The 439,285-nt window shown below is 70.2% G+C and carries 398 protein-coding genes, 8 tRNA genes, 9 pseudogenes and 1 riboswitch (1 of these 416 cut by a window edge); of the genes and pseudogenes, 219 read left to right on the top strand and 196 right to left on the bottom strand.

The window, feature by feature from the left end:
* Positions 1–12 precede the first annotated feature (12 nt).
* The 10 genes from GA0115234_RS31045 to GA0115234_RS31000 all read left to right on the top strand — a co-directional run bounded on the left by GA0115234_RS31045 (position 13) and on the right by GA0115234_RS31000 (position 8,757).
* Entirely contained in the window at positions 13–405 is a 393-nt protein-coding gene (locus tag GA0115234_RS31045) for a DUF3307 domain-containing protein (RefSeq protein ID WP_093548263.1), read from the top strand.
* 14 nt (positions 406–419) lie between these two features.
* Positions 420–989, top strand: a complete 570-nt coding sequence (traA, locus tag GA0115234_RS31040) for a plasmid transfer protein TraA (protein WP_093548261.1) — start codon at positions 420–422, stop codon at positions 987–989.
* Between the two features lie 62 nt (positions 990–1,051).
* Positions 1,052–3,049: a plasmid transfer protein TraB gene (gene traB / locus GA0115234_RS31035; RefSeq protein ID WP_093548375.1), complete on the top strand. Its 1,998-nt coding sequence runs from the start codon at positions 1,052–1,054 to the stop codon at positions 3,047–3,049.
* A 171-nt stretch (positions 3,050–3,220) separates the two neighbouring features.
* A complete protein-coding gene (locus GA0115234_RS31030) occupies positions 3,221–3,712 on the top strand; it encodes a hypothetical protein (RefSeq protein ID WP_093548259.1) in 492 nt (163 codons plus the stop codon).
* A gap of 120 nt (positions 3,713–3,832) precedes the next feature.
* Complete coding sequence (locus GA0115234_RS44500) at positions 3,833–4,303, top strand: hypothetical protein (protein ID WP_343335960.1); 471 nt, start codon at positions 3,833–3,835, stop codon at positions 4,301–4,303.
* Positions 4,304–4,386: 83 nt separating this feature from the next.
* Positions 4,387–5,283, top strand: a complete 897-nt coding sequence (locus GA0115234_RS31020; protein WP_093548257.1) for a bifunctional DNA primase/polymerase — start codon at positions 4,387–4,389, stop codon at positions 5,281–5,283.
* A 107-nt stretch (positions 5,284–5,390) separates the two neighbouring features.
* Entirely contained in the window at positions 5,391–5,603 is a 213-nt protein-coding gene (locus GA0115234_RS31015; RefSeq protein ID WP_237541841.1) for a hypothetical protein, read from the top strand.
* On the top strand, positions 5,600–7,009 hold the full coding sequence (locus tag GA0115234_RS31010) for a DNA primase family protein (protein ID WP_093548254.1): 1,410 nt from the start codon (positions 5,600–5,602) through the stop codon (positions 7,007–7,009). Before GA0115234_RS31015 ends, GA0115234_RS31010 begins: the two co-directional genes overlap by 4 nt.
* A gap of 113 nt (positions 7,010–7,122) precedes the next feature.
* Complete coding sequence (locus tag GA0115234_RS31005) at positions 7,123–7,311, top strand: helix-turn-helix transcriptional regulator (protein ID WP_093548252.1); 189 nt, start codon at positions 7,123–7,125, stop codon at positions 7,309–7,311.
* A gap of 60 nt (positions 7,312–7,371) precedes the next feature.
* A complete protein-coding gene (locus tag GA0115234_RS31000) occupies positions 7,372–8,757 on the top strand; it encodes a tyrosine-type recombinase/integrase (protein WP_093548250.1) in 1,386 nt (461 codons plus the stop codon).
* A gap of 144 nt (positions 8,758–8,901) precedes the next feature.
* On the opposite strand, the gene GA0115234_RS30995 is transcribed toward GA0115234_RS31000, so the two are convergent.
* A tRNA-Ser gene (locus GA0115234_RS30995) sits at positions 8,902–8,988 on the bottom strand.
* A 188-nt stretch (positions 8,989–9,176) separates the two neighbouring features.
* Positions 9,177–10,655, bottom strand: coding sequence for a S1C family serine protease (locus tag GA0115234_RS30990; protein ID WP_093548248.1), 1,479 nt, complete (start codon positions 10,653–10,655; stop codon positions 9,177–9,179).
* Between the two features lie 242 nt (positions 10,656–10,897).
* On the opposite strand from GA0115234_RS30990, the gene GA0115234_RS30985 reads away from it, so the two are divergent.
* The 3 genes from GA0115234_RS30985 to GA0115234_RS30975 all read left to right on the top strand — a co-directional run bounded on the left by GA0115234_RS30985 (position 10,898) and on the right by GA0115234_RS30975 (position 13,793).
* Positions 10,898–11,761 (top strand): glycerophosphodiester phosphodiesterase, encoded by an 864-nt coding sequence (locus GA0115234_RS30985; RefSeq protein ID WP_093548246.1) that lies wholly within the window; start codon positions 10,898–10,900, stop codon positions 11,759–11,761.
* 183 nt (positions 11,762–11,944) lie between these two features.
* Positions 11,945–12,496, top strand: a complete 552-nt coding sequence (locus GA0115234_RS30980) for an ATP-binding protein (protein WP_237541880.1) — start codon at positions 11,945–11,947, stop codon at positions 12,494–12,496.
* 331 nt (positions 12,497–12,827) lie between these two features.
* Positions 12,828–13,793 (top strand): DUF5926 family protein, encoded by a 966-nt coding sequence (locus GA0115234_RS30975; RefSeq protein WP_093548244.1) that lies wholly within the window; start codon positions 12,828–12,830, stop codon positions 13,791–13,793.
* 877 nt (positions 13,794–14,670) lie between these two features.
* On the opposite strand, the gene GA0115234_RS30970 is transcribed toward GA0115234_RS30975, so the two are convergent.
* Positions 14,671–15,393, bottom strand: a complete 723-nt coding sequence (locus tag GA0115234_RS30970) for a bifunctional DNA primase/polymerase (RefSeq protein ID WP_093548242.1) — start codon at positions 15,391–15,393, stop codon at positions 14,671–14,673.
* A gap of 632 nt (positions 15,394–16,025) precedes the next feature.
* On the opposite strand from GA0115234_RS30970, the gene GA0115234_RS30965 reads away from it, so the two are divergent.
* Together GA0115234_RS30965 and GA0115234_RS30960 are read left to right on the top strand one after the other, a co-directional pair.
* Positions 16,026–17,396 carry a PP2C family protein-serine/threonine phosphatase gene (locus GA0115234_RS30965; RefSeq protein ID WP_237541840.1) on the top strand — a complete coding sequence of 457 codons (1,371 nt, stop codon included), beginning with the start codon at positions 16,026–16,028 and terminating at the stop codon, positions 17,394–17,396.
* Between the two features lie 135 nt (positions 17,397–17,531).
* Positions 17,532–18,995 (top strand): aminopeptidase P family protein, encoded by a 1,464-nt coding sequence (locus tag GA0115234_RS30960; RefSeq protein WP_093548238.1) that lies wholly within the window; start codon positions 17,532–17,534, stop codon positions 18,993–18,995.
* A gap of 34 nt (positions 18,996–19,029) precedes the next feature.
* Here GA0115234_RS30960 and GA0115234_RS30955 read toward each other — a convergent pair whose 3' ends face one another.
* Positions 19,030–19,566 (bottom strand): ATP-binding protein, encoded by a 537-nt coding sequence (locus tag GA0115234_RS30955; RefSeq protein ID WP_093548236.1) that lies wholly within the window; start codon positions 19,564–19,566, stop codon positions 19,030–19,032.
* A 213-nt stretch (positions 19,567–19,779) separates the two neighbouring features.
* Between GA0115234_RS30955 and GA0115234_RS30950 the strand changes: the two genes are divergently transcribed.
* The 9 genes from GA0115234_RS30950 (at position 19,780) to GA0115234_RS30910 (ending at position 29,638) form a co-directional block, all read left to right on the top strand.
* Entirely contained in the window at positions 19,780–20,583 is an 804-nt protein-coding gene (locus tag GA0115234_RS30950) for a hypothetical protein (protein ID WP_176729312.1), read from the top strand.
* A gap of 155 nt (positions 20,584–20,738) precedes the next feature.
* A complete protein-coding gene (locus tag GA0115234_RS30945) occupies positions 20,739–21,416 on the top strand; it encodes a YcnI family copper-binding membrane protein (protein WP_093548235.1) in 678 nt (225 codons plus the stop codon).
* A gap of 45 nt (positions 21,417–21,461) precedes the next feature.
* Positions 21,462–22,115, top strand: a complete 654-nt coding sequence (locus GA0115234_RS30940; RefSeq protein WP_093548233.1) for an SCO family protein — start codon at positions 21,462–21,464, stop codon at positions 22,113–22,115.
* A complete protein-coding gene (locus tag GA0115234_RS30935; RefSeq protein ID WP_093548231.1) occupies positions 22,112–22,561 on the top strand; it encodes a copper chaperone PCu(A)C in 450 nt (149 codons plus the stop codon). Before GA0115234_RS30940 ends, GA0115234_RS30935 begins: the two co-directional genes overlap by 4 nt.
* A gap of 14 nt (positions 22,562–22,575) precedes the next feature.
* A complete protein-coding gene (locus tag GA0115234_RS30930; RefSeq protein ID WP_093548229.1) occupies positions 22,576–24,543 on the top strand; it encodes a copper resistance CopC/CopD family protein in 1,968 nt (655 codons plus the stop codon).
* 113 nt (positions 24,544–24,656) lie between these two features.
* Positions 24,657–25,901, top strand: coding sequence for an iron uptake transporter deferrochelatase/peroxidase subunit (gene efeB, locus GA0115234_RS30925; RefSeq protein ID WP_256088870.1), 1,245 nt, complete (start codon positions 24,657–24,659; stop codon positions 25,899–25,901).
* A gap of 31 nt (positions 25,902–25,932) precedes the next feature.
* Positions 25,933–26,868 (top strand): prephenate dehydratase, encoded by a 936-nt coding sequence (pheA, locus tag GA0115234_RS30920; protein WP_093548225.1) that lies wholly within the window; start codon positions 25,933–25,935, stop codon positions 26,866–26,868.
* A gap of 680 nt (positions 26,869–27,548) precedes the next feature.
* Entirely contained in the window at positions 27,549–28,838 is a 1,290-nt protein-coding gene (gene serS, locus GA0115234_RS30915; protein WP_093548223.1) for a serine--tRNA ligase, read from the top strand.
* Positions 28,835–29,638: an HAD family hydrolase gene (locus tag GA0115234_RS30910; RefSeq protein ID WP_093548221.1), complete on the top strand. Its 804-nt coding sequence runs from the start codon at positions 28,835–28,837 to the stop codon at positions 29,636–29,638. Before serS ends, GA0115234_RS30910 begins: the two co-directional genes overlap by 4 nt.
* Before the next feature lie 96 nt (positions 29,639–29,734).
* Here the strand turns inward: GA0115234_RS30910 and GA0115234_RS30905 are convergent.
* The 6 genes and pseudogenes from GA0115234_RS30905 to GA0115234_RS30880 form a co-directional block, all read right to left on the bottom strand.
* A tRNA-Ser gene (locus tag GA0115234_RS30905) sits at positions 29,735–29,821 on the bottom strand.
* Between the two features lie 83 nt (positions 29,822–29,904).
* A pseudogene (locus tag GA0115234_RS30900) lies at positions 29,905–30,602 on the bottom strand (hypothetical protein).
* A 356-nt stretch (positions 30,603–30,958) separates the two neighbouring features.
* Entirely contained in the window at positions 30,959–31,678 is a 720-nt protein-coding gene (locus GA0115234_RS30895; protein ID WP_093548219.1) for an ABC transporter permease, read from the bottom strand.
* Between the two features lie 30 nt (positions 31,679–31,708).
* Positions 31,709–32,620, bottom strand: coding sequence for an ABC transporter ATP-binding protein (locus GA0115234_RS30890; RefSeq protein WP_093548217.1), 912 nt, complete (start codon positions 32,618–32,620; stop codon positions 31,709–31,711).
* Positions 32,617–33,525 carry an ABC transporter permease gene (locus GA0115234_RS30885; RefSeq protein ID WP_093548216.1) on the bottom strand — a complete coding sequence of 303 codons (909 nt, stop codon included), beginning with the start codon at positions 33,523–33,525 and terminating at the stop codon, positions 32,617–32,619. Before GA0115234_RS30885 ends, GA0115234_RS30890 begins: the two co-directional genes overlap by 4 nt.
* A pseudogene (locus GA0115234_RS30880) lies at positions 33,515–34,505 on the bottom strand (ABC transporter ATP-binding protein). The gene GA0115234_RS30885 and the pseudogene GA0115234_RS30880 overlap by 11 nt, the downstream one beginning before the upstream one ends.
* 336 nt (positions 34,506–34,841) lie before the next feature.
* Between GA0115234_RS30880 and GA0115234_RS30875 the strand changes: the two are divergent.
* The 4 genes from GA0115234_RS30875 (at position 34,842) to GA0115234_RS30860 (ending at position 39,133) form a co-directional block, all read left to right on the top strand.
* Positions 34,842–35,693, top strand: a complete 852-nt coding sequence (locus tag GA0115234_RS30875; protein ID WP_093548214.1) for a M24 family metallopeptidase — start codon at positions 34,842–34,844, stop codon at positions 35,691–35,693.
* Positions 35,694–35,698: 5 nt separating this feature from the next.
* Positions 35,699–37,471, top strand: coding sequence for an SDR family oxidoreductase (locus GA0115234_RS30870; protein ID WP_370804616.1), 1,773 nt, complete (start codon positions 35,699–35,701; stop codon positions 37,469–37,471).
* A complete protein-coding gene (locus GA0115234_RS30865) occupies positions 37,468–38,442 on the top strand; it encodes a MerR family transcriptional regulator (protein ID WP_093548212.1) in 975 nt (324 codons plus the stop codon). Before GA0115234_RS30870 ends, GA0115234_RS30865 begins: the two co-directional genes overlap by 4 nt.
* A 148-nt stretch (positions 38,443–38,590) precedes the next feature.
* Positions 38,591–39,133, top strand: coding sequence for an RNA 2'-phosphotransferase (locus GA0115234_RS30860; protein WP_093548365.1), 543 nt, complete (start codon positions 38,591–38,593; stop codon positions 39,131–39,133).
* A gap of 69 nt (positions 39,134–39,202) precedes the next feature.
* Here the strand turns inward: GA0115234_RS30860 and GA0115234_RS30855 are convergent, their stop codons facing one another.
* Both GA0115234_RS30855 and GA0115234_RS30850 read right to left on the bottom strand, forming a co-directional pair.
* On the bottom strand, positions 39,203–40,381 hold the full coding sequence (locus tag GA0115234_RS30855; protein ID WP_237541839.1) for a hypothetical protein: 1,179 nt from the start codon (positions 40,379–40,381) through the stop codon (positions 39,203–39,205).
* Between the two features lie 43 nt (positions 40,382–40,424).
* Complete coding sequence (locus GA0115234_RS30850) at positions 40,425–40,739, bottom strand: calcium-binding protein (RefSeq protein ID WP_256088860.1); 315 nt, start codon at positions 40,737–40,739, stop codon at positions 40,425–40,427.
* A 93-nt stretch (positions 40,740–40,832) separates the two neighbouring features.
* Here GA0115234_RS30850 and GA0115234_RS30845 point away from each other — a divergent pair, with 93 nt between their 5' ends.
* A complete protein-coding gene (locus GA0115234_RS30845) occupies positions 40,833–41,735 on the top strand; it encodes an LLM class flavin-dependent oxidoreductase (protein WP_093548208.1) in 903 nt (300 codons plus the stop codon).
* 177 nt (positions 41,736–41,912) lie between these two features.
* Positions 41,913–42,779, top strand: a complete 867-nt coding sequence (locus tag GA0115234_RS30840; RefSeq protein ID WP_256088859.1) for a Cof-type HAD-IIB family hydrolase — start codon at positions 41,913–41,915, stop codon at positions 42,777–42,779.
* A gap of 36 nt (positions 42,780–42,815) precedes the next feature.
* Here the strand turns inward: GA0115234_RS30840 and GA0115234_RS30835 are convergent, their stop codons facing one another.
* From GA0115234_RS30835 to hisC, 5 genes are all read right to left on the bottom strand, one after another.
* Positions 42,816–44,522 (bottom strand): sensor histidine kinase, encoded by a 1,707-nt coding sequence (locus GA0115234_RS30835; RefSeq protein WP_093548204.1) that lies wholly within the window; start codon positions 44,520–44,522, stop codon positions 42,816–42,818.
* A 79-nt stretch (positions 44,523–44,601) separates the two neighbouring features.
* The gene (gene cydD, locus GA0115234_RS30830; protein WP_093548202.1) at positions 44,602–48,186 is read right to left on the bottom strand and encodes a thiol reductant ABC exporter subunit CydD; all 3,585 of its coding nucleotides are present in this window, start codon (positions 48,184–48,186) and stop codon (positions 44,602–44,604) included.
* A gap of 107 nt (positions 48,187–48,293) precedes the next feature.
* A complete protein-coding gene (cydB, locus tag GA0115234_RS30825; protein WP_093548200.1) occupies positions 48,294–49,295 on the bottom strand; it encodes a cytochrome d ubiquinol oxidase subunit II in 1,002 nt (333 codons plus the stop codon).
* 16 nt (positions 49,296–49,311) lie between these two features.
* Positions 49,312–50,820, bottom strand: coding sequence for a cytochrome ubiquinol oxidase subunit I (locus GA0115234_RS30820; RefSeq protein WP_093548198.1), 1,509 nt, complete (start codon positions 50,818–50,820; stop codon positions 49,312–49,314).
* 282 nt (positions 50,821–51,102) lie between these two features.
* Positions 51,103–52,182 (bottom strand): histidinol-phosphate transaminase, encoded by a 1,080-nt coding sequence (gene hisC, locus GA0115234_RS30815; protein WP_093548196.1) that lies wholly within the window; start codon positions 52,180–52,182, stop codon positions 51,103–51,105.
* A gap of 371 nt (positions 52,183–52,553) precedes the next feature.
* On the opposite strand from hisC, the gene GA0115234_RS30810 reads away from it, so the two are divergent.
* From GA0115234_RS30810 to GA0115234_RS30800, 3 genes are all read left to right on the top strand, one after another.
* Positions 52,554–53,666, top strand: coding sequence for a LacI family DNA-binding transcriptional regulator (locus GA0115234_RS30810; RefSeq protein ID WP_093548194.1), 1,113 nt, complete (start codon positions 52,554–52,556; stop codon positions 53,664–53,666).
* Between the two features lie 173 nt (positions 53,667–53,839).
* Positions 53,840–54,898 carry a metallophosphoesterase gene (locus GA0115234_RS30805; protein ID WP_093548361.1) on the top strand — a complete coding sequence of 353 codons (1,059 nt, stop codon included), beginning with the start codon at positions 53,840–53,842 and terminating at the stop codon, positions 54,896–54,898.
* A gap of 182 nt (positions 54,899–55,080) precedes the next feature.
* On the top strand, positions 55,081–55,905 hold the full coding sequence (locus GA0115234_RS30800) for a hypothetical protein (protein ID WP_093548192.1): 825 nt from the start codon (positions 55,081–55,083) through the stop codon (positions 55,903–55,905).
* Positions 55,906–56,005: 100 nt separating this feature from the next.
* On the opposite strand, the gene thiC is transcribed toward GA0115234_RS30800, so the two are convergent.
* Positions 56,006–57,781, bottom strand: coding sequence for a phosphomethylpyrimidine synthase ThiC (gene thiC, locus GA0115234_RS30795; protein ID WP_093548190.1), 1,776 nt, complete (start codon positions 57,779–57,781; stop codon positions 56,006–56,008).
* Positions 57,774–57,907, bottom strand: a riboswitch (TPP riboswitch). It overlaps the preceding gene by 8 nt.
* Positions 57,908–57,977: 70 nt before the next feature.
* On the opposite strand from thiC, the gene GA0115234_RS30790 reads away from it, so the two are divergent.
* Positions 57,978–59,312, top strand: coding sequence for a YibE/F family protein (locus tag GA0115234_RS30790; protein WP_370804610.1), 1,335 nt, complete (start codon positions 57,978–57,980; stop codon positions 59,310–59,312).
* 81 nt (positions 59,313–59,393) lie between these two features.
* On the opposite strand, the gene GA0115234_RS30785 is transcribed toward GA0115234_RS30790, so the two are convergent.
* The 4 genes from GA0115234_RS30785 to GA0115234_RS30770 form a co-directional block, all read right to left on the bottom strand.
* Complete coding sequence (locus GA0115234_RS30785; RefSeq protein WP_093548186.1) at positions 59,394–59,831, bottom strand: SsgA family sporulation/cell division regulator; 438 nt, start codon at positions 59,829–59,831, stop codon at positions 59,394–59,396.
* A gap of 101 nt (positions 59,832–59,932) precedes the next feature.
* Complete coding sequence (locus GA0115234_RS30780) at positions 59,933–60,703, bottom strand: IclR family transcriptional regulator (RefSeq protein WP_093548184.1); 771 nt, start codon at positions 60,701–60,703, stop codon at positions 59,933–59,935.
* A 243-nt stretch (positions 60,704–60,946) separates the two neighbouring features.
* A complete protein-coding gene (locus tag GA0115234_RS30775; RefSeq protein WP_093548182.1) occupies positions 60,947–61,162 on the bottom strand; it encodes a DUF5326 family protein in 216 nt (71 codons plus the stop codon).
* A gap of 167 nt (positions 61,163–61,329) precedes the next feature.
* Positions 61,330–61,647, bottom strand: a complete 318-nt coding sequence (locus GA0115234_RS30770; protein ID WP_093548181.1) for a cupin domain-containing protein — start codon at positions 61,645–61,647, stop codon at positions 61,330–61,332.
* A 68-nt stretch (positions 61,648–61,715) separates the two neighbouring features.
* Here GA0115234_RS30770 and GA0115234_RS30765 point away from each other — a divergent pair, with 68 nt between their 5' ends.
* From GA0115234_RS30765 to GA0115234_RS30740, 6 genes are all read left to right on the top strand, one after another.
* A complete protein-coding gene (locus tag GA0115234_RS30765; protein ID WP_093548179.1) occupies positions 61,716–62,093 on the top strand; it encodes a phage holin family protein in 378 nt (125 codons plus the stop codon).
* A 78-nt stretch (positions 62,094–62,171) separates the two neighbouring features.
* Positions 62,172–63,302: a cystathionine gamma-lyase gene (locus tag GA0115234_RS30760; protein WP_093548177.1), complete on the top strand. Its 1,131-nt coding sequence runs from the start codon at positions 62,172–62,174 to the stop codon at positions 63,300–63,302.
* 186 nt (positions 63,303–63,488) lie between these two features.
* Entirely contained in the window at positions 63,489–64,385 is an 897-nt protein-coding gene (locus GA0115234_RS30755) for a LysR family transcriptional regulator (RefSeq protein WP_093548176.1), read from the top strand.
* A 63-nt stretch (positions 64,386–64,448) separates the two neighbouring features.
* Positions 64,449–64,928, top strand: coding sequence for an NUDIX domain-containing protein (locus GA0115234_RS30750; RefSeq protein WP_093548174.1), 480 nt, complete (start codon positions 64,449–64,451; stop codon positions 64,926–64,928).
* 207 nt (positions 64,929–65,135) lie between these two features.
* The gene (locus GA0115234_RS30745; protein WP_093548359.1) at positions 65,136–65,693 is read left to right on the top strand and encodes a DUF2269 domain-containing protein; all 558 of its coding nucleotides are present in this window, start codon (positions 65,136–65,138) and stop codon (positions 65,691–65,693) included.
* A gap of 5 nt (positions 65,694–65,698) precedes the next feature.
* Positions 65,699–66,568: a GNAT family N-acetyltransferase gene (locus GA0115234_RS30740; RefSeq protein WP_093548172.1), complete on the top strand. Its 870-nt coding sequence runs from the start codon at positions 65,699–65,701 to the stop codon at positions 66,566–66,568.
* A gap of 52 nt (positions 66,569–66,620) precedes the next feature.
* Here GA0115234_RS30740 and GA0115234_RS30735 read toward each other — a convergent pair whose 3' ends face one another.
* Together GA0115234_RS30735 and GA0115234_RS30730 are read right to left on the bottom strand one after the other, a co-directional pair.
* Positions 66,621–67,046 carry a GlcG/HbpS family heme-binding protein gene (locus GA0115234_RS30735; RefSeq protein ID WP_093548170.1) on the bottom strand — a complete coding sequence of 142 codons (426 nt, stop codon included), beginning with the start codon at positions 67,044–67,046 and terminating at the stop codon, positions 66,621–66,623.
* An 86-nt stretch (positions 67,047–67,132) separates the two neighbouring features.
* Entirely contained in the window at positions 67,133–68,344 is a 1,212-nt protein-coding gene (locus GA0115234_RS30730) for an MFS transporter (protein ID WP_093548168.1), read from the bottom strand.
* Positions 68,345–68,485: 141 nt separating this feature from the next.
* Here GA0115234_RS30730 and GA0115234_RS30725 point away from each other — a divergent pair, with 141 nt between their 5' ends.
* From GA0115234_RS30725 to GA0115234_RS30715, 3 genes are all read left to right on the top strand, one after another.
* On the top strand, positions 68,486–68,953 hold the full coding sequence (locus GA0115234_RS30725; RefSeq protein WP_093548166.1) for a MarR family winged helix-turn-helix transcriptional regulator: 468 nt from the start codon (positions 68,486–68,488) through the stop codon (positions 68,951–68,953).
* A gap of 241 nt (positions 68,954–69,194) precedes the next feature.
* Positions 69,195–69,647 carry a GNAT family N-acetyltransferase gene (locus GA0115234_RS30720; RefSeq protein ID WP_093548164.1) on the top strand — a complete coding sequence of 151 codons (453 nt, stop codon included), beginning with the start codon at positions 69,195–69,197 and terminating at the stop codon, positions 69,645–69,647.
* A gap of 67 nt (positions 69,648–69,714) precedes the next feature.
* Positions 69,715–70,878 (top strand): winged helix DNA-binding domain-containing protein, encoded by a 1,164-nt coding sequence (locus GA0115234_RS30715; RefSeq protein WP_093548162.1) that lies wholly within the window; start codon positions 69,715–69,717, stop codon positions 70,876–70,878.
* An 83-nt stretch (positions 70,879–70,961) separates the two neighbouring features.
* Here GA0115234_RS30715 and GA0115234_RS30710 read toward each other — a convergent pair whose 3' ends face one another.
* Together GA0115234_RS30710 and dnaB are read right to left on the bottom strand one after the other, a co-directional pair.
* Positions 70,962–72,344, bottom strand: coding sequence for a serine hydrolase domain-containing protein (locus GA0115234_RS30710; protein WP_093548160.1), 1,383 nt, complete (start codon positions 72,342–72,344; stop codon positions 70,962–70,964).
* Positions 72,345–72,427: 83 nt separating this feature from the next.
* Entirely contained in the window at positions 72,428–73,888 is a 1,461-nt protein-coding gene (dnaB, locus tag GA0115234_RS30705) for a replicative DNA helicase (RefSeq protein WP_176729322.1), read from the bottom strand.
* Positions 73,889–74,365: 477 nt separating this feature from the next.
* On the opposite strand from dnaB, the gene GA0115234_RS30700 reads away from it, so the two are divergent.
* Positions 74,366–75,703, top strand: coding sequence for an MATE family efflux transporter (locus GA0115234_RS30700; RefSeq protein WP_093548156.1), 1,338 nt, complete (start codon positions 74,366–74,368; stop codon positions 75,701–75,703).
* 124 nt (positions 75,704–75,827) lie between these two features.
* Here the strand turns inward: GA0115234_RS30700 and rplI are convergent, their stop codons facing one another.
* The 4 genes from rplI to rpsF all read right to left on the bottom strand — a co-directional run bounded on the left by rplI (position 75,828) and on the right by rpsF (position 77,543).
* The gene (gene rplI, locus GA0115234_RS30695) at positions 75,828–76,274 is read right to left on the bottom strand and encodes a 50S ribosomal protein L9 (protein WP_093548155.1); all 447 of its coding nucleotides are present in this window, start codon (positions 76,272–76,274) and stop codon (positions 75,828–75,830) included.
* 18 nt (positions 76,275–76,292) lie between these two features.
* The gene (gene rpsR, locus GA0115234_RS30690) at positions 76,293–76,529 is read right to left on the bottom strand and encodes a 30S ribosomal protein S18 (RefSeq protein ID WP_003967857.1); all 237 of its coding nucleotides are present in this window, start codon (positions 76,527–76,529) and stop codon (positions 76,293–76,295) included.
* Between the two features lie 43 nt (positions 76,530–76,572).
* Positions 76,573–77,178, bottom strand: coding sequence for a single-stranded DNA-binding protein (locus GA0115234_RS30685; protein ID WP_093548153.1), 606 nt, complete (start codon positions 77,176–77,178; stop codon positions 76,573–76,575).
* 74 nt (positions 77,179–77,252) lie between these two features.
* Entirely contained in the window at positions 77,253–77,543 is a 291-nt protein-coding gene (gene rpsF, locus GA0115234_RS30680) for a 30S ribosomal protein S6 (protein ID WP_072487610.1), read from the bottom strand.
* A gap of 277 nt (positions 77,544–77,820) precedes the next feature.
* Here rpsF and GA0115234_RS30675 point away from each other — a divergent pair, with 277 nt between their 5' ends.
* The 3 genes from GA0115234_RS30675 to GA0115234_RS30665 all read left to right on the top strand — a co-directional run bounded on the left by GA0115234_RS30675 (position 77,821) and on the right by GA0115234_RS30665 (position 80,673).
* Positions 77,821–78,135: a hypothetical protein gene (locus GA0115234_RS30675; RefSeq protein WP_093548151.1), complete on the top strand. Its 315-nt coding sequence runs from the start codon at positions 77,821–77,823 to the stop codon at positions 78,133–78,135.
* Between the two features lie 269 nt (positions 78,136–78,404).
* Positions 78,405–79,523 (top strand): lipid II:glycine glycyltransferase FemX, encoded by a 1,119-nt coding sequence (locus GA0115234_RS30670; RefSeq protein WP_093548149.1) that lies wholly within the window; start codon positions 78,405–78,407, stop codon positions 79,521–79,523.
* A 118-nt stretch (positions 79,524–79,641) separates the two neighbouring features.
* Positions 79,642–80,673 carry an alanine racemase gene (locus GA0115234_RS30665; RefSeq protein WP_093548147.1) on the top strand — a complete coding sequence of 344 codons (1,032 nt, stop codon included), beginning with the start codon at positions 79,642–79,644 and terminating at the stop codon, positions 80,671–80,673.
* A 74-nt stretch (positions 80,674–80,747) separates the two neighbouring features.
* Here GA0115234_RS30665 and GA0115234_RS30660 read toward each other — a convergent pair whose 3' ends face one another.
* Together GA0115234_RS30660 and GA0115234_RS30655 are read right to left on the bottom strand one after the other, a co-directional pair.
* Entirely contained in the window at positions 80,748–82,247 is a 1,500-nt protein-coding gene (locus GA0115234_RS30660; RefSeq protein ID WP_093548145.1) for a glycosyltransferase family 87 protein, read from the bottom strand.
* A 102-nt stretch (positions 82,248–82,349) separates the two neighbouring features.
* A complete protein-coding gene (locus GA0115234_RS30655) occupies positions 82,350–84,713 on the bottom strand; it encodes a transglycosylase domain-containing protein (protein ID WP_256088858.1) in 2,364 nt (787 codons plus the stop codon).
* 99 nt (positions 84,714–84,812) lie between these two features.
* Between GA0115234_RS30655 and GA0115234_RS43890 the strand changes: the two genes are divergently transcribed.
* The 4 genes from GA0115234_RS43890 (at position 84,813) to GA0115234_RS30640 (ending at position 88,704) form a co-directional block, all read left to right on the top strand.
* Complete coding sequence (locus tag GA0115234_RS43890) at positions 84,813–84,950, top strand: hypothetical protein (RefSeq protein ID WP_237541838.1); 138 nt, start codon at positions 84,813–84,815, stop codon at positions 84,948–84,950.
* Between the two features lie 508 nt (positions 84,951–85,458).
* Positions 85,459–86,166, top strand: coding sequence for a PadR family transcriptional regulator (locus GA0115234_RS30650; RefSeq protein ID WP_093548357.1), 708 nt, complete (start codon positions 85,459–85,461; stop codon positions 86,164–86,166).
* 62 nt (positions 86,167–86,228) lie between these two features.
* The gene (locus tag GA0115234_RS30645) at positions 86,229–87,311 is read left to right on the top strand and encodes an inositol-3-phosphate synthase (RefSeq protein ID WP_093548141.1); all 1,083 of its coding nucleotides are present in this window, start codon (positions 86,229–86,231) and stop codon (positions 87,309–87,311) included.
* A gap of 124 nt (positions 87,312–87,435) precedes the next feature.
* Entirely contained in the window at positions 87,436–88,704 is a 1,269-nt protein-coding gene (locus GA0115234_RS30640) for an MFS transporter (RefSeq protein ID WP_093548139.1), read from the top strand.
* 148 nt (positions 88,705–88,852) lie between these two features.
* Here the strand turns inward: GA0115234_RS30640 and GA0115234_RS30635 are convergent, their stop codons facing one another.
* Positions 88,853–90,295, bottom strand: coding sequence for a CCA tRNA nucleotidyltransferase (locus GA0115234_RS30635; RefSeq protein WP_093548137.1), 1,443 nt, complete (start codon positions 90,293–90,295; stop codon positions 88,853–88,855).
* A gap of 182 nt (positions 90,296–90,477) precedes the next feature.
* Here GA0115234_RS30635 and GA0115234_RS30630 point away from each other — a divergent pair, with 182 nt between their 5' ends.
* The 3 genes from GA0115234_RS30630 (at position 90,478) to GA0115234_RS30620 (ending at position 96,821) form a co-directional block, all read left to right on the top strand.
* Positions 90,478–92,763 carry a DUF6049 family protein gene (locus GA0115234_RS30630; protein WP_093548135.1) on the top strand — a complete coding sequence of 762 codons (2,286 nt, stop codon included), beginning with the start codon at positions 90,478–90,480 and terminating at the stop codon, positions 92,761–92,763.
* Positions 92,764–92,812: 49 nt separating this feature from the next.
* Positions 92,813–94,972 carry a murein biosynthesis integral membrane protein MurJ gene (gene murJ, locus GA0115234_RS30625; protein WP_093548133.1) on the top strand — a complete coding sequence of 720 codons (2,160 nt, stop codon included), beginning with the start codon at positions 92,813–92,815 and terminating at the stop codon, positions 94,970–94,972.
* 127 nt (positions 94,973–95,099) lie between these two features.
* On the top strand, positions 95,100–96,821 hold the full coding sequence (locus tag GA0115234_RS30620) for a protein kinase family protein (RefSeq protein WP_093548131.1): 1,722 nt from the start codon (positions 95,100–95,102) through the stop codon (positions 96,819–96,821).
* 15 nt (positions 96,822–96,836) lie between these two features.
* Here GA0115234_RS30620 and GA0115234_RS30615 read toward each other — a convergent pair whose 3' ends face one another.
* Entirely contained in the window at positions 96,837–97,109 is a 273-nt protein-coding gene (locus GA0115234_RS30615; RefSeq protein ID WP_176729311.1) for a hypothetical protein, read from the bottom strand.
* A 104-nt stretch (positions 97,110–97,213) separates the two neighbouring features.
* Here GA0115234_RS30615 and GA0115234_RS43885 point away from each other — a divergent pair, with 104 nt between their 5' ends.
* The 5 genes from GA0115234_RS43885 to trxA all read left to right on the top strand — a co-directional run bounded on the left by GA0115234_RS43885 (position 97,214) and on the right by trxA (position 100,638).
* Positions 97,214–97,345: a hypothetical protein gene (locus tag GA0115234_RS43885; RefSeq protein WP_256088857.1), complete on the top strand. Its 132-nt coding sequence runs from the start codon at positions 97,214–97,216 to the stop codon at positions 97,343–97,345.
* Between the two features lie 153 nt (positions 97,346–97,498).
* Positions 97,499–98,203: an RNA polymerase sigma factor SigM gene (sigM, locus tag GA0115234_RS30610; protein WP_093548129.1), complete on the top strand. Its 705-nt coding sequence runs from the start codon at positions 97,499–97,501 to the stop codon at positions 98,201–98,203.
* Positions 98,200–99,162 carry an anti-sigma factor family protein gene (locus tag GA0115234_RS30605; protein ID WP_093548127.1) on the top strand — a complete coding sequence of 321 codons (963 nt, stop codon included), beginning with the start codon at positions 98,200–98,202 and terminating at the stop codon, positions 99,160–99,162. Before sigM ends, GA0115234_RS30605 begins: the two co-directional genes overlap by 4 nt.
* A 134-nt stretch (positions 99,163–99,296) precedes the next feature.
* The gene (trxB, locus tag GA0115234_RS30600) at positions 99,297–100,259 is read left to right on the top strand and encodes a thioredoxin-disulfide reductase (RefSeq protein ID WP_093548125.1); all 963 of its coding nucleotides are present in this window, start codon (positions 99,297–99,299) and stop codon (positions 100,257–100,259) included.
* A gap of 46 nt (positions 100,260–100,305) precedes the next feature.
* Positions 100,306–100,638: a thioredoxin gene (gene trxA, locus GA0115234_RS30595; protein WP_093548123.1), complete on the top strand. Its 333-nt coding sequence runs from the start codon at positions 100,306–100,308 to the stop codon at positions 100,636–100,638.
* A gap of 81 nt (positions 100,639–100,719) precedes the next feature.
* On the opposite strand, the gene GA0115234_RS30590 is transcribed toward trxA, so the two are convergent.
* From GA0115234_RS30590 to rpmH, 9 genes are all read right to left on the bottom strand, one after another.
* Positions 100,720–101,337 (bottom strand): GNAT family N-acetyltransferase, encoded by a 618-nt coding sequence (locus GA0115234_RS30590; protein WP_093548121.1) that lies wholly within the window; start codon positions 101,335–101,337, stop codon positions 100,720–100,722.
* A gap of 300 nt (positions 101,338–101,637) precedes the next feature.
* The gene (locus GA0115234_RS30585) at positions 101,638–102,738 is read right to left on the bottom strand and encodes a ParB/RepB/Spo0J family partition protein (protein WP_093548119.1); all 1,101 of its coding nucleotides are present in this window, start codon (positions 102,736–102,738) and stop codon (positions 101,638–101,640) included.
* The gene (locus GA0115234_RS30580; protein WP_093548117.1) at positions 102,735–103,811 is read right to left on the bottom strand and encodes a ParA family protein; all 1,077 of its coding nucleotides are present in this window, start codon (positions 103,809–103,811) and stop codon (positions 102,735–102,737) included. Before GA0115234_RS30580 ends, GA0115234_RS30585 begins: the two co-directional genes overlap by 4 nt.
* A gap of 291 nt (positions 103,812–104,102) precedes the next feature.
* Positions 104,103–104,819 (bottom strand): 16S rRNA (guanine(527)-N(7))-methyltransferase RsmG, encoded by a 717-nt coding sequence (rsmG, locus tag GA0115234_RS30575; protein WP_093548115.1) that lies wholly within the window; start codon positions 104,817–104,819, stop codon positions 104,103–104,105.
* A 102-nt stretch (positions 104,820–104,921) separates the two neighbouring features.
* Complete coding sequence (locus GA0115234_RS30570; RefSeq protein ID WP_093548113.1) at positions 104,922–105,431, bottom strand: Jag family protein; 510 nt, start codon at positions 105,429–105,431, stop codon at positions 104,922–104,924.
* A gap of 14 nt (positions 105,432–105,445) precedes the next feature.
* Complete coding sequence (gene yidC / locus GA0115234_RS30565) at positions 105,446–106,696, bottom strand: membrane protein insertase YidC (RefSeq protein ID WP_093548112.1); 1,251 nt, start codon at positions 106,694–106,696, stop codon at positions 105,446–105,448.
* A 3-nt stretch (positions 106,697–106,699) separates the two neighbouring features.
* On the bottom strand, positions 106,700–107,059 hold the full coding sequence (gene yidD / locus GA0115234_RS30560) for a membrane protein insertion efficiency factor YidD (protein ID WP_093548110.1): 360 nt from the start codon (positions 107,057–107,059) through the stop codon (positions 106,700–106,702).
* The gene (gene rnpA / locus GA0115234_RS30555) at positions 107,056–107,427 is read right to left on the bottom strand and encodes a ribonuclease P protein component (RefSeq protein WP_093548109.1); all 372 of its coding nucleotides are present in this window, start codon (positions 107,425–107,427) and stop codon (positions 107,056–107,058) included. The genes yidD and rnpA overlap by 4 nt, the downstream gene beginning before the upstream one ends.
* 18 nt (positions 107,428–107,445) lie before the next feature.
* Entirely contained in the window at positions 107,446–107,583 is a 138-nt protein-coding gene (gene rpmH, locus GA0115234_RS30550; protein ID WP_030930485.1) for a 50S ribosomal protein L34, read from the bottom strand.
* A gap of 370 nt (positions 107,584–107,953) precedes the next feature.
* Here rpmH and dnaA point away from each other — a divergent pair, with 370 nt between their 5' ends.
* The 10 genes from dnaA to GA0115234_RS30495 all read left to right on the top strand — a co-directional run bounded on the left by dnaA (position 107,954) and on the right by GA0115234_RS30495 (position 121,204).
* Entirely contained in the window at positions 107,954–109,765 is a 1,812-nt protein-coding gene (dnaA, locus tag GA0115234_RS30545) for a chromosomal replication initiator protein DnaA (protein ID WP_093548108.1), read from the top strand.
* Positions 109,766–110,790: 1,025 nt separating this feature from the next.
* The gene (dnaN, locus tag GA0115234_RS30535) at positions 110,791–111,921 is read left to right on the top strand and encodes a DNA polymerase III subunit beta (RefSeq protein ID WP_072487582.1); all 1,131 of its coding nucleotides are present in this window, start codon (positions 110,791–110,793) and stop codon (positions 111,919–111,921) included.
* Between the two features lie 131 nt (positions 111,922–112,052).
* Positions 112,053–112,931, top strand: a complete 879-nt coding sequence (gnd, locus tag GA0115234_RS30530; protein WP_093548106.1) for a phosphogluconate dehydrogenase (NAD(+)-dependent, decarboxylating) — start codon at positions 112,053–112,055, stop codon at positions 112,929–112,931.
* A gap of 85 nt (positions 112,932–113,016) precedes the next feature.
* Positions 113,017–114,147, top strand: a complete 1,131-nt coding sequence (gene recF, locus GA0115234_RS30525) for a DNA replication/repair protein RecF (RefSeq protein ID WP_093548105.1) — start codon at positions 113,017–113,019, stop codon at positions 114,145–114,147.
* The gene (locus tag GA0115234_RS30520) at positions 114,144–114,692 is read left to right on the top strand and encodes a DUF721 domain-containing protein (RefSeq protein WP_093548103.1); all 549 of its coding nucleotides are present in this window, start codon (positions 114,144–114,146) and stop codon (positions 114,690–114,692) included. The genes recF and GA0115234_RS30520 overlap by 4 nt, the downstream gene beginning before the upstream one ends.
* Positions 114,693–115,139: 447 nt before the next feature.
* Positions 115,140–117,245, top strand: a complete 2,106-nt coding sequence (gene gyrB / locus GA0115234_RS30515) for a DNA topoisomerase (ATP-hydrolyzing) subunit B (RefSeq protein ID WP_093548101.1) — start codon at positions 115,140–115,142, stop codon at positions 117,243–117,245.
* 46 nt (positions 117,246–117,291) lie between these two features.
* Positions 117,292–119,913, top strand: a complete 2,622-nt coding sequence (gene gyrA / locus GA0115234_RS30510; RefSeq protein ID WP_093548100.1) for a DNA gyrase subunit A — start codon at positions 117,292–117,294, stop codon at positions 119,911–119,913.
* A gap of 93 nt (positions 119,914–120,006) precedes the next feature.
* Positions 120,007–120,618, top strand: coding sequence for a DUF3566 domain-containing protein (locus GA0115234_RS30505; protein WP_093548098.1), 612 nt, complete (start codon positions 120,007–120,009; stop codon positions 120,616–120,618).
* Between the two features lie 70 nt (positions 120,619–120,688).
* A tRNA-Ile gene (locus tag GA0115234_RS30500) sits at positions 120,689–120,765 on the top strand.
* An 85-nt stretch (positions 120,766–120,850) separates the two neighbouring features.
* A complete protein-coding gene (locus tag GA0115234_RS30495) occupies positions 120,851–121,204 on the top strand; it encodes a hypothetical protein (RefSeq protein ID WP_093548096.1) in 354 nt (117 codons plus the stop codon).
* An 83-nt stretch (positions 121,205–121,287) separates the two neighbouring features.
* On the opposite strand, the gene GA0115234_RS30490 is transcribed toward GA0115234_RS30495, so the two are convergent.
* Positions 121,288–121,659 carry a DUF6344 domain-containing protein gene (locus GA0115234_RS30490; protein WP_093548094.1) on the bottom strand — a complete coding sequence of 124 codons (372 nt, stop codon included), beginning with the start codon at positions 121,657–121,659 and terminating at the stop codon, positions 121,288–121,290.
* 310 nt (positions 121,660–121,969) lie between these two features.
* On the opposite strand from GA0115234_RS30490, the gene GA0115234_RS42905 reads away from it, so the two are divergent.
* Positions 121,970–122,104 carry a DLW-39 family protein gene (locus tag GA0115234_RS42905; RefSeq protein WP_003958712.1) on the top strand — a complete coding sequence of 45 codons (135 nt, stop codon included), beginning with the start codon at positions 121,970–121,972 and terminating at the stop codon, positions 122,102–122,104.
* 412 nt (positions 122,105–122,516) lie between these two features.
* Positions 122,517–123,857: a hypothetical protein gene (locus GA0115234_RS30480; protein ID WP_176729310.1), complete on the top strand. Its 1,341-nt coding sequence runs from the start codon at positions 122,517–122,519 to the stop codon at positions 123,855–123,857.
* 122 nt (positions 123,858–123,979) lie between these two features.
* On the opposite strand, the gene GA0115234_RS30475 is transcribed toward GA0115234_RS30480, so the two are convergent.
* Together GA0115234_RS30475 and GA0115234_RS30470 are read right to left on the bottom strand one after the other, a co-directional pair.
* A complete protein-coding gene (locus tag GA0115234_RS30475; protein ID WP_093548090.1) occupies positions 123,980–125,419 on the bottom strand; it encodes a serine/threonine protein kinase in 1,440 nt (479 codons plus the stop codon).
* Positions 125,420–125,499: 80 nt separating this feature from the next.
* On the bottom strand, positions 125,500–126,048 hold the full coding sequence (locus GA0115234_RS30470; protein ID WP_093548088.1) for a helix-turn-helix domain-containing protein: 549 nt from the start codon (positions 126,046–126,048) through the stop codon (positions 125,500–125,502).
* A 171-nt stretch (positions 126,049–126,219) separates the two neighbouring features.
* On the opposite strand from GA0115234_RS30470, the gene GA0115234_RS30465 reads away from it, so the two are divergent.
* Positions 126,220–126,292, top strand: a tRNA-Ala gene (locus GA0115234_RS30465).
* 108 nt (positions 126,293–126,400) lie between these two features.
* Here GA0115234_RS30465 and GA0115234_RS30460 read toward each other — a convergent pair.
* Positions 126,401–127,129, bottom strand: coding sequence for a DUF5324 family protein (locus tag GA0115234_RS30460; RefSeq protein WP_093548086.1), 729 nt, complete (start codon positions 127,127–127,129; stop codon positions 126,401–126,403).
* A 365-nt stretch (positions 127,130–127,494) separates the two neighbouring features.
* Here GA0115234_RS30460 and GA0115234_RS30455 point away from each other — a divergent pair, with 365 nt between their 5' ends.
* Both GA0115234_RS30455 and GA0115234_RS30450 read left to right on the top strand, forming a co-directional pair.
* The gene (locus tag GA0115234_RS30455; protein WP_093548351.1) at positions 127,495–128,022 is read left to right on the top strand and encodes a peptidylprolyl isomerase; all 528 of its coding nucleotides are present in this window, start codon (positions 127,495–127,497) and stop codon (positions 128,020–128,022) included.
* A 156-nt stretch (positions 128,023–128,178) separates the two neighbouring features.
* Positions 128,179–129,096 (top strand): rhomboid family intramembrane serine protease, encoded by a 918-nt coding sequence (locus GA0115234_RS30450; protein ID WP_093548349.1) that lies wholly within the window; start codon positions 128,179–128,181, stop codon positions 129,094–129,096.
* Between the two features lie 355 nt (positions 129,097–129,451).
* Here GA0115234_RS30450 and crgA read toward each other — a convergent pair whose 3' ends face one another.
* Positions 129,452–129,706, bottom strand: a complete 255-nt coding sequence (crgA, locus tag GA0115234_RS30445; RefSeq protein ID WP_093548084.1) for a cell division protein CrgA — start codon at positions 129,704–129,706, stop codon at positions 129,452–129,454.
* Positions 129,707–129,846: 140 nt separating this feature from the next.
* Here crgA and GA0115234_RS30440 point away from each other — a divergent pair, with 140 nt between their 5' ends.
* Genes GA0115234_RS30440 through GA0115234_RS30415 form a run of 6 tightly spaced genes read left to right on the top strand, consistent with a single transcriptional unit; the run spans position 129,847 to position 134,363 of the window.
* Positions 129,847–130,614 (top strand): DUF881 domain-containing protein, encoded by a 768-nt coding sequence (locus tag GA0115234_RS30440; RefSeq protein ID WP_093548082.1) that lies wholly within the window; start codon positions 129,847–129,849, stop codon positions 130,612–130,614.
* 26 nt (positions 130,615–130,640) lie between these two features.
* The gene (locus GA0115234_RS30435; protein ID WP_093548080.1) at positions 130,641–131,357 is read left to right on the top strand and encodes a class E sortase; all 717 of its coding nucleotides are present in this window, start codon (positions 130,641–130,643) and stop codon (positions 131,355–131,357) included.
* Positions 131,358–131,413: 56 nt separating this feature from the next.
* Complete coding sequence (locus GA0115234_RS30430; RefSeq protein ID WP_093548079.1) at positions 131,414–131,596, top strand: hypothetical protein; 183 nt, start codon at positions 131,414–131,416, stop codon at positions 131,594–131,596.
* Positions 131,593–132,231 carry an aminodeoxychorismate/anthranilate synthase component II gene (locus GA0115234_RS30425; RefSeq protein ID WP_072487563.1) on the top strand — a complete coding sequence of 213 codons (639 nt, stop codon included), beginning with the start codon at positions 131,593–131,595 and terminating at the stop codon, positions 132,229–132,231. The genes GA0115234_RS30430 and GA0115234_RS30425 overlap by 4 nt, the downstream gene beginning before the upstream one ends.
* Positions 132,228–133,607 (top strand): class E sortase, encoded by a 1,380-nt coding sequence (locus tag GA0115234_RS30420; RefSeq protein WP_093548077.1) that lies wholly within the window; start codon positions 132,228–132,230, stop codon positions 133,605–133,607. The genes GA0115234_RS30425 and GA0115234_RS30420 overlap by 4 nt, the downstream gene beginning before the upstream one ends.
* A gap of 27 nt (positions 133,608–133,634) precedes the next feature.
* Positions 133,635–134,363, top strand: coding sequence for a class E sortase (locus tag GA0115234_RS30415; protein WP_093548075.1), 729 nt, complete (start codon positions 133,635–133,637; stop codon positions 134,361–134,363).
* A gap of 213 nt (positions 134,364–134,576) precedes the next feature.
* On the opposite strand, the gene pknB is transcribed toward GA0115234_RS30415, so the two are convergent.
* The 6 genes from pknB to GA0115234_RS30385 form a co-directional block, all read right to left on the bottom strand.
* Entirely contained in the window at positions 134,577–136,559 is a 1,983-nt protein-coding gene (pknB, locus tag GA0115234_RS30410; protein WP_093548073.1) for a Stk1 family PASTA domain-containing Ser/Thr kinase, read from the bottom strand.
* A gap of 167 nt (positions 136,560–136,726) precedes the next feature.
* The gene (locus tag GA0115234_RS30405; RefSeq protein ID WP_093548071.1) at positions 136,727–138,184 is read right to left on the bottom strand and encodes a penicillin-binding transpeptidase domain-containing protein; all 1,458 of its coding nucleotides are present in this window, start codon (positions 138,182–138,184) and stop codon (positions 136,727–136,729) included.
* Positions 138,181–139,581, bottom strand: a complete 1,401-nt coding sequence (locus tag GA0115234_RS30400) for an FtsW/RodA/SpoVE family cell cycle protein (RefSeq protein WP_093548069.1) — start codon at positions 139,579–139,581, stop codon at positions 138,181–138,183. The genes GA0115234_RS30405 and GA0115234_RS30400 overlap by 4 nt, the downstream gene beginning before the upstream one ends.
* 23 nt (positions 139,582–139,604) lie before the next feature.
* Positions 139,605–141,113 (bottom strand): PP2C family protein-serine/threonine phosphatase, encoded by a 1,509-nt coding sequence (locus tag GA0115234_RS30395; RefSeq protein WP_093548067.1) that lies wholly within the window; start codon positions 141,111–141,113, stop codon positions 139,605–139,607.
* Between the two features lie 129 nt (positions 141,114–141,242).
* Positions 141,243–141,758, bottom strand: a complete 516-nt coding sequence (locus tag GA0115234_RS30390) for an FHA domain-containing protein FhaB/FipA (RefSeq protein WP_093548065.1) — start codon at positions 141,756–141,758, stop codon at positions 141,243–141,245.
* A 10-nt stretch (positions 141,759–141,768) separates the two neighbouring features.
* Positions 141,769–142,638 carry an FhaA domain-containing protein gene (locus tag GA0115234_RS30385; RefSeq protein ID WP_093548063.1) on the bottom strand — a complete coding sequence of 290 codons (870 nt, stop codon included), beginning with the start codon at positions 142,636–142,638 and terminating at the stop codon, positions 141,769–141,771.
* 440 nt (positions 142,639–143,078) lie between these two features.
* On the opposite strand from GA0115234_RS30385, the gene GA0115234_RS30380 reads away from it, so the two are divergent.
* Positions 143,079–143,161, top strand: a tRNA-Leu gene (locus GA0115234_RS30380).
* A gap of 215 nt (positions 143,162–143,376) precedes the next feature.
* Here the strand turns inward: GA0115234_RS30380 and GA0115234_RS30375 are convergent.
* Positions 143,377–143,847 (bottom strand): MarR family winged helix-turn-helix transcriptional regulator, encoded by a 471-nt coding sequence (locus GA0115234_RS30375; protein WP_093548061.1) that lies wholly within the window; start codon positions 143,845–143,847, stop codon positions 143,377–143,379.
* Positions 143,848–143,937: 90 nt separating this feature from the next.
* Between GA0115234_RS30375 and GA0115234_RS30370 the strand changes: the two genes are divergently transcribed.
* From GA0115234_RS30370 to GA0115234_RS30355, 4 genes are all read left to right on the top strand, one after another.
* Positions 143,938–145,176, top strand: coding sequence for a hypothetical protein (locus tag GA0115234_RS30370; RefSeq protein WP_093548347.1), 1,239 nt, complete (start codon positions 143,938–143,940; stop codon positions 145,174–145,176).
* Positions 145,177–145,324: 148 nt separating this feature from the next.
* Positions 145,325–146,776: a DUF2252 domain-containing protein gene (locus tag GA0115234_RS30365; protein WP_093548059.1), complete on the top strand. Its 1,452-nt coding sequence runs from the start codon at positions 145,325–145,327 to the stop codon at positions 146,774–146,776.
* A gap of 58 nt (positions 146,777–146,834) precedes the next feature.
* Positions 146,835–147,896 (top strand): J domain-containing protein, encoded by a 1,062-nt coding sequence (locus GA0115234_RS30360; protein WP_093548057.1) that lies wholly within the window; start codon positions 146,835–146,837, stop codon positions 147,894–147,896.
* Between the two features lie 46 nt (positions 147,897–147,942).
* Positions 147,943–148,287 (top strand): rhodanese-like domain-containing protein, encoded by a 345-nt coding sequence (locus tag GA0115234_RS30355; protein WP_093548055.1) that lies wholly within the window; start codon positions 147,943–147,945, stop codon positions 148,285–148,287.
* Between the two features lie 78 nt (positions 148,288–148,365).
* On the opposite strand, the gene GA0115234_RS30350 is transcribed toward GA0115234_RS30355, so the two are convergent.
* The 6 genes from GA0115234_RS30350 to paaA all read right to left on the bottom strand — a co-directional run bounded on the left by GA0115234_RS30350 (position 148,366) and on the right by paaA (position 153,266).
* A complete protein-coding gene (locus GA0115234_RS30350; protein WP_093548053.1) occupies positions 148,366–149,538 on the bottom strand; it encodes an acyl-CoA dehydrogenase family protein in 1,173 nt (390 codons plus the stop codon).
* 134 nt (positions 149,539–149,672) lie between these two features.
* The gene (locus GA0115234_RS30345; protein WP_093548051.1) at positions 149,673–150,731 is read right to left on the bottom strand and encodes a 2Fe-2S iron-sulfur cluster-binding protein; all 1,059 of its coding nucleotides are present in this window, start codon (positions 150,729–150,731) and stop codon (positions 149,673–149,675) included.
* Positions 150,732–151,238 carry a 1,2-phenylacetyl-CoA epoxidase subunit PaaD gene (gene paaD, locus GA0115234_RS30340; protein ID WP_093548049.1) on the bottom strand — a complete coding sequence of 169 codons (507 nt, stop codon included), beginning with the start codon at positions 151,236–151,238 and terminating at the stop codon, positions 150,732–150,734. It lies immediately after the preceding gene.
* The gene (gene paaC, locus GA0115234_RS30335) at positions 151,232–151,933 is read right to left on the bottom strand and encodes a 1,2-phenylacetyl-CoA epoxidase subunit PaaC (protein WP_093548046.1); all 702 of its coding nucleotides are present in this window, start codon (positions 151,931–151,933) and stop codon (positions 151,232–151,234) included. The genes paaD and paaC overlap by 7 nt, the downstream gene beginning before the upstream one ends.
* Positions 151,930–152,220 carry a 1,2-phenylacetyl-CoA epoxidase subunit PaaB gene (paaB, locus tag GA0115234_RS30330; RefSeq protein ID WP_093548044.1) on the bottom strand — a complete coding sequence of 97 codons (291 nt, stop codon included), beginning with the start codon at positions 152,218–152,220 and terminating at the stop codon, positions 151,930–151,932. The genes paaC and paaB overlap by 4 nt, the downstream gene beginning before the upstream one ends.
* Positions 152,217–153,266 (bottom strand): 1,2-phenylacetyl-CoA epoxidase subunit PaaA, encoded by a 1,050-nt coding sequence (gene paaA, locus GA0115234_RS30325; protein WP_093548042.1) that lies wholly within the window; start codon positions 153,264–153,266, stop codon positions 152,217–152,219. The genes paaB and paaA overlap by 4 nt, the downstream gene beginning before the upstream one ends.
* Before the next feature lie 115 nt (positions 153,267–153,381).
* Here paaA and GA0115234_RS30320 point away from each other — a divergent pair, with 115 nt between their 5' ends.
* The 3 genes from GA0115234_RS30320 to GA0115234_RS30310 all read left to right on the top strand — a co-directional run bounded on the left by GA0115234_RS30320 (position 153,382) and on the right by GA0115234_RS30310 (position 156,220).
* The gene (locus GA0115234_RS30320; protein WP_093548041.1) at positions 153,382–154,143 is read left to right on the top strand and encodes a DUF5819 family protein; all 762 of its coding nucleotides are present in this window, start codon (positions 153,382–153,384) and stop codon (positions 154,141–154,143) included.
* Positions 154,140–155,405: an HTTM domain-containing protein gene (locus tag GA0115234_RS30315; RefSeq protein WP_176729309.1), complete on the top strand. Its 1,266-nt coding sequence runs from the start codon at positions 154,140–154,142 to the stop codon at positions 155,403–155,405. The genes GA0115234_RS30320 and GA0115234_RS30315 overlap by 4 nt, the downstream gene beginning before the upstream one ends.
* A 206-nt stretch (positions 155,406–155,611) precedes the next feature.
* Positions 155,612–156,220, top strand: a complete 609-nt coding sequence (locus GA0115234_RS30310) for a TrmH family RNA methyltransferase (protein ID WP_256088867.1) — start codon at positions 155,612–155,614, stop codon at positions 156,218–156,220.
* 120 nt (positions 156,221–156,340) lie between these two features.
* On the opposite strand, the gene paaN is transcribed toward GA0115234_RS30310, so the two are convergent.
* Positions 156,341–158,041: a phenylacetic acid degradation protein PaaN gene (gene paaN / locus GA0115234_RS30305; RefSeq protein WP_093548039.1), complete on the bottom strand. Its 1,701-nt coding sequence runs from the start codon at positions 158,039–158,041 to the stop codon at positions 156,341–156,343.
* Positions 158,042–158,164: 123 nt separating this feature from the next.
* Here paaN and GA0115234_RS30300 point away from each other — a divergent pair, with 123 nt between their 5' ends.
* Positions 158,165–158,758, top strand: coding sequence for a TetR/AcrR family transcriptional regulator (locus GA0115234_RS30300; RefSeq protein ID WP_093548037.1), 594 nt, complete (start codon positions 158,165–158,167; stop codon positions 158,756–158,758).
* An 84-nt stretch (positions 158,759–158,842) separates the two neighbouring features.
* Here the strand turns inward: GA0115234_RS30300 and GA0115234_RS30295 are convergent, their stop codons facing one another.
* Positions 158,843–159,349: an Lrp/AsnC family transcriptional regulator gene (locus tag GA0115234_RS30295; RefSeq protein WP_093548035.1), complete on the bottom strand. Its 507-nt coding sequence runs from the start codon at positions 159,347–159,349 to the stop codon at positions 158,843–158,845.
* Between the two features lie 263 nt (positions 159,350–159,612).
* On the opposite strand from GA0115234_RS30295, the gene pdhA (GA0115234_RS30290) reads away from it, so the two are divergent.
* The 7 genes from pdhA (GA0115234_RS30290) to GA0115234_RS30260 all read left to right on the top strand — a co-directional run bounded on the left by pdhA (GA0115234_RS30290) (position 159,613) and on the right by GA0115234_RS30260 (position 168,256).
* Positions 159,613–160,776 carry a pyruvate dehydrogenase (acetyl-transferring) E1 component subunit alpha gene (pdhA, locus tag GA0115234_RS30290; RefSeq protein ID WP_093548033.1) on the top strand — a complete coding sequence of 388 codons (1,164 nt, stop codon included), beginning with the start codon at positions 159,613–159,615 and terminating at the stop codon, positions 160,774–160,776.
* The gene (locus GA0115234_RS30285) at positions 160,773–161,804 is read left to right on the top strand and encodes an alpha-ketoacid dehydrogenase subunit beta (RefSeq protein WP_093548031.1); all 1,032 of its coding nucleotides are present in this window, start codon (positions 160,773–160,775) and stop codon (positions 161,802–161,804) included. The genes pdhA (GA0115234_RS30290) and GA0115234_RS30285 overlap by 4 nt, the downstream gene beginning before the upstream one ends.
* Positions 161,804–163,252, top strand: a complete 1,449-nt coding sequence (locus GA0115234_RS30280) for a dihydrolipoamide acetyltransferase family protein (RefSeq protein WP_093548029.1) — start codon at positions 161,804–161,806, stop codon at positions 163,250–163,252. Before GA0115234_RS30285 ends, GA0115234_RS30280 begins: the two co-directional genes overlap by 1 nt.
* Before the next feature lie 107 nt (positions 163,253–163,359).
* Positions 163,360–164,214, top strand: a complete 855-nt coding sequence (locus GA0115234_RS30275) for an NTP transferase domain-containing protein (protein WP_093548027.1) — start codon at positions 163,360–163,362, stop codon at positions 164,212–164,214.
* A gap of 257 nt (positions 164,215–164,471) precedes the next feature.
* A complete protein-coding gene (locus GA0115234_RS30270) occupies positions 164,472–166,109 on the top strand; it encodes a molybdopterin molybdotransferase MoeA (protein ID WP_370804615.1) in 1,638 nt (545 codons plus the stop codon).
* 20 nt (positions 166,110–166,129) lie between these two features.
* Complete coding sequence (locus GA0115234_RS30265; protein ID WP_093548340.1) at positions 166,130–167,215, top strand: potassium channel family protein; 1,086 nt, start codon at positions 166,130–166,132, stop codon at positions 167,213–167,215.
* Between the two features lie 54 nt (positions 167,216–167,269).
* Positions 167,270–168,256 carry an NAD(P)H-quinone oxidoreductase gene (locus tag GA0115234_RS30260; protein ID WP_093548025.1) on the top strand — a complete coding sequence of 329 codons (987 nt, stop codon included), beginning with the start codon at positions 167,270–167,272 and terminating at the stop codon, positions 168,254–168,256.
* 182 nt (positions 168,257–168,438) lie between these two features.
* On the opposite strand, the gene GA0115234_RS30255 is transcribed toward GA0115234_RS30260, so the two are convergent.
* From GA0115234_RS30255 to GA0115234_RS30230, 6 genes are all read right to left on the bottom strand, one after another.
* Positions 168,439–168,987, bottom strand: coding sequence for a bacterial proteasome activator family protein (locus GA0115234_RS30255; RefSeq protein ID WP_093548023.1), 549 nt, complete (start codon positions 168,985–168,987; stop codon positions 168,439–168,441).
* Positions 168,988–169,148: 161 nt separating this feature from the next.
* A complete protein-coding gene (locus GA0115234_RS30250) occupies positions 169,149–172,007 on the bottom strand; it encodes an ABC transporter permease (protein WP_093548021.1) in 2,859 nt (952 codons plus the stop codon).
* Positions 172,004–172,789, bottom strand: a complete 786-nt coding sequence (locus GA0115234_RS30245; RefSeq protein ID WP_093548019.1) for an ABC transporter ATP-binding protein — start codon at positions 172,787–172,789, stop codon at positions 172,004–172,006. Before GA0115234_RS30245 ends, GA0115234_RS30250 begins: the two co-directional genes overlap by 4 nt.
* Positions 172,790–172,911: 122 nt before the next feature.
* Entirely contained in the window at positions 172,912–173,526 is a 615-nt protein-coding gene (locus GA0115234_RS30240; RefSeq protein WP_093548017.1) for a PadR family transcriptional regulator, read from the bottom strand.
* Positions 173,527–173,608: 82 nt separating this feature from the next.
* Entirely contained in the window at positions 173,609–174,106 is a 498-nt protein-coding gene (locus tag GA0115234_RS30235; protein ID WP_237541837.1) for a hypothetical protein, read from the bottom strand.
* A gap of 510 nt (positions 174,107–174,616) precedes the next feature.
* Positions 174,617–176,251: a protein kinase domain-containing protein gene (locus GA0115234_RS30230; protein ID WP_093548015.1), complete on the bottom strand. Its 1,635-nt coding sequence runs from the start codon at positions 176,249–176,251 to the stop codon at positions 174,617–174,619.
* Between the two features lie 294 nt (positions 176,252–176,545).
* On the opposite strand from GA0115234_RS30230, the gene GA0115234_RS30225 reads away from it, so the two are divergent.
* On the top strand, positions 176,546–178,177 hold the full coding sequence (locus tag GA0115234_RS30225) for a protein kinase domain-containing protein (RefSeq protein ID WP_093548013.1): 1,632 nt from the start codon (positions 176,546–176,548) through the stop codon (positions 178,175–178,177).
* Between the two features lie 97 nt (positions 178,178–178,274).
* Here the strand turns inward: GA0115234_RS30225 and GA0115234_RS30220 are convergent, their stop codons facing one another.
* The 3 genes from GA0115234_RS30220 to GA0115234_RS30210 all read right to left on the bottom strand — a co-directional run bounded on the left by GA0115234_RS30220 (position 178,275) and on the right by GA0115234_RS30210 (position 180,782).
* Positions 178,275–179,348, bottom strand: a complete 1,074-nt coding sequence (locus GA0115234_RS30220) for a phosphotransferase (protein ID WP_093548336.1) — start codon at positions 179,346–179,348, stop codon at positions 178,275–178,277.
* Between the two features lie 192 nt (positions 179,349–179,540).
* Complete coding sequence (locus GA0115234_RS30215) at positions 179,541–179,981, bottom strand: pyridoxamine 5'-phosphate oxidase family protein (protein ID WP_093548011.1); 441 nt, start codon at positions 179,979–179,981, stop codon at positions 179,541–179,543.
* A 141-nt stretch (positions 179,982–180,122) separates the two neighbouring features.
* Positions 180,123–180,782 carry a response regulator gene (locus GA0115234_RS30210; protein ID WP_093548009.1) on the bottom strand — a complete coding sequence of 220 codons (660 nt, stop codon included), beginning with the start codon at positions 180,780–180,782 and terminating at the stop codon, positions 180,123–180,125.
* 338 nt (positions 180,783–181,120) lie between these two features.
* Here GA0115234_RS30210 and pdhA (GA0115234_RS30205) point away from each other — a divergent pair, with 338 nt between their 5' ends.
* From pdhA (GA0115234_RS30205) to GA0115234_RS30195, 3 genes are read left to right on the top strand one after another with little or no spacing between them, the layout of a single operon-like run.
* On the top strand, positions 181,121–182,302 hold the full coding sequence (gene pdhA / locus GA0115234_RS30205; RefSeq protein ID WP_093548007.1) for a pyruvate dehydrogenase (acetyl-transferring) E1 component subunit alpha: 1,182 nt from the start codon (positions 181,121–181,123) through the stop codon (positions 182,300–182,302).
* Between the two features lie 2 nt (positions 182,303–182,304).
* A complete protein-coding gene (locus GA0115234_RS30200; RefSeq protein WP_093548005.1) occupies positions 182,305–183,285 on the top strand; it encodes an alpha-ketoacid dehydrogenase subunit beta in 981 nt (326 codons plus the stop codon).
* A 10-nt stretch (positions 183,286–183,295) separates the two neighbouring features.
* Positions 183,296–184,711, top strand: coding sequence for a dihydrolipoamide acetyltransferase family protein (locus tag GA0115234_RS30195; protein WP_093548003.1), 1,416 nt, complete (start codon positions 183,296–183,298; stop codon positions 184,709–184,711).
* On the opposite strand, the gene GA0115234_RS30190 is transcribed toward GA0115234_RS30195, so the two are convergent.
* Entirely contained in the window at positions 184,698–185,189 is a 492-nt protein-coding gene (locus GA0115234_RS30190; protein ID WP_093548001.1) for an ATP-binding protein, read from the bottom strand. The genes GA0115234_RS30195 and GA0115234_RS30190 overlap by 14 nt on opposite strands.
* A 227-nt stretch (positions 185,190–185,416) precedes the next feature.
* Between GA0115234_RS30190 and GA0115234_RS30185 the strand changes: the two genes are divergently transcribed.
* Together GA0115234_RS30185 and GA0115234_RS30180 are read left to right on the top strand one after the other, a co-directional pair.
* Positions 185,417–186,295 (top strand): helix-turn-helix domain-containing protein, encoded by an 879-nt coding sequence (locus GA0115234_RS30185; protein WP_093547999.1) that lies wholly within the window; start codon positions 185,417–185,419, stop codon positions 186,293–186,295.
* Between the two features lie 2 nt (positions 186,296–186,297).
* A complete protein-coding gene (locus tag GA0115234_RS30180; protein ID WP_093547997.1) occupies positions 186,298–186,480 on the top strand; it encodes a DUF397 domain-containing protein in 183 nt (60 codons plus the stop codon).
* A gap of 79 nt (positions 186,481–186,559) precedes the next feature.
* On the opposite strand, the gene GA0115234_RS30175 is transcribed toward GA0115234_RS30180, so the two are convergent.
* Positions 186,560–186,952 (bottom strand): SgcJ/EcaC family oxidoreductase, encoded by a 393-nt coding sequence (locus GA0115234_RS30175; RefSeq protein WP_093547995.1) that lies wholly within the window; start codon positions 186,950–186,952, stop codon positions 186,560–186,562.
* A 170-nt stretch (positions 186,953–187,122) separates the two neighbouring features.
* On the opposite strand from GA0115234_RS30175, the gene GA0115234_RS30170 reads away from it, so the two are divergent.
* Positions 187,123–187,719, top strand: coding sequence for a hypothetical protein (locus GA0115234_RS30170; protein WP_093547993.1), 597 nt, complete (start codon positions 187,123–187,125; stop codon positions 187,717–187,719).
* A gap of 127 nt (positions 187,720–187,846) precedes the next feature.
* Complete coding sequence (locus GA0115234_RS30165) at positions 187,847–188,281, top strand: VOC family protein (protein WP_093547991.1); 435 nt, start codon at positions 187,847–187,849, stop codon at positions 188,279–188,281.
* A 71-nt stretch (positions 188,282–188,352) separates the two neighbouring features.
* Here GA0115234_RS30165 and GA0115234_RS30160 read toward each other — a convergent pair whose 3' ends face one another.
* Positions 188,353–189,252, bottom strand: coding sequence for a D-alanyl-D-alanine carboxypeptidase family protein (locus GA0115234_RS30160; protein ID WP_093547989.1), 900 nt, complete (start codon positions 189,250–189,252; stop codon positions 188,353–188,355).
* A 257-nt stretch (positions 189,253–189,509) separates the two neighbouring features.
* Here GA0115234_RS30160 and GA0115234_RS30155 point away from each other — a divergent pair, with 257 nt between their 5' ends.
* Together GA0115234_RS30155 and GA0115234_RS30150 are read left to right on the top strand one after the other, a co-directional pair.
* On the top strand, positions 189,510–190,229 hold the full coding sequence (locus GA0115234_RS30155) for a GntR family transcriptional regulator (protein WP_093548334.1): 720 nt from the start codon (positions 189,510–189,512) through the stop codon (positions 190,227–190,229).
* Positions 190,226–191,536: an MFS transporter gene (locus GA0115234_RS30150; protein WP_093547987.1), complete on the top strand. Its 1,311-nt coding sequence runs from the start codon at positions 190,226–190,228 to the stop codon at positions 191,534–191,536. The genes GA0115234_RS30155 and GA0115234_RS30150 overlap by 4 nt, the downstream gene beginning before the upstream one ends.
* 105 nt (positions 191,537–191,641) lie before the next feature.
* On the opposite strand, the gene GA0115234_RS30145 is transcribed toward GA0115234_RS30150, so the two are convergent.
* Entirely contained in the window at positions 191,642–192,466 is an 825-nt protein-coding gene (locus GA0115234_RS30145) for a maleylpyruvate isomerase family mycothiol-dependent enzyme (protein WP_093547985.1), read from the bottom strand.
* 178 nt (positions 192,467–192,644) lie between these two features.
* On the opposite strand from GA0115234_RS30145, the gene GA0115234_RS30140 reads away from it, so the two are divergent.
* Positions 192,645–193,442, top strand: coding sequence for a carbon-nitrogen family hydrolase (locus tag GA0115234_RS30140; RefSeq protein WP_093547983.1), 798 nt, complete (start codon positions 192,645–192,647; stop codon positions 193,440–193,442).
* Positions 193,443–193,498: 56 nt separating this feature from the next.
* On the opposite strand, the gene GA0115234_RS30135 is transcribed toward GA0115234_RS30140, so the two are convergent.
* Complete coding sequence (locus GA0115234_RS30135; protein ID WP_093547981.1) at positions 193,499–193,990, bottom strand: LURP-one-related/scramblase family protein; 492 nt, start codon at positions 193,988–193,990, stop codon at positions 193,499–193,501.
* A gap of 64 nt (positions 193,991–194,054) precedes the next feature.
* Here GA0115234_RS30135 and GA0115234_RS30130 point away from each other — a divergent pair, with 64 nt between their 5' ends.
* On the top strand, positions 194,055–195,881 hold the full coding sequence (locus GA0115234_RS30130) for an NHL domain-containing thioredoxin family protein (RefSeq protein ID WP_093547979.1): 1,827 nt from the start codon (positions 194,055–194,057) through the stop codon (positions 195,879–195,881).
* Between the two features lie 45 nt (positions 195,882–195,926).
* Here GA0115234_RS30130 and GA0115234_RS30125 read toward each other — a convergent pair whose 3' ends face one another.
* From GA0115234_RS30125 to GA0115234_RS30100, 6 genes and pseudogenes are all read right to left on the bottom strand, one after another.
* On the bottom strand, positions 195,927–198,833 hold the full coding sequence (locus tag GA0115234_RS30125) for an AfsR/SARP family transcriptional regulator (protein WP_093547977.1): 2,907 nt from the start codon (positions 198,831–198,833) through the stop codon (positions 195,927–195,929).
* 129 nt (positions 198,834–198,962) lie between these two features.
* Positions 198,963–199,184: a DUF6458 family protein gene (locus GA0115234_RS30120; protein WP_093547975.1), complete on the bottom strand. Its 222-nt coding sequence runs from the start codon at positions 199,182–199,184 to the stop codon at positions 198,963–198,965.
* A 104-nt stretch (positions 199,185–199,288) separates the two neighbouring features.
* Positions 199,289–200,587, bottom strand: coding sequence for a M18 family aminopeptidase (locus tag GA0115234_RS30115; RefSeq protein ID WP_093547973.1), 1,299 nt, complete (start codon positions 200,585–200,587; stop codon positions 199,289–199,291).
* Positions 200,588–200,684: 97 nt separating this feature from the next.
* The gene (locus GA0115234_RS30110; protein WP_093547971.1) at positions 200,685–201,362 is read right to left on the bottom strand and encodes a hypothetical protein; all 678 of its coding nucleotides are present in this window, start codon (positions 201,360–201,362) and stop codon (positions 200,685–200,687) included.
* 71 nt (positions 201,363–201,433) lie between these two features.
* A pseudogene (locus tag GA0115234_RS30105) lies at positions 201,434–202,058 on the bottom strand (Uma2 family endonuclease).
* A 99-nt stretch (positions 202,059–202,157) separates the two neighbouring features.
* Positions 202,158–203,984 carry an acyl-CoA dehydrogenase gene (locus tag GA0115234_RS30100; protein ID WP_093547969.1) on the bottom strand — a complete coding sequence of 609 codons (1,827 nt, stop codon included), beginning with the start codon at positions 203,982–203,984 and terminating at the stop codon, positions 202,158–202,160.
* A 172-nt stretch (positions 203,985–204,156) separates the two neighbouring features.
* Between GA0115234_RS30100 and GA0115234_RS30095 the strand changes: the two genes are divergently transcribed.
* The 3 genes from GA0115234_RS30095 to GA0115234_RS30085 all read left to right on the top strand — a co-directional run bounded on the left by GA0115234_RS30095 (position 204,157) and on the right by GA0115234_RS30085 (position 206,876).
* Positions 204,157–204,597, top strand: a complete 441-nt coding sequence (locus GA0115234_RS30095; RefSeq protein WP_072487501.1) for an SseB family protein — start codon at positions 204,157–204,159, stop codon at positions 204,595–204,597.
* Between the two features lie 161 nt (positions 204,598–204,758).
* Positions 204,759–205,715, top strand: a complete 957-nt coding sequence (locus GA0115234_RS30090) for a pirin family protein (RefSeq protein WP_093547967.1) — start codon at positions 204,759–204,761, stop codon at positions 205,713–205,715.
* Between the two features lie 78 nt (positions 205,716–205,793).
* Positions 205,794–206,876: an AI-2E family transporter gene (locus GA0115234_RS30085; RefSeq protein ID WP_093547965.1), complete on the top strand. Its 1,083-nt coding sequence runs from the start codon at positions 205,794–205,796 to the stop codon at positions 206,874–206,876.
* Positions 206,877–206,946: 70 nt separating this feature from the next.
* Here the strand turns inward: GA0115234_RS30085 and GA0115234_RS30080 are convergent, their stop codons facing one another.
* On the bottom strand, positions 206,947–209,064 hold the full coding sequence (locus tag GA0115234_RS30080; protein WP_093547963.1) for an ATP-binding SpoIIE family protein phosphatase: 2,118 nt from the start codon (positions 209,062–209,064) through the stop codon (positions 206,947–206,949).
* A 239-nt stretch (positions 209,065–209,303) separates the two neighbouring features.
* Between GA0115234_RS30080 and aspS the strand changes: the two genes are divergently transcribed.
* Entirely contained in the window at positions 209,304–211,133 is a 1,830-nt protein-coding gene (aspS, locus tag GA0115234_RS30075; RefSeq protein WP_093547962.1) for an aspartate--tRNA ligase, read from the top strand.
* An 88-nt stretch (positions 211,134–211,221) separates the two neighbouring features.
* Here the strand turns inward: aspS and GA0115234_RS30070 are convergent, their stop codons facing one another.
* From GA0115234_RS30070 to GA0115234_RS30055, 4 genes are read right to left on the bottom strand one after another with little or no spacing between them, the layout of a single operon-like run.
* Positions 211,222–212,415 carry an ABC transporter permease gene (locus GA0115234_RS30070; protein WP_093547960.1) on the bottom strand — a complete coding sequence of 398 codons (1,194 nt, stop codon included), beginning with the start codon at positions 212,413–212,415 and terminating at the stop codon, positions 211,222–211,224.
* Positions 212,412–213,158, bottom strand: a complete 747-nt coding sequence (locus GA0115234_RS30065; protein WP_093547958.1) for an ABC transporter ATP-binding protein — start codon at positions 213,156–213,158, stop codon at positions 212,412–212,414. The genes GA0115234_RS30070 and GA0115234_RS30065 overlap by 4 nt, the downstream gene beginning before the upstream one ends.
* Positions 213,155–214,228: a peptidoglycan-binding protein gene (locus tag GA0115234_RS30060; RefSeq protein ID WP_093547956.1), complete on the bottom strand. Its 1,074-nt coding sequence runs from the start codon at positions 214,226–214,228 to the stop codon at positions 213,155–213,157. The genes GA0115234_RS30065 and GA0115234_RS30060 overlap by 4 nt, the downstream gene beginning before the upstream one ends.
* Positions 214,225–214,890, bottom strand: coding sequence for a hypothetical protein (locus tag GA0115234_RS30055; protein WP_093547954.1), 666 nt, complete (start codon positions 214,888–214,890; stop codon positions 214,225–214,227). Before GA0115234_RS30055 ends, GA0115234_RS30060 begins: the two co-directional genes overlap by 4 nt.
* Positions 214,891–215,025: 135 nt before the next feature.
* Between GA0115234_RS30055 and GA0115234_RS30050 the strand changes: the two genes are divergently transcribed.
* The 4 genes from GA0115234_RS30050 (at position 215,026) to GA0115234_RS30035 (ending at position 218,836) form a co-directional block, all read left to right on the top strand.
* Complete coding sequence (locus tag GA0115234_RS30050) at positions 215,026–215,721, top strand: response regulator transcription factor (RefSeq protein WP_093547952.1); 696 nt, start codon at positions 215,026–215,028, stop codon at positions 215,719–215,721.
* On the top strand, positions 215,718–217,238 hold the full coding sequence (locus GA0115234_RS30045) for a sensor histidine kinase (protein ID WP_256088856.1): 1,521 nt from the start codon (positions 215,718–215,720) through the stop codon (positions 217,236–217,238). Before GA0115234_RS30050 ends, GA0115234_RS30045 begins: the two co-directional genes overlap by 4 nt.
* Positions 217,235–217,729: a hypothetical protein gene (locus GA0115234_RS30040; RefSeq protein WP_093547950.1), complete on the top strand. Its 495-nt coding sequence runs from the start codon at positions 217,235–217,237 to the stop codon at positions 217,727–217,729. The genes GA0115234_RS30045 and GA0115234_RS30040 overlap by 4 nt, the downstream gene beginning before the upstream one ends.
* Positions 217,730–218,008: 279 nt before the next feature.
* Positions 218,009–218,836: a L,D-transpeptidase family protein gene (locus tag GA0115234_RS30035; protein ID WP_237541836.1), complete on the top strand. Its 828-nt coding sequence runs from the start codon at positions 218,009–218,011 to the stop codon at positions 218,834–218,836.
* Positions 218,837–219,002: 166 nt separating this feature from the next.
* Here GA0115234_RS30035 and metG read toward each other — a convergent pair whose 3' ends face one another.
* The gene (gene metG, locus GA0115234_RS30030) at positions 219,003–220,616 is read right to left on the bottom strand and encodes a methionine--tRNA ligase (RefSeq protein WP_093547948.1); all 1,614 of its coding nucleotides are present in this window, start codon (positions 220,614–220,616) and stop codon (positions 219,003–219,005) included.
* Between the two features lie 148 nt (positions 220,617–220,764).
* Here metG and GA0115234_RS30025 point away from each other — a divergent pair, with 148 nt between their 5' ends.
* Positions 220,765–221,418, top strand: coding sequence for a response regulator transcription factor (locus GA0115234_RS30025; RefSeq protein ID WP_202554323.1), 654 nt, complete (start codon positions 220,765–220,767; stop codon positions 221,416–221,418).
* Positions 221,419–221,432: 14 nt separating this feature from the next.
* A complete protein-coding gene (locus tag GA0115234_RS30020; protein ID WP_370804605.1) occupies positions 221,433–222,626 on the top strand; it encodes a sensor histidine kinase in 1,194 nt (397 codons plus the stop codon).
* Here the strand turns inward: GA0115234_RS30020 and GA0115234_RS30015 are convergent.
* Positions 222,560–224,038, bottom strand: a complete 1,479-nt coding sequence (locus GA0115234_RS30015) for a VWA domain-containing protein (protein ID WP_176729307.1) — start codon at positions 224,036–224,038, stop codon at positions 222,560–222,562. The two genes, GA0115234_RS30020 and GA0115234_RS30015, sit on opposite strands and share 67 nt — an antisense overlap.
* A gap of 540 nt (positions 224,039–224,578) precedes the next feature.
* Between GA0115234_RS30015 and GA0115234_RS30010 the strand changes: the two genes are divergently transcribed.
* Together GA0115234_RS30010 and GA0115234_RS30005 are read left to right on the top strand one after the other, a co-directional pair.
* A complete protein-coding gene (locus GA0115234_RS30010; protein ID WP_365608591.1) occupies positions 224,579–225,037 on the top strand; it encodes a transposase in 459 nt (152 codons plus the stop codon).
* Between the two features lie 282 nt (positions 225,038–225,319).
* Complete coding sequence (locus tag GA0115234_RS30005) at positions 225,320–225,721, top strand: RNA-binding S4 domain-containing protein (protein WP_093547939.1); 402 nt, start codon at positions 225,320–225,322, stop codon at positions 225,719–225,721.
* Positions 225,722–225,775: 54 nt separating this feature from the next.
* Here the strand turns inward: GA0115234_RS30005 and GA0115234_RS30000 are convergent, their stop codons facing one another.
* The 4 genes from GA0115234_RS30000 to GA0115234_RS29985 form a co-directional block, all read right to left on the bottom strand.
* Positions 225,776–227,734, bottom strand: coding sequence for an FUSC family protein (locus GA0115234_RS30000; RefSeq protein WP_202554261.1), 1,959 nt, complete (start codon positions 227,732–227,734; stop codon positions 225,776–225,778).
* A 22-nt stretch (positions 227,735–227,756) separates the two neighbouring features.
* A complete protein-coding gene (locus GA0115234_RS29995; protein ID WP_093547937.1) occupies positions 227,757–228,008 on the bottom strand; it encodes a DUF2630 family protein in 252 nt (83 codons plus the stop codon).
* A 68-nt stretch (positions 228,009–228,076) separates the two neighbouring features.
* Entirely contained in the window at positions 228,077–229,027 is a 951-nt protein-coding gene (locus tag GA0115234_RS29990; RefSeq protein ID WP_093547935.1) for an NADP-dependent oxidoreductase, read from the bottom strand.
* Between the two features lie 147 nt (positions 229,028–229,174).
* Complete coding sequence (locus GA0115234_RS29985) at positions 229,175–230,071, bottom strand: hypothetical protein (RefSeq protein ID WP_093547934.1); 897 nt, start codon at positions 230,069–230,071, stop codon at positions 229,175–229,177.
* Between the two features lie 119 nt (positions 230,072–230,190).
* Here GA0115234_RS29985 and GA0115234_RS29980 point away from each other — a divergent pair, with 119 nt between their 5' ends.
* Both GA0115234_RS29980 and GA0115234_RS29975 read left to right on the top strand, forming a co-directional pair.
* On the top strand, positions 230,191–230,658 hold the full coding sequence (locus GA0115234_RS29980) for a hypothetical protein (protein WP_237541835.1): 468 nt from the start codon (positions 230,191–230,193) through the stop codon (positions 230,656–230,658).
* Positions 230,659–230,757: 99 nt separating this feature from the next.
* Positions 230,758–231,942 (top strand): MerR family transcriptional regulator, encoded by a 1,185-nt coding sequence (locus GA0115234_RS29975; RefSeq protein WP_256088855.1) that lies wholly within the window; start codon positions 230,758–230,760, stop codon positions 231,940–231,942.
* 52 nt (positions 231,943–231,994) lie between these two features.
* Here GA0115234_RS29975 and GA0115234_RS29970 read toward each other — a convergent pair whose 3' ends face one another.
* From GA0115234_RS29970 to GA0115234_RS29960, 3 genes are all read right to left on the bottom strand, one after another.
* Positions 231,995–232,417 carry a universal stress protein gene (locus GA0115234_RS29970; RefSeq protein ID WP_093547932.1) on the bottom strand — a complete coding sequence of 141 codons (423 nt, stop codon included), beginning with the start codon at positions 232,415–232,417 and terminating at the stop codon, positions 231,995–231,997.
* Positions 232,418–232,558: 141 nt separating this feature from the next.
* Positions 232,559–233,230, bottom strand: a complete 672-nt coding sequence (locus GA0115234_RS29965) for an FMN reductase (RefSeq protein ID WP_093547930.1) — start codon at positions 233,228–233,230, stop codon at positions 232,559–232,561.
* A 5-nt stretch (positions 233,231–233,235) separates the two neighbouring features.
* Positions 233,236–234,336 carry an LLM class flavin-dependent oxidoreductase gene (locus GA0115234_RS29960; RefSeq protein ID WP_093547928.1) on the bottom strand — a complete coding sequence of 367 codons (1,101 nt, stop codon included), beginning with the start codon at positions 234,334–234,336 and terminating at the stop codon, positions 233,236–233,238.
* A 163-nt stretch (positions 234,337–234,499) separates the two neighbouring features.
* Between GA0115234_RS29960 and GA0115234_RS43880 the strand changes: the two genes are divergently transcribed.
* The 7 genes from GA0115234_RS43880 (at position 234,500) to trpS (ending at position 241,181) form a co-directional block, all read left to right on the top strand.
* Entirely contained in the window at positions 234,500–234,634 is a 135-nt protein-coding gene (locus GA0115234_RS43880) for a DUF6126 family protein (protein WP_256088854.1), read from the top strand.
* Between the two features lie 102 nt (positions 234,635–234,736).
* Positions 234,737–235,564 carry an RNA methyltransferase gene (locus tag GA0115234_RS29955; protein WP_093547926.1) on the top strand — a complete coding sequence of 276 codons (828 nt, stop codon included), beginning with the start codon at positions 234,737–234,739 and terminating at the stop codon, positions 235,562–235,564.
* Positions 235,565–235,705: 141 nt separating this feature from the next.
* Entirely contained in the window at positions 235,706–236,893 is a 1,188-nt protein-coding gene (locus GA0115234_RS29950) for a serine hydrolase domain-containing protein (RefSeq protein WP_370804604.1), read from the top strand.
* A gap of 141 nt (positions 236,894–237,034) precedes the next feature.
* Complete coding sequence (locus tag GA0115234_RS29945) at positions 237,035–238,321, top strand: sensor histidine kinase (protein ID WP_161275696.1); 1,287 nt, start codon at positions 237,035–237,037, stop codon at positions 238,319–238,321.
* Positions 238,309–238,956: a response regulator transcription factor gene (locus GA0115234_RS29940; RefSeq protein WP_093547920.1), complete on the top strand. Its 648-nt coding sequence runs from the start codon at positions 238,309–238,311 to the stop codon at positions 238,954–238,956. The genes GA0115234_RS29945 and GA0115234_RS29940 overlap by 13 nt, the downstream gene beginning before the upstream one ends.
* A gap of 103 nt (positions 238,957–239,059) precedes the next feature.
* Entirely contained in the window at positions 239,060–239,824 is a 765-nt protein-coding gene (locus GA0115234_RS29935) for a DUF6879 family protein (RefSeq protein ID WP_370804614.1), read from the top strand.
* A 316-nt stretch (positions 239,825–240,140) separates the two neighbouring features.
* Positions 240,141–241,181, top strand: a complete 1,041-nt coding sequence (trpS, locus tag GA0115234_RS29930; protein WP_093547916.1) for a tryptophan--tRNA ligase — start codon at positions 240,141–240,143, stop codon at positions 241,179–241,181.
* Here trpS and GA0115234_RS29925 read toward each other — a convergent pair.
* From GA0115234_RS29925 to GA0115234_RS29905, 5 genes are all read right to left on the bottom strand, one after another.
* On the bottom strand, positions 241,178–241,795 hold the full coding sequence (locus GA0115234_RS29925; RefSeq protein WP_093547915.1) for a 3'-5' exonuclease: 618 nt from the start codon (positions 241,793–241,795) through the stop codon (positions 241,178–241,180). The genes trpS and GA0115234_RS29925 overlap by 4 nt on opposite strands.
* 82 nt (positions 241,796–241,877) lie before the next feature.
* The gene (locus GA0115234_RS29920) at positions 241,878–243,869 is read right to left on the bottom strand and encodes an NAD(P)-binding protein (protein ID WP_093547913.1); all 1,992 of its coding nucleotides are present in this window, start codon (positions 243,867–243,869) and stop codon (positions 241,878–241,880) included.
* Between the two features lie 88 nt (positions 243,870–243,957).
* Positions 243,958–248,913: a DNA repair ATPase gene (locus GA0115234_RS29915; RefSeq protein ID WP_093547911.1), complete on the bottom strand. Its 4,956-nt coding sequence runs from the start codon at positions 248,911–248,913 to the stop codon at positions 243,958–243,960.
* Positions 248,914–249,160: 247 nt separating this feature from the next.
* Positions 249,161–251,287, bottom strand: a complete 2,127-nt coding sequence (locus tag GA0115234_RS29910) for a hypothetical protein (protein WP_093547909.1) — start codon at positions 251,285–251,287, stop codon at positions 249,161–249,163.
* Between the two features lie 191 nt (positions 251,288–251,478).
* Positions 251,479–252,156, bottom strand: coding sequence for a hypothetical protein (locus tag GA0115234_RS29905; RefSeq protein WP_093547906.1), 678 nt, complete (start codon positions 252,154–252,156; stop codon positions 251,479–251,481).
* Between the two features lie 262 nt (positions 252,157–252,418).
* Between GA0115234_RS29905 and GA0115234_RS29900 the strand changes: the two genes are divergently transcribed.
* Positions 252,419–253,489 carry a PucR family transcriptional regulator gene (locus GA0115234_RS29900; RefSeq protein WP_093547904.1) on the top strand — a complete coding sequence of 357 codons (1,071 nt, stop codon included), beginning with the start codon at positions 252,419–252,421 and terminating at the stop codon, positions 253,487–253,489.
* Between the two features lie 305 nt (positions 253,490–253,794).
* Here the strand turns inward: GA0115234_RS29900 and GA0115234_RS29895 are convergent, their stop codons facing one another.
* Positions 253,795–254,250, bottom strand: coding sequence for a tellurite resistance TerB family protein (locus tag GA0115234_RS29895; RefSeq protein ID WP_093547903.1), 456 nt, complete (start codon positions 254,248–254,250; stop codon positions 253,795–253,797).
* 278 nt (positions 254,251–254,528) lie between these two features.
* Here GA0115234_RS29895 and GA0115234_RS29890 point away from each other — a divergent pair, with 278 nt between their 5' ends.
* A complete protein-coding gene (locus GA0115234_RS29890; RefSeq protein WP_093548322.1) occupies positions 254,529–254,945 on the top strand; it encodes a BlaI/MecI/CopY family transcriptional regulator in 417 nt (138 codons plus the stop codon).
* 7 nt (positions 254,946–254,952) lie between these two features.
* The gene (locus tag GA0115234_RS29885) at positions 254,953–255,900 is read left to right on the top strand and encodes a M56 family metallopeptidase (RefSeq protein ID WP_093547901.1); all 948 of its coding nucleotides are present in this window, start codon (positions 254,953–254,955) and stop codon (positions 255,898–255,900) included.
* 61 nt (positions 255,901–255,961) lie between these two features.
* On the opposite strand, the gene GA0115234_RS29880 is transcribed toward GA0115234_RS29885, so the two are convergent.
* The gene (locus tag GA0115234_RS29880) at positions 255,962–257,236 is read right to left on the bottom strand and encodes a cation:proton antiporter (protein ID WP_093547899.1); all 1,275 of its coding nucleotides are present in this window, start codon (positions 257,234–257,236) and stop codon (positions 255,962–255,964) included.
* Between the two features lie 2 nt (positions 257,237–257,238).
* A complete protein-coding gene (locus tag GA0115234_RS29875; protein WP_093547897.1) occupies positions 257,239–257,709 on the bottom strand; it encodes a cation:proton antiporter regulatory subunit in 471 nt (156 codons plus the stop codon).
* A 154-nt stretch (positions 257,710–257,863) separates the two neighbouring features.
* On the opposite strand from GA0115234_RS29875, the gene GA0115234_RS29870 reads away from it, so the two are divergent.
* Entirely contained in the window at positions 257,864–258,286 is a 423-nt protein-coding gene (locus tag GA0115234_RS29870; protein WP_093547895.1) for an SCO4402 family protein, read from the top strand.
* Positions 258,287–258,460: 174 nt separating this feature from the next.
* On the opposite strand, the gene GA0115234_RS29865 is transcribed toward GA0115234_RS29870, so the two are convergent.
* Positions 258,461–260,629 carry an FG-GAP repeat domain-containing protein gene (locus GA0115234_RS29865; protein ID WP_141718505.1) on the bottom strand — a complete coding sequence of 723 codons (2,169 nt, stop codon included), beginning with the start codon at positions 260,627–260,629 and terminating at the stop codon, positions 258,461–258,463.
* A gap of 256 nt (positions 260,630–260,885) precedes the next feature.
* Between GA0115234_RS29865 and GA0115234_RS29860 the strand changes: the two genes are divergently transcribed.
* The 3 genes from GA0115234_RS29860 to GA0115234_RS29840 all read left to right on the top strand — a co-directional run bounded on the left by GA0115234_RS29860 (position 260,886) and on the right by GA0115234_RS29840 (position 263,301).
* A complete protein-coding gene (locus tag GA0115234_RS29860) occupies positions 260,886–261,392 on the top strand; it encodes a SigE family RNA polymerase sigma factor (protein ID WP_093547891.1) in 507 nt (168 codons plus the stop codon).
* A 171-nt stretch (positions 261,393–261,563) separates the two neighbouring features.
* Positions 261,564–262,391, top strand: coding sequence for a hypothetical protein (locus GA0115234_RS29850; protein WP_161275695.1), 828 nt, complete (start codon positions 261,564–261,566; stop codon positions 262,389–262,391).
* Between the two features lie 514 nt (positions 262,392–262,905).
* On the top strand, positions 262,906–263,301 hold the full coding sequence (locus GA0115234_RS29840) for a nitroreductase/quinone reductase family protein (protein WP_093547881.1): 396 nt from the start codon (positions 262,906–262,908) through the stop codon (positions 263,299–263,301).
* A 70-nt stretch (positions 263,302–263,371) separates the two neighbouring features.
* Here the strand turns inward: GA0115234_RS29840 and GA0115234_RS29835 are convergent, their stop codons facing one another.
* The 3 genes from GA0115234_RS29835 to GA0115234_RS29825 form a co-directional block, all read right to left on the bottom strand.
* Entirely contained in the window at positions 263,372–264,838 is a 1,467-nt protein-coding gene (locus tag GA0115234_RS29835) for a flotillin family protein (protein ID WP_093547879.1), read from the bottom strand.
* 206 nt (positions 264,839–265,044) lie between these two features.
* On the bottom strand, positions 265,045–265,554 hold the full coding sequence (locus GA0115234_RS29830; protein ID WP_093547877.1) for a hypothetical protein: 510 nt from the start codon (positions 265,552–265,554) through the stop codon (positions 265,045–265,047).
* 106 nt (positions 265,555–265,660) lie between these two features.
* Positions 265,661–266,146 carry a peroxiredoxin gene (locus GA0115234_RS29825; protein WP_093547875.1) on the bottom strand — a complete coding sequence of 162 codons (486 nt, stop codon included), beginning with the start codon at positions 266,144–266,146 and terminating at the stop codon, positions 265,661–265,663.
* Between the two features lie 116 nt (positions 266,147–266,262).
* Here GA0115234_RS29825 and GA0115234_RS29820 point away from each other — a divergent pair, with 116 nt between their 5' ends.
* From GA0115234_RS29820 to GA0115234_RS29810, 3 genes are all read left to right on the top strand, one after another.
* Positions 266,263–267,003, top strand: coding sequence for an alpha/beta hydrolase (locus GA0115234_RS29820; RefSeq protein ID WP_093547873.1), 741 nt, complete (start codon positions 266,263–266,265; stop codon positions 267,001–267,003).
* A 67-nt stretch (positions 267,004–267,070) separates the two neighbouring features.
* On the top strand, positions 267,071–267,343 hold the full coding sequence (locus GA0115234_RS29815) for a DUF1876 domain-containing protein (RefSeq protein WP_093548320.1): 273 nt from the start codon (positions 267,071–267,073) through the stop codon (positions 267,341–267,343).
* A 149-nt stretch (positions 267,344–267,492) separates the two neighbouring features.
* On the top strand, positions 267,493–269,208 hold the full coding sequence (locus GA0115234_RS29810; RefSeq protein ID WP_256088853.1) for a SpoIIE family protein phosphatase: 1,716 nt from the start codon (positions 267,493–267,495) through the stop codon (positions 269,206–269,208).
* A gap of 16 nt (positions 269,209–269,224) precedes the next feature.
* Here the strand turns inward: GA0115234_RS29810 and GA0115234_RS29805 are convergent, their stop codons facing one another.
* The 5 genes and pseudogenes from GA0115234_RS29805 to GA0115234_RS29785 all read right to left on the bottom strand — a co-directional run bounded on the left by GA0115234_RS29805 (position 269,225) and on the right by GA0115234_RS29785 (position 273,275).
* Positions 269,225–270,073 carry a GNAT family N-acetyltransferase gene (locus tag GA0115234_RS29805; protein ID WP_093547871.1) on the bottom strand — a complete coding sequence of 283 codons (849 nt, stop codon included), beginning with the start codon at positions 270,071–270,073 and terminating at the stop codon, positions 269,225–269,227.
* Between the two features lie 62 nt (positions 270,074–270,135).
* Complete coding sequence (locus tag GA0115234_RS29800) at positions 270,136–270,759, bottom strand: hypothetical protein (protein ID WP_093547869.1); 624 nt, start codon at positions 270,757–270,759, stop codon at positions 270,136–270,138.
* Positions 270,760–270,848: 89 nt separating this feature from the next.
* A pseudogene (locus GA0115234_RS29795) lies at positions 270,849–272,150 on the bottom strand (MAB_1171c family putative transporter); the annotation flags it as partial.
* A 45-nt stretch (positions 272,151–272,195) separates the two neighbouring features.
* Positions 272,196–272,810 carry a toxin gene (locus GA0115234_RS29790; RefSeq protein ID WP_093547867.1) on the bottom strand — a complete coding sequence of 205 codons (615 nt, stop codon included), beginning with the start codon at positions 272,808–272,810 and terminating at the stop codon, positions 272,196–272,198.
* A gap of 6 nt (positions 272,811–272,816) precedes the next feature.
* Positions 272,817–273,275 (bottom strand): hypothetical protein, encoded by a 459-nt coding sequence (locus GA0115234_RS29785; protein WP_093547865.1) that lies wholly within the window; start codon positions 273,273–273,275, stop codon positions 272,817–272,819.
* A gap of 819 nt (positions 273,276–274,094) precedes the next feature.
* On the opposite strand from GA0115234_RS29785, the gene GA0115234_RS29780 reads away from it, so the two are divergent.
* Together GA0115234_RS29780 and GA0115234_RS29775 are read left to right on the top strand one after the other, a co-directional pair.
* Complete coding sequence (locus GA0115234_RS29780; protein ID WP_093547863.1) at positions 274,095–274,298, top strand: cold-shock protein; 204 nt, start codon at positions 274,095–274,097, stop codon at positions 274,296–274,298.
* A 227-nt stretch (positions 274,299–274,525) separates the two neighbouring features.
* The gene (locus tag GA0115234_RS29775) at positions 274,526–276,031 is read left to right on the top strand and encodes a DEAD/DEAH box helicase (protein WP_093547861.1); all 1,506 of its coding nucleotides are present in this window, start codon (positions 274,526–274,528) and stop codon (positions 276,029–276,031) included.
* A gap of 145 nt (positions 276,032–276,176) precedes the next feature.
* Here the strand turns inward: GA0115234_RS29775 and GA0115234_RS29770 are convergent, their stop codons facing one another.
* The 4 genes from GA0115234_RS29770 to crcB (GA0115234_RS29755) form a co-directional block, all read right to left on the bottom strand.
* Positions 276,177–276,941 (bottom strand): SDR family oxidoreductase, encoded by a 765-nt coding sequence (locus GA0115234_RS29770; protein WP_256088851.1) that lies wholly within the window; start codon positions 276,939–276,941, stop codon positions 276,177–276,179.
* Positions 276,942–277,400: 459 nt separating this feature from the next.
* Positions 277,401–277,775, bottom strand: coding sequence for a fluoride efflux transporter CrcB (crcB, locus tag GA0115234_RS29765; protein WP_093547857.1), 375 nt, complete (start codon positions 277,773–277,775; stop codon positions 277,401–277,403).
* Positions 277,772–278,128 (bottom strand): DUF190 domain-containing protein, encoded by a 357-nt coding sequence (locus tag GA0115234_RS29760; protein WP_093547855.1) that lies wholly within the window; start codon positions 278,126–278,128, stop codon positions 277,772–277,774. The genes crcB (GA0115234_RS29765) and GA0115234_RS29760 overlap by 4 nt, the downstream gene beginning before the upstream one ends.
* Positions 278,125–278,535: a fluoride efflux transporter CrcB gene (gene crcB / locus GA0115234_RS29755; protein WP_093547853.1), complete on the bottom strand. Its 411-nt coding sequence runs from the start codon at positions 278,533–278,535 to the stop codon at positions 278,125–278,127. Before crcB (GA0115234_RS29755) ends, GA0115234_RS29760 begins: the two co-directional genes overlap by 4 nt.
* Before the next feature lie 316 nt (positions 278,536–278,851).
* Here crcB (GA0115234_RS29755) and GA0115234_RS43870 point away from each other — a divergent pair.
* Positions 278,852–279,070 (top strand): annotated as a pseudogene (locus GA0115234_RS43870) (tectonin domain-containing protein); the annotation flags it as partial.
* An 85-nt stretch (positions 279,071–279,155) separates the two neighbouring features.
* Positions 279,156–279,320 carry a tectonin domain-containing protein gene (locus GA0115234_RS43865; RefSeq protein ID WP_256088850.1) on the top strand — a complete coding sequence of 55 codons (165 nt, stop codon included), beginning with the start codon at positions 279,156–279,158 and terminating at the stop codon, positions 279,318–279,320.
* Between the two features lie 152 nt (positions 279,321–279,472).
* On the opposite strand, the gene GA0115234_RS29745 is transcribed toward GA0115234_RS43865, so the two are convergent.
* On the bottom strand, positions 279,473–280,696 hold the full coding sequence (locus GA0115234_RS29745) for an alpha/beta fold hydrolase (protein WP_256088849.1): 1,224 nt from the start codon (positions 280,694–280,696) through the stop codon (positions 279,473–279,475).
* Positions 280,697–280,854: 158 nt separating this feature from the next.
* Positions 280,855–281,046 (bottom strand): hypothetical protein, encoded by a 192-nt coding sequence (locus tag GA0115234_RS41595; RefSeq protein ID WP_107405824.1) that lies wholly within the window; start codon positions 281,044–281,046, stop codon positions 280,855–280,857.
* Positions 281,047–281,323: 277 nt separating this feature from the next.
* On the opposite strand from GA0115234_RS41595, the gene GA0115234_RS29740 reads away from it, so the two are divergent.
* The 3 genes from GA0115234_RS29740 to GA0115234_RS29730 all read left to right on the top strand — a co-directional run bounded on the left by GA0115234_RS29740 (position 281,324) and on the right by GA0115234_RS29730 (position 284,035).
* The gene (locus tag GA0115234_RS29740; RefSeq protein WP_093547849.1) at positions 281,324–282,160 is read left to right on the top strand and encodes a helix-turn-helix domain-containing protein; all 837 of its coding nucleotides are present in this window, start codon (positions 281,324–281,326) and stop codon (positions 282,158–282,160) included.
* Complete coding sequence (locus GA0115234_RS29735) at positions 282,157–282,372, top strand: DUF397 domain-containing protein (protein ID WP_093547847.1); 216 nt, start codon at positions 282,157–282,159, stop codon at positions 282,370–282,372. The genes GA0115234_RS29740 and GA0115234_RS29735 overlap by 4 nt, the downstream gene beginning before the upstream one ends.
* Positions 282,373–282,529: 157 nt before the next feature.
* The gene (locus tag GA0115234_RS29730) at positions 282,530–284,035 is read left to right on the top strand and encodes an alpha/beta hydrolase (protein ID WP_093547845.1); all 1,506 of its coding nucleotides are present in this window, start codon (positions 282,530–282,532) and stop codon (positions 284,033–284,035) included.
* A gap of 108 nt (positions 284,036–284,143) precedes the next feature.
* Here GA0115234_RS29730 and GA0115234_RS29725 read toward each other — a convergent pair.
* The 7 genes and pseudogenes from GA0115234_RS29725 to GA0115234_RS29695 all read right to left on the bottom strand — a co-directional run.
* Positions 284,144–284,782: pseudogene (locus tag GA0115234_RS29725) on the bottom strand (phosphoribosyltransferase); the annotation flags it as partial.
* A 134-nt stretch (positions 284,783–284,916) separates the two neighbouring features.
* Complete coding sequence (locus GA0115234_RS29720) at positions 284,917–285,714, bottom strand: VOC family protein (RefSeq protein ID WP_093547841.1); 798 nt, start codon at positions 285,712–285,714, stop codon at positions 284,917–284,919.
* A 93-nt stretch (positions 285,715–285,807) separates the two neighbouring features.
* Positions 285,808–286,497, bottom strand: coding sequence for a response regulator transcription factor (locus GA0115234_RS29715; protein ID WP_093547839.1), 690 nt, complete (start codon positions 286,495–286,497; stop codon positions 285,808–285,810).
* Positions 286,494–287,750: a sensor histidine kinase gene (locus GA0115234_RS29710; protein WP_093547837.1), complete on the bottom strand. Its 1,257-nt coding sequence runs from the start codon at positions 287,748–287,750 to the stop codon at positions 286,494–286,496. Before GA0115234_RS29710 ends, GA0115234_RS29715 begins: the two co-directional genes overlap by 4 nt.
* A 123-nt stretch (positions 287,751–287,873) precedes the next feature.
* Positions 287,874–290,099 (bottom strand): MMPL family transporter, encoded by a 2,226-nt coding sequence (locus tag GA0115234_RS29705; protein ID WP_093547835.1) that lies wholly within the window; start codon positions 290,097–290,099, stop codon positions 287,874–287,876.
* A 336-nt stretch (positions 290,100–290,435) separates the two neighbouring features.
* Positions 290,436–290,510, bottom strand: a tRNA-Ala gene (locus GA0115234_RS29700).
* Between the two features lie 81 nt (positions 290,511–290,591).
* A complete protein-coding gene (locus tag GA0115234_RS29695; protein ID WP_093547833.1) occupies positions 290,592–291,875 on the bottom strand; it encodes an FAD-dependent oxidoreductase in 1,284 nt (427 codons plus the stop codon).
* A 244-nt stretch (positions 291,876–292,119) separates the two neighbouring features.
* Here GA0115234_RS29695 and GA0115234_RS29690 point away from each other — a divergent pair, with 244 nt between their 5' ends.
* Together GA0115234_RS29690 and GA0115234_RS29685 are read left to right on the top strand one after the other, a co-directional pair.
* Positions 292,120–293,217, top strand: coding sequence for a hypothetical protein (locus GA0115234_RS29690; protein WP_093547831.1), 1,098 nt, complete (start codon positions 292,120–292,122; stop codon positions 293,215–293,217).
* A 169-nt stretch (positions 293,218–293,386) separates the two neighbouring features.
* Positions 293,387–293,743, top strand: a complete 357-nt coding sequence (locus GA0115234_RS29685) for a hypothetical protein (protein ID WP_093547829.1) — start codon at positions 293,387–293,389, stop codon at positions 293,741–293,743.
* A gap of 150 nt (positions 293,744–293,893) precedes the next feature.
* On the opposite strand, the gene GA0115234_RS29680 is transcribed toward GA0115234_RS29685, so the two are convergent.
* From GA0115234_RS29680 to GA0115234_RS29635, 10 genes are all read right to left on the bottom strand, one after another.
* Complete coding sequence (locus GA0115234_RS29680) at positions 293,894–294,664, bottom strand: alpha/beta hydrolase (RefSeq protein ID WP_093547827.1); 771 nt, start codon at positions 294,662–294,664, stop codon at positions 293,894–293,896.
* Positions 294,665–294,889: 225 nt separating this feature from the next.
* Positions 294,890–295,669, bottom strand: a complete 780-nt coding sequence (locus tag GA0115234_RS29675; RefSeq protein WP_093547825.1) for an enoyl-CoA hydratase/isomerase family protein — start codon at positions 295,667–295,669, stop codon at positions 294,890–294,892.
* On the bottom strand, positions 295,666–296,796 hold the full coding sequence (locus GA0115234_RS29670; protein WP_093547823.1) for a cytochrome P450: 1,131 nt from the start codon (positions 296,794–296,796) through the stop codon (positions 295,666–295,668). Before GA0115234_RS29670 ends, GA0115234_RS29675 begins: the two co-directional genes overlap by 4 nt.
* 495 nt (positions 296,797–297,291) lie before the next feature.
* Positions 297,292–298,686, bottom strand: a complete 1,395-nt coding sequence (locus GA0115234_RS29665) for a cytochrome P450 (protein WP_093547821.1) — start codon at positions 298,684–298,686, stop codon at positions 297,292–297,294.
* A 115-nt stretch (positions 298,687–298,801) separates the two neighbouring features.
* Positions 298,802–299,392: a GTP-binding protein gene (locus tag GA0115234_RS29660; protein WP_093547819.1), complete on the bottom strand. Its 591-nt coding sequence runs from the start codon at positions 299,390–299,392 to the stop codon at positions 298,802–298,804.
* On the bottom strand, positions 299,367–299,741 hold the full coding sequence (locus GA0115234_RS29655) for a DUF742 domain-containing protein (protein WP_093547817.1): 375 nt from the start codon (positions 299,739–299,741) through the stop codon (positions 299,367–299,369). Before GA0115234_RS29655 ends, GA0115234_RS29660 begins: the two co-directional genes overlap by 26 nt.
* A complete protein-coding gene (locus tag GA0115234_RS29650) occupies positions 299,738–300,142 on the bottom strand; it encodes a roadblock/LC7 domain-containing protein (protein WP_093547815.1) in 405 nt (134 codons plus the stop codon). The genes GA0115234_RS29655 and GA0115234_RS29650 overlap by 4 nt, the downstream gene beginning before the upstream one ends.
* On the bottom strand, positions 300,139–301,365 hold the full coding sequence (locus GA0115234_RS29645) for an ATP-binding protein (RefSeq protein ID WP_093547813.1): 1,227 nt from the start codon (positions 301,363–301,365) through the stop codon (positions 300,139–300,141). The genes GA0115234_RS29650 and GA0115234_RS29645 overlap by 4 nt, the downstream gene beginning before the upstream one ends.
* A 353-nt stretch (positions 301,366–301,718) precedes the next feature.
* The gene (locus tag GA0115234_RS29640) at positions 301,719–302,891 is read right to left on the bottom strand and encodes a hypothetical protein (protein ID WP_093547811.1); all 1,173 of its coding nucleotides are present in this window, start codon (positions 302,889–302,891) and stop codon (positions 301,719–301,721) included.
* A gap of 104 nt (positions 302,892–302,995) precedes the next feature.
* Positions 302,996–303,622 (bottom strand): TetR/AcrR family transcriptional regulator, encoded by a 627-nt coding sequence (locus tag GA0115234_RS29635; RefSeq protein ID WP_093547809.1) that lies wholly within the window; start codon positions 303,620–303,622, stop codon positions 302,996–302,998.
* Between the two features lie 175 nt (positions 303,623–303,797).
* On the opposite strand from GA0115234_RS29635, the gene GA0115234_RS29630 reads away from it, so the two are divergent.
* Positions 303,798–304,748, top strand: a complete 951-nt coding sequence (locus GA0115234_RS29630) for an alpha/beta fold hydrolase (RefSeq protein ID WP_093548316.1) — start codon at positions 303,798–303,800, stop codon at positions 304,746–304,748.
* A 61-nt stretch (positions 304,749–304,809) separates the two neighbouring features.
* Here GA0115234_RS29630 and GA0115234_RS29625 read toward each other — a convergent pair whose 3' ends face one another.
* Positions 304,810–305,382, bottom strand: coding sequence for a TetR/AcrR family transcriptional regulator (locus GA0115234_RS29625; RefSeq protein ID WP_093547807.1), 573 nt, complete (start codon positions 305,380–305,382; stop codon positions 304,810–304,812).
* 76 nt (positions 305,383–305,458) lie between these two features.
* Between GA0115234_RS29625 and GA0115234_RS29620 the strand changes: the two genes are divergently transcribed.
* The 3 genes from GA0115234_RS29620 to GA0115234_RS29610 are packed head-to-tail and all read left to right on the top strand — an operon-like array spanning position 305,459 to position 307,913.
* A complete protein-coding gene (locus GA0115234_RS29620) occupies positions 305,459–306,499 on the top strand; it encodes an alpha/beta hydrolase (protein ID WP_093547805.1) in 1,041 nt (346 codons plus the stop codon).
* Positions 306,496–306,960, top strand: a complete 465-nt coding sequence (locus GA0115234_RS42580) for a hypothetical protein (protein ID WP_176729306.1) — start codon at positions 306,496–306,498, stop codon at positions 306,958–306,960. The genes GA0115234_RS29620 and GA0115234_RS42580 overlap by 4 nt, the downstream gene beginning before the upstream one ends.
* On the top strand, positions 306,957–307,913 hold the full coding sequence (locus GA0115234_RS29610; RefSeq protein ID WP_202554309.1) for an NAD(P)-binding domain-containing protein: 957 nt from the start codon (positions 306,957–306,959) through the stop codon (positions 307,911–307,913). The genes GA0115234_RS42580 and GA0115234_RS29610 overlap by 4 nt, the downstream gene beginning before the upstream one ends.
* Here GA0115234_RS29610 and GA0115234_RS29605 read toward each other — a convergent pair.
* Complete coding sequence (locus GA0115234_RS29605; protein ID WP_093547803.1) at positions 307,897–308,643, bottom strand: DUF1838 family protein; 747 nt, start codon at positions 308,641–308,643, stop codon at positions 307,897–307,899. The genes GA0115234_RS29610 and GA0115234_RS29605 overlap by 17 nt on opposite strands.
* Before the next feature lie 595 nt (positions 308,644–309,238).
* On the opposite strand from GA0115234_RS29605, the gene GA0115234_RS29600 reads away from it, so the two are divergent.
* Complete coding sequence (locus GA0115234_RS29600; protein ID WP_093547801.1) at positions 309,239–309,838, top strand: hypothetical protein; 600 nt, start codon at positions 309,239–309,241, stop codon at positions 309,836–309,838.
* A 255-nt stretch (positions 309,839–310,093) separates the two neighbouring features.
* Positions 310,094–310,876, top strand: a complete 783-nt coding sequence (locus GA0115234_RS29595) for a polysaccharide deacetylase family protein (protein ID WP_093547799.1) — start codon at positions 310,094–310,096, stop codon at positions 310,874–310,876.
* A 334-nt stretch (positions 310,877–311,210) separates the two neighbouring features.
* On the opposite strand, the gene GA0115234_RS29590 is transcribed toward GA0115234_RS29595, so the two are convergent.
* From GA0115234_RS29590 to GA0115234_RS29575, 4 genes are all read right to left on the bottom strand, one after another.
* Positions 311,211–311,882: a nucleotidyl transferase AbiEii/AbiGii toxin family protein gene (locus GA0115234_RS29590; protein ID WP_093547797.1), complete on the bottom strand. Its 672-nt coding sequence runs from the start codon at positions 311,880–311,882 to the stop codon at positions 311,211–311,213.
* The gene (locus tag GA0115234_RS29585) at positions 311,879–312,226 is read right to left on the bottom strand and encodes a transcriptional regulator (protein ID WP_093547795.1); all 348 of its coding nucleotides are present in this window, start codon (positions 312,224–312,226) and stop codon (positions 311,879–311,881) included. Before GA0115234_RS29585 ends, GA0115234_RS29590 begins: the two co-directional genes overlap by 4 nt.
* 603 nt (positions 312,227–312,829) lie before the next feature.
* Positions 312,830–313,033, bottom strand: coding sequence for a cold-shock protein (locus GA0115234_RS29580; RefSeq protein WP_008735947.1), 204 nt, complete (start codon positions 313,031–313,033; stop codon positions 312,830–312,832).
* 228 nt (positions 313,034–313,261) lie between these two features.
* The gene (locus GA0115234_RS29575) at positions 313,262–313,600 is read right to left on the bottom strand and encodes a MerR family transcriptional regulator (protein WP_093547793.1); all 339 of its coding nucleotides are present in this window, start codon (positions 313,598–313,600) and stop codon (positions 313,262–313,264) included.
* Between the two features lie 951 nt (positions 313,601–314,551).
* Here GA0115234_RS29575 and GA0115234_RS29570 point away from each other — a divergent pair.
* Entirely contained in the window at positions 314,552–314,911 is a 360-nt protein-coding gene (locus GA0115234_RS29570; protein ID WP_093547791.1) for a hypothetical protein, read from the top strand.
* A gap of 121 nt (positions 314,912–315,032) precedes the next feature.
* Here GA0115234_RS29570 and GA0115234_RS29565 read toward each other — a convergent pair whose 3' ends face one another.
* From GA0115234_RS29565 to GA0115234_RS29545, 5 genes are all read right to left on the bottom strand, one after another.
* On the bottom strand, positions 315,033–315,344 hold the full coding sequence (locus GA0115234_RS29565; RefSeq protein ID WP_093547789.1) for an SCO5918 family protein: 312 nt from the start codon (positions 315,342–315,344) through the stop codon (positions 315,033–315,035).
* Between the two features lie 49 nt (positions 315,345–315,393).
* Positions 315,394–315,792, bottom strand: a complete 399-nt coding sequence (locus GA0115234_RS29560; protein ID WP_093547787.1) for a CBS domain-containing protein — start codon at positions 315,790–315,792, stop codon at positions 315,394–315,396.
* A 46-nt stretch (positions 315,793–315,838) separates the two neighbouring features.
* Complete coding sequence (locus GA0115234_RS29555; RefSeq protein ID WP_093547785.1) at positions 315,839–317,380, bottom strand: DEAD/DEAH box helicase; 1,542 nt, start codon at positions 317,378–317,380, stop codon at positions 315,839–315,841.
* Between the two features lie 297 nt (positions 317,381–317,677).
* Positions 317,678–317,881, bottom strand: coding sequence for a cold-shock protein (locus tag GA0115234_RS29550; RefSeq protein ID WP_072489439.1), 204 nt, complete (start codon positions 317,879–317,881; stop codon positions 317,678–317,680).
* A 412-nt stretch (positions 317,882–318,293) separates the two neighbouring features.
* On the bottom strand, positions 318,294–319,031 hold the full coding sequence (locus tag GA0115234_RS29545) for an NIPSNAP family protein (protein WP_093547783.1): 738 nt from the start codon (positions 319,029–319,031) through the stop codon (positions 318,294–318,296).
* Positions 319,032–319,156: 125 nt separating this feature from the next.
* On the opposite strand from GA0115234_RS29545, the gene GA0115234_RS29540 reads away from it, so the two are divergent.
* The 8 genes and pseudogenes from GA0115234_RS29540 to GA0115234_RS29505 all read left to right on the top strand — a co-directional run.
* Positions 319,157–320,200: a helix-turn-helix transcriptional regulator gene (locus tag GA0115234_RS29540; RefSeq protein ID WP_093547781.1), complete on the top strand. Its 1,044-nt coding sequence runs from the start codon at positions 319,157–319,159 to the stop codon at positions 320,198–320,200.
* Positions 320,201–320,723: 523 nt separating this feature from the next.
* Positions 320,724–321,128 carry a WXG100 family type VII secretion target gene (locus GA0115234_RS29535; RefSeq protein WP_093547779.1) on the top strand — a complete coding sequence of 135 codons (405 nt, stop codon included), beginning with the start codon at positions 320,724–320,726 and terminating at the stop codon, positions 321,126–321,128.
* A gap of 52 nt (positions 321,129–321,180) precedes the next feature.
* Positions 321,181–321,483: a WXG100 family type VII secretion target gene (locus GA0115234_RS29530; RefSeq protein WP_093548310.1), complete on the top strand. Its 303-nt coding sequence runs from the start codon at positions 321,181–321,183 to the stop codon at positions 321,481–321,483.
* Entirely contained in the window at positions 321,483–323,231 is a 1,749-nt protein-coding gene (locus GA0115234_RS29525; RefSeq protein WP_141718503.1) for an RNase A-like domain-containing protein, read from the top strand. Before GA0115234_RS29530 ends, GA0115234_RS29525 begins: the two co-directional genes overlap by 1 nt.
* 11 nt (positions 323,232–323,242) lie before the next feature.
* Positions 323,243–323,851, top strand: a complete 609-nt coding sequence (locus GA0115234_RS29520) for a hypothetical protein (protein WP_093547775.1) — start codon at positions 323,243–323,245, stop codon at positions 323,849–323,851.
* Between the two features lie 11 nt (positions 323,852–323,862).
* Positions 323,863–324,168: an RNase A-like domain-containing protein gene (locus GA0115234_RS29515; protein ID WP_093547773.1), complete on the top strand. Its 306-nt coding sequence runs from the start codon at positions 323,863–323,865 to the stop codon at positions 324,166–324,168.
* Between the two features lie 12 nt (positions 324,169–324,180).
* Positions 324,181–324,873 carry a contact-dependent growth inhibition system immunity protein gene (locus tag GA0115234_RS29510; protein ID WP_093547771.1) on the top strand — a complete coding sequence of 231 codons (693 nt, stop codon included), beginning with the start codon at positions 324,181–324,183 and terminating at the stop codon, positions 324,871–324,873.
* Positions 324,874–325,117: 244 nt separating this feature from the next.
* Positions 325,118–325,282, top strand: a pseudogene (locus GA0115234_RS29505) (site-specific integrase); the annotation flags it as partial.
* 330 nt (positions 325,283–325,612) lie between these two features.
* Here GA0115234_RS29505 and GA0115234_RS29500 read toward each other — a convergent pair.
* From GA0115234_RS29500 to GA0115234_RS29480, 7 genes and pseudogenes are all read right to left on the bottom strand, one after another.
* On the bottom strand, positions 325,613–327,040 hold the full coding sequence (locus GA0115234_RS29500) for a DUF6177 family protein (RefSeq protein ID WP_093547769.1): 1,428 nt from the start codon (positions 327,038–327,040) through the stop codon (positions 325,613–325,615).
* Between the two features lie 16 nt (positions 327,041–327,056).
* Positions 327,057–327,197 (bottom strand): hypothetical protein, encoded by a 141-nt coding sequence (locus GA0115234_RS42575; RefSeq protein ID WP_161275694.1) that lies wholly within the window; start codon positions 327,195–327,197, stop codon positions 327,057–327,059.
* A 276-nt stretch (positions 327,198–327,473) separates the two neighbouring features.
* The gene (locus GA0115234_RS29495; RefSeq protein ID WP_256088848.1) at positions 327,474–328,121 is read right to left on the bottom strand and encodes a pentapeptide repeat-containing protein; all 648 of its coding nucleotides are present in this window, start codon (positions 328,119–328,121) and stop codon (positions 327,474–327,476) included.
* Entirely contained in the window at positions 328,102–330,420 is a 2,319-nt protein-coding gene (locus tag GA0115234_RS29490) for a hypothetical protein (protein ID WP_256088847.1), read from the bottom strand. Before GA0115234_RS29490 ends, GA0115234_RS29495 begins: the two co-directional genes overlap by 20 nt.
* Positions 330,417–330,800: a DUF6507 family protein gene (locus GA0115234_RS29485; RefSeq protein ID WP_093548308.1), complete on the bottom strand. Its 384-nt coding sequence runs from the start codon at positions 330,798–330,800 to the stop codon at positions 330,417–330,419. The genes GA0115234_RS29490 and GA0115234_RS29485 overlap by 4 nt, the downstream gene beginning before the upstream one ends.
* Before the next feature lie 1,043 nt (positions 330,801–331,843).
* Positions 331,844–331,927 (bottom strand): annotated as a pseudogene (locus GA0115234_RS43860) (DNA-binding protein); the annotation flags it as partial.
* A 245-nt stretch (positions 331,928–332,172) separates the two neighbouring features.
* Positions 332,173–332,814, bottom strand: coding sequence for a GIY-YIG nuclease family protein (locus GA0115234_RS29480; RefSeq protein ID WP_141718502.1), 642 nt, complete (start codon positions 332,812–332,814; stop codon positions 332,173–332,175).
* A 300-nt stretch (positions 332,815–333,114) separates the two neighbouring features.
* Here GA0115234_RS29480 and GA0115234_RS41945 point away from each other — a divergent pair, with 300 nt between their 5' ends.
* Positions 333,115–333,384, top strand: a complete 270-nt coding sequence (locus GA0115234_RS41945; RefSeq protein WP_141718501.1) for a hypothetical protein — start codon at positions 333,115–333,117, stop codon at positions 333,382–333,384.
* A 198-nt stretch (positions 333,385–333,582) separates the two neighbouring features.
* Here the strand turns inward: GA0115234_RS41945 and GA0115234_RS29475 are convergent, their stop codons facing one another.
* The 7 genes from GA0115234_RS29475 to GA0115234_RS29440 form a co-directional block, all read right to left on the bottom strand.
* Entirely contained in the window at positions 333,583–334,083 is a 501-nt protein-coding gene (locus GA0115234_RS29475) for a hypothetical protein (RefSeq protein ID WP_093547764.1), read from the bottom strand.
* A gap of 1,124 nt (positions 334,084–335,207) precedes the next feature.
* Positions 335,208–336,752 (bottom strand): ATP-dependent nuclease, encoded by a 1,545-nt coding sequence (locus GA0115234_RS29470; protein ID WP_093547762.1) that lies wholly within the window; start codon positions 336,750–336,752, stop codon positions 335,208–335,210.
* A 498-nt stretch (positions 336,753–337,250) separates the two neighbouring features.
* Positions 337,251–337,580 carry a MazG-like family protein gene (locus GA0115234_RS29465; RefSeq protein WP_093547760.1) on the bottom strand — a complete coding sequence of 110 codons (330 nt, stop codon included), beginning with the start codon at positions 337,578–337,580 and terminating at the stop codon, positions 337,251–337,253.
* Between the two features lie 27 nt (positions 337,581–337,607).
* On the bottom strand, positions 337,608–338,930 hold the full coding sequence (locus GA0115234_RS29460) for a UDP-glucose dehydrogenase family protein (protein ID WP_093547758.1): 1,323 nt from the start codon (positions 338,928–338,930) through the stop codon (positions 337,608–337,610).
* 106 nt (positions 338,931–339,036) lie between these two features.
* Complete coding sequence (locus GA0115234_RS29455) at positions 339,037–340,269, bottom strand: hypothetical protein (protein WP_093547756.1); 1,233 nt, start codon at positions 340,267–340,269, stop codon at positions 339,037–339,039.
* A 390-nt stretch (positions 340,270–340,659) separates the two neighbouring features.
* Positions 340,660–341,106 carry a hypothetical protein gene (locus GA0115234_RS43855; protein WP_256088845.1) on the bottom strand — a complete coding sequence of 149 codons (447 nt, stop codon included), beginning with the start codon at positions 341,104–341,106 and terminating at the stop codon, positions 340,660–340,662.
* A 55-nt stretch (positions 341,107–341,161) separates the two neighbouring features.
* Positions 341,162–342,391, bottom strand: coding sequence for a helix-turn-helix domain-containing protein (locus GA0115234_RS29440; RefSeq protein ID WP_093548306.1), 1,230 nt, complete (start codon positions 342,389–342,391; stop codon positions 341,162–341,164).
* A 300-nt stretch (positions 342,392–342,691) separates the two neighbouring features.
* Between GA0115234_RS29440 and GA0115234_RS29435 the strand changes: the two genes are divergently transcribed.
* The gene (locus GA0115234_RS29435; RefSeq protein WP_093547751.1) at positions 342,692–343,534 is read left to right on the top strand and encodes an NAD(P)-dependent oxidoreductase; all 843 of its coding nucleotides are present in this window, start codon (positions 342,692–342,694) and stop codon (positions 343,532–343,534) included.
* 35 nt (positions 343,535–343,569) lie between these two features.
* Here GA0115234_RS29435 and GA0115234_RS29430 read toward each other — a convergent pair whose 3' ends face one another.
* The 4 genes from GA0115234_RS29430 to GA0115234_RS29415 form a co-directional block, all read right to left on the bottom strand.
* Positions 343,570–345,270: a relaxase/mobilization nuclease domain-containing protein gene (locus GA0115234_RS29430; protein ID WP_093547749.1), complete on the bottom strand. Its 1,701-nt coding sequence runs from the start codon at positions 345,268–345,270 to the stop codon at positions 343,570–343,572.
* The gene (locus GA0115234_RS29425) at positions 345,267–345,920 is read right to left on the bottom strand and encodes a MobC family plasmid mobilization relaxosome protein (RefSeq protein WP_202554259.1); all 654 of its coding nucleotides are present in this window, start codon (positions 345,918–345,920) and stop codon (positions 345,267–345,269) included. The genes GA0115234_RS29430 and GA0115234_RS29425 overlap by 4 nt, the downstream gene beginning before the upstream one ends.
* A gap of 94 nt (positions 345,921–346,014) precedes the next feature.
* Positions 346,015–346,788, bottom strand: coding sequence for a DUF2637 domain-containing protein (locus GA0115234_RS29420; RefSeq protein ID WP_093547745.1), 774 nt, complete (start codon positions 346,786–346,788; stop codon positions 346,015–346,017).
* Between the two features lie 186 nt (positions 346,789–346,974).
* Positions 346,975–348,201 carry a DUF3631 domain-containing protein gene (locus tag GA0115234_RS29415; RefSeq protein WP_093547743.1) on the bottom strand — a complete coding sequence of 409 codons (1,227 nt, stop codon included), beginning with the start codon at positions 348,199–348,201 and terminating at the stop codon, positions 346,975–346,977.
* Positions 348,202–348,510: 309 nt separating this feature from the next.
* Between GA0115234_RS29415 and GA0115234_RS29410 the strand changes: the two genes are divergently transcribed.
* From GA0115234_RS29410 to GA0115234_RS29400, 3 genes are all read left to right on the top strand, one after another.
* The gene (locus GA0115234_RS29410; RefSeq protein WP_093547741.1) at positions 348,511–348,996 is read left to right on the top strand and encodes a helix-turn-helix domain-containing protein; all 486 of its coding nucleotides are present in this window, start codon (positions 348,511–348,513) and stop codon (positions 348,994–348,996) included.
* Between the two features lie 188 nt (positions 348,997–349,184).
* Positions 349,185–349,403, top strand: a complete 219-nt coding sequence (locus GA0115234_RS29405; protein ID WP_093547740.1) for a helix-turn-helix domain-containing protein — start codon at positions 349,185–349,187, stop codon at positions 349,401–349,403.
* A complete protein-coding gene (locus tag GA0115234_RS29400) occupies positions 349,403–350,554 on the top strand; it encodes a tyrosine-type recombinase/integrase (protein ID WP_093547738.1) in 1,152 nt (383 codons plus the stop codon). The genes GA0115234_RS29405 and GA0115234_RS29400 overlap by 1 nt, the downstream gene beginning before the upstream one ends.
* Positions 350,555–350,820: 266 nt before the next feature.
* On the opposite strand, the gene GA0115234_RS29390 is transcribed toward GA0115234_RS29400, so the two are convergent.
* The 4 genes from GA0115234_RS29390 to GA0115234_RS29375 form a co-directional block, all read right to left on the bottom strand.
* Entirely contained in the window at positions 350,821–351,579 is a 759-nt protein-coding gene (locus GA0115234_RS29390) for a hypothetical protein (RefSeq protein ID WP_093547734.1), read from the bottom strand.
* On the bottom strand, positions 351,576–353,705 hold the full coding sequence (locus GA0115234_RS29385; protein WP_093547732.1) for a hypothetical protein: 2,130 nt from the start codon (positions 353,703–353,705) through the stop codon (positions 351,576–351,578). Before GA0115234_RS29385 ends, GA0115234_RS29390 begins: the two co-directional genes overlap by 4 nt.
* 347 nt (positions 353,706–354,052) lie before the next feature.
* Complete coding sequence (locus GA0115234_RS29380; RefSeq protein ID WP_141718500.1) at positions 354,053–354,610, bottom strand: hypothetical protein; 558 nt, start codon at positions 354,608–354,610, stop codon at positions 354,053–354,055.
* Positions 354,611–355,112: 502 nt separating this feature from the next.
* Positions 355,113–355,183, bottom strand: a tRNA-Gly gene (locus GA0115234_RS29375).
* A gap of 467 nt (positions 355,184–355,650) precedes the next feature.
* Here GA0115234_RS29375 and dcd point away from each other — a divergent pair.
* Both dcd and GA0115234_RS29365 read left to right on the top strand, forming a co-directional pair.
* The gene (gene dcd, locus GA0115234_RS29370; RefSeq protein WP_093547728.1) at positions 355,651–356,226 is read left to right on the top strand and encodes a dCTP deaminase; all 576 of its coding nucleotides are present in this window, start codon (positions 355,651–355,653) and stop codon (positions 356,224–356,226) included.
* 6 nt (positions 356,227–356,232) lie between these two features.
* Positions 356,233–356,742, top strand: coding sequence for a phosphoribosyltransferase (locus tag GA0115234_RS29365; RefSeq protein WP_093547726.1), 510 nt, complete (start codon positions 356,233–356,235; stop codon positions 356,740–356,742).
* A gap of 91 nt (positions 356,743–356,833) precedes the next feature.
* Here the strand turns inward: GA0115234_RS29365 and GA0115234_RS29360 are convergent, their stop codons facing one another.
* The 3 genes from GA0115234_RS29360 to GA0115234_RS29350 form a co-directional block, all read right to left on the bottom strand.
* Positions 356,834–357,823, bottom strand: a complete 990-nt coding sequence (locus GA0115234_RS29360; RefSeq protein WP_093547724.1) for a Yip1 family protein — start codon at positions 357,821–357,823, stop codon at positions 356,834–356,836.
* A gap of 204 nt (positions 357,824–358,027) precedes the next feature.
* Positions 358,028–360,286 carry a (Fe-S)-binding protein gene (locus GA0115234_RS29355; protein WP_093547722.1) on the bottom strand — a complete coding sequence of 753 codons (2,259 nt, stop codon included), beginning with the start codon at positions 360,284–360,286 and terminating at the stop codon, positions 358,028–358,030.
* A gap of 98 nt (positions 360,287–360,384) precedes the next feature.
* Complete coding sequence (locus GA0115234_RS29350) at positions 360,385–361,080, bottom strand: sugar transferase (protein WP_237541833.1); 696 nt, start codon at positions 361,078–361,080, stop codon at positions 360,385–360,387.
* A 341-nt stretch (positions 361,081–361,421) separates the two neighbouring features.
* On the opposite strand from GA0115234_RS29350, the gene dnaK reads away from it, so the two are divergent.
* The 4 genes from dnaK to GA0115234_RS29330 all read left to right on the top strand — a co-directional run bounded on the left by dnaK (position 361,422) and on the right by GA0115234_RS29330 (position 365,645).
* A complete protein-coding gene (gene dnaK, locus GA0115234_RS29345; protein WP_093547718.1) occupies positions 361,422–363,272 on the top strand; it encodes a molecular chaperone DnaK in 1,851 nt (616 codons plus the stop codon).
* Entirely contained in the window at positions 363,269–363,919 is a 651-nt protein-coding gene (grpE, locus tag GA0115234_RS29340) for a nucleotide exchange factor GrpE (RefSeq protein WP_093547716.1), read from the top strand. The genes dnaK and grpE overlap by 4 nt, the downstream gene beginning before the upstream one ends.
* Before the next feature lie 93 nt (positions 363,920–364,012).
* A complete protein-coding gene (gene dnaJ / locus GA0115234_RS29335; protein WP_093547714.1) occupies positions 364,013–365,197 on the top strand; it encodes a molecular chaperone DnaJ in 1,185 nt (394 codons plus the stop codon).
* Position 365,198: 1 nt separating this feature from the next.
* Positions 365,199–365,645: a heat shock protein transcriptional repressor HspR gene (locus tag GA0115234_RS29330; protein ID WP_072487850.1), complete on the top strand. Its 447-nt coding sequence runs from the start codon at positions 365,199–365,201 to the stop codon at positions 365,643–365,645.
* 209 nt (positions 365,646–365,854) lie between these two features.
* Here the strand turns inward: GA0115234_RS29330 and GA0115234_RS29325 are convergent, their stop codons facing one another.
* Positions 365,855–366,841: a helix-turn-helix transcriptional regulator gene (locus GA0115234_RS29325; RefSeq protein WP_370804596.1), complete on the bottom strand. Its 987-nt coding sequence runs from the start codon at positions 366,839–366,841 to the stop codon at positions 365,855–365,857.
* Between the two features lie 128 nt (positions 366,842–366,969).
* Between GA0115234_RS29325 and GA0115234_RS29320 the strand changes: the two genes are divergently transcribed.
* Positions 366,970–367,323 (top strand): hypothetical protein, encoded by a 354-nt coding sequence (locus GA0115234_RS29320; RefSeq protein WP_141718499.1) that lies wholly within the window; start codon positions 366,970–366,972, stop codon positions 367,321–367,323.
* A complete protein-coding gene (locus tag GA0115234_RS29315) occupies positions 367,320–367,640 on the top strand; it encodes a (2Fe-2S)-binding protein (protein ID WP_072487853.1) in 321 nt (106 codons plus the stop codon). The genes GA0115234_RS29320 and GA0115234_RS29315 overlap by 4 nt, the downstream gene beginning before the upstream one ends.
* A gap of 131 nt (positions 367,641–367,771) precedes the next feature.
* Here the strand turns inward: GA0115234_RS29315 and GA0115234_RS29310 are convergent, their stop codons facing one another.
* Positions 367,772–368,176, bottom strand: coding sequence for a pyridoxamine 5'-phosphate oxidase family protein (locus tag GA0115234_RS29310; protein WP_093547708.1), 405 nt, complete (start codon positions 368,174–368,176; stop codon positions 367,772–367,774).
* 325 nt (positions 368,177–368,501) lie between these two features.
* Here GA0115234_RS29310 and clpB point away from each other — a divergent pair.
* From clpB to GA0115234_RS29295, 3 genes and pseudogenes are all read left to right on the top strand, one after another.
* Positions 368,502–371,084: pseudogene (gene clpB / locus GA0115234_RS29305) on the top strand (ATP-dependent chaperone ClpB); the annotation flags it as partial.
* Between the two features lie 472 nt (positions 371,085–371,556).
* Entirely contained in the window at positions 371,557–372,822 is a 1,266-nt protein-coding gene (locus tag GA0115234_RS29300; protein WP_107405823.1) for an MFS transporter, read from the top strand.
* A 71-nt stretch (positions 372,823–372,893) separates the two neighbouring features.
* Positions 372,894–373,454: a YbjN domain-containing protein gene (locus tag GA0115234_RS29295; RefSeq protein ID WP_093547704.1), complete on the top strand. Its 561-nt coding sequence runs from the start codon at positions 372,894–372,896 to the stop codon at positions 373,452–373,454.
* A 71-nt stretch (positions 373,455–373,525) separates the two neighbouring features.
* On the opposite strand, the gene GA0115234_RS29290 is transcribed toward GA0115234_RS29295, so the two are convergent.
* Entirely contained in the window at positions 373,526–374,704 is a 1,179-nt protein-coding gene (locus tag GA0115234_RS29290) for a pyridoxal phosphate-dependent aminotransferase (protein ID WP_093547702.1), read from the bottom strand.
* Positions 374,705–374,832: 128 nt separating this feature from the next.
* Here GA0115234_RS29290 and GA0115234_RS29285 point away from each other — a divergent pair, with 128 nt between their 5' ends.
* The 17 genes from GA0115234_RS29285 (at position 374,833) to GA0115234_RS29205 (ending at position 392,554) form a co-directional block, all read left to right on the top strand.
* The gene (locus GA0115234_RS29285) at positions 374,833–375,132 is read left to right on the top strand and encodes a hypothetical protein (protein ID WP_176729304.1); all 300 of its coding nucleotides are present in this window, start codon (positions 374,833–374,835) and stop codon (positions 375,130–375,132) included.
* A gap of 298 nt (positions 375,133–375,430) precedes the next feature.
* A complete protein-coding gene (locus tag GA0115234_RS29280; RefSeq protein WP_093547698.1) occupies positions 375,431–375,955 on the top strand; it encodes a DUF2617 family protein in 525 nt (174 codons plus the stop codon).
* An 84-nt stretch (positions 375,956–376,039) separates the two neighbouring features.
* Positions 376,040–377,638 carry a polyamine aminopropyltransferase gene (locus tag GA0115234_RS29275; RefSeq protein ID WP_093547696.1) on the top strand — a complete coding sequence of 533 codons (1,599 nt, stop codon included), beginning with the start codon at positions 376,040–376,042 and terminating at the stop codon, positions 377,636–377,638.
* A 145-nt stretch (positions 377,639–377,783) separates the two neighbouring features.
* The gene (locus GA0115234_RS29270) at positions 377,784–378,845 is read left to right on the top strand and encodes a hypothetical protein (protein WP_202554257.1); all 1,062 of its coding nucleotides are present in this window, start codon (positions 377,784–377,786) and stop codon (positions 378,843–378,845) included.
* A 46-nt stretch (positions 378,846–378,891) separates the two neighbouring features.
* On the top strand, positions 378,892–379,692 hold the full coding sequence (locus tag GA0115234_RS29265) for an aldose epimerase family protein (protein WP_093547694.1): 801 nt from the start codon (positions 378,892–378,894) through the stop codon (positions 379,690–379,692).
* A gap of 57 nt (positions 379,693–379,749) precedes the next feature.
* A complete protein-coding gene (pyrE, locus tag GA0115234_RS29260) occupies positions 379,750–380,289 on the top strand; it encodes an orotate phosphoribosyltransferase (RefSeq protein ID WP_093547692.1) in 540 nt (179 codons plus the stop codon).
* Between the two features lie 212 nt (positions 380,290–380,501).
* Positions 380,502–381,524 (top strand): class II fructose-bisphosphate aldolase, encoded by a 1,023-nt coding sequence (gene fbaA, locus GA0115234_RS29255; protein ID WP_093547690.1) that lies wholly within the window; start codon positions 380,502–380,504, stop codon positions 381,522–381,524.
* A 91-nt stretch (positions 381,525–381,615) separates the two neighbouring features.
* Positions 381,616–382,791 carry a MalY/PatB family protein gene (locus GA0115234_RS29250; protein ID WP_093547688.1) on the top strand — a complete coding sequence of 392 codons (1,176 nt, stop codon included), beginning with the start codon at positions 381,616–381,618 and terminating at the stop codon, positions 382,789–382,791.
* Positions 382,792–382,801: 10 nt separating this feature from the next.
* Positions 382,802–383,605, top strand: coding sequence for an ankyrin repeat domain-containing protein (locus GA0115234_RS29245; protein WP_093547686.1), 804 nt, complete (start codon positions 382,802–382,804; stop codon positions 383,603–383,605).
* Positions 383,606–383,750: 145 nt separating this feature from the next.
* Entirely contained in the window at positions 383,751–385,283 is a 1,533-nt protein-coding gene (locus tag GA0115234_RS29240) for an MFS transporter (protein WP_093547684.1), read from the top strand.
* A gap of 70 nt (positions 385,284–385,353) precedes the next feature.
* Positions 385,354–385,767, top strand: a complete 414-nt coding sequence (locus GA0115234_RS29235; protein WP_093547682.1) for a DUF3151 domain-containing protein — start codon at positions 385,354–385,356, stop codon at positions 385,765–385,767.
* A gap of 154 nt (positions 385,768–385,921) precedes the next feature.
* Complete coding sequence (locus GA0115234_RS29230; protein ID WP_093547680.1) at positions 385,922–386,770, top strand: tryptophan 2,3-dioxygenase family protein; 849 nt, start codon at positions 385,922–385,924, stop codon at positions 386,768–386,770.
* Positions 386,763–387,998 (top strand): kynureninase, encoded by a 1,236-nt coding sequence (kynU, locus tag GA0115234_RS29225; RefSeq protein WP_093547678.1) that lies wholly within the window; start codon positions 386,763–386,765, stop codon positions 387,996–387,998. Before GA0115234_RS29230 ends, kynU begins: the two co-directional genes overlap by 8 nt.
* Before the next feature lie 121 nt (positions 387,999–388,119).
* Positions 388,120–388,995 (top strand): alpha/beta hydrolase, encoded by an 876-nt coding sequence (locus tag GA0115234_RS29220; protein WP_093547676.1) that lies wholly within the window; start codon positions 388,120–388,122, stop codon positions 388,993–388,995.
* A gap of 118 nt (positions 388,996–389,113) precedes the next feature.
* Positions 389,114–390,568: a sensor histidine kinase gene (locus tag GA0115234_RS29215; protein WP_161275693.1), complete on the top strand. Its 1,455-nt coding sequence runs from the start codon at positions 389,114–389,116 to the stop codon at positions 390,566–390,568.
* Entirely contained in the window at positions 390,565–391,242 is a 678-nt protein-coding gene (locus GA0115234_RS29210) for a response regulator (RefSeq protein WP_093547674.1), read from the top strand. Before GA0115234_RS29215 ends, GA0115234_RS29210 begins: the two co-directional genes overlap by 4 nt.
* 82 nt (positions 391,243–391,324) lie before the next feature.
* Complete coding sequence (locus GA0115234_RS29205) at positions 391,325–392,554, top strand: cytochrome P450 (RefSeq protein ID WP_093547672.1); 1,230 nt, start codon at positions 391,325–391,327, stop codon at positions 392,552–392,554.
* A gap of 231 nt (positions 392,555–392,785) precedes the next feature.
* Here GA0115234_RS29205 and GA0115234_RS29200 read toward each other — a convergent pair whose 3' ends face one another.
* From GA0115234_RS29200 to GA0115234_RS29190, 3 genes are all read right to left on the bottom strand, one after another.
* On the bottom strand, positions 392,786–393,115 hold the full coding sequence (locus GA0115234_RS29200; protein WP_093547670.1) for a hypothetical protein: 330 nt from the start codon (positions 393,113–393,115) through the stop codon (positions 392,786–392,788).
* 185 nt (positions 393,116–393,300) lie between these two features.
* Complete coding sequence (locus GA0115234_RS29195) at positions 393,301–394,935, bottom strand: ABC transporter permease (RefSeq protein ID WP_093547668.1); 1,635 nt, start codon at positions 394,933–394,935, stop codon at positions 393,301–393,303.
* Positions 394,932–395,873 carry an ABC transporter ATP-binding protein gene (locus tag GA0115234_RS29190; RefSeq protein ID WP_093547666.1) on the bottom strand — a complete coding sequence of 314 codons (942 nt, stop codon included), beginning with the start codon at positions 395,871–395,873 and terminating at the stop codon, positions 394,932–394,934. Before GA0115234_RS29190 ends, GA0115234_RS29195 begins: the two co-directional genes overlap by 4 nt.
* Positions 395,874–395,974: 101 nt before the next feature.
* On the opposite strand from GA0115234_RS29190, the gene GA0115234_RS29185 reads away from it, so the two are divergent.
* The gene (locus GA0115234_RS29185; protein WP_093547665.1) at positions 395,975–396,520 is read left to right on the top strand and encodes a GbsR/MarR family transcriptional regulator; all 546 of its coding nucleotides are present in this window, start codon (positions 395,975–395,977) and stop codon (positions 396,518–396,520) included.
* 51 nt (positions 396,521–396,571) lie between these two features.
* On the opposite strand, the gene GA0115234_RS29180 is transcribed toward GA0115234_RS29185, so the two are convergent.
* Complete coding sequence (locus GA0115234_RS29180) at positions 396,572–397,429, bottom strand: diacylglycerol kinase family protein (protein WP_093547663.1); 858 nt, start codon at positions 397,427–397,429, stop codon at positions 396,572–396,574.
* A gap of 186 nt (positions 397,430–397,615) precedes the next feature.
* On the opposite strand from GA0115234_RS29180, the gene GA0115234_RS29175 reads away from it, so the two are divergent.
* The 3 genes from GA0115234_RS29175 to GA0115234_RS29165 all read left to right on the top strand — a co-directional run bounded on the left by GA0115234_RS29175 (position 397,616) and on the right by GA0115234_RS29165 (position 401,252).
* Positions 397,616–398,899 carry an adenylosuccinate synthase gene (locus GA0115234_RS29175; protein ID WP_093547661.1) on the top strand — a complete coding sequence of 428 codons (1,284 nt, stop codon included), beginning with the start codon at positions 397,616–397,618 and terminating at the stop codon, positions 398,897–398,899.
* Between the two features lie 258 nt (positions 398,900–399,157).
* Positions 399,158–400,021 (top strand): glycoside hydrolase family 19 protein, encoded by an 864-nt coding sequence (locus tag GA0115234_RS29170; RefSeq protein ID WP_370804595.1) that lies wholly within the window; start codon positions 399,158–399,160, stop codon positions 400,019–400,021.
* A gap of 346 nt (positions 400,022–400,367) precedes the next feature.
* A complete protein-coding gene (locus GA0115234_RS29165) occupies positions 400,368–401,252 on the top strand; it encodes a glycoside hydrolase family 19 protein (RefSeq protein WP_093547659.1) in 885 nt (294 codons plus the stop codon).
* Between the two features lie 115 nt (positions 401,253–401,367).
* On the opposite strand, the gene GA0115234_RS29160 is transcribed toward GA0115234_RS29165, so the two are convergent.
* Entirely contained in the window at positions 401,368–402,939 is a 1,572-nt protein-coding gene (locus GA0115234_RS29160) for a helix-turn-helix domain-containing protein (protein WP_176729317.1), read from the bottom strand.
* Positions 402,940–403,274: 335 nt separating this feature from the next.
* Here GA0115234_RS29160 and GA0115234_RS29155 point away from each other — a divergent pair, with 335 nt between their 5' ends.
* On the top strand, positions 403,275–404,108 hold the full coding sequence (locus tag GA0115234_RS29155; protein ID WP_256088844.1) for an aminoglycoside phosphotransferase family protein: 834 nt from the start codon (positions 403,275–403,277) through the stop codon (positions 404,106–404,108).
* 74 nt (positions 404,109–404,182) lie between these two features.
* Here the strand turns inward: GA0115234_RS29155 and GA0115234_RS29150 are convergent, their stop codons facing one another.
* The 3 genes from GA0115234_RS29150 to GA0115234_RS29140 all read right to left on the bottom strand — a co-directional run bounded on the left by GA0115234_RS29150 (position 404,183) and on the right by GA0115234_RS29140 (position 407,386).
* Complete coding sequence (locus GA0115234_RS29150; protein ID WP_093547653.1) at positions 404,183–406,174, bottom strand: hypothetical protein; 1,992 nt, start codon at positions 406,172–406,174, stop codon at positions 404,183–404,185.
* A 142-nt stretch (positions 406,175–406,316) separates the two neighbouring features.
* The gene (locus GA0115234_RS29145) at positions 406,317–406,553 is read right to left on the bottom strand and encodes a DUF397 domain-containing protein (RefSeq protein ID WP_093547651.1); all 237 of its coding nucleotides are present in this window, start codon (positions 406,551–406,553) and stop codon (positions 406,317–406,319) included.
* Positions 406,550–407,386 carry a helix-turn-helix domain-containing protein gene (locus tag GA0115234_RS29140; protein ID WP_093547649.1) on the bottom strand — a complete coding sequence of 279 codons (837 nt, stop codon included), beginning with the start codon at positions 407,384–407,386 and terminating at the stop codon, positions 406,550–406,552. Before GA0115234_RS29140 ends, GA0115234_RS29145 begins: the two co-directional genes overlap by 4 nt.
* 226 nt (positions 407,387–407,612) lie before the next feature.
* Here GA0115234_RS29140 and GA0115234_RS29135 point away from each other — a divergent pair, with 226 nt between their 5' ends.
* Positions 407,613–407,948, top strand: coding sequence for a hypothetical protein (locus tag GA0115234_RS29135; protein ID WP_256088866.1), 336 nt, complete (start codon positions 407,613–407,615; stop codon positions 407,946–407,948).
* 23 nt (positions 407,949–407,971) lie between these two features.
* Here the strand turns inward: GA0115234_RS29135 and GA0115234_RS29130 are convergent, their stop codons facing one another.
* A complete protein-coding gene (locus GA0115234_RS29130; protein ID WP_093547645.1) occupies positions 407,972–409,852 on the bottom strand; it encodes a serine/threonine-protein kinase in 1,881 nt (626 codons plus the stop codon).
* A gap of 276 nt (positions 409,853–410,128) precedes the next feature.
* Between GA0115234_RS29130 and GA0115234_RS29125 the strand changes: the two genes are divergently transcribed.
* From GA0115234_RS29125 to GA0115234_RS29115, 3 genes are all read left to right on the top strand, one after another.
* A complete protein-coding gene (locus tag GA0115234_RS29125) occupies positions 410,129–411,493 on the top strand; it encodes an aspartate aminotransferase family protein (RefSeq protein WP_093547643.1) in 1,365 nt (454 codons plus the stop codon).
* Between the two features lie 118 nt (positions 411,494–411,611).
* A complete protein-coding gene (locus GA0115234_RS29120) occupies positions 411,612–412,358 on the top strand; it encodes a GntR family transcriptional regulator (RefSeq protein WP_093547641.1) in 747 nt (248 codons plus the stop codon).
* A 131-nt stretch (positions 412,359–412,489) separates the two neighbouring features.
* On the top strand, positions 412,490–413,140 hold the full coding sequence (locus GA0115234_RS29115) for a hypothetical protein (protein WP_093547639.1): 651 nt from the start codon (positions 412,490–412,492) through the stop codon (positions 413,138–413,140).
* A 45-nt stretch (positions 413,141–413,185) separates the two neighbouring features.
* Here GA0115234_RS29115 and GA0115234_RS29110 read toward each other — a convergent pair whose 3' ends face one another.
* Positions 413,186–413,980: an SLATT domain-containing protein gene (locus GA0115234_RS29110; protein ID WP_256088843.1), complete on the bottom strand. Its 795-nt coding sequence runs from the start codon at positions 413,978–413,980 to the stop codon at positions 413,186–413,188.
* Between the two features lie 356 nt (positions 413,981–414,336).
* Here GA0115234_RS29110 and GA0115234_RS29105 point away from each other — a divergent pair, with 356 nt between their 5' ends.
* The 7 genes from GA0115234_RS29105 to GA0115234_RS29070 all read left to right on the top strand — a co-directional run bounded on the left by GA0115234_RS29105 (position 414,337) and on the right by GA0115234_RS29070 (position 421,169).
* Positions 414,337–414,672 (top strand): YbaB/EbfC family nucleoid-associated protein, encoded by a 336-nt coding sequence (locus tag GA0115234_RS29105; RefSeq protein WP_093547637.1) that lies wholly within the window; start codon positions 414,337–414,339, stop codon positions 414,670–414,672.
* Positions 414,673–414,735: 63 nt separating this feature from the next.
* Entirely contained in the window at positions 414,736–415,335 is a 600-nt protein-coding gene (gene recR / locus GA0115234_RS29100; RefSeq protein ID WP_093547635.1) for a recombination mediator RecR, read from the top strand.
* Positions 415,336–415,562: 227 nt separating this feature from the next.
* Positions 415,563–416,222 carry a DUF5063 domain-containing protein gene (locus GA0115234_RS29090; protein ID WP_093547631.1) on the top strand — a complete coding sequence of 220 codons (660 nt, stop codon included), beginning with the start codon at positions 415,563–415,565 and terminating at the stop codon, positions 416,220–416,222.
* Positions 416,223–416,437: 215 nt separating this feature from the next.
* Positions 416,438–417,709, top strand: coding sequence for an aspartate kinase (locus GA0115234_RS29085; RefSeq protein WP_093547629.1), 1,272 nt, complete (start codon positions 416,438–416,440; stop codon positions 417,707–417,709).
* Positions 417,706–418,770 carry an aspartate-semialdehyde dehydrogenase gene (locus GA0115234_RS29080; protein WP_093547627.1) on the top strand — a complete coding sequence of 355 codons (1,065 nt, stop codon included), beginning with the start codon at positions 417,706–417,708 and terminating at the stop codon, positions 418,768–418,770. Before GA0115234_RS29085 ends, GA0115234_RS29080 begins: the two co-directional genes overlap by 4 nt.
* A gap of 381 nt (positions 418,771–419,151) precedes the next feature.
* A complete protein-coding gene (locus tag GA0115234_RS29075) occupies positions 419,152–419,727 on the top strand; it encodes a SigE family RNA polymerase sigma factor (protein ID WP_093547625.1) in 576 nt (191 codons plus the stop codon).
* Entirely contained in the window at positions 419,724–421,169 is a 1,446-nt protein-coding gene (locus GA0115234_RS29070) for a hypothetical protein (protein WP_202554254.1), read from the top strand. Before GA0115234_RS29075 ends, GA0115234_RS29070 begins: the two co-directional genes overlap by 4 nt.
* A 162-nt stretch (positions 421,170–421,331) precedes the next feature.
* Here GA0115234_RS29070 and GA0115234_RS29065 read toward each other — a convergent pair whose 3' ends face one another.
* Positions 421,332–422,231 (bottom strand): SURF1 family protein, encoded by a 900-nt coding sequence (locus GA0115234_RS29065; protein WP_093547623.1) that lies wholly within the window; start codon positions 422,229–422,231, stop codon positions 421,332–421,334.
* Between the two features lie 96 nt (positions 422,232–422,327).
* Positions 422,328–424,202, bottom strand: a complete 1,875-nt coding sequence (locus tag GA0115234_RS29060) for a S9 family peptidase (protein ID WP_093547621.1) — start codon at positions 424,200–424,202, stop codon at positions 422,328–422,330.
* 70 nt (positions 424,203–424,272) lie between these two features.
* On the opposite strand from GA0115234_RS29060, the gene GA0115234_RS29055 reads away from it, so the two are divergent.
* Together GA0115234_RS29055 and GA0115234_RS29050 are read left to right on the top strand one after the other, a co-directional pair.
* Entirely contained in the window at positions 424,273–425,109 is an 837-nt protein-coding gene (locus GA0115234_RS29055; protein ID WP_093547619.1) for a methyltransferase domain-containing protein, read from the top strand.
* 41 nt (positions 425,110–425,150) lie between these two features.
* Positions 425,151–425,540 carry a nuclear transport factor 2 family protein gene (locus GA0115234_RS29050; RefSeq protein ID WP_093547617.1) on the top strand — a complete coding sequence of 130 codons (390 nt, stop codon included), beginning with the start codon at positions 425,151–425,153 and terminating at the stop codon, positions 425,538–425,540.
* A 105-nt stretch (positions 425,541–425,645) separates the two neighbouring features.
* Here GA0115234_RS29050 and GA0115234_RS29045 read toward each other — a convergent pair whose 3' ends face one another.
* Positions 425,646–426,248 carry a winged helix-turn-helix transcriptional regulator gene (locus tag GA0115234_RS29045; RefSeq protein WP_093548292.1) on the bottom strand — a complete coding sequence of 201 codons (603 nt, stop codon included), beginning with the start codon at positions 426,246–426,248 and terminating at the stop codon, positions 425,646–425,648.
* Positions 426,249–426,294: 46 nt separating this feature from the next.
* Between GA0115234_RS29045 and GA0115234_RS29040 the strand changes: the two genes are divergently transcribed.
* Positions 426,295–427,749 (top strand): MFS transporter, encoded by a 1,455-nt coding sequence (locus tag GA0115234_RS29040; RefSeq protein ID WP_093547615.1) that lies wholly within the window; start codon positions 426,295–426,297, stop codon positions 427,747–427,749.
* 77 nt (positions 427,750–427,826) lie between these two features.
* Here GA0115234_RS29040 and GA0115234_RS29035 read toward each other — a convergent pair whose 3' ends face one another.
* The 3 genes from GA0115234_RS29035 to GA0115234_RS29025 all read right to left on the bottom strand — a co-directional run bounded on the left by GA0115234_RS29035 (position 427,827) and on the right by GA0115234_RS29025 (position 429,724).
* Positions 427,827–428,633 carry an SGNH/GDSL hydrolase family protein gene (locus GA0115234_RS29035; RefSeq protein ID WP_093547613.1) on the bottom strand — a complete coding sequence of 269 codons (807 nt, stop codon included), beginning with the start codon at positions 428,631–428,633 and terminating at the stop codon, positions 427,827–427,829.
* Positions 428,634–429,007: 374 nt separating this feature from the next.
* Positions 429,008–429,178 (bottom strand): hypothetical protein, encoded by a 171-nt coding sequence (locus GA0115234_RS29030; RefSeq protein WP_176729302.1) that lies wholly within the window; start codon positions 429,176–429,178, stop codon positions 429,008–429,010.
* Positions 429,179–429,319: 141 nt separating this feature from the next.
* Positions 429,320–429,724 carry a hypothetical protein gene (locus GA0115234_RS29025; RefSeq protein ID WP_093547611.1) on the bottom strand — a complete coding sequence of 135 codons (405 nt, stop codon included), beginning with the start codon at positions 429,722–429,724 and terminating at the stop codon, positions 429,320–429,322.
* A gap of 165 nt (positions 429,725–429,889) precedes the next feature.
* Between GA0115234_RS29025 and sigJ the strand changes: the two genes are divergently transcribed.
* The gene (gene sigJ / locus GA0115234_RS29020) at positions 429,890–430,885 is read left to right on the top strand and encodes an RNA polymerase sigma factor SigJ (RefSeq protein WP_093547609.1); all 996 of its coding nucleotides are present in this window, start codon (positions 429,890–429,892) and stop codon (positions 430,883–430,885) included.
* A 30-nt stretch (positions 430,886–430,915) separates the two neighbouring features.
* Here sigJ and GA0115234_RS29015 read toward each other — a convergent pair whose 3' ends face one another.
* On the bottom strand, positions 430,916–431,653 hold the full coding sequence (locus tag GA0115234_RS29015; RefSeq protein WP_093547607.1) for a TetR family transcriptional regulator: 738 nt from the start codon (positions 431,651–431,653) through the stop codon (positions 430,916–430,918).
* A 58-nt stretch (positions 431,654–431,711) separates the two neighbouring features.
* Here GA0115234_RS29015 and GA0115234_RS29010 point away from each other — a divergent pair, with 58 nt between their 5' ends.
* Together GA0115234_RS29010 and GA0115234_RS29005 are read left to right on the top strand one after the other, a co-directional pair.
* Positions 431,712–432,620, top strand: a complete 909-nt coding sequence (locus tag GA0115234_RS29010; protein WP_093547605.1) for an SDR family NAD(P)-dependent oxidoreductase — start codon at positions 431,712–431,714, stop codon at positions 432,618–432,620.
* A 179-nt stretch (positions 432,621–432,799) separates the two neighbouring features.
* Positions 432,800–434,848 carry a PA14 domain-containing protein gene (locus GA0115234_RS29005; protein ID WP_093547603.1) on the top strand — a complete coding sequence of 683 codons (2,049 nt, stop codon included), beginning with the start codon at positions 432,800–432,802 and terminating at the stop codon, positions 434,846–434,848.
* A gap of 376 nt (positions 434,849–435,224) precedes the next feature.
* Here GA0115234_RS29005 and GA0115234_RS29000 read toward each other — a convergent pair.
* Positions 435,225–435,298 (bottom strand) — tRNA-Pro (locus tag GA0115234_RS29000).
* Positions 435,299–435,462: 164 nt separating this feature from the next.
* The gene (locus tag GA0115234_RS28995; RefSeq protein ID WP_093547601.1) at positions 435,463–436,401 is read right to left on the bottom strand and encodes a metallophosphoesterase; all 939 of its coding nucleotides are present in this window, start codon (positions 436,399–436,401) and stop codon (positions 435,463–435,465) included.
* Positions 436,402–436,480: 79 nt separating this feature from the next.
* On the opposite strand from GA0115234_RS28995, the gene GA0115234_RS28990 reads away from it, so the two are divergent.
* Positions 436,481–436,945, top strand: coding sequence for a GatB/YqeY domain-containing protein (locus tag GA0115234_RS28990; RefSeq protein WP_093547599.1), 465 nt, complete (start codon positions 436,481–436,483; stop codon positions 436,943–436,945).
* 105 nt (positions 436,946–437,050) lie between these two features.
* Here the strand turns inward: GA0115234_RS28990 and GA0115234_RS28985 are convergent, their stop codons facing one another.
* Positions 437,051–439,285, bottom strand: partial view of a transglycosylase domain-containing protein gene (locus tag GA0115234_RS28985; protein ID WP_093547597.1) — the 3' portion only. It continues 48 nt past the right edge of the window; the window shows 2,235 of its 2,283 coding nt (coding positions 49–2,283); the start codon falls outside the window, past its right edge — the gene reads right to left on this strand; it ends in the stop codon at positions 437,051–437,053.

Raw genomic sequence — 439,285 nt, 5'->3', positions numbered from 1 at the left:
AGGAGGCGTCCAGTGTTCGCTGATCTCGCGTTCCTGCTCTACGTCGGCCATCTGATCGCCGACTACCCGCTGCAGACCGACCACCAGGCCGGGCACAAGGCCCTGCCGGGCGTGGCCGGTTGGCGGGCGAACCTCTGCCACGCCGTCACGCACGTCGCGGTCTGCGCGACCCTGCTCGTCCTCGGCGCGGCGGTCCTGGGCTGGCGGCTTCCGCTGCTGCCCGCTCTGGCTGCGGTCTTGTGGATTGGTGCCACGCACGCGGTGATCGACCGGCGTTGGCCCGTCGCGGCCTGGATGCGCCTGGCCCGCCAGACCAAGTGGGCCGCTACCGGCGGTGCCGCGCACGTCGACCAGACCGCCCACATCGCCGCGCTCGTCGTCGCGGCCCTCTGCCTCTCCGCCTGAAAAGGAGCACCCCCATGGCAACCACCAGCACCCCGCGGCCCCACGCCCCCCGCCCCCGGACCAGCGGCGGATCGAGCCCCAGCGGGAAGGGCGCCAAGTTCGCGGCCGGTGCGGCCACCGCCGCCGGAAACTTCGTCGGCGCCGCCGCCGGTGGGTTCGTCCCGCCGATCAACGTCACGGTCAACAACACCAAGACCAAGGCCGCCCCCGCCAGTGCCCGCCAGCACGCCGAAAGCCTGCTCCCCGCACCGGAGTTCTCCTCCCCGGCCCAGATCCGCGACTACTGCAACAGCCTGCGGGCCGCGGCCGTGATGCTCTCCTTCGAGGTCGCCATGGGCGCCGAGATCCTCAAGTCCGTGCTCAGCACAGTGCCCGACCCGGACGGCCGGATGGGCGGCGCCAAGATCCGCGCGTTCAAGGTCTCGCGGAAGCTTCAGCGCGCGGCCGACGAACTGCGCAACGCAGCCAAGCTCGCCGCCGCGACGTACGCCCAGTTCCAGCAGGACTACGAGGGCGAGCTCAACGCCCACCGCCACCGCGCCCAGCGGCCGGAGCGCCCCCGCATGAACTGGACCGCTCAGTGAACCGCCGGGTTGACCAGGACGAACGGGACGTGGACCGGGAGCTGGAGAGGATGGAACGGCGGATGAGGAACCGCGAGCACAGCACGTCGACCGGCGGCAGCATCGGGGCGTACCTCCTGCACCGCGCCAAGCCGCACATGCCGCCGTGGCTCGGCGTCGCAGGGATCGGCGTCGCCGGGACCGGTGCTCACCTGCTGTGGGCCGACTCGGTCGCGGCCGGGGTCGGGCTGACCCTGTCCACGGTCGCCCTCACCGGGGCCACCTGGTGGGCCGGTCGGGAGACCAGCCCGCAGCGGCGCCTGCACTCCGCGATCACGGTCGCGGCCGGGTCCGCATGGATGACCGGAGCCGCGCTCGCCGGGCCCCTGACCGGCATCCTGCCCGACACCTACCTGATGGGCGGGGCCGTCCTGGCCCTGTCCTGGAACATCCGCATGGCGCTGCGCACCTCGGACGGCCCCGCGGCCATCGAGTCCGCCGACAAGGGCCTGCTGGAGAAGGTGGGCCTGGCCAAGGCCAGGATCGGGCGGACCGAGGTCGAGCCGAACCGGGTCACCGCCAGCCTGGCGCTGGACGGGGGCACGCAGACCAACGACGACGTGGCCCGTGCCCTGGTGCGGATCGCGTCCGCGCTCGACCTGCCGCAGTCGGCGGTGCGCTACCAGCCCGACCCGGACTCTGCCCGCCGCGGCGACCTGGTCATCGTGCCCAAGGACATGCTGACCGAGCCCCAGGAGTGGGAAGGCCCCTCGCAGCCGGGCGCCTCGATCATGGACCCGCTCGTCATCGGCCGGTACGACGACGGCTCCCCGCTGATGGTGTGGCTACCCGGTGACCCGGCCGCCGGGCGCAACGCCCAGCACTTCCTCGTCGCCGGGGGCACCGGTTCCGGCAAGGGCGACACCGCCCTGAACCTCCAGACGGAGATCCTGTCCCGCCGCGACGTCATCATGTGGCTGTCCGACCCGAAGGCGTTCCAGGACTTCCGGCCGCTACTGCCCGCCTACGACTGGGCAGTGGAGGGCGGCGCCGGTACCGAGGCGATGGTGGAAGCGCTCCAGCACGTCATCCCGGCCCGGACCGGGTGGCTGGGCAAGCACTCCTACCGGCAGTGGACGCCGCAGGCAGCCGAGCCGCAGACCGACCCGGCGCACTCCTGCCGACCCGACAGCACGGCGTGCGGCTGCGAGGGCCTGCCGTACCTGGTCGCCTGGATGGAGGAAGCCGCCAACACGCTGCGGCAGCTCGGGGACAACGCGTTCACCGGCATCGCCCAAGAGGCCCGGTCCGCCGGGTGCTCGCTGTTCGTGTCACTCCAACGCCCCTCCTACGACCAGATGTCGACCAGTACCCGGGCCTCGCTCCCGTCCGTGATCGCCCTCGGATGCGACCCGCGCGACGAGGGGTTCAGCCTCCCGGACGCGGTCATCGACGCCGGAGCCCACCCCGGAGCATGGGGCAACCGCAGGCCGGGCTACTGCTACGTCGTCGCAGGCGGCATCGACCCCGACCGCTACGCCTCACCGGCCAGGACGCAGCAGTTCACCCCGGACGCCACGGCCGTCATGGAAATGCTCGCCCAGTGGGCCGTGCGTAACGGCGCCGCCGCTGACCCGGTTACCGCCGGGGCCGCCAGGGCGGTCGTCGGCAACGCGTACACCGGCCGCCGCACCGACGAGACAGGGCAGGCCACCGTGCCGGACCAGGACGACACCATCCAGACCGGCACCCTCCTCGACCCGGAGGACGCCGCGATGGACCCAGAGGCCGACCTCCCCGCGGCCCAGCAGGGCGACGACACCCCGCTGTTCGGCCAGGAGACCGGCCGCAAACCGTCCCCGGAGGAAGCCAGGCAGTTGTTCACCCGCGCGCTCGACGAGTTCGAGGCGGCCGGGCAAATGGTCATCGGACCGAAGGACTTCATGGACTGGTGCGACCGCAACAACCTCGGTCGGTCCTGGGTGTCCAAGCGGCTGAAGGACGCCTCCGTGGAGGGCCGTCTCCAGCCGACCTCCCAGACCGGCCGGTGGCGCATCGTCCCCGTCCTCGCCGCCGCCTGACACCCATCACATGTGACAGCCGCGTCACACCCAAACCCCTAGGCGGGAGCGGGTGTGACGCGCCCTCACAGCGGCCCATCACACCCCCGTCACACCCACCCGACCCCCTGACCGGGGGCCCGCCGTCACGCCCGACGCCGGGCCCCCGGCCCGCCCGGGAGGAGTACCCCCGTGAACCGACCCGACCAGCCCCCGGCCAGCAGCCAGCTCAGCTCCGCCGAAGCAGACCTCCGCGCCCGCCAGCTCATCGACGAGGCATACACACCGACGTCGCACCGCGACGACTCCCCGCTGCCCTCGTACGGGCCGACACCCCCCATCGCCCAGCCCGGACGCCCGCCCATGAGCCAAAAGGCCACGGACGCCAGCGCCCTGATGCTCACCGGCAGCGTCGCCGCCCTGTCAGTCGGCGGTGCTACCTCCCTCGTGCTCTACACACTCGGCCAGGTCGACCCGGTCACCCTCGCCACGGGCGCGGCCGGACCCGTCGCCCTGGTCCTCGCCGCCGGATCCCTCCTGCGCTCCGCCGCCCGCGCCAAGGCCGACGCGCACACCGAGCACCACCACCACTACACCGGCCCCATCCACCAGGACCAGCGCACCACCCACACCACCACCCGCGGCGTGTGGGCCAAGACCACCAACCAGCAGGAGGCCCAGTGATCCGCCCCGCGAAGAAGTACGAGCCCGCCAGCAGCGACCTCAACCGCCGCCCCCAGGAACCCAAGGACTCCTGAACAACCGATCCGAGCACTCCCGCTACTGACCCCGAAGGGACCATCCGTGCAGCCCAAGCTCCTCGACCGCCTCAGCGACGCCGCCGTCGCCCTCATGACCGGCACGCGCACCGTGCGCTGCCCCCACCCCGGCTGCACCGTCCACATCCGCTACCGCTGCGTCACCCCCGACGAAGCGCGTGACCTCACCACCCTCGCCACCGACCACACCCGCCACGGTGCCCAGCCGGAAGAGTCCGTCCGGCTCCGTATCCGGCGCGCCACCTGGCCCCGGCCCGCGCTGATCCTCACCGACACCCCCCACCCCAACTGCCCCGCCTGCCAGGGCGAAGGCGGACACAACCACGACTACGGCGACTACGAGACCGGCGAGTACGCGAGCACCGAGTGGGAGCCCTGCGACTGCTGGGACGAGGAGTGCTGCTGGACCCTGTTCCGCCTCCCGCACCGGCCCCGCTGGCTGCGCCGCAACCGCCCGGCCGCCGACCCGTTGGCCACCAACGAACCGCCTTTCTGACAGCCCAAGGGCGGCCCCCGTCTCGCCAAAGTCCGGGGCCGCCCTCGCCTGCCAGCACTTCTACAGAACTGGAGACACCCAGCATGACCCATGCCAATGACATCCAGCGAGACCACCTCGCCTCTGCCCTCGAACTGGCGGCGGCCGGTGTGCCCGTGTTGCCGTTGCGGGCGGGTAAGCGCCCGGTCGGCAACTGCCCCGCCTGCACGGGAAACATGTGCGGTGGGCGCCCGAACATGAAGACCGCGGGCCCCTGCCAGTGCCCGCGACCGTGCCATGGCTGGGCCGCAGCCACCACCGACCCCGCCGTCGTAGCGTCACCCGTTTGGGGGAGCGCTTGGAAGCGGGCGGGGGCGGTAGCCTACTGCCCCGGCGGAGCCGGGGTGACCGTTGTCGACCTCGACAACGCCGCCGCGCTGGCCTGGGCCCGCAAGTCGCTGCCCTCCACCCGGACCGTGCCCACCACGCGTGGAGAGCACTGGATCTACCGGGGCTCGATGCGGTCCGCGAACAACGTGCGCACCGGCGTCGACATCAAATCCCTGATGCAGTACGCCCGGTGGCTCGGCCCCGGCACCGGCACCATGACCCGTCTGCCGGACGTCGTCCGCGCCCTGATCGGCAGGGAAGAGACCACCCCCGCCCGGGGAGAGATGGTCTCTTCCCTCAACCGGTCCGCAGCATGGGATGCGACGGTGGCCACCGGATGCCGGCACACCGGGCGCTACGTGCGTACCGGCCTGGACCGAGGCGTGGCCATGGTCCGCGCCCGGACCGAATCCGGCGCCGGATCACAGGCGTACGGTGTCGCATCTTTCCTGGCCAAGCAGCACACCGTGTGTCCCGGACCGTGTGGCCTGGACGCCATGGGCCAGCAGATCATCGCTGCGGCCGTCTCCGTCGGCGTCCCCGAGGCCTACGCCGCCCGCGCCGTGGCCAATGGCCTCTACGGGCCGACAGCCCTGGGCCGGGTCTCATGACCGCCCACGGCCCGCGCGCCGCCCGACATGCCCCGCCACGGGCCGCAGAGGGCGCGGGAATCGCCGCCCGTCAGGGCGTCCTTACTGCTGTTCGCCCTGAGCCGCACATGGTCACCGTGCTCGGCATCGGCCCCGGTCTCCACGTCCGGGGGCTGGAGCGGGGCGGATTCCCGGTGGCCGACTGGCTGTGCGCCTGCGGGTACCACGAGCAGGTCCGGGGCCGCCGTGCCGTCACCGAACTGGCCGACCGTGTACGCGTCGGGCACTGCCCCCACGGCACCTCGCGCACGATCCAGACCGAAGGGAGGACCGCCGCATGACCGGCACGGAAGAACTGCCCTCACCGTCGAACCCGCTCGCCGTCGCCCGGCGGCTCCTGCCCGACTGGCAGACCGCTGACGGATACCTGCGTCTCCGGCGGTGGCGCGGCTCCTGGATGCGGTGGACCGGCACGAGCTGGCGGGAGCTGGACGAGCAGCAGATCCGCGCCGACCTCTACAAGCGTCTGGAGCACGCCACGTTCAGCGCGGGGGTGGGCAAGGACGGCCTGCCCGAGGTCAGTGACTGGGCCCCGACGAAGCAGAAGATCAGCAATCTGCTCGATGCCTTGGGCGCGATCGCGCTTCTGCCCACGGATGTCGACGCGCCGTCGTGGATCGACCACGAGCACGGCCGTCACGACGGGAGTCCGATCGTGGCGTGCGAGAACGGACTGCTCCGCATCCGGGACCGGGAGCTGTTGCCGCACGGACCGGGGTTCTTCAATCTCGTCTCCGTCCCGTTCACCTACGACCCCGACGCGAGTGCCCCCGCGTGGGAGGCGTTCCTGCAACAGATCTGGCCCGATGATCCCGAGGCGGTCAACGCGCTCCAGGAGTGGTTCGGCTACGTCCTGTCCGGCCGCACCGACCAGCAGAAGATCCTGCTGGTCAAAGGCCCCTCCCGCTCCGGCAAGGGAACCATCGCCCGCGTCCTCAAGGAGCTGGTCGGCCGTGAGAACCTGGCAGGCCCCACGCTCGCCGGACTCGGCTCGAACTTCGGGCTGTCCACGCTGGTCGGCAAGCCCCTCGCGGTCATCTCCGACGCACGGCTGTCCGGCAAGGACGGCGGCCAGGTCGTCGAACGGCTCCTCACCATCTCGGGTGAGGACACCATCGACATCGACCGCAAGTACCGGCAGCCGTGGACCGGGAAGCTCCCGACCCGGCTGATGGTCCTGACCAACGAACTGCCGCACTTCGGCGACTCCTCCGGGGTCATCGCCCGGCGCTTCGTCGTGCTGAACATGACCGTCTCCTGGCTCGGTAAGGAAGACACCAGCCTCACCGACAAGCTTGCCGCCGAGATGCCCGGCATCCTCAACTGGGCCCTCGACGGACTCGCCCGCCTGCAACGCACCGGCCGGATCACCGAACCGGCCTCCAGCCGCGAAGCGGTCACGACCATGCAGGACACCGCCTCACCCACCAGCGCATTCGTCCGAGAACGCTGCGCGGTCGGGCCCAACTGCGAAGTCCCCGTGGACACCCTGTGGGACATCTGGCGCGAATGGGCCGAGGACAACGGCGTCAAGGCCATCGGTTCCAAGCAGCTATTCGGCCGCAACCTGCTCTCCGTCGTCCCGCAACTGCACCGCGCCCGCCCCCGCGACGCCTACGGCCGGCAGGTCGCCACGTACTACGGGATCACCCCCACCGGGTCCGACCCACATTTGCCTGAGTCGTGACTCAAACGACTCAACACCCCCCTCGCACCGCCTCTGAGTCGGTTGAGTCGCGACTCACGGCAATGTGCCTCCAACCCGCCCGCAGCCCCGCCGCTTCATAGAGGAGGCGCACCATGGCACGCCCCCAGATGCTCAAGCTCCCCGAAGTCCTCGCCGAACTCGGCATGAGCCGCGCCGCCTTCTACCGGATGCGCGCCCGCGGCCTCGCCCCAAAACTCATCAAGCTGCCCAACAAGCAGATCCGCGTCCGCCGTGCCGACCTGGATGCCTGGCTGAGCCAGTACGAGCAGACCGCCGCCTGATCCACCCCCGCTTCAAGAGGGCCCGCCGTTCGGTGGGCCCTCTCTCATTCCTGGAGAGCCATGCTCACGTACGACGTGGACTTCTGGTCCATCCGGCAGCGCAAGAACCGCCCGAAGCCTTTCGAACTGCGATGGCGGGTCGGCGAGCGCTCGCACTCTAAGAGCTTCAAGCTCAAGACGCAGGCCGAAGGGCGTCAATCCCAGTTGATGGATGCGCTGCGCAAGCGGGAGCAGTTCGACGAGGAGACCGGGCTCCCGGTCTCCGAGCTTGAGGCGTTGACCACGCCCACCTGGTATGAGCACGCCACCGCGTACGTGCTCATGAAATGGCCGAAGGCGGCGGCCAAGCACCGCGCAAGCATCGCCGAGACGTTGGCCAACGTCACGCCGGTCTTCGCCTCCAGCTCGCGCGGCGCCCCGAAGGCCGCCGTGCTGCGGAAGGCGCTCTATTCGTGGGCCTTCCGCGCCGTACGGGATGCAGAGGGCACTCTGCACCTGCGGCACCAGGTCGAGGAGCCACCGGCCGATGTTGTCGAGGCACTCGCCTGGATCGCTGAGCACACGTACAAGATGACCGAAGTGGCCCGATCGGACCGGCTGCGCGCCGCCCTGGACGCCATCTCCAAGAAGCTGAACGGAAAGTCTGCGGCCGACAACACGGTAGCCCGGAAGCGCATGGTGCTGAGCAATGTGCTGCGATACGCCGTCGAGCGCACGATCCTCCCCGCCAACCCACTAGGCACCGTCGACTGGACAACCCCGGAGCGGGACGACGAAGTCGACTTCCGGTACGTGCCCAACCCGGGGCAGGCCGCAGTCCTCATCGACGCCGTACGCCAGCTCAGCGCGCGGGGCGAGCATCTGGGGGCGTTCTTCGGGTGCCTCTACTACGCCGCCATGCGCCCCTCGGAAATCGCGGCCCTGCGTGAGGAGGACTGCGCACTGCCGACCTCAGGGTGGGGCGAGCTGGTCCTTGCCGGGAGCCGTCCCGAGGTCGGGTCCGGCTGGACGGACGACGGGAAGTCGTACGACGACCGGGGCCTGAAGCGGCGGGCACGGAATGCCACCCGCCCGGTACCGATCCCGCCGGTCCTCACCGCGATGCTTCGGGAACACAAGGAGCGGTACGGGGTAGCGGACGATGGTCGGCTCTTCCGAGCCGCGGAGGGGGGACGCGTCAGGTCCACGGAGTATTGCGCTCTCTGGGACGCCGCCCGCCTCAAGGCCCTGTCAGCGAAGGAGGCGAAGACGCCGCTCGCAGACGTGCCGTACTCCCTCCGCCACGCGGGGGTCTCCCTGTGGATCAATTCCGGAGTGGACCCGGTGGAGGTCGCCCGCCGGGCGGGACACAGCCTCACCGTCCTCTTCCGGTTCTACGCCAAGATCCTCCGAGGGCAGCAAGACCGTGCGAACACCCTCATCGAGCAAGGACTCAACGGCGGATGAGTCCCCGATCCTGGCCCACGCATGGCCCATACGCACTGGTCAGGACCGGGATATACGCGAGTCAGGGTGAGACAGGGTGAACACAGAGGGCGGGCCCCGGAACTCGGGGCCCGCCCTCTGACCTGCTGCTTCTCTGACCTGCGGCGGTGGGTGTGGGATTTGAACCCACGGTGACATCGCTGCCACGACGGTTTTCAAGACCGTTCCCTTAGGCCGCTCGGGCAACCCACCCCTGCCCCGTCCACCTGTGACGGAGCGCCTACAGCGTACCGGCTGATTGGTTCCGCCGGGCCATCCCGGTCGGGCGCCCTCCCCGGCGCAACTCGGGCCTGTGGACGGGTGGTGCATCGGATGCGGCCCGCGGGTGAGCGAAGGGCCCCGCGGGTGCGGGGTCCTTCGCTCGCGTGCTGCCGGGATGGTCAGCTGTCGCCGTTGCGCTCGCCGAGGGTGACCTGGGCCGTTGCCGTCCGGCCGTCGCGCTGGTAGGTCAGCGTCACCCGGTCGCCGGGCTTGTGGGTCCAGATCTCGCCGATCAGCGTCGGGCCGCTGTCGATCACGGTGTCGTTGAACTTCGTGATGACGTCGCCCGCCTTGAGCCCGGCCCGGTCCGCGGGGCCGTCCTTCGACACGGCCGGCGTACCGCCCGCGCCCTGGTCGGAGATGACCGCGCCGCCGGTCTTCTCGTCCATGGTGACCGTGGCGCCGATCACCGGGTAGACCGGCTTGCCGGTCTTGATCAGCTGCTGGGCGACGTTGGTCGCCTGGTTGATCGGGATCGCGAAGCCGAGGCCGATGGAGCCCGCCTGCGTCTGGCCGACGCTGCTGCCGGTCGACTGGATGGCGGAGTTGATACCGATGACCGCGCCGCGCGCGTCGAGCAGCGGGCCGCCGGAGTTGCCCGGGTTGATCGAGGCGTCGGTCTGCAGCGCGCTCATGTACGAGTTGCTGCCGCCGGAGCCGTCACCGGAGGCGACCGGGCGGTTCTTGGCGCTGATGATGCCCGTGGTGACCGTGTTGGACAGGCCGAACGGGGCGCCGATCGCGATCGTGGAATCGCCGACCGCGACCTGGTCCGAATTGCCGAGGGCCAGCGGGGTGAGCCCCGACGGCGGGTTCTTCAGCTTCAGGACGGCGACGTCGTAGCCCTGCGCCCGGCCGACGACCTCGGCGCCGTACTTCTTGCCGTTGGAGAACGTGGCCGTCAGCTGGCCGCTGTCCGCCGCGGAGGCCACCACGTGGTTGTTCGTGAGGATGTGGCCCTCCTTGTCGTACACGAAGCCGGTGCCCGTACCGCCCTCGCCGTCACCGCCCTGCGCGTCGATCGTGACCACGCTGGGCAGCGCCTTGGCCGCCACGCCCGCGACCGTACCGGGGTCGCGCTTGAGGTCCTGCTGGTTGGCCGACGCCGAGACCGTGGTCGAGCCGGAGGAGCCGTTGCGGTCGGCCGCCCAGTAGCCGAAGGCGCCGCCGATGCCGCCGGCGACCAGCGCCGCGACCGCGACCGCCGCGACCAGGCCGCCCATGCCCCGCTTGCGCGGGCCTTCGGGGGCGTACGGCTGGGACGGGGCGCCCCAGACGGGACCGCCACCGTCCGCACCGTGGGAGGCGTACGCCGGCACGGCGGGCGGCGGCGGGGGCGGCCAGTTGGCCTCGGCAGCCGACTGGGGCGCGTGGGGTGTCTGGGGCGCGTGAGGTGTCTGGGGTGTGTGCGGCGCGTGGGCAGGCGTTGGCGGGACGGAAGCCATGGGTGTGGTGGCGGTGGCCGGCTCCCCCTCCGGGGCAGGCGCGGGCGCGGGCGTGCTCCCGGGTGACCCCTGAGGAGCATCGGCCGGCACGGGAGGTACGGACGGAACGGCCTCGGCCGCAGTGCCCTCGTTGCCCTCGTTCTCTGTGCTCACAGCTCTTTACTCCTCGGTTCCACATCAATTTCGGCAAGAGATCCGCTGTGTACGTGTCAGGTCCCAGCTTTTCCCAAGGCACGTCAGGCCACTGTAAGCAGGACCTGTGCATCCGCACACCAATCTTTACATCGGGCAAAACGATCCTCCGGTGCAAGACGCACCGCAGCAGCGGCGCGGGGTGCCCGCATCCGCCGCGCAGCGTGCGCCCGGGGGCCGCCGCTCGATGACACGATGACGGGGTGACCCACGCACGCCGGCAATCCACGCACCACCCCATCCAGGTCATCGCGCACCGGGGCTCGTCCGACGACGCCCCCGAGCACACCCTGGCCGCGTACCGAAAGGCCATCGAGGACGGCGCCGACGCCCTGGAGTGCGACGTACGGCTCACCGCCGACGGCCACCTGGTGTGCGTGCACGACCGCCGGGTGAACCGCACCTCCAACGGCCGCGGCGCCGTATCCGCCCTGGAGCTCTCCGAACTCGCCGCCCTCGACTTCGGCTCCTGGAAGGACCGCGAGGAGAGGAACCGAAAGGAGCGGAACCGCGAGGAGTCGGAGTCCCCGGACTGGGATCCGGTGCCGGGCGAGCTCACCTCCGTACTCACCCTGGAACGACTGCTCGAACTCGTCGTCGAGACCCGGGCCGCCGGGCGTCCGCTCCAGCTGGCCGTCGAGACCAAGCACCCCACCCGCTGGGCGGGCCAGGTCGAGGAGAGGCTGCTGCAGCTGCTGAAACAGTTCGAGCTCGACGCCCCGCCGGCCGACGGCCCCTCGCCGGTGCGCATCATGAGCTTCTCGGCGCGCTCGCTGCACCGCGTCCAGGCCGCGGCCCCCGCCCTGCCCACCGTGTACCTGATGCAGTTCGTCTCGCCGCGGCTGCGCGACGGGCGGCTGCCGGCCGGGGCGCGGATCGCGGGTCCGGGGATGCGGATCGTACGCAACCACCCCGGTTACATCGAGCGACTGCACCGAGCGGGGCACCGCGTGCACGTCTGGACGGTGAACGAACCGGAGGACGTCGAACTCTGCGTCGATCTGGGCGTCGAGGCAATCATCACGAACCGCCCGAAACAGGTTCTTTCGCAGCTGGGACGCCTCTGACACCCAGTGACACGGAGTGCACCGGCGCATTCGAACCGTATTCGATCGTTACGAGTACGTCACTGGCAGTCCGTTGGCCGGTTTCCGGTCCAGTCCAAGGGGGCATCCACTCCGTGGCGTGGGGCAAAGGAGGTCTCGGGGGTGGCGTTGGTGGTGGCACAGGAAGTGCCCACGTCGTCGAGCATGGCCGTACCCCATGGCCCTGCGGGCGTGGGCCAGGCGCGGCACCGGATGCGCGAGCAGTTGCGCAGCCACGGGGTGTCGGATTCGGTCGTCGACGACGCCGTGTTGATTCTTTCCGAACTGCTCAGCAATGCCTGTCGGCACGGCAGGCCGCTGGGCCGGCACACGGATGTGGGTGACGGCGACGTCCGCGCGGCGTGGCGCGTCGACAGGACCGGCGGGCTGACCGTCGAGGTGACGGACGGAGGCGGCCCGACCCGCCCGGTCCCGGCCACGCCGTCGGTGACGGCGCGCGGCGGCCGCGGGCTCAACATCATCAGCGCGCTCGCCGACGAGTGGGGCGTACGCGACAGCTCGTCCGGTGAAGTGACCGTCTGGGTCCTCGTCAACGAGGGACACGGGCAGGCGTCCGGCGCGCCTGGCAGGCCGGGCGCACCGGTCGTGCCGGGTCCGGGCAGGTCGCGGCCGGGAGCGTCGCGGCCCGGAGTGCCCGCGCCGGGCATGTCGCTCGACGGGCTGGGCTTCGCGGACGCCTTCGACGACGTGGGCTGACGTTCCGGTACGGACACCGGCCGCCGCCGAGGTACGGGAGGCGCCGGCGCCCCAACGCGCCTGCGCGCGCAAGGGGGGATCGCGCGGCACGGCGTCTCCGGACGTATGGGCGGGATCGCGCGGCACGGCGTCCGCACGCACCGAGACGTGCTCCCGCGGCAACGCGCGTGCGCGCGCGAGAACATGGTCACGCGGCACAGTGCGGCCGCGCGGAAAGCGGCGTTCCGCGCTCCGGTACCGGCGGACGCGTGGGCACGTGTGTTCCGTACGCGACGGAGACGGCTAGGCTCGCGGCCCAGACCGCACTGTCGCAATCGGGAGAAAGCCCACCATGGCCAAGAAGCGCCCTCAGACCAAGGCCGGGAAGCAGCAACTCAAGGATGGCGAGATCCCGGTGGTCGGGGCTCGTGAGCCCTGCCCGTGCGGTTCGGGCCGCCGCTACAAGGCATGTCACGGCCGCGCTGCCGCCCAGGCCGTGACCGAGCTCGTCCACCGCCCCTTCGAGGGTCTGGCCGGCGAGTGTGACTGGGTCGCGCTGCGCGAACTGGTGCCCGCCGCCACGGTCGCGCTGACGCTGAAGGGCGGGCTGCCCGAGGGCGTGCCCTCGGTGACGCTCGCCACCGTCCTGCCGATGGCCTGGCCGGCACTGCGCCGCGACGACGGTTCGGTGCTGCTCGCCCTGCAGAACGACACCCCGTCCGGTGACCTCAGCCGGGACCTCGCGGACACGCTGCGGCGGGCGCTGGACGCCGAGCCCGGTTCGCCCGTGGCGGCGCAGCGCGTGCCGGCCGACGGTCCGCGGCTGCAGGACGTACTCGACCCCGATGCGGCGTTCGAGCCCGTCGTCCACTCCGGCTTCGAGTTCTGGGTCCCGGACGCGGAGAACGCCACGCCCGAGGTGTCCGCCTCCCTGGAGCGCGCCAACGAGGCGGCGATCCCGACGACGCGGCTCGCCGGTGTGGACGCCGCCTACTGGTGCGAGACCCCGGAGAAGAACCATCTGCGCTGGGTCATGCCGCACGCCGAGGAGCGGCTGCTCGACGCGCTCGCCCGGCTGCACGCCGCCGGTACCTCCTCGCTGGGCGAGAACACCCGGCTGGTCGGCTCCTTCCGGGCGCACGGGCTGATGGTCCCGGTCTGGGATCTGCCGAGTGCCATGGGGGCCGAGGAGTGCGAGAAGCCGGCGGCCGAGTTCGCCGAACGGCTGACCGAGGCGCTCGCCTCCGACGCGCCGCTCAGCGCCGAGGAGCGGCGGGCGCGCGGCGGTCTCACCAACCGCCAGGTGACGCTCAGCTGACATCGACGATCCCCGAACCCACCGGGCTCATGGGGTGACTCGCGTCACAACTCGCCGTACTCACAGGTAAATCGCTGTCCGAATACGCGAGATCGAATTTGCGAACGGCAGATCTCTTGTTACCGTTCTAGAAGCCCGGTCGCTGGTGCATCCCCCGTCGCCAGCGATCGGGCATCCTCATTTCCGGATACGGCGCACGGCGCGCAACGCGGCGCACAGGCCCGCGCACAAGCCCCTTGCCGGTACGCCCCGGCCTCACTGAACACCGCGCCCCCATGACCGTTCCCGCCGCACCGGCGCCTTCATGGATACGCCGCCCCGGCTCGACGGAGCGGGAGGGGCCGAGGCACCGAGAGAGCCCTGACCGCAGCAGGAGCAGGGCGCTCAGGGCGTCGGCGGACCATGCGAGGACCGACAGGTCTCGGACAGATACCGAATGCCGGATGCCGTCGGATGCCGGGCGTCAGCGGATGCCAGGCGCCGCATGCCGAATGTCGGACGCCGGGCGTCGAATGCCGGATTGCCGGGCGCCGGGCGCACTCCGCGAAATGACCTGCACCGGAGTTAGTCGAATGGATATTCGATAAATCTGTCGGGGCGTTCCGAAAGGTCATCAGAAAGCCTTACACCGCCGGACTTTGCAGCGGCAGACTTTGCATTGCGCATCAGGGATCACATCCGGGGATCACGCCCAGGGATCACATCCGGGCCGGCATCCCGCCGTCGGGACACGACCACCCGGATAATCACGGACCGCACCCGCCGGCTTCGCAGGGCGTTCTGACGGTCCGCCGGATATTCCAGCCGATACGCGGGGTCCGGCGCGGCCCACCCCACTACTCCGGTGGCGGGCACGACGCGCCCGCCACCGCCCCCGTCAGTACGCGAGCCGACTGCCGCCGTCCGGCGCACCGCTGCTCGCCGTGACCAGCGCGTCCAGCACCGCCCCCACATCCGGCAGCCACGGCGCGGCGGGTGCCGGAGCCGGGCCCTTCCCACGCGCACGCTGCCGGGGCTCCGGGGAGGGAGCCCGCTCCCAGCGCACCTGCCCCGCCCCCACCTCGGACGGCGGGAGGACGAGATAGCCGCCCTCGCCGTGGAAGCGCAGCGAACTGGGCACCCAGTCCTGGGCGTGCAGCAGCTCACCGAGCCGTTCGAGGTCGTACGGGGCGACCAGCAGCGACCACCGGGTCGGCGTCGCCACCACGGGGCCGAGCCGCACGCCCATCCGGTCCAGCTCGACCAGCGCACGGGCGGCGGCCACGGCCGGCAGGCTCAGCGCGCACGGAGCGCGCCCGCCGGTGGCCAGGACGATCGGAGCGGTGGGCCGGTTGGTCCACCACCAGCGCACCATGCGCGCGTCGGTGGTCGCCGCGAGGAGACCGGGATCGAAGGGATGTGCGCCGGGCACGGCGCACTCGGGATCGGGACAGGCGCAGCCACGGCCACGGCCACCGCGACCACCGGCCGCCTCCGGCCCCACTCCGGGGAGCACGGGCCACTGCCATGCGGTGGCACAGGTCAGGGCCGCGTCGAGCTGGGCGGGCCTTCCCCTGCGCCGGAGCCGGAGCCTGCGTCGCCTTCCGAGGATCTCGCGCATGAGCGCTCGTTCCTTTCCGTTGAACGCCGAGGGTCCACATCACACCACGTGTGAGTTGCCGTACGTGTGCATCAGTTCACTGTGCGTACATGCTCTTCAGGTCTGCGGTACGGGCGGGTCGTCGGTACCGAGCATGGGCCGAGCCGATTCGAGCAGGTGCGAGACGGGTCCGGACGAGCGGTCCGGACGAGCGTGGCGAGGAGCGGCGCAGCTATCGCGCCTGCCGTGCCAGGGTGCGAACCCCGCCACTCGGGGGTGGGTGCGTGGCCGTCACAAGAGAGGACGTCCGGGCCGCCTGCTGGGTTCCGGGGCGATCAGAACTGCCCCTGGCCTTCATCGATTACGTACCCAGCATGCCCGGCATGACGCTCCCTCCGGGACTTCACCCCGAGAACACCCCCTGTTCGAGCACGCCCAGTCGATCGCAAATAGCTCTCATGGGGTGCATTTTTTGGCCAACTTAGCAGCTGCGCGGACACCATAATTCCCGTGGGGACAATGCTGGACATCGCCTCACTTGTGCGTGTACATGTGGTGCACGTGTACATGCGGATGCACTGATAGCGGCGCAGAATGACATGGGGGTTCGCGATGCTATTCGACGAAACGCACTGGTCGGAAAGCCGAAAACGATGAGCGCCCCACACCTGCCAAAAGTGGCTGGAATCGATCCCACAGTTCCGGTTTCAGCACACACTGCCGGGCCTCTGTCCGAAGTGCCGTCCGCTCCGGGAGCCTTCATCCAGGACCGGCTCGCCGGCTGGATCTCCGATCTCACCACGTTGCACGAACTCACCGAGCGACTGGCCAGAACCGCCACCCTCGACGATGCGCTTCACGAGCTGCTGGACGCCGGAGCCGCTCTGGTCGGCGCCCGCCGCGGCCTGGTCGTCCTCGAACCCTCCGACCACCGCGGCCCGGTGAGCACCATCGGCCTCGGGCTCGCCCACGCCGAGCTGGGGCTGATCGAGACGGTCCCGCGCGCCGCCACCTCCTACGGCCGGATCCTGGAGGGGCTCCCGGACACCGAAGGAGCGCAGACCACCCCCGACCTGCTCGGCGACACCGCTCTGGACCCCCGCCGCCGCGAGGTCGCCGCCCGGCTCGGATACGCCGCCAGCTACGCCGTGCCGCTCACCGCCGAGGCGACCGGCAGGCTCGGCGCCGCCGTCTGGCTCTACGACGAACCCGCCGAACCGCTTGAGCGCCGGCGCCATCTCGTCGGCCTCTACACCGGATACGCCGGTGAGCACCTGGCCCGGCTGCTGGAGCTGGAGCGGGCCAGGGCCGATGTCGCCACCGTCACCGAGGAGCTGCTGCCCACCCGGCTGCCCCGGGTCGCCGGCGTCCAGCTGGCCGCCCGTCACCGCCGGGCCCCGCAGGGCGGCGGCGACTGGTACGACGCGCTGGCGCTGCCGGAGGGCGCGCTCGGTCTCGCCGTGGGCTCGGTGAACGGCTCCGGGCCGAGCGCCCTGGCCGCCATGGGGCGGCTGCGGGCCGGGCTGCGGGCGTACGCGGTGATGGAGGGCGAGGACCCGGTCGCCGTGCTCTCGGATCTGGAACTCCTGCTGCGGCTCACCGAACCGGCCCGTACCGCGACCGCGCTGTTCGCCTACTGCGAACCGGCCGCGCGCAAGATCCTGCTGGCCGGTGCGGGCCACACCCCGCCGCTCGTGATCGGCGACCGGCGCACCGAGTTCGTCGAGACCTCGGTCTCCGCGCCGCTGGGCATGCTCGCCTGCTGGGAGGCGCCCAGCGTGCAGATCACCCCGGCGCCCGGCGAAACCGTACTGCTCTGCACCGACGGGCTGCTGCGCCGTACCGGCGACTCGACGGACCGGGCGTTCGCACGGCTCCACTCGGCGGCCGCGTCCGTACCGAAGGCGATGCGCCAGGACGCCGGGGCCGTCGCCGACCATGTGCTGCGCACCGTGCTGCCGGACGGGCTCGACCGCGGCGAGGACGCGGAGGACGTGGTCGTCCTGGCCGCGCGCTTCGACTGAGCCCCGCGGCATTCCCCGGCCGAACCCACGGCATTCCTCCGGCCGAGCCGTGTAACAGGTCCTCCGGCCCTGTGCCCCCTTCCGTACACCCGTACGATGGACGGGGTCCAGTGTCGTATCAAGGAGAGACAAATCGTGGCTGAGGAGCTCATCCCGGAGAACCCGGAGACCGAGGAAGAAGAGACGGTCAAGCAGCGGAAGAACGGCCTGTACCCGGGCGTCTCCGATGAACTCGCCGCGAACATGAAGTCGGGCTGGGCCGATACCGAGCTGCACGGCGTCGAACCGATCGCCCAGGCCGCGCACACGGCCGCCCGCCGCGCCGCGCTCTCCGCCCGCTTCCCCGGTGAGCGACTGGTCGTCCCCGCGGGCAACCTGAGGACCCGCTCCAACGACACCGAGTACGCCTTCCGCGCCTCCACCGAGTACGCGTACCTCACCGGTGACCAGACCCAGGACGGCGTGCTCGTCCTGGAGCCGACCGAGGACGGTCACCAGGCGACCATCCACCTGCTGCCGCGCTCCAACCGCGAGAACGGCGAGTTCTGGCTCGACGGCCAGGGCGAGCTGTGGGTCGGCCGCCGTCACTCCCTCGCCGAGGCCGAGCAGCTGCTGGGCATCCCCGCGAAGGACGTGCGCGAGCTCCCCGCCGCGCTGACCGAGGCCACCGGCCCGGTCCGCAACGTCCGCGGCCACGACGCCGGCATCGAGGCCGCGCTGACCGACAAGGTCACCGCGGAGCGCGACGAGGAGCTGCGCGTCTTCCTCTCCGAGGCCCGGCTGGTCAAGGACGCCTTCGAGATCGCCGAGCTGGAGAAGGCCTGCGACGCCACCGCGCGCGGCTTCGAGGACGTCGTGAAGATCCTCGACAAGGCCGAGGCGACGAGCGAGCGCTACATCGAGGGCACCTTCTTCCTCCGGGCCCGCATCGAGGGCAACGACATCGGCTACGGCTCGATCTGCGCGGCCGGTCCGCACGCCACCACCCTGCACTGGGTGCGCAACGACGGCGCGGTGCGCTCCGGCGAACTGCTGCTGCTCGACGCGGGCGTGGAGACCAACGACCTCTACACCGCCGATGTGACCCGCACCCTTCCGATCAACGGCACGTTCACGCCGCTCCAGCGGAAGATCTACGACGCCGTGTACGAGGCCCAGGAGGCGGGCATCGCCGCCGTCAGGCCCGGCGCCGGCTTCCGCGACTTCCACGACGCCGCACAGCGGGTGCTCGCCGAGAAGCTCGTCGAGTGGGGCCTGCTGGGCGACCTGTCCGTGGAGAAGGTCCTGGAGCTGGGGCTCCAGCGCCGCTGGACGCTGCACGGCACCGGTCACATGCTCGGCATGGACGTCCACGACTGCGCCGCCGCGCGCACCGAGACATACGTCAACGGAACGCTGGAGCCCGGCGTCTGCCTCACGGTCGAGCCCGGTCTGTACTTCCAGGCCGACGACCTGACCGTGCCCGAGGAGTACCGGGGCATCGGCGTCCGGATCGAGGACGACATCCTCGTCACCGAGGACGGCAACCGGAACCTCTCCGACAAGCTGCCGCGCCGCTCCGACGAGGTCGAGGAGTGGATGGCCCGCCTCAAGGGCTGAGCCGACGGCCCCCACGCGTCGAAGGACGCCCTGCTCAGGACACCATGAGCAGGGCGTCCTTCCGCCATTTCAGGACCTTGTCGAAGCTGACGACGGCTCCGCTGCCGGGGCGGTTGCCGAAGTGCACATGGTCGGCGAGCTGCTCGATCAGACAGAGGCCCCGCCCGTCCTCGGCGTTGAGCGGCGGGTACTGCTGGGGCTCGTGCGGCTGCGCCGCGGAACGGAGGGTGCGCCGGGCGGGGAAGCCTGGCCCCGAGTCGGCGACCTCGATACGGCACTTCTCGCCGTCCAGATAGGCGGTGACCCGGTACTGCCCGGAGGCGGCCCCGGGCAGCTCGTCCCATACGTCCCACGGATCCTGCGGCACTGCCCGGTCCTCCGGTTCGTCCCGGACCGCGTGGTCACCGCCGTGCTCGACGGCGTTCGCGCAGGCCTCGCTGAGCGCGAGCGACAGATCGAAGGAGATGTCCGGGTCCACACCCGCGGTCTCCATGGTGCCCAGCAGAAAGCGGCGGGCGAGCGGGACGCTCGCGGCCTCGCGCCGCAAATGGAGGGACCACCAGATGCTCATGCTCCAGCCTCCTGGCTGCGGCTCGACATACCGATACGTATTGCCGCACGGCACCATTCGTAAGCGCGGACCGGATGTGAGACCGCTCATTCGGCGGATACCAGCGCTCCGTACACCCGTGTATGCCTGGCCCGCCCGACCGCACCGGACAGAAGGCGACCTTCCGGACCTGCCGTACGGAGCCCGGGGGCCCGGTGCGATGATGGCCCCGCCATGTCTATGCCTGTCGCACGCGCCGGAGCCGGTCTGCGGCTCCTGAGGACCGCGGTGTTCACCGCGGTCTGCGTCGCGCTGTCCGCGGCAGGCCACTCCCTGGCGTCCTGCGCGGCCGTCCCCTGGTGGACGCTGCTCGCGGGGTTCCTGGGGATGTCCGCGGTGGTGGCGCCGTTCGCCGGACGCGAGCGTTCGCTGTGGTCCATCGCCGCCGCACTGGCCGGTGGACAGATCGCCCTGCACGCCCTGTTCGGCCTGGGCACGCACAGCACCCCGGCGCTGAACGCCAGGGCGGGCGACGACTCCCTGATCCGGTTCGCGGCGAGTCTCGTGTGCGGGGCCGGGCCGGCGCAGCTGAGCGCCGCCGACGCGCACCGCATCGTCACCACCGCGGGCATCGACCCGGCGTCGGTGACGGCCGGGGGCCACCACATGGCCGCCGCGTCCGGCACGGATCCGGGCACCCTCGCCGCCCTGCTGCCCGACCTGCCCATGCTGCTCGGCCACCTGCTGGCCGCGGTGGCCACCGGCTGGCTGCTGCGGCGCGGCGAGATCGCCCTGTTCGGGCTGGTCCGACTGTCCGCGCACGGCGCGCAGCAGATAGCGGCCGGAGCCCGGCTGCGCGCGCTGCGGGCGGCGTTCGCCCTGGTCGACGCACTGCGCGCCGGGCTGCCCGGCGGCCCGACGACCGGGCCGCGCATCGCCCGTACGGCGGTCGACGCCCCGGCACCCGCCACCGGGGACCCCTTGCAGCACCAGGTGATCAGGCGCGGTCCGCCGCCCGCGTACGCACTCGCAGCCTGACGCGACACCCTCCATCCGGTGCACGGACCACTCCGCGCCGTACCCGGCCGGCGCATGCACGCCGCCCAGGGGGGACAGGAGAGGTGTCGTGACGCCGTCGCGCACCCGCGCGCCGGACCACCTTTCCTTCGTGCTTCCGTGGAGTGATCCCTGTCATGAACGTTTCCCGCATCGCCCTCGCCGGCGGCGTCGCCGCGTCCACCGTCCTGATCCTCGCCGGTACGGCCTCCGCGCACGTCAGCGTGCAGCCGCAGGGCGAGGCCGCCAAGGGCGGTTACGCCACCGTCAACTTCAAGGTCCCCAACGAGCGCGACGACGCAGCGACGACCAAGGTCGAGGTCAACTTCCCGACCGACCACCCGCTGGCCTCCGTCATGCCGCAGGCCGTCCCCGGCTGGGACATCGCGGTCACCAAGAGCAAGCTGGCCAAGCCGCTGGAGATGCACGGCCAGAAGATCAACGAGGCCGTCTCCAAGGTCACCTGGACCGCCACGGGCGACAAGGACGAGCGTGGCATCCGCCCCGGTGGCTTCCAGCAGTTCCCGCTCTCCATCGGCCAGCTCCCCGAGGACGCCGACCAGCTGGTGTTCAAGGCCATCCAGACGTACGACAACAAGGAAGTCGTCCGCTGGATCGAGGAGCCGAAGGAAGGTGCCGCCGAGCCCGAGAGCCCGGCGCCCGTCCTCGCGCTGACCGCGCCGGCCACCGGCGAGCACGGCTCGGCCGCGTCCTCCAGTGACACCACGGCCCGGGTCCTCGGCATCGTCGGCATCGTCATCGGCGTGGCCGGGGTCGCCTTCGGTGTCCTCGCCGGCCGCCGCCGCGCCGCCTGATCCACAGCTCCACCCGTCCCACCGACCACCAGGAATCAGAGCTCCATGTCCAAGAAAACGGTGCTGGCCGCGGCGTTCGTCGCCGCGGCCGCGCTCACCCTGTCCGCCTGCGGCAGCAGCGAGGACAGCGCCAAGAAGCCCATCGCCGATGTGTCGGTCCAGCCGAAGACCAAGGCCGCGACCGCCCTGGACCAGCCGTTCACCAAGCCGAATCTGGTGCTCACCGACACCCACGGCAAGAAGTACGACCTGCGCGAGCGGACCAAGGGCAAGCCGACGCTGATCTACTTCGGCTACACCAACTGCCCCGACGTCTGCCCGCTCATCATGAGCAACATCGCCATCGCCAAGAAGTCGCTGCCCAAGGCCGACCAGGAGAAGCTCCAGGTCATCTTCGTGACCACCGACCCCGAGCGGGACACCCCGTCCTCGCTGGGCAGCTGGCTCAAGCAGCAGGACCCCGCCTTCACCGGCCTCACCGGCGACTTCCCGACCATCCAGGCGGGCGCACGCCAGATCGGCATCGGCATCGACGCGCCGAAGAAGGAGAAGGACGGCACGGTCGTCTCGATGCACGGGTCCCAGGTCATCGCGTTCTCCCCGAAGACCGACCAGGGCTACCTCGTCTACAGCGAGGACACCTCGCCCGACGACTACACCAAGGACCTCCCCAAGATCATCAAGGGGGAGACCCCGTGAACCGCCGCACCGCCCTCGCCGGCGTCATAGCCCTCACCACGGGGCTGACGCTGGCGGGTTGCTCGTCCTCGGACGACAAGCCCGAACTGACGGTGACCGGCGCGTTCATGCCGCAGCCCGTCAGCGACATGGCGGCCGGATTCCTCGTCGTGAAGAACAGCGGCGGCGCTTCCGACCGGCTCACCTCCGTCACCAGCCCGCTCTCCGACGACGTCACGATCCACGAGACGAAGAACCAGACGATGCGCATGGTGACGTCCTTCGACGTACCCGCGGGCGGCGAGCTGGATCTGGAGCGCGGCGGGAACCACATCATGTTCATGAAACTCAAGCAGCGGCCCAAGCAGGGCGAGAAGGTGTCCGTGGAGCTGCACTTCGAGAAGGCCGACCCGATCAAGGTCGACCTTCCCGTGAAGGAGACCACCCACAACCCGAAGAAGCAGTGAGGGACTGACTCGTCATGACAGCCACCGCCCCGCACTTCGGACCGGCCCCGTCCACTCCCGCGGCACGCCGTCCCCTCGCCGCGGCCGCGCTCCTCGCCGCTCTCGTCGGCATGGTGTTCGGCCTGCTGCTGGGAGGCGCGGGCCCGGCGTCCGCGCATGCCGCGCTGACCGGGAGCGATCCGCAGGACGGGGCGGTGGTCGCCACCGCCCCCAAGGAGGTCACGCTCACCTTCTCCGAGCAGGTCGCCCTCGGCGACGACTCCATCCGGATCCTCGATCCGAACGGCAAACGCGCCGACACCGCCGCCGCACCACGTGATCTGCAGAGCGGCTCCACCGTGAAGTACGGCGTCTCGCTGCACACCGGGCTGCCCGACGGGACGTACACCGTCGCCTGGCAGGCCGTGTCCGCGGACAGCCACCCCGTCTCCGGAGCCTTCACCTTCTCCGTCGGAGCGCCCTCCAAGACCGCCGTGGTGCTCCCGACCGAGGAGGCCGGCGGCGGCCTCGTCGGCACCCTCTACGGCATCGCGCGCTACGCCGCGTACGCCGGTTTCGTCCTGCTGGCCGGCGGCTCCGCCTTCGTCCTGGCCTGCTGGCAGCGCGGGGCGGGGGCCCGCCCCCTTCAGCGCCTGGTGGTACGCGGGTGGATGACCCTCACCGTCGCCACCCTGGCCATGCTGCTCCTGCGCAGTCCGTACACCGGATCCGGGAAGCTCGCGGACGTCTTCGACCTCGACGGGCTGAAGGCCGTGCTCGACACCAAGCCCGGCGCCGCGCTCGTCTCCCGGCTGCTGCTGCTCGGGGCCTCCGCGCTCTTCATCGCCGTGCTCTTCGGGACCTACCCCAGGCGCGAGGACGAGCGCGAGAAGCGGGACCTCACCTTCGGCCTGGCCATCGGCGGCACGGTGATCGCCGCCGGGATCGCCGGTACGTGGGCGCTCGCCGAGCACGCCTCGACCGGGATCCAGCCCGGCATCGCCATGCCGGTCGACGTGCTCCACCTGCTGGCCGTCGCCGCGTGGCTCGGCGGTCTCACGGCCCTGCTGGTCGCGCTCTACCGGACCCCCGACCTGGACGCCGCGTCCGTACGGCGCTTCTCCGGCATCGCGCTCGGCAGCGTGGTCGTGCTCGCCGCGACCGGGATCTACCAGTCCTGGCGCCAGGTCGGCACCTGGTCCGCGCTCACCGGCACCGGATACGGACAGCTGCTGCTCGTGAAGGTGGGGCTCGTCGCCGTCCTGATCGGGATCGCCTGGCTGTCGCGACGCTGGACGGCCCGGCTGATCGCGGGCGGGGGCGGCGCGGAGTCGGAGACGGAGTCCGGGACCGGGGATGGTGAGAAGCCCCGGGCGGAGGCCGCCGAGGAGACCGAGGACCCGGACACATCGGGCGCCACGGCCGAGGACCCCGCGCGGGCCGCCCAACTCGCCCGGCAGCAGGCCGCCGTGGCCACCGCCGAGAAGAAGCGGATCCGCGACGCCGACCCCGACCGGTCCGGGCTCCGCCGGTCGGTACTGGCGGAAGTGGGGGTCGCCGTCGTGCTGCTGGCGGTGACGACCGCACTGACCTCGACCGAACCGGCGCGTACCGAGGAAGAGGCCCGCGCGGCGACGGCGGTGACCGCCCCGGCGGCGCAGGGTCCGGTCTCCCTGAAGCTGCCCTTCGACACCGGCGGCGCCAACGGCAAGGGAACGGTGCGGATGGAGATCACTCCCGCCCGTACCGGCGCCAATGAGCTCCACCTCTGGGTCGACGGCGCCGGCGGAGAGGCCATGGACGTCCCCGAGGTGAAGGTCGCCTTCACGCTGGAGTCCAAGGACATCGGCCCGCTCCCCGTCGTTCCCACCCGGCTGACCGAGGGCCACTGGACCGCCGATGGCGTCCAGATCCCGATGGCGGGCGACTGGAAGGTAGCCGTGACCGTCCGTACGTCGGACATCGATCAGACGACCATCGACAAGAACATGAAGATCGGCTGAGCAGGATCGTGAGCACAGACAGCAGGAAGGCCCGGGACGAGGCGACCCGGGACAGCGGGGAAACCCGGAACGGTACGGGCCCTGCGGACGGCGGCGCCCGTACCGGCGAGGGCATCTCCCGGCGCCGGCTGATCGGCGGCGCGGGCGCGGCCGGTGCGGCCGGGCTGGTGCTGGGCGGGGCGGGCGGTGCCGCCGGCTATGCCGCGACCCGGCCCGACGAGCCCGCCGCGCTGACCACGGTCGGCTCCACCGAAGTGATGTTTCACGGGAAACATCAACCGGGGATCACCACTCCGCTTCAGGCGCGCGGCCATCTCGTCGCCTTCGACCTGGCGCCCGGCGCCGGCCGGAAGGAGGCCATCGCCCTGATGCGCCGGTGGTCGGCCACGGCCGGACGCCTGATGACCGGCGAGCCCGCCGGGAACGGGACGGCGGACGGCCCGGACCATGACACCGGGATCGCGCTGGACGCCGGACCGTCCTCGCTGACCGTCACCTTCGGCTTCGGCCGGACCTTCTTCGAACGCACGGGCCTGACCGACCACCGCCCCCCGGGGCTCGACCCGCTGCCGCCCTTCTCCTCGGACCACATCGACGCCGCGCGCTCCAACGGTGATCTCTGGGTCCAGATCGGCGCGGACGACGCGCTCGTCGCCTTCCACGCGCTGCGTGCCGTGCAGAAGGAGGCGGCCCCGGCCGCCAGGGTCCGCTGGCAGATGAACGGCTTCAACCGCGCTCCCGGCGCCACGGCCCGGCCGATGACCGCCCGCAATCTGATGGGCCAGATCGACGGCACCAACAATCCGAAGCCGTCCGAGAGCGACTTCGACCGCCGCGTCTTCGTCCCGGACACGACCGACGCACCGTACGACTGGCTCGCGGGCGGCTCGTACGCCGTCGTGCGCCGGATCAGAATGCTGCTCGACGACTGGGAGAAGCTCCCGGTGGAACGGCAGGAGCAGGTCATAGGGCGCCGGAAGCAGGACGGCGCTCCGCTGAGCGGCGGCACCGAGACCACCGCGCTGGACCTCGACAGGGCGGGCCCCGACGGCAAGCTGCTGATCCCGGACAACGCCCACGCCCGGATCTCCTCACCGGAGAGGAACAGCGGCGCGGCCATGCTGCGGCGGCCCTTCTCGTACCACGACGGCATCTCGGCGGACGGCGCTCCGGACGCCGGTCTGCTGTTCATCTGCTGGCAGGCGGATCCGCTGCGCGGGTTCGTTCCGGTGCAGCGGAAGCTGGACCGGGGCGACGCCCTGTCGCCGTTCATCCGGCACGAGGCGAGCGGCCTGTTCGCGGTGCCGGGCGGTGCGGCGGACGGCGAGTACGTGGGGCAGCGGCTACTGGAGTCCTGAGCCACCGGGGCCCGCCCATTAGGGTGACGGTATGTCCGCCACGCGCTACGCCTATCTCGGCCCCGAAGGCACCTTCACCGAGGTCGCCCTCCGTACGCTCCCGGAAGCCGCCACCCGCGAACTCGTCCCGGTGGTCTCCGTACCGGCCGCTCTGGACGCGGTGCGCAGCGGGGCCGCCGCGGCGGCGCTGGTGCCGATCGAGAACTCCGTCGAGGGCGGCATCACCGCGACGCTCGACGAGCTGACCACCGGCGAACCGCTGATGATCTACCGCGAGGTGCTGCTCTCCATCACCTTCGCGCTCCTGGTGCGGCCCGGCACCAAGCTGTCCGACATCAAGTCGGTCACCGCGCACCCGGCCGCACAGCCGCAGGTGCGCAAGTGGATGGCGGCCCACCTCCCGGACGCCGTGTGGGAGTCGGCGGCCTCCAACGCGGACGGTGCCCGGCTGGTGCAGGAGGGCCGGTACGACGCCGCCTTCGCGGGTGAGTTCGCGGCGGCTACCTACGGTCTCGAACCGCTGGTGACCGAGATCCATGACGCGGCGAACGCGCAGACCCGCTTCGTCCTGGTGGGCCGGCCGGCCCGTCCGGCGGCACCGACGGGCGCGGACAAGACATCGGTGGTCATCTGGCTGGGCGAGGACCACCCCGGCGCCCTGCTCGAACTGCTCCAGGAGTTCACGGTGCGCGGGGTCAACCTGATGCTGATCCAGTCGCGGCCTACGGGGGCCGGCATCGGGAACTACTGCTTCGCGGTGGACGCCGAGGGGCACATCGCGGACCGCCGGGTCGGCGAGGCGCTGATGGGGCTGAAGCGGATCTGCCCGAAGGTGCGGTTCCTGGGCTCGTACCCGCGGGCGGGGGTGGCCCCGGAGGACGTACCTCCGCTGCGGGCGGGGACGTCGGACGCGGAGTTCACGGACGCCGCCGACTGGCTGACCAGGAACCTGGACGGCCGGGGCTGACGGAGCCCGGACCCGAGGCTCCGGGGCCGACAGGGTTCCGGGGCCCGGTGCCGACAGGGGCTCGGGCCCGCGGGAACGGGAGCGAGTCGGCTCCCGGGGCCCGGCATGTCACTCTCGGCGGACCGGTGCTATCTACCGATCTTCGGTATCCACAGAGTTATCCACAGGCGCGGCTCTCGACCTGGGGACAAGTCGACACTCCCAGGCGACATGGTCGACATATTGCTCCAGTCGGCCCAGATGCATCCACAGGTCGGCAGGGCGCTCAGGTCGCCCCGAGCCGCCCCTATTCCATTGATCAACTCTCCAGAGCGGGAAAATACCACCCGAACGAGCGTCTGAGGTGGGTTTGAACGGAAAATCCGCGAGCCATCACACAGCTTCCGGAATGAACTCCTCCGGCATCCACAGATCTTCCACACAGCCTGTGGATAACTTTCGGAAGTCCGGGAGCCTGTGGACAAGCAACGATCAACTACCCCTCCAGGCAAGGGGTATACGTCAAGATGAGTGAAGCCTTCTGCCCCATTTAGGGGATTAGGCTCTTTTTATTGACGGATCCAGGTCCACGCCGGTCGCATAATCTCCCCCAGCATTGCCAATTCAGGCAATTAGGGCAAAGCGACGCGCTTGCCAATATCGGTTCGAGCTGGGGAAGTGCACACCGGTAGCCTGGAGGGGTGATTGACCTTCGCCTGCTCCGTGAGGACCCCGACCGTGTTCGCGCCTCCCAGCGCGCCCGTGGAGAGGACGTCGAACTCGTTGACGCCCTTCTCTCCGCCGACGAGCGGCGCAGGTCGTCCGGTGTCCGCTTCGACGAACTGCGCTCCGAACAGAAAGCGCTCGGCAAACTCATCCCCAAGGCCTCGCCCGACGAGCGCGCCGAGCTGCTCAAGAAGGCCGAGCAGCTGAAGACCGACGTCAAGGCCGCCGACGCGGCCCAGGACGAGGCCGACGCCGAGGCCAAGCGCCTGATGCTCCAGATCGGCAACATCGTCCACGAGGACGTGCCGGTCGGCGGCGAGGAGGACTTCGTCGTCCTGGAGACGCACGGCACGATCCGTGACTTCGGGGCCGAGGGCTTCGAGCCCAGGGACCACCTGGAGCTCGGCGAGATGCTCGGCGCCATCGACATGGAGCGCGGCGCCAAGGTCTCCGGTTCGCGCTTCTACTACCTGACGGGTGTCGGCGCGCTGCTGGAGCTGGCCCTGGTCAACGCGGCGATCGCGCAGGCCACCGAGGCCGGCTTCATCCCGATGCTGACCCCGGCGCTGGTCCGCCCGCGCGCCATGGAGGGCACCGGATTCCTCGGCCAGGCCGCGGAGAACGTGTACCACCTGGAGAAGGACGACTACTACCTGGTCGGCACCTCCGAGGTCCCGCTCGCCGCGTACCACATGGACGAGATCATCGACGCCGAGAAGCTGCCGCTGCGCTACGCGGGCTTCTCCCCCTGCTACCGCCGCGAGGCCGGTACGTACGGCAAGGACACCCGGGGCATCTTCCGGGTCCACCAGTTCGACAAGGTCGAGATGTTCTCGTACGTCGACCCGGCGGACGCCGAGGCGGAGCACCGCAGGCTGCTGGACTGGGAGAAGCAGTGGCTCACCGCTCTTGAGCTGCCCTTCCAGGTGATCGATGTCGCCACCGGCGACCTCGGCGCCTCGGCCTCCCGGAAGTTCGACTGCGAGGCGTGGATCCCGGCGCAGGGCAAGTACCGCGAGCTGACCTCCGCGTCGAACTGCAACGGCTTCCAGGCCCGCCGCCTGTCCGTCCGGATGCGGGACAACCGCGACGGCAAGAAGGTCCTCCAGCCGCTCTCCACGCTGAACGGCACGCTCTGCGCCGTACCGCGCACGATCGTGGCGATCCTGGAGAACCACCAGCTGCCCGACGGTTCGGTACGGGTGCCCGAGGTGCTCCGGCCGTATCTGGGCGGGCGCGAGGTCCTGGAGCCGGTCGCCAAGTGACCTTCCCGTACAAGCTCGTCGCGACCGACCTCGACGGCACGTTGCTGCGCAACGACGACACGGTCTCCGAGCGCACCCGTGAGGCACTGGCCGCGACCGCCGCGGCCGGTGCCGCGCACATCATCGTCACCGGCCGCGCGGTTCCCTGGACCCGGCACATCCTGGACGACCTGGGCTACGAGGGGCTCGCCGTCTGCGGCCAGGGCGCGCAGGTCTACCACGCGGGCGAGCGCAGGCTCCTGACCTCGCTGACGCTGGACCGGCAGCTCGCCGGTCTCGCGCTGTCCAAGGTCGAGGCCGAGGTCGGTCCGCTGGCCCTGGCGGCCAGCCGTGACGGGCTCGACGGCGAAGTGATGGTCGGCCCCGGCTACCGGGTGCAGGAAGGCCCGCTCCCGGCCACCTTCGTGGAGGACCCGGCCGAGCTGTGGTCCGCGCCCCTGAACAAGGTCTACATCCAGCATCCCGATCTGGACGACGACGCACTGGCGACGGCCGCACGCGCCGCCGTCGGCAACCTCGTGGACGTGGTCATGGCCGGTCCCGGGGTGGTGGAGATCCTGCCGCTGGGGCTGAGCAAGGCGACCGGGCTCTCGCTGGCCGCGCGCCGGCTGGGCGTGAAGGCGGCGGACACCCTGGCCTTCGGCGACATGCCGAACGACATCCCGATGTTCGCCTGGGCACAGCGGGGGGTGGCGATGGCCAACGCGCATGCGGACCTGAAGGCCGTGGCCCAGGAGATCACCGCGTCCAACGAGGACGACGGCATCGCCGTGGTACTGGAGCAGCTGCTTCAGTCGTAGGAGCGGGCGCCGAGCCGTACGGATCTCTCGTAAGAGTGCCGATACAGGGCGGCGTACCGGCACGTGTGCCGGTACGCCGCCCTGTTGTGGCGGAGGCGGAGAATGCGCGGATCGAACGCGCGCGGGGTTTGCGGCCCCGACGACGGCTTAGCAAGCCGCTGCCTTCCACTCGGCCAATCCTCCGGGACCAACCACTGTGCCGGGGGCGGCCGTTCGGCGCCACCCGTTTTCCGGGCGGCGCCGAAGGCACACGAACTCCTGCCGAATCAGCGCTGCTTGCTGCCGCGGCGGTTCAGATCCTTCAGGTTGCGGGCGAGTTCATCCATCCTGCCGTCGATGCGGACGATGTCCTCGGACATGTGCCCCAGCCGCACGCTCATCGCGCCGACCACCTGATGGGTGACGTCCAGCCGCCGGTCGAGGCTGTCGAGCCGGTGCGACATCCGGTTGAGGACGGGCCCGAGCTCCTGGAGCGCGGTGCCGACTCCGGCCAGGCAGCTCTCGACCCGGGTGACGCGGTGCTCCAGGGAGGCGTAGCCCGCGCGCAGGTCCTCTTCGGCGTCGAGCAGATACGTACGGACGCATCGTGCAATGTCGCTGTCGCGAAGAAGCATCGCGACGTCGAGGACGGTCCTGCGGGTGTAGAGGGTGAGCTGCGTGGCAGCCTGTGGATAACTTTCACCCCCTTCGGCACCCCATAGGGACAACATGTCCCTATGGAATTCCCGCAGCTCAGCGCCACGCATGAGCCTGACCCATTCTCTGCGACCTCAGCCCGGTGCCGCTGGGTGACCTTCCTGACTACCTCTGTGGATACTTCGAAGTAACGAGCCACATCCTCTGTGCGAAGGTGAATTCCGTCCGGGAGCATGACAAGGCTCTTGACCTTGTCCAGGACATCGACGCGCTCCATCTGCTCCACGCGCAGCGCGCGCGATTCGAGCAGGGCGACTTCTGTGGGCATGGACATGCCTTCCGATCGTGAAACCGATGACGGGCAGCCCTGTCCTGGGCTCAAGGGCGGAGGACGCTCACGGTTGCCACTCACTCAATGACCGACCCGGCGGGTACTCCCTCACCGGCATCGGCAATCCCTGATTTCACGAAAGCTACGACGCCACAGATCCCAGTTGCCTCCACGCGACCTGCCCAACGAACCGATAACCGTACAGTTACGCGTACGACTGTCCGAAATGCGTCAACCCCCGCCCGGGGGGCGAGGGTTGACGAGGGGACGGGGCAATCGGGACCGGTCGGAAGCGGTCAGGACCAGTCAGGAGCGGAGCGCCAGGGGGGCCGCGTCGGGAGGCGGGCCCCCGGTCACTCCTCGCCTGCCAGCTTCAGCGTGCGCAGCTTCTGGCCCGCGTACCAGGTCGCCACCACCGTGACCGCCGCGAGCAGGACCGTCGCGGTCGGCAGTCCGACATCGGAGGTGATCGCGCCCGCCCCGCCGACCTTCTCGGCGACCGCGAGGGACCACTGCTGGACGCTGAGCGTGCGCGCCCCGGGCACCAGGGTGCCGAACAGGGCCTCCCACACCAGCGCGTAGACCAGGCCGAAGACGACCGCGTGCCGACTGACGGTGCCCAGCAGCAGGAACAGCGCGCTGTACGCGATCGAGGCGACCAGGGCCGCGATGGTGTAGGCCACCGCGATCTGCTGGCCGTTGCCGTTGAGGATCAGGCCCGCGATCAGCGTGGGCAGCGCGGAGAAGACCATGGTCACGGCGATGGCCACGATCAGCTTGGTGAAGATGATCGTCGGCCGCTTCACCGGCTTGGCCAGCAGATAGACGATGGAACCGTCATCGATCTCGGGACCGATGGCCCCGGTTCCGGCGATCACACCGATCAGCGGCACCATCGTGGCGATGGCGAAGCCGCCCAGCACGTCCGAGGCCACCTGGTCGTCGGACCCGGCGAACGCCCGGACCGCGACGGCGATGATCACCAGCAGTGCAGGCAGGACGAACAGGATGGCGGCCCGGCGCCGGCCGAGCAGGGCCCGGTAGGTGAGCCGGGCGACTGTGGGGTCGTACATGACGCTTCACAGCTCCTTTCAGGCCACTACTCAGGCCGCTACGAGATAGGAAAAGACCGATTCGAGGGACTCGTCGGACGGCGAAACGGTCAGAAGGCGAATTCCGTGCTCGCATGCGACCTTCGGCAGCAGTTCGGTGAAGCGCCCGAAGTCGACCGCCTGGATGCGCAGGGCCCGTTCGCCCAGATCCACCTCGATACCGGCCGTCGACGGGTCGGCGATCAGTGCGGCGGCGAGGGCGCGGTCGTCACTGGAACGTACGAGATAGCGGTGCGGGCGGTCCGTCATCAGCCGGCGGATCCTGCGGAAGTCGCCGGATGCCGCGTGCCGTCCCGCCACGATCACCTCGATGTGGGAGGCGAGCTGCTCGACCTCTTCGAGGATGTGCGAGGAGAAGAGCACCGTACGGCCCTGTGCCCCCATCTGCCGCAGCAGTTCCATCAGCTGCATCCGCTGGCGCGGGTCCATGCCGTTGAACGGCTCGTCCAGCAGCAGGACCGAAGGCTCATGGACCAGGGCGGACGCCATCTTCACGCGCTGGCGCATGCCCTTGCTGTACGTCGAGATCTTGCGGTCCTGCGCGTACTCCATCTCGACCGTGGCCAGCGCCTTCTGCGCCTCCGCGTCGCCGAGCCCCTGGAGTTCCGCGTTGGCGACGACGAACTCGCGGCCGGTCAGGAAGTCGTACATGCCTTCCCGCTCCGGCACGATCCCGATCTCCTTGTACGCGGCCTCGTTGCGCCAGATCGCCCTGCCGTCGAGCGACACCGCACCCGTCGACGGGGCGAGGAAGCCGGCCATCATGTTGATCAGCGTGGACTTTCCCGCGCCGTTGGGGCCGAGCAGCCCGGTGACACCCGGGCCCACCGTCATGCTCACGTCGTTGACGGCGACCACATTGCCGAACCAGCGCGAGGTGTGGTCGATCTCGATGGTGGTCACAGCCCGACCCTCCGGTAGCGGCGCATCAGTACGGCGTACGAGCCGGCGACGAGCGCGAGAACAACGATCAGATAGACCACCCCGGCCCCGGCCCCCGGGCCTTCCCCTCCGGGGAAGGCGGAGTCGGCCCCGAGGAACGCGGTCTGCACGCCGTCGATCAGCGTGATGGGGGAGAAGAGCCCCAGCCACTCGATGGCCCCGCCCGAACCCGTCTGCCAGGCGATGGCCTGGACCGTGGAGACCGCACCGTAGGTGATGGTCAGGACGGCGATCACCGCGGCGACACCGAAGCCGCGGCGGGGTGTCAGCGCGGCCATCACCAGGCCCAGCGCGGAGAAGAGCACGGAGAGCAGCGCCACCGAAATCATTCCCTGTACGAACCCCTCGGTCTGGTCTGCGAAGTCGAACTTCCCGAGCAGCGCACCCGCGTAGAGGATGACGAGCGGCGTCCCGGTGAGCACGAAGAGCGCGGATGCCATGGCCGCCAGTTTGGCCACGACGTAGTCGACCCGCTCGATCGGCCGCGAGAAGTACAGCGGCACGCTCTTGAACCGCAGGTCACGGGAGACCGACTGCGGTGCCTGCGCGGCCAGGAAGAGGCCGATGACGGCCTGGAGGTAGATCGCGAAGGACGTGTAGTCCATCAGCAGTTTCGTCGCCGACGGGACGTTGATGGAGACGGCGACGATGATCGCCGCGATCACGCACATCACGCCGAAGAGCAGCATCGGCAGCACCTTGGACTTGGCGGAACGGCCGAGTCCGAAGGCGCCCCGCAGGGACTGCGAGTAGAGCGAGCGCCGTGCGTAGCCGCGGCCCAGCCGCCGGCCGTCGTAGGAGCGGTACCCGATGTTGTGGATGCGGGAGCTCTCGCTCCCGGCCACGGTCCCGGTCTCAGTGCTCATCACGACCGCTCCCCTTCTTCTGTACGGAGTCCTGCGGTCACGGGCGCGCTCTGCGCCGCGACGGCGGACGCGGGTGCCCCTTCGGCGCGGAAGACCTCGGCGATGTGGTGGCGCCGCTGCTCCATCCGTACGAGGCCGAGCCCCAGCCCGGCGACGCTGTCGCGCACGATGTCGTACGTCTCGTCCCCGGCCGCCTCGACCAGCAGGATGCGGCCCGCACCGGGCAGCCCCTGGGCGTCGAGACCGTCGTGGCCGATGAGCGTCACGCCGGCCCGGGTGAGGACCTGGCGCAGCGCGTCGGTGCCGTCCGGGTGGGTGTCGCTGTCGGTGACCTCGACCGCGAGGGTCGCGGTGGTCTGGGTGAAGTCGCTGGTGGAGCTGGAGCGCAGGAGCGTGCCGCCGTCGATGACGACGACGTGGTCGCAGGTGCGTTCCAGCTCACCCAGGAGGTGCGAGGTGACCAGGACCGAGATGCCGAAGTCGGTGTGGACGCGGCGGATCAGTCCGAGCATCTCGTCACGGCCGACGGGGTCGAGGCCGTTGGTCGGCTCGTCGAGCAGGACCAGCTGCGGGTCGTGGACCAGCGCCTGCGCCAGTTTCACGCGCTGCTTCATGCCGGTCGAGTAGCCGCCGATGGGGCGGTAGCGCTCCTCGTAGAGGCCCACGTGCCGGAGCGTGTCGGCGGTGCGCTCGCGCGCCGCCGTCGGTGGCAGTCCGGACATCCGGGCCATGTGGACGACGAACTCGGTGGCCGAGACGTCCGGTGGCAGGCAGTCGTGCTCGGGCATGTAGCCGACCCGTTCCCGGATGGCGGCACCACTGGTGGCGACGTCGAGCCCGAGCACGGCGGCCCGGCCTTCGGTGGCGGGGGACAGACCCAGCAGGATCTTGATCAATGTGGACTTGCCGGCTCCGTTGGAACCCACCAGGCCGGTCACACCGGGGCCGATGTCCAAGGAGAGCCGGTCAAGCGCGGTCACCCGGGGGAACCGCTTGCTCAGGCTTTCGGTCGCGATCACAGTCACCACTCGAAGGTAGTGGCGCGGGCCACATCAGTCGTCAGCCCTGGCGGCTGGATCGGCCTCCGACTCCAGATGTACGGACCCGTAGGGGCCCACCACGGGGGATGACATCCGCGGTCGGGGAGAAGGGGCGCGGAGAGGTCGGGAAAGGTCGGGGAGAGGTCGGCAGGAGGGGGTCGGGACCAGTTGTCCACAGGTCTCCGCACACCCCTTGACGTAGCCGCCGGACATTGTCACATTCATCAGTGTCACGTTACGGGCACGTACCGCACACGGCAGGGAACGGACGGTGGCATGGCCTCGGCAGTGAAGGACGAACAGGCCCCGGAGCTGCGGGGGTTCAGAGAAGTCCAAAGCCTCGCGTACGCCTGCGCGGAGGCGGTCGCGGGCCGGCTCCGGCCGGGCGTGACCGAGCGCGAGGCGGCCCGTATGCAACGTGACTGGCTGCGCGAACGCGGGGTGCGGGACTGGTTCCACCTCCCCTTCGCCTGGTTCGGGGACCGCACGGCGTTCGCCGGCTTCAAGGTGCCGCTGCAGTTCTTCCCGGGCAACCGGAAGCTGGAACCGGGGATGCCCTTCATCCTCGACCTGGCCCCGGTACACAAGGGCTTCACGGCCGACATCGGCTACTCCGGCTGTCTCGGGCTCAACCCCCTGCACGACAAGCTGCTGGCCGATCTTGAGGCCCACCGCGAGCTGATACTGGCCCAGGTGCGCGAGCGGCGTTCGCTGCGCGAGATATACGAGAACGTCGAACGCCTGATGATCAGGCAGGGGTACGCCAACAGACACCGCGCCTACCCCTTCGGTGTCATCGCCCACAAGGTCGACCGCGTCGCCGAACGCCGCTGGTCCCCGCATGTGTTCGGCTTCGGCACCCAGTCCCTCAAGGGACTGATGAGCGACGCCCTGCACGGGCACCGGGACGGCTGGTCGCCCCTGTGGAGTCCGTACCGCTTCTCCGACCATCCGCCGCAGCCCGGTCTGTGGGCGGTCGAGCCCCATCTCGGATTCCGCGGTACGGGCGCCAAGTTCGAGGAGATTCTGGTGGTCACCGACTCCAAGGACCCCGAGCAGAACGCCTTCTGGCTGGACGACGATCTGCCGCATGTGCGGCGCTGGGCCGAGGAAAGGGTGGCGGCATGAATCTGCTGAGCCTGCCGGGGGCGCGCGAGCGCCGGGTGTGCACGGGCGGAATCGACCTGTGCGTCGTCGAGCTGGGCGAGCGGGGGCGGCCGACGGTCGTCCTGGTGCACGGATACCCGGACAGCAAGGAGGTCTGGACGGACGTCGCACGCCAGCTGGCCGACCAGTGGCATGTCGTGCTGTACGACGTCCGGGGCCACGGCCGGTCCACGGCCCCGAAGCCACTGCGCGGCGGCTTCACCCTGGAGAAGCTCACCGATGACTTCCTGGCCGTCGCCGACGCGGTGAGCCCGGACCGGCCGGTGCATCTCGTCGGGCACGACTGGGGATCGGTCCAGGCCTGGGAGTTCGTCACGGTCAAGCGGACCGAGGGCCGGATCGCCTCGTTCACCTCGATGTCCGGCCCCTCCCTGGACCACTTCGGGCACTGGATCAAGCAGCGGATGACCCGGCCCACCCCGCGCCGGGTCGGCCAGCTGCTCGGCCAGGGCGCCAAGTCCTGGTACGTCTACATGCTGCACACGCCGGTCCTGCCCGAGCTCGCCTGGCGCGGCCCGCTGGGCAAACGGTGGCCGCGGATACTCCAGCGGATGGAGAAGGTACCGGCGGGCGACTACCCGACCCCCTCGCTGCCCGGGGACGCGGCGCACGGCGCCTGGCTCTACCGCGACAACGTCCGCGCCCGGCTGAGCCGACCGCGCACCGACGCCTACGCGCATGTGCCCGTCCAATTGATCACGCCGACCGGCGACATCTTCCTCTCGGAGAAGCTCTATGACCAACTGGAGCTGTGGGCACCCCAGTTGATCCGCAGATCCCTCGACGGAAAGCACTGGGTGCCGCGCACCAGGCCGGACCAGCTCGCCGCCTGGATCAGCGAGTTCGTCGCCGCGAACGAGGCGGCCAAGGAGAACGGCGGCCCGGTGCAGGACACCGCGCCGACCGGGGCGTACGCGGACAGGTTCGGCGGCCGGCTGGTTCTGGTGACAGGGGCGGCCGGTGGCATCGGCCGGGCCACCGCCTTCGCGTTCGCCGAGGCGGGCGCCCGGGTGGTGGCCGTGGACCGGGACGCGGAGGGCGCAACCAGGACGGCCGAGATGGCCCGGCTGATCGGCGCCCCGGCCGCCTGGGGCGAAGCGGTCGACGTCAGCGACGAGCAGGCGATGGAGAAGCTCGCCGAGAAGGTCGCCGCCGAGTACGGCATCGTCGACGTCCTGGTCAACAACGCCGGGATCGGCCTGTCCGGCTCCTTCCTGGACACCACGAGCGAGGACTGGAAGAACGTCCTCGACGTCAATCTGTGGGGCGTCATCCACGGCTGCCGGATCTTCGGCAGGCAGATGGCCGAACGCGGCCAGGGCGGCCACATCGTCAACACGGCTTCCGCCGCCGCCTATCAGCCGTCCCGGGCGCTGCCCGCGTACAGCACCTCCAAGGCTGCGGTGCTGATGCTCAGCGAATGTCTGCGGGCCGAGCTCGCCGAGCGGTCGATCGGGGTCAGCGCCATCTGCCCCGGCATCATCAACACGAACATCACCGCGACGACGCACTTCGCCGGTGCCGACGCCGCGGAGGAGAAGCGCCTGCGGAAGCGGACCAGCCGGCTGTACGGGCTCCGCAACTACCCGCCGGAGCGGGTCGCCGACGCGATCCTCAAGGCGGTGGTGCGCAATCAGGCCGTCGTTCCGGTGACCCCGGAGGCCCGTGGCGCCCGCATCCTGTCCCGGTTCAGCCCCGGCGTGCTGCGCGGGATCGCCCGGCTGAAGCCTCCGCTGTGAGCGGCCCCGGCCAGCCGGCGGCGGACCGGCAGGCCGCCGCCGAGTACCGGATCGAGGACCTGGCCCATGCGAGCGGGGCCACGGTGCGCACGATCCGGGCCTACCAGGACCGCGGCCTGCTGCCGACACCGGAGCGGCGCGGCCGGGCCAATGTGTACCGGGACACCCATCTCGCCCGGCTCCGGCAGATCGCCGATCTGCTGGACCGCGGTTACACCCTGGCCAGCATCAAGGAGCTCCTGGAGGCCTGGGACACCGGCCGCGGCCTGGGCGGGGTGCTCGGGCTCGTCGCCGAGGTGCACGGCCCCTGGACGGACGAACAGGCCGACCGGATCTCCCGGGACGAGCTGAACCTCAAGTTCGGCGGCACCCCGGACGACGAGGCGGTCGCCGAGGCGGTGGACCTCGGCGTGCTGGAGCCCATTCCGGGCAGGGACGACGAGTTCCTGGTGCCGAGCCCCCAAGAGCTGGCCGTGGCCGTGGAGTTGCACGCGGCGGGCGTGCCGCTCAGCGCGATCTCCGGTCATCTGAGGGAACTTCGCGGCCAGGTCGAGCAGATCGCCTCGCGCTTCCTGGAGTTCACCACCGAGCACGTCTTCGCCCGCTATCTCGGCCATCGCCCGCCGACCGACTCGGACGCGGCCGAGGCCGCCGCCATGGTGCGCAGACTGCGCCCGCTCGCCCAGCAGACCGTGGACGCGGAACTGGCCCGTGCGATGCGGACGTTCGCCACCCGGCATCTGCATCATCACCTCGGCGCGGACACCCCCCTCTCCACCGATGCTCCGTCGCTCACGGCACCCGGGGTGGACCTTCCACCGGGAACGATCCGGGCCGTCCAGCAGCTGGTTGGTACGGAGAACGTCTCCGCCTTCATCACGGCAGCCGCCGAACGCGAGGTGCAATCAAGGACATTGGACGCATTGATCCCATCAGCCAACAAAGTTGAGCAAATTGACCAAAGGAATTGATTTCACAGCCACTTGTCCACAGAATCGCCAATTAGCCTGTGGATAAGTCAAATTGACTGTGGATCAAACCTGTGGACGAAGATTTCTTCGGCGCACCGTGAACGAAACCCGGATGCACCGGGGCGCCCACCACGGGCACCCTGGCGGCATGGACGAAAGACGCACCGTCAAGGTGTCCAAGTACCTTTCGAAGCACCTGCGGCATCAGCCGGAGCGCATCGGCATCACGCTCGACTCCCACGGGTGGGTGCCGATCGACACGCTGCTGCACGCCCTGGCCCGCAACCACTTCCCCCTCACCCGGACCGAGCTCGACCAGGTCGTCGCCCTCAACGACAAGCAGCGCTTCGCCATCGAGGGCGACCGGATCCGCGCGAACCAGGGCCATACCGTCCCGGTGGATCTCGGCCTGCCACCGGCCGAACCGCCCGCGTACCTCTACCACGGCACGGTGGGCCGCGCACTGGACTCGATCCGGAGCGAAGGGCTGCGCCCCATGGACCGCACCCATGTCCATCTCTCGCCCGACCGCGAGACGGCGACCAGGGTCGGCGCCCGGCGCGGCCGGCCCGTCGTCCTGTCCGTGGACGCGGGCGCGATGCACCGCGCGGGCCATACCTTCCACGTCAGCGCCAACGGCGTCTGGCTCACCGAGGCCGTGCCGCCCGCGTTCCTGCGATTCCGCGACTGACCCGGGAAGACATGGAGCGCGGCACGACGCCCCGCGTGCCGGTGTCCGCCAAGGCTCTCCCGCACATGCTCAGCGCGGCTCGGTGCCCAGCAGTTCGCTCAGCCGGTCACCGATCACGGACACCCCGGGGTGGGGTTCGTTCTCGTAGTACCAGGGCTTGCAGCGGCGCAGCAACGCGTCACCGTGCTCGCCCCACGTGAAGTCGGGCTTCCGCAGCACTTTGCGGAACACCAGGTCGACGGTCTCCGGGTGGGCGGTGGCCAGCCGGCGGATCGGCAAAGGCGTGATCGACTCCTCGCGCACGTACATGCGGAGCAGGTCCTGGTGCTGTTTGCGGCCCGCGAGGGCGGGGTCGGCGAAGAGGTCCCGCAGCGTTCCGTAGTCCGCGTAGAAGTTGAGCCCGTCGACCTCGTCGTAGATGACCCCGATGGTGTCCGCGTCCGCGAGTTCTGGCGGCAGCTCGAAGACGGGCAGCTCCGGGGCGGTGCGCCGCCTGCCTCGGGCGGGTACGGGCTGCTCCGCAGTGGCGGCCTCCTGCCGGTGGCGGTAGTAGGCGTTGAGGAGGCCCTCGGCTTCGGCAGGCGGAAGAACGAGTTCGTCACCGTCGCAGAACTCGGCGAACGCGGCCCGGTCCTCTCGCATCCGCTGCCATCCCTGCTCGATTTTCGCGGGGTTCCGAAAGACCAGTCCGGGTCGGCTCGTCGCCAGTCCGAGCGCCGCGCGGGCGATCTCCGGTGCGGCGGACCTGGGGTAGGAGGACATCGTGCCGGAGAGGAGCCATGCGCCGGGTACCGGTGCCAGAGCGACCAGCCGGGCGCTGAGGAAGTGGCCTCGGGTGAGACCTCGGAATGTCGATCGCCCAACATTGGAGTACGTCCGGTACTCCAGGTCGTCCAGCAGGTTGAGCAGGAGCAGGGAGTCGCGGTCCTTGCCCCGTACCTCGAAGAGCCCCTCCACCGGGTCACGCCAGGCCAGCACCATCTGCCGGTCGGACTCGTGCAGGTCCTTCCGGCGGGCGACGAAGCGGTCGGCGACCGTGTTGCCGTCCGGCAGGCGGTACTGCAGGAGGAAACGGTCGATGACGCCGATCGCGGTTTCCTCGTCCAACGAATCCTCGGGATGGGCCGCCTCCGACAGGAGTGCGCCGAGCCGTCGTTCGAAGGAACGGCCCTGCCCGAACGCAACGAGTTGTTCCTTCAGCTCGGCGCTGCGCCGCAGGGCGTGTGCGAGATCCGGGCCGGTGTTCATGGTGTGCTCCGTCCTGCTTCGGCTCTCATCGTGGCGCACCCGCTCAACAGCCGGACCAGCGCCGGTATGCCTCGACCCACTGCGCGCCGTCCGGGGGCGGCACCGGCAAGGGCAGGTCCAGCAGGCCGATGTCCTGCCGAAACCCGTCCCGGACGCAACGGGCAACCACCCGGGAGTCGTTCGTGAGACCGATCTCGACCACGTTCACCTCGACGCCCAGGACGGTCGTGGAGAACGGAACGGTCAGGTGTTCCTCGATCACTGCCAGGAATCCGCTGGCCGCTTCGATCTCGTCGTAGGTGTCGACCGTCGCTTCTTCGATCAGCACGTCCAGTTCGGCGGCGCTCCAGGTGCCCACCCTCGTGAGCATAGGCGTCGGGCGGCGCGCCCGTTCCTCGTTCCCTGGACCGCGGTACGTCCGCCTGTCCGTATGTCCGCGTAAGGTCGGCGCATGCGTCTGAGCACCGTGATTCTGCCGATCTACCGCTGGTCCACCGAGGGGCGGAAGGAGTGGGAGCGGGCCGAGGCCCTCGGCTTCCACGCCGCCTACACCTACGACCACCTGGCCTGGCGGACCTTCCGCGACGGCCCCTGGTTCGGTGCGGTACCGACCCTCACCGCAGCGGCCGCCGCCACCAGCCGGATGCGTTTGGGCACCCTCGTCACCTCCCCCAACTTCCGGCACCCCGTCACGCTCGCCAAGGACCTCATCACGCTCGACGACGTCTCCGACGGGCGCATCACCCTCGGCATCGGTGCGGGCGGCAACGGCTTCGACGCCACGACGCTGCGCCGGAGCGACGAGGAACCGTGGACTCCGCGCGAACGGGCCGACCACTTCGACGAGTTCGTACCGCTGCTCGACCAACTGCTGCGTGAGCCCTCGGTGACGTACGAGGGCGCGTTCTACGCGGCGAACGAGGCCCGGAACATCCCCGGCTGTGTACAGCGGCCCCGGCTGCCGTTCGCCGTGGCCGCCACCGGACCGCGCGGCATGAAGCTCGCCGCCCGGTACGGCCAGGCATGGGTCACCACGGGCGACCCGAAGCTGGCCGAGACGGGTACGCCGGAGCAGTCCGTGGAGGCCATTCGCGGGCAGCTCACCAAGCTGGGCACGGCCTGCGAGGCCATCGGCCGGGACGCCGCCGAGCTGGACAAGATCCTTCTCACCGGTTTCACCCCGGACCGCCCGCTGCAGTCCCTCGACGCCTTCGTGGACTTCGCGGGCACCCACTTCGCACTGGGCTTCACGGAGATCGTCCTCCACGCGCCGATCCCCGACTCCGACTTCGCGGTGGACGAGAAGGTCTTCGAACGCATCGCCACCGAGGGCCTGGCCCAGCTCGGCCACTGACGGACCAGTGCCGGTCCGCCACTGACGGAGCGGTGTGGTTCCGCCGCCGACGGACCGGCGTGGCCGCCTCGCAACCGGCGGCATATGCCACGGGCAGGTTCTCCTGGTCAGGGGCGTACGTCCTCAGATGTGCGCCCCTGCGCACGCCCGTGCACGGTCGTACGCGAGAATGGACGGGTGACCTCAGCTACCGACTCGCCCTCGCCTGCCGCTATCCGGCTGATCGCCACCGACCTGGACGGCACCCTGCTGCGCGACGACAAGACGGTCTCCGACCGCACGGTCGCCGCGCTCGCCGCCGCCGAGGAGGCCGGTATCGAGGTCTTCTTCGTCACCGGGCGCCCGGCCCGCTGGATGGATGTCGTCAGCGACCATGTGCACGGCCATGGCCTGGCGATCTGTGCCAACGGCGCGGCGGTCGCCGATCTGCACGCCGGCGGCGAGCTGGTCAAGGTCCGGCCGCTGGAGCGCGCCATCGCCCTCGATGTCGTCCACTCGCTGCGCGCCGCCGCCCCCGGCACCACCTTCGCCGTCGAGCTGGCCACCGGCATCCACTACGAACCGGCCTACCCGCCCTTCCACCTGGACCCGGGCGCCACGGTCGCCGTCGCCGAGAAGCTGCTGCACGAGGAGACGCCCGGCACCGGCGTCCCCGTGCTGAAGCTCCTCGCCCACCACGCCGAACTGACCCCGGACGACTTCCTCGCCCTGGCCCGTACGACCGCCGGGGACCGTGCCTCCTTCACCCGGTCCAGCCCCACGGCCCTGCTGGAGGTCAGCGGTCCCGGGGTATCCAAGGCCAGCACACTGGAGCTGTGCTGCGCCGAGCGCGGCATCTCGCCCGCCGAGGTCGTCGCTTTCGGGGACATGCCCAACGACGTGGAGATGCTGAGCTGGGCGGGCACGTCGTACGCGATGGGCAACGCCCACCCGGCCGCCCTCGCCGCCGCCTCCGGCCGGACCGCCACCAACAGCGAGGACGGCGTCGCGGTCGTCATCGAACGGATCATCGCCGAGCACCGGGCCTCCGGCATCGGGCGCTGAGACCCTCCTCCGGAAAAGACAAGCGCCCGGCCGCCTTCACAGAGGCACCTCCCACACCACCGTCGTGCCGCCCCCGTCCTCCCCGATGCCGGGCCCGAACCAGCTCGCGCCGCCGAGCGACTCCGCCCGGCGCGCCAGGTTCCGCAGACCGCTGCGCCGGCCGCCCGCGGGGATGCCCACTCCGTCGTCGGCGACCGACAGCCGCACCGCGCCCCTCCCGTCGGGGAGCGTGGCGGTCGCGTCGACGACCACGTCGATCAAGGACGCCTCGGCATGCCGGAAGGCGTTGGACAGCGCCTCCCGCAGCGCCGCGATCAGATTCTTGCCGGTCAGCTCGCCGACCAGCGCGTCGACCGGGCCGAGGAAGCGGTGCGAGGGTTTGAAGCCCAGCGGGACCGCCGCCATGTTGATCTCGCGCAGGACGCGGGTGCGCAGCCCCGACGGTGCCTCGGCGGGTTCCTGCTGCAACGCGAAGATGGCGGTACGGATCTCCTGGATGGTGACGTCCAGTTCGTCGACCGCCCGGCCGATCCCGGTCTGCACCTCGGGCACGACCGACCGGCGCTGGGCACTCTCCAGCATCATCCCGGTGGCGAACAGCCGCTGGATGACCAGATCGTGCAGATCGCGGGCGATCCGGTCCCGGTCCTCGTAGACCGCCAGCCGCTCCCGGTCCCGCTGCGCCTCGGCCATCATCAGCGCAAGGGCCGCCTGCGAGGCGAACTGGGTGGCGAGGGTCCGCTCCGCCTCCGTGAACGGCCTGCCGCCCCTGCCCCTCGGGGTGGCGAGCGCGCCGAGCACCCGCCCGTCGCTGTGCAGGGGCAGCAGCATGCTCGGGCCGTACCGATGGGCCAGCCCGGTGACCATCCGGGGGTCGGTGGCCGAATCGTCCACGAAGACCGCCTCGCCGCCCAGCAGTTTCGCCGCCACCGAACTGTCGGGCCCGATGATCACCCCGAGCGAGGAGGAGGGGTCGTCCGCGGAGACGGCGACGATCTCCAGCCCGCCGTCCTCGGTGGGCAGCAGCACGACCCCGGCGGCGGCATCGGCGAGCCGGCGGGCCTGTTCGGCGACGACGGAGAGCGCGTCGTCGGCGTCCCCGCCGGAGAGCAGGGCGGTGGTCACGGCCACCGATCCGTCGATCCACCGCTCGCGCTGGCGGGCCGCCTCGTACAGCCGGGCGTTGCCGATGGCGATCCCGGCCTCCGTGGCGAGCACCCGCACCATGTGCAGGTCGTAGTCGTTGAACTCGCCGCCGTCGTTCTTCTCGGCCAGATACAGGTTTCCGAAGATCTCGCCCTGGACGCGGATCGGGACGCCGAGGAAGGTCCGCATCGGGGGATGGCCGGGAGGGAAGCCCGCGAACCGCGGATCGGCCGTCAGATCGGCGAGCCGCACCGGTACCGGATCGTGGATCAGCGCGCCCAGCAGCCCCCGGTGCCCGTCGGGGCGGCGGCCGATCTCGTCCGCCAGCTCGTCCGGCACTCCGTAGGTGACGAAGTCGGAGAGCCCCTCGCCCTCCTCGTCGACGACGCCGATGGCGGCGTAGCGGGAGTGGGCCAGCTCGGCGGCCGTCTCACAGATCCGGTCGAGGGTGGAGTGCAGTTCGAGGCCCGCGCCGACGGAGCGCATGGCTTCGAGCAGCTGTGGGATGCGGGCGGTGATCTCGGTGGACAGGCCCTGCAGGCTGCGGGTCGCCCGGGTAGCCGCTTCGAGTGAGTCCTTCGGGTCCTGCTCCGGCATACCCCGAGAGTAGTTAGTCCTGATTGAGGAGGAAAGTCGGATGCCCTGCCGCCCGGGTCGGCTGCTCTGCCGCCCCGGCTCACACCCGGGCGCCCACGGCACCCTCCGGAACCCGCACGGTCTCGCCCACGCCCACGGTCCCTTCCGGCATCCTGGCGGTCTCCCGTTCGCGCTCCAGCATCCGGCGCAGAGGGCCCTCCGCTACCGCGAGATCGGCGTACGGGCCGCGCTGCACGACCCGGCCGGCCTCCAGCACCAGCACCTCGTCGACGGCGTCGAGCCCGTGCAGTCGATGGGTGATCAGCACGGTCGTACGCCCCTCGGTGGCATCCAGCAGGTCCGCGGTCAGGGCGTCCGCGGTCGCCAGGTCGAGGTGCTCGGCGGGTTCGTCCAGGACGAGTACGGGGAAGTCGGCGAGGATCGCCCTGGCCAGGGCGAGGCGCTGGCGCTGACCGCCGGAGAGGCGTGCGCCGTGTTCACCGACGAGGGTGTCGAGCCCTTCGGGCAGCGCATCGGCCCAGTCGAGCAGCCGTGCCCGGCCGAGGGCGGCCCGCAGCTCCTCGTCCGTCGCACCGGTCCGGGCCAGCCGCAGGTTCTCCCGGATGGAGCTGTCGAAGACATGGGCGTCCTGGGCACAGAGCCCGACGAACCGCCGGACCGTGTCCCCCTCCAGCGCACCGGCCTCCACACCGCCGATCCGGTACGTACCGGCCCGTGCGTCCAGGAAGCGGACCAGGACCTGCGCGAGGGTCGTCTTCCCGGAGCCGGAGGACCCGACGACCGCGATGCGCCGGCCGGCCGTCAGCGTCAGGTCGACGGCGTCGAGGGCGTCCCGCGCCGCCCCGGCGTACCGCGCCGACAGTCCCCGTACCTCCAGCGGGAAGGGCGACGCGGGCGCCTCGGCCGGGCTGTCGGGTTCGTGTACCGGCAGCGGGGCGTCCAGCACCTCGTACACGCGCTCCGCGCTCCGCTCGACGCGGCGGCGGTACTGCACGGCGAGCGGCAGGCCGGTCACGGCCTCGAAGGCGGCCAGCGGGGTGAGCACCACCACCGCGAGTTCCACACCCGCGAGCCGGCCGTCGTGCACGGCGGGCAGGGCGACGAGCGCGGTGGCGACGACGGTGAGCCCGGCGATCAGGGCGGTGAGGCCACCGCCGAGCGCGGTGGCGGTCGCCGCACGGGCGGCGATGCGGGTGAGTGCGCCGTCGGCGTCCCGGGTCCGCTCCGCGCGGTCGGGCAGGGCGCCCGCGACGGTCAGTTCGGCGGTCCCGCCGAGCAGGTCCGTGATCCGGGTGGCCAGATCGGCGCGCGCGGGGGCGAGCCGGCGTTCCGTGTGACGGGAGCAGGCGCTGCTGACCAGCGGCACTCCCACTCCGGCCAGCAGCAGTCCGGCGGCCAGCACCACGCCCGCCGCGGGCAGCAGCCAACCGATGAATCCGGCGGCCGCCGTCCCGACGACCACGGCGGTCCCGGCGGGCAGCATCCAGCGCAGCCAGTAGTCCTGCAGGGCGTCGACATCGGAGACGAGCCGGGAGAGCAGGTCCCCGCGCCGGGTCCGACGCAGTCCGGCGGGCGCGACGCGCTCCAGCCCCCGGTAGACCGCGACGCGCAGTTCGGCGAGCAGCTTGAGCACCGCGTCGTGCGACACCAGGCGCTCGGCGTAACGGAAGACCGCCCGCCCGAGTCCGAAGGCGCGGGTCGCGGTCACGGCGACCATCAGATAGAGGACCGGGGGCTGTTCGGAGGCGCGCGAGATCAGCCAGCCGGAGACGGCCATGAGCCCCACGGCCGAGCCCACGGCGAGGCTTCCCAGCAACAGCGCGAGGGCCAGCCGTCCGCGCTGCGCACCGGCGGCCTCCCTGACCCGGGCCAGCACCCGTCCGGAGCGGGTCGCGGTGTCCCGCAGCACCTCGGGTTCCGCCGCCTCCTCGTGACGGTCGGCGGGGGCGCCCGTCTCCATCCGGTCGGCGGGGGCGCCCGCCGGTCGCGGCACGACCGCGAGCGCCTCGGTCCGCACCGGCCGCGCCGTCGCGTCCGGGGCCAGGGTCACCACCCGGTCGGCGACCGGGAGCAGCGCCGGCCGGTGCACGACCAGCAGCACGGTCCGCCCCACCGCCAGCCGCCGTACCGCCTCGACGATCCCCGCTTCGGTCTCGCCGTCCAGGCTCGCGGTCGGCTCGTCGAGCAGCAGCACCGGGCGGTCGGCGAGGAAGGCCCGCGCGAGGGCGAGCCGCTGCCGCTGTCCGGCGGAGAGACCGGCCCCGTCCTCGCCGATGAGCGTCCGCACCCCGTCCGGCAGCTCCGCCACGAAGTCGCACGCCCCGGCGTCCCGCAGGGCCGTCGTGACCGCGCCGTCGTCGGCGTCCGGCCGGGCCAGTCGTACGTTCTCAGCGATGGTGCCCGCGAAGAGATACGGGCGCTGCGGCACCCAGGCGATCCGTTCCCGCCACCGCTCGGGCGCGAGCGTCGCCAGATCGACGCCGCCGATCCGTACACGCCCCTCGTCGGGTGCCGTGAAACCGAGGACCACGTCGAGCAGGGTGGACTTGCCGACGCCGCTGGGGCCGACCAGGGCGACGGTCTCCCCCTCGTCCACCACCAGTGAGGCCCGGTCCAGCGAGGGTTCGCTACGGCCCTCGTGCCGTACGGTCACCGACTCCAGCTCCAGCCGCAGCGCACCGGGGACGTCCGCCGTGCCGCCCTGCCGGGGCTCGGTCTCCAGGACCGCGAAGATCTCCTCCGCGGCCGAGAGCCCCTCGGCGGCCGCGTGGTACTGCGCTCCCACCTGGCGGATCGGCAGATAGGCCTCGGGCGCCAGGATCAGCACCACCAGGCCGGTGTAGAGGTCGAGTTCGCCGTGGACCAGCCGCATGCCGATGGTGACGGCCACCAGGGCCACCGACAGCGTCGCCAGCAGTTCCAGCGCGAAGGACGAGAGGAACGCGATCCGCAGGGTCCGCAGGGTGGCGCGGCGGTACTGCGAGGTGATCGTGCGGATGGACTCGGCCTGCGCCTTGGCCCGGCCGAAGACCTTCAGGGTCGGCAGCCCGGCGACCACGTCGAGGAAGTGTCCGGAGAGCCGGGACAGCAGCCGCCACTGACGGTCCATCCGTGACTGGGTGGCCCAGCCGATCAGGATCATGAAGAGCGGGATGAGCGGCAGCGTGACCACGATGATCGCGGCCGAGACCCAGTCCTCGGTGACGATCCTGGCGAGGACCGCCACCGGCACGACCACCGCGAGACCGAGCTGCGGCAGATAGCGCGCGAAGTAGTCGTCGAGCGCGTCGACACCACGGGTGGCGAGCGCCACCAGGGAGCCGGTCCGCTGTCCGTTCAGCCAGCCGGGACCGAGCTCCGCGGCCCGCGCCAGCAGCCGGCCGCGGAGCTCGGACTTGACCGCCGCGCTGGCCCGGTACGCGGCCAGTTCGGTCAGCCAGGCGACCAGCCCCCGGCCGAGCGCGACCGCCGCGAGCAGGAGCAGCGGGGTCCGCAGCGCGGAGACCGTCAGCCCGTCCTCGAACCCGCCCACCACCACCTCGGCGATGAGCATGGCCTGGGCGATGACCAGCGCGGCCCCGACGACTCCGAGCGCCACCACGGCCGCCAGGAAGAGACGAGTGGCGCGGGCGTGGTGGAGCAGACGCGGATCGATCGGTTTCACGTGAAACAGCCCCTAGCGAGCTCGGTCGATGGGCCGGGGTCCGCCCGGCGGATCGGGGTCGGCGTCGCGACCCCGGCCATGATCCGCCGGTCGGGCCCCAGGTGCGTTCAGTGCGCTTCGGCGATGTGCTGCGTACCGATGCGCTTGCGGAACACCCAGTACGTCCAGCCCTGGTACAGCAGGACGACGGGGGTGGCGATCCCCGCGCACCAGGTCATGATCTTCAGTGTGTACGGGGTGGACGAGGCGTTGGTGACCGTGAGGCTCCAGGCGTCGTTCAGCGAGGACGGCATGACGTTCGGGAAGAGCGTCAGGAAGAGCATCGCGACCACTGCCGCGACGGTCACACCGGAGAACGCGAACGACCAGCCCTCGCGTCCCGCCGCGATCAGGGCGACCGCGCCGACCAGCCCCACCACCGCGATGATCATCGCCAGCAGGCTCCAGCCGTCCCCGTTGTCGAGCTGGGTCCAGATCAGGAAGCCGAGCGCGAGCACCGCGGTGACGATCCCCAGCTTCAGTGCCAGTTTTCCGGCCCGTTCCCGTATGTCCCCGACCGTCTTGAGCCCCGCGAAGACGGCGCCGTGGAAGGTGAAGAGGGAGAGCGTGACCAGTCCGCCGAGGATGGCGTACGGGTTGAGCAGGTCCCAGAAGTTGCCCACGTACTCCATGTCGGCGTCGATCTTCACGCCGCGCACGATGTTCCCGAAGGCCACGCCCCAGAGCACGGCCGGGAGCAACGAGGTCCAGAAGATGGCGTGTTCCCAGTTGGTCTGCCACTTCTCCCCGGAGCGCTTGGCCCGGTACTCGAAGGCGACCCCTCGCACGATCAGGCAGATCAGGATGAGCAGCAGCGGCAGGTAGAAGCCGGAGAACAGGGTGGCGTACCACTCGGGGAAGGCGGCGAAGGTCGCACCGCCCGCGCTGAGCAGCCACACCTCGTTGCCGTCCCAGACGGGCCCGATCGTGTTGATCAGGACCCGTCGTTCCTTGCGGTCGCGGGCCAGCAGCTTGGTGAGGACACCGATCCCGAAGTCGAATCCCTCCAGGAAGAAGTAGCCAGTCCAGAGGACGGCGATGAGTACGAACCAGACGTCGTGGAGTTCCATCTCAGCTCCTCTGCTCTCAGTAGGAGAAGGCCATCGGCCGGTCGGCGTCGTCGTGGTCGCCGCCGATCTTGGTGGGCGGGTTGAGGTCGGCCTCCGTGAGCTCCGGCGGGCCTGCCTTGATGTACTTCACCAGCAGCTTGACCTCGATGACCGCGAGCACGGCGTAGAGCAGGGTGAAGCCGATCATCGAGGTGAGCACCTCGCCCTGCGAGACGCCGGGGGAGACCGCGTTGCGGGTCTGGAGCACGCCGTAGACGACCCAGGGCTGGCGGCCCATCTCGGTGAAGATCCAGCCCCAGGAGTTGGCGATCAGCGGGAAGAGCAGGGTCCAGAGCGCGACGATCCAGTAGCACCTGGCGAGCTTCGGGCTGAGTGCCTTGTTCTTGAAGAGGACCAGATGGGGCACCTCGTCCTCACCGGTCCGCAGCCCCGGTGGCAGCATGAACTTCCGCCGGGTCAGCCACAGTCCGAGGATGCCGAGGGCGAAGGACGCCATCCCGAAGCCGATCATCCAGCGGAAGCTCCAGAACGCGACCGGGATGTTGGGCCGGTAGTCGCCGGGGCCGAACTTCTCCTGCTCGGCCTTGTTGATGTCGTTGATGCCGGGGACGTACGAGGTGAAGCTGTCGTCCGCGAGGAAGGACAGTATCCCCGGGATCGAGATCTCCACGGTGTTGTGGCCCTTGGCCACGTCGCCGACCGCGAAGATCGAGAAGGGTGCCGAGTTCTGCCCCTCCCAGAGCGCCTCGGCGGCGGCCATCTTCATCGGCTGCTGCTTGAACATGACCTTGCCGAGCTGGTCGCCGCTGACGGCGGTGAGCAGTCCCGCGACGACCACGGTGACCAGGCCGAGCCGCAGCGAGGTCCGCATCACCGGGATGTGCTTCTTGCGCGCCAGGTGGAAGGCGGCGATGCCGACCATGAACGCGCCGCCGACCAGGAAGGCCGCGGTGATGGTGTGGAAGAACTGGGCGAGCGCGGTGTTCTGGGTGAGCACCTGCCAGAAGTCGGTGAGCTCGGCCCGGCCGCGTTCCTTGTTGATCCGGTAGCCGACCGGGTGCTGCATCCAGGAGTTGGCCGCCAGGATGAAGTACGCGGAGAGGATGGTGCCGATGGAGACCATCCAGATGCAGGCGAGATGGATCTTCTTCGGCAGCTTGTCCCAGCCGAAGATCCACAGGCCGATGAAGGTGGACTCGAAGAAGAAGGCGATCAGCGCCTCGAACGCGAGCGGAGCACCGAAGATGTCGCCGACGAACCGCGAGTAGTCGGACCAGTTCATACCGAACTGGAACTCCTGGACGATGCCGGTGACGACGCCCATGGCGATGTTGATCAGGAAGAGTTTGCCCCAGAACTTCGTCGCCCTGAGGTACTTCTCGTTGTTCGTCCGGACCCAGGCGGTCTGCAGGCCGGCGGTGAGCGCGGCGAGAGAGATCGTCAGGGGGACGAACAGGAAGTGATAGACGGTAGTGATACCGAACTGCCATCGCGCCAGGGTCTCCGGCGCCAGAGCTAGCTCCACGTCGTCTTCTCCTTACGTCGCCGTAATCACACCGGCAGTTTGCCCTTTAAATCCGACTAATCATGGGAGGAAACAGGACACGCTTGTGAACGCGTTCACATTCACAAGCATTATGGCGCACAGACTTTCGGGACGTTCCGGCGGGGTACCCCTCTGGGGACGTTCCGAGCAATCCCCCCGAACCAGACGTCCGGGAGCGGCGCGGATCCGGCAACGAGAAGGCCCCGCACCTCGCCGGACGAGGTACGGGGCCGGGGCGCGCGGGCGGCCCGCGCCGCCGCTCTACAGCTCCTTGCGGTAGGCCTCCGCCACCTTCAGGAACAGGTCGTTCGCCTCGTCCTCACCGATCGAGACCCGCACGCCCTCGCCCGCGAACGGCCGGACCACCACCCCGGCCCGCTCACAGGCCGCGGCGAAGTCGGCGGTACGGTCCCCGAGCCGGATCCAGACGAAATTGGCCTGGGAGTCCGGCACGGTCCACCCCTGTCCCGCCAGCGCCCGCTGCACCCGCTGACGCTCGGACACCAACGAGCCCACCCGCCCCAGGAGTTCATCCTCGGCCCGCAGCGAGGCGACCGCCGCGTCCTGCGCGAGCTGGCTGACGCCGAAGGGCACCGCCGTCTTGCGCAGCGCGGCCGCCACCGGCTCGTGGGCCACGGCGAAACCGACCCGCAGACCCGCCAGGCCGTACGCCTTGGAGAAGGTCCGCAGCACCGCCACATTGGGCCGGTCCCGGTAGATCTCGATGCCGTCCGGCACCTCGACGTCACGGATGAACTCCCGGTACGCCTCGTCGAGCACCACCAGGACATCGCCCGGCACCCGGTCCAGGAACCGCTCCAGCTCGGCCCGGCGCACCACGGTGCCGGTCGGGTTGTTCGGATTGCAGACGAAGATCATCCGGGTGCGGTCCGTGATCGCGTCCGCCATCGCGTCGAGATCGTGCACCTCACCCTCGTTCAGCGGGACCTTCACCGAGGTCGCACCGCTGACCTGCGTGATGATCGGGTACGCCTCGAAGGAGCGCCAGGCGTAGATGACCTCGTCGCCCGGCCCCGACGTGGCCTGGAGCAGTTGCTGTGCCACACCGACCGAGCCGGTGCCGGTGGCGAGGTGCGAGAGGGGCACACCGAAACGGTCGGCCAGCTCGTTCATCAGGCCGGTGCAGGCCATGTCCGGGTAGCGGTTGAAGTTCGCGGCCGCGGCCAGGGCGGACTCCATCACTCCGGGCAGCGGCGGATACGGATTCTCGTTGGAGGACAGCTTGAACGCGACCGGTCCGCCGGCGGCGGCCGGCTTGCCCGGTACATAGGCGGGAACGCCGTCCAGCTCGGCGCGCAGCTTGGGGCTCGTCTCGCTCACCGCAGGTCCTCCTCGACCGTCCGTACACATCAATACTGCTCACCTTATGAGGATTGGGCGCCGCTGCGAATGGCCGGAGCCGTCCAATCGTCCGGTGCGACCAGGAATGGGGGGAGCGCTCTTCCCACCGGCGCGCGCCGGTGGCTCACGCCGTGGCGCGCATCCCTCGAAGAGGTGAGATGAGACCTCTTCGAGACATCGGCCATTTAGCAGGCCCATCGACTTCGGCACGTGACACACATCGGCCAAGCCCCTGAACTCCCTTGCTTTACAAGGCATTAGACCTTTGATGATCATGCAAAAACGTACCTGTCAACGAGTGAATATGCGACCGGGCCAACCGCCCTCGCGCGCCCTACTATCGGCTCGCCATGACAGCAGCAGGGAAGCACCAGGTGAGCCGGACGGACACACCCCGGCGCGGCGGCCGGCAGGGACGAGCGGGAATCCGGGACGTGGCCGCCGCCGCCGGGGTCTCCATCACGACCGTCTCCGACGCGCTCAACGGCAAGGGCAGGCTCCCGGACGCCACCCGCCGCCATGTCCGCGAGGTCGCAGAGCGCCTGGGCTACCGCCCTTCCGCCGCGGCCCGAACCCTCCGTACCGGCAAGTCCGGCCTCATCGGCCTGACCGTGACGACCTACGGGGACGAACCCTTCACCTTCACCGAATTCGCGTACTTCGCGGAGATGGCCAGAGCGGCCACCTCCGCCGCGCTCGCCCGCGGATACGCCCTCGTCATCCTGCCCGCCACCTCACGCCATGACGTCTGGTCGAACGTCGCCCTCGACGGCACGGTCGTGATCGACCCCTCCGACCAGGACCCGGTCGTCACGGAGCTCGTACGCCAGGGGCTGCCCGTCGTCTCGGACGGACGCCCGGCCGGCACCCTCCCGGTCACCGCCTGGGTCGACAACGACCACCGGGCCGCCGTACTCGATCTGCTCGACCATCTCGCCGCCGCCGGAGCCCGCCGCATCGGCCTGCTCACCGGCACCACCACCGACACGTACACCCGCCTCTCCACCACCGCGTACCTCCACTGGTGCGAGCGCGTGGGCCAGGACCCGGTGTACGAGTCGTACCCCGCCCACGACCCGTGTGCGGGCGCGGTGGCCGCCGACCGGCTGCTCGCCCGCCCGGACCGGCCCGACGCCGTCTACGGGCTCTTCGACCCCAACGGCACCGACCTGCTGGCGGCGGCCCGCCGGTACGGTCTGCGCGTCCCCGAGGACCTGCTGCTGGTCTGCTGCAGCGAGTCCACCGTGTACGCGACGACCGAGCCCCCCATCACCACCCTCTCGCTCAAGCCGCGCAGGATCGGCACGGCGGTCGTCCAGCTCCTGATCGACGCGATCGAGGGAGTGACCCACGACGGACCGGTCGAGCAGGTCATACCGACCGAACTCATCGTGCGGACCTCCTCGCAACGCCGTCCACCCCGCACCACGGTCAGCGCACCCCGCTCCCCGGCAGGGGATTGATCAGGTGATTTCGGACCAATCGGCCGGTGAACCCGACGTGCGTCCGGATTCACCACCCCTGGTGCGTCACAGAGCACGATCCGCATTCCTATGATGGGCGCACGACACCGCGGACCGCCCCGACCAGCAGGGCCCGTCAGGTGTACGGCGGCGCGACGGTGGTGGAGGGGTCGATGACACAGGGGGCCGGTCAGGAACCCGTGGTGCGGACTGCGACGTTGCGCGACTTCCGCGTACCGCCCTATGCACAGAACCCGGTGCCGCCATCACCACCCCATCCGGGCAACGCCGTGCCCGGCGGCGAGCCGCCGGAGGGGTACACCCCCACCGCGCGCGATCTTCCCGTGATCAACCGCGGCGACACCCTGGAGGTGACGGCCGTCCCCGACCCCCGGCCCGTCCCGGACCAGGGGCTCGGACCGCTGTACGTCGTCGGCGACGTCCACGGCTATCTGGACGAGCTCCACACCGCCCTCGCCGAGCAGGGCCTCATCGACGCCGACGGCACATGGGCGGCGGGCAACGCCCGGCTCTGGTTCCTCGGCGACTTCACGGACCGGGGCCCCGACGGCATCGGCGTCATCGACCTCGTGATGCGTCTGTCCGCCGAGGCCGCGGCCGCCGGCGGCTACTGCAAGGCCCTGATGGGCAATCACGAACTGCTGCTCCTCGGCGCCAAGCGGTTCAGTGACACCCCGGTCAACTCCGGTGCGGGTACAGCCACGTTCCAGGCCGCCTGGCTGCTCAACGGCGGCCAGAAGAACGACATGGAGCGGCTTCAGGACGTCCACCTCCAGTGGATGTCCCGGCTCGACGCGGTCGTCGAGGAGGACGGGCATCTGCTGATGCACTCCGACACGACGGCGTACCTCGAATACGGCACCACCATCGAGGACGTCAACGACACCGTGCACGCCATCCTCACGCGCAACGACGCCGATGAGTGCTGGGACCTCTTCCGGAAGCTCACCAAACGGTTCGCCTTCCGTGACGAGTCGGGTCCGCAGGCGGTCCGGGAGCTGATGTCGGCCTACGGCGGACAGCGCATCGTCCATGGTCACAGCCCCATTCCGTACCTCCTCGGAGAGGTCGGTTCGGAGGACGGCGAGGACAGCTCCGGCCCCGTGGTCGAAGGTCCGCACGTGTACGCGGACGGGCTCGCCATCGCCATGGACGGCGGAGTGACCATGGCCGGAAAGCTACTGGTCGTCCAACTGCCCCTGCATGACTGACGTTTCCCTGGGCAGACGCATCCACGACCTGACCACGCCGACCGCTGGGCCTATTTCCGGAAACCCCCTGTCACCCCGTGCCGTGGGCGCTCTACCATCGGCGTACCAGTCGCAGGCTCTCCTCCGTTTCCGCCCAACTGCCCGCGCCGAGCGGGCATTCAGGCCAAACGGAGCATCGGGGGATGCACATGAACAGCGCTCCGCACCTGCTGGCCGAGGACCGGCCCGAGTACGAACGGATCCTCGACGACGCACTGCGCCATGCCCATGAACGGCCGGATCTGGCCGGGGTCGGCGAGCGGCTCAACGCCGTGCAGTTGCGCACCATGGCGCTGGACGCCACGGAACTGATCACCTCCACGGCCGCCACCGAGTACCAGCACTATGTGCGGGCCCGCGAGGAACTGCGCAGCCCCGCCGAAGGGGAGGACCAGGACGCGACCCCCGGGTCCGCGCCCGATCGTCCGCACCGGTCGGGCGCCGGCGTGGGCGCCGTCGTCACGGTCCTGGCGCCCGTGCTCGCCGGTACCGCGGCGTTCATATTCCTGCTGGCCGGCTACTTGCTGAAGCTGCTCGACCCGGCACCGTCGTTCGCCTCCACCATGGTCTCCGCGGGCTGGTTCTTCGCGGTGGTCACGGCCGCCGCGATCCTGGTCGCCGCCGTCGGGCTGCTCGCCACCGCACTGCGCAACGGATCGACGCCCCAGCCCGTCGAGGACGACGAGGAAGAGCTGCCGGAGGACGTGGCACGGGCCAGGGAGGCATGGCGCCACGCCCTGCTGGAGCGCGGCATCCTGCCGTTCCTGCGGGACGCGCTCGCCGATCCCGAGGCCGGACGCGCCTCGCGCACACCGCTCCGCTCGGCGAACCGCATCCCGAAGATCGGCTACAGCCGGCCGGACTTCTCCAGCCCGGACGACGGCCCGGCGGCGGGCCCCCGCCCGACGTTCACCTCGCCGGACTTCACCAGCCCCGACTTCGGCGGCCCCGAACACGAACTGGACTGACCGAGTCCGCACACCGGCAGGGCAACGGAAGCCGTGTCCGTCGGACGGGAGGAGCGGTCGCCCCGGAGACGAGAGCCTCCGGGGCGGCTTCTCCTTCCGGTCAGTCCGCGATCGGCAGATAGACCCGGTTGCCGGACGCCGCGAACTCCCTGGACTTCTCCGCCATGCCCGCCTCGATCTCCGTCTGCGAACCGCCGTGCTCGCGCCGGATGTCCTGGGAGATCTTCATCGAGCAGAACTTCGGGCCGCACATCGAGCAGAAGTGCGCCGTCTTCGCCGGCTCGGCGGGCAGCGTCTCGTCGTGGAACTCCCGTGCGGTGTCCGGGTCGAGAGCCAGATTGAACTGGTCCTCCCAGCGGAACTCGAACCGGGCGTCGGAGAGCGCGTCGTCCCAGTCCTGCGCCCCCGGGTGCCCCTTGGCGAGGTCCGCCGCATGCGCCGCGATCTTGTACGTGATGACGCCGGTCTTCACATCGTCCCGGTTGGGCAGGCCGAGGTGCTCCTTCGGCGTGACGTAGCAGAGCATCGCCGTCCCCCACCACGCGATCATCGCCGCGCCGATGCCCGAGGTGATGTGGTCGTACGCCGGAGCGACATCGGTCGTCAGCGGGCCGAGCGTGTAGAACGGCGCCTCCTCGCAGATCTCCTGCTGAAGGTCGATGTTCTCCTTGATCTTGTGCATCGGGACATGGCCCGGCCCCTCGATCATGGTCTGGACGCCGAACCTCTTGGCCACCGAGTTCAGCTCGCCGAGCGTGCGCAGTTCGGCGAACTGCGCCTCGTCATTGGCGTCGGCGATCGAACCGGGACGCAGCCCGTCCCCCAGCGAGTACGTGACGTCGTAGGTCGCGAGGATCTCGCAGAGCTCCTCGAAGTGCTCGTACAGGAAGGACTCCTTGTGGTGCGCGAGGCACCACGCCGCCATGATCGAGCCACCCCGGGAGACGATGCCGGTCTTGCGGCGGGCCGTGAGCGGTACGTACGGCAGGCGCACGCCGGCGTGCACCGTCATGTAGTCGACGCCCTGCTCGGCCTGTTCGATCACGGTGTCCTTGTAGATCTCCCAAGTCAGCTCCTCCGCCCGGCCGTCGACCTTTTCGAGCGCCTGGTAGAGGGGGACGGTTCCGATCGGAACGGGTGAATTACGGAGAACCCACTCACGGGTGGTGTGAATGTTGCGGCCGGTGGACAGATCCATGACGGTATCGGCGCCCCAGCGCGTCGCCCACGTCATCTTTTCCACCTCCTCCTCGATGGAGGACGTCACCGCGGAGTTGCCGATGTTGGCATTGACCTTCACCAGGAACCGCTTGCCGATGATCATCGGTTCGATCTCGGGGTGGTTGACGTTGGCCGGCAGCACGGCCCGCCCGGCCGCGATCTCCTCGCGCACCACCTCGGGCCCGACGTTCTCCCGGATCGCCACGTACTCCATCTCCGGGGTGATCTCCCCCTGGCGGGCGTACGCGAGCTGGGTCACCGGCTGTCCGTCCCGGCTGCGGCGCGGCAGTCGCGGGCGGCCGGGGAAGACCGCGTCGAGGTTGCGCAGCCCGCCGCGCGGCGAGGTGTGCTTGAGCCCGTCGTCCTCGGGGCGGGCGGGGCGGCCGGGATACTCCTCGGTGTCGCCGCGGGCGATGATCCAGTTCTCCCGCAGCGGTGCGAGACCGCGGCGGACATCGGTCTCGACGGTGGGATCGGTGTACGGCCCCGACGTGTCGTACAGCGTCACGTCCTTGCCGTTGGTGAGGTGCACCTGACGGACCGGCACCTGGAGGTCCGGGCGCGAGCCCTGGACGTACCCCTTGTGCCAGCCGATGGACTTCCCGGCCTCGTCGCTCTGGTTCGAGGCAGGCGTGCGTGCGTCCGCTGTGGTCATGAGACCTACTCCCTACGCCGGCATTACCCGGTAACAGGTTCGGCGGTCGGCGCAGCCCGTCCCGTACGGACGTACGGATGTCAGCGCCCTCTCAGCCCGGTGCTCCGAGCTCCCGCGTGTGCAAAGGTTCCTCCACGCTAGCGCCCCGTCCGGCGTGATGAACAGAGGGCCCGTCCCTTCTTGCGATGATCGGCCGGTGACGTCCCCCCATATCACCCACGAACCGCAGAGCCGGCCTCAGGACCAGCACCACGGTCACTCGCACAGCCATGGCCCTGCCGCACCCGTCTCCACACATCTGCGCAAGGTCATCGCGGCCGTACTGATCCCGTTCGCCACCGCCGTTCTCGTCGGTCTGGTGGCTCTCTGGCCGGGTGGCACGCCGCCGCACGAGCGGACCGGCGTCGGATTCGACCGGCAGACCCAGCAGGGAAAGGTGGTGAATGTCGACAAGGTGGACTGCAAGGACGTGAACGCGGTTCAGACGCCCATCGGCGGGGACACCGCACCGCCGTCGGAGGGCGGACGGGGGCTGTGCGGGCATGCCACGATCGAGGTGACGACCGGTCAGGACCAGGGCCGGACCTTCACCGAGATCGTCCAGCCCGACTCGCCCCGCCAGTTGCGCCGGGGTCAGGGCGTGGTCGTGGCGTACGCCCCTGACGCACCCCATGACCTGCAGTATTCGGTGACGGATGTGAACCGGAAGTTCCCGATGACCCTGCTGGCCGGAGTCTTCGCCCTGGTCGTGGTCGCGGTGGGCCGCATGCGCGGGGTGATGGCGCTGGTCGCGCTGGCGGTGTCGTTCGCCGTGCTGACCCTGTTCATCCTCCCGGCCGTTCTCCAGGGCTCGAATCCGCTGCTCGTCGCGGTGGTCGGGGCCAGTGCGATCATGCTGATCGCGCTCTACATGTGCCACGGCCTGACCGCCCGTACCTCGGTGGCGGTGATCGGCACGCTGATCTCACTGCTGCTGATCGGACTGCTCGGTTCGCTCTTCATCGGCTGGGCGAGCCTGACCGGAAACACCGACGACAACACCGGCCTCATCCACGGCCTGTACCCGCACATCGACATGAGCGGTCTGCTGCTGGCCGGTGTCATCATCGGTTCGCTCGGGGTCCTCGACGACGTGACCGTCACCCAGACATCGGCGGTCTGGGAACTGCACCAGGCGAACCCGGCGTTGGGCGTGCGGGGGCTCTACCGGGCAGGGATCAGAATCGGACGCGACCACATCGCCTCGGTCGTGAATACGCTGGTGCTCGCCTACGCGGGCGCCGCACTGCCGTTGCTGCTGCTGTTCTCCGTAGCGCAGAGCAGCATGGGGACAGTGGCCAACAGCGAGCTGGTGGCGGAGGAGATCGTACGCACGCTGGTCGGCTCGATCGGACTGGTCGCCTCGGTACCGGTGACGACGGTGCTCGCCGCATTGGTCGTCTCCGCGGACCGCACAGGGCTCGGCGCGGAAGCCGGGGCTTCGGCACCCGTACGGGCCGGGAAAGGCCGTCGTCGTAGGACGAAGGCTTGATCGTCTCCGCCAGGTGAGCAATTCACCCATTCGGCAGATACCGTGTTCGACCGGTGGGCCGGTCAGCGGCGTCGTTCTCCGTCAGCCGGCGTTCTGCTCCTCGGAGAGGATCCGGCCCAGGGCGTCCTCCAGGTTGCCCTCGAAGTCACCGAGCGTGCACTCCTGCCCGAGCGGCACCAGCTTGTCGGTCCGGTCGAGAAACGCCACAAGTGGTGCCGTACCGGCCCTGAAGAGGGCCCGGTCCTCGCCGACCTGTAGCCGGATGTGTACGTCGGAAAGGCCCTCGGGCTCAGTGGGTTCGATGTGCACATCACCGTCACCACTGGGGCTGTTGAGGCCGTCGAGCAGCAGCTCACGGCCGAATGCCCAGGTGACGGGGGCGTCACCGGGCAGATGGAAGGTCATCCGGATCGCATATGGATCGCAGACCTCGTACCGGAGCTCCACCGGGATCCGGAAAGAGAGCTCCTCGGAGACGAGGAAGCTCATCATGACCTCAGCTTGAACCGACTCGCGCATCGTTCAACCCCGCAGTAGATGAATCTGGCCAGGAATGATCCCCCGTGGCCCTATTGACGCCATCGTGGTGCACGCGATAGCAGATCACAAGGAGTGATTTTTCAGATACTGATAGAGAACACGAACGAACGCAAGAGGTTGGCCACTTCGCCACGTAGTTGTTCGACTGCGGGGAGCAACCGGCTTTCCTGCTCCAGGGGTACGGAAATCGCCATCGCGGCGGCGGTGAATCCGGCGGTGATCGGGATGGCCGCGCAGATCGTGCCGAGGGCGTACTCCTGCCGTTCGATGACAGGTTCCATCCGTTCCAGCGAGCGCAGTCGTTCGAGGAGAGAGGCACGGTCCTTCACCGAGTAGCGGGTCAGCGGACGCACAGGGTGACGGTCCAGATGATCCTCGCGGGCCTTCTCGTCGAGCTGGCTCAGCAGACACTGGCCGATCGCATGCGCATGCCCGGTCTCCCGGAAGGACGCCCACTCGTGGACGGCGGGGGTGGCGGGGGCATCGGCGACCGCGACGAGTTCGATCTCGCCCTCGCGGTAGACGGCGCAGTACACCGGTGCGCCGATGATGTCGCGCCAGCGGCCCAGCGACTCGGTCATCCTGCCGCGACGGTTCTGCAACGTTCCCTCGCCGACCAGGCGTTCGGCCGCGGTCCCCATGAGGAAGACGCCGTTCTCCCGGCGCAGATAGCCCTCGTGGGTCAGGGTGCGCAGCAGGTGGTAGGCCGTGGGAAGGGGAAGGCCCGCCTCCCTGGCCAGTTGCTTCGCGGGCGCCCCGTCGCGATGGGCGACCACGGCCTCCAGCAGCCTCAGCGCTCGCTGCACCGAACCGATCAGCGTCGGGGCAGCAGTGCTCGATGCCGTGGTCAACAGTCACCCCCAGGCATGGTGACGGGTAGTCAGCCCGCCTGTGGGGGCCGCCCCCACGGGCTGCCGCATGGCTGGGGTCCGGAGACCGAACGCCGTACAAACCACTGGTCATCGTGGTGACGGACTGTTAATTCCCAGGTCGTGGCAGCGAACTGCCACTGTATCGGCCGGGTCCGCGAGGGGCGCCGTTTCGCCTTCCGCTTAGCTCAGCTGGGCTAACGCCCCGGCCGACTTCCGTGCGTCCTACCAGTCGCCGCGCGAAGAGGACGACATGAACTTGCGGACGACGAAGACGAGCCCGCCGACCAGGATCACGAAGATCAGGACCTTGAAGAGCACTCCGATCACGAAACCGATCACGCTGGCGATCAGCCCGCCGAACACGACGATCGCGATGACCGGCACCGCGATCCACTTCACCCACCAGGGCATCCCCGTGAATATCTCCCGTACGGCCATCGTCCCTACCTCGTCTCCTTGAGTTCCTGCTTCGATGCTAGAGGCGCGGAGGGGGACGGCGGAGGTTCCGCGGCCCTTGAAGTCCCCTGATCGACCCCTGAGGGATCCCTGAGACCGGACCCCTGCACTCCGGCGGACCGGCGCTCAGCCCTCCGGCGACTCGGCGCTCAGCCCTCCGGCGGGGAGAAGACCACCATCACCCGCAGGTCCTCGGTGATGTGGTGGAACTTGTGGGCGACACCGGCCGGTACGTACACCACGCTTCCTCTGCCCACCTGCGTGGTTTCCATGCCGACCGTGATCGAGGCACGGCCGCTGACGACGAGGTAGACCTCGTCCTGCTGGTGCGGCTGCTGAGGGTCGAGGTCGCCGGCGTCCAGGGCGTACAGGCCGACCGACATGTTCCGTTCCTTCACGAACTGCAGATACGCGCCGTCGTTGGCGGCGCGTTCCGCCTCCAGCTCGTCCAGTCTGAATGCCTTCATGGCCTGACCGCCCCTTGCCTCTGTACTGCCGGTGTCCGCCACCGATCACGTCTGCCACGATCAGACACATGAAGAATTTCGTAGTCAAGACGATCGCCAACGCAGGTGCGCTGGCCGTGGCCATCTGGCTGATCCAGGACATCACGCTGAGCGGCGGCAGCACCGGCCGCAAGGCACTCACGCTGATCCTGGTCGCCCTGCTCTTCGGCCTGGTGAACTTCGTGGTCAAGCCGATCGTGAAGCTGCTGACCCTGCCGCTCTTCATCCTCACGCTCGGGCTGATCACGCTGGTGGTCAACGCGCTCATGCTGCTGCTGACCTCCTGGCTGGCCGGGCTGTTCGACCTGAGCTTCCATGTCGAGGGCTTCTGGACCGCCGTGCTCGGCGGCCTGATCATCTCGATCGTCTCGTGGGCACTGAACGTGATCCTGCCCGACGAGGACTGACCCGACGCCTACAGGAGACGACTGCGGGAACAGTGCGGGCACGACCGGTGGCACACCGGAGAGAAGCGAGGAAACGGAATGAGCACCATGGGCGACGGAACCAGAGCGGTACGGGCCGGGCTGCCCGAACCGGAACAGTTCGAACCCACCCTGCCCGGTCCGGTCTTCGCCGCGCACTTCCATCTCTCCGGTGAGCCGACCGGCCCGTACACCTACGGCCGGGACACCAACCCCACCTGGACCCATCTGGAACGTGCCATAGGAGAGCTGGAGGCACCGGGGGAGCCCGTCGAGACCACCGTCTTCGCCTCCGGGATGGCGGCGATCTCGGCCGTGCTGCTGTCCCAGGCACGCACCGGCGATGTGGTCGTGCTGCCCGACGACGGCTATCAGGCCCTGCCGCTGGTGCGCGAGCAGCTGGAGGCGTACGGCGTCGAGGTGCGGACCGCGCCGACCGGCGGCGATGCCCAGCTGGCGGTCCTCGAAGGCGCCAGACTGCTGTGGATCGAGACGCCGTCCAACCCGGGGCTCGATGTCTGCGACGTACGCAGGCTCGTCGAGGCGGCGCACTCGGCCGGCACTCTGGTGGCCGTCGACAACACGCTCGCCACACCGCTCGGCCAGCGCCCCCTGGAGCTGGGGGCCGACTTCTCGGTGGCCAGCGACACCAAGGGCATGACGGGGCACGGCGACATCCTGCTCGGCCATGTGACCTGCCGCGATCCGGAGCTGGCGGCGGCTGTACGGCGCTGGCGCAAGGTGGTCGGCGCCATTCCGGGCCCCATGGAGGCCTGGCTCGCGCATCGGTCGCTGGCCACGCTGGAGCTGCGGATCGACCGGCAGTGCGCCACCGCCCTGACGCTGGCGGAGGCACTCGGCGGACGGCCGGAGATCACCGGGCTGCGGTATCCGGGGCTGCCCACCGACCCCTCGTATCCCCTGGCCGTGCGGCAGATGCGGCGCTTCGGCTCCGTGGTGTCGTTCGTCCTGCCCGACCGCGAACGGGCCGAGCGTTTCCTGGCCGGGCTGCGGCTGGTCGACGACGCGACGAGCTTCGGCGGTGTGCGCTCCACCGCCGAGCGCCGGGGGCGCTGGGGCGGTGACGCCGTGCCCGAGGGCTTCATCCGCTTCTCGGTCGGCGCGGAGGACCCGGCGGACCTGGTGGCGGATGTGGAACGGGCGCTGGACGCGGCGCAGGGCGGGAACTGACCACCGGGCACGGACGGTCCGAGCCTCCCCCCTCGTGGCTCGGACCGCCCCGGCTCCCCTACGAGGAACCGCCCGAACAAGGCTAGTTGACTCTCCGTCAGTGTCCAATCACCCTAGCGACAGAGACCTATCGACATATTTATAGTTGTACGGGTCCGAAGCATCACGGCGGTGGGAGGGCAGGACATGGACCTGGCCCTGCTGCGCACCTTCGTCACGGTGCACCGGGCCGGTTCCTTCACCAGGGCCGCCGCCCTGCTCGGGCTCTCCCAGCCCGCGGTCACCTCGCAGATCCGGACCCTGGAGCGGCAGCTGGGCCGCCCGCTCTTCGTGCGCAGGGCCCGTGGCGTGACCCCGACGACCATCGGCGACGAACTCGCGCACCGGGCGGCGCCCCATCTCGACGCGCTGGTCGAGATCGCCGAGACGGAGCTCGGCGAGGAGTCGGGCGTACGGAGCCTGCATCTGGCCGGGCCGCCCGAGTTCACCTCGGTGCGTGCCCTGCCCGCACTCACCCCGCTCGTCGGCCAGGGGCTGGCTCTGCGCAGTTCCTTCTTCGCCGGGGCCGAGGAGGCGCTGGAGGGGCTGGCCGCCGGACACCATGATCTGGCCATCGCGACGGCCCGGCCGCGCGGCGGGCTGCTGACCGCGACTCCGCTCTGCGACGAGGAACACGTCCTGGTAGCCGCGCCGCGCTGGGCCGCGCGTCTCGGGCCCGGAGCCCTGCGGCGCAAGGGGCCCGTGGTGCTGGACCAGCTGCCAGTGGTGGAGGTCCACGAGAGTCTGCCGCTCGTCTCCCGCTACTGGGCCGCCGTCTTCGAGAGCCGGCCTGCCGTCGCGGGGGCCGTCATCGTGCCGGACCTCCGGGCGGTCCTGGAGTGCGCCGCGGCGGGCGCCGGGCTCACCGTGCTGCCCCGCTATCTGTGCGAGAGGGCACTGGAGCGAGGCGAGGTCGTGGCCCTCCTGGACCCTCCCGTGCCCCCTCTGCGCACCTACTTCCTGGTGGCGCGGACCGGCACACTCGCGCTGCCCCACATCGCGCGGGCGCACGAGTGGCTGCTGCGCGCTGCCGCCGACTGGTGAGCGCAGGACGGCCCGGCACCGGTCCGGTGTTTCAGAACAGGTTCCGCGGGCCACTCTCTTGCCATGACCGAACGTCCTGTGGTCAAGCGCACCGCACGCGCCATCCTGCTCGACGGCAACGACCTGATCCTCATCAAGCGCACCAAGCCCGGGGTGGATCCCTACTGGCTCACACCCGGCGGCGGGGTCGAACCCGAGGACGCGACCGTGGTCGATGCCCTGCACCGCGAGGTGGACGAGGAGCTCGGCGCCAAGATCACCGATGTGGTCCCCTGTTTCGTCGACACCGTGGAGCACATCGAGGGCGGCGGGGTGAAGGGCGTGAAGGTCCAGCACTTCTTCGTCTGCCGACTGGAGTCGATGGACCCGTCCCGGAGGCACGGCCCCGAGATCGACGATCCGTGCGGGGAGTACGACATCGTGCGGGTGCCGTTCAGCCGGATGGGGATCGCCGCCGTCCATCTGGTGCCGCTGTCGCTGCGGCACTACCTGGACGGCAATATCGAGGGCGTACGCGCGATGCACGCACCCGACCTGGGCTGACCTCCGCCGCTCGGGGAGGGCCGGAATGCCGTACAGGTCGTGATCACTGCGTGCCCCGTGGGAGACCTCCACGGGACGCCGGTCGCCGCGCTCCGCGACATCCCCGACGAGCGCCTTGAGGAACGCGTGCTGTACGCCGAGGCCAGTACGCGCGATTACTCCCGCTGTCGGACGCCCGATCGCTCAGCACCCGGCACCGTGTTTCACGTGAAACCACTCAAACGCTCCGCCCGCCGCAGCCTCCTGGTGGCCCATGTCGCGGTATCCGTGAGCTGGCTGGGACTGACCGTAGGACTGCTGGCGCTCGCCATCGCGGCCCTCTCCACCGCGGACCCCGCCACCGCAGGGGCCGCCACCCGTGCCATGAAGATCTTCGGGGACTGGCTGGTCGTACCGGTCTCCCTGTTCTCACTGTTCAGCGGCCTCGTTCTGGCGCTCGGGACACCATGGGGGCTGGCCAGGCACCGTTGGGTCTGGACGAAGTTCTGGCTCACCCTGATCACCGTGGCACTGTCCGTCTTCTCCCTGCGGCCCGGCATCGACGAGGCCGCTGCCCGTGGCACCGTCGATATCGACCTGGTGATCGCTCCGTCGGTGGCGACGGCGACGTACCTCTTCATCACCGCGATATCGGTACTGAAGCCCTGGGGGCCGACCCGGCGCGGCCGACGGCTGCGCCGCCCATCCGCCTCCGGTAAATCCACCTCCGATAAATCCGCCTCCGGTAAAAGAGTGGACGTACGAACACCGGGTCGTACAGCCTGACCTCCATGCCCAGCTCACTGCCCCGTCCGATCGCCGAACCGCCCGTTCGGCGCCTCACCCCGGGTGACCTGGTCGCCTGCGCCGACCTCTGCGAGGACCGTGGCTGGCCACGGGATGAGCACAGGTGGCGCCTGCTCCTCGCCGCCGGAACCGGCTACGGCGTGGACGACCCCGGGGGCAAGGGGTTGATGGCCAGCTGTGTGGTGACCACCTATGGCCCACGGCTGAACGCCCTCGGCATGCTGCTCGTCGCGGAGCGGTACGCGCGGCAGGGGGTCGCCCGGCATCTGATGAACCGTGTGATCGCCGAGTGCGGATCCATTCCGATCAGCCTCTACGCGACAGCCGCCGGGCAACCGCTCTACGAGCAGCTCGGCTTCTCGGTCGTGGGCCGCTCGCAGCGGATCACCGGCTTCTTCCGGCCGACCGGCGAGAGCCTCGACGGCGTGACCGTCCGCCCGGCCACGGCGGAGGACCTGCACGCCATGGTCCGGCTGGACTCGGACGTCTTCGGTGCCGACCGCACCCACCTCCTCGCCCGGCTGCCCGCGTACGCCGACCACATCCGGGTCGCACGGGCCGAGGGAGAGCTCATCGGCTATGCGGCGGCCTGGCCGAGCGAACGGACGCATGTGGTCGGCCCGCTGATCGCGCGCGACACCGCCACGGCTCAGGCACTCGTCGCCTCTCTCGCGGAGGCGACGGATCTGCCCCTGCGCGCGGACATCGACGCACGCCACACCGAGCTGCTCGACTGGTTCGAGAAGTGCGGTCTGCGGCTCGGCTCCGCGACCACGGTAATGACGCTCGGGACCTCGGACCTGCCGGGCGACTGGACCCGTCGCTATGCACCGCTGACCGTGGCGACGGGCTGAGCGTCGGCGCGTGTACGGCCCGGAACCGTCACGGCCGCAGGCCGTACGCGCGTCAGGCGAGGGCCTTCACAGCAGCCGTCGCGAAGCCGTGATCCTGGTCGGGGGCGCCTCCGCCGACGCCGATGGCGCCGATGAGTCGGCCGTCGCGGTGCACCGGAACACCACCGGCGATGAAGAGCAACGGCCGGTCCAGGGCGGTGGGCAGCGTGTGGAAGAGCCCGCCGGGGCGCACCGCGTCGACGAGGTCGGCCGTGGGGGCGTCGAGCTGGAGGGCCGTGTACGCCTTGCGGGTGCTGGTCTCGCCCGCGATGAGGACGGCCCGGTCATCGCGCCGGAAGGCGAGCAGATGGCCGCCCGCGTCGAGGACGGTGACGGCAACCGCGACGCCGGAGACTTCGGCAGCGGTACGGGCCGCGTCGATCAGTGCTTCGGCGTCCGGGGTCGTCAGGGGGGCGACGGCGACAGCGGTGGTGTTCATGGGGGGGTGACTCCTTGGTGCGCGGTGGTGCGGTCACGTGCTGAGCTCGGTGGAGGGGTGGGTGCCTGTGGGGCGGGTGAGCGGGTTCAGCGTTGGGACGCGAACTCCAGGGACGGTTCGGGGCTGTGCCGGGCGACAAGCCGGCTGGGCGTGACCGTGCGGCGCTCCAGCACACCGGAGACGACCGCGAGGGCCAGTGCCGAGGCTGCCAGGGCCGCGCCGACCCAGTTGGGAGCCGTGTAGCCGAGGCCGGCCGCGATGACCAGGCCGCCGAGCCACGCCGAGAGCGCGTTGCCGAGGTTGAAGGCGCCGATGTTGGCCGCGGAGGCGAGGGTGGGAGCACCGGCCGCCTGGTCGAGCACCCGCTTCTGCAGCGGCGGCACGGTCGCGAAGCCCAGGCCGCCGATGAGCACGATGGTGACGGCCGAGGCGATCTTGTTGTGAGCGGTCAGGGTGAACAGGGCGAGAACCACGGCGAGGGCGCCCAGCGACACGTACAGCAGTGGCATCAGACGGCGGTCGGCGAACCTGCCGCCGATCAGATTGCCGCCCACCATGCCCAGTCCGAGAAGAACCAGCAGCCAGGTGACGGACGACGCGGAGTATCCGGCGATCTCGGTCATCATCGGGGTGATGTAGGTGATCGCCGCGAAGACTCCGCCGAAGCCCAGCACCGTCATCCCCATGGCCAGCAGGACCTGCACATTGCGGAACGCGGCCAGTTCGTCGCGGAGCCGTACACCCTCGTGCTGTTGCTGTTCGGGGACGAGCCTGGCGACACCGAGCAGGCCGATGACGCCGATCGCGGCGACGGCGAAGAACGTGGTCCGCCAGCCGATGCTCTGCCCGATGTAGGTGCCCAGCGGTACACCGACGAGATTGGCCACGGTGAGGCCGGTGAACATCATGGCGATCGCGCCGGCCTTCTTGTGGGGAGCGACCAGGTCGGCCGCGACGACCGTTCCGATGCCGAAGAAGGCACCGTGGGCGAGCGAGGCGATCACCCGGCCGACGACCATCACACCGAAGACGGGGGCGACCGCCGAGACGACATTGCCCACGACGAACAGCCCCATGAGCAGCATCAGCATGCGTTTGCGGGGGACCCGGGTGCCGAGGGCCGTCATCAGCGGGGCACCGAGGACGACGCCGAGTGCGTAGCCCGTGACGAGGAATCCTGCGGTCGGGATCGAGACCTGGAAGTCCGCGGCAACCTCGGGGAGCAACCCCATGATCACGAACTCGGTGGTCCCGATACCGAAAGCCCCGATGGCGAGGGCTAGGAGCGCGAGCGGCATGGGTTTCACCTTCCCTGAAGATTGCGCCTGCGTCTTACGAGCGTCCACAATAATTGCAGACGCTGATTAATTGCAAGCGCGGGCTATTGCGGTAGTCGCCTATCCTGGTGGCAAGCGGCTCCGACACGGAGGAGAGACCCCATGACAGCGACAGACCCCGCACTCACCGCCCTCTCCCAGGGCTGGTGCGCTCTCTCCTTGCTCCACGGAAAGATCGAGGCCCGCATCGAGCGGGCGCTCCAGTCCGGGCACGGGCTGAGCGTGCGGGAGTACTCCCTGCTCGGCGTCCTGAGCCGGCAGCACAACGGCCCTGGTGGACATCTTCAGATGAAGCAGGTCGCGGACGCCGTCGTACTCAGCCAGAGCGCCACCACCCGCCTGGTCACCCGCCTCGAAGACCGCGGTCTGCTGACGCGGTACCTCTGCGACACCGATCGCCGGGGCATCTACACCGATGTCACGGAGGCCGGTCTCGCCCTGCTCGCCGAGGCCCGGCCGACCAATGACAGTGCGCTGCGTGCCGCGTTGGACGAGGCCGCGAAGAGCCCCGAGCTGGCCCCGCTGGTCAGAGCAGTCGAGGAACTGCGGGCGCCTGCGCAGATCGCGTGAGTCGCCGCGTGGTCACGACGGGCGTGAGTCGCCGCGTGGTCACGACGGGCGTGAGTCGCCGCGTGGTCACGACAGGCGTGAGTCGCCGCGTGGTCACGACAGGCGTGAGTCGCCGCGTGGTCACGACAGGCGTGAGTCGCCGCGTGGTCACGACAGGCGTGAGTCGCCGCGTGGTCACGACAGGCCCGCGGGACTCGACGAAACGCAGCACCATCCGGATGATCTGCGTACCCTGCCGATCATGAGCGATCTCGACATACGGCCGGCCGACCTCGACGACATTCCCGCGATCGTGGCGATGCTCGCCGATGATCCGCTGGGCGCACAGCGTGAGTCACCGGACGACCTGGATCCGTACCACGCCGCATTCCGGCGGCTGGTGGACGACCCGAACCAGCATGTGGTCGTCGCCGTGCGCGAGGGCCGCGTCGTCGGAACCCTTCAGCTGACCGTGATTCCCGGGCTTTCCCGGCGCGGCTCGACCCGCTCGGTCATCGAGGGCGTCCGCGTCCACGCCGACGAGCGCGGCAGCGGCCTCGGCACCCTGCTGATCGAGTGGGCCGTGGACGAATCCCGGCGCCAGGGCTGCCAGTTGGTCCAGCTGACGTCCGATGTGACCCGGACCGATGCCCATCGTTTCTACGAGCGGCTCGGATTCACCGCCAGTCATGTGGGCTTCAAGCTCGCGCTCTGATCCCCGTTCCGATCCCAGTTCTGATCCCGTTCCGACCCCAGTCCGTCCGGAATCCGGGAGGTCGTCCATGCACCGCATCAGTGATGAACAGCGCAGGATCAGACTCGGCCGACGCCATCTCCTGGCTCCGTCCGCACGGGCCCATTCCCCGGTCTCCGTGGCCGACGCGGTCGTCGCGCTGCACGCCACTGACGCCGCCACCGTCTTCCTCTCCACCTGTGCCCGCATGTCCGAGGCGAGTGTCGACCCGGTGGAGCAGGCTCTCTACGGGGACGTCTCGCTGGTCCGGCAGCTTTCCATGCGGAACACCCTTTTCGTCGTGTCGCGGGAGCTCGCCCCCTGCGTCGACGCCTCGAACGCCAGGGCCGTGGCCGCCAAGGAACGCCGGACCTTCGTCAAGCACCTGGCCGACGACGGCAACGGCCTGGACGAGCGCTGGCTCGCCGACACCGAACAGCAGACCCTCGCCGCTCTCGCCGACCGCTCCACGGCCACCGGCGCCGAGCTCTCCGCCGCCGTGGCGGCGCTCCGCACGAAGATCACCGTCTTCCCCGGGAAGAGGGCCGAGACCATCCAGGGCGTCGCCACCCGTGTCATCCGGATCCTGGCGGCCGAAGGCCGGATCCGCCGGGACCGGCCCCGTGGTTCCTGGACCTCCAGCCAGTTCCGCTGGACGGTAGCCGAGCCCTGGCCGTTCGAGGAGCCCGAACAGGCACGGGCCGAGCTGGCCCGTCGGTGGCTCCGCGCCTACGGCCCGGCGACCGAGGCCGATCTCACGTGGTGGACGGGCTGGGGCCTGGGCACGGCCCGCAAGGCACTGACAGCCATCGGGGCCGAGGAGGTCCGGCTGGACAGCGGAGCCGTGGGACGGGTGCTGCCGGAGGACCTGGCCCCGGAACCGGCCCCGGAACCCTGGGCCGCGCTGCTTCCCGCTCTCGACCCCAGCGCCATGGGATGGACCGACCGCGGATTCCACCTGTCGGCCGGGCATCGGGAAGCCCTCTTCGACCGGTCCGGCAATATAGGCCCGACCGTGTGGTGGAACGGCGGGATCGTGGGCGGCTGGGCTCAGCGGGCCGATGGCGAACCGGTCTGGCGGCTGCTGTCCGACGTGGGCCGGGATGCTTCCGCCGCGATCGAGGCGGAAGCATCCCGGTTCTCGCAGTGGGTGGGCCGGACGCGGGTCACGCCACGCTTCCGCACCCCGCTGGAACGGGAGCTGACAGCCTGAAGGACCCCGTCCCGCCCTCCCGTTTCACGTGAAACGCACGAAACGTGAAGCCTGAACGTCGCGTTTCACGTGAAACGTGGCGTTCAGGCTTCCAGGCCCCGCCATCCGCCCTCGTCCACGCCACCGGGAACGGCCGCGGCCGGGTCGTACGGCTCCCGCGTGAAGACGAACGACCCCAGATCGAGATGGTTCACGCTGCCGTCGCTGTTCCGGACGACGCGCAACGTCTCCCCCGCGTAGTAGCCGTCAAGGCCGACCCAGGTGCCATCCGGCCGTGCGGTGAAGCGTGCGCCGCGACCGTCGCCCTGCAACGGTCCGAGTTCCAGCCCGCCGTTCGGGGTCATCCGCAGGACGTTCGGACGCGTGCCCCAGTACCAGGGGCCGGTGAGCGCGAGAAGTTCGGCATCCACCTCCGGCAGCGGGCACCAGGGCTCCGGGATACGGGGCTCGGCCTCGGCCACGATGTCCACGAGGTCGGCGGCGACACCACCGATCATCGGTCCCGATGTCGTATTGGTGAGCGCGACGGCCGCCACATCGTCCTCGACGCTGATCCACAGAGCGGCCAGGAACCCGGGCAGTGACCCCGTATGCCCGAAGAGCGTGCGGCTACCGCTCCGCACCAGCTGAAGCCCCAGCCCGTAACTGGACTGCCAGTCGCCGGACTCGGTCGGTGCGGACGGCTCACGCATCTGCTCCACGGAAGCCGCACAGAGAACCCGGTCGTCCCCCTCGGCCAGGAGCGCCGCGAAGCGCAGGAGGTCGCCGGTCGTGGACCAGAGCTGACCGGCCGGGGCCATCAGTCCGAGATCCTCGGCGGGTTCGGGCAGCATGACATCGGCCCAGGGGTGCACGGCCCAGCCGCCCGCGTGCGGCGACTGCGGGTGGGGACTGGTGCGGTGCATGCCGAGCGGTTCCAGGATCTCGTGTCGCAGCACCTCTGCCCAGCTCGCCCCGCGCACCTTCTCGACCAGCGTGCCCAACAGCGTGTAGCCGGGGTTCGAGTAGTGGTGACGGTGCCCCGGACGGTGCATCCGTGTCTGCTCGCCGAGCACATCGGCCAGCTCGGGCCGCAGTGAGCCCGGGGTCCGCTCCCACCAGGGAGCGGGCGACTCGGCACCGAGTCCCGCGCTGTGCCCCAGCAGCTGGTGGATCGTCACGCCGCCGACGCCGGTGCCGGGCAGATGCTTCTCCAGCGGATCGTCCAGGTCCAGCAGGCCCTCGTCACGCAGGCGCAGGACCAGCACCGCGGTGAAGGTCTTGGTGAGGGACCCGATCCTGAACTGGGTGTCGGCGTCCGGCGCATGCCCGTCCACACAACTGCGGGAGCCGCTCCAGACGGTCTGCCCCTGCCGCTGTACCGCGGCGACGAGAGAGGGCGCGCGGCCCTCCGACTGGGCGGTGGCGATGCGGTGCAGCAGGGCGCGCCGCGTCCCCGGGAGCAACTGTTCGAATGAGAAGGTCATGCTCACAGAACTACCCGCAGAACCAGGCGGTGGCGAGCCCATTTCACAGCCCCCGGACCGCGCCCCGAAATCCGCGGGCGCCGTCAGGTCTGTGCCATGTCCACGAAGCGCGAGTAGTGGCCCTGGAAGGCCACTGTGATCGTTGCCGTCGGACCGTTACGGTGCTTGGCCACGATCAGGTCGGCCTCACCGGCGCGGGGGGACTCCTTCTCGTACGCGTCCTCGCGGTGCAGCAGGATCACCATGTCGGCGTCCTGCTCGATGGATCCGGATTCACGCAGGTCGGAGACCATCGGCTTCTTGTCCGTGCGCTGCTCGGGACCACGGTTCAGCTGGGAGAGCGCGATGACCGGGAGCTGAAGTTCCTTCGCCAGCAGCTTGAGGTTTCGGGACATGTCCGAGACTTCCTGCTGGCGGCTCTCGGCGCGCTTCGAGCCACCGGACTGCATCAGCTGCAGATAGTCGATGACCACGAGCTTGAGGTCGTTGCGCTGCTTGAGCCGACGGCACTTCGCCCGGATCTCCATCATGGAGAGGTTCGGGGAGTCGTCGATGTAGAGCGGGGCGGCCGAGACATCCGGCATCCTGCGGGCCAGCCGCGTCCAGTCCTCGTCGGTCATGGTGCCGGAGCGCATGTGGTGCAGCGCCACCCGCGCCTCGGCGGAGAGCAGACGCATCGCGATCTCGTTGCGCCCCATTTCGAGGGAGAAGATCACGCTGGGCAGATTGCTCTTGATCGAGCAGGCCCGTGCGAAGTCGAGGGCCAGCGTGGACTTACCCATGGCGGGACGGGCCGCGATGACGACCATCTGACCCGGGTGCAGGCCGTTCGTCAGCGCGTCGAGGTCGGTGAAGCCGGTCGGCACCCCGGTCATTTCGCCGCTGCGCGAACCGATCGCCTCGATCTCGTCGAGCGCGCCCTCCATGATGTCGCCGAGCGGCAGATAGTCCTCGCTGGTGCGCTGCTCGGTGACGGCGTAGATCTCGGCCTGCGCGGAGTTCACGATGTCGTCGACATCGCCGTCGGCCGCGTATCCCATCTGCGTGATCTTCGTCCCGGCCTCGACCAGCCGTCGCAGGACCGCCCGCTCATGGACGATCTCCGCGTAGAACGAAGCGTTGGCCGCGGTCGGCACGGACTGGACGAGGGTGTGCAGATACGGCGCCCCGCCCACCTTGGTGATCTCGCCGCGCTTGACCAGCTCGGCCGCCACCGTGATCGGGTCGGCCGGCTCGCCCTTGGCGTAGAGGTCGAGAATGGCCTGGAAGACGGTCTCGTGCGCGGGGCGGTAGAAGTCGTGGCCCTTGATGACCTCCACGACTTCGGCGATGGCGTCCTTGGACAGGAGCATGCCACCGAGAACCGACTGCTCGGCATCGAGGTCCTGGGGCGGCACCCGCTCGAAACCGGAAGAGCCGCCCTCCCAGCCGCCGCTCTCCCTGCCGCGTTCGTGCTGCTCGCCGCGGTCCCGGCCTTCACCGCGGCGCGGCCGGGAAACGGGCAGACGGTCACTGGGACCGGACTCGGCCCAGGGGTCGTCCAAAGGCTCGGGAATGCTCACCGGGCCACCTCCTCCCGTCCGCTCCGCGGACCTCGCCATGCCACTCTTTCTTACGGCACAGCACCGACAAACAAGACGCCCGACTCCGGTTCCGGCGCGTCGAGTTATACGTGGTTCCAGGACCAGAACGGGGTGCGGGCGCCGGTCCACGGTAGGCCGCTCGGCACCGTCAGCCAATCTGGTTATCCACAGGCCATGTGGACGACCGACCAGATGCTGTGGAGAACCCCGCAGAACCTGTGCACGGAGCGGGGGACAGCACTGTGGACAAACTCATAACACCTGCACCACCACGGCGCTGACCTGGCCTTTCCCCATCCACGGGCTGTGGGGGAGAAAAACTTTCCGAGTCAGCACAAGATCACGACAAACGGCCCACGGGAGAACGCCGGAGCTCAGCAAATGTAAGGACCCAGAAGGCATTGCATCCATTACCTGTGGAAGATTAGATTGACCCCCATGATCCAGGCCCCGGCAACCCCGCCTTCCAGTCGCCGACGGCACGACCGCGAGATCATCTCGCTCGCCGTCCCTGCCTTCGGCGCACTCGTCGCCGAGCCGCTCTTCGTGATGGTCGACAGCGCGATCGTCGGTCATCTCGGCACCCCGCAACTGGCCGGCCTGGCCGTCGCCGCCGCCCTGCTGACCACCGCTGTCAGCATCTTCGTCTTCCTCGCCTACGCCACCACCGCGGCGGTGGCACGACGGGTCGGGGCGGGTGATCTGGCCTCCGCGATCCGGCAGGGCATGGACGGCATCTGGCTGGCGCTCCTGCTGGGCATCGCCGTCATCGCCGTCGCGCTTCCCACCGCCCCCTGGCTGGTGGACGTCTTCGGAGCCTCCGACACCGCAGCCCCTTACGCGACCACGTATCTGAGGATCTCCAGCCTCGGCATCCCCGCGATGCTCGTGGTGATGGCCGCGACCGGCGTACTCCGCGGCCTGCAGGACACCAGGACCCCGCTGTACGTCGCCATCGGCGGCTTCGCGGCCAACGGGGCCCTCAACGCGGGACTGGTCTACGGCGCCGGTCTCGGCATCGCCGGATCGGCCTGGGGCACCGTGATCGCGCAGGTCTCGATGGCCGTTGCCTATCTGGTCGTGGTGGTACGGGGGGCGCGACGCCACGGCGCCTCGCTGCGCCCCGACGCCGCAGGCATCAGGGCCAGCGCCCAGGCGGGCGTTCCGCTGCTGGTCCGTACGCTGTCGCTCCGTGCCGTCCTGATGATCGCCACGGCCGTCGCCGCCCGCCTCGGCGACACCGAGATAGCCGCGCACCAGATCATCCTCTCCCTCTGGAGCCTGATGGCCTTCGCCCTCGACGCCATCGCCATCGCCGGTCAGGCGATCATCGGCCGCTATCTGGGAGCCGACGACGCCAAGGGCGCACGCGAGGCCTGCCGCCGCATGGTGCAGTGGGGCATCGTCTCCGGGGTGGTCTTCGGAGCACTGATCGTCCTGGCCCGCCCACTGTTCGTGCCCTTGTTCACCAGTGACCGGTCCGTGCAGGACACCCTGCTCCCGGCACTGCTGGTGGTGGCGCTCTCCCAGCCGATCGCCGGCGTGGTCTTCGTCCTCGACGGAGTCCTGATGGGCGCCGGCGACGGGCGGTATCTGGCCTGGGCCATGCTCGTCACTCTCGCGGTCTTCGCGCCGGTCGCCCTGCTGGTGCCGGTGATCGGCGGAGGTCTGACGACACTGTGGTGGGCGATGGCTCTGATGATGGTCGTCCGCATGGTCACCCTCTGGCTGCGCACCCGCTCCGGCAAGTGGGTCATCACCGGGGTCACCCGCTGAGCCGCCCGCCCTGGTCGCGTTTCACGTGAAACCGTCCCACGCGACCAGGAGCATGCGGCCCGGAACGACGAAGGGCCGCACCCCGTGGGGTACGGCCCTTCAGCTGCTCAGGTGAGCTGTGCCCTTAGGCAGCAACGACCTCGATGCCGAGGTTCGCAGCGACCTCGGGGTGCAGACGCACGGACACCTGGTGTCCGCCGAGCGTCTTGATCGGCGAGCCGAGCTCGACGCGACGCTTGTCGACGTCGGGGCCACCGGCGGCCTTGATCGCCGAGGCGATGTCGGCCGGGGTCACGGAGCCGAAGAGACGGCCGGCGTCGCCGGAGCGAACAGCCAGACGGACCTTCACGGCCTCGAGCTTGGACTTGATCTCGTTGGCCTGCTCGATCGTGGCGATCTCGTGGATCTTGCGGGCGCGGCGGATCTGCGCCACGTCCTTCTCGCCACCCTTGGTCCAGCGGATGGCAAAGCCACGCGGAACCAGGTAGTTACGGGCGTACCCGTCCTTGACGTCGACGACGTCGCCCGCAGCACCGAGGCCGGAGACCTCGTGGGTGAGGATGATCTTCATGATTCGGTCACCCTTCCCTTATCGCGCGGTGGACGTGTAGGGCAGCAGCGCCATCTCACGGCTGTTCTTGACTGCCGTGGCGACGTCACGCTGGTGCTGCGTGCAGTTGCCGGTCACGCGGCGGGCACGGATCTTGCCGCGGTCGGAAATGAACTTCCGCAGCATGTTCGTGTCCTTGTAGTCCACGTACTGGGTCTTGTCCTTGCAGAACGCGCAGACCTTCTTCTTAGGCTTGCGCACAGGCGGCTTCGCCATGGTGTATCTCCTGTGTGATCAAGAAGTGGGGGTACGAGCTGCCCTAGAAGGGAGGCTCGTCCGAGTAGCCGCCGCCGGAACCACCGGAGCTTCCGCCCCAGCCGCCTCCGCCGCCCTGCTGGCCCCCGCCCTGCTGACCGCCGGACGGCGCGCTCGTGGCCCACGGGTCGTCGGCGGGAGCGCCGCCACCACCCTGCTGGCCACCGCCACTGGGACCGCCGCCCCAGTTACCGCCGCCCTGCTGGCCACCGCCGTATCCACCCTGGCCGCCCTGACCACCGCGACCGGTGGTCTTGGTGACCTTGGCCGTGGCGTTCTTCAGGCTGGGGCCGACTTCCTCGACATCCAGCTCGTAGACCGTGCGCTTGACGCCCTCGCGGTCTTCGTAGGACCGCTGCTTCAGCCGACCCTGCACGACGACGCGCATGCCTCGCTGGAGCGACTCGGCGACGTTCTCCGCCGCCTGCCGCCAGACCGAGCAGGTGAGGAACAGGCCTTCGCCGTCCTTCCACTCATTGGTCTGCCGGTCGAAGATGCGGGGAGTGGACGCGACACGGAACTTCGCGACCGCCGCACCGGACGGGGTGAAGCGCAGCTCGGGGTCGTCGACGAGATTGCCGACGACCGTGATGACGGTCTCGCCTGCCATGGATGAACCTCTCGGCGGGGATTGCTTCTGGCTGCTTGCTGCTACTCGAACCCGATGACCACTGAGCTAGAAGCTCAGTGGGACTCGGGACGGAGGACCTTGGTCCGGAGGACCGACTCGTTCAGGTTCATCTGGCGGTCGAGCTCCTTGACGACCGCAGGCTCGGCCTGCAGGTCGATGACCGAGTAGATGCCCTCGGGCTTCTTCTTGATCTCGTAAGCGAGACGACGACGGCCCCAGGTGTCGACCTTCTCAACCTTTCCGTTGCCCTCACGGACGACGGAGAGGAAGTTCTCGATCAGCGGGGAGACAGCGCGCTCCTCGAGATCGGGGTCGAGGATGACCATCACCTCGTAGTGACGCATGTGGAACCCACCTCCTTTGGACTCAGCGGCCACGGTCGTTCCGTGGCAGGAGGGTCGTGATGCGTAAGCAACAGTGTCTCCGAGTAAAACAGCCGCCACTGACAACGCCCTCCATCGAGAGGGGCTGAATGTGCTGGCCTGGGCAGACACCGGTGCAGACCGTACAGAGTACCCGCACACCGGCTTCCGGTTGAAATCCGGTGGTCAGGAGACGCAATCTGGACACATCGGGTGTGAGCGACGCCACGACGCGCCCCTTTCGGCCAGGAGGTACTCCATGGCACAGGCAATACGACCCCGTCCCCCCGTCTCCCTGCTCGCCACCGACGGCAGGCCCCATCCGCTCCAGCAGACGCTGGTGGTGGTGACGCTGGTCCTCGGTGTTCTCGCCTTCGTGACGGCGATGTTCCACAACCTGCATCTGATCAGCTCGTGGGCCGGGCTCATCGGGATCCTCACAGGCGCCTACGGGCAGTACGTCTCGGTGACCACGCGAGAACGGTTCCCGCTGATCATCGGCATGGGCGCAGCCGCCATCGGCTTCTTCCTGGGCATGGCGCACGGCGGCCTCTTCGGCGGCGTGGTGGGCTGACACCGGGCGGCCGGCAGGTGATCCGCGGCCGGTACGAGCCGGACGGCGGGTGACCCGGCAGCCGGCACAGGCCGGAGGAACGGCGCGAGGAACCACTCGGGAACCTCGCGTCGTTCCCCGTGCAAGGACCCGGGGACCCGGGTCCCCCACGACGGCGGAGGCGCAAGGTCCCATAGGGCCAGACGGTGGACTCGTCGGTCACAGTAGGCTTCGGCGCGAGAGCCGGAGCCCCTGACCGATGGGGACACACCTGCCGAGGAGCGCCCCGCATGAGCCTGACCCTGAGGACCATCAGCCGAGAGCAGCATCTGGCATACATCCAGAGCCTGCCCGCGGCGAGTCACATGCAGGTCCCGGCATGGGCGGACGTGAAGGCGGAGTGGCGCTCGGAGAGCCTCGGCTGGTTCGACAAGAGCGGACAGCTCGTCGGCGCCGGCCTGGTGCTCTACCGGCAGCTGCCCAAGATCAAGCGGTACCTCGCCTATCTGCCCGAGGGCCCGGTCATCAACTGGTACGCCCCGAACCTGGACGACTGGCTGCGGCCGATGCTGGCGCACCTCAAGCAGCAGGGCGCCTTCTCCGTGAAGATGGGCCCGCCGGTCATCATCCGCCGCTGGGACTCGGCCGCCATCAAGTCGGGCATCCAGGACCCCGAGGTGAAGCGGCTGCGTGACGTCGAGGCCACTCACATCGAGCCGCGCGCCTTCGAAGTGGCGGACCGGCTGCGGAAGATGGGCTGGCAGCAGGGCGAGGACGGCGGCGCCGGCTTCGGTGACGTACAGCCCCGCTACGTCTTCCAGGTGCCGCTGGCGAACCGTTCACTCGAAGACGTCCACAAGGGCTTCAACCAGCTGTGGCGACGCAACATCAAGAAGGCCGAGAAGGCCGGTGTCGAGGTCGTCCAGGGCAGCTACGCCGAGCTCGACGAGTGGCAGCGGCTGTACGAGATCACGGCGGAGCGCGACCACTTCCGGCCGCGTCCGCTGGGCTACTTCCAGCGCATGTGGACGGCCCTCAACAACGAGGACCCCAACCGGATGCGGCTCTACTTCGCCCGCCACGAGGGTGAGAACGTCGCGGCCGCGACCATGCTGATCGTCGGCGGGCACGTCTGGTACTCCTACGGCGCCTCCGCCAACCACAAGCGCGAGGTCCGGCCCTCGAACGCGATGCAGTGGCGGATGCTGCGCGACGCGTACGCCATGGGGGCCACCGTCTACGACCTGCGCGGCATCTCCGACTCCCTGGACGAGACCGACCACCTCTTCGGCCTGATCCAGTTCAAGGTCGGCACCGGCGGGCAGGCCGCCGAGTACCTCGGCGAGTGGGACTTCCCGCTCAACAAGCTGCTGCACAAGGCGCTCGACATCTACATGTCGCGTCGCTGACACGCGTCCTCCGTTACGCACCGCCCCACTGACGAAACCCGGCTTCATTGGTTTCAATGGGGACCTCGGCTCCACCCACCTCCCACACAGCAGCCACCAGAAGGGTTCCGGACCGGCCATGGCGCTCTCCCTGTACGTCGACACCGCGCGCTGGCGGGCGCACCAGAAATCCGTCCTCGACCAGTTCCCCGGTCTCGTCCCGGTCTGCAAGGGCAACGGATACGGCTTCGGCCACGAGCGGCTGGCCGACGAGGCCATCCGCTTCGGCTCCGACATGCTCGCCGTCGGGACCACCTACGAGGCGGCCCGCATCAAGGACTGGTTCAGCGGCGACCTCCTGGTCCTCACCCCGTTCCGCCGGGGCGAGGAGCCGGTGCCGCTGCCCGACCGCGTCGTCCGGTCCGTGTCCTCCGTGGACGGCGTACACGCCCTGGTGGGCGCCCGGGTCGTCATCGAGTGCATGAGCTCGATGAAGCGCCACGGCGTCAAGGAGGAGGAGCTCGGGCAGCTGCACGCCGCCATCGAGGACGTACGGCTCGAAGGCTTCGCCCTGCACCTGCCGCTGGACCGCACGGACGGTTCGGACGCGGTCGAGGAGGTCATCGGCTGGATGGACCGGCTGCGCGCGGCCCGGCTGCCGCTGCACACCATGTTCGTCAGCCATCTGCGCGCCGAGGAGCTGGGCCGGCTCCAGCAGCAGTTCCCGCAGACCCGTTTCCGCGCCCGCATCGGCACCCGCCTCTGGCTCGGCGACCACGAGGCGACGGAGTACCGGGGCGCCGTCCTGGACGTCACGCGCGTGGCCAAGGGCGACCGCTTCGGCTACCGCCAGCAGAAGACCGCCTCGGACGGCTGGCTGGTGGTCGTCGCCGGCGGGACGTCGCACGGTGTGGGCCTGGAGGCCCCGAAGGCGCTGCACGGTGTGATGCCGCGCGCCAAGGGGGTCGCCCGCGCGGGCCTGGCCACCGTCAACCGCAACCTGTCGCCGTTCGTCTGGGCGGGCAAGCAGCGCTGGTTCGCCGAGCCGCCGCACATGCAGGTGTCGATCCTGTTCGTCCCGGCGGACGCCCAGGAGCCGAAGGTGGGCGACGAGCTGGTGGCCCATCTGCGCCATACGACCACCCAGTTCGACCGCCTCGTCGACCGGTAGGGCCTGCCCGGCCCCGATCGCACGGCAGTCCCCGCAACGGAACCGGGTCTCTCCCTTCGGGAGAGACCCGGTTCTCAGTCGGCGACCGGTCCGCGCGCCGCGCCCCACTCCACCCGCGGCCCTTCCACCGCGGCGTGGGCGTGCTCCGGCGGATGCGCCGCCCGCCCCAGCACGAACGCGTCCGGGGCCCCGTCGAGCACCCCGCCGGACGGATCGTCCGACCCGTCGCGCCGTACGACGTCCCGCTCCGGCATGAGGATGTCCCGTACGACCACGGCACAGAGGTACAGCGTGCCCAGCAGGTGCAGGGCGATCGCCAGCTGGTAGCCCTCCGTGGGCAGCCCCTGGTGCTTGTCCCCGCTCGTCGTGTACGCGAGGTACAGCCAGATCCCCAGGAAGTACAGGACCTCGCAGGCCTGCCAGATCAGGAAGTCGCGCCAGCGCGGCCTGGCCAGGGCGGCCAGGGGGATCAGCCACAGCACGTACTGCGGCGAGTAGACCTTGTTGACCAGGATGAACGCCGCGACGACGAGGAAGGCGAGCTGCGCGAAGCGCGGCCTGCGCGGCGCCGTCAGGGTGAGCGCGCCGATGGCGGCGCACAGCAGGACCGTCGTCAGGGTCGAGACGGTGTTGACGGTCGAGACCTCGATGCCCTCGCCGGTGCGCTGGGTGATGATCAGCCAGAAGGAACCGAAGTCGATGCCCCGTTCCTCGCTGAATGTGTAGAACTTCTTCCAGCCCTCGGGGGCGAGGGCCATCACCGGCAGATTCACCACCAGCCAGGACACCGCCGCCCCGAGCGTGGCCATGCCGAACTCCCGCCACTTGCCCGCCCGCCAGCACAGCACGAACACCGGCCCCAGCAGGAACACGGGATACAGCTTGGCGGCCGTGGCGAGGCCGATGAGGATGCCGAACGCCAGCGCCCGTCCCCGGGACCACATCAGCATCGCCGCGGCCGTCAGCGCGACGGCCAGCAGGTCCCAGTTGATCGTCGCGGTGAGCGCGAAGGCCGGCGCGAGGGCGACCAGCAGCCCGTCCCAGGGGCGGCGCCGGTGCGTACGGGCGACACAGACGGCGATGATCACGGCGCAGATCATCAGCATGCCCGCGTTGACCATCCAGTACAGCTGCTCGCGGTACTGGAGGGATCCGCCCGGCGTCAGCCAGGAGGCGACCTGCATGAACACGCCCGTCAGGACGGGGTACTCCAGGTACTGCATGTCGCCGGGCAGCCGGTCGAAGTAGGGCACGAGGCCGTCGGAGAATCCGCGTGCGGCGAAGAGATGCGGAATGTCCGAGTAGCAGGCGTGCGTGTACTGCGAGCTCGCGCCCCTGAACCACGCCCAGTTGTAACAGGGCAGCTTCTGCACCATGCCCAGCGCGAACATCCCGAGAGCCACCAGGGCGACGACGGCCACGGGTGTGAGCGCCGTGCCTCCGAACCGTGCCCAGCGCCCGGAGCGCCCGCCGATCAGCTCGCTGCCGGCCGCGGCGACCTCGTCCTGGTGCGTGGGCCGCACGACGGACCGTTCCTGGTGCTGGTGCACGCTCGTGTCTTCTGCGCTTGGCATGCCGCTCATCCTGCCGTACGGGACTGTGGAAACCGCGAGGGCCGCCGCACCGGATGGTGCGGCGGCCCTCATGACCGGTCGGCCCCTCGGGCCGGGCGGACGTTATCCGGCCGGTCCGGCGATGAACCCTCCGTCGCCGCCGTTCCCGTTCCCTCCGTCGCCGCCGTTCCCGCCGTTGCCGCCATTGCCGCCGTTCGCGTTTCCGCCGGTCGGTGGGTCGGTCGTCGGGGGAGTACCGCCGGTACCACCGTCGTTTCCGCCGTTCGCCCCGTCGCTGCTCCCGCCGTTGTTGTGCTGGCAGTCCCAGTCCCACGTACCGCAGGTCTCGCCGGGGTCGGGCGGCGGCGGGGTCGTTTCCTTCGAGGGCGGTTCGGTCACCGACTTGGTCGGCGACGGTGTCGTCGACGCGGGGGGCGTCGGCTTGGGGCTCTGCGCGCCGCCGCCGTAGACCTTGTCGCCGATCGGCTCCGGCTCCGGGAAGGTCAGGGCCGGCATGCCCTTCAGCGCACCCGCCATGTAGTCGTGCCAGATCTCGGCCGGGAACGACGCACCGTGGATCGTCTTCTCGCCACCCGTGCCGTACATCTTCTCGAACTTGCGATCCTTGTTCGCCGCATCGTCGTCGAGCCGGTACATGCTGATGGCCGTGGACAGCTGGGGCGTGTAGCCGACGAACCAGGCCGACTTGTTGTCGTCCGTCGTACCGGTCTTGCCCGCCACGTCGCGGCCGGGGAGCTGCGCGGGGGTACCGGTCCCCTTCTCGACGACGTTCTTCAGGACGTCGGTGACGTTGTCGGCGATCGCGGGTTCGAAGGCACGCTTTTGGACGTCCTTGTGCTGGTAGACCACCTTGCCCTCGTGCTTCACCTCGGAGACCGAGTAGGGCTCGCGCTGCATACCGCTGGCGGCGAAGGTCGCGTACGCGCCGGCCATACGGATCGCGCTGGGCGAGGACGTACCGATGGAGAACGACGGCACATGCGAATCCGCCATCTGATCGTCGTCCTTGAGCCCCGCGTGTATGGCGACTTCCTTCACCTTGTCGGTGCCGACGTCCATGCCGAGCTGCACGTACGGGGAGTTGGCGGAGACCCGCATGGCCTCGCGAAGGGTGATGTTGCCCTTCGACTCATGGCCGTCGTTGGCCTGCAGCCACTCCTTGCCGTTCTCGTCCATCCAGATGTCGCCGTTGTACTTCTTGATCTTCAGCCGGTCGTCGGCGTTGTAGATGCTGAGCGGCGAGACCGGCGTGCGCTCGGACGGCCCCTGGTCCTCCCCGAGCGAGGGGTCCCGCTTGCCGTACTCCATCGCCGCCGCCAGTACGAACGGCTTGAAGGTCGAACCGACCTGCGCACCGGTGGGGTCGGCGTTGTTGGTGAAGTGCTTGGTCGCATCCTGGCCGCCGTAGATCGCCACGATGGCCCCGGTCTTGGGATCCACCGAGCCGCCGCCGAACTGGACGTGGGTGTCCGTCTCGGGGCGCTCCTTCGGCTTGATCTTTTTGTCGTAGACCTTCTTGACCGCGGCGTTGAGCTCGTTCACCTTCTTCTTGTTGAAGGTGGTGTGGATCTGGTAGCCGCCTTGGGCCAGCATGTCCGCCGTGACGCCGGGGGTGTTGTTGAGGAAGTACTTCTTGGCCAGGTCGACCAGGTATCCGGTCTGGCCGCCGAGCTGGGGACTCTTCTTCAGCGGGAGGGGATCCGGGAACTCGGTGTACTTGGCCCGCTCCGTCTGCGAAAGACGTCCGTCCTTGACCTCTTCGTCGAGGATCCACTTCCAGCGCTTCTTGGCCCGCTCGGTGTTCAGCTTCGGCGTCGCCTGCTTGGGATCGACGTCGGTGGCGCCCGCCGGGTCGTAGTAGGACGCGCCCTTGAGCAGCGTGGCCAGGAACGCGCACTCGCTCGGATTCAGATCCACGGCGTCCTTGCCGTAGTACGTCCTGGCCGCCGCCTGGATCCCCGAAGCACCTCGCCCGTAGTACGAGACGTTGAGGTAGTCCCTGATGATCTCGTTCTTCTTCATCTTGTTGGTGACCTTGAGCGTGATGAAGAGTTCCTGGAACTTCCTGCTCAGGGTCTGTTCCTGGGAGAGACGAGAGTTCTTCACGTACTGCTGGGTGATCGTCGAACCACCCTGGGTCTCGCCGCCGGTCGCCATGTTGAACAGGGCTCGGGCGATGCCCATGGGGTCGATGCCCCGGTCATGCTCGAAGGACTTGTTCTCGGCGGAGATCACGGCGTTCCGCATGGCGTCGGGGATCTGCTCGAAGCTGATTATCTGGCGGTTGACCTCACTACCGGTGGCAACCATCTGCGAGCCGTCGTCCCACAGGTAGACGTTGTTCTGCGCCTTCGCGGCTTCGTTCACATTGGGCAGGCCGACCATCGCGTACGCGATCCCGCCGATGCCCATCAGCGCGCCGAGAAAGCCGACGCAGAGGCCGGAGGCCAGCTTCCACGACGGCACCCAGCGCCGCGCGCCGTACTTCCCGGCGCGCGGGTAGTCGATGAAGCGTTTCTTGACAGGGCGCTGGCCCGCACGGCCACGCCCCCTGCCGGGGCCCTCATGACCGGCGTCGCCACCGCCACCGCGGCGACGTCCACCACCACCACCGCCGCCTCGGCCGCCGCCCCGCTGGGCGGCTCGTCTGGCCGCCGCGCGCCCGCCGTACGGAGTGTCCCCACCCGGCGCATCGGAAGGTGATTCGGACGTTACTCCGTGTGACGGAGCGGCGCGGCGTCCTGAGGACTGCTGGGCAGCTCGTCTGGCCGCTGCACGCCCACCACCTTGTGGTTGCGGCGTTTTGCGACGGTGCTCGCTCATCGAACGACTACTCCTCGGGCAGGCGAGAGCGCCTGGAAGCGGCAGTTGAGATCCGGTCCCCCGAATTACGGACCAGCCCTGCGTCAGGCTCGTCCGCCATGCGTCCGGCTGGTCCGCGGAGACTGACGCGCGCGTGCGTCACGCGGTTCCCGGTGGTCTGCATGCCGCACAGACTACGCACGGTCAAAACCCTCCTAGGACCGAACTTCACCCCAAACAACGCAAGTCGGTGCCTACGAATTCTCGATGTGACGCCGTTCACGATGGCTCCCCTTGTCGCATCGCGAGGACCGATCTATCGTCGTGATGTATCGAGTCGATACATCAGCTCGGTACATCGGCCCGGCACAGGGCTTCGCAAGAGCACTCGGTGAAGGAGGAGGCGAAGTTGAGCAGACGCTCCGGCATCCTCGAATTCGCCGTTCTCGGACTGCTCCGCGAGTCCCCGATGCATGGCTATGAGCTGCGCAAGCGCCTCAACACCTCGTTGGGGATCTTCCGCGCCTTCAGCTACGGCACCCTTTACCCCTGTCTCAAGACGCTGGTCGCCAACGGCTGGTTGATAGAGGAGCCGGGTGCCGCTCCTGCCGACACTCCGCCCACCGCCGGCCGTGCGGTCGCCCCCGCCTCATCTCTGGCCGGGCGCCGCGCCAAGATCGTCTACCGGCTGACGGCGGAAGGTAAGGAGCACTTCGAGGAGCTGCTCTCGCACACCGGGCCCGACTCCTGGGAGGACGAGCACTTCGCAGCCCGTTTCGCCTTCTTCGGGCAGACGGAGCACGAGGTACGGATGCGCGTCCTGGAAGGCCGGCGCAGCCGGCTGGAGGAGCGGCTGGAGAAGATGCGGGCCTCTCTGGCCCGCACCCGCGAGCGCCTCGACGACTACACACTTGAGCTGCAGCGACACGGCATGGAGTCCGTGGAGCGCGAAGTGCGCTGGCTGAACGAGCTCATCGAGAGCGAGCGGTCGGGACGGGATCAGCGACGATCCTCGCCCGGGAGCGAAGCTCAGCAGAACACAGCAGGAGAGACGGGCGGCCTGCCCCGGCGCCGGGGTGACACCCCGCCGGATCCGTCCGACGACACCGCAGAGTGAGGCACCCGCAGATCCGCGGGGCCCTCATCGGAAACATCCAAAACACACAGGGAGCAACCGGAATGGGTTCGGTTCGCGTAGCCATCGTCGGCGTGGGCAACTGCGCCGCCTCGCTGGTCCAGGGCGTCGAGTACTACAAGGACGCCGATCCGGCCGGCAGGGTGCCCGGTCTGATGCACGTCCAGTTCGGCGACTACCACGTACGGGACGTCGAGTTCGTCGCCGCCTTCGACGTCGACGCGAAGAAGGTCGGCCTCGACCTCGCGGACGCCATCGGTGCCAGCGAGAACAACACCATCAAGCTCTGCGACGTGCCGAACTCCGGCGTCACCGTCCAGCGCGGCCACACCCACGACGGTCTCGGCAAGTACTACCGCCAGACCATCGAGGAGTCGACCGAGGCCCCGGTCGACATCGTCCAGATCCTCAAGGACCGCAAGGTCGACGTCCTCGTCTGCTACCTGCCCGTCGGCTCCGAGGTCGCTGCGAAGTTCTACGCGCAGTGCGCCATCGACGCCAAGGTCGCGTTCGTCAACGCTCTCCCGGTCTTCATCGCAGGCACCAAGGAGTGGGCGGACAAGTTCACCGAGGCCGGTGTCCCGATCGTCGGCGACGACATCAAGTCGCAGGTCGGCGCCACCATCACGCACCGCGTGATGGCGAAGCTCTTCGAGGACCGGGGCGTCATCCTGGACCGCACGATGCAGCTGAACGTCGGCGGCAACATGGACTTCAAGAACATGCTCGAGCGTGAGCGCCTGGAGTCCAAGAAGATCTCCAAGACGCAGGCCGTCACCTCCCAGATCCGTGACCGCGAGCTCGGTGCGGACAACGTCCACATCGGTCCGTCGGACTACGTGGCCTGGCTGGACGACCGCAAGTGGGCGTACGTGCGTCTGGAGGGCCGCGCCTTCGGTGACGTTCCGCTGAACCTGGAGTACAAGCTCGAGGTGTGGGACTCCCCGAACTCCGCCGGTGTCATCATCGACGCCGTCCGTGCTGCGAAGATCGCCAAGGACCGTGGCATCGGTGGCCCGATCCTCTCCGCGTCCTCGTACTTCATGAAGTCCCCGCCGGTCCAGTACTTCGACGACGAGGCCCGCGAGAACGTCGAGAAGTTCATCCGCGGCGAGGTCGCCAACTGACGCAGCCGGACACGGCGCGTCCGTGCGGCCGGATACTGAGCGGCAACGCTCTCTCCTTTCCGCACTGTTGAGGGTCCCCGGGCAATCTGTCCGGGGACCCTCAACGTATGTGACCCTTGATCACATGGCCGTCGTGGGTGATCTGCGCGTTCTTCTGCGCCTTCGGAACTTCCGTCGTCTACTGGCCGTACGACTCCTCTCCCAGTCGGCCGACGGCGTCTTCCAGGTGGCACTGGCGGCCCATGTCGTCTTCTCCCCCGAGAAACAGGCTTCGGCGGGTGCCATCGCCTCCGCGATGGCGGTACTGCTGCTGCCCTACTCGCTCATCGGCCCCTTTGCCGGTGCCTTGCTGGACCGCTGGCCGCGCCGCCAGGTCTTTCTGTACGGGAACCTGCTGCGTGCCGTCCTCGCCTGCTGCACGGCGCTCCTCATCCTCGGCTCCGCACCCGACTGGCTCTTCTACTCCTCGGCGCTGTGCGTCACCGCGGTCAACCGCTTCGTCCTGGCCGGTCTCTCGGCCGCGCTGCCGCGTGTCGTCGACAGCGACCGGCTGGTGCTCGCCAACTCGCTCTCACCGACCGCCGGAACACTCGCCGCCACGGCGGGCGGCGGGCTCGCCTTCGCCGTGCGGCTGGTCCTCGCGGACTCCGATGCCGCCGTGGTGCTGCTGGGCGCGGCGCTCTATCTCGCTTCGGCGCTGGCCTCCCTGACCCTTGCCACCGGGCTGCTCGGACCGGATCGGGACGGACACCGGACCGGGCTGGGCACGGCCCTGGCCGTTACCGCGCGGGGGCTGTCCGACGGGTTGCGCCATCTGGCGGAGCGGAAGCAGGCCGGCCGGGTGCTGGCCGCCATGACCGTGATGCGCTTCTGCTACGGAGCGCTGACCGTGATGGTGCTGATGCTGTGCCGGTACGCCTGGACCGACAGCGAATCCGAGGGCCTGGCGCTCCTCGGACTGGCCGTGGGGGTCTCCGGTGCGGGGTTCTTCGCGGCGGCCGTGCTGACGCCCTGGGCGGCGGGACGGCTCGGCCGGCTGCGCTGGATGGCGGTGTGCGCGGCGGGGGCCGCCGTCCTCGAACCCGCACTGGGGCTGTGGTTCGCGCCCGCACCGATGCTGGTGGCGGCGTTCGTCCTCGGGCTGGTCACCCAGGGGGCGAAGATCACCACCGACACGGTGGTGCAGACCTCGGTGGAGGATTCCTTCCGGGGCCGGGTCTTCGCCCTGTACGACGTGCTGTTCAACGTCGCGTTCGTGGGGGCCGCGGGGGTCTCCGCGCTGATGCTGCCTTCTGACGGGCGGTCGGCCGCAGTGGTGATCGGGGTGGCGGTTCTCTACGCGGTCGTCGCCGCGCTGATCATCCGGTGGGACCGCACCGGAGAGGCCTCTTAGCGTTCGAGGCACGGCGAGGGGGACATAGCGAAGGGGCGCTGTTTCACGTGAAACAGCACCCCTCACCTGTTCGGGATGCGGCACCGGGGCGGGTCATGTTTCACGTGAAACATGACCCCGTTCCCCGGCGGGCGAGCCTCCAGCAGCCTCAGACCTGTGCGGCCCACCACTCCTTGAGCTTCTCGACCGCCCTGTCATGCTCCATCGGGCCGTGCTCCAGGCGCAGCTCCAGCAGGAACGCGTACGCCTTGCCGATCACCGGACCAGGACCGACCCCCAGGGTCTTCATGATCTCGTTGCCGTCCAGGTCGGGGCGGATGGCATCCAGCTCCTCCTGCTCCTGCAACTGCGCGATGCGCTCCTCCAGCCCGTCATAGGTCCGGGAGAGCGCGGCGGCCTTGCGCTTGTTCCGAGTAGTGCAGTCCGAGCGGGTCAGCTTGTGCAGTCGGTCCAGCAAGGGCCCGGCGTCCCGCACATATCGGCGGACCGCGGAGTCCGTCCACTCGCCGTCGCCGTAACCGTGGAAGCGCAGGTGAAGTTCCACCAGCTTCGAGACGTCCTTGACCATGTCGTTGGAGTACTTGAGCTCGGTCATCCGCTTCTTGACCATCTTGGCGCCCACCACCTCGTGGTGATGGAACGAGACGCGCCCGTCCTTCTCGAAGCGTCGCGTCCGGGGCTTGCCGATGTCATGGAGGAGAGCGGCGAGCCGCAGAACCAGATCGGGGCCGTCCTTCTCCAGGTCGATCGCCTGCTCCAGGACGGTCAGCGAATGCTCGTAGACATCCTTGTGACGGTGATGCTCGTCACTTTCCAGACGCAGTGCGGGGAGCTCCGGCAGCACCTGCTGCGCCAGCCCCGTGTCGACGAGCAGCGCCAGGCCCTTGCGGGGGTGTGTGGAGAGCAGCAGTTTGTTGAGCTCTTCCCTGACCCGTTCGGCGGAGACGATCTCGATGCGTCCGGCCATCTCCGTCATCGCGGCGACCACATCGGGAGCGACATCGAAGTCCAGCTGAGCCGCGAAACGGGCCGCGCGCAGCATGCGCAGCGGATCGTCGGAGAACGATTCCTCGGGGGTTCCGGGGGTACGGAGAACGCGCTCCGCCAGATCCTCAAGGCCGCCGTGCGGGTCGATGAACTCCTTCCGCGGAAGCGCGACGGCCATCGCGTTGACCGTGAAGTCGCGGCGGACGAGGTCTTCCTCGATGGAGTCGCCGTAGGACACCTCGGGCTTGCGGGAGGTCCGGTCGTACGCCTCCGACCTGTAGGTGGTGACCTCGATCTGGTAGCCGTCCTTCTGGGCGCCCACGGTGCCGAAGGCGATCCCGACCTCCCAGACCGAGTCGGCCCACGGGCGGACGATCTTCAGTACGGCCTCGGGGCGGGCATCAGTCGTAAAGTCCAGGTCGTTCCCGAGCCTGCCGAGAAGCGCGTCCCGGACCGAGCCACCGACCAGGGCGAGACCGAACCCGGCGTCCTGGAAACGGCGAGCGAGGTCGTCGGCGACCGGGGACACCCGGAGCAGTTCGCTGACTGCGCGGTGCTGCACCTGGGTCAGGGCACGGGAGCTGTCTTCATTGGCGTTCGACACAACTGAAAAGGGTACGTGCCTGGACCGGTCCGGTCGCCCTGGATTCGTCCCGCCTGCAAGACTCTTCCGATCATGTAGCGAACTCCCCAGCACTTGGCACCCGCGCACATCGTTACCATGCGTGGACGCAACAACCGACAACCATCGACACCAGCTGACGACGACGAGGGACGGGTAAGCGCGTGGCCGAGGCGGCAGACATTCAGGGGATCGGTCCCTCTCCTGCCCGCCGGTGGCTGCGGCGCACAGCCGCCCTGATCATCGGGGCGCCGCTCGTCGCGGCGCTGCTGGCCGTTCCGGCCGCGCAGGCCGGCACCGGCAAGGCACACACCGGCTCCGGGACGGTCGATGTGTCCCTGAACACGCTGTCCCCGAGCGCGCCGGTCAAGGGGGACACCCTGACCGTCTCCGGCACTGTCACCAACAGGGGCAGGGACACCATCAAGGCGGCCACGGTCGACCTGCGGGTGGGCCCGAAGCTCCTGGGCAGGACGGAGATCGACACCGCCGCCAGGCGCACCGGATACGCGCTCGGCAGCGACCCCGCCGCGCTCGGCGGCAAGTACACGGTGAAGATCGCGAAACTCCCCACCGGGATCAGCCAGGACTTCACGCTGTCCGTCCCGGTCGGCAAGCTGGGCCTCGGCGACGACGGCGTCTACCAGCTCGGTGTCTCGCTCTCGGGGCAGACCTCCCGGGCCCCGTACCCCCAGGTGCTGGGGATCGAGCGCACCTTCCTGCCCTGGCAGGAAGAGGAGCGTGACTCCAGGACGAAGGTCACCTATCTCTGGCCGCTGATCGCATCGGCCCATGTCACCGCCGAGACGGGCACCGACGATCAGCAGACGCCCGTGTTCGCGGACGACGACCTGGCCGCCGAGCTGGCTACGGGCGGACGGCTCGAACAGCTGGTCTCACTGGGCAGCCAGCTGCCGGTGACCTGGGTGGTCGACCCGGATCTGCTGGCCAGCGTGGATGCGATGACGGGGAACTACCGCGTCAAGTCCGGCGACACCACCGTCGCGGGGACGAACCAGGCCGTCGCCAAGAAGTGGCTCACCGCTCTTGAGGCCGCGGTGTCGGACGGGAAGGTCGTCGCGCTGCCGTTCGCCGACCCCGATCTGGCGTCCATCGCGCACCGCGGCAAGAACGTCTCCGGCACCCTCAGCCATTTGCAGACCGCCACCGAGGTGGCCGGCTCCACGGTGCAGACCATCCTCCATGTGAAGCCGTCGACCGACTTCGCCTGGCCCGTCGACGGGGCGATCGACCCGTCGATCGTCGATGTCGCCACCTCGGCCGGTGCCCACAAGGTGATCGCCCGCAGCGACAGCCTCCAGGAGACCGGCAATCTGCCGTACACGCCGACCGCCGCCCGGCCGATCGGCGGGGGCACCACCGCGGTCGTCGCCGACGCCCGGCTCTCCACGGCCTTCCAGGGCGACATGTCGAAGGCCGGGAACTCCACCCTCGCCGTGCAGAAGTTCCTCGCTCAGACGCTCGCCCTGACCGCGCAGGACACGGACGCGGAGCGGAGCATCGTCGTCGCACCGCAGCGGACGCCCACCGTGGCCCAGGCCCAGTCGATGGCCCGCGCCCTGCACGGTCTCGACGACGGACGCTGGACACAGCCCCTCGGGCTGGTGGAAGCGGCCGGGGCGAAGCCCGACGCGGACGCGACAACCGGCGTCCCCGGGACCTCCCAGTACCCGAGGAAGCTCCGCGGCCAGGAGCTGCCCACCCAGGCCTTCCAGGACATCAAGTCCACCCAGGTCTCGCTGAACAACTTCCAGGTCATCCTCACCCAGACCGAGCGGGTGGTGACCCCCTTCGGCAACGCGCTCAACCGCTCCATGTCGACGTCATGGCGAGGCCGCCCGCTGGAGGCCCAGCAGTACCGGGACTCGGTCCGCACATATCTCCAGGACCTCATCAACGAGGTCCAGCTCATCTCGAAGTCGGACGTCACCCTCTCCGGCCGCAGCGCCACCATCCCGGTGACCGTGCAGAACAGGCTGTTGCAGGGCGTGGACCATCTCGTCCTCCGGCTGAAGTCGGAGAACGCGACGCGCCTCAAGCTGAACGACGGCGGGGCCGTGGCGGAGCAGCCGATCCGGATCGGCGCCGGCCACAGCCAGTCCGTGAAGTTCGACGCGGCGGCCAACGTCAACGGCCAGGTGCAGATGACGGCGCAGCTCTACACGGAGGACGGCACGCCGTACGGCGACGAGATGACCTTCACCGTGAAGGTCTCCGAGCTCACCCCGACCGTGCTGCTGGTCATCGCGGGCGGACTGCTGCTCCTCGTCCTCGCGGGCATCAGGATGTACACCCATCGCAAGCGCGCCAACGCGGGCGGCGCGACCGGCGACGACGGCGGTGAACCCGGGCAGCCGAGTGACCCGACTCCGGACACCGGGCCGGAAAGCGGGGAGCCGTCGGCCCCGGGTGAGAAAGTGGAACGTTGAGCGATGTCTGTCGTGGCCGGTCGGCCGGGGACGATGAGGTGGGGTTTCGATGAACGCGCCGTACGACGGTGACCGCGGTCAGGGTGCGGGCGGAGCCGGGTCTTCCGGCGGGCCCCCGATGCCACCGGGGCCCGGTCAGGTTCCGCCGACGCCCGATCCGTACCTCCAGGACGCCTACGACCGCGATCCCTACCTCGCCCAGGACCTGTCGGTCCAGGACCCGGTGGCCGAGGCGCTGTACGACCGGGCCGCGCACCCGCCACCGCCCCCGGGCACGTACCAGCAGCCCCAGCCGCTCTACCAGCAGCCGGCCGCGGCCCAGTACCCGCCCGATCCGCGTATCTGGGCGCAGACACCGCCGCCCGAGCCAGACGGCCCGTCGCGGCACCTGCCGTACGGCGACACCCCGGCGACCACCCAGTTCGTCGGGGTGGACGACCTCGTCAGCCAGGCCTCCCAGGACGACGAGCAGCCGGATGCCTTCGCGCACCTCTTCCGGGACCAGGAGGGCCCGGCAGGGTCCGCCCCCGTCCCCGCGGAGCCCGAGCCTGCCCCGGCGCCCGCTCCGCCCAAGTCCGGCGGCCGGGCCTCCGGGATACTGAAGTCCAGCGCGCTGATGGCGGCCGGCACGCTCGTGTCCCGCCTCACCGGATTCGTCCGCAGCCTCGTGATCACCGCCGCGCTCGGTGCGGCACTGCTGGGCGACAGCTTCACGATCGCCTACACGCTGCCCACGATGATCTACATCCTCACCGTGGGCGGCGGCCTGAACTCGGTCTTCGTGCCTCAGCTCGTCCGGTCCATGAAGGACGACGAGGACGGCGGCGAGGCCTACGCCAACCGGCTCCTGACGCTCGTCATGGTCGCGCTCGGCGTGATCGTCGCACTCGCGGTCTTCGCCGCTCCGTGGCTGATCCACATGATGTCGCCGACGATCGCCGAGGACGCGGCGGCCAACAGCGTCGCCGTGACCTTCGCCCGGTACTGCCTGCCGACCATCTTCTTCATGGGCGTGCACGTCGTCATGGGCCAGATCCTCAATGCCCGCGGCAAGTTCGGCGCGATGATGTGGACCCCGGTCCTCAACAACATCGTCATGATCTTCACGTTCGGCATGTTCATCTGGGTCTACGGAACGTCCGCCGAGTCCCAGATGGGCGTCCAGACCATTCCGCCGGAGGGCGTCCGGCTGCTGGGCATCGGCACGCTGCTCGGTCTGGTCGTCCAGGCCCTGGCCATGATCCCGTACCTGCGCGAGGCCGGTTTCCGTTTCCGCCCGCGCTTCGACTGGAAGGGACACGGGCTCGGCAAGACGATCAAGCTGGCCAAGTGGACCGTTCTGTTCGTGCTGGCCAACCAGGCAGGTGTGATCGTCGTCACCCAGCTCGCGACATCGGCGGGCAAGCTGTCCGGCAAGGACGGCACCGGCTTCCTCGCCTACTCCAACGCCCAGCTCATCTGGGGCATGCCGCAGGCGATCATCACCGTCTCCGTCATGGCGGCCCTGCTGCCCCGCATCTCCCGCGCCGCCCACGACGACGACCCGGGCGCCGTCCGCGACGACATCTCCCAGGGGCTGCGGAACTCGGCCGTCGCCATCGTGCCGGTGGCCTTCGCCTTCCTCGCACTCGGCCTGCCGATGTGCACCCTCCTGTACGCCTCCGCGGGCACCGAGGCCGCCCGCTCCATGGGCTTCATCCTCATGGCCTTCGGTCTCGGCCTGATCCCGTACTCCGTGCAGTACGTCGTGCTGCGCGGCTTCTACGCCTACGAGGACACCCGCACGCCCTTCTACAACACGGTCATCGTCGCCGCGGTCAACGCGGCGGCCTCGGCCCTCTGCTACGTGGTGCTGCCCGCCCGCTGGGCCGTGGTGGGCATGGCAGCCTCGTACGGGCTCGCCTACGCCGTCGGCGTGGGCATCGCCTGGCGGCGGCTGCGCAACCGCCTGGGCGGCGATCTGGACGGCTCCCACGTCGTCCGCACCTACGCCCGGCTCTGCCTGGCCGCGATCCCCGCAGCGGTCCTCGGCGGCGGCGTGGGCTTTGCCGTACTTCTGGGTCTCGGCGAGGGCGCCTTCGGTTCGCTCACCGCTCTGATCTGCGGCGGAGCCGTTCTCCTGGGGGTCTTCTTCGTCGCCGCCAAGCGGATGCGGATCGAGGAGATCAACGGCATGGTCGGCATGGTCCGAGGACGACTCGGACGCTGAGGATCCTCGGCCGCACAACCATCACCACCCCTTGCGTGTCGTGCATAGCGCCGGAGTGTGGGCACAATTGGCGTGACTGTGCAGAGCTGGCTGGCATCGCGCAACGGATGGGGAGGCAGGAACGACGGTGGCGGAACGTAGCACGGCTGCCGTCGACGTGGCCGACAACAGCGGTGATGAACCGCTGGCCGCCAAGGCGGACGAGGCCACGACCGACGGGACGGCAGAAGCCCAGGACACCACAGGCACGAAGCCGCAGGACACGGGTGGTGAACACATCGGTTCCGAGGCCACCCTGCCGACCCCTGACCTACACAGCGGGCACAAACTCGCCAGACGCTACCGGCTGGAGGAGTGCGTCACCCGCCTGGACGGCTTCAGCAGCTGGCGGGCCGTCGACGAGAAACTGCGCCGCGCGGTGGGCGTCCACCTGCTGCCCGCCGACCATCCGCGTGCCCGCTCCGTGCTGGCCGCGGCCCGCTCCTCCGCGCTGCTCGGTGACCCACGCTTCGTGCAGGTCCTCGACGCGGTGGAGGAGGACGACCTCGTCTACGTCGTCCACGAATGGCTCCCCGACGCCACCGAGCTCACCTCTCTGCTGGCCTCGGGGCCGATGGACGCGCACGACGCGTACCAGCTCGTCAGCCAGATCTCCCAGGCCATGGCGGCAGCCCACCGGGAAGGCCTCGCCCATCTGAGGCTCACTCCGGGGGCGGTGCTGCGGAGCTCGACCGGGCAGTACAGGATCCGCGGCCTCGCGGTGAACGCCGCCCTGCGCGGTATCACCGCCGACAGCCCCCAGCGAGCGGACACCGAGGCGATCGGCGCCCTGCTCTACGCCGCGCTGACCCAGCGCTGGCCGTACGAGAGCGATGCGTACGGCCTGGCCGGGCTGCCCAAGGGAGTGGGGCTGATCGCCCCCGACCAGGTGCGGGCCGGCGTCCATCGCGGCCTTTCCGAGCTCGCCATGCGCGCACTCGCCAACGACGGCGCCACCGCCTCCCGGCAGGAGCAGCCGTGCACCACACCGGACGAGCTGGCGAAGGCCGTTGCCGCGATGCCCCGCATCCGTCCTCCGGAGCCCGCCTTCACGGCGCCCCCCGAGTACCAGCGCACGACCTACCAGCAGGGTTCCTACGGACGTCCGCCGGCCGGGCCCGTCGCCGCACCGCCCACGATCGCCATGCCTCCGGCACCGCTCCAGAGCCGCACTGGCAAGGTCCTCAAGTGGGCCGTGTCCGCCCTGCTCATCGCCGCGCTGGGCCTCGGCAGCTGGCAGCTCGCCGAGGCGATCCTCGACCACACCAAGGGCTCCGAGCCCGGGGACAGCACCCCGACCGACCCGAAGATCGGTGACGACGGCAAGAAAGCGCCCACAGGCCAACTACTCACGGTCAAGGACGCGGTCGAGTACTTTCCGGATGGAAAGGCACAGCACCCCGACGACGTCCACTTGACGTATGACGGCGACAGCGCGACGTACTGGCGGTCCAAGAGCTTCATAGACGGCCCCAAATTGGCTCCCTTCAAACAGGGCGTCGGCATCGTTTATGAACTCAATTCTGCTCAGTTCATCTCGTCAGCCTCCATAAGACTTCAATTCGGTGGTGATCACACCACCGCCTCGCTCTACGCGACCGACTCCCTCAACTCATCGACGCCGCTGACGTCGATGAAGAAAATCGCAACGACCGAGACGGCCGGCACAGAAGCGAAACTGCAGACGAAGAACCCGGTAAAGACCCGGTTCGTTCTCGTATGGCTTACCGACATGCCGAATTCACCCGCCGATCGCTACAGCGGCGCAGGCTACAAACAAGGCATCGCCGATGTTAAATTCATGGGCTGACTACCTGCTCGCGGGTCATCGCACTCGGCCCTTTCTGTTGGTAGGGGAGATCCTGTTCGGTAAAGCCTCTGCCGGGAAGTGCGTGCTCGACGACCCGACCCGCACGGGCGTGGGGTCGGCGCGCTTACAGTCCTTCGCGACGACGATCTCCGACAGGTAAGAGCTGTCGGGAAGTTCCTCGCGCGCCGGCAGGATCTGATGCGAGCGAAACCGCCACAGCAGGTCCGCACCGTCGGCCGAGCCCGCCCGCCACAGCTCCACCCCGGTGAACCCACGGTCGGCCAGCAACAGATAACCCCTCGCCAGCCGAGTGCGCAGGCCAGAACGGCGGCACTCAGCGACCACCGGGTCCACCAGCTCCGGCGAAAACGTGCCTGCCAGCAGTCATTGGTATGGTGTTCAGCCTCGGTATCGGCGCCGACTTCCACACCCACAACCTCGACCCGGGCCGCAAGAGCCGCGGCCTCGCCCGTCGGCTCAAGGCCCTCGGCCACGGCGTCACCCTCATCACGGGGGCCGCCTGACAGCACACGCCACCGGGGGGCTGCTTGGCCAAGCCCACCTGACCACGGAGTCTTCCGATCAGGGGCACTTTCCGCTTTCCTGATCAAGCCTTGGACGACCCACTTCGCGAAAGCCCGAGGCCAAGGTTACTTTTAGGCATTTAGGGGTAGCGCGTGGTTGCTGATTCCTTAGAACCCGACTCTAGCGACTCAGACCTCCTCGCTCGCCATGTGGCCGGTGAACCGGACGCCTTCGGTGAGCTCGTACGGCGCCACCGCGACCGGCTGTGGGCCGTGGCGATACGGACCCTGGGAGACCGCGAGGAGGCCGCGGACGCCGTCCAGGACGCCCTTGTCTCCGCCTTCCGGGCAGCCCACACCTTCCGCGGTCAGTCCGCCGTCACCACCTGGCTGCACCGCATCACGGTCAACGCCTGCCTCGACCGGGTCCGCAAGGCCGCCACGCGCAGGACCGCACCGGTCGACGACACGGAACGGTTCGAGCAGCTCCTCGAACCGCATGAATCCGCGGAAGCACCGGCCGAACGCAAGGATCTCCACCGCGAGTTGCTGGCCGCACTGACCACGCTCCCCGCCGAGCAGCGGGCCGCACTCGTCCTCGTGGACATGCAGGGCTACCCCGTGGCCGAGGCAGCACGCATCCTCGACGTACCGACAGGCACCGTGAAGAGCCGCTGTTCGCGGGGGCGGGCCCGGCTGGCGCCGCTGCTCACTCATCTGCGCAGCGAGGTCGCGGGAGCCGACGAGACGGCCACAAGGAACCGGACGCCGCGTACATCCGTCCCACCGCCATCGGGGCCGAGAGATACGGACACAAGCGATCCTGCTGCAGTGAAGGGCGGAGGTGGGCGCACATGACATCAACGACCGACACGACCCAGCATCCGGATGTCACGGAGATCTCCGACCTGGCGGAGGGACTGCTCCCCTCGTCGCGTGCGGCAGAGGTGCGCGGCCATGTGGACGGCTGCGCACTCTGCGGTGAGGTCCATGCCTCTCTCATGGAGATCCGCGAGCTGCTCGGCACCGTACCCATGCCGCAGCACATGCCGGACGGCATCGTGGATCGTATCGACGCCGCACTCGCCGCCGAAGCGGCTCTCGGCACCACGCCACCTTCCGGCTCGCTGCATGTTTCACGTGAAACAGAACCACCCGCAGCGGAGAAGCCGAAGGCAGAGCCCAGCCCCTCGGACCGTCCCGCAGGGCGCCCCCGAGCGACCACCGGTCCCGGCCGCGGCCGCCGACCGCTCCGGCGCCGCCGTCGCACAGCCGTGCTCGGAGCCGCTCTCGGCGCGGCCGTGGTCGGTGTGAGCGTCTTCCTACTGCAGAGCATCCAGCCGTCCCAGAACTCCGGGAGCCTCAAGGCAGCGGACCGCAGTTCCAGCGCCGGGGAGAACGGCGGAGGAACGTTCTCGGGGTCCACGCTTGAGGACCGGGTACACACGCTTCTTCTGAGCACCGGTTCGAAGCCATCGAAGTCGGCGGACGGTATGGAGGCCGAGGAGCAGACGCCGTCCACCGGGGCGCAATCGACGCCCAAGAGCACCTCTGCCGGATCCGAATCGCCCCAGACGCCCTTGCGCGCACCCACCGTGTCCGTCCCGCCCTGTGTGGAGCAGGGCACCGGGCGCAATGCCGCGGCCCTCGCAGTGGAGGAAGGCACCTACCAAGGCACGGATGCCTTCCTCGTCATCCTCCCGCACCCGTCCGACGCGACCCGCGTCCAGGCGTACGTCGTCGACGCGTCCTGCGTCCAGAAGCAGCCCACGGGCAAGGGTGAACTTCTGCTGACCCGCACCTACGCACGCCCCTGAGAATCGTGCCGGACGCCGCCTCGGCACTACGGGGAATGCATCCCCCGTAGGATCCGTTGGGTGGGGTGAGAGTCGTTGAACCGACCCCAGTAGGCGTGGACAGTAGGCAGTCTGCAGAGACGAGGAAGAAACCCGTGAGCGACGTCCGTAATGTGATCATCATCGGCTCCGGCCCTGCGGGCTACACGGCCGCCCTTTACACCGCACGCGCCTCGCTGAAGCCGCTGGTGTTCGAAGGCGCCGTCACCGCCGGTGGCGCGCTGATGAACACCACCGACGTGGAGAACTTCCCGGGCTTCCAGGACGGGATCATGGGCCCTGAGCTCATGGACAACATGCGCGCCCAGGCCGAGCGCTTCGGCGCCGAGCTCGTTCCCGACGACGTCGTTTCCGTGGACCTCACCGGAGACATCAAGACGGTCACCGACACGGCCGGCACGGTGCACCGCGCCAAGGCCGTCATCGTGACGACAGGCTCCCAGCACCGCAAGCTGGGCCTGCCCAACGAGGACGCCCTCTCCGGACGCGGTGTCTCCTGGTGCGCCACCTGTGACGGCTTCTTCTTCAAGGACCAGGACATCGCCGTGGTCGGCGGTGGCGACACCGCGATGGAGGAGGCGACCTTCCTCTCCCGCTTCGCCAAGTCGGTCACCATCGTCCACCGCCGTGACACGCTGCGCGCCTCCAAGGCGATGCAGGAGCGCGCCTTCGCCGACCCGAAGATCAAGTTCGCCTGGGACAGCGAGGTCGCCGGGGTGCACGGCGACCAGAAGCTGTCCGGGCTGACCCTTCGGAACACCAAGACCGGCGAGACGTCGGAGCTCGCGGTGACCGGCCTGTTCATCGCGGTGGGCCACGACCCGCGCACCGAGCTCTTCAAGGGCCAGCTCGACCTCGACGACGAGGGCTACCTCAAGGTCGACGCTCCCTCGACGCGGACCAACCTCGCCGGTGTCTTCGGCGCCGGTGACGTCGTCGACCACACCTACCGACAGGCCATCACCGCCGCAGGAACGGGGTGCTCGGCCGCACTCGACGCCGAGCGCTTCCTCGCTGCGCTCGCCGACGACGAGAAGGCCGCTGCGGCCGCCGTCTGACTCACGCCTCTCACCCCACACACCCCAAGAAGTTAAGGAGGCCGCCGTGGCCGGCGCCCTGAAGAACGTGACCGACGACTCCTTCGACGAGGTCGTCCTGAAGAGCGAGAAGCCCGTACTGGTGGACTTCTGGGCTGCCTGGTGCGGCCCGTGCCGTCAGATCGCCCCGTCCCTGGAGGCCATCGCCGCCGAGCACGGCGACCAGATCGAGATCGTCAAGCTCAACATCGACGAGAACCCGGACACGGCCGCCAAGTACGGCGTCATGTCCATCCCGACCCTGAACGTCTACCAGGGCGGCGAGGTCGCGAAGACCATCGTCGGTGCCAAGCCGAAGGCCGCGATCCTCCGCGACCTCGAAGGCTTCATCGGCCAGTAGGACCGCACCGCACTGTTTCACGTGAAACGGGTCCATCCCTCGGGGGGATGGACCCGTTTCACGTGGTCTTGGGCTCTTGGATCACAGCGGTCTCAGAGCCGGCTCCTTCTGCACCGCGCCCAGCAGCCGGTCCAGCGCCAGTTCGACGTCTTCCTTCCAGGAGAGCGTCGTACGCAGCTCCAGCCTCAGCCGGGGATGAACGGGATGCGGCCGCACGGTCTTGAAGCCGACCGCCAGCAGATGATCCGCGGGAAGCACACAGGCAGGCTCCTTCCACCGGGCATCGCCGAACGCCTCGATCGCCTTGAACCCTCGACGCAGCAGGTCCTTGGCGACGGCCTGCACCATGACCCGGCCCAGCCCCTGGCCCTGGTGGCTCGGCACGATCCAGGCAGTCATCAACTGCACGGCGTCGGGGGAGACCGGGCTGGTGGGAAACGCGGTCGAACGCGGTACATAAGCCGGCGGCGCATAAAGAACGAAGCCCACCGGCACATCGTCGACATAGACCACGCGGCCGCACGAGCCCCACTCCAGGAGAACGGCCGAGATCCAGGCCTCTTTCTCCAGCCCGGGTCTTCCCGCCTTTACCGCAGCTTCCCCACTGACCGGGTCAAGCTCCCAGAAGACACAGGAGCGGCAGCGTCTGGGAAGATCCGAAAGGTTGTCCAGTGTGAGGGGTACGAGCCGACGCCCCATGAAGGCTGTTCCTCGCTTCCTTCGCCCGCCGCGTCGCGTGCGGCCGTCAGTGCACTCCGTTCGAGGAGCAGGCTGCCGACGAACCCTCCGACAGCCCCCAGACCCAGCCCCACTGCCATCAGTCGACTGCGGCTCACTGACCGCATGGCCCTCCCTGCCGAGGTACCTCAAGCCGGATGTGCCCTACCAGAACGCATCGTATCCACCCAGGGACGAAGCCGACACCGAGAGAAAGCAAAGGGCGGGCTGTGTTCCGGTAACCACCGGAACACAGCCCGCCCCACGCTCCCGTCGGCAGGATCAGCCCTCTTCGTCCTCGGCCGCATCCTCGGAGAGACTCCGGTCCAGCACACGTCCCTCACCCGGTGCCAGGCTGCCGAGAATGCGGTCCAGATCCTCCATCGACGCGAACTCGACGACGATCTTCCCCTTCTTCTGACCGAGGTCGACCTTCACCCTGGTCTCGAAGCGGTCCGACAGCCGGGTAGCGAGATCGGAGAGTGCGGGCGAAACCCGGCCTCCGGCTCGCGGCCCCCTGGCCTTGGCAGGGCTCTTGGGATCGGAACCCATCAGGGTCACGATCTCCTCGACCGCACGCACCGACAGTCCCTCGGCCACGATGCGATGAGCCAGCCTGTCCTGCTCCTCCGAGTCGTCCACGGACAGCAGCGCCCGCGCATGACCGGCGGACAGCACCCCGGCCGCCACCCTCCGCTGTACCGGAGCCGACAGCCTCAGTAGTCGCAGAGTGTTCGACACCTGCGGCCGGGAACGCCCGATCCGGTCGGCCAACTGGTCATGCGTGCACTTGAAGTCCTTGAGCAGCTGGTCGTACGCGGCCGCCTCCTCCAACGGATTCAGCTGAGCCCGGTGCAGATTCTCCAGGAGCGCGTCCAGAAGCAGCTTCTCGTCATCCGTGGCCCGGACGATAGCCGGAATCCGCTCCAGCCCCGCCTTCCGGCAGGCCCGCCAGCGCCGCTCGCCCATGATGAGCTCATAGCGCTCCGGCCCCACCTTGCGCACGACGACGGGCTGGAGAAGGCCCACCTCCTTGATGGAGGTCACCAGCTCCGCGAGTGCGTCCTCATCGAACACCTCACGGGGCTGCCGGGGATTCGGGGTGATGGAGCCGGCCGGCACCTCGGCGAAGTACGCCCCGGCAGGTCCCACCTCCTCAGCACCCGCTCCGGACCCCGCGACCGGCGCACTCGGCTCCGGCACGACCGGAGCACCGCCGAGAGCGGCCACCTTTGCCGCAGCCACCCCCCGCTCCGCCGTCATCACAGGACCCGCCCCCGCAGAGGCCGGCCCCATCCCTGCGGACGGCACCTGCTTCTCCTGCGGAGCGGCGGGGATCAGGGCACCCAGCCCACGCCCCAACCCTCTTCGACGCTCGCTCACTGAATCCCCTCCGAAAGGCTCTGCTGGCTGTTCCCGCTGCCCGTCTGGGCATGCTGGGACTCGTAGTGGACCCCGACCCCCCGCAGGGCGATCTCACGCGCCGCTTCGAGGTAGGACAGCGATCCGCTGGAACCCGGATCGTAGGTCAGCACGGTCTGCCCGTAGCTGGGTGCCTCCGAGATCCGCACCGATCGCGGAATGTTCGTACGCAGCACCTCCTTGCCGAAGTGGGTGCGCACCTCCTCCGCGACCTGCGAAGCGAGCCTCGTCCTGCCGTCGTACATGGTCAGCAGGATCGTCGACACATGAAGATCGGGGTTGAGATGCCCCCGCACCAGGTCCACATTGCGCAGCAGCTGCCCCAGTCCTTCCAGCGCGTAGTACTCGCACTGGATGGGGATGAGCACCTCGGCGCCGGCGACCAGGGCGTTGACCGTCAGCAGGCCGAGCGACGGCGGGCAGTCGATGAGGATGTAGTCCAACGGCTGCTCGTACGCCTGGATCGCCCGCTGCAGTCGACTCTCCCGCGCCACCAGCGATACCAGCTCGATCTCCGCACCGGCGAGATCGATGGTGGCGGGAGCACAGAAGAGACCTTCGACATCCGGTACGGGCTGAACCACCTCGGAGAGCGGCCGGCTCTCCACCAGGACGTCATAGATGGAGGGGACTTCGGCATGGTGATCGATGCCCAGAGCCGTAGAGGCGTTCCCCTGCGGGTCGAGGTCGACCACCAGCACGCGTGCACCATGAAGTGCGAGCGAAGCAGCGAGATTGACCGTCGTGGTCGTCTTGCCCACTCCACCCTTCTGGTTGGCCACCACCATGACGCGCGTCCGGTCAGGACGGGGCAGGCCCTCGCCGGCGCGGCCAAGGGCCTCAACCGCCAGCTGGGCCGCGCGACCGATGGGTGTGTCGTCCATCGGCGGCGGTGTTTCACGTGAAACACCCTCCCCCGCCGATTCGGTTCGGGGACCGGGGACCGGATCGGTCATCGGTCCCGCGATGTTGGCGTCGGACCGCAAGGATTCACTCTCCTCGACTTCAGGCTCGCAATGAGCAGAGCCTGCCATGCTTTCTGGGTCGTGAACCAGCGAGGCCCGCTCTTCTGTGGATGAATCCACTTCTGTGGACAACTCCGTAGCCCTAACGGGCCCGCGATACCGCGGCGCGGCAGCCGCGCGGCCGCGGCTGATGATTCCATGCAGCAGAGAGCGACGTTTCACGTGAAACACGATGCCCCTGCAGCCTAGCTACAGGGGCACGACACTCCGCAGGGGGACGTACGGCTACGCATCGGAAACACGGCCCACAGAGGGGCAAACCGTACATGAACGCTCCATCCCGCGGAGCAAGGGAAGACGTCAGCGACGACGCCTCGTACGACTCGTCCGGGCGGCCTTGGCCCTCTTCGCGGCGAACCTCACACCGCCGGGGCTCTCACCGACCACCACACGCACCACCGTGGACATCGGGTCGACAACACCCTCCCCGACATGCAGCACCTCGGTCTCCACCACACCGAGCTTGCTCAGGGCCGCACGCGCCCCGACGATCTCCTCCTCGGCGGTGTCCCCCTTGAGCGCCAGCATCTCTCCGTACGGGCGCAGCAGCGGAACGCCCCAACCGGCCAGCCGGTCCAGCGGCGCCACCGCACGAGCCGTCACCACATGCACCGGCTGAAGCGAGCCCAGAACCTCCTCGGCCCGGCCACGCACCACCGTCACATGGTCAAGCCCCAGCAGCTCCACGACTTCCTGGAGGAAATTCGTACGCCGGAGCAGGGGCTCCAGCAGGGTGATCTTGAGGTCCGGGCGCACCAGCGCCAGCGGGATACCGGGAAGGCCCGCGCCCGAACCCACATCGCAGACCGTGACCCCCTCGGGCACGACCTCGGAGAGCACCGCGCAGTTCAGTAGATGCCGCTCCCACAGCCTCGGCACCTCGCGCGGCCCGATCAGTCCCCGCTTCACCCCGGCATCCGCCAGCAGCTCCGCGTACCGGACGGCCTCCGGGAAGAACTCGCCGAAAACCGCCCGCGCCCCTGGGGGCGCCTGGGGAAGCTCTACTTCCGCCGTCACGGGAACCGTCCTTCCGTACCGCACTGTGGGTGGCTGACTATCAGGCTGACAAAGATCGGCCCCGCCTGCGTACAGACGGGGCCGACAGAACTGAGGGTCCGGTCAGGCCGGGAGGACGACGACGAAGCGCTCCGGCTCCTCGCCCTCGGACTCGCTGTGCAGGCCTGCGGCCGCGACCGCGTCGTGGACGACCTTGCGCTCGAACGGCGTCATCGGGTCCAGCTTCACCGGCTCGCCGGTGCTCTTGACCTCATCTGCGGCCTTGGCACCCAGCTCGGCGAGCTCGGCCCGCTTCTTGGCCCGGAAGCCGGCGATGTCCAGCATCAGCCGGCTACGGTCTCCGGTCTCCCGGTGAACGGCAAGCCGCGTCAACTCCTGGAGCGCCTCCAGCACCTCACCGTCGCGGCCCACGAGCTTCTGGAGATCACGTGCCGAGTCGCTGATGATCGAGACCGCGGCCCGGTCCGCCTCGACATCCATGTCGATGTCGCCGTCGAGGTCGGCGATGTCGAGCAGGCCCTCAAGGTAGTCCGCTGCGATCTCGCCCTCCTGCTCAAGGCGGGTCAAGGTGTCGCTGCCCTCAGCGGCCGTGGAGGTGGTGCCTTCCGTCACGGATGGACTCCTTCTTACTTCTTGGACGGGTGCTTGGGCCGCTGCGGACCCTTGCGCTGTCCGGACTTGGCTTGGCGTGAGGAGCCGGACGCGGGCTTGCCCGCCGGCTTGGGCTTTTCGTCCTGCTTCTGCAGGGAGGTCTTGGAACCCGACTCGGTGGAATCGGCCTCCTTGCCACCCGCCTGCGCGGTACCGGTCTGACGCTTGGCCTTGGTCTGGCGCTTGGGCTGCTGACGCCGCTGCGCGGCTCCGCCCTCGGCCTCGGCGGCAGCGGTGTCGCTCTTGCCCACCGTGCCGTCCTCCTGGGGGGCGAGGCCCAGCTTGGCCAGTCCGGTGACGAACTTCCGCTCGATGTCATTGCGGTCCGGGCCCTTGGCCACGATCCGCTTGACGGTGTTGCGCCGGGTCCGGCCGCGGACCTCACCATGCGTGGTGACGCTCTTCAGCAGACGGGTCAGGTACTGGTCCTGCGCCTTGCTGCCCGGGGTCGGGTTCTGGTTGATCACGTACATCTGCTGACCCATGGTCCAGACGTTGGTGGTCAGCCAGTAGACGAGGACACCGACGGGGAAGTTGATGCCCATGACGGCGAAGATCACCGGGAAGATGTACATCAGCATCTTCTGCTGCTGCATGTACGGCGTCTTGACCGTCAGGTCGACGTTCTTCGTCATCAGCTGGCGCTGGGTGAAGAACTGCGATGCCGACATCATCACGATCATGACCGCGGTGACGACCCGGACGTCAGTGAGGGAGGCGCCGAGAGCGCTGACCTCGGCCGAGCTGTTCATGAACTTGGCGGCGAGCGGAGCACCGAAGATATGGGCCTGACGAGCGCTGTCGAGCAGCGACTGGTCGATGACACCGATCTTCTTGTTCGAGGCGATGGCCGACAGCACGTGGTACAGGGCGAAGAAGAACGGCGACTGAGCCAGGATGGGAAGGCACGAGGAGAGCGGGTTGGTGCCCGTCTCCTTGTACAGCTTCATCATCTCTTCGGACTGACGCTGCTTGTCGCTCTTGTAGCGCTCCTGGATCGCCTTCATCTTCGGCTGGAGCACCTGCATGTTGCGGGTCGACTTGATCTGCTTGACGAACAGCGGGATCAGGCAGATCCGGATCAGCACCACCAGGGACACGATGGACAGGCCCCAGGCCCAGCCCGTGTCGGCCCCGAAGATCGCCCCGTACAACTTGTGGAACTGGACGATGACCCATGAGACGGGCCAGGTGATGAAGCTGAACAGACTGGCAATCGTGTCCACTAATCAGGCTCCTTGAGCATTGGGCGAAGTCTCTGCGGCCTGCCCCGGGGGTTCGGAGACCGATCCCCGGACAGACGCATCAGCGGCGGAGTCCCCGCCCTTGCCACCGCGTATGGCATTACGCAGGAGTTCATGCCAACGCGGACGTTTGCGTGGTGGAACGTGATCCACGCCACCGGGTGACCACGGATTGCACCGCAGGATGCGCCAGGCCGTCAGCGCGGTTCCCTTGATCGCTCCGTGCCGGTCGATCGCCGTATATCCATAGTGGGAACACGACGGGTAGTACCGGCAGACAGGCCCGAGTAGTGGGCTGATCGTCCACTGATACAGCTTGATGAGAGCCAGCAGCGGGTACTTCATCGCGCGCCCCCTCCCAGCAGCCGCTGCAAGGCGGCGTCCAGGTCTCGGGCCAGCTGTTCATGGTCGGCGTCGCCCGATCCGGGCAGCGCTCGTACGACAACCAGGCTACCGGGGGGCAGCAGGGCAAGCCGTTCGCGGACCAGATGGCGAAGCCTCCGCTTCACCGCTGTGCGGACGACCGCTCCACCCACGGCTTTGCTGACAACGAAACCCGCACGCGGCGGGGGAGCATTCTCCCCAGTCACGTGCGGGTCCGTTGCACCGCTGCGTAGATGAACGACGAGTAGCGGGCGGCCGGCCCGGCGTCCTCGACGTACTGCGGTCGCGAAGTCCTCGCGCCGCCTCAGCCGATTCTCGGTAGGCAGCACGTCATGACCTGTAAGCGATCAGGCGGACAGGTTGGCGCGACCCTTGCCACGGCGGGACGCGAGAATCGCGCGGCCGGCACGGGTGCGCATGCGCAGCCGGAAGCCGTGGGTCTTCGCGCGACGACGGTTGTTCGGCTGGAAGGTGCGCTTGCTCACTAGGGGGCTCCAGAAATGACTCGTGTGTTGGCGGGACATCGCCTGGCTGTCACCGTGCGCCCACGAGAGACTCGCGTAAACGCTCTAGTGCACCGCTTCACGATCACAGATCGTGATCTTTGCCCATCGGAGGCAGGCGGCAGCAGCCATCGACAACTCGACCTGGTCACGGTACGCGCGGCTACGCCATCCGGTCAAACCGGCTCTACCGCACCCCACCACTGTGCACAGGCTGTGGACAACAACTTGAACCACGCGGGTCGCCCTGACTACCGTGGCTGAGTTCCGGTCTTTTCTTCCTGCCTGCCGGTCCCCACCCATCCCGTCCCGAGAACCACACATTCGTGGGACCTGCGAGAGAGCGTGCCCTGTGGCTGACGTACCTGCCGATCTTGCCGCAGTGTGGCCACGAGTGCTGGAGCAACTCCTCGGGGAGGGCCAACAGGGCATCGAGCCGAAGGACAAGCAGTGGATCGAGCGCTGCCAGCCGCTCGCCCTGGTCGCCGACACCGCGTTGCTCGCCGTCCCCAATGAATGGGGCAAGCGCGTCCTGGAGGGCCGGCTCGCGCCGCTCATCAGCGAGACGCTGAGTCGCGAATGCGGCCGCCCGATCCGCATCGCGATCACCGTCGACGACTCCGCGGGCGAACCGCCGAGCCCGCCCGCGCCGCCGATGCACCAGTCCCAGCAGCCCCAGCAGCAGCACCGCTACCAGGGGCCGCCGCAGCACGACGAGCGGCAGCACAACGACGCGTACGACGGCTACGGGCACCGGCCCTCCGACGACGGCATGCCGACCGCCCGCCCGGCCTACCCCGACTACCAGCAGCAGCGCCCCGACCCCGGCGCGTGGCCGCGCACCCAGGAGGACCTCTCCTGGCAGCAGCCCCGCCTCGGCGGATTCCAGGACCGTGAGGCTCCCGCGGAACAGTGGCGCGAGCCGTACGCCGCCGGCCGCCCCCAGCAGCCGCAGCACGACTACCGCCCGCAGCCGCCCGAGCGCCAGGGGTACGAGCAGCAGCGCTCCGACCACCGCGACATGCCGGAACCCCAGCCGCAGCACCGGCAGGGCGGTGGCACCGGGCGGCCCGGCGGCGCCTCCGGGCCGATGGGCTCGCAGCCCGCGCCCACGCCCGGCCCCGGCGAACCGGCGGCCCGGCTGAATCCGAAGTACCTCTTCGACACCTTCGTCATCGGCGCGTCCAACCGATTCGCGCACGCCGCGGCGGTCGCGGTCGCCGAGGCCCCCGCCAAGGCGTACAACCCGCTCTTCATCTACGGGGAGTCCGGGCTCGGCAAGACCCACCTGCTGCACGCCATCGGGCACTACGCCCGCAGCCTCTACCCGGGCACCCGGGTGCGGTACGTGAGCTCCGAGGAGTTCACCAACGAGTTCATCAACTCGATCCGCGACGGCAAGGGCGACACCTTCCGCAAGCGCTACCGGGATGTGGACATCCTGCTCGTCGACGACATCCAGTTCCTGGCGAGCAAGGAGTCGACGCAGGAGGAGTTCTTCCACACCTTCAATACGCTCCACAACGCCAACAAGCAGATCGTGCTGTCCTCCGACCGGCCGCCCAAGCAGCTGGTGACCCTGGAGGACCGGTTGCGGAACCGCTTCGAGTGGGGGCTGACCACCGATGTGCAGCCGCCGGAGCTGGAGACGCGGATCGCGATCCTCCGCAAGAAGGCGGTACAGGAGCAGCTCAACGCCCCGCCGGAGGTTCTGGAGTTCATCGCCTCCCGCATCTCCCGGAACATCAGGGAGCTGGAGGGGGCGCTGATCCGGGTCACGGCCTTCGCCAGTCTCAACCGTCAGCCGGTGGACCTCGGGCTGACCGAGCATGTGCTGAAGGACCTGATCCCGGGTGGCGAGGACTCGGCCCCGGAGATCACGGCGACGGCCATCATGGCCTCGACCGCGGACTACTTCGGTCTCACGGTGGACGATCTCTGCGGAACCTCGCGCAGCCGTGTGCTGGTGACGGCCCGCCAGATCGCGATGTACCTCTGCCGGGAGCTCACCGATCTCTCGCTGCCCAAGATCGGTGCGCAGTTCGGCGGCCGCGACCATACGACGGTGATGCACGCGGACCGGAAGATCCGCGCGCTGATGGCGGAGCGGCGCTCCATCTACAACCAGGTCACCGAGCTCACCAACCGCATCAAGAACGGCTGACGGACCGCCGTCGTACGCGCCGCAAGGGCGCTCGAAGGGCCCTCACGGGCTCCTCGGGCGCCCTTTTCGCTGCCCGGAAGCCGCCTGGGGACCGCCTGAGAACCGCCCAGGAGCCTCTGGAGACCGCCCGCCGCCCGCTCCGAACCCTCTCCGAGCCCCCTCCGAACCCCCTTGGAACCCTCTCCGAACGCCTTCCGAGCCCGTTGCGCCCCGCCCCGAGGTCCGCCGCCAACGCTCCGACACCACCGCGGTGTTCGAATACCTGCCGCTGACCAGCCGTTCTCCACAGATCTGGGGAGTTTTTCCCCTCCACAGCCTGGGGATCCGGAAGTTGTCCATATTGCTTCCACAGGGGCGACTGCCGATACTCCATCAGGCCAGGTCAAGGGCCTGGGGATTTGTGGTCAACAATGATCCACAGCCTGTGGACAAAATATTCGTCCACAGGGCGCGGATGATGTTGTCCACCGGCAGCCCACAGACCGAGCTCTGTTGTCCCCAGCTTCGAGGGGCTTCTCCACACCTCTGTCCACTGTTCGGCAACGCGGCACCACCTTTCACCGCACCGAGTGAAAGGCGTCACACCAAGAGGGTCGGTTGGGCTGTGGGGAACCTGGGTAAAGCTGGGGACAGCCCTGGGGAGAAACCCCCCTGTCCTGTGCATCGGGTGTGCAGAACTTTCGCGTGTCCACAGAAGCGCCGTGTTGTCCACCGGTGCCACCCACAGGGTCGGTGGACAAAAAACCGGGATTGACCTGCGGAAACGACGTTATCCACGGTTTCCACAGGCCCTACTACTACTGCCACATAGAGTTAGCCCGGAATCCGCTTCGAAGTGGGGCCTGTGCACAACTCGGCGCCGGAGCTCTCCGAACCTCTTGTCGCGACTTGACCCCGAGCAGCACCGAGTGTCGGTGCCGTACGTCAGACTGGTCCCCGGCGTCCTTCCTGCCCCAGTGGTGGGAGACCCGATTCAGACGACGAAGGCCAGCAGGGCGAGCGAGCAACAGCAGGAGGCGGTTCCGGTGAAGATCCGGGTGGAGCGCGATGTACTCGCGGAGGCTGTGGCCTGGGTGGCCCGTAGCCTCCCGGCCCGTCCGCCGGCGCCCGTTCTCGCGGGCCTTCTGCTGAAGGCTGAGGACGGGGCCCTCAGCTTCTCCAGCTTCGACTACGAGGTCTCGGCCCGGGTCTCGGTGGACGCGGAGGTCGAGGAGGACGGCACGGTGCTGGTCTCCGGCCGGCTGCTCGCCGACATCTGCCGCGCCCTCCCCAACCGTCCGGTGGAGATTTCCACAGACGGTGTACGGGCGACCGTGGTCTGCGGCTCCTCGCGATTCACCCTCCACACCCTTCCTGTGGAGGAGTACCCGGCGCTTCCCGAGATGCCGACCGCGACCGGCACGGTCCCCGGCGAGGTCTTCGCCTCCGCCGCCGCCCAGGTCGCCATCGCCGCGGGCCGCGACGACACGCTGCCGGTGCTGACCGGTGTACGGATCGAGATCGAGGGCGACACCGTCACCCTGGCCTCGACCGACCGCTACCGCTTCGCGGTCCGCGAGTTCCTCTGGAAGCCGGAGAACCCGGACGCCTCGGCTGTCGCCCTGGTGCCCGCCAAGACGCTCCTGGACACCGCCAAGGCCCTGACCAGCGGTGACACGGTGACCCTGGCGCTGTCCGGCTCGGGTGCCGGTGAGGGGCTGATCGGTTTCGAGGGCGCGGGCCGACGTACGACCACGCGACTGCTCGAAGGCGATCTGCCGAAGTACCGCACGCTCTTCCCCACCGAGTTCAACTCGGTCGCGGTCATCGAGACGGCGCCGTTCGTCGAGGCCGTCAAGCGTGTGGCCCTCGTCGCCGAGCGGAACACCCCGGTGCGGCTCAGCTTCGAGCAGGGCGTACTGATCCTGGAGGCGGGTTCCAGCGACGACGCACAGGCTGTGGAGCGGGTCGACGCGGTGCTGGAGGGCGACGACATCTCGATCGCCTTCAACCCGACCTTCCTGCTGGACGGACTGAGCGCGATCGACTCCCCGGTCGCCCAGCTCTCCTTCACGACGTCCACCAAGCCCGCGCTGCTCAGCGGCCGCCCGGCCGTGGACGCCGAGGCGGACGACGCGTACAAGTACCTGATCATGCCGGTCCGCCTCTCCGGCTGATCCGGTCGTCGGTCCTGTCATGACGGATCCCGGCGGGCATGCTCGGCGCCGAGCATGCCCGCCGGTCCGTCCCCGGCCGGGCGTAGGCTCGTCCTTGGGTACGAATCGGCACAACGCTTAAGGAATCTCTGATGGAGCTCGGTCTCGTCGGCCTCGGCAAGATGGGCGGCAACATGCGCGAGCGCATCCGCCGCGCAGGCCACACCGTCATCGGTTACGACCGCAACCCGGACGTCTCCGATGTCCACAGCCTCGAAGAGCTTGTGGGCAAGCTGAAGGGTCCCCGGGTCATCTGGGTGATGGTTCCGGCCGGTGCCCCGACCCAGGCCACGATCGACGAGCTCGCCGGTCTCCTCTCGCCCGGCGACATCGTCGTGGACGGCGGGAACTCCCGCTGGACCGACGACGAGAAGCACGCCGTCGAGCTGGGCATCAAGGGCATCGGCTTCGTGGACTGCGGCGTCTCCGGCGGCGTCTGGGGCCTGGAGAACGGCTACGCGCTGATGTATGGCGGCGACGCCGAGAACGTGGCGAAGGTCCAGCCGGTCTTCGACGCGCTGAAGCCCGAGGGCGACTTCGGTTCCGTGCACGCGGGCAAGGTCGGCGCCGGCCACTTCGCGAAGATGGTCCACAACGGCATCGAGTACGCCATGATGCAGGCCTACGCCGAGGGCTGGGAGCTCCTGGAGAAGGTCGACTCCGTCACCGATGTGCGCGAGGTCTTCCGCTCCTGGCAGGAGGGCACGGTCATCCGCTCCTGGCTGCTCGACCTGGCGGTCAACGCGCTGGACGACGACGAGCACCTCGACAAGCTCCGCGGCTACGCCGCCGACTCCGGCGAGGGCCGGTGGACGGTGGAGGCCGCGATCGACAACGCGGTGCCGCTGCCCGCGATCACCGCGTCGCTCTTCGCGCGTTTCGCCTCGCGCCAGGACGACTCCCCGCAGATGAAGATGATCGCCGCGTTGCGCAACCAGTTCGGTGGCCACGCGGTCGAGAACAAGAAGTAACCGCAACGGGAGGCGGACCGGGCCCAGACGTCCGGTCCGCCCCACGAAGCACGGAGCAGGAAGCCGGGAAGGTCGGCGTACACCCATGCATGTCACGCATCTCTCGCTGGCCGACTTCCGCTCGTACGCCCGGGTCGAGGTACCTCTCGAACCGGGCGTCACCGCGTTCGTGGGGGCCAACGGCCAGGGCAAGACGAATCTGGTGGAGGCGGTCGGCTATCTCGCGACGCTCGGCAGCCACCGGGTCTCCTCCGACGCTCCGCTGGTGCGGATGGGCGCGGAGCGGGCCGTCGTCCGCGCCGCCGTGACGCAGGGCGAGCGTTCGCAGCTGATCGAGCTGGAGCTCAATCCCGGCAAGGCCAATCGGGCGCGTATCAATCGATCGTCGCAGGTCAGGCCGCGTGACGTGCTGGGGATAGTACGCACGGTGCTGTTCGCGCCGGAGGACCTGGCGCTGGTCAAGGGCGATCCCGGGGAGCGCCGGCGCTTTCTCGACGAGCTGATCACGGCTCGTTCGCCGCGGATGGCGGGGGTGCGCTCGGACTACGAGCGGGTGCTGAAGCAGCGCAACACCCTGCTGAAGTCGGCGGCGATGGCGCGTCGGCACGGCGGCAGGTCGATGGACCTGTCCACGCTCGACGTATGGGACCAGCATCTGGGCCGGGTGGGCGCGGAGCTGCTGGCTCAGCGGCTGGATCTGATCGCGACCCTGCAGCCGCTGGCGGACAAGGCGTACGGGGACGTCGCGCCGGGCGGCGGCCCGCTGGCCTTGGAGTACCGCAGCTCGGTCGGGGCGGACGTGGAGTCCGCCCGTACCCGCGAGGAGCTGTACGAGCAGTTGATCGCGGCCCTGGCGGAGGTCCGCAAGCAGGAGATCGAGCGGGGCGTGACGCTGGTCGGTCCGCACCGTGACGATCTGCTGCTCGGGTTGCGGGGCATGCCGGCCAAGGGGTACGCGAGCCACGGCGAGTCCTGGTCGTACGCGTTGGCGCTGCGGCTGGCCTCGTACGATCTGCTGCGCGGCGAGGGCAATGAGCCGGTGCTGGTGCTGGACGACGTCTTCGCGGAGCTGGACGCGCGGCGCCGTGAGCGGCTGGCGGAGCTGGTGGCCCCGGGTGAGCAGGTGCTGGTGACGGCCGCGGTGGACGACGACGTCCCGGGGGTGCTGGCGGGGGCGCGGTACGCGGTGTCCGCGGGTGAGGTGGAGCGGCTGTGAGCGGCCACGGCGAGGGGTCCGGTGAGGGGAAGGCCCCGGAGCCTTCGGGGGTCGATCTGGCGCGGGTGGCCCTGCGCGCGGCCAAGGAGCAGGCGCGGGCGCGTGGTGCTGCCGCGCAGCAGAAGAAGCAGGCCAGGCGGGGCGGCGGGCTGCGGTCGGGTGCGCGGGCCGATGGGCGTGATCCGTTGCCGCTGGGCTCCGCGATCAACCGGCTGATCACCGAGCGGGGCTGGGAGACCCCGGCCGCGGTGGGCGGGGTGATGGGGCGCTGGCCGCAGATCGTCGGTGAAAATCTGGCCAATCATTGTGTGCCGCTGCGGTACGACGAGGATCCGGACGAGCGGGTGCTGACGGTGCAGTGCGACTCGACGGCGTGGGCGACGCAGCTGCGGTTGCTGGCGCCTCAGCTGGTGGCCCGGCTGAACGCGGATCTGGGGCAGGGCACGGTGCGGTTGATCAAGGTGCTGGGGCCCGGCGGTCCGCAGCGCAGGTTCGGTCCGCTGCGCGCGCCGGGGAGCATCGGCCCTGGCGACACCTACGGCTGAGCTGGTCTTTTCCTGGTTCCTGACTGGCTCCGGGCTGTTCGAGGGGTGGCCTGCGGCCGCTTTCCGGTGCTGCGCGGGCCCCCGTTCCGTACCCGGACGAGGCCCCCTCGCGGTGCGGTGCCGTCCATGTGGAGCGCTGTCCGTCGGATCCGTGTTGTGCGGGTATGCGGTGGTTGGAACCACGCGCTGAGAATGGGGCGTCCCTCACGGTAGCGGGAGGTTGACAGGTCGAAGCGCTCAAGGCCCGCGTGAGCCTCCTGGGAGCCCTTCCTGAATATGGGGAGTCGTCAGCCGCTCATTCAGGGCGGCACATGCGTACTCAGGTACCGGCAAACCCCCATTCATGTCAGCGCTACCGGTAGACTGGTGAACAATCCCGCACCCTTGCGGGAGTCGTCGATACAAGCCGAACGACGCAGCCGCTCCCGTTTGCCCGGAGAACGGCCTGTGCTGTGCCAGAAAGGGCGCTTCGTGGCCGATTCCGGCAACCCCAACGAGAACATTCCGTCCACACCCGGTGAGAGCGCCGAGGCTGTCGCCGCGGGCGAGGCCGTGGGTGCCGACGAGGTCACCGCCTCGTACGACGCCAGCGCGATCACCGTCCTGGAGGGTCTGGACGCGGTCCGCAAGCGACCTGGCATGTACATCGGTTCGACCGGTGAGCGCGGTCTCCACCACCTCGTGTACGAGGTCGTCGACAACTCGGTCGACGAGGCGCTGGCCGGGCACGCGGACACGATCGACGTCACGATCCTCGCCGACGGCGGGGTCCGCGTGATCGACAACGGCCGCGGTATCCCGGTCGGCATCGTGCCGTCCGAAGGCAAGCCCGCCGTCGAGGTCGTGCTCACCGTCCTGCACGCGGGCGGAAAGTTCGGCGGCGGCGGTTACGCCGTCTCCGGTGGTCTGCACGGCGTCGGTGTGTCCGTCGTCAACGCCCTGTCCACGCGGGTTGCCGTCGAGGTCAGGACGGACGGCCACCGCTGGACGCAGGACTACAAGTTCGGCGTCCCGACCGCCCCGCTGGCCCGTAACGAGGCCACCGACGAGACGGGCACGTCAGTCACGTTCTGGGCCGACGGGGGCATCTTCGAGACCACCGAGTACTCCTTCGAGACCCTGTCGCGCCGCTTCCAGGAGATGGCGTTCCTCAACAAGGGCCTGACGATCAAGCTCACCGACGAGCGCGAGTCGGCGAAGGCGACGGCGGGTGCGGATGTCGCCGAGGTGGCCGAGATCGCCGAGGCGGAGCAGGTCCGTACGGTCTCGTACCACTACGAGGGCGGCATCGTCGACTTCGTGAAGTACCTCAACTCCCGCAAGGGCGATGTCATCCACCAGTCGGTGATCGACATCGAGGCCGAGGACAAGGAGCGCCTCCTCTCGGCCGAGATCGCGATGCAGTGGAACACGCAGTACAGCGAGGGGGTCTACTCCTTCGCGAACACGATCCACACGCACGAGGGCGGTACCCACGAGGAGGGCTTCCGCGCCGCGCTGACCACGCTGGTCAACAAGTACGCGCGCGAGAAGAAGCTGCTGCGCGAGAAGGACGACAACCTCACGGGTGACGACATCCGCGAGGGTCTGACGGCGATCATCTCGGTGAAGCTGGGCGAGCCGCAGTTCGAGGGCCAGACGAAGACCAAGCTGGGCAACACGGAGGCGAAGACCTTCGTGCAGAAGGTCGTCCACGAGCAGCTCACGGACTGGTTCGACCGCAATCCGAACGAGGCCGCCGACATCATCCGCAAGGGCATCGCAGCGGCCACGGCCCGGGTCGCGGCCCGCAAGGCGCGTGACCTGACCCGCCGCAAGGGGCTCCTGGAGAGCGCCTCGCTGCCGGGCAAGCTGAGCGACTGCCAGTCCAACGACCCGACGAAGTGCGAGATCTTCATCGTCGAGGGTGACTCCGCCGGTGGTTCGGCGAAGTCCGGCCGCAACCCGATGTACCAGGCGATCCTGCCGATCCGCGGCAAGATCCTGAACGTCGAGAAGGCCCGGGTCGACAAGATCCTGCAGAACACCGAGGTCCAGGCGCTGATCTCGGCCTTCGGTACCGGGGTCCACGAGGACTTCGACATCGAGAAGCTGCGCTATCACAAGATCATCCTGATGGCGGACGCCGATGTCGACGGTCAGCACATCAACACCCTGCTGCTGACGTTCCTCTTCCGCTTCATGCGTCCGCTGGTCGAGGCCGGGCACGTGTACCTCTCCCGCCCGCCGCTCTACAAGATCAAGTGGGGCCGGGACGACTTCGAGTACGCCTACTCGGACCGCGAGCGCGACGCCCTGGTCGAGCTGGGCAAGCAGAACGGCAAGCGGATCAAGGAAGACTCGATCCAGCGCTTCAAGGGCCTCGGCGAGATGAACGCCGAGGAGCTGCGCGTCACCACGATGGACGTCGACCACCGGGTTCTCGGCCAGGTCACGCTGGACGACGCGGCGCAGGCCGACGACCTCTTCTCGGTGCTGATGGGCGAGGACGTCGAGGCGCGGCGCTCGTTCATCCAGCGCAATGCCAAGGACGTCCGCTTCCTCGACATCTGAGTCGGCCGAACCAGCAAGCCGCCGCTCGAAAGGACTTTGACCAGCAATGGCCGACGAGAACACCCCTGTGACACCTGAAGAGGATCCCGCCGCCGGTGTGGGCATGCGTGTCGAGCCCGTCGGGCTCGAAACGGAGATGCAGCGCTCCTACCTCGACTACGCGATGTCCGTCATCGTCTCGCGTGCGCTGCCCGACGTGCGGGACGGCCTCAAGCCCGTGCACCGCCGGGTGCTGTACGCGATGTACGACGGCGGCTACCGGCCCGAGAAGGGCTTCTACAAGTGCGCCCGCGTCGTCGGTGACGTCATGGGTACGTACCACCCGCACGGCGACTCCTCGATCTACGACGCCCTGGTCCGCCTGGCGCAGCACTGGTCGATGCGCATGCCGCTGGTGGACTCCAACGGCAACTTCGGTTCCCCGGGCAACGACCCGGCCGCCGCCATGCGGTACACCGAGTGCAAGATGATGCCGCTGTCCATGGAGATGGTCCGGGACATCGACGAGGAGACCGTCGACTTCCAGGACAACTACGACGGCCGTAACCAGGAGCCGACGGTCCTGCCGGCGCGCTTCCCGAACCTGCTGGTCAACGGTTCGGCGGGCATCGCGGTCGGTATGGCGACCAACATCCCGCCGCACAACCTGCGCGAGGTCGCGGCCGGTGCGCAGTGGTACCTGGAGCACCCGGAGGCCTCTCAGGAGGAGCTCCTGGACGCGCTGATCGAGCGGATCAAGGGCCCGGACTTCCCGACGGGCGCGCTCGTCGTGGGCCGCAAGGGCATCGAGGAGGCGTACCGCACCGGCCGCGGCTCGATCACGATGCGCGCGGTCGTCGCGGTCGAGGAGATCCAGAACCGGCAGTGCCTGGTCGTCACGGAGCTGCCGTACCAGACCAACCCCGACAACCTCGCGCAGAAGATCGCCGACCTGGTGAAGGACGGCAAGGTCGGCGGCATCGCGGACGTCCGGGACGAGACCTCGTCGCGGACCGGTCAGCGTCTGGTCGTCGTACTGAAGCGGGACGCGGTCGCCAAGGTCGTACTGAACAACCTGTACAAGCACACCGACCTGCAGACCAACTTCGGCGCCAACATGCTGGCGCTGGTCGACGGTGTGCCGCGCACCCTCTCGATCGACGCGTTCATCCGGCACTGGGTGACGCACCAGATCGAGGTCATCGTCCGGCGTACGAAGTTCCGGCTGCGCAAGGCGGAGGAGCGGGCGCACATCCTGCGTGGCCTCCTCAAGGCCCTGGACGCCATCGACGAGGTCATCGCCCTCATCCGGCGCAGCAACACCGTGGAGATCGCGCGTGAGGGCCTGATGGGCCTGCTGGAGATCGACGAGATCCAGGCCAACGCGATCCTGGAGATGCAGCTGCGCCGGCTGGCCGCGCTGGAGCACCAGAAGATCACGGCCGAGCACGACGAACTCCAGGCGAAGATCAACGAGTACAACGCGATCCTGGTCTCGCCGGAGCGGCAGCGGAAGATCGTCAGCGAGGAGCTGGCGGCGATCGTCGAGAAGTTCGGCGACGACCGGCGCTCCAAGCTGGTGCCCTTCGACGGTGACATGTCCATCGAGGACCTGATCGCCGAGGAGGACATCGTCGTCACGATCTCGCGCGGCGGCTATGTGAAGCGCACGAAGACGGACGACTACCGCTCGCAGAAGCGCGGCGGCAAGGGCGTGCGCGGTACGAAGCTCAAGGAAGACGACATCGTCGACCACTTCTTCGTGTCGACGACGCACCACTGGCTGCTGTTCTTCACGAACAAGGGCCGGGTGTACCGGGCGAAGGCCTACGAGCTGCCGGACGCCGGCCGTGACGCCCGCGGTCAGCACGTCGCCAACCTGCTGGCCTTCCAGCCGGACGAGCAGATCGCCCAGATCCTGGCGATCCGCGACTACGAGGCCGCGCCCTATCTGATCCTGGCCACGAAGGGCGGTCTGGTGAAGAAGACCGCGCTGAAGGACTACGACTCCCCGCGCTCGGGTGGTGTCATCGCGATCAACCTCCGGGAGACGGGGGACGGCTCGGACGACGAGCTGATCGGCGCGGAGCTGGTGTCGGCCGAGGACGACCTGCTGCTCATCAGCAAGAAGGCCCAGTCGATCAGATTCACCGCGACGGACGATGCGCTGCGCCCGATGGGCCGTGCCACATCGGGCGTCAAGGGCATGAGTTTCCGCGAGGGAGACGAACTGCTCTCGATGAATGTTGTCCGGCCGGGTACGTTCGTGTTCACTGCCACCGACGGCGGGTACGCGAAGCGGACCCCTGTCGACGAGTACCGGGTCCAGGGCCGTGGCGGTCTGGGCATCAAGGCCGCCAAGATCGTGGAGGACCGGGGCTCGCTGGTCGGCGCGCTGGTGGTCGAGGAGACGGACGAGATCCTGGCCATCACGCTCGGCGGTGGTGTGATTCGTACGCGAGTCAATGAAGTCAGGGAGACGGGCCGTGACACCATGGGCGTCCAACTGATCAATCTGGGCAAGCGCGATGCCGTCGTCGGTATTGCCCGTAACGCCGAAGCCGGTCGTGAGGCCGAAGAAGTCGAGGGGTCCGAGGACGCCGAGGCCGCGACGGCGGAGGGTGCCGAGAGCACGGTCGAGGGCAATGTCGAAGGCACGTCGCCTTCGGCCGGGGAGCACGAGGAGTAGAGCGTGAGTGGAGCCACGGGCGCCGGTTCGGCCGCTTCCGGAACAGGGGCGAACGGTGCCCGTGGCCCTGCCACGGACTCCCAAGGGGGCACTGTGACGGACACCCGGGGGCCTCAGCCCCAGTACGAGGGCTACACGACCGGGCCGTTGCCCGGTGAGCGCGAGCCCGCACCGGGGCAGAGCGGGCCGTACCACCCGCCACAGGCGTATCCCTCGCCTGCCGGCGGGACCCAGGGCGGCCGGCCGTCCGGCGGCGGCACGCAGGGCGGTGTGCAGGGCGTCGGAGCCGCGCAGGCGGCCCGTCGGCCGCGGACCGGGGCGCGGACGACTCCGCGTACCCGCAAGGCGCGGCTGCGGGTGGCCAAGGCCGATCCGTGGTCGGTGATGAAGGTCAGCTTCCTGCTCTCCATCGCGCTCGGCATCTGCACGGTGGTGGCGTCCGCGGTGCTGTGGATGGTCATGGACGCCATGGGCGTCTTCGAGACCGTCGGCGGCACGATCAGCGAGGCCACCGGTTCGAACGACAGCAACGGCTTCGATCTCCAGTCGTTCCTGTCGCTGCCCAGGGTTCTCATCTTCACCTCGGTCATCGCGGTGATCGATGTGGTCCTGGCGACCGCGCTGGCGACGCTGGGCTCCTTCATCTACAACCTGTCGGCGGGTTTTGTCGGCGGTATCGAGCTCACGCTGGCCGAGGACGAGTAGGTCGCCGGGTATCGATTTTGGGACTGGCCCCGACGTGCGCTAATCTTCAGAAGTCAGCGCAGAGCGCGGCGGGGCTATAGCTCAGTTGGTTAGAGCGCATCCCTGATAAGGATGAGGCCACAGGTTCAAATCCTGTTAGCCCCACCAGTACGAAGGCCCCTCACCGGAAACGGTGGGGGGCCTTCGGCATTTACGGCCGACGTCCACGGCCGGGCGTCAGTAGGTTGGCCGCATGTCTTCCGTACTCGTGATCGGTTATGACCCGCAGGCACTGCCCGGCATCGACGCGGAGGCGGTGCGCACGACCCTCGCCGAGGAGGTGAGGCGGTTCGGCGAGCTCGGTATCGAAGCGGCCATGACGCTGGTCGTCTTCGACGAGTCGGCCGAGCCCGCGATCGCCGCGTCGCTGGCCGAGCGTCCGTGGGACGTGGTCGTCATCGGGGGCGGGATCCGCAAGACCGAGGTGCTGCTCCCGCTCTTCGAGCGGACCGTGAATCTGATCCGCCGCCATGCGCCCGGTGCCGCCATCGCGTTCAACACCAACGCGGGGGACAGCGTCGAGGCGGCGCGGCGCTGGCTCCCGTAGGCGGGAGGGCCGCTGGAGCGCACGGAGAAGCCCCCGTCCGGTGCGAACCGGTCCGGGGGCTCTGTACGTCAGTTGAGCGGCTCTCAGGGCGGCAGGAGGGACGCGTCCCCCGCCGGGGCGCCGTGGGGGGTGCGGGCGGCGTTCCTGGTGTCCGTGGTGTCCGTGGCGTCGACGGACAGATGGCGGGTCGCGGGTGAGGAGCCGTGTGCCTCGGCGCGGATGCGCTGCTTCATCGTGGGTGGCAGCGCCCTGTCGCGCGGGAGGGTCCATCGCACCGACGGGGTGGCCACGGTTGCCGTGGTCGCGGCCATGTGTTCGTGGGTCGTGGTGGCCGGCTCCGTGGCGCTCTGCTCCGTGGCCGTCGCCGGGGTGCTCATGAGCCCCACTGCGGCGAGCAGGGCGAAGAGGGCGGTGATGAAGGCGGTCCAGATGCTCTTGGGCTTGAAGGTGCTCATGGCCCCTCGCTTTCGGGTGGTCCGGTTTGCTTACCTTTCTGATGATGTGGATGTGGCCCGCGATTTCGTGGACCGACGCCACCGATCCGCCGATCTTCGGATGAACACCACTCGTATGGTTCAACCGGCCTCGACGGGCTTGTTCCGGGCCGCGGGCCGGGGCCTGGTTCTCCGGGCGGAAACCGGTTCTCGGACGATCGCTCTTTCCCGGGCGCCAGTTGGGTCGCGGGCAGGTCACCGGTTGATATCGGCCGGTGTGTATAGTCGGGCGGCAGAAGTCCCCTACGTCAAGGAAAGACGAGGTCGCGCGGTGAAGAAGCTTCTCCTGGTCGCACTGGCCGCCATCGGCGGGCTCCTCGTGTACCGCCAGATCCAGGCGGATCGCGCCGAGCAGGATCTGTGGACGGAGGCGACTGACTCCGTGCCCGCAGGTTCGGGTGTGTGAGACAGAACAGCCTGATTGCGGGCCCCGGTCGCTGAGCGGCCGGGGCTTCGTGCTGTTGCGGGACCGTGACTCCTGTGCTCTTGAGTTCACCATGAGCAAATAAATACGTTGCTTGAGTGAAACGGCCGGGCGGGCCGGGTGAAGGTGCGGACCACCGCCGCTTGCCGTACCGCGGCTTCTGTTCCCCGGCGAGGAGCCGGCCTGTTCGGGGAGCCGTGCTTCCGCCGCAGCCGAGAAGGCGGGCAAGAAGGGCAATTCGATCAGCGTCGAAGACAGCGGCGGTACGGGCGGGGCAGGATGGACCGGCATGGCGGCCGCTGCCGGGGCGGACGCCGTGGTGGTGGCCGCGGGGCCCGTGTCCGTACGCGGGCGTCGCGGGCGGGCCGCACGGACGACGAGGGGGAAGCGCGTGATGAGGCAGCGCAACAGGGGTCGGGTGGCGCTGGCCGCGGTCACGGCGATGTGCGCGGCGGCGCTGCCGGGGCAGGCGTTCGCGGCCGGGGAGCCCGCCGCGTACACCTTCGACCCCGGGGCGGAGAAGGTCGTCGGCACGGAGGTCAGCACCGAGGCGGCGGCGCTCACGCCCGGATCGGTGTACAAGAGCTCGATCAGGCCCGGCGAGAAGCTCTACTACCGCCTCAACCTCGACGCGAAGACCAATGCGTACGTCTCGGCGGTGGCCGTGCCCAGGGGCGGCGGCCAGGTCGCCTACGGGGACGGCATCACGGTCAGCATCCGCGACAGCACGGACCTGCAGTGCAGTTCGCAGGACGCGCGGTTCCAATCGGCGGAGTTCCCGCGTCCGATCGCCACGTACGCCTACCGGCTCATGGAGAAGGACAGCAGCACCTGCCAGGACGCCGGTACGTACAACGTCCTGATCGAGCGGGAGAGCAAGGAGACCTCGGCGCCCGGCGCGTGGGACCTGGAGCTGCGCTACGAGTCGGAGCCGCAGCTGAAGTCGGCCGGTTCGATGCCGACCGACGCACCGGAGAACTGGCCGTCGGCCTCGCCCACGCCGCCCACCACCGCCCCGCAGAAGCGGTCGGGCGGCACCAGCTACTACGACGCGACCGGTCTGGAGACCGGTGAGTGGCAGGAGAAGGGCGGCATCAGGCCGGGGCAGACCCTCTTCTACCGGGTGCCGGTGGACTGGGGCCAGCAGATCTTCGCCACCGCCGACCTGAGCAACAACAACGCCTCGGACGAATTCATCGGCAACGCGCTCGCGCTCTCCCTCGACAATCCGGCGCACGGCCACGTCGACTCCGCGACACCGCTGTCGTACTCCGGCAAGCCCGCGTCCGTGTCGCTGGATCCGCTGCCCCCGGTGGCGTACGAGAACCGCTACGACTCCACCAGCAGCGTCAGCGCGATGCGGTTCGCCGGCTGGTACTACCTGTCGGTGACGCTCAGCCCGAAGATCGCGAAGTCGTACGGCGACAAGCCGATCCCGCTGACCCTCAAGGTCAAGGTCGAGGGGAAGGCCGGGAGTTCGCCGTACACGGGGGACGCCGGGGTCTTCTCGGTCACGTCGCAGGACAAGGACATGGCGCGGAGCGGACAGAGCGGCCCGCAGGCGGCCAGGAGCGACCGGATGAAGATGATCGGCGCGGCCGGGATCGGCACGGGCTCGGTGTTGGTGCTCGGGCTCGGGGTGTGGACGCTGCTGGCCCGTCGCCGCACGAGCGCCGCCCCGGCGGGCCCGGCCGGTGGCGACCAGCCGTACGGAGGCCCGCCGCAGGCCTGGTGAGCCGGGCCGGGCCCGGGGCCCGGACGGCAGGGCTTCGGGGCTCGGGGCCCGGCCCGGCAGGGGTCCGGGCGACCGCGGCCTGGGGTCTGAGCGACCGGGGCCTGGGGTCTGGGTGACCGGGGTCAGCTCTGGGTCAGCGCCCAGATCCCCACCGCGAAACACACCAGCGCCACCAGTAGCACCGGGACCGCCACCTTCGGGGACGGTCCCGGACGCTTCTGCGGGGCGTACGCGGGAGCGGGCGCCGCGAGATGCGGGGCAACTCCCGCGCCGGGCGCGGGAGTCTGCGGCTGCCCGACGGTGTACGCGCGGGTGAGAGCCGGCTCGTGCTGCACGGCGGAGGTCGGTGCCTGCGAGAGGTCCGGCACGGGAGCGGCGTACGGGGACGCCGCCTGGGCCGGGAGCGGGGAGGCCGGCTGGGGCGACGGCGCGGTCTGCTGCGGAGGCGGTGGGAGATGGAAGCTGCCCGTCTCCGACATCGGGACCGGCGACTGCGCGTACGGCTGCTGCGCGGCCTGCTGGGCCGCGGCCTGGCTCGGTGGCTGGGGGCCCTGGGAGTCCTGGGCGTTCTGCGGGGTCTGTGGAGTCTGCGGGTTCTGCGGGTTCTGCGGGTTCTGCGCGTCGTGGGTGTTCTGCGGGGTTCGAGGGTTCTGGGGGTTCTGTGGGGTCGGCGCGGGGGCCGGGAGCGGTCCGGTGGGGCCGAAGCCGGGGGGCAGCGGCCCGATCTGGTCGAAGACCTCGACCGGCTCGTCCTCGGGCGCGGCCTCCGGAAGCATCTCGACCGCGGCCGTCAGCGCCTTGCGCGCACCCGTGGCCGTACGGAACCTGGCCTGCGGATCCGGCTGCAGCAGCCCCGCGAGGACCTGCCACAACGGCTCGGGGATCCCCTCCGGGGCGGCGGGCGTGCCGTACGAGGCGAAGTGCTCGACGATCGCCTGCGCGTCGGGCTTCTTGCCCTGGAGGAGATAGAGCGCGACGAGACCGACCGCGAACAGGTCCGCGGGGAAGTCGGGCTCCGCGCCCATCATTTGCTCGGGTGCGAAGTAACCGGGCGTGCCCACCACGTAGTTGGTCTCGGTGAGTCGCGGCTCTCCCTTGCGCATGGAGATGCCGAAGTCGGACAGCCGCAGGTGCGGACGCCCCGTACCGGTCGCCTCCATAAGGATGTTGGCCGGTTTGATGTCCCGGTGCACCACACCCTCCGCGTGCACCGTGGACAGCCCGGACAGCAGCTGGTCGAGGAGCGTGCAGACGAAACGGGGCGGCAACGGCCCGTAGTCGCCGATGACATGCGCCAGTGAACCCCCGCTCACCAGATCCATGGTGAACAGGACCTTGTCGTCGTCCGCGGCCCAACTGGCGGGCGCGAGCACATGCGGATGCTCGATCCTCAGCGCCTGCTCGCGGACGAAGCGCAGCAGGGTGTGCGCGTCGCTCTGCTGGAGGACCTTGGCCGCCACATAGCGGCGGCGCCGGTGGTCCCAGGCCCGCCAGACGGCGCCGACCCCACCACGTCCGATCGGATCGATCAGTTCGTACCGACCGGCGAAGACCTCACCCATTGCGCTGTGCCCGCTCCCAGTTCCTTGTTGGGCCCACGGCCGGTTCTCGGGGGCAGTGCCCGGTCCGGTCCGGACGAAAGCTAGCTCTGGTGTCCCTCGTAGTGCGCCACCGCGTCCGCGGTGCGTCCCGCGCCGTACACCTTGAGGAACTCTGCCAGTTCCGGGTGGGTCGGGGCGAGGGCGGCGGCGGCATCGATGATGTCACCGGCGGCCGAGACGGACCGCAGCAGCGACTGGATCTCGCGGACCACGCGCCGGACGGTGGGGGCGCCGCCGGTGGTCGAGGTCTGGCCGGTGCCGGTGAGGACGGAGCCGCCCTGGGACTTCTTGATCTCTTCCATGCGGTCGGTGGCCTCGCCCGCGCTGACGCTGCCGTCCGCGACCTGTCCGGCCAACTCCTGGAGCGCCTGCACACGCTGGACGACCGCGGGGTTGCCGATCTTCGCCCGCTGGCCGCTCATCAGCTGGGAGAGCATGGGGGCGGACAGCCCGAGGACGGCGGCGAGCCGGGCCTGGTTCAGGCCGAGATCATCGATCAGCCGGCGGAAGAGCGCACCGAGGGGCTCTCCGTACCAACTGCGCTGAAGCTCCCTGGCTCTTGCCGTTGCCTCTTGCTGCGCTGCGTCCATGGCGTCTCCCCTTCGCTGCGGCTTCGCTGCTGCGAACCTCGCCGAGCATCTTACGGAGAGTGGTCGCCCACCGGGAGTCCCCATCTTTTTTGCAGGATTCCGGGGAGTACCCGGTACTCTGGTCTGCGGCGGTGGCCGAGACGCTGAAGCGTCCGGGGCTGTCCGTATTCAGGGGCCTTAGCTCAGTTGGTAGAGCGCTGCCTTTGCAAGGCAGATGTCAGGAGTTCGAATCTCCTAGGCTCCACACACACGAACCCCCTCCGACCGGCACGAACGCGGTCGGAGGGGGTTCTGCGTGCTCCCGCTGTCCGCCGGTCGGCCGGGCGGCGCGGGTCCGTCGTTCGGGGCGGGCTCAGCGGCGGTCGTCCGGGCCGGTGCCGTCCACGTCCTCCGGGCCGTCCGTCCCCTCCGCCCCGGCCTGCTTGGCCCGGACCTCGGGGTCGAGCGAGGTCGGGCCGCTGCCGTCGACCGAGGTCAGCGGCGCACGGTCGGAGACCTCCGTGGCAGCGGGCGGCTCTACCAGCCAGTCGGGGTTGGCCTGCTTGTCCCACCACCGCCAGACGGCATAGGCGCTGCCCGCCACGAGGCCGGCCACGACGAGCCCCTTGAACAGCCGTCCGGCCTTCGCCCGCCGCTCGTGCTTCCTGATCAGCTGCCGGATCTCGTCCGGCGTGACCTGCCCGCGCAGCGCGGCCAGCGCGGCGGCGCTGCGGGCCGATGCCTCCTCGGCCACGGGCTGGGCCAGGGCCATCGCGTGCTCGACCCGCGGCACCGTGTAGTCCGCAGCGGTGCGGGCCGCCCGGCGGGTGTGCAGCGCCGCGCGGCGGCCGGCCTCGTCGACCTTGGGCGGCACATGGGTGAGGGCCAGTTCGATACGGGGTGCGAGATGCGCGTCGTACTGGACGCGGGCCTGCTGGGCCGCCTTGGACACCTTCGGCGCGAGCCGCGTGCGGGCCTCGTACGCGAGCTGTGCGGCCTGTTCCTTGGCCGTGTCGGCGTAGGGCGCCACCACTTCCGCGGCGTGCTGCACGCTGTCCTTCGCCGAGTCGGTTGCGGCGCGCACGCTGTCGATGCGGGTCACGGGATCCTCCTCCTTGGTGGCGGGTAGACACTCCGCCTTTCCACCCATTTCGAGATCATGCCTGCCGGAGTCCTGTATGGCATGTGGGGCGGGCATCCGGGTCATTCGTTTCATTCGGCTCATGAATGAAACTTCTGGGCAATGCGGTGCAAGGGGAGCTTGCCGACGACAATGCCATGGTTCGCTCCGGCCCGCGCCGCTCCGTCACGCACTTGGCCGCATTTGTTCCTGCGGGGGGCGAGGGCCGGTGGCGGCCGGGCGCCGGAGCGCACGGTCCGTGCGAGGATCGATGGACGTCACTGAGGAAGACATTGGTGAACGTCACCGAGGACTCAACGTCACCGAAGACTTACGGAAGGCAGATCGTGGCTGAGCAGCTTTACGCCACCTTGAAGACCAACCAGGGCGACATCGAGATCAGGCTTCTGCCGAACCACGCGCCCAAGACGGTCAAGAACTTCGTCGAGCTCGCCAAGGGCGAGCGGGAGTGGACGCACCCGGCGACCGGCGAGCGGACGACGGACAAGCTGTACGACGGCACCGTCTTCCACCGTGTCATCAGCGGCTTCATGATCCAGGGCGGCGACCCGCTCGGCAACGGCACCGGTGGCCCGGGGTACGAGTTCGCGGACGAGTTCCACCCCGACCTCGCCTTCAACAAGCCGTACCTGCTGGCCATGGCCAACGCGGGCCCGGGTACCAACGGCTCGCAGTTCTTCGTGACCGTGTCGCCGACCGCCTGGCTGACCGGCAAGCACACCATCTTCGGCGAGGTCGCCGACGACGCCAGCAAGAAGGTCGTGGACGACATCGCCGCCACTCCGACCAACGCCCGCACCGACCGCCCGGTGCAGGACGTCGTGATCGAGTCGGTCGTCATCGAGACCCGTTGATCACCTGTGGTCATCGAGTGATCACACACTGATTCCCTTTTCGGGAACCAACCGCCCCGCCCGTCCGTACTGTTACATAGCGGACGGGCGGGGCGGAGTCGCGCGTGCCGTGCTCGCCATGACGAGGACCGAAGGGACCGGGAAGTGATGGGACCGATGGACCGGCAGCCGCCGGGAGACACGGACCAGTCCGCTGCCGCGGACGGCTCGCTCAGCTGCTACCGCCACCCCGGTCGCGAGGCGAACATCCGCTGCACCCGCTGTGAGCGCCCGATCTGCCCCGAGTGCATGGTCGACGCCTCGGTCGGCTTCCAGTGCCCGGACTGCGTCCGCCAGGGATCGGGTACGGGGCACGGGCCGGCCGACAGTCGGCCGCGCACCGTCGCGGGCGGCGCCGGCACCGGCGGCGCTGTGATGGCCGACCCCCGCCTCGTCACCAAGATCCTCCTCGGCATCAATCTGGCCGTGTACATCGCGGTGCTGGCGAGGGGTACCGGGCTGGTCGACGAGCTGATGCTGATCGGCCGGGCCAGATTCCATTACGGCGGGCCGCTCGAAGGTGTCGCGGAAGGCCAGTGGTACCGGCTGGTGACGTCGATGTTCCTGCACCAGGAGCTGTGGCACATCGCGTTCAACATGCTGGGGCTGTGGTGGCTCGGCGGACCGCTGGAATCGGCGCTCGGCCGGGCCCGCTATCTCACGCTGTACATGATCTCCGGCCTGGCCGGCAGCGCCCTCAGCTACTGGCTCGCCGCGTCCGTGCAGGGCTCACTCGGAGCCTCCGGGGCGATCTTCGGGCTGCTGGGTGCCACCGCCGTGCTCATGCGTCGGCTCAACTACGACATGCGCCCGGTGCTCGTACTCCTCGCGGTGAACCTGGTCATCACGTTCAACCCCTGGGGCGGGATCGCCTGGCAGGCGCATGTCGGCGGCCTGGTCGCGGGCACGCTGATCGCGATCGGCATGGTGCACGCACCCCGCGAGCGGCGTGCCCTGGTGCAGTACGGCACCTGCGCCCTGGTCCTGGTGGCCGTGATTCTCGTGGTCGTCTTCAGAACGGCCGCGCTGACCTGAGCGGCATCGCCCTCGGGGCGGTCGTCGGCGGTCGTCAGCGGCCGTAGTTGTCCACAGCGGGTGCCGGATCTTGTGCATTCTGTGGGAACAACTGTGCCCCTTGTCGCTGAGCTGGGTATTTCCAGTAGGGACAAGGGGCGTGCCATCCCCCGATGGGGGAGACTGCAGTCACATCGGCGTCAACCGTCAGGGAGTTATCCACAGATCGTCTGACCTTTTCCCCCGCCTGTGGATAACGCTGTGGGTAACTCGGGGCAAGGGTTGCGGGACCGGGCCCCGTCGTGCAGGGGAGAGTGCCACGGCGCTACCGCCATTGCGGCATCACTTCGGCTGTGGTGCTACTTCCGCTGCGGTGCTACTTCCACTGCGTGGAGACACCGAAGCCACCGGCGATGAAGCCGAAGCCGACGACGATGTTCCAGTTCCCCAGGTCCTTGATCGGCAGATCGCCGTCGGTCACATAGAAGACGACGATCCAGGCCAGACCGATCAGGAAGAGCGCCAGCATCACCGGCGCCACCCAGCTGCGGCTGGTCAGCTTTATGTTGGTTGCCTGCTTCGCCGGAGGGGGCGTGAAGTCGGCCTTCTTGCGGATACGTGACTTCGGCACGAGGAACTCTCCTGTCGATGCGCTGCGTGACCGCGCAGGTAACTGTGGCTGGCGCCGGGGCGGGGCCGAGGGGGAATACTGCCTCCCCCGGGCGTCCGTTAGCGTAGTGCTTCCCTGGCGCCGAAGGAGATAAGGGTACGTTGAGCAATTCTGCCGACTCCTCCCAAGGGCCGGTCCGGCGCACCTTCCGGCACCCGGTCCGTGTGCTCACGGCTGCCGTCTTCGCCCTCGCCGGACTGATCTTCGTCACCAGCGCCAATACGGCCAAGGGCACCAACATCCGCACCGACTCCTCGCTGCTGAAGCTCTCCGACCTCATCCAGCAGCGCAGCAACAAGAACGCCCAGCTGGACGAGACCACCGCGGCCGTGCGCCAGGATATCGACGCCCTCGTCCGGCGGGACGACAGCAGCACCAAGGCGGAGGAGGCCCGGCTCAAGGAGCTGGAGCGGGCCGGCGGCACCACGAAACTCACCGGCCGCTCGGTCTCCGTCACCCTCGACGACGCCCCGCCCAACGCCACCGCCAACCCCGGCTACCCCGACCCGCAACCCAACGACCTGGTCATTCACCAGCAGGACCTCCAGGCGGTCGTCAACGCCCTCTGGCAGGGCGGCGCCCGGGGCATCCAGGTCATGGACCAGCGGCTGATCTCCACCAGCGCGGTGCGCTGCGTCGGCAACACCCTGATCCTCCAGGGCCGGGTCTACTCCCCGCCGTACAAGATCACCGCGGTCGGCGACCCGGGCAAGCTCAAGCAGGCGCTGAACGGCTCCCCGGCGATCAGCAACTACCTGCTGTATGTGAAGGCGTACGGGCTCGGCTGGAAAGTCGAGGAGCACGAGGCGGTGACTCTTCCCGGCTACTCGGGCACAGTGGACCTCCACTACGCGGAGCCCGTGAAGTAGCGAACGGCTGTGGGGAGGCCGGCCAGGTGTCGGTGCGACTGATCGTCAGGACGTTCAGCGAACTCTGCATCACCATCGGTGCCCTGATCGTTCTCTTTGTGGTGTACGTGCTGTTCTGGACCGGGGTGCAGGCGGCCGACGCGACCGAGGGCCAGATCGACTCCCTGCGGAGCCGGTGGGCGCATGGGCCGGTGTCCGCGCCCCCTCCGCGCTCCTCCGCGACACCGAACGCGCCGAATGCGTCGAAGGAGCCTCCCGCCCCGGCCGCGTACCGGGACGGCAAGCCGTTCGCGATGATGTACATCCCCCGCTTCGGCAAGGGCTGGGAGTGGCCCGTCCTGGAGAACACCGAGGTCAGGACCTTGCAGAAGGGGCTGGGGCATTACACGGGGACCGCCCGTCTCGGGGCGACGGGCAATTTCGCGGTGGCCGGACACCGCCGCACCTACGGGGATCCGTTCAAGGACTTCCCGGAGCTGCGTCCCGGCGACGCGGTGGTGCTGACGGACGGGACGACGTGGTTCACGTACCGCATCGGCAGGAAGCCCTACCGGACGGTGCCGAGCGACATCGGGGTCATCGATCCCGTCCCCCGTAAGTCGGGCTTCGACGGGCCGGGCCGCTATCTGACGCTGACCACCTGCGACCCCGAATGGGGCAGCAGCCACCGGCTGATCGCCTGGGCGCACCTCGATGCCACCCAGCCTGTGACCGAAGGCAAACCGGCAGCTTTCCACAGCTGACCCACGCTCCTGCCCCCGCCCTTTAGTCTGGTCTCGTACCGAATGGAGGGGACAGCATGTACGGCTGGATCTGGCGGCATCTGCCGGGCAACGCATGGGTGCGTGCGCTCATCTCGCTCGTGTTGGTGCTGGCCGTCGTCTACGCGCTCTTCCAGTACGTCTTCCCCTGGGCGGAGCCGCTGCTTCCGTTCGGCGATGTGACGGTCGACGGCTCGACCGGGACGGGGGGCGGCCAGTGAGTGCCCGCATTCTTGTCGTGGACAACTACGACAGCTTTGTCTTCAACCTCGTCCAGTACCTCTACCAGCTCGGCGCCGAGTGCGAGGTGCTGCGCAACGACGAGGTGACCACGGCACACGCCCAGGACGGTTTCGACGGCGTCCTGCTGTCGCCCGGTCCCGGCACCCCGGAGCAGGCGGGTGTCTGCGTCGAGATGGTGCGCCACTGCGCGGCGACGGGCGTCCCGGTCTTCGGGGTCTGCCTGGGCATGCAGTCGATGGCGGTGGCGTACGGCGGTGTGGTGGACCGCGCCCCGGAGCTGCTGCACGGCAAGACCTCGCCGGTGACCCATGAGGGGGCGGGGGTCTTCGCGGGCCTGCCGTCCCCCTTCACCGCGACCCGCTACCACTCGCTCGCCGCCGAGCCGGACACCGTCCCGGCGGAGCTGGAGGTGACGGCGCGGACCGCCGACGGCATCATCATGGGGCTGCGCCACCGCGAACTACCGGTGGAGGGTGTGCAGTTCCACCCGGAGTCGGTGCTGACCGAGTACGGGCACCTGATGCTGGCCAACTGGCTGGCGCAGTGCGGCGACACAGGAGCCGTCGCGCGGTCCGCGGGGCTCGCGCCGGTGGTGGGCAAGGCCGTCGCGTGACCGCACTCCGCCCCGAACACGACGCCGGACAGGACGGCCCGTACGAGCAGGGAACGTACGAGTCCGCGGGCGCGTTCGAGGCGGCGGTCGACCGGCTGGCGGATCCGCTGAACGATCCGCTGCCGGGGCGGCACGCCTCCCCGTGGTTCAGGACGGACGACATCCCGGACGAGGCGGCGGGGGCTGCCGAGGCACCAGGGGCGGGGCAGGGGCAGCACCGCGCCCCCGACACGCGGCCACAGGCCGGGCCCAGGGCGCAGGCGCCCTACGGGGCACAGAGCCCCGAGGCGACTCCCCGCGAGTGGTACGACCCCGAGGGCTTTGAACGGGACTGGTACGGGCGGCAGACGCCCGCGACGGCACCCGTTCCGGAGCCCCGGGCGCATCCCGCCCCCCCTCCCCGCCCGCTCGACGACCGGACGGTCGGCCTGCCCCGGCTCCGGCCGGACGCCCCGCCGGGGCCCGGGCCGGACCGGGACCGGGCCCCGGCGGGTGACGCGGAAGATCTCGTGGAGTCCGCACAGAAGCCCGAAGGCACCGATCCGGAACCGCGCACCGGGGGCCGCGCCGAACGCCGTCGCGCCGCCAAGGGCCGGGGCCGCCGCCGCGCCGAACCGCGGCCGGAGACGGCGACGACGGCCGCCGCACCGGCCGACAAGCCGATGTCGCGCGTCGAGGCACGGCGGGCGGCGCGCGCCGCCAAGGACAGCCCGGCGGTGGTGGCCAGCCGGGTCACCGGGGAGCTGTTCATCACGCTCGGCGTGCTGATGCTGCTGTTCGTCACCTACCAGCTGTGGTGGACGAATGTGCGCGCCGACCAGTACGCCGGCAAGGAGACGCACAAGATCCAGGACGACTGGGCGAAGGGCGACCGCAACCCCGGTGAGTTCGAAGCGGGACAGGGGTTCGCCATCATCCACATCCCCAAGCTGGATGTGGTCGCTCCGATCGCCGAGGGCACCAGCAAGGAGAAGGTCCTCGACCGGGGCATGGTCGGCCACTACAGCGAGGGCACGCTCCGCACCGCGATGCCGTCGGCCAAGCAGGGCAATTTCGCCCTGGCCGGCCACCGGAACACGCACGGCGAGCCGTTCCGCTACATCAACCGGCTGAACCCCGGCGACCTGATCGTGGTCGAGACCCAGGACGCGTACTACACGTACAAGACGACGAAGACCCTGCCGCAGACGTCGCCGTCCAATGTCTCGGTGATCGGTCCCGTTCCGCAGGGGTCCGGGTTCACCGGTCCGGGCCGGTACATCACGCTGACGACCTGTACGCCGGAATTCACGAGTACGTACCGTTTGATCGTCTGGGGCAAGATGGTCGACGAACGACCGCGCAGCAAGGGGAAGCCCGACGCGCTCGTGGGCTGAATCATCATCACGACAGGGACGGGTGCGGTGACAGCTAGGACCGAGCACGACGAGCGAATCGGCGAGTCCGTGCCCCCGCCCCCGCGCGGGGCCCGCCATCCCGTCGCGACCGTGATCAGTGTCTTCGGTGAACTGCTGATCACCGCGGGCCTGGTGCTGGGACTCTTCGTCGTCTACTCCCTCTGGTGGACGAATGTGCTCGCCGACCGTGAGGCCACCAAACAGGGCCACACCGTCCGCGACCGCTGGGCGGGCGGGCCGGGCGCGCTGGACACGAAGGACGGCATCGGCTTCCTGCACGTCCCGTCGATGAAGAACGGCGAGGTGCTGGTCAAGAAGGGCACCGACACCGAGAACCTCAACGACGGCATCGCGGGCTACTACACCGACCCGGTGAAGTCGGCCCTCCCGTGGGACGCGAAGGGCAACTTCACCCTCGCCGCCCACCGCGACGGGCACGGCGCCAAGTTCCACAACATCGACAAGGTGAAGACCGGGGACGCGGTCGTCTTCGAGACCAGGGACACCTGGTACGTCTACAAGGTCTTCAAGGAGCTTCCCGAGACGTCGAAGTACAACGTCGACGTCCTGCAGCCGGTGCCGAAGGGGTCGGGCACGAAGAAGCCCGGCCGCTACATCACGCTGACGACCTGCACACCGGTCTACACGTCGAAGTACCGCTACATCGTGTGGGGCGAGCTGGTGCGTACGGAGAAGGTGGACAAGGACCGTACGAAGCCGGCGGAGCTGCGCTAGTTCTTCCGTTCGGATCAGGCCGGAGGCCGGATCGGAGCCGGGCCCGAAGTCGCCGCTGTTCTGCGCGACTTCGGGCCCTTGCTCCGTCCGGCGCCCTGGTGAGCACCGGCTGCCCGGAGGAGCCGCGCGCGTGCCCGACCGGAACCCGGCGGCACGGCGAAGGGCCCCGGTCGCCATGCGGCGTCCGGGGCCCTTCGGAGCGGTGTGTCCGGGTCAGTGCCGACGTGAGCCGGACGGGCCGCCGAAGATGTTGCCGTCTCCGCCGCCCGGCATGGTCTGGACGTTGACCGCGCTGTTCTTGTCGGCCTGCTGGCCGGCTTCGGGCTGGAAGGCGACGACCCTCGCGTTGTCGTCGTTCGGTCCCTGCACCTGGCCGAGCTGCAGACCCGCCCCGGCGAGCAGGGCCTTCGCCTCCGCGAGGGTCTTGCCCCGCAGGTCGGGGACCGTGGTCTGTTCCGGCTGCTGCGGGCCCTTGGAGACCGTCAGCACGATCTGGGCGGTCAGCGGCTGCATCGAGTCGCCGGGTGGCGTCTGGCTGATCACCTGGTCCGCGGGCTGTTCCGAATCGACGTCGGTCCTGGAGATGTTGGTGAAGCCCACGCCCTTGAGCTGGGCCACCGCGGCGTCGTAGCTCCGGTCGGCCACGTTCGGCACCTTCTGGGTGGCCTGCTTGGCGACCGTGATCGTGACCTCGGAGTTCTTCTCGGCCTTCGTGCCGCCCTCGGGGTCCTGCTTGGTGACCGTGCCTGGGGTGCTTTCGGACTCGACCGTGGTGACGTTCACCGTGAAGCCCTTGTCCTCAAGGTCCTTGCGGGCGGTCGCCTCGGTCTTCTCCACGACGTCCGGCACATCGACCTTGGGCGCCCCGGTCGAGACGACGACCGTGACGGTGTCCTTCTTGGCCATCGTGCCGTCGGCGTCCGGGGTCTGGCTGCAGATGTTGCCCTTGGGCTGGTCCTCGCACGGTTCGCGCGAGCCGATCTTCAGGACGACTTCGGCGTTGTCCGCGAGCTTCTGTGCTTGCTTCACGGTCGCACCGACCAGGTTCGGCACGTCGGTCTTGTTGTCGCTGTCGCTGCTGCTGAAGAGCGACCGGCCGATCAGGACCGCGCCGATCAGCACCAGGATGCCCGCCACGACCAGCAGGATCGTCGAGGTGTTGCTCTTCTTCTGGCGGCGGCGGTCCGGGCGGTCGTCATAGCCGTAGCCGCCGTCGTCCGGGTTGACCGGGGGCAGCATGGACGTGGGCGCGCCGTTCTGGTCCGCGGCGCGCAGTGCGGTGGTCGGCTGGTCGTTGCCGTATCCGTCGTAGCCGCCGTAACCGGCCGCGCCCATCGCCGCGGTGGCGGCGACCGGCTGGCCGTCGAGGCAGGCCTCGATGTCGGCCCGCATCTCGTCGGCCGACTGGTAGCGGTAGTCGGGGTCCTTGGTGAGGGCCTTCAGCACGATCGCGTCCATCTCGGGCGTGATCTCGGGGTCGAAGTTGCTGGGCGGCTGAGGCTCTTCCCGTACGTGCTGGTAGGCCACCGCGACCGGTGAGTCCCCGATGAAGGGCGGCCGGACCGTCAGCAGCTCGTAGAGCAGGCAGCCGGTCGAGTAGAGGTCGGAGCGCGCGTCGACCTGCTCGCCCTTGGCCTGCTCGGGCGAGAGGTACTGGGCGGTGCCGATGACGGCGGCGGTCTGGGTCATCGTCATTCCGGAGTCGCCCATGGCGCGGGCGATGCCGAAGTCCATGACCTTGACCTGACCGGTGCGCGTCAGCATGACGTTCGCCGGTTTGATGTCGCGGTGGACGATGCCGGCGCGGTGCGAGTACTCCAGCGCCTGAAGGATGCCGACGGTCATCTCAAGGGTGCGCTCGGGCAGCAACTTGCGCCCGGAGTGCAGGAGTTCCCTGAGCGTCGACCCGTCGACGTACTCCATCACGATGTACGGGATGGAGACCCCGTCGACGTAGTCCTCGCCGGTGTCGTAGACGGCGACGATCGCCGGGTGGTTGAGCGAGGCGGCGGACTGGGCCTCACGGCGGAACCGGGCCTGGAAGGACGGATCGCGGGCCAGATCGGCCCGGAGCGTCTTCACTGCTACGGTGCGGCCGAGCCGGGTGTCGTGTGCGAGGTAGACCTCGGCCATGCCACCACGGCCGAGCACCGAGCCCAGCTCGTACCGGCCGCCGAGGCGACGCGGCTCTTCCATAACTGTTCCAGCCCTCTCCGTCAGTCCCGACCGCACCGGTGTGTGGTCCGGCGGTGTGCTGCTCGCGCATACGCTACCGGCCGCGCACTACCTGATCGGCCCGGAGTGCGGACCTGATACCTGACCGGTATCCCGATGTGCAGGTATGGCACCCGATGTGATGGGCATCACTTCTTGCTGTCGATGACCGCCTTCATTACCGCCTGTGCGATCGGGGCGGCCAGACCGCCACCGGAGATGTCGTCGCGGTTGGCCTGGCTGTCCTCGACGACCACGGCGACGGCGACCGGGGAGCCGCTGTCGGTCTTGGCGTAGGAGATGAACCAGGCGTACGGGTTCTCGCTGTTGTTCAGGCCGTGCTGGGCCGTACCCGTCTTGCCGCCGACGGTGACGCCGGGGATCTTGGCGTTCTTGCCCGTGCCGCTCTCGACGACGGTCTCCATCATCTGCTGGAGCTTCTGCGCGTTCTCGCCCGAGAGGGGCTGGCTGAACTGCTCCTTCTCGTGGGTGTAGATCGCGTCGAGGCTCGGCGCCTGGCGCTCGGCGACCATGTACGGCTGCATCAGCTTGCCGTCGTTGGCCACGGCCGCGGCGACCATCGCCATCTGGAGCGGGGTGGCGCGGTTGGAGGCCTGGCCGATGCCGGCCATGGCGTTCTGCGGACGGTTGTCCTTGGGGTAGATGCTGGCGTCGGCGCGTACCGGAGTGAAGATCTCCTCGTTGAAGCCGAACTTGTTGGCCTCGTCGATCATCTTCTGGTTGCCGAGATCGTCGCTGATCTTGCCGAAGACGGTGTTGCACGACCACCGCAGCGCTTCCCGGAGCGTGGCGTTCTCGCACGGAATGGCGCCCTCGTTCTCGAGGTCGCCGGTGGTCAGCGGGAGCCGCCAGGGCAGCGGGGAGTTCGTCTTGTCGTCGATCCCCTTGTACAGCCCGTTCTCCAGGGCCGCGGCGGCGGTGACGACCTTGAAGGTCGAGCCGGGCGGGTAGGTCTCGCGCAATGCCCGGTTGAGCATCGGCTTGTCCTTGTCCTTCAGGAGCTTCTGCCGGGCATCGGCGTCCTTGAGGGAGTTGCCCGCGAAGACCGAGGGGTCGTACGAAGGGGTGCTGACCAGGGCCAGGATGGCGCCGGTCTGCGGGTCGAGCGCGGCGACGGCGCCCTTCTTGCTGCCGAGCCCCTTGAAGGCGGCCTTCTGCGCGGCGCCGTTGAGGGTGGTGACGATGTTGCCGCCGGTCTTCTTGTCGCCGGTGAAGAGGGACAGCGTGCGGTCGAAGAACAGCTGGTCGCTGTTGCCGGTGAGGATTCCGTCTTCGAGGCTCTCCAGCTGCGAGGCGTCGAAGGCCTGCGAGGAGTAGCCGGTGACGGGGGCCCACATGGGGCCGTCCTTCCAGACCCGCTTGTACTTGAAGTCGCTGCCCTTGGTCTCGACGGACCCGGTGACGGGGTTGCCGTCGACGATGATGTTGCCGCGCTCGTGGGCGTACCGCTCGATCTGGACGCGGCGGTTGTGCTCGTTGGCGTTCAGTTCGTCGGCGCGGACGTACTGGAGCCAGTTGACACGGACCAGGAGGGCGAGGACGAGCAGCCCGCAGAAGACCGCAATCCTGCGAAGGGGCTTGTTCACGGTCGGACCACCTGGGTCATCTCGGCGTCGGGCGAGGGGGCGGGGGCCGGCGCGGGGCGGCGCGCGGTGTCGCTGATGCGGAGCAGGATGCCGATCAGGGCCCAGTTGGCGATCACCGACGAACCGCCCGCCGCGACGAACGGCATGGTCATACCGGTCAGCGGAATGAGTCCCATGACGCCGCCGGCGACGACGAAGACCTGAATGGCGAAGGAGCCGGAGAGCCCGATCGCGAGGAGCTTGCCGAAGGGGTCGCGGGCGGCGAGGGCGGTGCGGACACCGCGTTCGACGATCAGACCGTAGACGAGGAGGACCGCCATCATTCCGGCGAGACCCAGTTCCTCGCCGACCGTGGCGAGGATGAAGTCGGAGTTGGCGGCGAAGCCGATCAGGTCGGAGTTGCCCTGGCCCAGCCCGGTGCCGAGGGTTCCGCCGGAGCCGAAGGCCATCAGGGACTTGGCCATCTGCTCGCTGGCGGCCAGCTTGCCCCACCCGTCGAACGGGTCGAGCCAGGCGGTCACGCGCTGCTGGACGTGGGGCTCGAAGGTGGCCACGCCCACGGCGCCGGCCGCGGACATCAGCAGGCCGAAGACGATCCAGCTGGTGCGTTCGGTGGCCACGTACAGCATGACGACGAACATGCCGAAGAACAGCAGGGACGAGCCCAGGTCGGTCTCGAAGACCAGGATCAGGATCGAGAAGGCCCAGACCATGAGGATCGGGCCGAGGTCACGGCCCCGAGGCAGGTAGAGGCCCATGAAGCGGCGGCTGGCCAGGGCCAGGGCGTCCCGCTTGACCATGAGGTATCCGGCGAAGAACACCGCGATGATGATCTTGGCGAACTCCCCTGGCTGGATCGTGCCGACGCCGGGGATCTTGATCCAGATCTTGGCGCCGTTCACCGCGGGGAAGAACATCGGAAGGATCAGGAGGAACAGCGCCACCAGCATGGAGATGTAGGTGTAGCGCTGCAGGATGCGATGGTCCTTGAGAGCCAGCAGAACGATGACCAGCAGCGCGACGCCCGCAGCCGAGAACATCAGCTGCTTGGAGGCGGCGGCTACGAAGTTCGGGGTTGCCTGGAACCGTTCGGACTGGTCCAGACGCCAGATGATGGCCAGTCCCAGCCCGTTCAGCAGCGTCGCCAGTGGCAGCAGCAGCGGGTCCGCGTACGGGGCGAACTTGCGGACGGCGAGGTGGCCGATGCCACCGAGCAGGGCCAGTCCGAGCCCGTATCCGAGCATGCCGGAGGGCAGTTCGCCGTTGATGGCGAGCCCGACGTTGGCGTAGGCGAACACCGAGATGGCGACGGCGAACACCATCAACATCAGCTCGGTGTTGCGACGGCTCGGTGCGTCGATCGCGCCGATCGTGGTCGTATTGGTGACAACGCTCATGGTGCTGAAGGCCCCCTACGGCTTTACTGCTTACCGCACTGCGGGACCAGCTTTTTCTCTTCCTCCGAGAGGCTGGGACCAGGAGTGGGAGTCGCTGCGGTCGGCTTGGTCTTGGCGGCCCTGGATGTGGCGGACGTCTTGGTGGCGTCGCTGTCGGTGCCGTCGGCCTGCTTCTCGTCCGGGCGGGCCTTGCTCTCGGCCGCGCGTCGCTGGGCGTCCTTCCTGCAGGCGGACGCCTGGAGAGCGAGCTCATCGATCTTCTCGCTGGCGGCGGCGAGGTTGCCCTCGGCGATGGTCGCCTCGACCTGCTTGCGCTGGTAGGGCGGGAGGTACTTGAGTTCGATCTCGGGGTGGTCCTTCTCGACCTTCGAGAGCGAGACCCAGGCCAGGTCCTGGCTGATGCCGCGGAACAGCGCGACGTTCTCGTTCTTGGCGCCGACGTAGAACTGGCTCTGGGTCCAGCGGTAGCCGCCGTAGAGGCCGCCGCCGACGACGGCGAGCGCCAGGACGGTGTAGAGCGACCTCTTCAGCCACTTGCGGCCGCCGCCGGGCTTCACGAAGTCGTCGTCGGTGTACGCGTCGAAGGAGCCGTCGGGCATTCCGTCGTAGCCGATGCCGTCGCCGCTTCCGGGCGGGCCGAAGCCCCCCGCGGGCGGCGGTACGGGGCGGCCGAGGCCGGCTGCCCGTCCGGCGGGGGTCTGCATGGCGGCCGTGCTCTCGGCGGCGGACATCTGCGCGGCCTGGTTCTCGGCGACCGCGCCGACGATGACCGGGGTGTCGTTGAACTGCGCGGCCAGGGTGTCGTTGCTGTCGACGTCGAGGACGTCGGCGACGATGCAGGTGATGTTGTCGGGGCCGCCGCCGCGCAGGGCGAGCTGGATCAGCTCCTGGATGGTCTCCTGGGGCCCCTGGTAGCTGGCGAGGGTCTCTTCCAGCGTCTGGTGGGAGACGACGCCGGACAGCCCGTCGGAGCAGATCAGGTAGCGGTCGCCGACCCGGACCTCACGGATGGAGAGATCGGGCTCGACGTGGTCGCCACTGCCCAGCGCACGCATCAGCAGGGCGCGCTGCGGGTGGGTGGTGGCCTCTTCCTCGGTGATCCGGCCCTCGTCGACCAGCCGCTGCACCCAGGTGTGGTCCTGGGTGATCTGGGTGAGCACGCCGTCGCGCAGCAGGTACGCGCGGGAGTCGCCGACGTGGACGAGGCCGAGGCGCTGGCCGGTCCAGAGCAGGGCGGTGAGCGTGGTCCCCATGCCCTCCAGCTGGGGGTCCTCCTCGACCATCACGCGCAGTTGGTCGTTGGCCCGCTGGACCGCCGTACCGAGCGAGGTGAGGATGTCCGAGCCCGGGACGTCGTCGTCGAGCTGGACGAGCGTGGAGATCACCTCGGAGCTGGCGACCTCACCGGCCGCCTGGCCGCCCATGCCGTCGGCGATGGCGAGAAGGCGCGGTCCGGCGTAGCCGGAGTCCTCGTTGCCCTCCCGGATCATGCCCTTGTGCGAACCGGCGGCGAAGCGCAGGGAAAGACTCATGCGCACCTCTCCCGTCGGCTCGGGGTATAGCCGGTCTCGAGCCACACTGCCCACCCTCCGGTCGGGAGCCGGGCCGGGTCCGTTGCCCGGACCGCTGCGGCCCGCTCGCTCCGCTCGCTCATTGTCGTACTACTTCCGCAGCTCGATGACGGTCTTGCCGATCCGGATCGGCGCGCCCAGCGGAACGGGTGTCGGGGTGGTGAGACGGGTCCGGTCGAGATACGTGCCGTTGGTGGACCCGAGATCCTCGACGATCCACTGGCCGTCACGGTCGGGGTAGATCCTGGCATGCCTGCTGGACGCGTAGTCGTCGTCCAGCACAATCGTTGAATCGTGCGCCCGGCCCAGCGTGATGGTCTGCCCCTGGAGCGCCACCGTGGTGCCGGTGAGGCTGCCCTCGGAGACGACCAGCTTCGTGGGTGCCCCCCGGCGCTGGCGGCCTGGCTGCTGGCGTTGCTGCGGCGGTGCCGCGGCATTCTGGCGCGCCTGTGGAGGCCGTGCGTCGGTCGCAGTGCGGCGTGAGCCGCGCTGCGTGACGCGCGTTCCGAACAGATCGCTGCGGATGACCTGTACGGCCACGATCACGAACAGCCACAGAACAGCCAGGAAACCTAGCCGCATGACCGTCAGGGTCAGCTCTGACATTGCCCCCGCTTCACCCTTCGGCTTGCCGGTAAACGATGGTGGTGCTGCCCACGACGATCCGCGAGCCGTCGCGGAGCGTAGCGCGGGTGGTGTGCTGCCCGTCTACCACGATGCCGTTGGTAGACCCGAGATCCTGGATCGTCGAGGGCGTTCCGGTCCGGATCTCACAGTGCCGACGCGATACGCCGGGGTCGTCGATCCGCACATCGGCGTCGGTGCTGCGTCCCAGCACCAGCGTCGGGCGGGAGATCTGATGGCGGGTGCCGTTGATCTCGATCCAGCGTCGCACCTGCGCGTTCGGCAGGGGGCTGGGCCCGGCCGGCGGGTGCCGGTCGGTGCTGGGTGCTCCGGGCCTGCCTGCGCCCGGCGGCGGGGCCGCGGGCATGGGCGGGGGAGAGCTGGGCGGATAGCCGTAGCCGCCGGTGGGTTGCGGCGACCGGCCCGTGCCCGGGTGGGGAGGCTGGCCCTGCAGTCCTTGGCGGCCCTGGGGCTCCTGCTGTGACGAACTCGATGCCAGGGTGCGGCTGCGCACCCGGTAGAGCCCGGTGTCGAGGTCGTCGGCCTTCTCCAGGTTGACCTTGATGGGGCCCATGAAGGTGTACCGCTGCTGCTTGGCGTAGTCGCGCACCAGCCCGGAGAGTTCGTCGCCCAACTGGCCGGAATACGGGCTGAGTCGCTCGTAGTCAGGGGTGCTGAGCTCGACGATGAAGTCGTTGGGGACGACCGTCCGCTCGCGGTTCCAGATCGATGCGTTGTTGTCGCACTCGCGCTGGAGGGCTCCTGCGATCTCGACAGGCTGGACCTCGGACTTGAAGACCTTGGCGAAGGTGCCGTTGACCAGACCTTCGAGACGCTGCTCGAAACGCTTCATGACTCCCATGGGGCACCTCCTCCGTCGTAGTCGTCCCTGTACTGCTTACTGGTCGTCTTACTGATCGTATCCACGCGTCGGGAAATCGGCTGGTTCCCCTTGTCTGCCCTGTGGATGAGTGTCACCTCTCACACGGATCGTAGAGGTGGACTCCTCACAGTGTCCCGCACCCGGGGTGCACACAGGAGGAGTGGGGGCGGCCGCTCGGCGTTCCCGGTTCTCTTCAGTACGTTCCCTGGTTCTGTTCAGTACGTTCCCCGGCTTCGTTCAGTAGACGCTCCCGGTTCCCTTCGGCAGATGCTCCCGGTTCCCGTCGGTAGACGTTCCCGGTTCCCGTCGGCCGGTCGGCGAAACAACGGATGTGAATCCACCCTGTCCAGCGTGCTAATCTTCCGGATGTCGCCAGGCAATCGCACCAAACGGTGGGAGAGTCTGGAAACACCACTCTTGCGCGAGTGGCGGAACGGCAGACGCGCTGGCTTCAGGTGCCAGTGTCCTTAGGGACGTGGGGGTTCAAATCCCCCCTCGCGCACAAGAGAGAAGCCCCACAGGCCAACGGTCTGTGGGGCTTCTTCGTTCCCGGGTTCCGTTCCGGGGTTCCATTCCCGGGTTCCGTTTCGTTCCCGGATTCTGTTTCACGTGAAACGCCTGGTTCGAGGCGGCCTGCGGGCCTCTGTGGCTTACGGGGCGCACGGGTCGTAACACGTTGCATGGGGCTTCTGGAGGCTGAGGTGTGGCCGCCCGGGATCAGGCCTTCGGTGGCTGCGGGGTGGCTGTGGCTGTGTCGCCGGCCGAGTTGTAGCGCAGCAGGTACTCCGCGAAACGGGCGAGATCCTCTTCCGTCCAGTCCGCGAGGCGTTCCTGGTAGGCCATGCGGCGGCTGGCCTGTGTGGAGGCGAGCGCCTGGGTGCCGGCGGCGGTGGGGTGCAGCACCTGGATCCGGTGGTCGTCGGGGTCCGGGTGGCGTTCGACCAGTCCGAGTTTCTCCAGCGTGCCGATCTGTCGGCTGACCGTCGATTTGTCCAGCATGTAGTGCGCGGCCAGATCTGTCGCGCGGCAGCCGTGCTGGTCCTCGATGTGCGCCAGCAGCGTGTACGAGACCAGGGGGAGCTCGGGGTGGAGACGGGCCGCCGCGGCCCGCGCGCGGCGTGCGAAGGCGGTGAGTTCCCGCTGGATGACGTCCAGCGACTCTTCGCGCTCCTCGGGGGTGCCTGGCACTGTTCCGCCTTCCGTCTCGCGGTTCTCGATTTTCAGTTGTATAGTACAACGAGTTAAGAGTTGTAAAAGCCAACTATTGGAGTGTTCCGCATGTCCGCAGGCCCGAGTGCCGCCACCGGCTCCACCGCCGCCGCTCTCCGCCATGTGCTGGGCCATTTCGTCACGCCGCTGCTCATGTGCATCGGCATGGGGCTCGCCTATCTCGGGGCCTTCCACGCCCCGGAGCCGCACGATCTCCGGGTGGACGTGGTCGGGTCGGGGCCGAGCACGCAGGTGCTCGCGCAGACGCTGCAGGACAAGAGCGACGGGGCGCTCAGCGTGCGTACCGTTCCCGACCGCGCCGAGGCGGTGAACCACCTCAGGACGCAGGCGAGTTACGGCGCCTATCTGCCGGGCAAGCACCCCGAGCTGTTCGTGGCCGGCGCGTCCTCCGACACCAGCGCCACGGTGGTCGAGAAGGTGTTCACCAAGGTCGCCGCCGGGCAGGGCGAGCCGCTGAAGGTGACGGACACGGCACCGACCGCGGACGGCGACCCGACCGGTCAGGGCATTTTCTTCCTGCTCGTCGCGGTGAGCATCGGTTCGTACGCCTCGGTCGCGGTCATCGGTGGCGCGGGCGCGGTGCTGGCGCTGCGGATCAGGGGCGCACTGGCTGTTGCCGCGTCGCTGGTGGTCAGCGTGATCGGAGTGGTGTTCGCGGGGCCGCTGTTCGGGCTCGTGGACCATGGGCTCGGCGGTCTGTGGGCGATGGCCTGGCTCTACTCCGCGGGCATCCTGCTGATCGGCGTCGGACTGCACACCTTCCTCAGGCGATGGACGACGCTCGGCCTGATGGTGCTGTTCGTGATGCTCAACTTCACCAGCTCCGGCGGTATCTTCCGGCCCGAACTGCAGCCCGGATTCTTCGCTTCGCTGCACTCCTTCTGGAACGGTGCGGGCTTCGTCGAGGGCGTACGCAGTCATGTGTACTTCGGCGGGCACGCGCTGGGCGGACATGTGCTGGTGCTCGCGCTCTGGTTCGTGGCGGGCCTGGCCCTGATGGGTCTGGCGGGGCTGGCCGAGTCGAAGCGGCGGCGGGCCGCGGTGGTGACGGCGGCGGCCGGCACCGGTGCCGTGGCCGGATCCGCCGAGGCCGGTGGAGCGCACGGGCCGAGGCACGCTGCCAGGACCGGGGCCGGAACGCGGACCGGGGCGGGCTCCGGAGAGGGCTCCGGGGCAGGTTCCGTGGAGGGGGCCGGGGCAGGTTCCGTGGAGGGGGCCGGGGCGGGTTCCGTGGAGGGGGCCGAGGAGGAGATGGAAGAGGAGATGGAAGAAGCCGTTGGCGTCTGACCAGGACGGACCGTTGTCCACAGGTCGCCAGGTGGGTTTTCCACAGGGGCAGACGGCTTTCGGTCGACGGCGGTACCTTCGTCGCAATTGATCTGCGACAGGGCGTCGGGCCAGGAGCGCAGGGCGAGGGCGGGGGAGGCTGCGCGCCATGGGTGACATCGAAGCGACAGTGCCGGTCCAGCGGGCGGGGGCAGGCGATCCGCGCATTCCGGTCGTGCCCGGATTCGCGCGGCGGGCGGCTGCTGCGGGCGGGGGCGCGACGCGGTCGCCGAGGAGGGCGGGCAAGGAGCTGCGGGAGCGGGTGCCCAGGGTGTCGCACGCGTCCCTGGATCTTCCGGCCGGGAGGCCCGACGCGGTGCGGGCGGTGGAGGAGTCGAGCCGGGGCAGAGTGCCCTCCCTCGCGCCGATCCGGGTGGGGCGGATGGCGGCCACCCCCTTCGCCTTTCTGCGCGGCTCGGCCGGGCTGATGGCCCATGACCTGGTGGGCACGCCGGTCAGCGGGGTGGGCGCCCAGCTCTGCGGCGATGCGCACGCGGCCAATTTCGGGCTGTACGGCGATGCGAGGGGCAGCCTGGTCATCGATCTGAACGACTTCGACGAGACCGTGTTCGGCCCGTGGGAGTGGGACCTCAAGCGTCTGGCCACCTCGCTGGTGCTCGCGGGGCGCGAGGCCGGGGCGGACGAGGACACCTGCCGACAGGGTGCGTACGACACGGTGGGCGCCTATCGGCGGACGATGCGGCTGCTGGCCAAGTTGCCCGCGCTCGACGCGTGGAACGCCATCGCTGACGAGGAGTTGGTCTCGCACACGGACGCCCGGGACCTCCTCGGCACGCTGGAGCGGGTCTCGGAGAAGGCCCGCAACAACACCAGCGCCCGCTTCGCGGCCAAGTCCACGGAGGATTCCGGGGACGGCGGACGCCGCTTCATCGACGCGCCGCCGGTGCTGCGGCGGGTGCCGGACGAGGAGGCCGCGGCGGTCGCGGCGGGGCTCGGCGACTATCTGGGCACGATCTCGGAGGACCGGGTTCCGCTTCTCGCCCGGTACGCGATACACGACGTGGCGTTCCGGGTGGTCGGCACCGGGAGCGTCGGCACCCGGTCGTATGTGGTGCTTCTGCTCGATCACCGGGGTGAGCCTCTGGTGCTCCAGGTGAAGGAGGCGCGGCCCTCCGTGCTCGCGCCGTATCTGCCGACCGTCGGCTTCGACGTGCCGGAGGTGGCGCACGAGGGGCGCCGGGTGGTGCTCGGACAGAAGCGGATGCAGGTCGTCAGCGACATCCTGCTGGGCTGGGCGACGGTGGACGGACGTCCGTTCCAGGTACGGCAGTTCAGGAACCGCAAGGGCAGTGTGGACCCGGCGGCGCTGGCAGCCGATCAGGTCGACGACTACGGCCGGATGACCGGTGCGCTGCTGGCGCGGGCCCATGCGCACAGCGCGGATCCGCGACTGATCGCGGGCTACTGCGGCAAGAACGACGAACTGGACGAGGCGGTGGCGGCGTTCGCGGTGACCTACGCGGACCGTACGGAGGCGGACCACGCGGAGTTGGTGCGGGCCATCGGCTCGGGGCGGATAGCCGCCGAGCTGGGCGTCTGAGGGGCATCGGGCCGACCGTGCGTCCTCGGGCCGCGCGCGGTGGCCATACGCTGGGCGGGTGACCCACGAAGCCGCCGGGGTGCCGACCACCCGGAACGACGATGACCGGCAGGACAACGACCGGCAGGTCGATGACCGCCAGCGCGAGCAGCATGCCCGGGACGAGCAGCACGAGCAGGGTGAGCAGCGCGGGCGGGACGAGCGGCCCGGTGCGTCGGCCGGTGCCGGTTCTCGGACCGGTGCCGAGGGTGGCTCCGGTGCCGACGAGGGCGGCACCGGAGACGGCGCTCCCGAGGGGGCGACGGACACGGGCGCCGACGGGGGGACGGGCGGGCGCGCCGAGGAGGAGCGGCCCGAGGCCCGGCTCGCCAGGGCGGTGCGGGTGGCGGAGCAGGCACTGATCGAGTTCGAGATCGCGGTGGAGACCTTCCGGGTCGAGGTCGAGAATTTCTCCCGGCTGCATCACCAGAAGCTCGGGCCGATGTACACCCGCCTCGACGAGCTCGATGCGCAGATCGCGGAGGCTCGGGCCGCCAGGACGGGTGACCCGGAGGACATCCGCAAGGCGCAGGAGGCTCGGGCGATCGTCATGCCGATGCCGGGCGTCGACGAGCTGTTCCACGACTGGATCGATTCCGAAGGGCTCTCCCCCGAGGCCGCTGCGATGCTCACCGAGCAGCCGGTCCGGCCGCCCAAGCGGGTCCGGCCGACCGAGGAGGCGCGCCGGCTCTACCGCGACCTGGCCCGCAAGGCCCACCCGGACCTGGCGCAGGACGAGACGGAGCGGGCCCGCCGGGACGAGTTCATCGCCCGCGTGAACGCCGCGTACGGGCGGGGGGACGAGGCGCTGCTGATCGAGTTGGCCCAGGAGTGGGCGGCGGGCCCGGTGGCCCCGGAGACGGAGCTCAGCGAGAGCGAGGAGCTCTACGCCCGGCTGAACTGGCTGACCCAGCGCAAGGAGCTTCTGACGGTGCTCGCCCAGGAGCTGGAGGAGAGCGCGATCGGGTCCATGCTGCGGATGGCGCCGGACGATCCGGACAGGCTGCTCGACGAGATCGCCGAGCAGCTGCTGGGCGAGGTCTCACGGCGCGAGGCGGAGCTGGCGGCCATGGTGCAGTAGCGTTCCGGTTGACTCAGGAGCGTACATACGAGAGAAGGCATGACCCATGAATTTCGCCCCGCTGCCCTCGGTGGACGTCGCGGCGGTTCCGTCGGACGGCTTTGTGCTGGACGTCCGGGAGGACAACGAATGGGCGGCCGGGCATGTCGAGGGCGCCCTGCACATCCCGATGAGTGATTTCGTGGCCCGCTTCGGTGAGCTGACCGAGGCCGCCGAGGACGGTCGGCGCGTGCACGTGATGTGCCGGGTCGGCGGCCGGTCGGCCCAGGTCACTCAGTACCTGGTGCAGCAGGGCGTCGACGCCGTGAACATCGACGGCGGGATGCTCGCCTGGGACGGCGCCGGGCGCCCGATGGTCACGGACAACGGCAACCCGGCCTTCGTGCTCTGAGCCGGGCCGCTGTCGGGCACCCGTCAGGCCGCCGTCGTGGCTGCCTGACCGCCCGGCCGCCCGACGGCCCGACCGGTGTCAGCCGAGGAGGTGTGCGGCCAGCAGGTCGCCCAGTGCCTCCTCGTGTGCCGCTGCCGGACCGAGGGACAGCTCGATCTGCTTCGCCCAGGCGTGGAAGCGGTGCAGCGGGTAGTCCGTGTCCGCGCCGAACCCGCCGTGAAGATGCTGGGCCGTCTGTACGACCCGGCGGACTCCGTCCGACGCCCAGATCTTCGCCACGGCGATGTCGCCCTCGGCGGGCAGCGCCCCGGCGGCCCCGGTGGAGATCCGCCAGGCCGCCTGCCAGAGCGTCACTTCCATGGCCCGCAGATCGATGTACCGGTCCGCGGTCTGTACCGCGACGGACTGGAAGGTCGCCACCGGGAAGCCGAACTGCTCGCGTTTGCCGGTGTATTGGCTCGTCATGGCGAGCACGGCCTCACCGAGGCCCAGTGCGAGCGCGCACGTCCCCGTGGTGAGGAGGGCGCGCAGCCACTCCCAGGCCCAGGCGTCGTCGATCAGCGCGTGGCCGTCGACCCGTACCGACTCCAGCCGGACCTCGGCGAACCGTTCACCGCTGGTGGAGACCTGCTCGGCCAGGGTGATGCCGTCCTGGGCGGGCTCGATCAGGGCGACGACGGCCCGGCCCTCGTCGGTGTGGGCCGGAATCGCGATCCAGTCCGCTGTCTGCGCCCACGGCACCGCTGACTGCGTCCCGTCGAGCACCCAGCCGCCATCAGAGTCGGCACGGGCACCGGCACTGATGCCCGCTGCTGCCTTCCGGCGTGCGGTGACGGCGAGTTCGGCCGGGTCGTGGCCGGTACGGCCGTTGGCCCCGACGGTGAGAACCAGCTCGCCCCGGCCCACCCGGGGCAGCAACTCGGCGGCCAGGCGCGGGTTCCCGTATCGCTGGAGCGCCATCGCGACCGCGCACGTCTCCAGCAACGGCACTCTCGCAAGCACCTTTGCGGACTCGCGCAGCACCAGGCAGAGCGCGACGAGATCGAGCCCGGCCCCGCCATGCTCCGGCGACAGCGTCAGGCTCAGCAGATCGCTGGAGGCGAGCCCGGCCCACAGCGGGCGGTCGATGTCCTCTGCCACCGCGCCCGGTACGAGAGCGGGGCTGGGAACCCCGTCCGGGGCGACTCCCGAGAAGACCGCTTTCGCCGCCTCCGTGGCTGCCTGCTGTTCCTCGGTGAAGGTGAAGTCCACTGTCCTGGCCTCCCGCTGCCCGACGCCCCTGTGCCCGAATGTGACGGGTCGTCAAGATAGAACACGTTCTATGAGAAGGGAACAGTGGGCGCGAGCACGAGAAGAGCGGGTAGCGGGGAGAGCCGACGGGGGCGTCAGCGGTCGAAATCGAGTTCCACCTCCGGTGTGACCGGATGCGACTGGCACGCCAGTACGTAGCCCGCGCCCGTCTCTTCGGGCTCCAGCGCGAAATTGCGGTCCATCCGCACCTCGCCCGAGACCAGGAACGCCCGGCAGGTCCCGCACACCCCGCCCTTGCAGGCGTACGGGGCGTCGGCGCGGCTGCGCAGTACGGTCTCCAGCAGCGATTCGCCCTCCTCCACCGGCCAGGTGCCGGAGCGGCCGTCCAGGGTGGCGGTGAGCCTGCTGTGAGCGGGTGATTCGGCCCGGGGGCGGGCGGAGGTGCTCGGGCCGTCGTCCACATGGAAGATCTCCTGGTGGATGCGGGACCGGTCGACGCCCAGGCCGCGCAGCGCCTGGTCCGCGGCCTGCACCAGTCCGAAGGGACCGCAGAGGTACCAGCCGTCCACCTCGGTCACCGGAAGCAGCGCGGGCAGTAGCTCGGTGAGGCGCTCCTGGTCCAGCCGGCCGGAGGGGAGGCCCGCCTGCTGCTCCTCCCGGGAGAGCGCCGTGATCAGCTGGAACCGGTCCGGAAAGCGGTCCTTGAGGTCGGCGACCTCGTCCAGGAACATCGTCGAGAGCGCGGTCCGGTCGCTGCGGATCAGGCAGAAACGGGCGTCGGGTTCCCGCGCCAGCAGCGTGGCCGCGATGGACAGGACCGGCGTGATCCCGCTGCCTCCGACGACCGCCGCGAAGTGTCCGGGGCGGGGTGTCAGCACGAAGCGGCCCATCGGAGCCATCGCCTCGACCAGGTCACCGACGGCGAGTTCCTTCAAGGCGTACGTGGAGAACGCGCCGCCGTCGACGAGCCGGATGCCCACGCGCAGTACCGGGTCGTCCGGCGCCTCGGTGGCCGGGGAGCAGATCGAGTACGAGCGGCGGACCTCCTCGCCGTCGACCGTGTACCGCACATTGAGGTGCTGGCCGGGCCGGTGGCGGAAGGTCTCGCGCAACTCGGGGGGCACGGCGAGGGTGACGGCCACCGAATCGTCCGTGAGCCGTTCGATCGTGCGGACCCGGAGCGGATGGAACATCTACAACTCCTTGAAGTGGTCGAACGGTTCGCGGCACGTCACACAGCGGCGCAGCGCCTTGCAGGCGGTGGAGGAGAACCGGCTCAGCAGCTCCGTATCGGTCGAGCCGCAGTGCGGGCAGCGGACCGAGAGGGTGAGCGGCACCGGCCCGCCCGCGCCGGCCGCGGCATCGTGCGGGCGCGGGGGTGCTATGCCGAACTCGGCCAGCTTGCGCCGCCCTTCGGCGCTGATGTCGTCCGTGGACCAGGCCGGTGAGAGCACGGTGACCACGGAGACCTCCGGTATGCCGTGGTCGTGCAGGACCCTCTTGATGTCGGCGGACATGGCCTCGATCGCGGGACAGCCCGTGTACGTCGGGGTGAGACGCACGGTGACCTTGCCGGGGGCGAGGACATCCACGCCCCGGAGAACGCCTAGCTCGTCCAGGGTCAGTACGGGCAGTTCGGGGTCGGGTACGGAGCCTGCGAGGCGGTGCAGCTCCTCCTCCAGGAGTGTCTCGGTCACCATGACGCCCCCGGGTGGCTGCGATGCAGATGCTGCATCTCGGCGATCATGCGGCCGAAGGGCTCGGTGTGGATTCCCTGGCGTCCCGCGCCCGCCGTCCACGCCCCGGCCTGCGGACCGGTCGGCAGCGTCAGCGTGGCCCGCTCCAGCACCGCGGAGACGGACTCCAGCCAGCCGCTGCGCAGCGACTGCCAGTCGACCTCCACGCCTTCCACGGGCTCGAACAGCTCGCCGGTGAACCGCCACAGGGCGTCTACGGCGAGCTGCATCCGGTCATGGCTCTCGTCCGTGCCGTCGCCGAGCCGTAGCGTCCAGTGCTCGGCGTGGTCCTGGTGGTACGCGACCTCCTTCACGGCCTTCGCCGCCAGGCCGGCGAACGCGCTCTCGCCAGCCGCCAGCTGCTCGTACAGCAGCCGCTGGTAGGTGGAGAAGTAGAGCTGGCGGGCGATGGTGTGGGCGAAGTCGCCGTTCGGCTGCTCGACCAGCTGGACGTTGCGGAAGGCGCGTTCCTCGCGCAGGTAGGCCAGCTCGTCCTCGTCCCCGACCAGGGAGAGGAGTACCCGGGCCTGCCCCAGGAGGTCCAGGGCGATATTGGCCAGGGCCACTTCTTCTTCCAGCACGGGCGCATGGCCCGCCCACTCCCCCAGCCGGTGCGAGAGCACCAGCGCGTCGTCGCCCAGGGCGAGGGCCGCGGTCACAGGTGCTTCACCCCTTCCGGGATCTCGTAGAACGTCGGATGCCGGTACGGCTTGTCGCCGGCCGGCTCGAAGAAGGAGTCCTTCTCGTCCGGCGAGGAGGCCGTGACCTGTGCGGACGGGACCACCCAGATGGAGACGCCCTCGGATCGGCGCGTGTACAGATCGCGCGCGTTGCGCAGGGCCATCTCCGCGTCCGGGGCGTGCAGGCTGCCCGCGTGGGTGTGGGAAAGGCCGCGGCGCGAGCGCACGAACACCTCCCACAGTGGCCATTCGGTCGAACTGCTCATGCTGTCGCCTCCCCGTTCCCCGCTGTTGCGCGTGATGCCGCGTGTGCTGGTGCTGCCTGTGCTGGTGCCGCTGTGTGCTTCTCGGCGTAGGCAACCGCCGCGTCCCGGACCCAGGCACCTTCCTCGTGCGCCCGGCGGCGCTGGGCGAGGCGCTGCTCGTTGCACGGGCCGTTGCCCTTCAGGACCTCCTGGAACTCCTTCCAGTCGATCGCCCCGAAGTCGTGCTGGCCGCGCTCCTCGTTCCACCGGAGGTCCGGGTCCGGGAGGGTGAGCCCCAGCGTCTCGGCCTGCGGGACGCAGATGTCCACGAAGCGCTGCCGCAGCTCGTCGTTGGAGTGGCGCTTGATCTTCCAGGTCATCGACTGCGCCGAGTGGGCCGATGCGTCGTCCGGCGGGCCGAACATCATCAGGGACGGCCACCACCAGCGGTTCACCGCGTCCTGCGCCATGTCGTGCTGCGCCGGGGTACCGCGGCTGAGGGCGAGCAGCAGCTCGTACCCCTGGCGCTGGTGGAAGGACTCCTCCTTGCAGATGCGGACCATCGCGCGGGCGTACGGGCCGTAGGAGCAGCGGCAGAGCGGCACCTGGTTGGTGATCGCGGCGCCGTCCACGAGCCAGCCGATCGCGCCGACGTCCGCCCAGGTCAGCGTCGGGTAGTTGAAGATCGACGAATACCTCTGGCGGCCCGCGTGAAGCTTGTCGAGCAGCTCCTCGCGTCCGGTGCCGAGGGTCTCCGCCGCGCTGTACAGATAGAGCCCGTGGCCCGCTTCGTCCTGCACCTTGGCCATCAGGATCGCCTTGCGGCGCAGCGAGGGCGCACGCGTGATCCAGTTGGCCTCCGGCTGCATGCCGATGATTTCGGAGTGGGCGTGCTGGGCCATTTGCCTGACCAGCGACGCACGGTACGCATCGGGCATCCAGTCACGTGGCTCGATGCGCTCGTCCGCCGCCACCGCGGCGTCGAACACCGCCTCCAGGGCCTCGTCCGCCCCTTCGGGCCTGTCCGCTCCCGCCTGCGCTGTCTGGTCCGCAGTCACTGCCGCCATCCCGGGCTCCCTACCGACCGATCGTTCGGTTCAATGTCTTCAATGGTGAGTCGGTGGCCCGTAGGGTGTCAACCCTGTGGATGACTGACCGGGGATCGACGGGGATCGGGGCGGGATGGATTCGTACGACGACAGGGGCGCCGAAAGCGGGAGCGAGGCCGCCGATCCGGGGCCGGATCTGTGTGAAGAAATTCCTTCCGGTACTGGTCAGACGCCTGAATCAGGTCCGCGCGGCGGAATCGCCGCCCTGTCGCTTCCGTACCAGATCGTCGCCGCGGTCGCGCTGTCCGTCATCGGGCTGGTCGCCTGTGGACAACTGGCCATGGTGTTTCTGCACGTCGCACCCTCCAACACCCTGACCAAGCAGCACGGCGAAGCGGTCGACGAGTGGATCTACCCCGAGTTCGAGCAGAACTGGAAGCTCTTCGCCCCGAACCCGCTTCAGCAGAACGTCGCCGTGCACGTACGGGCCGAGATATCCGGCGCCGACGGACGCCGCACCACTTCCTGGATGAGTCTCTCCGGCGAGGACGGCAAGGCGATACGCGGCAACCTCCTCCCGAGCCACGTCCACCAGAACGAACTCCGTCGCGCCTGGGACTTCTACCTCGGCTCCCACGACAACGAGAACCGGGCCAACGGCCTTCGCGGACAGCTCTCCGAGCGCTACATCCGCCGCATCGTGATGCTGCGTCTCGGCGAGCACGACTACGGCGGCACCGTCGAGCGCATCCAGGTCCGTTCCGAGGTGCGGTCCGTCGGGGCGCCCCCGTGGAGCGAGGAGAAGATCAGCACGCGGCCGTCCTACCGGGTACTGCCGTGGTGGACGGTGACCGCCGCTGACCTTCCCGCGAGCGCCAAGGGGGCGGACAAGTGAGTGCACCTGCCCTCGACCGCAAGACCGGCCGCAGGGTCGACCACAAGGTCGCCCGCGCCATCCAGCGCATCACCTCCACGGCCTTCGGCCGGTACCAGAGTGCCGTCATCCGGATCGGTTTCTCGGCCACCTATCTGTTCTTCCTGCTGCGCGAACTGCCGCACCGCCACGAGATGTACGGCCCCGACGCCCCATGGGGCTGGGACATGGCGCAGCAGCTGATAGCCGGGAACCAGTCGTTCACCGCGCTCATGTGGTCGGACAGCACGGTCTGGTTCGAGATCGTGTACGCGATCGCGCTGATCTCCGCGGCGCTGCTGATGGTCGGCTGGCACACCCGAGCCATGTCGGTCCTCTTCATGGCCGGGGTGCTCTCCCTTCAGAACCGCAGCATCTTCATGGGTGACGGCGGCGACAACGTCATCCACCTCATGGCGATCTATCTGATGCTCACCCGCTGCGGGCGGGTCTGGTCGCTGGACGCCCGGCGTGCGGCGCGACAGGCGCGTGAGGCAGCGGACGACCCTCGGAGCCGGGCGCGGACGAATGTGGCCGGTGCGGTCCTCTGGGTGGTGCTCGGCCTGGTGCTGATCGCGGCCAGCGTGACCGACGGGCTCGGCGGCACCTGGTGGCTGCCGGCCCTCCTCTGGATCCTCTGGATCGGCGAGGGCGCCTGGTGGGCCGTGAACCGTTACGCGCCGCACAGCGAATCGCGCACCCTGCTCGATGTCGTCGCCAACCTCGCCCACAACGCGACCCTCGTCGTGATCATGGCCGAGGTCTGTCTGATCTACGCCACCGCGGGGTGGTACAAGATCCAGGGTTCGCGGTGGCAGGACGGCACGGCGCTGTACTACCCGCTCAAGCTCGACTACTTCACGCCCTGGCCCGGACTGTCGGACATCCTCGCCTCCAACAGCGTGATGGTGATGCTGCTGACGTACGGCACGGTCATCGTCCAGGTCGCGTTTCCCTTCACCCTGTTCAACCGGCGGGTCAAGAACGTCCTCCTCGTCGCCATGATGTGCGAGCACGCCGGTATCGCCCTGCTGCTCGGGCTGCCCTTCTTCTCCATGGCGATGATCGCCGCCGACTCCGTCTTCCTGCCGACCGTCTTCCTGGTGTGGTTGGGCTCCCGGGTGACCCTCACCCGGAAGCTGTTGTTCCCGGGCAGGGCCGAGGTACCCGGGCAGCGGCGTGGTGACGGTGACGAGGAGGCCCCGCAGCACAGCGGCGACGGGGGCCATACGCTCGTGGGGTGAGCAGGAGCGAGAACGGCAGTACGGGCAGCAGGGGCGGCGCAGGCAGTGGCGGCGGGGAATCGTTGATCGAGGAGGCCGTCGCGCCCGAGACGCCCCTCGCGCCCGAGGCGTCCCCTGGGTCCGAGGCGTCCCTTGGGTCCGCAGCGGGCGGGGAGCCCGGTGCGGCGGCGGAGCCGACGCAGTACGACGACGGGTTCGGGACGGAGATCGGCGTCGGGCCCCACCCGCTGCCGTGGCCCGTCGACGAGCGGTACGACCCCGAGCTGCTCGCCCACGGCGACCGGCGCAATGTGGGCGACGGCTACCGGTACTGGACCCGGGAGGCGATCGTCGCCGATCTGGATCTGCGGCGGCACGACTTCCATGTCGCGGTCGAGAACTGGGGCCACGACTTCAACATCGGCTCCGTGGTGCGCACGGCGAACGCCTTTCTCGCCAAGGAGATCCACATCGTGGGGCGGCGGCGCTGGAACCGGCGCGGCGCGATGGTCACCGACCGGTACCAGCATGTGCGACACCACCCCGACACGGAGTCGCTGACCGCTTGGGCGGCGGCCGAGGGCCTGCCGATCATCGGGATCGACAATCTGCCGGGGGCGGTGCCCCTGGAGCGGACCGAGCTGCCGCGCCGCTGCGTACTGCTCTTCGGACAGGAAGGCCCCGGGCTCACCGAGGAGGCCCGCAAGCACGCGGCGATGGTGTGCTCCATCGCGCAGTTCGGGTCGACGCGGTCGATCAACGCGGGAGCCGCGGCCGCTATCGCCATGCACGCCTGGGTGCAGCGGTACGCGGAGATCCCGGAGGCGGGGAGCTAGACGGTCTGGGAGGGGGACGGGGCCGGGCGGGACCGGGGCGGGGCTCGTCGGTCCGGGCTCTCGCCTCTCGGCCCCCGCCCATCGGCCCTCGGCCGCCGGCCCCGCCCCCGGGGCCCCGGGTCATGCCTGGCGGCGGACCTCCACCATGCGGAAGCGGTTGGACACGAAGGCTCCGTCGCACAGCGCGGCGTTCGCGGCCGGGTTGCCGCCCGAGCCGTGGAAGTCGGAGAAGGCCGCGGTCTGGTTGACGTACACCCCGCCGGTCAGGTTCAGCGACAGCTGGGCCGATTCGTCCAGGCAGACGTCCTCCACCGCGCGCTCCACCTTGGGTGAGGTGGTGTACGCGCCGACCGTCATCGCTCCCTGGTCGCGCACCGTACGACGGAGCAGCTCGACGGCGTCGGCCGTCGAGTCGACCGCTACCGCGAAGGCGACCGGGCCGAAGCACTCCGACAGGTAGTGCTCCTCGTCGTCCGGCTTGGTGGCGTCCAGCTTGACGACGACGGGGGTGCGGACCACGGCGTCGGGGAACTCCGGGTTGGCCACCTCACGGGAGGGCAGGGCGACTTCGCCCAGATCCGCGGCTGCCTCCAGGCGGGCCTTCACATCGGGGTTGACCAGGGCGCCGAGCAGCGCGTTCGCCCGGGTGTCGTCGCCCAGCAGGCCGGAGACCGCGGCGGCGATGTCGGCGACCACTTCGTCGTACGTCTTGTCGCCGGCGTCGGTGGTGATGCCGTCCCGGGGGATCAGCAGGTTCTGCGGGGTCGTGCACATCTGGCCGCTGTACAGGGAGAGCGAGAACGCCAGGTTGGACACCATGCCGCGGTAGTCGTCCGTGGAGTCGAGGACGATCGTGTTGACCCCGGCCTTCTCCGTGTAGACCTGGGCCTGGCGGGCGTTGTCCTCCAGCCAGTCGCCGAAGGCGGTGGAGCCCGTGTAGTCGATGATCTTGATCTCGGGGCGGAGTGCGAGGGTCTTCGCGATGCCCTCGCCCGGCCGTTCGGCGGCCAGGGCGACCAGGTTGGGATCGAAGCCCGCCTCGGCGAGCACCTCGCGGGCCAGCTGCACCGTGAGCGCGAGCGGAAGCACGGCGCGCGGGTGCGGCTTGACCAGGACGGGGTTGCCGGTGGCCAGGGAGGCGAAGAGGCCGGGGTAGCCGTTCCAGGTGGGGAAGGTGTTGCAGCCGATCAGGAGCGAGATGCCGCGCGGAGCCGGAGTGAACGACTTCCGCAGCTGGAGCGGGTCACGCTTGCCCTGCGGTTTGGACCAGTCGGCGTTCTGCGGGGTGCGGATCTGCTCCTCGTAGGCGTACGCCACCGCCTCCAGGCCGCGGTCCTGGGCGTGAGGGCCGCCCGCCTGGAACGCCATCATGAAGGCCTGGCCGCTGGTGTGCATCACGGCGTGACCGAATTCGTGGGTCCTGGCGCTGATCCGGGCGAGGATCTCCAGGCAGACCAGGGCCCTGGTCTCGGGGCCCGCCGCACGCCAGGCGGGCATGCCCGCGCGCATGGCCGGAAGCAGGACGTCCAGGTCGGCGTGCGGATATTCGACGCCGAGCACCGGACCGTAGGGAGAGATCTCCCCGCCCGTCCAGCCGTCGGTGCCGGGCTGGCCGAGATCGAGCCGGGTGTTCAGCACGGCGTCGAAGGCTGCCTTGCCCTCGGCCGCGCTCAGGCTGCCGGGGGCGCCGCCCTCGCCGTATGCCTTCGGATGCTCGGGGTGCGGGGACCAGTAGGCGCGCGTACGGATCGCGTCGAGGGCCTGGTCGAGCGTGGGGCGGTGCTTCTCGGAGAGCAGGTGCGGGGAGAGCTCGGCGGCCATGACGGACCAACTCCTCGTCGAGCTGGGCGGGGACGGGCGGACAGAGTTAGAGTAACCGAACGATCGGTCGGGACAAGGGGGCCCGCCAAACCTGTGGACAACTCGTAGGGGAGGATCGCGGACATGACCACGGCCAAGCGGGACACGTACACCCCGGAGACTCTGCTCACCGTTGCCGTCCGTGTCTTCAACGAGCGCGGCTACGACGGCACGTCCATGGAGCACCTCTCCAAGGCGGCGGGCATCTCCAAGTCGTCGATCTACCACCACGTCGCGGGCAAGGAAGAACTCCTGCGCCGCGCGGTCAGCCGCGCGCTGGACGGGCTCTTCGGAATTCTCGACGAGCCGGGGTCGACGCAGGGGCGTGCGATCGAGCGGGTCGAATACGTCACCCGTCGCACCGTCGATGTGCTGATAGCCGAATTGCCCTACGTCACGCTGCTGCTGCGCGTACGGGGCAATACGAAGACCGAGCGCTGGGCCATGGAGCGGCGGCGCGAGTTCGACCAGCGGGTGACCGATCTGCTGAAGGCGGCGGTCGCGGACGGCGACCTCCGCTCCGACGTGGACATACGGCTGGTGACGCGGCTGCTCTTCGGGATGGTCAACTCCCTGGTGGAGTGGTACCGGCCGCTGCCCGACGGCGGGGTCGACGGGGAGCGGCTGGCGGACACGCTCGTTCGCGTGGCCTTCGAGGGGATGCGGTCCAGCCGCTGAGCCGTAGCCGTCGAGCTACCGAGCCGCCAGGCCGTTGGGGTGTTGGGCTGCTGAGGTGCTGAGCCATCGGCGGCCGCGTGGTCCTCAGGTGAGCTCGGTGGGTCCGTCCGGGCCCGGGGCCAGGTCCGTCTCCTCGAACACCAGGAGCGTACGGGTGGAGAGCACCTCCGGGATGGACTGGATCCTCGTCAGGACCAGTTCGCGCAGCGATCTGTTGTCCGGGGTGTGCACCAGCAGCAGGACGTCGAAGTCGCCGCTGACCAGCGCGATATGAGTGGCCCCCGGCAGCGCCTGGAGCTGCTCGCGGACCGTGCGCCAGGAGTTCTGGACGATCTTGAGCGTGATGTACGCGGAGGCTCCCTGACCCGCCCGCTCATGGTCCACGCGCGCGCTGAAGCCGCGGATCACGCCGTCGTCGATGAGCCGGCTGATCCGGGCGTAGGCGTTGGCCCGGGACACATGGACGCGATCGGCCACCGACCTTATCGAGGCGCGGCCGTCCGTCTGGAGCAGTCGCAGGATGCCGCGATCGATGGCGTCGAGCGGGCGCGCGGGCGGCGCCTGGCCCGGCTCCTCGCCCCCGTCGGCCATTTGTTCAGCTGACATGTGCCCCCGCCTCCCTGTCCTGGACGACCTGCCTCTATCCCAGGCTGTGGAGAACCGTTTGTCCACAGGCTGAAGGTGCCTGTAGCCAAAATGCGCTCACGACCGAACAATCGGTAGGTGAGGCGCGCCACAACGGCGCCTCGGACAGCGCTCGACATTTCGATGTATTTCGACACCCCTCGGCATCGGACGACCCCCGATGCCGCCAGACGCCGCTCGAAACCCCTCGATGCCAGGAGGTGCTTGTCATGACGGTCCAAGAGCTGCCCGGCGCGGCGGCTTACCGGCCCACGCCGCCCCCGGCCTGGAAGCCGCTCACCGATCCCGCGCCGCTGCTCCCGGACCCCGAGCCGTACCGCGTGCTCGGCACGGATGCCGCGGCCGACGCCGACCCCGAGCTGCTGCTCCGGCTCTACGCGGAGCTAGTCCGGGGCCGGAGGTACAACGCACAGGCCACCGCTCTCACGAAGCAGGGGCGGCTTGCCGTCTACCCGTCGAGCACGGGGCAGGAGGCTTGCGAGATAGCGGCCGCGCTGGTGCTGGAGGAGCGGGACTGGCTCTTTCCCAGTTACCGGGACACTCTCGCGGCCGTGGCGCGCGGCCTGGACCCGGTCGAGGCGCTGACACTGCTGCGCGGCGACCGGCACACCGGTTACGACCCGCGCGAGCACCGCATCGCACCGCTCTGCACCCCCCTCGCCACCCAGTTGCCGCATGCCGTGGGGCTGGCGCACGCGGCGCGGCTCAAGGGCGACGACGTGGTGGCGCTCGCCATGGTCGGTGACGGCGGGACCAGCGAGGGCGATTTCCACGAGGCGCTGAATTTCGCGGCCGTCTGGCGTGCCCCGGTCGTCTTTCTCGTGCAGAACAACGGCTTCGCGATCTCCGTACCGCTGGCGAAGCAGACCGCCGCGCCGTCCCTGGCGCACAAGGCCGTGGGGTACGGGATGCCGGGCCGGCTGGTGGACGGAAACGACGCGGCCGCGGTGCACCAGGTCCTCGGCGAGGCCGTGGCGCGGGCCCGCAGCGGCGGCGGGCCGACGCTCGTCGAGGCGGTGACGTACCGCATGGACGCCCATACCAACGCCGACGACGCCACTCGTTACCGCGTCGACAGCGAGGTGGAGGCCTGGCGTGCGCACGACCCGATCCGGCTTCTGGAGCGGGAGCTGACCGGGCGGGGGCTGTTGGGCGACGACGGCATCGAGAAGGCGCGTGCGGCCGCGGAGCGGATGGCGGCCGCACTGCGCGAGCGGATGAACGCCGATCCGGTGCTGGACCCGATGGCCCTGTTCGCCCATGTCTATGCGGAACAGACCGATCAACTGAGGGAGCAGGCGGCCCGGTTGCGGGTCGAACTGGACGCCGAGCAGGACCAGCACGGCCATGACGACGTGGAGGAAGGGCGATGACCACCGCAGCGGCGACGGCCGGGGAGCGGAGGGCGAAGGCCAAACCCGCCACGATGGCGCAGGCACTCGGGCGGGCGCTGCGCGACTCGATGGCCCAGGACCCGACGGTGCATGTCCTCGGCGAGGACGTCGGCACGCTCGGTGGGGTCTTCCGGATCACCGACGGTCTGGCGAAGGAGTTCGGCGAGGACCGTTGCACGGACACCCCGCTGGCCGAGGCGGGCATCCTCGGGGCGGCCGTGGGCATGGCGATGTACGGGCTGCGGCCCGTGGTGGAGATGCAGTTCGACGCCTTCGCCTATCCGGCGTTCGAGCAGCTCATCAGCCATGTCGCGAAGATGCGGAACCGGACGGCCGGTGCCATGCCGCTGCCGATCACGGTCCGGGTGCCGTACGGCGGCGGGATCGGCGGGGTCGAGCACCACAGCGACTCCTCGGAGGCGTACTACATGGCGACGCCAGGCCTCCATGTCGTCACGCCCGCCACGGTCGAGGACGCGTACGGGCTGCTCAGGGCCTCGATCGCCTCCGACGATCCGGTGGTGTTCCTGGAGCCGAAGCGGCTCTACTGGGCGAAGGCGGACTGGTCGCCCGACGCCCCGGTCGCGGTGGAGCCGATCGGCCGGGCCGTCGTACGCAGGCCGGGCCGCAGCGCGACGCTGATCACGTACGGGCCCTCGCTGCCCGTCTGCATGGAGGCGGCGGAGGCTGCCGTCGAGGAGGGCTGGGACCTGGAGGTCGTGGACCTGCGCTCCCTGGTGCCGTTCGACGACGAGACCGTCGCCGCTTCCGTCCGGCGCACGGGGAGAGCGGTCGTCGTCCATGAGTCCTCCGGTTTCGGCGGGCCGGGCGGCGAGATAGCGGCCCGGGTCACCGAGCGCTGTTTCCACCATCTGGAGGCGCCGGTGCTGCGGGTCGCCGGGTTCGACATCCCGTATCCGCCGCCGATGCAGGAGAAGCACCATCTCCCGGGCGTGGACCGGGTGCTGGACGCGGTCGCCCGCTTGCAGTGGGAGGCGGAGAGCTGATGCCCCAGGTACTCGAATTCAAGTTGCCGGACCTCGGCGAGGGGCTCACCGAGGCGGAGATCGTGCGCTGGCTGGTGGAGGTCGGCGATGTCGTCGCCATCGACCAGCCGGTCGTCGAGGTCGAGACGGCCAAGGCGATGGTGGAGGTGCCGTGCCCGTACGGGGGCGTGGTGACCGCCCGGTTCGGCGAGGAGGGCTCGGAACTCCCGGTCGGAGCACCGCTGCTGACGGTCGCGGTGGGGTCGGGCAGTGGGGCTGACGAAGGAGCGGGGTTTGGTTCCGGTGAGTCCGGGGCTGGTGAGGTGGAGTCGTCCGGCAACGTGCTGGTCGGGTACGGGACGGGTGCACCGGTGGCCCGTCGCCGGCGGGTCCGTCCCACGGCCCTGACGGCAGCTGCTCCCGCGAGGGTGCCCGTGGCTGCGGCTGCGGATCCGGCGTCCGGTCCTGCTGCGGCTCCGGTGTCGGCTGCTGCGCCTGCTTCTGCTCCGGTGTCGGTTCCCGGTCCCGTTCCGGATGCGGTCCTGGGGCCGGTGGCGGTCGTGTCTCCGCTGGTACGGAAGCTGGCGCGGCAGCATGAGGTCGACCTGCGGCAGCTGGTGGGCTCCGGGCCGGACGGGCTGATCCTGCGGGCCGACATCGAATCCGCGATCAAAGCACTGGAGGAAGGGGCGGCGGTTTCCTCGCCGACTGCGGTCCCGACGCCGGAGGCCGTGACGGAGTCGGCTTCCGGGGCGGTGGCGCGGCAGAGCGCGCACCGGATTCCCCTGCGCGGTGTACGGGGTGCGGTCGCCGACAAGCTGGCGCGCAGCCGGCGGGAGATCCCCGACGCCACGTGCTGGGTCGATGCCGATGCCACCGAGCTGATGGCGGCCAGGGCCGCGATGAACAGCACCGGTGGTCCGGCGGCCGGGTCCAAGGTGTCGGTTCTGGCCCTGCTGGCCCGTATCTGCACCGCGGCGCTGGCCAGGTTCCCCGAGCTCAATTCCACGGTGGACCTGGAGGCACGGGAGATCGTGCGGTTGCCGGAGGTGCATCTCGGGTTCGCGGCACAGACCGAGCGTGGCCTGGTCGTCCCCGTCGTGCGGGACGCGCAGGCCAGGAACGCCGAGTCGATCGGGGCCGAGATCGCCCGGCTGACCGAGGCGGCGCGGGCCGGGCGGCTGACCCCGGCGGAGCTGACCGGGGGCACGTTCACGCTGAACAACTACGGGGTGTTCGGAGTCGACGGATCGACCCCGATCATCAACCACCCCGAGGCGGCGATGCTGGGCGTCGGCCGGATCGTGCCCAAGCCCTGGGTGCACCAGGGCGAGCTGGCCGTACGCCAGGTGGTCCAGCTGTCGCTGACCTTCGACCACCGGGTCTGCGACGGCGGTACGGCGGGCGGCTTCCTGCGCTACGTAGCCGACTGCGTGGAGCAACCGGCGGTGCTGCTGCGCACGTTGTAGGCGAGGACAGGTCGTGGGCTCCGTCCTTCCTCCTCGCCCGATCCGGGAATCGGCCCGATCGCCGACCGGGAGGATCGACGGGAGCCCGTGGCCCGCATACTCGGGGCATGACCGCGTATGACGCCATCGTCCTTGCCGGAGGGGCCGCCAAGCGGCTCGGCGGCGCCGACAAGCCCGGAATCCGGGTCGGTGGCCGTGCGCTGCTCGACCGGGTGCTCGTGGCCTGCGCCGATGCCTCGACGACGGTGGTGGTGGGCGGGCGCCGGCCCACCGCGCGACCGGTGATCTGGGCGTGCGAGGAGCCCCGGGGCGGCGGCCCGTTGGCGGCGCTCGACGCGGGGGTCCGGCAGACCACGGCGGAACGGGTCCTGGTGCTCTCCGCCGACCTGCCGTTCCTCGGCCCGGACACGGTCGGAACGCTCCTGGCCGCCGCCGGGGAAGGGCAGCGGGAGGGGGCTCTCTGCGCCGATCAGCAGGGGCGCGACCAGCCCCTCGTCGCCGTCTACCGTGCCGAACCGCTGCGCCGTGAGCTCGCGCTCCTCGCCGCCGAGCACGGCGGCCTGTCCGGGCTCCCCCTGCGTCTGCTGACGCATGAGCTCGACCTCGCCCGGGTGGAGGCCGATCCGCTCGCCTCCTTCGACTGCGACACCTGGGAGGACATTGCGTCGGCTCGGGCCCGTATCAGAGAGCATGGGTCCGTGCTCGATGAATGGATCACCGCAGTCAAGAACGAACTCGGCATCGAACTGGACGTCGACACCGGCGTCCTGCTCGATCTCGCCCGTGACGCCGCCCACGGCGTCGCCCGGCCCGCCGCGCCGCTGACGACCTTCCTGGTCGGCTACGCGGCGGCCAAGGCGAGCAGCGAAGAGGGCGGTGACGGAGCCACGGCGGTGGCCGAGGCCGCCCGGAAGGCCGCCGCGCTCGCCCTCCGCTGGGCGGACGAGAACGAGACGCAGTGACCGCCCGTAGCGGCGGGACCGATCGGCCGCCCGCCGCGGACACCGCGCCGGTGGGCGGCGGGCCCTCGGCAGCGGATGCCCACCCGCCGGCCGACTCGTCCGCGGCCGTCGGGCATGGGTGGGGCGTCGGTTCGTCATCGGCGTGGGCGGCCGAGGAGGACCGGGCCGTCGAACAGGCCCTCGCGCTGGTCGGACGACGGCCCTCCGGCGAGCCCCGGCCCACGGGCCGCCCCCATGCCATGGAGCCACCGCACTCCATGGACCGGCCTTGCCCCGCGGGCGACTCCGGGGAAGCACCCCCTTCACCGTCCCCGGACAACAGCGCCGACACGGCCCCGGGAAGACATGACCGGCATGAGCACGAGCACCGGCATGAGCACGAGCACCGGCACGAGAACGAGCACTTGCCCCCGCCTCCGCACTTGCCCACGTCTCCGCCCCTTCCCCCGTCCCCGCCCACGCGTGGGCACCGGCACTCGGTCTCCTGGGAGGAGGCGCGTGCGCTCGCTGTTCGGTGCGGGCGTGCCGCCGCGGTCCGGGGCGGTCGGATCCCCCTCGACGGGGCGCTCGGACACGCACTCGCCGAGCCGCTCGTCGCGCTCACCGATCTGCCGTCCTTCGACACCTCCGCCATGGACGGCTGGGTCGTCTCCGGACCGGGGCCGTGGAAGATCCGCGAGCCCGCCGGAGCCGGAAACAAGGCCGGAGCCGGAAGCGAGAAGAGCACCGAAGCCGAAGCCGACGCCGAAGCCGAAGCCGGCTCAGGCCGGGGCATGGGCATCCTCGCCGGGCAGAGCGCCCCCGCCGCGCTCGCCGACGGAGATGCCGTACGGATCGCCACCGGTGCCCGCATTCCGGCCGATGCCAACGCCGTGATCCGCAGCGAACACGCCCACGTGGACGAGACCAGGGGGCTGCTCCACGCACAGCAGCGGGTCCTGCCCGGTCAGGACATCAGGCCCCGTGGCCAGGAATGCCGTGCCGGTGATCAGCTGATGCCCGCCGGGGCGCTGGTGACGCCGGCCGCTCTGGGGCTGGCCGCCGCGGCCGGGTACGACGCACTCGTCGTGGTGCCCCGCCCGCGCGTGGACGTCCTCGTCCTCGGCGACGAGCTGCTGACCGGCGGCCTGCCGCACGACGGGCTGATCCGTGACGCACTCGGCCCGATGATCGGCCCCTGGCTGCGCGCGCTGGGCGCCGAGGTCTCGGCCCCGCAGCGCCTCGGCGACGACGCGGCGGCCCTGTGGCACGCCCTCACCACGTCCGACGCCGATCTGGTCGTCACCACGGGTGGCACGGCTGCGGGCCCCGTCGACCACGTCCACCCGGTCCTCGCCGAGATCGGCGCCGAGCTGCTGGTCGACGGAGTCGCTGTCCGCCCCGGCCACCCGATGCTGCTGGCCCGGCTCGTGAAGGAGAACGCGGCGGCGGGTCCATCGGAGCGCCGGAGCGGGGCACGCGGCGAAGGACCGTATCTCGTGGGGCTGCCGGGCAATCCTCTGGCCGCCGTCTCCGGACTCCTCACCCTCGCCGAGCCCCTGCTCCGCGGGCTGGCGGGACGGGGGCCGCAGGTGCCGTACCGGGCCGCGGTGCGCGACGAGGTACACGGGCACCCGCAGGACACCCGCCTGGTGCCCGTCGTCCATCGCGCGGGCGGCGGCACCGCCGACAGGCCGGAGAGCAACGGGTACAACGACGGTGGCGCGGGAACCGGCAGCGGTGCCGAGCACGTCGTACCCCTGCGTTACAGCGGCCCGGCCATGCTCCGGGGGATTGCCGCCGCCGATGGACTGGCCGTCGTACCGCCGGGCGGGGTACGGTCCGGCACCGAAGTGGAGATCCTCGATCTACCGTCGGCCTCGGCGATGCCGTGGTCGGAAGGGTGTTTCACGTGAAACTTCCCGGCCACGATCTGATGGCCAGGCGTGCGGACGAACATGTCGTGCCCACCCGGGTACTGCTCCCGCGCAGGGCGGTCGCCGGACCGGCGCGTCAGGTCGCCAAGCGGCTGCTGATGGCGCTCCTGGTGCTTGCCGCGACGGTGTTGATCGTCTGGACGGACCGCGGCGGGTACCACGATGCCGCCGACGGCAAGGTCGACCTGCTGGACGCGGTGTACTACGCGACGGTCACCCTCTCCACCACCGGCTACGGCGACATCACCCCGTACTCGGACGGCGCCCGGCTCACCAATGTGGTGCTGGTGACACCACTGCGGGTGCTCTTCCTGATCATCCTGGTCGGCACCACTCTCGAGGTCCTCACGGAACGGACCCGGGAGGACTTTCGGCTGAAGCGTTGGAGAACCAGCTTGCGTGATCACACCGTTGTCGTCGGCTTCGGGACGAAGGGCCGCTCGGCCATCCAGACCCTGTGTGCGACCGGCCTGAAGAAGGAACAGATCGTCATCGTCGACCCGGCGACCAAGGTGATCGAGATCGCCAACGCCGAAGGGTTCGTCGGCGTGGTCGGCGATGCGACGCGCAGCGAGGTGCTGTTGCGGGCCGAACTCCAGAAGGCGCGTCAGATCATCATCGCCACCCAGCGCGACGACACGGCGGTGCTGGTGGCGCTGACGGCCCGGCAGCTCAACCGCGGCGCGAAGATCGTCGCGGCGGTGCGCGAGGAGGAGAACGCCCCGTTGCTCCGGCAGTCCGGCGCCGACGCGGTGATCACCAGTGCCAGTGCCGCGGGCCGACTGCTGGGTCTCTCCGTCCTCAGCCCCAGCGCGGGCACGGTGATGGAGGACCTGATCCAGCAGGGCAGCGGACTCGATCTCGTCGAACGGCCGGTGATAAAGGCCGAGGTCGGCAAGAGCGTCCGGGAGACCGACGATCTCGTGGTCAGCGTATTGCGGGGGCACCGGCTGCTGGGTTACGACGATCCGGCGGCCAGCCCGCTTCAGTTGACGGACCGTCTGATCACCATCGTGCGTGCCTCGAACACATCACCGCAGGACGGGCCGACCCCGTCCATGGGCACACCACGCCCGCGCGACTGATTCCGCGCGACGACCTTCGCGGTCCTGCACCTGCCACGGAGTAGCCTCGCCGCCATGTATGCGATCACGATCCCTGAACCCGGCGGTCCCGAGGCACTCGTCTGGGCCGAGGTGCCCGATCCGGTGGCAGGCGAGGGCGAGGTCCTCGTCGATGTCGTGTCCAGCGCGGTCAACCGCGCGGACGTGCTGCAACGGCAGGGGTTCTACAACCCGCCGCCCGGCGCGTCCCCGTACCCCGGCCTTGAGTGTTCGGGCCGTATCTCGGCGGTCGGGCCCGGCGTCACCGGCTGGTCGGTCGGCGACGAGGTGTGCGCGCTGCTCGCGGGCGGCGGCTACGCGGAGAAGGTCGCGGTGCCCGCCGGGCAGCTGCTGCCCGTGCCGGACGGTGTCGAGCCGGTTCTGGCCGCGGCGCTGCCCGAGGTGACGGCCACGGTCTGGTCCAACGTCTTCATGGTGGCCCATCTGCGCCCCGGTGAGACGCTGCTGGTGCATGGCGGGTCCAGCGGTATCGGCACGATGGCGATCCAGCTCGCCAAGGCCGTGGGCGCGCGGGTCGCGGTCACCGCGGGGGGACCGGAGAAGCTGGCGCGCTGCGCGGAGCTCGGCGCCGACATCCTGATCGACTACCGGGAGCAGGACTTCGTCGAGGAACTGCGCAAGGCGACCGACGGGGCCGGTGCGGACGTCATCCTCGACATCGTCGGCGCGAAGTACCTGGACCGTAATGTGCAGGCGCTCGCCGTCAACGGCAGGCTGGCCGTCATCGGGCTCCAGGGCGGCGTCAAGGGCGAGCTGAATCTGGCCGCCCTGCTGAACAAGCGGGCCGCCGTCACCGCGACCTCGCTGCGTGGCCGCCCGCTCGCCGAGAAGGCCGCCATCGTCGCCGCGGTGCGCGAGCACGTCTGGCCGCTGATCGCCGACGGCGTCGTACGGCCGGTGGTGGACCGCACCGTGCCGATGCCGGACGCCGCCGAGGCCCACCGGGTGCTGGAGTCCAGCGCGCACATCGGCAAGGTGCTGCTCCAGGCCCCGGCGGGCTGACGCCACCCATCAGGACGGCGGACCGGGCTTCTGCCCTCGCCCACCGCGACGGCGGACCGGCCTCCGCCCTCGCCCCACCCCGCCCCGCCCCACGCGAAGGCCCGGCGCGCAGGTCGTGGACCATGTGCGCCGGGCCTCGGTGTCGCTTGCCGTCAGAGCCCCTTCCGGCCCTTCCGTTCTTTTTAGAGGTACGGGCCCGACCGGATGGCCCCGTGCGGGTCCCCGCTGCCGTCCTCGTCCTCGTGCACGCTGCCCGGCGGAAGGGCGCGGCGCATCTGCTCCAGCTGGGCCCGAGCGGCCATCTGCTGGGCGAACAGCGCCGTCTGGATGCCGTGGAACAGGCCCTCCAGCCAGCCCACCAGCTGGGCCTGGGCAATCCTGAGTTCGGCCTCGGAGGGCACCGACTCCTCGGTGAACGGCAGGGAGAGCCGCTCCAGCTCCTCCACCAGCTCCGGCGCGAGCCCGTCCTCCAGCTCCTTCACGGAGCTGGCGTGGATCTCCTTGAGCCTGACCCGGCTCGCCTCGTCGAGAGGAGCCGCCCTGACCTCCTCCAGGAGCTGCTTGATCATGCTGCCGATGCGCATGACCTTCGCGGGCTGCTCGACCATCTCCGTCACCGGGACCTCACGCGATTCGTCGTCAGTGCCACCGCCGCCGATCGCCATGCCGTCCTGCCCCACCACGAGGACTTGGGGGTGCTCCTGCGACCGTTCATTCCTCGGCATCTCCATGGCGCCATTGTCTCGCACACCTGCCGTACGACACTGTGGTGCCCCCGCAAACGGTTGATCCACCGTTCACGGGGGCACCGAGTCGGCCGGTCAGCCCACCGGCCGCGCCGGCCGTACTGGCCGTATCACCGGCATCACCGGCCGTATCTCCGGCATCGCCGTCACCCGGCCCTCCGCGCCAGCGCGAGGCGGGAGCGGGTGAGCGCCGTCGCCAGCAGACCGGCCAGCAGCGGGACGCCCACGACGAGCAGGCCGATGGTGACCCACGGCAGCACGATCGGTGTGTACGCCGACTCCGTGGGGTCCATCCGCATCGTCTGCAGCGCCTTGCGCAGATCGACCAGCCGCAGCGCCACCGCCGGCACCAGCCCCGACAGCGTCCCGAGCACCACGCCGGTCAACGCCACCACCACGCACTGGAAGCCGGACAGCTTCCGTCGTACGCCCGGGGGCGCGCCCACCGCGCTGAGCGTGTTGAGGTCGGCCTCCGCGTCCGCCTTGGCCAGGCCCGTCGTGATCGCGGCGGCGCCCAGCGTCACCATCCCGGCGAACAGCGTGAGGATCATCAGCATGCTGTTGTCGGTCTCGGCGGGACCGTTCTCGGACTCCACCCAGACGTTGCTGCCGACCTGCGCCATCGCGGCGTACGCCGCCTGGTTCTCGGCATCCGTCGGCGGGTGGGCGACGGTGTACACGCTTCCGGCGGCCTCGGTGTGCAGGCCGAGCCGTTCCGCGGTCCTCTGCGGCATGATCATGTTGATCCCGGGGGTGGCCGCGTACTTCGCGGGGGCCACGTACACCTTCAGCTTGTCCGTGGTGGTCCGTGCCTTGCCCTGGTGGCGTGCCCAGTTCTTCTTGTCCTTCTTGCTGTACGCGTGGGTCGCCTTGAGGGTGATCTCGCCGTTCTCCGCGAACGCCTCGTTGAGCAGCACCGGTGTGCCCGCCGCCAGTGCCTTGGCGGCGGCGGGGTCGTCGAGCTTCACGTAGGTGCTGAGCATGGCCGCGTCCGCCACGACGATGTTGGTCGCATTGGTGCCGAAGAGCCCGGTCGACATGGTGCCGGTGAGACAGGCGGGGGACTGGAGCAGTTTCTTGTGCTCGTCGGCGGAGAGCCGTGCGGCGAGTTCCTTGGCTCCCTTGCCGGTGAGCGGGCAGGTGTGGGCCTTGCCGGTGGGCTTGACCAGTTCGATCGAGCCGCAGTCGTTCTCCGCGTCGCCGTAGCGGTTGCAGTCGCTGCCCGCCCAGACCCGCCGGTAGTCGGCGGGCGGACTGGTGACGGACATGTTCCGCTCGACGGCGGCCCGTGCCTGCGGGAGCCGCCCGGCGGCCTCGGCTTCGGCGGAGGACGCGGAGGAGAGGACGACGGTGCCCTCCGTCATCGAGGGGGTGTAGTCGAATTCGGCCTCGGCCCCGGTGCTGGACATGTACGTGGCGATGGCCACCGAGCCCGCGACGGCCGCCATCACGGCCGCGACCGCCGGAGCCGTACGACCGCGGTTGCGGGCCGCGTCGCGCAGCGCCATCCGGGGCGAGAGCGGGAGCCTGCGCCCGAGCCGGCCGAGGAAGCCGACGATCACCGGGATGCAGGCGAGGAGCCCGAGCTCGGCGACCACCGAGCCGCCGGAGACCAGCGTCGAATTGCCGGAGGTGCCGCCGTACACGGCGACGCCGGTACCGATGACCAGTACGCAGGCGCCCACGATCGGCAGCACCCGGGAGGAGCGGCGGACGCCGCGACGGCCGGTGAGCGATTCGAGTACGGACTGCCGGCTGGCCACGAGCGCCGGGGCGAACGCCGCCAGGAGACCGGTGATCAGGCCGACCACCGCGATGGCCAGCAGCTCCGTCGGCCTCAGGGCGAGGGAGACGAAGCGGTGTCCGGCCCACTCCTCGATCGTCGTGCGGAACACGGTGGTGAGCCCGAGTCCGACCACCACACCGGTCACCGCCCCGATCCCGCCGAGCACGAGACCGCCGCCGAGCACCACGGCCCGGACATGGCGCCGGTCCCCGCCGCAGGTGCCGAGGAGGCCGAGCTGACGGCGGGAGCGGCGCGCACCGACCGCGAAGGCCGGACCGGCGAGCAGCACGATCTCCAGTACCGCCAGGGCGGTCACGGTGACGAGCGCCGTGCTCAGCTCCGTGGGGCTGCTGGGGATCGGGCTGTAGCCCTTCCTGGCCAGCAGCGGGACCTCGGAGTCCGGCGGCGGGTCGAGCACGACCTGACGGGACGTGACGATGATGCCCGACTTGTTGGCCCGCATGACGTCCGGCCAGGTCACCCCTGCCCCTTCGGGGCCCTTGACCAGCCATTCCGCAGGCTGGGTGTTCGGGGGCGTCACCTTCTTGTCGTGCTCCGACTTGGCCTTCCACGGGGCGATGACCGCTCCGGGATCGGCGAACAGCGCCTCGGTCTTCAGCGCGTCCGGCTGCTCGACCACACCGGTGATCCGGTACTTCTCGCCGGAGTTGCGCACGGTGGTGGTCGATCCGATGTCCAGCCCGGTCGACTTCAGGAACGGCTCGGTGGCGGCCATCTCGTTCATGCCGTGCGGGTAGGCGCCGCGCACGAGCTCGACCATGCCGCGGGCCAGCGGATCCGACGTGCGGATCTCGCGGATGTCGGTGCCGGTGATGCCGTACTTGGTGGTGACGCTCGCCGGGGCCGACTGGAGACTGATCGCCCGCGACCCCTTGGGGAACGTGGTGCTGATGTCGATCTCCGGGGCGTCCTCGTCCAGCGGCGCGTTCTCGTCGACCTGGCTGTACATCTGCGCGTTGGGCAGCTGCTCGATGGGGCCGCTGCGCCGATCGCTGAAGAGGGCGTCGGAGGACCCCATGGAGGCCGTCAGCTTCTCGGTCGCGGTCGGTGTCACGCTGCGGTAGGTCACGTCGAGGGCGGTGACCCCGAGCACGGGTACGGCGATCATCGCGACGACGAGTGCGCTGCGGCCCTTGGACCGCATCGCGTCGCGCCGGGCCATCCGGAGGGCGGCGCGCCAGCCGGTGAGAACGCTCACTTGGCGGCCTCGGAGGTGAGGAGCGAGTCGGCGTCGGAGTGGTCGGTGAGCGTCTGGTCGACGATCGAACCGTCCCGCAGGAACACGACCCGGTCCGCCCAGGCCGCGTAGCGCGGCTCGTGCGTCACCATCACTCCGGCCGCGCCCTGGTCGCAGCGGCTGCGCAGCAGCGCGAGCACCTTCTCGCCGGTCTCGGAGTCGAGTGCCCCGGTCGGTTCGTCGGCGAGCACCAGGCGCCGGTCCCCCACCAGCGCACGGGCGATCGCGACACGCTGCTGCTGGCCGCCGGACATCTCGTCCGGGAACCGGTCGGCGATCTCCAGGAGCCCCATCTCCTCCAGTGCCGCCCGCGCCTCCTTGCGGGCCTTGCGGACGGAGACGCCGTCGAGCTCGCGCGGCAGGGCGATGTTCTCGGCTGCGGTGAGGGCGGGGATCAGGTTGTAGTCCTGGAAGACGTAGCCGACGCTGCGGCGGCGCAGGGCGGCGATGCCCTTCTGGCCGAGTCCGGCGATGTCCTGGCCCTCGATGATGACCTGGCCGCCGGTCGCGGTGTCGAGGCCGCCCGCGATCGTCAGCAGGGTGGACTTGCCGGAGCCGGACGGACCCATCACGGCGACGAGTTCACCGGCGTGCACGGAGAGGTTGACGCCGCGCAGGGCGTGCACCTCGGCGATGCCGGAGCCGTGGGTACGGGTGAGTGCCCGGAGTTCGAGCACCGGTCCGCCGGCCGGTATCGGAGGGTCGGCCGGCGCCGCGGATCGGGACGGGACGTGCGAGGACATGATGGGTGGTTCCCCCTTGGTGGAACGGGTGTGGAGTGGCGGGCCCGCGGCCTGTGGTGTGGTCTGTGGGGTGCCGCGGGTGCGGCCCGTGGTCTGCGGAGGCTCGTGGCCTGCGGGGTGCGTCAGCGTCGGCTGTGCGCGCGGGCGATGCGGGACGCGGCGCGGCCGACCGTAGGGGTCTCGGGCTCCGGATCCGTGGCGGCGGCCTCGGCGAGGCGGACCAGCCGGGTCTCGCAGTGGTCCAGCCAGCGTGCCTCGGCCTCCGCCTGGAATATCAGCTGCTCCAGTACGAGCAGCCAGGCGACCTCGTCGCGGTTGGCCGGGACGTCGCTGAGCGACTGGGCCTTGAGCCGGGTGTAGTCCTGCATCGCCTTCACGGTGTGGTGGCGCTGGGACTGGATGACGGCACGGATGTCGACCCCGGGGGCGCCGACCGCCATGGCGAGCTTGATGGCCAGCTCGTCGCGGGGCGGGTTGCTGCGGTCGACGGGCGTCTCGAACCAGCTCCGCAGCTCGGTGTGCCCGGCGTCGGTGATCGCGTAGAGGGCGTGCCCCTGGTCGTCCTCGGCGTCCTGGACGACCAGTCCGTCGCGCTCCAGCCGGCTGAGCGTCGTGTACACCTGGCCGACGTTGAGCGGCCAGGTGGAGCCGGTGCGTGATTCGAATTCGGTACGGAGCTGGGAGCCGTATCTGGGCCCCCGTTCCAGAAGGGCCAGGAGCCCATGGCGGATCGACATACTCAGTATGTATACCGAGTATGTTGTTCGACGCAAGTCTCCTCCGGGGTGCGTGGGCGCTGGTGAGGGGCCTGGCTGCGGCTCAGTCCGACCGGCGCATACGGAGTGCCAGGAAGCCCAGCCCCAGTCCGATCAGCGTGATGCCCGCGCCCAGCGACAGCTGTTTCACCTGCTGCACGGCCGGTGCGCTCAGGGCCTGCGGCGAGAGCGGGCCGCCTCCGGGGGGCGCGCTCGCCACGGGGGTCGCGGCGGGCAACGGCTCCGGATCGGTCGCGGCGGAGGGCGGGGCCGGCTGCTGGAGCGTACTGTCCGCCTGCGCGAGCTCCTGCGGCGAGAGCTGTCGTCCGGGCCGCAGTCGCCCCTCCCCGGCCTCCCGCCCGGCCAGCGTGGGCTGCGCCTCGGGCTGCGGCGGCACCCCGTCCGATCCGGAGACGGGACCGGAAGCGGTGCCCGAAGCGGAGCTGGACGCGGGGTCGGGCGGCGAGGCCGGATCGGAGATCGCGGGGGAGCCGGAGGTGCGCGGCGGGCCCGGAGGCGCGGGTGCGGCCGGTCCGCCGACCGGGGGATCGGCTGTCGGCACGGCCGAGGGAGTGGCCGAAGGGGTGACCGGCCCCTCGATCGGTCCCTCGACCGACGGATCGACACCGGAGGCACGAGAGGTCCTGGAGGTACGAGAGGTGTTCGCGGCACCAGAGGGACTGGAGGCACCAGAGGCATCGGAAGCACCAGGAGCACCGGAGCCGGCACCAACACCGGAAGGACGAGCGGAGGCCCCGTCCGGGGTGTGCCCGGACGACGCCACCGGAGCGCTGAACAGCCCCACCGGGCGGCCGGTCGGGCGCTGACCGGCCTGCGCCTCGCCCGCCGCAGCCGCCAGCGCCGCACTCGCCGTCAGTACCAGGCAGGCCACGCACCTCGTGGGCCGTGAGGGGAGAAGTCCTGAAGCCATGGGCTCAGCGTCACATGTGACGATATGTCCGGCATCTCGGATGTACGCCGATCCGGGGCACGGCCCTCACCGTGCCGTCTTCCATGCTCATGCCCACGCCCACGGCTCACCCATGGACGGCGGAACGGGACGAGCCCCGGCTCAGGCCGGGTCGCCCGTCGCGACGCGCAGTTCGAAGTGGGCGCCGGTCTTGTCCACGGCGGTGCCGGACGACGGGAACTGGTCGATGACCTGGTCCTCCGCGTACGCGTTCCCCGGGACCTTGATCTTCTTGACGGTCCAGCCGGCCGCGTCCGCGCACGCCTTCGCGGAGAGGTAGTCCTTGTACAGGAACTTCGGCGCGTCGACCTTCTCCGGGTCGTCGCTGTCCTCCATGGCGTCCGTGCAGTCCTCGGTCTTCATCGTCCGGTTCCGCTCCGGATCCTTGTGCTCGCTCGCGGCCGGGGACTCGTTCGCGGTCGTGCCGCCCTTGTCGTCGTCCTTCAGCGAGAGCACCGTGATCAGCCCGCCGATCGCTATCAGCGCGACCACGATCGAGCCCACGATCACCGGCATGTTCCGCTTCGAGCCGCCGCCCCCACCCGAGCCGGAGTGCGACTGCGTCTGGGTCTGCGGCGAGAGCGCGTAGGGCGGCGGGGTCTGGTGCGGCACCGGGGCCTGGCTCTGGTACGCCGGGGCCGACTGCGGGTAGCCGTACGAAGGCGCGGGGGCCGGGGTCGCCGGGCCGTACGGGCCCGACTGGTACGGGCCCGGCTGGTACGGCGTCTGGACGCTCTGGGGCATCCCGCCGGACTGGTCGACCGGCGGGAAGACCGCCGAGCCGACGCCCGAGCCGCTGTTCGTCGGGGCGCCGCCGCCCGCGATGATCACCGGTGCGCCGGTGGACCCGCTCGCGGCCAGCACGCGGGCGATCTCGTCCTGCATCGCCGCCGCGCTCGGGAAGCGTTCGTTCGGGTTCTTCTTCAGTGCGCGGGCGACCAGCGCGTCCATCGCCGGGGTGACCGACCGGTTGATGGTGGAGGGCGCGACCGGCTCCTCCTGGACGTGCGCGTACGCGATGGCCAGCGGGGAGTCCGCGTCGAAGGGGATCCGCCCGGTCAGCAGCTGGAACAGCATGATGCCGACCGAGTACAGGTCGGAGCGGGCGTCCACGCCGCGGCCCAGGGCCTGCTCGGGGGAGAGGTACTGCGGGGTGCCGACGACCATGCCGGTCTGCGTCATCGACGTGACGCCCGACTGCATGGCGCGGGCGATGCCGAAGTCCATGACCTTCACGACACCGCGCTTGGTCATCATCACGTTGCCGGGCTTGATGTCGCGGTGGACCAGGCCCATCTCGTGGCTGGTGTCCAGCGCGGCCAGCACGTCGGACGTCACCTTCAGCGCCCGGTCGGCCGGCATCGCGCCGTAGCTCTGGATGTCCGCCTGGAGCACGGAGCCGAGCGGCTGCCCCTCCACGTACTCCATGACGATGTACGGCATCAGCGCGCCGCCGAGCTCGTCCTCGCCGGTGTCGAAGACCGAGACGATGTTGGTGTGCTGCAATTTGGCCACGGCCTGCGCCTCGCGGCGGAAGCGCTCGCGGAAGGACTGCTCGCGGCCCAGCTCGGTGTGGAGTGTCTTGATTGCGACTTGACGATCAAGAGCGGTGTCGTACGCCAGGTATACGGATGCCATCCCGCCCTCGCCGAGCAGGTCGCGAAGCTGGTAGCGCCCGCCGGCGACCGAACCGCCCGCGTAGCGACCCTGTGCGCCGTGTGCGCCGTCCTGGCTCATGACTAGCTTCCCCCTCGGCGCGCGACTCACGCGATGATCCCTGTGACGCGCCAAGTCTGCCCGAGGGGTACGACACGTCAAGCCAGGTGCCCGTTCCGTGACCGTACGCACAAGAAGCGTCTCGGAAGCGTTACAGGAACCGCATGAAATTTGCCTGGACGGCGCGCCGGGCGGTCGGATGACCGGTCCCTCTCGGAAACGGGGTGTCCGACAGAGGCTGTAGCGTGGCGTGGCAATGCAGCTAGACACCGTGAGGACCCGCGGACGCGCGGACAGATACGACGGCGAGGACTGATGGCACCCGATTCCGAAGCAAACGGCGGCGGAGTTTCGGATGGCACCGACTCCTGGGGCATCGGCGGTGTCGTCGGTGACGGACGTTACCGGATGACCCACCGCCTCGGCAGAGGCGGCATGGCCGAGGTGTTCGCGGCCGAGGACGTCAGGCTCGGACGCACGGTCGCCGTGAAGCTCCTGCGCTCCGATCTCGCCGAGGACCCGGTCTCCAAGGCCCGGTTCACGCGCGAGGCACAGTCGGTCGCCGGACTCAACCACCACGCGATCGTCGCCGTGTACGACTCCGGCGAGGACGTCGTGGGCGGGGCGACCGTCCCCTACATCGTGATGGAGCTGGTCGAGGGCCGCACCATCCGTGATCTGCTGATCAGCGCCGAGCCCCCGCCGCCCGAGCAGGCGCTGATCATCGTCTCCGGCGTGCTCGAAGCACTCGCGTACTCGCACCAGCACGGCATCGTGCACCGCGACATCAAGCCAGCCAATGTGATCATCACCAATTCCGGTGCCGTCAAGGTGATGGACTTCGGCATCGCCCGTGCGCTGCACGGCGCGCAGTCGACGATGACCCAGACCGGCATGGTCATGGGCACGCCGCAGTACCTCTCCCCCGAGCAGGCGCTGGGCAAGGCCGTCGACCACCGATCCGACCTCTACGCCACCGGCTGCCTGCTCTACGAACTCCTGGCGCTGCGGCCTCCGTTCACCGGCGAGACCCCGCTGTCGGTGGTGTATCAGCACGTCCAGGACATTCCGGTCCCGCCGTCCGAGGTCCTGGGCGCGGTGCCGCCGGAGCTGGACGGGCTGGTCATGCGCTCGCTCGCGAAGGACCCGGACGACCGGTTCCAGAGCGCCGAGGAGATGCGCGGCCTGGTCCAGTACAGCCTTCAGATGCTCCAGGTCCAGGGCGGCCACACGGGTACGTGGAACACCGGCCCGGTCACGATGCACGAGGGCGGGCACACCTCGGCCATGGGCATGGCCGGGAGCACGATGGCGATGGGGCACCCGCACCACGGGGACACCTCGCAGGGCCCGATCCTGCCGCCGATGAACCCCGACGACGGCGGTTACGAAGGCGGGCACCAGGGCGGTGGCGGCCGCGGCAAGCTGTTGCTGTTCGTCGTGCTCGCGCTGATCGCGATCGGGGCGGGCGTCGCCATCGCGGTCAGCGCCGCGAACGACACCGGCTCGACCCACGAGAAGAAGCCCGACAAGACCTCCAGTTCGCCGTCCCCGAAGAAGAGCTCGTCCGGGCCGAAGGACGAGGAGAGCGAGGACACCCAGACACCGGAGAACTCCACCGGCAACCAGCAGGACACGACGCCGAGGCGGAGCTACTCCCCGTCGACCACCCCGAGCCAGCCCTCCGTACCACCGTCGAAGGAACCGTCCTCCCCGGCCAACGGCAGCACGGGCACGGACACCGGCGGCACCACGGACACCGGCGGCACCGGTACGGACGGCGGCAGCACGGGCACGGACACCGGCGGCACCACGGACACCGGCGGCACCGGTACGGAGGGCGGCAGCACGGGCACGGAGGGCGGCAGCACGGGGACCGAGGGCGGCAGCGGCGCCACCACCGGTACATCCGCGGCGGCCGGGCCCGGTACGGGCACCACGCCCTGACCTGACCGACGGCCGACGACCGGGCCACCGACCCGGCGACGACCGGGCCACCGACCCGGCGACGACCGGGCCACCGGCCCGGCCGTCCATGGGCCGGTCACCCCGTGAACGCTTCGCACACCGCCTCGTACTCGCGCGTCCACCAGACCGCCAGGGCCGACACCGCAGGGAACTGCGGGTCGGCCCTCCGGTCGTCCAGGCAGTACCGCCACCGCAGTATCCAGAAGTCGTTGAGCCGCTCCCACCACACCCGGTGCACCGCGGCCGCCAGCTCCGCCGCGCTCGCCCCGGCCGCCCGCCGGTAGGCCCGCGCGTACGCCCGGACCTTCTCCAGCTCCAGCTTCCCGGCCGGCAGTACGAAGAAGATCGCCGCGGCCCGTACCGCCTCCTCCGCCCGCGGCTGGACCCCCAGCCGGTCCCAGTCGAGGATCGCGACCGGGTCGTCGCCCCGGTACAGGACGTTCAGCGGGTGGAAGTCGCCGTGCACCCAGCCGGTGGCCGGGGCGCCGGGGGTGGGCGGCCTGCGGTCGGCGTGCCGTTCCAGCAGGGTGCGCCGCTCCAGGAGGCGGTGCTCGGCCAACTCGTCGAAGGCGTCCCGGGAATGGCGTCGGCGCGCGACCGCCAGCAGGTCGTCGATCAGCGCGAAGGTGTCGGCGGGGTCGGGGCTCCGGTGCCCGACGGACTCGACGGACCCGACGGACCCGACAGATCCACCGGACTCGACGGCCCGGACGGATCCACCGGATCCGACAGATCCACCGGTCCGCTGCACGAGCCCCGTGCCCGCCCCCATGACCAGCTCCAGCCCGGTGTGCACGGCCCCGAGCAGCGCCCCGAGCCGCTCCGACTGGTCGGTGCTGAGCTGGGCGCCCGCCCGGTGCAGCCCGTCCACCCACGGGTGCAGGGCGTAGCACCGGCCGCCGATCTCGGTGACCGTGTCGCCCTCGGTGTCCTGGACGGGCGGGGCGACGGGCACGCCCAGCGACTGGAGCCGCTGGGTGGCGCGGTGCTGGCGGACGATCGTGGCGCGGTCGCCGGTGGAGTCGTCGAGGTGGTGCTTGAGGAAGTAGGAGCCGCGGGTGGTGGAGACGCGGTAGCCGTGGTTGAGCAGGCCCTTGGTGATGGGCTTGCAGCTGAGGGGCTCACCGGCGTCCGGATAGCGGCGCAGCACCTCGTTCACCGGGGGCACGGGCGGCCGTGGCACGTACGGGAGTGGCGACCGGGCCACCCGGGACACGGACGGGAGCGGCAGCCGGTCCACCGGGGACACGGGCGGAGCGGGCAGGTTCGGGAACAACACCTCACCGGCCGACGGAGCGGGCGGAAGGGTGACAAATGAGCGCGGCACTCACCAGATGTTAGATCACGCTGTGTTGATGATCGATTGACTTGCGTTGAAGTCCAGAGTGTGCACAGAGACGAAGTGCGGTTCGAGCCTGAGGTACGCCGGGTCGAAGCGCTCCCCGTTCACCCGGGCGGGACCGTCGCCGAAGAGTGCGCGCTGGCCGGGCGCCGGGTGCACGATCTGGGCGGTGCCGGTGAACTGCACGGCCCACAGCTCGTCGCCCTCCGGGCCGGAGCCCCCCGGGCCGGCGGTGTCGAAGTTGTCCGCGCCGTACGCCACGACCGTTCCGTCACAGGCGGTGTGGTAGCCGAACCCGCTGTGCATCCGCAGGACCACGCGGCCGTCGATCACGACATGGCGGGCCACCGACAGAAACGGGAGGGCGCGCATGCTCGTCGCCAGCCGGCCGTAGCGGACACGAGCGAGCAGTTCGATCGCCTGGAGTTCCTCGGAGGACATGGCCTCCACTCTCCGCCACCGGGGAGGGGGCGGAAAGAGGCCGCGGCCCCGGTTGGTCCGGGACCAAAGTCCCGAAGATCACCGAGCGCACGGCCCCTTCGGTCCCGCCCCGCGTCGCCCCGGCCGCCCGGGGCGAGATGCTCAGCGCTTCTCCGCCTGGAGCCTGGCCACGTACGCGGCGGCCTGCGAACGCCGCTCCATGCCCAGCTTGGAGAGCAGGCTGGAGACGTAGTTCTTGATCGTCTTCTCGGCGAGGTGCAGTCGTTCGCCGATCACCCGGTTCGTCAGCCCCTCGCCGATCAGGTCGAGGATCTTGCGTTCCTGTTCGGTGAGATTGGCGAGCTTGTCCTCGCCCCGGCCTTTCTTCCCGTCGCGCAGCCGCTCCAGCACCCGGGCGGTCGCCACCGGGTCCAGCAGCGACTTCCCGGCCGCCACGTCACGTACCGCGCTCAGCAGTTCGTTGCCCCGGATCGCCTTCAGTACATATCCCGACGCACCCGCCATGATCGCGTCGAAGAGCGCCTCGTCGTCGGCGTACGAGGTGAGCATCAGGCAATTGATGTTCTCGTCCTGGGAGCGGATCTCCCGGCAGACCTCCACCCCGCTCCCGTCCGGCAGCCGTACGTCGAGCACCGCCACATCGGGCCGGGTCGCGGGGATACGGACCAGCGCGTCCGCCGCCGTCCCGGCCTCGCCTACGACCTCGATGTCGTCCTCGGACGAGAGCAGTTCATGGACTCCGCGTCGGACGACTTCGTGGTCGTCCAGCAGAAAAACGGTGATTTTTCCTTGTTCGCGCACAAAACGCAGTCTCACACACTCGCCTCTTCCCTGCCGCCGAACGGCGGGATAACGTGCCGTTGTTCCGGCGGCCCGCAAGGCTGTTGCCAGTGCTGTGACCAGCGAGAGTTCCCGAATTTTTCGATTTACTTGGAAATCCAAGCAAAATCGCAGGTCAGATAGGGTTTCGCAGTTATGCGGCGTACTGGGTAACGTGCTTTTGGCAGGGCTCGCCGGGGCACCTGTCACGCCTGTTCCCGGACCGAGCGGCACCCACCCCGTGCACGGGTACGGACCCAGGCGAGCCGCACTGGTTTCCCGGCAGACCCCGGGGGCCGGACCGACGGAGGAGCACGCACGTGACCGTGGAGAGCACTGCCGCGCGCAAGCCGCGACGCAGCAGCAAGCGGACCAGCGCCGTGAAAACGACCGCGAAGACGTCCGCGAAGACGCCACAGAGTTCCGAGCCCGAGCTCGTACAGCTGCTGACGCCCGAGGGCGAGCGCGTGGAGCATCCGGACTATTCGATCGACCTGACCGCGGACGAGCTGCGCGGTCTGTACCGGGACATGGTCCTGACCCGCCGCTTCGACGCCGAGGCGACCGCCCTCCAGCGCCAGGGCGAGCTGGGTCTGTGGGCCTCGCTGCTCGGCCAGGAGGCCGCCCAGATCGGCTCCGGCCGGGCCCTGCGCGACGACGACTACGTCTTCCCGACCTACCGGGAGCACGGCGTCGCCTGGTGCCGGGGGGTCGACCCGACCAATCTGCTCGGGATGTTCCGCGGCGTGAACCACGGTGGCTGGGACCCGAACAGCAACAACTTCCACCTGTACACGATCGTCATCGGCTCGCAGACCCTGCACGCCACCGGTTACGCCATGGGCGTCGCCAAGGACGGCGCGGACTCGGCCGTGATCGCGTACTTCGGCGACGGCGCCTCCAGCCAGGGCGACGTGGCCGAGTCCTTCACCTTCTCCGCGGTCTACAACGCCCCGGTCGTCTTCTTCTGCCAGAACAACCAGTGGGCGATCTCCGAGCCGACCGAGAAGCAGACCCGCGTCCCGCTCTACCAGCGCGCGCAGGGCTTCGGCTTCCCGGGCGTCCGGGTCGACGGCAACGACGTACTGGCCTGCCTGGCCGTCACCAAGTCGGCGCTGGAGCGGGCCCGCCGGGGTGAGGGGCCCACCCTCGTCGAGGCGTTCACCTACCGGATGGGCGCGCACACCACCTCCGACGACCCGACGAAGTACCGGGCCGACGAGGAGCGGGCCTCCTGGGAGGCCAAGGACCCGATCCTGCGGCTGCGCGCGTACCTGGAGAAGGAGGGCGCCGCCGACGAGGCGTTCTTCACCGCGCTGGACGAGGAGAGCGAGGCGCTCGGCAAGCGGGTGCGCGAGGCGGTACGGGCGATGCCCGACCCCGACCCGATCGCGATCTTCGACAACGTCTACGCCGACGGGAACCCGCTCGTCGACGAGGAGCGCGCCCAGTTCGCCGCCTACCAGGCATCGTTCGCAGACACCGCCGAGGAGAGCAAGTAGCCATGGCCATGGAAAAGATGTCCATTGCGAAGGCTCTCAACGAGTCGCTGCGCAAGGCCCTCGACACCGACCCCAAGGTCCTCATCATGGGTGAGGACGTCGGCAAGCTCGGCGGGGTCTTCCGGATCACCGACGGGCTCCAGAAGGACTTCGGCGAGGACCGGGTGATCGACACCCCGCTCGCCGAGTCCGGCATTGTCGGCACGGCGATCGGCCTGGCCCTGCGCGGCTACCGGCCGGTCGTGGAGATCCAGTTCGACGGATTCGTCTTCCCCGCGTACGACCAGATCGTCACGCAGCTCGCCAAGATGCACGCCCGCGCGCTCGGCAAGATCAAGCTGCCGGTCGTCATCCGGATCCCGTACGGCGGCGGCATCGGCGCCGTCGAGCACCACAGCGAGTCGCCGGAGGCGCTGTTCGCGCACGTCGCGGGGTTGAAGGTGGTCTCGCCGTCGAATGCGAGCGACGCCTACTGGATGATGCAGCAGGCCGTCCAGAGCGACGACCCGATCATCTTCTTCGAGCCGAAGCGCCGCTACTGGGACAAGGGCGAGGTCGAGACCGACTCCATCCCCGGCCCCCTGCACAAGGCCTCGGTGGCCCGCACCGGCACCGACCTCACGCTCGCCGCGTACGGCCCGATGGTGAAGGTCTGCCTGGAAGCGGCCGCGGCCGCCCAGGAGGAGGGCAAGTCGATCGAGGTCCTGGACCTGCGCTCGATGTCCCCGATCGACTTCGACGCCATCCAGACCTCGGTCGAGAAGACCGGCCGGCTCGTGGTGGTCCATGAGGCGCCGGTGTTCTACGGCTCCGGGGCCGAGATCGCCGCTCGCATCACGGAGCGCTGCTTCTACCACCTGGAAGCACCGGTGCTGCGGGTCGGCGGCTACCACGCCCCGTACCCGCCGGCGCGTCTTGAGGACGAGTACCTGCCGGGTCTCGACCGTGTGCTCGACGCCGTCGACCGCTCGCTGGCGTACTGAGGACGGGGACGTGACAACGATGACCGACACTTCCAACGCGGCCCGCTTCCGCGAGTTCAAGATGCCCGACGTGGGCGAGGGCCTGACCGAGGCCGAGATCCTCAAGTGGTACGTCCAGGCCGGTGACACGGTCACCGACGGCCAGGTCGTGTGCGAGGTCGAGACGGCGAAGGCGGCCGTGGAGCTGCCGATCCCGTTCGACGGGGTGGTGCACGAGCTGCGCTTCCCCGAGGGCACGACCGTCGACGTCGGCCAGGTGATCATCGCGGTGGACGTGGCCCCGGGCAGCGGTGACGCGGCCCCGGCGGCTGAATCCGCCCCGGTTGCCCGGCCCGAGCCGGAGCCCGAGGCTCCGAAGGGCCGCCAGCCGGTCCTGGTCGGCTACGGAGTCTCCGAGAGCTCGACCAAGCGACGGGCCCGCAAGGGTGCGGCCACTGCCGTACCGGCCGCCGCGGCGGCGATCCAGGGCGAGATGAACGGCCACACCACCGTGGTCCCGGAGAGCCGGCCGCTGGCCAAGCCGCCGGTCCGCAAGCTGGCCAAGGACCTGGGCATCGACCTGGCGACGGTCGTCCCGACCGGCGAGGGCGGGATCATCACCCGCGAGGACGTCCACGCGGCGGCCACGCCCGTACCGGCACAGGCCCCGGCGCCGACCGCCGCTCCGGTGGCGGCCGAGACCGCTTTCGAGGCCCCGGCCCCGGCCGTCGTCACCACGGTGGGCGCCCGCGAGACCCGCATCCCGGTCAAGGGTGTACGGAAGGCCATCGCCCAGGCGATGGTCGGCAGCGCCTTCACGGCTCCGCACGTCACCGAGTTCGTCACCGTCGACGTGACGCGCACGATGAAGCTGGTCGCGGAGCTCAAGGAGGACAAGGACATGGCGGGGGTGCGGGTCAACCCGCTCCTGATCATCGCCAAGGCCCTCCTGGTCGCGATCAAGCGGAACCCGGAGGTCAACGCCGCCTGGGACGAGGCGAACCAGGAGATCGTCCAGAAGCACTACGTGAACCTGGGCATCGCCGCAGCGACCCCGCGCGGTCTGATCGTGCCGAACATCAAGGACGCGCACGAGCAGACGCTCCCGCAACTCGCCGCGTCCCTGGGCGAGCTGGTCTCCACCGCCCGCGAGGGCAAGACCTCCCCCGCCGCGATGGCGGGCGGCACGGTGACCATCACCAACGTCGGTGTCTTCGGCGTCGACACGGGCACGCCCATCCTGAACCCGGGCGAGTCCGCGATCCTCGCGGTCGGTGCGATCAAGCTCCAACCGTGGGTCCACAAGGGCAAGGTGAAGCCCCGTCAGGTCACCACGCTGGCCCTGTCGTTCGACCACCGCCTGGTCGACGGCGAGCTCGGCTCCAAGGTCCTGGCGGACGTCGCCGCGATCCTGGAACAGCCGAAGCGCCTGATCACCTGGGCGTAGCTGTACGAGATGGGCCCGCGCGAACTTCGCGCGGGCCCATCGGCATGTCCGGCCCCTGCCGCAGGGCGAGTTCGGCGAACACGGTCTTCCCGACGGTGCGCGGCTCGATGCCCCAGCGGTCCGCGATCCGCGCGACGATCAGGAGCCCCCGCCCGTAGCACTCGTCGCCCGCGGCCTCGCGCAGACCGGGCAGCCGCTCGCCGCGCGGGTCACTGACCGCGATGCGGAGCGTGGTCGCGGTGAGCGTGAGGTGAACGCGGAAGAGCCGCCCCCGGATGGCGCCGTGCAGTAACGCGTTGGTCGCCAACTCGCTGACCAGCAAGGCCGCGTCGCCGGCCAGCCCCGGATACCCCCACTCCCGTACGAGCCGCGCGGTACGGCGCCGGGAGAAGGTGACGCTGCGGGCGGTCGGCGTGAAGTTGAGTCTGTCCTCGCGGAGAACGGGTTCGGGGACGGAGATCTGTTCGGCTGCGGTCATGGGCGCGTGCCTCCGTGGGTGCGGGCGGTGGCGATGCCGCGCCTGCGGGGCGCCATTTCTGGGCGCGGGGCAGGGCGGTGCACTTCCGCCGACTGATTCCGCTGTGCGAGCGGCTGTGAGCCGAACGTAGCGACTCCCTGAAGCTGGAGGCAAGTGAAACGGAGCCAATTGTCTCCAACGAGCTACAGCAGTCGACCGTCTGCATTGCGGGAGGCCACACTGGGGCGGTGAATCGAGCGACTCGGCAAGGCAATCGATCGTCAACTGTCCTGGGACGCAGGCTCGGCAGCGAGTTGCTGCGCCTGCGAGACGCGTCGGGGAAGACGCAGCAGCAGGCTGCTCAGGTCATCAGCGCGACCAACTCCAAGATCGTGAAGATGGAGCAGGGATGGGTTCCGATGAGGGATCCGGACATCCGTGCCCTCTGCGAGTTCTACGGTCTCGATGACGCGCAGCTCGTCGACCGCCTGCTGGAGGTGGCCCGGATGGATCGGGAGCGCCGCAAGGCGAAGGGCTGGTGGAACCAGTACCCGGAACTCCGTTCACTGGTCGAGTACGTTGCGCTCGAAGACATCGCCAAGGGAGTCAGGACCTGGCAAGGGGCGTTCGTACCGGGCCTGCTCCAGACGCCGGACTATGCGAGGGCGCTCGCTGTCGGCAACGCGGACTGGGACGACCCCGACGAGATCGAGCGGTTCGTCGAAGCGAAGATCGCACGCCAAACACGCCTCGCGGACGGCAGTCCTCTGGCGCTGTGGGCGATCGTCGCGGAAGGAGCGCTTCGGCAATTGGTCGGTGGCCGCGACGTGATGCTCGCTCAACTGGAACGGCTGGCGGAGGCTGCCGCCGAGCCAAATGTCACAGTGCAGGTTGTCCCCTTCCTTGCGGGCTCGCACCCCGGCATGACCAGCGCTTTTAGCATCGTGTCGTTTGCCGAACCCGGTGCTATGGACGTGGTCTACATGGACACCACGTCGTCTACTCTGTGGCTTGAGAGCGAGTCGGATGCCGCGCGTCACAACGTCACGTTCGGTCGAATCGCCAGAAGCGGACTCGCTCCCCGCGATTCCATCGCTCTGATAGGGCGTATTCGCAAGGAGTTGTAGTCGTGCCACACTTCGAGTTCGTCAAGTCCAGCTACAGCAGCGGCAATGGCGAGTGCGTCGAAGTCGCCCGCAACATCCCTCGTACCGTCGCCGTCCGCGACTCCAAGCGCCCCGACGGCCCGCTTCTCGTGCTCGCTCCCGCCGCGTGGGACAGCTTCGCGGCGGGCCTGCGCCGGCAACCATAAGCGTGGCGGCGGAACGGCGAGGGCGAGGAGGGTTCCTGCGACATCCTCCGCGCCGTCGCCGTCCGTGACTCCGAGATGTCTATCCGGCCCACACTGCCGTGTTCTGGCAGGCGTGCAGCAGCCACCTTCCGTCATCCTGCTTCGTCATGACGTAGAGCGGAGCGCCTTCCGTCTCGCCCTCCGGTGAGTGGTAGACCTGCCGGACCTTCACGGCCGCCACGTCGGGCCGCAGGAATTGCGTGTGCACTGCCTCGTAGGTGATCTCGCCCTCCCAGTTGGCCGCCGGCAGCACGGTGCGGGTGAACTCGGCGATCGCGTCGAAGCCGATCAGGACCTTGCCGTGGCCGGTCGTCCAGAGGGCGTCGGGATGGAAGAGCGCGAGGAAGCCCTCGACGTCCTTGGCACGCTGGGCGCGCTCGACGGTGGCGACGACCTGTTCGATGGCTTTGATGTCTGCGGTTTCGGTGTTCATGCAGAATACTCTGAGATCTCAAGCGGACTTGAGGTCAAGGCCGGCCGCAGGATCGCCCCAGAACCTCATCAGCGCGGTACGGCGGCCCCTCTCGCCCTGGGGCCGGCCTCTTGTCGGAGGCCGTTGTTACGTTGACGCGAGGATCTCGCTTCGACCTCTGGAGAGGGCGCATGTACGACGAACGGCTCGCCGGGTTTTCCCGGGAGCGGCTGGACGGCCGTCCGATACCCGGCGATCTGCGTGTGCTGCTGGTGGCGCAGTGGGAAGGCCGCACCGACTTCACCCACCTTCTCGGCCTCGAATTCTTCGAGGCGGGAGAGGTGCACCCGCTCCTGGACACCAGCTATCTGAGCGAAGAGGAACTCGCGGACCCGGAGATGCAGGCCGTCAACGCCGCAGCCGCGGAGATGGCCAAGTACGTCAAACTCGTGGCGAAGGGCGGAAAGGGGTGGATCGGCTACTGGCTGCACCCCGACGAACCTGGGGATCGTGCCTGGCACCCCATGGAGCTGGACACCGAGTTCTCCTTCTGGAGCCTGGTCGGTCTGACCCTGACCGAGGGGGTCGCCGCCGAGCGGGCTAGCTACCAGGACGAGCCCGACGAGCGAATCGCGTTCACACAACTGGCCGCCGAACTCGCCGAGCTCGGCCTGCCGCTGAGCACCCAGGACTACGACGCCCTCGATGACACCGAGCACGCGGTGAACCCGGAGAAACTCATGGAGGAGCTGATCGAAGCCGAACGCGAGAAGCGCGGTCTTCGCTGAGCGGGGGAGAAGCCGGCGCCCCGGGCGGGCGAGCGTCGAGGTGTCGTAAGTGTCCAGAAGAGCGATCGGAATGCCGGGCTCAATAAAGGGGAACTGGTGTCCGGAGGCCCGCTGTTAGGGTGGCCGAATGGCATCGCTGAGGAAGATCCAGATCACCTTCGACTGCGCGGACCCGGAGCGCGTCGCCCGTTTCTGGTGCGAGGTGCTGGGATACGTCGCGCCGCCGGTACCGGAGGGGTTCGACTCCTGGGACGCCTATAACGACTCGCTGCCGCCCGAGGAGCGGGGTGCGTGGTTCGCGTGCTCCGATCCCACGGGTGAGGGCCCGCGCCTGTACTTCCAGCGGGTTCCCGAAGGCAAGGTCGCCAAGAACAGGGTGCACGTCGACGTGCGGGCCGGTACCGGGCTCGTGGGTGCGGAGCGGCTGGCCGTGCTGGAGGCCGAACGCGATCGGCTGGTGGCGCTCGGCGCGGTGTGCACGAAGGTGCTGTATGCCGACGAGGAAAACGAGTCGTGCATCAACATGCAGGACATCGAGGGCAACGAGTTCTGCCTCGACTGAGCATCCTCCGGCACAGAAAGAGGGGGCCCGCATGGCGCGGGCCCCCTCTTCGCGTGCGGTGCCGGTCCGGGCTACTTCTTGAAGGAGTAGTCCATGATCTTCTTCATGTCCGCCGTGCGGTTGGTCGCGTTCGTGGACGCGAGCACCGTGCCGACGATCGTCTTGCTGCCGCGGGTCGCGGCGAAGACCAGGCAGTACTTGGCGGACGGGCCGGAGCCGGTCTTGATGCCGATGGCGCCGCTGTAGCTGCTGAGCATGTTGTTGGTGTTGGACCACGTCATGTAGCGGTAGCCGCCGGACTTCGTGGTGACCTTCTGCTTGGTCGACTTGGTCTTGACGACCGTGCGGAAGGTGGAGTTCTTCATCGCGTTGCTGGCGAGCTTCGTCAGGTCGCGCGGGGTCGAGTAGTTCGAACCATTCCCTATGCCGTCGAACGAGTCGAAGTGGGTGTTCTTCAGCCCGAGGGACTTGGCCTGGGCGTTCATCTTGCCGATGAACGACTTCACGCGGGCCGCGCGGGTCGAGCCGGAGCCGAACTTGTCGGCCAGCGCGTAGGCGGCGTCGCAGCCGGACGGCAGCATCAGGCCGTACAGCAGCTGGCGGACCGTGACCTTGTCGCCCACGATGAGGCGGGCCGACGAGGCGCCCTTGGAGACGATGTAGTCGCTGTACGCCTTCTGAACCGTGACCTTGGAATCCAGGTTCAGGTTCTTCTGCGCCAGCACGACGTTCGCCGTCATGATCTTGGTGGTGGAACCCGTGGAACGACGGGTGTCCGCAGCCTTGGAGAACAGGGCCTTCGAGGTGCCGTTGTTCATCGTGAAACCGCCCGCGGCGGTGATCTTGGGGGTGGGCAGCGTGGCGGCCTGCGCGGTGGAGGCGAACGCGCTGCCGGCGATGACGGCACCTGCCGTCAGGGCCACGGTGGCAGTGGCGGTGGCGCGGCTTATGCCCTTAATGCCGATTTTCAACTTGAATGCTCCAAATGCCCCTGGAATGCGGCCACATGAGGGTGCCGCTCGGTGGTGAGACTCATGAGGGCGGGGGATGGATGTGCTGATTCCTGGGGCAATTTCGGGGCTACGGGTGATTCCGGTCGTGATCGGTGGTGCGGTAGCGCAGTAGTGCGGAGGTGCGGCGGTGCGTCGGTGCGCCCCGGAGCGGGCGGGCTTCTGTCCGGATGACGGAATGGTTCGCGATGCACGCATCTTGTATCTATGCTGTGTACATGCCTGCCGCACCCCCAGCCGTGAAGCCTGTCGCGAAGTCCGCCGTGAAGTCGTCCATGAAGCCTGCTGTGAAGGCCGCTGTGAAGCAGCCGCCTGCCGCCGAGCGCGTGTACACCCACGTAAAAGGGGCGGTCCTCGACCGTCGTTACGAGGGCGGCACGCTGCTGACCGAAGGGGATCTCGCCGAGGCCGTCGGCGTTTCCCGTACGCCGGTGCGCGAGGCCCTGCTGCGGCTGGAGGTCGAGGGGCTGATCAAGCTGTACCCGAAGAAGGGCGCGCTCGTCCTCGCCGTCTCCGCGCAGGAGATCGCGGACGTGGTGGAGACCCGGCTGCTCGTCGAGGAATTCGCGGCCCGCAAGGCCGTGCCCGCCTCCGCGCAGCTGATCGGCCGGCTCGAAGAGCTCCTGGAGGAGCAGCGGCGGCTGGCCGAGGCGGGGGACCTGGCGGAGGTGTCCGTGAAGGACCGCTGCTTCCACGCCGAGATCGTGCGCAACGCGGGCAACGACATCCTCTCGCGCCTCTACGACCAGCTGCGCGACCGGCAGCTGCGGATGGGCGTCGCCGTGATGGAGGCGCACCCGGGGAGGATCGCCGCCAACATCACCGAGCACGGCGAGCTGCTGGAGGCGATCAGAGCGGGGGACGCGGAGGGTGCCGCGCAGGTCGTGCGGCGCCATGTCAGCCGGGTCAAGGTGCTGGTCAGGGGTGAGGACCGGTGAGTTCTGCCGCCGCTCCCACCCTGTCCCTGCCCGGCGATCCACCCGGCGGCCGACGTGCCGCATGGGTCTGGGGCATCGGCGTCGCCGTCTACTTCGTCGCCATCATCTTCCGCACCAGCCTGGGCGTCGCCGGGCTGGACGCCGCCGACCGGTTCCACGTCAACGCCTCCGCGCTCTCCACGTTCTCCATACTCCAGCTGCTCGTCTACGCGGGCATGCAGATACCCGTCGGCCTGATGGTCGACCGGCTCGGCACCAAGAAGGTCCTCACCCTCGGGGCCGTCCTGTTCACCCTCGGGCAGCTCGGCTTCGCGCTCTCCCCCTCGTACGGCATGGCACTGGCGTCCAGGGCGCTGCTCGGCTGCGGTGACGCGATGACGTTCATCAGCGTGCTGCGGCTCGGCGCCCGCTGGTTCCCGGCCCGGCGCGGCCCGCTGATCGGCCAGGTCGCGGCGCTCTTCGGGATGGCGGGCAACCTCGTCTCGACGCTCTTCATCGCACGGGCCCTGCATGGATTCGGCTGGACCACCACGTTCGCCGGCAGCTCGGTCGCCGGGGTCGTCGTCCTCGTCCTGCTGCTGCTCTTCCTGAAGGACCACCCCGAGGGCCACGAGCCGCCGCCCGCCGAGCACGCGGGCGCCGCCTATGTGCGCAAGCAGATCGCCGCCTCCTGGCGGGAGCCCGGCACCCGGCTCGGCATGTGGGTGCACTTCACCACGCAGTTCCCGGCCATGGTGTTCCTGCTGCTCTGGGGGCTGCCGTTCCTGGTGGAGGCACAGGGGCTCAGCCGCTCCACCGCCGGAGAGCTGCTCACCCTGGTGGTGCTCTCCAACATGGCTTTCGGGCTGGTCTACGGGCAGATCATCGCCCGCCACCACGCGGCCCGTGCCCCGCTGGCCCTCGGCACGGTGACGGTGACGGCGCTGCTCTGGGCGTCGGCCATCTTCTACCCGGGCGACCATGCGCCGATGTGGCTGCTGATCGTGCTGTGCGTGGTGCTCGGCGCGTGCGGTCCGGCCTCGATGATCGGCTTCGACTTCGCCCGCCCGGCCAACCCGCCGGAGCGCCAGGGCACCGCCTCGGGCATCGTCAACATGGGCGGTTTCATCGCCTCGATGACCACGCTGTTCGCCGTCGGTGTGCTGCTGGACGCGACGGACGACAACTACCGGATCGCGTTCGCCTCGGTCTTCGTGCTGGAGGCGCTCGGCGTCTCGCAGATCCTGCGGCTGCACTCCAGGGCCACGCACCGCGAGCGGAACCACCATGTGGTCAGCCGCGTGGAAGCCGTGCACGTGCCGGTGTGACCGCGCACCGCGCCGGGCCGGCGGCGCGCCCGTCCTCCGTGCGACGGGCGCCGCCGGTCATGGCGTCACAGCCTTATGACGTCACTGCTCTACGACGTCAGAGCCCTACGGCGTCACGGCGAAGTTCTGCAGGATCGCCGTCGCCAGCTCCTCGTCGCCCTCGACCTTGATCCGCTCGGCGACCGCACCCGCGCGCACCCGCCCGCAGGCGAGGAGGAAGTACGTCTCCCAGTCCATCGCCAGCGTCACCAGGGGCCCGAGCGACGGCGAACCGTCCACCGAACCGCGCCCCTCCGCGTCGACCCTGACGGTGCGCAGGAATTCCAGCGGCCCGTGCACATCGAGCACGATCGCCGAATTCGCCGGTGCTCCCGCGTCCTTGGCGACCACCTTCGGCAGCGCCTCCAGCAGGGTGTCCCGCACGATCGTGGCGCCGGGGGAGTCCAGATTGCCGGGCCGGCCCAGCGTCGCCCGGAGGTCCTGCTCATGCACCCAGACGTCGAAGGCGCGCATCCGCAGCGCCAGTTCGAGGGTCTGCTCGGCGCCGAGCGGTGCCCGGACCATGGTCTCGGGAGCACGGCTCTCGTTGCGCAGCTGACGTGCGCGGCGAATGATCGTGTACTCCAGCTCGGAGGTCATCTCCGGTGCGGTGTGGTGGCGCCGCACATCGACCTGCATCTCCATGTACCGGGCGAAGTCGTTCTGTACGTGGTACAGGTCGCGCGGCAGCGTGTGGATCGGACGCGGGTCGCCGAGCTGCTCGGACTCCATGCCGATGACGTGCGAGACGATGTCGCGCACCGACCAGGCGGGGCATGGCGTACGGCGGTTCCACTCTCCCTCGGCGAGCGGCTTCACCAGCTCGGCTATCGACTCGATGGAGTGGGTCCAGGCATCGGCGTAGGTCTGGAGGCTGGGATGGACGGTCACGGGACCCCTCGTGCGGTTCTGCGGTGCATGGGCTGAAGAAGCTGGGCGCGGACGGCGGGCGGCGGGCTGCGTGGGAGGTTCGGTCGCTAAGTTACGCTGCGAGCAGGCACCCCGGCAGTGCTTTCGTGTGACGATCGTAGGCCCGTGTTGACGGCTCGAATGCCAGGACGGTGGTAGTGTGCGCGCCTCCCTCATCCAGATCGCAGTAGACCCGGACGAATCCGTCAACGCCCGTAGACAGCGTGCGGCTTCGCTGATCGCGGCCCGGCGCGGCGCTGATCTGGTGGTCCTTCCCGAGCTCTGGCCGGTCGGCGCCTTCGCGTACACCGACTTCGAGAACGAGGCCGAACCGCTCCAGGGGCCCACCCACGACATCATGGCGAAGGCCGCGGCCGACGCCGGGGTCTGGCTGCACGCGGGCTCCTTCGTCGAGCGGGCCCCGGACGGCACCCTCTACAACACCTCGCTCGTCTTCACGCCCGAGGGCGAGCGGGCCGCCGCGTACCGCAAGATCCACCGCTTCGGCTTCGACCAGGGCGAGGCGGTCATGATGGGCGCCGGCGAGGAGCTGGTCACGGTCGCCCTGCCGCAGACCACGATCGGCCTCGCCACCTGCTACGACCTGCGCTTCCCGGAGATGTTCCGCGGCCTGGTCGACGCGGGCGCCGGGACGCTGATCGTCGCGGCCGGCTGGCCCGAGCGGCGCCGCGCCCACTGGACGCTGCTGGCCCAGGCCCGCGCCGTCGAGAACCAGTCGTACGTCCTGGCCGTCGGCACCGCGGGCACCCACGCCGGAATCCAGCAGGCCGGGCACAGCATCGTCGTCGACCCGTGGGGCGAGGTGCTCGCGGAGGCGGGCGCGGACGAGGAGGTGCTCGACGTGGAGTTCGACCCGGCGAAGGTGGCGGCGACCCGCGAGCAGTTCCCGGCCCTCAAGGACCGCCGCCTGGGACTGGCCCCGCCCAGGCTCCGATAGGACCGCTTCGTTTCACGTGAAACCGGGGCGGGTCAGTCCTCGCGCTCCTTCCGCGCTCAGTCCTCGCGTTCCTTCTCCGCGAGCACGATGACGCAGATCGAGACGGCGATGAGCAGCGCCGTATCGGCGTCCTCCCGTACGACGTCGATGCCGTAGGTGTCCCGTACGGTCAGCCAGCGCCGGGAGATCTGGGCCAGCAGCTCCCCGTCGTAGTCGATGGCGAACTCGCGGTCCAGGATCTTGCCGCTGACATCGAGCTCGGTGCCGTCGACCAGCGTGACCCGGTAGTGGTTGCGCAGCAGCGACAGCCGCTTCCGCCTGATCGTGGCGAGCTGTTCGCCGTCGCGCTCGATGAGCATCGTGTCGCGCAGGCTGAGCAGCTTCTGCCGGATCTCGACCAGGATCCGGCCCTGGGCGTCCTTCAGCTCGAAGGTGTCCCGCACCCGCATGGCCTTGCCGTCGACGAGGAAGACCTTGCGGCCGTCCGTGTCCTCGATCCAGTAGTCGTCACCGATGGCGAAGAGTCGTTCACGCACCAGGAATCTCATGGCTCACAGGTTCCCCGAGGTCCCTGCGGAATGCGTGGACGCCACGGTGATGTTGACTGTTGGCATGGCAACACGTGCGCGCGTCAGGGCCCCCGAGCTGGTCGGCAAGGGCGGCTGGCTCAATACAGGCGACCAGCAGTACACCCTCGCTGACCTGCGAGGACGCATTGTGGTCCTGGATTTCTGGACCTTCTGCTGTGTGAACTGTCTGCATGTCCTCGATGAGCTGCGCGAGCTGGAGGAGAAGCACCGCGACACCCTGGTGATCATCGGGGTGCACTCGCCGAAGTTCGTCCACGAGGCCGAGCACCAGGCCGTCGTCGACGCCGTCGAGCGGTACGGGGTCCACCACCCGGTCCTCGACGATCCGGAACTGGCGACCTGGAAGCAGTACGCGGTACGGGCCTGGCCCACGCTCGTCGTCATCGACCCCGAGGGCTATGTCGTCGCCCAGCACGCCGGCGAGGGCCACGCCCACGCCATCGAGAAGCTGGTCGAGGAGCTGGAGGCCGAGCACGCGGCGAAGGGCACGCTGCGTCGCGGCGACGGCCCCTATGTCGCGCCCGAACCGGTCGCCACGCACCTGCGCTTCCCCGGCAAGGCGCTGCTCCTGCCCGAGGGCGGCTTCCTGGTCTCCGACACCACCCGCCACCGGCTGGTCGAGCTCGCCCCGGACGGCGAGACGGTGCGCCGCCACATCGGTACGGGCGAACGGGGCTTCGCCGACGGCGGGCCCGACGAGGCACGGTTCTCCGAGCCGCAGGGCCTCGCCGTGCTGCCCGACGGCCGGATCGCCGTCGCCGACACGGTCAACCACGCCCTCCGCGCCCTCGACCCCGCCACCGGTGCGGTCACGACGCTCGCCGGCACCGGCCGCCAGTGGTGGCAGGGCTCGCCGACGTCCGGACCGGCCCGCGAGGTCGACCTCTCCTCGCCCTGGGACATCGCCTGGTTCGCGGACCGGCTGTGGATCGCCATGGCGGGCGTGCACCAGCTGTGGACGTACGACCCCGCGACGGGGACCGTCCGGGTCGCGGCGGGTACGACCAACGAGGGCCTGGTCGACGGGAAGGCCGACGAGGCCTGGTTCGCCCAGCCGTCCGGGCTCGCCGCGTCCGTCGACGGGGAGCGGCTCTGGGTCGCCGACTCGGAGACGTCCGCCCTGCGGTACGTCGAGCACGAGGGCGACGGCTTCACCGTCCGTACGGCCGTCGGCACCGGACTCTTCGACTTCGGGCACCGCGACGGCGCCGCCGCACAGGCCCTGTTCCAGCACCCGCTGGGTGTGACCGCGCTGCCCGACGGATCCGTCGCCGTCTGCGACACGTACAACCACGCGCTGCGGCGCTACGAGCCCGGGAGCGGTGAGGTCACCACCCTGGCCACGGATCTGCGCGAGCCCAGTGACGCCGTGCTGGTCGACGGCGATCTCGTCGTCATCGAGTCCGCCCGCCACCGGCTGACCCGGCTGCGGCTCCCCGAGGAGGCCGTGCGCGTCGCCGACCGGGCGCACCGCACCCGGCGCGCGGCCACCGCGATCGCGCCGGGCACGCTCCGGCTCGATGTGGTCTTCCAGGCCCCCGCCGGGCAGAAGCTCGACACCCGGTACGGCCCCTCGACCCGGCTGCTGGTCTCGGCGACCCCGCCGGAGCTGCTGGCCGGGGGCGCGGGCCCCGGCACCGATCTCTTCCGCGACCTGGTCCTCGCCGAAGGCATCACCGAGGGTGTCCTGCACGTCTCGGCGATGGCGGCGTCCTGCGACGACGACCCGTCGAACGAGTACCCCGCCTGCCATGTCCACCAGCAGGACTGGGGCGTCCCCGTCCGGGTCGGCCCGGACGGAACGGCCCGGCTGCCGCTGGTGCTGGCGGGCATGGACGAGCAGGCGTAGGGGCCGAGCCCCGGGTGCGGGCACAGGGCCCGCCCCCGGGAGGGGTCACCCGTCGTCGTTGAGCCGGCTGACCGCTTCCTCGTACCGCTTGCGGTACTCCGGCTCGGCCGTCACCCGCAGCAGCGCCTGGAGGGCCCGCACCGCGCCCTCGTCGTAACCGGCGCGCTCCGCCTCCCCGGCCGCCCGGTCCAGCAGCAGGATCCCCTCGCTCTCCTCGCCGAGCGCCAGCCGGGCCTCGCCGCTGGTGCTCAGCAGCAGCACCCGGCGGGCGATCTCCTCGTGCTCGGGCCCGAGGTCGAGCGCGGTCCGGACGGACGCGAGGGCCTCGTGCGGCCGGTTCGCGGTCAGCTGCATCCGGGCGAGGTGCTGGAGCGCCAGCATCTCGGTGTGCGCGTCCCGTTCCTCGCGGGCCAGGCCGACCGCGCGCCCGCAGTCCTCCAGGGCCGTGTCCAGCTCCCCCTGCTCGGCCTGGACGACGGCGAGGTTGATCAGCGCCGTCGCCTCGCCGAGCCGGTCACCGGCCTGCCGGGCCAGCGCGGGCGAGCGCTCCAGCAGGGCGATGGCCTCGGCGGCCCTGCCCTCCTCGGTCAGCACCCAGCCCAGCAGGTTGAGCACCCTCGACTCGGCGTACGCGTCGTCCTGGGCGCGGGCGGAGTCCAGCGCCAGTTCCAGCAGCGGTGACCAGTTGTCCCGCACCCGCCACACCACCTGCGGCCACTGGAGCAGGATGATCCGCCAGGCCCGGTCGTGGAGACCGGCGGTCCGGGCGGCGTCGGCGGCCAGCGCCAGATCGTCGCGTTCGGTGGCCAGCCAGTGCATCGCCGTCGCCCGGTCGACGAAGTCCCGCACGGCGACCGGGCGGCGGTAGTCCTCCGGCAGGACGAAGCAGGGCTCGCCGCCCGGCTCGGCCGTGTCGGCGGCGGCGAGCGCGGTGGCGATGTAGTGGTCGAGGACGCCGGTGAGCGCTTCGGGCCCGCCCTCGGGCTCCATGCCGCGGGCGTAGAGGCGCACCAGATCGTGCAGCACCCAGCGTCCGGGCGCAGCCTCGGTGACGAGATGGGCGGCGGCGAGCCGCTCCAGCGCCGCTGTGGCGACGACCGGGTCGGTGCCCGCGAGGGCGGCCGCCGTGTACGGGTCGAAGTGGCTGCCGGGGTGGTGGCCGAGCCGGGCGAGCTGGTGCACGGCGTCCTGCGGCAGCTGCTGCACGGTCAGCCGCAGCGCGGCCGAGACACCGGTGTCGTCCACGTCGAGGTAGGTCAGCCGGCTGCGTTCGTCGGCCAGCTCGTCGGCGAGACCGGCCAGCGTCCAGCTCGGGCGCCCGGCCAGCCGGGCCGCGGTGACCCGGAGGGCGAGCGGCAGTCCGCCGCAGAGCTCGGCGAGCCGACGGGCCGCGACCGGTTCGGCGAGCACCCGGTCCTCACCGAGCACCCCGGCCAGCAGGGCCGTGCCGTCCGGCGGTTCGAGCACGTCGAGCGGTACGGGCCGGGCCGCGTCCGAGGCGATGAGGCCCTCCAGCCGGTGCCTGCTGGTGACCAGCGTGACGCAGTCGGTGCCACCCGGCAGCAGCGGCCGGACGGTGGCGGAATGGCGGGCGTTGTCGAGCACGACGAGCAGTCGGCGCCGGTCGGTCAGGGACCGGAAGAGCGCGGCCGCGGCCGCGGCGGACTCCGGGACGCGGCGGGGCGCGACGCCGAGCGCCAGCAGGAATTCGCGCAGCACCTCGACGAGCGCGGGCTCACCGGTGTCGCTGAACCCGCGCAGATCGGCGAAGAGCCGCCCGTCCGGGAAGGCGGCCGCGTTGCGGTGCGCCCACTGGAGGGCCAGCGCGGTCTTGCCGACCCCGGCCGGTCCGGTGACCAGACAGACGGGTGCCTCGCCCGCCGCGGCCCGGGTGAGCGCGGCCAGTTCGGCGCTCCGCCCCTGGAAGCCGCGGGGGGCGCGGGGCAGCAGATCGGTGGGGTGCGGCTCGCCCGCGAGGGACGGCACGGGGAGCGGGCGGGGCGGTGCGGGGCTGGGGGCGCCGCCCAGGTCGCCGGGCGGGCCGGGAGGTTCCGCCGTCGCTGTACCGGTCGGCCGGTCCGCCTGCACGGCGACGTCGCCGGAGGCGCCGCGGCTGCCGCCGTCGCCGCCGCTCGGGCGGACCGGGCCGCGTGCTGCCGTCCCCTGCCCGTCGGGCGCGTTCCGTCCGCCCTCGCGTCCGGCCTCCGGTCCGGGGTCGCCGCGCAGGATCAGCGCGTACGCGTCGGCGAGTTCGTGGCCCGGGTCGATCCCCAGCTCATCGGCGAGCAGCCGCCGGGTGCGGTGGAACCAGTCCAGCGCCTCCGACTGGCGCCCCGCCCGGTACAGCGCCGTCATCAGGGCCGCCGCCAGCGACTCCCGCATCGGGTGCGCGACGGCCTCCGCCCGCAGCACCGCCGCCGCCCGGTTGTGCTCCCCCAGCGCCGCGTAGGCGCGTGCCATCTGCTCGACCGTCGCCAGCCGCGACTCCTCCAGCGAATGCGCGGCCGCCTGGAGCGGCCGCCCGGCGAACGCGCCGCTGAGCGCCGGGCCCTGCCACAGGGACAGGGCCTCCTTGAACATCAGCACCGCGTCCGCCGGGCTGCGCTGCCCCCGTGCCAGCGTCAGCAACTCCTCGAAGCGCTGCGCGTCCAGCAGGGTCTCCGGCAGCCGCAGCACATACGCGTCGCCGAGCGTGACCAGCTCCACCCCGTACGCCTCCGCGTCCGCGCCCACCAGCAGGGCGCGCAGCCGGGACACATGGCCCTGGATGACGCTGCGGGCGTGCAGCGGCGGTGTGTCGTCCCACAGGGAGTCCGTCAGCCTGGCGATGGAGACGGGGGTGTTGGCGGACAGCAGCAGCGCGGCGAGCAGGCTGCGGCGCTTGGCGGGGCCGAGCGGCAGTGGCCCGGTGAACGTGTCGACGGAGACGGTGCCGAGCAGCCGGAACTCCACGAGCGGCTTCCCTTCCGGGCGGGATGCGCCCGGGGTCGGGCACGGGAAAGTCCCAGAATATCGGGGGTGCCGGGAATCCGACGACGGGCCGCTTCAGGTCGTGGGGCGTGGTCCGGCGGACGCCGCGGGTCACGGGTAGTGGCGCTCGTCCTCGGATACGACGGTGGTGCTGGGCGGTACGACCATCCGGCGACGCCGCGCGATGCTCGCGTAGACGACGACCCCGATGATGCCGACGATCATCATGATCCAGCCGACCAGGTCGACGTCGACGGTGTCCATTTTCCAGTCGGTGGCGAAGGCCAGTATCGCCCCGGCCCCGATGAGGATGATGCATCCTCCGATTCCCATGAGTTCCGCCTCCTCGACGGCCCGGCGGTTCCGGGCCGGTGTACGGATCGCGTACCCGGCCCGGCGTCGGCCATGCCCGGGGGCACGGCGGGGGCCCGGCGGGCTCAGCCCGCCAGGAACGCCGCCACCGCGTTGGCCAGCAGATACGGGTCGTCCGCCCCGCACAGCTCACGGGCGCTGTGCATCGACAGGATCGCGACGCCGATGTCCACGGTCTGGATGCCGTGCCGGGCGGCGGTGATCGGGCCGATCGTGGTGCCGCACGGCATCGAGTTGTTGGAGACGAACGTCTGCCACGGCACGTCCGCCTTCTGGCACGCCGCCGCGAACACGGCCCGGCCGCTGCCGTCGGTCGCGTACCGCATATTGACGTTGACCTTGAGGATCGGTCCGCCGTTGACCACCGGGTGGTGGGTCGGGTCGTGGCGCTCGGCGTAGTTGGGGTGGACCGCGTGACCGGTGTCGGAGGAGAGACAGACGGTTCCGGCGAAGGCGCGGGCGCGGTCCTCGTACGTCCCGCCGCGTGCGAAGACGGAGCGCTCCAGGACCGTGCCGAGCAGCGGGCCGTCGGCGCCGGTGTCGGACTGCGAGCCGTTCTCCTCGTGGTCGAAGGCGGCCATGACCGGGATGTACGGAAGCTCCTCGTCCGGCTGCCCGGCGACGGCGCCGAGCGCGGCGGCCGCGGCGTGCACGGAGAGCAGGTTGTCCATCCGGGGCCCGGCCAGCAGCTCACGGTCCCGGCCCAGATAGGCGGGCGGTTCGACGGGGTGCGGCATCAGGTCCCAGCCGGTCACGTCCTCGGCGTCGACGCCCGCCTCCTCGGCGACGAACCGGATCAGGTCGCCCTCCTCGACATCCCCGAGCCCCCAGATCGGCTGCATGTGCTTCTGCCGGTCGAGCTTGAGCCCGTCGGGGTTGGCCGACCGGTCCAGGTGCACGGCCAGCTGCGGTACGCGCAGCAGCGGCCGGTCGATGTTCACCAGCCGGTGCGTGCCGTCGCGCAGCGAGATCCGGCCGGCGAGACCGAGGTCCCGGTCGAGCCAGGTGTTGAGGAGCGTCCCGCCGTAGATCTCCACGGCGACCTGCCGCCAGCCGTACGCCCCGGTGTCGGGCAGCGGCTTGACCCGCAGGTTCGGCGAGTCGGTGTGCGCGCCGACGATCCGGAACGGGGTGTGCGCCGAGGCGCCCTCCGGCACGTACCAGGCCACGATCGCACCGCCGCGCAGGACGTACTTGCCCCCGCTGGTCCCGTCCCAGGCCGCGGTCTCCTCGACCTGCCGGAAACCGGCCTTCTCCAGCCGGGCGGCCGCGGTGGCCACGGCGTGGTACGGGGAGGGGGAGGCCATCAGGAAGGCCATCAGATCGTCGGTGTGCCCGCGGTCGAAGCGGAGGGAGGAACTCATGTTCTTCACTGTAACGAGGCCGGACCGGGCGGCCTCACCACCGTCGCGCGAGGGTGCCCGTTCACTGTCGGGGCAGGGCCGCGGAGGGTTTCTCGGCTCAGTGTCCGGGCAGGGCCGCGGAGGGCTTCTCGCCGTTCTGGGCCTGCTGGGCGCGCTCGGCGAACATGGTCGCGAACGCCTTGACCTCCTGGTCGGGAACGGCCGATGTGCCGTCGGTGCCGGTGCTGATGCCCAGGACGGTCGTCCCGACCCGGATCTGTGCGATCGTGCCCGGTCCGCCCATGGTGCCGACCGCCGCGCGGTTGGCCTCGCGCTCGGCGCCCGTGCTGCCGAGGTCCACCTTCCGGGCGTGCTGCCCGACCCGGTCCCCGCCGTACCACTTGATCAGGACGTCGTACGCGGCGTCCGCGGCCTTCTCGTCCTCATAGGCGAGGACCCAGAAATTCAGCGTGGTCCTGTCCGCCTTGCGCACGAAGGCGGACGAGCCCCAGGACGTGGCCGGCCGGCAGGCGGTCTCCCGCTGCTCCTTCGTCCGGGACACACAGACCGGCGGCGGGTTCTCGGGTATCGGCTTCAGGGCGGCGGGCTTCATGTACAGCCGCCAGCCCGGCGCGTCCTTCGCGTCCGGCAGCACCGAGGCGACCTGCCCCTTGCCGAGCGCCGCGGCCCCGGCCTCGTCGCCCCCGCTCCCGCAGCCCGCGAGCAGCAGCACCGCCGCCCCGGCCGCCAGGACCCCCCGGCCCCCTCGCGTACCCACGAAACCCTTGTCCCCCATGCGAAACCCGCCCCCTCCGGCTACCGGACGTCCGATCCTAGGGGGACGGGCGCCGCGGGGCGGGCCCAGGTCTACAGCCGGTCGATGGCGGTCAGGTCGATATCGATGTCGTACGGGTCGGACAGCTTCTGCCGGTCGTGGTGGACGCCGGTGGAGACGTACCTCTTGGTCACCTCGTCGCACTCGTACGTCCACACCGCGGGCCGGTCGTGCTCGCCGCTCATCTCGACCCGCCAGAAGTGCGGGATGCCCGCCGCCGCGTACTTGTGAGGCTTGGTGTCGCGGTGGCGGTCCTCGGAGTCGGGGGAGACCACCTCGACGGCGAGCAGGACGTCGGCGGCCTCGTAACGTGTTTGCCGCGGGCCTTCTACACCGTCGGCCTTCTCACCACGACGAGATCAGGTTCTGGGACATTGCGCTTACCGAGCACGACGGCCATCCCCCGGCGCACTCGCAGAGCCTCGGGGACGTGCTGGCGCAGCCCCTGTTCCGGCAGATACATCGCCAGCGTGTGAAAGTTCCGCTGCGGACTCACGAAACCAGGCTCCCGTCGATCAGCTCTGTGTGCGGCGGGAGATGAAGCGTGAAGAATTCGTCCACGGTGCAGCCGTCCTCAGGCGGGACCGGCCACTTGGAATCGTCGCGCCGCAGCTGCGACGCTTCGGGCAGTGCATCGGCGGTCATGGTTCCTCCCATGGAAGGGATTCCGGGCCGTGCACTCAGCCCATACGACAGCACCGCCACCCGAAAGCGTGTCCGGGTGACGGTGCGTGTTGACGATCTTGAACGGAGGGGCTAGAACGCGGCCTCGTCCAGCTCCATCAGGGAGTTGTCGACGGACTCGGCGAGCGCGCGCTCGGCCGAGACGCCCGGCAGGATGTTGGCGGCGAAGAACTTCGCGGCGGCGATCTTGCCCTGGTAGAAGGCGACGTCCTTCGCGGAGGCGGTCGGCAGCTTCTCGGCCGCGACGGCCGCGCCCTTGAGGAGCAGGTAGCCGACGACGACATCGCCGGAGGCCATCAGCAGGCGGGTGGTGTTGAGGCCCACCTTGTAGATGTTCTTGACGTCCTCGCCGGTCGCGGTGAGGTCGGTGATCATCGTGCCGACGATCGCCTCCAGGTCCACGGCAGCCTTGGCGAGCGAGTCCAGCGCACCGGCCAGCTCCTCGTTGCCCTGGGCGCCGGAGAGGAACTTCTTGATCTCCTCGGAGAGGGCGTTCAGCGAGGCGCCCTGGTCGCGGACGATCTTCCGGAAGAAGAAGTCCTGGCCCTGGATCGCCGTGGTGCCCTCGTACAGCGTGTCGATCTTGGCGTCACGGATGTACTGCTCGATCGGGTACTCCTGGAGGTACCCGGAGCCGCCGAAGGTCTGGAGCGACTGCGCCAGCTGTTCGTAGGACTTCTCGGAGCCGTAGCCCTTCACGATCGGGAGCAGCAGGTCGTTGAGGCCGTGCAGCGCCTTGGCGTCCTCGCCCGCGGCCTCCTTCTCCTGGATCGCGTCCTGGACGGTGGCGGTGTACAGCACCAGGGAGCGCATGCCCTCCGCGTACGCCTTCTGCGTCATGAGGGAGCGGCGCACGTCGGGGTGGTGCGTGATGGTGACCTTGGGGGCGGTCTTGTCCATGAACTGCGACAGGTCCGTGCCCTGGACGCGCTCCTTGGCGTACTCCAGCGCGTTCAGGTAGCCGGTCGACAGGGTGGCGATGGCCTTCGTGCCGACCATCATGCGGGCGAACTCGATGATGCGGAACATCTGGCGGATGCCGTCGTGCTTGTCGCCGATCAGCCAGCCCTTGGCGGGGTGCTGGTCGCCGAAGGTCATCTCGCAGGTGTTGGACGCCTTGAGGCCCATCTTGTGCTCGACGTTCGTCGCGTACACGCCGTTGCGCTCGCCCAGCTCGCCGGTGGTCCAGTCGAAGTGGAACTTCGGGACCATGAAGAGCGAGAGGCCCTTCGTGCCGGGGCCCGCGCCCTCGGGGCGGGCCAGCACGTAGTGGATGATGTTCTCGGACATGTCGTGCTCGCCCGAGGTGATGAAGCGCTTCACGCCCTCGATGTGCCAGGAGCCGTCCTCCTGCTCGACGGCCTTCGTACGGCCCGCGCCGACGTCGGAACCGGCGTCCGGCTCGGTCAGCACCATCGTCGAGCCCCACTGCTTCTCGACGGCGATCTCGGCGATCTTCTTCTGCGCCTCGTTGCCCTCGTCGAAGAGGATGCCGGCGAACGCCGGGCCGGAGGAGTACATCCACACGGCCGGGTTCGAGCCGAGCAGCAGCTCCGCGTAGCCCCAGATCAGGGAGCGCGGCGAGGTGGTGCCGCCGATCTCCTCGGGCAGGCCCAGGCGCCAGTACTCGGAGTCCATGAACGCCTGGTACGACTTCTTGAAGGTGGCCGGGACCGGCGCGGTGTTGGTCTCCGGGTCGAAGACCGGCGGATTGCGGTCGGCGTCCGCGAAGGAGTCGGCCAGCTCGTTCTCCGCGAGGCGGTTGACCTCGTCGAGGATGCTCTTCGCCGTCTCGACGTCCATCTCGGCGAACGGGCCGGTGCCGTACGTCTTGTCGCGCCCGAGGACCTCGAAGAGGTTGAACTCGATGTCGCGGAGATTCGACTTGTAGTGCCCCATGGGAAGGCTCCGTAATCAATAGCAGTGGCGCGCAGCGCCCCGGGGATGGGGTGTGGGCCGGGCGGGCGACGAGCTGGCGTGCGTATATCAGCTGACCTCTACGATGATGCTACCCGTCAGTAATAAGACGCAACCCCTCAAGGCCCCGATGTGTCCGATTACTCTTTGGGCTATGTACGGCTACGACCAGAACCCGGGCGCACAGCAGCAGATGGGTGGCGGCTACGGCGAGCAGCCGCTGTATCCCGAGCCTTCGCCGCCGTCCCTGGGCGACGCGGTACGGGCCTTCACCACCGGCTCGCTGTCCGCCGAGGACTTCCAGCAGATCTTCGCGACGTCGAAGGTCTACTGCCCGCGCGGTGACAACCCCGGGTTCCTGGCGCTGCACAACACCCAGCAGCCGGTGATCCCGATGTTCACCACGCTCAAGGAGCTGCGGCTGTACGCGGGCAAGGAGTCCAAGTACTTCGTGATCACCGGCGCCGAGGTGATCGACCTGCTGCCGACCGGCTACGGCTTCGTCCTCGACATGGAGGGCGAGCACCGCATGGTCTTCGACGCGAAGGCCGTGGAGCAGATGGTCGACTTCGCGATGCGCCGGATGTACGGCTGAGGCCGGACGTACGGCCGGGATCCGGTCCTTCGCAAGGGGTTCGCACCGCTCGGTGCGGGCCCCTTTTCGCTGCTCCGGACGGCTGAGGGAATGGATGGGTCCTTGCGGGATGTTCACTATTCAACTAAATTGAAGGCAGAACGATCCCGGAGGTGGCTCCCATGCCCGCAGTGACTGTCGAAAATCCGCTGACCCTGCCCAAGGTCGCCGCCCCGGGCGACGCAGCGGACCGTCCCGTACTCGCCGTCACCACGGCGCCGAGCGGATTCGAGGGCGAGGGTTTCCCGGTGCGCCGCGCGTTTGCCGGGATCAACTACAAGCACCTCGACCCGTTCATCATGATGGACCAGATGGGAGAGGTGGAGTACGCGGCCGGTGAGCCGAAGGGCACCCCCTGGCACCCGCACCGCGGCTTCGAGACCGTCACGTACCTGATCGACGGAACCTTCGTCCACCAGGACTCCAACGGCGGCGGCGGCACCATCCGCAACGGCGACACCCAGTGGATGACCGCCGGGTCCGGCCTCCTGCACATCGAGGCCCCGCCGGAGTCCCTGGTGATGTCGGGCGGCCTCTTCCACGGCCTCCAGCTCTGGGTGAACCTGCCCAAGGCCGACAAGATGATGGACCCCCGCTACCAGGACATCCGCGGTGGCCAGGTCCAGCTCCTCGCCTCCCCGGACGGCGGCGCGCTGCTCCGCGTCATCGCCGGTGAGCTCGACGGGCACGAGGGCCCCGGCATCACCCACACCCCGATCACGATGATCCACGCCACCGTGCGCCCCGGCGCCGAGGTGACCCTGCCGTGGCGCGAGGACTTCAACGGACTCGCGTACGTGCTGGCCGGCCGCGGCACCGTCGGTGCGGAGCGCCGCCCCGTCCACATGGGGCAGACCGCGGTCTTCGGCACCGGTTCCTCGCTGACCGTCCGCGCGGACGAGAAGCAGGACGGCAACATTTCGGACCTGGAGGTCGTGCTGCTCGGCGGCCGCCCGATCCGCGAGCCGATGGCGCACTACGGACCGTTCGTGATGAACAGCCAGGCCGAACTGAAGCAGGCCTTCGAGGACTTCCAGGCCGGTCGCCTCGGCACCGTGCCCGCCGTCCACGGGATGTGACCGCCGCGGTGTGACGGGCCGTCACCCGTACGGCCGCTCAGGCGGGACACGGCCCCCGCGCCGTGATCGGGTGGGAGGGTGCAGACCGACAAGCCCCTCCTGCCCGACGGTGCGCGGCGCGCGGCCGCCTGGTGCGGCGTGGTCCTCCTCGTCACCGGGGTCGCCGCCGTCGCCATCTGGCTGTGCATCGTCTTCAAGACCGCGATCACTCCGGTGCTGCTCGCGCTGCTCGGTACGGCGCTGCTCGGCCCGGTGCACCGCCGGCTGACCGCCCGGGGGCTGAACCGTTCGCTCGCCGCCGGGCTCACCTGTGTGCTGCTCGTCGCGGTGGTCGGCGGCGCCGGGTACATCGTCGTCACCGCGCTCGTCGACACCGGCGACCAGATCGTCCGGTCGCTGAAGGACGCCGCCCAGTGGGTCGTCGACCACTTCGGGATCGGCAAGAACACCAATGTGGACGATCTGGCGTCCAACGGCCAGAAGCTCGTGCAGAAGTTCGGCGCGAGCGCCGCGGGCGGGCTGCTCTCCGGGATCAGCCTGATCGGCTCGCTCATCGCCACCAGCGTCCTCGCCCTGCTGCTGACCTTCTTCTTCCTGCGCGACTCCGACCGGGCCGCGCGACTCGCCCACTCGGTCGCCCCACGCGGCACCGGGGAGCTGGTCGAGGCGATGGGGCGGCGGGCCTTCGAGGCCGTTCAGGGCTTCATGCGGGGCACCACGTTCATCGCGCTGATCGACGCCGTCTGCATCACCGTCGGCCTGCTGATCCTGCGCGTCCCGGGCGCGGTGGGGCTCGGTGCGCTGGTCTTCGTCGGCGCCTACATCCCCTACCTCGGGGCCTTCATCTCGGGCGCCGTCGCGGTGCTGGTCGCGCTCGCCGACCGGGGGGTCGTGATCGCGCTCTGGGCGCTGGGGGTCGTGCTCGCCGTACAGGTGCTGGAGGGCCATGTCCTCCAGCCGGTGATCCAGAGCCGTACGGTGCAGATGCACCCCGCCATGATCATGATCGCGATCACCGCGGGCGCCAGCGTGGCCGGTCTGCTGGGCATGCTGCTCGCGGTCCCGGTCTGCGCGGCGGCCTTCGGCGTCCTCGGCGAGCTGCGCGGCAGACACCCGGAGCCGCCGTCCGGGGGCGAGCCGTCGGCCGAGCCCGGGGCCTGAGGGCCGGGCTCAAGCCCGCGGGGATGCCCTCATCACGGCACACCGCCCCGAACCGGGCCGCCGGGCCGGTTCAGCCCACGGGGACGCTTCCCGCTCCGGCCTCCTCCGGTCCCGATTCGTTCAGCTCGAACCAGATCGACTTCCCCGCCCCCCGCGGGTCCACCCCCCACGCGTCGGCGAGCATCTCCATCAGCACCAGGCCCCGGCCGCTGGAGGCCATCTCCCCAGGGCGCCGCTTGTGCGGCAGCTCGTCGCTGCCGTCGGACACCTCCACGCGGAGCCGCCGCTCGCCGTGCTCCCCCGTCGCCTGAGCCAGCAGCAGCGCGTCCCCGTCCGTGTGGACGAGGACGTTGGTGGCCATCTCGGAGACCATCAGCACCGCCGCGTCGACCTGCTCCGGATCCGCCCAGTCGTGCAGCAGGTCCCGCAGCTGCTGCCGGGCCGCCGCGATCCGTTCCGGCTCGGCCTGCGCGATGGTCAGCGCGGTGCGCCGCGGCGCGGGCCGCTTCCGGGCGCCCCCGTCGCAGCGGAGCAGGAGCAGCGCGATGTCGTCCTCCCGGCGGTCCGACAGCGGGCCCGTGGTGTAGTGCGAGGTCGGCCCGTGCACGGCCTGCACCAGGGCGTCGGCGAGCTTCTCCAGGTCGCCCGTCTGCTGCTCCAGGACCGGCCGCAGCCGGTCCCAGCCGGAGAACATGTCATGGCCGCCGGTCTCGATCAGCCCGTCCGTGCAGAGCATGATCGTTTCCCCGGGCTCCAGGGTGAGCCGGCTCGTCGGATAGTCGGCGTCCTCCTCGATGCCGAGCGGCAGTCCGCCCTCGGTCTGCCGGATCATCGCGGTCCCGTCGGCGGTGGTCACCACGGGGTCGGGGTGACCGGCCCGCGCGATGTCCAGCGTGCCGGCCACCGGGTCGACCTCCGCGTACAGGCAGGTGGCGAAGCGCGGCCCGGTCGCCGCCCCGTTCTCGTACGCGTCGGAGAGCCCGGAGAGGAAGCGCGAGGCGCGCGAGAGCACCGCGTCCGGGCGGTGCCCCTCGGCGGCGTACGCGCGCAGCGCGATCCGCAACTGGCCCATCAGCCCGGCGGCCCGCACGTCATGGCCCTGGACGTCGCCGATGACCAGGGCGATACGGCCGTTGGGGAGCGGGATCATGTCGTACCAGTCGCCGCCGACCTGGAGCCCGCCGCCGGTCGGGATGTAGCGGGCGGCGACCGTCATGCCCGGGATGTCGGGGCCGAGCGTCGGCATCATCGAGCGCTGGAGCCCCAGCGACAGCTCCCGCTCGGTCTCGGCGACCCCGGCGCGGGCCAGCGCCTGCGCGAGCATCCGGGCCACGGTCGTCAGCACGGACCGTTCGTCCGGCGAGAACGACACCGGGTGCTTGAACCCGGCCATCCAGGCGCCCATGGTGCGTCCCGCGACGATCAGCGGCAGGAAGGCCCAGGAGCGGCGCCCGAAGCGGCTGGCGAGCGGCCAGGTGACCGGGTAGCGGCGGCCGTAGTCCTCGGGTGACGGCAGATAGATCGCCCGCCCTGTCCGTACCACCTCGGCGGCCGGGTAGTCGGTCTCCAGCGGCATGTCGGTGAACGGGTCCTCGTCGCCCACGCTGTGCCCGTGGTGCCCGATGACCGTCAGCCGGTCGCCCGCGATGCCGAAGACCGCCAGGCCGTCCGGCGAGAAACCCGGCATGGAGAGCGAGGCGGCGACCCGCAGCACCTCCGCGGTCGACCTGGCCTCGGCCAGCGCCCGGCCCGCGTCCAGCAGGAAGGCCTCGCGGGAGCGGCGCCAGTCCCCGGTGATGGGGGTGTGCGCCCCGGTGGTGCCGGGCTGCGGCTCGGCGACCTCCTGGAGGGTGCCGACGAGTATGTAGTCCCCGCCGTCCACCGCCCCGGCCGGGAGCGGCTTGGAGCGGCTGCGCACCGTACGCAGCACCCGGCCGCCGCCGTCCACGATCCGCAGCCGGGCCTCGGCGAGGGTGCCCTCGGCGCGCGCCAGGTTCACCACCCCGTAGATCTCGTTCCAGTCGATGGGGTGGAAACGGGAACGCACCGCGGACTCGCGGAAGACACCGGCCGCGGCGGGCAGCTCCAGCAGCCGGGCCGCCTCCGCATCGAGCGTGACGGTCCCGGATCCGTTGTCCCACCGCCACAGACCGGTCGCGGTCGCGGCCAGGACGTCCTCGGTGCGCATTGCCCTACTTTAAGAAGATCTGCTCCGTGAACGCCACCGAGGACGGCCGCCCGAGAGCTTCCGGGGAGGGGGCCGGGAGCCTTCGGGGAGGGGCGGGGAGCGTCCTGGCGGGCCCGGCGGTGCCGTCCACCGGGCCCCGGATGATCTTGAAATGTCAATGTCAATGATTCGGTGCGGGTGCGGGCGGTAGCCTGGGGTGGCTGAATCCACCCCGAACCGCGAAGACTGGATGAACGACGATGCATCGGTACAGGTCCCACACCTGCGGCGAGCTCCGCGCCTCTGACGTCGGCACCGACGTCCGACTGAGCGGCTGGCTGCACAATCGCCGAGACCTGGGTGGCATCCTCTTCATCGATCTGCGCGACCACTACGGTCTGGTGCAGCTCGTCGCCCGCCCCGGCACCCCCGGCAACGAGGCGCTGGCGAAGCTCACCAAGGAGACCGTCGTACGGATCGACGGCAAGGTCTCCGCGCGCGGTGCCGACAACGTGAACCCGGAGCTCCCGACCGGGGAGATCGAGATCGAGGTCACCGAGGTCGAGGTGCTGGGCGAGGCCGCCCCGCTGCCCTTCACGATCAACGCCGAGGACGGGGTCAACGAGGAGCGGCGCCTGGAGTACCGCTTCCTCGACCTGCGCCGCGAGCGCATGCACCGCAACATCATGCTGCGCTCGGCGGTCATCGCCGCCATCCGCGCCAAGATGGTGGCCCTCGGCTTCAACGAGATGGCGACCCCGATCCTCACCGCGACCTCCCCCGAGGGCGCCCGTGACTTCGTCGTCCCGTCCCGGCTGAACCCGGGCAAGTTCTACGCCCTGCCCCAGGCCCCGCAGCAGTTCAAGCAGCTGCTGATGATCTCCGGCTTCGACCGCTACTTCCAGATCGCGCCGTGCTTCCGCGACGAGGACGCCCGCGCCGACCGCTCGCCCGGCGAGTTCTACCAGCTCGACGTCGAGATGTCGTTCGTCGAGCAGGAGGACGTCTTCCGGCCGATCGAGAAGCTGATGACCGAGCTCTTCGAGGAGTTCGGCAACGGCCGTCACGTCACCTCGCCGTTCCCGCGCATCCCGTTCCGCGAGTCGATGCTGAAGTACGGCAACGACAAGCCGGACCTGCGCGCCAAGCTGGAGCTGGTCGACATCTCCGACGTCTTCGCGGACTCGGAGTTCAAGGCCTTCGCCGGCAAGCACGTCCGTGCCCTCCCGGTCCCGGACACCGCGGGCCAGTCCCGGAAGTTCTTCGACGGCCTCGGCGACTACGCCGTCCAGCACGGCGCCAAGGGCCTGGCCTGGGTCCGCGTCGGCGAGGACGGCACGCTGGCGGGTCCGATCGCCAAGTTCCTCACCGAGACGGACGTCAAGACCCTCACCGAGCGCCTCTCCCTCGTCCCGGGCCACGCGGTCTTCTTCGGCGCGGGCGAGTTCGACGAGGTCTCCAAGATCATGTCCGCCGTCCGCGTCGAGGCCGCCAAGCGCGCCGGCCACTTCGAGGAGGGCGTCTTCCGGTTCTGCTGGGTCGTCGACTTCCCGATGTACGAGAAGGACGAGGACACCGGCAGGATCGACTTCTCGCACAACCCCTTCTCGATGCCCCAGGGCGGCCTGAAGGACCTGGAGGAGAAGGACCCGCTGGACATCCTCGCCTGGCAGTACGACATCGTCTGCAACGGCATCGAGCTGTCCTCCGGCGCCATCCGGAACCACGAGCCCGAGCTGATGCTCAAGGCCTTCGAGATCGCCGGTTACGACCGCGAGACCGTCGAGCACGAGTTCGCGGGCATGCTCCGCGCCTTCCGCCTCGGCGCCCCGCCGCACGGCGGCATCGCCCCGGGCGTCGACCGCATCGTGATGCTGCTGGCCGACGAGCCCAACATCCGCGAGACGATCGCCTTCCCGCTCAACGGCAACGCCCAGGACCTGATGATGGGCGCCCCGACGGAGCTGGACGAGACCCGGCTGCGCGAGCTGAACATCCAGCTCCGCAAGCCGGTCGCGGCGGCGAAGGACAAGGCGGAGGCCAAGGCGGACGCCAAGGACTCCGTGGCGAGGGACACCGGCGCGAAGTAGAAGCAGGCGTCACCGGTTCCGCTCCGGTTCCACGTGAAACATCCCCCGGCCGACCCCGGCCGGGGGATGTTCCATGTCCGGGCCCGTCTCACGTCGCGTTCAGGGCCACCGTCGGATGGAGGCGGGAGGCGCGGATCGCCGGATAGAGGCCCGCGACCACCCCGATCAGGAGGGTGGCGGCCAGGCCGCCCGCCAGGGACCAGGGCGGGACCACCGCCGTCCACCCCTGCACCCGGGCGAATCCGAAGGTCGTCGCCGCGCCCAGCAGCGCGCCCGTCGCCCCGCCCAGCGCCGACAGCAGCAGCGACTCGGTCAGGAACTGGAGCCGGATCGCGCCCCGGGTCGCGCCCAGCGAGCGGCGCAGGCCGATCTCCTGGCGGCGCTCCAGGACCGAGATGACCATGGTGTTGGCGACGCCCACCCCGCCGACCAGGAGGGCCACCGCGCCCAGGCCGAGCATCAGGCTCGTCAGGCCCTCGTCGGCGGCGGCCTTGGCGGCCAGCGCGTCCGAGGGCCGGGAGACCTTGATGCCCGCCTCGTCGCCGGGGCTGATGGTGCGGGCCAGGACCGCCCGTACGTCCTGCACCGAGGCGTCCGTGGAGCGCTCGAAGACGGTGGTGGGGTGGCCGTCGAAGCCGAAGTAGCGCTCGGCGGCGGGGAACCCGACCATGGCCACCCGGTCCAGATTGGGGACCAGCTCGATCGGCCGGAGGATGCCGACGACGACCACCCGGGTGTCGTTCATCATGATCGTCTCGCCGGTACGGGTGATGCCGAGGCGTTCCGCGGCCACCGCGCCGAGGACCGCCGTCGGGAGGCGCTCACCGGCCGGGGTCAGCCAGACGCCCTTGTCGACCTCGCCGCCGAGCGCGGCGAGTAGATCGGTGCGGACCGCCTGGGCGGTGACGCCCGCGGTGCGCTCCTCGGGGACCACGTCGCTCCGGCGGATGCGGGCGTCGACATCGGCGGTGGCCGTGGCGTGCCGGACCGGGCCGATGCGCTCGACCATCGCGACCGCGTTCCTGGGGAGCTTGATCTCCTGCCCCAGGGGGTCCTTGCCCGCCTCGGCGGTGAGGAGGTTGGTGCCGAGACGGTCGAGCCGGGTCATCAGGTCCGCGCGGCTCGACTCGGACAGCCCGACGACCGCGACCATGGTCGCGATGCCGATGGCGATGCCGAGCGCCGAGAGCACCACCCGCGCCCGCCGCGCGCGGAGCCCGACCGCGCCGACGCGGAGGATGTCGCGCGGCGAGAGGCGGGCGGGCCTGAGGTCGTGCTTCATGAACCGGCCCCTTCCGTGCGGGAGCATGAACCGGCCCCTTCCGTGCGGGGGCCGGGGCGCGGGCCGGAGCGCAGGTCCGAGACGATCGCGCCGTCCCGGAAGCGGACCCGGCGCGGCAGCGCGTCCGCGATCTCGTTGTCATGGGTGATCACGCAGATGGTGGTGCCGGAGGCGTTCAGCCGGTGCAGCAGCTCCATGACGAGCGCGCCGGACGCGGTGTCCAGCGCCCCGGTCGGTTCGTCCGCCAGCAGCAGCCGGGGTTCGCCCACCAGGGCGCGGGCGATGGCCACCCGTTGCTTCTCGCCGCCGGACAGCTCGTTCGGCGTGTGGGAGCGGCGGTGGTCCAGCCCGACGCCGGCGAGCGCCTCCCGGGCCCGCGCACGCCGTTCCTTCGGCGGGACGCCCGCATACAGCAGCCCGTCGGCGACGTTGTCCACCGCGTCGCGCCCCGCCGCCAGGTGGAAGTGCTGGAACACGAAGCCGATGTGGCGGGCGCGGAGTGCGGAGAGCCGGGCGTCGGAGAGCTCGGACACGTCGTACCCGGCGATCCGGACGGTGCCCGTGGTGGGCCGGTCGAGGGTGCCCATGAGGTTGAGCATCGTGGACTTGCCGGAGCCGGACGGGCCGACGACGGCGACGAGTTCGCCCTCCTCGACGGTGAGGTCCACTCCGCGCAGGGCGTGGACGCCGCCGGGGTACGACTTCCCCGCGTCCCGCAGTTCGATCACCGGGGACGGCGTCATGACGCCGCCACTCCGACCTTCAGTCCCTCGCGCACATCCGGTCCGCTGACCTCGATCTGCCCGTCGGCGGTCATGCCCGTCTCCACCCGCACCATCCGCGACGTGGTGCCCTCGACGACCTGGAGGCCGTAGCCGCCGTTCTCGCCGCGCAGGGCGACGACCGCCTCGACGGGGACCGCGAGGACGCCCTTGTGCGCCTCGCTGACGAACTTCACGCTCGCCGACGCCTTGGTGTCCTCGCCGGACGCGGCGCCCGCGCCGCCGTCCAGCACGACCTCGACGGTGATGCCGTCCTCGGCGGCGGCCTCGCCCCCGGACTGCTCGGGGCGCACCGTCCCGGCGACCTTGCCGGACACGGTCTTCCCGCTCGGCAGGGTCACCTCGACCCTGGTGCCCCGTGAGGTGAGCGCCCCGTCGGTCTGGTCGAGCCCGGCCCGTACGACGGGCTCGGTGGAGGCGATCGTCAGCACCGGCCCGTCCGGGCCGACCCGGTCGGCGAGCGCCGCGTCGGCGGAGACCACCTTGACCGGGCCGGGCTGGAAGACGACATCGCCCCGGCCGACCCGGCCGGTGGTCTCGCGGTTCAGGGACTTCTGCCACCGCTTGACGGCGGCCGCGGTGTCCTGGTCGTACCGGACGTCGACGTACAGCCGCGAGCCGTACCCCAGGTCCCGGAGATTGCGCTCCAGCTGGAGCACGTCGCTGCCCCGGTCCCCGGCCTTCATCTCGCGGAACATCGGGACCGGTCCGTAGAGGAGGGTGACCGGCTTGTCGTTCAGCTCGTACAGGGCCTGCCCCCTGGTCAGCGTCCTCCCCTCGGTGGCGGCCACCGTGACGGTGCCCTCGACGGCGGACTTGACCGCACGCCGCTGCGCGAAGTCGAGCTTTCCGTCGACGGTCTTGGACCGCACCAGGTCGGTGCGTACGACGGTCGCGGTGGCGGGCGGCAGATCGCCGGAACCGGCCGGGGCGCCCGCCCCGCCGCCGTCGCCGAGGAACAGGACGCCCGCGGTGACGGCGGCGGCCGCGGTCACCGCGCCGAGCGCGAGGAGAGCGGTGCCGCGCTTCACTGCATGCCGTCCAGACCGTCGAGCAGCTTCGACCCGCACGCCTCGCGGGCCTTCTTGTACGCCGGTGAGTCCGTGTCGATGACCGGGGACGCCGGGTTCGGGTCGCCGCCCGGCTGGGCGTTGCCGCCGCTCATGGTCGGGTTGGTGAACCGGGAGACGCCGTTGTCCCGCATGCACTTGGCGTGCGCGAGCATCGACTCGTAGGACTTCTGCTGGTCGCGCTCGGGCTCGGCCTCCATGGCGTCCCGCAACTCGGCCACGCAGGCACCGTTCCTGCCGCCCTTGATGCCCTCGTTGCGGCCGGGCTGGGAGCCGATCTCGTTGATCTTGTCCCAGTCGAGGTACCCGCTGAGCGTGGGGTCGGGGAAGTCCTTGTAGCCGCCCTTGGCGCGCATGCACTGGACGTACTTCACCTGGGCGTCGTAGAAGGCGCTCTTGCCCGCGGGCGGGGCGCTCGGCCTGTCCGCGTCCTTCGTGGCGCCGGCCGCCGGAGTGCTCGGTACGTCGGCGATCGCGTCGGTCTTCTCCGCCGCGTCCGTACCGCCGTCCCCGCCGCCGCAGCCGACGGAGAGGGTGAGCACGGGCAGGGCCACGAGGGCGGCCAGGCGCAGCCGGGCGGCGGTACGGGTGTTCGTCCGGGGGTTCGTCCTGAGGAAGATCATGCGCCGTACGCTCGCCGCCATGGATGATGGTCCGTCCATGGCCACATGATGGGAACGTAACAATGGCCCCGGCCTGCGCATTCGTCCCCGTGGGCGGGAGACGGGAACGGTCCGGGCGTGCCCATAATCGGCCCCATGCCCCATGTGCTGCTCATCGAGGACGACGCGTCCGTACGGGACGGAATGGAGCTCGTGCTCCGTCGGCACGGGTACGGCGTGGACACCGCCGCCACCGGCGAGCAGGCCCTCGCCCTGCTCGCCGGGGAGCGGGGCGCCCGGGTCGAACTGGCCGTGCTGGACCTGATGCTGCCCGGCATGGACGGCTTCGAGGTGTGCCGCCGCATCCGTGCCCGTTCGGCGACCCTGCCGGTCATCATGCTGACCGCGCGCGGCGACGACCAGGACATCGTGACGGGCCTGGAGGCGGGCGCCGACGACTACGTCGTCAAACCGGTCACCGCCCCCGTCCTGGAGGCCCGCATCCGGGCCGCGCTGCGGCGCGCGGAACCGTCCGGGCAGGCGCAGGAGGCCGACGCCGACCTCGCCGGGCTGGTCATCGACCGCGTCGGACTGACCGTCACCAAGCACGGCGTCCCCGTCCCGCTCCCGCCCACCGAACTGCGGCTGCTGCTGGAGCTCTCGGCCTCCCCCTGCCGGGTCTTCAGCCGCGAGCAGCTCCTCGAATCCGTCTGGGACCACACCTTCCTGGGCGACTCCCGGCTGGTGGACGCGGCGGTCGGACGGCTGCGCGCCAAGTTGGAGGACGTACCGGCCAAGCCCCGGTACGTCCAGACGGTGCGGGGCTTCGGCTACCGCTTCGGACCGCTGTGAACGGCAGCGGGAACGGCGGGCGCCCCGCCGCCCCGGCACGGCGCTCGCGGCGTCTCGTCGGCGGGCTGCGCACCCGGCTCGTCGTCACCTTCGTCGTCGTCGCCCTGATCAGCGCGGTGACCGCGACCGCCCTCGCCTACCGGGACGCCCGCACCGCCGTCCTCCAGCGCACCCAGAACGCGGCCGTGAACGACCTCCGGGAGCGGGTCGGCGCGGTGGCCGCCGACTTCGACGTACCGCCCGACCAGCAGTCGCTGTCCCGGTTCGCGGCGCGGGTGTCGGACGGCATCGGCGGGAGGATCGTGGTCGCCCGCTACCAGGACCTGTCCGCCGTCTCCGACTCGCTCGCCGACACCGCGTCCCGGATCGGCGTCGAGCTGCGCACCGCCGTCACGACCGGCGACGACGCCGAGTTCCAGCGGGTGCGGTGGCGGGGCGAGCCCTATCTGGTGGTCGGCATGCCCGTGACGTACGCCGACGGGGACCGCCGCACCTCCGGCCTGGAGGTCTACGCGATCACCGATCTGCGGGCCGAGAGCGACGACACCGCCGCCCTGCTGGACTCCGTCCGGACGGGCATCGTGCCGGTGGTGCTGCTCTCCGCCGTCCTGGCGCTGCTGGCCGCGGGGACGGTCCTGCGGCCGGTGCGGAGACTGGGCCGGGCCACCCGGGGGCTGGCGGCCGGTGATCTCGGCAGCCGGGTCGCCGTCACCGGCCACGACGAACTGGCCGATCTGGCACGGACGTTCAACGAGACCGCCGACGCGCTCCAGGCCTCCGACACGGATCTGCGCGCACAGGAGGCGAAGGCGCGCCGCTTCGTGGCGGACGTGTCGCACGAACTGCGCACGCCCCTCGCGGCGATGACGATGGTGGCGACCGTCCTGGAGGAGGACGCCGACCAGCTGCCGCCGGACGCGGCACGGGCGGCCCGTACGGTCGGCGCGGAGACGGCCCGGCTGTCCCGGCTGGTCGAGGACCTGATGGAGATCTCCCGCTTCGACGCCGGGGCGGCCCGGCTGAACGCCGCCGAGACCGACCTCGCCGACACCGTGCGGGCGTCGCTCGCGCTGCGCGGCTGGACGGACCGGGTGGAGACGGAGCTGGGGGCGGACGTCCGGGCGGTGGTCGACCGGCGCCGGATCGACGTGATCGTCGCGAACCTGGTGGGCAACGCGCTGCGGCACGGCGCCCCGCCGGTCACCGTGACCCTCACGACGGACCGCGCGGCGGACGGCGCGTGGGTGGTGCTGTCCGTCGCCGACCACGGCCCGGGGCTGCCGCCGGACGCGGGGGAGCGGGTCTTCGACCGGTTCTACAAGGCGGACGCGGCCCGCACCCGGGGAGCGGCCGACGACAGCGGACAGGGCAGCGGCCTCGGCACGGCGATCGCACTGGAGAACGCCCGGCTGCACGGCGGCACGATCGAGGCGGCCGACGCGGCGGACGGACCGGGGCACGGCGCGGTGTTCACCCTGAGGCTGCCCCTGCGACGTACGGGAGAGGACATGGAATGAGGCTCCGACGGGCGGCCGCGGCGGCCGCACTGGGGATCGCCCTGACGGGCTGCGGCGTCCAGCCGACCGGGGTGATAGGCGCGGGCGAGCCCGCGACCGGGCTGACCCGCGGCATGCGGCTGTACTACGCCTCGGCCGGCGGGCTGCGCGCGGTGCCCCTGATCGACAAGAAGGTCGATGACCTCAACGGGGTGCTGAAGCTGCTGGGCGGAACCCCACCGCCCACCGGGCAGGGCGACGGGCTCGCCTCCCTCGTCCACCTCGGCGGTTACTCGGCGACCGGCTCGGGAACCCGGGTCACGGTGCGCCTGGAGGGCCTCTACGGGGAGTCGGGCCGCGACCAGGCCACCGGCCAGCTGGTCTGCACCCTGGCCCGCGCCCAGTCCGTGCTGGAACCGGAGGTCAGGACCGACGACGTCGAGGTCACCCTGCGCCCGACCGAGGGCGAGGCGCTGGGCCCCTACCGGTGCGCGGAGTTCCTCAACGGCTGAGAGCCTGCCGGATTCCGGGAACGCCCTCTCCCCGACGGCACGGAATCCTGACCCGGAATCAGGCCGCGGACACCCCACGGAGCGCAAGGCCGGGAACCTACACGCAAGGAGCGGCTCCGGGCGTGAACGACGCGCGTGTCCGGCGCCCGATACATCCGTATGGCCCTCGTGCGGATTCGCGCTCGCCCGACGCGGCGTTAACTGAGGTCGGCGGCAGGCGGCGTGACGGGGAGCCCGCCCGCACCGCCGTCACCCCTGCGACCGCTGAGGAGCTTCGCCATGCCCGTTTCCCGTCCGTCGACCCTCCGGCACCCCCCGTACGCCGTCCACGTCGGCGCCTGTGCCGCCGCGCTGCTGCTGCTCACCGCCTGCGGCAACGCCTCCGGGACCGCCACCCCCAAGGCCCCCGCCGCCCCGGCGAACGCCACGGCCTCCGCCGGTGTCGCGGGCCCACCCGCCGAACGGGCCCGTAAACAGGCCGCGCGGGGCCCGCACGCGCCGGTCGTCCGGCCGCGCGAGATCCCCGCACTGGGACCGAAGACCCGGGCCGCGATCCCGGCGGGCTCCAGACAGGTCTTCGTCGTCACCGGCGACGACTACGATTCCAGCCTCTCCACCGCCGTCCTCTACACCCGAGACAACCCGTCCCTGGGCTGGCTGCCCGTCACGACCCGCTGGCCCGCCCACAACGCGCTGAACGGCTGGACCGACGAGCACTGGCAGGGCGACCTGCGCACCCCGGTCGGCGTCTACGGACTGACGTACGGAGGCGGCCTGTACGCGCCGCCGCGAACGGCGTTCCCCTACGACCGGAACCCGGCGTTCGTGGTCAGCGGCGAGGGCTTCGACGGGGAACCGCTGGAAGGTTCCTTCGACTACGTCGTCGCCGTCGACTACAACCGGACCCCCGGCGTCACCCCCCTGGACCCGGGACGCCCGCTGGGCCAGGAGCGCGGCGGCGGCATCTGGATCCACGTCGACCACGGCGGCCCGACCCAGGGCTGCGTCTCGCTCCCCCTGGACCGGATGCGGGAACTCCTGAGCGACCTCGACCCGGCGAAGAAGCCGGTCGTCGTGATGGGCGACGAGGAGGCCCTGGAGCGGTGAACACGGCACGGGCAGGGGGGCGGGCCCGTACGCGGGAGGCGAGTTCAAGACGTATGCGCAGCCCGAGCCGCTGAAGAACCGGGTCCGCTGACCCGACGCGGCAGTACACCGAAGGGCGGGACCGGTCGTGCGGTCCCGCCCTTCGTGGTGTGTACGCGCGTGCCGCCTACGCGGGCTTCTCCTCCAGGCGCGGGAACAGCACCGCGCCCTTCGTCACCGTCGCGCCCGCCGGGAGCCGGCCCCAGGTGCCCGCGTCCTGTACACGCTGGTCGGCCAGCGCGCCCAGGGACGCCTCGGCGCCCAGCGACTCCCACAGCTTCTGCGAGGTCTCCGGCATCACGGCGTTCAGCAGGACCGCGACACCGCGCAGCGACTCGGCGGCCGTGTAGAGGATCGTCGCGAGGCGGGCCTGTCCCTCGGGGGAGGTGTCCTTGGCGACCTTCCAGGGCTCCTGCTCCGTGATGTAGCCGTTGACCTGCTTCACGAAGTCGAAGATCGCCAGGATGCCGGCCTGGAAGTCCAGCTCCTCGCCGATCTTCTCGTCGGCCGTGGCGACGGCCTTGGCCAGACCCTCCTGGACCGCCTTCTCGGCGTCGCCCGGAGCGGTGGCCGCCGGGAGCGCCCCGCCGAAGTACTTGCCGACCATGGCCGCGAGGCGCGAGGCGAGGTTGCCGTAGTCGTTGGCGAGCTCGGAGGTGTAGCGGGCGGAGAAGTCCTCCCAGGAGAACGAGCCGTCGCTGCCGAACGCGATGGCACGCAGGAAGTACCAGCGGTACGCGTCCACGCCGAAGTGCGAGGTCAGGTCCTGCGGCTTGATGCCCGTCAGGTTCGACTTCGACATCTTCTCGCCGCCGACCATCAGCCAGCCGTTGGCCGCGATCCGGCCGGGCAGCGGCAGCCCCTGCGCCATCAGCATCGCGGGCCAGATCACCGCGTGGAAGCGGAGGATGTCCTTGCCGACCAGGTGCACGTTCGCGGGGAAGGTCTCTTCGAACTTCTCCTGGTTGGCGCCGTAGCCGACCGCCGTGGCGTAGTTCAGCAGGGCGTCGACCCACACGTAGATGACGTGCTTCTCGTCCCACGGCACCGGGACGCCCCAGTCGAAGGTCGAGCGGGAGATGGAGAGGTCCTGGAGGCCCTGCTTGACGAAGTTCACGACCTCGTTGCGGGCGGACTCGGGCTGGATGAAGCCCGGGTTGTTCGCGTAGAACTCCATCAGCTTCGGGCCGTAGGCGCTCAGCTTGAAGAAGTAGTTCTCCTCCTTGAGGATCTCCACCGGCTTCTTGTGGATCGGGCACAGCTTGACGCCGTCCGCGTCCTCGATGAGGTCGCCGGGGAGCTTGTACTCCTCACAGCCCACGCAGTACGGGCCCTCGTACCCGCCCTTGTAGATCTCGCCCTTGTCGTACAGGTCCTGCACGAACTCCTGCACCCGGTCGGTGTGGCGCTTCTCCGTCGTACGGATGAAGTCGTCGTTCGCGATGTTCAGGTGCTCCCAGAGGGGCTTCCACGCCTCCTCGACGAGCTTGTCGCACCAGGCCTGGGGCGTGACGTCGTTCGCCTCGGCAGTGCGCATGATCTTCTGACCGTGCTCGTCCGTGCCGGTGAGGTACCACACCTTCTCGCCGCGCTGGCGGTGCCAGCGCGTGAGCACGTCGCCTGCGACGGTCGTGTAGGCGTGGCCCAGGTGAGGAGCGTCGTTGACGTAGTAGATGGGGGTCGATACGTAGAAATTCTTCACGCCGTCGCCCCCTTGCTTCTCGGATCCAGTGGCCGCCATGGTCGAAATCCTAACGGTCGGCGGGAGATCGATTCACACCGATAAACGCGGCTCCGGACCCGGAGACCTTTGCGAAACATCCCTTCCGGTAGCAAAGACGCATCCTGGGAGGGAGTGGACACGCGTGGACGAGGCAGGGGACATCACGATGCGGGTACTGGTCGCCGAGGACGAGGAGATCCTGGCGGAGCTGGTCGCCACCGGGCTGCGGCGGGCCGGTTTCGCCGTCGACACGGTGTACAGCGGCGACGCCGCCCTCGCCTACCTGGGGCTGCACGACTACGACGTCGTCGTCCTCGACCGCGACCTGCCCCGGGTGCACGGCGACGACGTGGCGCGCGGGCTCGTCGCCTCCGGCTCCCGGACCAGGATCCTGATGCTCACCGCCGCCGGTTCCATGGAGGACCGGGTCGCCGGGCTCGACCTCGGCGCCGACGACTACCTGGGCAAGCCGTTCGAGTTCCCCGAGCTGGTCTCGCGGGTCCGGGCACTGCGGCGGCGCAGCGCCCGCCCCGTACCGCCGCAGCTGGAACGGCACGGCATCCGGCTCGACACCGTACGGCGCACCGCCTCGCGGGACGGGCGGGAGCTGGACCTCTCGCCGAAGGAGTTCACCGTGCTCCAGCTGCTGCTGGAGGCCGACGGCGGCACGGTCAGCGCCGAGGAGCTCCTGGAGCGGGCCTGGGACGCCAACGCCGATCCCTTCACCGGCGCGGTGCGGGTCTGCATGAGCAAGCTCCGCGGGAAGCTCGGCGAACCTGCGCTGATCCGTACGGTGCAGGGCGTGGGGTACGCCCTGTGAGGCGCCGGGCCCAGGTGCCGCACTCCAGGATCCGGACCCGGATCGCCCTCGTGTACGGCGGAGTGTTCCTGATCCTCGGTACGGCGCTGCTCGCCACCGTCAATCTCGCCTCCCGCGCCGGTACGGACTCCCAGGCGCGCGACATCGCCCGCACGGCGGCCGTCGTCCAGCCCGGTTACGCGGTGAACGGCCCGATGATCACCCGGCGGAGCCTCGGACCGCCCACCGTCTACGACCTCACCGACAACGTCAGCGACGCGGCCGGGCACCAGCTGCTGATCTGGTCGGTGGCGGCACTGCTCGTGATGACGGCCTGCGCGGTCGCCGTGGGCTGGTGGACCGCGGGGCGGGTGCTGCGGCCGGTCCACGCCATGACCGCCAAGGCGCGCCGGCTCTCCGAACACAATCTGCACGAGCGGATCGCGTCCAGCGGCCCCGACGACGAGCTGAAGGAGCTCGGCGACACGCTCGACGCGCTGCTGGCCCGGCTGGAGAAGGCGTTCGACAGTCAGCGCAGGTTCATCGCCAACGCCTCCCACGAGCTGCGGACCCCGCTCGCCACCCAGCGGGCCGCGATCCAGATCGGTCTGGACGACCCGACGCCGGACGATCTCGTACGGACCCGGCAGACGCTCCTGGACAACAACCGGCGAAGCGAGCGGCTGATAGAGGGGCTGCTGGTCCTGGCGCGCAGCGAGCGCGGGCTCGCCGAGGGCGAGCGGGAGACGGTGGATCTCGCGCAGGTGGTGGCGGAGGAGGCGGCCCGGCACCCGGGCGTGCGGGCCGACACCCATTTCTGCACGGTGCGGGGGAACCGGATGCTGCTCGCGCAGCTGGTGGCGAATCTGCTGGCCAACGCCGTCACGTACAACGTGCCGGACGGGACGGTGGACGTGTCACTGGTGACGGCCGGCGGCGGGGCGCTGCTGGAGGTGCGCAACACCGGGCCCGTGGTGGACGCCTCGGACATCCCCGGACTGTTCGAGCCGTTCCGGCGGGGCGAGGGCAAGGACCGGATGGGGCGGGGTTCGGGGCTCGGCCTCTCGATCGTGCGCTCCATCGCCGTCGCGCACGGCGGTACGGTCACGGCGGTGCCGGGCCCCGGGGGCGGGCTCGCCGTGACCGTACGGGTGCCGGTGGATCAGGCGCCGGCCTCGGTGTCGCGGGCCGCGATCCAGGCGGGGAGCGCGGCGAGGACCTCGCGGTAGAACGCGGCGTCCGCGACCTCCTTCGGCGCGGGGCCCGCGTGGAAGAACCCGGCGTTCGGGGCGTCCAGCTTGCGCAGGAAGTCGAAGCCCTTGGCGTCCTCCTCGCCGAACGCGACGAACTGGAAGAACAGCGGCAGCCGCGCCGCGTCGGCCAGTGCCTGCCTGGCGGCCTGCTTGGCGTCCGGCGGGCCGTCCGTCTGGAAGATCACCAGGGCGGGGCCGGTCGCCCCCGACTTCTCGTGGTGCGCGACGACCTCTTCGACGGCGCACTGGTAGTTCGTACGGCCGAGGCGGCCGAGGCCCGCGTTCAGCTCGTCGATCCGGCCCTCGTGGTCGGCGAGGCCGACCGTGCCGATGCCGTCGATCTCCGTCGAGAAGAAGACGACGGGGACGGTCGCGGTCTCGTCCAGGTGCGCGGCGAGCGCCACGGTGCGGTCGCCCAGGTGCTGGGCGCTGCCGTCCTTGTAGAACGGCCGCATGGAGCCGGAGCGGTCGAGGACCAGGTAGACGGTGGCGCGCAGCCCGGTCAGCCCGTGCGCCTTCAGCCCGGCCTGGGCCGCCTTGTACGCGTCGACGAGCCCGGGGGCGCGCGACTTGACCTTGGCGAGGGTGAGGGCGGGCTTCGGGGCGGGGGCGGAAGCGGGGGTGGTTTCGGCCACCCGTTCGGCGACCGGTTCGGGGGTGGACTCCTGAGCGGGCTCCACGGCGGGAGCGGGCTCCGGCTCGGGGGTGGCCTCTACGTGCGCCTCGGGCTCGGGCTGGGGCTGGGGCTGGGTCTCGGTGTCGGCCTTGACCTTGGCCTTGACCTCGGCCTTGACCGGCTCGGGCTCGGGCTCGGTGATGGCGACGGGCTCGGGCTCAGGTTCCGATTCCGGTTCGGCGGGGGTTTCGGCCTTGGCTTCGGGCTCGGCCTTTGCCTCGGGCTCGGCCTCGGGCTTGAACGGCTCCGGCTCCGCTTCGGCCACCGGCTCCGGCTTCGACTCCTCCACCGGCTTCGACTCCGGCTCCGGCTCCGTGACGGCCTTCACCGGCTCCTTCACCGGCTCCTCCACCGGCTCCGGCTTCGCGGTGGTCTCCGTCGATTCCGGCTTCCGGGCCGAACCCTGCGACGGGACCGTGGAGAGGGCCGCCTTGTCGAAGGCGGCCGCCACCAGGTCCGAGGCCAGGCCGCTGTCGTCGCCGGACCGGGGCGAGGCGGGGGCCGGGACCGAAACCTTGGTGGCCGGGGCGGTTTCGCGCACCGGGGCCGGCTCCGCGGCCGGCTCGTCCGCCGTCGCCGTCTCCGTCGCGGTGGCCGGCTCCGACTCCGCGGGAGCGGTGCGTTCGGTCTGGGGCGGGACCGTGGCCGTCGGCGCGTCCTGCTCCGCGCGGTCGCGGCCGAACACCTTGCGCAGCAAGCTCCGAATGCCCATGGGCGAGGCCTTTCGCGTGAGTTGGGTGCGAGAAATGTCCGACCTGCGGAAATTGATCCCTGGCCAGGGCGGATACGTAAGGTTAGCGGCCGGATCCGGCCCTTCGGTGGCGCGGCCCGCCCATGGGGGAACTGAGCCACAACCGAGCCGTGAACGAGTCCTGTGCGCATGTGGTGCGGGCCTGATGTGCGTCGGCACATGTTGTGCGCGCTGGGTCCCGAGTTGCGTCGCTGGCGTGGGTGGCCGGTCGTGTGGAGGTGCGGACGGACATCGATGTCCGTACATTTTGTCTGCTTGGGAATCAGCACAGTTCTGCCGTGAGCAGCGTGGGGCGTGAAAATGGAAGAGTCGCCTGATGTGTATGACAGCGGGATACCGAAAGACATCCGTTCACGCCGATGGTGCGGATATGAATAACTGACGGTCAACGTATGTCAGTTCTGATCGTTCCGTGCTTATGGGCGGTGGTGGTCATATGGTCGGCTGCGTGCAGCTTCGCTCCTCCTTTCGTATGGAGCCGACGCCGGGACAACGCGTCGTGTGTCCCGGGCTTTCGGCTGTGCGCGGGTGGTGTGGAATGACTGTCTGCGGGTGCGGCGGGATGCCTTCGCTTCGGGTGAACCATTTCCGAAGTCGGCGGAGTTGTCGAAGCAGTTCATCACTGAGGCGAAGAGGACCGTCGAGCGCGGCTGGCTTAGTGATGTGTCTGCTGTGGTGCTGCAACAGTCCTTGCGGGACTTGGACGCTGCGTATGCCAACTTTTTCGCGTCGCTGAAGGGTACGCGCAAAGGTCCGAAGATCGCCGAGCCCCGGTTCAAATCGAAGCGGGACAGCCGACAGGCGGTCCGGTTCACGGCGAACGCGCGGTGGGTGATCACTGCGTCCGGGAAGCTGCGTCTTCCCAGAACATCAAGCTCGAAGGCCGCCGTATCAGGGCGGCGGCCCAGCAGACAGCGCCGTCCACCCCCGGACCGGGGGCCCTCGCCAGGTAACGCGTGAGGTGAACGCCTGCGGAGCGCATGTGAGACCGGGCTTGTTCCGGCAGAGCGCGAAATCCCCACTCGGGTGGGGAGGAACCAGGAACCCGACTCAAGGCGAGCCGCACACATGGACGCCAGGGAGAGAATCCCCCACATGCGAGTGTGGGGGAGGAGGTCAAAACATGTCGGAAGTGATCAGCGACCTCGGCTGATCCGCCGCACAGGCCCTGCACCCGCCGCACCGGCCCCGCATCCGCCGGACAGGCTTTGCGTCCGCCGGACAGGGCCTACAGTCGGAGGCATGGTTTCCGGTGAGGCGCCGCAGGCGGAGGGCAGCGTTCGGGTCGACGTCTGGATCTGGTCGGTCCGGCTGACGAAGACGCGTGCGCAGGCGGCCGCCGCCTGCCGCGCGGGTCATGTGAAGGTCGCCGGTGAGCGCGCCAAGCCCGCCCAGGCGCTGCGCGTCGGCGACGAGGTACGGCTCCGGCACGCCGGCCGCGACCGGATCGTGGTCGTGTCGAAGATCGTCAAGAAGAGGGTCGGCCCGCCGGTCGCGGCGGAGTGCTTCATCGACAACAGCCCGCCGCCCCCGCCGCGCGAGGCGGCGGTCCAGGTTCCGGTACGGGACCGGGGCGCGGGCCGTCCGACGAAGCGGGACCGGCGCGAGATGGAGCGGTTGCGGGGACCCGGCCCCACGGAGTGACGGCCGGGCGGACCGACTGCCCCCGCTACAGCCCAGCCCCAGCCCCAGCCACGGCTACGGCTGGGGCGACGCGATCGCCCTGGCCGCCGCCACCTCCTGGCGCAGCGGAGCCAGTACGCCCTCCTCGTCGCCCGGGAGCTCGGTGCGCACCCCCACCAGGACCTCGCTCGTCCGGATCCCGTCGGCCAGCTCCCGCAGCTGCCGCCGGACCTCCGCGACCTCGCCCGGTGGCGGCTCGGGTGCTCCGTGATTGACCCGGACCCGGGCCGCCGTCGTCGCGTCCACGATGCGTTCGACCGCGACGACCAGCGGCCACCAGGCCGCGGCCCGGGTGCCGACCGGGGGCGGTTCCGTCAGGGCGCGCTGGAATTCGGAGCGTACGACCGACAGGTCGCGGTAGATCCGGCGCCGGGCCCGCACCCGTTCCGCGTGGTCGCCGGAGCGGCCCGGATCGAAGGCGTACGCCACGTAGTCGGCGATGTCCGTCACCGCGTCCGCGAGCCGGTGGCCGATCCGTACGTGCCAGCTCTCCGGCCACAGCAGATAGCCCGCCACCAGCACGATCGCGCAGCCGATCAGGCTGTCCAGGAAGCGCGGCCAGACCAGATGGAAGCCCTGGTGGTTCAGCAGGTCGGACAGGAGCAGGATGACCGGGGTGATGGCCGCGGTCTGGAAGGCGTAGCCCTTCGCGGTGAGCGCCGGGATCAGCGCGGCGAGCACCACCATCACCGGCACGTCCCACCAGCCGATCGGTACCGCCGCGAGCACCGGCGCGGCGATCACGAGACCGGCCGCGGTGCCCACCGAACGCAGCACGGCCCGGGAGAACACCGAACCGAAGTCCGGTTTGAGGACGAAGGTGACGGTCAGCGCGACCCAGTAGGAGCGCGGCACCGGGATCAGCGAGGTCAGCGCCTGCGCCAGCCCGATGCAGAGGGCCAGCCGCAGCCCGTACCGCCACGAGGCCCCGGAGAGCAGTACGTCGCGGGCGGCCCGCCGGATCCGTACCCCGAGGACGGCGGGCCGGCCGAGCCGGTCGTCGACGTTGTACGGGTCGGGGTCGGCCTCGTGCACGACGACCGCCGCGTGCCGCAGGGCGCTGTCCACCGCCCGGGTGGCGGGCGAGTCCGGTGCGGGCAGGGTGAGTTCGGGGCCGCCGGTGCGGCTCTCCTCGACGGCGGCGGCCAGTTCGCGCACCGCCGCCGGGATCTCGTCCGGGAGGGTGAGCCGGCGCACATGGACGGCGGGGGCCGCCTCGACGAGCGGGATGACCACGTTGAGCTGGGCGAGCAGCCGCACCATGGCGTTGCTGCGGCCGTGGTAGCGGGCCCGGCGGGCCAGGATCAGGTCGTAGGACGCGTTGAGGGACTGGGTGACGGTGTGGCGCCGCTCCTCGTACGCGTCGCTGCCCGCGGCGGCGAGCAGGTCGGCGACCGCGAGATAGGTGCCCGCGACCGCGACCCGCTCCGGGAGCTTCCGGCGCAGCGGCCAGGCCAGCAGGGTCAGGGCGAGGACGAAGAGGCCGCCGACGGTGAGCAGCAGCGGCGCCACCCACCAGGGCTGCGGCATCGGGAGCCCGGCGCCGACCACCGCGTTGAGCAGGAGCAGCAGTCCGGACACGGAGGCGACGGCGCCGATCGTCGACATCATTCCGGAGACCAGGCCGACCAGGGTCAGCGCGGCGACGGCCGCCCAGCCGGTCCCGTACACCAGGGTGCCGAGCATGATGCCGAGCGCGCCGAAGAGCTGCGGTACGGCGATGTTGAGGATGCGCATCCGGTAGGCGTCGGCGGTGTCGCCGATGACGCCGGAGAGCGCGCCCATGGAGACGAGCGCGCCGTACGCGGGCCGGTCCAGCGCGAAGCCGACGGCGAGCGGTACGGCCAGGGAGACGGCGGCGCGGACGACCGCCGCCCAGGCGATGGGCGTGGACGACTGCGGGCGCAGTCCGCTCAGCAGCCAGGGGGGCGGTGCCGCCCGCCGCCGTCCGGATGCGGCCTCCGTGCCGGTCAACGCGTCCCCCTGAGTCGTACGTTCAGCTGCGGTAGCCCTCGACCTCTTCGGCGGGCCGGACCTTCGCCGCGGCCGGATCCTCGCCGAACTCGCTCAGCGCGCGGCGCTGTCGCAGCAGGTCCCAGCACTGGTCGAGCCGTACCTCAACGGTACGCAGCCGTGCCTTCTCGTCCGCGCTCAGGCCCATTTCCCGGGTGGAGCGGTCGCGCAGGCCCCGTTCCTCGGAGATGAGCCCGCCGATGTCGTCGATGATGGCGTGTTCCCGGTCGTCCATGACGTCTCGTCTCCTTCGGGTTCTTCGGGTTCTTCGGAGCGGGGACCGCCGCACGGGGCGCCGGGGGCTCAGAGCACGATGACGGTCTTGCCGCGTGCGCCGCCCGTCCGGTTCCGGTCGAGGGCCTGCGGGGCCTTCTCCAGCGGGAGTTCGATGTCGATGGGCACCCGCAGTACGCCCTCGGCGGCGCCCGCGGCCAGCACGTCGAGCAGGACCGGGGTGGGTTCGAGCCGGAAGTCGATGCCGGTCACGTCCGCGGGCAGGGCGGCTTCGGCGGCGACGCCCCGGGTGGTGAGGGCGATGCCGCCGGGGCGGACCAGCTCGGCGTGGGCGGCGAAGGCGTCCGGGTCGGTGGAGACCAGGTCGACCACGGCGTCGACGCCGTCCGGGCAGCGCTCCCGTACCGCCGCTTCGAGCGGGCGGTCGGTGAGGTCGAGGGTGACGGCGGCGCCCAGCTCCGTCATCCGCCGGTGCTCGTCGCCGCGCACGGCGGCGATCACACGGATGTCGCGGGCCGAGGCGAGCTGGGTCAGATAGCTGCCGACGCCGCCCGCCGCACCGATGACCAGCAGGCTCTCGTGGCCGCGGACCACCGCGGTCTCCAGGATCTGGGCGGCCGTCATCCCGGCGGAGGGCAGCGCGGCCGCGGCCCGGAGGGGGAGGCCGGGCGGGACGACGGTGATGGCGGAGTCCTGGGGCACGGACACGTAGTCGCAGTACGTGCCGCACCCGGTCGCGTTCGGTCGGGCGACCCGGCCGAAGACCTGGTCGCCGACCCGGAAACGGTTCTCGCCGCTGCCGATCATGTCCACCCGGCCCGCGAAGTCCACGCCGATGACCACCGGGAACACGCGCGGTGCCGGTCCGTCGTCCGGGGCCCCCTGCGCGGTCTGCCAGTCCGTCGGGTTGAGCGCGGCGTACTCGATCCTGACCCGTACCTCTCCGGCTTCCGGCTCGGGCTTGGGTATCTCCACCAGTGCGGGGTCGGCCCGGAACGCGCCGACGGCTATGGCTCGCATGCGGAAGACCTCTCAGTCGCCCCCGGTCCGGCAGTCACGCATCCCACTCTTCCCCGGCCCGTCCGCCGCCGCACGTCGAGCCCGCGCGGCCCGGTCGTGCGGCGCCGTCCGGGGTCACCCGGGTCCGGTGTACGGGCCGTCCCCGGGTCATTCCGGGCCCGGTACGGGCCGTCCCCGGGCCGCCCGCAGCCGCAGCAGCACCGCGCACACCGCCACCGCGAGCCCCACGGCGAACACCGTCCACACCGTGGTGCGCAGCGAGCCCGTCAGCGCGTCGTACACCGCCGCCGCCCCCGCCGTCTCGCTGTCCGGCACCTCGGACAGCACCCGGTCGCGGGCGAACGCGAGCACCGCGCGCAGCACGAGCGCCCCCAGGGCGAAGCCGAGCCCGGTCACGGCGGTGGCGGAGAGCGCGGCGAGCCCGGAGCGGCGGTGTCCCGGGCCGCCGCCGCGCGCCCAGGCCACGACCACGGCCAGGACGGCGACCACCACCGTGCCCACGGCGGGCCAGATGCTGCCGGTCCGCAGCAGGCGGAAGGTCTGGCGCAGCTGGTCGGCACGGTCGGCGGAGATCAGCGTGATGTCGGTGTGCTGGACCGGGATCCGGTCGGCGAACGGCACCCCGTTCTCCTCCAGGTTCTGTTTGACCCGCTCGGTCACGGGTGCCAGGTCGATGGTCACGGCCTCGCCGGTGTTGCCGTCCAGGGCGGCGGTGACGGCCTCGTGGGCGGTGCGGTTGGCGGCGTTCCACGCGTCCTGGAAGGCGCCGGTGGTGGTGAAGGACAGCACCGCCTGACGCAGGAAGTCCCGCACGGTGTCCTGGAGCGGCCCGGCGTCGATCTGTTTCATCGCCCCGTCGGTGATGAGGTCGGTGACGGTGCTCCGCACATCGGGGTCGGCGGCGAGCGGGGCCACCGCGTCGACGTAGCGGTCCGTGTTGTCGATCTCCAGATCCACCCAGGCGGACAGCGCGCCGACCGGGACGAGGACGGCGAGCAGCACCACCAGTACCGCCGAGAGACCTGCCGAGAGATACGTCCGCACCCTCCCAGGGAATCCCGCGGACGGGCGGCGCGCCCCGGGCCGTACGCCATCCGAGTTGCCGGGTGCCGCCGCCGGGTGTGCCCTGGGAGGTGAAGCAGCCACGGAAGGAGAACTCCGCCATGTCCACACACGCAGCAATGCCGGCCCGCGGACGGTCCGGGCCGAGGGCACGCGCACACGGGCACAGCGCACTCTCCTGGGCGATCCCCGTCACGCTGGGCGCGGTGTACGGCCTCTACGCCTCGTTCGTCCTGAGGAACAACGGCGCGAGCGGCTTCCGGCAGTTCTGGTACGGCCTGATCACCGCGGTGGTGCTCGCCGTCCTCTGCTTCGCGCTGGGCCGGATCCAGCACCGCATGCTGCCCCTGGTGCGGGCGGCGGCCTACGGCGCGCTGACCGCCGCGGCGATCGGCCTGCTGGTCGGGCTGACCGATTCGAGCGTGCTGCGGTCCTCGGCGCTGGGGCTGGCGGTCGGCCTCGGCATGTTCATCACCACGTTCTACATCTTCTACACGCACGAGAGGACGTACCCCGTCCCTGGCACCGGGAGGCGTGAGCCGCGCACCGTCTCCGACAGGAAGGCGTGAGCCGCGCGCCGGGTCCCGCTCGACCTTCTCCGTGGGGGAAGCCCCAGCATCGGTGATGCTGGGGCTTCCCTTTCGGCGTTCGGCGCGAGGAGGTACGGGGTGGGGCGCGAGGAGAGCGGCTCGTGGGTGACGATCGGGACGTTCGCCCGGCTGTGCAGGCTGTCCGCGAAGGCACTGCGCCGCTACGACGAACTGGGTCTGCTCCCGCCGGCCCTGGTCGATCCGGTGAACGGCTACCGGTACTACGCCGAGGAGCAGGTGGAGACGGCCAGGCTGGTGGCCTGGCTGCGCCGGATCGGCATGCCGCTGAACCGGATCAAGGAGGTGGTCGCCCTCGGGGACCCGGGTGCGGCCGCCGCGTCGATCAGGGACTACTGGGCTCAGGTGGAGGCCGAGACGGCGGCCCGGCGGGACCTGGCGGCCTTCCTGGCCGACCATCTGTCGGCGCGGGAGGCGGTGGGGACGCTGGGTCCGGTGGGGACGCTGGGCATCCGGTACGCGGCGCGGTCCGTGCGGGGCGCGGTCCGGGAGCGCAACCAGGACGCGGCGTACGCGGGGGCCCGGCTGCTGGCCGTCGCCGACGGGTTCGGGGCGGGCGGGGCCGGGGCGAGCGCGGCGGCGATCGACGCGCTGAAGCCGGTGGCGCTCGGGGCGGCGGGTGCGGCGGGGCTCCTGAACGTCCTGGAGGACGCGGCGGAGCGGGCCGTGCGTGCGGTGCGGGACGCGGTCGCCGGGAGCGGGGCGGACGGCGAGCCGGAGGGCTCCGGGACGACGCTGACCGCGATGGTGTGGAACGGGGCGCAGCTGGGGCTGGTGCACATCGGGGACTCGCGGGCCCATCTGCTGCGCGACGGCGGGCTGTTCCGGATCACCCACGACCACAGCGCCGTCCAGTCGATGATCGACGACGGCTCGCTGACCGAGGCCGAGGCGTCCTCGCACCCGCAGCGCGCGCTGCTGCTCAGGGCCCTGGTGGGCGGGGACGACGGCGGGTCGGCGGTGCCGACGCCCGACGAGCGGCTCCAGGCACCCGACGAGCGGCTCCAGGCACCCGATGCGCGGCTTCGGACGCCCGATGTGCGGCTCCAGGAGGTCCGGCCAGGCGACCGCTATCTGCTCTGCTCGGACGGCCTCTCGGCGGTCGTCGGCGGCGCGGAGACGGCCCGGGTGCTGGCCGGGGCGGACGGGCCCGGTACGGCCGTGCGGGAGCTGATCGCCCTGGCCGTGGCCGCGGGTGGTCCGGACGACGTGTCCTGCGTGGTCGCGGACGTCGTGTCCCTGTGACACGGGCGGGGGCGGGCCCGCACCTGGTCGTGAAGGCCCGCCCCGTCCGCCGTCAGCCGCGTACGACCGTCACCGGGCACGGTGCGTGCTGGGTGACGTGGAGGCTGACCGAGCCGAGCACGGTCGCCTTGAGGCCGCTGTAGCCGCGCGCGCCCACCACGAGGAGGTTGGCCCCCTCGGCGCGGTCCAGCAGGGACTGGGCCGGGTTGCCGATCACCACGACCTTGCTGACCGCCGCCGCACCCTGGGCGCCCAGGGCCTCCTCCAGCGTCTCGGTGAGGGCCACGGTCGCCAGGGCCTGCGGGTCGAAGTCCTCCGGCATGCCGGGCATCATCGACGCCCAGCTCGTCGCCGGGTACTCCCAGCTGTTGACGGCCTCCACCGTGTCACCGGTCAGCTCTCCCTGGCGTACGGCCCAGTGCAGCGCCTTGACCGACGACTCGGATCCGTCGACGCCCACCACGATCCTGCCCATCACTGCCTCCAGCTCGGTTCGGCTCAGTGCGCGGACGCGTCGTACGGGGCGAGCCCGTACGACGCACCTTTCGTTCCAACTCTAATCAAACCGGTACAAGGCTTCCGGAGGTGGGTCCCGCGGCCCCCGGGGGTGGGGCGCTCAGTCCAGGCGGAGGTCGGCGAGCTGCTGCTCGAACGGCACCACCTCGTCGTCGAGCCCGAGCGTCCTCGGCGCCCCGGAGACCGCCCGGCCGCCCGTGATCATGGCCGCGAGCTCGCCGCCCGCCCGCCGGACGCGGGACGGCAGGCCGTCGGTGTACTCGTCGCCGGACGAGCCCCAGTCCTCCGACGCCGCGTACACGGACGTCGGTACGACGGTGGCCCGCAGGTAGGCGAAGAGCGGGCGCATCGCGTGTTCCAGGACCAGCGAGTGGCGGGCGGTGCCGCCGGTCGCCGCGATGACGACGGGCTTGCCGGTCAGCGCGGTGTTGTCGATCAGGTCGAAGAACGACTTGAACAGTCCGCTGTACGAGGCGGTGAACACGGGCGAGACGGCGATCAGCCCGTCCGCCTCCGCCACCTCCTTGATCGCCGTGTCCAGGGTGGCCGGCGGGAACCCGGTGACCAGGTGGTTGGCGATGTCGACGGCCAGGTCGCGCAGCTCGATCACCCGGACCTCGACCGGGCGGTCCTGCTCGGCCAGCAGCCGCTCACGGGCGGCACCGGCCAGCCGCTCGGCCAGCAGCCGGGTCGAGGACGGGCTGCTCAGCCCGGCCGATACGGCGACGACGCGCACGGGCTCGGTGGCGAATACGCCGGACGTGGTGGACACGGTGGTCAGACCTCCTTCGGGGCGGCAGTGGCGGCGCGGGCGGCCGCGACGGCCGGGTGGACGGGTGCGGAGTCCGGGACCCCGGCCGGACGCAGGTTGGCGAACTCCTTGCGCAGCACCGGGACGACCTCCTCGCCGAGGATGTCGAGCTGCTCCAGGACCGTCTTCAGCGGCAGCCCGGCGTGGTCCATCAGGAACAGCTGGCGCTGGTAGTCACCGACGGCGTCCCGGAAGGACAGGGTCCGCTCGATGACCTCCTGCGGCGAGCCGACGGTCAGCGGCGTCTGCCGGGTGAAGTCCTCCATCGAGGGCCCGTGACCGTAGACCGGCGCGTTGTCGAAGTACGGGCGGAATTCCCGTACCGCGTCCTGCGAGTTCTTCCGCATGAACACCTGGCCGCCGAGGCCGACGATGGCCTGCTCGGCGGTGCCGTGCCCGTAGTGCGCGTACCGCTGCCGGTACAGGCTCACCATCTTCCGGGTGTGCTCGATGGGCCAGAAGATGTTGTTGTGGAAGAAGCCGTCGCCGTAGTACGCGGCCTGCTCGGCGATCTCCGGCGAGCGGATCGAGCCGTGCCAGACGAACGGCGGGACGCCGTCCAGCGGGCGCGGGGTCGCGGTGAAGGACTGCAGGGGCGTACGGAACTTGCCCTCCCAGTCCACGACGTCCTCGCGCCACAGCTTGTGCAGCAGCGCGTAGTTCTCGATGGCGAGCGGGATGCCCTGCCGGATGTCCTTGCCGAACCACGGGTAGACAGGACCGGTGTTGCCGCGCCCCATCATCAGGTCGACACGGCCGTCCGCGAGGTGCTGGAGCGTCGCGTAGTCCTCGGCGATCTTCACCGGGTCGTTGGTGGTGATCAGCGTCGTGGACGTGGACAGGATCAGGTTCTCGGTGCGGGCGGCGATGTAACCGAGCGTGGTCGTCGGCGAGGACGGGACGAACGGCGGGTTGTGGTGCTCGCCGGTCGCGAAGACGTCGAGACCGACCTCCTCCGCCTTCTGGGCGATGGCGAGCGTGGCCTTGATCCGCTCGTTCTCGCTGGGTGTCCTGCCGGTCGTCGGGTCGGTGGTGACGTCTCCGACGGTGAAGATGCCGAACTCCATGGCCCGCCTCCAGAAACCTAGTTTGGTTGAACATTGAACTATGTGAGCACACCCTACAACGGAGCACCCCCCTGGCCTATTCCACGGGGGTCCCCGGGCCGGTGCGTACCCTGGACGGGACGCGCGGACCGGCCACGGACCGCGCCTTCGACGGAGGCGGACAGTGAGCGGCGGCGAGAGCGAGCGCTGGAAGGAGCGCGGCGTCGCCCTGCGCGTCTTCGTCTATGTCTTCGCCACGCATCTCTTCGCGGGCTTCATCTGGATCCTGTTCTACGTCGGCGAGCACGCCAAGAAGTAGCGACGGCCGGAGCGGGGCGTCCGGGGAGGACGCGGCCCGGTCCCCGGTGCGGACCCCTTAGGTTGGGAGCGCATCACCCATGACGCTCACTTCGGAGGACAGGTGCCGGCGCTCCAGCGGATCACCGCACGCAACGCCCGCTTCCAGCAATGGGAATCACTCCTCGGCAACCGGAACAAGCGGTCGCGGGCAGGGGAGTTCCTGGTGCAGGGCGTGCGCCCGATCTCGTTGGCGGTGGAGTACGGCTGGCCCGTCAGGGCGCTGATCCACGACGGCGAAAGGACGTTGTCCCGGTGGGCGCAGGATCTGCTGCGCACCGTGGACGCCGAGCGGATCGCCATGGCGCCCGAGCTGCTGGCGGACCTCGGGGAGAAGGACGGCAGCGCGCCGGAGCTCGTCGCCGTGGTCGGGACACCGCCCGACGATCTCGGCCGGATCAGGGCCGACCACGACTTCCTGGGCGTCATGTTCGACCGGCCGACGAGCCCGGGGAACGTCGGCAGCATCATCCGGTCCGCGGACGCCTTCGGCGCGCACGGACTCATCGTCTCGGGACACGCCGCCGATGTGTACGACCCCAAGTCCGTACGCGCCAGCACGGGTTCGCTCTTCGCCCTGCCGACCGTGCGCGTGCCGTCGCCCGGCCATGTGAGGGCCTGGGTCGAGGAGCGGCGGGCCGCGGGGCAGCCGATCGTTCTGGTCGCCACCGACGAGAAGGGGGACTGCGACGTCTTCGACTTCGACTTCACCCAGCCGGTGCTGCTGCTGATCGGCAACGAGACGTCCGGGCTGAGCAACGCCTGGCGGGAGCTGTGCGACCACACGGTCAGCATCCCGATGACCGGCTCCGCGAGTTCCCTCAACGCCGCCAACGCCGCGACCGCCGTGCTCTACGAGGCACACCGGCAACGCATCACCGCGAAGCGATAGCGCCCCTGGGGCCCGGGGCGAGGGTTCGGTCAGCCCTACCCCGGAACGGCCGGGCAGCCGGATCCCCTTCGCGGCTGTGCCCGGAGAAGCTGGGCGCAGCGCAAGGAAATGGTTTCCCGGCGATCTCCCAGGAGTTGTTTCGTGAACGAGCAGACGCGGCACCGTATCCCGTTCCTCCGGCGGCAGTCCGACGGGCGGCGCAGAGCGGTGTCGGCCGGGGTCGCCGTGGCCGCCGGCGTCATGCTGGCCGGTGTGCCGGCGCCGCCCGCGGCCCACGCCGCGCCCCGGCCGGACAGCGTCCGGCAGAGCCTGGACGCGCTGGTGCGCGATGACGGGGTGCCGGGCGCGCTGGCCGGCGTGAAGGGTCTCGACGGCCGGAGCCGTAACTACACCGCGGGTGTGGGCGACAGGGCCACCAAGGCAAAGGTGCCCGTCGACGGGCAGGTGCGGATCGGCAGCAACACGAAGGCGTTCACGGCGGTGGTCGTGCTGCAGCTCGTGGGGGAGGGGAAGATCGGCCTCGACACCTCCGTCGACACCTATCTGCCGGGTCTGGTCCGCGGGAAGGGGACGGACGGGCGAGCCGTCACCGTCCGCGAACTGCTCCAGCACACCAGCGGGCTGCCCAACTACACGGAGTTCCTGGATGACGCCTCTCCGTACCAGTATTTCGAGCCCCGCGACCTCCTCGACCGGGCACTCGCCCACAAGGCCGACTTCCCGCGGGGCACGAGCTGGAAGTACAGCAACACGAACTACCTGGTTGCCGGACTGATCATCCAGAAGGTGACCGGACGGCCCGTCGGCGAGGAGATCACCCGGCGCGTCATCGACCGCATCGGACTGCGCCACACCTACTTCCCGGCCCAGGGGGACATGACCATCAAGGAGCGTCATCCCAAGGGTTACGACCGGGAGACGCCGGACGGGCCGCTGCTCGACTTGACCGAGATGGACCCGTCCTGGGCCTGGGCGGCGGGTGCGATGGTCTCCACCAACACCGACCTCAACAGGTTCTACGCCGCTCTTCTCGGCGGGCGCCTCCTCGCCCCGGCGCAGCTCGCGCAGATGCGTACCACCGTCCCCGCCCCCTACATGGGCGTCGGTGCCCGGTACGGGCTGGGCCTGGCGAGCCGGCCGCTGTCGTGCGGCGGTCTGTACTGGGGCCATGGCGGCACCATTCCGGGATATCTGACCCGCGGCGGCGTCACCGAGGACGGCCGCGCCGCCGACATCGCGGTGACCGCGACGATGTCCACCGCCGGCACGCAGCACCTGGACGCCGCCGTGGACACGGCACTGTGCGCCGGGTCGCGCCGGTCTGGATGACCGGCCGGGTCGGCCGCCCCGGTGACTCCGGGACCGGCCAGCACGGAGCGGGGCCGGCGCTGAACGGGACGGCGCACGCTCGCCCGTACCGGAATGCCGCGGGCCCGAGGCCGGCGTTCGTGGATCCACGAGGATGACCGGATGAGAAGAAGCCTGCCGCGCCGGGTGATCGCACCGCTGATATCCGTCCGGACCTGGGCGACCGGGTGCTATCTGCTGGGTGGTCTCCCCCTCGGCGTCGCCTGGTGGACCCTGCTCGGTGTGGGCTTCGGCTTCGGGGCCGGGCTGGCCGTGGCCCTCGTCGGGCTGCCGGTGCTCCTCCTGACGCTGGCGGCCGGGCGCAGCGCGGCCGGCGTGGAGCGCGTCCTTGCCCATCGGCTGCTCGGTACGCACGTCGACGAGGTGTACCGGGCGCCGGTCCGCTCCGGCCTGCGGGGCTGGAGCCGGGCGGTCGTCACCGATCCGGCGACCTGGCGCGACCTGCTGTTCCTCGTACTACGTCTCCCGATCGGCCTCATCGAGGGGGCCCTGCTCGCGACGGTGTGGAGCGTCGGATGGCTCATGCTCCTCGCCCCTCTGCCCCAGGCGGTGATCAGCGGCGCGATCCCGGCGGCGCTGCGGGGCAGGCGGCTGTTCGCCGACGACGGCCTGCCGAAGGCGTTCCTGCTCACCGCGGCCGGCCTCGTCCTGCTGACGGCGACCTCGCACCTGGTCCCCGTCCTCGGGCGCGCGCACGGCCGCCTGGCGACCGCTCTCCTGGGCCCCAGCCGGGGCTCGCGTGCGTACCGTCTGCGGCTCGAACTCGACGAGGAGCGAAGGCAGCGCGCCGCCACCGTGGCGATCGCCGCGCACGAACGGCGGCGCATCGAACGCGACCTGCACGACGGAGCCCAGCAACACCTGGTCAAGCTCGCGATGGACCTGGGCATGGCGCTGCGCAAGATCGACACCCAGCCCGAGGTGGCCAAGCGCATGGTGGGCGAGGCCCGCGACCGGGCCGTCGAGACCCTGGAGGAGATCCGGGCACTGGCCGCCGGGCTGCATCCCGCGATCCTCGCCGAGCAGGGGCTCGACGCCGCGATGTCGGCGCTCGCCGGCCGTTGCCCGGTGCCGGTGGACACGAGGGTGGAGTGCGACCACCGGCCGGACGCCGAGACGGAGACCGCCGCATACTTCGTGGTTGCCGAGGCGCTCACCAACATCGCGCGCCATGCCGGGGCCACCCGGGCCCGTGTCATCATCCGGTGCACCGGCGGACGGCTCGCGGTGGAGGTCCACGACGACGGCAGGGGTGGGGCCGACCCCTCCCGCGGCACCGGCCTGGCCGGGCTGCGCGATCGCGTCGCCGCGCTGTCCGGGACACTGGACATCGACGGACCGCCCGGGGGGCCCACCATCGTACGAGCGGAGCTGCCATGCGGGTCGTGATCGCCGAGGACTCGGTCCTGTTGCGGGCCGGCCTGGAGCAGATGCTCCACGACGACGGCATCGAGGTCGTCGCAGGCCTCGGCGACACCACCGAACTCCACGACACCGTGGCGGAGTTGCGTCCCGACCTCGCGCTGCTGGACATCCGGATGCCGCCCACCCACACCGACGAAGGGCTGCGCGCCGCGTTGCGGATCCGTGCCGAGCATCCCAGGACCGCGATCATGGTGCTGTCGCAGTACGTCGAAGAACGTCACGCGCTGGCCCTCGTCGGTGACGACGCGCGGGGCATCGGCTATCTGATCAAGAGCCGGGTTGCCTACGTCGACGACTTCCTGGAGGCACTGCGCGCGGTCGCCGCCGGTGGTACCCGGATCGACCCCGAGGTGGCCGTGCAACTGCTCAACCGCCGGCACGCCGGAAGCCTGATCGACCGGCTCACCCCCCGCGAACGCGAGGTCCTCGCGCTGATGGCCGAGGGCCGCAGCAACGCCGCCATCGGCGGCCGACTGCGGGTCGGCAACCGGGCGGTGGAAAAGCACGTCACCGGCATCTTCGGCAAACTGGAACTCCCCGACACCCCGGCCGATCACCGCCGCGTACTCGCCGTGATGGCCTACCTCCGCGATCAGTGACGCGGTGGGCCCCTTCCCGGGCCCCTTCCTGGGCCCCTTCCCGGGACCCCACGGGGTCCGGTCGGTGATTGCGCAGCCGGGGGTGCCCGAGCGATCCGAGGTCATTCACGATGGTCGACCTCCTCAAGTCACCACGGCAGGGCGGATTCCCTGCCCTGCCGTGCACGTGCGACCCGCCCCCGGACGGTCTTGCCGGACACTCCCGGGGGCGGGACCTCGGCCGTTCCTGCTGGAGGCGCGGCACTTCGGCCCCGACGACATGGCGGTGGCCGTTCCGCGCGAACTCCTTGTCGACCACGGACCGAAGGAGATGGACCGCGTGCCCGAGCTGATCGGCCCGGAAGAGTTCGGAAAGCTCTTCCACCACTTCGAGCATTCGGCCTGGCACCTGGAAACCCGCCGTGGCTACGCCTCCGAACGCGAGGACGAGGGATACGCGGCCTTCCTCGCGACCGGCGAAGCCCCCATGGACCTGGACAGCGAGTGGTGCCGGAACATCCGGCGGCAGACGACGGCCGGGAAGTACGTCGGCCGTGTCCGCGTCGTCGACAACCCACCGACCGTGGGACAGCTCTTCCTGCTGAGCTACGCCCGCTGCAACGCGGCGACAGGCGAGGACGTCCGGAACGTGTGGCGCGAGGATGCCGAGGCGGTGCACCTCCCGGCCCAGGACTTCTGGATCTTCGACAGTCGAATCGTCGCCGTCCTCCACTTCGGCGACGACGAGGTCCTCGGCGACATCGAGATCATCACGGAGCCGGCCACCGTGCTCGGGTACTGCCAGGCTCGGGACGCCGCCGTCCACGCGTCCGTCGCGGCCGACGAGTTCGCGGCGCAGCTCGGCACGGAGCGTCGGATTCCAGGCTGATCGAGCCGGAGCCAGGTGCGTGTGGCGGGCGTGGGCTGGTGCTGGTGGGTGCGCTGGCGGACCAGTGGGGGTACGGGGCACGGCGCGGGCCGGGAAAGGTCGTGTGGGCGGAGTTCGGTTCAGTTAGGCTCGGGTCATGACCTCCGTACCGTGCCGGAATTGGTGGCGCTCCTTCTAGGAGCGGCCACCTCCCCTCTGCACGGAATCAGGGCCGTTCACCATGGACGGCCCTTTTCGCTGCCCCGTACGGGTACGGATGCCGGTGATCACGGCGGGCCGTCCTCCACGCAACCACCATCGCGAGGAGAGAGAACCGATGAGCACTGTCACCGCTACCGCGACAACCGCCGACCTGGAAGCGCGGATCCGGCAGGCCCCGGAGAAGTTCCGGGTGATGACCGGGGACCGGCCCACCGGGCCCCTGCACCTCGGGCACTACTTCGGCACGCTCCACAACCGCGTCCGGCTCCAGGAGCTCGGGGTGGATGTCTTCGTGATCATCGCCGATTACCAGGTGCTCACCGACCGGGACGTCGCCGACCGGCTCGGTGAGCACATGGAGGGGATGCTGCTCGACTACCTGGCGGTCGGGATCGACCCGGCACGCTCGACGGTCTTCAACCACAGCGCCGTGCCCGCGCTCAACCAGCTGATGCTGCCGTTCCTGAGCCTGGTCTCCGTCGCCGAGCTGAACCGCAACCCCACCGTCAAGGACGAGATCGCGCACTCCCGGCAGTCGGCCGTCAGCGGGCTGATGTTCACCTACCCCGTGCACCAGGCCGCCGACATCCTGTTCTGCAAGGGGAACCTCGTCCCCGTCGGGCAGGACCAGCTGCCGCACCTCGAAGTGACGCGGACCGTCGCCCGGCGCTTCAACGAGCGGTACGGGGCGGTCTTCCCGGAGCCGGACGCACTGCTCTCCGACGCACCGCTCCTCCTCGGCACCGACGGCACCAAGATGAGCAAGAGCCGGGGCAACTCCATCGCGCTGGGCGCCGACGCGGACGAGACCGCCCGGCTGATCAAGGGCGCGAAGACGGATGCCGAGCGGTACATCACGTACGACCCCGAGCACCGGCCCGGGGTGTCCTCGCTGGTGCTGCTGGCGGCGCTCTGTCTGGACCGGGACCCGCACGCCGTGGCCGAGGAGATCGGTGGCGGCGGTGCGGCCGGCCTCAAGCGGACCGTGACCGAGGCCGTCAACAGCCGGATGGCGCCGATCCGGGCCCGGCGGGCGGAGTACGCGCGTGACCTGGGGTACGTGCGCTCGGTGCTCCGGGCCGGGAACGAGCGCGCCAACGAGATCGCGGCGGCGACGCTGGACGAGGTGCGGGGGGTGATGGGCGGCCGGATCTAGGACCGCTCGTCCGCTCCCGGCCAGGCCCCCCGGGCCGCCACTTCCAGGATCAGCGCCGCGATGTTCCAGGCGTCGTCCGCGCCGCTGTGGTGGCGGCCCTCCAGCGGGAGGCCCGCCACATCGAGCGCCTGGGCCATGCCGGGGCGCTTGCGCAGGCCGTAGGCGGAGGTGAAGGGGAGCTTGGCGTTGGTGTGGCGGTGGCCGAAGGGGTACCGGGTGCCGGTCGCCCGGCACTGGCGGATGAACTGGTTGCGGTCGTAGTCGCCCCAGCTGGCCCAGGGGCGTGCGCCCGACTCGTGCGTGGCGGCGAGCAGGCGGCAGGCCTCGGCGAAGGGGACGCCCGTGTCCACCTCGGCCTGGGTGAGGCCGGTCAGCTCGGTGCAGAAGGCGCTGACCGTGGACCGGGCGGGCCGGACCAGGATCCGGTGGCGGGCGAGCCTTCCCCCAGCTCTCGGTTCCGTTCGAGCGGGGGAGACCCCTTTGGCCGCGCGCAGGTCGACGACGGTCAGTCCGATCTCGATGATCTCGCTCACCGCACCGGGCGGCGGCTGCCCGTCCCAGCAGGTCGCCTCGATGTCGATCACGTTGAGGAGGTCGCGGGAGTCGGTGTCCATGGGGGCAGGGTAGGGGCAGCGGGGTGGCCGGACACATGGATTTCGGGCGGCCCCGGACTCGGATTCCGAGCACCCCGCCCCGCTACGCCCTCGGCGCCACGCTCCGCCGCCTGCGCAGGAGTTCGGCCAGGCCCCGGCGGGTCGCGGCGATCACCACGCGGTCCTCGGGGCGCAGTACGTACCCGGGGTGGAGGTCCCAGACCAGGCCGGACGGGCGGTCCGGGGCGGCCGAGTCGGGGAAGGCCAGGTCCGGGCGGCGGTCCTCGGGCGGGGTGGCGTCCAGGGCGAGGACCCGCCAGGAGCCTGCCCGGAAGGCCTGCTCCACCGTGCGGCCCTCCAGTTGCGGATGGCCCGCCACCTCGACCGCCGCGAACAGCATCACCTTCCGCTCGACCGGGATAGCGCCCAGGATCTGGCGGCCCATCATGGCGACCGCGAAGGCCGGGGCGGCCAGATGGGAGACGGAGCGGGAGCGGGTCACGGCCTGGGGGTGGGCGGCGCGCAGGGTGCGGTAGACGGCGGTGGCGAACTCGTCGTCGTACAGGCGCAGCGCCACCCGCAGGTCCGGCTTGACCGAGCGGGCGTAGAGGGCCGCCTCCAGGTTGGTGGTGTCGATGCTGGTCAGGGCGAGGAGGGCACGGGAGCGCTGGATCTTCGCCGCCTCCAGCACGCCTTCCTGGGTGACGTCACCGAGGACCACCGGCACGTGCAGCCGCCGGGCCACCGAGATGCCGCGCGCGTCCGGGTCGTCCTCCACGCACACCACGGGAATGCCGAGCTCGCGCAGCCGGACGAGGACCCGCGTACCGATCTTGCCGAGGCCGAGGAGCACCACATGGCCGGAGAGGCCGCGGGGCGGGCGGCGGAGCGAGGAGGCGGTGCGCAGGGAGCCGAAGGCCTCCAGGACGCCTGCGACGAGGAGGGGGAGCAGCATCAACCCGGCCACACCGGAGAGCAGTTGGATGATCTGGCGGGCCGTCTTGTCGCCGATCGCCGGGTCGCCCATCGCGAACAGGTCGAGCAGGGTGAGGTAGGTGGCGTGCAGCGGGTTGTCGCCGGTGGTGATCGTGGAGGCGATGGCGAGGCCGAGCACGGCCAGGCCGACGCCCAGCGCCGACCAGCGCAGCCGCCGCGAGAAGACCTGGCCGAGTGGTGCGCCCCGGCCGCCCATCCGGGGCGGCGGGCCGGGCGGGCCGGCCTGGCTGACCGCCTCCAGGACGATCGTGCCGCGCCCCGTCGCCGCCGCCACCTGCCGTTCGTCGGGCAGCAGCCGGGGGCCTTCGTCGCCGCTGCTGTCGGAGCCCTCGGTGCCCGCCGGGTCGTGGGTGGTGGAGGAGAGCAGGGCGAGGGTGCACAGGCCGGGGTCGGCGATCTGGCCGCCGCCGGGCGGGGTGCGTTCGGCGGCGCGCAGCAGCAGGCCTTCCGCCTGGATGACCTTGCTGGAGCCGGTGAGGACGGTCGCCGCGAGGGCGGGGGCGGCGGTGTCGGCGTCGGAGAGGACGGTGGTGGAGGCGTCCAGCGCGGCCCGGTCCAGGCCGGGTGCGGCGACGGCGGCGGCCTGGTCGAGCAGGGTCTCCAGGTGCTGGCCGAGCTTGCGGTTGTAGAGCCGGATGACCAGCCGGAGGCGGGGGTTGATGCGGCGGGCGGTCAGTGCGGCGCGGATGTTGCGCTCGTCGTCGTCGTAGACCAGCGCCAGCGCGGCCGCCGTTTCGACGCCCGCCTCCTCGAACGTGTCGTCGGACGGCTCCGGCGCCTCCAGGATGCGGACCGCCTCGACCCCGGCGTTGGTGTCGTCGCCGAGGGCGTCGGCCCCGCCCTGGCCGCCGCCGTTGCGGATCATCGCCGAGGACATGCGGCCGAAGAGCGCCGCCGCCCGGCCCCGCCCGGTCAGCGGCAGTTCGGGGCGGCGGGCGTCGCGTCCGGGCGGCAGGACGAGGGTGACCCGTTCCCCGTACACATAGCGCAGTTCGACGGCGAGCCGGCGGGCCAGCGCGTCGTCGCCGCAGACGACCATGTGTCCGCTGAACGGGGAACGTTGGGGCTGCTGGGGAAGTGGGGGCACATGACCCAGCATGCCTTGATCCTCTCCTCGGCGGGCATCCGTCGGTTCGGTGGGGGTCTGTCGGCTCGGCGGGCGTCCGTCAGCTCGATGGGTGTGTCCGTCAGTGGTCCTCGGGCGGTCCGGCGGACGGCGAAGCCGCGTGCCGGGCCTGCGGGTTGGTGAGGACATGGCGCGGGTCGGCGACCCGGACGATCGCCGACTCGACCGCCGCGATCCGGTCCGCGAGCAGTCCCAGCGCGGCGACGGCCCGGGTCATGGGGTCGCCGTCCGGGCCGCCGAGGGCCTGGGTGCGGACGTAGGAGGCGGTGATCGCGGACCAGCGCGCGGACTGCTCGGGGGTGAGCCGGCCGCGCAGCACGGCGAGTTTGAGCAGGTTGGACTCCGCGCCGGCGGTCAGTGTCTGGGCCTCGCCCGCGTAGTGGTCGTCGACGACGGCGGACAGCTCCGCGTCGTTCATCACCGGGACGATCCGCTCGGCGATCTTGTTCATGTCGCGGTAGGAGCCCTGGAGCCGGAACGGCGGCTCCGTGCGCGTCGCGTCGGTCTGCGCCGCCGAGGCGATGTACGCGGCGTTCACGGCCAGCACCGTCTCCCGGGCGGTCAGCAGATGGCGCAGGACCGCGACGATCCGGTCCGCCTCGGCGGGGGTGTACGGGTGCTCCAGCCGGTCCGCCCGCGCCGAGGAGTCGCCGGAGGCGAGCCGTACGAACAGGGCGAGGTCGTCGCGGGAGCGTCCGGCGAGCGGGGCCAGCACCGGGTTGGCGGTCAGCGCGTTCTCCACGAAGCTCAGCGCGAAGACGTCCTCGCGACCGCTCAGCACCTCGCCGAGGTTCCAGACGTCGGCCCGGTTGGCGAGCATGTCCGGGATGCGGAACCGCTCGCCCGACTCGGTGTACGGATTGCCCGCCATGCACACCGCGAACCGTTTGCCCCGCAGGTCGTGGCTGCGCGGCTCGCCGTCCCGCACGCCCTCGATGCGGCGGGTGGCGTCGCAGAGCGGGATGAACTTCTGGAGCAGCTCGGGCGAGGTGTGCTGGATGTCGTCGAGGTAGAGGAGCGTGTTGTTGCCGGACTCCAGCGCGAAGTTGATCTTCTCGATCTCCTGGCGGGCGGTCGCGGTGCGGGCCTGGGACGGGTCGAGCGAGGTCACGTCGTGGCCGAGGTTGGGTCCGCTGACCTTGACCAGGACCAGGCCCAGCCGGTCGGCCACGTACTCCATCAGCGTCGTCTTGCCGTAGCCGGGCGGCGATACGAGCAGCAGCAGGCCCTGCGAGTCGGTGCGCCGGTCGGCGTCGGCGGTGCCGAGCTGCTTGGCGAGGCTGTCGCCGATCAGCGGCAGGTACACCTCGTCCAGCAGCCGGTTGCGGACGAACGCCGACATGACGCGCGGCCGGTGGTCGTCCAGCCGCAGCCGGGTCCGCTCGGCGCTCACCAGCGCGGTGCGGCGGCGCTGGTAGGCGCGGAAGCCGGGGACGGTCACGGCCCGGAACTCGGCGGTGCGGGCGAGGAGTTCGTCGATCCGGACGGTCAGCGTGCCCCGTTCGACGCGCGGATGGGTGCCGAGCAGGCCGTCCACCCGCGCGGTGAGCGGGGCCTCGCAGCCGTACCGGTCGAGCACCGGCTCCGGGCAGAGCTCCACGGCGACGGCCTCCGCGAGATCCCCCGCGCCGATCGGGGTGCCGCTCGCGGCGGCGTACGAGCCGAGCCAGCCCTCGACGAGCTGGCGGCGGGCCGGCAGGTCGTCACCGAGCGCGGCGAGATCCTCGTCGAACGCCGACGTCCCGGTCGTACGGCGGAACTTGTCCAGGAAGGTGCGGGCGGCGGCGCTGGTGACGAAACCGGCCGGGCCGCTGGTCAGCTCCTCGAAGAGATAGGCGGCGACGGCGGACGGGGCCTCGCCCGCGATGACGGCCGCCCACTCCTCCTGGAGGGCGTCCACGGCCGGGGTGAGGCCGAAGGTCTCGCGGGCGCGGGCCAGCGAGAGCGCCCGCCGGGTCCAGGACGCGCGGCGGTCCTCGTCCGCCCCGTACGCCCAGAAGAGCTGGGCCGCCGCCCGGACGGCGGGCGGGAAGCGCAGCAGGCCGGCCCCGGAGTGCAGCCGCAGCAGGGTGGTGAGGATCGCGGTGGCGTCCTCGTCGTGGACCCCGCGCTGATGGCCCTCGTCGTACGCGGCGGCGGCCGACTCCCGTACCAGGGAGGCGAGTTCGGCCGGATCCAGGGCGGTCAGGGTGTCCGCGCCCCGCTCGTCGAGGAGCCGGGCGGCCAGGTGCTCGCCCCGGTAGACCCGCGGGGATTCGGAGGGGAGGGTCTGCTCCCAGTACGGGCGGGTCGCCTCGAACTCCGGGTCGGTGACCGGGGCGCGGTAGTCGGTGCCGGTGAGGGCGAACGCCAGCCCGTCCCCCTGCGGGACGAGCGTCAGGTCGAAGGGCTGGGTGTTCACGGCGAACCGGTGACGGCCCAGCCGGATCGTGGCGCCGCCGTCCGCGTACAGCTCACTGCGGTCGCGCAGCGCCCGGCCGGCCTCCTGGCGGGCGGCCAGCAGCTGCCCGTCCAGCTCCTCGGCGCGCACCGGATCACCGAGTCCGCGCAGCTCCTCGGCGGTGCGGCGGATCTTGGCGACCATCGGGTCGGAGGCGAAGTAGGTGTGGACGGCGTCCTGGTCGGGCAGGGCGGCCAGCCGCCGGGAGACCGTCTCCAGGACCCGGGCGGCCGAATCCGCCAGCCGCTCGGCCCGCCGGGCACGGGCGTCCTGCAAGGTCTGCTTGCGGGCCGAGAACGCCTCGTACACCTCCGTGCGGCGCTCGGCCAGCTCGGCGAGGAAGTCGTCGAACTCCGCGAACCGGGACTCCAGGTTTTCCAGCTGGAGCAACAACCTGGCAAGTTGATCGTCGCAGGCGTCCGGGGTGTCCGCCGCGGCGATCGCACCCGTGACGGCCTGCCCCAGCAGAGCGAACTCGGCGGCGAACTCGGCGCGGCCCTCGTGGTCGAGGAGCTCGCGGCGGCGGGCTTCGAGCGTGGCGCGGGCCCGGTTGACCCCGCCGAGCACCTCGGCGATCCGCTCCAGGATCGACGTACGGACCGTGGTGTCCCCGATGTCGAGACCGGCGACGACGTCCGTGACGGTGCTCAGGCCGTCCGTCATCCCGCTCAGCCGCTCGCCCAGCGCCGCCGTGTCCGCGACGGTGGCGAGCGTGGACGCCTCGGCGGTGAGCGCGGCGATGTCCTCGTGGTAGCCGGTGAAGGCGTCGTCCCGGCCGAGGAACGCGACGGCGCGCTGGGCGGCCGATTCGAGGTCGGTGGCGGTCGCGGCGGAGAGTTCGGCGATCCGCCCGGTGTCGGCGTACCGCATCTCGGAGAGGGTCGCCAAGTGGCCGTGTGCGCGGCGCAGTTCGGTGAGCTGGTCCACCCAGGCGGCGGCCGAGCGGGGGGCCTCGCCGCGGACCCGGCGGACGAGCGCGGTGAGGCGGTCGGCCGCCGCGTCGAGCGCCTCGGCGGCCTGCCGGGTCAGCTCACGCACGGTCTCGAACTCGACGACGACCTGCTCGGCGGTGGCCTTGAGCTCCGCCAACGGGGCGGCCAGATCGCCGAGTTCGCCATCGGCGAGCCAGTGGTAGCGGTCGGTGGCGCGGGTGCAGTCCGCGACCAGCCGCGCGTACACGGCGGCGGTCGGGGTCGTCTCGGCGGCGCTGTGCGCCAGCGCCAGGCAGTCGGAGATCCCGCGCACCAGATCGGCGTTGCCTACCCGGGCCAACGGGCCCGTCCCGGCGGGGCGGGAGGCCGCGTAGGTGTCGGAGACGTACGGGGTCCGCCAGCGCTGCAAGGGGTGGACCCGGGCCGGCTCGTCGCCGCCCACGGGGGTGCGCAGCAGGACGAGCGTGCCGTCGTCGAGCAGGGCGTGGCCGCGGCCCTGGAGCGGGGTGGCGACCTCCTGCCGGATCAGGTTGTAGGGCAGCAGCAGGCCGCGGCCGTCGTCGGGGGAGCGGAAGACGTAGAGGACGTCCTCGCCGTTCGGGGAGCGGACGGCGCCCTCGAAGACCGGGTCGGTGAGCGGTTCGGCGATGTCGAAGGTCTTGGCGGTGCCGGTGGTGAGGTAGTAGCCGCCGGGGAAGATGATCCCCTGGTCCTCCGGGAGCCGGTGGCAGGCCGGTCCGATGCCGTCCAGCCGCTGCACGGTGCCGAGCAGCGAGTTGAAGACCAGGTACCGCCAGGACTCCTCGTTGTACGGGCGGACGCGGAGCAGGACCAGCGGCCCGATCGTGGCGTGCCCGACCTCCGCGTCGGCGAGCGACTGGAGGGGTTCGGCGACCGGCTCCCGGTAGATCCCGTCCGGGGTGTCGGTGTCATCGACCGTCTTGACGGTGAGGCTGCCGCCGAGCGTGTCGACGAAGAGCACGGCGGTGTCCACGCCGTCCCCGCCCACCGCGATGTGCGGGTGCCGGCCCAGCACGTGCGACTCGCGGCCGGCGACGGTCCAGGTGAAGTCGTGCGACGGCGGGAAGACATGGTCCCGGTCGCCGCGCGCGTCGAGGAACGCGCCCGGCGAACCGTCCGGGCCGAGCGCCCAGCGCAGCACCCGGATGCCGTCCGCGCTCTCACCGGTACGGAAGACGGCGAGCAGCTTCCCGTCCACCCGGCGCAGCCGCAGCAGCCGGGCGTCCCGGAAATAGCGGTGCAGCCCCGTGAACTCGCGTACGAAGCTCTCGTCGGCCAGCGGCCCGTCCTCGACGGGCTCCTCCAACTCGGGCCCGTACAGGGCGAGTACGTCGGACACCTCGGCCGGGTCCGGCGCCCCCGGGCCCCGTTCCCAGCCGAACAGCAGCCGCCCGCCGACGGCCACCAGATCGCGGGGCACGGCCGGGCGCGCGGTGCGCAGCTGCTCGGTGCCGATGAGCCGGAGCTCGGTCGAGCCGAACTCCTCGGTGCGCCGCGCGTTCAGCTCCTCGGCGCGGCGGGCCAGCTCGCCGGCCCGGTCGCCGAGCCTGCGGCGCAGCACGTCGTAGGTCCCCGCGTCCACGGGGCCGCCGGTGGGCGCTGCGGTCGTGGTGTCGGTGTCCATGCGTACGGCTCTCCCTGCGAGGTGTTACGGGGTGGCGAGGCGTTCCGGGATGTGGGGGAGGCGGGTGGTGGCGGTGGTGCGGGTGGTGGGTCCGGTCGTCGTGCCGGACGGGCTTCGGGCGCCGGACGGGCTTCGGGTGCCCGAGCCCGTCCGGCGGTCCGTGCCCGTGTCAGGCCGTGTCCGTGCGGTTCCGGCGTGCGCCCGGAGGTCGCGAGCCGGGCGTACGCCGGGACTTCGCGGACCCGCCCTACGCGACCGGCGCCGCCCCGTTCCGCGAGACGGGCACGGCGGTGGTGTCCGCCGCGCCGGTCACCGCGGAGACCGGCAGGTCGGCCAGCCCCAGCTCCTTCGCGGCGGCCAGCAGCTGCTGCACCTGGCCCGACGAGACCCCGGCCCCCGGGGCCCGCATCATCCGCATCAGCAGCGCGGACACCGTCAGGTTCTGCACATCGCCGGTGGACACCGAGCCCAGGACCCGGGTCAGGTCGTCCGTGAACGACGAGGTGCCGTCGAGCCACGGTCCCGCGAGGGCCTTCGCCGTGTCCGAGTTCTCCATGAACCCGTCGAAGCTCTTGCCCATCGAGATGGCCGAGACCAGCCGGTCGAAGAAGACCGACTCCCCGCCGACGATGTCGATGTCGGCGTTCTCCAGGCCGGTGGCCAGCACTGTCGCCTGCGCCTCGGCCACCTGCCGCTGCACATCGAGACCGGCCAGCCGGATCTCCTTCTCCGCCGCGAGCCGCAGCCGGTACTCCTCGTGGCCGCGCGAGGCGTCGTCCAGCGCCGCCATCGCGGCCGCCTTCTCGGTCAGCCCCGCCGCCTCGGCCTTCAGCTTCTCGCCGATCATCGCCGCGTCGGCCGTGGCCTGGGCCTGGGTGCCCTCGGCCGTCGCGAGCGCCTTGAGCCTGGCCCCCTCCGCCTCGGCCCTGAGCCGGGCGGACGTGGCCTCGGCCTCGGCGAGACCGGCCTTCTCGATGACATCGGCCTCCGCGTCCCGCACCTGGACCTCCGCCAGACCGGGCGCCGCGGACTCGGCCTGGACACCTTCGGCCAGCCGCAGCTTCGCCTGGGCGTCCAGGTCCGCGGTCTTCAGCCGGGCCTCGGCGAGCGTCAGCTGTTCGGCGGCCAGGTGGGTGGCCGCGGCCTCGGCCGCCTCGGCGGCCTTGATGTCCTTGACCAGCTTCTCCTGGGCCTCCGCCTCGGCGGCGATGATGACCGACCTGCGGGCGCGCTCGGACTCCTCGACCGCCCGCAGCGTCTTGATGGACTCCTCCTGCTCGGCGACCGTACGGTCCACCGCGATCCGCTCCCGGATCACATCGGCGACCTCGCGGCGCTCGGCCTCGACCTCCTTCGTCGCGGCGATCCGGTCCAGCTCGGTCTGCCGCTCGCGCCCGATGACCTCGATGAGCCGGTCCTTCTCGATGCGCTCGTTCTCCACGGCGATGACGCGCTCGCGGTTCTTCTGCGCGACGGCGATCTCCCGCGCCTGGTTCTCGCGCTGGATGCCGAGCTGCTCCTCGGTACGGATGAACGCGGCCTGGGAGCCGAGCCGTTCCTCCTCCTGGACCTTGGCGGTGGCGGCCTCCTCGCGGGCCCGCAGCGTCTCGATCTCGCGGCGCTGCTTGATCTCGGCCTCGGCCTGCCGGCGCTCCAGCTCCAGGATGGTCTCGCGGGCGTCGACGTCCTGCCGGGTGATCTCCTTCTGCTCGGTGCGCTGGAACTCGTTGGTGCGCACGTGCTCGATCGCCGTCAGCTCGGTGATCTTCCGGATGCCCTGGGCGTCGAGGATGTTGGCGCCGTCCAGCTGCGTCATCGGCGTCTGCTCAAGGAAGTCGATCGCGGCGTCGTCGAGGTGGTAGCCGTTCAGGTCCGTGCCGATGACCCGGATGATCCGGTCCCGGAACTCCTCGCGCTTGGTGTACAGGTCGACGAAGTCCAGCTGCTTGCCGACGGTCTTGAGCGCCTCGGCGAACTTCGCGCCGAAGAACTCCTGGATCGCCACCTTGTCGCTGGCCCGTTCCGTACCGATGGACTGGGCGACCTTGATGACGTCCTCGACGGTCTTGTTGACCCGCACGAAGAAGTTGATGTGGATGTCGGCGCGGATGTTGTCCTGGCAGATCAGGCCCTCGCGCCCGGTGCGGCGGATCTCGATGGTCTTCACCGAGATGTCCATGGTCTCGGCCTTGTGCAGTACCGGCAGGACGACGGCCCCGGTGAAGGTGACATCGACCTTCTTGGTCTTGGAGATGATCAGCGCCTTGCCCTGCTCGACCTTGCGGAAGAGCCGGCTGACGACGAGGAGCAGGGCGATGGCGATGAGCAGGACAACGGCTACGAGCACACCGAAGCCCAGGGAGATGGCATCCATGACAGTCCTTGGCGGCTGGTGAGGAAGGTGGTGAAGGGACGGGGGTGCGGCGGTTGCGGCAGCGGGCGGCCCCGGTGGCGGGGTCCGTTGCACGGCGGCGACGCGGCGGGTGGTGCGCCCGGCCGGAGCGGTCGGCCGGTGCGGTCGGACTGTCCCGTTGGACGTGCGTCCGGCCGAGGTCGTCCGGTCGGTCAGCCGGTGCGGCGCGGGGTCCGGCGCGACGCCGTGCGTGGTCGGGGCGTCGGCGGCCCCGGGTCCAGCGCCCTGTCGTAGGGCGAGACCCAGAAGAACTCGCCCTCGGCGTCGTACGCGTACAGCAGCCCCGCACTGCCCGCGCCGAGCGCCGTGGCGTCTGTCGTGGCGTCCCCCGGGGCGAGCAGCCTGACCTGGACGATCGCGGTGGAGCCGTCGTCCGCGGTGACCTCGGCCTGGCCGAAGTCGGCGCTCACGGAACCGGTACGGACCGTGCAGACCCGGCCCAGGAAGTCCTGACGCGAGGGCGGGGGCTCGTCCGGGAAGCTCCGGCGGAAGCAGCGCACCAGCACCCGCAGCACGACCCGGCCGATCAGCAGCGCCGCGACGAGCACCCCGCAGGCCAGCGCGGCCCGGGTGAGGCCGGTGACCCCGCTGCGGTGCAGGAGGACCGTACCGGTGAGACTGGTGAACCAGCCGACGACGACCATCACGGACACCGAGACGGTGACCGGCACCCCACCGGTCCCGGCCAGGCCGGTGTCGAGGTCGCCGTCGAAGGAATGGTGGTCGGCCGCGCCGAGCAGCACGAGGAGCCAGAAGAAGACGACGACGGCCAGTGCGGCGCCGAACAGAACGGCGGGAAAGGCAGTCGCAGCGCTCAGGAACTCCCGCATCGGTCCACCCCCTCGACTTGCCGGGCGGCCGACGGTGACCCAGGTGCTGCGGCACCGCCTGAAACGGCGCCGCAGCAGCCAGGTCGTCCCCCGTGTCCCCCCGTGTTTCCCCCGGTTGGTGCTGACCGGATCCTGTCACGGAGGCCACCGCACCGCACTGCCGGAGTCCGGCAATCTTTGCCCTTCCTTGATGCCGGGCACCGGCAGCGGCAGGTATGCGTTGAGCGAGTGTCAAAGTTGCGTCAGAACTGGAGGAGAACGCGTGCCGGAGCCGGAGATATCCGATGAGGTTCTGGGGGACTATGCCCGCATCCTGGCCGAGGTGGCCGCCACCGGCCGCCGCCTCAACCGGGACGAGCTGGAGGACCGCCGGCTGCTGGGCAAGGCGGCCGCAGAGGACGGGTTCCAGCTGCGCGCCCTGGTGGTCCGTCATCTCGCGGCGACCCGCGCCGCCTGGCCGCTCACCTCGTCCGCCGACGGCGCGGCCGCGGATTCCGTGCTGGCCGCGGTCGAGCAGGCCGTCGACGCCTTCGCGGAGGGCTTCGAGCGGGCCCAGCGGATGACGGTGCGCCGCGAGGAGGCGGCGCGCCGCGAGTTCATCGACGACCTGCTGTACGGGCGCAGCGACCTGGGCCGGCTCGCCGAGCGGGCCACCCGCTTCGGGCTGCGGCTCTCGCGCGCGCACGCGGTCGCGGTGGCGACGGGCCCGGAGGCGTACACGGAGACCGACTCCGTGCCGCGCACGGTGGAGGCGGCGCTGCTGGCCCGGTTCAGCGGCCGGAAGATCCTGCTCACGACGAAGGACGGGCGGCTGGTCTGCATCGCCCCCGGCAGCCAGCCCGACGTCCTGCGGTACTTCGCCAAGCAGTCGCACGCGGCGACGGACGGCGGCCGCGTCGCGGTGGGCCGCCCGCACCACGGGCCCGGCGGGGTGGTCCACTCCTACGACGAGGCGCTGGACGCGCTGGATCTCGCGGAGCGGATGGATCTGGACGACCCGGTGCTGTACGCCGCCGATCTGCTGGTCTACCCGGTGCTGACCCGCGACCGGCAGGCGATGGCCGACCTGGTGCGCAGCGAGCTGGGCCCGCTCCAGAAGGCCCGCGGCGGTGCCGAGCCCCTCCTGAAGACGCTCAACGTCTACTTCGACGCGGGCTGCGTGGCCGCCGAGACGGCCCGCCGGCTCTCGCTGAGCGTGCGGGCGCTGACCTACCGGCTGGAGCGGATCCACCAGCTGACCGGCTCCGATCCGTCCGACCCGATGCACCGCTACACCCTGCAGACGGCGGTCATCGGCGCCCGGCTGCTGGACTGGCCGACCAAGGAGCTGTGACGGCGGGGCGGTGACGGCGGAGTGGCGATGGCGGGGCGGTACGCCCGTGCTCCCCGCATCCGCCGATGGATGGAGCCGAGGAGCGGTGACGGGTCGGCAGACACCACAGGACCCCGCGTCCATCGGCGCGTGGGCCGTGGAGGCGGGGTCCGGAGAGGGTGGCCGGGGACGCACAGGGGGGAGTCGTGCGTCCCCGGCCCGCCGGGCGCGGACCGGTGGTCAGTCGGTCGCGCTTCTTCCGGCGGTTCGGGGCCGGACCGGGCAGCCGCTCCGGGCGTCCGGTCCGGTGGACTGACCGTGCGGGACTACAGGTCGAACTCGTGCGGCGGGAGGTCGAGCGCGAAGCACGCCTCGCGCACGACGGCCTGCTCCGTCTTGTCGAAGTCACCGTCGGCGCCGCCGATGACGATGCCGATCTGGATGACGGCACGCGCCTCGGCGGGCTTCTTCTTCGCCTTGCCGATCTCCTGGAGCACGCTGACCTTGCCGAAGGCGAAGTCGGCGGTGAGCTTGTTCACGTAGTCGTTGAACCGGCGCTGCAGATCGTCCGCCGGGAAGTTCTGCAGTACCTCGTTGGTGGCGATCAGCGAGGCGACGCGCTGGCGCTCGGACGGGTCGATGGAACCGTCGGCCGCGGCGACGAGGGCGCACATGGCCATGCTCGCGTCGCGGAACGCCCCGCTCTTCAGGTCGTTCTTCTTCGCTTCCAGCTGCGACTGCATCGACGAGGCGGATTCCTTGATCCGATCCCACAGTGCCATGACGTCTCCATACGTTGCGTTGCGGTGCGTTGCCGGATTGAAGCCAACTCTACAGACGTGTAGAAGTTAGCAGCAGCGGCGTCCGCTGTGTCCCGGGAACGGGCCCCGGAACCGGCGGAAAGTAGGATGCTGCGACGCCGCGGCCGACGCGGCTTCGCAGAAGGGCGGACCCCCCGATGGACTCGGCCAGGCCCGGCCACCCCCCGGACAACGAACCACCGCGCGACGGAGTGCCCGCTCCCGCGGATCCGCCCTCCGGTGCGGTGCTCCCCGGCGGCATGGGTGCCGGGAGCCGGCGGCTGCGCAGGCGCGGCCAGGGCGAACTGGAGTCGCAGGTACTCGCCGTGCTGCGCTCGGCGAACGGCCCCGCGACGGCCGGCTGGGTCCAGGAGCACCTCGAAGGCGACCTCGCGTACACCACCGTCATCACGATCCTCTCCCGCCTCTACGCCAAGAGCGCCGTGACCCGGTCCCGCGAGGGCCGTTCCTACACCTGGACGTCCGTCTCCGACGAGGCCGGTCTCGCGGCCCTGCGGATGCGCCGCGTGCTGGACGGCGAACGGGACCGGGACGCCGTGCTCGCCCGCTTCATCTCGGCGCTCTCCCCCGGTGACGAGGACCGCCTGCGCGCCCTGCTCGCGCGGGCGGACGCCCCGGACGATCCGTACAACCCCCGCGACACGGAAGGCATGTAGCCCACCGATGGGTGTCTTCGTCTGTCTGCCGCTCGTGCTGCCGCTGACCGCGCTGCCGATCGCGCGCCTGGCCGAACAGCATCTGCACCCCCGCATCGCGACCCGGCTGCTCGCCGTCGTCGGCGCGCTGCTGGCTCTGTGCAGCACGTTGTGCCTGGGGCTGCTGATGGTGGTGGGCACCGCGCAATTGCCGGGCAATCCGCTGCCGGACGGCTGGTCGGATCCGGAGGTGCGGGAGGCGGTGCCGTACGAGGAGAAGGCGGGCATCGTCGCGATCGGGGCGCTGGCGGCGGTGCTGGTGGCGTGCGGGTGGACGGTCTGCCGCCATCTGCGGCTGCGGATCGTCGCGCGGCGCGCGCTGGCCGCCGCGCCCTCCGTCGTCTCCGGCGATGTCGCGGTGCTCCCGGACCCGGAGCCGTACGCCTACGCGCTGCCCGGGAGTCCGGGTCGCGTCATCGTCTCGACCGCGATGGCCGAGTGCCTGGACGCCTGGGAGCGGCGGGCCCTGATCGCCCATGAGCGGGCCCATCTGGCCGCCCGGCACCACCGCTATCTGCTGGCCGCCCAGCTCGCGGCGCGCGCCAACCCGTTCCTGCTGCCGCTGCGTACGGCGGTGTCGTTCAGCACCGAACGGTGGGCGGACGAGGAGGCCGCCTGTGCGGTCGGCGACCGGCGGGTGGTGGCGGTCGCGGTCGGCAAGGCGGCGCTGTACTCGCACCGCGCGCCGGACGTCTCGGCGGGGTTCGCGGCCTTCGCGGCCCCGGCGGGCCCCGTACCGCGCCGGGTGGAGGCGCTGCTCGCCCCGGTTTTGCCGGTCCGGCTGTGGCCGCCGTCGTCCGCCCATGCCGCACTCGCGGCCCTGGTCGCGACGGTGGGCACGGCGGCCTCGGCGCTGTCGTCGCTCAACGCGACGGTGACCCTGGTGGGGATCCTGCACGCGGCGACCCCGCTGTGAGCGGTACGGGCCCGGCGGACGACTGTCCTCCCGGGCCCGTACGCGCTGCCTCTGTCCGTCCTCAGTCGGCGGAGGAGGCGAACTCCTCCTCCTGAACGGCGGTCGCCGGACGGGCCACGGCGACTTCGCCACTCCCCTTGGCGCTCCCCTTTCCGCCACCGCCACCGCCACCGTCGCCCCGGCCGCGCCAGGCCTGGATCCGGGCCGCGACCGGCTGGGTCCAGCGGGCGGTGAGCGGTCCGACGATGACGAGGATGAGGACGTAGGCGGTGGCGATGGGCCCGATCCGGGGCTCGGTCGCCACGGCCAGACCGGCGATGACGATGGAGAACTCGCCACGTGCGACGAGCGTCCCGCCGGCCCGCCAGCGCCCGCGCGAACCGATTCCGGCCCGCCGGGCCGCGTACCACCCGGTGGCGATCTTGGTGAGGACGGTGACGATCGCCAGCAGCGCCGCCGGGAGCAGCACCGGCGGGATCTCGGCCGGATTGGTGGAGAGCCCGAAGAACACGAAGAAGACGGCGGCGAACAGATCCCGCAGCGGCGTCAGCAGCTTGCGGGCCCCCTCGGCGACCTCGCCCGAGAGCGCGATCCCGACGAGGAACGCGCCGACGGCGGCGGACACCTGCAACTGCTGTGCCACACCGGCCACCAGGACGGTCAGCCCGAGGACGACCAGGAGCAGCATCTCCGGATTGTCGGAGGAGACCGCGCGGCTGATCAACCGCCCGTGCCGCAGCGCCAGATAGAGCACGAACCCGACGGTGCCGAGCGCGATGAGCAGCGCGATGCTGCCCCCGGCGAGGCCCACGCCCGCGAGCATCGCGGTGAGCAGCGGCAGATAGACGGCCATCGACAGGTCCTCGATGACGAGCACACCGAGGATCACGGGCGTTTCCCGGTTGCCGAGCCGCCCGAGGTCGGTGAGCACCTTGGCGATGACCCCGGACGAGGAGATCCAGGTGACCCCGGCCAGGGCGACCGCCCCCACCGGCCCCCAGCCGAGCAACAGCGCCGCCACCGCTCCCGGGGTCGCGTTGAGCACGAAGTCCACGGCCCCGGACGGGTACTGGGTCTTGAGGCTGGTCACCAGCTCCGAGGCGCTGTACTCCAGGCCGAGCAGGAGCAGCAGCAGGATGACGCCGATCTCGGCGCCGACGGCGGTGAATTCCTCACTGGCCCCCAGCGGCAGCAGCCCGCCCTCGCCGAACGCCAGCCCGGCCAGCAGATAGAGCGGGATCGGCGAGAGGCCTATCCGCCCGGCGAAGCGGCCGATGATGCCCAGCCCCAGAATGACGGAGCCGAGCTCCACCAGCAGTGCGGTCGTGTCGTGCACGGTCAGCCCTCCGCAATGATCTCGGAGAGCGTGTCGACGCCCTCACGTGTTCCGACGACGACGAGCGTGTCCCCGATGGCGAACCGGAAGTCCGGCCCGGGAGACGGATGCGCACTGTGGGTCCGCAGCACGGCCACGATCGAGGCCCCCGTCCTGGTCCGGGCCTTCGTCTCCCCGAGCAGTCGCCCGCCGTACGGGGAGCGCGTCCCGAGCGGGATGTGCTCGGTGACCAGGTCGATGCCGTCGGTGCGTACGGCGTCGATGGGCGCGGCGTCGATGAGGTGCGCGAGGCCGGTGGCCTCCTGGGGCGTCAGGGGTACCGAGAGCCGGCACGAATCAGGGTCGTCCTGGTCGTAGAAGCCGATGAACCGCCGTCCGTCGTGGTGGACGACGACAGAGATGTGCTGGCCCGACTCGGTCGTGTAGTCGTACTGCACACCGACTCCGGGCAGCGTGGTGCGGTGGGTTCCCATGGCTTCCTCCCGAGGTGCGGCGGCTCTTGACGCACTTGGTGATCTCTTTATCTCCCCATTACCTTATCCGGAGGCTCCCGCCGCCTCCGGGGCGCGGGGGTTTCGGGGGCGTATCGGGTGCGCTTCGCGCGGGGGCGGCACTACGCTCCGGCCCATGACCGAGGACGGGCAGCTCCTGTCGAACTTCCGCGTCAACCTCGTGCCGGCAGTGCTGGCCCTGGCCAACCCTCCGTGGCAGCGGGCGGTGTGGCTCGATCCGTCGGTTTTCGAGAACCTGGACCACATCTTTCATGTGCTCTTCGACGACTTCTGCGACGCCGGCCAACCGGAGCGGTACCTCGGTACCAGTCTGCGGACCGACGAAGAGGTCGACCTCATGCGCCAGCTGGGCTCCGCGCTCATCGCCGCAGGCTCCGAGGCGCCGGACGACACCGACGAGCAGTACCTACGGGCGGCGGCATGGCCGCAGGTCGTGGCAGTGGCCGGCCGTCTCGCGCACGTCATGGTCGCGAACGATCTGGGCGAACTCGCTGCCCTGCACCGCACCGGGTCCGGGGAGGCGGGCACCGGCCCATGACACCTGGTCCGATCCGCGATTTCCGAGCCCGCCCCACGAGCTCGACCCTCGCCACCCGCCCCACGAGCTCGACCCTCGCCACCCGCCCCACGAGGAAGCCCCGGACCAGCGGCCCGGGGCTTCTTCTCCGTCCACACCGCGCCGGAGCGCCGTCCACAGGAGCGGACGGTGCGGTCAGGAGATGCGGATGTCCGACCAGTTCGTGGACTTGCCGGCCTGGGTCCGGTTGCCGAAGCCGCCGTGGCCGTCGCCCCGGTTCAGCCAGGCACGGCCGGTCTTGTCGAGCGAGATCAGGTCGGCGCGGCCGTCACCGGACAGGTCGAGGCCGCCGACCACGTCCTTGTAGGAGGTGCCCCAGTCCTTGAAGACGAGGGACCGGGGCTTGAAGGCGCTGGTGCCGGTGCCGGTGCCCCGGAAGCGCCACAGCTCGTTCGACGCGTCGAGGGCCAGCAGGTCGTTCTTGCCGTCGCCGTCGAGGTCCCCGGCGGCGATCAGCTTCTTGTAGCCGCCGAAGCCGGACCCGGCGAGCGAGCGGGCCTTGAAGCCGCCCGCGCCGTTGTTGGCGTACACGTACAGCTTTCCGGTCGAGGCGGACCGGGTCAGCAGGTCGGCCCGGCCGTCGCCGGTCACGTCGCCGGGTGAGACGACCGTGTCGTAGCCGCTCCAGTCCGAGGAGACCTTGACGTGGAACGACTGCTGGTCGGGCAGCCCGCCGCAGACCGTCGGGTAGACGCGGGCCTCGCCCTTCGGGTAGCGGACGAACACGTCGTTGCAGCGGTCGCCGTCGAGGTCGCCGTACGGCAGCACCAGCGTGCCCGTGGGCCAGCTGCTCGTGCGCTTCCCGGCGGACAGCTTCGTCGCGGTGCCCGTGTACACCTTCAGTCCGGTGCCGTCCCGGCCGAGCAGGTCGGGCTTGCCGTCGTCCGTGTAGTCGCCCCACTCGGGCAGTGCGCGGCTGGTGGTGGTGGCCTGCTGGACGCCGTCCAGGACGATGCTGTTCGTGTCGGTCAGCCGGTACTCGTCCCACAGCACGACGGGGCGGCCGAGCGCGTCGGCAGCCACCTGGGGCGCTCCGGTGGACCGGGCACTCGTCGCGCTCAGCCGCCGGGGGGCGGACCAGGTGCCGCCCTTGAAGACGGCGGCCATCGTGTACTCCTCGCCCGAGTAGCCCTCCCGCCACGTCACCGTGACCGTGCCGCCCGAGGTGGCGGCCGCGTCGACCGCGCGCACCTTCTTGTGCGTGGAGAAGGGCTGTGTGTACGGCTGCCAGGCGCCGGTGGCCGCCGAGCGCACCGCGTACCAGGGGCCGGTCGCGTAGCCGGGCCCGCCCGCGACGAAGAGGTCGCCGTTGGGCAGGTGGACGGGTGCCGTCATCCCGGATGTGCTGCCGTAGTTGGCGGCGGACCGAGGGGTGCTCCACTGCGTGGCACCGGCGGACCGGCGCGTGTGCATGAGGTGCGCGTTGTCGTCGTAGAACACGTCGAAGCCGCCCTGCGGGCCGGCGAACGCCTTCGGGCGGGCCAGGTCCACGCCCGGGACCGGGAAGTTCTCGACCGCGGTCCAGGCGGACGCGCCGGGGGCCTTCTCCAGGGCGACGACGGCCTTGCTCGCCTGCCACTGCCACACCACCAGGGCGGTGCCGTCCTTGGCGACCGCCAGGTCCAGGGCGGAGATGTCCCGGCTGCCGGACGGCGGCTGCGTGTTGAGGTCGGCCGGAGCGGTCCACGCGGCCTGCGGGCCGGCCTTCCCGGCGGCCTTCACCACACCGGAGGCCGACCAGACGGCGACCAGCCGGCCATCGGGGGCCGCCGCCACGTGGTGGTAGCCCTTCTCGGGGACCGCCGCCACGTACTCGGGCGCGGAGAAGGCGGTCGCGCCGGGCGCGAGGGTGGCCACCTTCAGCCAGTAGTTGTTGTGGTCGTCGGCGCGCTCGGCCCGCCAGACCAGGCGCACCGTGCCGTCGCCGAGCGAGACCAGCTCGGTGTTGTACCCGCCGGCGTCCGGCCAGGTCTGCGGGGCGAGCCAGCGGGTGCCGCCGGCCGGCCGGATCCGGGTGGAACGGGAGAGCCCGTCGCCGGTGAGGGAGACGAGGGCACCGTTCCCGGCCGACTCCAGGACGTTCAGCCCACCCGAGGCGGAGGCGGGGACGGGGTTCGCGGCGTGCAGGGTACGGGCACCCCAAGGGCCCGGCGCACGCGTCTCGACGGCGGTCGCGGCGGTGGTGCCGGTGGCCGTGCCCGCGGCTGCGGGGTGGGCGGCGGCCGGGGCGGCGGCCGCCAGAGCGAGGACGGGAGTGAGCGCGATGCCGAGCACCACGCGGTACGGCGAAGTCTGCGAAGTCATGGGAATGCCCCCCCGGGCAGGCGTATCCGGTGGCACGGATTCGCTGAACTGTTCGATCAAGTCAGGCGCAGCGTATATCAGCCAAGATCGTCCCGTGTGTCGGATTCTCGGTGCCTGCTCCTTCGGACGCTCCGCCGCGGCGGTGCAAAAGAGCGATGGGAAAAGAAGGCGCTCCTGCCGCGCGACATCCTGCCGTCCCACGTAGTCAAAGGGGTATGCACGGGGATCACGGAACAAGAGAGCAGGCGGGGGCCGAGTGAAATCAGCGCAGGAGGATCAGTACCTGGAGTTCGTGGCCGAGAGGGCGAAGGCGCTGTACCGATCGGCGTACGTCCTCGCGGCCGGTGACGCACATCTTGCCGAGGACCTGGTCCAGGAAACCCTCAGCCGGGTGTACGTGCACTGGAAGCGGGTGGCCAGGGCGGACAGCCCGGCGGCCTACGCACAGACGATCCTGGTCCGCGCCTCCCTCACTCTGCGGCGTCGGCGCAGCACCGGCGAGCGTCCCACCGGGAACATGCCCGACAGCGCGACGGCCGGCCCGGACGCCGCGCTGCGGCTCACCCTGCTGGACGCGCTCGGTCAACTCCCGCCCCGGGACAGGGCGGTGCTGCTGCTGCGCTACTGGGAGGACCGCAGCGTCGAGGAGACCGCCCGGATGCTCAAGCTGAGCAGCAGCGCGGTCCGCTCCCAGGGCACCCGGGCGCTCAACAGGGTGCGTGCGTTGCTCGGCGACAGCCTGTCCGACCTGGTCCGGCACTGAACAGTCCGGCACCGAACGGTCCGGCACTGAACGGTCCGGCACTGAACGGTCCGGCACTGAACGGTCCGGCACTGAACGGTCCCGCACTGAACGGTCCCGCACCGAACAACGGTGCACACCGGTCGTACCCGTCGCAGAACCTCCATCAGAGACAGAAAAGGTGACGTCAGCATGCCGTTTGAAGCAGACCTCGCACACGCCCTGGACCGCACGACCGACTCCCTCGAACCCGATCTCACCCGGCTCACGGACGGAGCCGTCGCGCGCGGGCGGAGCCGCAGCCGTCGTCGGCGCAGCGCCGGTGTCATCGCCGGGGTCGGTGCCTGCGCCGCGATCGCGGCAGCCGGCCTGGTGCTCCCCGGCGTGCTCGCCGGGGCCCGCTCAGCAGGGTCCGACATGGAAACGGTGGTGCTGGCGATGCCCCGCTCCGCGATCAGCGGCACCCAGATGATCGACGCCGTGAAGAAGACGTTCCCCGGGAGCCGGTTCGGCCAGGAGCACGGCCAGAGCAACGACCCCTCGAATCCGAACGGCGGGTGGGTCGCCAACGGCGAAGTGGACGTCAATGACGGGCACGGTGCCGCCGGCGTCGGTGTCTCGGCCATGCGGCTCAAGCTGCCGCTCAGGGACGGCGACGGGCTGAGCTGCGACAACATGGCCGGACGCGCTGACGCCGGTGACACCTGCGAGCTGAGCGAGCTGCCGAGCAGCGCCGCGCTTCCCGGCGGAGCCCTGGTGGTGTCGGAGAAGATCGCGGAGAGGCAGCCGATGGGTGCCGACCCCGTCCCCGACTCCGAGATCGCTCACCGCTGGACGACGACGGTGACCCTGAAGTCGACCGGTGCCCAGCTTCAGCTGGTGCAGTGGGACACCGCCGGTGACTTCGGCGACGGAAACACCCCGAAGCCGACCCGTGACACCCCCCCGCTCTCCCAGAAGCAGGCGGTGGCCGCGCTCACCGGTCCCACCTGGGCCCCGATCCTCGGAGCCGTGGGCTGACCCGTTGCCCCGCCGGAAAGGTCGGTGGCTATGAACCGGTAGATGAAGAACTTGGGGAGAACTACTCCCACCCGCCCTCCGAAGCCCCCCCATGCCTCCGAAGTCGCGGAGGGGGAGCGGGTGTTGCTGTCACCGCGGCATGCGCATCCGCAAGTGCACCTCGGGGTCCGGGAGGCCCGGGGGCTGGCCGAGGTCGCTGCCGAGTGGATCCGGCGCGGCGTGAGTGCTGCGGATCTGCGGCGGGCGTTGACCAGTGAGCTGCCCAGGGGCGGCGTACGGTCCGCTGTCGGGTTCCTGCGTCACCGGCTCGTCCAGAGGCTTCCGGCGCCGGTGGCTGTCCCGGCCCCACCCGCCGCGCCGCCGCCCGTAAGGGAGTTCATCGTCTGTGCGGGGGAGGGCGAGGAGTCGCGCCCGGATCCGGCGGCGCGCGCTATGCGGTGACCGGGGCATAGCGTCGTAGGCTCGCGGGCGCGGTCGTACACCGGCACGAAGGCAACGGGCGGAAGGGGCACGCATGGCGCGCAGTCGAGAGCTCAAGTTCCGGGCGGTCACATCGCTTCAGCGGCATGTGGTCAACCCGCTGGCCAGACGGTCGAAGTCGCAGATCCTGCTGGAGACGACGGGCCGCACCTCCGGCCTTCCGCGCCGGACCCCGGTCGGCGGCCGGCGCGTGGGCCAGGAGTTCTGGCTGGTCTCGGAGTACGGCGACAAGTCCCAGTACATCCGTAACATCCGGTCCGATCCCCGGGTCCGGGTGCGCATCGAGGGCCGCTGGTACGACGGGATCGCGCACCCGCTGCCCGAGGACGATGCCCGCGCCCGGCTCAGGACCCTGCCGCGCTACAACAGCACCGTCGTGCGGGCGGTGGGTACGAACCTGCTGTCGGTTCGGGTGGACCTGGAGGGGTGAGCCCTGACGCGTACGTGCCCGGACGGTGGTCGACCGGCCGGGCACGTACGGGTGTCGGTGGTGCGGCGGATCAGTCGGTGATCTCGATCTTTCCGTCGGGCGCCGGGGCGGCCGGGGCAGCCGAGGCATCCGCGCCCTGGGTGGGCAGGCCCGCCGGAGCGGTGTCCTTCCGGCCGCCCTTGAGGTTCTTCAGCAGGGCGGCGAGGTCGACTCCCGTGGTGGAGCTGAGGAGTTCCATGCCCTGGGCGACGTTGTCCGTGACCGTACGCGACAGCTGGCTCGCGCCGTCCGTCGAGATCACGGTCATCTTGTCGACGGCGCTCAGCGGCTCGGACGCCTTGGCGACGACCTCCGGCAGCACCTCGACCAGCATCTGGAGCACGGCGGCGTCGCCGTACTGCGCGAACGCGTCGGCCTTCTTCTGCATGGCCTCGGCCTCGGCCGCACCCTTCGCCGCGATGGCCGCGGCCTCCGCCTCGCCCTCGATGCGGACGGCGTCGGCGAGCGCCGAGCGGTGCAGCTTCTCGCCCTGACCGGTCAGGCGGGAGCGCTCGGCATCCGCCTCGGCCTCCTTGACCTGGGCGATCCGGCGGGCCTCGGCCTCCTGCTCGGCCTGGTAGCGGGCGGCGTCGGCGGGCTTGCGGACCTTGGTGTCGAGCTCGCGGTCGGTCAGCGCGGCCTGGCGCTCGGCGACCTTCTCCTGCTCCTGGAGGACCTCCTGCTGACGGGCCGCCTCGGCGAGCGGGCCCGCCGCGTTGGCCTTGGCCGCGGCGGCTTCCGTCTCGGCCTTGATCTCGGCCTGCTTGAGGTAGAAGGTCCGCTCGGCGATGGCGATCTCCTCGGCCGCCTTCAGCCGGGCCTGCTCGGAGGCCCGCTTGGCGATCGCCTCGGCGATGTCCGCCTCCTGCTTGGCGCGGGCGGCCTCGGGGCGGCCGAGGTCCTCCAGGTAGGAGCCCTCGGTGGTGATGTCCTGGATCTGGAAGGCGTCCAGGATCAGGCCCTGGCCGGAGAGGCTGGCCTCGGCCTCCTCGGCGACCTGGCCGGCGAACGCGGCCCGGTCGCGGATGATGTCCTCGACCGACATCCGGCCGACGATGGCGCGCAGCGCACCGGAGAGCACTTCCTGGGTGAAGCCGACGATGCCGTCCTGCTGCTGGAGGAAGCGCTGGGCCGCGGCCCGGATCGCTTCCTCGCTGCCGCCGACCTTGACGATCGCGACGCCTTCGAGGTTGGACTTCACACCGCGCAGGGTGACGGCGCCGCGCACCGCGATCGGGATGTGCCGGCTGGAGAGGTCCAGGGTGAACTTCTGCTGGACGAACGGGACGACGAAGACGCCGCCGCCGACGACGACCTTCTGGCCGCTGTTGTCGATACTGGTGCGGCCGGTCACCGGGTCGGTCGACTTCTTGCCGCGGCGGCCGGTGATGATGAATGCCTCGCTGGGCCCGGCGACCTTGTAGCGGGTGATGACGACGAGTGCGAGCAGCACCAGGAGCACGACGACTCCGGCGACTGCGGTCACGACTGGGCTCATATGGGTGTCCCCCCTGCCTCCCTGCGGGGACGGCAGCTCGGTTTCGGGCGGTGTGCCGCGGTGTGTCTCGGTGCGGCACGGTGGATCGGCTCGGGCGGTGGTCGGCGCCCGACTCGTCGGACCCGGAGTCCAACAGGTCGGGCTCGGAGCCCGTCAGGTCGGACCCGGAGCCCGTCAGACCGGGCTCGGTGCCCGACGAGTCGGGCTCAGTGCTCGACGGGGCGGACCGCGACCGAGGTGGTCGACAACGCGGCCTCCACCCAGATCTCGGTGCCGCGCGCGACCGGCGCCGCGCTCTTCGCCGCCAGCTTCACGTGCTGGCCCGCGAGTTGCAGCAGGACCTCGCCGTAGCCGTCGGCCGGGATGGCCGTGACGACCGACCCGGACGTGCCGACCAGATCGTCGCCGCGCGGTGTCACGCTGGTCTGGTCCCGCATCAGGGCCCGGCTGAACTTCCAGGTCAGCCAGGCCGCGACGAGCCCGGCCACGACTCCGGCGGCGGTCGCGACGACCGTACCGGCGCCGGTGGTGCCGAGCACGATCGCGCCGCCGAAGCCGAGCATCGAGAGGAATCCCGCGATGACCGGCAGCGACAGGAGCCCGTCGAAGAGGCCGTCCAGCACGCCCCCGAAGAGGCCTTCCAGGACTCCGTCGAAGATCAGGGACAGTACGAGCAGAACAATTCCCGCAATGCCGAGACCGAGAAACAAGGTCACGTGATCACCCTCCCCGATCTTCGAAATCCCCCGAACATTTCCATCGAACTGGGTGGATGATCCCATACGCGCCCGGCAGCGCGTACTGCCGGGTTCCGGCAATCTTTTACGCGCCCTTGATGCCGGACAACTGCTCGGTCAGTGTGTCGAGCGACTGGTACGTGGCACCGAGCAGCGCCACATGCTTCCAGCGCAGCACCCCGTCGGGGCCGATCAGGAAGATCGCGCGGCGCACCCCGATCCCCGGCGCCGCGACACCGTACGCCCGCGCGGTCTCCCGTCCGGCGTCCGCGAGCAGCGGCATCCGCAGGCCGTGCGCGCGGGCGAACGACTCATGGCTGTCCACACCCTGTGGACTGATGCCCCAGACCTCCGCGTCCAGTGCGCCGAAGGCCTCCATGCCCGAGGAGTACGAGCAGAGCTGCTTGGTGCACACGGCCGTGTTGTCGCCCGGGTAGAACGCGAGGACCACGGCACGGCCGCGCGCCGCGGCGAGGCCGTAGTCGCGGCGCGCGAAGTCCTCGCCGGTGAGCAGACCGCCCGGCAGTGTGAAGTCCGGTGCGGGCAGGCCGAGTTGTGGTGACGATCCCATGTCGCTTCCTCCGTGGTCCGGTGCTGCCGGGTTTTCCCGTTCGGGTCTCCGTACAGCATGCTCGGTACGGGTCCGGATGCTCGGTACGGGTCCGGCTCCCGCACCAGGAGGTACGCATGGCAGCACCGCCGTCCGCCGTCCGTCCGCCCGCTGTCCGCCCGTCCGCCGCCGTGCTCCTGCTGCACGGCGGCGCGGAGACGGGCCTGGGCGCGCCGCTGCCCGGCCCGCTGAACCTGCCCGCCGTGCGGATGCGTCCGTTCGCCCGGTCCATCGCCGGGGCGATCCGCGGCGGGGGCGCGGGACCCGGTGGAGGCGGCGTTCTCGTACGTGCCGTCCGCTACGCCCACCGTGGCTGGAACGGCCCCCGAGAGGACCCGCTGCACGACGCCGTACGCGCCCTGGACGCCCTCGGGCGCGAGGCCGGGGAGATCCCGGTGGTCCTGGTCGGCCACTCGATGGGCGCCCGCGCCGCCCTGCGCGCCGCCGGTCACCCGCTGGTGCGCGGGGTGGTCGGCCTCGCCGCGTGGTGCCCGGCGGACGATCCGGTGGACCAGCTCGCGGGCCGTGACGTCGTCCTGCTGCACAGCACCCGTGACCGGATCACCAGCCCCCGCGCGTCCCAGCGCCTCACGGCCCGTGCCCGGCGCGCCGGTGCCCGCTCCTGTCTGGTCGCGATCCGGGGCAGCGACCACGCGATGCTCCGGCGCGCCGGGGCGTGGCACGCGCTGACGGCCCGGATCGTCACCGGCCTGCTGGGCCTGGGCCCGCTGCCCGGGGCGGTCGAGGCCGCCCTCGGCCTCCCGCCGGACGCCCCGGCGGTGGCGGGCACCCTCGATCTGGACCTGTTGGAGGGGTGACGGACCGGGGCGGTGCCGTGGTGCAGGGGCGGGGGAACGGGCGCACCCTGGGAGGGAGGTGATCGTCATGGTGATGACAACCGTCGGGTGGCACATCGAGCTGGAATTCGACGAGGACACCCACCGCACCCGTGCGGCCGCCATGGTGCGGCTTTCGGACGGGACCGAGGTGCGGGCCCATGGATATGCGAGCCGCCACCCCTCCGACAACAATCAGCCGAGAGTGGGCGAGGAGATCGCGGGAGCCAGAGCGCTCAATGAGCTGGCGATGAAGATGCTGACGAAGGCGCACGACGAGATCGACGACGCGTCCGGCCGCACCTCGCACCCGCTGACCTGACCCGGGGGGCGGTGCCCACCCCGGCCACCCTCGCCATCCCTGCTACTCCCGCCGCCCCGGCCGCCGGTCTGCGGATGCGTGGCGGGGGCGGGCGGCCCACGATTGAGGGCCGGGCAGCGGGTGGTCCGCGCCCGCCGCAGGAGGTTGACGTGCAGGCCGATGCGTACGCCGGCAGCCCGGTGCCGTTCGACCCCCGTGCCCTGGCGGCCCTGGTCGGCGGCACCTCGGCCGGGGTGGGCGTGCTCGACACGGGGCTGCGCTATCTCTACGTCAACCCGGCCCTCGAACGGATCAACGGCATCCCGGCCGCCGAACACCTCGGGCGCACGGTCTCCGAGGTCCTGCCGGGGCTCGACGCGCGCGAGGACATGATCCGGGCGGTGCTCGCCGACGGGAAGCCCCGCACGATCACCATCAGCGGCTTCACCGCCCGGGACGCCACGGTCCGGCGGTACTGGCACGGCGCCTTCCACCGGCTGGAGTCCGGGGGGCGGGTCGTGGGCGTGGCCGGGATCGTGCTGGAGGTCATGGCCGCGGACCAGGAGCAGCGCGCGCTGGAGCAGGCCCGGCGGCATCTGACCCTGCTCGACACCGCGGCCGCCCGGATCGGCACCACCCTCGACATGGACACCACCTGTGCCGAACTCGTCGACCTCGTCGTGCCGGGGCTGGCGGACATCGCGACGGTCGAGGTGTTCCCGCCCGATGTCGCCGCACCGGTCCGGCCCGCACCTCCCGGTGTGCTGCGGCTGCGCCGGGCGGCGCTGCGGGCCGTGCCCGCGCTCGGCGACGAGCTGCACGGCTTCGGGCTGACCGGCGAGTACATCGACTACCAGGAGGGCGCGGCCGTGCAGCGCTGCCTGGCGTCCAACCAGCCGGTGGTGGAGAACCTCACCTCCGACGAACAGCTCCTCCGCTCCGCCCCCGGCCCCGAACGGCTCACCGCCTACCGCGCCCTCGGGATGCACTCGGCGGTCATCGTGCCCGTCACCGTGCGCAGCGGCGCGCTCGGCATCCTCGGCCTGATCCGGGCGGGCGACTCACCGGTCTTCACGGACGAGGACGTGGTGATCGCCCGGGAGCTCGCCGGGCGGGCCGCCGTCGATCTCGACCACGCCCGCCGGTACGCCCACGAGCACACCATCGCCCTGGAGCTCCAGCGCTCCCTGCTGTCCGAGCCCCGTCCCCCGCATCCGCACATCGAGATCGCCACCCGCTATCTGCCGGCCGACCGGAGCGTGATGGTCGGCGGCGACTGGTTCGACGTCATCCCGCTGCGCGACGGGCGGCATCTGAAGGCGATGGGCGATGTGATGGGGCACGGGGTGGAGGCGGCGGTCGCCATGAGCCACTACCGCTCCCTGCTGCGGATGTTCGCCGACGACGAGCTGCCGCCGCACCGCATCCTGGAGCAGCTGGACCGGATGGTCGAACGGTCCGGGCTGGACCGGGCGGCGACCTGTCTGCTGGCCGTCGTCGACCGGTACGGCGGGGCGTGCGAGGTGGCGAGCGCCGGGCATCTGCCGCCGGTGCTGATCGATCCGCGGACCGGGGCCAGGGTGTGCGAGGAGATGGCGGTGGGGCCGCCGCTGGGCACCGGGTTCGGCGGGTACCGGACGACGCTGCTGGAGTTCGACCCGGGCACGGTGCTGTTCCTGTACACCGACGGGCTGGTCGAGCGGCGCGACGAGGACATCGACGTCTCGGTCGGCCGTCTCAAGGAACTCGTCCTGCCGGCCGGCGGCAGCCTGGAGAACCTGCTGGACGACGTGCTCGAACGGTTCGGTCCGGGTGCCGAGGACGACATAGCGGTGCTGGCCTCCCGCACCCGTACCCCGGGGGTGGGGACGCACGACGCCACCTGACCCCGGCCCGGCGGTGTCAGCCCAGCTCCAGGCTGGTGATGCCGAACAGCCCGGAGTGGTCGACGTCCGGCGACGGGCCCGTGTACATCCGGGCGGTCTCGAACGACGGGGTGAGGCCCAGCTGTTCGGCCAGCCGCACCGCCGCCGGGTTGACGTCGGGCACGTCGATCGCGACCGGGACGCCGGGATCGGTCGCCGCCAGCGCGCCGATCAGGGCACCGGCCACCTCGGCCGATTCCGCGTACACGGGACCGATGCGGGACGCCGCACGGCAGGGCCGGATCACGGCCAGACCGCGCAGCTCCCCGTCGCGGACGGCGGCGAGCGAGGTGCGGGTGGGATGGGCGATCCACGGCGCGAGGAAGCTGTCGCGGTCGGCCGGGAAGAACCGGCGGTCGTAGGCGGCGAGCCGGTCGAAGGCGATGCTGCGGCCGTCGACGAGCTCGGTGCCCGCCGGGGCGGCCGGTCCGGCGGACGGCAGGCCCTCGTACCGCATGTTCGTCCACACGGAACGGAAGCCGGATCTACGGTAGTTGGGCTGCTGGGCCACCACTCCGTCGAGGCCGACGTTGCGTCCCACCAGCCGTGCCATCCCGGCCCGCCAGAGCTGGATGCCGTATCCCTGGCCGCGCAGGTGCGGCCGGGTGAGGTAGAAGCCGAGGAAGCCGGAACCGGAGCCGTAGCGGACGACGGAGACGCAGGAGACCGGCTCGCCGTCGAGGCGGCCGATCAGGAAGCCGCGCGGATCGGCGGCGAAGAAGGCGTGGCGGTCGGTCAGCCCCGGGTTCCAGCTCTCCTCGTGGGCCCATTCGGCGAGCATCGTGAGGTCGTCGGCGCTTGCGGTGGTGATCTCGAAGTTCGGCACGGGGCCATAAGTACCCGTCGCGAAGTTCCTTTCAACGGTGAATTCGGACGAGAGCGGTGCATTCAGACGAGCAGGAACGCGCCCGCCGTCGCGGCCCCCAGCGACGCCCCGGCGACCGTCTGCATCACCGTGTGATAGCCGAGCGCGACCCGCGACCAGCACACGGCGACCGTCATCACGTACCCGAGCAGCCACCACGGCGAGTGGACCGCGGCGAGCAGGGCGACGACGGCCGAGGCGACCGCGGCGTCCACCGAGATCTTCCAGACCGTGTTGACGGCCAGCAGGATCACGGTCATCGCCCAGAGGGCGAGCATCGCCACGAGGATGCCGGTGGGGGCGTTGCCCAGGACCATCACCACCGAGCCGGTGCCGATGGAGCCGAGGATGACGAAGAAGATCGGGGCCCGCTTGGTGCGGTCGACGACATGGCGGTCGCCCCAGGTGCCGCGTCCGCGCTCCCACTCGATGTACCCGGCGGGTATGAGGCCCGCGCACAGGGCGCCGAGGAACCCCCAGAGCAGGCCGGTCCAGTGACCGGCGGCGGCCAGGCCGATGCCGAGCATGCCGATCAGGAGGACGTTGCGGGGCTGGAAGACGTCGGTGACGGTGCGCGCGGTGGCATGGTCCGGCGAGGCGGGGGCGTCGGTGGTGCCAGTGGTGTCGGGGGTGTCGGTGGAGGTCATGCTGTCTCCTCGGGGGCGGCGGTGCGGGCGGCCGGGCCGGTGGTCGTGGATGCCGTGGACGGGCCGCCGGGCGTGGGGGATGTGACGGGCGTGGCAGATGTGGCGTCGGCCAGCACCTGGGCCGCCCGGTCCTGCGGGACGGTCCGGTACGCGGTGGCGACCCGGACCAGCCAGGCCACCTCGCCGTCCTGGTCGGTGGCGTGCTGGGTCTCCACCGCCGCGGCGGTGGAGGCGGGCGCGCCGTTGTTCTTGGCGGTGAGCGCCGCCTTGATCCAGTACGCCTCGGCGAGCGGGCCCGCCCGGTCCGCGTCCGCGGCGCCGTCCGTGGTGGTGCCGTCCGTCGCGGGGTCACTCGCCGCCGTGCCGCCCGCCGCCGTGCCGCCCGCGGCGGCCTTCGCGGCGGGGAGCAGGGTGTCGGGCACGTAGTGGCGCAGCTTCTCCACCGCGTCCGCGATATCGGCGGCCCAGCGGTCGATGCGCAGGTCCGCGGGGGTGTCGAAGCGGGTGAGCTCGCGGACCAGCGAGGCCGGCGGGTCGAAGGGCTGCTCGGGGAACGCGGTCATCAACTCGCGCCAGAGGCCGTGCAGTTTGACCTGCGCCCGCCACAGCTTCGCGCGCCGCTGCCCCTTGCTGAGGGCGGGGATGGAGGCGCCCACGGCGAAGAAGGCGAACAGCACCACCTGCGCGGCCTCGGTGACCTCGTCGAAGCGGAGCGCGAAGGACTCGCTCGGGGTGTCGATGACACTGGCCCACAGGAACAGGGTCCGGCTGACGGTGTAGCCGACCCCGATGAACATGGCGAACGTCATCATCCCGAGGCCCACCCGCAGATGGCGCATCCCGGCCCCGGCGGTGGCCAGCGCCCACTGGTACGCGCAGACGGCGGACGCGGCGCCCAGGTAGAGGTAGAAGACGCTCATGTACAGCGTGGCCCCCCACTGCCCCGCGTGGTCGGCGACGAACCGGTCCGAGGGGACGGAGCGGTCGACGACGGTGAAGAACAGCACCGTCAGCAGGACCAGCGTGGCGATCGACGCCTTGGCCGCCACCTGCTGGATGGCACGGGCGAACCGCACATGGCGCGGGACGGTCCCGGCGTCGGGGTACTGGCCGTAGATCGCCACGATGTAGCTGAGGATCGCCAGGATCGCGATCGTCGCGGTGTAGTGCTTGATCAGTACGGCGAGGTCGGTGACGGCGCTGTCGTTGAGGCCGATGCGCACGGCCCGGGTCTTGGTCCACAGGGCGGCGGCGAAGCCCGCGTAGCAGCCCCAGAGGGCCCGGCGGCGCTTGTCGTCTTCGTCGCCCCACAGGGCGGCCGGCATGCGCCACAGGGCGACGGCCGTCATCAGGACGGCTATGAGGTAGCCGGCGAGGTCGAGCGGGGTCACGGCGGAGTCCTTGGGGTGGGGGACGGGGACGGGGGGCGTGTGGTGTCAGGTGCGGCGGAACAGGCCGCGACGGCGGTTGGCGACCGGGCGGGAGAGGGAGTTGGCCAGCCGCCCCACCATGTCGTCGCTCGACACGTCCATGGCCATGCGGGGAATGAGCGAGGCGCCGAACTCGGCCATGCGCTCGTCGTGGGTGTCGTACTGGGCGCGGGCCTGCACGGTGCCGTCCCCGGACCGGAGCGCGTCGGCGATCTCGGCGACGACGGGCGGCGGGGGCGTGGGCGGCGGCGGGGGTTCGGTGCCGAGGACCCGGGTGATCAGCGAGGTGTCGAAGACCGGCAGCAGCCGCCGCAGTTGCTCCGGGTCGAGCGAGGTGCCGTGGTCGAACCACTCGTGGCACAGCTCGTGCAGGATGACGTGCTGGGTCTGGTACGCGGTCGGCCGGCGGCGGTAGAGCACGAAGCTGGTCCCACCGGTCTTCAGGCGCAGCCCGCAGGCGGCGTTGACGCGGGCCAGCCGGTCGGGCATCTCGTGCAGCACGATGGTGCGGCCGCGGGCCGCTTCCATGTTCGCCACCAGTGCGGCTATGGAGAAGGGCGCGGGGATGGGCAGGTCGGCGAGCCCGGCCTCGCATTCCTTGCGTAGTTCGCGCAGGGACATGGAGGGCTACTTCTCCGGCTCGCCGGGGGCACCGCTGTCGGCCGTGCCCTGCCGGTCCCTGGCGTCCTCCAGCAGGGAGAGCGCGAACTGGAGCAGCTCCGGCGGGAGGCCGTCCTCGTCGAGGCCGCGCCCGGCCACGCCGCTGATCTCCCCGGTACGCCGCATCGCGAGGAACTGGAGACCGGCGACGACGTCGTCGACGACCTCGGACTCCTCCTTGAAGAACCGCCAGTCCACGCCGAAGCCGAGACCGAGCGCCTTGAGAATGTCCTCGGAGGGCTGAGTGACCTTTCCGGCCAGGATGTTGGAGAAGTAGCTGTGGGAGAGCGATCCGCCGCGTTCCTTGACCAGATCGGCGAAGACGCGCCCCGAGATCTTCTGGCCAGGGAAGGTCTTCTCCACCATGTACTCGACCTTCTGCTGCAACGTCCGCAGCTCCGGCGTGCGTTCCTCGACGCTGTCCATCCGGCCCCCCACGTATCCGCACCCGTCCGATCGGCGTCCACGGTCGTCGATTCGGTCAACGGGCTCGTACTGTAACGAACCCTGACGTGGCGTCCTCGGAGCGGTAGGCGGTACGGGAACGGGCTTGCGCAAACACGCTACGTCACTGTTAACTCGAAAAAACACGGGCAGGGGACCACGAGGGGAGTCCCCTGCTCGTGAAATCGACTGGTTCCGCGCGAATTCGACGCGGACAAAAGGTGCATGACGTACGCACATGGTGTGCGGGCATAGGTGTAGCCCTTCACGACGGGGGATGCGTGAAGGGCTACACACCTGCATTATGACTGCTGGTCAGGCCGTCATCAACTGTCTGCCGGAAGAAGGCGGGCGTGGGAGCGGGCCCACGGGCCGCGATGACGGCAGGCCGGGGCGGGTGCGCACGGGCGGGGCCACGGGTGCGCGGAGCCCGGGGCGGGTGGATGTTCCTCGCCGGCCGAACGGAATTCCATGCGCTGCCGGTGTCGAATTCAATGCAGGGCCGACGGGAATTCATTCCGTATCCATTTATGTCCATGCGTATCCATTTGCATTTCGTCCGCATCCATTCGCGTCCGGCGCAGTGAATTTACTTGCCGCGCCCGCTTGCCTCCGCCGTGCTATTCTGGAAGAAGTTGCAGTTGTGGTTCCCGAAGACTTCAAGTGCCTCCCTCGGACCCATGTGCCGAGGGTTGCGCCTCTGTGTTTTCCGGTTCTTTTCCGGATGGGGTAATCATCGCGGCGACGCGGGATCCGCACCGTGCGAATCCCCGGGAACTGCCCCGGTGAAGGAGATAAAAGATGGCTACTGGCACCGTCAAGTGGTTCAACGCGGAAAAGGGCTTCGGTTTCATCGAGCAGGACGGCGGCGGCCCCGATGTCTTCGCCCACTACTCGAACATCGCTGCCACCGGCTTCCGCGAGCTCCAGGAGGGCCAGCGGGTGAATTTTGATGTCACGCAGGGCCAGAAGGGCCCGCAGGCGGAGAACATCACCCCTGCCTGATTCCGCAGCTCCGGCGCCGACGCGCTGAGACGACTTGCACGACCGGGACTCGCACCTCCGGGTGCGGGCCCCGGTTCGCTGTTGTCCGCCGGTCCGCCCGAGCCGTCCCGAATTTTTCGCAGCCGGGCTTCGCCCAGGCCTGCCAACGGCCCGTTCTTGCGATTCCTGTGCCGCCCGCCGCCGCAGCGAATTCCTCGATACGCGCCCCTGTCGAGGAAGGGTTCCGTATGGACCGCGACCGTAACCGCGATCGCACAGCACGTTCGAACGACCGGTTTTCCCGTGGCTCCGGGGGCCGTCCCGGAGTGCCCGCCCGGCGTTCCGGTGGCTCGGGCCGCAGGCCCGCCGCCGTGCAGGGCGAGTTCGCGCTGCCGAAGACCATCACCCCGGCGCTGCCCGCCGTGTCGGCCTTCGCGGAGATGGAGTTGCCCGGCCCGCTGCTGGCGGCGCTCACCGCCGAGGGCCTCACCACCCCGTTCCCGATCCAGGCGGCCACCCTGCCGAACGCCCTCGCGGGCCGCGACGTCCTGGGCCGCGGCCGTACCGGCTCCGGAAAGACGCTCGCCTTCGGCCTGGCCATGCTGGCCCGTACCGCGGGCAACCGGGCGGACGCCCGCCGCCCGCTGGCCCTGGTCCTGGTCCCCACCCGGGAGCTGGCCCAGCAGGTCACCGACGCGCTCACCCCGTACGCCCGCGCGCTCAAGCTGCGCATGGCCACCGTCGTCGGCGGCATGTCGATCGGCCGCCAGGCCTCCGCGCTGCGCGGCGGCGCCGAGGTCGTCGTCGCCACCCCGGGCCGGCTCAAGGACCTCGTCGAGCGCCGCGACTGCCGTCTGGACCGGGTCGCCATCACCGTCCTCGACGAGGCCGACCAGATGGCCGACATGGGGTTCATGCCCCAGGTCACCGAACTCCTCGACCTGGTGCGGCCGCAGGGCCAGCGGATGCTGTTCTCGGCGACCCTGGACCGCAATGTGGACCTGCTGGTCCGCCAGTACCTGCACGATCCGGTGGTCCACTCGGTCGACCCGGCGGCCGGTGCGGTGACGACGATGGAACACCACGTCCTCTATGTGCAGGGCGCGGACAAGTACGCCACCACGACGGAGATCGCGGCCCGCGAGGGCCGGGTGATCATGTTCCTGGACACCAAGCACGCCGTCGACAAGCTCACCGGCCACCTGCTCAGCAGCGGGGTGCGGGCCGCCGCGCTGCACGGCGGCAAGTCCCAGCCGCAGCGCACCCGCACCCTGGACCGGTTCAAGACCGGGCAGATCACGGTGCTGGTCGCCACGAACGTCGCGGCGCGCGGCATCCACATCGACAATCTGGACCTGGTCGTCAACGTCGATCCGCCGAGCGATCACAAGGACTACCTGCACCGGGGCGGGCGCACCGCCCGTGCCGGTGAGTCCGGCAGCGTCGTCACGCTGGTGCTGCCGGGACAGCGCCGGGAGATGACCCGGCTGATGGCCGACGCCGGGATCACCCCGAAGATCGCCCAGGTCCGCTCCGGCGAGGCCGAGCTGAGCCGGATCACCGGCGCCCGCAAGCCCTCGGGGATCCCGGTCGGGGGCGCCGCACCGGCGACGGAACGGGCCGGGAGCAGCGGCCTGGCCTTCCGGGGCATGGGCACCCGCCCCGCGAAGGCGAGCCGCTCCCGCCGCTCCGACCTGCCCAGCGCGGAGGCCCGCGCCGCCGCGAAGCAGCGCCGCACCAACCGGGGCGGGTAGCGGGGGCCGGGCGGCCGGTCCGGGCTGCCGCAGCCCGGTAGTCGGGTCGGGCAGGCGCTTCCCGGCCGCAGACCCCGGCGGCCGGTTCCGGACCGCCGTTCTCCGGCCCGATCCGGCCCGATCCGGTCCGGCCCGATCCGGCCCGCTACCGTCCGCCCGCCACCCGCAGGACCGTCCCGGTCACATACGACGCCTCGTCCGACAGCAGCCAGGAGATCGCGGCCGCGATCTCGGGGGCGGCGCCGACGCGTCCGAGCGGGATGGCGGGGACGGCGGCCTCCGCCCGGCCGGGGTCGCCCGCCGTGGCGTGCATATCGGTGTCGATCATGCCCGGGGCGACCGCGTTGACCCGGATGCCGTCGGGCCCCAGTTCCTTGGAGAGCCCGAGCGTCAGCGCGTCCGTCGCCGCCTTCGTGGCGGCGTAGTGGACGAACTCCCCGGGGCTGCCGAGCGTGGCGGCGGCCGAGGAGAGATTGACGATCGCGCCCGCCCCGCCGGCCGCCATGTCCTTCGCGGCCCGGCGGCAGCACAGCAGATAGCCGAGGACGTTCACGTCGACGACCTGGCGCAGCGTCCGGGTGGAGGTGTCGGCGAGCCGCCCGATCGGGCCCGTCACCCCCGCGTTGTTGACCAGCCCGGTGACGGGGCCGAGCTGCTCGGCCGCCGTGTCGAAGAGGCGCTCCACATCGGCCTCCTCGGCGGTGTTCGCCCGCACCGTGACGCAGCGCGCCCCGGCGGCCCGTACCGCCGCCGCGGTCCGCTCGGCGGCCTCGGTGTTGCTCACGAACCCCAGCGCGAGGTCATGGCCGTCCGAGGCCAGACGGATACAGGTGGCGGCGCCGATCCCCCGGCTGCCGCCGGTGACGACGGTGACGGGGCGCGACGAAGGAGTGGTGCTGCTGTCCGGCACGGGAGGACCTCTCGTTTCACTCACGGGGCAAGCGGGGCGGGTGGGACGTGCGGTGCGTGCGGCATACGGGCCACACGGACGTACGGCGCATACGGGCCACGCGGTCATACGGAGCGCGCGGTCGTACGGATCATGCAGCGAATCACCGCAGGCGCCAGGAGATCAAGGCATGCCCGGCGCACCGCCGCGCCTGCCGTTGGAGTGGTGCCGGGCCGGGCACCGGCGTGGTGCGGGGTGCGGGGCGCGGACGGTTGCCTAGCGTCGGCGCCTGACGGACCGCTGTCGGCGCGTCAACGGGTTGAATCGCCCGGCGCTCGGTGACGGCTCCTCCTCAACGGCGTTCCCCTGCCTCCGCCTCGCATTGCGGGGGCAGGGGACGCCGACCGTGGCCCGCGCGAGACGAGAGCCGCGAAAGGCGGGAGGCCGAGCCGCGAAACGAGTGGCGCGGCACGAGAGCCCCTACGCCCAGAGCGCCCGCGCCAGCGCGACCCCGGCGAACGCCGCGACCAGCCCCGCCGCCACACTCCCCACGACGTTGGCCACCGCGTACGACCCGGCCCCGTCCTCCGCCAGCCGCAGCGTCTCGTAGCTGAACGTCGAGTACGTGGTGAGCGCCCCGCACAGCCCCGTACCGATCAGCAGCTGAAGGTGCGAGGAGGCCGCTCCGGCCGCCACAGCGCCGGTCAGCAGGCCCAGGACCAGCGAACCCGACACATTGACCGTGAAGGTCCCCCACGGGAAGACGCTGTCGTGCCGGGACTGCACCGCCCGGTCGGTCAGATAGCGCAGCGGCGCCCCGACCGCCGCGCCGACGATCACCAGCAGCCAGTTCACCGGCCCCGCTCCCGCTCGCCGCCGAAGCGCACGATCTCGCACTCGTCCAGCACGACCAGGCCGCCGTCCGCCACCAGCTCCTCGACGAGCGGCAGGAACGCCCGGATCCGCGCCTCGGTGTCCACGATCACCACCGCCACCGGCAGGTCCTCGCTCAGCGAGAGCAGCCGCTGGGTGTGGATCATCGACGAGGTGCCGAAGCCCTCGATGCCCCGGAACACACTGGCGCCGGACAGCCCGGCCCGGTGTGCCCGGTGCACGATCTCCGTGAAGACCGGCCGGTGGTGCCACCCGTCGGACTCGCCGACGAGGACCGTCAGGCGCAGCGCCCGTTCCGTCTCCGGCGTCGTCATGTCTGCCTCCAGGCCAGCACGCGGCGGGTCGCCCACACCGCACCCCACACCGCCGCGAGAGCCGCGCACAGCGTCACTCCCAGGTACACCAGCCCGGTCCGCGCCCGGTCGGCGTCGAACAGGCGCTGGATGTCCACCACGTACGTCGAGAACGTGGTGAACCCGCCGAGCACCCCGGTACCGAAGAACGGCCGCACCAGCCGGTGTGCCGTCCACGCCTCGCTGATCACCACCATGAACACGCCGATCACCGCGCATCCGACGACGTTCACGACCAGCGTCGCCCACGGGAAGCCGCCCGGGGCGGTGGGCCAGATCAGCGATGCCCCGTAACGGGCGGACGCCCCGATCGCACCACCGAGCGCGACCACCGCGACGACGGAACCTTGAGGGTTCGGGGCTCCCATGGGCACATGTCTCCTGCCTGCTCCACGCACCAGGCTATCGCCGCGTCCCGGGGCGGGCCCGTCCGCCGCCTCGTGCGGCGGCGCACCCGGGCCGCGTACAGCGGACCGGGTGTCGATCCCCCGAGAGTGGGCCCTAGTTCCAGCCAATCGGTCTTCTGCCACTTCGATCGTCGGCCCTGTCCGGCGAAGAGTGCAATGAACCAAACATCTGCTTTCGGATAATCTGGCGTGTTAGTCGGATAAACGGGCGGTTTTGATTACTTGCTGACCCGCCAAGGTGTCCCTTGCAACATCCAGCAAGAGGAACGGGTTCGACATGTCTGACTGGAAGCAGATCTCCGGATCGCTGAAGGCGATCGACGCCGGGTCCCGCACCAACGTGTGGGGGGTCAACTCCGGCGACGGGATCTATCACTACACCAACAACGACGCCAACCCCTGGGTGAACATCCCCGGTTCCCTCAGCGACATCGGCGCCGGGATCGACGGAACGGTGTGGGGTGTCAACTCCAACGGTGACATCTACCGCTACACCGGTGACCAGGGTTCCACGAACTGGACCAAGATCAGCGGCAACCTGTCCCGGATCGACCGCCGGGTCCCGTACCAATGTGTGGGGTGTGAACTCCAGCGGTGGGATCTACCGCTACACCAACAACGACGCCAACCCCTGGGTGAACATCCCCGGTTCTCTCAGCGACATCGGCGCCGCGGCCGACGGAACGGTGTGGGGCGTCAACTCCAACGGTGGCATCTACCGCTACACCGGAGACCAGCCGAGCTGACCCGAAGGGCACCCACGTGGCGGCGCTCCGGCAACAGCAGCACCACGGCCGGGGCGCCGCGCCACTCCGGCCCGCGAGGCCGCCGCGCCGCCCGCCCGCGTGCGCCGCCCGCCCGAGGCGGCGCGACGGACGGCGCGAGGGGGTCACGCCGGTCAGCAGGTGTTCGGGGCGGCCTTGCCGGCGAAGCGGTCCTTGAGCCAGGGGAGGCCATCGGCGATGGTGCCCACGGTCGCGGCAATGTGGCCGGGGATGTGGTTGCCGGCGAACCTCACCGTCACGCCCCGGTGGCACCAGTCGGCGGCCAGGTTCTTGCCGACCTGCTGGGGGACGACGTCGTCCAGGGCGCTGTGGGAGAGCAGGACGGGCACCGCGGGCTTGCGCTTGCCGAGCTGCTGCTCGGCCACGATCCTGTCCCACGGGGCGCGCTTGAGGCGCTCGGTCAGCGGACGCCCGTCCACGGTCAGGAACCGCGAGTTCAGGAACGGGTACTTGGCGAGGGCCTGCGTGGTGCACAGGTTGTCCCGCAGGTCGTTGGTCACGCGCTTGCCGTGGGCGGTCAGGTACGGGCCGATGTCGATGCCGTGCGAGGTGGAGAGGCCGGAGAGGGCGTAGTTGAAGAACGCCCCGTAGGCGGAGCCGTCCATGCTGTCGGCCACCCTGTTCATGTCCGCGGGGGGAGCGCCGACGACGGCGCCCTTGAGCTTCAGTTCGGGCGCGTAGGCCGGGGCCAGTTCGGCGGCGGACGCCGTCGCGCCGCCGCCCTGGGAGTAGCCGTAGAGCGCGACCGGACCGGCGTCCGGGAGATCGAGCGCGGGCAGACGCTGGGCGGCCCGGACGGAATCCAGTACGGCGCGGCCCTGCGCCTCGCGGTCCATGTATGTGTGGACGCCGGGTGTGCCCAGGCCCTGGTAGTCGGTCACCACCACGGCGTACCCCTGGTCGAGGAGCTTCTTGATGGGCGCCGCCTCGTACTCGGTGCCTTCGGCCAGCTGGCGGGAGGGGGCGCACTTGTCCGCCAGGCCCTGGGTGCCGGGTGCGAAGGCGACGATGGGGCGTTGGCCGTACGGGGAAGTGGCTGGGTTCAGCACGGTGCCGGTGACGGCGATGCCCTTCCCGGTGCGGTCGGTGGTGCGGTACATGATCCGGTGCACGCTCGCGTTGACCTTGATCGCCTTGAGCGGGTCCAGATGGAAGACACCCGGCTCCGAGCTGAGCACGTCGCCGTTTCCGGCGGTCAGGACGGCAGGTCGCTGTGGTGCGCTCAGTCGGCCGGAGGCGGCAGCCTCCCCCGGCGGGACGCTGAGGGTGAGCGCGGCGGCACCTGTGGCGGCGATCGCCGCCACAGCATGCACGCCGAGGGTGCGACGACAAAGCACGAGAGCTCCTCGGTCGGAGAATCAGGGAAGATCTACTGACTACCTCACCCAATGCGCTTCATTGGGAACATACGTCGAAGTACCGGATGTTCGACCCGAATTGATTGCGCGGAGGACCCGTCGGTTTGACTCTCCGGCCCTGACGTGTGCCGGGGTCCTCACCGTGCCCGCCGGAAGGAGCTGCGCAGCCCGTTCTGCTCGGTGATCCTGGCCCGGAGCTGCCGTATCGACGCGGAGTCCCCGTCCCCGTCGTCCTCGGGGGAGTTGCACCGCGCGCACTCGCAGGGCGGCCAGCGGTGCGGGTCGGATTCGGGGAACTCCGGCTCGGGCATGGGTGCTTGGTCCCTCATGCCGCCCCCCGCTCCGTGCACTCCTCGGTGCTCCGGTGGCGCCGGAGCAGTACCCGGCAGTCGGTCGCCCTGCTGTAGTCGTTCTGATCATTGGCGAGAGCCTCGGCCAGCCGGAGCTCCTGGCACTCGGGACAACAGCCTTCTGCTTCATGCCCGTTCTCGGCGAACACAGATAACTCCCCTCCGTAGTCATTCCACTACTAAGCGGGTTCAGATTGGCCTAGAGTCAGGAGTGCTTCAACTTGTTGGGTACGAGCGAAAAGTCAGGTGACATCCGTTGAACCGCAAGGAGTTGGACCCCGAGAGCAGCCCGGAGGCCGCCTTTGGTGCACGCATCCGCAGACTGCGAGAGGAGCGGGGATGGAAGCAGGAGGAGTTAGCCGACCGGATGGGCTACTCCGGCACGCACATCTCCGCCGTCGAAACTGGTCGCAAGATGCCGACTCTTCGGTTCTCGCGCAACGCGGACCAGGTTTTCGGCACCGGGGAAACAGCAGACACGTTCGAACGCCAGTACCGCGAGATCCGGCACGGTTCGCTGCTGGAGGGGTTCCCGCAGTACGTGGGGCACGAGGGGCGTGCGGTGGAGATCCGGCTGTATGAGATCGGCATCATCCCCGGGCTGTTGCAGACACCGGAGTACGCGCGGGTGCTGGCGGACAGCGCCCTGCGGCGAGGGACGATCGTCCCTGAACAGGCAGCCGAGCGGGTCTCGTTCCTGGCGGAGCGGCAGGCTGCTCTGGTGCGCCCGCGCCCGCCCACGATGCTGGTGGTGATGGATGAGAGCTGTATCCGCAGGCGCGTCGGTGGGGACGAGGTCATGGGCGCCCAGCTCGATCGGTTGCTGGAGTTCGCCGAGTTGCCGAATACCGTGCTCCAGATCGCTCCCTACGACATGGGAGAGCATCGCCCGTTCAATCTTCCCCTGTACATGTTGACGCTGTCGGACCTGTCCGTGATCGCGTACGCGGAGTCCCAGATGCGGGGGCATCTGGAACGCGATACGACGTTGGTGCTCCCTCTACTGGCGGCCTACCATCAGCTACAGGCCGAATCGCTGTCCCAGGCGGCATCGGTGGCCATGATCCGTGAGGCACGAAAGGGCACCCCGTGACGTCCACGACCGAGTCCCCCCGCTGGTTCAAGTCTTCGTACAGCGACAATGGCGGCGCCTGCATCGAGGTCGCCGCGAACCTCGCCGCCTCGCGCGGTGTGGTCCCCGTCCGTGATTCCAAGAACCCGGGCGGTCCGGTGCTGAACGCCTCCTCCGCCTCGTTCGCCTCCTTCGTGGCGGGCGTGAAGGCCGGAGAGTTCGGCGCCGTCTGACCGTCAGGTCCAGCGTGTGTGATCCAGAAGTCCCCATCGTGCATCGTGCGTGGTGGGGCTTCTCGTTGTCCGCGTCGCGCAGTCGGGGGCTAACCCCACCACACTCCGTCATGCCTCCCGGATGGGATGCGGGCGCACGCTCAACAAGGCTTGCGGCATGAGGACTTACGGAAAATCAGCCGCCTTCGTCGCCCTGTCCGCCACCGTCGCCGCCACCGCTCTCACCGGGGTGGTGACCGCCCCCGCCCATGCCGGCACCGCGTCCGCCCCCGCACTCTCCTGGCGGCCCTGCGCCACGGCCGGTGGCCCCGCCGCCCAGGAGTGTGCCGAGCTGCCCGTACCGCTGGACTACCGGGACCCGGGCGGCCCGCAGCTCTCTCTCGCGGTGACCCGGGTCCGCAGCGACCGGCCCGCCGCCCGGCGCGGGACGCTGATGGTGATCGCCGGGGGGCCGGGCTCCTCCGGGGTGCAGCGGGTGACGCAGAAGGGGGAGCGGTTGCAGCGGGAGACGGAGGGGCGGTACGACATCGTGAGCCTCGACCCGCGCGGGACCGGAGGCAGCCCGAAGGCGAGCTGCGGGCTCGCCCCGGAGGACCGGGAGATAGTGAACCTGCGGGCCTGGCCCGGCACCGACGGCTCGATCACCGAGAACGTGACCCGCTCCCGGCGTACCGCCGAGGCCTGCGCCCGCAACGGCGGAGCGATGCTGCGGAGCCTCACCACGGCCAACGAGGTACGGGACATCGACCGCTTCCGGCAGGCGCTCGGCGAGGAGAAGCTGTCGGCCTGGGGCAGCTCCTACGGGACGTACGTGGGCGCCGTGTACGCACAGAAGTACCCGCAGCACACGGACCGTTGGGTGCTGGACAGCAACGGCGACCCGGACCCGTCGCGGGTGGCCAAGGGCTGGCTGGCCAACATGGCGGTGGGGGCGGCCGACCGCTTCCCCGACTTCGCGCGCTGGGCCTCGGACCCGGCCAGGGAAGCGGAGGGGCTGCGACTGGCCCAGCGGGCCGAGGACGTGCAGCCGCTGGTGCTGGACCTGGCGGCGCGGCTGGACCGTGAGCCGAGGGAGTCCACCACGCCGGGCGTCCCGCTGACCGGCAACCGGCTGCGCCAGGCGATCCAGCTGGCCCTGTACGGCGACGAGGCGTTCGGCGGGCTGGCGGGGCTCGTGCGGGCGGCCGGGGACCCTTCGGTGAAGCCGGTCCTGCCCGACGCGCTGATCGAGCCGATACCGGACGCGGAGGCGGCCATCACGATCGCCGTGGTCTGCAACGACGTGCGCTGGCAGGGCACGGTCTCCTCGTACGCGCGGGCCGTCGCCGCCGACCGCGTGAAGCACCCGCTGACTGCGGGGATGCCGGTGAACATCACCCCGTGCACCTTCTGGAAGGACGCCCCCGCCAACCCGCCGACCCGGATCACCGACCAGGGACCGTCCAACGTCCTGATGATCCAGGGCCTGCGCGACCCGGCGACCCCGTACTCCGGCGCCCTGAAGATGCGCGCGGCCTTCGGCGACCGGGCCCGCCTGGTCGCCGTCGACCACGGCGGGCACGGCATGTACCTGGGCCACGGGAACGCCTGCGGCGACCGCACGGTCACCACGTTCCTGAACACCGGGACCCGGCCGGAGAAGGACGCGTACTGCGCGGACTGACCGGGAGGGGCCGGGGAGGGACCGCGGCTGGGCACACGCCCCGCTCAGTCGCGGCCCGGCCCGCTCAGTCGGGGCCCGCCCCGCTCAGTCGCGGCCCGGCGTCGGGTGGCCGCTGTTCCTGGCCTGTGCCAGCAGCGAGACGACCTCCTCGTCGGAGGTCTGGGAGAAGTCCCGGTACCACTCGCCGACCGCGTAGAACAGGCGCGGCACCGACAGGCACACCACCTCGTCCGCGCTCCGGCGCAGCCGCACCACCGCCTCCGGCGGCGCCACCGGTACGGCCGCCACCAGCCGCGCGGGTCCCTGTGCCCGTACCACCAGGCAGGCCGCCTCGGCCGTGGCGCCGGTCGCGATGCCGTCGTCCACGACGATCACCGTCCGGCCGGCGAGCGGGGTCCGTGTCCGGCCGGCCCGGTACACCTGCGCCCGGCGTACGAGCTCCGCCTCCTCGACCCGTTCGACCGCCGCGAGATCCTGCCTGCCGGCGCGCAGCCGCCCGGCGACGTCCTCGTTGACGACCCGCACCCCGCCCTCGCCGATGGCGCCGAACGCCACCTCCTCGTGGTGCGGGACGCCGAGCTTGCGGACGACGATCACATCGAGGTCGGCCCCGAGGGTCTGCGCGACCTGGAAGGCCACCGGGACTCCGCCGCGGGGCAGCCCCAGCACGACGGGGTGCTCCCGTTCGAGGTGGTGGAGCGCCTCGGCCAGCTGCTGTCCCGCGTCCACGCGGTCGGCGAACAGCACAGTGGTTCACCCCCAGCCGGGGAGCCGGAGCCGGGCCGCGTGCGCGCGGGCCCCATCGGCGTCCCTCCTCTGAAACAACCCCATGCGCGGCGGCTCCGCAACTCGGGCGGGGACCCAGAACAGCTCGGGGCGGCTCAGGACACGGGTGACGTCCTGGGGATCTCGCCCTCGGTCGTGTTGACGTCGATCACGGAGAACGTCGCACCCTGCGGGTCCGTCAGTGCGGCGAACCGGCCGAACGGCATGGTCATCGGGCCGAACCGCAGCACGGCACCGCGCTCGGTGGCCTTCGCGACCGCCGCGTCGCAGTCGGCGACGGTGAAGTACACGTTCAGGAACGGCGGGACCTCGGGCGGGAACTCGTCGCCCATCTTCATCCGCCCCATCACGGTCCGGTCGCCGACGTTGTACATCCTGAAGTCGACGTGCTCGTCCGCGATCTTCACCACCGTGTACGGGAAGACGGCGGGGAAGAAGGCGTCGGACTTCGCGGGCTCCCGGGTGAAGACCTCGGCCCAGCAGAACGCACCGGGCACCCCCTGCGCCTCGAAGCCCTCGTGGACGCCCGCCTGCCACACGCCGAAGGCGACACCGCCGGGGTCGCGGGCCAGCAGCATGGTGCCGAAATCTCCGACCCGCATGGGGTCCATCAGGGTCTCGCCGCCGTTGGCACGGATCTTCGCGGCGGTGGCCTCGGCGTCCGGCGAGGCCAGATACAGGCACCAGGCCGACTGCCCCTCCTGGCCGGGCATCGGGGGCACCACCGCGGCGACCGCCTTGCCGTCGGCGTACGCCTGCGTGTAGTCGCCGAACTCCGACGAGGACTCGCCGAACGTCCAGCCCAGCACATCACCGTAGAAGCTCTTCGCTCCCTCCGGGTCGGTGAACATCGCGTCGGCCCAGCACGGTGTGCCCTCCGGTTGTACGGCCATGGCCCTGACTCCTTCGCGCTCGGTCGGTGGTCCGGCTCTTCACGCTAGCCAGCCGACCGCCTCCCCGCGCGCCGGGAGCGCGGGGAGGCGGGGCTACCCGTCCGTGCCCCGGCCCTGCGGCGGATCCACCCGCACCAGGCCCGACTGGTAGGCCATGGCGACCAGTTGGGCCCGGTGCCGGGCGCCCAGTTTCGTCATCGCGCGCCCGACATGCGTGCGCACGGTCAGTGGGCTGACGTGCATCCGGGCGGCGATCTCGTCGTTCGACAGGCCCTCCGCGGCCTGTGCCATGACCTCGCGCTCGCGGGCGGTCAGGACGTCCAGGGACTCGGGCGCGGCGACACCGCCCTCCGGGCGGGCGAGGTAGCGGGTGATGAGGGCCCGGGTGGCGGTGGGCGACAGGAGCGTGTCGCCCGAGGCCACCGTCCGGATGGCGTCCAGCAGCTCCTCGGGGCCGACGTCCTTGCCGAGGAAGCCGCTGGCGCCCGCGCGCAGGGCGCGGGCCACGTACTCGTCGATCTCGAAGGTGGTGAGGATGAGGATGTGGGTCCCGCTCAGCGCCTCGTCGCGGCAGATCGCCTCGGTGGCGGCCAGCCCGTCCACACCGGGCATCCGGATGTCCATCACGACCACGTCCGGCGCAGTGGCGCGGGCCTTCTCCACCGCCTCCCGGCCGTCCGCCGCCACCCCGACGACCTCCATGTCGTCGTTCGACTCGATCAGCAGCCGGAAGGTCCCGGCCAGCAGTGCCTGGTCATCGGCCAGCAGTACCCGGATGGTCACCGCGCCGTCCTCTCCTCGTCGTCCCCGTGATCGCCCCCGTGACCGTTCCTGTGAAGTCCGGGTTCCGCCGTCTCCTGGGCTTCCAGCGGAAGTTCCGTGGTCACCTCGAAGCCTCCGTCGGCCCGGTGCCCGGCGGCCAGTCGGCCGCCCGCGGACAGGGCCCGTTCGCGCATCCCGATGAGCCCGTAGCCCGGGGTGCCCGTCGTCGGCGGCGCGTGCCCGTCGTCGGAGACGGTGAGCGTGAGCAGCCGGCGCGAGTAGCCCAGCCGGACGGAGGCCGTCGCGCCGCCCGAGTGCTTGGTGACGTTGGTCAGCGCCTCCTGCACGATCCGGTACGCGGTCAGGTCCGCGCCCGGCGGCAGCGGCCGGGCCTCGCCCTCCACGGTCACCGAGACGGCCAGCCCCGTGTGCTCGAACGAGGCGATCAGCTCCGGCAGCCGGGCCAGCCCGGGGGTGGGCTCCAGCGGTGTCTCCGGATCGCCCTCGCGGCGCAGCAGCCCCACGGTCGCCTTGAGTTCGCGCAGTGCGGAGGACGTGGTGCCGGCCAGCTGGTCGAGCATCTTCTGGGCCTGGTCGGGCTTGCTGCGCAGCAGGTACGCGGCAGTCGCCGCCTGCGCGTGGGCGAGCGCGATGTGGTGCGCGACGATGTCGTGCAGCTCGCGGGCGATCCGGGTCCGCTCCTCGCTCACCCGCTGCCGCGCCTCCTCCTCGCGGGTGCGTTCCGCCAGTTCGGCCCGTGCCTCCACGGCTGTGAGGTGGTCGCGGCGGCTCCGTACCGACTCGCCGACCGCCCCCGCCAGCAGGACGCAGGAGACCAGGCCGACCTGGTCGGGCCGGAGCAGTGGCACCCCGCCCCAGGCGGCGGAGGCGATCAGCAGGGCGACGGCCGCCCCGGCCGTGTACAGCGTGGCCGTGCGGTGGTCCGTGCGCAGGGCGAGGAGGTAGAGGGCGACCAGGGCGGCGCCCGCGACGCTGGGGCTGGGGTCGAAGCCGATGGAGCTGCCCATGAGGCCCAGGGCGCCGCCGAGCACCGTGGTCACCACCACCATCGTGCGCGGATATCTGCGGTGGCCCAGCAGCAGGACGACGGGCGGCACCGCGGCCGCCAGCGCGAAGGCGAGCGTCGGGGCGCGGACGATCCGGGCGTTGGTCAGGGTGCTGGAGAAGACCGCGAAGGTCCACAGCAGCACCGCCACCACCACGTCGACGGTCCGCGGGTGGCGCCGGGCCCACTGCCGCCAGTCGGTGAACATGCGCTCTCTCTTCCTCGGTTCCGTCCGACCATCGTCGTCGACCTGCCCGGCCCACCTGTACGGGGCGGGGCGCCCGGGGCCGCCCGCCGTGCTGCCCGGCGAGCGGCCCCGTACGCCCGTACCTCAGATACGTACGGGCTCGGGCTCGGTCTCCGTGTCGGTCTCCGTCCCGGGCCGGAGCGCCGCCGGTCCGGCGTGGTTCAGCTTCTCGCCCTCGACGTCCACCTCCGGCACGGCCTTCGCCAGCCACTTCGGCAGCCACCACGCCCGGTCGCCCAGGAGGGCGAGCACGGCCGGGACGAGCGTCATCCGGACGACGAACGCGTCGAAGAGGACGGCCGAGGCGAGGCCGACGCCCATCATCTTGATCATCGAATCGCTCATCCCGATGAACCCGGCGAACACCGCGATCATGATGACGGCGGCGGCGCCGACGACCCGCGCGCTGTGCCGGAACCCGGTGACGACGGCCGCGCCCGGCCGCTCCCCGTGGACGTACGCCTCCCGCATCCGGGTCACGAGGAAGACCTCGTAGTCCATGGCCAGACCGAAGACCACGCCGATCAGGAAGATCGGCATCATGCTCATCACCGGCCCGGTCTGTTCGACGCCGAGGACGTCGGCGAGCCAGCCCCACTGGAAGACCGCGACGATCGTGCCGAAGGCCGCCGCCACCGAGAGCAGGAAGCCGAGCGCCGCCTTGAGCGGGACCAGCAGCGAGCGGAAGACGACCATCAGGAGCAGGAAGGCGAGGCCGACGACGAGCGCGAGGTAGGGCAGCAGCGCGTCGGTGACCTTCTGCGACACGTCGATGTTCACCGCGGTCGCGCCCGTGACGAGCAGCTTCGCGCCGGTCCCGGACTCCAGTCCGCGCGCCTCGTCACGGATGGTGCGGACGAGTTCCGTGGTGGCCTCGGAGCTGGGGCCGGTGGAGGGTACGGCGGTGAGCACCGCCGTGTCCCCGGCCTCGTTGAAGGCGGCGGGCGTCACCACCACGACCCCCTCGGTGGCGGTGAGCTGCTTCGCGGCCCGCGCCGCGGCGGCCTTCGGGTCCTTCGACGCCTTCGCGTCGACGACCACGGTGAGCGGCCCGTTGAAGCCGGGGCCGAAGCCGTCGGCCAGGGCGTCGTAGGCGCGGCGCTGGGTGGTCGAGGTGGGCTGCGACTCGTCGCCCGGCATGCCGAGCTGGAGATCGAGCGCGGGTACGGAGATCAGCCCGAGGCCGAGCACGGCGAGCACCAGGACGGCGAGCGGCCGCCGGATCACGGCACGGGCCCAGCGGGTGCCCAGGTTGGGCCGTTCGGCCGAGGTCCGGGCGCGCTGCCCGCCCCGGGGCCTGCGCACGGTGCGCGGCAGGACGGCCCGGCGGAAGAAGCCGAGCAGCGCGGGCAGCAGGGTGACCGCGACCAGGACGGCGATCACGACGGTGCTCGCGGCGGCGAGGCCCATCTTGGTGAGGACGGGGATGCCGACCACGGACAGTCCCGCCAGCGCGATGACCACGGTGAGACCGGCGAAGACGACGGCGGAACCCGCCGTGCCCACGGCCCGTGCCACGGCCTCCTCGGCGTCGTGGCCCTCCGCGCGTTCGGTCCGGTAGCGCGAGACGATGAACAGGGCGTAGTCGATGCCGACCGCGAGCCCCAGCATCATGGCGAGCGTGGTGGTCGTGGTCGACATCCCGACGGCGACGATCGACGCCACGCCGATGCCTATGCCGACGATCGCGGTGAGCAGCGGGAGGCCCGCCGCGGCGAGCGAACCGAAGGTGATGAGCAGGACGACCGCGGCCGCGGCGACGCCGACGAGTTCGGTGGTGCCGCCCAGCTCGGCCTCCGGCACCAGGGCCGAACCGCCGAGTTCCACGGTCAGCCCGGCGTCCCGCCCGTGCTTCGCGGCGTCCTGGAGCGCGTCCTTGGTGGCGTCGGTGAGATCGATGCTCTGTACGTCGTAGCTGATGGTGGAGTACGCGGTCGTGCCGTCCTTGCTCACGGCTCCGGCCATCTTGAACGGGTCGAGGGCGCCCTTGACCTGGTCGCCGCCCGCCACGTCCGCGACGATCTTCTCGACGGCCGCCTTGTTCGCGCGCGCGGTGACCTTCTGGCCCTCGGGCGCGACGAAGACGATCCGGGCGTCGGCGCCGTCCGAGCTGCTGCCCGGGAAGCGCTGGTCCAGCAGGTCGAACGCCTTCTGCGACTCCGTTCCGGGCATCGAGAACCCGTCCTCGGGGGCGGTCGGCGCCTTGGCCGCGGCGAAGGCACAGGCGGCCAGGACCACCACCCAGAGCAGGGCGACGAGCCGGCGTCTCCGGAAGGAAAAGCGGCCTAGCCGGTAAAGGAAGGTAGCCACGAAGAGGCGCTCCAGTCTCTCTGGATCGGGCGACGGGATCGCGGCGCGGTGCCGCGGCCTCCGGCCGTGCCGGGGCCGTGCCGGGGCACGGCATGGCGGGGCGGGCCGGAGGAATGCCTCAATCCTTCGCGAACCCGGGCGTCATCGTCGTCGTCGCCCCGCATGGAGTCGTACGTACGCTGGTTGCAGTACGTGGCGTGCCCGTCGTACCCCTGGGACAGGACGGTGGGACAGGGGCGGTGGGACAGGGCGGCCGGAGCGCCGCCCTCCGCCGTGAGACGCCCCCACCGGCACGCGGCATCGACGACGGAGCGCGCGGCTGGTGACGTGTGAAGGGGCGGGGCGGCCGGATTCGAACCGGCGTCCTCCTCCATGCTGTGTAGGCGCACTACCTCTGTGCTACGACCCCGCCTTGCGGGGATCGTATACGGCCCGCCCGACCACTGGACAGTGACTTTCCCGGGCGGCAACACCGCACCCCTCGACGAACGATCACACGGGAAGCGCGGGAAGCGCGGGCACGATCGCCCCGGAGCGTACGAGCACCCGGCGCAGGTCGGTCATCGGTACGTCGGTGACGTCCGCCCCCAGGTCCGCGGACATCGCCGCGAGCGCACCGGCCGCCTGCCCCGTGGCCATGGCCGTGGCCTGGACCCGCAGCGCGGAGTTCGCCGCCTGGTCGGAGCCGACGCAGCGCCCCGCGACGACGGCGTACGGATTGCCGGCCGGGACCATCGCGTCGCGGGGCACGGTCGGGACCACGCCGTGGCGCAGGTGGGTCTTGTCGATCCCGTTGCCGTCCGGGCGGTGGATGTCGATCGGATAGAAGCTGTTGCAGACCGAGTCGGCCCAGACCCGCCCCGCCAGGTAGTCCTCCCCGGTCACGGTCGTACGGGCCGCGATCGTGACGCTCTCGCGGACCCCGACCTCCGGGGCGCGGAAGTCCAGCCGGAGGTTCTCCAGACCGGGCAGGGTGCGCAGGAAGCGGTAGATGCGCAGGACCGCCGCCGCGCCCGCGAGCTCCCCGGCGGTGCGGCCTTCGCTGGTCGCTCCCTCGATCCCGACGAGATGGATCGCGTTCTCGCCCCGCTTCGCCAGGAACGGCAGCAGTGGGCGGCCCCGGGAGCCGAGGTCCGAGGCGAGCAGCGCCCCCGATCGGACCGCCTCGGTGTGTCCGCGGTCGAGCTCGTCGTGGTCGAGGGCGTCGACGTCGTAGCCGGAGAGCCGGATGTCGATGGTGCCGGGCTGACGGTCCTGGTTGCGCCGACGCTCCAGCCCGGCCAGGCCGATCACGTCCGCGTCACCGGTGCAGTCGACGAGCCGCCGGGCGGTGACCGGTTCGATCCCGTCCTTGCCGCACAACCGGAGCTCCCACAGCTCACCGGTCCAGTGCGCGGAGGCGGGCATGGTGTGCAGCCGCAGATCGAGGCCGCTGCGGTGGACCTCCTCCAGGAGCAGCGCCCCGTACAGCGGTGCGTTCACCCGCACCTGCCGCTGCCAGTGCGGGCGTTCGTCGTCCCGGAAGTCCGGCAGCGCGTCGCCGCTCAACTCGACGGCCCTGCACACCAGTTCCCAGCCGATCCCGGCGATGACCTGCTCGCCCCAGGCGTGGAAGAGCCCGGGGAACGCGACATTGGCGCTGGTGGTCGTGCCGCCCAGCCCGGCGTTCTTCTCCACCAGCAGTGTGCGCGCGCCGAGTTGGGCGGCCTGGAGGGCAGCCGGGACTCCGGAGGGCCCGCCGCCTATGACAGCGATGTCGTACGCGTTCGTTCGCATGGATGTCTCACGCCTCGATCGGTGGATTGATACGTTTCAATCGTACGGATCGGACCGCATCGCGGGCGAGGGGACGGTGCAATCCCGCGAAGTTCCGTCCGCGTGGCGGGAGATGGGCGTGGTGCGCTACGGTGACCGCATCATCACACTCTGTGCGCGTTCGTGTGTATAGGGCGGCCCCCGGCGGTGCGACAACACCAATCCGAGGGCCTACACCGCCAGTGGAGCTGAGAGGCCACCGGAAATGCTGCGTCATGCTATCGCGCCGTCCGCGCGCTATACGAAGGCATCGAACGATGTCGTCCGTCATCCGCGTCTGAACAGCGACGCGAAGATCCTGCTCCTCTACGTCCAGGGCCTCCCGGGCGACGCCACGTGCAAGCCGTTGAGCGAACTGGCCAACAAGGTGGGCATCAAGGGCCGCGCGTACCAGAAGGCGAAGGGCCAGCTGGTCGAGCACGGCTATGTGCACGAGCGGCGGAGCCAGGCCGAGGGAGGCCGCTGGCTGACCGACCAGCTCGTCGCGAACACCCCCCTGACGGGTGAGCAGGCGTTACGCCTCCTACGGCCGCCCGCCCCGCCGGTCGCCGCTCCGTCGGTTGCCGCCGCGCCACCGAGTACGCAGTTCCCGACGGTCGGCGAGCCGACCCCTCGGGTGGCCGGTGGCTATGAACCGGTAGAAGACCACTGTGACAAGACAACTCCCCACCCACCCACCGAACCTGAGCCCGCACCAGGCTCAGCACCGCGCCCCGCACCAGGCTCCGCACCACACCCCGCGCCAGCTCCGGCACCCGAGCCGCCCCAGCAGACCTCGACGCCCCCCTCGCGGACCCCCACACCGCCCCCGCAGGCCCCCACGGCAAATCCGCAGGCCTTCACGGCGAACCCGGCCCAACTGGCCCGCGCCGAAAGGGTCCTGCTCTCCCTGCGCCACACCCGCCGCGAACTGCGCCTGGGCGTGGCCGAGGCCCGCGACCTCGCGGTGGAGGCCGCCGAGTGGTTCGAACGCGGGGCGAGCGAAGCCGACCTGCGCCACGCCCTGCTCGCCGAACGCCCGCAGGAGGGCATCCGCTCGGCAGTCGGCTTCCTGCGCTACCGCCTCCACCGGAAACTCCCCGAACCCCCGGTCCAGCACCAGCCCTGCGAACGCCCACCCCTCCCCGAACTCGTCGAATGCTCGGGCCCCGGCGAACCCCACCTCTTCCGCCCGATGTTCGGCGAATCCGAATGCCCTTCCTGCCGCCGCGCCGCCGCCGAAGCGGAACCCGAACCCCTCCCCTGGCGCGAACGCATCGCCCTGATCAACGGCACGCCGGCGGCATCACCGGCCGAGGCCTGACCGGGGTGCGTCTGTCCATACGCAGAACTCCCCCTGTGAACGCATGGCCCCGCCCGGCAGATTTGGTCCTCGCAGGCACGCGCCTGCTCGCACAGAGAGGCGTCTGTGCCTGGTGAGCCTTTACCGGACCGGGGCGGAGAATCCGACCTCGGGAGATGGGGGATCTGAGATGCGGCCGATCAGCCGATTCACTGCCTGGGCCACGACCCTGGCCACCGCCGTGGGAGCCATGGTGGTACTCGCGGGAAGCCCGGCCTCCGCCAACGGCGGGTACTGGTCCATCTCGTGCGATTCCCCGAACGCGTGCCTCAGGCTGTCGCTCGGACGCCAGGGTCCGGGCGGGCCGTTCTGGAACATGACCGGCTGCGGTGTCTACGGCATCAATGACTTCCACGACCGCGGCTACGCCAATGGCCGGGCTTTCGACGTCCACTACACGGACCAGAGGTGGGACCGCGTCGAGGCCTGGACCAGCCGTGGGCTCGACCCCAACAACCGCGTCACGGGTGTCACCGTGCTCTGCTGAGCCAAGCCGTAGAACGGAGCGGAGCAACAGCGCTCCCGCCCCAAAGGCGCGGGAGCGCTTGCGGGCGCCTGACCCGCCTCACTCGCCCCGGCCCGGGACCGAGGCCGCGGCGCCCGGCCGGGAAGGCACGGACGCCGCGACCGCTCACGCTCAGGCCGGCGAGGTGCCCGCCCGGCCGAGGAGATGCCGGGCGAAGAACCGGACCGAGCTGTCGACCTCGAACATGGGCATGCCGACATGCCTGCCCGCGTTGGCGTGCAACGACTTCTCCCGCGAGGCGAAGGCGTCGAACAGCGCGAGGCTGGACTCGCGCGAGACGCGCTCGTTGTCCCACTGCATGGCGAACTCGACCGGGACGGTGATCCGCTTCGCCGCCTCGAACAGGGCGTCGGGCCACATCATGCCGAAGACCGCGGCCGCGATCCTGGGCTCGGCCGCCACCAGCGGCACCCCGATCGCGGTGCCCATGGCGATGCCGACGTAGCCCACCGGCCCATCCGCCCCGATCTCCGGAAGTTCCTGGAGCGCGTCCAGGGCCGCCCGGTACTCGGGCACGGCGAGTTCCGCCAGGCGGGCGTTGTAACGGACGATGATCGGGCGTTCCGGCTCGCCCGCCGTCTGCGCCCGGCGCAGCTCGGCGATCTCCTGCTCGTCCTGTGCGGAGCGCGGCCGGTCGCCGTGACCGGGCGCGTCGATGACGGCGGCATGGAAGCCGCAGCCGGTCACGAGACGGTGGGCGCGGCCCACCATCGCCCGGTGCTTCTTGTCGGCGCCGCCGCCGTGGCCCATCAGGACCAGGGGCGCTCGCCCGGCCGCGCCGGAGGCCGGCGACCAGAGAACGCCGGGGATACCGCCCACGGTGAAGTCGCGTTCGAGCATGCCGTTGGACGACGACTCGGCGGTGAATTGCAGAGAGTTCATAGGTGTTGCCCTTTCGGGAGTGCCTGGAAGTGGAGGCGCTCCCGGCGACACCTACGTCAATCGCCCGGCCGTGACGGAAAGGGGGAGCACCCACATCGATACTGCGTTCATGGGTCTCACCTCCTCGGGCGGTGTCACGGTCACGCGCAAACTACCAGCCCGCCCACCGTCCCGCCCAACCCTTTTCCTCCGCCACGGCCTGCCTGGTGGGCCGCCGCCGCGCCCCTACCGTCGCCGGGTCGCCGCCGCGACGGTGGCCATGAGTTCGGCGTCCAGTACGGACGGGTCGGCCAGCCGGGTCGGGGCGGCGTAGGAGTTGAGGAGTGCCTTCGTGACGCGCAGGGCGGCCTCGGGGCGGCGCACGATGGGTTTGGCCCAGGCGGTGACCGCGTCGTCGAGTTCTCTCTCGGGGACGATGCGCTGGAGGACCGACAGCTCGTGCGCCTCGATGGCGTCGAAGGCGCGGCCGGTGAGGATGAGTTCGCGGGCGCGGGCGGCGCCGACCTCGTGGATGAGCCGGGGGAGCACGCCGCCCCAGGCGGTGGGCAGTCCGAGCGCCAGCTCCGGCAGCCGGAAACCGGCGGTGTCGGCGCCCACGCGCAGATCGCAGGCGAGGGCCAGCGCGAGGCCCGCGCCGATCGCCTTGCCCTGGATCCGGGCGATGGTGACGGCGTGGTTGCCGGAGATCGCCTCGCAGACCCGGCGGGCCTTGTCACCGGCGATCCGGATGCCCCGCCCGGTGGGGTCGTCGTCGAGCCAGTCGGCGAACTCGTTCCGGTCGCCGCCCAGGCAGAAGTCGTCTCCGGCCCCGCTGAGCACCAGCACCCGGACGTCGGGGTCCGGCACGGCCAGGACCGTCAGCAGATCGTCCAGCATCGCCTCGGTGACCGCGTTGCCGGTGTCCGGGGAATCCAGCTCCACGCGGAGGACGGCGCCCTCGCGTTCGGTGCGCACCGTGCTCGGCCGGCGCTGCGAGGACAGGTACTGCGCGAGCGAGAGCTTCATATCGCCACGCTCAGCGAGGTGACCCGTCGGAAGACCAGCCGGGACGCGTACGCGGCCGGAGAGACGGTGCGCAGGGTGGGGAACCGTTTCAGCAACTGGGTGAGGAGCGTGCGCGCCTCCAGGCGGGCGAGCGCCGCGCCGAGGCAGTAGTGCACCCCGCCCCCGAAGGTCAGATGCGTACCGCCGCGCCGGACGTCGAAGGTGTCCGGGTCCTCGTTGCGCCGGGGGTCGTGGTTGGCGGCTCCGTACATGACGTGGACCATGCTGTCCTTGGCGATCGGGACGCCCGCCAGCACGGTGTCCTCCGCCGCGATCCGGGTGTTGATGTGGATCGGCGGGTCGTACCGCAGGACCTCGTCGACGGCGGCGTCGATGTGGCCGGGGTTCTCCCCGAGCCAGGCCCAGCGGCCGGGCTCCTTCATGAGCAGCTCCACCATGGCCGAGAGCAGCGTGGCGGTGGTCTCCAGGGAGGCGATGGTGACGAACATGGTGAGCCGGTAGAGGATCTCGTCCGCCGTCGCGCGGTCGGGTTCGCGGGCGTCCCAGGTGTGGATCCAGCCGGTCAGGACGTCGTTGCCGGGGTTGGCACGGCGCTGTTCCACCAGCTCGGTGAAGTAGGTGCGCAGCTGGACGGTGGCCTCGGCGGACACGGCGAGCTGGCTCTTGGTGGGTAGCAGCTCCTGGGCGTGCACCTGGTTGTGGGTGATCTCCAGGATGTGCGCGTAGTCCTCGGGCGGTATCCCCAGCCAGGACCCGATGGTGCTGATCGGGAGCTGCTCGCTGACGGTGCTGACGAAGTCCGCCTCGCCCCGGCGCAGTTTTTCGGCCAGCTCGTCGAGGAGCCGGGAGACGTGCTCCTCGACCCGGGGGGTCAGCCGGGTGATGGTCGACCGGTCGAAGAGGTTGCCGAGGCTGCGGCGCTGGCAGGTGTGCTCGGGGGCGTTGAGGCGGGAGAGGGTCTTGGTCATCTCCTGCGTGGCGACGGCCTCCCAGCGCTCGGTGTCCGCCTGGCGTTCCTGCCAGGCGAAGTCGGGCGCCAGCCAGTCGCGGCCGCGCAGCACTTCGCTGCACGCGTCGTAGCCCGTGACGAAGTAGGCGTCCCAGGGAGCACGTACGACATCGCCCATGGCTCTCAGGTCGGCCAGCAGAGGGTAGGGATCAGCCTGCCCCTCGGGCGATTTGAGACGTCTCAGGAGAGTGATGAGGGCACGGCGGTCGACGGGGGGCCTGTCTGTGCCACATATAGCGCTCACGCAGAGTTCCTTGGCCTGGGCTCATGGTTACCGGCAGAACCTACCCCTCCGCATATGTCAGCCATGCGTGGATTGTTGTTGCCCGTATCACAGAGAAACCCTGCTGCGGCCCCTTGTCATTTGTCTCGTGCGTCTCAACTCCCTCCTGAGCCACAGCTGTTACGCCTATGAAAGACCGTCTTATGCGTACATGGTGCCGGGCGTGTCCCGGAGGGATGTTCGTCACGTCCCGAGCGGTGCCTGTCACGTCCCGTTGACTGTCCGTCACATCCTGTTGAGGGACCGTCACATTTCGCCGGGCGCACGGAACATCTCGTCAGGCTCCCGTCACGTCCCGTCAGGCGCCCGGCACATCCCGTCCGGCGTCCGTCACACCCGGAACACGTCCAGGAAGGAACTCCACCAGCCCTTCGTCTTCTTCTGCGGCTCCGCGTGGTCGTAGTGCGCGGCCGGTGTCTCGTCCGGGGCGGCGCTGCGGGACGGTACGGGCGACTGCGCCGCCGGGGCGGCGGTCGTCCGGCGGGCCGGGGCCGGGCTGAAGACGACGGGCAGCGCCACCATGGCCCGGTGGAAGGGGCCCGGCCGCCACTCGACACCGGAGGGGTGCACCGCGAGGGCGAGGTCGGGCACCGAGTTGAGCACCTTCTCGATCGCGGTGAGGGCGATGAGCTGCGCGGGGGACTTCGCAGGGCAGACGTGCGGGCCCGCGCCCCAGGCCAGATGCGCGCCCTTGCTCAGGGTCTGGCGGGCGTCGGTGAGCGCGGGGTCGCTGTTCGCGGCGGCGAAACTGATCAGGACCGGGGTGTCCGCCTTCAGCGTCACCCCGCCCAGGTCGATGTCCTGGACCGGGTAGTGCGTCGCGTAGTTGGCGATCGGCGGGTTGTTCCACAGCACGTCGTCGAGGGCGTCCTCGACCAGCATCCCGGTGCCCCGCCGCTGCCCGGACCCGTTGTCGCTGGACAGCATGAGCAGCAGCGCGTTGGCGATCAGATTGCGCTCCGGCTCGATGCCCGCGCCCATCAGCATGACGAGCTGGTCCTTGAGCTCCTCGTCCCGCAATCCCGCCGGGTGCTGGATGAGCCAGGAGGTGATGTCCTCACCGGGCTGCCGCCGCTTCAGCGCGACCAGCTCCATCAGGCACTCGGTCAGCTCGGCGTTGGCGCGGAGCACGTCCTCGCCGTCGAAGATCGCGGACATGCTGCGGGTCAGCCGGTCGCCGATGTCGCCGGGGCAGCCGAAGAGCTGGTTGAACAGCAGGAGCGGCAGCAGCTTGGCGTAGTCGCCGAGCAGGTCCGCGCTGCCGCGTTCGATGAACTGGTCGATGAGGTAGTCCGCGATCCGCTCCACGTCCCGGCTGAGCCGGGTGGTGTTGAGCCGGCCGAGGCTCTCGGTGACCGCCTTGCGCAGCCGCAGGTGCTCGGTGCCGTCCGTGAACAGGCAGTTGGGCCGGTACGCCATCATCGGCAGCACCGGGCTGTCCAGCGGTACGCGGCCCTCCCGCAGCGCGGCCCAGCGCCGGGCGTCACGGGCGAAGAAGGACGGATTCTGCAGCACCCGGAGCGCCGCCTCGTGCTGCACGATCAAGGTGGCCTCCACACCGGGGGCCAGCTCGATCGGGGCGGCGAGCCCGTGCGCCCGGAACGCGTCGTAGACGCGCTGCGGATCGGACGCGAACTCCGGCCCGTAGAGCGAGGTCTGTCGCTCACCGCGCATCGGGCACCCGGTGGGGGCGCTGTACGGGGTGGATCCCGGCGACGAGTCCATGTGTGATTCCTCGATGTGATCGCGGACCCCGGAGGGGCCCGGACGGCGGACGGAGAACGGGCCCGGAAGCCATGGCCCGGCCCGGCCGCCGGAACGGCGGCGGGCCGGCGGCTCCTCAGGCCACGTGTGCCAGAAGGTGCTGGACGAGAGTGATCAGGGCCCGCGCGGACGACTTCTCGTCCCGGGCGTCGCAGTACACGACCGGGGTGTCCGGCAGCAGATCGAGAGCCTCGCGCAGCTCCTCCTCGGCATGCCGGGAGTACGGGTCGAAGCTGTTCACCGCGACCGCGTACTCCAGCCCGTACGTCTCGACCAGGTCGATCACCGGGAAGGTGTCGGCGAGACGGGCCGGGTCGACCAGGAGCAGGGCGCCCAGCGAGCCGCGCGCCATGTCCTCCCACAGCTCGACGAAGCGCTGCTGGCCCGGCGTACCGAACAGGTACAGCACCAGTTCGTCGCTGAGCGTCAGACGGCCGAAGTCCAGCGCGACCGTCGTGGTCACCTTGTCCGGTGCGCCCCGCAGATCGTCGATGTGCGCCCCGGCCTGCGTCATCCGCTCCTCGGTACGCAGCGGAGTGATCTCGGAGAGGGTGCCGATGAGCGTCGTCTTGCCCACGGCGAAGTGTCCGACGACGAGAATCTTCGCCGCACGCCGTACCGCGTCCGGCACATAGATGCTGTCAGCCGAACCGGACGTGGAGTCCATGCAACACCTCTTCGAGGATCTTCCTGTCAACGAGCTGGGCCGGCGGGGGCGCCTTGCGGCGCATCAGGTGACCTTGTTCCGCTAAGTCGTTCAGCAGCAGCCGGGCCACACCGACCGGCTGGCCGAGGTGACCCGCCACCTCGGCCACCGACAGATAGCCGCCCGAGCACAGGTCCCAGATCGCCCGGACCTCGGGGCTCGGGTTCGGGGGCGGCTGCCGCTCGGGTGCGATGGTGACCAGAGTGACGAGGGAGAGCTCCTCCGCATCGGGCAGGCCGCGCCCGCCGGTGATGACGTAGGACCGGACGAACCCGCTGTTGACCGCCTGCTCCTCGCCCGGCGCCGTCATACGTCGATTCCCGCGTCCTGGCGGGGAGGTGTGGTCATCGCCTTCCCCAGCGCGGTGACCTGCTGCTGCATGCGGAAGGACATGGCCTCCATGTCCACATCGGCCGCGGCGGCGGCCGCCAGGTACGCGCCGGTGCCCGCCGCGATCAGGAAGATCCAGCCGTGGTCGTACTCCAGCAGCGTCTGGCGCCAGCGGCCCGGGGCCTGGGCCCCGATGAAGGGCGCGACGGCCCGGCTCAGCGACTGCATGGAGCTCATCGCGGCCGCCACGGTCTCCGCGTCGTCCCGGCCGATCTCACTGGAGCTGGCCAGCAGCAGACCATCGGCGGAGACGAGGATCGCATGCCGTGCGCCGGGTACCTGGATCAGGTCGTTGAGCACCCAGGACAGATCGGGGTTCACTGGAACTCGGGTCCTTCCATCGTCGTCGTGTCACGCCCGGACCGGGTTCCACGCTGGAACGCGCCCAGACGGGAAGCGGTCTCCTCGTTGCTGCGCACCGGTCCCGGCTCGGTCGACGGCACGACCGACACCGGGCTCTTGCGACGACGCTTGGGCAGGCCGCCGGAGGTGGTGGCGGGCCCGATGGGCTGCGGAGCGGCGGCCGACTGCGCGACCGGGGGGAACAGGGGGGTCGGGGACGGCGCGGGCGCCTGACGCCGGGGCAGGGCCGCCACGTCGGCGTCATGGTGCTCGGCGGCGACCGGGGGCGGCGACGGGACGTCGCCGGTGAGCAACTCGTCGGGCAGGAGAACCACCGCGCGTACGCCTCCATAGGGGGATACGGAGTCCACCGAGACCTTGAACCCGTAGCGGGCGGCCAGCAGCCCGGAGACGGCGAACCCGAACTGGGGGGGAATGCCCAGGCTGGAGACGCTGATCGCGGCCTGCGGGGCGAGGAGGGCCGCCGCGCGGTCCTTCTCCTCCTGGCCCATGCCGAGACCGGCGTCGTCGACGATGAGGCAGACGCCCGTCGGGACCGCCTGGATGTTGATCTCCACCGGGGCGCCCGGGGCGGAGTAGTTGGTGGCGTTGGCCAGCAGCTCGGCGAGGACGACCGCCACGGGCTCCACGGCCCTGCTGACGACCGAGAAGTTCACCTGCCCGTTGACCCGCACCCGGTCGAACTGCCGGATACGGCCCTGGGCGCTGCGGGCCACGTCGAAGACGGAGGCGACGGTCTCCCGGCGCCCGAGCCAGCCGCCGCAGAGCACCGCGATGCCCTGCGCCCGGCGCCCGAACTGGCTGTTGGCGTGGTCGATGGCCATCAGGTCGGCGAGGATGCCGGGGTCGTCGCCGTACTTGCGCTGGGCGTTCTCGATGACCACCTGCTGCTCGTCCGCGAGGCCCTGGAGGGTACGCACGGCGGCCTTGAGGACCGCCTTGGTCTCCTCCTCGGCGTCCTTGCGGACCTCGGCGAGCTCGGCGGAGTGCTGGTGCGTCAGCCCGGCGTAGGCGACGTGGAGTTCGTCCCGCTGTCTCTGCAGCACATCCCGTTGCTGATGGAGTTCGGCGTTCTGTCTGCGCAGTCCGATGTTGGTCCTGCGAGCCCGCAGAACGGCACCCACGGCGACCAGCGCGACGACAACCAGTGCCCACAGAAGAGGGCCCTGTGCAAATGTCATGAGACTCACTTCAAGTGCCATGGCTATGGATACGGCTTGACACTCCCTCATGTGCCGCAGTGCCGGGCCGGTCGAGCCACGGTCTGCGCCACCCAGGGAGGGCCCCTCCGGGTGTGGGGCCGAGGAATTCATCCCTCCCGGAATGCCCCCATATGCCATCAGCCCACTGGAAGTAAGATGATCTTAACATCGGTCAGGCTGGCAATTGTCAAGACGGACACGCCAGTTGCACTGTTGACGCCGAATGTTCACAAGCGTCCCGCGTCGCGGGCCGGTTGGCAGGCCGTGTGCCAGGGGGGCGGGCGGCGTGCCGGGCGGCAGGCGGCCGGCGCCGCGCTCCCCGGCGGCCCGTCTCAGGGGTGCGCGGGCAGTCGCAGCCCCGTGCAGGCGCCGCGCCGGACCTGGTCCTTCGCGAACGCGGTCACGTACTCGCCCAGCAGCGCGCGCCGCTCGTCCCGCTCGGCCGCGGTCGGCGGGCCGGAAGGCGGGCCGGAAGGAGTGCCCGAAGGCGGGCCGGTCGGAGAGTCGGAAGGCTTGCCCGCCTTCCGGTAGGAGTAGTCCTCGCCCCAGTGCGCGGCGAAGCCGACGTCCTCGCCCCCGCACGTGGCGGCGGCCCATGCCAGGGAATCGGTCAGCACGGGCTCCCGGGCGCTGCCCGCGCCCGACAGCGGGTCGGTGCCCGAACCCGTCTCGCGCGAGGCCGTGCCCCAGTCCCCGCGCCAGCTGGTGAGCTCGACCAGCGGTCTGCCCGGTTTCGTGCCGTCGCCGCCTTCGCCCGGCGCGCGCAGGGTGCACCGTCCGACGATCCCGCCGTCGGCGACGGCGATGCGGACCTTCCCGTCGCGCCCTTCCGCCGGGACGCGTGTGGTGGCGAGCGCGTCGCAGGCGGTGCCCTTCGCCGCCGCGCGGGGCAGGTACGTACCCGTGTCCGGTACCGCCCCGTCCTCCGGCGCGGGCAACGGCTCGCCGCCGCAGCCGAGTTTGCCGGTCACCGCATTGGTCATCCGCACCGCGAGCCGCAGCATGGCGGCCTTCTCCTCGCGGCTCTCGGCGAAGTAGGCCCAGGTCCCCACCAGCAGCCTGCGGGGCTTCCCGGAGGAGCCCTTGCCGCCGCTCGGGCACTCGGGCATCAGGAGGACGCGGCTGTGTTCGTCCTCGAAGCCCGGCAGTCCGCCGGGCAGCACGGCGTGCGGTGCGTAGGACCGGGCGGCGAACGCCAGCTCCTGGTCCCGGTCCGACCCCGCCGGATAGGTGTCCACGGCGACCACGACCTTGCCCAGGTCGCTCGTCAGCACACAGTGATAGGCCCCGAGTTCCTCGTCGAAGGACTCCTTCTCCGAGCCGAGCCGCACATCCGCCCGTACCGTCTTCAGATCGTCCCCCGGCAACTCGCCGCCGCACGCCTCGCGCGCCAGCCACCAGTCCTCCACCGGCGCCCGGACCGAGACCCCGACGGCCACCAGCACGACCAGCGCGCCGACCGAACCCCACAGCCACCCGCGATGCCGCCGCGCCCAGCTCTCCACCCGTTCCCCCGCTCGCTCGTACGCAACTTCCCCACCAGTGTGCGGGGTCCGGGTCCGAGGCCGGGCGGCGGGCGAGGTGCGGTGCGGTGGCTCGCCCGTGCGGGTCAGGGAGCCGGAGGGCCGTCGTCCGGGGGCGTGAAGATGCGGTCCAGATGGTGGCGCAGCACCTCGGTGGCCGACTCCGGACCGCGCTGGCCCACCAGGATGCTGGTGCCCATGGCCGCCGCCATGGCGAGCAGGCCGATGGCCTCCGTGCGCGCGTCCACGCCGGGATCGGCCAGTCCGGACTCCTGGGCCTGGCGCAGCAGCCCGGCCAGGGCGTCCTCGGCGGCGTCGGGGTTGGCGATGAAGGGCTGGGCGGCCAGCGCCTCGTCGGTCACGGACAGGACCGCGTACGAGGTGTAGAGGAGGTGGAAGGTGCGGCTCTCCTCGTCGGTCGGGAGGGAGGTCAGGAGCAGCGCCTCGGCGGTCGCGCGCGGACCGGGGTCCCTGCCGACGGCCCGGAGGCGGGCGCCCACCCGCTCGGTGAACCGGTCGGTCAGATGCTGGAGCCCGTAGAGCAGCAGCTTCTCCTTGGTTCCGAAGTAGTACTGCACGAGCCGCAGCGAGACGCCGGCCTCGGCCGCCACGTCCCGCATGCCGACCGCGTGCAGCCCGCGCCGCCCGGCGACCCGGACGAGCGCCTCGGCGATCTGGCCCCGCCGTTCCTCGTGGTCCACGCGCTTCGGCATGCTCCCGTGTCCCCTGTCCCCGCCCGTCGGTCGTGGCTGCGTACTCCGGTCTGCCCGGAGGGCTTCATGGTACCGCCGTACCAACATGATGGTACGGTCGTATCACGAAGAATCGATCCCCACCGGATCCCGCCGGATCCCATGGATCCCATGGATCCTCATCGGAGGTGACGCTGTGCCCGAGAACGCGACCCGTGCCCGCCGTGACATCGGCCGCTATGTCAACGACACCCTGCGCGACCGGTACTTCGCCGCCTGCGAGGCCGTCTACGCGCTGGGTGCGCCGGCCCGCTCCGAGACCGACGTCGAGACCACTTTCGGCACCACCCACGTCTACCGGTACGGCCCCGCCGACCCGGCCGCCGAGTCCCGCACCCCAGTGGTCCTGATCCACGGCGCGGGCTACTGCTCGGCGATGTGGTATCCCAACACCCCCGCGCTCAGCGCCGAACGGCCCGTCTACGCGCTCGACACCCCCGGCGACGCCGGGCGCAGCGTCCACCGCGAGCCCATGTGGCAGCCCGAGCGCGCCGCGCAGTGGATGGACGAGGCCCTCGACGGGCTCGGCCTCGACCGGGTCCACCTCGTCGGCTCGTCGTACGGCGGCTGGCTGGTGCTCAACCAGGCCCACCTGCGGCCCGGACGGCTCGCCTCCGTCACCGCCCTCGACCCGGGCGGCCTGGAAAAGGTGGGCCTGCGCTTCTTCGCATGGGTCTTCGTGAGCCTCTTCGCCAGCTTCGCTCCCAAAGCGCTGCGTCCGCGCCTCGCCTCCTGGCTGGAGCAGCCGGTCATCGCCGTTCCCGAGGTGCGGAAGTGGGTCCAGGCAGGCACCCGGGCCTTTCGGATTCGCCGTCCCGCACCTCTGCCGCTGGCCGAGGACGCGTTGCGCTCCATCCGGACCCCGCTCTACCTCGTCATGGGCAAGCGCAGCCTCCTCGTACACCCGCAGCGGCAGTTGGAGCGGGTGCCCCGCCTGATTCCCGGCGCCCGCGCCGAGATCGTCGCGGCGACCGGCCACGGACCGCAGATCGACCACCCCGAGCTGGTCAACACCCGGATGCTGGCCTTCATGGACGACATCGACTCCCGCGACCCGTCCACGCGCCGGGGCACCACCGACGCGTGACGGCACCGCCTGCCCGCCGGAGAGGTACTGGCCACGGGCGCGGGCCGTCCGGCGAGAGGCCCTACGGGCAGGGACCGTCCGCGAAGTACGGCAGGACCATGTCGACCAGCGCGTCGACATCGGCATCGGCCATCGGCTCGCCGGTCATGCCCATCCGGTGGAGCAGGACGCCGACGACGACGTCGATGAAGAACAGGACCCGGTGTTCCGGCTCGCCGAGGGCCTCCTGGAAGGCGAGCAGGTACGGGGCCTGGAAGCGCGTGGACAGGATCTCGCGCAGGGCCGGGTCGCTGACGGCGTCGCTGAACACGCCGGCGAACGTGTCACCCACCCCGGGCTCGCCGATCCTGGCCGCTGTCCAGCGGATGGCCGAGGCCATGCGCTCGGCCCGGTCGCCGCCCTCCAGCGGCGCCGGGCCGAGCGCGTCCAGGAGGCAGTCCACGATCAGCTCGCCCTTCGACGGCCAGCGCCGGTAGACCGTCGACTTCGCGATACCGGCCGCGGCGGCGATGCGCTCGACGGTGGCGCGCGCGTAGCCGAGCTCCCGCACCGTGCTCAGCGTGGCGGCGAAGACCGTGGCATTGATGCCCGTGCGTGGACGGCCGGGCGGTCTGGCGGATGTGCTCGATGGCATGGCCACAGGGTACTTGTTTTCGCTACCTCGGGTATCGATACTTGAGGTCGCGTAATTCCCCGGGCAAGGAGAAGACATGACCGAGACCACTGCTGCGCAACGGCCGCCGGAGCCGGACTGGCTCGCCATGACGGACGAGGAACTGTCCGCCTACCGCGACGCGGAGAACCGTTTCCGGGCGTCCGAGGCCGCCCGCGCGTTCACCGGGCAGCCGGACCCCGGCGCCACGACGGAATGGCGGCACGTGGCACTGGACGGCCGCGAACTCCCGGTCCGCGTGTACCGCCCGGCGCCCGGCCACGACAGCGAAGACACAGACGGGACCGACCGTACGGACCAGACGGACCGGACTGATCTGACCGCCCGGACCGACCGGACGGCCCTGCCACTCGTGCTCCATGTGCACGGAGGGGGTTTCGTGGGTACGGCGGTGCAGTGCGACTGGGTCAACAGCCACCTCGCCGCCCGGCTGCCCGCACTCGTCGTCTCGGTCGAGCACCGCTTACTCGCCCCGGACAGCCCGCTGTCGGCGGCCGTCGACGACGGCTGGGACGTGCTCCGGCACGTGATACGGCATGCCGCACGGTGGGGCGTGGACCCGGCCCGGACGGTCGTCTTCGGCGAGAGCTGCGGCGCGTTGATCACCGCCCTGACGGCGATCCGGGCGAGGGAGGCCGGCCTGCGGCTCAGGGCGCAGGTGCTGGTCAACCCCGCTGTCGATGTGACCGGGACGATGTTCGACTACGCCTCGGTCGCCGAGCACGCGTCCGGTCCGGGCCTCGCCGAGCCGCAGCTCCGCCTGTTCCAACGGCTCGCCGTTCCCCCGGGGACCGATGCCCGCGCGCTCTCGCCGCTGTACGCCGACAGCCTGGAGGAACTGCCCCCGGCGCTCGTGGTGGTGCCGACCCGTGACGCCGTGGCCGATCACGGCCGCCGCTACGCCGAGCGGCTGGAAGAGGCCGGGACATCCGTGCGGCTCACCGAATACCCGGGGGCCATACACGGGTTCCTCAGCCTGCCGGGCGTCGTACCGCAGGCCGAGGCCGCGCGGACGGAGATCCTCGCGTTCCTCCGGGCCTCCCTCGCCGAGTCGGGCGAAGGGGCGGCGTCCCGATGACGAAGACACCTCATGAGCGACGGGCCGTCGGAGCGATGTACGCGGGCCTCGGCCTCGCCGTGATCGCGACGATCGTCCCGTACGCCGACCGCGCCACCACCCATCTGCTGGCCGACCACATCCGGGCCGGCTACCCCACGTACACCCCGGCCCGGATCGACTCGGCCGTCAGCACGTACCTGGTCCTCCTCTCCGTGGTCGGAGCGCTCGGCGTCCTCGCCTGGCTCTGGACGACCTGGGCCGTCAGGGCGGGCAAACGGTGGGCCCGCCCCGCCGTGACCGCGATGTTCGTGCTCGGCGCGGGCGTGGGGCTGACCGGCCTGCTCACCAAGGACACCTCCGGCGCCACCGGCCTGCCCCCGGCCCTGGGCTGGGCCGGGATGGCCCCCGGCCTGGCGGCCCTCCTGGCGGTCGCGCTGCTGTGGAGCCGACCGCGCCAGCCGCGCCAACCGTCCCGCTGACACCGCTCGGGGAGCGGCGCCCCGCCCCGGACCCACCTGGGCCGAGGCCCCCACACACCACGGAGGAAGAGACAGCGCAGCGCATCGGCATCATCGGAGTGGGCGAGACCGGCCGGGCCATCGTGACGGGCCTGCGCGACGCCTCCGGCGCATCGCAGGAGGCGGAGACGGAGGTGTTCCTCTCCCCCCGGGGAGCCCGCACGGCCGCAGAACTGTCCGAGCGCTACGAGGGCGTACGGGTCTGCGCCGACAACCAGGAGGTGGTGGACCGTTCCGAGCCGGTCATCATCGCCGTGCGCCGTCACGACCGGCACGAAGCACTGGCGGGCCTGGAGGTCGCCGACGGCAGGACGGTGGTCAACGTGATGGCCGGCGTCGCCAACGACGACCTGCGCCGGATCCTCGCCACCGACGCCGCGTCGGTACGCGCCATCCCCCTGCCCTCCGTACGAGAACGCCGCTCCGTCACGGTGACGTTTCCGTCCCACCCGGTCGCGGACGCGCTCTTCGAGCGGCTGGGCGGGGCGCAGCCGGTCGAGGACGAGACGGCCTTCGACGTCTTCTCCGCACTGACGGGGACACTGACCACCCACTACGCGTACCTCGCCGCGCTCACGTCCTGGGCCATCGGTCAGCGCATCCCCGCCGACCACGCCGACCGGTACGTCCGCGGCCTCTTCCAGGGCGTCGGCCGCACCCTGGGCGACGGGACCCGCTCCCTGCACCGACTGGCCGCCGACCACGAGACCCCGAACGGCAACAACGAACGCATCCGCACCACATGGTTCACCCCGGCCAACTCCGAAGACCTCACCCAGGCCCTAGACGACCTCCTCACCCACCTGAAGCAGCCCGGGACGAAGGGCCTCCTGGACCGCACCACGCCGAAGCAGCTCGCCCTTCCCGGCGGCCCCCTTCCTGGAACTCTTCCCTGTGCTACTTCGGCGGGTTGAGCTTCCGGAAGTACGTCCAACTGGTCTCGTTCGGCTCGCTCCACTTCTCCGGGGCGTGGGCGAACTCCGGGTGGCGGTCGGCGATGTGGGCGCGGGTCCGCTCGGGGACCTCGGCGTACGAGCCGAGCTTGTGGCCCCGGCAGTGGAAGGTGAGGCCGCCGGGCGCCTGGCCGCGGGCCATCCACGGGAGCCACGGGGACATCCGGGTCCACGACATGGTGGCCGGGACGCCGGGTGCCGAACCTGCCAGGTCGGCGCGGTCGGCGAAGAATTGGAAGAGTTCCAGGGCCTTGTAGGTGTCACCGGCCGAGTGGACGGGGTACTGGGCCACCGGCAGCGGCGAGGGGTAGGCCAGCGGGATCTCCAGGCTGAAGCAGACCTGCCCGCCGAGCTCGGTCGTCGGGATCGGGAAGGGGCGCCATTTCTGGTTCGCCGGGTCGTTCCAGACGTGCACCACCGGCAGGTCCTGCCAGGTCTCCAGGATCTCGCGGGTGGCGGGGTCCAGGTAGAAGGCGGCCTCGCGGGTGAGCAGCTGATAGGCGTCCGGGCCGGCCTTGGCGTCCTGGACCAGCCGGGCGACATTGAGCCCTTCAAAGCCGAAGACGCGCTGATAGGGCTCGTCCGGGGCCCAGGAGTACACGTCCCCGGACCACCAGTACGTGATCTCCTCACCGTCGAGCGAGGCACGGGTGCGGGCGAAGGAGCGGAGCAGCCGCGCGGGTGTCGTCATGGGGACCACTCTGCGCGGCCACCGCCCCGGCCGGAGGCCAAACACCGCAGCCGGCGCTTCGAGCGGCCGGATGTGATGGTCGTCCGCGTTGCCGTGTGTCGCCCGCGAACGCCGCCCGCGAACACCGCCCGCGCCGAGTCCGGCCACCAGTCGTCCCCGGCAGCTTCGGCATCGCGGGCGACCGCCTTCAACGCCCCTTGCCGCAGGGCTCGTACGGGCCGGACCGGACGGGACGGGATGCAGCCGTCCCACACCCGCGACTCCCCGAAGGGCCGGTCGGGGCACCCAGCCCCCCCCTCAACGACCGGGCGCCTTCTGCCCACTTGTTTCCATTCCGCCAATTTTGCGCGCATTCCACCTGGTGGCCGACCGTCTTGACGGCCGACCGGCTTGCTATCCGAAATCTCCGCCGAAGCCCGTGGGCGGGCAACCTCTCGAAACTTGCCGCATTTCCCGACGCGTCCCGGCGTTTCGCCGACAAGGCGTGAGGGCTCTTCCGCCGTACTCCCAGAGGGAATTGGGAAGGAACTGACTGATCGTTTTCGTGGTAGGCTTTCAGTGAATTCACAGTACGCCACGAAAAAAGGGGAATGGCGTGAATACCGAGAAGGCTACGGCTCGTCGTCTTACGGCCGAAGAGGTTTCGGAGTTGGGTCTCCAGGACGAAATCTTCGTCTCGGCGGAGGCGGACGGCCTTCCTCTCGACTGCTACGCCCCGGCTTTCCTCACAAAGCCGGGTAAGAATTTCGAGGGAGGGTCCTTCATCGCGAAGACGGTCTTCGGTGAGGAAATCCACGTTCTCCCGGACAATGCCGAAGAGCGCGGGATCTGGGTCGCCGACAAGACCGGGGAAGAAATCGAGGTTCTTCAGAGCGCCGGCGTCCTCCTGAATCTCGCCCTCTTCGTTCCCAACGGGAACAAGGAATCCCTGGATTCGCTCTACACCGCCGCCCGGGACGCCTTCGGTGCGGGGATCGTTCAGCGCTGGAGCGAGGAGACCGTCGCGGTCCCGGACGTCAAGGTCGACCTCTTCGAGGAGCCGGCCCGGGGACGGAAGAACACGAACAACCAGAACCGCGACCGCCGCGCCCTGGACATCTACCCGACCCGAGTGCGCTTCCTGGAGCCCAGCGAGGGCTGGAAGTTCGTCGTCGAACCGCACAAGGAGATCGTCGACGACACACCGACGATCTGACCTGATGGCAGGTTAGCCCCGGTCCTTCGCAGGAGCCCGTCAGCTTGCTGGCGGGCTCTTCGCCGCTTGCGGGGGCCGCCTGCGCCGACCCCTCCCCGGGACCGTCGCGCCCCCTCCTCTGTCGCGGAGCTCCTCCAGTTGTCGCCGGTCCCCTGCGGATTCGTCCGCGATCGGTAACAGAGCTTTCTCGCAGAGACGTTCGTATGACTTGATGGGTGCACGGCATCGGCGGAGACGGCAAAGGGGCGGGCGGACATGGCAAAGCACAAGGGAAGGGGCTGGCACAGCAAGCTTCTCGCGGCGGCGCTCGGTGTGACGGCGATGGCCGCGGCCACCTCGGTCTGGACCGCGCAGGCCGACACCGCCGGAGGGCGGCAGCCGGGAGCACATGTCTCGACGCCGGACGCCCGGCACCAGGACGGGGCCGTGACCAAGGTGGCGGAAGACATCGCGCACGCCTCGGACCGCGGCGCCCGGGGCGTCAACATCACCATCGACGACGGACCGGACCCGACCTGGACGCCCCAGGTGCTGCAACTGCTGAAGGACAACGGTGTAAAGGCCACGTTCTGCATGGTGGGCACACAGGCCCAGGCGTACCCGGACCTGGTCAAGGCGGTCGTGGCGGGCGGGCACCGGCTGTGCAACCACACGGTCTCGCACGACACCTCCATGGACAAGAAGTCCGAGGCCTACCAGTCCCAGCAGATCCTGGACGCCGAACGCATGATCACCAAGGCGTCCGGCGGCGTCCGCCCGCAGTACTACCGGGCCCCGGGCGGCGCCTTCACCCCGTACAGCCGACACCTCGCCGCGTCCCGGGGAATGCGGCCGCTGGGCTGGAACGTCGACACCAAGGACTTCGAGCATCCCGGCGTGGACGCCATGGTCGCCACCGTCAAGAGCGAGATCTCCAACGGACCGACCGTCCTCTTCCACGACGCGGGCGGAGACCGCTCCCAGACCCTGGCAGCCCTCCGCGAGGTGCTGCCCTGGCTGAGGCAGCAGGGCTACTCCTTCGGCTTCCCCGTCCGCTGACCGAGCCCCGCCCGTACCGCCACCCCGGAGACCATCAACGACGACCGCCGCCACCGGTCCCCGGAGACCGCCGACAATGCCCCAGGTTGCCGACCTGGGGCATTTGTCATGGAGCGGGTGACGAGAGACGAACTCGCGCTCCGAGATCGGGAATTAACAGTTCCTGGACGGCTGAAGCAGCTCCGACCTGCGTGTTTGACCGGGGCGGTCAAGGCGGGCGTGGTCTCCGAGCGCTGCTCCTGACTGCTGTTGTCCGCTCCGAAGGGCACGGTCGCTGAGGTCTGAGCAGCCTGATGCGTATCCTGCCGAGTGCCGCCCGGTCTCCATACGGCCATCAGTCTTCGTGCGGAGCTTCCAGCTCCTGGAGCCGTTCGCCGATGTCGTCAGCCCAGGTCTGTGCCCACCGGCGCAGCCCGATAATTGCCTGCGCGTCGAGTCCGTAGGCGGCGAATTCCGTGTCGTCGATCCAGTCGGCCCCGCTCAGCCGCGCTTGAAGCTCGCTGAGGTCGAAGGAGTCGCGGGCATGGCGTCGGCCGAGCTCTTCGAGTTCGACGGGGCTCCATCGGCTCGTGGCGGCCTGTACGTCGATCAGGTCCCTGGCGAGTCCGCGGTCGGCCAGGGCGCGGACCTTGGTGCCGACGACGTCTTCGAGGGACAGCACCAAGCCGCGCTCGGTGTGTACGGGTGGTCGCCAGAGTGCTTCCTTGAGGATGTCGACCTCGCACTCTTCGCGGCTGGCAGGGTCGGTCACGATCAGGCGTGCGGACAGCGGGTCTGTCTCCAGGGCTTCTACGTGCCATCCGCGCTGCTCCAGCCCGATGCGCACGACGGTCGCGATGTCCTCCATAGGATCTGGGTTCTCGGTTGCGACATCGAGGTCCTGGCTGAGCCGGTCGACCAGGCCATGGGCCTGGACCGCGTAGTCGCCGGTGAGTGCGAGAGGGTAGGCGCCGCCTACGGCGAGCACGTCTGCAAGCAAGCGGTGGTGCAGGCCCGTGAGGTTCACGCAGCGGTCCGGGCACTGTCGGCCAGCTCGCCGAAGGCGCTCTCCCAGACCTCGCGGACATCCCGGCTGACCAGCGTGCGCAGGGTGGGCCACAGGCCGACGAGAAGATCCTGGTCGAGGTACTGGACCAGGTCGTCGTGCTGGCCTTCGGCCAGGACGATGCGGTAGTAGCTCATCCGCAGCCGGGGCCGGTCGAGGTCGAACGTGGTCAGCCCTGACCATGCAAGGTGGAGCGGCAGGCGTACCGAGCCGTGCTGGGGACCGGCGAGCTCGGAGAGCGCTGAGGGCAGGCGCCGGGCGAACTTTGCACGACGGAGATCGGAAAGGCCGGACTGTGACGCCATAGGTCGATTATCCAGGAAGGGCTGTCAGTGAGCTGCTTGGTACGCAGACAACACTCCTGTGAGCAGGAGACGGGCCCGACCGCCGCCTCACCGGCGGTGAAGCTACCAACAGACCAGCCCCCGGCCGCCCGACGTCAGGAGCAGCACGAGGGCCGGTGTCCGTCACCGCCGGCAGTCGGCCACGGCCTCGGGGAGCGGCGGCGCGACCGGCGTTGACCCGGGGCCATCTCCTGGAGCGGGTGACGAGAATCGAACTCGCGCTCCGAGCTTGGGAATCACTCGGCACTTGGTGGCCCGCAGGGCTGCTGACCGTCAGAACAGCCACTGAAGGTACTGTTCTCGCCGCCATGGCCGGATGCCCTGCCGACCGCTGTTCACCGCCGCTACTGGCACGTTGTGGCGCGTTGTGGCACGTGGTGCTGCCAGGGGACGGAGGAGGCGAAGCTCCCGCCCAGTACCGTCGTTTCCCGGCCGGGACCCCGCGCGCATACATCCGAACCCCGCATGATCGCGTGGGCGAGCCCCGGACCGGGGCGGTCCGGGGCCGCCGTGGCCTGCGGCCGGACCCAGAAGATCCCGGTTCCGCCGGAGGTGTGGGGAAGATCAGGCCGGGTTGATGTTCTCCGCCTGGGGGCCCTTCTGGCCCTGGGTGACGTCGAACGTCACGACCTGACCCTCCTGGAGCTCACGGAAGCCCGAGGAGTTGATCGCCGAGTAGTGGGCGAAGACGTCCGGGCCGCCGCCGTCCTGAGCGATGAAGCCGAAGCCCTTTTCCGCGTTGAACCACTTCACAGTTCCCGTAGCCATGTCTCATGCCTTCCAGTCGATTGACGTCTCCCGCTCCATGCGGAAGGCGGAGGTGATCGTCCTGGTTCCTGCGGCACAGCACAGCAAAACGCCCACACCGAAGGGGTGGGCAGAGGGAACTTCCGAACCACGACAACTCACCGGGACGCTACACGTCCGCACACTCCGTCACCAGAGGAATCGCCTGCACCTGTGCGCGGTGCCCGCCGGTGTCCGGCGGGCACCGCCTCACTCGGCGGTCGGCGGCTCTGCCGATTCGGCGGCGCGGCGGTACTCGGCGTTGATGCGCTGCGCCTCTTCCAGCTGGTCCTCCAGGACGACGATGCGACAGGCGGCCTCGATGGACGTGCCCTGGTCGACCAGTTCGCGGGCGCGGGCGGCGATGCGCAGCTGGTAGCGGGAGTAGCGGCGATGGCCGCCCTCCGAGCGCAGCGGGGTGATCAGACGGGCTTCGCCGATGGCGCGGAGGAAACCCTGGGTGGTGCCGAGCATCTCGGCGGCCCGGCCCATCGTGTAGGCGGGGTAGTCGTCGTCGTCAAGACGGCCGTACGAGTCGTCTGCTGTCACTTGCACCTCTCTTGTGGAACGCGTGGAGGGGCCCTGGTGCCGTACGGCACCAGGGCCCCGAAGGAACTACTACACCACCTGCCGGCCCTGATACTGCACCGGCATTCTGTATCCGCGGCCCCGACCTGGCTGCTGTCGGGAGTGCGGGGATCGCGGTTGCTTGACCGGAGACCACCTCACTATCGATGTCCTGCGGTACCCGGGCCCAAAGACTCCGGCCCAGGCGATCCTGATGGCGCTTGCTCCTCCGTTCTTCCCTCGGTGATCACTACCTACCATGGGGGTACTGCGTACTGCTGGTACTGCTCTACTGCTGGTGACGCGTACTGCTGGTGATGCGTACTGCTCAGCGGCCTGTGACAGCGCCACTCTTCGGCAGCCAGCCCCGTTGCCCGTCCTGCGTCTGCTCTGGCTTGGAACCCCACTGCCGAACTTCCCGGTGCGCGCGTCCGCAGCCGACGCCTTCACCGAGGTACCGCTCGGTCACTTCACTGCTGGGTACTGCGTACTGCACTCACGGGCACCGCAACTGTCATGACGGCGGTCCCGCTCCGGCGGCCCCTCGCTGCGGGCCACCCGGTCCGGCCGTCAGTCCCGTCGCCGTCCTTCAACAACCCTGGCTTCGAAACTCCACTGCCGCACCGTCCTGCACCTACATGTACTACCGGCAGTTCGTCTCTGCCAGGTCTTGCTGTCTCTCTGGGTTACGAGAGAAACCATAACCACACCACCACCCAATGTCTACTCCGGCCAACAGAGATTTTTGTGTGTCCCGTGAGGAGGTAATCGACCTCGCCGGAGGCATCGGCCGGCCCGTGGCCAACCGACTCGTCAGAGCGGCCGCGGTCAGCCGGCGGGCCTCCGAGGGGAAGACGGTGACTGCCCGTCCCGCTCGGCAGCACGACCGGTCGAGGGGACGGACGGGTCGACCCGCGAATAGGATCGGCTCTCATGTCGAAGCCTGACGAGCTGCTCGTTGACGTCGCCGCGCTGGTGGAGTCCGGGCACAACAATCAGATGTCCCTGACCGTGGTCACCGGTGGTGCTGTCATCACCGGCCGACTGGCGCCCGAAGCCGTGTGGAGGCAACGGGTGTCGGAGGTCCTGACGGACTCGTCCCGTCTGGGCGAGTTCTCCGCCGTGTTCACCGCTACGACGCGGCGGGACGGGCCTCCCGCGTATCTGCACTTCCATATGGCGCGGATCCTTCAGGGCACGGTGGGGATCCCGGAGACGGGTGGGATGTACCGCGTCTCGATCGCGGATGTCAGCGCCTGGACCATGGGCGACTTCAGCTACTCCGATCACTGACGGCGCGCCGCGTAGAGAAACTCACCGGAACGCGAGAGGGCCCGACCGGCGTGTGCCGGTCGGGCCCTCCCGACTGTTCAGGTGTCAGCTCGCGTTTCCCATCGGCCAGGTGGCCAGATGGTCAGACGGCCACCGGCGTGCCGAGCATCGCGGAGGCGTGCTGGAGTGGGCTGAGGGCGCGGGTGGGCGCGGCGGTCCGGGGGAGGCTGCGGCAGGTGAAGCCGAGCTTGGTCATGGCCCGGAGGACTTCGTCGGCGCTGAAGTCGCGGCGGTCCTGGCGGGTGATGACCTCGCCGACCTGTTTGACGGGGTAGGCGCGGCGGCCGATGGTCACGGACTCGCCGACGACCTCCTCGGGCTTGATGTCCTTCATGGAGTCCAGGACGCCGCTCTTGGTGAGTTCGAACGGGAAGCGGGCGATGACACAGCGCACGATGCCTCACAGGGAGAGGAAGGGGATTGTTCCGCCGTGGTAAGACGGTTCAGAGGGCCAGGGCGAGGACGCCCGGGGCCTTGTCCTGCTCGTCCACGACGGATTGGGTAGCCAGCCGGCGGCGGTGCGTGGCGTGCTCGGCCATCTTGGTGGCGGGCGAGGTGTGCGGCCCGCGGTCGCCGAGGATGTCGCGCAGCTGGAGCCGGTCCGTGTAGGCGGGGCCGTCGCGGACGATGGTGAGCTGGTCCCGGGTGATCAGTCCGGTGCACAGGCCGTCGTTGTCGCAGACCCTCAGGTGCCCGGTCCTGGCACTGGCCATGACGGAGAGGGCCACCTCGACGGTCATGTCGTCGCAGACCTGCGGCCCGGCCGTGTTCATGGTGTCGAGCGCCGTCCGGGGTACGGGGCCGGCGTTCGCCGGGTGGGGCTGCATCTGGACCAGTGTCATGACGTGCCTCCTGCGGAGATGGGTCGGCTTCCGGACCACGCGGTGCTCAGGCCGCCGCGTCGAAGGCGGACTGCCGCCCGCTCACGCGCCGGGCAGCCGCGGCCGGGCTGCGCCGGCCACGGGAGGCCGTGCCGCGCTTGCGCCGCTCGGGTGCCGGCGCGGTGATCGTCACGGGGATACCGGAGGGGGTCCGGGCACCGGTGATCCGGCTGAGTGCTTCCTCGCCGGAGCGGACCTGGGTGGTCCGGGGCACGATGCCGGCGGCCGCCATGAGGCGCGTCATGTCGCGGCGCTGGTTGTTGGTGACCAGGGTGACGACACTGCCGGACTCGCCGGCCCGCGCGGTACGGCCGCCGCGGTGGAGGTAGTCCTTGTGGTCGGTCGGCGGGTCCACGTTCACGACGAGGTCCAGGTGGTCGACGTGAATGCCGCGCGCCGCGACGTTCGTCGCGACCAGGACGGTGACGTGCCCCGTCTTGAACTGGGCGAGGGTGCGGGTGCGCTGCGGCTGTGACTTGCCGCCGTGGAGAGCGGCAGCCCGGACACCACTGGTGAGGAGGTCCTGGGTGAGGCGGTCCACGGCATGCTTGGTGTCCAGGAACATGATCACCCGGCCGTCGCGCGCCGCGATCTCCGTCGTCAGCCGGTGCTTGTCGGCACCGTGCACGTGCAGGACGTGATGTTCCATCGTGGTGACGGCCCCCTGGGAGGGATCCACGGAGTGGACGACGGGGTCGGTGAGGTAGCGACGGACCAGAAGGTCGACGTTACGGTCCAGGGTCGCGGAGAACAGCATGCGCTGGCCCTCGGGGCGGACCTGGTCCAGGAGCGCGGTGACCTGCGGCATGAAGCCCATGTCGGCCATCTGGTCGGCCTCGTCCAGGACGGTGATGGCGACCTGGTTCAGCCGGCAGTCGCCGCGGTCGATGAGGTCCTTGAGGCGACCGGGGGTGGCCACGACGACCTCGGTGCCGCTCCGCAGCGCGTTCGCCTGCCGGCCGATCGGCATCCCGCCGACGACAGTGGTCAGGCGCAGCTTCACGGCGCGGGCGTAAGGGGTGAGGGCATCGGTGACCTGCTGAGCGAGTTCCCGGGTGGGAACCAGAACCAGGGCCAGCGGCTGACGGGGCTCGGCGCGCTGCCCGGCGGTGCGGGCCAGCAGGGCCAGGCCGAAGGCGAGAGTCTTGCCGGAACCGGTCCGGCCGCGGCCCAGGACGTCGCGGCCCGCCAGGGAGTTCGGCAGCGTCGCACCTTGGATCGGAAACGGCTTGGCCACGCCTTGCGCGGTGAGCGCGGCCAGCAGGCTCCTCGGCATGTCGAGGTCGCTGAACACCTCGACTGCGGGCAGCGCCGGAGTGATCGTCTCGGGCAGGGCGAACTCTCCCTGCATCGCGGCGGGCCGCCGGCCACCCGAACGGCTCGGACCTGCCGAACGGTTCGGGGCGGACGAGCGACTCGATGCGGACGAACGGTTCGGGGCGGACGAACCGAAGCGACTGCCCCGACCCGAACCAGCGGTGGAGCCGTACCCGTGGCCGCCGTCGCGGCGGGCACGGGAGGAACGGTTGTTCGTGCGTGTGGGGTTCATACAGAACCTTCCTTGATACGGCACGTATCAAGGAATTCCGCAGCGAAAGAGCAGCACGGGGAATCACAGGCACGGACCGAATGGAATGCGAACGCGACCCACGGGAAATCCGCGTCGACGTAAGCAGAAATGGGGGATGGCGTGCAGAAATGAATCCGGTGCATCGCCGGGCGCGGCTCCGAGGAGGCTGCGTCCCTCAATAGGGTGTTCCCGTAGACGAAACCACTACGGAAACGCGTGCAGCTGGGGCCCGCACCCCGAGGGATGCGGGCCCCAGCTACGAAATGTGCGTCAGCGTCAGGCAGAAACGATGTTCTCGGCCGTCGGGCCCTTCTGACCCTGCGCGATGTCGAAGCTGACCTTCTGGCCTTCCTGCAGTTCGCGGAAGCCCTGGGCGGCGATGTTCGAGAAGTGGGCAAACACGTCAGCGCCGCCACCGTCCTGCTCGATGAAGCCGAAACCCTTTTCCGCGTTGAACCACTTCACGGTGCCAGTAGCCATGTCATATCTCCTTTGGGCAGTACACCGGAATCCGTACTGTACGGAAACCGTGTCGCCGCGATGATGCCCTGCCCGGAAAATGACCGGAAATACAAAGCGCTACCCTGCGGCATCGAGGCCGACCGGAGGCGCTTGAAGTTTTTGGGTACCAAAACTGCAACTGAGTCCGACAGTAGCACGCCATGGAGGATTGTGTGCGACGAATATTTCCCGTGCGTGCTGCGGCAGAAACTCTCCCAGTAAGGGCCGTTAAATTCTGAGACGGCCGGCGCAGGTATTCATTTACAGCCCCGTTCTGGCTGCCCTGGCGAACCCTGTGCTGTCCGCTGTTCACCGTTCTCACTGGCACGTTGTGGCACGGCCTTGCTGCAGGCGCGCCCTCGACCGCCTCTCCCCAGGCGCCCGTTCGGAGTCAGATCAGCGAGCGACCGGTGGGCCCGAGCCGGAGTACCTGAGGTGCCGCTGTCTGTTCCCGCTCGATACCCGGCAGGATCTCGTCCCGTGCGAGGGGGTGGACTTGCAGGTCGGCGAGGTGCCGACGGTGCGCACTCTCGTCGGGGTACGAGGTGAAGATCGCGGCGACGTTCTCGCCGGCGCGGACCGGCAGCCCGGCGAATGTGTTGTGCGCGTGCTCGGTGGTCAGGAAGGCGAGCGGTGCGGGTCCCGTCTCCTGGAGCGCGGGGAGGAAGCCGTCCCGGATCAGCGCGATGCCGTCCTGCCGTCCGGGAGGGAAGGACCACACGGTGGCGGACACGAACCGGTCAGGCGCCGTAGCGCCGACCGGGGGCCGCCCGGACAGGGAGCCGGTGAAGCCGCCCACGGCCGACACGGGGCGCAGGAGGAGGACATCGTCGGAGTCGATCATGGTGTCGTTCGCCTGCGGACCGTGCTCGGCCCAGACGGGTCCGCCGTAGAAGTCCGTGAGCGCGCGATGGCGCGTCTCCATGTCCCGGAATCCGCGCAGCCAGACGAATCGGTCCGGATCGTCGAGGTCCCGGAACTGGCCGAGCACACTCATCCCCACGCCTTCCTGGGATTCGACGAACTCCCGGTCGAACAGCTCGATGAGCTCGTCGCGTCGGCGGGGACGCAGCGTGTACTGGCGAAGCTCGATCACGGCCGGTGGGCCGACGAGTTCGGTGGGTGGCACAGCAAGACTCCTGTTCGGTGTTCTCCGTGCAAGGCTCCGGCCTGTTCGGCCGTAGCCGGGAAGTGGTTCGACGGTAGGGGAGCTGTGTGACAGGTGCTGTCAGGGTTTCCGAGGAGAATGCGCGCATGTCTGCCAGTCGACTGCTCTCGGTGCTGCTGTTGCTGCAATCGCGGGGCCGTATGTCCGCGCGGGAAATCGCCGACGAGCTGAACGTGTCCGTGCGCACCGCCTACCGTGACGTGGCGCGCCTCCAGTCAGCAGGGGTCCCGGTCTACGCGGAGCCGGGCCGCGGGGGCAGCTACCAGCTGCTCGACGGCTACCGCACCCGCCTCACCGGGATGAGCGAGGGCGAGGCGAGGACACTGCTTTTTGCCGGACTGCCCGGGCCCGCCGCCGACCTGGGATTCACGGCGGAGATGTCGGCGGCCCGGCTGAAGCTTCTCGCCGCGCTGCCGGCAGGACTGCGCGAGGAGGCGGCACGGGCCGCGGCCGTGTTCCACCTGGACGCCCCCGGCTGGTACCGGGAACCCGAACAGGTACCGCATCTCACCTTGTTCGTCGACGCGGTGCTCACCCGGCGTGCGGTGGATGTGCGCTACCGCCGCTGGCGCGCCCCGCAGGAGGTGAATCGCCACCTCCACCCCTACGGCCTGGTACTCAAGTCCGGTACCTGGTACCTCGTGGCCGCCACCGACAAGGGGACCGCGACCTACCGCGTCGCCCAAGTCCTCGACGCGGTGCTGGGCGACGAGCGATTCGACCGGCCGCAGGACTTCGACCTGGGCGCGTACTGGGTCTCCTACCTCGATGACTTCCAGGCTCGCCGTTACACCGGCACAGCCACCGTCCGCCTCTCTCCCCGGGGACGCCGGCGCCTGCCCGACAACGTCCCCCCGGAGGTGGTGCGGGCAGTCGACTCCACCGCGACCGCCGTCGGCGACGACGGATGGGTCGAGGCGGTCATCCCGGTCGAGGGCACCGAGCACGCCTGCGGCGAGCTGCTGAGGCTCGGTGGGGATGTCGAGGTCGTTGCACCGGCCGAACTCCGCCAGGCCATGGCCGCCACCGTGGGGATACTCGCCCGAGCCTACGAGAACAAGAGGCCAGGGGGTGCGCTGGTCCGCGACGCCCAGAGAAGTCTGGGCAACGACGAGGCCCCAGGTTGCTGACCTGGGGCCTCGGGGAAGAGCGGGTGACGAGAATCGAACTCGCGCTCTGAGCTTGGGAATCACCCGGCATTCGGGGGGCAGGGAGCCGCTGAACTGCGAGAACGCCATCGAGCGGCGGTTCCCGCCGGCTCCGATGAACGCTGCTGCTGACCACTGTTCACCGCCTTCACTGGCACGTTGTGGCACACCCGGGGTGGAGTTCGGCTGTGGAGGAACAGATGGCGTCGCCGAGGGCTGTGACCACAGCTGCGGGGGAGAGGTTGAGCAGTGGATGCGCCCCTGGTGCCGCAGCGGGTTTCAGGCCGGGCGGAGCCCGTGGGCAGGGCGGTCGCATCGAGGGTGGGGCGGTGGCATCGAGGGTGGGGCGGCGACCTCAAGGAGCCGATCGTCGACGTGGTACGCACCCCGGGCGATCGGCTCCTCTTCGCTGCCGCAGGGGACGAAGGAGCGTTGCTAGGCTGACGCAGGTGCTTCAAGTAACGGGTGCGGGAGCGGCGTTGACGATGTCGGAATCGGGGATCCGATGAGCGGCGCAGGCGGGCATCCACGACTTCGGGTGAAGGCCGACCGGCTGACGGACCTGGCCAATGACCTCGACGGTATGCAGGACCACCTGGACAAGCAGGTCAGACGCATGGACGCGATCGTCGACCGGATCGAGGCAGGATGGCGGGGTCCGGCCGCCCGTGCCTACCGGGACCTCCACCGTGGCGCGGCCGAGGACGCCGTACGTATCCGCATGGTCATCCAGGCTCTCGAACAGGCCGTGCGGTTGAGCCGGGACGGGTTCTCGGAGCAGGACCTGGACGTCATGGAGCAGCTGCGGAAGGTCCAGGCCGAGACGGATGTGAAGGGCGAGACGGACGCGCTGTCGACGCCGAACACCGATGTGCACGCGGCGCCGCGCAGCGCACTCTCCGACCTCTGAGGTCCCATACGCCGACCGGCGAATTCCGAGACAACGTGTGAACGGGGGACACCTGGTGGACGACGACCGCATAACCGTCGATTTCGCGACGCTGCAGGAACTCTCCGGAGATCTGGAGGACATTCTCAAGCACCTCAACGAGCAGCTGGACCTGCTCTACCGGCGCGCCGAGAAGGTGGTCCTGACCTGGGAGGGCGAAGCCCGCGAGGTGTTCGTCGACAAGTTGGACGAGTGGGACCGGTCCGCGTCGGACCTCCAGGCGGCCCAGGCGTGGCTGCACGACATCGTGGTCAACGGGGAGATCAACTACGCGGCGGCACACAGGGCGGTGCTGCGGGGCTGGGGTGCGGCCTGATGGCTGATCTGCCTTCCGACAAGCAGCGGCAACGGGAACAGGACCAGGCCAGGACCGCACCACCCAACCGAGGTGTGGGCAGCTTCGATGTGCAGCCGCAGCACCTCTACTTCACCTCGCTCGTCGTGCGCGACGGCCAGTTCGCCTATGACAAGAGGGCGAAGGCGTTGACGGGCACGCTGGACAAGTACAGCCAGTCCGCGGGAACTGGCTGGGGCGCGGACTCCTTCGCCGACCGGTACGGCATCGTCGCCGGAAAGTTCCTGGAGCTCTGGGCGAAGAGCGTGGTGGCGGTGGGCGGTGTGGCGGTGGGCTTCACGCAGACCGCGAACAACTACGCGCAGGCGGACTGGGCGGCGAGCAAGGGCAAGGGAGAGCCACCGGAGGAGAAGCAGCCGCCGGCGGTGATCGACAGGGCGCCCAAGTACGGTCCGCCGAAGGATCTGACGTGGCGGGGAGAGGGCGAGTATCACTACTCGTGGGCGATCTCCGGAATCCTCGGAGAGGTCCCGGACTTCCTCATGTTCATCATGAAACCCGTGGTCGACGAAGGGCTGAGACTCGGCCGCATCCACGAGATCACGCCGGGCGTCGAAGAAGAGCAGTTTCGCGACATCGCCGGGGCGTGGCGGGACGCCTCCAAGGACGTGAAGAAGTCGGCCGACGAGTTCACGGACGCGATCTCCTACATCACCGACCCCACGGGCAACGGTGAATGGCAGGCCGCGATGAGGTCCTTCTGCCAGACGATCTGGGGAACCACGGCATGGGGGAAGGTCCGTGACCAGCGGGCCGAGGTGACGGCCAAGAAGGGCGCACGGAGCTGGAAGACCCACGGGAAGATGGACCCGGCCACCAGGCGTCCCATCATCGAGGTCCTCGACAAGAGCGCGAACACCATTCAGAAGCTGCTCGACGAACTGGCCGACGTGGGCCAGAGGACCACGGAAACCACCATGCGCCTGGCCAAGGAGGCCGCGGAAAAGACGGTGAAGGACCTCACCTCGGGTCTCGACCTCTTCGAACTCACCAAGATCGCGGCCGGCCTCATAGTCGCGGAGGTCGTCCTGACCTTCCGGTCCCATATGGACCAGGCGGCCATGGACGCGGCGGTCGAGGCCTATCACGAGGCGTTCAGTGATGCCGCGGGCAAGCTGTACATGCTGGAGTTCGAGCTCGACGAGGCACTCTTGGGCGTGCCCACGTTCCAGGCGGAACGGGCACGGGCGCAGGGGTTCGGTGCGCGCTCCCTGAATGAGTTCAAGAAGGAGCACAGCTGGCAGCTGCCGGAAGGCCGGTTCCCGTACATGTACTCGGTGGACCTTGCCGCAGCGGAAGGGATGGGGAACGGCCATACCCTCGACAAGCATGTGGGGAAGACCGACGAGCAATTGCTGCAGCGGATGAGGGACGAGAGCAAGGCGGACGGGACACCGAAGATCCCGGGTGCATCGACGTACGCCGACATGGAATCCGCTCAGAGACTCACCCAGTACGCTCTGCGCGACAACACGAACGAGATCAACAAGTGGCTGAGCGAGGACCCGCCGCGGCCGATGGCGGAGTTCGACACCACGTCCGTTCCTCTGCAAGGGCCCTTGACGGGCGACGCGGTGACCGGACGGGGCACCATGCTGGTCGACGGAAAGGTCACGGAAGTACGGGACACGAGGGGGGTCTCGCTGCGCCTCATGTACGAGCCCGACCTCAACCCGCCGTTCGTCGTCTTCAGCTCGATGCCCAAGTGAGAAGGACCCGGATGAACAGCGAGATCGAGCCCGCCCGGCAGAGCGGTCCGCAGCCGGGTCCCGACGCCGGTACATGGGCGATGGCGGTGGAGATGTACCGCAACCGGTATTCCTTCGTCGCGGTCGGCCCGCGCGCCCACGAGGACTGGCTGCCCGACGTGGCCGCGGTCATGCGCCGCGAGGTGGCCGATCCCCGCGGCTGGCGCGGCAGGGATCCCGAGCAGGGTGACGAGGAACTGGAGGAGGACCCCGCCTTTCCGTTCCGGGTCCCGCCGACGGACGGGACCGGGGCCGCGCAGTGGCGCAGCCGGCTGTTCGAGATTCCGCGTTCCGCCGTCGTACGGCTGCTCGTGATGCTGGCTACGGATGCCATGGACGTGTCCCGGCAGTACGGTTTCGCCGAGCGCAGGCCGGGCATGGAGGAACACGCGCAGGTGATCCTGTCGCGCTTCCCGGAGGGCTCGCGGTTCTTCACGAACACCCGCCACGGTGATGACCGCCCCGACTTCTACGAACGGGTCACCGGCTGCTGGCCGATGACTCAGTACGCCTGGGACTTCGGCCTCCTCGCGGTGTCCCACGAGGAAGTCGGCCTCATCTGGTCGTTCGACGCAAGCTGAAGTGGACAGACATGACCGTACGGACCCGCTCGGCCACCTACCCCGGCCGAGAGACCGCTCACTGGGCCACCCAGCAGGTGGTGACCGGCAGCGAGCAGAAGATTCACCGCTGGCTCGCCCAGGGCACCCGCGCCCGCCTCGTCATCGAGGCCGCCTGGCCCTCCCGCGAGGCGCCCGTCGGCCGTGTACTGCTGCAGGCGATGATGCTCGCTGGGCGCGAGCCCGTCGATGTGCGCGCGGCACGTGTCGTCCTCAGGCGTGAGCCGAGCAGCCCGCACGGCTTCGTCGTGCTCGCCACCGTCCCGATCTACCTGTAGAGGTCCAGCGCCGTGTCCATGAAGCCGCTCGAATTCGACCGCCGTTACGGTGAGTTGGACCAGGTGATCAGCGCGTACACCGGCATGCCGGCCGACGACGAGCCGGACGAGCCGAGCGAAGCCCTCCGGGCCTATCTCCGCCACACCTGGCACACCCGCCCCTGGGCCCTGGCCACGGCCGAACGCCAGATCCGCGAGTACGCCCGCAACCCACCGGGCCGGCTGCGCCTGAGCCTCGGTGAGTTCTACCCCGTGCCGGACGTCGGCCTGCCCCAATCGGCCATCCAGGACTGGCTGTTCGTGATCGCGGACCATTTGAAGCGGTCCATCGAGGAGGGCGATGTCCCGTCCCCGGCCGCCCCTGGCACCCACTGGGAGTGGCACGCCCGCTTCCCCGAGCTCGGCCAGTTCCTCGGCGGCTGGTTCTCCCAGGACATGCCGGACGAGTTCCCCGACCACGATGCGGCCGTACACGACTACACCACCACCACGCACCCACAGCTGCTCGCCCGCCTCACGGGCGAACTCCACGAACTGCTCGCCCTGGCCCTGGAGGAGCCCGAATACGCCCTCGCGGTGGCGGAGCTCGGCATGGAGGTGGACCCGCCCCAGCCGTTCTCCCCGAGCGGCTGGCTGGCCCACCTCGCGGACACCCTGGGCGGATTCAAGGCGGACTACGGCCCCGGGCCAGCGGCCGCGGACTGACCGCATGCCCGTCCGTCTCGGCTCACCGACAGGCCGAGCTCTGCGCGTGCCTGCCGAACCATGAGGTGCTCGACGAGATTGTCGGGAATGGGCATCCTGCACCTGTTACGAGGAGCCGGCCGACCTCCTGGTGCAGTGTCCCCGCGTTCGTACCTGGCGGACCGAACGGCTCTCGTCCACCGGGACCGCCACGACCGCGGCCAAGCCGTGCCGGCCGCTCAAGGCCATCACGGAAGCCGCAGCGATGGTCCGCGCCGGGCAGCCGCCGGAGAAGGCCGCGCCGATCCATCAGCACTCGGATCTCGAACGACGGCAGGAGGTCGCGAGCGGATTGGATGACCTCGTGCGCGCCGCCCGCGAGAAGGCCGACGAGAATCCTTCTGGTGCGGATCTGGTGCGGGACGCTTGAAGTGGTCTAGACAACAAAGAAGCCCCGGCCGCTGGCCTGGGGCTTTTCATGAAGCGGGTGACGAGAGTCGAACTCGCGCTCTGAGCTTGGGAATCACCTGGTACCGCGCTTTGCTCATCGTGTCTGATCTGCGGGAACGAGTGTCGGCGGACCCGTCCTGATAAGCGTCGGCTGTCCTTTGGTGACCGCTGTTCACCGCCCCTTCTGGCACGTTGTGGCACGGCCTCCTGTGCGGCGTCGGCGAAGGCCCCCGGGAAGGAAGCCAGCTTGCCCGGTGGGGTGGTGTGGTGGGGCGGGATGCCCAGTTGCCAGTTGTACGGGCGTGACTGCTCAGGCGGGTGGTGCACCTCGCAAATGGCGCATCAGCTGTTCAAGCGCGTGCCAGCTCTCGGCGGTCTCTCCGTCGCCGAGTGGGTAGTAGAAGCCGGGTCGGGCGTTCGGCCCCAGTCGCACCGGGCGTTCCTTGAGCGGTGTTCTGCTCGCGGTGTCGCGCCCTGCCTCCCGGACCTCCGCGGGGCCCAGTACGAAGGCGTAGGGCAGTGGTGGGTGTTCGAAGTGGGGTGGGGCGCTCAGGTCTTGGCGTGCCGCGCGGAGTTGGCACAGCATGGTCTTCAGTCCGTGCCGGGTCACCAGGTCGTCGGCCAGTTCCGGCAGTGCTTCCAGGGGCGGCTTCTCATCGGTCCCGTAGCCCACTGTGAGGGTGATGTCCTCCTCGACGCCTTCCGGTGTGCGGATCACGCGCAGGGTGGCGAGGGCGGGACGGTCCGGGGCGCCGACGACCACCGTCCAGGTGGGCTGCGGGGCACGTTCGTACGCCAGCTCGGTCAGCTGCCGCCTCGACCAGGTCAGACCGGCCGGTTCCGATGTTCCCCAGCCGGCCGGGGGAGCGCCGGTGAGCGCCTGCCAGGTGGCTTCCAGCGCGCCGCCGAGAACGAGGTCCGCTCTGGGAGGGTGCAGGGTGCGGAAGGAAAGGATGAGCTGACACTCGCCGCTGGGCCGAACCTCTGCGAAGGCGTCCGCCACCGGGGTCTCACCGTTCTCATCCCGGACCGGGGAGAAGGTGTCGTTCTGCCAGCGCAGCACTGCGCCGGTCAGTCCGTCGTAGTAGCCGCACCGTTCGTCCTGGACCACCCAACGCGAGGATGTGGACTGCAGCAGCATGCGGGTGGGCAGGGAGAGACGGCAGTGCGGTGGGGTGACGATCTGCAGGGACCGGTCGCTGTCCACGGTGGCCCGCAGTGCCTCGGAGAGCCAGCTGGTCATGGGGACGACTGGTCGGTCCTGGAGTACGACGGCAGCCTTGTCGGTGAGCATGTCGACGGCCGGCTGGGCAGCGGCGGGGGCCGGTACGGCGGTGATACCGGAGACATCGACCGGGCTGGCCGCACCGACGGTGCCGGGGGCATCCGGCGGCCAAACCCTGCCGCCCAGAAGCATGGTCAGCCGTGCTGCGAAGGCACCCGCGAGCTGTTCGGCCTGGGGAACCCCCGCGGCGGCACGGGCCTCGACCCACCACGCCGGGCCGTCGCCGGACGGCTCGGCGCCGGGACCCAGTAGCCGAGCCGCCTCACCCCGCACCTGGAGCAGCAGCGGCACCTCGATCGAGACGAGCGGCCGACCCTCGGCGTCACACAGCTGGACCACGGCACCCTCGCCGGCAGCCTCGACCCGCAGGTCCGGGCCGCCCGCGAGCAGGCCCGCCAGCACGCTCAGCGCGTCCGGTACACGCTCGGTGAGCGCGATCACGTCCTTGGTCATGCGAAGTATTCTCCGATCATGCGTGGTCGGCTGTCGTCTTGATGCCGACGTCCGCGGCAGCGCGGATCACCGTTCCGTATCCCACCGCCTGGTCCCAGGTCGTCAGCACCAGGCAAGCCGACAACCGCCCGATCTCGGGCGCACTGGGGCTGTTCATCAAGGCGACGAGGCCAGGGGCACAGGGCCGGTGCAGCAGGGACGTTCGAGCGCGTCGTGGATCACGTCGTCGATTTCGTCCGTCGGCTGACCGCCGAAATCCGTGTCGCACAATTCACGATGGCAGTGCATGGGACGGCTACTGGATCCTCTGCGTTCGTCGCTGACAAACCGCCTGAAGAGCCGCTCGACTTCGAGACCAGAAGAATTGGCAGATCAGCGAAAACCAGTCACCTGCTGCAGAACTGGTGGATTCCGACTAATGGGCCACCAGGCCCTATTGCGATGGGCGGCGCGGAGGAATCACTCGTACTTGTCCGCCTCGCGCACCGATCCATGCCTCGAGTTCTGCGCCGGCCAGCTCTTGGGATGATTCGCCGCTGAAGACAGTGATCGGCCCGAAAACGGTGCCCGTCAGGCCACGCACCACTGTAGTGTCGTCGACTTTGATCTCGAAGAAGTTCTCGTCAAGGACAGCATCGGTCAGGTCTGCCCCCCTCATGTCGGTGTCGATCAGCGAAGCACCGAGGAACCGTGCTCTGCGGAAGCTCGCTCCCGACGCGTCGACATCGCACAGCGAAGCCCGGACCATGTCCGTTCCGTCGAGCCGCGCTGATCGGAGCACCGCCTCGTCCAGGTTCGCCCTGACGAGATCAGCTCCGGTCAGATCCGCTCCGGTCAGATCGGCCGACTGAAGGTCGGCCCGGTAGAAGGATGTGCTGGCAAGTCGTACGCCTACCAGGATTGCGTCGGTGAACCATGCATTCGAGAAGTCTCCGCCCGAGAGGTCGGCGCCCCGGAAGTCACGGCCCATCCCGTTGAGGTTGTACTCACTCGAGGCAAGCCATTCCTGCAGTTGCCGTGTGGCGTCCGGATCAGTGGGGAGCACGTTCGGCTTCCAGTTCTTACGGATACCAGATGACACGATCTCCCCAACCGCGGCTTTCAACAGTTGCTTTGACGCTGTCGATTGCTGCTTGATTTGCATTCCGGATGTCAATAATTACTATACGTCCGCGCTTTTCGATCTGCTTCACCAGTTGTTTGTTGACCCATGCCTCATTATTGGCCGGGTCGTACGCACCCCTGAACGGCTGGGACTTGTCGCGCACATTATTGAATGGAGGATAGTCGGAGTGGACGCCCTTGATGTCATAATACTCGCCGGTGGTTTCGGAATAGAACTCGCCCATATCGGCTTCCGGGCGGCGGATGTCCTTCGGGAGGCGTCCGCTCTCCCGGAGGTCGAGGCCGACCCGGGCCTCATCCATCGATTTGTCATCGATCTGATTCTTGTGATCCGGGTCGTGCTTCAGGTGATCGAATTCTTCTGGAGCCCGCTTCTCCACGTCCTCTAGATGGCCCCAGTGCGCTGCCTTTTGCTCCGCCGTCAGCTCCGGAATCGGCTCGTTCACACGATCGCCGGGCGTCGTGCCTGTCTCACTTGAGGCATCCGATGTTCCTGTTCCCCCGTGCTCCTGCGTCTCCGTGCCAGGCGTGTGCTTCTCCACCTGGCCATCGGCACCGTCACCGGATCCATGATCGGCGGAGCCGGACGCAGGGCCGCCACCCGCGTCGCCACTGTGCGCACCGTCGCCGCCATGAGTGCTTTCCGAGTGGCCGCGCGTGCCCGTACCCGGGGTTTCGCCATGACCACCGCCGCGGGAAGGCGTGTACGAACCCGCGGCGCTGCCCGAGCCTCGACCGGTCGTCGAGTGGTCCGCGGCGTGGCCGCCCGTGGACGGTGTGTGGTGTGTGCCACCGCCATCCGTCAGGTGGGAACCACCGCCCGGGTGCGCCGAGCCGGTCGGGTGGCCCGCCGTGTTCTCCGCGCGGCTGGGTCCGCCCGCGCCCTCGAGCACCTTCTCCTCGCCGGGGGTGGTCTCGTGCGTGCTGGGCAGGTGGTCCTTGTGCGGCTCCCGGACGGGTTGGGTATCGGGAACGACGTTGCCGTGTTCGTCCCTGATGTACGCATCAGCTCCGATGATGCGCTTGTTGCCCGCGTGGTCGACGTATTCATGGCCGGGGGGTGCGTCCACCCCACCTGTATGAGGCGGGGCCCCGGCAGGTGCGTTGCGGGCCATGTCGTCGATGCCGGCCTGGCTGGCCTTCAGGCCTTCCATGAAGTCGCCGACCTTCAGCTTGGTGACACCCGCCGCCTTGCCGAGGTAACTCATCGGATCGACGAGTGCGCCCGCCTTGCCCAGCACGGTCGCGGCCTCCGCGCCCACACCCAGCTTTCCGGCCTTGCCGAGCTTGAGCAATGAGCCCGAACCGAGCGTCGCGCCGTTGAAAAGCACGGCCCCGAACGCCCGCGAGGGATCCTTGTCCCACTCGTCCCACGCGACCAGCGACTTGCCGAAGTTGCGCAGAGCCGCCTTCTGCTTTTCACGGTCGCTGTGGTCGACCGGGCCGAACATCTTGTCCATGGCCCAGTCATACGGCGTGATGAGGTAGGCGCTGATACCGCCGAAGACACTACCGATGCCCGACCAGGTCTTCTTGAAATTGTCCCAGTCGAACACGTTGACCATGCTGCCCAGGCCCTTGATCGTGCCCCAGACGCCGTCGACGAAGAACCCCTTCAGCCCACCGCCGACGTGGTCCTTCGTCCACTCCCACGCAGCCCGAAGACCCGTGTACTCACGCTCGTCGGCCGTTCCCCAGGGTGTTTCCGTGGCGTCCTTGACGTCGCTTTCCTTGAAGCCGTACATGCCGGCCTTATGCGAACCGTCATCAACGACGAAGCGCGTACCGCCCACCAATGAAGTGATCTTATTTGCCGTATCACGTTCAACGCCCTGGAACGCCACCCATGTCGTACCGACCTCACGGACAAGACGCGCGTTCTCGTCGATCTTGTCCTGGTCCTTCTGCCAGTCGTCGTCTTCCTTGTTCTCCGCGACGAATCTCTCCGCATCCTCGCGGAGCTGCTTCATCTTGCTCACCAGCGGACGGGCAGTCGACGCGAACTCCGTCAACGCACCACTGACAGACTCCAGCTTTTTCGCGAACTCATCCGACTTGTCCCGCACCGGGACGGTCGAATTGAGCAACTCCTCCTGCTCGGGAGCGTCATAGACCGCGTCCAAGGCTTGGAAAGCGCTGTGAGTGTCCTTGCCCGTACCGCGAATGCTGGAAGCAGTCGTCTTCAGTGAAGTCGCCTGCCTCTCCAAGGCCCCCAGATCGCCTGTGAAGGTCGGAATCTTCTCCAGGTCAATCACTTCTTGAGACCCTTCAATTCTTCCGGGGTCGGAGCCTTCGAATACTCCCTCTGCTTGTTCCTCGCCATCTCCAGGTCGCCCTTGATGTACTCCTCAGTGGCCAAGCGCGCCCCGGTGATGGACTTCCCCGTCCGGACGGCAAGGAACTTCAAGTCGCCGCTCGTATGGTCCTGGAACTCCTGCAACGCCTGTGCCACGGGACCGAACGCACCCCCCTTGGGGATTTCGGTCCCGCCCAGAACCATCGTTCCCGCACACGTCGCGGCGCCCAACAAGCCCTCGCCGTACGACGTGAACTCTTCCTCGAACTCGCTGCCGACCTCGGCCGTCCTGCTCAGGACTCCACGAACGCCATCCGGCTTGATGTCCCACTTGGACACGGTCCCCCCGCTCCGTAAACGTCTCTTTCCAGTGCCCCGGCGTCCGCCGATGGCCTCGACGGCGGCCGTGGCCCTGGCCGACGCCTGGTGCGCTGTGCCGTCGTTCTTCTCCAACGTCGAGCGCGCGATGATCAAGCGGACCTCAGTCGCCACCCCTGTGAGTCATCAGTCCCGTCAACGTCGCCTGATCAAACCGAACTTCACGAGTTCGACATGGTCACCTCTCGAAGCCTGCGGGTCGATCACCATGATCTGCACCGGTGTGCCATGTCTATCAACAGCGCATTACCACTTGCAAAGCGGATAGAGGCACGTCCACATATTTTTTGCCAGGACAGTCGTGTTCGTCATGGAATTAGCCATCGCTGTCACGTGTTTGCGACAGAATGAGGCTCGGTCACGACAGCTAAGGGCTGTCCCGGCAGGGGTGATACGGCAGTCGACCTCGTCGGTGAGTCGGCCCGTGTCCTTGGTCAGGTCCTGATTCCGCCATCTTGGCGAGGTCTCGGGCCGGCGGCGGCTGATTGGCTGCTTCCGCGCCTGCGGGCCGATGCGGTCCGAGAAGGGCAGATGGCCTTGGGCCGGAGGTCGGTGCTCGCGCCCCGCTTGCCGGACGGTTTGCCGAGGCTGCCCCGGGGCTGAACACGGGACCGCTGTGACGAGGGCGGCACCCATCGGACACGGACCGGCGGCCGGCTCGTGCGGGCTCGGTCAGCAGCGGCGGGCTACCGGGCATCTGGCAGGATGTGGTACGCGACGCATGGGGCAGGTCTCAGGCAGTAAGAAAGGCCCAGGTCGCTGACCTGGGCCCTCATCATGGAGCGGGTGACGAGAATCGAACTCGCGCTCTGAGCTTGGGAATCAACGGTTCTTGGGCCGCTGGTAGCTCTCTGGCCTGCACTTTTCCGCGAGGAAGCGTGGATTGCCATGGTCTCTGGAAGCTGTACCTGACCGCTGTTGTCCGTTCTGCTGGGCACGGATGGGGCACGAGCGTGGCGGTGCAGCTAAGCCCCCCAGGGGTGTGCGTGGGGTGGGCCAATGCGTCAGAGAGGGATGATGCAGACCTGATCTCCGCAGAGTTTGGTCATGCCGTCGCTGTCGGAAGTCAGGAGGGCGACGGGTTTCGGCACGTTATGGCACACGCCTCGTGACAGGTCAGGGGAGGCGGGCCTTCTTCTTTGACCGTGCATGGTCGGGGCCTGCCTCTGTGGTTGTCTCGGAGGGGGCAAAGCCGCTCTGTGCCCACCTGCTTGTGTCTTGCCGACAGCCGCTGATATCTGATTTTCTCCCGCAAGCAGCTGTCTAGTGGATTGAGGCGAAGGGAGTCTCCCTGCTCGCTCTGTAGGGTCTCAAGGATCGACGTCAGGTGGGGCTACTGCCGGAAGACGTCCAAGGACTGTGGGTAGTCGTATCTCTCCTCGTATGCGATGACATACCCCGGCTTGGCGGTGATCTGCCATCCTCGAAGAGGGCCTTCGGAGAGAGCGGCGAAAACCTCCCTTGCAGGCGTCCGGCTGGCGATGCGCAAATTCTTTACCGGCTGGTCCGGGTAATTCTTCCCGTATCGGAACAAGTATGGCAATGAAGAGCGAATCGATTGCAGGAGCTGCGGGAGGGACTCCCCCATGATTTCCTGTGGGATGATCCAGTCAAGGTCGATTGGGTATTGAAGGTCGAAGTGACTTGAGGCCAGCGCGGTCCTATCCCGTTGGCGTCCGGGATCCTTAACTCCGAAGCCAATTTGGTTCCAAGGGTGATCGGTGGATTGGATGATCAGGCGCTCAGGGGCTATATCGACCAGCAGGGCATCCATAGGTACGACCCGAAACGCCATCTCCTGGACGGATATATGCTGGCGGCCAATCAGTTTTCGTTGGGTTTGAAGGAGCCGGCTGCGCAGACTGCGTTCTGCCCGGCCTGCGAACACGGCCCTGTCATTGTGAAATAGTTGGTAGATGCCTGCAGAGTCAGGGACTTCTGCCACCTTGGCCGTTTCCAGGGGAATGGTGTCCATTTGGACGAGAGTTCCTCTCAACTGCTCCCTGATGGCCCGTATGACATCGACGCCGAAGGCGGGTACTTCGGGAAGTGAGCGTGGCGCAGGCGCGAGCCGTGGAGTGGAGGGCCTGGAAGCGGAAACCGCCGACCTGGGGCGTGCCTGTGGGGGCCGGCGAGAGTCTTGCCAAAGGCTGCGGACTAGGTCCAGCTCCCTGGTAGGAGTGCTGCCTGCCAGCGGCGCTAGCACTTGGCAGAGAGCTTCCACCAGTTGCCAGGCAGGGAGCTGTGGCGCCGAGAACGCCATACGTACCCGCTCATGACTGGCAGTGACGGGAAAGTCACCAGCGCTGATCGCCTTTGCGATGTCTCGGCTGCTGGGGCACCCGGCTCGGAGATGCAGGTCGTGCAGGGCTTCGTTCAGATCTCGATGAGGGCCTGGCCGAAGCTGAGGCTGATGGAAGACACCCATCGTCAGAGCATGTCAAAGACTGTCAAAAATCGTCCAGTCATCTGGGTTGTGGCTTCCGACCAGGATCGTGTCAAAGCTCGTCAGGCTCTGGCAAGACGTGCCTTCCTGACGGCGTGACTGCCAAGACTGGATCAGGAGGCGCAACAACGCGCTGATGTAGCGAGGAGGAGCCATGGCATCACCCAACGAGGCGCCAGCCGCACCACAACGCAGTGCGTCGGGAAAGACTACGCGCAGATTCGCGCTCGCGGCGGTCGGCGGTGCATGCTCTGGGGCGGCTCGCGCGATCGCAGCCTGGCTTCTCTCTCAGCTTTCTTACCGAGAATGACCGGCGTAAGTGTGAATGACGCTCTGGTGAGTCAGGGAACGAACCGGGCTTCCCGCTCCCGTAGCTTTTGGGCCTCCGGGACGCCGTTGTACCGGCTCAGGCCGACGCGCATATCCGTGGAGCACGGCCTGGACCTTCACGGAGCGGATGCCGTCGGCGTAGTCGAGGAAGTCGCTCCAGAAGGCCATGGTGCCGTCGATGGCGCCATGGCAGAGGCGGACGTCGGCGGGGCCGATGGCGCAGGTGCGGCGGCAGGCGAGGGCGAGGTGGAGGTGTTCCTCGGCGGCGTCGAGGTCGCCGAGGCGGGAGAGGATCATGCCGGATTCGTGGGCCCAGTGGATGGACCGGCAGCCGAGGTCGACGCACTGCACGGGCGAGGCCACGGAGAGCCAGCGCTGACCGTTCCGGGGGAGAAGGTGGGCGCCGTTCCGGCGGACCGCCTTCGGCCGGAAGTAGGCGAAGGCCCGGCCCTCCGGCACACGGGCCACACCCGCTCCACCCTCAAGCACGGCGGTCCGCGCCGGCCAGTCCTCGGAGAAGGCCGTGATGATCTACCAACACTCCGATGACGCCCGCCAGCAGAAGGTCGCCGGATGCATCGACGCATGGTCCCCGGCGGCCCGCTACGAATCGAAGGTCCAGCCGAGGCGAGCTCAAGAGGCGTGGCGTCCCGGGGCTGGGAAGGCGGAATGCCTCCCCAGCCTCCGAGGGCTCGTGCGCCGGCGGGGATTTCCTGGACAATGAGCTATTTGGCTGCCGCCTCTGCCGCCAAGCGTGCTCGCTTTACGGCGCGTGGTTCGGCATTTCAGGCGGGCAGGAGTGCCGAGAGCATCGGGTCGTCTGCGGTGCTCTGCTGGGTGAGCCGCATGCCTTCGTCGATGAGCGCGTCCCACCTTCTCCGTGGCGATTTCGATGCGGCAGGGCAGGTCCTTGATGATCTTTTCGTTGACGGTCAGGTAGTTCGTAGCCCGCCTCGCGGCCCCACGAGCCTGAGGCACGTAGGCGTCTGCGCCGGTCCGGTCGGGAAGAAGTGAGATGAGGACCGCGTCCCCGTCCTCGGCGATCTTGCGGGCCGCCTTGTGGGCCGCAGAGGCTTCCGTCTGGGACGGGTCACGTTTCAGCTCCTCGACAAGAGTGCGGCGGATGCTGACTGTGTCCCGCCCTGCCAGCACGTTCCGTAGGGCCCGGTGGAAGGTCTCGGTCATGGACGTCATGGCCGGAATCTTCGCGAATCGCAGCTTCGGACCATGCGCTTGAGGGTGACGTTTGGTGCGTGTCCCCCGTATAACGGGCGTGTCCGCGTGATGTTCGGAAGGCCCCGGCGTCGGGGCATGCGGCCGTTGCCTTCAGCGACACCGGACTCACTCGCTCTGGAGGCCGCGCGCGTCCCCTCATGAGTCGACACGTTCCCGCCGCCGAACGACGGGCGGCTCTATGGGTCGAAACGGCGAGTCAGATCAGCATGCGGCGGCAGCCCCCTGAGTAGGCGATACGACATCTGAGTGCGGTCGCAGCGCCTATCGGCTGCCCCGTGTTGACCGCAGCTAGCCGCGCGTTCTGGTGCCTACCTGGCGCTAGTGTCGCAGGTGCTATGCGATGTAGCCGGACACTCTCAGGCCGGCTGAGCTAGTACCGGGCGTACTTGGTTCCACATCTCATCGACGTCTTCGGGAAACGCGTAAGCCCACGTGGTGATGAATGCGCGCTGCACCAATTCCTCGCTCAAGAAGTCAAGATCTTCGCCGATCTGTCGGAAGATGTTATGCCGATCACCGGTTGTGTATGACCTCTGTATTACGGACCGGCGAACATTCTCTTGCATGAAGCTGTCCAGGTGCAGTGAGATCGTCAGTTTCCCTAGCAGAGTAGGAACTTGTTTGATCCCTGCCAAAATCCTGTCAATAATGAAGTCTTCGGGATCGCCATCTCCTGGAATGAAAGCAATGTCGGGAAAAGTCTTGGCTTCCTCCTCGGAATTGGAAATGGTCACGTCCCTAGGTTCGAACCCACTCTCGGTTCGCTTATCTCCATCAAGGAGAGCAATGGCGAAGAATCTGCGAGCAGGGCTGGAGTTGTGGAAACGCGTGTGGTCCCTAGCCGGAGCAGCACCGCCCAGTTTGTGAATCTCGATTCCGGAGCGGTCTAGCCCGTGCTTCTGGCAGTAGGAACGCAAGGTGACGTCGGCAACGATTTCGTCGAATCGATCCTCGGTGAAGATTGAGATTCGCGCATTGATTTGCCCAGTCAGAGCACGCAAGGAGGCCACATCCAACTTGCCCTGCTTGATTTCTCCTCTGTATGCTACCCAGACCGCCTCGTTGGGAAGGGGGGCCAGTGCATCGTTAGAATGCGTCGTGAAAATTACCTGGATAGCTTTTCGTTTCGCTACACCAATGAAATATTCAACCAAGCGTCTAGTTGCTACGGGATGGAGGCCGTTCTCGATCTCCTCGACCAAGATCAAGGCGTGGTCTTGAGCTGACTCGATCTGTGAGACGATCCTAATCACGCTGGCCTCGCCAGCGCCGAAATGAAACTCTGAATACCCCGCAGACTCCTCGGTGGCCTGGGAGGCAAAGATCGAAAGGTCCCCCTCGCCAGAGTTTACGCGCAAATAAGCTGCGGCATCCTTTCCGAGAATAGCCTCTACTGCATCGATTACCGGCCTTGTGAGTTGATCTTCAGAAAACCCGGTAAATCCCGACCCGATGAACCTCGACAACTCCTTACGTTCGCTTGCGGGTAGTGTGCGGCTAACTCCAAAGACAAGTACATCTCGTTCGACAGCGTCTCGGTTCCACTTCGCCGCGAGATAGCTTGCAGTCCGACTGATTGTAGTGCTGCTCATTTCGCGCTTGTCTAGAATTTCGTATTCAACTCTCCAGTTCTTCATGCTCTCGTCATATTTCCCGCTCTTCGCAAAAAATCGCCGGGGGACAACGCCCTGATGAATCAGTGCGGCCGCGCCTAGAATGGTAGTCTTTCCAGAGCCGTTCGGCCCGACTAGTGCCGTGACTGGGAAATCGAAATTAACTTCACGATTCTCAAATCCGCGCAGCTTGACAAGGCGCACCCGGCGGAGATATTTGTCGTAGGCTCGCTTATTTACCCGCGTGAAGAGCCCGGTGATGTCGCTATTTCGAATTTCGCTCTTCATTTGTAATCTCCCCTTATTGTCTGCCTGCCAAGCCTCTATAGCTTACGGTGCTGCCCCCTCGCGCGCTGGGGGATTGCGAAGGCCGGCGGCGCGGGCTTGGCAGGTGCCCTGCCAGGTTTGGGGTCGAGCATGATCAGGTGGCCGTACGCTGATCGGCATTCGGGGCAGACTGTGATCCTGCCCGGAATTTGAAGGAGTGGCCCCCTGGTCTTGCTCCGCACGGGCCCCGAGCCGGGGTGGTGGCTCAAGCCTTTGAGCCCACCGCCCCAGCCACAGCGGATTTCCGCCCCAGCATGATGCTCGCTCCAGTCGCGCGACCGGTGTAGCCGAAGGCAGCAGCGTCGGACCCCGGCGGTGAGTCGGGGAGCGCGGCGTGAGCCGCCTTGATGAGGTGGAGAATGTTCTATCGCGCTGGGAGCAGGTGCCTGCCGCAGCTTGTGTGTCGGACTTGGCCATCGACCGCACCTTGTGGGCGCGGCCGACGGAGGACAAAGGCTTTCAGGTCGCAGGACTGACTTCGCGGCCCCTGCGGGTGCGCCGGTGGAGGATCTCGTCAAAGGTGGCGCGGGCGCCCTTGGGGTCGATGTAGTGCATCGCCAGGAGGGCAGCGATGACGGCGCCGACCAGGTCGTTCTGGACCTCGGACCAGGTGTGGTCGTCGCCGCAGGTGGTGAGGCCCTTCAGGCCGTGGAGGGCGTGCATCGCCTCGCCGGCTTCCTCCGCGACCTTGCCGACCTGGAGGGCTTTGAGCTCCTCGTCGGGCAGGTGGGCGCCGGCCGCTCGGCAGACGGCGGAGAGCTTCTCGATGTTGTCCCACAGGGTGTCCACGGCGGACCTCCGATTTGATGGGTTCGGTTATTCCTGTGCGGGTCGTCCGAGCTGGCGTACGGTCCATCCGGCCATGCGCCAGGCGTCGGCGTCGATGAGGTTGCGGAGGTCGACGAGGACCGGGTTCGCGACCAGTGGGGCGAGGGCCTTGGGGTCGGCCTCTCGGAAGTGGGGCCACTCGGTGGCCAGGACGATTAGTTGGGCGCCCTGGACGGAGTTGTCGAGGGCTTCGGCGTAGTCGAGCTCCGGGTGCCGGCGCAGTGCCGTGGGCACGGCGTGCGGGTCGTGGACGGTGATGGTCGCACCGCGCTGGTGCATGAGGGCGGCGATCGCCAGGGCCGGGGATTCGCGGACATCGTCGGTGCCAGCCTTGAAGGAAGCTCCCCAGACGGTGACGCGTACGCCGTCGACGGGGTGGCCGAGGGTCTGCTCGATGAGCTTCAGCGCAGCGGTGGGGCGGGATTCGTTGACCTGCTCTGCCGCCCGCAGGAAGGTTGCTGCCTCGGTGGCTCCGAGGGCGCTGGCTGAGGCTGTGAAGGCGCGGATGTCCTTCGGGAGGCAGCCGCCGCCGTAGCCGGGGCCGGCGTTGAGGCCACCGCGGCCGATGCGGGGGTCCAGGCCGATGGCCTCGGTGAGCTGCTGGACGTCGGCTCCGGCAGCGGTACACATGTCGGCGACGCCGTTGATGAAGGAGATCTTCATGCCGAGGTAGGCGTTGGCGGCACCCTTGATGAGTTCGGCGGTGGCGGGGTCAGTGACGAACAGCGGGATCCCGTTCGCCAGGAGAGGTGCGTAGACCTGGCGTACGGCGTCCTCTGCGCGGGCCGAGGGGACGCCGACGACGATCCGGTCGGGTCGCAGGGTGTCGTCGATGGCGTGGCCCTCGCGGAGGAACTCCGGGTTCCAGACGACCTCCACGTCTTCACCCGCCGGGGAGAGACGCGCGAGGAGTGCGCCGAGGTCGCGTGAGGTGCCGACGGTGACCGTGGACTTGCCGATGACCACTGCCGGGCGGGTTAGGTGCGGGGCGAGGGCGCGGGCGGCGCCGAAGACCTGGCCGGTGTCGTAGCTCCGTCCGTCCGCGTCGATCGGCGTGCCCACGGCGAGGAAGTGGACGTCCGCGAACTCGGCCGCCTCTTCGAGGCTGGTGGTGAACCGCAGGCGTCCAGTGGCGGTGTGGGTGGTGAGGAGTTCGGGCAGGCCGTCCTCGTAGATGGGGCACTCGCCGGCGTTGAGGCGGTCGATCTTCGCCTGGTCCAGGTCCACGCCGATGACCTCGTGGCCGATCTCGGCCATGGCAGCGGCGTGGGGGATGCCCAGGTGACCGCAGCCGATGACGGATACGCGCATGGGTCGACGCTCCTTTCCTTGCCTTTCGACCGCCCGAGGAGTCCGGGCCGGCCGGGTGCGTCACGCTAGCGCCACCACCCGGCGCGGCCCTCTTCGTGCAGGTGAATCAACCAGCGTGCTGCTTCAGGAGATTGACGAGTGCGGGCAGCGCCTCAGCGGCGGTTGCCCGGCACACCAGGTCACCGTCCTGGGGCCCTTCCAGCGGGTACGGCATGAACTGGCCGTCGTGCCAGAAGCCCTCCGGGTCCAGGTAGACGATCTGCATGCCGCGTGCGCGGGCGCGGGCCTGGACCTTGCGTCGGTCGGCGTGAAGGCCGACGACGAGGAGGGCCTTGGCGCCGTCGACCCACTCGACGTCGGGTACGGCTTGGTCGTAGCGGCGCATGAAGCACTCGTCGAGGCCGGCGCGCGCGGCGAGCACGTCGAAGTTGTTGGTGATGACCGGGCCGACGAGGTGCCCGGCGTCCTTCAGTTCCTTCAGCGCCCACATGGCCGGAGTCGGCTCGGCCAGAAAGCAGGCACGGAACATCTCCACGAATTCCGCGGTCTTCTCCTCCGGCTCTGTCAGCACCTCATGGAGGAGCGTGTCCGCGGTCGGGGAGAGAGTGAAGCGATGCTCACGCGGCTCGTGGCCCTGGCGGTCGGTGACCCGGTAGATCTCGTGGAGCCGGTGCAGGGGCGGGATACCCGCCTCGACCGACGTACCGCATCCGATCTCCACCTGGAACGGCCGCAAGTCCACGAGGACGGACAGATCCGGCACGCGGGTCGGCGTGCCGGGGCGGTCCTTGAACCGGATTCCGGTGGAGAGCACGTTCCACGGCAGTTGCCGGACAGCGGGCGGCGGCGCGTAGGCCACAGAGGCGATCTGCACGTCCAGGCTCCGGTAGCCGGCTGGGAGGGTGCGGCCCGCAGAGGCGTCCTGAGGGTGGACGTCGTGCTCGGTGATCCGGCACTTCAGATCCCGCCGGGTCCATAAGAATCCACCGGGAGCCTCCTTCCAGCCGCCAGCGACGAGCGAATCGCACAGGGCGTCGTGATGCGCGTCGATCTCCTCGGCCGGGGCGGATACGGAGTGATAGAGGTACAGGTCGGTCAAGCCAATAGCTGGCGCAGCCGTCGTGGGCACCAGGCCGTACCGGTAGCGGTAGTGGATGATCCGCCGCCGTGCGTCGTCGGAGGCCGCCCAGCCGGACTGGCCGGCAGTGGCCTTCTCCTGGGTGCGGCGCCAGATGCCTTCCTCGATGTAGCGGGGGCGGTCGGCGTCGCCGAAGTACGTCTTCCAGACCTGCTGCTGGTCGGGGACGAGCTGGTCGATGACGATGTACGGGATGTCCATGATCCCTCCCTGGGGAATCACGCGTGGATGTTCCAGATGGCTGACGAGGTGCCGGTCGTCCCGCTCCGGGCACCCGAAGCCGCGCTGAGCGGGGCGGTTCTTCAGCGCCGCTCGACGAGAGACAGCGTGGGAGGCTCCGGCGGTCGAGCGCGGGCAGACGGCGGCGGTGCCGGGAGCGGCCTCAGCGGTCGGAGGGCAGGCTCGCCGCCGGTGCGACGGCAGTGGGCCGATGGCCAGCTCCTTCAAGGAGCGGGCCGGCGTGCTCACGCAGTGCCCAGGCCGGGCCGACCAGGCCGACGACGGCCAGGAACGTGAACGCGATTCGGCCTCCGTGGTCGGACCGTGCGGTTCTGGACGCGGCGTTTCGGGCATGGCGGCGCCGAGCCCCGGTCACGAGGTGCCGCCGAGGGGGTGTTCGTGGGCGACGAGGAGGCGGCTGGTCTGCGCGTACAACCGCTCCAGCTCAGCAGAGGTGAGGATGAGCGCGCCGTCTAGGGTCGAGCCGTCATCGAAGTGGAACTCGACGGGAACCGACCCTTGCTGGGCCCTCGGGTCGTAGACCGCGTCCCGGCCGGCCAGCAGCGTGGCGTGCGTGGCCTTCACCGGCACGGGCCTGAGCGTCGTCCCGTCGGCGGGCGCGGACCACTGGGTTCCGCCCCCGGGAGGGCACAGGTGGTAGGTCGTGGCGGAGCCCTCACCAGGGAGGGCGACCACGACTCCCACACGGTCCTCGCGGGCGCTGTCGGTGGCGAGGTCGCCGAGCCGGGGAACGAAGGGAGCTGCCGTACCTAACCCGGCTCCCTGGGAGGGAAGGTGGGGAGAACGTCGTGGCGTCATGCCCTGAAGTTAGGGACAGGACAACCCTCGAATATGAGCCGGAGGAATACGACCCCTATCCGTCCAGGTGGAAGCGGTCGGACATGCGCCGCAGCTTCTCCCGCGTGGCTGCTCGTTCCGCGTAGACGATGCTGCGAAGCGTCGAACGGGCGATGGGGTGGTTCCGTACGAGTTGGGGCGCGATCCGCTCAGCCGTCTCCAATTCGGCCAGGGCCTTTCCCCGGTTCCCGTCCCACAGCCAGGCGCGCGCGACATCCATGTGGTGGTGTCCCTGACGGGAGTTGGGCAGCGAACCCACCAGTCCCGGGCTGGTACGGCGGTTTATCTCCAGTGCCTTCCCCTGCTTGCCCATTTCCAGGGCCACGCTGATCGCGTGGATCTGCACGTTCCCGGCGGAGAACGTCAGCGAATGCCGGTCGTACACCGGTGCCCCGACATACGCGTCCATGCGCTCGGCAGCAGCCTTCGCGTATCCGATCCGGTCCTCGGCCTCCGAGGCGCGGCCGGCCCGGGCGGCAGAGACCGCAGCCCGCAGTTGCAGCGTGCCCCAGGCCCGCACGGCCAGCGGCTCGCCACGGTCGTACTCCTGCTCCACCGAGGTGATCGCCTTGTCCGAGAGCGTCAGAGCGTCGGCCCAGTCAGCCGTCGCCCACATGTCCCAGACCCTCATCCAGTCGGCGACGGCAGGCAGCACCGGATCTCCCGACAACCTGGCTGACCATGCGGCCCGCTCGCAGGCCATGGCGACCAGTTCGGGGTGCCCGAGGGAGTGGGCGGCGGTGTGCGCGAACTTGCAGCACACGGCGTAGATGGCATACGCCTCCTCCCGCTCGTGCCCCTCCGACTCCTCAGCCAGGGCGCGCGCCTCGCGGAACAGGTCCGGGAGAACCCGGAGAATCGCCACGTTGGAAGCGGTGTCCCGTAAACGGTGCAGCCGGGTTACCTCACGCCACAGCTGTGATGCGGGCCGCGGAGCCCCGTCGAAGACGGGGACGAGGTCGTAGCGGCGCAGCTCGCGCAGGATCGACGAGGCGGCAACCTGCCACTGGTTGTCCTCGGGGGAGCTGCTGTACGGGCGCCCGATCAGGTCGTTCGGATGGACGTGCAGCTCCGCGGCCACCTGGTTGAGCAGCCCGACCCGGTCCAGCTCGATCAGGCCACGCTCCATCTTCGACACCCAGCCCTGCGACTTCCCCAGGGCCGTCGCCAGGTCGGCCTGCGGCATACCCAACCGCAGCCTCGCCCTGCGGACCCGCTTGCCGATCTCCTCGGCTTCCTCCAGCATCAGGACACCTCCCGGCCGCCGGACGATCCGGCGCGATCGCCGGTCTGTCCGTACAGACTTCGTCTCCAGCACGGTACCCATGACGCCGCTTCCGCGTGAGACGAGCTGCCCGGACAGGGGTGCCACAGCTGTGTTCCCTGCTTCGCCATGAAGGGCCGACACGAGGCAGGAGGAGCTTTTGCCTTATTGGCGACCGGCTCGTCCGAGCCAGGTGTTGAGTCCTCCGTCGTTGCTGCTCTACGGCAGCGGATCATGTTGATGAGGAAAACAACCCACGTCGCATTTCGCCGGAGGCAGCCAGTGACCGTCGTGACCGTCTTGCACCCGGGATCCATGGGGGCGGCGGTCACCGCCGAGCTTGTCGCCGGCGGCCACGAGGTGCTGTGGGTGTCCAAGGAACGCAGTGAGAACACGTGGCGCCGCGCGAGAGAGGTTCGCGCCACAGCTTGCGACTCGCTCGCGGACGCGCTGTCCCGTAGCGCGGTCGTTCTCTCGGTCTGCCCACCGCAGGCGGCGGAGGACGTGGCAGCGGCCGTGGTTGAGCATGCCTTCGCTGGGGTGTACGTCGATGTCAATGCCATCAGTCCCCAGCGCGTGCAGCGCATCGCAGAGAAGATCCGTCCCGGCTCCGAGGTCGTCGACGGCGCCGTCTTCGGTCCGCCGCCAGGTGAAGGGCGTACGGCACGGCTCTATCTCGCAGGGGCTGGCCCCGCCGTCGACCTGGTGGAGCCGCTGTTCGCGAACTCTTCGCTGGATGTGCGCCGGGCAGGCGAGGCCATCGGTTCCGCTTCCGCCCTGAAGATGGCCTTCGCCAGTTACCAGAAGGCCGCTCGTACTCTCGCAGGCGTCTCCCACGCGCTCGCACACGCCCATGGAGTCGGCGACCAGCTCACGGCTGAAGCCGAGATCATGGTATCGGCGATCCTCTCCGATCCGGGATTCCTGCCGAGCGTGGCTGCCAGGGCCTGGCGCTGGGCGCCCGAGATGGAAGAGGTCGCCGATACCCTCCGGGCGGCCGACCTGCCCGCCGACATGGCCGAGGCCACGGCTCGGGCCCTTTTGTTCTGGGAACAGGACAAGGACCAGTACGACTTGCCGGTCGCGCAGGTCCTCTCTCAGCTCCGGTCGGGAAGAACCGCTTGACCCTGCTCCCGCTGAGAGCGCCTGCCCAGGGCTGATCACCTACGCCGAGGCCGAGAGGTAGCGGTGGGTGCGGCCGGTGTCGCAGGCTGCGGGAGAGCTACGGGGCGTAGGACGGTGCTACGTGCCTGTGCCGCCTGAGCTTGTCGGCTTGGAGCGGGCCTCTGCGAGAGCCGTTGCACGCGCCAGGCCAGTGTGCGTGCTGGGGAGCGGGCGTCGTCGAGGGCGCGTTCGTCTGCCGCCTGCTGCAACAACCGTCCGGGATCGTGGCCTGCGGTCTCCGCGGCGGCCAAGGCGGTAGTCAGCGCATCGGTGGCGGGGTCGGCGAGGATTTGGTCAGCGTATGCGGGGGCGGTCTGGCGGATGAGCTGGGCGTACCGGACTGCGACCTTCTGAGGCGGTCGATGCTGGCCGGCGGCAAGCAGGTGCCCGGATGAGGTTCGCTCGTAGGCGGCCTGGAGGTGGAGCAGAGTCTGGTGGGCGGCTGCGGCCTGCTGATTGTGCTGTCGTTGGTCGTGCCAGCGGGCGGCGGCGATGACGGCCAGGAGCGCGGCATCGAGGAACATCGCCAGGAGAGCTCCGTCCTTGGGTGATGGCTCGCGGAGCATAGATTTCACTGCCCCGCGCAGGGCACGGGCGTGGTGGTGTTCGGCGTGGATACGTGAACGGGTTGCCCGTTCGAAGGCAGAGGCCGCTGCACGGAGTTCGGTACGGATGTCCGGCGGTGCGGTGAGGGCCACGGCGTCGAGTGCTTCGCCGAGGGCGGCCAGGTGGGCCTGGGCGGCTTCGGCGTCCGGCCGGCCGAGGTGGCGGGGGATGCGCTCCGTGGCTGCGGTGGCTTGGTGCCACGGGTGCGGCCGTAGATGCCCGTTGGGATTGCCGACCGGGATGTCTGCTGCGGCGAGACGGCTCTGGATCTTGGGGAGGGAGAGGTCCGGCGACAGTGTGGAGCCGGAGAACCACACCGGTTCTCCTTCGGCGTTCGTGTCGTGCTCCATGGCGACTTTGTAGCCGCGTGGTTCTCCGGAGGGAAAGTGCAAGACCTCGACGAGGACGCCGTTGGTGCGGGTGAGTAGAGCGAGGAACTCCTCGGTGTTGGTGGCGGCAGCCGCTGCTGTGCGGACAAGGGTGCGTAGGCGTATGCGGGCGGGCTTGTCGTGGCCGGTGCGGCGGGCCTTCTCCTGCTCGGCGCGGGTGGGCCGTTTCGCGGCGGTGCGGTCTCCGCGTACGACTTGAAAGAGGCCGTATTCCTTCTCGCTGGCTGCGAGTTCGCGGTCGGCGGTGAGGTAGTCGTTCCAGTGGCGTGCGGTGCGCAGGTCGCCTCGGATCTTGGTGGCGGCGATGTGGATGTGGTCGTCGGCATGCCGGACGGCGACCCATCGGCAGCCGTCCGGATCGTCTGTCGGTGCGATGCCGGTCGCTGTGACGACACGGCGGGCGATGTCCGCCCATTCGGCGTCGTCGAGGGTGCGGTCGCCGGGTGCGGCGCGGACGGAGCAGTGCCACACGTGCTGCTTCGGGGCCCGGCCGAGTCGCCTGGCCTGCTGGACGCGTAGGTCGAGGTCGGCCACGAGGAGCTTCTTCGTGGCGGCGATGTCGTCGGTGCGGCCGGGGTCGGGTGCGAAGCCGTCCCAGGAGGCGACGAGGTGCGGGTCGGTGTGCTCGTTGGCCCGGCCGGGGCCGTAGAGGTAGCGGATGAGGCCGGCTGTGCTCTTGCCGCTGCTGATCTTCGCAATCACCGCTGCCCCTTTGTGGCGGCGGCCTGAGTGGCGGCTGCGGCGATGTGGCGGATGGTGGTGCCGACCGTGCCGAGGGCGCGTTCCGCATGGTCGAGGAGTGCGGTGTCCCCATGGTGTGGACGGTCGCCGGAGTTGAGCTTCTTGGCGATCTGGTTGACGTTGTGGCCAATCTTCGCGACCTCACCGCGGAGGGCTGCGAGTTCGTCGATGTAGTCGTCGAGCTGGGTGCGCTGACCGGGCAGGGCGAGGTCCCCGTGGATGTGGGCCATGACGACAGCGCCGACGTAGTGGGCGGCGGCGATGTTCAGCGAGCGGGCCACGGTGAGGATCGCTGTCTTCTCGTCGGTGCTGTAGCGGACGTCGACGCGTTCTTTGCGCTGGGTCTCTTTGCGCTGACGGCGGCGGGCGACTCGGTGCAGCGCGGCGGCTTCGGCGGCACGCTGCGGCAGCACGGTGCGGGTGGTGGTGTCGACGGGCTCGTTCCGGTCGGGCGCCCCCTGGCGCCCGAGCTCCTCCGCCACCCCCGGGGCGGAGGCATCTGCGTTGGACCGGCCCGTGGACGGTCCAATGCCATACCTTGCTCCGCCTGATGCCGGGGTGGAGGTGGTCTGCTGCTGCGCCGACGAGGGCTCGCGGACGGGCCTGTGCATGAGGGCTCCTGCAAGCGGTGGTGGAGGGAGAGGGCCCGTTCCTCCGGTGCTGATTCATGGGAGGAACGGGCTGGGGTGACGTGGGGTGCGAGGTTCAGTCGGTGCTTGTGGTGACGGCGTCGAGTTCGGCCTGCAGCAGGTCCTTGACCTTGTCCAAGCGGGCGCGTGACATGCCGAATCCGTTGTCCCGGATCGCCTTCTCGACGTTGCGGCGGGAAACGCTGTCGCCTCGTCCGAGGGGAGCCGTGCGGCCGATGGCCACGGCCTGCTCCAGGGAAACGCTCGACTGCTTGCCTCCCGGCTTACCGGGCTGCTGCGGCACATCGGTGTCCGTGTCCGTGGCGTGTGGTGGCGCGAGCTTACCGATGGTGTGTTCCGCGCGGGGTTCGTGGCGGTCGCCGCTGTTGTGGCGGTCGGTGGCTGTGGGGCGTCGGGCGACGAGGAGGTAGAAGTGGACGGCTCCGGCCAGGGCGAGCGGGGCGATGGCGGAGATGACTCCGACGGTGATGTCGTCGAGGGCGAGGTTGGTGTGGCGGGTCTGCTGGTTGAGGCGGACGGCGTGCAGGACGTTGGCCCAGATGCTTGTGGCGGTGGCGACGCCGACCAGGGCGGAGACGTAGAGGCGGGCGGACAGGGGTGCGGTCCGCAGGATGAGCAGGGCGCCGATCCCGATGGCGATGAACCCGTCAATGACGAGCGGGAAGGCATAGGTGAGCGCCCGGTGGATGTGGCTGGCGGCGGCCATCTGACGCAGCGCGTCGTAGGACAGGGCGAAGGCGGCCACGGCCAGCAGCGACACGCCCGTGCGGATCGCGGTGGCCAGTGGCAGCGGGGCAGACGGTGCCGCGGTGATGGCGGGGGAGGGCAAGGGAAATGCTCCAGAGTGCGGGTGCGGCTGAGGTGGCCCTGAGGGCGGGGGACCCGTCACGACTCGTCGCGTGCCTGGTCAGGGCCGGTACGAGTGCGGCGGTAGTGACGAGTCGACTCGTCACCGGACCGCGACTCGTCACCGCGCTGACCTGCGCGGGGACGGGTCGTGACGGGTCGTGCCGGGTCAGGCCCCGGTCGCCGTTTCGGGGGTGGGCTCGGGGCAGTAGCGGGCCCAGGAGTCGGCGAACTGCAGGCGGGTGAAGCCACGAGCCTGGACGTTGCCGTGGAAGCGGCGGGTGACCGAGCTGATGTCGTACTCCTTGAGCAGGAGTTGCAGGCCCCGAGGGGTCAGGCCGTGGGTGGTGTACTCCGCCCAGGGCATCTCGTCGTCCTGGTTGAGGATGTCGAGGAGTCGGCTGGTGCGAAGTGCTGGCGGGTTGCCTTCGGTGGTGAAGGCGCGGCGGACGTCGGCCAGGAGGCGGATGCCCAGGCTGCTGCGGTCCTGGTCATGTTCGGCTTCGTGCTTGGCCATGATCTGGCAGGCGGTGCGGGCGAGGTCCGGCCACGCTCCGCCGGCGAGATCGGCGACGCTCACCAGCGGCTGCCAGGTGTCGGCCGCCCGGTCTTCGACCGGCATGGCCGGTGTCAGCTCCATCGCCTCGGCGTGCAGGGGAGTCAGCCAGGCGACGAGCCGGTCACGTAGCGCGTGGAGCGGCGGGGTGTCACGGAAAGTACGGAACTCCGCCACCTTCTCGCCCGGCCTGCGGCGCCGCATCCGGATCACGATCGACCGGTCCATGATCGTGTCCGGCAGGTCGCCGATGCCAGCGAGGGCCGCCATGGCGAACGTGGGGAACTTCGAGACCTCGTGGTTGGGTCCGGAAACCCGCAGGGTGGGGCGGTTGCGCTGGTGCCCCGCGTTGAGCAGGCCGCGCATCTCCTCGTTCTTCTCCGCGACCTTCGCGGAGCCGAAGAGAGTGTCGGCCTCGTCGACCAGCAGGGTGGGCGGTGTGGCGGTGATCGACCGGAACACCGCGGCGGCCGACGCGTTGACCGTGATCAACGGATCGTGAACGCTCTCGGTGATCACGTCCAGCAGCCGCGACTTGCCGCACCGCTTCGCCGGCCCCACGACGGCCAGTCGCGGAGCGTGCTGCCACGCCGTCTGCAAGTGCGTAGCCGCAACCCACAGGGTCACAGCTGTGAAAGCCTCCCCGCTCGGCAGTACGACGTAGCGGCGAATCTGCTCCCGCAGCTCCGCGAGCACCGCCTCGCCCTCGGACGCCGGAGCAGGTTCGGGCTCCTCTGCGGGCGGCGGTACGGGTTCGGCGGGGCGGCCGGGTATGGCCACCGGCGGCCATACGGCGGCGGTGTCCGGAAGGGATGGCGTGCTCTGGGCGGGATCGTCCATACTGGACATGTAGCTCCTCCGCTTGCGGGCCAATGGGACGGCAATCCCGGCCTCGCAGGTCAGTCGTTCAGGGATGGGCGGCATGAGGTTTGCGCTCTGAGCCCCTCGGTGTTGGGTCACCGGGGGGCTTTTTGTATGTCGGGGCTGGTTGAAGGCATGCCTCAGCGGATCGGTGCGGTCTGCTGGGGTGCTTTACAGTACCACGGACTATGCGGATCGCATAGAGCTATGCGATCCGCAGAACGGATGCTAATCTTCTTCTATGCCGCACAACCGGCGGTACACGCAGCGAACGGGAGGAGGGGGGCGATGCCGGATGACGAGGGAAACCCTGAGGGCGTGCTCCTCAGCGGTGAGGAGAACGCCGCTGTGCGGGTCAAACTGGAGCGCGAGAAACGCGGCTGGAGCACCACCACGCTGTCCGACCGCATGAACGACGTCGGCTTCGACATGAACCCGTCTGCGGTCTGGCGCATCGAGAACCGCAAGCGCCGGATCAACCTCGATGAGGCCATCGGCTTCGCCGAGATCTTCGGCGTCCCGCTCAGTAACTTCGTCGGGCCGCCCAGCCTGGCGACCATGGGCCGGGCCATGGAGCTGATCGACAACGTCGTCGCCGCCTACAGAGCCTCCAACCGTGCCAACCACGAGGCACGCAAGGCCCGCGACCAGCTCGACGCCTATCTCGCCGACCACCCGGACATCCGCGAAGAGGCTGACGTGATGGTCTCCAACGCCATCGCCACCGAACTGATGAAGAGCAACGAAGAGTACGGGCCCGCCTCGGACTCATAGCGGCCCACACCACGTGGCGCAGCGGGAACGCAAACCCCCGCTGTGGCCGTCCTGCCCATCCCATCCCTGAACGACATGAGGCCAGGCCCGGGGTTGCCGCCCCATCCGCCGGCCAGACCCGGAGCACTCACTTGCGCCCTTCGGCGATACCGCACGCCCCCGTTAAGCACCCGCGACCGCAGGGGGAGGTGACCACTACCGACACCCTCCTCACCGTGGAACAGGCTGCCGAACGCCTCGGCACCGGCGTGCGCTTCATCCGGCGACTCATCCAGGAGCGCCGCATCCGCTACGTCAAGCTCGGCAAGCCCGTACGGATCCCCGAGAGCGCCATCGCCGCGTACATCGAGGAGCGCACCGTTCCGATTCTCGGCGACGCGCGTTCCCGCTTCGGGAAGGCCGCCTGATGGCTGCCCGGAAGCCGCAGCGGCGACGTGAATTCGGCACCGTCCGTCAGCTCCCGTCGGGGCGGTGGCAGACGCGCTACTGGGCTCCGGACGGCAGCCGTCGCACCGCCCCGGAGACCTTCGAGACGCGTACCGAGGCCCAGACCTGGCTCACGCTCACCCAGGCCGACATTGAGCGCAAGCACTGGGTTGATCCCGATGCTGGCTCGATCAACTTCGAGACGTACGCCATGAAGTGGGTCGAGGAGCGCGGGCTCTCCGCCACCACGGAGGAGCTGTACCGAAGGCTCCTGCGCCTGCACCTGCTGCCCGCATTCGCCTCGGTGAACCTGGGTGACATCACGCCGCCGGGCGTGCGCACCTGGCGGGTCGAGCGGCTGGGGACTACCGGTGCGACGACCGTCGCCAAGTCCTACCGCCTACTCAAGGCCATCATGGAGACGGCGGCCGACGACGAGCTGATCCGCCGCAACCCCTGCCGGATCAGGGGCGCAGGCAGCGAGAAGGCCAGGGAACGCCCGACGGCCACCGTCGAACAGGTCGACGCGCTCGCCGACGTCATGGGACCGAGGTGGCGGCTGATGGTCTACCTCGGCGCCTACGGGCCCATGCGCCCGGAGGAGCAGGCCGCCCTTCGGCGGCCCGACGTCACCCTCGAACCGCTCGCGGTCAAGGTTCGGGATGCTGCACCCGAGCTGACCACCGGGCGTCGCGTCGAAGGCGACACCAAGTCGGCCGCGGGAAGGCGAACGGTCTTCCTCCCAGCCTTCCTGTACATCGAGGTGAAGCGTCACCTCGACTGGTACGCCGAGAAGGAACCCGACGGGCTCCTGTTCGTCGGAGAGAGGGGCGCCCCCTTCCGCCGGTCCACCTTCGGCCGCAAGTGGCGCCGGGCCCGGACCGAGGTCGGCCTGCCGGAGGGCTTCCGCTTCTACGACCTCCGGCACACCGGCCACACCCTGTCCACCCAGTCGGGCGCCACGCTCAAGGACACGATGGTCCGCGCCGGCCAGTCCTCGGAGAAGGCGGCGCTGATCTACCAGCACTCCGACGACGAACGTCAGCAGGAGGTCGCTGGAGGCATCGACTTGAGGGTTCGTGCAGTCAGGAGGGCAACTAGCCAAGCTTCGTCCGCTGCTTGGGAAGGCTGACGTCGTATGGCCGGGGCGCCGTCGTTACACGCCCCGGCTATCCGGTGTTCTTCGGCTAGGGCCTTCCGGCTGTTGAAGAGTTTCGGCTCGGTGACCCTGAAGCCGATAGGGCGCCTCATCAGGATGTCCGCGCAGCCGTGCGTACCGCCACGCAGCATCGAAGGTCAGCGGGGCCCGGCTTCGCCGTATCGCCGTGCAAGCGTGCCAGCTGGTACGAGGGGACAGGAGCACGCGGACTATGGTCAGCCGGATCTCTTTCCCCCGGCTCACGCCGGTCGCTCCGAGTTCCGCTGGCCCAGTTCCATTGGGAGTTGTTCGGCGAGTTCCTTTTGTCCGTACTCCAGGAACAGTACGTGCAGGGTGCGTAGAAGGTCGCCTGCGTCCTTGTCGGTCAGTTTGCCTAGGAAGGTGTGCAGGAGCTGGGCGACGGCGACCCACTGTGCTTCTGGGTGCCACTGCTGGACATCCCGCACGATCTGATCGGCATCGACGCCTGGCGGCAGGTAGCCGTGGTGCGCGGTCTGCTCCAGCAACAGGTATAGGCGTGCCGTGGCCGGGGTACGCAGAATCTCGTCCTGCATGAATCGGACACGTGCTGCGGTCTGGCGGCGTGCGAGTTCTTCCAGTGTCTCTTCACGCTTGAGTTGAGCGATGCGCTGGGCGGTGGCGTGAGCGTGATCGTCGACGTGGAGGGTGACCTGCGCTCTCAGGATCTCAATGCCTTCGGTGCACCATGGAAGGAGGCGTCTGAGGTCGTGGTTGATGTCCTGTTCCGTAGCTTCCCAGCGCAAAACGCTGCGCTGGGAAGCGAGACTCTCCGCGATATGCCGTACCGCTCGTCCGGCGTCTTCGTAGGCAGTAGTGCTGCCCGGCCCGCCTTCCTGCCGGCGCCACTCGACTCGGATGGTGGCGTCGAATGTGAGGCCGGGTTCGTTGCTGTCGAGGAGGTCGCGGAATTCACGCACCCAGCTGGCCTGTGCGGTGCCCGCGCTGCGCGAGGAATCTTTGCGTATCAGCGGGCTCACGCGGTCTCCGTGGAACGGCCGACGACACGGGGGTGGTACTTGGCGACGGCCCGGCTCCGATCATGGGCGAGGAGGTCGGCCAGTTCGTGTCGTAGTCGTACGCGTGTGGCGTCGGCGTTCGGTGCCGGGTAGGGCTGCCAGGCGTACAACAGGTCGTTCAGGCGGTTGCGGAGCCTGCGGGCAAGGTCCGGGTCTGGTGCGTCCAGGGCCTCTCTGAGGACGCTGAACACGAGAGGGCTCAGGTTCGGACGCTGGTGGGCGGCGTCCATCCAAAGGCGGAGCGCTTCTGCGGGCACCGTGTCGTCGTCAGTGGGTGTCAACAACGTCTGCCAGCCGACGGCCAGGTCTTTCAGCGCGGGCTGGAACTCGTCCTCCTCGCTACCTTCCTGGAGCAGCACCGGCTCGGGGTCGGCCTCACCCTCTCGGCCAGCCGTCAGAGTGGCCAAGGCCGCAAAGGAACGGCGGCCTGACGCAAGACGGTTCGTATCAGAAGCGCACCAGTCGATGATTGAGTTGAACAGGGCTTTGCGAGCAGTCGGGTTAGACCAGATGGCGCGGACCGCGGAGTGCAGCGACTTTTGTAGCCCGGAGTCCTCCGAGCCTGCCGCGTATCCAAGGCGCAGCAGCGCCTTGGTGGTGTAGAGGCGACCAAACTCGCCAGCGCACACATCGACAGCCAACCTGGGCAGTGCTGCGTCCTCCCTGTTCTTGGACCAGCGCAGCAACAGCTCGTGGATGAAACGCCCCATGGTCGGATGAAGGGAGGCAGCCGAGATCAGCTCGGTGGCTGTTTTCCACAGGACCGGGTCCCCATGCCAGGCTGAGATGATTTTTTCAAGGGGATCCGGCTTCCTATGACGGGTGGCCCAGCGCACAGCGAAGGTGCCGACCCTGTTCGCCAAGAGGAGCCGGTCGTCCGTCGTGAACGACTCCAGGAACTCGTTGGTCTTTTTCTTCTTGGTCGTTGGCGCCTCGGCCATCCACGCCAGGAAAGTCTTCCGTACCGCTGGTCGGTCGATCCAGAAGTAGCTCAGGACGGCGTCGTCCCATCCTGGTCGGCCGAAATCGAGCGTGTCGTCCGCCGGATCGAGGTCGGCATCGATCTCATCCACCAGCTCAACGACGCCTGGCGAGACCTGTCCTTTTAGCGACAGCGGTGTCTTGAAGTGGCCGCAGAGATCGGCCGCCTTCACGTACACATGCGCGACAGTCGCGCTCCGGAACAGTGCGGCGACCAGAAGGAAGTTCCGCTGGAAGTCGGTCCTTCCCGGCTTCTTGTGCCACTTGAGTAATTCCTCGCGCCAGTCGGTGCGTGCCTCGACAACACTCAGCACCCTGGCATTGAAGCCGTCCGGGTCGGCTTCGACCTGTTCCTGGGTTACGGACTCCTTAGTCCAGTGGATTTGCTTGGTCTGCTCGGACTTGAGGATGAGGCCGACGGTGTGGAGAACGTCGGAGGGTGGCTGCCCGGCTAACAGTTCCAGAATGCGTCCGTCGGTGAGCCAGCGCGTGGTGTCAAGTTCGGGAGCCTCGGCCGAGAGCCAGGTGCGGGCCACCTTCACGGGGTCTGGCTTGCCCAGTTGGGGGACGACCCCTTCCGGGGCGCCCCCTCGGATCCGCTGCCACTGCTCCGGTGTGGTCAGCACGATCAGTCGTGAGGAGCGGTTCTTCAACGTCTGCTGGATGTCGTGGAGCAGCGCCCCGAAGTCGCTGCTGACCGCCACGGTCTCGTCCTCGTCGGCCGGGAGATCCAGTAGATAGCCGGCGTTCTGCTCACGAGGGAGAAGCCGCAGGGGAAACCGTGCGGTGCCGCCGAAGCTCAAGGGTCCTACTCTGGCCCCGGTACGAAGGTGCAGATCAGCCAGGAGGGCGTGGGCGGTGAACGTCCGGCCCGCACCAGGCTCCCGGGGCAGGACCAACACCGCGCCCGGCTCCTCAAGTGCTTTATATGCCGTCCGGTAACCGACCGGCTCGGCGAACACCGCGCGGACGGTCTCCAGGTAGCGGCGGGGCAGCTCCGAGTGCTCCAGCAACTGTCCCAGGACCGCCGTGAGCTTCACCGCCGTCATCTCACCGAAGTTGAACAGGGCCTCCTGCCGCAGTTCGGCGACCGCAGCCCGCAGCATCCGCTGAGCCTCACGTACGCCGGGATCATCGTCATGGCTGGCTGGGCCTGTACCGCTAGCAAAGCCGTTCGCTCCAGACCCGACAGAACCGTCCCGACCATCATCGGAGCGGTGGTCCCCACGTCCGTCCCGCAACTGTGGGTCGGTTGGCGTGCCGCCGTCAGCATCGTCCTGCCTGGCCCGCTCAACCCGGGGACCTTCCTTACCGAAGCCGTCGTAGCCATTTCCGCCCCGAAAGGTTCCGCCGAGTGGATTTTCGGGCGCAGGAAATCCCATGCTTGCTCTCCCCGTTGCTGGTCATGCGGTCTGTGATTTTTGCTTGTGCGGCGAGGCGTTAAGAACGCAACTCACATAAGTTCGTCAATCTCGACGCTGATCATTTCCCCGCCGGGATGGACAACCTCAGCGGTGTGGAGGATGTCGGCGTTCGCGCTGCTGGATACCCGTCGAGCCTTCAATGCACGCGAGACACCGCGGACGTCTCGGGCTCTGTTGACGATGCGCATGCCGCTTGCAGGCCGCTGCGCTTCGCCGACGAAGGTGATGTGACGTCCGTACACGTCCTCAAGGAGGGCCCGAAGCCGACCCAGGGTGCGGCGCAGTCGTTCATCCTGCCCCTCGGCCAGGTGCCCGTTCTCGGCGTACAGCCCGAGCGCTTCCACCAACGTCTCTAGCCGTTCCGTTCGCTCGTCGGTCACCTCGGCCGGGTCGAAGTCCAGCGCGTGGCCAGGGTCCCCGACCACCACGTCTGGTACTTCCTCCACTTCCTCCGGCGGGAGCGGAGCGCTCGTATCCCGTCGCTGTGCGCGGCGGTCGAGGACTACCTCGGCACGGTGGAGGAGGAACCCGATGGCCTGGGGGAGAGCCGAGGCGGCCAGTGCGGGAAACGCCAATGCATCACTCATTGCAACCCCCGTGTTTACCTGTCGCGCGCGAATGGCGCGATGCGCGAGAATTCAACTGCATGATGCGGCGAGCGTGGGTAGTAAAGTTCGCTATTGATCAGGAAATGGCATCAAGGGAACGTTCAGTTCGTAATTCGGCATTTTCTGTGTCGCAACTTGCGGCTTCGGTCGTTGCGTGTGCGTCTACTGCTTTGCTCTTGGGTAGTTACTCCGGTGCGGGAGAGCCGGGCTGGGGATGCCGCCCGAGCGGACCCGTCCTTGTTGGTGTACGGGGTGCTGCCGGGACGGGGTGGCGACAGCATTTCCTCTGGCTGGCGCCCGTTGCCTCGTGAAGGGGGTGGCGGCGGCCTGGTCCAGCGGACTGGCGCGGATGCCGCGAGGTGTGCCCTGGGCCTTTCCGTGGCGCATTCGCGCGACTTTGGGCACGTGGAGGGCACGCCGCCCCTAAGGAGGTCTAGACAACAAGAAAGGCCCCGGTCATTGACCAGGGCCTTCATCAAAGAGCGGGTGACGAGAATCGAACTCGCGCTCTGAGCTTGGGAAGCTCATGTTCTACCATTAAACTACACCCGCGAAGCATGCCGCCTGAGCGGCGGCTACCGTCCCATACTGTACCCCATCGCAGGTCCCCGGCGTTTGAGCCGTGGGGCCTTTTTGGTGTGGGTGAGGGGTGGATGCGGGTGCCTTGGGCGGGAGTTGGGGGCGTAGCGTGGGTGGTCGGAGTGCCGCCTGGAGTGGCGTCCTGTTCATCCCTTAATGTGGCGTTCTCGTCCAAGGCTTGTTGGGGAAGGGACTTGATGGACTCCATGGAGCGCACCGTCGTCCGCTGTGCCGAAGGGCACGTTTTCGCTACCGCTTCGTTCCCGATGCAGCAGCTCGGGGCCGGGCGGCTCGGTCCCGGGCGGCTCATTCGCTGTCCGCGTTGTGCGCGGTTGCGGCATGCCGTGCCCGTGGTGTTCGAGCAGCGGTAAGCGGCGGTGGCAGGCGCGCGGGTGGTCCCGGATTGGGGCGGGCCCGCGCGTTCTGCGTATCCTCGGGGCGTGCTTCTCTCAGATAAGGACATCCGGGCCGAGATCGACGCCGGACGTGTACGCATTGATCCGTTCGATGCGTCGATGGTGCAGCCATCGAGCATCGATGTGCGGCTCGACCGCTACTTCCGGGTGTTCGAGAACCACCGCTATCCACATATCGACCCGGCCGTCGAGCAGGCCGATCTGACGCGCATGGTCGAGCCGGACGGCGACGAGGCGTTCATCCTGCACCCCGGTGAGTTCGTGCTCGCTTCGACGTACGAGGTCATCTCGCTGCCCGACGATCTCGCGTCGCGGCTGGAGGGCAAGAGTTCGCTGGGGCGGCTCGGGCTGGTGACGCATTCGACCGCCGGGTTCATCGACCCCGGTTTCTCCGGGCACGTGACGCTGGAGCTGTCGAATCTCGCGACGCTGCCGATAAAGCTGTGGCCGGGGATGAAGATCGGGCAGCTGTGCATGTTCCGGCTGAGTTCGCCCTCGGAGTTCCCGTACGGATCCGAGCGGTACGGGTCGCGATACCAGGGCCAGCGCGGGCCGACCGCGTCGCGTTCCTTCCTGAATTTCCATCGGACCCAGGTGTGATGTCCCATGAGCGCTGATGCGGGTGACGTGCGGGAGAACCTGACGTACGAGGGGTTCGGCCGTGCCGTGCGTGAGCTGGCGCAGACCGTGGCGGACGACGGGTTCGAGCCCGATGTCGTGCTGAGCATCGCGCGCGGCGGGGTGTTCGTCGCCGGCGGGCTCGCCTACGCGCTGGACTGCAAGAACATTCATCTGGTGAACGTGGAGTTCTATACCGGGGTGGGCACCACCCTGGAAATGCCGGTCATGCTGGCGCCCGTTCCGAACGCCATCGACTTCTCGGACAAGAAGGTCCTGATCGCCGACGACGTCGCCGATACCGGGAAGACGCTGAAGCTGGTGCGTGATTTCTGTATCGATCATGTCGCCGAGGTGCGCAGCGCGGTCATCTACGAGAAGTCGCACTCGCTGGTGAAGTGCGAATACGTGTGGAAGAAGACCGACCGCTGGATCAACTTCCCGTGGAGCGTGGACAAGCCCGTCGTGCGGCGCAGTGGGCAGGTTCTCGACGCCTGATTCCTGGATCGGGAAACCCCAGGACGCGGGAAACCCCCGGCACTTTTCTTGTGCCGGGGGTTTCCCGCGTCCTGGGGCGGTCGGTCGTGCGTCAGATCGTGCCCAGTTTGATGATCGACAGCAATGCGATCAGCTGGATCGCGGACGCGCCCAGTGCCTTCGGCCAGGGCAGGTCGTGCGATTTGCTCACCATCGATGTGAAGAGCGCGGCCGAGGCCAGCCAGGTGATCCAGCCGAGAATCTGGACCAGGGAGTTCTCGCCGCCGAGGAAGACCGCGAATATCAGGCGGGGCGCGTCCGTGATCGACATGATCAGCATGGACAGGCCCACCGTCGGCTGCCAGGCGCCGTCGCCGCCCAGCTGGCGGGCGAGCGTGTGCGTGACCGCGCCGAGGACCAGGCCGCCGATGACGAAGCCGAGGCCCGTGATGATGACGTAGGGCACCGCTGCGGAGATCGTGGCGTGGATCGCGTCGTCCCGGGCCTGGTCGAAGCCGAAGAGCGCGAGCAGGCCGTACAGGAACGTGACGATGAGCGCCGGACCCCAGACGGGGTAGTCGCGCATCTGCCAGAACGTCGGCCCCGGGCGGAGCACGATGCCGGTGAGCAGCTCCTTCCACCGCAGCCGGGGGCCCGTGGGCTGGGCGGGGGGCTGGCCGGCGCGGTAGGTGTCGCCGCCGTACGGGTCCTCGCCGATGCTGAACGCCTGGGTGTGGCCGGGGGAGTTGGCATACGGGTCGCCCTGCTGAGGGGAACCGTGGGGGTGCTGGGGCTGCTGGTTGTACGGGTCGCCGAAGTATTCCGGCTCGCCGTGGCCGCCGCCGTGGCCGCCGCCCCCGTGCCCGCCGCCGTGGCCTCCGGCGTGCCCGCCGCCATGGCCTCCGCCGTTGTAGCCGGTTCCGCCGTTGCCGTAGCCGCCGTTGTTGTACGGGGGCGGGGCCCCGTTGCCTCCTGCCGGCGGCCAGGGCTGTTGGCCGTACGGCGGTGGTGCCTGTGTGCCGTACGGCTGCTGCCGCGGTTGCTGTTGCGCTTGCTGCGGGGTGCGGTTGTCCCGGCCGCGTCCGATCCTGAATCCAGCCACGTCATCGAACGTACCTGGTCCGGGCCGGTGCGGTCAGAGGGCCTGGGGAACCTGCCCGCCATTGCGGCCGAGCTGTGACATCCCCTAGGGGAACCCTGGGGGGCCGCTCCCCGGGGTTCCCGTACCGCGTGCGGTGGAAAGGCAGAAGCGGCCGGTCCCGCCCCCGAGGCAGGTCCGGCCGCTTCTGACGGGCGGCTGAGCGGCTTACTTCACCGGCTCCGGTTCCGGCTCGTCCGCCGACTCCGCTTCCCCGGCCGGGTCGGCGGGGGCCTTCACGGAGTCCAGCAGCAGCTGGGAGACGTCGACCACCTGGATCGACTCCTTCGCCTTGCCGTCGTTCTTCTTGCCGTTGACCGAGTCGGTCAGCATGACCAGGCAGAACGGGCAGGCGGTGGAGACGATGTCCGGGTTGAGGGAGAGGGCCTCGTCGACGCGCTCGTTGTTGATGCGCTTGCCGATCCGCTCCTCCATCCACATCCGGGCACCACCGGCGCCGCAGCAGAAGCCGCGTTCCTTGTGGCGGTGCATCTCCTGCTGGCGCAGGCCGGGGACCTTGTCCATGATCTCGCGTGGCGGCGTGTAGATCTTGTTGTGGCGGCCCAGGTAGCACGGGTCGTGGTACGTGATCAGGCCCTCGACCGGGGTCACCGGGATCAGCTTGCCCTCGTCGATGAGGTGCTGGAGCAGCTGGGTGTGGTGGATGACCTCGTACTCGCCGCCGAGCTGCGGGTACTCGTTGGCGATGGTGTTGAAGCAGTGCGGGCAGGTGGCGACGATCTTCTTCGACGCCTTCGCCTTCTTCGTCGAGTCGTCCTCGCCGAACGCCATGTTCAGCATCGCGACGTTCTCCTGGCCGAGCTGCTGGAACAGCGGCTCGTTGCCCAGGCGGCGGGCCGAGTCACCGGTGCACTTCTCGTCGCCGCCCATGATCGCGAACTTGACGCCCGCGATGTGGAGGAGTTCGGCGAAGGCCTTCGTCGTCTTCTTGGCGCGGTCTTCGAGAGCTCCCGCGCAGCCGACCCAGTAGAGGTAGTCGACCTCCGACAGATCCTCGACGTCCTTGCCGACGATCGGGACCTCGAAGTCGACCTCCTTGGTCCACTCGACGCGCTGCTTCTTGGCGAGCCCCCAGGGGTTGCCCTTCTTCTCCAGGTTCTTGAGCATCGTGCCCGCCTCGGACGGGAACGCGGACTCGATCATCACCTGGTAGCGGCGCATGTCGACGATGTGGTCGATGTGCTCGATGTCGACCGGGCACTGCTCCACGCACGCACCGCAGGTGGTGCAGGACCAGAGCACGTCCGGGTCGATGACGCCGTTCTCCTCGACCGTGCCGATCAGCGGACGCTCGGCCTCCGCGAGGGCGGCCGCGGGGACGTCCTTGAGCTGCTCCTCGGACGCCTTCTCCTCGCCCTCCATGGTCTTGCCGCCGCCGGCCAGCAGGTACGGGGCCTTGGCGTGCGCGTGGTCGCGCAGGGACATGATCAGGAGCTTGGGCGAGAGCGGCTTGCCGGTGTTCCACGCGGGGCACTGCGACTGGCAGCGGCCGCACTCGGTGCAGGTGGAGAAGTCGAGCAGGCCCTTCCAGGAGAAGTGCTCGATCTGCGAGACGCCGTAGACGTCGTCCTCGCCCGGGTCCTCGAAGTCGATCTCCTTGCCGCCGGAGGTCATCGGCAGCAGCTCGCCGAGCGAGGTCTCGCCCTTGGCGTTGCGCTTGAACCAGATGTTCGGGAAGGCCAGGAAGCGGTGCCAGGCGACACCCATGTCCTGCTTCAGCGCGACCGTGATCATCCAGATGAAGGAGGTCGCGATCTTCAGGCCGGCGAAGAAGTAGGTGAGGTTCTGGAGGGTGGAGATGTCCATGCCCTCCAGCCAGTTGACGACCGGGTACGAGATGAAGAAGGAGGACTCGTAGCCGTCGACGTGGTGCTGGGCGCCTTCGAGGGCGTGCAGCATGAAGATGCAGACGCCGACGATGAGGATGACGGCCTCGACGAAGTACGCCTGGCCGAAGTTGGACCCGGCGAAGCGGGACTTGCGGCCCGGCTTGCGCGGATGGGCCAGCTGGCGGATCACGATCAGGGTCAGGATGCCGAGCACGGTCATCGTGCCGATGAACTCGACGAAGACGTTGTACGGCGCCCAGTCGCCGATGATCGGCAGGAGCCAGTCGGCCTTGAAGAGCTGGCCGATGGCGTTGACGATCGTCAGGAGCAGGGAGAAGAAGCCCACCGCCACGAACCAGTGCGCGACACCGACGATGCCCCAGCGGTTCATCCGGGTGTGACCGAGGAATTCCCTGGCCACGGTGACGGTGCGCTGTGCGGGCTCGTCCGTGCGGGTGCCCGCGGGCACGTTCTGGCCGAGCCGCATGAAGTTGTAGATCTGCAGGAGGGCGCGGACGAACAGGGCCACGCCGACCACGATCAGAACCAGCGACACGATGATCGCGGCGAGTTGCATTTGAGGGCTCCTCGGGCCTGCGAGGGTGGGGAGGGTCGGATCAAGCGTCAATGAGACGAGTACTGGCGATTATCAGTGATTACTAAGCAGTAACTTAATCAGTCTGTGCCGACACTACCCACTTCTTCCGCCGTGCTGTAGCCGGACGGGCGGTGATCTGTGTCGCTCAGGCGTGCCTTGCCGCGCCGGGCGAGCCCGCGGGCCGCCCCGCGCAGCGCAGCGTGTACGGCGCTCGCCAGGATGGCCAGGTCCGGTCCCACCCCGTGGTGCTCGGCGTAGTGCTGGTCCAGCAGGGCCGGCTCGTCCCACGGCATCCCGGAGCGGGAGCGGACCTGGGCCAGGCCGGTGAGGCCCGGTTTCAGTTCCTGCCGCCAGTGTCTCGCGGCGGGGGAGCCGGGCGTTCCGGCGGGGTCGGCCCCGTTCCTCTCGTCGTCGGGCGCCAGGGGTTCCGGGCCGACCAGGGAGAGGTCTCCCCGTACGACGTGCGGCAGCCGGGAGAGCAGATCCAGCCGCAGCCGCCGGGTGCGCAGTGAGCGCAGGACGAAGACGCGGCCGTCCAGGCCGATCCGGGGCGAACGGGTCAGTACGCCGCCGGGGGGCCGGCGTGCCGCCAGGGCGAGGGCGCCCGCGCCGAGCAGGGGTGAGGTCAGGGCCAGGAGGGCCGAGCCGAGGGCGAGATCCAGTACGCGCTTGGCGGACGGCGGCTCCCAGCCGCTCGGCCGGGTGCGTGTCCCTGCCTTCTTCTCCGCCTCCGCTGTCCTTGTTCTCCGGTTCCGCGTTCTCCGGGTCCGCATCATTCGCACCTGCCTGGGGTCTCGGCGGGGTTCGAGTGCCGGTTTTGTGTGACTCACGGCATTTTGTGACAGAACGATCCCATGGGGCGATGATGGGGAGGGGCTGCGGCGCCGGGGGGACGGGGAGTGTCGCGTGCGATCGGCCGCTGCCCGGTTCGTGTGCGCTTCGCGCGTGCCGCATGGGCGGGGCCGCGTGCCGGCCGTAGGGTCGGGGATCCGCAGTCGGCGCCGGGGGTGTGCACGATAGTTGAGTCTCCTCGACTCAGGTCTGTTGACAGTGGGGCAGGCGTCATGCATCCTTGAGTCAGATCCACTCAAGTAGTCAAGCTGGAGGAACTGAAATGGCACGTGCGGTCGGCATCGACCTGGGCACGACTAACTCCGTCGTCAGCGTTCTCGAAGGCGGCGAGCCCACCGTCATCACCAACGCAGAGGGCGCCAGGACCACGCCGTCCGTCGTCGCCTTCGCGAAGAACGGCGAGGTGCTGGTCGGCGAGGTCGCCAAGCGCCAGGCAGTGACCAACGTCGACAGGACCATCCGCTCGGTCAAGCGCCACATGGGCACTGACTGGAAGATCGACCTGGACGGCAAGAGCTTCAACCCGCAGCAGATGAGCGCCTTCATCCTGCAGAAGCTGAAGCGCGACGCCGAGTCGTACCTGGGCGAGAAGGTGACCGACGCGGTCATCACCGTCCCCGCGTACTTCAACGACTCCGAGCGTCAGGCGACGAAGGAGGCCGGCGAGATCGCGGGCCTGAACGTCCTGCGTATCGTCAACGAGCCGACCGCCGCCGCGCTGGCGTACGGGCTCGACAAGGACGACCAGACGATCCTCGTCTTCGACCTCGGTGGCGGCACCTTCGACGTGTCGCTCCTGGAGATCGGTGACGGCGTCGTCGAGGTGAAGGCCACCAACGGTGACAACCACCTCGGTGGTGACGACTGGGACCAGCGCGTCGTCGACTACCTGGTGAAGCAGTTCGCCAACGGGCACGGCGTGGACCTGTCCAAGGACAAGATGGCTCTCCAGCGTCTGCGCGAGGCCGCGGAGAAGGCGAAGATCGAGCTCTCGTCCTCGACGGAGACCACGATCAACCTGCCCTACATCACGGCGTCCGCCGAGGGCCCGCTGCACCTGGACGAGAAGCTCACGCGCTCGCAGTTCCAGCAGCTCACGGCCGACCTCCTGGACCGCTGCAAGAGCCCGTTCCACAACGTCATCAAGGACGCGGGCATCCAGCTCTCCGAGATCGACCACGTCGTTCTCGTCGGTGGCTCCACCCGTATGCCGGCCGTCGCCGAGCTCGTCAAGGAGCTGACCGGTGGCCAGGAGGCCAACAAGGGTGTGAACCCGGACGAGGTCGTCGCCATCGGCGCCTCGCTCCAGGCCGGTGTCCTCAAGGGCGAGGTCAAGGACGTCCTGCTCCTCGACGTCACCCCGCTGTCCCTCGGTATCGAGACCAAGGGCGGCATCATGACGAAGCTCATCGAGCGCAACACCACGATCCCGACCAAGCGCTCCGAGATCTTCACGACGGCCGAGGACAACCAGCCGTCCGTGCAGATCCAGGTCTACCAGGGCGAGCGCGAGATCGCGGCGTACAACAAGAAGCTCGGCATGTTCGAGCTGACCGGCCTGCCGCCGGCCCCGCGTGGCGTCCCGCAGATCGAGGTCGCGTTCGACATCGACGCGAACGGCATCATGCACGTCGCCGCCAAGGACCTCGGCACCGGCAAGGAGCAGAAGATGACCGTCACCGGCGGCTCCTCGCTGCCGAAGGACGAGGTCAACCGGATGCGTGAGGAGGCCGAGCAGTACGCGGAGGAGGACCACCGCCGCCGCGAGGCCGCCGAGTCGCGCAACCAGGGCGAGCAGCTCGTCTACCAGACGGAGAAGTTCCTCAAGGACAACGAGGACAAGGTCCCCGGTGACGTGAAGACGGAGGTGGAGACCGCGCTCACCGAGCTGAAGGAGAAGCTCAAGGGCGAGGACACCGCCGAGATCCGTACCGCCACCGAGAAGGTCGCGGCCGTCTCGCAGAAGCTCGGCCAGGCGATGTACGCCAACGCCCAGGCCGACGGCGGCCCGCAGGGCGACCCGCAGCCGGGCGCCCAGGCCAAGGCCGATGACGATGTCGTCGACGCCGAGATCGTGGACGACGAGAAGGACACCAAGGGCGGTGCGGTGTGACCGAGGAGACTCCGGGCTTCGAGGAGAAGCCCGACGTCCCCTCCGGCGCCACCCCTGACGGAGCTGAGCCGAAGGACGCCGCCTCCTCTTCGGAGGAGGGGGCGCCCCCGGCCGGGGACGGAGTACAGACAGTCGGTCTGACCGCGCAGCTGGACCAGGTCCGCACCGCGCTCAACGAGCGCACGGGCGACCTCCAGCGGCTCCAGGCCGAGTACCAGAACTACCGCCGCCGCGTCGAGCGGGACCGGGCCACGGTCAAGGAGATCGCTGTCGCGGGTCTCCTGTCCGAGCTTCTGCCCGTGCTCGACGACGTCGGCCGCGCCCGGGATCACGGCGAGCTCGTGGGCGGGTTCAAGTCGGTGGCCGAGTCTCTTGAGACGGTCGTCGCCAAGCTGGGCCTGCAGCAGTTCGGCAAGGAGGGCGAGCCCTTCGACCCGACGATCCACGAAGCCCTGATGCACTCGTACGCGCCGGACGTCACCGAGACGACCTGCGTGGCGATCCTGCAGCCGGGGTATCGGATCGGCGAGCGCACCATCCGCCCCGCGCGGGTGGCCGTGGCCGAACCGCAGCCGGGGGCGACGCCGGCCGCAGCCCAGGAAGAGAAGGCAAACGACGAGGAGAGCGGTGGCACCGAGGAGGTCTGACATCCCGTCTGACCACCTCGCGGCCCACCGCCCGGCCATGCGACCGGCCCACGGGCCGGTCGCATGGCCGATCGTCCGGAAGGAGGGACGTCGATGAGCACGAAGGACTTCGTCGAGAAGGACTACTACAAGGTCCTCGGCGTCCCCAAGGACGCCACCGACGCCGAGATCAAGAAGGCGTACCGGAAGCTCGCCCGCGAGTTCCACCCCGACGCCAACAAGGGCGACGACAAGGCCGAGGAGCGCTTCAAGGAGATCTCCGAGGCGAACGACGTCCTCGGTGACAGCAAGAAGCGCAAGGAGTACGACGAGGCACGCGCCCTCTTCGGCAACGGCGGCTTCAGGGCCGGACCCGGCGGCGCGGGAGGCAACTTCAACTTCGACCTGGGCGACCTCTTCGGCGGCACCCAGGGCGGGGGCCAGGGCGGCGGCGCCGGCGGTTTCGGCGGCGGCGGTCTGGGCGATGTCTTCGGCGGCCTGTTCAACCGGGGCGGTACGGGGACGCGGGTGCAGCCGCGCCGCGGCCAGGACATCGAGTCCGAGGTGACGCTCAGCTTCACCGAGGCGGTCGACGGGGCCACGGTCCCGCTGCGGATGTCCAGCCAGGCGCCCTGCAAGGCGTGTTCCGGCACCGGTGACAAGAACGGCACCCCCAGGGTCTGCCCGACCTGTCTCGGCACCGGCCAGGTCTCGCGCGGCACCGGCGGCGGCTTCTCGCTCACCGACCCCTGCGTGGACTGCAAGGGCCGGGGCCTCATCGCCCAGGACCCCTGCGACGTCTGCAAGGGCAGCGGACGGGCGAAGTCCTCCCGGACCATGCAGGTCCGGATCCCGGCGGGCGTCTCGGACGGCCAGCGGATCCGGCTGCGCGGCAAGGGCGGTCCGGGCGAGCGCGGTGGACCGGCCGGCGATCTCTACGTCGTGGTCCATGTCGACGCCCACCCGGTCTTCGGCCGCAAGGGCGACAACCTCACGGTCACCGTGCCCGTCGACTTCACGGAGGCGGCGCTCGGCGGCGAGGTGAAGGTCCCCACGCTCGGCGGCCCGCCGGTCACCCTGAAACTCCCCGCGGGCACCCCCAACGGACGCACGATGCGCGCCCGCGGCAAGGGCGCCGTACGCAAGGACGGCACCCGGGGCGACCTGCTGGTCACCGTCGAGGTGGCGGTGCCCAGGGACCTCGGCACCGAGGCCAGGGACGCGCTGGAGGCCTACCGGAAGGCGACCGCGGGCCACGACCCGCGGGCGGAACTGTTCCAGGCGGCGAAGGGAGCTTGAGGTGGACGGCCGACGACGTAATCCGTACGAACTGACCGATGAATCCCCGGTGTACGTGATCTCGATCGCGGCCCAGCTCTCGGGCCTGCATCCGCAGACGCTGCGCCAGTACGACCGCCTCGGCCTGGTCTCGCCGGACCGTACGGCCGGGCGCGGCAGGCGCTACTCGGCCCGTGACATCGAGCTGCTGCGCACCGTGCAGCAGCTGTCGCAGGACGAGGGCATCAACCTCGCCGGCATCAAGCGCATCATCGAGCTGGAGAACCAGGTCGCCGCGCTCCAGCAGCGCGTCGCCGAGCTCTCGGCGGCCGTGGACGGCGCGGCCCAGGCGATGCAGCAGCGCGAGGCCCAGGTGCACGCCTCGTACCGGCGCGATCTGGTGCCGTACCAGGACGTGCAGCAGACCAGCGCGCTGGTGGTCTGGCGGCCGAAGCGGCCGAAGGACTGAGCGGACCGGGCGACCGGGCCGGGCGCGGCTGCGCCCGGTGGACCGCCCGCCCGCACGGCCGAAGGGCCGGGAAGCCGACGTACGAGTCGGTCTCCCGGCCCTTCGGCGTGTGCCGGGGTGCCGTGGGCTCCGGCCGTGCACTCTTCGCCGCGCGCCGGGGAGCGGTTGCCGTGGGCCCCGTTCTACGCGTACGCGAACGGCCGGGTCCCTCAGTTCTGTTCCTCGTCCAGGATCCCCGACCGTGCGATCAAGTAGCCGAGCTGGGCACGGCTGTTGCTGCCGAGTGCGGCGGCGAGTTTGGCGACGTGGGCCCGGCAGGTGCGGACGTTCATGCCGAGGCGGCGGGCGATGGAGTCGTCCACATGGCCTTCCACGAGGAGCTGGGCGATGGAGCGCTGGACGCCGCTGATGCCCAGGGAGGTCGGTTCGTACTTGACCTCCTCGCGCAGGGGAGCCGCTCTGGTCCAGAGCTGCTCGAAGACGTTGGCCAGGTACTGCACGAGCCCGGGGTTGCGGAGTTCCAGGGCGACCTGGTCGTCGTCGCTGGCCGGGATGAAGGCGACGGTCCGGTCGAACACGATCAGGCGGCCGATGAGCTCTTCGAGCGTGCGTATTTCCACGTTGTCGTCGGTCATGCGTTCCGCGTACGCGAGTGTGCTGGGGCTGTGGCGCGCGGTGTGCTGGTAGAGGGTGCGCATGCTGACGCCGCGGTGGATCACGGACAGACCGCGTTCCAGCGACTTGCTGAGACGGTGCTCGGTCCGGCCGCCGCCGGGCTGGACGGTGAGCACTTCGGTGCGGCACTCTGCGGTGGCGAGGTCGAGGGCCGCGTTGATCCGGTTCGCGCCTTCCAGCACGGTGATGGCGTGGGTGCTGGGCGGCCCCAGGGTGCTGATGTCCATGAACGGCTCGAACGACTCCGTCAGTTCGACCGAGTGCCGGCGCCGTTCCAGGATCTCGCGCTCTATGGGATGCAGATGTTGCGCGAGAGCGGTGGTCGGCGGAACGGGCCGGAGCCAGTCCGGGTCGTCCGGATCGGGATGCAGTAGCGCGAACTCCATCAGACAGGGCGCCGGTTCCACTTCGGCGCGGGCGATGCGTCCCAGACGCAAAGCGCTGGCGTAAAGACGTCCTCCCGCGTCGCACAGTTCGGTGATCCCGTGAGGATGTGTCGGCTTTGTGTTGCTTGTGGTCATATCGTCACCCCCCAGGTTCCTGAACATGCAGGAACATGATGCATCTACTCAGTGGTGCTCGCGTGCCCAGGTGAGACATCGTCTTAGGTGCGGGGAAGAAGAAACCACAAGTGAGGACGAAGCCGACTATGTATAAGCGAATGCATCGCTCGGCGCTTGCCGTCTCGTTCGTCGCGGCCCTGGGCATCGGGCTGCTGGGCGGCAGCGACATTGGCTGGAGCGAGGACGGTGTCGCCGGCGGTGACATCGGGTGGGTTGTCCAGGCCGGGGCCGATGGTGACATCGGGTGGCCGGTCGCACCTGCCAAGTCGTCCGACATCGGGTGGGTCGTCCAGGCCGGGGCCGATGGTGACATCGGGTGGCCGGTCGCATCTGCCAAGCCGTTGGACATCGGCTGGCCGGCCGCACACGCCAAGTCGTCCGACATCGGCTGGGTCTCGCCCGCCGGTACCAGCTCCACCACGGCCCGCACAGGCGCATGACCATCCCGCCGGACGACCGGACCTTCCGGCGAGAGATGGCCACGGCCTACCGATCAGGCTGGCATTTCATCGATCTCGTCACTGCCATCCCCCACTGTGGCGACTCGTTGATGGTCACTCTGTTCGGCGACCCCATCGTTGTCGCACGCGAAGAAGACGACGAAGTACGTGCCTACCGTTGCCTCCGCAAGCCGCGTGGAGCCCCGCAGCCCGTCCGCTGTGCGATCCGGTACGACATGATCTTCGTCAACCTCGACCGGCGTGACCACCAGCTGTTCGAGCCAGAGACTATTTCCGCCACCCCCCGCAGTGCCTGAGCGATCCCCCGTCGTTCCATGTCGCTCAGTCACTCCCCCACACAACGGCGCCATCGTGACCTGAACACGATGGCGCCGTTGTGCTTTTCCCGGCCGGGCGGCCGTCCGCCGGGCGCGGTCCGCGGGGCCGGTCAGGCCCTGCCGAGCGCCCGGTCCACGGCGATCTCGATGACGACCCGGTCGGGGTTGGGCCTCGGCGTGCGCTCGTAGCGTTCCGCGTAGCGGCGTACGGCGTCGGCCACCGATTCGGGGTCCGTGCGCACCGTCGCGCGCCCCTCCAGCGTCGCCCAGCGGCGCCCGTCGATCTGGCAGACGGCGACCCGTGCACCGTCCGGGCCCGCTGCCAGCACATTTGCGGCCTTCCGGGTGTTCTTGCCGGTGATGACCCGCGCCAGCCCGCTCTCGGGGTCGTACGTCACGCCCACCGGCACCACGTGCGGAGTGCCGTCGGGGCGGGGCGTGGTCAGGGTGCACACATGCCGCGCACGCCAGAAGGCGAGGTACTCGGGGCCGGGGTTCGTCACGTCGACTGCCATGGGGACAGCGTAGGCAGTGCGGGCGCGGCACCGGCTCCGCGGTGGCCCGCGCTGCGGTGGTCCGTGCGCGTCGGTCCGTGCTGCGGTGGCGGAGGGCCGGTGCGGCCGGTTCACTCGAAGCTGTGGAGCGAGTCGGGGCGAGTCGAGGAGCGACGCCGAGCGGCGGAATCGGGGTCGGGGTGCGAGGGGACAGCTGCCGACATCAAGTTGAGCGGAGTGGACTCAACATTGCCTTGAGTGGAGTAGACTCAACTTTACGCACGTTGACTGAGTCACTGCTGTGGTTCGTGGAGAGGTACGTCACCGCAAGGAGGAGAAAGCGCACGTGGACGCCGAGCTGACCAACAAGAGCCGGGATGCCATCAACGCGGCCACCAACAGGGCCGTGAAGGACGGGCACGCCGATCTGACCCCCGGGCACCTGCTGCTTGCGCTGCTCGCGGGCGAGGACAACGAGAACATCACCGATCTGCTCGCCGCCGTCGAGGCCGACCAGATCGCCGTACGGACCGGGACCGAGCGGCTCCTCGCCGCCCAGCCCAGCGTCACGGGCTCCACCGTCGCCCCGCCGCAGCCCAACCGCGAGCTGCTCGCCGTCATCGCGGACGCCGCGCAGCGCGCGAAGGAGCTCGGCGACGACTACATCTCCACCGAGCACCTGCTGATCGGCATCGCCGCCGAGGGCGGCCGGGCCGGTGAGATCCTCAGTGGGCAGGGGGCCAGTGCGAAGAAGCTGCTGGACGCGTTCGAGAAGAGCAGGGGAGGGCGACGGGTGACCACACCCGACCCGGAGGGCCAGTACAAGGCGCTGGAGAAGTTCGGTACGGACTTCACCGCGGCCGCACGCGAGGGCAAGCTCGACCCGGTCATCGGGCGCGACCAGGAGATCCGTCGCGTCGTCCAGGTGCTGTCCCGCCGCACCAAGAACAACCCCGTGCTCATCGGCGAGCCCGGCGTCGGCAAGACGGCCGTCGTCGAGGGCCTCGCCCAGCGCATCGTCAAGGGCGACGTCCCCGAGTCCCTGAAGAACAAGCGGCTCGTCTCGCTCGACCTCGGCGCGATGGTCGCGGGCGCCAAGTACCGCGGCGAGTTCGAGGAGCGGCTGAAGACCGTCCTCTCCGAGATCAAGGAGAGCGACGGGCAGATCATCACCTTCATCGACGAGCTGCACACCGTCGTGGGCGCGGGCGCCGGCGGCGACTCCGCCATGGACGCCGGCAACATGCTCAAGCCGATGCTGGCCCGCGGCGAGCTCCGCATGGTCGGCGCGACGACGCTCGACGAGTACCGCGAGCGGATCGAGAAGGACCCCGCCCTGGAGCGCCGCTTCCAGCAGGTGCTGGTGGCCGAGCCGAGCGTCGAGGACACCATCGCGATCCTGCGCGGGCTCAAGGGCCGGTACGAGGCCCACCACAAGGTCTCCATCGCGGACTCCGCGCTGGTGGCCGCCGCGACCCTGTCCGACCGCTACATCACCTCCCGCTTCCTCCCCGACAAGGCCATCGACCTGGTCGACGAGGCGGCCTCCCGGCTGCGCATGGAGATCGACTCCTCGCCGGTCGAGATCGACGAGCTCCAGCGGGCCGTCGACCGCCTCCACATGGAGGAGCTGGCCCTCAAGAACGAGACCGACCCCGGCTCCCGGCAGCGCCTGGAGAAGCTCCGCCGCGACCTCGCGGACAAGGAGGAGGAGCTGCGCGGCCTCAACGCCCGCTGGGAGAAGGAGAAGCAGGGCCTCAACCGCGTCGGTGAGCTGAAGGAGCGCCTCGACGAGCTGCACGGCCAGGCCGAACGCGCCCAGCGCGACGGCGACTTCGACACCGCCTCCAAGCTGCTGTACGGGGAGATCCCCGGCCTGGAACGGGAGTTGGCCGAGGCGTCCGAGGCCGAGCAGGAGGCGGCCAAGGACACGATGGTCAAGGAGGAGGTCGGCCCGGACGACATCGCCGATGTCGTCGGCTCCTGGACCGGCATCCCCGCCGGACGCCTGCTGGAGGGCGAGACCCAGAAGCTGCTGCGCATGGAGGACGAGCTCGGCAGGCGCCTCATCGGGCAGAGCGAGGCCGTGCGGGCGGTGTCGGACGCGGTACGCCGTACCCGCGCCGGGATCGCCGACCCCGACCGGCCCACCGGCTCGTTCCTCTTCCTCGGGCCGACCGGTGTCGGCAAGACCGAGCTGGCGAAGGCGCTGGCCGACTTCCTGTTCGACGACGAGCGGGCCATGGTCCGCATCGACATGAGCGAGTACGGCGAGAAGCACAGCGTGGCGCGGCTCGTCGGCGCTCCGCCCGGATACGTCGGCTACGAGGAGGGCGGCCAGCTCACCGAGGCGGTCCGCCGCCGCCCGTACAGCGTCGTGCTGCTGGACGAGGTCGAGAAGGCCCACCCCGAGGTCTTCGACATCCTGCTCCAGGTGCTCGACGACGGCCGGCTCACCGACGGACAGGGCCGGACGGTGGACTTCCGCAACACCATCCTGATCCTGACCTCCAACCTCGGCAGCCAGTTCCTGGTCGACCCCCTGACCAAGCCCGAGGAGAAGAAGCAGCAGGTCCTGCAGGTCGTCCGGGCCTCCTTCAAGCCGGAATTCCTCAACCGGCTCGACGACCTGGTGGTCTTCTCCGCGCTGTCCGGCGACGAGCTCGCCCATATCGCGGGGCTCCAGATCGACCGGCTGGCGGGGCGGCTCGCGGACCGGCAGCTCACCCTCGACGTCACCCCGGCCGCCCTGGCCTGGCTTGCCGAGGAGGGCAACGACCCGGCCTACGGGGCGCGGCCGCTGCGCCGCCTCATCCAGACGGCGATCGGCGACCGGCTGGCGAAGGAGATCCTCGCGGGCGAGGTCAAGGACGGGGACACCGTCCGGGTCGACCGGGTCGGCGACGGCCTGCTCGTCGGCCCCGCGACGTCGGACGCGACGTCGGCCGAAGCCTCGGAAGGGACTTCGGACGGGACCTCGGACGGGACCTCGGACGAGTCCTTGTAGACGGCACATCGCCTGCTCCACGTCGGTCCCCGGCCCTCCGGCCGGGGACCGACGTCGTTGCGAGGCGCGAGGCACTGCGGGGACGGAGAGGCGCCACAGGGACGGCGAGGCATTCCAGTGATTTCGGGAGAAAGGGAAAACATTCGCCGCCACCGGTGATCCACTGTTCAACATCGAAATCGCGCCAAACGCCTCGCTCGGCACCGAGGGGCGGCACCCCCGGGACCGCTTTCGCCACGGGCCGCATCACCCGCCTCTGACAAGGGACTTCCACCCGGGTACGGGCGGCGTCCGCCCAGGGGTGTGCAAATAATCAGGACACCTCACGGCGTCGGTCGCGGCCCGCTCGCGAGCAGGTTTGGGGGCCGAATTCGGCAGTGGGTAGCGTGCCCGCATGAACGAGCGGATAGGCGATGAGATGAATCCTGGGTCCGAGAAGACCGGATCCGACAATCTCTTTCACCTCGGCGAATTCCGTACCCTTTGGACTGCCTATGCCCAGTCGGTCCTGGGCGACCAACTGGCGCGCGTGGCCTTGTCGTTGCTCGTGTTCGAACGCACCGACTCGCCGGGATGGACCGCGGCGACCTATGCGCTGACCACCCTGCCCGCTCTGCTGTCCGGGGTGCTCCTGTCCGGGCTGGCGGATCGTTTCCCCCGGCGTACGGTCATGATCAGCTGCGACCTGGTGCGGATGGTGCTGGTCGGGCTGATGGCCCTGCCCGGGATGCCCCTGCCGCTGCTCGCCGGACTGCTGGTGCTGGCGCAGCTGGCCGAGGCGCCCTTCGGCGCCGCCCAGGGCGCGCTGCTGCCCACGGTGCTCGGCGCACAGCGGTACGAACGCGGCCAGCGGGTCATGCAGATCACCCACCAGACCGGACAGCTGGTCGGTTTCGCCGGCGGAGGTCTGCTGGCCGCGTGGCTGGGAAGCAACCTCTCCCTGGGCGTGAACGCGCTGACCTTCCTGCTCTCGGCGACCCTGATCAGGTTCGGCGTGAAGGCCCGTCCCTCGGCTACCGCCGACGCCCGCAAGCCGCGGCTCGGCGCCCAGGTCGGGGGCGCGGCCGCGCTGATCTGGTCGGACCGCAGGCTCCGGTCGCTGCTCGCGCTGGGCTGGCTCGCCGGGTTCGTCGTCCTGCCGGAAGGGCTCGCGGCCCCGTTCGCGGACGAGGCCGGCGGCGGCGCCTACTCGGTGGGACTCCTGCTCGCCTCGCATCCGGCGGGAATGGTGCTGGGAGCGGCCGTGCTGGGGCGGGCCAAGGTCGGTGACGAGTCGCGGCGCCGCCTGCTCGGGCCGCTGGCGATCGGGGCGAATCTGCCGCTGCTCGCCTACTGGCTCGACCCCAGCGTGGGCGCGGCCATGTTCCTGCTGCTGGTGGCCGGAGTGTGCTCGGCCTACCAGATCACCGCCGGGGCCACCTTCGTGCTCCTGACCCCGGTCGACCGGCGCGGCCAGGCGCTGGGGCTCGCCAGGTCGGGGGTGACCGCCATGCAGGGGGCCGGTGTCGCCCTGGGCGGTGTGGCGACGGAGCTGTCCGGCTCGTCGGCGAACACCATCGGGGCGTCCGGACTCCTCGGCGTGCTGTGCGCGATCTTCGCCGCCGTCGCCTGGGGACGGGCCCGGGGAGCCGATGCGCAGATGATTCCCCGGAGGGCGTAGACCCCCTGGCGGCGAAACGCGGCTAGGGTCGTCGGCAGGAAACCACGTGCGATCCACAGGAGTACCCAGCGATGTCTATCGATCCGTCCTCGATTCCGAATTTCGGGGGCCAGCCCGAACCGCAGGCGGCAGGACCCGAGGGCCCCGTTGTCCCTGACCAGGATCTGGTCAAGCAGCTTCTCGACCAGATGGAGCTGAAGTACGTCCTCGACGACGAGGGCGACCTCGCGGCGCCGTGGGAGGAGTTCCGGACGTACTTCATGTTCCGGGGCGAGGACGAGCAGCAGGTCTTCTCGGTCCGTACGTTCTACGACCGCCCGCACGCCGCGGACCAGCGCCCGGTCCTCCTCGACGCGATCGACGACTGGAACCGCCGCACCCTGTGGCCCAAGGTCTACACGCACACCCACGAGCCCGAGGAGGGCTCCGAGGACACCGAGGTCTCGGTGCGCCTCATCGGCGAGGCGCAGATGCTCATCGGTACGGGCGTCAGCCTGGAGCACTTCGTCTCGTCGACGGTCAGCTGGGTGCGCGCCTCGATCGAGTTCGACAAGTGGCTCCAGGAGCGTCTGGGCCTGGCCCCGGCCGAGGAGAAGACGGACGGCGAGGACCCGGCCCCTTCGGAGGCCTGAGTCCCGTACGCCGGTGAACGCCCGCCCCGGGGCGACGGTCCTCGCGACCGCCGCCCCGGGGCGGCGTCGGTTCAGGGCGCCAGACGCCGCAGACGGCCGACCGCGTCGTGGAGGACGTCGTCGCGCTTGCAGAAGGTGAAGCGGACCTGGCTGCGGCCGGCGTCGGGGTCGTCGTAGAAGACGGAGTTGGGGATGGCGACGACGCCGCAGCGTTCGGGGAGCGCGCGGCAGAAGGCGTAGGCGTCCTTCTCGCCGAAGGAGGTGATGTCGGTGGTGATGAAGTACGTGCCCTGCGGCTGGTGGACCTCGAACCCGGCCGCGCGCAGGCCGTCGCCCAGCAGGTCGCGCTTGCGGCGGAGGTCGGTGCGGAGGCTGTCGAAGTAGCTGTCCGGGAGGCGCAGCGCTTCGGCGATCGCGTACTGGAACGGGCCCGCGCTGACGTAGGTCAGGTACTGCTTGGCGGTCCGGACGGCGGCGACGAGCGGGGCGGCCGCGGTGACCCAGCCGACCTTCCAGCCGGTGTACGAGAAGGTCTTGCCGGCGGACGAGATGGAGACCGTGCGGTCGCGCATGCCGGGCAGGGAGGCCAGGGGGATGTGTTCGCCCTCGAAGACCAGGTGCTCGTAGACCTCGTCGGTGACCACCAGGAGGTCGTGCTCCACCGCGAGTGCGGCGATCGTGGACAGTTCCTCGCGGGTGAGGACCATGCCCGTCGGGTTGTGCGGGCTGTTCAGCAGCAGCAGCCGGGTACGGGGCGTGACCGCGTCCCGGAGGGCGTCCAGGTCCGGGCGGAAGTCCGGGGCGCGGAGGGTCAGCGGGACGCGGACGCCGCCCGCCATGGCGATGCAGGCGGCGTAGGAGTCGTAATAGGGCTCGAAGGCGATGACCTCGTCGCCCGGCTCCAGCAGGGCGAGCATCGCGGCGGCGATGGCCTCGGTGGCTCCGGCGGTGACCAGGACCTCCGTGTCGGGGTCGAAGGCCAGGCCGCGGAAGCGCCGCTGGTGGTCGGCGATCGCGGTGCGCAGTTCGGGGATGCCGGGGCCCGGCGGGTACTGGTTGCCGTGCCCGTCGCGCAGGGCCCGGACGGCGGCTTCCCGGATCTCTTCGGGGCCGTCGGTGTCGGGGAAGCCCTGGCCGAGGTTGATGGAGCCGGTCCGTACGGCAAGCGCCGACATCTCCGCGAAGATCGTCGTGCCGAACTCGGCGAGGCGGCGGTTGAGCAGCGGTCGTCCCTGTGTCATGGCTGCCATCCTGCGCGGAAGCTCTGGAGTTGCTCAAGTCTGCTTTGGCCGTTCGGGGGCGGGGGCATCCCCCACACACGCAGGAAGCGCAAGGAAGCGGGGGGCCTCGCTTCGGGGGATGGAAGGACGTGAGGTCGGTGAAGGTCTTCATAGGTGTGGCGATCGCGGTCGTTCTGGTCGCGCTGCTCGTCTCGGTCCGGGTGAAGTCCGCGAGCAGGTCGAAGGCGGGCAGGCGCCGGGTGGGGCGGGGGACCACCGGGGGCGACGCCGCGGGGGGCGGCTGGTGGGCGGGCGGCGGTGACGGCGGCGGCTCGTCCTGCGGAAGCGGCGGGCACTCCGGCGGCCACTCCGGAGGCCATTCGTGCGGGGGTGGCCACTCCTCGTGCGGCGGTGGTTCCTCGTGCGGCGGCGGTGGCGGATGCGGCGGGGGAAGCTGACCGGGACGGCTGGTTCCGGTGGTGCCCGGCGGGTGAACTCCCGCCGGGCACCTTTTTGTTGGGGCTTTTTGCGCGTTGTAGTTGAACAGATGATCAGAGAGGCCCCCGAGGGGATGGAAACCACGGCAAGTTGGGTAAAAACGCTGTGGATGCGACTTATTCGTGGTTCCCTCGGTGGAGAGAACATCCAGCCCTCGGACCCCAGTTGGACCTGATCGGGCGCTACCCACCTCCCACGTGCACGACGTCGGGGGGCGTCCCCTGTCCATGTGTCCATGCTTGCTTGCGGAGCCGACCCATGCTCACGACCCTCCAGACGGCTTATTCCGACACCCGCGCTGCCGACCTGGCCTGGGCGCTGGGGCGTGAACCGCTCCCCGCCCTGGCCGTGCTCGACCTCGATCTCGCGGGTGCCAGGCTGCAGCTGCGCCTGCTCGGCGCCTCCCACCAGGTGCTCCTCGAAGAGGAGCGCGGCACCTGCTCCGAAACCGTCGCCTGCATCCCCGGCAGCAGCACGCCGCTTCCACTCGGTGTCTCCAAGCGGCTCGGGGAGTGGGAGTACGAATTCGCGGCGCGCGTCGAGACGCTCTCGGAGGGCTCGTTCGCGGGGCGCGCGCAGGAACTCCTCGCGCTGGTGGCCGACCATCCCCACGGACTGGCCGGGACGTTCCCGGGCAGCCCGCACGCCTTCACCGCCATGCTCGCCCAGCGGACCGAGGGCCAGGTGCGGTGGCGCACCTGGCACGCGTACCCGCAGGAGGGGCAGTTGGTGGTGACGCGCACCCGGGTGGGAGTGCGGATGCCGGCGGCGGCAGCGCTCTGAGAAGCCCCAACTCCGTTGTGAGCACGCCACTTACACCCTTGTGGGTGACAGGCTGCCACGCTGTCGTGACGTAGCGTTCGCACCATGATCGACCAGCAGGTATTGCTGCGAGGGGGCGCGGCGTGTCTTCCCGTACGGCCGAGGACCGGCCGGTATCTCGTGCTGGCCGCGGTCTTCGTCTGTGCCGCCTGCGGTCTGGTGTACGAGCTCGAACTGGTGGCGCTCGCCTCCTACTTGATCGGTGATTCCGTCACCCAGGCATCGGTCGTGCTCTCCGTGATGGTGTTCGCGATGGGGGTCGGGTCGCTTCTCGCGAAACGTTTACGCAGCCGTGCCGCAGTGGGGTTCGGACTGATCGAGGCGGCGCTGGCGCTCGTCGGCGGTTCCTCGGCGCTGGTGCTGTACGCGACGTTCGCCTGGATCGGGGAGTCGCGGTACGCCCTGGTCGGGTTCTCGCTCACGATCGGCATCCTGATCGGTGCGGAGATCCCGCTGCTGATGACCTTGATCCAGCGCGTCGACCGGCAGGACGCGGGCGGTGCCGTCGCGGATCTCTTCGCCGCCGATTACGTGGGCGCGCTGGTCGGCGGGCTGGCGTTCCCGTTCCTGCTGCTGCCAATGCTCGGGCAGCTCTCCGGGGCGCTGTTCACCGGCGCGGTCAACGCGGCGGCGGGCGGGGCGCTGGTGCTGTGCGTGTTCCGGCGGGATCTCACCCCGCGCTCCCGCTGCCTGCTGATCCTGTGCAACGTGACGGTGATCGCCGTGCTGGCCGTCGCCGGTGCGCTGGTCGACGACTTCGAGCGGGCGGCGCGGCGCGCGGTGTACGGGGACGGGGTGCGGGTCGCGGTGCAGACCGAGGTCCAGGAGGTGGTGCTCACGGGGGCGGGCCGCAGCTCCCTGGACCTGTATCTGGACGGGCGGCTGCGGGTCAGCGCGCGCGATGAGTACCGCTACCACGAGGCGCTGGTGCACCCGGCGATGAACGGGCCGCACGCCCATGTCCTGATCCTGGGCGGCGGTGACGGCCTCGCCGCCCGGGAGGTGCTGCGCTATCCGGACGTACGCGGGGTCACCGTGGTCGAGCTGGACGGGGGCGTCACCCGGTTGGCCCGTACCGACCGGGCGCTCTCGGAGCTGAACGGCCACGCGTACCGGGACCCGCGGCTGACGGCCGTCACCGCGGACGCCTTCAACTGGCTGCGGGCCGCCCACGGCCGCTACGACGTGGTGATCTCCGATCTGCCCGATCCGGGGATCTCCACCAGCACCAAGCTCTACTCGGCGGAGTTCTACGGCCTGGTCGCCGAGTCGCTCGCGCCCGGCGGCCGGCTGGTGGTGCACGGGGGCCCGCCGCTGTCCCGGCCGCGTACGTTCTGGACGGTCGAGGCGTCGATGCGGGCGGCGGGGCTGCGGACCCGCCCCTACCGGATGAGCGGCCGGCTCTCCGATTCCGCGGCCGGTCCCGACCGGGCCACGCACCAGGCGCACACCGCGCACGGCTGGGGCTTCGTCCTCGCCGGTCCGGGGAAGCGGCCGCCGCTCGGCCTCGCCGCGAAGGCGCCGCCGCTGCGGTCGATGACGCGGGCCGCCCTGGTGGACGCCGGGCGGGAGACGGAGCGGACCCGGCTGCGGGGGCTGCCGCCCTCGACGCTGGTGCATCCGCGGTACTGGGAGGACCGCTGAGCGGGGGCGGGCCCTCCGGCGCGGGGCTGGGCGCGGGGAGGGGCCTCCGGCGCGGGGAGCCGGGTGTTGTGGTCCGGGTGTGCCCGGTGGCTTCGCGGAGCGGAACCGCTGACGTGACGGCCGGGGCTGAGTAGGCTCGGTTTCCATGGAGCATGAGGTGTTCGTTCCGGTTCCGGTCCCGTCCCTGAGGCGGACGCTGGGTGACCCCGCCCGTGTCGCGCGCTGTGTGCCGGGGCTTCAGCAGGACGCCGACGCGTCCGCGGGCCCGCTGTCCGGCCGGCTCAGGATCCGGGTCGACGGCCACACGATCACGTACCGCGGCGCGCTGAGACTCACCGGCGCCCCGCAGGACGGGCCGGAGGGCGCGCGCGGGGAAGCGGTCCTGGTGAGCGGCGAGGGCGCCGAGGCCCGGGGCAGCGGCTCGGCGAAGCTGAGCCTGACGATCGGCCTGACCGAGCGGGACGGCGGGACGGTGATCGGGTTCGCGGGCACGGCGAGCGGTGACGGCCGGTTCCTGGAGCTGGACGCGGCGGCGGCGCTCGCGGCGGCCCACCGGCTGCTGGACCGCTTCGCCCAGCAACTGGTGACGGAGACGCTGGCGGGCGGTGAGGAGCCCGGCGAGGAGGCCGGTGGCGGGATCGACGGGGAGAGCGGCGGGGCGGCCGGTGAAGGGGCCGGTGCGGTGCTCGGCGAGACCGAGCGGTCCGTCGGGGAAGCCGTGGAGCAGGCCATCGAGGAGGCGGCCGAGGAGGCCGACACGACCGGCGCGGCCACCGCTGCCGACGACACCCCGCCCACCCATGACGCCGCGGCGGACGAGGCGCCCTCCGCGGCGAGGCCCGAGGAGCCCTCCACGGGCGAGCAGGGAGAGCCGGGAGAGGCGGGCGAGCAGGAAGAGTCCGGGAATCCGCCGGGTACCGGCTCCGTATTCGACGCGCCCGTGCCCCCGCCGTCGCTCGACCCGGTCGCCGAGGTGGAGTTCACCGTGCCCGACGGCCCCCCGGCGGAGGCCGCGCACGCCAGGCGGACCATGATCGGCCGCAGCGCCGAGGAGGTCGACCACGCGCCGCCGCGCGGCCGGTACGCGCCCGTTCCGTCACCCGATTCGACCACTGCGGGCGCCACGCTTCGCTGGGTCGCCCCGGCCGCCGCGCTCGCGCTGGCGTCCGCGGTGGTGGTGACCCGGGCACTGCGGCGGCGGCGCTGAGGGCTGTCCCGTGATCCCTGGCGGTCGCGCCAGTAATCTCGGTCGGGTGAGTAGCAGCGAGAAGGACGTCCGGCTGTCCGTCGGCGACGCAGAGTTGACCGTGAATCCCGCCAACGGCTGTCGCATCGACAGCCTGCGGATCGGTGGTACCGAGCTGTTGCGGCAGGGGGAGCGGTACGGCTGCTTCCCGATGGTGCCGTGGTGCGGGCGCACCGGGAACGGGCTGTTCCACAACGGCGACGTCCCGCACCGGCTGCCGCTGAACGCCCCGCCGCACGCCATCCACGGCACCGGCCGGGACACCACCTGGCATACCGCCCGGCTGGGTGAGCGGGAGGCCTCGTTCTACTACGACCTCGCCGACCCCTGGCCGTATCCCGGCCGGGTGACCCAGACCTTCGAGCTGGCCGAGGATTCGCTGACGCTCGCCTTCGGCATCGAGACGTACGGGGACTCGTTCCCGGCGCAGGCCGGCTGGCACCCCTGGTTCCTGCGCAACCTCGGCGGCGGTGGCAAGGACGTGGAGGTGGCCTTTGACGCGGCCTGGCAGGAGGAGCGGGGCGAGGACCATCTGCCGACCGGCCGTCGCATCCCGCCCCTGGCCGGTCCCTGGGACGACTGCTTCGGGATGCCGGACGGGGTCGGGGTGACACTCACCTGGCCGGAGCAGCTGGAGCTGACCGTGAAGAGCCGGGCCGAGTGGGTCGTGATCTACGACGAGCAGGACGAGGCGGTCTGCGTGGAGCCGCAGTCCGGCCCGCCGAACGGTCTGAACACCGCGCCGCGCTACGTCACCCCGATCGACCCGCTGGAGATCTCGACGACATGGAGCTGGCGCCGGCTGTGATCCCGGCACCGGAGTCGGCGAAAGTTGATGTGAGACGCGCGGCTTAAGCTCGTAGCCATGACTGACGTACGTGCTGAGCTGCTCCAGCAGATCAAGGACAAGGCCGTGGTACACGGCAAGGTGACCCTCTCCTCGGGTCTTGAGGCCGACTGGTACATCGACCTGCGCCGCATCACGCTGGACGGCAAGGCCGCTCCGATGGTCGGTCAGGTCATGCTCGACGCCACCGCCGAGCTGGACTACGACTGCGTGGGCGGGCTGACGCTGGGCGCCGACCCGGTCGCCACCTCGATGCTGCACGCCTCCGCCGCGCGCGGGCAGGAGCTGGACGCGTTCGTCGTCCGCAAGGCGCAGAAGGCGCACGGGATGCAGCGCCGCATCGAGGGCACGGAGGTGAAGGGCCGCCGCTGTCTGGTGGTCGAGGACACCTCGACCACGGGCGGTTCGCCGCTGACGGCCGTCGAGGCGGTCCGCGAGGCCGGTGGCGAGGTCGTGGCCGTGGCCGTGATCGTGGAGCGCGGTGCGGCTCCGGCCATCGCCGAGGCCGGTCTCCCGTATGTCCACGTCTACTCGGTGGCCGATCTCGACCTGGCCTGACATCCGGTGTGACCTGCGGTTTCTTCCGGGGGCGGGCTGTTTCACGTGAAACGGCCCGCCCCTTCGGCATGCCCGCGCTCCGTGCGCCGGAGCGTTGGAGCGCAGGGCCAGGTGGAGCCGGAGCGAGAGTCTGGGAAGATGGGGGCGACGATGACGTCGCCCCCAGGTCAGGGAACCAGCACGCACACCCGCACATCCCAAGGAGCGGTCAGATGCCCATCGCAACCCCCGAGGTCTACGCCGAGATGCTCGACCGGGCGAAGGCAGGCAAGTTCGCCTACCCGGCCATCAATGTGACGTCGACCCAGACCCTGCACGCTGCACTGCGCGGCTTCGCGGAGGCGGAGAGCGACGGCATCGTCCAGATCTCCACCGGTGGGGCGGAATTCCTGGGCGGCCAGTACAACAAGGACATGGTCACCGGCGCCGTCGCCCTGGCCGAGTTCGCGCACATCGTCGCCGCCAAGTACGACATCACGGTCGCGCTGCACACCGACCACTGCCCCAAGGACAAGCTGGACGGGTATGTGCGTCCGCTGCTCGACATCTCCGCCGAGCGCGTCGCCCGTGGCGAGAACCCGCTGTTCCAGAGCCACATGTGGGACGGTTCGGCCGAGACGCTGGCCGACAACCTGGCCATCGGCCAGGAGCTGCTGGCCAAGGCCGCCGCCGCCAAGATCATTCTTGAGGTCGAGATCACCCCGACCGGTGGCGAGGAGGACGGCGTCACCCACGAGATCAACGACGAGCTGTACACCACCGTCGACGACGCGCTGCGCACCGCCGAGGCGCTCGGCCTGGGCGAGAAGGGCCGCTACCTGCTGGCCGCCTCCTTCGGCAACGTCCACGGTGTCTACAAGCCGGGCAACGTCGTGCTCCGTCCCGAGCTGCTGAAGGACCTCCAGGAGGGCGTCGGCGCCAAGTACGGCGTGACGTCCCCGTTCGACTTCGTCTTCCACGGCGGCTCCGGCTCCACCGAGCAGGAGATCGCCACCGCGCTGGAGAACGGCGTCGTGAAGATGAACCTCGACACCGACACCCAGTACGCCTTCACCCGCCCGATCGTGGACCACATGTTCCGCAACTACGACGGTGTGCTGAAGGTCGACGGCGAGGTCGGCAACAAGAAGGTCTACGACCCGCGCAGCTGGGGCAAGTCCGCCGAGGGCGGCATGGCCAAGCGCGTCACGGAGGCCTGCGCCAACCTGCGTTCCACCGGCACCAAGCTGAAGTAGCAGCCGGTACGAAGTGTGGCCGTGGGCCCGGTACCCCGTGGGGTGCCGGGCCCACGGCATATCCGACAGACGCATTGCATAAGGGGTCGCTGTGGGTTCCAGCGCGCGCTATGACTTCGACACCGTCGTCGACCGCCGGGGCACCTGGTGTGTCCAGTGGGACGGGGTGGCGGACCGGTTCGGGGTGGACGGGCTGCTGCCGTTCACCATCTCCGACATGGACTTCGAGACCGCCCCGCAGGTGCTGGACGCCCTGCGCTCCCGTCTCGACCACGGAGTGTTCGGCTACACGGACTGGCGGCAGGACGACTTCCGCTCGGCGATAGCCCACTGGTACGCGACGCGGTACGGCACGGAGGTGGACACCGGGCAGCTGGTGTACGGGCCCTCCGTGCTCAGCCAGCTCTCGCAGCTGCTCCAGATGTGGACCTCGGAGGGCGAGGGCGTGGTCGTCCACACCCCCACGTACGACGGCTTCCGCAAGGCGGTCACCGGGCTCGGGCGGGAGCTGCGGGGCGTGCCGGTGGGGGACGGGGCGGCGCTGGAGCGCGAGCTCGCCCGACCCGACAGCAAGGTCCTGGTCCTGTGTTCGCCGCACAATCCGACGGGCCGGGTGTGGACGGAGGCCGAGCTGGGCGCCATGGCGTCGCTCGCCGCACGGCACGGGGTCGCGGTGATCAGCGACGAGATACACGCGGACTTCGTGCACGACGGGTATGCGCATGTGCCGTGGACGCGGGTCGGTGGCGAGGGGCGCTGGGCGCTGATCACCTCCGCGTCGAAGGCGTTCAACTTCCCGGCGCTGACCGGTTCGTACGGGCTGATCGGCGATCCGGCCGACCGGGCGGAGTTCCTGCGCCGGATGGAGACCGCCGAGGGGCTCGCCTCCCCGGCGGTGCTGTCGCTGACCGCGCACATCGCCGCGTACCGGGAGTCGGCGGAGTGGCTGGACGCGCTCCGGGGGTATGTCGCCGGGAACCTGGCGCTGGTCGCGCGGCGGCTGAACGAGGCGTTCCCGGAGCTGGGGTGGCAGCCGCCGCAGGCCGGTTATCTGGCCTGGATCGATCTGCGGCCCGCGGGTGTCGAGGGCGACGAGGCCTTGCAGCGGGTGCTGATCGAGCGGGAGAAGGTCGCGGTGATGCCGGGCGGGGTGTACGGCGCGGAGGGCTTCGTACGGCTGAACGTGGGGTGCCCGCGCGCAAAGGCGGAGGCCGGGGTCGAGGCGCTGATCCGGGGCGTACGGGCCGTGACGGCACGGGCGTCGTAGGCCGCCGCCGATGGATGTTTTCGAGGCCGCGCAGCACGGTGATGTCGCCGCGGTACGGGCCGCCCTGGACGCCGGATGCGATGTCACCGCGGTCGACGCGTACGGGTGGAGCCCGCTGCACCGGGCCGCGATGGGGGCCGAGGCGGATCCGGCCCGTGCGGCCGCCGTCCTCGCCGCGCTGCTGGACGCCGGGGCGCCCGTCGAGCAGCCGGGCGGTGACGGGCGTACCGCCCTGTATCTCGCCGCCGAGTTCTCGCAGTCGCCCGAGGCGGTCGAGCTGCTGATCGCCCGCGGGGCGGATCCCGATGTCACCGACGGCCACGGCAACCACATCACCGTCAACGCCTGGGTCCCGGAGGTCGCCGCGCTCCTGGCGGCCGCCGCCGGGGCCGCGCCTCCGGCCCCGGGCGAGGCGGAGCCGGTGCCGGAGCGGAGGCTGTCGCGGGCGGAGTGGCGCGCGGCGGAGAAGCGGATCGGCGCGGTGCTGGACGGACTGGAAGCGGCGGGGTTCGTCGCGCTCGCCGATGCCGGCACCACCCAGTCCGACGGCTTCGACGACTGCTCCGAGGCCGCCGGGGAACGGGCCGGGGGGCCGGACGGCCTCGTCGGGTTCTGCTACTACACGCGCCAGGACGCCGCACGGGCCCGGAGGACGGGGCACCTCCTGCTGGCGTTCTGGGGCGCCCCGGACGGCAGCCCCCGGACGATGGAACGGGCCGGTGGGCTCGTCGTCGGGGCGTTCCGGGAAGCCGGATTCCGCGTGCACTGGAACGGCACGGGCGACAGCCGCCCCTCGGTCGACCTGACCGGCTGACCGGCTGACCGGCTGACCGGCTGGGCGGTTGGCCGGCTGGGCGGCTGACCGGCGCCGGCCTGATCAGCCGGTCCGACCGGTTGATCCCTGCGCCGGTTTCCCCGCCCCGATGGCCCTCCCGGCACGGAGCGGGGATGCTGCTCGTATGCCTGTGCCTGACGCAGCCGAGACGGGAGCCATCCGGGTCGCCTCCGCCGCCGGACGCTGGGTGGTCCTCACCACCGTCCTCGGCTCCAGCATGGCCATGCTGGACTCCACCGTCATCAACGTGGCCCTGCCCCGTATCGGCAAGGACCTCGGCACCGACCTGGCCGCCCTCCAGTGGACCGTCAACGCCTACATGCTGACCCTCGCCGGGCTGATCCTCCTCGGCGGCGCCCTGGGCGACCGGTACGGGCGGCGGCGGGTCTTCGTCGTCGGCGTCGTCTGGTTCGCCTCCGCGTCCGTGCTGTGCGGCCTGGCACCGAACGCCGCCGTGCTGATCTGTGCCCGCGCCCTCCAGGGCATCGGCGGGGCGCTCCTCACGCCCGGTTCGCTGGCCCTGATCCAGGCGAGCTTCCACCCCGACGACCGGGCCCGCGCGGTCGGGCTGTGGTCGGGGCTCGGCGGGGTCGGGGCCGCCATCGGGCCGTTCGTCGGCGGATGGCTGGTCGACGGGCCGGGCTGGCGGTGGGTGTTCCTGCTCAATGTGCCGCTCGCCGTGGTCTGCGTGCCGGTGGCGCTGCGCCACGTACCGGAGTCGCGCGATCCGCACGCGCACGGGCGCTTCGACGTGCTGGGTGCCGTGCTCGGGGCGCTCGCCCTCGCCCTGGTGACCTACGCGCTGATCGAGGCACCGGGGCAGGGGGCGTCCGCGGTGGTGATCGGGGCGGCGGTCGGCGGGGGCCTGCTCGGGGCGGTCTTCGTACGGGTGGAGCGCACCCGGGCGGCACCGATGCTGCCGCCCTCGGTCTTCGCGTCCCGGCAGTTCACCGTCGTCAACATCATCACCCTCTGCGTGTACGCGGCGCTCGGCGGCTACTTCTTCCTCTCCGCGATCCAGCTCCAGGTGGTGGCCGGGTACTCGGCGCTCGGCGCGGGCACGGCACTGCTGCCGACGACCGTCCTGATGCTGCTCTTCTCGGCCGCCTCGGGCGAACTGGGCCAGCGCATCGGGCCCCGCATCCCGCTCACCGCGGGGCCGCTGGTCGCCGCCGCGGGCATGCTGCTGATGCTGCGGGTCGGGCCCGGGTCGAACACCGTCTCCGGCTACCTCACCGACGTCCTGCCCGCGGTCGCCGTCCTCGGCGTCGGACTCGTCACCGTGGTCGCACCGCTCACCGCGACCGTGCTGGCCTCCGTGGACACCGCACGGGCCGGCCTCGCCAGTGGGATCAACAACGCCGCCGCCCGCGCCGCGGGGCTGATCGCGGTGGCCGCGCTGCCGTTGCTCGCCGGAATGGGCCCGGAGGCGTACCGGATCCCCGACGAGTTCGCCGCGACCTTCCGCCGGGCCATGCCGATGTGCGCCGGGCTCCTCGTGCTGGGGGCGGTGATCGCCTGGGCGACGGTGCGCGGGCCCTCGGCCGTGCCCGGCGAGGAGGAACAGACGCGGCCCGAGTGCACGGTGCACTGCGGAATCGCCGCCCCGCCCCTGGAGCCCGCGCAGGAGAAGGAGGAGGACCCGGGCACCGGCTGACCGCCCGAGGACCGGCACCGACCGACCGCCCGGGTACCCCGGCACGCATGTGCCAGGCACACTTGAACCCATGTCGATCCACGAGAACCTGCTCGGGGGCCCCGCCCCGACCCACCTGCCCGACGACCCGGAGCCGCGCGAGCTGCTCGCGAACGGCACGGCCCCCGCCGATGTCGCCGCGAAGTACCCGACCTCCTCCCTGGCCTGGGCACAGCTCGCCGACGAGGCGTTCGAGGGCGGCCGCGTCATCGAGTCGTACGCCTATGCCCGCACCGGCTACCACCGCGGCCTCGACGCGCTGCGCCGGTCCGGCTGGAAGGGCCACGGCCCGGTGCCGTTCGAGCACGAGCCGAACCGCGGCTTCCTGCGCGCCCTGCACGCCCTGGCGCGGGCCGCCCGGTCGATCGGTGAGCAGGAGGAGTACGAGCGCTGCTCGACGTTCCTGCGCGACTCCTCGCCGACCGCCGCCGAGACCCTCGGCTAGGAAGCAGCGCCCCGGACCCCGTGGACGAGCGGTACGTCTGCGGGGTCTGCGCGCTCCTGGGGCGTCCGTCTAGGATGCCGACAGGGGACCGGAGCTCCACCACCTCACGGAAGGGGCGGACCGCTACCCGGAAGCTCGTGTCGAGGAGACAGCAATGTCGACGATCCACCCCGACCCCGAAGCCACCGGTGCGCAGACCCCGCACCTCGACTTCGCGGGCACGACTCCGTACGAGGACTACGTCCAGGCGGATGTCCTGACCCATCTCCAGCACCCTCGCTCCGACGATCCGGGCGAGATGGTCTTCCTGGTCACCACCCAGGTCATGGAGCTGTGGTTCACCGTCATCGTCCATGAGTGGGAGACCGCCGCGCACGCCCTGCGCGAGGACCGGCTGACCGTCGCACGCGACGCGCTCAAGCGGTCGGTGCGGGAGCTGGAGGCGCTCAACGCCTCCTGGAACCCGCTCGCCCAGCTCACCCCCGCCCAGTTCAACTCCTACCGCTCCGCCCTCGGTGAGGGCTCCGGATTCCAGTCGGCGATGTACCGGCGGATGGAGTTCCTGCTGGGCGACAAGTCCGCGTCCATGCTGGTGCCGCACCGGGGCGCGCCCCGCGTCCACGCCGAACTGGAGAAGGCGCTCGGCGAGCCGAGTCTGTACGACGAGACGCTCGCCCTGCTCGCCCGGCGCGGGTTCGCCGTGCCCCCGGCCGTGCTCGGCCGGGACCTGTCGCGGAAGTACGAACCGTCCGCCGAGGTCGAGGCGGTCTGGGCGGAGATCTACACCGACCCCGAGCAGCACGAGGACCTGGTCCGGCTCGGCGAGGCGCTCACCGACGTCGGCGAGCTGGTGTGGCGCTGGCGCAACGACCATCTCGTCGCCACCCGGCGCGCGATGGGCTCGAAGACCGGGACCGGCGGCTCCGCCGGGGTCGCCTGGCTGGAGAAGCGGGCCACGAAGAACGTCTTCCCCGAGCTGTGGACGGCGCGCAGCCATGTCTGAGTCCTCCGCAGCCGTGCCCGAATCCTCCGCCGCCACGTCCGGGACCTTCGCCGCGCGGGCCGCGGCGCTCGACGCCGCCGACCCGCTCGCGGACCGGCGGAAGCTGTTCACCCTCGACGACGTCGTCTATCTCGACGGCAACTCGCTGGGCGCGCTGCCCGTGCACGTCCCCGCCCGGGTGCAGGAGGTCCTCGCCCGTGAGTGGGGCGAGCTGCGCATCCGGTCCTGGGACGAGAGCGGCTGGTGGACCGCGCCGGAACGGATCGGCGACCGGATCGCCCCGCTCGTCGGGGCCGCCGCCGGGCAGATCGTCGTCTCCGACTCGACCAGCGTGAACGTCTTCAAGGCCGTCGTCGCGGCCACCCGGCTGGCGCCCCGGGGCCGCGACGAGATCCTCGTCGACGCGACGACCTTCCCCACGGACGGGTACATCGCCGAGTCCGCGGCCCGGATGACCGGCCACCGGCTCGTCCCGGTCGCCCCCGACGGGGTGCCCGGCGCGCTGGGCCCGCGTACCGCGGCCGTCCTGCTCAACCATGTCGACTACCGCACCGGCAGGCTCCACGACCTGCCCGGACTCACCGCCGCCGTGCACGAGGCGGGCGCAGTCGCGGTCTGGGACCTGTGCCACAGCGCGGGTGCCCTGCCGGTCGGGCTCGACGCTCACGGTGTGGACCTGGCGGTCGGCTGCACGTACAAGTACCTGAACGGCGGCCCCGGTTCGCCCGCCTACCTCTACGTCGCCGAGCGCCACCAGGCGGCCTTCGACTCGCCGCTGCCGGGGTGGACGTCGCACGCCGACCCGTTCGGCATGACCCCCGTGTACGCCCCGGCCGACGGCGCCGTACGGGGCCGGGTCGGCACCCCCGACATCCTCTCCATGCTGGCGCTCGAAGCGTCGCTGGACGTGTGGGACGGGGTGCCGGTCGAGGCGGTACGGGCCAAGTCCCTGGCGCTGACGGACTTCTTCCTGGAGTGCGTCGCCGGGTACGTGCCCGAGGGCCGGGTCACCCCGGTCACCCCGGCCGCGCACGCGGAGCGCGGCAGTCAGGTCGCGCTGCGCTGCGCGGACGCGGAACCGGTGATGAGCGCGCTCATCGCCCGGGGCGTCGTCGGGGACCTGCGCCGGCCGGATGTGCTGCGGTTCGGATTCACACCGCTGTACGTCGGTTTCGCGGACGTGGAACGGGCGGCGCGGGTGCTGGGCGAGGTGCTGGCGGAGAGGTAGCGGGACCTTGGCGGGAGCCGGTCTCCCGTTGTGGTCCTCGGCGGGGACGGAAGCCTTCCGTACTGGTACCGTCCCCGCAGGTCAGGCCAGTTGGGCTCAGCTACAGGACGGTTGGAGCAGCATGTCGGATTCTGCCGCGCGTGATCGGGACGCAGCCGAGACCGAGTCGGCCCTCTCGCATCCACCGGTCGCCCCCGACGCATCCGCCGCCTACGGCAGCCACCCCGACCAGCTGATCGACTTCTACGCCCCGCGCGACGGGCGGACCGGGGCGCCGGTCGTGGTCGTCCTGCACGGCGGTTCGTGGCGGGCGCCCTACGACCGGCAGCATGTGTCGCCGTTCGCGGACTTCCTGGCCCGGCGCGGATTCGCCGTCGCCAGCGTCGAGTACCGGCGCGGCAGCGAGATCCCGCAGCAGCGGGGGTCCGGCCCCGTCGCGGGCCGCTGGCCGGAGACCTTCGACGATGTCGCCGCGGCGATGGACGCGCTCCCGGCGCTGCTGGCCCGGGAACTCCCGCAGGCCGATGCCCGGCGGATCGTCGTCACGGGGCACTCCGCCGGCGGGCAGCTGGCGCTGTGGGCCGCCGCCCGGCACGTACTGCCCGAGGGGTCGCCGTGGCGGCTGTCCGCGCCCCCGGAGCTGCGGGGCGTCGTCGCCCTCGCCCCGATCGCCGACTTCGCCACCGCCGTCGCGCTCGGCGTGTGCTCCGGGGCGGTCGGCCAACTCCTCGGCCGCGAGGAGGACTTCGGGGAGCGGGCCCCGCACGTCGATCCGGCCGTGCTGCTGCCCACCGGCATCGCGACCACCGTGGTGCAGGGCACCACGGACATCGATGTGCCGCAGGCGGTCGCGGAGGCGTTCGTCGACGCGGCGGCGAAGGCGGGCGAGACGGTGGGGCTGACGCTGCTGCCCGAGGTCGGCCACTTCCCGCTGATCGACCCGGCGGCGGACGCCTGCGCGGTGGTGGCGGAGGAGCTCGCCCAGCTGGCCTGGTGAGCGCCGGGACGCGGCGGGACGGCGCGGTGCGGAGGAGTCCGTAGTACTTGCGACGGACGGCGCAGGATCCGTATCACTGCTGACGACCGGGCCCCTGTCCGCCCCCTACCGTGGAAGCGTGACCGAGACCAAGAGCAGAAGCCCGGAGTACCGGATGGCCGCGGGGGCGATAGGCGGCCTCCGGGAGGCCCTCTTCCACGAGGCGTTCGCCTACCGCCCGATGCCGTCGCTGCGGACCGACGCGCGGCTGATCCGGTGGCTGCCGAAACGGGTGCGGGCGCGGGCCGTGTGGGCGCCGCACGCGACGGTGGTGCTGGCCGCGCTCATCGTCTTCCTGACGGGGGTCTCCCGGACGCACCACGCGCCCGGCGAGGTGATGGCCGCGCTTCCGGCCATCTGCGTCCTGATGACGCTGGTCAGGCCGGTCGGGGCGTTCTGGATGTCGCTCGCGTCGACCCCGGTGACCGCGATGCTCGGCGGCGACGGGTGGCCATGGGGGCCGAGCACGTTCTTCGCGCACCTGGTCGTGCTGATCGTCGTCGCCGCCCGGACCCGGCCGCGCACCGCCGCCTGGATGTGGGGACTGACCCTGCTGCTCGGCACGTTCATGGAGAACCTCGTCTGGCGCCCCGGGACCACCACCCTGGGCATGGCGCTGACCTCCGCGTTCGCCCTGCTCATGGTGGCCATGGTGCAGATCCGTCGCGAGGCGGAGCGCGAGGTGACCGTGCAGCGCACCGTGACCGCCGTCGAACGCGACCGGCGCACGCTGCTGGAGGAGCGCACCACCATCGCCCGTGAGCTGCACGACGTGGTCGCTCACCACATGTCGGTCGTCGCGATCCAGGCCGAGGCCGCCCCGTACCGGGTGGAGAATCCGCCGCCCGAGCTGGAGCAGGCCTTCGTCACGATCCGCGAGAACGCCGTCGCCGCCCTCACCGAGCTGCGCCGGGTCCTCGGTGTCGTACGGGCCGAGGACTACCAGGCCCCGGACGCCCCGCAGCCCACCCTCGCCCAGCTCGACGGGCTCCTGGCCAATGTGCGCGAGGCGGGCCTGGAGACGGAGAAGACGATCACCGGTGCGGTGCGTGAACTGCCGCAGGGGGTCGAGCTGTCCGCGTACCGGATCATCCAGGAAGCCCTCAGCAACACGCTGCGGCACGCACCGGGCGCCACCGCCAAGGTGGAGATCGGCTATGTGCTGGGCGGGCTCGGCCTGCGGGTCGTCAACGGGGCCCCGACCGGTCCGGTGAAGCCTTCGCCGGGGGCCGGTCACGGGATCACGGGGATGCGGGAGCGGGTCGCGATGCTGAACGGCGACATGACGGCCGAGACGACCCGCGAGGGCGGTTACGAGATCACCGCGTTCATCCCCGTGCAGGCGGACAGCGAGCCCCAGTCCCAGTCCCAGCCCCAGTCCCAGCCCCAGCCCCAGTCCCAGCCCCAGTCCCAGCCCCAGCCCCAGTCCCAGCCCCAGTCCCAGGAGCAGGACAAGACGGTCGGCGTCCGGTTCGGGAAGAGCACGGAGCGGACGCAACAGACGGAGCAGACGGAACAGGCGGGCCGGGCATGAGCACCCCCACCGCCCCGCCGATCCGGGTGCTGATCGTGGACGACCAGATGATGGTCCGCGAGGGCTTCTCGGTGCTGCTCAACGCCATGCCGGGGATCGAGGTCGTCGGCGAGGCGGTCGACGGCCGGCAGGCCATCGCCCAGGTCGCGGCGCTGCGCCCCGACGTGGTCCTGATGGACATCCGGATGCCGGAACTCAACGGCATCGAGGCCACCCGCGAGATCGTCGCCGCCGACGCGGACGCCAAGGTGCTGGTACTGACCACCTTCGATCTCGACGAGTACGTGTACCAGGCGCTGCGCGCCGGGGCGTCCGGCTTCCTCCTCAAGGACGCCTCCGCGCGCCAGCTCGCGGACGGGGTACGGGTGGTGGCCGCGGGCGAGGCGCTGCTCGCCCCGACCGTCACCAAGCGGCTGATCAACGAGTTCTCGAAGCTCGCGGAGACCCCGCGTTCGCCCGCGCTGGCCCGGGTCGGCGACCTCACCGAGCGCGAGACGGAGGTGCTCGTCCTCATCGCGCAGGGCCGGTCCAACGCCGAGATCGCCTCGCACCTGGTGGTCGCCGAGTCCACCATCAAGACGCATGTGAGCCGCATCCTGGTGAAGCTGGGGCTGCGCGACCGCACCCAGGCGGCCGTCTTCGCGTACGAGGCCCGGCTGGTCACACCGTCCTGAGACGGCCGGGGCCGGGCACTGGTGGGTACCGGTGAGCGCCGGTGGGTGGTCGGCGGTGGTGGGGTGCGGTTAGCGTCCGCCTATGCACCCGTCTTCCCGTTCCGTGGCCGATGCGCCCTTCGACCCCTGGTCCCCGGCCTTCGTGGCCGACCCGTACCCCGCCTACGCCGCGCTGCGTGCCACCGGCCGGGTGCACCGCTTCGAGCCGACCGACCAGTGGCTCGTCCCGCACCACGCCGATGTGTCGGCGCTGCTGCGTGACCGGCGGCTGGGGCGCACCTATCTGCACCGCTTCACCCACGAGGAGTTCGGCCGCACCCCGCCGCCCGCCGAGCACGAGCCCTTCCACACTCTCAACGGGCAGGGGCTCCTCGACCTGGAGGCCCCCGACCACACCCGGATCCGGCGCCTGGTCTCCAAGGCGTTCACCCCGCGTACGGTCGAGCGGCTCGTCCCCACCGTGCGGCGGCTGGCCGCCGGGCTGGTCGACTCCTTCGTCGAGGCGGGCGGTGGCGATCTGCTCACGGCGGTCGCCGAGCCGCTGCCGGTGGCCGTCATCGCCGAGATGCTCGGCATCCCGGAGTCCGACCGGGCCCCGCTGCGGCCCTGGTCCGCCGCGATCTGCGGGATGTACGAACTGAACCCGTCCGAGGAGACCGCCCGCGCCGCCGTCCGCGCCTCGCTCGACTTCTCCGCGTATCTGCGCGAGCTGATCGAGGAGCGGCGCAAGAACCCCGGTACCGATCTGATCTCCGCGCTCATCGCCGCCCACGACGAGGGGGAGCGGCTGAGCGAGCAGGAGATGATCTCCACCTGTGTGCTACTGCTGAACGCGGGCCATGAGGCGACCGTCAACACCACCGTGAACGGCTGGTGGACGCTGCTGCGCCACCCTGAGCAGCTGGCCGCCCTGCGCGCCGACCACGGGCTGCTGCCGACGGCGATCGAGGAGCTGATGCGGTACGACACCCCGCTCCAGATGTTCGAGCGCTGGGTCCTCGACGACATCGAGATCGACGGCACGGTCATTCCGCGCGGCTCGGAGGTGGCCCTGCTCTTCGGCTCCGCCAACCGCGACCCGGCCCGCTTCTCCGCCCCGGACACCCTGGACCTGGCCCGGCAGGACAACCCGCACATCAGCTTCGGGGCGGGCATCCACTTCTGCCTGGGCGCCCCGCTGGCCCGGGTCGAACTGGCCGCGTCCTTCGGCGAGCTGCTGCGTCGTGCCCCGGCGATGCGGCTGGCCGCCGAACCGGAGTGGAACCCGGGCTATGTGATCAGAGGCCTGAACGAACTCCGCGTGGAGCTGTGACGACGGCGGGCGGCGGAGGCCGGTAGACGGCGGGCGGCGGGCGGCGGAGGGCGGCAGCGGTGGTGGATGCGGGTGGCGGGCGACTGGCGGCGGAGGGCGGGCTACGGGCTACGGGCCGGGGCTGCGGGACCGGGGGCTGCGGAGGCCGGACTGCGGGCCAGGGGCTGCGGGCCAGGGGCTGCGAGGGCCGGACTGTGGGCCAGAGGCCGCGAGGGGCCGGATCACCCGCGCTCAGCAGCCCGGTCCGCAGGCCAGGGGCGGGCCCTCCAGTACGTCGAAGGCCACACCGAAACCGGTGAGGGCTGCGAGCACCGCCGCCGCCCCGAGCGCCCGGCGCCACTTCCGCCCCGCGAGGGCGGCGAGGGTGAACCCGGCCGCGATGCCGCCGAGCGTCATGACCGGCAGCCCGAGCCACAGCACGTTCCACTCCGATGTGCCCTCGAAGCCGCCGAAGATGCCATGCCTGCCGTACGGCGCCCAGGCGAGCACCCCGGCGGTCCCGCCCGCGGCGACGACCAGGCATCCGAGAGTCCCGCGAACGGCTTCGCTTCGGTTCTCCACGATCGGGGTGACGCGGCGACGCTGCGGCGAGGTTGCACCTCGGGGATTCCTCCCGGGATCCCCTGCCCGGTCTCCGGCCTGTCCACCCCGTCTCCCCCTGAGGATTCCCCACCCCCCAGGCTCCCCGCTCCCAGGCCCCCCACCCCCAGGTCCCGCCTCCAGGTTTCCCGCCCCCCGGGCCACTGTCACGTCAGGACATCGCGCCTGCGCAGCGCCCCCACCCCCGCCCCGACCACCACCGCCGCGACGGCGGTGAGTATGAGCACCGGGCCCCATTCCATTCCCGTGCCGCCCGGCAGCTTCGGCAGATGTGTGAACGGTGATACGTCCATCACCGCCTGCGGCATGTCGACGGCGGGCCCGAGCCACCCCAGCGCCAGACAGATCCCGGCGATGCCCCAGGCCGCCACCGCCGCCTTCGGGAACGCCCCGTACAGCAGGACCGTCACCCCGCCCAGCAGCCAGATCGCCGGGAGCTGCACCAGCGACGCCCCGAGGACGGCCGGGAGTTCGTGGCCGTAGCCGACGGCCAGGCCCAGGCCGCCGGCCGCCATGAGCAGGGCAGCGCCGCCGAACGCGACGACCAGATGACCGGCCGCCCACCCGATCCGGCCCACGCCGCCCGCGAGCACTGGCTCGGCGCGCCCGGCGGTCTCCTCGCCGTGCAGCCGCAGCACCGATGCGACGATGTACAGCGCCGCGACCATTCCGAGTACCGAGACCATCGTGGCGAGGAACGCGTCGGTCAGACCGGCCTGTCCGCCCATCCGCTCGAAGATCTCCCTGGTCTTCTCGTTGTCACCGACGAGATCGGCCGCCCCGCCGGTCAGCCCGCCGAAGGCGACACCGACCACGGCGAAGGAGAGCGTCCACCCGGTCAGCGCGCCGCGCTGGAGCCGCAGCGAGAGACCGAACGCCGTGGTGATCCGGCCCTGTGCGGGCCCCGGTCTCGTCGCCAGGAAGCTCATGCCGACATCGCGGCGCCCGGCCAGGGTGTACGCGAGGACGGCCTGGACCGCGACGGCCGCCGCGAGGACGAGCAGCACCCACCAGCGCTCGTCCGCGTACGCCCGGACGTTCTCCGCCCAGCCGATGGGGGAGAGCCAGGTCATCACGGACGAGCCGTCGTCCGCCGCCGAGTCGCCCGCCGCCTTCAGGACGAACGCGGCACCGATCACCGCCGCCGTGAGCCCCTTGGCGAGCCGGGCGCTCTCGGTGAACTGCGCGGCGATCGCGGCCGTGCAGGCGAACAGCACCCCCGTCCCGGCGACCGCCAGGGCGAGGGCCACCGCCCCGGCACCGCCCGCACCGGATCCCGCCAGGCCCGCCGCGATCACCAGCGCCAGGGCCGCGTTGGCGATCACTGCGGTGAGGAGCGCGGCGGTCAGCGGGGCGCGGCGCCCCACCATGGCGGAGGAGAGCATCTCCTGACGGCCGGTCTCCTCTTCCTCCCGGGTGTGCCGGATGACGACGATCAGGCTCATCACGGCCGCCAGCACCGCTCCGAAGGCGGCCATCCGCCAGCTCACGAGCCCGCCGACCGAGTCGTCGAAGACCGGTCCGTACATCGCGCGGAGCGAGCTGTTGCCGTTCATCGACGCGGCCAGCTCGGCACGCTGCGCGGAAGTGTCGTACAGCGCGGCGATGGAGCTGCCGACCGAGGAGAAGGTGCCGCCGAGCGCGAGCACCCAGATCGGCAGCATGATCCGGTCGCGCCGCAGTGCGAGCCGCAGCAGGGGCCACGTCCCGGCGAGCTGCCCGGTCGCGACCGGCGTCCGGCGCCGGGTGCCGGACGGGGCGGTGGTGGTCACGGCAGTCATCGCGCCGCCACCCCCACACCCTCGCCGCCACCGGACGCGTCCGCCGTCTCCGCCGCGTCCGGCGCGTAGTGGCGCAGGAACAACTCCTCCAGCGTGGGCGGGGTGCTGGTCAGCGTCCGCACGCCCGACGCGGTGAGCGCCTTGAGCACGGCGTCGAGCTTGTCCGTGTCGACCTGGAGGGTGACCCGCAGGCCCTGGACGTCGAGGTCGTGGACGCCGGGCAGACCGGCGAGCCCGTCGGGCGCACCGGCCAGCTCGGCCCTGATGTTCGTACGCGTCAGATGGCGCATGTCCGCCAGCGAACCGGTCTCCACCGTCCGCCCCTGGCGGATGATGCTGACCCGGTCGCAGAGCGTCTCGACCTCGCTGAGGATGTGGCTGGAGAGCAGGACCGTCCGCCCGCGGGCACGCTCCTCGGCGACGCACTCCTGGAAAACCCCCTCCATCAGCGGGTCGAGCCCGCTGGTGGGTTCGTCCAGGATCAGCAGATCCACATCGGAGGCGAAGGCGGCGACGAGGGCGACCTTCTGGCGGTTGCCCTTGGAGTACGTACGCCCCTTCTTGGTCGGGTCGAGCTCGAACCGGTCCACGAGGTCGGCGCGCCTGGTCCGGTCGAGGCCGCCGCGCAGGCTCCCGTACAGGTCGATCACCTCGCCGCCGGAGAGGTTGCGCCACAGCGTGACGTCACCCGGGACGTACGCCACCTTCCGGTGGAGCTCCACCGCGTCGTGCCACGGGTCGCGGCCGAGCAGCTGGGCGGCGCCGGAGTCGGCCCGCAGCAGGCCCAGCAGCACCCGGATGGCGGTGGACTTCCCGGAGCCGTTGGGTCCGAGGAAGCCATGGACCTCGCCGGTCTCGACGGTGAGGTCGAGGCCGTCCAGCGCGTGTGTCCGACCGAACGATTTGTGCAGTCCGGCCACCGTGATCGCCTTCGTCATGTTTCTGAACGTACGCTACTTTCACAAATTTGTGAAGTTAAGGAAGCGTATAAAGTTGGCGTTACGGCGGGGGCCGGGAAACCAGGGGAGACGATCGGGCGATGACCAGCGAAACCGGGACCAGCGAAACCGGACGGACCACACGCTCCGGGCGTGACGCGGAGGCCGTGTCGCGGTTCGTGGAGCGGTTCGCGTCCGAGATGACCGAGGCGGGCATGCAGCGGATGGCGTCCCGGGTCTTCGCCGCGCTCCTCGCGGACGACGACGGGTCCATGACCTCCGCCGAGCTGGCCATGGCGCTGCAGATCAGCCCGGCCGCCGTGTCCGGCGCGGTCAACTACCTCACGCAGGTCAGCATGGTCGGCCGCGAGCGCGAGCCGGGCTCGCGCCGGGACCGCTACCGCCTGATCGACGAGGTCTGGTTCACCACCTTCGCCAGCCGCGACCGGGTGCTGACCCGCTGGGAGAGCACCCTCAGGGAAGGCGTCCGCATCCTGGGCAAGGACACCCCGGCCGGCGCCCGGATCGCCGAGACGGTGGCGTTCTTCGAGTTCCTCCAGGCGGAGCTGGTCGGGATGATGGACCGCTGGGGCGAGCACCGCAAGACGCTCGGCTTCCCGGCCCACGACGGGCACGCGGACGCCTGACGGGCGCGCACAGCGTCCGACATCCTTCTCACCCCGCCCCTCGACCGGAGGCTATCCCTCGCCCACCGGCAGCATCAGCCCCCAGGCCCCCGCCCGCACCGTCCACGTCCTCGTCCGGACCGGGCCGCCGACCTGTATGTCCGCCCGGTAGCGGAAGTCCGCGCCCGAGACCGTGACGGCCTTGGCCTCCGTCGTCTCCGGGTCGGCCGCCGGTGGCCTGATCACCACCTCCGCCAGGCCCCCGTCGCCGCCCCGCGAGGTCACGGTCACCGATTCGACCGGGCGGTCCAGGTCGTTCAGCAGGACGCCGTCCGCCTCGACCCGCAGCCGGTGCGTGGCCGACGGGCCGGCGGGCGCCGCCGGGGCCGGGCCCACCAGCGTGCGGACCAGATGGCGGCAGGTGTCCCAGACCGCGGTGACCCCGGTGTGCGCGGCCGCCGCGCCCGGCGGCGCGCTCAGGGCCGGGATGTGCAGCGCGCCCAGGACCACGCCGTCGCTGTCGTCGACCAGCAGGTCGAGCCTGCGCGCGGCACCGTCCAGCGCGGTGCGCGCCGCCGCCACCGCGCCCGTGGGCACGCCGAGCGAATGGGCGAGTTCCAGCGCGGCCGCGCCGCCGACCGGGATCAGCGAGAGCGCGCTCCCGGACGGCTCCCGCTCCCGGTACAGCTGGGCCACCGCCCGCCGCAGCGCGCGGTCGTCGCCGACCACCACCGGCCGCCGACCGCCCCGGCGGGACAGGGCGCGGGCGAATTCCTCGGGCCCGTCGGGCAGGCAGATCTTGGCGTGCGAACCGGCGCTCAGCACGTCCTTCGCGATACGCACGGACTCGCCGTCGGTCCGGCGGGCGACCGGGTCGATGACCACCAGCAACTGGTGCGCACCGTCGCCGGGGGGCTGGGCAGCCGACACCTCGGTCCTTCCTCGGGTAGCATCTTGGTGCAAGAGCCCCTTGCGCTATTGCGCCAGGGGCTTCGTCTATTCCGGGGCACCCGGTTCGACGGTTCAGGCCTTGTCGTACATCGTCGTACGGCATGTACGACGTTTACGTACGCCCCCTGACCTTGGACATGCCCCGCCCGGAAGGGGTGTACGCCTGTGCCCGCACTTGTGCTGCTCGGTGCTCAGTGGGGTGACGAGGGCAAGGGAAAGGCCACCGACCTCCTCGGTGGATCCGTGGACTATGTGGTGCGTTACCAAGGCGGCAACAACGCCGGCCATACGGTGGTCGTCGGTGACCAGAAGTACGCACTGCATCTCCTCCCCTCCGGAATCCTTTCGCCGGGATGTACCCCGGTCATCGGAAACGGTGTCGTCGTCGACCCGGCCGTCCTGCTCTCCGAGCTGAGTGGGCTGAACGACCGCGGCGTGGACACGTCCAAGCTGCTGATCAGCGGCAATGCCCATTTGATCACCCCGTACAACGTCACGATCGACAAGGTGACGGAACGGTTCCTCGGGAAGCGCAAGATCGGCACGACCGGTCGCGGCATCGGCCCGACGTACGCCGACAAGATCAACCGCGTGGGCATCCGCGTCCAGGACCTCTACGACGAGTCGATCCTGGAGCAGAAGGTCGACGCGGCCCTGGAGCAGAAGAACCAGCTCCTCGCCAAGGTCTTCAACCGGCGCGCGATCGAGTCCGGCAAGATCGTCGAGGAGATGCTCCAGTACGCGGAGCAGATCAAGCCGTACGTCGCCGACACGACGCTGATCCTGAACGACGCCATCGACGCGGGCAAGGTCGTCCTCTTCGAGGGCGGTCAGGGCACGCTGCTCGACGTCGACCACGGCACGTACCCCTTCGTCACCTCGTCGAACCCGACCGCGGGCGGCGCCTGCACCGGTGCCGGCGTGGGCCCGACGAAGATCAGCCGGGTCATCGGCATCCTCAAGGCGTACACCACCCGCGTCGGCGCCGGTCCGTTCCCGACGGAGCTGCTCGACGAGGACGGCGAGGCGCTGCGCCGCATCGGTGGCGAGCGCGGTGTCACCACCGGCCGCGACCGTCGCTGCGGCTGGTTCGACGCGGTCATCGCGCGGTACGCGACCCGGGTCAACGGCCTCACCGACTTCTTCCTCACCAAGCTGGACGTGCTGACCGGCTGGGAGCAGATCCCGGTGTGCGTGGCGTACGAGATCGACGGCAAGCGCGTCGAGGAGCTCCCGTACAGCCAGACCGACTTCCATCACGCGAAGCCGGTCTACGAGATGCTGCCGGGCTGGTCCGAGGACATCACGAAGGCCAAGACCTTCGGTGACCTGCCGAAGAACGCGCAGGCGTACGTGAAGGCGCTGGAGGAGATGTCCGGCGCCCCGATCTCCGCGATCGGTGTCGGCCCCGGCCGCACCGAGACCATCGAGATCAACTCCTTCCTGTAGGAGCGGCGGCCCTGTAGGGGCGGCGAACGCGGAGAGGGCCGGGACGGCGCGTCCCGGCCCTCTCCGCGTCTCCTGGACGTTCACCGGGCTCAGGACCCGGGCCCGGAATCCCGTCCCCCCGGACCCAATGGTCCAGACCTTGACAGGTCCAGACCATCGAGGCTTGAGTGGCGGGACGTCCAGACGGCCCGCTGAGGTGTTCGGCGTGCCCTGCCGAAGGAGTGAGCAGCGCTGAAACGCATCAAGAGCCTTCTGATCGTGCTGAGTTCCGTCCTCGCGACGGCCGCCTTCCTTCCCACCGCTTCTGCCTCCGCTTCCGACTCCGCCGCCGCGGATCCGGCCCCGGAGTGCGCGCCCGTGTGGAGTTCGTCGACCGCCTACACGCAGGGCGGCACGGTCTCGCACCACGGCCGCAACTGGACGGCCAAGTGGTGGACGCGGAACGAGAATCCGGGCGCCACGACCGTCTGGGCCGACGAGGGAGCCTGCACGGGCGGGGTCTCGGACTTCGTCATCAGCGAGGCGCAGTTCGACGCGATCTTCCCGGACCGCAACCCCTTCTACACGTACCAGGGCCTGATCGACGCCCTGCACGCCTACCCGCGCTTCGCCAACACCGGCACGCCGACCACCCGGGCCCAGGAGGCCGCGGCGTTCCTGACCCACGCGGACTTCGAGTCGGTCGGGCTCCAGTACGTGAAGGAGATCAACGAGGACAACTACTGGCGCAAGTGCGACTACAGCCGGCCGTACGGCTGTCCGGCGGGGCAGAAGGCGTACTACGGCCGGGGCCCGATCATGTTCAGCTGGAACTTCAACTACAAGGCCGCGGGTGACGCGCTCGGCCTCGATCTCCTCCACAACCCCTGGCTGGTCGAGCGGGATCCGTCCGTCGCCTGGCAGACGGCCCTCTGGTACTGGAACACCCAGAACGGCCCCGGCACGATGACCTCGCACGAGGCGATGGTCGGCGGCGCGGGATTCGGCGAGACGATCCGTTCGCTCAACGGCGCCCTGGAGTGCGACGGCGGCAACCCCGCCTCGGTCGCGGCCCGTGTCGCCGGGTACGAACGGATCACCGGCATCCTCGGCACGGCTCCGGGCTCCCGGCTGGGCTGCTGACGGTCCGTCGCCCGGCCGGGTGTTCCGGCGTTCCGGCGTCACGCCCAGCCCGGCGATCCGGCGCTCCGGTGTTCCGCATGCTGGACGGGCCCGGAGGTTTTTACCTTCGGGCCCGTCCGGGTCGCGGCGCATGATCCGGATCAACTCCCTCCGGAATCACCCCTGTTGAGGGTGGGTCCAGTGGTGCGCATGCGTCGAAGGCCCGCCCGCGGGCGCCCCGGCGGAGAAATGAACGGACGTTGGTCTAGACCTTGACAGGCCCGGAGTGGCGGCGCTTGAGTGACCGTCACGCCCCCCATGGCGGTGCACCGGACGGCTCGCTGCGCCGCACCGAAGGAGTGATCGCATGATCAGACGCATCATGGGCCTGCTCGCCGCGCTGGGCGCGGTCGTCGCAATGGTCGTCGTTCTCCCCGCCACCACCGCCGCGGCAGCCGAGTGCGCGGCGCCCTGGAACTCCTCGTCCGTCTACACCGGCGGCGGATCGGCCTCCTACAACGGACACAACTGGACCGCCAAGTGGTGGACCCAGAACGAGACCCCCGGCAGCTCCGACGTCTGGGCGGACCAGGGGAGCTGTGGAGGGGGCGGCACGGACCCCGGCACGCCGTCCGGCTTCGTCGTCAGCGAGGCGCAGTTCAACCAGATGTTCCCGAACCGGAATCCGTTCTACACGTACGACGGACTCACCGCGGCCCTGAGCGCCTACCCGGGCTTCGCGAACACCGGGAGCGACACCGTCAAGCGCCAGGAGGCGGCGGCGTTCCTCGCCAACGTCAGCCATGAGACGGGCGGTCTGGTGTACGTGGTCGAGCAGAACACGGCCAACTACCCGCACTACTGCGACAGCAGTCAGCCCTACGGCTGCCCGGCCGGTCAGGCCGCGTACTACGGCCGCGGGCCGATCCAGCTCAGCTGGAACTTCAACTACAAGGCCGCCGGTGACGCCCTCGGCATCGACCTGCTGGGCAATCCGTACCTGGTCGAGCAGAACGCCTCGGTCGCCTGGAAGACCGGCCTCTGGTACTGGAACACCCAGAACGGCCCCGGCACCATGACCGCCCACAACGCCATGGTGAACGGCGCGGGATTCGGCGAGACGATCCGCTCCATCAACGGCACCCTGGAGTGCAACGGCGGCAACCCCGCCCAGGTCCAGAGCCGTATCGACCGCTACCAGGCGTTCGTGGCGATCCTCGGCACCACACCCGGCTCCAATCTGAGCTGCTGATCTCCACTCCTCGGGTTCGCCGGCCGTGACTGCGACGGCCTGCGGAGCCAGGGTGGTGGACCCCCCACCCGAAGGGGGCGTGCCCGGCTCCGGCCGGACGCGCCCCCGCTTCGGTCTACCGGGCGCCGTCCGCGCCCGCGCTGTCCGAGCCGCCCACTACCGCGCCGTATGCGCCCCCGCTGTCCGCGCCCGCGACGTCCAGGGCCCGGAAGGCCAGCCACAGGTCGTAACGGGCGCTCGGCGCCTGGAGCAGCGAGCGCTGAAGAATCGATTCGAGCCGGGCGAGGCGCTTACGGGCCCCCGGCACCGAGATGCCCAACGCGTCGGCCGTCGCGCCGAGTTGGGCCTCGCACTCCAGCCAGGTGCGGAGAGTCGCCCGTGGGTCGGCGGCGGTCCGGGAGGTGCCGGACGCGGTGAGCGGGCGCAGCTGCTGGGCCGCCCATTCCCGGACGGCCGGTCCGCGCAGGATGTCGTCCAGGCCGAAGGGCGGCCGGGCCCCCTGCTCCTCCCGGTGGGTGCTCCGGGCCCCGGCAGGGGTGGCGCGGATGCGCAGGGCCAGGTCGAGGGCGGCCTGGTCGCCGACCCGGTTCAGATCGAGGCCGAGCAGTTCGCCGATGAGCCGGAGCCGGGCGGCCAGGGTGTTCCGGTGGATCTTCAGGTGCAGGGTCGCGTGCGAGGCGAACGCGAGCCAGGAGGCGAGCGTCGCCGCGAGTTCCTGGCTGCCCGGGTCCTGGCTGCGCCGGGGCAGGTGGGTGAGCAGCGGGTGGAGCAGCTCGTCCGCCCATCGCGCACCGTCCGCCCCGGCGGCCACCGCCGGATCCGGCGCCGAGCCGAAGCGGGCGTGCCGTTCCGGCAGCCCCCGGGCCACGGCCAGCGCGTGGAACGCCTGGCGGTAGCCGGTCGCCGTGTCGGGCAGCGGTACGTTCTCGCTCACGCCCACGACGCACTCGGGCACCACCTCGGCGGCCCGGAGCCCGAGCCGCTGTTCGGTCGCGTCCGCGTCCGCCGGTACGACGAGGATCAGATGGCGCGCGTAGACCGGGCAGCGGACGATCCAGGACCGCCCCCCGGAGAGCTCCTCGCAGATCCGCGCCACCTCGTCCCGGCGGCCGCTCGGGCACTCCACGACGTACACCCGCACGGGGTCGGGCAGCGTGGGCCGCAGGGCGCCCGCCACCTGGTGGGCGATGGACAGCTGGCCCGTCATGAGCAGATGCAGCACCGCCTCCCGGCTGCGGGACTCCGCGAGGTCGACGCGGAGCCGCTTGCGTTCCACGGTCTCCGCCGCCCAGCACATGGCGAGCGGCATCGCCACGTCGGAGAGCAGCACGGCGAGCCCGTCCGGCAGCGGGCGCGGCGCGACCACGGCGAGGATCGGGGCGGCGGCGTCCGGCGGGCCGTCCAGCGGGAACAGCAGCGCGGTGTGCGGGCCCCGGTCGAAGGCGAAGGAGTGGGCTTCGAGCCGCGACAGGTCCTTCGCGTACTCGCCTGCCAGCGCCGCCGCGTCCACGCCCGCCAGTGCCGCCGCGTCCCCGCCCGTACCGTCCCCGCCCGTGCCGTCCGCGCCGCGCGTCACGCCGTGCAGCACGGTGCCGTCCCCGTCGAGCAGCCCGGCCCAGCCCGCCGCCCGGCCCGACACCCAGTGCAGGAGCTCCCGGGCCCCGCCCGACCGGGCCAGCCGGTACATCCGCAGTACGTCATCGGCCCGTTCCCGCGCGTGCACAGATCCTCCACTCCCGCCCAAAACCGGAATGAAGGGTACCGGTTTGATTGTGCGGACCGATACCCATGGTGGCCCACGCAGTGCGAATTGAAGCTTCCGGGTGCGTATCCGAGGACCTAGAGTCCGAACACGGTTGCGGCACCCTCAGGGGGAGAGGGAGGGGGCGACGGCCGCGGCTCACGGGGGTGGCCGCGGTCGTCGGCCGCAGCCGTACCTCCCGTTGTCGGCGGCGCCGCCCGTGTTGTCAGTGGCGGCCCCCGGCCGGTCCAGCCGGACACGCTCCGGGGCATCATGGCCCCGTGCAGTGGAGCACCCACGAAATCGAGATCCTCGGCGACACCGTGACGAAGCGGTACCGCGAGGGCGACGTCCGCGCGCTCCTCGACCGCGAGTGGCGGGCGCTGACCCTGCTGCACGCCCACGCGCCCGGCCTCGCCCCCGCGCCCCTCTCCGTCGACCGCGAGGCCGCCCCGCCGACCGTGGTGATGTCACGGGTGCCGGGCGTTCCGCTGCGCGGAGCCCCGGTGGACGCGGCGCGCCTGTCGGCGCTGGCCGGGACACTGGACGCGATGTACCGGGCCGTCCCCCGCGACCGGCTGCTACGGGTGCCGATGCGCCCGGACCACGAGGCCGGGCTGATCGCGGGCCTGCGCACCCGGCACGACCGCACCCCGGCGCCGGGCACCGGGGCGGTGGTGCGCGAGGCCCTGCGCGAGGGCATGGCCTGGCTGGACGGCCGCCAGGACCGGGCCACCGCGCCGGACGGGCCCGCGCCGGTCTTCGGCGCCGGTGACGGAAACCTCGCCAACTACCTCTGGGACGCGGAGACCTCACGCATCGCGGTGGTCGACTTCGAGGACTCCGGCCGCAGCGACCGCGCCTTCGAACTCGCGGAGATCACCGAGCACGTGTCGAGCTGGGTCGACGACGGTGTCGGCGGCGGTTTGGACGCCGCCGCCTTCCTCGCCCGGTTCGACCTGACCGTCCAGGAGCGCGCCCGGCTGCGGGACTGCCGCCGGCTGCTGGCGCTGACCTGGCTGTTCATCCTCGCCGCCGCGGACCCCGCACACTCCAGGAACCCGCCCGGCACGGCGGAGCGGCAGGCGCTCCGGCTGCGCGCACTGCTGGGCTGACCGGTGGCGGGCCGACCGGTGGTGGGCGGAAGGGAGATCCGGCCCACCACCGTTCAACTCATCGCCTCAGCAGGTCACTTCGTGAAGATGAAGTACTGCCAGGCGCCGTGCGTGGTGGAGTTCACCGTGTCGCCCGAGGTGCCGTTCACGTACGAGGCGCGGACGCGCATCCGGAAGCCCGTGTCATGGGTGCCCTGCAACGTCACGATGGACTTCCCGGCGGTGCCGAGCTTGAAGAACTGCGAGCCCGCGTCGTACCACTTGCCCTGGTAGTACAGCTCCAGGGACAGCTTGTGCGCGCGGTTCTTGTAGTACGTCATCGTCGTCGTGAAGACCGGGTCGGTCTTCTTGTGGAAGTACCGGTACGACGTCTTGCCGATCTTCGCCGTCTTGTACTGCTTGGCGATGGAGGTCGAGACCTTCACCTTGGCGTACGCGACCGACGTGACCTTCTTCGAGGTGTACCGGCCGTCGCCCTTGAACACCGCGGAGACGGTCGTGTCCCGGGTCATGTCGACCTTGGTCGACAGATTCCCCTTGGAGTCGACCTTGCCGGTCTTCACCAGCTTGTTCGGCTTGTCCGACCCGAACGGGTCCACCCACAGCTCGACGGTGCGGTTCTTGTACGTCTTGCCGAGGTGCGCGGTGAACGTCACGTCGGTGCCGTACGCGTACAGCGCCTTGTTGTGGTTCAGGCTCATCGAGGTGACCGTGCGGGGCACGGCGACCTTGTCGGAGCCGGAGGCCGCGGAGTGGGTCGCGTCGCCCGCGTACGACACCTTGTACGTGACCTGGCCGCCGGCGGTCGGGGTGTCGGTGAAGGAGAAGCTGCCGTCCGACTTGAGCGTCACCGAGGACAGTGCCTTGCCCTTGGGCGACTCGATGTCGGTACGCGTGACCGTGGCCTTGGCGCCCGCCGGGAACGCGCCCGTGGACTTCACCCGGCCGGTGACGGTCAGCTTCTTGTTCAGCGCCGACTTGGCCGGGGCGCTGACCGTGACGGTGGAGACCGACTTCACGGCGTCGGTGAGCACCCGCAGCGAACGGACGCCCGCGCTGTTCTCGGTGACCGCGAACAGCCTGCTGGTGTCCGGCGCCCAGGCCAGCCCCGCGTCCGCCAGGGTGTCCGCTCCGCTGCTGTTCCCGGTGTTGGGGAAGTCGTACGTACGGACCGGCTTGGTGGTGCTGCCGGGCTTGTAGACGTAGACGTCCGGGTCGTACCAGGCGGACGAACCCGCGGCGACCGTGCCGTTCGGGGCGATGTCGACCGCGTTGGGGTACGCGGTGGACGCGTACGTGGTCCCCCGCGTGAGGTCCGCCGTGTTGTACGCCTGGTGCTGGTTCGGGGCCGCACTGGCCACCACGATCTGCTTGCCGTCCGGGCTCAGCGCCAGGTCGCGCATGTTGCCGCCGTCGACGGAGGCGTGCGCGGTCCGCGTGGCCGTCCCCGAGGCGACGTCGTACACCGCCAGTTCTGCCGGGCTCTGCGTCTCGATGCCGGCGGCCAGCGTGCCCGGTGCGCCGGGCGTGGACGCCAGGGTCGGGGCGGAGAACCAGGTGCGGTCCTGGTCCTGGTCCAGGGTGACGACCGGCTCGGCGCCGGACAGGTCGAGCGATCCGATGTTGCCCTCGCCCGCCGCCCCGTACCCGAACCAGAGCTTGCCGCCCGCCAGCGCCGGGTGCTTCGGGTCGGTGCCCTCGCCGGTCGCGTACCGGGCGGACTCCTTGAGCCCGGCCGTGTCGATGGTGACGATCGCGTCGGCGCCCGGGACGGCGGCGTACAGCGTGCCGGAGTCGGCGGAGAGTTCGAGGCCGGTCACTCCCGGCAGAGAGGTGATGGTGCCGACGACCGCGCCGTTGTAATCGGTGACGAGCACCTTGCCGCCGGTCGGGTCACTGATGAAGACCCGCTTGTGCACACCGTCGGCGACGATGTCGCCGACCGACGCGGCGGGAAGAACCTTGCTGGAGTCGGCGGCGGCCGGATTCGCCGCCCCGCCGACCAGAACCACTGAGCTGAAGAGGACTGCGAGCGAGGTCGCGGCCGAGATTCTGCGCGTACGCAAAACGAGTTACCCCCACGGTAAGAGAGGGCCGCATGGCACCCGCAGATGAGAGAGGGGCGCGGCCCAGGAACGCAGGGTATGCCATGGCGTCCACAAGTCGTACACATTTGCGGGGCCGGGGCACTCCCGACCTCGCGAAACGTCAGTTCGCCCAGGTGAGGAACGTGGTCCAGGCATCGGGAGCGACCTCGAACGTGGGGCCCTCGGGCACCTTGGAGTCCCGGATGTGGACGGCGTGGGTGCAGACCGCGACCTCGATGCACTCGCCGCCACTGGAGCTGCTGTACGAGGACTTGTGCCAGTTGAAGGCCACCTCGATGCAGTTGCCGCCGCTATCACTGCTGTAGCTGGACTTGAACCACCGCAGGGTGCTGGTCATTCCTTTACTCCTGCCAACCGCTTGATGAGGTCCAGCGATTCACGAGGACCCATGGCCTGTGACCGGATCTTCGCATAGCGCTGGGCGTACGTGCTCACCTTCCCAGGGTCGCTGATCAGCAGACTCTCATCCTGCGGCTCCAGGTAGATGAGTCGGTCGTGCTGAGGGGTTTCCACCAGCGTCATGCCGCCTCGGTCACCTGCGTACTCTCCGAACTTACCGCAGTCCAGAGGCAACACCAGGAGCGTTACGTTGCGGAGGCGAGCAAGGTCCGCGAGGTGTCGCATCTGCTCCCTCATGATCGAGGCGTTGCCGATGACCCTGGTGAGCACGGACTCTTCGAGGATCAGCTCGATCATGGGCAGCGGATCCCGGTCGAAGAGCGCTTTGCGGAGCACGCGTGCCTCCACGAGCTGGTCCACCCGCTGGTCCGACAGCGGCGGGTAGCCGCCACCGATCAGCGCCCTGGCATAGTCCTCCGTCTGGAACAGACCGTGCACGACGTGAGTCGCGTACAGGTGGAGGCTGATCGCGGCCTGCTCAAGCGGAGCATGCGGTTTGAACTGCGGCGGATACGCCTCCATCCGCATGTACAACCGCGCTTGCTCGAACATGCCCAGGCCGTCCCCGAGTGCCCGCTCCAGCGCCACCAGCATGTCGTCGCTCGCGGGCTGTGCGCAGGTCTCCATGGCGCTTACCGCCGCCGCCGAGAAGCCGATCTCGTTTCCGAGCTGCTCCTGAGTCATCCTTTTCCGAAGCCGTGCCCTTTTGGCCACATCGGCCACCAACTTGGCCGTCGGGCTCGCCGTTTCCTTGTTCTCCGCTCGCGCCATTGCGATCCCTTTTCGACTCAACCGGTCTCAACCGGTCACTACCCAGCACTGCCGGACTCAACTGAGTTTTAAGGGAGTTCGCGCAGGTCAACGGCTATGCGACGTCCCTCATCAGTTGAGTGGAACGCTAGCCAACAGAGGCCAGACTGGTCCTGTGAATGCACCGAAAAGCGAAAAGAACCTCCAGTGGATTCCGTACTCCGGATTTCAACTGCGCAGAACGGGCGTGCAATTCGACGCCGTACGTGTGGACGGGGACGAAGGGCGTCGGCTGGCCGGTCTGATGGAGGCGATCACGGGCGGCGAGCCCGGCCCCGTCGTCGCCGAGGCGAACGGGCGGCGGGCGGTGTACTTCCTCGTCCCGGCGGGGAGCGCGGAGGGCAAACCCTGGCCGGTCGGGGCGACTCGGCTCGACGCGGCGGCGGGCCGGATCAGTTACGTGCCGATCCCGGCCCTGTGCGGCCGGACGTGGCCGCTGGCGTGGTACTTCCCGCCTACGAAGCCGGGCCGGTTCGTCCACACGCTGTTGCTGCTCCACGCCGCGACTGCCCTGCTGCGCTGAACGGCGGCGGGGAGCGCGTCCGCTCAGTCGTCCTTCGTGTACGTGAGCCGCTCGCCGTTGTCGTTGTTCTCGCGGCTCAGGGTGCCGTCCGCGAGCAGGGTGAGCGTGGTGGCCTTGCCCGCCGTGCAGGAGGTCATGGGTTCGCCCGTGGTGACCGTGGAGGGGCCGACCTCGACGGGGCCGCCCGGGGAGGGCTCCGAGGTCAGGGTCGCCTGGAAGACGCAGTGGTAGGAGCCGCCGGTGTCGAGCGGGCCGTCCGCGGTGAGGGTGAGGACGTTCTCGCCGACCGCGCCCTGCTGGATGACGAGCTTGCGGGTGGAGTGGCCGGCCGCGTTGTCGATGGAGCCCGACCAGGTGCCGAGGTAGCCGGACGGGATGCTGCCGTCGCCGTTCTTCCGGTCGCCGCTGGAGGAGGGGTCCGGCGACGACGGGTCGTCGTCCGAGGAGCCCGAGGAGCCGCCCGAGGCGGACGCGGAGCCGGTGGGGGACGGGTCGGGGTGCGTCGGCTTGCCGTTCATGAGCGCGTAGACGGACCCGCCCGCGCCGATGGCCACCAGCGCGGCGACGGTGATGAGCGCGATGGTCGGGCCCTTCCGGCGGCGGGCGGGCGCGGGCTCGGACTGCGCGGCGGTGGGGTACCCGGGGCCGAACGGGGGTGTGGGGCCGAACCCGGGCTGCTGGTACGGCTGTTGCTGCTGCGGTGGATAGCCGTACCCGGAGGCGGGGGTATGGGGCGGGCCGAAGCCCTGGCCGGGGTGCGGCTGGGTGGACAGCGGCGGGTAGCCGTAGCCGGGGGCCGGGGGAGAGGGCGCGGGGGCGGCCGTCGTGGGCGGCGTGTGCGTGAGGTGGTCCGCGGGGAGCGCGGGAGGCACGGGCGCCGGGGGTCTCACGTCCGGCGCGGGAGAGGGGGCGGGGGCCGGTGCGGGAGAGGGGGCGGGGGCCGGTGCGGGAGCGGGGGGCACCTCCTCCTCCGGGTCCTCCGAGTCCAGCAACCCCACCGCGTGGCGGCCGAGTTGGGCTATCAGTGCGGCGGGGAGCCAGGGCTCGGCCGAGTCGGGGACGCCCAGGCGCGCCAGGATCGCGTCGGTCGTCGGGCGGGCGGCCGGGTCCTTGTGCAGGCAGTCCCGGACCAGTTCGACGAGGGCGTCGGGGACGCCGGTCAGGTCCGGGTCCTCCTTCGCTATCCGGAACATCTGCGCGGCAGCGCCGCTGTCCGACGCCCCGAACGGAAGCCGCCCGGTCGCGGCGTACGCCAGCACCGAGCCCAGACAGAACACGTCGCACGCCGGGGTCACCCGCTCGCCGCGCACCTGCTCGGGCGCCATGAAGCCGGGCGATCCGACCAGGGCCCCGGTGCGGGTGACGCTGCCGTCGGCGACGGTGTCGAGCGCTCGGGCGATGCCGAAGTCGATGACGCGCGGCCCGTCTATCGTCAGCAGGATGTTGGAGGGCTTGAGGTCGCGGTGGATGATCCCGGCGGCATGGATGGCCCGCAGGGCGTGGGCGAGACCGGTGCCCAGGATGTGGACCGAACGCTCGGGCAGCGGGCCGTAGGCGCCGGAGACCGTCCCCTCGGGGGTGCGGGAGCGGCCGGTGACGGTGGCGTGCAGGGAGGGCCCGGCGACGTATCCGGTGGCGACCCAGGGCACGGCGGCCTCGGTGTCCGCGTCCAGCACGGGGGCGGTCCAGGCGGAGCCGACCTGGCGGGCGGCCCGCACCTCGTGGCGGAACCGGTCGCGGAACTCCTGCTGTTCGGCGAGCTCGCCGCGCACCAGCTTGATCGCGACGGTGCGGCCGCGGTCGGACCGGGCCAGATAGACCTGGCCCATGCCGCCGGCGCCGAGACGGCCCAGCAGCCGGTAGGCGCCGATGACGCGCGGGTCCTGTGGCGACAGGCTCTGCATGGCGCTGAACGTCCTTCCCCCGGGTGGGCACTGAGCGGTGCCTCGCGTGGCTCGCTCGATCATAAGGACCCACGCAGCGCGCACCCGGGCCGGTTGCGGCTTCGGCCGGGAACACGGAGAAGGCCCGTGCGGGAAGAGGCCGCGCACCGGGCGGCCGTTCCGGAACGGTCCGCATCGGCTCGGGCGCCGACGACACGACACCCTGCCCAGCAGAGCGCCCCACGCCATACAAGGTGGTCATGTCGGGCCGCTCCCGGAGCCGCCTACGCTCGCCGCATGACCCCTCATGCCCCTCATGTCGACCCCGCCGCCGGTGCGGCCGTGAAGGCCGCCGACCGCGCGCACGTGTTCCACTCCTGGTCCGCCCAGGGTCTGATCGACCCGCTCGCCGTCGCCGGCGCCGAGGGTGCGTACTTCTGGGACTACGACGGCAACCGCTACCTGGACTTCACCAGCGGCCTCGTCTACACCAACATCGGCTACCAGCACCCCACCGTCGTCGCCGCGATCCAGGAGCAGGCGGGCAAGCTCGCCACCTTCGCCCCCGCGTTCGCGATCGAGGCGCGCTCCGAGGCCGCACGCCTCATCGCCGGGCGCACCCCCGGCGACCTGGACAAGATCTTCTTCACCAACGGCGGTGCCGAGGCCGTCGAGAACGCCGTACGGATGGCCCGGCTGCACACCGGCCGCACGAAGGTGCTCTCCGCCTACCGCTCGTACCACGGCGCCACCTCCACCGCGATCAACCTGACCGGTGACCCGCGCCGCTGGCCGTCCGACAACGGCTCGGCGGGCGTCGTCCGCTTCTGGGCGCCGTTCCTCTACCGCTCGCCGTTCCACGCCGAGACCGAGGCCGAGGAGTGCGCCCGCGCGCTCCAGCACCTGGAGGACACCCTCGCCTTCGAGGGCCCCGGCACCATCGCCGCGATCATCCTGGAGACGATCCCCGGCACCGCGGGCATCATGACGCCGCCGCCCGGCTACCTCGCGGGCGTCCGCGAGATCTGCGACCGGTACGGCATCGTCTTCGTCCTCGACGAGGTCATGGCCGGCTTCGGCCGCACCGGCACGTGGTTCGCCGCCGACCACTTCGACGTGGTGCCGGACCTGATGACCTTCGCCAAGGGCGTCAACTCCGGTTACGTACCGCTCGGCGGCGTCGCGATCTCCGCCGAGATCGCCGCGACCTTCGAGACCCGCGCCTACCCGGGCGGACTGACCTACTCCGGTCACCCGCTGGCCTGCGCGGCGGCCGTCGCCACCATCCACGTGATGGAGGACGAGAAGGTCATCGAGAACGCCGCGCACATCGGCGAGACGGTCCTCGGCCCCGGTCTGCGCGAGCTCGCCGAGAACCACCCGTCGGTCGGCGAGGTCCGCGGCCTCGGCGCGTTCTGGGCGCTGGACCTGGTCCGCAACAAGGAGACCCGCGAGCCGCTGGTCCCGTACAACGCGACGGGCGAGGCCAACGCGCCGATGGCGGCCTTCGGCGCCGCGGCCAAGAAGAACGGCCTGTGGCCCTTCATCAACATGAACCGCACGCACGCCGTGCCGGCCTGCAACATCACCGAGGCCGAGGCCAAGGAGGGCCTCGCGGCCCTCGACGCGGCGCTGTCGGTCGCGGACGAACACACAGTGTGACCCGCTGCCGGGCGGCCCGACCGGGCGGCCCGGTGGCACGACGCCCCTCCCCTGCCCGGATCCGGGCACAGCGGCCCTGGCTTAAGGTGACCGGAGCCGAAAAATGGGGAGGGGCGCCATGTGCGCGAGCGGAGCTGTGACCCGCAGTACGCTGCGGCAGCAGATCGCGGACGCGCTGCGTGACGAAGTGCTCGCCGGACGTCTGCAGCCGGGGCGGGAGTTCACGGTCAAGCAGATCGCCGAGCAGTACGGGGTCTCGGCGACCCCGGTCCGCGAGGCACTCTTCGATCTCTCCGCGCAGGGACTGCTGGAATCGGACCAGCACCGGGGCTTCCGGGTACGGGAGTTCACCGTCGCCGACTACCGGTCCCTGGTCGAGGCCCGCAGCCTGGTCATCGACGGGGTCATCCGCGGCATCTTCTTCGGCGCCGGGCTCTCGCCCGCGCAACGGGCGGTGTACCGGGACTGCCTGGTCGCCGTGCGCCGCCGGGCCCAGGAGGCCGCGCGGGCGGCACGCGGCGGCGACCTCGACATCCTCATCGGCTACGACCTGCGGTTCTGGCGCGAGCTGGGCACGCTCGTGGGCAACGCGTACATCAACGGCTTCCTGCACCGACTGCGCATCCAGGCCTGGGTGTTCGCGGTGCCCTACCTGCGCCACGACCCGGCCGCCCGGGACTGGCTCTGGCACGGCCACGAGGATCTCGTCGCGGCGATCACGCTCGGCGACCACGACGCGGTGCGCGCGGTGATGGACGACTACAACACCCACGCGCTGAACTGGGCGGACCGGCTCGCCGCCGGTGAGCTCGCACATCCGGGGCGCGGCGGGCGGACCCCCGGCCCCGGTGCGCCGGAGGCGTAGCCCCGCCCCGCCGCTTCGCTCCCACTGGCCACTGGCCACTGGCCACTGTGCGCAACGCGCACACCGCATTACGCTGTCTGTCCCGACCATCCTGAACACTTCGTTGCGTACCCGTGGGAGAGCGAGACTTCGTGGCCTGTGACCTGTGGCTGGTTCCCCTCGTCGACGTGCTGTGCCACAGCCCCGACAACCCGTTCGCCGAAGAGATAGCCGTCTACGACAAGGCGTTGGGCGAGGCCGGACTGCCGCCCGTTCCCGTGTACGCGTACATGCCGGGGCTGACGGGCGACGTCGCGCCGGTCGCGGGCTTCGACTACGACGCCCTGCACTTCCTGCGCCGCGCCTTCCTGCTCCAGCTCAGCGGATTCGCCGTCACGCCGGTCGGCGAACTGGGCGGTGACTACGAGCAGTTGCTGGAGATGTTCGAGGCGACGGCCCGTCAGTCCCACCTGGTCTGGCACTACGACCACGCCGGGGCGTACGTCCCGCTGGACTTCGCCGCCCCGCTCTGTGCCGACGACCTGCTGGAGGGCGGCGGCCCGCTCGGCTCCTCGCACGGACTGCTGCGGGAGCTCCAGTACGTCGCCCCGTCCATAGGCATCGACCCGGCGAACCCGCCGCTCGCCCCGCTGCCGCCCGCCGCGCCGACCTCCCTGGAGGAGCCGGCGGCCCCGATGCCGTACGACGACAGCCCGTTCGCCCGTGAGCGGCACGTCTGGCTGGGCCTGCACGCGGCGGCGACCCGGAGCCTCGCCCAAGGCTCCATGATCATCTTCAGCTAGCGGCCGTCGCCGCGGCCGGGGCCGGTGACCTCGGGCGTACCGGGGTCACCGCGGGGACTCCGGGGGGCGCTGGCGCGGCATGTTCGGCCGGGCCATCGTCTGCAGCGGGAACCGCCCCGGCAGCACCCCCTGGTCCTGACGCCCGCTGTTCCCGCCGCCCGAGGACAGCGCCTGCATCCCCATCGGCGCGGGCCCGGCCCGGAACTCCACCATCCAGTCCGCGGTCTCGGTGCGCACCAGCTCCGTGATGTCCTCCGAGAACCGCCGCAGCACGCCCAGGCACCGCTCGGCCGCCTCGCTGGCCGTGCCCTCGGTCGGGCCGAGCACCTCCCGTACGGACTCCGACGCCCAGTCGAACTGGAGCACCTGGAGGCGCCGCTGCACGGCCTGGGCGGTGGCGAGATTCCTTATCCAGCCGGAGGTGAGGCCGAAGTACCGGTCGAACGCCATGCTCGCGGCGCCCAGCAGCAGCGAGAGATAGCCCCAGCCCGCCGCCCCGTGCACCACCCCGGTCAGATCGAGCAACGGCAGCGCGGCGCCCGCCAGCGCCCCGACCGCCGTCCCGACCCGCAGCGCCCTGGCCGCGCGGCGCTTCCACACCCGGTCGCCCAGGTACCAGTCGGCGGTGCGCAGCGCGTCGGCCTCGACCCAGCGGTACAGCTCGTCGAGGCGGTCGGCGGGTTCGCCCCAGTCGCCCAGCGGGAACGGCGCACCGGTCAGATCCCGGCCCCGGGCGCCCCGGCCGCGTGCGCCGGAGCCCGAACCGGAGGAACCGGCCGAGCCGGCCGAACCGGGCTCGTTGCGGGGCGGCCCCTCGGGCTGCATCTCCGGCTGGCTCACCGGGTACTCCTCTGCATTCTGCGTAGCGACGCGTGAAGCGGCGATGTGTGCGAGACGGCGGGGTGCTCACTGCTCTCCGGCGTGGCCGACAGTCCCGCGTGGGTAACCTTGCGTGACGACCGGTGTGCCTGGGTGTCCTGATGCGCATGCCCTTCCTACCGCCGAATGGTGGGCCGTGGAGGAGAAAACGCGGTATTCCCGGGTGCGCGGAGGCTGTGATCAGGTATAGGAGCGTGGCAAGCCCCGCTTGAAACTCACCCGAAAGAGTTGCGCGCCAGTGAGTGGGGCGCGCTGCCCGGTGACCACGTAGGCTCGGCGTACCAAAACATTTTGTCGTCGAATTGCCAGGAGCGACCGTGATTCCCGGTGGTGGTCAGCCCAATATGCAGCAGTTGCTGCAGCAGGCCCAGAAGATGCAGCAGGACCTCGCCACGGCCCAGGAGGAACTGGCCAGGACCGAGGTCGAGGGGCAGGCGGGTGGCGGTCTCGTGAAGGCGACCGTGACCGGCTCCGGAGAGCTCCGCAACCTGGTGATCGACCCGAAGGCGGTCGACCCCGAGGACACCGAGACGCTCGCCGACCTCGTCGTCGCCGCGGTCCAGGCGGCCCACGAGAACGCGCAGCAGCTCCAGCAGCAGAAGCTGGGCCCGCTGGCCCAGGGCCTGGGCGGCATGCCCGGCCTCCCCTTCTGACCCTCCGGCCCACCCGGAACGGATCAGGCACCCGGAACAGCTCAGGAAAGGAAGGCGTTCCCGTTGTACGAAGGCGTGGTTCAGGACCTCATCGACGAGTTGGGCAGACTGCCCGGCGTCGGTCCCAAGAGCGCGCAGCGGATCGCCTTCCACATCCTGCAGGCCGAGCCGACCGATGTGCGCCGGCTCGCCCACGCGCTCCTGGAGGTCAAGGACAAGGTCCGGTTCTGTTCGGTCTGCGGCAACGTCGCCCAGCAGGAGCAGTGCAACATCTGCCGGGACGCGCGCCGGGACACGTCGGTGATCTGCGTGGTCGAGGAGCCGAAGGACGTCGTCGCGATCGAGCGGACCCGTGAGTTCCGGGGCCGGTACCACGTACTCGGCGGCGCGATCAGCCCGATCGAGGGCGTCGGTCCCGACGACCTGCGCATCCGTGAACTGCTGGCCCGCCTCGCGGACGGCTCGATCACGGAGCTGATCCTGGCGACCGACCCCAACCTGGAGGGCGAGGCCACCGCGACGTACCTCGCGCGGATGGTGAAGCCGATGGGCCTGCGGGTCACCCGGCTGGCCAGCGGGCTGCCGGTGGGCGGCGACCTGGAGTACGCGGACGAGGTCACCCTGGGCCGCGCCTTCGAGGGGAGGCGCCTGCTCGATGTCTGACACCCGCACGGCTCCCGGCGTCCTCCCGGCGACGGTCTCCACGATCATTCCCGCCACGGTCTTCACGACCGCTTCCGGGACGGCCCTCGCGACCGCCTCCAGGTCCGTTCCCGCCACGGTCTTCACGACCGCTTCCCCGGCCGTTCCCGCGACTCACGGCGGCTTTACGTTCAGCGACGCTATGTTCTACTCACCGTTCGCGACCGTGCCCACGGGAGGTCCCCTCGATGTCTGACGCCACGCTGAACTCCGTCACGCAGGACCCGGACGACTTCGCCGTCCAGATCGCCGACCAGATCAAGACGTTCATCGTCGCGGTCACCGAGGTGTCCAAGGTCGAGGAGCCCGAGGAAGCGGTCCCCGTCCTGCTGCTCCAGATCTCCCAGCTCCTGCTGGCGGGCGGCCGGCTCGGCGCGTACGAGGACATCCTCCCCGACGAGCGCTACGAGCCGGATCTCGGCGCGGAGCCGGACGCGGACGGCCTGCGCGAGCGGTTCGCCGCCCTGCTGGAGCCGATCGACGTCTACTCCGAGGTCTTCGACCCGTACGAGCCCCGCAAGGCCCCGGTCCCGGCCCGGATCTCGGACGACCTGGCCGACCTGGTCACCGACCTGCGCCACGGCCTGGCCCACTACGAGGCGGACCGCACCACCGAGGCCCTGTGGTGGTGGCAGTTCTCCTACTTCTCCAACTGGGGCTCCACCGCCTCCGCCACCCTGCGCGCCCTCCAGTCCCTGATCGCCCACATCCGCCTCAACCAGCCCCTCCAGGAGCTGGACGGCCTGGACACCGACTCGGAGACCATCGACGACGACCTCGCCGAGGAGGCCGGCCGCGTGATGGCCGAGGAGATCGCGGGTCCGCTGGGGCTGCGGCCGGTCCAGTAGCGGATCCGGCGACCGGGCGACCGGCCGTGTGGGCTGGGCCACATACGGGAGTGCGGGCCTGATCGGCGGGCAGCAGACCTGTACGAGCGGCCCGGGGCGACACGCCGATGATCACGTGCTGAGCGGGACATCTCACCATGTGGTATCAGCGAGGCGTTTCCGGGCTGCTCGTTAAACTGAGTCGACCGCAGTAATGGACTGAGCGAGGAGCGCACGTGGGCCTTGTCGTGCAGAAGTACGGAGGCTCCTCCGTAGCCGATGCCGAAGGCATCAAGCGCGTCGCCAAGCGAATCGTCGATGCCAAGAAGAACGGCAACCAGGTGGTTGTCGTGGTGTCAGCGATGGGCGACACGACGGACGAGTTGATCGATCTCGCCGAGCAGGTATCCCCGATCCCTGCCGGGCGTGAGTTCGACATGCTGCTGACCGCCGGAGAGCGGATCTCCATGGCCCTGCTGGCGATGGCGATCAAAAACCTGGGCCACGAGGCCCAGTCGTTCACCGGGAGCCAGGCGGGCGTCATCACCGACTCGGTCCACAACAAAGCGCGCATCATCGATGTGACGCCGGGCCGTATCCGTACCGCGCTGGACGAGGGGAACATCGCGATCGTCGCGGGGTTCCAGGGTGTGTCCCAGGACAAGAAGGACATCACCACCCTCGGTCGCGGCGGGTCCGACACCACCGCCGTCGCCCTCGCGGCCGCGCTGGACGCCGAGGTCTGTGAGATCTACACCGATGTGGACGGTGTCTTCACCGCCGACCCGCGGGTCGTGAAGAAGGCCCGGAAGATCGACTGGATCTCCTTCGAGGACATGCTGGAGCTGGCCGCGTCCGGCTCCAAGGTGCTGCTGCACCGGTGCGTGGAGTACGCACGCCGCTACAACATCCCGATCCATGTCCGCTCGTCCTTCTCCGGACTGCGCGGAACCTGGGTCAGCAACGAGCCGCAAGGGGACCAGCAGGTGGAGCACGCGATCATCTCCGGAGTCGCCCATGACGTCTCCGAGGCCAAGATCACCGTCGTCGGCGTGCCCGACAAGCCGGGCGAGGCCGCCGCGATCTTCCGCACCATCGCCAACGCGGAGATCAACATCGACATGGTGGTGCAGAACGTCTCCGCCGCGTCGACCGGGCTGACCGACATCTCGTTCACGCTGCCCAAGGCCGAGGGCCGCAAGGCCATCGACGCCCTGGAGCGCAACCGCGGCACCATCGGCTTCGACTCGCTGCGCTACGACGACCAGATCGCCAAGATCTCCCTGGTCGGCGCCGGTATGAAGACCAACCCCGGGGTCACGGCGGGCTTCTTCGAGGCGCTGTCGGACGCCGGTGTGAACATCGAGCTGATCTCGACGTCCGAGATCCGTATCTCGGTGGTCACCCGCGCCGACGACGTCATCGAGGCCGTGCGCGCCGTGCACACCGCCTTCGGCCTCGACAGCGACTCCGACGAGGCCGTCGTCTACGGGGGCACCGGCCGATGACCGCGCGCCGCCCTTCGCTCGCGGTCGTCGGAGCGACCGGGGCGATCGGCGGCGTCATGCTCCAGATCCTTTCGCAGCACGCGGATGTCTGGGGCGAGGTGAAGCTGATCGCCTCGCCGCGTTCGGCCGGCCGCAAGCTGGTCGTGCGCGGCGAGGAGACCGAGGTCCTCGAACTCACCGAGGACGTCTTCGACGACGTGGACGTGGCGCTGTTCCTGGTGCCCGACGACGTCTCCGCGCGGTGGGCGCCGATCGCCGCCGCCAAGGGCACGGTCGTCATCGACGACTCCGCCGCGTTCCGGCTGGACGCGGACGTCCCGCTGGTCGTGCCCGAGATCAATCCGCACGCCGCACGGATCCGGCCACGCGGCATCGTCGCCAGCCCGAACTGCACGACGCTCGCGCTGATCGTCGCGGTCGGCGCGCTGCACGCCGAGTTCGGTGTGCGGGAACTGGTCGTCTCCTCGTACCAGGCGGTGAGCGGGGTGGGCCGGGACGGTGTCGCGGCACTGCGCGAACAGCTGTCGCTGGTCGCCGGTACGGAGCTGGGCACGAAGCCCGGGGACGTACGCCGGGCCCTGGGGGACACGGAAGGCAGCCCCTTCGCCGCCCCGGTGGCCCTCAATGTGGTGCCCTGGGCCGGGACGGACGCCGGGGACGGCTGGTCGTCGGAGGAGCTGGCGATCCGCGAGGAGTGCCGCAAGATCCTGGACCTGCCGAGCCTGCGGGTCGCGGCCACCTGTGTGTACGTTCCCGTCATCGCGACGCACTCGATGTCCGTGCACGCCCGGTTCGAGAACGAGATCGAGGTCGACCGGGCCCACGAGATCCTGGCGACGGCACCGGGCGTGGTGCTGTACGACAGCCCGGCGGCGGGCGACTTCCCGACACCGTCCGACGTCGTCGGCACCGATCCGACCTGGGTCGGACGAGTGCGCAGGTCACTGGATGATTCCCGGGGCCTGGAGCTGTTCGTCTGCGGCGACAACCTCCGCAAGGGCGCGGCGCTGAACGTGGCCCAGATCGCCGAATCGGTGGCCGCGGAGTTCCCCCGCTCCTGATCGAAGCCGACCCGGTCCTGATCGAACCTGTTTTGTACGCATTCTGTGAATGCCCTGTGAGTAAGTTGAAATCCTCAACCTCTTGAGCTGGGGTGTTGCCATATCCGACGATGGCTTTCGGCCTGCTGCAACCACTGGCCGGGGAGTGCGCGTCTTTGCGGTCACCTCTGGCGCGGCGGGGCGCACATTCGGGGCATTCGGGGAAGAGCAGGTACGTATGAGGGCATGTCGCACAGCGCCGAACGCGGTGGCGCGCGCGTACAACCCTGACGGGGGGAAACGTGTCCAACTGGCGTGGCAGAGGTTCTCGATATCACAGTGGTGGGCCCCTTGCGCGGCGCTTCGGTGCGTCCGCTCCGACGGCCCCGCGCACCCGGCGGTATGCCGGTGATTGCGCCCATGCCCGCTGCTCGCTCCACCCGGCTGCCCTCGCAGCGCGAGGGTGCTGAGGAGGGCGTGGCTGCCGGAACCACGGTCGACCATCTCACCGAGACCTACCGCGCCCACTACCGGTCGCTGCTCGGCCTCGCCGCCCTGCTCCTGGACGACACGGCCTCCTGCGAGGACGTGGTGCAGGAGGCGTTCATCCGCGTGCACTCGGCGCGCAACCGGGTACGGGACCCGGAGAAGACACTGGCGTATCTGCGTCAGACCGTCGTCAACCTCTCGCGCTCCGCGCTGCGCCGCCGCATCCTCGGCCTGAAGCTGCTCTCCAAGCCGATGCCGGACATGGCGAGCGCGGAGGAGGGCGCGTACGACCAGCTGGAGCGGGACGCGCTGATCAAGGCGATGCGGGGGCTCCAGCGGCGCCAGCGGGAGGTGCTGGTGTTGCGCTACTTCGCGGACATGACGGAGGTCCAGGTGGCCGAGACGCTGGGGATATCCCTGGGCTCGGTCAAGGCCTACGGCTCCCGCGGGATCGCGGCACTGCGCATCGTGATGGAGGCGCAGGGATGAGCCGCGGCGACCGCGAGTACGAGAACGAATCCGAGAACGTCTCCGAGAACGCTCCTAAGAACGAGCCCGAGAACGAGCCCGAACGTGAACAGCTGCGTGAGCGGCGGATTGACCGGACTGGAAACGGGATTGTGAACCACGGGCCGGATGCGCCGGACGGGCCGGATGTGCCGGACGGGCCGGATGTGCCGGATGTGCCGGATGAGCCGGGTGAATCGGCTGGGGCTGATGGGACGGCTGGGGCCGGGGGGTCTGGTGGGTCCGCTGGGGCTGGTGACTCTGCTGGGACTGAGGCGACCACCGCGGCCGCCGCTGAGACCGCCGAGCTCGCCACCCTGAGCAACCTCTTCGGTTCGGGCCGGGGCCCGGCCCCGGCCAACGGCCCGGGTGCCGATGGCGGCGTCGCGGGCGACGGTGCGGGCATCGACGAGGCCGCCCTGCGCCGCATGCTGCACGGCGTCGTCGAGAACATCGAGCCCAGCGACGGCACGCTCGACCATCTGCAACGCGCGGTTCCCGTCCGCCGCGCCAAGCGGCGCCAGGCCGTCGTCGGCCTGGCGGCCGCGGCGCTGCTCATCGGCACCGCGGTCCCCGCCTTCGTCCATGTCGCGAACTCCGACGGTTCGGGCAACGCCAACCCCGCGATAGCCGGACACGGCGAGCAGGCGCAGGGCGGCAACGGCACCGACACCGGCTCGCAGTCCGGCGGCAAGAGCAGCAGCGGCAGCACCGAGGGGCAGGCCGACGGCGGCCCGGACCAGCCCACGAGCACGAGCAGCCCCGCCGACAGCCGCGGCCAGGGCGAGGACGGGCACCTGTCCGGCGGAGGCGCCGATCCGAGCAGCTCCGCGATGGTCGCCATGCCCGCCTGCGACCCGGGACAGCTCGGCGTCGCCTCGGCCGAGACCGGTGCGGCCGGTTCCGACGGCACGGTCTACGGCACCTTCCGGATCGCCAATGTCTCCGGCACGGAGTGTTCGGTGAGCAGCAGCGGCAGCGTGGGCTTCCAGGCGATCGGCGCGGCCGACCCGGCCAGGATCGCGGTCGTCCACCACACCGCGGGCGACGCGGCGTCCGGACTGCCCGATCCGTCGCATGAGCAGGGGACGGTGCTGCTGAAGCCGTCGATGGCGTACGAGGTGAAGTTCGCCTGGGTGCCCAAGGACACCTGCCCGACCGTCGGAGGCTCGCCGAGCCCGACACCGTCCGAGGACGCGGGCGGCGCGAGCGGCGCCGCGGCCGCCGCCGGCGGCACGGGAGGTGGTGACGGGACGTCGGAGACCGTCGCGCAGTCCGGCAGCGAGGACGGCGGCGGGACGCAGGACGGCAGCGTCTCCGTGATGCACACGCCGGAGCCCGGGGCACCGATCGCGGAGACGAAGATCGACAACGCCTGCTCGGGCACGATCTACCGGACCGGGGTGCTGGCCCCCACGACGTGAGGCCGCGCAACGCACGACAGAGGCACGGCAGACGCACATCATGAGGGCAGACGCGCACCATGAGGGGCCCGCCGGTCGCGCTCGGGCCGTGGCTCGGCGGGGCGCTCGCCGACCACGCCGACGATCGTCGATCCGGCGGGCCCCTCATGGTGCGTACGTGTCTCAGACGGTTCCGGTACCCACGGCGTCCTTGTCGGCCCCGGATCCGGGCGCTGCCCCCGCCTCGGCTTCCGCTCCCTCTTCCGCCTCGGCTTCCGCTTCGGTTTCCGCTTCCTCGACGAGGCCCAGTTGCAGGTCGCGTGCGGCTTCGGCCTCGCGGCGGACCAGCCGGAACCACATGAAGAGCACGAACCCCGCGAAGACGAACCACTCGCCGGTGTAGCCGAGGTTCTGGAAGGCCTTCAGGTCGAGCCCGGTGCCCTGCGCCACAGCGGCCGGTACGGGACGCAGCGCGCCGGCGGCCTTGTCCCCGGCACCCCCGCCGGTCGCGCCGCCGGTGTCCTGGAGGGTCACCCATGCGTCGTACACGTCGTACGGGACGAGGTTGACCAGGGACGCGGCGCTGATCATGCCCAACTGGCCGTCGGGAAGCCCGCCCTCCGTGTCGACACCCGTCGTGCCGGTGTTCTCGGACGCCTGGAGATCACCGGTCACCGTGACCGTGCCGGTCGGTGCGGCGGGCACGGCGGTGTGGCCGGGCTTGCCGGGCAGCCAGCCGCGTACCACCGGCAGAGCTTTGCCAGTGTCCGTACGGAGCATGTTCAGTACGTAGAAGCCGCTCCTGTCGTCCAACTTCCGTCCGGGCACCAGGAACTGGTCGGCGTACCGGCCGGTGGCGATGGCGGGACGGCCGGAGGTCACCGTGTCGACGGGCAGGAGCTCCTCGATCGGCTTGGCGGGTCTCGTGCCCGGGGCGGGCTGCTTCTCGGCGGCGTCGTGCGTCTGCACGCGGTCCTCGAAGCGGCCGAGCTGCCAGGTGCCCATGAACACGCAGAACGGGATGGCCAGCACGACGAAGAGGTTGATTCCCCACCATCGCGGGGTCAGCAGGAACCGGTACACCCCTCCACGGTACGGTCCCCGCTCCGGCCGCCCGGAGCGGGGTGCCGCCGACGGAAGCCCCCGGGCCCGGCCCCGCCTGCCGCCTGCGCCTGCCGGTTACGCGGCGGACGGACCCGGCTCCGGGGCCAGGTGGCGCCGGGCGAAGTCCAGTTCCAGGCGGACCTGCTTGATCCGCTCCTCCACGACGAGCGAACCGTGTCCCGCGTCGTACCGGTACACCTCGTGCACCGCGGCCCGGTCCTTCAGCCGGTCGACGTAGTTCTCGACCTGGCGGATCGGGCAGCGCGGGTCGTTGACGCCCGCCGAGATGTAGACCGGCGCCCGGACCGCGTCGACATACGTCAGCGGCGACGAGGCCTCGAAGCGCTCGGGAACCTCCTCCGGCGTGCCGCCCAGCAGCGTCCGGTCCATCGCCTTCAGGTCCTCCATCTCGTCGTGGTACGCCGTGACGTAGTCGGCGACCGGGACCGCCGCCAGGCCGAGGGCCCAGTCGTCCGGCTGCACACCGAGGCCGAGCAGGGTCAGATAGCCGCCCCAGGAGCCACCGGCCAGGACCAGCCGCTCCGGGTCCGCGAGGCCGGACTTCACCGCCCACTCCCGGACCGCGGCGATGTCCTCCAGCTCGATCAGGCCGACCCGGTGCTTGAGCGCGTCCGTCCAGGCGCGGCCGTAACCGGTGGAACCGCGGTAGTTGACCCGGACGACCGCGTAGCCGTGGTCCACCCAGGCGGCGGGGCCGGAGGCGAAGGCGTCGCTGTCGTGCCAGGTCGGGCCGCCGTGGATCTCGAAGACCGTGGGGAACGGCCCCTCGGCCGGGGCGGCGGGCCGCTGCACCAGCGCATGGACCCGGCCCCCGGGCCCGTCCACCCACGCGTCCTCCACCGGCACGGACGCCGGGGCCTTCGGACCGGGCGGATCGAGCACCACCGCACCCGAGGTGGACCGGATGACCGGCGGCTGCGCGGCCGAGGACCACAGATACTCCACCGTGCCGTCAGGCCGGGCCGTGGCACCCGACACCGAACCCGCGGGGGTCTCCACCCGGACGGGGGCGCCGCCCGCCTCCGGCTCGTACCGCCACAGGTCGCTGCGGGCCTCGAAGCCGTGCGCGATCAGCAGCGCGGAGGCGTCCGGATACCACTCGGCGACCACATCGCCGGGCAGATCGATCGCGAGGTCCGTCTCCTCGCCCGTCGTCGGATCCCAGATCATCGGCTCCCAGCGGCCCCGCCGCTGGTGCCCGACCAGGAGCCGGGTGTCCCCGGCGACGGGGGCGAAGCCCAGCACGGACAGGCCCAGCTCCTTCGTACCGCCCTCGGTGTCGTCCAGCTCGGCGACCGTCGTCCCGTCCGGCCGCACCACGCGCAGCGCGGAGTGCATCGCGTCGCCGTGCTCGGTGTGCTCCAGGGCGATCAGCGTCCCGTCATGGCTGAGGTCACCGACGCCCGCCGACTCGCGGTGGCGGTAGATCTCCACGGGCGCCGCCCCGGGCCGTACGACATGGATCGTCGTCCCGTCCTCGTCGGTCGAGCGGCCGACCACCGCCGTACCGTCGCGGCCGATCGCGAGTCCGGCCGGGTAGGAGGGGGCGAGGCCGGGCGCCGCCGGTTCGTCCACCACCGCACCCGGCCCGCCGTCCCCGGCGCCGTGGAACGGCTGGCGCATCCACACCCCGAACTCGTCGCCGTCGGTGTCGTCGAACCACCAGACCGACTCCCCGTCGGGCGTCAGCACCCCGTCCGTCGTGCCGTTCGGCCGGTCGGTGACCTGGCGCTGCTCGCCGGTGGCACGGTCCCATGCGTACAGCTCGTACGTGCCCGTGGCATTGGAGACGAACAGCGCGCGGTCGGGCGCGTCCTCCGCCCAGTCGGGCAGCGACACGCGCGGCGCCCGGAAGCGCTGCTCCCACTTCGGGGCGGAAGCGTGGGCCTGGGCGGAAGGGGCCTTCGTCGGGCCATTGGTCTCAGTCATGTCCCCCATTCTGCGTCGGAACGCCGACAATTCGTTCGCCTCGTCCTCAGCCTGTGGATAACCTCCCGGCATGCATGCATCGACCCCTGCCGACTGGCACGAGGCAAACCGCGCGCACTGGGACGAGCGGGTCCCGATACACGCCACGAGCGACTTCTACGACCTCGAATCCTTCCGCGCGGGCAAGGACGCCCTGCGCGACTTCGAGCTCGCCGAGGTCGGGGACGTCACGGGCAAGTCCCTGCTGCACCTCCAGTGCCACATCGGGGTCGACACCCTCTCCTGGGCCCGGCACGGTGCCGCACAGGTCGTCGGCCTGGACTTCTCCGAACCGGCCGTCGAGACCGCGCGCGCCCTGGCCCGTGAGCTCGGGTTCAGCCAGGACCGGGCGGCGTTCGTCGCGGCCGACGTCCACGACGCGGCGCAGGCCGTCCCCGACTCGTCGTACGACATCGTCTACACCGGCATCGGCGCGCTGAACTGGCTGCCCGACACCCGCCGCTGGGCCGAGACCGCCGCCTCGCTCGTGGCGCCGGGCGGCTTCCTCTACCTCGCGGAATTCCATCCGATGACGGACTGCCTCGACGACGCCACCGGGACGAAGGTCGAGCACGACTACTTCAGCCGCGACGCCTGGGTGGACGAGACGCCCGGCACGTACGCGGACTTCGACGCGCCCACCGTCCACAACCGCAGCGTCGAATGGCAGCACCCGATCGGCGACGTGGTGTCGGCGCTGGCCGCCGCCGGGCTGCGGATCGAGTTCCTGCACGAGCACGACGCCTCGCTCTTCGCCCGCTTCCCGACGCTGGAGCGGCAGAGCGACGGCTTCTACCGCTTCCCCGCCGACCGGCCGCGCATCCCGCTGATGTACTCCATCAAGGCGTCCAGGGCGGCCGATTCCTGAACCGCGGCCGATTGTCAGTGGTGGGGTTCAGACTCGGAACCATGACGACGACTGCCGATCTGCGCGCCGTGGCGGAGACGTACTGGAGCGCGGCCGAAGCCCGCGACTGGGACGCCTTCGCCGCGACGCTGGCCGACGAGGTGCTGTACGAGCTGCCGCAGGCGCGCGAGCGGATTCGCGGGAAGGACCGGTATCTGAGATTCAACCGGGAGCACCCCGGCGACCGGCGCGTCCGCGTCGAGCGCGTGGTGGCCGACGGCGAGGGGCGGCAGGCCGCCGTCCGTACGCGCTTCACGGCCGGCGCCGAGGAGCTGCACGCCATCCATTTCTTCGTGTTCGACGCGGCGGGGCGGATCAGCGGGATCACCGACTTCTGGCCCGAGCCGTACGAGCCCCCGGCGGGCCGGGAGCATCTCGTCGAGCGGTACTAGCGCTACCAGCGGTGTCGAGCGGCACCAGCAGTACCAAGAAGTACCAACGCTCCGAGCCGTCGACGCCGTCGAGCCTGAGGCCTCACCGCCGCCGGTCGCCGGTCGTCAGCTGTCGGACGGGCTCGACGCCCTGGGGCCCGAGCGGTCCCACCCGGGGGCGCGGACATCGACCGTCAGCGTGTTCATCACGACTTCCTCGCCGCAGGTGCGGCAGATCCACGTCGCATCGAGATCGTGCGCATGCGTGGGTGCCTGCGCATGCGCAGGCCCATCCGCCCGGCTGTCCGCCTGTCCATCCGTCTGTCCATCCGCCCGGCCGTCCGCGCCCGGCTCGTGGAGCATGACCACCGGCCGGTCCTCCCGCACCCACCGGTCGCCCCAGTCCAGCAGCGCCCGGATGACCGGCGCGAGGTCGCGTCCGGAATCGGTCAGGTGGTACTCGTAGCGCGGCGGGCGTTCGTTGTAGGGCCGCCGCTCCACCACCCCCGCCTGCTCCAGTGAGCGCAGCCGCACCGCGAGACGGTCGCGGGGCGCGCCGGTGTTGCGGGCGATCGCCTCGAACCGGTGGTTGCCGAAGAAGATCTCGCGCACCGCGAGCAGCGCCCATTTCTCACCCACCACATGCAGTGCCGCGGCGGCCGAGCAGGGCCGACCGGGCAGCGTGACCGTCGGGGCGGTACGGGCGTGGGGTTCCTGTGCAGCACTCATCACCACAAGGTTGCCATCTCAAACTCACTGGCGCTACCTTGCCGCCATGACAGTTGGAAAATCAAACCCACCCCCTCCGGCGCCGGCTGCTCGGGCGGCCACTTCCTCCTCTGCTTCCGCCCCCTCCCCGCCCACCTCGCGGGCCACCGTCTGGATCATCTCGGCCGGTGTCTTCGTGGTGAATCTCGACCTGTTCATCGTCAATGTCGCGGTCCCCGCACTCGGCGACGCCTTCGACGGCACGTCCCTCGCCTCGCTGTCCTGGGTGCTCAACGCGTACGCGATCGTCTTCGCCGCCCTGCTCGTCGTCGCGGGCCGACTGGCCGACCGGTACGGCCACCGCCGAGGCTTCCTTCTCGGGCTGGCGGTCTTCACCGTCGCCTCCGCGCTCTGCGCCCTCGCCCCGGGAGTCGGCTGGCTGGTGGCCGCCCGCGCGCTGCAAGCGGCCGGAGCCGCCGCGCTGATGCCGACGTCCCTCGCCCTCCTGCTGGTCAACACCCCGGCGGAGCGCCGCCCCCGGGCGATCCGGAGCTGGGCGGCGATCGGCGGCATCGCGGCCGGTCTCGGCCCGGTGGTCGGCGGTGTGCTGGTGGAGGCGGACTGGCGCTGGGTCTTCCTCGTCAACGTGCCGGTCGGCGTGATCGGGCTGCTCATGGGCGCACGGCTGCTGCCCGACGCCCGTCCGCACCGCGAGGGCCCCTTCCCGGATCTTGTCGGGGCGGTGCTGCTCACCCTCGCGATAGGCGCGCTGGCCCTCGCCCTGGTCAAGGCCGATGCCTGGGGCTGGAGTTCGCCGCGCGTCCTGGTCGCGCTGGTCGCGACGGCCGTCCTCGCCGCGGGCTTCTGGATGCGCTCCGCCCGGCATCCGGCCCCGGTCGTCGAACTGCCGATGCTGCGTACTCCGGTCTTCGCGACGGCCACCCTCGCGGCCCTGCTCTTCACCGTCGCGTTCGCGGCGATGCTGCTGACGTCGGTGCTCTGGTGCCAGCAGGTGTGGGGGTACTCGGCGATCCGTACCGGACTCGCCGTCGCGCCGGGGCCGTTGGTCGTGCCCGCGCTCGCGGTCCTCTCGGGACCGGTGGTCCGCCGGCTCGGGGCGGGGCGCACCGCGGCGGTCGGCTGCCTGCTCTTCGCCGCCGGGCTGGCCTGGTGGGCCGTCTCCCTCGGTACGGCTCCGGCTTACGCGAGCGATTTCCTCCCCGGCATGCTGGTCACCGGCATCGGCGTCGGTCTGGCCCTCCCGACCTTGGTCGGCGCGGCCGCCGCGGCGCTCCCGCCCACCCGTTTCGCCACCGGATCGGCCGTCACCACGATGGCCCGCCAGACGGGTTCGGTGCTGGGTGTGGCCCTGATGGTCACGCTGCTCGGTGCGCCGGACGGGCCGGGCGAGGCGCTCGACGCCTTCCGCCACGGCTGGTGGGCCGCCGCGGCCACCGCCGTACTCGCCGCGGTCGCCGCCCTGACCCTGCGCAGGCCGGGTGCCGCGTCGGACCCCGCCTGACCGGTGGCGGCAGTGCGGCGGGCCCCGGGAGAACCCCCGGTGGCCCGCCGCACTCCCGCACCTCTCTCGTCCGCGTCCTACGCGGCCGAGCGGAAGGCCGGGAGGTAACCGCCGGACTGACCGGCGGCCTTGGGGTGGTACGAGTTGTAGATCGGCAACGACACGCTGTGGAGCCACGGGTCACCGGAGCACAGCTCGTGCCCGGTGAACTCGTCGACCACGCTGGAGAACGTGAACCCGGCATCGGCGGCCTGCTTGGCGATGACCCCGTTCAGCACGTCGGACGCGTTGTTGATGGCGGACCGCTCCTTCTCCGAGAGCCCGGCGATACAGCTGCCGCTCAGCTGGTAGAAGCGCGGATAGCCCAGCACCACGACATGGGCCTGCGGGGCCCGTGAGCGGATGGAGCCGTAGAGCGAACTCAGTCCGGACGGCAGCGAGTTCTCGATCTGTGACACGGCCGTGCCGACGCTGCTGAGGCAGGTGGCCTCACCGGACAGCACGCAGTCCTGCATGACATCGGCGAACCCGACGTCGTTGCCGCCCGCGGTGACGCTGACCAGACCGGTGGACGAGTTCAGCGCCCCCAGCTGGGTTCCGGCCACCGAGCTGGTCGTGGCACCGGAACAGGCCACGAAGGCGAAGGACGAAGGGGAGTTCGCAGCGGCCCAGAGGTAGGGGTAGGCGTTGGTGCTGCGGCGGCAGTCGCCGCTGTCGGAAAGATAGCTTCCGGCACCGACGCCGGAGGAGTACGAGTCGCCGAGTGCGACGTATCCGCCGGCGGCGGCCGAGGAGTTCGCCGAGGCCGGCTGGGCAATGCCCAGCGCGGCCGCGGCGGCGAGGACCAGAGTGGATGCGGACGCCCAGAATCTCCGTACTGACATGGCTGTCAGCCCTCCGAAGTGTGGGGGGTGGGTGGGGGGTTGATTGAGCGCCACGTTTCTAGCAGCTATGGGTACCGGCCGGTAATAGCTGTGGAATAACTGGTCTGATATGCCCGAATGATCGTTCGGTCCTCATGGCTCCGCGCGTAGATAAACCCCCGGCCGAGACCCGAACGGGTGGCATTTCGGCCGGGGGTCGCAGAGTGTCACGGGCGCATCGGCACCCGGATTCACGTGCTCAGGGGCTCAGGGATTCACAGGCTCACGGTTTCACGGGCTCATGGACGCAGAAAAAACCGCCCTCCGCGGCGGCGATCCCCGAGGGGCGCCGCCGCGGAGGGCGGTTGTCGTTCGGTTCTACGGAGATACGAGGATCAGTTGTGGCCGAACCTCCGCTGCTTCCGGTGAGAGACCTGCTCCGAGATCGAGTGCACCGTGTCCTGGGCGGCTGTCGGCTGCGTCTGCTCCTTCGTCTCCGGAGCAGTGCTGCGTTCATGGCCGCCGGTGCGGGCACCGCGGTTCTGTCGACTCTGCTTCTTGCCCACGATCGTGCCTCCTGTTGCGGAACTCGGACGATGGGCCATCACCAGATTCGCATGTAGGTACGAAAGGTGCATTCTGGGTAGTAGGCGCCAGGTGCGACTCCCCCTCCCCGAGTGCGTTCCGAGGCGCGACCTCGGTGGCGGCTACGAGCGGGTGCCGGTGCTCCCCGGCGAGCGCGCGGTCAGTACCTGGCCCAGGGCCAGCACGCTCAGCCCGAACATCAGGACGCCCAGGGGTACGTGGAGCGACGGCTTGTGCGCGATGCCCAGCACCACCTGGACCGAAGCGAGTACGAGGAAGCCGGACGCGTACAGGATGGGGCGGGGCGCACCGCCGCCCGGCCGCCAGGCCAGGACCGCGGCGAGTACGTACAGCATCGACGCGCCGTACATCACGCGCGCTCCGACGCCGTGCAGCGCCTCGCCGTAGGACGTGGACAGCAGCAGACCGGCAGTGGTCGCCTGGAAGAAGATGGCCAAGGTCTGCAGCGCTATCGCGACCTGCAAGAACGTGACTCTGCCCGGTGCTGCCGTCGTCCGTGTGGTCATGACACGGTCCCCCTCTTCTGCCTCGCGGCGGTGGATCAGTAATGTCTCGGTAGTTCGACGACGCAGGCCCGCGAAATGTGAGGCCGGGCGAGCAGGTCCGCGAATGAGCAGCCCCCCGGCTGAGCACAACCGCGGCTGAGGAGAACCAGGGAGCGGTCACGGCCAATGAGCACCCCCTCCGAACCAGCACACGCCCCCGCCGAGTCGGCATACGTCCCCTCCGAACCAGCACACGCCCGCACCGAACCGGCCCCGAGCGTGATCGCCGGTGAGCGGCGCCGACTGATCAACCTCGCGTACCGGCTGCTCGGTTCACTGGCCGAGGCGGAGGACGCCGTACAGGAGACCTACGCCCGCTGGTACGCGATGCCGCGGCGCCGGCAGGAGGCCGTCGAGTCGCCCGCCGCCTGGCTGACGACGGTGGCCGGCCGCATCTGCCTGGACGTGCTCGGCTCGGCACGGGTCCGGCGCGAGGCCTACGTCGGCGCCTGGATCCCCGAGCCGCTGCCGGACCGTACGGAGTGGTTCAGCGGGCGGGCGGTCGGCGCCGGGTCGGAGTCGGCCGACCCCGCCGACCAGATCACCCTGGACGAGTCGGTGGACATGGCCTTCCTCGTCGTACTGGAGTCGATGACACCGGCCGAACGCGTGGCGTTCATCCTGCACGACGTCTTCCGGTACCCCTTCGCGGAGATCGCCGAGATCGTGGACCGGACCCCCGCGGCCTGCCGGCAGCTGGCATCCTCGGCGCGTCGGCGGGTCCGCGCCGCGCAGGCCCCGGCGGTTCCGGCGGCCGGGCAGACCGGCCTGGTGCGGCGTTTCAAGGAGGCCTGGGAGGCCAGGGACATCGGGGCCCTGGTCGGCCTCCTCGACCCCGACGCCACGATGACCGCCGACGGCGGCGGCCTGGTCGGCACCGTCCTCCGCCCGGTCCGGGGCGGCGACCGCATCGCCCAGTACCTGATCCACATCGCCGACAAGGCCCCGGGCCTGACACTCCTGGAACGGACGGTCAACGGCCGGCCCGGCCTGGTCGCCCAGCACGCCGGCGTCCCCGTGACCGTGGCGGCGTTCAGCCTCACCACCGACCGCGTCACACACATCTGGGCGGTCCGCAACCCGGAGAAACTCCGCCCATGGACCGAGCCCCGCCAGAGCTGACCCGCCCATGCCCGCACGAGGCGTACGGCCTCAGCCCGCTCCCTCTTCCGCGTGGGCCTCGGTACGGGCTTCGGTACGGGCTTCCGCGCGGGCGGCGTACCCGGTGAGCAGGGCGCTCAGGACGTCGCTCAGCCTGGGTTCGACATCGACGACGGAGTGGGACAGCTCGGGATCGGTCTCGTAGAAGGCGCGCAGCCGGGTACCGGGGGCGGCCATCTGCCACAGGGCCCCGGCCATCGAGGTCGCGGTCGTCACGACGGCGCGCGCCTGGTCGGCGTCGAGTGGGGTGATCGCGCACAGCGCGTCGCCGATGCTCGCGACCTCCGCGATGGCACCCCTCTTGAACGTCCGGACGGTGTCGGTGGACACGTTCCGCTCCAGGCTCAGCGGGGTGTGGGCCAGTAGATCGCAGAACAGCGGGCGGGCCACCAGCGTCCCGGCCAGTGCGTCGGCGATCGAGCGGGCGCTCCGGTCCCACTGCTGTCCGTCGGCCCCGGTGCAGGGTGTGACGGCACCGAGGCGGCCGCGTATCTCGGCGGACCAGTCGCGCCAGGCGGTGCCCGCCAGGCGCAGGAAGATGTCCTCGCGCGTCTCGAAGTAGCGCAGCATCGCGGACTTGTGCATGCCGACCTCGCCGGCGATGGCGGTCATGGTCACCTCCCGCACGCCCCTCGCCGTGGCGAGTCGGGCCGCCGCCGCGAGGATCACGGCCTCGCGAGCGGCCTTGGCCTCAGGGCTGCGGGCGCGCAGGAAATCAGCCGTGCTCATACCTCCATCCTAACGAAACCAGGTTGTGCTAATAACGCAACCGTGTTTCGGTAGAACCATGAACACGCCTGCCCACCCCCACCCTCAGCCCCAGCCCCACACCTGGTTCATCACCGGTTCGTCCCGTGGCTTCGGCCGCAACCTCGCGAGCGCCGCGCTGGAAGCGGGCGACAACGTGGTGGCCACGGCGCGTAGGCCCGAGCAGCTGGAAGACCTCGTGCGGCAGTACGGAGACCGCGTCCTGCCCGTCCCGCTCGACGTCACCGACCGGTCGGCCGCCGTGGCCGGGCTGCGTGCGGCGGTCGACCGGTTCGGCAGGGTCGACGTGGTCGTCAACAACGCTGGTTACGCCAACGCCTCGGCGATCGAGACCACGCCCGAGGACGACTTCCGCCGTCAGTTCGACACCAATTTCTGGGGTGTCTACAACGTCTCGACCGAGGCGGTCCCGGTCCTCCGGGCACAGGGCGGCGGCACGATCGTGCAGTTCTCGTCCATCGGCGGCCGCGTCGGCGGCACCCCCGGACTCGGGTCCTACCAGGCGGCCAAGTTCGCCGTGGACGGCTTCACCCGGGTGCTCGCGGCCGAGACGGCGCCGTTCGGCATCACGTGCCTGGTCGTGGAGCCGGGCGGATTCGCCACGGACTGGGCCGGAGCCTCGATGCGGATTCCGGACGTCCCGCCGGAGTACGACGCCACGGTCGGCCGGATGGTCCGCCTGTTCGGTGACGCGGCCGCCCAGGGCGACCCGAAGCGGGCGGGCGAAATCCTGGTACGCGTGGTCAAGCACCCCGCCCCGCCTTCACACCTGATCATCGGGGCAGGTGCCGTCCAGATGGCACGGGCTTACTCGCGCGGCCAGCTGGAGGAAGCGGCCACCTGGGAAGCGGTGAGCCGGTCGGCCGACTTCAACCAGCCCCCTGTCGACCTGCCCGCCCCGACGCCGGAGGCGGGACACCGGTCATGACGCCGTCCACGGACAGGAGGGGCGCCCGTCACCGATCCCGGCCGACGACCGGCCGATCCAACTGCCGGCCCCCGCCGGTCACGAGCCGGATCTCCCGGCCTACAACCAAGCGTGTTCCTCGCGAGTCTTGATCGTCGGCGGTCACATCCCGCCGTCGAGGACCAAGACCGAAGGAACGCATGAACCGACCAAGAAGCTCGACGATCGCCACCGCAGGCGCCGTCGTGCTCGCCACCTCGGGCGGGCTGCTCGCCGCGGCCGGTCCCGCCTCCGCCGCAGTGACCTGCGCGTCACCCGTCTTCAAGCGGACGTTCTACGCGAACACCACCTTCTCCGGGACTCCCAAGGGCACGGACTGCGACTCCGTGATCGACCAGAACTGGGGCACCGGCGCACCCGGCTTCAAGGGCATGCCCGCCGACAACTTCGGCGTCCGCTGGTCCACGAACCGCGACTTCGGCTCCGGCGGACCCTTCGCGTTCACCGCCTCCTCCCGTGACGGCATACGCGTCTACGTCGACGGCGTCCGCAAGGTCGACTTGTGGAAGAACGTCGCCACCACCGTCTCCAAGACCGTCAACGTGACCATCCCGTCGGGCAAGCACAGCCTCCGCGTGGACTTCGTCAACTGGACCGGCGCAGCCAACGTCAAGTTCGCCTACGCCCCCCGCACTTCGGCGACCGTCGACAAGGTCAAGCCGCTCGTCCCGACGGGGGCTACCGTCACCTACAGCACGGCGACCACGTCCACGAAGGTCAGCTGGGCCAAGAACAAGGAGATGGACCTCGCCGGGTACCGCGTGTACCGGCGGCTGAAGGGTGCCTCATACCCCGCGAAGCCGATCGCGACCACGACGTCCACCTCGTACACCGACACGACCGTCCCGAAGGACGGCAACGTCTACTACTACGAGGTCCGCGCCTACGACAAGGCCGGTAACGCCTCCGCAGGCACCGCCGACCTCGGTATCACCACACTCGACCGGACCGCTCCCGCCGCCCCGAAGGGCGTCGAGGACAACTGGGCCATGGGCCACCCGGACAAGATCACCCTCTACTGGGACAGCAATACCGAGTCCGACCTCGCCGGCTACCGCGTGTACCGCTCGACCTCCTCCCCGGTCGCCCTCACTCCCGAGAACCGGCTGACCGGCGACACGTTGTCGGGCGGCGGTTACAGCGGGCCCCTGCCCCAGACCGGCGACGTCTACTACTACGTCGTCACCGCCGTCGACACGCACGGCCACGAGTCGGCGGCCTCGGGCACGGCGATGTACTACACCCGCGACCGGACGGGCCCGGTGGACACCGCCCTCGACGCGCGGGCTTCGGAGAGCGAGGCGGGCGTCACGCTGACCTGGGAGGCCTCCGAGCGGACCAGCCACGACTTCGCGGGCTACTCGATCTTCCGGTCGCGTCAGCCGCGCACCGTACCCGGGGCCCAGCGCGAGGAAGTCGGCAAGGGGGTGAGGGGCACCACCTTCACCGACGCCGCCCCGCCGCCCGGCGTCACGTATTACTACGGGGTCGTCGCCCTGGACCACGCGGGGAACGGGGGCACCCCTTCCCAGGAGGTCACTGTCGCCGTCACCGGCAACACGACCGCCCCCGCACCGGTCACCGGCGTGACGGCCACCCCGAAGAAGAACGGCGTCACCCTTTCCTGGGAGGCGAGCAACACACCCGGCTTCGACCACTACCGCGTGCTGCGCGGCACCCTCGTCGACGGGCGGTGGACGTACATCCCGGTGCAGGATCCCTGGACCCTGCGGCCGCGGGAGATCACGGCGACGACCTTCCACGACGCGGTCCCGGCCGACGGGCAGCAGGCGCGCTACAGCGTGGTCGCCGTCGACCAGTACGGCAACCAGCTCACCCCGGACACCGGCGCGACCCTCGCCGACGTCACCGAGCTGGACCTCCGCCCGACCGCCCCGCCGGCGACCGGCGCTCCGCTCACCTACCTCAGCACGAGCCTCGGCGGCCGGATCTCCTGGGGCAGCACCGGCGACAGGAACGAGAACGGCAGCCGGATGTCGGGTGTCGCTGTCCACCGGTGGAACCCGGAGACCGAGGCCTTCGACCTGATCGGCGTGGACGACACCAGCGCCGGATACTGGTGGGACAGCACCCAGCCGGCCGGCACCACGGTGTACTACCGCGTCACGGTCCGCTACGAGGACGGCACCGAGTCCGGCGCGTCCCAGACCGCCGCCGTGACCGACTGAGCACACCCGCACCGAGCGCAAGCGGGTGGCACTCCGCCAGGGGGGACCGGAAGTTGAACTTCCGGCCCCCCTCGCCCTGTTGTCGGCGTCGCATGCACTCACCAGCGTCAAGCCCGACGGCCGCTCCTGGTTCGCCTTGTCATAGCGCTCGGGGTTCCGCCCCTCACTGGACAGTTCGGTACCTGGCCCGGTCCTGGCCAAGCGCCTGCGCGGGGTTGAGGGAAGCGTGGTCAAGACAGAGTCGGGCAAGATCCGCAGGCAGGCCGGGAGAAGCCGACCAAGATCTTCTCCTGGGTTTCTCCCGAACGGTCTCCGGAAACCACTCAGGGGCCTGATCCACTAAGTGGATCAGGCCCCTGAGCTGGTCTTACTGCTGTCGGGGTGGCGGGATTTGAACCCACGACCTCTTCGTCCCGAACGAAGCGCGCTGCCAAGCTGCGCTACACCCCGATCGCCGCCGGTGTCCTGGCGACATCGATTACTTTAGCCCACCCGCGCCCGCAGACGAAATCCGGTTTCGGTGCCGCTGAGTGGGGGGCAGGGCCGGAACGCCGCCGCGGGCGGCTGCGGGCGGGGTCATGGGCGGGACTGAGCCCCCAGCAGCGGCCGGGGGCTCAGTCCCGGGCCGTCAGGGTCAGGAGGGTCGCCTCGGGCGGGCAGGCGAAGCGGACCGGGGTGTAGCGGTTGGTGCCGCAGCCGGCGGAGACGTGGAGGTAGGCGCGGTGATCGTCCACGGAGTGGCTGGAGAGGCCCTTGACCCGGTCCGTGTCCAGGTCGCAGTTGGTGACCAGGGCTCCGTAGAAGGGGATGCAGAGCTGGCCGCCGTGGGTGTGGCCGGCCAGGATCAGGGGGTAGCCGTCCCTGGTGAAGGCGTCCAGGGAGCGCAGATAGGGGGCGTGGACCACGCCGATGGAGAGGTCGGCGCCCGTCTCGGGGCCGCCCGCCACCTCCGCGTAGCGGTCGCGCTTGATGTGCGGGTCGTCCAGGCCGGTGAAGGCGATCTGCAGGCCGTCGACCTTGAGGTGGCCGCGGGTGTTGGACAGGCCCAGCCAGCCCGCCTCGTCGAAGGCGTCGCGCATCGGTTCCCACGGGTTGTGGACGACGCCGACCGCGGGGGCGTTCCCGTTGAGGCCGTGCTTGCCGTGGGCCTTCTCCAGGAGGTAGCGGGCGGGGTTGCGGAGCTTGGGCCCGTAGTAGTCGTTGGAGCCGAAGACGTACACCCCCGGGAACTCCATCAGCGGGCCGAGCGCGTCGAGCAGCTCGGGCACGGCCTCGGGGTCGGAGAGGTTGTCGCCGGTGTTCACGACGAAGTCCGGGCGCAGGCCGGCCAGCGACTGGAGCCAGGCGCGCTTCTTGCGCTGGCCGCTCACCATGTGGATGTCGGAGACCTGGAGCACGCGCAACGGGCGTGCCCCGTGCGGGAGTACGGGGATGGTGACCCGCCGCAGGCGGAACGAGCGGGCCTCGAATCCGGCGGCGTAGGCGAGACCGGCTGCGCCGATCGCCGCGCCGACTGCCGTGACTTTCAGGGGTACTCCGTAGCGTGCGCGCATGCGTCCATCGTCGCAGACACCCTGCGGCCAGCAGAAAACCGGCGGGCGCCGGGCGCCCCGTACCTGCCACAATCAGCACATGACCACGCTCAAGTCCAAGCTCAAGGAAGACCTCACCACGGCCATGAAGGCGCGTGACGAGCTGACCTCGTCCACGCTCCGGCTGACCCTCACCGCCATCACGAAGGAGGAGGTCAGCGGCAAGACGGCCCGCGAGCTCTCCGACGACGAGGTGCAGAAGGTGATCGCCAAGGAGGCGAAGAAGCGCCGCGAGGCGGCCGAAGCCTTCTCCCAGGGCGGCCGGACCGAGCAGGCCGAGCGTGAGAAGGCGGAGGGCGAGATCCTCGACGCGTACCTGCCGAAGCAGCTGAGCGACGACGAGCTGGGCGCGATCGTGGCGTCCGCCGTCGAGGAGGCCAGGGCCGCCGGGGCCGAGGGGCCGCGCGCGATGGGCGCCGTCATGAAGATCGTGAACCCCAAGGTGGCGGGGCGCGCGGACGGAGGCCGGGTGGCCGCCTCGGTGAAGAGGCTTCTCGCGGGCTGAGCCCGCGCCGCGTACGTGGAGTACGCGCTCCTTGTAGATATGACGGTGGGGTGCCCCGGACCGGGATCGGTCCGGGGCACCCCACCGTCATATGAGCCGCGTGGGTCAGGGGCCCTGCGTGCCGGTGCCGGTCTGGCCGTGGTTGTCGCCGTTGCCGTTCCCGCCTCTGTTGTTTCCTCCGCCGTTGTCCCCGCCGGTCATCCCCGGCGGGATGCTCATGCCGGGGAAGGGGTTGCCGCCGCCGGGCTTCTTGTTGCCCGAGCCGGGCTGCCCCTTGTCCCGGCCGCGGTTGCGGCCCTTGCCCCGGTCGTCGCTCTTCTGCGGGTCCGGGATGTCGACGGTGTTGAACGGGGTGGCGGCCACTCCGTTGAGGGCGCCCGTCATCGCGTCACGCCAGATCGGGCCGGGGACCTGTCCGCCGTACACCTTGGACTGGTACACGCCACCGATCGTGATGTTCTCCATCTCGACACTCTGGGACGGGCTGCCGACCCAGACGGCACCGGACATGTTCGGCGTGTACCCGACGAACCAGGCGTTCTTCCGGGCGTCGGTCGTACCGGTCTTGCCCGCGTTGTCGCGGCTCTGCAGACCGGCCTGCTGGCCGGTACCGGAGTCGACCACGCCACGCAGCAGGGTGTTGACGGTGTCGGCCGTGGTCTGGGACATCGCCTGCGAGCAGGTGGTCTTGGGCACGGGCAGCGAACTGCCGTCGGCCTTCTTGACCGACTCTATGGCGATCGGCGTGCAGAACGTACCGCGGTTGGCGAAGGCGGCGTACGCGCTGGCCATCGTCAGCGGCGACAGACCGTTGGAGCCCAGGGTCAGGGTCGACGGGTTCTGCGGGAGCTTGGTGCCGTCGCCCTGCACCACGCCGAGCTTGTCGGTCATCCGCGAGACCGGGCACATGCCGATGTCCTGGAGCATCTCGACGAAGTAGGTGTTGACCGACTTCGCCATCGCCTCCTTCAGCGCGTACGGGCCCTTCTCGGACTCGCTCTCGTTCTCCAGGTGATACTTCGGCACACCGTCGTTGACCCACGGCTTCCCGCAGGACTGCACGGTGTCCGGGTAGTCCATCTCGTACGGGGACGGGTAGCTCTGGGTGGCCGGCTTGCCCCCCTCTATGGCCGCGGCGGCGAGGAACGGCTTGAACGTCGAACCGGTCGGGAAGCCGTAGTTGGAGCCGCCCATGGACTTGTTGACCGAGTAGTTGTACTGGGTCTCGTTGGTCCCGAAGCCGTACGGCTTGGACTGGCCCATGCCCATGATCTTGCCGGTGCCCGGCTGGACCAGCGTCACAGCCGTCGCGACCTTGTCCGACTTGTAGACGTGGTTCCTGATCGAGCTCTGGACCGACTGCTGGGACTGCGGGTCGAGCGTCGTCCGGACCGTCAGGCCGCCCTGGTTCCAGATCTTGGCCCGGTCCTCCTTGGACTTGCCGAAGACCGGGTCGGTGAGGAAGACATGGCGTACGTAGTCGCAGAAGAAGCCGGCCCCGCTGACGGCGGTGATGCAGCCGTTCTTCGGCTTCTTGACCTTCAGCTTGATCGGGCGTGCCTTCGCCTTGTCGGCCGCGGCCTGCGAGACGTTCCCGACGTCCGCCATGCGCTGGAGCACGGTGTTGCGGCGCTTGGTCGCCTCGGCCGGGTCGTTGACCGGGTCGTAGCGGCTCGGCGACTGCACCGTACCGGCCAGCAGCGCGGCCTCCTCCAGCGTCAGGTCCTTCGCCGACTTGGAGAAGTAGCGCTGGGAGGCGGCCTCGACGCCGTATGCCTGCTGCCCGAAGAAGGTGATGTTGAGGTAGTTCTCCAGGATCTTCTTCTTGCCGAGCTCTTCCTCGACCTGGATCGCGTACTTCAGCTCCTGGACCTTGCGGCCCAGAGTCTGCTGGGTGGCCTGCGCGACCTTGTCCGGGTCGTCGCCCGCCTCCTCCACGAAGACGTTCTTCACGTACTGCTGGGTGAGGGTCGACGCGCCCTCGGCCGTTCCGCCCGTCTGCACATTGCGGTTCAGCGCGCGCAGGATGCCCTTGAGGTCGACCGCCCCGTGCTCGTAGAAGCGGGCGTCCTCGATCGCGACGATCGCCTGCTGCATGTACGGAGAGATGTCCTTCAGCGGGACCACGGTGCGGTCACGCGAATACACCGAGGCGATCATCCCGCCCTTGCTGTCCAGGATCGTGGTGCGCTGGCTCAGCGGCGGAGTCTTGAGATTGGCCGGGATCTCGTCGAACCCCTCGACCGTTCCCTTGGTCGCGAGACCCAGTGCTCCGGCGGCCGGCAGCGCGATGCCCGCGAGCACAACTCCGGAGAGTGCGGCGACACCGAGGAACTTGGC

Source organism: Streptomyces sp. DvalAA-43, from assembly GCF_900091725.1.
Classification (GTDB): domain Bacteria; phylum Actinomycetota; class Actinomycetes; order Streptomycetales; family Streptomycetaceae; genus Streptomyces; species Streptomyces pulveraceus.
The sequence above is the reverse complement of the archived record's forward strand: the minus strand, read 5'-3'. Positions and strand labels throughout refer to the sequence as shown.

Coding starts and splice junctions, on each gene's coding strand:
- traA (WP_093548261.1), top strand. CDS start 420: ATGGCAACCACCAGCACCCCGCGGCCCCACGCCCCCCGCCCCCGGACC.
- traB (WP_093548375.1), top strand. CDS start 1,052: ATGAGGAACCGCGAGCACAGCACGTCGACCGGCGGCAGCATCGGGGCG.
- GA0115234_RS31020 (WP_093548257.1), top strand. CDS start 4,387: ATGACCCATGCCAATGACATCCAGCGAGACCACCTCGCCTCTGCCCTC.
- GA0115234_RS31015 (WP_237541841.1), top strand. CDS start 5,391: ATGGTCACCGTGCTCGGCATCGGCCCCGGTCTCCACGTCCGGGGGCTG.
- GA0115234_RS31010 (WP_093548254.1), top strand. CDS start 5,600: ATGACCGGCACGGAAGAACTGCCCTCACCGTCGAACCCGCTCGCCGTC.
- GA0115234_RS31005 (WP_093548252.1), top strand. CDS start 7,123: ATGGCACGCCCCCAGATGCTCAAGCTCCCCGAAGTCCTCGCCGAACTC.
- GA0115234_RS31000 (WP_093548250.1), top strand. CDS start 7,372: ATGCTCACGTACGACGTGGACTTCTGGTCCATCCGGCAGCGCAAGAAC.
- GA0115234_RS30980 (WP_237541880.1), top strand. CDS start 11,945: ATGGCCGTACCCCATGGCCCTGCGGGCGTGGGCCAGGCGCGGCACCGG.
- GA0115234_RS30975 (WP_093548244.1), top strand. CDS start 12,828: ATGGCCAAGAAGCGCCCTCAGACCAAGGCCGGGAAGCAGCAACTCAAG.
- GA0115234_RS30970 (WP_093548242.1), bottom strand. CDS start 15,393: ATGCGCGAGATCCTCGGAAGGCGACGCAGGCTCCGGCTCCGGCGCAGG.
- GA0115234_RS30965 (WP_237541840.1), top strand. CDS start 16,026: ATGAGCGCCCCACACCTGCCAAAAGTGGCTGGAATCGATCCCACAGTT.
- GA0115234_RS30955 (WP_093548236.1), bottom strand. CDS start 19,566: ATGAGCATCTGGTGGTCCCTCCATTTGCGGCGCGAGGCCGCGAGCGTC.
- GA0115234_RS30950 (WP_176729312.1), top strand. CDS start 19,780: ATGTCTATGCCTGTCGCACGCGCCGGAGCCGGTCTGCGGCTCCTGAGG.
- GA0115234_RS30945 (WP_093548235.1), top strand. CDS start 20,739: ATGAACGTTTCCCGCATCGCCCTCGCCGGCGGCGTCGCCGCGTCCACC.
- GA0115234_RS30940 (WP_093548233.1), top strand. CDS start 21,462: ATGTCCAAGAAAACGGTGCTGGCCGCGGCGTTCGTCGCCGCGGCCGCG.
- GA0115234_RS30930 (WP_093548229.1), top strand. CDS start 22,576: ATGACAGCCACCGCCCCGCACTTCGGACCGGCCCCGTCCACTCCCGCG.
- pheA (WP_093548225.1), top strand. CDS start 25,933: ATGTCCGCCACGCGCTACGCCTATCTCGGCCCCGAAGGCACCTTCACC.
- GA0115234_RS30895 (WP_093548219.1), bottom strand. CDS start 31,678: ATGTACGACCCCACAGTCGCCCGGCTCACCTACCGGGCCCTGCTCGGC.
- GA0115234_RS30885 (WP_093548216.1), bottom strand. CDS start 33,525: ATGAGCACTGAGACCGGGACCGTGGCCGGGAGCGAGAGCTCCCGCATC.
- GA0115234_RS30875 (WP_093548214.1), top strand. CDS start 34,842: ATGGCCTCGGCAGTGAAGGACGAACAGGCCCCGGAGCTGCGGGGGTTC.
- GA0115234_RS30860 (WP_093548365.1), top strand. CDS start 38,591: ATGGACGAAAGACGCACCGTCAAGGTGTCCAAGTACCTTTCGAAGCAC.
- GA0115234_RS30855 (WP_237541839.1), bottom strand. CDS start 40,381: ATGAACACCGGCCCGGATCTCGCACACGCCCTGCGGCGCAGCGCCGAG.
- GA0115234_RS30845 (WP_093548208.1), top strand. CDS start 40,833: ATGCGTCTGAGCACCGTGATTCTGCCGATCTACCGCTGGTCCACCGAG.
- GA0115234_RS30835 (WP_093548204.1), bottom strand. CDS start 44,522: ATGCCGGAGCAGGACCCGAAGGACTCACTCGAAGCGGCTACCCGGGCG.
- cydB (WP_093548200.1), bottom strand. CDS start 49,295: ATGGAACTCCACGACGTCTGGTTCGTACTCATCGCCGTCCTCTGGACT.
- GA0115234_RS30810 (WP_093548194.1), top strand. CDS start 52,554: ATGACAGCAGCAGGGAAGCACCAGGTGAGCCGGACGGACACACCCCGG.
- GA0115234_RS30805 (WP_093548361.1), top strand. CDS start 53,840: ATGACACAGGGGGCCGGTCAGGAACCCGTGGTGCGGACTGCGACGTTG.
- GA0115234_RS30800 (WP_093548192.1), top strand. CDS start 55,081: ATGCACATGAACAGCGCTCCGCACCTGCTGGCCGAGGACCGGCCCGAG.
- thiC (WP_093548190.1), bottom strand. CDS start 57,781: ATGACCACAGCGGACGCACGCACGCCTGCCTCGAACCAGAGCGACGAG.
- GA0115234_RS30785 (WP_093548186.1), bottom strand. CDS start 59,831: ATGCGCGAGTCGGTTCAAGCTGAGGTCATGATGAGCTTCCTCGTCTCC.
- GA0115234_RS30775 (WP_093548182.1), bottom strand. CDS start 61,162: ATGGCCGTACGGGAGATATTCACGGGGATGCCCTGGTGGGTGAAGTGG.
- GA0115234_RS30770 (WP_093548181.1), bottom strand. CDS start 61,647: ATGAAGGCATTCAGACTGGACGAGCTGGAGGCGGAACGCGCCGCCAAC.
- GA0115234_RS30765 (WP_093548179.1), top strand. CDS start 61,716: ATGAAGAATTTCGTAGTCAAGACGATCGCCAACGCAGGTGCGCTGGCC.
- GA0115234_RS30760 (WP_093548177.1), top strand. CDS start 62,172: ATGAGCACCATGGGCGACGGAACCAGAGCGGTACGGGCCGGGCTGCCC.
- GA0115234_RS30755 (WP_093548176.1), top strand. CDS start 63,489: ATGGACCTGGCCCTGCTGCGCACCTTCGTCACGGTGCACCGGGCCGGT.
- GA0115234_RS30750 (WP_093548174.1), top strand. CDS start 64,449: ATGACCGAACGTCCTGTGGTCAAGCGCACCGCACGCGCCATCCTGCTC.
- GA0115234_RS30740 (WP_093548172.1), top strand. CDS start 65,699: ATGCCCAGCTCACTGCCCCGTCCGATCGCCGAACCGCCCGTTCGGCGC.
- GA0115234_RS30735 (WP_093548170.1), bottom strand. CDS start 67,046: ATGAACACCACCGCTGTCGCCGTCGCCCCCCTGACGACCCCGGACGCC.
- GA0115234_RS30730 (WP_093548168.1), bottom strand. CDS start 68,344: ATGCCGCTCGCGCTCCTAGCCCTCGCCATCGGGGCTTTCGGTATCGGG.
- GA0115234_RS30725 (WP_093548166.1), top strand. CDS start 68,486: ATGACAGCGACAGACCCCGCACTCACCGCCCTCTCCCAGGGCTGGTGC.
- GA0115234_RS30720 (WP_093548164.1), top strand. CDS start 69,195: ATGAGCGATCTCGACATACGGCCGGCCGACCTCGACGACATTCCCGCG.
- GA0115234_RS30715 (WP_093548162.1), top strand. CDS start 69,715: ATGCACCGCATCAGTGATGAACAGCGCAGGATCAGACTCGGCCGACGC.
- GA0115234_RS30710 (WP_093548160.1), bottom strand. CDS start 72,344: ATGACCTTCTCATTCGAACAGTTGCTCCCGGGGACGCGGCGCGCCCTG.
- GA0115234_RS30700 (WP_093548156.1), top strand. CDS start 74,366: ATGATCCAGGCCCCGGCAACCCCGCCTTCCAGTCGCCGACGGCACGAC.
- rplI (WP_093548155.1), bottom strand. CDS start 76,274: ATGAAGATCATCCTCACCCACGAGGTCTCCGGCCTCGGTGCTGCGGGC.
- rpsR (WP_003967857.1), bottom strand. CDS start 76,529: ATGGCGAAGCCGCCTGTGCGCAAGCCTAAGAAGAAGGTCTGCGCGTTC.
- GA0115234_RS30685 (WP_093548153.1), bottom strand. CDS start 77,178: ATGGCAGGCGAGACCGTCATCACGGTCGTCGGCAATCTCGTCGACGAC.
- rpsF (WP_072487610.1), bottom strand. CDS start 77,543: ATGCGTCACTACGAGGTGATGGTCATCCTCGACCCCGATCTCGAGGAG.
- GA0115234_RS30675 (WP_093548151.1), top strand. CDS start 77,821: ATGGCACAGGCAATACGACCCCGTCCCCCCGTCTCCCTGCTCGCCACC.
- GA0115234_RS30670 (WP_093548149.1), top strand. CDS start 78,405: ATGAGCCTGACCCTGAGGACCATCAGCCGAGAGCAGCATCTGGCATAC.
- GA0115234_RS30665 (WP_093548147.1), top strand. CDS start 79,642: ATGGCGCTCTCCCTGTACGTCGACACCGCGCGCTGGCGGGCGCACCAG.
- GA0115234_RS30660 (WP_093548145.1), bottom strand. CDS start 82,247: ATGCCAAGCGCAGAAGACACGAGCGTGCACCAGCACCAGGAACGGTCC.
- GA0115234_RS43890 (WP_237541838.1), top strand. CDS start 84,813: ATGACCGGCGTCGCCACCGCCACCGCGGCGACGTCCACCACCACCACC.
- GA0115234_RS30645 (WP_093548141.1), top strand. CDS start 86,229: ATGGGTTCGGTTCGCGTAGCCATCGTCGGCGTGGGCAACTGCGCCGCC.
- GA0115234_RS30640 (WP_093548139.1), top strand. CDS start 87,436: ATGGCCGTCGTGGGTGATCTGCGCGTTCTTCTGCGCCTTCGGAACTTC.
- murJ (WP_093548133.1), top strand. CDS start 92,813: ATGAACGCGCCGTACGACGGTGACCGCGGTCAGGGTGCGGGCGGAGCC.
- GA0115234_RS43885 (WP_256088857.1), top strand. CDS start 97,214: ATGGTGTTCAGCCTCGGTATCGGCGCCGACTTCCACACCCACAACCTC.
- GA0115234_RS30605 (WP_093548127.1), top strand. CDS start 98,200: ATGACATCAACGACCGACACGACCCAGCATCCGGATGTCACGGAGATC.
- GA0115234_RS30590 (WP_093548121.1), bottom strand. CDS start 101,337: ATGGGGCGTCGGCTCGTACCCCTCACACTGGACAACCTTTCGGATCTT.
- GA0115234_RS30580 (WP_093548117.1), bottom strand. CDS start 103,811: ATGGCAGGCTCTGCTCATTGCGAGCCTGAAGTCGAGGAGAGTGAATCC.
- yidD (WP_093548110.1), bottom strand. CDS start 107,059: ATGAAGTACCCGCTGCTGGCTCTCATCAAGCTGTATCAGTGGACGATC.
- gnd (WP_093548106.1), top strand. CDS start 112,053: ATGGAGCTCGGTCTCGTCGGCCTCGGCAAGATGGGCGGCAACATGCGC.
- recF (WP_093548105.1), top strand. CDS start 113,017: ATGCATGTCACGCATCTCTCGCTGGCCGACTTCCGCTCGTACGCCCGG.
- gyrA (WP_093548100.1), top strand. CDS start 117,292: ATGGCCGACGAGAACACCCCTGTGACACCTGAAGAGGATCCCGCCGCC.
- GA0115234_RS30495 (WP_093548096.1), top strand. CDS start 120,851: ATGTCTTCCGTACTCGTGATCGGTTATGACCCGCAGGCACTGCCCGGC.
- GA0115234_RS30490 (WP_093548094.1), bottom strand. CDS start 121,659: ATGAGCACCTTCAAGCCCAAGAGCATCTGGACCGCCTTCATCACCGCC.
- GA0115234_RS30480 (WP_176729310.1), top strand. CDS start 122,517: ATGAGGCAGCGCAACAGGGGTCGGGTGGCGCTGGCCGCGGTCACGGCG.
- GA0115234_RS30475 (WP_093548090.1), bottom strand. CDS start 125,419: ATGGGTGAGGTCTTCGCCGGTCGGTACGAACTGATCGATCCGATCGGA.
- GA0115234_RS30470 (WP_093548088.1), bottom strand. CDS start 126,048: ATGGACGCAGCGCAGCAAGAGGCAACGGCAAGAGCCAGGGAGCTTCAG.
- GA0115234_RS30450 (WP_093548349.1), top strand. CDS start 128,179: ATGGACCGGCAGCCGCCGGGAGACACGGACCAGTCCGCTGCCGCGGAC.
- GA0115234_RS30430 (WP_093548079.1), top strand. CDS start 131,414: ATGTACGGCTGGATCTGGCGGCATCTGCCGGGCAACGCATGGGTGCGT.
- pknB (WP_093548073.1), bottom strand. CDS start 136,559: ATGGAAGAGCCGCGTCGCCTCGGCGGCCGGTACGAGCTGGGCTCGGTG.
- GA0115234_RS30400 (WP_093548069.1), bottom strand. CDS start 139,581: ATGAGCGTTGTCACCAATACGACCACGATCGGCGCGATCGACGCACCG.
- GA0115234_RS30395 (WP_093548067.1), bottom strand. CDS start 141,113: ATGAGTCTTTCCCTGCGCTTCGCCGCCGGTTCGCACAAGGGCATGATC.
- GA0115234_RS30390 (WP_093548065.1), bottom strand. CDS start 141,758: ATGTCAGAGCTGACCCTGACGGTCATGCGGCTAGGTTTCCTGGCTGTT.
- GA0115234_RS30385 (WP_093548063.1), bottom strand. CDS start 142,638: ATGGGAGTCATGAAGCGTTTCGAGCAGCGTCTCGAAGGTCTGGTCAAC.
- GA0115234_RS30370 (WP_093548347.1), top strand. CDS start 143,938: ATGTCCGCAGGCCCGAGTGCCGCCACCGGCTCCACCGCCGCCGCTCTC.
- GA0115234_RS30365 (WP_093548059.1), top strand. CDS start 145,325: ATGGGTGACATCGAAGCGACAGTGCCGGTCCAGCGGGCGGGGGCAGGC.
- GA0115234_RS30355 (WP_093548055.1), top strand. CDS start 147,943: ATGAATTTCGCCCCGCTGCCCTCGGTGGACGTCGCGGCGGTTCCGTCG.
- GA0115234_RS30345 (WP_093548051.1), bottom strand. CDS start 150,731: ATGTTCCATCCGCTCCGGGTCCGCACGATCGAACGGCTCACGGACGAT.
- paaD (WP_093548049.1), bottom strand. CDS start 151,238: ATGGTGACCGAGACACTCCTGGAGGAGGAGCTGCACCGCCTCGCAGGC.
- paaB (WP_093548044.1), bottom strand. CDS start 152,220: ATGAGCAGTTCGACCGAATGGCCACTGTGGGAGGTGTTCGTGCGCTCG.
- paaA (WP_093548042.1), bottom strand. CDS start 153,266: ATGGCGGCAGTGACTGCGGACCAGACAGCGCAGGCGGGAGCGGACAGG.
- GA0115234_RS30320 (WP_093548041.1), top strand. CDS start 153,382: ATGGATTCGTACGACGACAGGGGCGCCGAAAGCGGGAGCGAGGCCGCC.
- paaN (WP_093548039.1), bottom strand. CDS start 158,041: ATGGCCGCCGAGCTCTCCCCGCACCTGCTCTCCGAGAAGCACCGCCCC.
- GA0115234_RS30300 (WP_093548037.1), top strand. CDS start 158,165: ATGACCACGGCCAAGCGGGACACGTACACCCCGGAGACTCTGCTCACC.
- GA0115234_RS30295 (WP_093548035.1), bottom strand. CDS start 159,349: ATGGCCGACGGGGGCGAGGAGCCGGGCCAGGCGCCGCCCGCGCGCCCG.
- pdhA (WP_093548033.1), top strand. CDS start 159,613: ATGACGGTCCAAGAGCTGCCCGGCGCGGCGGCTTACCGGCCCACGCCG.
- GA0115234_RS30285 (WP_093548031.1), top strand. CDS start 160,773: ATGACCACCGCAGCGGCGACGGCCGGGGAGCGGAGGGCGAAGGCCAAA.
- GA0115234_RS30280 (WP_093548029.1), top strand. CDS start 161,804: ATGCCCCAGGTACTCGAATTCAAGTTGCCGGACCTCGGCGAGGGGCTC.
- GA0115234_RS30275 (WP_093548027.1), top strand. CDS start 163,360: ATGACCGCGTATGACGCCATCGTCCTTGCCGGAGGGGCCGCCAAGCGG.
- GA0115234_RS30270 (WP_370804615.1), top strand. CDS start 164,472: ATGGACCGGCCTTGCCCCGCGGGCGACTCCGGGGAAGCACCCCCTTCA.
- GA0115234_RS30265 (WP_093548340.1), top strand. CDS start 166,130: ATGGCCAGGCGTGCGGACGAACATGTCGTGCCCACCCGGGTACTGCTC.
- GA0115234_RS30260 (WP_093548025.1), top strand. CDS start 167,270: ATGTATGCGATCACGATCCCTGAACCCGGCGGTCCCGAGGCACTCGTC.
- GA0115234_RS30255 (WP_093548023.1), bottom strand. CDS start 168,987: ATGGAGATGCCGAGGAATGAACGGTCGCAGGAGCACCCCCAAGTCCTC.
- GA0115234_RS30245 (WP_093548019.1), bottom strand. CDS start 172,789: ATGTCCTCGCACGTCCCGTCCCGATCCGCGGCGCCGGCCGACCCTCCG.
- GA0115234_RS30240 (WP_093548017.1), bottom strand. CDS start 173,526: ATGTCGATCCGCCATGGGCTCCTGGCCCTTCTGGAACGGGGGCCCAGA.
- GA0115234_RS30230 (WP_093548015.1), bottom strand. CDS start 176,251: ATGAGCCAGGACGGCGCACACGGCGCACAGGGTCGCTACGCGGGCGGT.
- GA0115234_RS30225 (WP_093548013.1), top strand. CDS start 176,546: ATGGCACCCGATTCCGAAGCAAACGGCGGCGGAGTTTCGGATGGCACC.
- GA0115234_RS30215 (WP_093548011.1), bottom strand. CDS start 179,981: ATGTCCTCCGAGGAACTCCAGGCGATCGAACTGCTCGCTCGTGTCCGC.
- GA0115234_RS30200 (WP_093548005.1), top strand. CDS start 182,305: ATGGCCATGGAAAAGATGTCCATTGCGAAGGCTCTCAACGAGTCGCTG.
- GA0115234_RS30190 (WP_093548001.1), bottom strand. CDS start 185,189: ATGACCGCAGCCGAACAGATCTCCGTCCCCGAACCCGTTCTCCGCGAG.
- GA0115234_RS30175 (WP_093547995.1), bottom strand. CDS start 186,952: ATGAACACCGAAACCGCAGACATCAAAGCCATCGAACAGGTCGTCGCC.
- GA0115234_RS30170 (WP_093547993.1), top strand. CDS start 187,123: ATGTACGACGAACGGCTCGCCGGGTTTTCCCGGGAGCGGCTGGACGGC.
- GA0115234_RS30165 (WP_093547991.1), top strand. CDS start 187,847: ATGGCATCGCTGAGGAAGATCCAGATCACCTTCGACTGCGCGGACCCG.
- GA0115234_RS30155 (WP_093548334.1), top strand. CDS start 189,510: ATGCCTGCCGCACCCCCAGCCGTGAAGCCTGTCGCGAAGTCCGCCGTG.
- GA0115234_RS30135 (WP_093547981.1), bottom strand. CDS start 193,990: ATGAGATTCCTGGTGCGTGAACGACTCTTCGCCATCGGTGACGACTAC.
- GA0115234_RS30130 (WP_093547979.1), top strand. CDS start 194,055: ATGGCAACACGTGCGCGCGTCAGGGCCCCCGAGCTGGTCGGCAAGGGC.
- GA0115234_RS30120 (WP_093547975.1), bottom strand. CDS start 199,184: ATGGGAATCGGAGGATGCATCATCCTCATCGGGGCCGGGGCGATACTG.
- GA0115234_RS30115 (WP_093547973.1), bottom strand. CDS start 200,587: ATGAGTTCCTCCCTCCGCTTCGACCGCGGGCACACCGACGATCTGATG.
- GA0115234_RS30110 (WP_093547971.1), bottom strand. CDS start 201,362: ATGGGGGACAAGGGTTTCGTGGGTACGCGAGGGGGCCGGGGGGTCCTG.
- GA0115234_RS30100 (WP_093547969.1), bottom strand. CDS start 203,984: ATGGGGCACTACAAGTCGAATCTCCGCGACATCGAGTTCAACCTCTTC.
- GA0115234_RS30095 (WP_072487501.1), top strand. CDS start 204,157: ATGTACGGCTACGACCAGAACCCGGGCGCACAGCAGCAGATGGGTGGC.
- GA0115234_RS30090 (WP_093547967.1), top strand. CDS start 204,759: ATGCCCGCAGTGACTGTCGAAAATCCGCTGACCCTGCCCAAGGTCGCC.
- GA0115234_RS30080 (WP_093547963.1), bottom strand. CDS start 209,064: ATGCGCACCGAGGACGTCCTGGCCGCGACCGCGACCGGTCTGTGGCGG.
- aspS (WP_093547962.1), top strand. CDS start 209,304: ATGCATCGGTACAGGTCCCACACCTGCGGCGAGCTCCGCGCCTCTGAC.
- GA0115234_RS30070 (WP_093547960.1), bottom strand. CDS start 212,415: ATGAAGCACGACCTCAGGCCCGCCCGCCTCTCGCCGCGCGACATCCTC.
- GA0115234_RS30065 (WP_093547958.1), bottom strand. CDS start 213,158: ATGACGCCGTCCCCGGTGATCGAACTGCGGGACGCGGGGAAGTCGTAC.
- GA0115234_RS30055 (WP_093547954.1), bottom strand. CDS start 214,890: ATGATCTTCCTCAGGACGAACCCCCGGACGAACACCCGTACCGCCGCC.
- GA0115234_RS30050 (WP_093547952.1), top strand. CDS start 215,026: ATGCCCCATGTGCTGCTCATCGAGGACGACGCGTCCGTACGGGACGGA.
- GA0115234_RS30040 (WP_093547950.1), top strand. CDS start 217,235: ATGAGGCTCCGACGGGCGGCCGCGGCGGCCGCACTGGGGATCGCCCTG.
- GA0115234_RS30035 (WP_237541836.1), top strand. CDS start 218,009: ATGCCCGTTTCCCGTCCGTCGACCCTCCGGCACCCCCCGTACGCCGTC.
- metG (WP_093547948.1), bottom strand. CDS start 220,616: ATGGCGGCCACTGGATCCGAGAAGCAAGGGGGCGACGGCGTGAAGAAT.
- GA0115234_RS30025 (WP_202554323.1), top strand. CDS start 220,765: ATGCGGGTACTGGTCGCCGAGGACGAGGAGATCCTGGCGGAGCTGGTC.
- GA0115234_RS30015 (WP_176729307.1), bottom strand. CDS start 224,038: ATGGGCATTCGGAGCTTGCTGCGCAAGGTGTTCGGCCGCGACCGCGCG.
- GA0115234_RS30005 (WP_093547939.1), top strand. CDS start 225,320: ATGGTTTCCGGTGAGGCGCCGCAGGCGGAGGGCAGCGTTCGGGTCGAC.
- GA0115234_RS29995 (WP_093547937.1), bottom strand. CDS start 228,008: ATGGACGACCGGGAACACGCCATCATCGACGACATCGGCGGGCTCATC.
- GA0115234_RS29990 (WP_093547935.1), bottom strand. CDS start 229,027: ATGCGAGCCATAGCCGTCGGCGCGTTCCGGGCCGACCCCGCACTGGTG.
- GA0115234_RS29980 (WP_237541835.1), top strand. CDS start 230,191: ATGTCCACACACGCAGCAATGCCGGCCCGCGGACGGTCCGGGCCGAGG.
- GA0115234_RS29970 (WP_093547932.1), bottom strand. CDS start 232,417: ATGGGCAGGATCGTGGTGGGCGTCGACGGATCCGAGTCGTCGGTCAAG.
- GA0115234_RS29960 (WP_093547928.1), bottom strand. CDS start 234,336: ATGGAGTTCGGCATCTTCACCGTCGGAGACGTCACCACCGACCCGACG.
- GA0115234_RS29945 (WP_161275696.1), top strand. CDS start 237,035: ATGAGAAGAAGCCTGCCGCGCCGGGTGATCGCACCGCTGATATCCGTC.
- GA0115234_RS29940 (WP_093547920.1), top strand. CDS start 238,309: ATGCGGGTCGTGATCGCCGAGGACTCGGTCCTGTTGCGGGCCGGCCTG.
- trpS (WP_093547916.1), top strand. CDS start 240,141: ATGAGCACTGTCACCGCTACCGCGACAACCGCCGACCTGGAAGCGCGG.
- GA0115234_RS29925 (WP_093547915.1), bottom strand. CDS start 241,795: ATGGACACCGACTCCCGCGACCTCCTCAACGTGATCGACATCGAGGCG.
- GA0115234_RS29920 (WP_093547913.1), bottom strand. CDS start 243,869: ATGCTGGGTCATGTGCCCCCACTTCCCCAGCAGCCCCAACGTTCCCCG.
- GA0115234_RS29915 (WP_093547911.1), bottom strand. CDS start 248,913: ATGGACACCGACACCACGACCGCAGCGCCCACCGGCGGCCCCGTGGAC.
- GA0115234_RS29910 (WP_093547909.1), bottom strand. CDS start 251,287: ATGGATGCCATCTCCCTGGGCTTCGGTGTGCTCGTAGCCGTTGTCCTG.
- GA0115234_RS29905 (WP_093547906.1), bottom strand. CDS start 252,156: ATGCGGGAGTTCCTGAGCGCTGCGACTGCCTTTCCCGCCGTTCTGTTC.
- GA0115234_RS29895 (WP_093547903.1), bottom strand. CDS start 254,250: ATGGCACTGTGGGATCGGATCAAGGAATCCGCCTCGTCGATGCAGTCG.
- GA0115234_RS29890 (WP_093548322.1), top strand. CDS start 254,529: ATGGGTGCCGGGAGCCGGCGGCTGCGCAGGCGCGGCCAGGGCGAACTG.
- GA0115234_RS29885 (WP_093547901.1), top strand. CDS start 254,953: ATGGGTGTCTTCGTCTGTCTGCCGCTCGTGCTGCCGCTGACCGCGCTG.
- GA0115234_RS29875 (WP_093547897.1), bottom strand. CDS start 257,709: ATGGGAACCCACCGCACCACGCTGCCCGGAGTCGGTGTGCAGTACGAC.
- GA0115234_RS29870 (WP_093547895.1), top strand. CDS start 257,864: ATGACCGAGGACGGGCAGCTCCTGTCGAACTTCCGCGTCAACCTCGTG.
- GA0115234_RS29865 (WP_141718505.1), bottom strand. CDS start 260,629: ATGACTTCGCAGACTTCGCCGTACCGCGTGGTGCTCGGCATCGCGCTC.
- GA0115234_RS29850 (WP_161275695.1), top strand. CDS start 261,564: ATGCCGTTTGAAGCAGACCTCGCACACGCCCTGGACCGCACGACCGAC.
- GA0115234_RS29840 (WP_093547881.1), top strand. CDS start 262,906: ATGGCGCGCAGTCGAGAGCTCAAGTTCCGGGCGGTCACATCGCTTCAG.
- GA0115234_RS29835 (WP_093547879.1), bottom strand. CDS start 264,838: ATGAGCCCAGTCGTGACCGCAGTCGCCGGAGTCGTCGTGCTCCTGGTG.
- GA0115234_RS29825 (WP_093547875.1), bottom strand. CDS start 266,146: ATGGGATCGTCACCACAACTCGGCCTGCCCGCACCGGACTTCACACTG.
- GA0115234_RS29820 (WP_093547873.1), top strand. CDS start 266,263: ATGGCAGCACCGCCGTCCGCCGTCCGTCCGCCCGCTGTCCGCCCGTCC.
- GA0115234_RS29815 (WP_093548320.1), top strand. CDS start 267,071: ATGGTGATGACAACCGTCGGGTGGCACATCGAGCTGGAATTCGACGAG.
- GA0115234_RS29800 (WP_093547869.1), bottom strand. CDS start 270,759: ATGACCTCCACCGACACCCCCGACACCACTGGCACCACCGACGCCCCC.
- GA0115234_RS29790 (WP_093547867.1), bottom strand. CDS start 272,810: ATGTCCCTGCGCGAACTACGCAAGGAATGCGAGGCCGGGCTCGCCGAC.
- GA0115234_RS29785 (WP_093547865.1), bottom strand. CDS start 273,275: ATGGACAGCGTCGAGGAACGCACGCCGGAGCTGCGGACGTTGCAGCAG.
- GA0115234_RS29780 (WP_093547863.1), top strand. CDS start 274,095: ATGGCTACTGGCACCGTCAAGTGGTTCAACGCGGAAAAGGGCTTCGGT.
- GA0115234_RS29775 (WP_093547861.1), top strand. CDS start 274,526: ATGGACCGCGACCGTAACCGCGATCGCACAGCACGTTCGAACGACCGG.
- GA0115234_RS29760 (WP_093547855.1), bottom strand. CDS start 278,128: ATGACGACGCCGGAGACGGAACGGGCGCTGCGCCTGACGGTCCTCGTC.
- crcB (WP_093547853.1), bottom strand. CDS start 278,535: ATGGGAGCCCCGAACCCTCAAGGTTCCGTCGTCGCGGTGGTCGCGCTC.
- GA0115234_RS41595 (WP_107405824.1), bottom strand. CDS start 281,046: ATGAGGGACCAAGCACCCATGCCCGAGCCGGAGTTCCCCGAATCCGAC.
- GA0115234_RS29730 (WP_093547845.1), top strand. CDS start 282,530: ATGAGGACTTACGGAAAATCAGCCGCCTTCGTCGCCCTGTCCGCCACC.
- GA0115234_RS29720 (WP_093547841.1), bottom strand. CDS start 285,714: ATGGCCGTACAACCGGAGGGCACACCGTGCTGGGCCGACGCGATGTTC.
- GA0115234_RS29710 (WP_093547837.1), bottom strand. CDS start 287,750: ATGTTCACCGACTGGCGGCAGTGGGCCCGGCGCCACCCGCGGACCGTC.
- GA0115234_RS29695 (WP_093547833.1), bottom strand. CDS start 291,875: ATGCGAACGAACGCGTACGACATCGCTGTCATAGGCGGCGGGCCCTCC.
- GA0115234_RS29690 (WP_093547831.1), top strand. CDS start 292,120: ATGCTGCGTCATGCTATCGCGCCGTCCGCGCGCTATACGAAGGCATCG.
- GA0115234_RS29685 (WP_093547829.1), top strand. CDS start 293,387: ATGCGGCCGATCAGCCGATTCACTGCCTGGGCCACGACCCTGGCCACC.
- GA0115234_RS29680 (WP_093547827.1), bottom strand. CDS start 294,664: ATGAACTCTCTGCAATTCACCGCCGAGTCGTCGTCCAACGGCATGCTC.
- GA0115234_RS29675 (WP_093547825.1), bottom strand. CDS start 295,669: ATGAAGCTCTCGCTCGCGCAGTACCTGTCCTCGCAGCGCCGGCCGAGC.
- GA0115234_RS29670 (WP_093547823.1), bottom strand. CDS start 296,796: ATGGGCGATGTCGTACGTGCTCCCTGGGACGCCTACTTCGTCACGGGC.
- GA0115234_RS29665 (WP_093547821.1), bottom strand. CDS start 298,686: ATGGACTCGTCGCCGGGATCCACCCCGTACAGCGCCCCCACCGGGTGC.
- GA0115234_RS29660 (WP_093547819.1), bottom strand. CDS start 299,392: ATGGACTCCACGTCCGGTTCGGCTGACAGCATCTATGTGCCGGACGCG.
- GA0115234_RS29655 (WP_093547817.1), bottom strand. CDS start 299,741: ATGACGGCGCCGGGCGAGGAGCAGGCGGTCAACAGCGGGTTCGTCCGG.
- GA0115234_RS29645 (WP_093547813.1), bottom strand. CDS start 301,365: ATGACATTTGCACAGGGCCCTCTTCTGTGGGCACTGGTTGTCGTCGCG.
- GA0115234_RS29635 (WP_093547809.1), bottom strand. CDS start 303,622: ATGCCGAAGCGCGTGGACCACGAGGAACGGCGGGGCCAGATCGCCGAG.
- GA0115234_RS29625 (WP_093547807.1), bottom strand. CDS start 305,382: ATGCCATCGAGCACATCCGCCAGACCGCCCGGCCGTCCACGCACGGGC.
- GA0115234_RS29620 (WP_093547805.1), top strand. CDS start 305,459: ATGACCGAGACCACTGCTGCGCAACGGCCGCCGGAGCCGGACTGGCTC.
- GA0115234_RS42580 (WP_176729306.1), top strand. CDS start 306,496: ATGACGAAGACACCTCATGAGCGACGGGCCGTCGGAGCGATGTACGCG.
- GA0115234_RS29605 (WP_093547803.1), bottom strand. CDS start 308,643: ATGACGACACCCGCGCGGCTGCTCCGCTCCTTCGCCCGCACCCGTGCC.
- GA0115234_RS29595 (WP_093547799.1), top strand. CDS start 310,094: ATGGCAAAGCACAAGGGAAGGGGCTGGCACAGCAAGCTTCTCGCGGCG.
- GA0115234_RS29585 (WP_093547795.1), bottom strand. CDS start 312,226: ATGGCGTCACAGTCCGGCCTTTCCGATCTCCGTCGTGCAAAGTTCGCC.
- GA0115234_RS29580 (WP_008735947.1), bottom strand. CDS start 313,033: ATGGCTACGGGAACTGTGAAGTGGTTCAACGCGGAAAAGGGCTTCGGC.
- GA0115234_RS29570 (WP_093547791.1), top strand. CDS start 314,552: ATGTCGAAGCCTGACGAGCTGCTCGTTGACGTCGCCGCGCTGGTGGAG.
- GA0115234_RS29560 (WP_093547787.1), bottom strand. CDS start 315,792: ATGACACTGGTCCAGATGCAGCCCCACCCGGCGAACGCCGGCCCCGTA.
- GA0115234_RS29555 (WP_093547785.1), bottom strand. CDS start 317,380: ATGAACCCCACACGCACGAACAACCGTTCCTCCCGTGCCCGCCGCGAC.
- GA0115234_RS29550 (WP_072489439.1), bottom strand. CDS start 317,881: ATGGCTACTGGCACCGTGAAGTGGTTCAACGCGGAAAAGGGTTTCGGC.
- GA0115234_RS29540 (WP_093547781.1), top strand. CDS start 319,157: ATGTCTGCCAGTCGACTGCTCTCGGTGCTGCTGTTGCTGCAATCGCGG.
- GA0115234_RS29535 (WP_093547779.1), top strand. CDS start 320,724: ATGAGCGGCGCAGGCGGGCATCCACGACTTCGGGTGAAGGCCGACCGG.
- GA0115234_RS29525 (WP_141718503.1), top strand. CDS start 321,483: ATGGCTGATCTGCCTTCCGACAAGCAGCGGCAACGGGAACAGGACCAG.
- GA0115234_RS29520 (WP_093547775.1), top strand. CDS start 323,243: ATGAACAGCGAGATCGAGCCCGCCCGGCAGAGCGGTCCGCAGCCGGGT.
- GA0115234_RS29515 (WP_093547773.1), top strand. CDS start 323,863: ATGACCGTACGGACCCGCTCGGCCACCTACCCCGGCCGAGAGACCGCT.
- GA0115234_RS29500 (WP_093547769.1), bottom strand. CDS start 327,040: ATGACCAAGGACGTGATCGCGCTCACCGAGCGTGTACCGGACGCGCTG.
- GA0115234_RS42575 (WP_161275694.1), bottom strand. CDS start 327,197: ATGAACAGCCCCAGTGCGCCCGAGATCGGGCGGTTGTCGGCTTGCCTG.
- GA0115234_RS29480 (WP_141718502.1), bottom strand. CDS start 332,814: ATGGACACCATTCCCCTGGAAACGGCCAAGGTGGCAGAAGTCCCTGAC.
- GA0115234_RS41945 (WP_141718501.1), top strand. CDS start 333,115: ATGACTGGCAGTGACGGGAAAGTCACCAGCGCTGATCGCCTTTGCGAT.
- GA0115234_RS29470 (WP_093547762.1), bottom strand. CDS start 336,752: ATGAAGAGCGAAATTCGAAATAGCGACATCACCGGGCTCTTCACGCGG.
- GA0115234_RS29460 (WP_093547758.1), bottom strand. CDS start 338,930: ATGCGCGTATCCGTCATCGGCTGCGGTCACCTGGGCATCCCCCACGCC.
- GA0115234_RS29455 (WP_093547756.1), bottom strand. CDS start 340,269: ATGGACATCCCGTACATCGTCATCGACCAGCTCGTCCCCGACCAGCAG.
- GA0115234_RS43855 (WP_256088845.1), bottom strand. CDS start 341,106: ATGACGCCACGACGTTCTCCCCACCTTCCCTCCCAGGGAGCCGGGTTA.
- GA0115234_RS29440 (WP_093548306.1), bottom strand. CDS start 342,391: ATGCTGGAGGAAGCCGAGGAGATCGGCAAGCGGGTCCGCAGGGCGAGG.
- GA0115234_RS29425 (WP_202554259.1), bottom strand. CDS start 345,920: ATGCACAGGCCCGTCCGCGAGCCCTCGTCGGCGCAGCAGCAGACCACC.
- GA0115234_RS29415 (WP_093547743.1), bottom strand. CDS start 348,201: ATGGACGATCCCGCCCAGAGCACGCCATCCCTTCCGGACACCGCCGCC.
- GA0115234_RS29410 (WP_093547741.1), top strand. CDS start 348,511: ATGCCGGATGACGAGGGAAACCCTGAGGGCGTGCTCCTCAGCGGTGAG.
- GA0115234_RS29400 (WP_093547738.1), top strand. CDS start 349,403: ATGGCTGCCCGGAAGCCGCAGCGGCGACGTGAATTCGGCACCGTCCGT.
- GA0115234_RS29385 (WP_093547732.1), bottom strand. CDS start 353,705: ATGCTGCGGGCTGCGGTCGCCGAACTGCGGCAGGAGGCCCTGTTCAAC.
- GA0115234_RS29380 (WP_141718500.1), bottom strand. CDS start 354,610: ATGAGTGATGCATTGGCGTTTCCCGCACTGGCCGCCTCGGCTCTCCCC.
- GA0115234_RS29365 (WP_093547726.1), top strand. CDS start 356,233: ATGAGCGCTGATGCGGGTGACGTGCGGGAGAACCTGACGTACGAGGGG.
- GA0115234_RS29355 (WP_093547722.1), bottom strand. CDS start 360,286: ATGCAACTCGCCGCGATCATCGTGTCGCTGGTTCTGATCGTGGTCGGC.
- GA0115234_RS29350 (WP_237541833.1), bottom strand. CDS start 361,080: ATGCGGACCCGGAGAACGCGGAACCGGAGAACAAGGACAGCGGAGGCG.
- dnaK (WP_093547718.1), top strand. CDS start 361,422: ATGGCACGTGCGGTCGGCATCGACCTGGGCACGACTAACTCCGTCGTC.
- dnaJ (WP_093547714.1), top strand. CDS start 364,013: ATGAGCACGAAGGACTTCGTCGAGAAGGACTACTACAAGGTCCTCGGC.
- GA0115234_RS29325 (WP_370804596.1), bottom strand. CDS start 366,841: ATGACCACAAGCAACACAAAGCCGACACATCCTCACGGGATCACCGAA.
- GA0115234_RS29320 (WP_141718499.1), top strand. CDS start 366,970: ATGTATAAGCGAATGCATCGCTCGGCGCTTGCCGTCTCGTTCGTCGCG.
- GA0115234_RS29315 (WP_072487853.1), top strand. CDS start 367,320: ATGACCATCCCGCCGGACGACCGGACCTTCCGGCGAGAGATGGCCACG.
- GA0115234_RS29310 (WP_093547708.1), bottom strand. CDS start 368,176: ATGGCAGTCGACGTGACGAACCCCGGCCCCGAGTACCTCGCCTTCTGG.
- GA0115234_RS29300 (WP_107405823.1), top strand. CDS start 371,557: ATGAACGAGCGGATAGGCGATGAGATGAATCCTGGGTCCGAGAAGACC.
- GA0115234_RS29295 (WP_093547704.1), top strand. CDS start 372,894: ATGTCTATCGATCCGTCCTCGATTCCGAATTTCGGGGGCCAGCCCGAA.
- GA0115234_RS29290 (WP_093547702.1), bottom strand. CDS start 374,704: ATGGCAGCCATGACACAGGGACGACCGCTGCTCAACCGCCGCCTCGCC.
- GA0115234_RS29280 (WP_093547698.1), top strand. CDS start 375,431: ATGCTCACGACCCTCCAGACGGCTTATTCCGACACCCGCGCTGCCGAC.
- GA0115234_RS29275 (WP_093547696.1), top strand. CDS start 376,040: ATGATCGACCAGCAGGTATTGCTGCGAGGGGGCGCGGCGTGTCTTCCC.
- GA0115234_RS29270 (WP_202554257.1), top strand. CDS start 377,784: ATGGAGCATGAGGTGTTCGTTCCGGTTCCGGTCCCGTCCCTGAGGCGG.
- pyrE (WP_093547692.1), top strand. CDS start 379,750: ATGACTGACGTACGTGCTGAGCTGCTCCAGCAGATCAAGGACAAGGCC.
- fbaA (WP_093547690.1), top strand. CDS start 380,502: ATGCCCATCGCAACCCCCGAGGTCTACGCCGAGATGCTCGACCGGGCG.
- GA0115234_RS29245 (WP_093547686.1), top strand. CDS start 382,802: ATGGATGTTTTCGAGGCCGCGCAGCACGGTGATGTCGCCGCGGTACGG.
- GA0115234_RS29240 (WP_093547684.1), top strand. CDS start 383,751: ATGCCTGTGCCTGACGCAGCCGAGACGGGAGCCATCCGGGTCGCCTCC.
- GA0115234_RS29235 (WP_093547682.1), top strand. CDS start 385,354: ATGTCGATCCACGAGAACCTGCTCGGGGGCCCCGCCCCGACCCACCTG.
- GA0115234_RS29230 (WP_093547680.1), top strand. CDS start 385,922: ATGTCGACGATCCACCCCGACCCCGAAGCCACCGGTGCGCAGACCCCG.
- kynU (WP_093547678.1), top strand. CDS start 386,763: ATGTCTGAGTCCTCCGCAGCCGTGCCCGAATCCTCCGCCGCCACGTCC.
- GA0115234_RS29220 (WP_093547676.1), top strand. CDS start 388,120: ATGTCGGATTCTGCCGCGCGTGATCGGGACGCAGCCGAGACCGAGTCG.
- GA0115234_RS29210 (WP_093547674.1), top strand. CDS start 390,565: ATGAGCACCCCCACCGCCCCGCCGATCCGGGTGCTGATCGTGGACGAC.
- GA0115234_RS29205 (WP_093547672.1), top strand. CDS start 391,325: ATGCACCCGTCTTCCCGTTCCGTGGCCGATGCGCCCTTCGACCCCTGG.
- GA0115234_RS29195 (WP_093547668.1), bottom strand. CDS start 394,935: ATGACTGCCGTGACCACCACCGCCCCGTCCGGCACCCGGCGCCGGACG.
- GA0115234_RS29190 (WP_093547666.1), bottom strand. CDS start 395,873: ATGACGAAGGCGATCACGGTGGCCGGACTGCACAAATCGTTCGGTCGG.
- GA0115234_RS29185 (WP_093547665.1), top strand. CDS start 395,975: ATGACCAGCGAAACCGGGACCAGCGAAACCGGACGGACCACACGCTCC.
- GA0115234_RS29165 (WP_093547659.1), top strand. CDS start 400,368: ATGATCAGACGCATCATGGGCCTGCTCGCCGCGCTGGGCGCGGTCGTC.
- GA0115234_RS29160 (WP_176729317.1), bottom strand. CDS start 402,939: ATGTACCGGCTGGCCCGGTCGGGCGGGGCCCGGGAGCTCCTGCACTGG.
- GA0115234_RS29145 (WP_093547651.1), bottom strand. CDS start 406,553: ATGACCAGCACCCTGCGGTGGTTCAAGTCCAGCTACAGCAGTGATAGC.
- GA0115234_RS29140 (WP_093547649.1), bottom strand. CDS start 407,386: ATGGCGCGAGCGGAGAACAAGGAAACGGCGAGCCCGACGGCCAAGTTG.
- GA0115234_RS29130 (WP_093547645.1), bottom strand. CDS start 409,852: ATGCAGAGCCTGTCGCCACAGGACCCGCGCGTCATCGGCGCCTACCGG.
- GA0115234_RS29125 (WP_093547643.1), top strand. CDS start 410,129: ATGACCCCTCATGCCCCTCATGTCGACCCCGCCGCCGGTGCGGCCGTG.
- GA0115234_RS29120 (WP_093547641.1), top strand. CDS start 411,612: ATGTGCGCGAGCGGAGCTGTGACCCGCAGTACGCTGCGGCAGCAGATC.
- GA0115234_RS29090 (WP_093547631.1), top strand. CDS start 415,563: ATGTCTGACGCCACGCTGAACTCCGTCACGCAGGACCCGGACGACTTC.
- GA0115234_RS29080 (WP_093547627.1), top strand. CDS start 417,706: ATGACCGCGCGCCGCCCTTCGCTCGCGGTCGTCGGAGCGACCGGGGCG.
- GA0115234_RS29075 (WP_093547625.1), top strand. CDS start 419,152: ATGCCGGTGATTGCGCCCATGCCCGCTGCTCGCTCCACCCGGCTGCCC.
- GA0115234_RS29070 (WP_202554254.1), top strand. CDS start 419,724: ATGAGCCGCGGCGACCGCGAGTACGAGAACGAATCCGAGAACGTCTCC.
- GA0115234_RS29060 (WP_093547621.1), bottom strand. CDS start 424,202: ATGACTGAGACCAATGGCCCGACGAAGGCCCCTTCCGCCCAGGCCCAC.
- GA0115234_RS29055 (WP_093547619.1), top strand. CDS start 424,273: ATGCATGCATCGACCCCTGCCGACTGGCACGAGGCAAACCGCGCGCAC.
- GA0115234_RS29050 (WP_093547617.1), top strand. CDS start 425,151: ATGACGACGACTGCCGATCTGCGCGCCGTGGCGGAGACGTACTGGAGC.
- GA0115234_RS29045 (WP_093548292.1), bottom strand. CDS start 426,248: ATGAGTGCTGCACAGGAACCCCACGCCCGTACCGCCCCGACGGTCACG.
- GA0115234_RS29040 (WP_093547615.1), top strand. CDS start 426,295: ATGACAGTTGGAAAATCAAACCCACCCCCTCCGGCGCCGGCTGCTCGG.
- GA0115234_RS29035 (WP_093547613.1), bottom strand. CDS start 428,633: ATGTCAGTACGGAGATTCTGGGCGTCCGCATCCACTCTGGTCCTCGCC.
- GA0115234_RS29025 (WP_093547611.1), bottom strand. CDS start 429,724: ATGACCACACGGACGACGGCAGCACCGGGCAGAGTCACGTTCTTGCAG.
- sigJ (WP_093547609.1), top strand. CDS start 429,890: ATGAGCACCCCCTCCGAACCAGCACACGCCCCCGCCGAGTCGGCATAC.
- GA0115234_RS29015 (WP_093547607.1), bottom strand. CDS start 431,653: ATGAGCACGGCTGATTTCCTGCGCGCCCGCAGCCCTGAGGCCAAGGCC.
- GA0115234_RS29010 (WP_093547605.1), top strand. CDS start 431,712: ATGAACACGCCTGCCCACCCCCACCCTCAGCCCCAGCCCCACACCTGG.
- GA0115234_RS29005 (WP_093547603.1), top strand. CDS start 432,800: ATGAACCGACCAAGAAGCTCGACGATCGCCACCGCAGGCGCCGTCGTG.
- GA0115234_RS28995 (WP_093547601.1), bottom strand. CDS start 436,401: ATGCGCGCACGCTACGGAGTACCCCTGAAAGTCACGGCAGTCGGCGCG.
- GA0115234_RS28990 (WP_093547599.1), top strand. CDS start 436,481: ATGACCACGCTCAAGTCCAAGCTCAAGGAAGACCTCACCACGGCCATG.